We start from the raw sequence: 453,808 nt of genomic DNA, 5'->3' as shown, positions 1-453,808 counted from the left end.
GTCACGGAATCCATCGAGGTCGGCGGGCATGTCGTCATGCTGGGCATCGGCACTCACGCTTCCCGGCTCGCGCAGCGCGCGCACCTTGAACAGGGTCTGGGTCAGGGTCGACAGCGTGCGGGCCACGCGCTCGGATTCCGAGGGCCGCATGGCGACGCCGCCGCCGGTGCGCCGCTCCACCCTGGCCAACTCGCGGACCACCGCCTGCTCCAGCCGCAGCGCCAGCGGCAGCGCATCCTTGTCGGCCGCTTCGGCCTCCAGGATGGCGGCCTCGGCGGCCAAGGCCGCGGCGCTAGTGCCCGTGGCCGGCGCGGTGCCGCGCAACTCCGCCGGCAATTCGCGCGGCGGCCTGTCGCGCCGCATCGGCCAGCCCTGCCGCTTGGCGGTCGCGGTCACCGTGTTGCGATTCATGCCATAGGATTCCGCGATCGACGCCGTCGTCTCGTCGGTCTCCACATAGCGCCGGCGGATGTCGGCGAGCGCCTCGTCCGTGAAACCGCGGACGCGATTGTGCAGCGGTGGATCGTTCATGGGGGGCACCGGGCGTAACCGCCATTGGCTGCTGGACGGGTGGTAACTTCAAAGGCCTGTGGGCGGTTCAGCCCAAAGGGCGTAGTCCGCCGGGCAAAATTAACGGCGCTGCTGCGGCGGCTTATGGCGCGAAGCACGCCTAGCCCGCACTACAATCTAAGGCAGACTAGCTGGCATTCAACTCTTAAAAGCGCGGCTGTTTCTTGTCACAAGCGCTGCTCGGTAAGACGTTCCCGCAGGTGAATTGCTGTCTGGTCAATGCTTGGATAGACCGTGGTGGCGTTAATGTTTATGCGGTCAAGCTGGCGGAGAATTTGCGCCTTGTTCTGGATCGTGACCCGGCTAATTTCGATCCCCTCTTGGCCCGCATCGGGAAGGGCCGCCTCGTGCCCAAAGAGCAGAAAGGCGCCGGACTGCGATTTGATTCGCGTGTTGGTGCGCTTGGCTTTAACGCAGATGATTGACCTAAGATCGTCGGGAACGATCCGCCCTTCAAAAAACCCCTTCTCAGACTTGATGTGGTGGAGAAGTTTTCCAGCGACGTTCGTCTCGTTGAAAGCATCTTGGTCGAGACTGAGATCAATTTCGTTCTTCTGTACGTAGGTCAGGTTTGAGAGGTTTGCTAGGCAACTCACAGTGTCCGAATCGTAATATTTCACGCGATCTGATGAAACCTGGAAGACGATAACCTCACCGTCGATCTTGAGTTCATCCGGCTTGCCCGAGCAGGCGAAAAAAAGTGCCACCAGCGGATTTCCAGAGATGTCGAGCAGCCGTGTTGGAAGGCCGTAGTGCTGCATTCGAACGATGCGGTCGAAGCAATACTGATCTCCATGAAACTCATCGTGATGAGCTATCAGCAACTCCTTGCAAAGACGATCTTCGCTCGGCATAAACTGCCAATCGCCATTTTCCCATTTGCGCAGCAGGGACGGCGTCAGTTCATACCGGGCGTCCATGTGACCTCGAAAGAACGTCTCGGTCGCCTCCTTTGCCGACGAGCCGTAGAGCAGTTTCAAGAATGACTCCACGCTGTCGGCAACGCCAAGGATTTTCTTGTCGCGAGGCGGTGGCTGGATCCCAACAACGGCAGGGGCAAGCGCGCCTTGCGACACGAGGTCGGCAAAATCGGGCTTGATTTTAGCTAGCCGAGCTAGAACCTCCTTCGCGTCGCCTTCTCGGACTGCCCAGTGAGTGCGGTAAAGCTGAAAACGATCCGCACCAAACACCGCCCCGGCCGTCTCGATGTTTTCAAATACTACTTCACCAAAATCGATAAGAGTCACGAAGGTGGTAGAGACCTCTTTTCGCTCTGGCGCGGTGTAGGAGATACGACCGTACTTAATGAGCATGGATACGACGCTGCCGGTCGATCTGATCTCGCTGCACAAAAAGGTAGGCAGCGTCTCAAGAAAGGAAATCGCTGTGGGATCAAGGCCCTCAAGTCTTTTTTCGATATCAGGAGGCGTGTACTCGAACATGCGCCCACGGCCCATGGTTACCACACCGACGTTTCCCTCGATATACTCCCAGTTACCGAAGGAAATGTAATTGAAGCTGTTTACCATTCGCCTAAAGTCCATACGGTGAGATTAGCCCGAATGGCATGACTCGCTACCCCTCGATTAACCGCGCTGTTGTTGCAGGAGAACGCGCTAAGCGCAAACCCGCACTGCGCGCAGATTATTGGTGCTCGATTAAGCGCTTTCGGCTTCTGCTTCCATCTGCTCGCCGAACGCATGTTCGACACCGGAAAACAGATTAAGAAAACGAGTGAGACCACCGATGAGAAGCGCATAGGTGCCGATGACAGCTGCGACTAATAGGAATAACGGAGACTTTAGGGCGACCATCGCAAACATAGCCTGCCGGGCTTCTGTCATTATTCGACGAGCTTCACCCTGCGCATACTCATCGACAATCCTTCTGATTGCCTTGCTCGATTCAGATGGACCTTCAGTTTCGCCCGCGGCAATCGCGAATATAAAACGCGTAAGAGTCAACTCGTGAGCAAAGCGGATCAACGAATTGAGTGCGTCGCGCACTTGCCTATACTCGGTCGAATCAAAATCGATGTGCCCTGCATGCGCTAAATCAAACCACTGATCGCGACGCTCGAAGACAATTTGCCTAGCAAAATCGGTGGCTGTCTGCTGCCAAGGACCGAACAGAAAAAGCAAAAGCAAGGAAAATGCAAATAGTCCGGCGATCGCTTCGGCATAAACGGTCATTTGATCAAGTCTCCCGGATGCGTCTGGCCTGTAGTCGTTAAGCCGGAACTACTACGGCCAGAATCAATGATGGTTTCGAGGCGCTTGATTCGCTCCTGTAAATAATCAACTTTCCTGTGACGCAATTTGCGTTCAGCTATAGCCCATATGGTCGTTGCGCTAATGCCTGCCAGCGCTATCGCGAATTTCAGCTCTGCAAATGCCGAGAAAACCAGCGATACTGCGATCGACAGGTTCGTATCTTGACCTCCTAATGCCTCCAGCGCCTGAAACGCGAAGTAGAAAACAGCGACGGTTGCTGCGGACCGTATCGCTGTTCGTATCGTGGCATAGAGTTGATCAACATTGCTTGGAGCGCGGTCGGACACTGCTTGGGACATTTGGCCTCACCTACAACTTGAAGTAGGCATGTTCGCGGCCGAAAATCAAGGTTGCTCGCTCGGATACCATGTGCCGGTGCCGAGCCTGTAGCGTGATATCTGACGTTACTGGAAGCAGGCATGGTTGTCGTCATCGATGCTGCGGACAGACGCGCGTTGCGGACCAAGCAACATCGTAAACGTCAGAATTTAGAGTTCGGTTACCGTTTGCAGAAGCCATGAATGTCTCTGGTTCTCGTATAATCAGACTCGACAATCCGTTCTTGTTTCGTTCTAATCACCTCCATGACTGACAGACCCGCGAGCTGGCGCATGCCGACACCGAAACAGATGGACAAACTGGCCGCCGACGCCGCGCGGCGCGCGGCCGTGCCGCCGGAGCCGGTGCCTGGGCCGGGCGATCCCCTGCCCGAGGCCTATTGGGACGCCGTGCTGCGCGATCCTCGCGGCCGCACAAAGGGCGTGCCGATCCAGAGCCGCCGGCTGGCGGAAATCCCGCTTCATCTGTTGCGCGTCTGGTGCCGGCGCTGCGACCGCACCATTGAGATCCAGACTATCGATGCCATCCGGCTCAATGGCCCGAACGCCGTCTGGCAGGACGTCGGCCGAAGGCTGCTCGACAATGGCTGCCAGGAGCGCACCGGCAGCCATGAGGACGACGGCTGCTGGCCGGCGTTCGAGGAGCGCTGACGGGCCGCGCGCACCCGCGCCGCCCTGCGCAGGAGGTGATGTGGTAGCAGTCATTCGCAACGCCGCGAATCGTGGGGAATCGACGACATGACCTATCTCAAGCGAAACTGGATGTGGCTGCTGGCGGTCGTGCTGATCGGCTCGGCCGTGGCCGGCACCTTCGTCTATAAAAGCAAATGCCGCGGCGTCGATGCCTGCGCGGCAGCCGAGGCGGAGAGCCACGAGCGCGACCGGCCGAGCGAGCCGCAGTGATCCTCACAAACGTGGCGGATTACGGCGCATCCGCCTTCGCCCTGCGGGCTCTGGCGGAGGCGCCTAACCCGCCCTACGCATTCGTCAGCTCACCGCAAACTTCATCAGCTTGATCGCGTCGAAGTCCTGCACGCCGCCGCCGACGCGCTTGGTGGTGTAGAACAGCACGTAGGGTTTCGCGCTGTAGGGATCGCGCAGCACGCGGACGCCCTGGCGGTCGACGATCAGATAGCCGCGGCGGAAGTCGCCGAAAGCGATCGACAGCGAGTTCGCCGCGACGTCCGGCATGTCTTCGGTATCGGCCAGCGGAAAGCCGATCAGGCTGGCGCGGCCCGACGCCGTGGCCGGCGGCTGCCACAGATAGGTGCCGGTCGAGTCCTTGAACTTGCGCACGCTGGCCTGGGTGCGCCGGTTCATCACGAAGCTCGCATTCTGCCGGTAGCCCGCCCGCAGCGCATAGATCAGGTCGATCAGCGTGTCGGACGGATTGCTCGCCGCAAAGGAGCCGGCTGCGCCGGAGGCGACGTAGCCGAGGTTGCCCCAGCTCCACGACGCGTTGGCCACATTGGTATAGCTGAGAAAGCCCTTCGGCTTGTTGACGCCGTCGCCACTGACGAAGGCCATGCCCTCCTGCTCGGCGAACACCTGGTCGATCTCGCCGGCCAGCCAGGCGTCGAGATCGACGGCGGCATCATCGAGCAGCGTCGAGGTCGCCGCCGGCATGGCGTAGAGCTCCATCGCCGGGAACGATAGCGCATCCAGCGACGGCGAGGCGGTCTGCGTCCGCGCGCCGGTCTCGCCGACCCAGCCGGTCGCCGGCCCCGTGATCAGGAACGGCTTCTTGTAGACGCTGCCGGAGATCTCGCGGACGCCGGAAATGCTGCGGATCGGCGAGATCACCGCCAGCCGCGCGCCGATCGCCTGCTCCAGCTCGACCGGCACCAGATGGCCGCCGTCGGGATTGGAGCCGATCGTCATCGCCTTGGTCTCGATCGCGCGCAGCCCCTCGGTGTCGCCGGAGCGCACATAGGTGTGGAACGCGCTCTTGTGCTCCCTCGCGATCGCCGCCACCTCGTCCGGCCGCCGCCCGCCCTCGATCGCCGGCCGCGCCTGCTTCAGCGCGACCTCGTCGAGCCTTCGGTGCTGCGCGTCGAGCGCGGCGTTGATGCGATCGACCTTCTGCTCCAGCACGACGTCGCCGCGGCCGCGCTCGAGTTTGGCGAGGCGCTCGTCATTGGCCGATTTGAATTCCTCGAACGTCGAGCGCAGCTCGTCGACGCCGTCGCGGCCGGGCGCAAAGCCGGCCTTGTGCTCGGGAGCGGTGTCGGTGATGTCATAATCCATGGTGGTCTCCTGGTTTGTGGGTGATTTCGGGGTGAACGGACATGCGAAGCCGCCACGCGCGACAGCTCGCAACAAGCGGATCGACGGCGTGAATGGGTCGGTCGCGCGGCGTCGGGTTTGTCGCTGGCGCGCTGCATCCCCTGCCGGTCGCCGCGGCAGGATTGATCTGTCGCAATGCGCCGCGCGGTCGAGCGGCGAGTATGTGCGCCCTGCAACGAGAGGGTTCGGACATGACACTGCTTCGTGGAATGATGTTCGCCGCACTGCTGCTGGCGGCGGGTGGCGGCGCGGCCTCGGCCCAGCCGTTCAACGGACCGCCGATGATGATGGATCGCGGCTTCTGGCCGGGCCACGGGCCGGAGAACGCCCCGGGGTTCGGGCGGATGTGCCGGTCCGGTTCGCGCGCCTTCACGGTCGCCAGCGCCAGCCGCGTCGCCCAGGATCTGCGGCTCGACGACACCCAGCGCGCCGCCTACGAGGCCTATGCCGCCAGCGCCGCGAAGGCCGCCGAGACGATGCGCGCCGCCTGCCCTTCCAGCCCGTCGCGCAGCGTGCCGGCCCGGATGGAGGCGATGGAAAGCCGCGCCGGCGCCATGATAACGGCCATCGCCATGGTGCGCCCGTCGCTCGATACGTTCTATGCCGGCCTCACCGAAGCGCAGAAGGCGCGGTTCGATTCCGGCTCCGGCCGCCGCCACTTCTGGCACATGCGCGAGGCCTGGTAACGCCGCGGTCGCGCCCGGTGGCGATCCGTCCGACGATCACCGTCGCGGCGGGTCGGCGCCCGGGTTGCACGCCCGCAGGCTGAACATGGCTCGCGCCGCGACGCCCTGCAGCGCGCGCTTGCGCTCGGCGCGGCCGCGCAGCGAGGTCGTCGCGCGGCCGCGTCTCGCCGGCGCCGGTACGTCCGCGGCGCCGGTGAGATCTTTGGACAGGCTGCCCTGCTGCATCGCCTGCCAGTCGCGTTCGGCCTGGGCGCGGCCCCGCGACGGCGGCGCCTGTTTCACCGCGTCGATGCGGGCGCCGTCGAGCAGCGGGAAGGTGACGATGGAAATCTCGAACAGATCGACCTGGTACAGATGGCGGATCCGGCTGCGCGGCTCGATCACGCCGCGCTTCGTGCGGTAGCCGATCGACAGCCCGTCGATCGCGCCCGAGCGCAGCAGCGCCAGCAATTCGCGGGCGCGGCGCACGTCCGGAATCAGTTTGCCGCGCGCGCGCAGCCCGCGAAAATCCTCTGTTAGTTCGAGCCAGATGCCGATCGGCTCGGCCGGGTCGTGCTGGAACAGCATCGGGATTTTGCGCAAGCCGCGCGTCTTCAGCGTTTGGGTGAAGGCGCCGGGCATCACCATGTCGCGCGCCTGGTCGACCGCGCCGAACAGGCTGGCATAGCCCTCGATGGTGCCGTCGGCATGCAGCTTCAGCCGCGACGAAGGGGTGAGCGGCGCATGCATCGGCAGCCTCGCAGGGTGCGGGGGAAGAAGTCTGAATTGTTCGGTGCGGCGCCGATGGCCTCCCCCCCCTAGGCGGGAAGGGTCGGCCGAACGGACGACGATGCGACAGCATCGTTGGAAGTGGAGGCCGGGGTGGGGGTGCCACAAGCGACGGCGCGCGTGGCACCCCCACCCGGCCGCGCTATCGCGCGTCCACCCTCTCCCACCCGGCGCAGCTGCGCTGCGCCCTGGGGAGAGGGAAGAAAGAAGCCCTACCCGGCCTTGCTGCGTTTCACCGGTTTGCGGCGCGGGGATTGCTCGCGCGGGCGCCTGGTCGTCGCCGCGCGCTGCAAGGCATCCAGTTGCGCCAGAAATTCGCGGAACACGTCGAGATGGTCGGGGCCGGATTTGGTGTCGGGGCGGATCGAGCGCAGCATCTGGTGCAAACTATCCATGATCGCTCCTCGCATGGTCATCATCGGGGCTATCGACCAGCCGCAGCCTTCGCTCGGCGCGGCGGTTGAAGGATTGCAGCTCGCGCACGAAATCGTCGAAGCGGCGCATCGCGGCCACCAGCTCGCGCAGCAGCAGGAACGCCGCGGCACTCGCCGCCAGCGCCCATGACAGCAGAGCGAGATGCGCCAGATCGCCCCGCTCCGAGAAAATCCGGATCAGGTCGGTCATGTCGGTTGAACCTGTGCAGCGGCAATGACGCGGGCTGCGTCAGGCGCCGTCGGGATGATCCGCGGTCCAGGTGTCCGGTGCCGGATTTTGCGCCGGATTTTGCGCCGTGGCCGGCCGGTAGCTCGAGGGCTGCGCGAAGCGCCGCTCCAGATCGATGCGGCTCAGCGGCTCGACGAATTGCACGGCAAAGCCGCTGGCGAGATGCCGCACCACGCGGCCGATACAGGCGCCAACCGCCAGCGGCGTGCCGATCTCCGGCTGCAGTTCGGCCGAGACCGCCGCCCCCGACACCGAGACGTCGATCACGAAACATTCGCGGGTCGAGCCGTCGGCCAGCGTCAAGAGCGCATGCGGGTTGGCGGGAATGATGCGCGCCTGCTTGCGGACGTCCTGCACCCGGATGTCCTTCTGCATCTGCTCCAGCCAGGCCAGCTTGTCGGCCATCTTGCGGCGCATGATCCCGGTCATCGACAGTTCGAGCAGGAATTCACCGCTCTGAACGTCGCTGATGCGGCCTTCGAGCTGGCCGAAATCGCCGAAATAGGGCATCAGCCGATCGCCGATCCGGCCGGTGACCGGTGCATCGACCATCATCCGGAACGGCGAGACCCGGCTGGTGCGGCACGCGAAGCTGCGCGGCCGCCCCTGCGGATCCAGCCAGTGCGGCAGCACATAGTGGCCGCTGACCACGACATTCACCGCACGCTGCTTCAGGAACTCTTTCACGGACATCGGCGACTCCCTGCGGCATCATAGCACCACACATCCACTCGCCTAGAAGTAGTTTTATAACACCAGCCAATTATTTCCGATCCGTTATCAGATCCTTCCACAGGCTCCGAAGCTTCGAACCAAAATGCTCAATCTTTCAGCAGCTTGGCGGCAAGGCAACGGGGAACGAAAAGCCGGTCATCGACCTTGTCAGCCATACTACCACAAAGCGAACAGCAAAACCGGACGGCCAGAGGCCTCCGGCATGGGGCCTTCATGAACATCAACGCCACCGACCGAGCGATCAGCATCTACGAAGCGCTCGCCGACCGCACCGAGACTAAGGGCGCCCGCGAACAGCTGGCACGCCATCTCAACAAGCTCTATGTCCAGGGCGAGCACGACCAGCACCGGCTGACCGTGCACGGCCTGTCCTTCCTGCGGGAGTACGACCGGCAGCGCAACGCCGCCTGAAGGCGGCCACGGAGCTTTGCATGAAACACCTTCACTCCTCTGCGGTCGCCGCGCTGACGCTGTTTGCGCTTGGCCTAATGATGGAGATGCCGGTCGCCGAAGCGCGCGGCGCGGGCTCCAGCATCATGAATTCGCCCGGCTACCAGCGCCGGCTGCAGGAGTCGCGCGGTTATGTGACCAACCAGTCCGGCTCGCTGTTCACACCGCCTTCGGCCAGCGCCGCGCCGCGGCCCAATGTGCGGCCGAAGCCGCGCGATCGTCGCCGCTAGGCGTCATATCAGCCGGTCGCCGCCGTCGATCGGCGCGTAGCCGACGGCTTCGCGTTTCTCGTTCAGCGTCAGGAATTCCGCGGCGCTAACGCGCTGCCAGAGCGCAGAGCGGTCGGCCGACAGCGCGTCGATACGGTCGGTATCGATCGTCACGCGGATGCCGTCGCCGAATTGCGGCGCCAGCCATTGCGACAGCGCGTGGCCAACGCGGCTCGCCAGCGGCAGCACGGTCTGGCGGAAGAACACCCGGTTGGCCTCCTGGAAATTTGCATAGGTGTTGTCGCCGGGAATCCCGAGCAGCATCGGCGGCACGCCGAAGGCCAGCGCGATCTCGCGCGCCGCGGCGTGTTTGGCCTCCAGAAAATCCATGTCCTTGGGCGAATGCGACATCGCCTTCCAGTCGACCCCGCCTTCCAGCAGCAGCGGTCGCCCGGCATTGACCGCGCCCTGATAGCTGCCCTCGAGCTCGCGCTTCAGCCGGTCGAACTGCGTATCCGACAGCACCGAGCCCTCCGGCCCGACATAGACCAGCGCGCCGGACGGCCTGGCGGCATTGTCGAGCAGAGCCTTGTTCCACTTCGCCGCGGCGTTGTGGGTATCGAGCGCGCTGGCCGCGGCTTCGATGGGCGCCAGGCCGTAATGGTCGTCGAGCGGATGAAAGAACGTCAGATGCAGGATCGGCGGCACCGTGCCGTGCTGCTCGAAGCGCACGCTGCGTCCGCCGACGCTGTAATCATAGGCCTCGGCCCAGCCGTCCGCGCCGGGGATCAGCTTGATGCGATCGGGCCGCAGCGCATAGATCTCGCGCACCTCGCGCGACCGCACGCCGTCATCGAGCGCCACCGCCTCGACATAGGCGTTGCCGGCGAGCAGGAGATGCGCGTACAGCGCCTCGAAGAACACACCGCCATCCTGCCGCGGGTTCGGCCGCGTCAGCAGCGACGCCAGCGGATGCGCCTCTTTTTCCTGGGCGCCCTCGAACACCAGAAACTGGCACGCCGCGGCATTCTCCGCGATCAGCCGTACCGCGCGATGCACGATGGCATTGCCGAGATAGCCCTCGCGCGCCAGTCCGCGATAATCCCGCGCCGTCCACCGCGCAATTCCGCCCCCCATCGCCATCAATTTTGCGGTGCGTGAGGCTTTGGCTTCCGGGGCGGCGAGATAGGCTTTCAGGCGATCGAACATGGAATTCTCCGTGCACTCAATTTGGCGGCTGCGCGCCAGCCCGCGAAGCGCGGCTAGAGCTGGCGTATCCGCGGCCCGCTGCTGCGCGCGACGAGCGCCAGCGCCGTCACCGCCCAGACCAGCGCATCGAGCCGGTCCGGTGAGCGGCCCGACGACAACCCGCTGCTGGCGAAATCGCACATCTCGTCTTCCAGCGCGGTGAAGCATCCGGCGTGCTTCACCCGGCCCTGCTCGTACAAGGTCGCGACCGGCTCGGCGCGCAACCACTTACCGCGGGTGGCGCGCACGCTCGTCACCGGCACGCCGGCATCGACCTCGTGGATCACGCTGCGCACCATCTCGCCACCCTGGTTGACCTCGACGACCAGCGCGTCCGCCTCGCATTTTCGCCATAGCGCGATCGCGATATTGGCCCAGGCCGATGGCGTCACCGCCGACACCGTGTCGTCGGCGAGCACGTACACGATGCCGGCCGTACAAATGCCTGCCGCAACGATGCCGCAGGCATCCGCGCGCTTGCCCGACGACACCGGCGGATCGACCGCGACCACGATGCGCTGCAGCGCCGGCGCCTGCGTGACACGGCAGCTTTCCAGCAGCGCGCGCGACCACAATGCGTCTGCGCGGTCCTCGATCAGTTCGCCGTCGAGCTCCTGTCGTCCCAATTGCGTTCCCGCATAGCGGCCGACCACGCTCTGCAGAAAGCTCGGCGCGAGGTTGAAGGCATTGCTTGCCGTCGCCGCGCGCGTCACGGCGCTCGACGGATCCGCCATCAGCCGCTTCAACAGCGCGGTCGGTCGCGGCGTGGTCGTAATCAATTGCCGGGGCTGGCTACCCAGCCGCAGGCCGAACTGCAGCATGTCGAAGGCGGCTTCCGCGTGGCGCCATTTCGCCAGTTCGTCGGACCACGCGCAGGAAAACTGCGGCCCGCGCAAACTCTCCGGATCCTCCGCGGAAAATGCCTGCGCTACCGCGCCGGTGCTCCATTGCAGCCGCTTGCGCGACGACAGCCACACCGGACGCTCGTACCGCGGATGCACGGCAAGCAGGCCGGAGACGCCCTCGATCATCACCTCGCGGACATCATGCTCGGTCTCGCCGACCAGCGCGATCCGCATCTGTCGCTCATGGCCGCCCGGCCCGCGGCCCATCGCCTGGGCGCGCACCCATTCGGCGCCGGCGCGGGTCTTGCCAGCGCCCCGGCCCCCGATCATCAGCCAGGTCAGCCAAGGCGCATCGTTCGGCGCGACGGCGGGCGGCAGCTGATGCGGATGAGCGTGAAGCTCCCACAACGTATCAAGCAGTTCGATCTCGCGGGGCGTCAGCGACGCCATCAACCGGTGGTGCATCCCCTGCTTCAACCATCTGCGCCAATCGTTGCGAAAGGCGTTGACGGAGTTCTTCAAGGTCGCCGGGGCGTTCAACATCATCGGGCTTTTGCGTTTCATCTGCGGCGCGCAGCCGGCGCACTTCGCTCAGCGTGCGCGCCAGCGAGGCCAAGGTGCGGGCGCGGCGTTCGGCCTCGGTGGGCCGCGACTTGCCGGTCATCTTGGCGACGATGGCTTCGATCTCGGCCAGTTCGCGATCGACCGCCTGCGCCACGCGCTCGACCAGCGTCGCGCTGTCTGGCGCCGCGGTATCCAGCCGAGCGGCGGTGCCGCGCTTGGCAGGTGTGGCTTTTTTCGCCGACGTCACCTTGCGGGCCGCCGTCTTTGCCGCTGTCGTGCGAGGAGCGCGCATCGAGACTTCCATGAAAAAGCCCGCGCCGGACAAGGCCGGGCGGGCTGATTGAAATGATAGTTTGGGCGAACTCAATCAGGTACGGAAAAAGACGAACCAGACGACGGCCATCAGCAAGATCGCAAGCCCCGTGCTCATGGTGAGCAGCGCCAGTATCGATGGGCCCGGTTCGGCCTGCCGCGCTTCGGTCGCGGTTTCGACAATCCGAACGTCTTCTTTCCTCGCCATGCTGTCCTCGCTAAAGCCTGCCGATCGGCATTTCCAGCTGGAGTAACGTTGGATATCAGTCGATGTTCCGGCCTGCGTGCCGCGGGCGTGGACCGCAGCTGCGGCGCGGCGGCCTCGAAACCCAGTTGTGGAGCATGCCGTAAACCTACCTTCGCAGCGTCACGCTGTCAAGGCTATAAATCCTAGTTTTTTATTCCTATAAGAAATTGATCCTAGGTCACTGGAATCGCGCGGGTTTTCTGCCGCGCATGGTCCTAGCGGGCGCCGCGCGCCCAGGTCGCGCCGGTGGTGTCCGGCGGCGGGCCGCGGTAGTCGATGTTGGCGACGCAATTGCCACGCCAATCGGCGGCGGCCTGCAGGCACTGCTGGTAGCCGAAGAAACGGCAGATCTGCGGCAGCGCAGCGCCCCGCGGAGCGCCGATCAGCACGCAATAGGGCGCCACGCCGGTTTCCTGTCGCACCGCGGGGCGCGCCTCGGCCAGGCTACCGCCGAGTGCGGCGGCCAGAGTGACCAATGCCGCAGCGGCCGTGATCTTGCGTCGAAAAATGCTCATGTGTCGCCTCTTGTGATTCGCAGCCGATCGGGCAACGGCCCTTGTTGAATCGTAGCCCGCGTGCACGCGATGCAACGCTCGGCACCGATCCCGACAAGGCAGCAGCAAGAGATCGCCGGAATGCCATATCGATCGTCGCCGCACCTGCTACAGATAGATCGTAAATCGCCGGGCGCCAGATCCGATCACGCGATTGCGCGCCGGAAAGGCTATTTCAGGGAGGCGTTGATTCCCGCGAAGCGGCCGTTCAGCCTCGTCCCGATGCCCTGCACCGCGACGATGATGACAAGGCTGATACCGGCTGCGATCAGCGCATATTCGATGGCGGTCGCGCCGGATTGATCGTTCCAGAATCGAGCTAGCAAGCGCGGCACCGCGGCCTCCTCGGATGCAGGCACGGGCTTCCCCCACGCCAGAGGTGTCATGCTAACGCCGATTGGTTTCCACAAGGTTCACCGAATACCGCAATTCCGGAGCGTTGGAGGATAGCTGGGGTGTTACGGCTTGAAGAATGCCGGATCGTTCAGCGCCTTGATCAATGTGTCGACCATATCGGCCGCGGCGTGGTCGTCGCGCTCTTCGAGCAATTCCCACATCTTGCGCAAATTGGCGCGCATCGGCGCCTTCAGCGAAGAATCGCGCTCGATCAGCGTGCGCGCGATGCAGAAGGCGATCGCCTCACTGCCCATCTTGGTCTGTTCGACGGTCGGTTTGCTCATGATCCGGTTCCTTGCCGCGCAATCTGCTGCGCGGCTGTTAGGCCGTGAGAGCATTCCGTGTCAATCTAGCGTCGGTCCACTCACCAATTGTATCGCACCGCGCAACGGCCCGCGTAATAGCGCGTCACCTCGGAGAACTCGCCCTCGAACGTGGTGCCCAGCGTGATGCCGTTGCGGAAAGTCAATTGGGCCGCCGCGGTGGTCAGCGCGGCGTTGGCTGCCGGCGACGCGCCGCCCACCACGAACGATGCGCCGGGCAGCGACTGGAACGTGGCCGACGCCGAGCGATCAGTGTTGAAGTCGTACGCCCAGGCGGCGCGGCCGCGTGAGGATCGCGTCGTTGACGAAAAACGACTTGTCCGAGCGCAGGCCGAGTTCGCTGCGGCGCGCTGATGCCCTTGGCGGCCTAGGCCAGTGCGAAGGTCGTCGATCCCGACAACGTGGTCTCCGCATAGGCCGGCAGGTCGAGATACGTCACCTGCCGCCGCGTAAGGCGTCAGCGCGATGCCTAGCCATGGCGTCGCATAGCGGTTGCCGGCTTCGAGTCGTGCCGAATAGGAGTTGGTATCGAAACGCGCGCGCAGCGATTCGGCGCCGACATTGCGCTCCGCTGTCACCTGCTGCCAGCCATAGGCCGCACTCGCGGTGATGTAGGCCGAAGCGATGCTCTGCCGCACGAAGCCGCCGACCTGGAACAGATCGGAGCGCCCGCCGCCGCCACCCGCGACGCTGAAATTCGTCGCGCCGCCGGCCATGGCAAAGCCGACCACGGTCTGCGCCGACAGATGATAGTCGGCGCCCACCGCGACGCCGCCGATCCGGCTGCTCGGTGTGTTTGTGCCGGACGCGGTGTTGCCGTCGGCGGTCTGGGTGCCGCCGAAGCCGGAAGCCCGGACGTTCCAGCGCCCGGCGTAGACGCGCGGCGGCGCCTTGGTGATCATGGCATAGGCGTCGCGCTCTGTGCCCGATCGCTTGCGGCCGGTGAGGCATAGGCGTTCATCGCATCGCCCTCCTCCGCATACCCCAGCGGACCCGGCGCGTCTGCGCCGCGGCCCGCCACGGTCGGATCGGACATGGTGCCGACGAGCTGCGTCGCCGCCATTGCTGGCATCGTTGAAGCCGATTCCGCCGGCGCCGGTCGGGCTGTCGACGCCGCCCAGGCCTCCCGAGGAATTGCCGCTCCTGCCGCCATCGGCACGCGCAGGCTGCACCGTTGTTGTTGCAAGAACCAGGCAGGCAAGCGCCATGCGGGGCACGGCGGCTTTGCTCGCGCGCCGCAGCCCATCGATGGGATTGAAAAGCAATCCGCCTGGCTTGAAACCGATCTGCCAGGACCCACCGACAAAATCACTGCGCGGACGCTAGGGGGCCGCACCCAGGCGCGCAGTGCCGGCGCAACAGGAAATCAAGCTATCCCCGCCGATGCGCTGTTTGCGCCACACTGCGCATCACCTCGCAACGCGCTGCAAGCCTTACTCGCCGAGTTCCGTCGCCGCGGCCTTCGCCGGTCCTGCCAGCACGCGCTCTTCCATCAACATCAGGAACAGCGCCGACAGCGCCAGCATCGCGGCGGAGGCCTCGAACACGTAGCGGAACGCCGTGACCATGTCGGAGGCCGCGATCGCGTGCGCGGAGCCGGCATGGTCGCCGGAGATGGTGATTTCGGTGCCCAGCGCCATCAGCAGGATCGTGGTGAAGGCGGCGACCGTGAACGACGCCACCAGCGCGCGGAAGAAGTTCATCGCGCCGGTCGCAGTGCCGACCTGCGCGCGTGCCACCGCGTTCTGGATCGACACCACGGTGACCGGGAATGTGGTGCCGAGCCCGACCGAGAAGATGCCGAGCGCGGTGAGCAGCGCCCATAGCGGCAGCGGCGTCGCCAGCGCCATGGCCAGGGCCGTCACCGCAGCCAGCGCCGCGCCGGCGATGGGGACGCGCTTGTAGTGCCGGGCGCGCGCCATGCTGCGGCCGGCGATGGCTGCACCGGCGACCGAGATCGCTGCGACCGGGATCAGCGCCAGCCCGGCCTGCGCCGCGGTGAGGCCATAGACGACCTCGTAATACAGCGGCAGATGCACGGTGAGGCCGATCATGGCGCCCATTGCGCAGCCGCTGGCGGCGATGGCAAAGGGCACGACCGGACCGGATAGTACCTGCAGCGGCAGGAACGGCTCGGCGGTGCGCAGCGCGTGCCAGATAAAGGCCATCGCCAGGATGGCGCCCGCGCCCAGCATCAGCAGGATGGTCGGCGACGCCCATGAGAATTTGGTACCGGCCCAGGTCAGCACCAGCATGAAGATCAGTGCCGAGGCCATCAGCAGCACGCCACCGAGCCAATCGACCTTGCGCATGCGGTGAAACACCGGGATCTTCTTCATGTTCGGCAACAGCATGCCGAGCGCCAGGACGCCGAGCGGAATATTGATCCAGAAGATCATCGACCAGTGCAGGTGCTCGGCAAACAGCCCGCCGAGGATCGGCCCGCCGATTCCGGCGGCGACCCATACGCCGCTGAAATAAGCCTGGTACTGGCCGCGTTCGCGCGGCGTCACGACGTCGGAAATCACCGTCTGCACGATCGGCAGGATGCCGCCGCCGCCCAGCCCTTGCAGGCCGCGGCCGAGGATCAGAACCAGCATGTTCGGCGCCAGCGCGCACATCACCGACCCAGCCATGAACAGCGCCAGTGCAATGATGATGGTCACGCGGCGGCCATAAATGTCGCTGAGCGTCCCGAACACCGGAGCCACGGCGGTGGAGGCCAGCAGATAGGCCGTAATCACCCAGGACAGATTGGTGACGTCGCTGAACTGGCGACCGATGGTCGGCAGAGCGGTGGCGACGATGGTCTGGTCGAGCGCTGCGAGAAACATCGTCAGCAGCAGGCTGATCAGGATGGTGCGAACCTCGGCCGGTGTCAGCGGCGGCTTGGCCGGCTGCGGCGCGGTATCGACTTCCATCACGGTGGTCGGCAGATGCGAAATCTCGTCGACCATCTCGTCGGACAGCGCGTGATGATTGGCCGTTGACCGGCTCTCAGGTTCGAACTTGTTCATGGACCGGGCTTCGCGTCGGAGGCGCGAATGACCGCGCGGGTGCAATTTCAGGTGCAATTAACATGCAACTGCATGCAGCGACAGCGCCGCAGCCGCATGGGAGCATCCCGCCATGATCATTTCGCGGCTGCAAAGGCTTCGGAAAGCGCCATACCGCAGACGATTCGCTCGGTAGATTTCATCCTAGATTCTCACCGGATCGAGCAGATCGATAAGGTGTGGCGTTTTGTCGGAGACGATCATGACCTTTTTGTTGAACTTCGGGTTCTTCTTGAGCAGCGCCGCCAGACCGTGCGTCGCAGGCGACCAGTCAGGCCTTACCGTTTTCTTCTTCCTGCTCTTTTCCTTGGCCTGTTCCTTCTCCCAGTCGGCCTTTCGCCCCTTGTCAATATCGGCGACAGGATAGGTCAGATGCACCGTGTAGTCATCGTCGCCGCGCGCCGCGAGCAGCATTTCGAGCGTCTTGCGTTCCGGGTTGCCGTGCTCGCCATCGCCTGAGAAAACATAGTGATCGGCGGTTACGCGCTTGAAGAAAGAAGTTTCCATGTTGTTGTCGCTGCCGTGGTGCGGCACCTTTAGGATCTCGACATGCAACTTGCCCTTCGGCTTCAAAAGCTTGGTGAGTTCGAGCCCCTCCAGGATCTTGTCGCCGCGGGCGTCTCCGGTCAGCAGCATGCGTTTGTCACCGGCTTCCGCGAGCACCACGATGCTGGAAAGGTTGGGAACCGATTCATCGACAAATGCTGCCATTGCGGCCTCCGATGATTTAGCCTTCTTAGTATTGCGGTCGCGCAGCCACTTGTCATGCGCCTTCTGCAGCGCCTGCAACTCCGGTTGCAGCGGCCCGATCACCGTCAACTTCAATCCATTCGCCAGCGTGACGGACTTCGCGGATTTCGACGCCATGATCAGATTGCCGTTGAATTTGTGATTGAGCTGCCAGTCAAGCGCCTCCGCATCGTCACGCAGTTGCCGGCCCTGCGGTATGCTCGCCAGGACGCTGTCGGCCTGAAATTCCGATGGCGTGACTTTCATGAATCGGGCGACTCGTCCCTGCTTCACCGAACTCGCGAGCACCGAGGCGGGGTCGGCTTCAGAACCGCCGGACGATTCCCCGCCTATGGACGCCGTGCCGAAGCCGGCTTCGCGCATCACTTCAGGCGGCTGCGTGCCAAGCAGATCGTCGAAGCTGTTGTGCCACAGGCTGGTCACCTGCAGCCGCGGCGTCGGGGTCTTGCCGCGCTGCTCCTTGGTGAGTTCGAGAATGCCCTTGATATGATCGTCATCGATATGGCTGACCATCACCACATCGACCGGCAGCGGATCGTTTCTGGCAATATTCCGCGCCTTGTGAATCCTGGTCAAACGCGGCTTCATCTGCGGGCCGTAAACCTGCGAGGGTCCGCCATCGATCAGGATCAAATGCGGATCGGCGGCGGATCCGAAATGCAGCATCAGGCAATCGCCCTTGCGGGCGCGCAGGACATCAAGGCTAAAGTGCATGTCAACCTCCTAAATCGATTGAAAGGCGCGCAGCACGTCGAGCATGCCGTGTCCCTGAAAGCTTCGTTCACGGCCGAGATCGGTCGCGCTCTCGCACAAGATGCGTTTCAGCCGCCGGGGTTGCCCGATCAGTTCCTCATAGCGCGCCAGCAGCATCGCGGCGGCGCCGCTGACATGCGGTGCCGCCATGCTGGTGCCGGACTCCGAGGCCCATTCCTGGCCGGGAACGGTCGACATTACGCGCTCGCCAGGCGCCACAAGGTCCGGCTTGAGGCGGCCGTCGCCGGTCGGGCCGCGACTCGAGAAAAAGCTGACGCCGTAGGTTTGCGGCCAGCCGCCGTGGGTCGAGCCCACCGTGATAACGCCGTCGCCATTGCCGGGATCGGTGATGCTGAAGGCGGCATAGCTCTCGAAACTGCCATCCTTGGTTTCGAATTTCTGGAAGCCGTGATTGCCCGCCGCTGCGACGACCACGACTCCGCTCTCGATCAACCGTTCGCATTCGTTACAGACCGGTGTGCAGCCGCACGCGTAGTTGCGCACATTGTGCGGGATCGACAGGCTGAGATTGGCGCCGTGAATGGTGATATAATTGTGCCGTTCATTGACGTAGCGAATGTATTGCAGGGCGGCAATGATCGCGAACTCGGTATCCTTCAGAGTCCTTCCCAGCACGCGAAAATCATAGAACTGGATATCGGGACACATGCCGCCGGCATGCTCGCCAATTCGTCTGGCGCCGATGATTCCGGCAACGTGGGTGCCGTGCGGGCTGGCGGGTGGCGGCGGCTTTGACAGCGTGATCAGTTCCTCCACGATATCCCAGTTGCTCGGCCGTTTCTTGTCGGCATCCGCGGCGATTGCTTGCAGGCGGTCATCGATCTCCTTCATGCCCAGACCGGTCGCGTCGGCTATCCGCTCGCGATCGGGCTGTGAAACGTCGTTCGCGCTATTGCTGACGATCTCGCGGATCCGCGTGAAATCGAGTGTCCGCGTGACGCGGGACACGCGGTCCGCCTTCTTCGGCGCGGGCGTCATGAAGGCGTCATGGGTGCCGTCGATGCCCGAGTCGAGCACCGCCCAGACGATCGCCTCGCAATTCACCTTGAACAGGGTCTGGGCCGCGTCGCCCATGACTGCCGGCACCGAGCGGTCGAGCGCGGCCGATGCCGGCCGGTTCAACGACACCTGAAAGACCAGTCCGTTGTCCTTCTTTTTCGGTCGATCTTTCGCGGTTTTGCGAACTGCTTTGGCGACGGCGTGACTGTCCTGTTGCACAACCTCATAAAGGCCGAACATCCCCTCTACGATCTCCGGAATGTGCGGCGCATAACGGGCAAAAGCGGTTTCGAGATCCGGCCTGTCGAGTTGCCCGTCGGCGGGAGGGGGCTGCCGGCTCATCCAGTAGATCAGGCCGGCAAGCGCGATATAGCGTTCAAGCGACGAAAAATTCTCCCGGTCGCGCGCGACTGGAACCGGTATTTTCGCGCCTGCCTGGCGAAACCGCGCGGGATCGAGCACGCGCGCGAGTTTGGCCCGCATGACCTCCTCGATCCGCGACTTGAACCCCTTCTGTGACCACCATTGCGTCAGCGGCACCAGGATGCGCAGCACCTCGTTGAAATGCAATTCAGCGCCGACAATGCCCTGCAGATAGGCAACCTTGGCGCCGGGCTGGACGCCTTCCGCGCGCGGCACCGACTTCAACCTTTCCGCGATCTCATACGCCACGTCAGCGGCCGAGGTATCCTTGCGCGGTGTGATGAGCAGATCCTGTACCGCACCGGGATTCGCGGCGTAGGCGGCCCATACGTCCCCTAGCAGCGGCGAATCCTGCAGCACGCGACGGTCGTCGGCGGGGCCAAGCAGGATTTGCTCGACGAGCAGCGGCGGAATTGAAAACTGTTCGAAGGTCGACGCTGCCTTCTGCCCCACAGGTTCGCCGCGCCGCGCTGCCTGTCGCCTGCCTGCCGTTTTCTTAGCCATCGACGCTGCTCCGGATCACTCGACCAGACCGACCTCATACCTTCGAGGCCGGATAGGGAAAATCCGACGGCCGCTTCAACTCCTTGTTGACATGGGCACGCAGCGCCGCGTCGCAGACCGCATAGCCCCAGTTGATCAGCCGGTCTTGGGTGACATCGTCGATCCGTTTCAGCCGGGTGGCGATTTCCGCGAGTTGCATCGTGCGCGCATGCGGACACGGCAGCGGATCCGCCAACGGATAGTCGGCGATGTCGGTGCGGATGCCCCAATACGCGCCTTTGCGCGCCTCGTCGCTGTCAGGCTTCGTGGCATGCAGCGCGAAGGAGGCGATGACCTGTCTGGTGCGCAGCGCGCGGACCTGGCTGTCGATCATGTTAAGCACGCGATAGGCGTGCTGCGCCCAGTCGCGCTTCGGCTCTTCCTCGGCGTGCATATCGCCGCCGGCATTGGAGACCAGGACGGTCTTGTGCGACTTCCAGACCGTCTCCAGTCCCATATTGTCGTAGACGCCTCCGTCGGTGAGCACGACCTTGGTGGTGAAGGGCGGCCGTTGCAGGTCCATCCCGGAGCCGGGCGTGAAGTCGCTGTCCCTGAGGCGCAGGTCGCAGGGCGACAGCACCGGCGGAAACGCCGACGACGCCGCCACCGCCCGCGCGAGCGGCACCGTCGGGTTCTTCACCTCGCCGACGCGGTAGTCACGCATATAGGGTTTGGAGAATCGCCACAGCACACCCGACTGCACATTGGTGGCATTGATCACGAAGCGCGGCGCGTCCGGCAGGTCCTGCAAGGTCGCGCCTTTGAAGAGGGCGTCGTCATACGCCTGGGCAATGCGGTCGCTGATGGTACCTGGTAGCAACGCGCCGAAGATCACGGACTCCGCGTCGATGGTCTCGGAGGCCAGCAGGCGCAGCGGCTCGACGAAATTCGGAACGAACTTGCCGTGCACGTCAGGCGCCGCAACGCCGAGCTTGTTCCAGACAAGACCGAGAAAGGCTGCCGTGATCGAGCCGCCCGACACGCTGGAGATCCGGGTGATGCCGCCGCTGGGGGCCAGCATACCGTTCTCGTACAGCCGCCACAGCGCACCGATGTGAAACACCATCGCACGATAGCCGCCCCCCGACAGGCTCAACGCCGGCAACGGATCCAGCAACTTCTTCGCTTCTCCGGGAATCGCCCTGACCGGCGAGTTGGCCGAGATGGGAATATCGGACATCGAACACCTCCCGGAAACGATCGCCAGACGAAACACGACCTAAGGATGCATTTTTGCCAGAAACGTTAAAGGGCTGGTGACGGACCGTGAAGTGGACGGGCGCGCGGCGACCTCGCGCCGCATCGACTTCCCGATCGCCCTAAACCGGCCGCTTCTTCAGCCGCGCGCGCTTCGGCAGCACGCCGGGCCAGGTCACGATGTGGTCCTGCAACTCCTCGTCGGGTACGGTTGCTTCGGTGCCCTGCACCCGTCCGCGCACCGAGACGCCGGCCTCGTGGACAGTTTGCGCGCTGCCGGAGATCAGCGGATGCCACCAGTAGAGGTCGCGGCCTTCGGCAACGAGCTTGTAGCCGCAGCTCGGCGGCAGCCAGTTCAGGGTGCGGACATTGTCCGGCGTCAGCCGCACACAGTCCGGCACCTGGTCGGAGCGGTTCGGATAGTCCTTGCAGGCGCACAGCCCGGCATCCAGCAGCTTGCAGGAAACATGCGTGTAATAGATCTGGCCGGTATCCTCGTCTTCCAGCTTCTCCAGGCAGCAGCGCGCGCAGCCATCGCACAGGCTCTCCCACTCGGCGCCGGACATCTCTTCCAACGTCTTGGTTTTCCAGAACATTCCCTCCTGGGCGGAGGGTTTTGGCGGGCGCGTGGTCATGCCGTGAGCGTCGATCCGGGTCGGGGCTGAAACGCCCTTCTAGGTGTTCTCGGGCGGGCTCCGCAAGCACCGCGGCCATCACCGCCCCCGGACCCGCCCGCCGGACACGCATTCGCGTTAGCTTTGCCGGCCAAAATCCGCGCATCGCCATTGGTTTGTCGGCCCCGCTCCGCTAGAAGTTGGACACACCTCCCTCGGCCGTCAAACGGCTTGCCGTCGCAGCGCCTTGGGATTGCCGCAACACTCCAGCAAGCCTGCCCGCAGTGCCCCATCGGGTGGCGCTTGAGCGGCAGCAGACCAAGGATCCCGGTGCGCCAGATCGTGCCATCCAGATGGAAGACCAGGTTCCGGCATTTCATGCTGGATCTGGATGCCCGCATCGATTCCGGGCTGTTTTCGTCCGGCCGCGGCACGCGTGAACTGTATGAGCGGTTCTCGACCTTCATGGACCGGTTCTATGTCGGCCGCTGGAAGCGCTGGGTGTTCATCGAACCCATGTCGGAAATGGCCACGATCGGCCTCGGCGGTCTGATCCTGATGCTGGCGCTGGCGCAGCCGGCGTTTCGCGAGACGGCCGATGACGACTGGCTGAAAAAATCCGACCTCGCCGTGACCTTCCTCGATCGCTACGGCACGCCGATCGGCAATCGCGGCATCAAGCATAACGACTCGATCCCGCTGGAAGACTTCCCGGACAATCTGATCAAGGCGACGCTGGCGACCGAAGACCGACGCTTCTACGATCATTTCGGCATCGACATCGCCGGCACCGCGCGCGCGATGGTCACCAACGCGCAGGCCGGCGGCGTGCGCCAGGGCGGCTCGTCGCTGACCCAGCAGCTTGCCAAGAACCTCTTCCTGTCCAACGAGCGCACCATCGAGCGCAAGGTCAACGAGGCCTTCCTCGCGATTTGGCTCGAAACCCGGCTGACCAAGAACGAGATCCTGAAACTCTATCTCGACCGCGCCTATATGGGCGGCGGCACCTTCGGCGTCGATGGCGCCGCGCATTTCTACTTCAACAAGTCGGCACGCTACGTGAACCTTGCGGAAGCCGCGATGCTCGCCGGCCTGTTCAAGGCGCCGACCAAATACGCCCCGCACATCAACCTGCCCGCCGCGCGTGCCCGCGCCAATCAGGTGCTCGACAACCTCGTCGACGCCGGCTTCATGACCGAGGGCCAGGTGTTCGGCGCCCGCCGCAATCCGGCGACCGCCGTCGACCGCCGCCAGGAGAGCGCGCCGAATTATTATCTCGACTGGGCGTTCGACGAGATGCGCCGGCTGGTCGAGACGTTTCCCAAGTCCTATTCCGAGCGCGTCTTCGTGGTCCGCACCACCATCGACATGAACGTGCAGAACGCGGCAGATGCCGCGATCGAGAACCAGTTGCGCCAGTTCGGCCGCGACTATCATGCCACCCAGGCGGCGACCGTGGTGTCCGATCTCGACGGCGGCGTGCGCGCGATGGTCGGCGGCCGCGACTACGGCGCCAGCCAGTTCAACCGCGCGGTCGACGCGATGCGCCAGCCCGGCTCCTCGTTCAAGCCCTATGTCTACACCACGGCGCTGCTCAACGGCTTCAAGCCGACCTCGATCATCGTCGACGGCCCGGTGTGCATCGGCAACTGGTGCCCGCAGAACTATGGTCACTCTTATTCCGGCGCGGTGACGCTGACCCAGGCGATCACGCATTCGATCAATGTCGTGCCGGTGAAGATCTCGATCGCGCTCGGCGGCAAGTCGCCGAACCCGGCCAAGGCCGGCCGCGCCAAGATCGTCGAAGTGGCGCGCCGCTTCGGCATCAAGGCGCCGCTATTGGACACGCCGTCGCTGCCGATCGGCTCGGCCGAAGTCAGCGTGCTCGAACATGCGGTCGCCTATGCCACCTTCCCCAACAAGGGCAAATCGGTCACGCCGCATGCGGTGCTGGAAGTCCGCACCGGCGCCGGCGATCTGGTCTGGCGCTTCGACCGCGACGGCAAACAGCCCTTGCAGGCGATCCCCGCCTCGGTCGCCGCCGACATGGCGGGGATGATGAGCCACGTCGTCTCGGAAGGCACCGCGCGCCGCGCCGCGCTCGACGGCATCCCGACCGCTGGCAAGACCGGCACCACCAATGCCTATCGCGACGCCTGGTTCGTCGGCTACACCGGCAACTTCTCCTGCGCGGTATGGTACGGCAATGACGATTATTCGCCGACCAACCGCCTGACCGGCGGCGCGATGCCAGCGCAGACCTGGCGTGACATCATGGTCGCCGCGCATCAGGGCATCGAGATCAAGGAAATCCCCGGCATCGGCGCCGGCACCAAGAATCCGGCCGCGGTGCCCTCCGCCAATGTCGCCTCGAGCACGCCGAGCGCCAAGCCCGGCCCGCCGCCGGTGCTGACGCGCCGCGGCGCCGACATTCTGGTGCGCGTCGAGAAGATGCTCGAGGAGGCCAGCAAGACCGCCGGCCGCACCTCGTCGAACGAACCCGTGGCGCCGAAGCCGCGCGCCTCCGCGCTCGCCTTCCCGGACAGCCTGGCCTCGGCCGGCGACGCGCCCGCCGCTGCGCCGGCCCCCGCCTCGCGCAAGAACTGATCCGCAACATGACGGTGCTTATGTGCGGCTGATCCTTCTCTCTCTGCTGGCGCTCGCCATTGCCGCGGCCACCGGCCTCGGCCTGACCTGGACCACCGCGACGCGCGGCACGGATCTGGGCACGCTGACGATCGGCGCCTGGACGGCGCGGCCGCGCACCGGCTCCAGCGACATCGATCCCTATGCCCGCGCCTCGATCGCGCGCTCCGGCGAATTGCCGATCGGCACCGGCGACGGTGTCGCCTTCACCGCCACCACCGATGACGGCAAGAAGCTGCTCGACGGCCGCTGCGACGTCGTGGTGTCGGGCGTGACGCCGGCGGCGCGATTCTGGACGCTGACGCTGTACGATACCAAAGGCGCCCTGGTGCCGAACGCCCTGCAGCGCTACGGCTTCACCAGCCAGGAAATCATCCGCGGCGTCGATGGCGCCTTCGAGGTCCGCATCGCCTCGCGGGCGCGCGCTGGCAACTGGCTGCCGACCTCCGCGATCGAACGCTACGTGCTGATGCTGCGCTTGTACGACACCCCGGTCGGCATCGCCACGCGGACCCAGCGCGACGCGCCGATGCCGTCGATCCGTACGGTGGGCTGCCCATGATCCGGCTGCTGTTCGCCATCGTCGCCGGCATCGTGATCGGCGGCATCGTGCACCTGGTCAGCGTGCTCGCGTTGCCGCGCATCGCGACGCAGGACGCCTATTCGCGGCTCACCGCCATCACCATGGTCAACGCTGTCACGGCGTTGCCTTCGACCGAACCCGGCAAGACGCTGCTGCCGTTCATGGACCCCGCCTTCGCGCTGGCGGTGTGCCGTTACGATCTGTCGAATGGACCGATCAAGCTCGCGGTACCCGTCAGCCAATCCTACACCTCGGTGTCATTCTACACCCGCAGCGAGGTCGCCTATTACGCGATCAACGACCGCTCGGCCGGTCGCCGCATCATCGAGCTCGATCTGATGACCGAAGCGCAGCATGCCGAATTGCCGGAGGACGAAGACGTCACCGCGGCCGACCGGCTGATCATCGATTCCCCGACGCCGACCGGCCTGATCGTGCTGAAGGCGCTCGCCGCCGAGCCCGGCCTGATGCAGCAGGCACAAGCCACGCTCGTCGCCGCGCAATGCGGCGCCCCCGCCGAACCGCCGGGAAAGAAGGGCGCAGGCAAGCGGTAGTCCGCTCCCCGAACGCGATGCGATACGAACGATCGATCGCTGAGCCGGGGCCGTAGCCTGGATGACAATCCGGGGCCGGCCTATCCACACGACCGGTATCCCGGATTGCGCCGCCCCGCCGCAAGCGGCGCGCCGACTTCGTCCGGGCTACGTACTCTGTGTACGGGATCTGCTACTTCAACACGGCGCCTGATCGCGCGCCCGGCCGGGCCGCTCCCGCGGCCACGATCGTCAGCTGCGACGCCAGCTTACCGATCAGCATATCGGCGCTCGCGGCCAATCCATCCGGCGTGTGGATCACCAGCCGCTCCAGCGCCCAGCGATACGACGCCACGCGGCGCTGCAGGCACTGCTCGACCCACTGGATGATCAGCGCATTCTCGTCCATCCGCCCCAGCGCATCCTCGCGCTCCTGCGGCGACAGGCTGGATACGAGGCTCAGGCTGGCGTTGCGTTTGCGATCGAGCTCGATCACGCGCGGCGCCGTGCCGTAGAACGCCTCGAAGCGCAGGATGTCATTGCGCACGGCGTCCATCAGCTCATGGTAGCGTGACGTATGCGAGCGGTGCGGCTCGTCGATCAGCATCCGGCCATAGACCGTGCGATCGAACGGCGGCTGCTGCCGCCACGGCGACGGCAGCGGCTGGTAGTCGCCGAACACGCTCTTCCACGCCGGACGCGACAGCGGCGGCTCGATCAGCGGGTACGCCAGGTTGCGCATCGCCTTCTCGCCATCGGTGAGTTGGAATTCGGACGGTCGCAGCCCGACGCTGGCATTGGCCTCACGCCCGATCCAGCTATGCATGTCATCGCTGACGGAACTCTGCCGCGCGCGGCCGAAATCGCCGCCGGAGCAGCCAGCCTGGGTCAACGCGAGCAGAATCAGAAACGGAAACGTGCGCCGGGGCCGAAGGCGGCCCGCAGCTCGAAAGACTGGCATCGGGTTCGTCCGCAATCAGGAACGGGCGCGGCGCTTGCGGCGGCGGCCGGGCGCGGTGCCTTCGTCCGGCCCGGTCGAATCGTCGGTCGGCCGGGTGATGCGGATCGACGGCAGGATCACGATGATCGCGGTCGAGACTGGCGCATCACCCATGCTCAGGCCCGGCCGTCGCGCTGCCGCATCCGCCGGAAACTTGATGATGGTGCCCATGTCCGTCTCTCCGCGCCCATTGCCCGACTGGCCGACGCAGCGCAACTAAAGGCGATCATGGTTAATGGAGCCTTAATGAGGTGACCGACGATGGTTAAGGGGCGCTTAAGCCGAACGGTGTAAATTGATGCAAGTTTTCCCCGGTAAGCGTATCGCCCATGACCACACCTCCGATGTTTCCGGGCTTCGATGGCCTGATGACGCTGTCGCGCCGCGAGGGCGTCGACATCCGTCCGACCTTGCTTCGCGTGCTGACGGATCTCTACGTGCAGGCCTACAGCCACACGATCGACGAGGAAAAACAATTCATCGAGCTCGCCGGCCGGCTGGTCGACGAGGTCGATGACGCCACCCGCGCGGTGGTGCGTGCGCGTCTCGCGGTCTATCCGCACACGCCGCTGGTCATCCTGCAAAAGCTGAAACTGCGACCGGCCGTGCCGGCGCAGGAGCTGCCGCGCGCGCAGCCGATCCCGGTCGCCGCGGCAGCCCCCGTGGCGAAGGCGCCGAGCGAGGTCGAACAGCGGATGGCCGCCACGCTTTTGATGCAGCCGAAGGACGCCACCGAAATCTCCGACCTGTTCTTTGCCGCCACCGCCTCTGAGCGCGCGAAAATCCTGCACGATATTGCCGCGACGCCGCTGAAATCGTCGGCGCGGATCGCGCCGGAGCGCGCCGCACGCGCGATGCACATTCTGGAAATGGCGGCGTTCGCAGAGGATCGCGACAATTTTGCCCGCGAACTGGGCGAGGCGCTGTTGTTGCCGCATCAGGTCGCCGAGCGCGTGGTCAATGATCCGGGCGGCGAGCCGCTGGCCTGCTGCGCCAAGGCGCTCGGCATGAACAGCGCGATTTTCCAGCGGGTGCTGCTGTTTCTCAATCCGGAATTCGGCGCCTCGGTCACCCATGTCTACCGGCTGTCGCGGCTCTATGACGTCTTGAGCGAACGTTCGGCGCTGATCATGGTGGCCGCCTGGCGCGGCGCCATCGTCGCGGCGACGCGTGCGAAATATCGCCCGGCGCTATACGATGACGAGCGCCACCGCGCGCGCGCAGCGGCGCCTGTGGCACGGCCGGCAGTGCAGCCGGGCGGGATGGATGTGACGCGCATCCGGACGACGGGGAAGTAGCAGTAAGCGAGGCACCTCTTGCTTCCTTCCCTCTCCCCTTGTGGGAGAGGGTGGATCGAACATGCGAAGCATGTTCGAGACGGGTGAGGGGGAGCCACAAACTCCGAGCCCTGCCCCTCATCCGTCGCCGACTTCGTCGGCGCCACCTTCTCCCACAAGGGGAGAAGGAAGTAAGATCCGCGCGCCTACCCCTTCACCAGATCCAGGAAATGCCGGCCGGCCTTGTCCTCGGTCTCGACGATCCAGACGTCGGGATCGAACGAGATCTCCTTCATCAACCGCTCCTCGATCTTGCGTTCTTCCACCGGAAGCGGCGGCGACGGCGCAAAGACGCGCTCGACCGGGCGGCTGTCGTCATAGGCCGATTGCGGCGCCGGTGCGTAGAGCATCGCGTTGCCGTTCAAGAGCGCGACCTTGACGAACACCGCGCCCGCCTCCTCCGCGCCACGCCGCCGCACCGCGCCGAACACGCCTTCGGATTGGCAACGCCGCAGATAGGCGGCGACCCAGATGGATGATTTGAGTCTCATGAGGAGGCTATAGCAGAGCTGGGTCCGAGGTGCACCTAACCTCGCCCCGCTTGCGGGGAGAGGGAAGAACGCCCGCTTATTCGATCGGCCGGCCCGTCACCGTCGCCAGCTCTTTCACCATGCGGTCGGAGATCTGACCAGTCACCGGCAGCTTGCGTTCGCGCTCGAAGCGCTGGATGGCGGCTTGCGTATCGGAGCCGGCGGTGCCGGTCGGCTTGAGCTGGCCGTAGCCATATTCGGTGAGCGCGCGCTGCACGGCGGCGACGCGGCGCGAACTGACGATCAGATCGCCGAGCGGATCGCGCGCGACATTCGGCACCGGCGCCGGCGGGCGCGCCACCGCGCTGGAAGCGGCCGGCGGCGTGGTGGATTTGACCAGCCCGGCCATCGGGTCGGCAACGGCGCGCTCGACCGGCTTGCTCTCGCTCTTGCCATCGACCGGCTTGGCGTCGAGCAACCGCGAATCCAGCTTGGTATCGTTCGGCCGCAGCATCGCATCCGCCGGGCGCGGCTTCGGCAACAGATTCGCCATGGACGGCGCCGGCATCGGCACCGTCACGCTGGAGCCGAACATCGGCGACGGGTGATGCCCGGCCTGCAGGAAGATCGCGTTGCCGATGATGGCGCTGACCGCAGCGAACGCGATCAATCCGGCCACCATGTCCTTCGGACTGTGCAGCAGCATGCGCAGCAGCAGGCCGCGCTCGGCCGGCGCCTCGATGACGGCGACGGCGCGGCTGCGCGACTTCCTCGGCTTGGGGGAATTTTCTTTAGGCACTCTTCTTCACCTGACGGGCTGGATCGGAGGAAACCGCGCGCACGACCGGCGGCAGCGTGGCGATGTTGCTGACGGGTTCAGCGGCGCGCGTGAATTCGAGCGGCAGCGCCACCGTGATCGAGGTGCCCTCGCCGATCCGGCTCTGCACCTTGATCTCGCCGTGATGCATGGCGACCAGGCTCTTGACGATCGACAGGCCGAGGCCGGTGCCTTCGTGGCGGCGCTGATAGGTCGAGCCTGCCTGAAAGAACGGATCGCCGATCCGCTTCAGATCATCCGAGGCGATGCCGACGCCGGTGTCGGAGACAACCAGCACCAGCCTGTTATCCTCGACGCTGGCCGCGACGCTGACCATGCCGCCGCGCTCGGTGAACTTGATGGCGTTGGACACCAGATTGAGCACGATCTGCTTGAACGCGCGCAGATCGCCGTTCACGTCCGGCAAATCCTTCGGCGCGTCGGTGACGAGATCGATGCCGTTCTCGCGCGCCTTCAGGGCCAAGAGGTTGCAGCAGTTGATCAGTGCCGGACGCGGCGCGAAAGGTGCCGGATCGATCTCGAAACTGCCGGATTCGAGCTTCGACATGTCCAGGATGCCGTTCACCACCGATAGCAGATGATGGCCGGAATCATTGATGAGCTGCGCATATTCATGCCGCTTGGCCGCATCGATCATCAGCACGTCATCCTGCACGATCATCTCGGAGAAACCGATGATGGCGTTCAGCGGCGTGCGCAGCTCGTGGCTCATGGTGGCGAGAAAACGGCTCTTGGATTCGTCGGCACGCTCGGCTTCGGCGCGCGCGGCGGCCAGCGCCTGCTCCTGCATTTTGCGGTCGGTGACGTCGCGCAGCACGGCGACGACTTCGGCATCGCGCGTGGCGCGCTTGTCGGAGCTCTCTTCCATCGGGCGGCAGCGCATCTCGACCCAGATAAATTCGCCGGCCGATGATCGCAGACGGTCATGGCTGCGCGCAACGTCGCGGCGCAGGCGAAATTCGACGCTGCGCGATTCGCCGCCGCGGCCGGCATCGGATAGAGCGGTGAGATAGGCCGGGCGATCGGCGACATGGACGCGGTCGAACAGGCCCTGCCCGAGCAGACGCTGCGCGGAGCTACCGACCAGGGTTTCCGCCGCCGGCGAGATGAACTGCACCGCGCCGTTGCGATGGTGGCGCGAGATCACATCCGACATGTTGCGCGCCAGCAGGCGATAGCGGTCTTCCTCGTCATTGAGCAGCGCCACGCTGGTGCGCGTCAGAGATTCCGCGCCGAAGGCAAGGCCCGCGGCATAGAGCGTGGCGGATGCAATGCCGAACGCCATCAACACGCCATGCGGCGCACCGCTGGCATGCGCCGGCAACAGGTCGAAACCGCTGAGCGCGATCAGCAGGGTGACGCAGGCCAGCGCCAGCGCCGAGGCAAAACCGACGATGCGCCGCGACGCCGACAGCGCGGCCTCGATCGGCAGCACGATCAGCCAGATGGCGGCAAAGGAATCGATGCCGCCGGTGAACACGGCCGTCATCATGATGAGTCCGGCGAGTGCGATCGATGACAGGATCTGCGCGCTCTCGTAGCGGCCGGTGCGCGACAGGAAGTACGACAACAGGATCGGCGCGATCAGCCACGCAAAGGCTGCCACCTCGATCGCATTCGGCGCGCCGCGCAGCGCAAGATAGACGGGGAATGCCGCGAGCGCCGCCAGGCTGCCGAGCAGCCGCGGCGCCATGAAGGCGCGGTGTCGCGCGCCCGTCAGCGCGTCAACACGCGCCGAGGGATGCAGCATGGCATCAAGACATTCGCGGATGATATTCAATACGGTCACGGCTCTCGCGCTACGGCTTGCTCGTCCAACTTCAGACGCGCCGGAACGCCTCCTTTATCGTTGTCCACAACCTGTCAGAGCGGAATTAAGCGAACGCTAAAACACGGGACCTCAACGCCGGCCTTCGCGATTGGGTGCTGTTTTGCCGGGGTTTTGCGATTTTCTTCCAATGGGATGGTGAACGACAGGTTTAGAGCGGCGCGCACTTATGGTTTCGAAAGTATGGATGAAGGCGGCGTCGCGTGGCGCGACCCGCACATCCATCAATGAAAAATTTACGTCGAATCGAACCATGCGTTTTTTCGGCCTATTTTCGACGATTTAAGGACATCGAAAATACTTGGCCTTTATCGAGCCATGCTAGCTGTGGGCGACGCGATCAATCGCCACGACAGACGTGAAGACACCAACGGGGTACGCGATGTTCTTCCTGCTTCGCATGGCATTCTGGCTCGGGCTGGTGCTCGTGCTGCTGCCCAGGGACAAGACGCCTGAGTCGGACAAGCAGCCCACGCTCGGCACCTCCGAGGCGATGTCGGCGGCGGGGGCGGCGGTGTCCGACATGAGCCAGTTCTGCACGCGCCAGCCGGCCGCCTGCGAGGTCGGCGGCCATGCCGCGACCGTGCTCGGCGAACGCGCCAAGGAAGGCGCCAAGAAGATCTATCAGATCATCACCGACAAGAAGCCCGACACCACCGGCTCGATATCCGGCGAAGACGACGTGCCGGACGACAGCGCGGCCGCACGGCCGGACACGCTGGTGCCCGACGATCTCGCCGCCGAATGGCGGGCGCCGTAGCGGCGCGGCTGTCAGGAGCGGTCGCTTTCCCCGCCGTCTGCCCCTATATAGGGCTGGCAACCAGAAGCGGGCCCCGATGACCACTATCGACGACATTCGAGACAATTTCGAACTGCTGGAAGACTGGGACGACCGCTACCGGTACGTCATCGAGCTCGGCCGCACGCTGAAACCGCTGCCAGACGCCGACCACAACGCCGAGAACAAGGTCAATGGCTGCACCAGCCAGGTCTGGCTGGCGCGCCAGTTGGCGCGCAGCGACGCCGGCGAGCCGGTGCTGAGCTATCTCGGCGACAGCGACGCCCACATCGTCCGCGGGTTGATGGCGATCCTGCTGACGCTGATGTCCGATCGCCCGGCGAAAGACATTCTGGCAACCGACGCGATCCAGGTATTCGACGAGCTCGGCTTCAAGGAACATTTGACGCCGCAGCGCTCCAACGGCTTGCGCGCCATGGTCGACCGCATCCGCAGAGATGCGACGGAAACGCTGGCGACGACTTAGCTGTCATTCCGGGGCGCGAGAGCGAAAGCTCGAGGGAACCCGGAACCCCGATATGTTCAAAACATCTCGGGATTCCGGGCCTGCGCCATCCGGCTGCGCGTCTGTCGCATCCCGGAACGACAGCGTGTGACCTAACTCTCGAACGCCACATCGTCCGCCAGCCAGGTCCGCAGCTTGGCGCCCCGCCCCCGCGTCTCCGCGGCGAAACCATAATGCCGCGCCAGCCGGTCCAGCCCGAGTTGCAGCACGATCTTGGCCGAGCGCGCCGGCCAGCCCCGCTCGCGCTCGACGTCCTCGAGCCCGCGCAGGAAACAGCAGACATCCATCAGCACGCCGGAAAATTCCGGCCCGCAGGCCTCCATGGCCTGGCTGAGCCGCTGCCGCGACGTCACCATCACGTCGGTCATTTCGGCCGGGCTGGCGCCCGAGCCGCGTGGCCGGCCGCCCGGCGCGTCCCAGTTCGCGGTCATGCGCGGCGCAAGATTGCCGCGGGTGAAGTCGGCCCGCAGCTTTTCTCCGGCGATGAACTGGTGCGGGCTGATCATCGCCCGCCCGTCGCGGCCCTTCCGCCTGGCCAGCCAGGCCAGCGGGCTCTCGCTGTCATTGACCAGCACGGCGGCGACGCCGTCCTCGGTCAGGATCTGCCGCGTCTCCAGCGACAGATGCCGGGCGCGCTGCGGGTCGATGGTCTCGGACGGACGTTTCGGCGGGCGGGAAGCTTTCATCGGACACCTCGTTTGGGATAATAATCCAACACACCCCAATCGAGGACACAAGTCCTTTTTGTCGCAATCTCGATATTTATTCCTAGACGGTGACAGACGGCTCGCGGCGCCGCGGGGCGCCTTCGGTCATGACCGTGGGTCGGGTGAGACTTACTTGCGGCGGCGGCGCTGCTGGCCGAGGCCCATCTTCTTGGCGAGCTGCGAGCGCGCCACCGCATAATTCGGCGCCACCATCGGGTAGTCCGGCGGCAGACTCCATTTTTCGCGGTACTGTTCCGGCGTCATCGAATATTGCGTGCGCAGATGCCGCTTCAGCGATTTGAAGCGCTTGCCGTCTTCCAGGCAGACCAGATAGTCCGCGGTCATCGACTTCTTCACCGACACCGCGGGCTTGCTCGGCTCGGCGGCGACCTCGACCTTGCCGCCCGACACGCGCAGCAACGCCGCATGGATCTGTCCGATCAGGGCCGGCAGTTCCGCGGCCGGCGTCGGGTTGTTGCCGACATAGGCCGCCACAATGCTGGCCGTGAGCTCGATCACATTGCTGCCTGCGGTCTCGGCCATGTCAGTCTTTCGCGATCTCGGGACGTCGTTTCTACTTGAAGACTATGACCGATGGCTCGCGATGATAACAATAACGAAGGTTTGATCGACGGCTATATTTGCAGTGGAAAGACTAGAGGTGGGTTCGCCCGCAAGCGCAGAGCGAGGCAGGCCTGGGATCGCTTCGCCTGCGCCGTCGCTACGCCCGCTGGTCGAGGTGTTCGCGCAGATCATCGATCGAGGCGAAGCGCATCATGCCTTCCGGCATCTGCGCCTCGATCGAGCCGTCGGAATACAGCGAATAGGCCATGCCATCGACGACGCCGGATTTCAGCACGGTGACCGCGTCAGCCTCCGCCGCCGGCGCTTCACGGCGCGGCGGAGCCGGTGGCACATAGCGCTCCGGGATCAATGGCGGCTCGGCGGCGGCGGGACGGCCCGGCAGTTCGGGACGGGCACGCTCGGCCGGCCAGGCCTCGGTAAAACCCGGGCGGGGTGCCGACTCGGACGGCTTGCCATCGGCTTCGGCGGCGCCGCGTTCGGCCTCGGCGCGCTCGCGCTCGCGGCGCGTCGAGGAAAACAGCAGGTTGCGGCGCTTCGGCTCCTCAGGTTCCTCGGCAGCGGGCGCTTCCGCCGGCACGGCGCGATTTCGCGACGCGTCGTCCTGCCACGGCGGGGTGCCCCCTGCCCGCTCGGCGGCAGGCTCGTCGCGGCTGAACAGCGGCCGCGTCGCCGGCGCCTCGGTGTCGTCGGACGCCTTGTCCGGGCCTGGGCCCGGCAATTCGTGGCGCGGCGGTCGCGGCATTGCAGTTGCCGCGCTGTCCACGGCAGCGGGCACAAAATTACGGATTTCGCGCACCACGATCGCCAGGCTGATCATGATCAGGCCGGTGCAGGCACCGATCGTGCCGGTCAGGATCAGCGTGTTGCCAAAGCCGAATTCCTTGACCGGGATCCCGAGCGCGATCGCGACAAGACCCGCAAGGATAACGCCGATACCGGCAATCAGCAGCAAAATCATTGTCTTGAAACTCCCGCGCAACGTTGGGCGTGTCGTTCGCCGGTGTCACAATAACGACTAACGCCGCAGATCGCCAAATGGCAAAGCCGGATTCACAGCTTCTGCGTCTCACAGGCTTCCGAACAGGCGCGCTGTCGTTCAGCCGACGTTCAAATATAACGCCGTAGGTTGCAGGTCCATCGGGCGTGGCTCACCACGCGAATTGCAGGATGAATGCCTTGAATAGGGCACGAATACTGCACTGCATTAAGAACTATCGGCCACAATTACAGATTACGACGTCCGGAAAGTGCGCTATATCGATGCCGGGGAAGACGCTCACAGGGCACTGATGTGAGCATCGGGGGATACTGGGTTACCAACCATCATGTCATCCATCACGACTTCGGCCATCGACCTGCCGCAACGGCGCTCGGTGGAACGGACCTGCGACGACCTCGCCATACTCACGCTGGTGGTCGTCGGCATCGTCGCGGGCTTTACCTTCCACGATTACGGCCTCGGCTGGGACGACTACACCCACGCTGAATACGCCGACCTGCTGCTGAAGATGTACGGCACCGGGTTCAAGGACCTCAGCGCGCTGTCGTTCGCCAATCTCTATATGTATGGCGGCGGCTTCGACATGGCCGCCGCCCTGTTGCACAGAATTATCCCGCTGGAATTGTTCGAGACCCGCCGGCTGCTCGGCGCCGTGGTCGGCATCATCGGCCTCACGGTCACCTGGCGGCTCGGCCGCCGCGTCGGCGGCGCTGTCGGCGGCCTCGCCACGCTGCTGCTGCTGGCGCTGTGCCCGACCTTCTACGGCCACATGTTCATGAATCCGAAGGATGCGCCCTTCGCGGTGTCGATGGTCATCCTGATGCTCGGCCTGGTCCGCCTCGCCGAGGAATATCCGAAGCCCTCGGCGCGCACCGTGCTGATCCTCGGCCTCGGCGCCGGCCTCGCGATCGGCTCGCGCATCCTCGCCGGCCTGGCCCTGATCTATACGCTAATCGGCTTCCTGCCGCTGTGGGCCGGCGACATTCGCACCCACGGCTGGCGCGAAGCCGGCCATCGCTTTCTTCACGTGCTCTACGTGCTGATCCCAGGCCTCGTGCTGGGCTATCTGGTGATGGGGCTGATCTGGCCGTGGTCGATCCTCGAGCCCGGCAACCCGGTGCATGCGCTGACCTACTTCTCGGCGTTCTTCGAGAAGCCGTGGAAGGAAATGTTCGACGGCGCGATGATCTCGGTGCCGGACATGCCGTGGTCCTATCTGCCGACCTTGTTCGCGCTGCAGCTCCCCGAAGTGCTGCTGTTCCTGACGCTCGGCGGCGTGGTGCTGACGATCTTTTCGCTGTCGCGCGACGACGTGGCGCCGCGCCGCAAGACCATCCTGCTGATGCTGACTTTTGCAGCGATGCTGCCGCTCTTGATCGCGATGGTGAAGCGCCCGGCGCTGTATAACGGCATCCGGCATTTCATCTTCGTGATCCCGCCGATGACCGTGCTGGCCGGCGCCGCCTTTGCCTGGGGCATGGACTGGCTGCGCGTCAACCACCGCGGCGCGCAGGCCGCCGTGGTCGCCCTGTTCTCGTTCGGCCTGGCGCTGCCGATGGCCGAGATGATCCGGCTGCATCCCTATCAGTACACGCATTTCAACTACATCGCCGGCACGGTGCGCCAGGCCGATGCGCTGTTCATGCTGGACTATTGGGGCCTCGCCTTGAAGCAGGCCTCCGATGCGCTGAAGCAGGAGATCATCGAGCGCCAGGAAAGCCCGCCCGTGGGCCGAAAATGGAAGGTCGCGGTATGCGGCCCGCAGCGCCCGGCGCAGGTGGCGCTCGGCCCGGATTTCACGATCGGCTGGGACAGCCAGTCGGCCGATTTTGCGATGACGCTCGGCGAATTCTACTGCAAGGGCCTCACGGCGCCGGTGATTGCCGAGATCAAGCGCGACGACGTCGTGTTCGCGAAGGTCTACGACATCCGCGGCAGCAGTATTTCGAGCCTGCTGGCGATCCCGGCGCCGTAGGGCTTTGCTCCTTGTCCCGGACGCGGTGCGGCCCTCTGTGCCGCTCCGCAGAACCGTGACCGTACGCTGCTCCGAGTCTGTGGCCGCCGTTAGGTCCGCGCCGCTTGAAATCTCACCTCGCCGTTGTTCAGAAAACACGTCTTGCTGAACAGGCTTAGATCGACCGGATTGGGCAATCGCACATCTGCAAGATCCGGGCATGGCTTAGCCGACGGATCGAATTTGCGATCGATCTGCGAGATGAACACGAAGATCAGACCCTGTCGGCGCGCAAACGCCTGCAGCGCGAAGACCTGCACTCCCAGGTCCGGATTGCCGCGCTTCTGGTCCAGTAGTTGAAGGTAGTCGACCACGACCAGCGTGCCCCGCGGCGCGTCCGCCAATGCCGCGATGATGTAGTCGGCGCTGATGTCGTCGGAATTATCGAAGCCGAACAGGCCGTCGAAATCCGCGGGCGCGACGCCGATCGCACGAAAACGATCGAGCACGTCGCATTCGGCATATTCCAGCGAGAAGAACACGCTCTGCCGGCCCGCCTTCATGGCTTCCACTGCCAGTTTCAGGCTCATCAGCGTCTTGCCGTGCCCCGGGCGTGCGCCCACCAGCACGAGATCGCCGGCCGACAACTGCGCGAACAATCCTGTTACCGGCGCAGCCGTGGGTACGCGCGCCACCAGCAGGCTCCAGGCGGCAAAGCCTTCTTGCGCGGCTATCCAGTCAAGTGCCGCATGCAGGGGAATGCGCTCCTTGCGCGCCAGAATTCTGGCGCTGCGCTTGAGTTGGTGAATCGGTGCGGAAAGGCGCATGTCGTGAACCTCCTGATGCGAGCGATGTCACAACCCCTCCTTATGCGTATGCTCGAACAGTTGGTTCAATGAGCGCAGAGCCCTGCATGCAAAATGCTTTCCCGACGGAGGGGGGAGGCGTGGACCGCGCCAGAATCAGAGTGTAGTTGAATTTCACCGACAGGCAATTTTTCCTTCGCCGCATCGTACGGATCGAATCCAGCGTCGTATGCCCAGTCGCCGAAGTGTTGGAATAGGCCCCCACGGGCCTGCAAGGTCTCGTGATGGCCTCACCCTTCAAGCCATAGACTAATCTCGAATTTGTAATACACTGTATTACAAATCAGGAGTCATCCGATGGCCGTCGAATTGTCCGATCCGATCTCGATCCGCCTGCCACGCGATGTTCTTGCCGCGGTTGAGCAGGTCGCCAAGGCCGCGGACCGGAGCAGGAGCTGGGTGCTCGTTCATGCGCTACGGCGCTACCTGATGACGGAAGGCGCCGATATCCTGGCGGTGGTTGAAGGTCGCGCTCAGATCGCCAATGGTGATGCCCACGACATGGACGACGTGCTGGATGACATCGAGCGCATCATCCGGAAACCTGCCGACGTCGCCTGATGCGCAAGGTCCGGCTGTCCGGAAATGCCCGCGCTTTTCTGCAACGCGAAGCAAAATACCTTCGCGAGCGCAGCCCGACCGCGGCAGAAGCGTTCCTCGAACGGCTCCGCGAAGCGCGACGTAACCTCGCGCAATTCCCGGAAATTGGCCGCAGGAAGGCAGCGCTGCCCGTCGAAGGGGCCATGCGGCTGATCGTTGCCGATTACATCCTCGATTACGATCTGGTCGCAGGCGGCGTCGAGATCGCATCCATTCGCCATACGCGGCAGCTCGATCCCGACTTGGAATATGAAGCTGATCTGGACCTGGAAATACGACCGGACCCATCATCTGCGCAGGAACGTGACTCGTAGGGTTCAACAGGTGCGCCTGCAAGCGCCTCAGGAACCGGCCGGAGCGCGGAGTGTCATTCCGTTTCGGACGACGTTCGCGCCGGCGTGGCGCGCAGCAGCACTGCGCTGCCCACCCCACACCGTCCCCAACGCGATGCCTCCCAGTATCATCGCCATCGCCGCCAGCAGCGACGGGCTGACGGGCTCGCCGAGCAAAAACGCTGAAGCCGCGACGCCCATCACCGGCGTGGCCAGCAAGCCGAGCGAAGTAACCGTAGCCGGCAGGCTGCGGTTGATCAGCACCAGAGCCCAGTGCGCCAGCGCGGTGCCGATCACGCCGGCGAACAGCAGCGCGCCGGCAAGTTCGCCGGTCCACACGATGTGCGGCACACCGTCAACCATCAGCGCGATCGCCGCCAGCAGCAGCGTCGCCAAGAGCGCCTGCCAGAACACCAGTTGAAACGGCGACGATATCCAGTTGTGGCTCCGGACGTAAACGATATTGGCGGCCCAGCACAGCGAGGCGAGTAGCAGCAGTCCATTTCCGGTCAACGCCTGCCGGTCGCCCCAGTCGAGCGCCAGCGGATTGAACATCAGTGCGACCCCCGCCATGCCCACGACGATTCCGGCGACGCGCTGCAGGCTGATCCTCTCGCGCAGCAGCAGCCACGCCGCCGGCGCCACCCACAGCGGCGTGGTGTAGCCGAGCACGATCGAGCGGCCGACCGGGACTACCTGCAGCGCGAAGCACACCAGCACCGAGAACGCGCCCATGTGCAAAACGGCAACGGTGAAGACCACCGGGATGTCGCCCCGGCGCGGGACGATCAACTGGCCGCGCGCCAGCAACATGACGAACAGGGCGACCGTGCCCACCGCCGAGCGCAGCGTGGTGGTCCACAGCGGCGAAATGCTTTGCACCAGGGTTTTGGTCACAACCCAGTTCACCCCCCACGCCACCACCACGACGGCGAATAACAGGAGCGCGGTCCGGCGCGAGAGAAAGTCATCGGTCATTGATTGATCGTCCCGGTCACGGTGCGCCGCTTCGGGCACTCGACAGCGCCACGACGCTAGGCTTTACTGGCCTGCAACAAAGATCCATTTTTATAAATATGACTGGGCCAGTCAGTTGGGCGACATTCTTGCAGGTTTGATCGATGTCGAGCGCGGCGACGTCACGCTGACGCGGCAATTGTACGATCAGCTGCGCGCGACGATGCTGAGCGGCGCTTGGCCGCCGGGCCATCGGCTGCCGTCCAGCCGCGAGCTGGCGCGGCAGCTCGGCCTGTCCCGCAACACCGTTTCCGGGGTCATCGACCAGCTCGCCATGGAAGGCTATCTCGACGTCGCGCAGGGGCGCCGCCCCACCGTGACGGCCACCAACGCGTCGAAGCTGGTCGGCGGCCGAACGATCGCCCGCCAATCCGCGAAACCGCTTCACGCCTCGCGCTGGGGCGAACGCTTGCGCATTGCCGACTGGCCGTTCCGCGAGGGCCCGCCGCGCCCGCTGGCGCCGGCGCATGCCGATGCGCGGGCGTTTCCGCACGACATCTGGGCACGCTGCCTGCGCCGCGCGGCGCGACATGCGCCGCATGGCACAGCCGGCGTCAACCGCGCGTCCTTGCGATCGGCCCTGCTCCGGCATCTCGTCGAACATCGCGGCGTGCGCGCCGACAGCAGCCAGATCATCATCCTGCCTTCCGCGCAGTCGGCGGTCGAACTGACGGCGCGCCTGGTGCTCAATGCCGGCGAGATCGCCTGGGTCGAGAGCCCCGGCTATGGCGGCGCGCGCGCGGCCATGCAGTCGGCGGGCGCCGATGTGCGCGGCGTCAAGCTGGATCGTGGTGGCCTCGATTGGAAGGGCCGTCGCGACAGGCCTCGGCTGATCTTCGTGACCCCGTCCCACCAGCATCCCACCGGCCGGCTGATGCCGATCAACCGGCGACGCGAGCTGCTACGCTTTGCCAACGAGGCCGGCGCCGCCGTGATCGAGGACGACTACGACAGCGAGATCCACTATGACGGCCGCCCGATTGCATCGCTGCAAGGCCTCGACGATTCCGGCCGCGTGATCTACATCGGCACCTTCTCGAAATCGACGTTCGCCGATATCCGGTGCGGCTACGCCATCGTGCCGCCCGACCTGGTGGATGTGTTCGAGACCGCGCAGCGTCACAGCGGCCAGATCATGCCGGCGCCGGTGCAGGACGCGCTGGCCGAATTCATCGATGACGGTCACTTCGCAGCCCACATCCGCAAGATGACGCGCATCTACCGCGCCCGCCGCGACCGCCTGATCGCAACGCTCACAGCCGTCGCCGGTGCGCATCTGACGCTGGAGCCGCCAGCCGGAGGCGTGCAATTGCTGGCGCATCTGGATTCCCGCTGCGACGACCGTGCGATCGCCACACGGCTGGCTGCGGCCGGCGTCACGGCGCGCCCGCTGTCGCCGCATTTTACGGGCGAGGTCGGCGGCCGCGGCCTGTTCCTTGGCTTTGCCGCATGGAACGAAGCCGAAATCGACATCGCCGCCGCGACCATCGGCCGGGTGCTCGGCGAAATGATCGCGCCCCCTCGAAAGCGCCGATCCAAAGCACCGGCCAAGCGGACTCCGCCGCCAACGCCATAGACCAGCGCCGCCGTCCGGCACCCGCCTCCGTCTTCAGTGCCGGACCGCCGTGGCGCTGCCTTGGGTGCAGCGGAGGTCGAGGGCGAAGCGGATCTTGTCATTGTCGAGCAGGTAGTCGGCCTCGCGAATGCCCTTGTCGAGCAGCGCCTGCTGAAGCCCGTGCCAGTCCGCGAACTGGCCCGTGCCGGCCATCCTCAGCGCCAGCCGATAGACATCGATGTCATGTTTCTGCATGGTTACACTCCGTCGTTGTGCAGCGATATCATCGCACCTTGCGTCACGCCCGCCATGCGCAAAATCAAATCATCGTCCGTGATGGCCGTCTTGGGCACATGACTGCCGCGCAAATACCGTGGCTTGCTGGCGCTCCGGCCCGAGCCTAGGCTCTAAGTCTGTAACCATAAAAACCCGGGAGAAATTATATGTCGCCAGCCGAAGCGCGCCTCAAGGAAGTGCCATCCGACATGACCGAGGCCGAATGGGCCCAGCGCGTCAACCTCGCCGCCGCCTACCGGCTGGTGGCCTATTACGGCTGGGACGACCTCGTCGATACCCACATTTCGGCCCGCGTCCCCGGCCCCGAACATCACTTCCTGATCAACCCCTACGGGCTGATGTTCGACGAGATCACCGCCTCCAGCCTGGTCAAGATCGACCTGCATGGCAACCAGCTTTCGGAGAGCGAGTACAGCATCAACCCGGCCGGCTTCACCATCCATTCGGCGATCCACGAGGTCCGCGAGGACGCCGGCTGCGTGATGCATCTGCATACGCCGGACGGCACCGCGGTCGCCTCCTGCCTGGAAGGCCTGCAGCCGCTGAACCAGACCGCGCAGCTCGTCACGCATGACCTCGCCTATCACGACTATGAGGGCATCGCGCTCGACCATGACGAGCGCCCGCGGCTGCAGAAGGACTTGGGCACCAAGAACTTCATGCTGCTGCGCAATCACGGCACGCTGACGGTCGGCCGCTCGGTGGCCTCGGCCTTCGAGCGCATGTTCCATCTGGAACGCGCCTGCACCATGCAGGTCCGCACCCGAATGCTCGGCCCCGTCGCCTATCCGGTCGATCAGGCGGTGATCGACAAGAATACGACCGTCGTCTCCAACCCCGACCGTGCCGAGTTGCGCTCCACCCGCCTGGTCTGGCCGCCGCTGCTGCGCAAGCTCGACCGGCTCGACCCCTCTTACAAGAACTGAGTTTCGTGCTAGATTGAGTCCACAAGACCTCTGCACTGAATCAAAACGCCGTCCAATTCCGGACGGCGTTTTTTTGTGTCTCCCTGTCATTCCGGGGCGCGAGCGCATCAGCGCGAGCGAACCCGGAATCTGGAGATGACGGCGCGCTGAACACTCCGGGATCCCGGGTTCGCTCGGGCTACGCCCTCTCGCCCCGGGATGACAAACGTTCGTTTGTCACTTCTTCCCCTCGGCCAGCGCCGCCAAAATCCGCACCCAGGAGCGGATGCCCTTGTGGAAGCTCTTCAGGTCGTATTTCTCGTTCGGCGAATGGATGTTGTCGTCATCCAGCCCGAAACCGATCAGAACGGTGTCGAGCCCGAGCGTGCGCTTGAAATCCGCGACGATCGGGATCGAGGCGCCGGAGCCGATCAACAGCGCCTCCTTGCCCCATTCGTCGGTCAGCGCGGCCCGCGCCAAAGCCAGCGGCTTCATGTTCCAGTCGAGCGCAATCGCCGGCGCATTGGAATGATCGAGGAATTCGGCGGTGCAGTCGGCCGGCAGCCGTGCCGTCACGAAGGCGCGGAAAGCGTCGCGAATCTTCATCGGGTCCTGCCCGGCGACGATGCGGAACGAGACTTTTGCCGAGGCATCCGACGCGATCACCGTCTTGGAGCCCTCGCCGGTGTAGCCGCCGAAAATGCCGTTGATGTCGCAGCTCGGCCGCGACGTGATCTGTTCGATCAGCTCGCGGTTCTTTTCGCCGGCGGGCAGCGACAGACCGATCGGGCCGAGGAAGGATTCCGCGGTGAGACCCAGGCTCTTCCACTGCGAAAGAATGTCCGCCGGCAGATCCTGCACGCCGTCATAAAAGCCGGGAATGGCGATGCGGCCGTTGTCGTCATGCAGCGCGCCCAGGATCTTGGTCAGCACGCGGATCGGATTCTGCGCGCCGCCGCCATAGATGCCGGAATGCAGGTCGCGGTTGGCGGCGGTGATCTTGACCTCCTCATAGACCAGGCCGCGCAGCGATGTCGTGATCGCCGGCGTGTTCGGATCCCACATGCCGGTGTCGCAGACCAGCGCGAAGTCGGCGGCAAGATCTTGCTTGTGCTGTTCGAGAAACGGCACGAAATTCTTCGAGCCGACCTCCTCCTCGCCTTCGATGCAGATGGTGAGGTCGATCGGCAGTGAGCCGGTGACGTTGACGAAAGCACGGCACGCCTCGACGAAGGTCGAGAGCTGGCCCTTGTCGTCCTGCGCGCCGCGCGCCACGATGATGTCGCGGCCGTCGGCATGCTTGGTCACCACCGGCTCGAACGGCGGGCGGTGCCACAATTCCAGCGGATCGACCGGCTGCACGTCGTAGTGCCCGTAGAACAGCACATGCGGCCGCTTGCCGGTGTTGCCGCGGGCCTTGGCGACAATCGCCGGATGGCCCGCGGTCGGGCGCACCTCGGTATCAAAACCGAGCGTCGCGATATCCGCAGCGAGATGGTCAGCCGCCTTTTTGCAGTCGGCGGCAAACGCCGGATCGGCCGAAATCGACTTGATCCGCAGCAGCGCAAACAGCCGCTCCAGGCTGGCATCGAAATCGGCATCGACGCGATCGAGAACGGTCTGCAAAGATGATGTGGTCATACGCATTCCTTAGAGGTTGATCAGGTGGAGCGCACCGGCCGAGCGCTCCCTCTCCCCGTTGGGGAGAGGGCTGGGGTGAGGGGGCACCGGCCCATCGAGCGCGCGCCGCCCCCTCACCCGCCCGGCTTCGCCGGTCGACCTCTCCCCAACGGGGAGAGGTGAAGAAGATCATCGTCCCGGTCAGGGTACAAGGCGTTCCGAGGTCTGCGGCGCGTGATGCATATGCCAGATCAGACCGCCCGCCAGCAGCGCGGTCGCCAGCAGATTATTGCCCCAGGCCTGCCAGAATGCAGGAAACACCGGCAGCGACAGCACCATCAAGGCCATCGACACACCGATCAACGTCCAGGTGCCCGTACGCACCGCGGGCCGATCATCGAACGCCGCGCGATGCATCAACACGGTGAGCGGCAGGAACAGCCACATGAAGTAATATTGCCGCGCCAGCGGCGAGGCCACCGTCATCAGGCAGAACAGGATGCCGAGCTCTTCGGCGGTCGAGCGCTCCGTCATCCTGCGATAGGCGGGAATCGCCCAGATGAAGCCGAGCCCGATCAGCCCGGACACCGCGATCACGATCCAGTTCGCCGTCTTGTAGGGCACGTCGATGACGTTCATGTATTCGGGCGCATGCTGGGGGTCGTCGAGATAGTAATTGATCGGCCGCACCAGACGGTGCGTCATCGCGATCACGGACTGGTTGACCCACGACCAGTTCTGCTCGTCGCGCTGGCCAAAGCCCTTCTCCGAGCTGGAGCCGACCATCGCATTGAACCAGGTCTTGAGCTCGGTGGCGTTGCGCTCGAAGCCGCGCACCGGCGCCGGCATCACATAGAGCAGCGCCAAGGTCGCCACGATCATGCTGGCAGAGGCCGCCCAGTGCCGCCGCCACAGCAGATAGGGCAGCACCGCAATCGGAAACACCTTGATCGCGGTCGCCAGCGCAAACATGCTGCCGCCGAGCCATGGCCGGCCCTTCTGCATCCACCAGAAGCCAAGCAGCATCAAGGCCAGCAGCACCAGATTGGGCTGACCGAGGTCATATTGGTCGAACACGAAGGTGATGGTGGCAATGCCCGGCAGCGCGGCAAGCCACGGCGTCGGGATTTTTTTCGAGCCGGTCATCGCATTGCTGAGCTGGCTGGTGATGGCCCACGCCGCCGAGTTCAGCACGCATAGCGTGAGATAGAACGGAATCTTGCCGAACCAGGTCGGCAGCGCCAGCAACACCGCCGGCGGCGGCGGATAGATGAAGTCGAGCGTGCCGCGGGTCTGACGAGCATAGAGGTCTCCGCCCTGCAGCACCTGCTGGCCGGCCCAATACCACAACGAATAATCCTTGGTCTTGCCGTGGCTGAAAATCTCCGGGACCAGCACATCGGCGGTCAACAGCAGGCAGCAGAACAGGAACAGCACGTCGAGCGGCTGCCGCAACGATGGCCATCGCAATACCGGCGTCGCGCCGTTCATCTCAGTCACTTCACCGTTCCCCGGTCATCATTGGTGGCGCCGGGTTAGCAGACAACACGGGCGCTGCAAACCGAGCGATGTCGTCCCGGCAAGCGAGCCCCAGCGAGCGCAAGCCGGGACCCATAGCCGCTGTCGACTCGAGGCGCTGGGGCGACGTCCCGGGTTGGCTTCAACCTCGGAGTCTATGGGTCCCGGCTCGGCGCTCGCTCTGCTCGCTGGGCCGGGACGACATGTGGAGAAGCTGCGCCTCCATCAATTCGGCAGAATCTCCACCACCCGCGCGTCGCTCTTGTCGCGCGGGACCGCGAGCGGCACGAGGCGCCGCGTCGGAGCGATTGCGGCCAGCGTCGCGATATCGGCCGGCGTCAACATGGCCAGTGCCGGAACCGGCAATTGTGCGATCGCCGCCAGCGGCAGCACCCGTACCGGCGCGGCGACGCTGGCCAGAATGTTGACGTTGGAAGCGCTGCTGCTGACATAGAGCGGGCCCGGCCGCAGCGCGCGTACCGCCTCGATCTGAAGTGCTGCGATCCTGGTCTGCCGGAACGCATCGGGGAACAGCGGCATCGCCACCCAGCCGAGCAGCACCAGATAACAGGAGATCGCGATCACCACGGTGTTGCCGGCGCCGATCAGCCACGGCCGACTCGACCACCAGCGATCGAACAGCACGCCGCCGAGCACCGCGAGCGCCAGATTGGCCGGCATCGCATAGCGCGTCGCCACGCCGCCCGGCCACGCGACCAGCACCATCGTGCCGACGCCGGCATACATCAGCGCGGCGAACAACAATCCGTTGTCGCGCAGATCGTCCCGGCGCCACAGCGCGACGATCGCAGGTCCCAGCAACAGCGAGCCCGGCAGCCATTCGACGAACAGGCTGGCAATGAAATCCAGATGGTCGCGCAGCCAGTGCGACGCGTCCATGCCGTCGGCGAGGCGGGAATGGCTGCGCCAATGCGCGACGTCGCCGGGCTGCAGCACCGCGACATACCAGGCGCCGACGATCATCGCACCCACCGCATTGGCGAGAATGAATCCAGGCAGGTCGCGCCAGCGCTGCTTCAGCAACAGATAGACGCCGACGCCGAGCGTGAAATAGGCGATCGGCTGCGGCCCCTTGACCAGCCCGGCGGCGCCGAGCAGTAAGCCTGCCGCGACCCAGCGCGACAGCGCGACGTGGCCGTGCTGCTCGCCCTTCCACCACACCACGAAGGCGCCGAACAGCAGCACCGATAGTGTCACGTCGGGCTCGGCGGTGATGAACTTCTGCCCGACCATGGAACAGGCAAACCAGCACAGCGCGCCGAATACTGCGGGCGGCGTTCGCGTCAGCGGCCGCACCAGATGGAACACCATCAGTCCGCCGGCGAGCAGGAACATCAGATGCGGCAGCCGCGCGCTCCACACGCCGACGCCGCCGAACAGCGACCCCAAACCGGCCGCGATCCACGACAGCAGAACCGGGCGCTCGACAAAGCGCACGCCATAGAGATGCGGCGCCAGCCAGTGGCCGTCCTCGACCGCGCCGCGCGCCAGGCCGATGACGGTGCCCTCTTCGTAATGCACGCCGCGCAGCCCCACTGCGGGATACGCGAACACCGCCCACAGCAGCACGACCCACAGCCAACCTGGCACCTCTGCGGCGCGCAGCCGCGCGACCTGCACGAGAAACCAGGCATGGGAACGATCGGTGATGGCTGAAGAGGTCATCGAGTCGGTTGGTCCATAGGTCACCAAGGGCAGCGCGCAGAGCCGTAGCCCGGATGCCAATCCGGGGCCAGCCCATCCATCAAAGCTGCCGGCCCCGGATTGCGTCACCGCCCGCGCCAGGCGCGTGCGCCAACTTCATCCGGGCTACGAACTAGCGCTTCATGATTCCGCCGAGCGTGCCGCGGACGATTTCGCGGCCGATCGAACTGCCGAGCGAGCCGCCCACCGATTTGCCCAGGCTCGCCACGATGCCGCCGACCACCTTGTTGGTGACCGAGCGCGTCACGCTGCGCGCGATCACCTGTCCGGTCGACAGCCGGCCGCGCCGGCCCGCGCCGGTGCCGAAGATCGCGCCGACAATCCCGCCGAGCTGGCCGAGAAATCCGCCACCGTCGGGTGCGCTGCCATCCGCCGGCGCCGCGGTGCCGGCGATGCGCCGCTGCAGCATCTCGGAGGCCGAATCGCGATCGACCATGGTGTCGTATTTGCCCTTCATCGGACTGCCATTGATGATCGCCGCGCGCTCAGGCGATGTCAGCGGCCCGATCCGCGCGGTCGGCGGCCGCACCATCACGCGCTCGACCATCGCCGGCGTGCCGTTGCCCTCGAGGAACGAGACCAGCGCCTCGCCCTTGCCAAGCTCGGTGATGACCTTCGCGGTATCCAGCTTCGGATTGGCGCGAAAGGTTTGCGCCGCGGCGGCGACCGCCTTCTGGTCGCGCGGCGTGAAGGCGCGCAGCGCGTGCTGCACGCGGTTGCCGAGCTGCGCCAGCACCTTGTCCGGCACGTCGATCGGGTTCTGCGTCACGAAATAGACGCCGACGCCCTTGGAGCGGATCAGGCGAACGACCTGCTCGATCTTGTCCATCAGGGCCTTCGGCGCGTCGTTGAACAACAGGTGCGCCTCGTCGAAGAAAAACACCAGCTTCGGCTTCGGCGGATCGCCGGCCTCGGGCAGTTGCTCGAACAGTTCCGACAGCATCCACAGCAGGAACGTCGCATACAGCTTCGGGCTCTGCATCAGCCTGTCGGCGACCAGGATGTTGACCATGCCGCGGCCGTCGCGGTCGGTGCGCATGAAGTCCTTGATGTCGAGCGCGGGCTCGCCGAAGAACATCGTGCCGCCCTGGTTCTCCAGCACCAGCAACTGGCGCTGGATGGTGCCGACAGTCTGTTTGGTGACATTGCCGAATTTCTGCGCTGCAGCGCGGATCACGGCCATCTCTTCGGTGTCGCCGGCCTCGTCGAGCGCCTTCTTGGTGGCTGGCACGATCGCGTCCAGGACCGCGCGCAGATCTTTCATGTCGAGCAACGGCAGGCCGTTGTCGTCGGCCACGCGAAAAGCAACGTTGAGCACGCCTTCCTGCACGTCGTTGAGATCGAGCATGCGCGACAGCAGCAGCGGTCCCATTTCCGAGACGGTGGCGCGTACCGGATGGCCCTGTTCGCCGAACACGTCCCAAAACACCGTCGAGAACTGGTCGGGCTGGAAGGTCAGCGCCATTTCCCTGGCGCGCGCCAGAATGAAGTCCTTGGCTTCGCCGACTTCGGCAATGCCCGACAGGTCGCCCTTGATGTCGGCGGCGAACACCGGCACGCCGGCGCGGGCAAAGCCCTCCGCCATCACCTGTAGAGATACGGTCTTGCCCGTTCCCGTCGCGCCAGTGACAAGACCATGGCGATTGGCGAGGCCAAGCGTCAGCCATGCCGGTTCCTCGCTTTTGCCGATAAAGATTTTGTCGTCGGTGTCGCCGGACTTGATCTCGGTCATCGCCATCCATGGGCCTCTGTCGCACATTGGAAAAAATTGTATGCCGTATTCATTGAACCTTACTTCATTCCAGCGGCTGATGAAACGCCGGGCGAACGCTGCTCGCATCTGCAGCGAATTGACCAAAATTTCACGTTTGCGCTTGCATTGATGCAACACACACCGCGCGATGAGTCTGAATCGACTGTCGTGTGGCTTCAGCGTCCTTGTAATTCAAAAAACACGGGCACAAGATAAATTCACAAATGGGGCCGGCACTCCACCGGCAGAGGCGGGGCGTTACATGGATGAGTTGATCGCACAGCTGACCGCCAAGGTCGGCATCGAGAAGGATGTTGCGGAAAAAACCGTCGGGATCATTCTTGGCTTTTTGCGCAAGGACGGACCGGCCGAGCCGGTCGATGAACTGGTCAAGAGCATCCCCGGCGCCGAAGAAGCAATTGCAGCAAACAGCAGCGGCGGCGGTCTCTCGAGCCTGATGGGCGGCGGACTGATGGCGCTTGGCTCCCGTCTGATGGGCCTCGGCCTCGGCATGGGAGAAATCCAGAGCGTGGCGCGCGAATTATTCAAATTTGGCCGCGCCAAGATCGGCTCCGATGCTATGGACAAGATCATCGCCGGCACGCCGGGTCTAAGCCAGTTCGCCTGAGCCAGTTCGCCTGACCGTCAGTTACGTCGGCCTTTTCTGCGATGACACGTCCTGCATGCGCCAAGCACCTTACCGTTCGAGTATCATGACATATCCCATCTCCAAGATCGACGGTCTGACGGCCTTTGCCGCGACCAGGCTTAAGAAAGCCGGCATCCGCACCATGGAAAGCCTGCTGGAAGCCGCCCATACCGCCAAGGGCCGCAAGGAGCTCTCCGCCAAGACCGGATTCAGCGAACAGCAATTGCTGGAATGGGCCAACCTCGCCGATTACCTGCGGATTCCCGGCATGGGCAAGGCCAAGGCCGAGCTGCTGCGCGCCTCCGGCGTCAACACGGTGCGCGAATTGATCCACCGCAACCCGGCCCGCCTTGCGCAGGCGATGAAAGACGCCAACGACAAGCGCAAGCTGGTGCAGATGATGCCGTCGGAAAAATCCGTCGGGCAGTTGATCGAGAAGGCGCGGCAATTGCCGCTGAAGATCACGTATTGATGTGAGCGGTAGGGTGGGCAAAGCGCCGGCACGCGCAGCCTGGCGGCGCGTGCCCGCCGCCACGCAAATGGTGGGCACGGCGCAAGGGCGCCTTTGCCCACCCTACGCGCATAACGCTCTCGCGCCCCGGAATGACAGTCAATCTTGACTCCCCTCCCCCCGTCGCGCAAAGCCAGCGCATGAGCGCTGGCCCTGCACATCCCATCTCCTGCCATCCGGTGCTGACGGCGATGTTTGCCCGGCCCTATCCCGCCGTGATGGGCATCCTCAATGTCACGCCGGATTCATTCTCCGATGGCGGCCAGTTCGACGCGCCGGAGCGCGCGCTGGCGCAGGCGCGCCGCATGATAGCGGAAGGCGCCGACATTCTCGACATTGGCGCGGAATCGACGAGGCCCTATGGCTCCCGGCCCATCAGCGCCGACGAAGAGTGGCTGCGGCTTGCGCCGGTACTGGCCGACGTCGTGGCGCTCGGCACGCCGGTATCGATCGACAGCATGAAGGCCGCCGTCGTCGCCAAGGCGCTCGCCACCGGCGCAGCCATCGCCAATGACGTCTGGGGCCTGCAGCGCGATCCCGACATGGCGCGCGTGGTCGCCGAACACGACGTCCCGGTCGTGGTCATGCACAACCGTGACGACGTCGATGGCGGGATCGATATTGTCGATGACATCAAGCGTTTCTTCGACCGCACGCTCGCCATCGCCGCGAAGGCCGGCATCGCACGGCAAAATCTCGTGCTCGATCCCGGCATCGGTTTCGGCAAGACGCCGCAGCAGAGCATGATCGCGCTGGCGCGCCTGCGCGAGCTCGAAAGCTTCGGCCTGCCGGTCCTGGTCGGTGCCAGCAGAAAGAAATTCATCTCGACCGTCGTGCCGTCCGAGCCGCAGCAGCGGCTCGGCGGCTCGATCGCCGCGCATCTGCTGTCGGCACAGCGCGGCGCCACCATCATTCGCGCGCACGACGTCGCCGAAACCGTCCAGGCGCTGCGCGTCGCAGCCTGCATCGAGGAACAGACATGAGCGATACGATCTTCATCACGGGCGTCTCGGTGCATGCCCATCACGGCGTGATGGACCACGAATCCCATGTCGGCCAGCGTTTCGTGATCGATCTCGAACTGACGGCCGACATCGCCGCCGCCTCGCGCAGCGACCGCCTCAGCGATACCGTGTCCTACGCCAACGTCGTGGCGACCGCGACCTCGGCCTTCAAGGACGCCAATTACAAGCTGCTGGAGCGCGCCGCAGGGGCGGTGGCCGAAGCGATACTGGCGGCGTTTCCGAAGATCAGCACAGTCAAGGTCACCGTGCACAAGCCGCACGCGCCGATCGCTGCGATCTTCGACGATGTCGGCGTCATTCTCATCCGCTCGAGGTCCTGACATGGCCAGTGTCCTGATTGCACTCGGCGGCAATATCGGCGACGTCCGCGACACCTTTCGCCGCGCGATCTCCAATATCTGCGGCATGACCCAGGCGGCGCTGATTGCGCGCTCGTCGGACTACGCGACGGCTCCGGTCGGCGGCGTGCCGCAGGACGATTATGTGAATGCCGTGATCGAGATCGAGACCGAACTCGATCCGCATGCTTTGCTGTTCACCCTGCACCGCATCGAGCAGAAGTTCGGCCGCAACCGCGTCGCCGAGACCCGCTGGGGCCCGCGCGGCCTCGACCTCGACATGATCGCCTATGATGACGTGGTGATTGCCAAGCCGGAACTCACTCTGCCTCACCCCCGCGCCACCGAACGCGCCTTCGTGCTGGTGCCGCTGGCCGAGATCGCACCGGACCGCGAAATCGCCGGTATGACCGTCGCCGACTGGCTGAAGCAGGTCCGCACCAACGACATCCGCAAGCTGCCGGGACTGAATTAAGCGCGGGCCTCTCCACGTCGTCCCGGCGAACGCCGGGACCCGTAGCCTCCGGCCCGCCAACAGAAACGCCACAGGTCCCGAGTGCCTTCGCAAACTCGGCGGGTATGGGTCCCGGCGTTCGCCGGGACGACAAGTGGATAGGCCATACCGCCACATGACATGTCCGCGCGCAGCGCGGCAGCCATCCCCCACCCCCATTGGCTTCGCCGCCCCGACGTGGCATTTTCGGGTCAATAACGAAGCAATGCCCGGGAGTGACGTGTTTTCATGCCGACTGCGATGGACGATCTTGTACTGGCTGCGGATTTTGCGCCGGCGACCTCCGACGACTGGCGCAGGCTGGTCGATGGCGTGCTGAAGGGCGCGCCGTTCGAAAGACTGGTCAGCAAGACCTATGACGGCATCAAGATCCAGCCGCTCTACCCCCGCGCCACAGACGCCGCCCCGATCGCCGCGCGCGCCGCAGGCGCGCCGTGGCAGATCATGCAGCGCATCGACCATCCCGACGCCGCGCGGGCCAACGCGCAGGCGCTGCACGACCTCGAAAACGGCGCCACCGGCCTTGCGCTGATCTTCGCCGGCGCCAACGGCGCGCGCGGCTTCGGCCTGGAAGCCACGCCCGAGACGATCGAGAAGCTGCTCGACGGCATCTTCCTCGACGCCGGCATCGCGATCGAGTTGCACGCCGGCCCGCAATCGCGGATGGCCGCGATCCATCTGGCGGATTACATCAAGGCGAAGGGCATCGATCCCGCCAAATGCGAGATCCGCTTCGGCTATGATCCGATCGGCGCCACCGCGGTATGGGGCCAGAGCGCCTATAATTGGTGGGAGATGGCGCCCGCCGTCACCGAGGCGATCAAGAAACTGTCGGCCTCCGGCTTCAACGGCCCGTTCGCGGTCGCCGATGGCCGCATCATTCACGACGCCGGCGGCTCCGAAGTGCAGGAGCTGGCCTGGGTACTGGCCGTGATGGTGTCCTATCTGCGCGCGCTGGAAGACGCCAACATCCCGGTCGAGACCGCGCGCTCGATGATCTATGCGCGGCTCTCCGCCGACGCCGACCAGTTTCTCACGCTGGCGAAATTCCGCGCGCTGCGGCTGCTGTGGGCGCGCGTCGAGGAAAGCTGTGGCCTCGCGCCGAAGCCGCTGTTCATCGCCGCCGAGACGGCGTGGCGGATGCTGACCCAGCGCGACCCTTACGTGAACCTGCTGCGCGCCACGGTGGCGACCTTCTCCGCCGGGCTCGGCGGCGCCAATTCGGTCTGCCTGCTGCCGCATACGCTGGCGCTCGGCCTGCCCGACGCGTTTGCACGAAGGGCTGCGCGAAATACCCAGCTCGTGCTGCTGGAAGAGTCCAACCTCGCAAAAGTCTCCGATCCCGCGGCCGGCGCCGGCGGCATCGAACAACTGACGCAGGAATTGTGCGCCAATGCCTGGGCGCTGTTTCAGGACATCGAAAAGGCCGGCGGCGCGTTCTATGCGCTCGGCAACAATTTGCTGCAGCCGAAGGTATCCGCGACCCGCAAGGCGCGGCAGGCCAGCATCGCGAAACGTCGCGAGGTGCTGACCGGAGCCTCCGAATTCCCCAATCTGCACGAGCCCCGCGCCAGCGTGCTGAAGGTCAAGCCGGTGCCGGCGAAGCCCTACGGCCGCGACAAGATCAAGTTCAACGCGGTGGAGCCGATCCGGCTGGCCGTGCCGTTCGAGGCGCTGCGCGACAAGTCGGATCACATTCTCGCCCGCAAGGGCGCGCGGCCAAAAATGTTCCTAGCCAATTTGGGCACGCCGGCCGATTTCACCGCCCGCGCAGGCTTTGCCAAGAGCTTCTTCGAGACCGGCGGCATCGAGGCCGTCGATAATGAGGGCTTCACCGATCCCGGCGCGCTCGCCGAGGCCTTCAAGGCGTCGGGTGCGGCGCTGGCCTGCCTGTGCTCGTCCGACAAGCTCTATCCCGATCACGCCGTCGCGACCGCCCGGGCGCTCAAGACCGCGGGCGCCAAGCACATCTATCTCGCCGGCAAGCCCGGCGAACTGGAGCCCGCCCTGCGCGAGGCCGGCGTGGCGGATTTCATCTTTGCAGGCGGCGATGCGCTGGCGCTGCTGGTGGCCGCCTACGGCCGGATGGAGTGAGCATGGGAATGGCGGCGAGCAAACCCGTTCTGACCGGCGGCTGCCAGTGCGGCGCGATCCGCTTTGCGCTGTCGGCCGCGCCGACCCGCGTCAGCCTGTGCCATTGCCGGATGTGCCAGAAAGCTACCGGCGCGCCATTCGCATCATTCGCCGACATTCCGAACGCCAACTTTGCCTGGACCCGCGGCACGCCGTCGTCGTTCAAGTCCTCGTCGATCGCCGAGCGCGATTTCTGTGCCGCCTGCGGCACGCCGCTGAGCTATCGCAAGATCGATGGCGACAACATCGAGATCATGACCGGCGCCTTCGACCGGCCCGACCGCATGGTCCCGACGCTGCAATTCGGCACGGAGTCGCGGCTCGGCTGGATCGGCAATATTGCCCATTTGCCGAGCAAGACCACGATGCAGAACTACGGACCCGTGCAGCTGGCGCAGGTGTTCAGCTATCAGCAGCCGGATCATGATTGATGACGACAGATACACGCAGCCGTCATTGCGAGGAGCCCTTGCGACGAAGCAATCCAGCCTTTCTGCGTGGCTTACTGGATTGCTTCGCTGCGCTCGCAATGACAAACACTAAGGCTGGATGACATGAGCAAGATCCCCGTTTTCGCCGACATTCCGTTCCAGACTGCAGCCGGCGCGCAAGGCATCGCGGCGGGGGAGCCGTGGCTCACCCCCGAGGGCATCCTCGTGAAGCCCGGCTACTCCGAAGCCGATCTCGACGGCATCGATTTCCTCGACACCTATCCCGGCATCGCGCCGTTCCTGCGCGGGCCGTATCCGACCATGTACGTCAACCAGCCCTGGACGATCCGGCAATATGCCGGCTTCTCCACCGCCGAGGATTCCAACGCCTTCTATCGCCGCAATCTCGCGGCCGGCCAGAAGGGCCTGTCGGTCGCCTTCGACCTCGCCACCCATCGCGGCTATGACTCGGACCATCCGCGGGTGTCCGGCGACGTCGGCATGGCCGGCGTCGCGATCGACTCCATCTACGACATGCGGACGCTGTTCTCCGGCATCCCGCTCGACCAGATGAGCGTATCGATGACCATGAACGGCGCGGTGCTGCCGATCCTGGCGCTGTATGTCGCGGCGGCCGAGGAGCAAGGCGTGCCGCCGGAAAAACTCACCGGAACGATTCAGAACGACATTCTGAAAGAGTTCATGGTGCGCAACACCTACATCTATCCGCCGACGCCCTCGATGCGCATCATCTCGGACATCTTCGCCTACACCTCGCAGAAGATGCCGAAGTACAATTCGATCTCGATCTCCGGCTATCACATGCAGGAAGCCGGCGCCACGCAGGACCTCGAGCTCGCCTACACGTTGGCCGACGGCGTCGAATATCTGCGCGCGGGTCTGGCGGCGGGCATCGACGTCGATCGTTTCGCGCCCCGGCTGTCGTTCTTCTGGGCGGTCGGCATGAACTTCTTCATGGAGGTCGCCAAGCTGCGCGCCGCGCGGCTATTGTGGGCCAAGCTGTTGACCCAGTTCAATCCGAAGGACCCGAAGTCGCTCTCGCTGCGCACGCATTGCCAGACGTCGGGCTGGTCGCTGACCGCGCAGGACGTCTACAACAACGTGATGCGTACCACGATCGAAGCGATGGCCGCGACGCAGGGCCACACCCAGTCGCTGCACACCAATGCGCTCGACGAAGCCCTCGCTCTGCCGACCGACTTCTCCGCACGCATCGCCCGCAACACGCAGCTTTTCCTGCAGCAGGAAAGCGGCACCAACCGCATCATCGATCCCTGGGGCGGCTCGTATTATGTCGAGCGGCTGACGCAGGAGCTCGCCGCCAAGGCCTGGGGCCACATCCAGGAGGTGGAGGCGCTGGGCGGCATGGCCAAGGCGATCGAGGCCGGCGTGCCGAAGCTGCGCATCGAGGAAGCATCGGCCAAGACCCAGGCGCGGATCGATGCAGGCCGCCAGGCGGTGATCGGCGTCAACAAGTACAAGCCGGTCGATGAAGCGCCATTGGACGTGCTCAAGGTGGAGAATTCCACCGTGCGCCGGCTGCAGATCGACAAGCTCAAGCGGCTGAAGCAGGAGCGCAGCCAGGCCGACGTCGATGCAGCACTTGCCGCGATCACCCGTAGCGCGCAGGACGGCAACGGCAATCTGCTGGCGCTGGCGATCGACGCGGCGCGCGCCAAGGCCACCGTCGGCGAAATCAGCGACGCCATGGAAAAAGTGTTCGGCCGCCACCGCGCCGAAATCAAATCCATCACCGGCGTCTACAAGCGCGAGGCTTCCACGATGTCGGACCGGGTCGAGAAGGTGCAGGCGCTGATCGATGCCTTCGAGGACGCCGAAGGCCGCCGCCCGCGCATTCTCGTCGCCAAGATCGGCCAGGACGGCCACGACCGCGGCCAGAAGGTGATCGCCTCGGCCTTCGCCGACATCGGCTTCGACGTCGACATCGGGCCGTTGTTCGCCACCGCCGACGAGGCTGCGCGCCAGGCCGTCGAGAACGACGTCCACATCCTCGGCCTGTCCTCGCTCGCCGCCGCGCATCTGAGCGCCGTGCCGGAGTTGAAGGCCGCCTTGAAGAAGCAGGGCCGCGACGACATCATGATCATCATCGGCGGCGTCGTCCCGCCGCAGGATTACGAGGAATTGTACAAGGCCGGCGCCGAAGCGATCTTCCCGCCCGGCACCGTGATCGCGGATGCAGCGGAGGAGCTGATCCACAAGCTCAATGCAAGGTTGGGGCATAGCGAAGCAGCGGAGTGATCCGATGAAACATGTGACAGTCACGGAAGCCGAAGCGCAGCTCGACAAGCTCGTTGCCGAGGTCGAGCAGACCGGCGACGAGGTCGTCATCACCCGCGACGGCGCGCCGGTAGCCCGGCTGGTTCGGGAGGAAGCGCATTCCCAGAGCGACGTACTGACCGCCGAGCAGATCGAGCGGCGCCGGCAGGCCGGACTCAATCTGCGAGAAATTGGCAAGCGGCTGAATGTCGGCGCGACACAGGAAGAGATCAAATCCTGGATTGAGGAAGGCCGACGTTGATTGTTGTCGATGCGTCCTTTGTCATCGCGCATGTGCTCGGCGAGGATGTCGCCGTGGAGCAAGCCAATCTCATCGAGACATTGCGGCAGGAACGACTCATCGCGCCCGCCCATTGGCCTGCCGAAATCAGCAATGCATTGGTCACAAATGTGCGCCGCAAGCGAATTTCACTTCAAGACGTCGGCCTGATCCTGGATGAATTGGCGACCTACACTATCGAGATCCAACCAGCTTTTGCCGGCGATGCCGCGAGACTGGTCGCTATCTCCAGCGAGCAAAACCTCACGGCTTACGACGCGGCCTATGTGATCCTGGCGATGGACTTGAAAGCGTCCATCGCTACATTGGATAAAGCCATGCGACAGGCAGCGCTCCGTCTCAAACTCAACGTGTTACCGGTCTAGATGGCAATTCCCTCCCCCCTCGATATCCCCGCTTTCGCCGCGTCCGTCCGCGCCGGCTCGCGGGCCGCGCTGGCGCGTGCGATCACGCTGGTAGAGAGCCGCCGCGCCGACCATCAGGCCGCGGCGCGCGAACTGGTGCAAACGCTGCTTCCCGACACTGGCCGCGCCATTCGCGTCGGCATCACCGGCTCGCCCGGCGTCGGCAAGTCGACCACCATCGACGGGCTCGGCATGTATCTGATCCGGCAGGGCCACAAGGTCGCGGTGCTGGCGGTCGATCCCTCCTCCGCGCGCACCGGCGGCTCGATCCTCGGCGACAAGACGCGGATGGCGATGCTCTCGGCGGAAGACAACGCCTTCATCCGGCCGTCGCCGTCGTCGGGCACGCTCGGCGGCGTCGCGGCGAAGACGCGCGAGGCGATGCTGTTGTGCGAGGCCGCCGGCTTTGACGTCGTGCTGGTGGAGACCGTCGGCATCGGCCAGTCGGAGACCGCGGTGTGCGACATGACCGACTTCTTTCTCGCACTCATGCTGCCCGGCGGCGGCGACGAGTTGCAGGGCATCAAGAAGGGCCTGATCGAGCTCGCCGACATGATCGCCATCAACAAGGCCGACGGCGACAATCTCAAGCGCGCCAATATCACCGCCGGCGACTATCGCGGCGCGCTGCATATCCTGACGCCGCGCAGCGAGCACTGGCATCCGCCGGTGGTGACTTATTCGGCGCTGGCCAATACCGGCATCGAAGACCTCTGGCAGAAGATCCTCGAACATCGCACGGCGATGAATGCGTCCGGCGACTTCGCGAGGCGACGGCGCGAGCAGCAGGTGAAATGGATGTGGACGATGCTGGAGCAGCGCCTGATGGCGAGGCTGCGTGCCGATCCGGCGCTGCGAGGCAAGGTCAAGGCGATCGAACGCGAGGTCGCCGACGCGAGCCTCACGCCCGCGGTCGCCGCCGAGCAGATCGCCGCCTTGCTGAAGGAGTGAGATGGCCACGCCCTTGCGCATCCTGATCACCGGCTTCGGCCCGTTTCCCGGCGCGCGGTTCAATCCGACGCCTGCGCTGGTAACGCGGCTGGCGACCCTGCGCCGTCCGGCGTTCGCCGACATTCTCCGCATCGCGCATGTCTTCCCGGTGAGCTACGGCGCCGTTGATCGCGAATTGCCGCGGCTCCTGGCACAGCACCGTCCCGATGCGCTGCTGATGTTCGGCCTGGCGGCGCGCACGCCGTTCATCCGGGTCGAGACCCGCGCGCGCAACGACGTCACGCTGCTGTGGCCCGATGCCGAACACACGCGCGTCCGGCAATCCGCGATCGTGCCGGGCGCGGGACCCCAGCCCTTCGGCCCGCATACACACGCGCTGCTGCGCGCGGGTCTGCGCAGCGGTTTGGATATCCGGCCCTCCCGCGATGCCGGCCGCTATCTCTGCAATTACCTCTCCTGGCGCGGCATCGAGGCGACGCAGGCGCCATGCGGCCCGGCACTGGCTGCCTTCATCCATGTACCGCTGCTGGCCCGCGATCCCCGCCCGCGCCGGTTGACGATGCCGCAATTGCTGGAGGCCGGCGAGGCGCTGCTGCGGGAAACCGTGCGGCTGACCCGGGTTTCCCGCCGCAAGACTCAGCCATAGCGCCTTGATGCGCCGGATTGCTTCAAAATCCGTCCTCTCCTCGATGGGAAAGGTGACAGAGCACCGCTGTTGCCTGGTTCCCCAATCCGCATTTGCGAAGCTGCCATGCCCAAAAACGCTTGTGCAACGCAGCATCCCCACGATAACTGCCGTCTCCTGTGAGGATTCCGCGACGTGACTGACATCAATGCCGACGCCTGGGTGTCTTCGACGCATCGACCGATGCGATTCCCGGAATTCGTCCTGGTGATCGCCTCGATCATGGCGCTCAACCCGCTGGCCATGGACATCATGCTGCCGTCGCTGCCGGACATCGGCGCGGCCTTCCGGATTTCCGACGCCAATCGGTTGCAGACCGTGCTGTCGACCTTCCTGCTCGGTTTCGGCCTCGGCCAGTTCATCATCGGCCCGCTGTCCGACCGCTTCGGTCGCCGCCCGGTGCTGCTGCTCGGGATGTCCATGTATTGCGCGGCCAGCGTTTTGGCGATCCTGGCGCCGTCGTTCGAGACGCTGCTGCTGGCGCGCGCGCTGCAGGGGCTGGGAACCTCGGCCACCCGCGTCATCGCCACCTCCGTGGTGCGCGACTGCTATGCCGGCCGCCGCATGGCCAGCGTGATGTCGCTGGTGATGATGGTGTTCATCGCCGTGCCGGTCGTGGCGCCGGCGATCGGCCAGACCATCATGCTGCTGGCGCAGTGGCGCGGCATCTTCATCGTGCTGATGGTGTACGGCTTTGCGGCGCTGATCTGGTGCGCGCTGCGGCTGCCGGAAACGCTGCCGGTGTCGGAACGCCGCTCGCTGGCGCTCGGTGACGTGCTCTCCGCCTATCGCCAGACCATCACCAACCGGCAGACGCTGGGCTATGCGCTGGCCGCCGGCGGCGTGATCGGAACGCTGTTTGCCTTCGTGTTCACCGCGCAACAGGTGTTCACCGAGATCTTCCATCTCGGCCATTACTTCCCGCTGGCCTTTGCCGCCATCGCAGTCGGCGTGGCCATTGCCGGCTTCATGAATTCGCGATTCGTAGGCTCGCTCGGCATGCGCGTGATCTCGCATGGCGCGCTGGTCGGCTACGTCATGGTCGCAGCCGTCATGCTGGCGGCCGTGAGGTTCGACATGATGACGCTGCCTCTGTTCATGGTGCTCTCGGCGCTGATGATGTTCGCCTTCGGCCTGGTGTTTTCCAATTTCACCGCACTGGCGATGGAACCGCAGGGTCACATCGCCGGCACCGCCTCGTCGCTGTATGGCACCATCACCACCCTGCTCGGCATCGGTATCGGCACTATCATCGGCCAGGACTATGACGGCACGCTGATGCCGTTCGCCACCGGGTTCTTCATCTGCACGCTGGCGGCTCTGAGCGTCGTCGCGATCGTGGAGAAGGGCCGTCTGTTCACGCCTCACAAGATGGTGAACTGAGCCTCCACGGGCGCTGGTCCGGCATGTCCTGCGCGACGTGCTCGAAAAGGACCCTCCGCCGTTCTGCAACGTTAACGTCTTTTACCGGAGCGATCCGATGCCCTATGCGCTGTTCAGCGACGATGCGAAATTGAGCAAGTCCTATCCGACCGAAGCCGACGTCTGGAAACTGGCGGCCGACAGCGGTCTGGTGACCGACGTCGAGGCCAAGACTGGCCAACCGACGCCTCGTCGGATGCTCGACAATGATTACGAGATCCGCCCCTGCCAGGCCGAGGCTGGCGAATGTCCTGAAAAGAACGAGCGCGACGCCCGCGCCGAAGAGGAATTCCAGCAATTGCTGAAGGGGCGCGCGGCGTAGTTGTTGTCCTTGTCGCAGCAACGCGGCGCGCGGATGCGATACGTCCTGGCTACAAACCAATCGGCAAAACGGCTGCCGTTGCTGGAAAAGCAACGGCAGCTGTTTTGTCAGTGATTGGCCTTCAGCGAGGCCATGTCGATCACGAAGCGGTACTTCACGTCGTTGCGGATCATCCGCTCATAGGCCTCGTTGATGTCCTGGATGGCGATCATCTCGCAATCGGGCAGGACATTGTGCTTGCCGCAGAAGTCGAGCATCTCCTGGGTTTCCTTGATGCCGCCGATCAGCGAACCGGCGATGGTCTTGCGCAGGCCGACCAGGGGCGCCGCGTTGAAGCCGGGCATCGGTTCGATGGCGCCGACCAGCACCAAGTCGCCGTCACGCTTCAACAGCGCCACCAGCGGATCCAGCGGGTGGCCGGACGGCACGGTATCGAGGATGAAGTCGAAATGATTGGCCGACGCCTTCATTGCGGCTTCATCCTTCGACAGCAGGAAGTGGTGGGCACCGAGCCGGCGCGCATCGGCTTCCTTGCCGGGCGAGGTGCTGATCATGGTGACGTCGGCGCCGAAGGCGTGCGCCAGCTTGAGCGCCATGTGGCCGAGACCGCCGAGGCCGACCACGCCGACCTTACTGCCCGGACCAACCTTCCAGTGGCGCAGCGGCGAATAGGTGGTGATGCCAGCGCAGACCAGCGGCGCAACGCGGCTGATGTCTAGGTTGCCGGGCACCCGCAGCACGAAGTGCTCGGTGACGACGACGCTCTCGGAATAGCCGCCCTTGGTGACGGAGCCGTCGACGCGGTCCTTTGAATTGTAGGTCTGGGTCGCGCCGCTCTCGCAGAATTGTTCGAGGTCCTCCTTGCACGACGCGCAGGTCATGCAGCTATCGACGAGGCAGCCGACCGCGACCGTGTCGCCCGGCTTGAAGCTCTTGACGTGGCCGCCGACCTCGAGGACCCGGCCGACGATCTCGTGGCCGGGCACGGTCGGATAGATGGTGTTGTGCCATTCGTTGCGGACGACGTGGAGGTCGCTGTGGCAGATGCCGCAAAATTGGATGTCGATGCGCACATCGTGCGGCCGCAGCTCGCGACGCAAAACGGCCACGGGAGCCAGCGGCTTGTCGAAGGCCGGTGTGCCATAACCCTTAACGGTGATCATCAATGACTGCTTTCATCTGTCTTCAATTCAAATCGCCCGGCCACGGGGCAGAGCGTCGCCGTCCCCGCTGCGATCGCAGCGAGGATGAGAGGTTGCCGGGTTGTCGAAAGCCGGCGGCCGGCTCAGCTTGCGCTGATGTCGAGCACGACGCGGGCCGGCACGTCGCCGGTCTTCAGGCGGTCGAACACCGAGTTGATCGCCGACAGCGGCTGCAGTTCGATGTCCGCCTTGACCTTGCCTTCGGCGCCGAATGCCAAAGCCTCGGCCATGTCACTGCGGGTGCCGACGAAGGAGCCGCGAATGGTGATGCAGTTGGCCACCACGTCGAACAGCGGTACCGGAAACTCGCCGGGCGGCAGCCCGACCAGCACGCAGGTGCCGCGCTTGCGGGCCATGCCGATGCCCTGCTTGAAGGCGCCGAGCGACGGCGCCGTGATCAACACGCCATGCGCGCCGCCGCTGGTGCCCTTGCGCACCGCTTCCACCGCATCCGGAGCTTTGGCGTTGACCACGAGATCGGCGCCGAGCCGCGTGGCATGCGCCAGCTTGCCGTCGTCGATGTCGACGGCGCAGACCTGCAATCCCATCGCCTTGGCGTACTGTATCGCCAGATGCCCGAGGCCGCCGGCGCCGGAGATCGCGATCCATTCGCCGGGCCTGACCTCGGCCTCCTTGATGCCCTTGTAGGTGGTGATGCCGGCGCAGATCAGCGGCGCGGCCTGCTGCGGCTTCAGCCCGTCCGGGATGTGGGCGACATAATTGGGATCGGCAATGATATATTCGGCGAAGCCGCCGTTCTTGGTGTAGCCGCCGAACTCCGCTTCGCCGCACACCGTCTCCCACGCCGCGAGACAGTGTTCGCAATGGCCGCAGGCCGAATATAGCCAGGGCACGCCGACGCGGTCGCCCTCCTTCACGATGGTGACGCCGGCCCCAACGGCGGCCACACGACCGATGCCCTCATGACCGGGAATGAACGGCAGCTTCGGCTTCAGCGGCCAGTCGCCGCTGGCGGCGTGCAGGTCGGTGTGACAGACGCCGCAGGCCTCGGTCTTGACGAGGATCTGGCCGGGACCGGGCGTGGGCACATCCCACTCCCGCAATTGCAGAGGTTTGCCGAATTCTTCAACGACGGCGCATTGCATCTTCAGTGCCATGACGATGTCCTGTTCAAAGAGGAAGCGGAGTGGGCGACGCGACGGCTGCGCATTGTCCGTTGAAAGAGATCGCGCGCGACGGGCTACAGCGGCGCGTCCACAGTATTGATGCGTACCAGCTTCTTGTTGACGAAGGCCTGAATGCCCATGTCGCCGAGTTCGCGCCCGTAGCCGGAATTCTTGATGCCACCGAACGGCAGTTCGGCGTCAGTCCACGATAGGTTGTTGACGAACATCATCCCGGTATCGATCCGGCTGGCCACGCGCCGGCCGCGGGCGAGGTCCGCGGTGAACACGGAGCCGCCGAGGCCGAAATCGGAATCATTGGCGAGTGCGATCGCAGCCTCCTCGTCTTTCACGCGGAAGAACATCGCCACCGGGCCAAAGAACTCGTCGCGGAACGCCGGGTTGCCGGGCTTCACATCGGTCAGGATGGTCGGCTGCATATAGAAGCCCGGCCGATCGACGCGCTTGCCGCCCAGCACCAGCTTGGCGCCGCCAGCGACAGCCTTGTCGACCTGGTCGAGCAGTTGCACAAGGGCGGCTTCCGACGACAGCGGGCCGAGCGTGGTCTTCTCGTCGAGCGGATCGCCGGCTTCGAGCGCGCCAAGCGCCCGCTTGAATTTCTCGAGAAACGCGTCGGCAACGCTGTCGACGACGATGAAACGCTTGGCGGCGCAGCAGGTCTGACCGTCGTTGTACATGCGGCCCCACACCGCCCATTTCACGGTGTGCTCGAGATCGGCGTCCTCCAGCACGATGAAGGCATCGCTGCCGCCGAGCTCCATCGACGACGGCTTGAGATTCTGTCCGGCGCGCGCGGCGATGCTGCGGCCGGCCGCCACGCTGCCGGTCAGCGCCACGCCCTTGACGCGGGGATCGTCGATGATGGTGTCCGACTGATCGTGGGTGATGAACAGGTTGGTGTAGAGGCCGACCGGCGCGCCCGCGTCCACCCATAATTTCTCGAAGGCCAGCGCGGATTGCGGGACGATGCCGGCATGCTTCACGACGAGCACATTGCCGGCCATCAGTTGCGGACCGGCGACGCGGGCCAGCTGGTAATAGGGAAAATTCCACGGCTGGACGCCGAAGATCACGCCGATCGGACTGCTCTCCATATGGGCTTCGCCAGCGGTCGGATTGAGTTTCTGTGGCGCCAGGAAGCGCTCGGCATTCTTGGCATAATACGCCAGGATGCTGGCGCTGAACTCGACCTCGCCTCGAGCCTCGCCGATCCGCTTGCCCATTTCCAGCGTCATGATACGGGCGTAAGCCTCGACCTGGTCATGCAGCAGGGCGGCAGCCTTGTTCACGATCACCGCGCGCTCGGCATAGGACTTATGCCGCCAGATGTCATAGCAGCGCGCCGCCACCGCCAGCTTGTCGTCGAGCTGCGGCGCAGTCAGCGGCTCGAACGTCTTGAGCAGTTTGCCGCTGGTGGGGTTGATGCTTTGATAGGCCATGGATGGTTCTCATTGCTGATGTCGCGCGCCAGCAAGCGGCAGCGCGGCGGGAGCCGCGCAGTCACGATGGTCGCGGTGGACGGAGAGCACAGGCAGGCGTCGCGCTATACCGCCGGGTAATTCCGGACGGAAACGACCGCCTTCGGTAATCCAAGAGACCACGCGCCACGTTGTTCCAATTCAACGGCGCGAATTCGGACACGCGACGGCGGCATTCCTCCGCGGCCGCAGCCACGCAGTTAACCCTACTGCCAACAATCGACGGCTTGTGCTCTCGCCTGTCGGGCTGCGGCGCGGCATGGTCAGTGGCGCCGGATTGCCTATAGCAGTGCGATCCCCCGGGAGCCACGCCATGGACGTCAATCGCCGCCAGCTGCTCAATGCCTCCGCAGCCGGCCTCACCGCCGGCGCGATCGCCATGACGACGGATGCCGCGCGCGCGGCGCCGCCGGTCTCGGCGCTCGGCCGCGACGTCACGCAATATGGCGTGCGGCCGAACAGTCCGGACGACCAGACCCGCGCGCTGCAGCGGGCCATCGACGACGCCGCGCGCGCGCAGGTGCCGCTGGCACTGCCGCCCGGGACCTACCGCAGCGGCCCGCTCAGGCTTTCGACCGGCACGCAACTGGTCGGCGTGCGCGGCGCCACCATTCTGAAATTTTCCGGCGGCGCCTCCCTGCTCGCCAGCGACGGCGCCGATCACATCGGCCTCAGCGGCCTGGTGCTCGACGGCTCTGATATCAAGCTGCCGAACCGCCGCGGCCTTGTCCATTGCACAGCCGGCAAGGATCTGCGCATCAGCGAATGCGACATCACCAGATCCGGCTTTGCCGGCATCTGGCTTGAGAACATCGCGGGGGCCATTTCCGGCAACAGCTTCACCGACATCGCGACCACCGCCGTCGTCTCGTTGGACGCGCAGGGCCTGGTCGTGGCGCAGAACACCATCCTTCGCACCAGCGTCAACGGCATCGAGATCCTGCGCAGCGCGATCGGCGACGACGGCACGCTGGTGATCGACAACCGCATCGAGGACATCAAGGCGGGGCCCGGCGGCTCCGGCCAGTTCGGCAACGCGATCAATGCGTATCGTGCCGGCAATGTGATCGTGCGCGGCAACCGCATCAAGAATTGCGACTACTCCGCCGTGCGCGGCAATTCGGCGTCGAACATCCAGATCTCCGGCAACAGCGTCAGCGACGTCCGCGAAGTCGCGCTGTATTCCGAGTTCGCCTTCGAGGCCGCGGTGATCGCGAACAATACCGTCGATGGGGCTGCGGTCGGCGTCTCCGTCTGCAACTTCAACGAAGGCGGCCGTATCGCGGTGGTGCAAGGGAATATCTTGCGCAACCTGCGCCCGAAGCGCCCGATCGGCACCGCGCCGGACGATGATGCCGGCGTCGGCATCTATATCGAGGCAGATGCCTCGGTCACCGGCAACGTCATCGAGAATGCGCCGTCGTTCGGCATCGTCGCCGGCTGGGGCAAGTATCTGCGGGACGTCACCGTCACCGGCAATGTGGTGCGCAATGCCTTCGTCGGCATCGGCGTCTCGGTGATGCCCGGCGCCGGCACGGCGGCTATCAGCGGCAACCTGATCTCCGGCGCGCCGCGCGGCGCCGTGGTCGGGCTCGACCACGCCAGGCCGGTGACGCCGGACCTCACCGCCGATGGCGCGCAGAAATATGCCCAGGTCGCCCTGTCGGGAAATGTGGTGCGCTGATCGCAGCCCGGATGAACGGCACGCCCCCCTGCGTGACGACGCGACAGGCGATCCGTTACATCGTCGGCCGCAGCATCGGATAGCGCTCGCCCAGCACGTCGGGATCGAGCGCGCGCCGCCAGTCGGCGTGCGGCGCCGCGGCACGCAGCGGCTCGGCCGGCGGCTGCAGGGCCGGCGCCTCCGCGGCCAGTTCGACGACGGTCGGGGCCTGGACCCCGCGTGGCGCCCGCGGCACCTCGTGCAGCACGCGGCCCTGATATGAATTCGGCACGCCGTCCGGCCGGTCGAGCCAGGACCACGTCACCGGCTGGTTGTCGGCGGTCGCCTCCTGGGTGGCCATACCCCGCCAGCGATCGGCCGCGGCCTTGGCTTCACGAATATTGTCGAGGAAATCGACCTCGGTATGAAAACGGCGCCAACGACCGCTCTCGAAAAGATCGGTCAGGTAGTCCAGCCGGCGTTCGGCGAGGTCGGCCCAGCGCTCAACGAGCTGCCGCCCGGTAACGGATTCAGACTGCAATGACATGGAAATGTCCGCGAGAGGGAAACGGACGCAAAAAGCAACACACGAATCGATTGCCGAGACCTGATGATGGTCGGAGGAAAAGTTCCCGGGGTCCAGCGAAATGTGTCCAAAATTGGACACTCCCGTAGTTGCCCTTGGTCCCAACCACGCCTGACGTCCGGCAAGTCAAGCCGCAGGCGGATCATGGGTCAAAGATGGTTAGCAACGAGTTAACGAAAGACCCGCCCGGGGGGACAGCCGGGCGGGTCAGGCCATATCAGGCGCTTGATGATGGGCGCTTGCGCCGATCGGCCATCGGGGAGGGGTGACCGCTCCCACACCAGTAGGTCGAAGCCCGGCCGGCAAACGTTCATGCCGTCAGCGCGAAAATATTTACACGGATGGGTGAAGCGCCGTGCGAGGGCAGAAGCCAGCCTCGCCGTCACCGGCGGGCGTTTCCAGCCCCCCTGCCGGGTGGAAGGCGCCTACGGCGCGGCTGTGACCGAGCTGACGATCTTTTCGTTCGACAGCCGGCTGACCCAGCCGGCGACCTGCTCCTTGGTCATCGGCAGGCGGCCGAGCTGCAGCCGGAACAGGCCGGCCTTGCCGCCATCGACGATGGTCGCCTGATAGGTGTCGAGCAGCGCGGTGATATCCGACACCCGGGCCGCCGGCGTGAAGCGCACCAGGAGGCGGGGCGCGGCCTCCGGCGCGATCGACCGGGTGATGATCGCCGCTGAACCGGGCGGCGCGGGCGCAGGCTCGGCCGCGGTCTCGACCAGGGCATCGCCGCGCTGCATCACCATGGTGCCTATCACGCCGGCCTGCAGCACCAGCGCCAGCGCGCCGACCGCCGCCGAGGCCATCAAGGTGCGCGCCGACAGGCCCGCGAAGAACCCGGCCAGCCGCCTCGACAAGCTCGCCGAACCCGAGCTGGTGCGCGCCGGCTCGGCGTCGATCGCGGCAAAGAGCTTCTGCATCGCGCGCAGCGACGGCGCGCCGAGGCTTTCGTTCAGCAGGATGGTTTCGGCATATTCCTCGCGGATCGCTTCGTATTGCCGGGCGAGGTCGGGATCTGCCGCCAACGCCTCGTCGACGCGGCGGGTGTCGCGGGCGCTGAGCGTGCCGGCGGCATGCCACGGCAGCAGCGCCTCGATCTCGCCGGGCTGCTCGTCCTGAACCGTGTTTCTGATTGCCATCATGGCCAGCCTCGCTCCACGCCGGCTGCCTTGAGCAGATCGGCCAACTTCTTGCGCGCATAAAACAGTCGCGTCTTCACGGTATTCTCCGGAATGCCGACGATCGTTGCGACCTCTTCCACGGACTTCTCATGGTAGTAGACAAGATCGACGATCTCGCGATGTTCCGGCGACAGCGCCGTCAGGCATTTGCGCAAGGCGGCGCCAGTATCCTTCTTCTGCACCGCCACTTCCGGATCGTCGGAATCGTCCTCGATCGCGTTGGCGGTATCATCGTCCAGCTCGGCGTCGCGGCGCTTGCGCAGCGCCGACAGCGCCTTGAACCGCGTGATCGCCAGCAGCCAGGTCGAAACGGCGGACCGGCCTTCGAACTTGCCGGCCTGGCGCCAGACGTCGAGAAAAACTTCGCTGATCAGGTCCTCCGCGATCTGCTCGTCCCGCACCAGCCGCAGGCCGAAGCGAAACACCCGAACATGATGGCGACCATAGAGCACCTGCATCGCGAGCCGGTCGCCCTGCGCAATTCGCCCGATCAGCAGGTCGTCCGATGTCGCCTGCGTCGCGCTCAATGGCCATCTCTTTGGATTGGTCGGGGAAAAAACATAACAGGTTCAACCGGCAGCATCGGCTTTGCAGACGCACGGCATGCGCAGCGCGTCCTGCGGACAGGCGCGCAGAAGCTCAGGATAGGGCGGCCACCTCACCCCGCTTGACCATCCGGCATCACTATCCCCGGCCGGGCAGCGCAAGTCCGGCTAAATTAGGTCAATCGGCACCGAAAAAGGTTCATCTGAGACTACCGGATCCGGATACCTTGTCGGAAATCGGGAACGATTCTCTCGGGCCCCCCGGAAATCGGTCCCGCTCCGCACGCCGTCCAACCACTCAATATCACTTGATATCACTTGCTCAGCATCCCACCATGTGTCGCCTACCGGACAATTGAGGGCCAGGAAGATGCGTCGGGTTGCACGGGTTACCAAACCTAAAGGGATTCGGCGGTAAGGTTCCATTAACACGACGGTAGCGAGAACATGACCGCAGCACTTTCCGCCATCCTGACCCCGAACAACGGCGATTTCGATTCCGTTGACGGCGAGCTCCTTGCCGAATCGCTGGAGCGGCGACGGCGACACCGGCGCCACACCCTGATCGTCGCCGCCACCTTTCATGCCGCGAACATCGTCCTGCTGACGATGTTCGCGGTCGCCGGCACGGTCTCCGCGCCTGTCGCGCTCGGTTTCGCCGGCTGCGTCGCCGTCACCCTCGGGATATTCTGGGGCTTGTCCGAAGGCGGCATCAGCGATGGCTGGAATGACCACTCCTTCGCCCTGCCCTATGCCGCCGCGACGCTGCTGCTGCTGCTGAGTTTCATCGCTATCGCCCCGCAGGTGGCGGTAGTGTTTCTGCTGGCGCTGCTGCTGGTCGCCCAGATGGCCGGCATGCGCGCGACGCCGCGGCAGGGCCTGATCGTCTGGCTGGTGATCAGCGCCGGCGTCGTGCTGCTGTACTGGCTCGCCGAACTGCCGCTGCTATTGCCGGTCGCCAACGGCCAGGAGCGCTTCGCCACGCTGATGACCTTCTCGCTCACCATAGCCCGTGTGATCTATATCGGCGTGTTCGCCGGCTCGATGCGCGGGGCGCTGTATCGCCGCCGCATCGAACTGGAAGCCGCCTATAAAAGAATCGAGGAGCTGGCCGAGCTCGACGAGCTCACCGGATCCTACAATCGCCGCTGCATCATGCGGATACTCGGCGACGAAGCGGTCCGCGCGCAACGCAGCCAGTCGCCCTGCTCGGTCGCGCTGATCGACCTCGACTGGTTCAAACGCATCAACGACACCTATGGCCATCCGACCGGCGACGAAGTACTGCGCACCTTCGCCATCACGATGTTCGCCAATATTCGCTCGATCGACAAATTCGGTCGCTATGGCGGCGAGGAATTCCTGCTGGTGCTGCCGGGCACGCCGCATGATATGGCGGTGCAAATGCTCGATCGGCTGCGCATGATCGTCGCGACGCTGGACTGGAGCGCGTTTTCCCATGGCCTGCGCGTGACCATCTCGGCCGGCGTCGCGACGCTTGCGCCCGACGAATTGCCAGTCACCCTGCTGGCCCGCGCCGACGCGGCGCTCTACGCCGCCAAGGCCGGAGGACGTAACTTGATAGCAAGCAACTAGGTCGTCTCCACAACCCTGGTCCGGCAACAAGAAACGCTGCCGTTACTTCAGGAAATTCAGCTTCGCGAAGCCTCCAGAACAGAGACAACGATGTCGAAACCCGCTTTGGCAGTCAGCTTACTCGATGAACTGCAAACAGCTCTTGCCCACGGCACGGTGGCACGCCGGGTCGAGACGTTGCGGCGCGTGACTGACCTGTTCCTGGACAATGCCGTTCCCTGTACCGACGAACTGCTCGCCATGTTTGACGACGTGTTCGAATGCCTGGTCGTGCACATGGAGAGCGCGGCCAGGATAATGCTGGCCGAACGCCTCGCGCCGGTCGATAGCGCGCCGCCGCGCATCGTCCGCACGCTGGCGTTCGACGACCTGATCGAGGTCGCAGGGCCAATGCTGTCGCAGTCCCGGCGGCTCGACGAAGATGCCCTGATCGAGAACGCCCGCACCAAGAGCCAGCGCCATTTGCTGGCGATCTCGCTCCGCAAACTGTTGAGCGGCGCCGTCACCGAAGCGCTGGTGGAGCGCGGCGATGCCGAGGTGGTGCGCAGCACGGCGTCCAATCCCGGCGCCGAATTTTCCGAGAAGGGCTACACCACGCTGCTGTCGCGGGCCGAGCACGACGACGCCATTGCCACCTGCGTCGGTCTGCGCCCGTCGATTCCGCGGCATCACTATCTGCAACTAGTCGCCCGGGCCTCGGCCTCGGTCCGCAAGCGGCTGGAAGCGGCGCATCCGCACTATGCCAACGAGGTTTCGCACGCCGTGGCGGAAGTCACGCGGCGCGCCCGCGAGGCCCCTGCCGGCGTCCCCCCCCAGAGCAGCATCGCCCACGGCCTGGTGCGATCGCTGTTCGAGGATGGCCGGCTCGACGAGGCGGAAGTATCGGCCTTCGCCGAGGCCGGAAAATTCGACGAGACCAACGCTGCATTGGCCTTCCTCGCCAATGTGCCGGTGATCGTCGCCGAGACCATGATGATCGAATCCCGGAACGAAGGCATCTTCGTCCTGAGCAAGGTCGCCGGGTTTTCATGGGTGACCGTCAAGGCCATCATCCGGCTGCGCGGGCGACTGTCAGGCGGGGTGCTGTCGGCCACGGACGTCGACCGGGACCTCTACGAGCGACTGCGGCTATCGACCGCGCAACAGGTGCTGCGCTTCCACCGCATGCAACAGGCCACGGCGCAACTGCCGGCCTGAGCGCAGCCCGCACGGGCCGCCGCGGCCGGCAGCGCTTTTGCCAGTGCGACGCATTCTTGCAACGCCCACAGCGCTGATCTGCCATCCGACATCGGGCATCGACTTGCGCGCGACCGGCTTGATAGTGGTCGCGGCGAGACGGCCTGTGCCGCCGCGCGGGATCATGGTTGCGGGACGGCCACAATGCGGATTCTCATCACCGGCGCCGGCGGTTTTATCGGCCAGACCCTGACGCGCGTTCTGTTGCAGAACGGGCACCTCAAGAACCGCGCCGGCGAAACCGCAGCCATCGCGGAGATCCTGCTGCTCGACACAAGGCTGCCGGCCTGCTCCGATCGCCGGCTGAAGCCGCTGCAGGCCGACCTCAGCTCGCCCGCGACGCTACAGGCGATCGCACAATGGCAGCCGGACAGCGTGTTTCATCTCGCCGCCGTGCTGGCCAGCGCCGCCGAACTGGATCCGGTCCATAGTCTGGCCATCAACGTCTCGGCGCTGGCGGAACTGATCGGCGCGATCGGCAACAAGGAAGCAGCGCCACGGCTGATCTTTCCAAGCTCGATTGCCGTATTCGGCGGCCTGCTGCCGGATCATGTCGACGACGACCATCTGCAACGTCCGCAGACCTCCTATGGCACACAGAAGGCAATCGCCGAGCTGATGCTGTCGGACGCAACTAGGCACGGCGTGGTCGATGCCCGGGCGCTGCGGCTGCCGATCGTGCTGGTGCATCCCGGCCCGCCGACGCAATCGGTGTCGGACCGTATCGCAGCGATGGTGCGCGACAGCGCCGCAGGCCGCCCCGCGGTCTGTCCGCTGCGGCCCGACACCAAGGTCGCCGTCGTCTCGGCACAGACCGCGGTACAAAACCTGATCACGCTGCACGATGCCGACCCCGTGAGGCTGCGCGGCAAGCGTATGCTGAACCAGCCGGGTCTGACGGTGAACATGATGGAGATCGTGGAATCGATCGGCCGCGTGATCGGCCCGCCCGATATCGGCTTTGCACCGGACGCCGCGCTGAAAAAAATTGTCGATGGCTGGCCGAAAGGCTTTATTTCCACCCGTGCGCCCTCAGTCGGCCTCGTTGCCGACACCAGTTTCGATGATATCGTCCTGAATTATCTTTCCTTCCTCGCAACCGGCAAATCCGCGGCATGACCCAGACTTCCGCCGACATCTGCATCATCGGCGCCGGCTCCTCCGGCATCGCCGTGGCCAAGGCGCTGAACGACAAGGGGCTCGCCTTCGAGATTTGCGAGAAGGGCTCCGACATCGGCGGCATGTGGCGCTACGGCAATGACAACGGCCTGTCCTGCGCCTATCGCAGCCTGCACATCGACACCAGCCGCGAAAATCTCGGCTATTCCGACTTTCCGATTGCCGCCGACAAACCGGACTTCCTGTCGCACCAGGATCTGCTGGCCTATCTGGAGGCCTACGCCGACCGCTTCAATGCGCGCTCCTCGATCCGCTTCAACTGCGAGGTCACCGCGGTCGCCAAGGAGCGGCTCGGCTGGCGCGTCACCACGATGCAGGACGGCGTCGAGGACACCCGCCACTACGGCGCGGTGATCGTCGCGAACGGCCATCTGTGGGATCCGCGCTGGCCGTCCTTTCCCGGCACGTTCTCCGGCACGACGATCCATTCCAGCCAGTATCGCACCGCGCAGCCGTTCGACGACAAGAAGGTGCTGGTGGTCGGGATCGGCAATTCTGCCGTCGATATCGCGGTCGACCTGTGCCGGCGCGCCAGCCACGTCACCCTGTCGACGCGCACCGGCGCGCATATCATGCCGAAATATCTGATGGGAATCCCGGTCGATCGCTGGTCGGCCTTCCTGACGCGACAACTCAGACTGCCGACGCAGGTGGCGCGCCGGATCATGGCGCGGCTGATCTATCTGGCGGTCGGCAACCAGGCCCGGTTCGGCGTGCCCAAGCCGAAGCATCCGATGTGGCGCGAGCACGCCACGCTGAGTCAGGAATTGCTACCCTATGCCGGCCACGGCTGGGTGTCGTTTCGTCCGAACATCGAGACGCTCGACGGCGATGCCGTGGTGTTCACCGATGGCCGTCGCGAGCCGTTCGACGCCATCATCTACGCCACCGGCTACAAGACCAGCTTCCCGTTTCTGGCGCCGGAGATCTTTGCCGTGCCGGAGAATGGCGGCATGGTCGAGCTGTACCGCCGCATCGCGCCGCCGAACCAGCCCGGATTGTTCTTCGCCGGATTGGTGCAGCCGATCGGCCCGACGATTCCGCTGGTCGAGATCCAGGCCCGCTGGATCGCTGCCGTGCTGTCCGGCCGGGTGACGCTGCCCGATGTCGCCGAGATGGCGCTCGAAGTCCGCAGCTTCCACCAGCAGCAATTGCACACCTGGCTTCCGTCTGCGCGCTACACGCTGGAAGTCGATTTCAAGGACTACGCGGCCGAGCTGAACGGCGACATCGCGAGTGCCGCGCGCGGCAGGTCGGCGGCGGCGAAGTAACTTCGTAGCCCGGATGTCAATCCGGGACCGGCCACGCCCCACGATCGCCATTCCGGGATTGCGTCGCCGTGCCAATGGGCACGCCGACTTCATCCGGGCTACAGATCGACGCTAGTACTTCAGCCATCTCGCGCCGGCGAGCGCGCCGATCGCGGCGACCAGTGCGGTCGCCAATGTGTACCAGGTCGCGACGAACAGCGGCGAGTCGTCGATGCAATGCGCGGCGTACAGCGTCGCCGCCAGCCCCGCCGACAGCAGTCCCGCCACCGCCCCCGCCAGCGCCGGGCGTGACGGCGCGCCCTGGCGCAACGCCAGCAGCGCTGCCGCCAGGATCGGCAGTGCCAGCAACGGGATCACGCTCAGGCACAGCATCGCATTGTGGCCCATCCAGCGAGCCCCCATCGGCAGCCGGTCCGGCATCGCCATTTCGGCGGCAGCACCGAGCGCCAGGATCACCAGCGGCGCCAGCAGCCACCAGCCGCGACCGCGCAGCGTCGCCTCCGGCCGCGACAGATGCAGGCTGATCGCCAGCGCCGGGATCGCCAGCGCCAGCGTCACCACGAATTTCAGATCGAACAGCGGCGTCCGCATGGCGCTGCGAATATCCGGGCGCAGGCCGATGGACGACAGCATAATGAGCGCAGCGACCGGCAGCGCGAGCAGCAGCGCGGCCGTCAACCACAAGCCCACCGGGCGGCGCGGCGCGGCGTCGGCGGCCAGGGTCCGGATCAGGCGTTCGGTATCCATGATCATTCCTTCCGCAACTGGGACGCCAGCTTCGCCAGCCCGCGATGCAGTGCCACCCGCACCGCGCCTTCGCTCATCGCCATTTTTCGCGCGGTGTCCCTGATCGAGACGCTTTCCACCGCGATCGACTGCAGCACCTCGCGCTGCCGCGCCGGCAGTCCCGCCAGATGCGTGGCGAGTTCGCCGGCCGGCAATGTCTCGGCCGGCTCCGCGCCAGGCAACACCTCGGCGAAATCGTCGATGTTGACGAACACCCGGCGGCCGCGACGGCGCAGCGCATCGATCAGCTTGTTGCGTGCGATCGCAAACAGCCACGGCGCGAACGGCGCGTCGACCTTCCAGGTGTGTCGCTTCAGATGCACTGCCAGCAAGATGTCCTGCACAATATCCTCGGCCTGGTCCGGCGGCTGTCCGGCCCGCGCCAGGCCGCGCCGCGCGCCGGCGCGCAGCACCGGCGCGACCGACACCAGCAGCCGCCGGTAGGCCGCCTCATCGCCTGCATTGGCCGACCGCATCCAATCGGTCCATTCGTCGTCACGTCCGCGCACGCACGCTCCTGCAAAGCCCTACGGCCAGGTTTTCGATTTGTTACGGCACCTGCCCAGAATACGGCGGGAAAATGGTCCGGCAGGCCGGGCCGTCTCTTAGCACTGTTTGAAGGCCTGGGCATAACGCCGGGGACACCAGCGGTTTTGCCGCCATTGCAAGAAAATTCCCCTTTTCTGCCCTGCTGTGAACACGCGCGCAGCTTCCCTTGGCGCCCATCGAAAGCGGGCAGATCCGGAGATGGCCATGAACATCCACATCAACCGACGCGCAGCGTTGAGCCTGGCCACCGGGCTTTGGATCAGTCTTGCGGGCTTTGCCGCGCCAGGCTTTGCGCAGGAAGCCGAACCGGCCGCCGCCGCCGAGGCCCCGGTGGGCAAGCCGATCGCGCTGAAAAAATTCACCAAGCCGGCGGCGAAGAAGAAGGCAGGCGCGTCTCCCCGCACCGAAAAGGTCAAGGCCGCGAAGGCTGCGGCCTCCGACGATGCGGCGCCCGCGGTCGTCATTTCCGAAGACACCAGCAAGGCGGGCAAGGCGGCGTTGTCGCCCGCCATTGCCAACGCCAATGCGCAATGGCCGACCGAGCCGGTGGCCGATCCCTTTGCCGCCGCCACGCCGGCGCAGCCCAGTCCGCTGCAGGCCGATGCGCTGATCAAATCGGTGGGCGCCGAGTCGCATCGGGACGCCACCACGGTCGCTGCGACGGGCGCGCAGGTGGTGTCGCCCGACGAACTCAACGAGATCGACCGCGCAGCCATCGAGCCCCGCCCCGCGCTGACGCTGGCCAGCGCCACGCTCGACGCGCCGGCCGCCGCCGAGGTGAACTCGATCGACAATTCGACCTGGGACAAGACCTCGCTGATCGGCAAGATCTTCATTGCCTTCGGCGGCCTGCTGACGATGGCGTCCGCCGCCCGCATGTTCTTTGCCTGATAAGCGGTCAGGTCCGGTTGCGTTGCGGCGTTTTCGCGCCGCTGCGGCGGGATCCGATCGAGGCTCGTTCCGCGCTTGAACCGACTGCCGTCTTCGCCCACATTGCGCCGCGCCCACCAGGCCGGCAACAACATGCGGGAAGAAACATGAGCAGCTTCGAACACATCCTCGTCGAACGCCACGGCGCCGTCGGCATCCTCCGTCTCAACCGTCCGAAAATGCTCAACGCCCTGTCGTTCGGCGTGTTCGGCGAAATCAAAATCGCGATCGACGATCTCGAATCCGATGACGCCATCGGCTGCATCATCGTCACCGGCAGCGAGAAGGCATTCGCCGCCGGCGCCGACATCAAGGAGATGCAGCCGAAGACCTTCATCGACATGTACCAGAGCGACTTCACCGCGATCGGCGGCGACCGCGTGGCCACCTGCCGCAAGCCGACCATCGCTGCCGTCTCCGGCTACGCGCTCGGCGGCGGCTGCGAACTGGCGATGATGTGCGATATCATCGTGGCCGCCGACACCGCGAAATTCGGCCAGCCGGAAATCACGCTCGGCACCATTCCGGGCATCGGCGGCACGCAGCGCCTGACGCGCGCGATCGGCAAGTCGAAGGCGATGGATCTCTGCCTCACCGGCCGCATGATGGACGCCGCGGAGGCCGAACGCGCAGGCCTCGTCAGCCGCGTCGTGCCCGCGGACAAATTGATGGAAGAAGTGATCGCGATGGCCGAGAAGATCGCAGGCATGTCGCGCCCGGTGGCGTCGATGGCCAAGGACGCCGTCAACCGCGCCTTCGAGACACCGCTCCATGAAGGCCTCAAGGTCGAACGCGACCTGTTCCACGCCACCTTTGCGCTGGACGACCGCCGCGAGGGCATGGCCGCCTTCATCGAGAAGCGCAAACCGGTCAACACGAACCGCTAGCTCCGATTAGCAACAACTCAGCCGCCGTCATCCTGAGGGGCTCGCCGTCTGCGGCGAGCTTCGAAGGACGCGGCGCATCCTGCGAGGCCGTCGCATGTGCGACGGCATACGATCCTACAAAACTACCGCCGCGCCGTTCAGAAATGTCACCGCCATGCAACACACGGCTGCGTATATGGGCAGGCTAGTTGTCGCATTCCGATAACCGGTATTTGCCCTTAGGGTCCTGATCAATCAAGCGAAGTGGGCTGCAAATGCCCTGTGGGGAACACGCCAAAGCACGAGGGTTGCTCACCGGATGGTTTGCCTGTGAAGGCTGCGCCCTCTAAAGATACGGTGGACGTCGGCGGGGGCGGACGTTCGAAGACTGCTTTGGGATAAAATGATTCGGAATCACGGGAGATCGGGCCTCGCTGCTTCGCGCGTGCTCCGCACGGGCCTCGCGCTGGGCGTAATCGGCTGCAGCGTTGTGGCGGTCGGCGCAGCGCGCGCCGAGACCGTCGCGGAAGCGCTGGCACGGGCCTATCAGTCCAATCCGCAGTTGAACGCGGAACGCGCCAGGCAGCGCGCCACCGACGAGAACGTGCCGCAGGCGCTGGCCGGTTACCGGCCGCAGGTCAATGCGACGCTCGGCTACGGCCTGCAGGCGGTGCGCAACCTGCTGGTCGACAACACCATCGCGGGCGCCACGCTGAAACCGTGGACGATCGGCGTCACCGTCACCCAGACGCTCTATAACGGCAACAAGACCGCCAACAGCGTCCGCGTTGCCGAGGCGCAGGTGCAGTCCGGCCGCGAAGCGCTGCGCAATGTCGGCCAGGGCGTGCTGCTCGATGCCGTGATTGCCTATACCAATGTGCTCGCCAACCAGTCGCTGGTCGAGGCGCAACGCGCCAACGTCACCTCGCTGAAGGAAACGCTGGGCATCGCGCAGAAGCGACTCAATGCCGGCGACGTCACCCCGACCGACGCGTCGCAGGCCGAGGCCCGCCTCGCGCGCGGCCAGGCCGACCTCAACGCCGCCGAAGTCAATCTGGCGATCAGCCAGGCGACCTATGCCGCGGTGATCGGCGCCGCGCCATCGCGGCTCAGCCCGGCCGAGCCGATGGACCGCCTGCTGCCGCGCAGCCGGGAGGATGCCGTCGCGCTGGCATTCAAGGGCCACCCCGCCGTGCTCGCCGCCGGCTTCGACGTCGACGTCGCCACCACCACGATCAAGGTCGCCGAAAGCAGCCTGCTGCCGACCATCACCTTGCAGGGCAGCGCCAGCCGCTCGCGCGATTCCGACCCGACGCTGGGTACGTTCGGCACCGACCAGGCCTCGATCATCGGCCAGTTGAACGCGCCGATCTATGATGGCGGCCTCGCCGCGGCGCAGACAAGGCAGGCCAAGGAACTGTCGTCGGTGAGTCGTCTGGTGCTCGAGCAGGTCCGCAACCAGGCGCGCACCGCGGCCACCGCCGCCTGGGTCTCGAACGAAGGCGCCAAGGCGGCGGTCACCGCCGCCGAAGCCGAAGTCCGCGCCGCCGGCGTGGCGCTGACGGGCGTGCTGCGCGAAACGCAGAGCGGCCAGCGCACCACGGTCGATGCGCTGAATTCGCAGCAGGATCTGGTGTCGGCAAAGGCCCGCCTGATCGGCTCGCAACGCGACCGCGTGATCGCCTCCTATTCGCTGCTCAGCGCGATCGGCCGCCTAGACGTCAAGTCGCTCGGCCTCAACACCCCGGACTACCTGCCCGAGGTGCACTACCACCAGGTCCGCGACGCCTGGCACGGTCTGCGCACACCGGGCGGGAAGTAGCAGTTCACATCGTCCCGCTGCGGTGCGAGGGAAGAAACGCCTAGCCGTTCTTCCCCATCGCCAATGTCAGCGCCGCGATCAGCGTCGTGACGTCGTATGGCTTGCGCACGATCGGAACATGACCGAGTTCGCTTGGGATCAGGCTGGTCTCGCCGTAGCCGGTCGCGAATACGAACGGGATGCCACGCGCAACCAAGGCCTGCGCGACCGGAAGCGAGCTACCATTGCCGAGGTTGACGTCGAGGATCGCAATATCCGGCTGGAAGATCGTCAGACTATGCATTGCCTCCTTCACCGAGGAGGCGGTTTCCACCGTTCCCGCGCCCTCCTGCGCCAGCATGGTCTGCACATCCATCGCTATCAGCAACTGGTCCTCGACCATCAGGATGCTCAGCCCGCGCATCGACGCCTGCGGCGTCGCGTTGACGACCCGGGCTGGAAGGTCGGGTTTGGCCAGCGGCGCCGTCCAGGTGACGAAGCGGCCGGGGATCAGCAGTTTGACCCGCGCGCCCTCCTCCGCATAATCGACCTCACTCACGCCGCCGAGATCGTAGGGAACGCTGCGGCCGATCAGCATCGAGCCGAAGCCGGGCTTGGCGATCGCGCCGACGCGCGGGCCATCGCGCTCCAGCCAGCGGATCTCGCAATCGCCCTCGTCGGTACGCTCCCAGCGCAACGACAGCCGGCCGTCCTTGACCGACAGCGCGCCATATTTGGCGGCGTTGGTGGCAAGCTCATGCAGCACCAGCGCCAGCACGGAAAACGCGCGCGAATCGAGCAGTACGTCAGGACCGTCGAGCGAAATGTCGGCCACTGAATCCCGGTACGGCGAAAGCTCGGCATCGATCAACGCACGAAGCCCGCCACCGCCACCGCCGCGGATCACCTGGTCATGCGCCAGCGACAGCGCCTGGATGCGGCCCTTCAAGGACTTCACATAGTCTTCGATACTGTGGCCGAGTTCGACCGGGTGCGAGACCAGCGACTTGATCAGCGCCAGGATATTCTTGACACGGTGGTTGAGCTCCTCATTGAGCATCTTCTGGCGCAAATCGGTCTTGTGGCGCTCTTCGGCCAACAACTCGCTATGGCGCATCACCACTTCCACCAGCGCGATGCGCGCGGCTTCCGCCGCTTCGCGCTCATTGGCGAGCCAGGGGAGTGATTGCCGATCCACCTCCTGCTTCCAGATCGCAAAACTCTTGCGCGGCGTCAGACGGTCGCCCAGCGGGCCGCTCTCGTAACGCTTGGTGGGATCGCCGCCCCAGTTCACGGTCTGCAAGACCTCTTTACGGAAGAACACCAAATAGTCGCGCGGCAGTTGCGACAGCGGCACCGCCAGCACGCCGGACACGTCGGCGCGGTAGGCGTCCGCGCTCGGCAGCCGTTCGCTCAGCGCATTGGTGGCCCAGACGTCGCCCTCGGCCACCGAACTCACGAACGCCATCAATACCGGCACCGCCGCCGCGGGCGGCACCGTGCCATAGGTGGTCCAGGTGCGGTTGATGTAGAGCCCGACGCCGTCGCACGGCATCAGCGCGGTGAAATCCTGCACGCTATCGCGCAGCAGCTCTTCGACCTCGCCATGCGGCGCAACGTTCAGCATCAGCCGATCGAGGCATTCGCGCGCGCGCGCGGCGGCCGCGATGCGCTGCTTCTGGATCAGGGCCTCGAGCTGCATCGAGAAGAACTCGCCGAACATTTCGGCGGCAACGCGCTTTTCCATCGGCAGCACGCGCGGCTCGTAATGGTGGCAGGCGATCAGCCCCCACAGCCTGCCGCCATTGACGATCGAGATCGACATCGACGCGCCCACGCCCATGTTGCGCAGATACTCGCAATGCACCGCCGAGACGCTGCGCAGATGCGCGAACGACAGGTCGAGCGGCTCGCCGGAGGCGTCGATCTCAGGCTCGATCGCAATCCGCTCGCCATTGGAATCCGACACGATGCGGATGGTGTTCTGCAAATAGAGCACGCGGGCCTGCTGCGGAATGTCGCTGGCAGGAAAGTGCTGGCCGTGAAAACTCTCGAGATCGCCGCGTTTGGCCTCGCTGATGACCTGGCCGGCGCCGTCCGGGGCGAAGCGATAGATCATCACGCGGTCGTAGCCGAGTGCGGCGCGCAGCAGCCGCGCGCCGGTGTCGAACAGCTGATTGATGTCGGCGACCTGGGCGATCCGCCCCATCAGCAGCCGCGAAAGTTCCAGCGGCGAGGTCGTCTCGGCCGCGTTGGCGGGCTCGAATTCGACGATGTTGATGCCCTGGTGGCGATGCACCGCGATGTTGAACAGGCCGGGCGAATGCGCCAGCCGGACGTTGGTCATCAGGCCCGGACGCGGCAGATTGCCCCAGCGCGCCACCGCGTTGCGGATATCGTGCGTGGCTTGCTCGCCGATCAGATCGTCGAGCGTGGCACCGTTGATCTCGCGGCCGGCGAGGCCGAGCACCGCAGCGGTATTGACCGAATGACGGCGCACCATCGCAACCGACCCGTCACAGGCCAGCAGACAGCCGTGCGACTGAATACTGCCGGGGATATGGATCGGCTCGCGATCGCAATTGGTCAGATCGACGTTATCAACGGTAGTCAGCATCAATAATCTCTGAAAGGCGCAACAGCGGCGCTGTCGGCAGGCGATGCGCCGGGAAACCGTTTCGAATATGGGAGAGACAATAGCGGATTCGAACGCTTTCGGAACACGGGTGAACCGACGGGCACGAGACGTGCACGCCGGGATACGGTTTCAACGACCGAGCGTTCGGTTTTGATCCCCTGCGGGCGTGAAAATCCCGCTTGTCACCGTGCAATAAACGTCCCGGCGTCCGGGAACCCCGGCTTTGCACGCCGCGATACCATTTGCCGCACGATAGGCGGGCACGCGCCCGCTCAGTTCGGGGCTCCAGCGGCCAGCCAGGTGGCGATGGTGGCGCGCTCCTCGGTGGTCATTTCGGTGATGTTGCCGGGCGGCATGGCGCTCGACCACACGGCGTTGCGGCCGATCAGCGCGGCATAGCGGCGGATATGGTTGGCATCGTCCAGCAGGATCGCTTTGGGTGCCGTGACGATGCCCGACCACACCGGCTCGGCGGCGTGGCACATGCTGCAGCGGCTCGTGACGATCTCCTCGACCGCGGCGAAATCGACCTTCGCGGGCAGCGCGCCGAGATGCGCGTCGCGCGGACCCGCCGCCGAGAGCAGCAGAATTCCGATCATGCCCAGCGCGGCCACGCCCCACACCCACCAGGGCGACTTCTTGCCGGCGTGGCGGGCGTTGAAGAAATGCCGGATCACCGGGCCGAGCGCCAGCACGATGGCGACGATCGCCCAATTGTAGCGGGTGCCGAACAACAGCGGGTAATGGTTGCTGATCATCAGCACGATCACCGGCAGCGTCAGGTAATTGTTGTGCAGCGACCGCTCCTTGCCCCACGCCCCCCAGCGCGGGTCCGGCGTGTCCCCCATGATCAGCGCGGCGACGATCTTCTTCTGGTTCGGAATGATGGTGGCGAACACGTTGGCGACCATGATGGTGCCGATGATGGCGCCGATCTGGTTGAAGGCGCCGCGGCCGCTCAGCACATGGGTGAAGGCGTAGGTCAACCCGACCAGGAACAGGTAGCCACCGATCGCGAACGGCAGCTCGTGGCGCGCAAGACCCGAGCGGCACGCCATCTCATACAACAGCCAGGCCAGCACCAGGCTGCCGAAGCTGAACAGCGCCGCCTGCAGCGGCGTCAGATCCATCACCGATTTATCGACCAGGAATAGGTCGGCCTCGAGGTAGTACACGATCACCACCAGCACGAAGCCGGACAGCCAGGTCGTATAGGCCTCCCATTTGAACCAGGTGAGTTCGTCGGGCATCGCCGCCGGCGCCACCAGATATTTGACGATGCGGTAGAAGCCGCCGCCGTGCACCTGCCACGCCTCGCCCTTGACGCCGTCCGGCAGGCCCTGCCCCGGCTTCAGGCTGAGATCGAGCGCGATGAAGTAGAACGACGATCCGATCCAGCCCATCGCCGCCACCACATGCAGCCAGCGAAAAATCAGGCTGAGCCACTCGGTCGCAACGGATTGCCAGAGCATCGGGATTCCATTCCAGGGACGAAAACATCGACCCTGTCATGCGATGGCCGCACGCACGTTGACGCACGTCAAAGCGCGAAGTGTGGGGGACTGGAGCGCCAGTTGCGCACTTCTTCCTTCTCCCCTTGTGGGAGAAGGTGGCGCGGACGAAGTCCGCGTCGGATGAGGGGGCGACTAGGCGACAGAGCTTGTAGCACCCCTCACCCGTCTCGACCGCCCGTGCGAAGCAAAGCTTCGCTAGAGCGATCGATCCACCCTCTCCCACCTAGCGAAGCTTCGCTTCGCGCGGGGGAGAGGGAAGGAAGGCAATGTGCCCCTACCTTACCTTCCTTGAAAACACCGAGATCAGCACCGGCAGCGTGATCAGGATCACGAACGGCGCCAGCATCATGCCGACGACGACCACTACCGCCAGCGGCTTCTGCACCTGCGAGCCGATGCCTTCCGACAGCGCCGCCGGCAACAGGCCGATGCCCGCGACGATGCAGGTCATCAGCACCGGGCGCAGTTGCAACTCGCCGGTGCGAATCACCGCCTTGATGCGTTCATAGCCCTCGTCGATCAGCTGGTTGTACTGCGACAGGATCAGAATGCCGTCCATCACCGCGATGCCGAACAGCGCAATGAAGCCGATCGCCGCCGAGACGCTGAACGGAATGTCGAAAATCAGCAGACCCACCACGCCGCCGAAGATCGCCATCGGGATCACGCTCATCGCCAAGAGCGTGTCGGCCATCGATCCGAAGTTGAACCACAACAGCACGCCGATCAGTAAGAGGCTGATCGGCACCACGATCGACAGACGTGCGATGGCGTCCTGCAGATTGCCGAACTCGCCGACCCATTCGGCGCGGGAGCCCGGCGGCAGCGGCACCAACTCGGCGATCTTGTCCTGCGCTTCCTTGATGGCGCTGCCGAGGTCGCGCTCACGCACCGAGAACTTGATCGGCAGATAGCGCTCCTGGCCCTCGCGATAGATATAGGCCGCACCCGATACCAGATTGATATTGGCGACTTCGCTGAGCGGGATCTGCGTGATGGTGCCGTTCGGCCCGGGCGCGCCGATCCGCAGATTATGGATCGCCTCCGCGCTCTTGCGATATTCCGGCGCCAATCGCACGATGATCGGGAAGTGGCGATCAGAGCCCGGCTCGTAGAGATCGCCGGCGCTGTCGCCGCCGATGGCGACCTTGATCGTCGCGTTGACGTCGCCCGGCGACAGGCCGTAGCGCGCGGCCTTGGCGCGGTCGATGTCGATCTGGATGGTCGGCTGGCCCAGCGAGGTGAATACCGCCAGATCGGTGACGCCCTTCACCGTCGCCAGCACCGCCTTCATCTTGTTGGCGGTCTCGGTCAGTTGCTGCAGATCATTGCCGAACAGCTTGATCGAATTCTCGCCCTTCACGCCGGAGACGGCTTCCGAGACGTTGTCCTGCAGATATTGCGAGAAGTTGAATTCGACGCCGGGAAATTTCGTCTGAAGTTCTTTCAGGAGCCGCGCGGTCAGCGCGTCCTTGTCCTGCGGCGCCGGCCATTCGGTCGACGGCTTCAAGGGTGCGAAGAATTCGGCGTTGAACAGGCCGGCTGCATCGGTGCCGTCATCTGGGCGGCCATGCTGCGACACCACCGACTCCACCTCGGGCTGCTTGGCAATCAGCTTGCGCATCTCGTTGACATAGGAATTGCCGGCCTGCAGCGAGATGGTCGGCGGCAGCGTGGCGCGGATCCACAAATTGCCCTCTTCCAGCTTGGGCAGGAACTCGAGGCCCAGCAGCCGCGCCAGAATGACGGTCAGCACCACCAGCGCGATGCCGCCGGCCATCACGATCTTCCGGCTGGCGACCGCCCAGGTCAGGATCGGCATATAGGCCTTGTGCAGCATCCGCATGATCCAGGTCTCGGTCTCCTCGACATGCGCCGGCAGGATGATCGCCGACAGCGCCGGCGTGATGGTGAAGGTCGCGATCAACCCGCCGGCCAGCGCATAGGCATAGGTCCGCGCCATCGGCCCGAAGATGTTGCCCTCGACGCCGGACAGCGTGAACAACGGCAGGAAGGCGGCGATGATGATCGCGGCGGCAAAGAAGATCGAGCGCGACACGTCGGCGGAGGCCGACAGGATGCCGTGCTTCTTGATGCCCATCACGGTTTCAGGCGAGATCCCGCTGGCTTCGGCCTCCGACAATTCGGTGGTGTGCGACAGCCGGCGATAGATCGCCTCCACCATGATGACGGTGCCATCGACGATCAGGCCGAAATCGATCGCGCCGACCGACAGCAGATTGGCGGATTCGCCGCGCAGCACCAGGATGATGACGGCGAAGAACAGCGCGAACGGAATCGTGGCGCCGACGATCAGCGCGCTGCGGAGATTGCCGAGAAACAGCCACTGCAGGAACACGATCAAGAGGATGCCGACCACCATGTTGTGCAGCACGGTGTGGGTGGTGACGTCGATCAGGTCCTTGCGGTCGTAGATCCGTTCGATCCGCACGCCGGGCGGCAGGATGCTGGAATTGTTGATGGCGTGCACCGCCTTCTCGACGCGGGCGATGGTCGGCGACGACTTCTCGCCGCGGCGCATCAAGACGATGCCCTGAACGATGTCGTCGTCCTGGCCGAGCCCGGCAATGCCGAGCCGCGGCTTCTCGCCGACCGAGACGGTCGCGACGTCCTTGACCAGCACCGGATTGCCGCCGCTCTGCGAGATCATGGTGTTGCCGAGATCCTCGACCGAGCGGATCAGGCCGACGCCCCGCACCACGGCGGATTGCGCGCCGATGTTCACGGTGTTGCCGCCGACATTGATGTTTGCGTTGCCGACGGCGGTCAGAAGCTGCGGCAGCGTCAGGCCGTAGGCGACGAGCTTGCTGAACTCGACCTGGATCTCATAGGTCTTGGTCTTGCCGCCCCAGCCGGTGACGTCGATGACGCCCGGCACGGAGCGGAAGCGGCGCTGCAGCACCCAGTCCTGCAGCGTCTTGAGATCGAGCACCGAATAGTTCGGCGGACCAACCAGGCGATAGCGGAAGATTTCGCCGACCGCGGATAAAGGCGAGATGCCGGGCTGCGCCCCGCCCGGCAGCGGCGCGAGCTGCGACAGCCGGTTCAGCACCTGCTGCAAGGCTTCGTCATAGGTGTAGTCGAACGAGAACTGCAGCTTGACGTCGGACAGGCCATAGAGCGAGATCGTCCGGATCACCTTCAGGTTCTTGATGCCTGCGACCTGGGTCTCGATCGGGATCGTGATGTAGCGCTCGATCTCCTCCGACGACAGGCCGGGCGACTGCGTGACGATGTCGACCATCGGCGGCGTCGGATCCGGATAGGCCTCGATGTTGAGCTGATTGAACGCGAACACCCCGCCGATCATCACGGCGAGCAACAGCCCCACCATCAGGAAACGGCGGTTGACGGCAAGGGCAACGAGACGATCCATCCAGATCGGACCTTTCAGAAAAGCCGAAGCTGGGAGTTAGGACGATGACGCCGCGCGGTCGATGAACAGCGAGCCCCTGGTGACGATGCGCTCGCCCGGCCGCAAATTGCCGGAGACCTCGACCAGATTGCCGTTGACCAGCCCGGTCTTGATGACGCGCAGCTCGATCGTCTTGTCGTCATCATGCGCGACCCAGACGCGGACCTGGTCGCCCTCGTAGATCAGCGCCTGGCGCGGCACGCCGACGGTCGGCTGGTCGCCCGGCGCGTAGATCGTCACGGTGGCGAACATCTCCGGCTTCAACAATCCGGCGGCATTGTCCAGGGTGGCGCGCACCATCAGCCGGCGCGTCGCAGGATCGAGCGCGGTGGCGACGTAGTTGATCTTGCCGGTCAACACACGGCCGGGCAGCGCCAGCACGTTGAAGGTCAGCTCCTGGCCGAGTTCGACCTCGGAGGCTTCGGTCTCGCGCACGAAAGCGGTGAGCCACACGGTGGAGAGGTCGCCGATCACGTAGGCCGGATCGGTGGCGCCGGCGCTGACGAACTGGCCAGGGCCGATCTTGCGCGCCACCACGACGCCCGCGATCGGCGCATAGATCGTGGTCTCCGGGTTGATCTTGCCCTGGTCCTGAAACGCGGCGATCGCCTCATTGGTAAAGCCGAGAAAGCGCAGCCGGTTGCGTGCGGCTTCCAGCGCGGTTTCGGCCGAGCGCTGGTCGTTCTGCGCCTGCAGCAGCGTCGCCTGGGTCTGCTGATAGTCCTTCAGCGGGATGGCACGGCCCTCGGACAGGTCCTTGGCGCGCTTGTCCTGGATCGTCGCCAAATCGAGCTGCGACTTGGCCTTGTTGAGGCTGGTGATCGCGGTAATGAAATCGTTCTGCGCGCCGACATTGTCGGCGGCCTCGATGGTGAACAGCGGCTGGCCGGCACGGACGCTGTCGCCCGGCCTGGCGAGCAGCTTTGTCACCCGCCCGGCATAGGGCGAAAATACCGGCGTCGACTTGTCCTCGTCGACCGCGATCTTGCCTTCGGTGACGTGCTCGGCGCGGAACGCCCGCGCGCTGACCGGCTCGACGGTCAGGCTGGCCCATTCGGCCGGGGTGGTCACATAGCGCGTCGGATTCTTGCGCGACTGGCTCGAAACTTCGGAATTGCTGCGCGGCGCCTCGCCGCTCCGCGTCAGCGCTACGATACCTATCAAAACGACCAGAGCAGCAGCCCCGCCAACGGCGAGGCGCTTTTTGCCAAGGGACGGAAATCGTTGCTTAAAATTCATTTTTCGAGCACCCAATATCGGAGAAGGACCAGCCCGCGTCACTTTGTCTCGTCTACGCGCTAATAGTGCGCATTCTGACCGTCACACAATCAAAAACGCATGCGTACGTACGATTTTTTGTAAAAACCGGACAGTGAGGTGAACGCATTGGACATGGCTCGCTCTTGCTGCTCTGCAACATCGAGCTTGACGACCGTCGCGTCCGATTAACATCGCCATATGACGAGACGCCGACAGCCGTAGCCCTCACCTTCCCGCTCTTTACGGGACGAGGCAAGAAGCCTCAATGAAAATCCCGCGACTTGGGCAGGATGCGGACGTCGCGCGGATGCTGGATTTTCTGCGCGGGGGTGTCAGGGTGCTCGCGGCGGTCGTCGTTGAGCGGCTCGGATGGTGTTACCCCCAAGGCCGGCCGGGCAGCCAGATTGTCCGACAACCGGTTCATCTCGAAGCTGCGATCGATCAATCGCGCCGCCACCAGATGCACGACGCCCTCCTCGCTCGACTGGATAGTGCCTTCGACCATCAGCAGCCGCGCGCCCATTACTTCTTTTCGAAACCGCTCCATGACCTGGGGCCAGACCACGACATTGGCGATGCCGGTCTCGTCCTCCAGCGTCATGAAGATCACGCCCTTGGCGCTGCCGGGCCGCTGCCGCACCAGCACCACGCCGGCGCAACGCACCCGGCGGCCGTTGCCCTTGGTTTCCGAGACGCTCTTGCAGGTCGTGACCTTCTCGGCGTCGAACATCGCGCGCAAAAATTCCAGCGGATGGCCCTTCAGCGACAGCCGCAGCGTCTGGTAGTCGGCGATGACCTGCTCGGAGCGCGGCATTTGCGGCAAGGGGGCGGCGTGTTCATCCGGCTGTTCGCGCGCCTGCGCGGTCTCGAACAACGGCAGCGCCACGTCGTCCGGCAGCCTTCGCACCGCCCATAGCGCCGCGCGGCGGTCGAGCCCGATCGAGCGGAACGCATCCGCATCCGCCAGCACGATCAGCGCGCGCTTCGGCAGCGCGGTGTCGCGGGCAAAGTCCTCCAGCGAGGTGAAGGGGTTCCGCGTCCTTGCTGCAACGATGCGCGCACCCCAGTCCTCCGCGGCTGGCTTGCCGGCTTTCGCGCGTTCGCGTTGCTCGTCGGGATCGCCCCAGACAAAGCCGTCGATCTGGCGGAAGCCCAGCCGCACCGCGTGATAGTTCCGGCTGGTCGGCTCCAGCGTGTTCTGGCTGTGGCTGAACGAGACGTCGATGTCGCGGATCACGACCCCGTTCTCGCGCGCGTCGCGCACGATCTGCGACGGCGCGTAGAATCCCATCGGCTGCGAGTTCAGCAATCCGCAGCAGAATACGTCGGGATGGTAGTGCTTCAGCCACGACGACACATAGACCAACTGCGCAAACGCGGCGGCGTGGCTCTCCGGAAAGCCGTAGCTACCAAAACCCTTGATCTGCTCGAAGCAGTTCTTGGCAAACTCCGGATCGTAGCCGCGCGCGATCATGTTGCCGACCATCTTCTGCTCGAACGAGCCGATGGTGCCGACATTGCGGAACGTCGCCATGGCGCGGCGCAGGCCGTTGGCCTCCTCCGGGGTGAATTTGGCGGCCTCGATGGCGATCCGCATCGCCTGCTCCTGGAACAGCGGCACGCCGAGCGTCTTGTGCAGCACGTTGTAGAGCTCGTTTTTGTCGCCGCCCTTCGGATAGGGATATTCGATGTCCTCCGGGTTCATCTTGCGGCGCCGGAGATAGGGATGCACCATGTCGCCCTGGATCGGGCCGGGCCGCACGATCGCGACTTCGATGACGAGGTCGTAGAAATTCTTCGGCTTCAGCCGCGGCAGCATGTTCATCTGGGCGCGGCTCTCGACCTGGAACACGCCGAGCGACTCGCCCCGCTGCAGCATGGCGAACACCGGTTTCGCATCAAGCGCCTCGGCCTTGATGTCGCGCAGCTCGAAGCGCTGGCCCTTGTGCTGCTGGATCAGATCGAAACATTTGCGGATGCAGGTCAGCATGCCCAGCGCGAGAATGTCGACCTTCATCATCTTCAGCGTGTCGACGTCGTCCTTGTCCCATTCGATGAAGGTGCGGTCGTCCATCGCCGCATTGCCGATCGGCACGTAAGAGTCGAGCCGGTCCTGCGTCAGCACGTAGCCGCCGACATGCTGCGACAGATGCCGCGGGAATTCGATCAGCTCGCAGGCCAGCTCGATGGCGCGCGAGATCATCGGATTGGCGGGATCGAGCCCGGCCTGCCGCACCTGCATCTCGTTGAGGCCGCGGCCCCAGCTTCCCCACACGGTATCGGCCAGCGCCGACGTCACGTCCTCGGTGAGCCCCAGCGCCTTGCCGACGTCGCGGATCGCCGAGCGCGGGCGGTAGTGGATCACGGTGGCGATGATCGCGGCGCGATGCCGGCCGTAGCGGCGATAGACATATTGCATCACCTCCTCGCGGCGGATGTGCTCGAAGTCGACGTCGATGTCCGGCGGCTCCAGCCGCTCCTTGGAGATGAAGCGCTCGAACAGCAGGTCGACCTCGGCGGGGTTCACCGAGGTGATGTCGAGCATGTAGCAGACCGCCGAATTCGCCGCCGAACCGCGCCCCTGGCACAGGATGTTCTGGCCGCGCGCGAACTGCACGATGTCGTGCACGGTGAGGAAGTAATGCGCGTAGTTCAGCTCGGCGATCAGGCGCAGCTCCTTCTTCAGCGTCGCCTCGAGCTTCGCGTCGACCGTGTTCGGGAAATGCTTCGCGTAGCCTTCCCAGGTCAGATCCTCGAGATGCTGCTGCGCGGTCTTGCCGGAGGGCACCGGCTCGTCGGGATATTGATATTTCAACTGGTCGAGCGAGAACGTGATGCGACCGGCAAAGCGCATCGTCTCGGCGATGGCGTCCGGCGCGTCGCGGAACAGCCGGACCATCTCGGCGGCCGGCTTCATGAAGCGCTCGGCATTGGCCTCGAGCTTCGTGCCGATGGTTTCGATGGTCGCCTTCTCGCGGATGCAGCTCAGCACGTCCTGGATCGGGCGGCGGTCGGGATGATGGTACAGCACCTCGTTGGTGGCGAGCAGCGGCACCCGCGCGGTGTCGGCGACGCGCTGCAGCAGCGCCAGGCGGCGGCGATCGTCGCCGCGATACAGGATGCTCGCCGCCAGCCACACGCCATCGGCTTGGCTGGCTTTCAATTGCGCCAGTACAACCAGCGCCACAGCCGTCTCGAAACGATGCGGCAGCGTCAGCACCAGCAATTGGCCTTCGGCGAAGTCCAGCAGATCGCCGAGCGCGAGGTGGCATTCGCCCTTGCCGGCGGCGCGCTTGCCCCGCGTCAGCAACTGGCACAGCAGTCCATAGGCGTCGCGGTCTTTCGGGTAGATCAGGATATCCGGCGTGCCGTCGGCGAACACCAGCCGCGATCCGATCAGCAGTTTTGGCTTATGCACGACCTCGTCATTGTCGAGTTCATTATAGGCCCGCACCACGCCGGCCAGCGTGTTGTGATCGGCGAGGCCGATGACGGGAATGCGCAGTTCGCTGGCCTGGTGTACGTAGTCACCCGGATGCGACCCGCCGCGCAGGAACGAGAAATTCGTGGTAATGCCGATCTCGGCGTAGTCATTCACGCGAACAGTCCGTGCATGAACCAGTCGGGCGACACCGGTAGGCCCTCTTCGGAGATTTTCTCGCGACCATAGAGGCCGTCGCGGTACAGCCAGAACCGCAGACCGGCCTCGTCCTCGACGCGAAAATAGTCGCGCGTGAGGAGTTCGCCGTGCGATCGCCACCATTCCATCGCGACGCGCTCCGGCCCTTCGGCGCGCACCACGGCATGCGTTGCGCGGCGCCAGCGGAATTGCGCGGGCGGGCCGTCCGGCACGCCGGCGATCACCTTGATGAGTTCGGGATACGCGAACAGCCGCAGCGGCCGCAACGGCGGCTCGTCCGGCGCGCGCGCCGGCCACACCGCTTGCGAGGCGACGATCAACTGATGCTGCGCCGGCGCCATCGCCATCGCGCGCTCCGGAATATGGGTGTCGACCGGCAGGTGCACGACGACGCGCTTCGCGCCGATCCGCGCCGCGATGCGGTCGATCAGCGCGGCCAACTCGTCATTGTCGTGCACATTGGCGTCGAGGTCGCGCTGCTGCTGCACCACGATCTCGGTGCGCCCCGCCGACAGCCGAATGAGGTCGAAGCCGAAGCCGGGATCGAGCGGATCGGCGATCGAATCCAGCCGCTCGCGGAACAATCGCTCGATCACCGCGACCTTGGTCACGGCCTGCCCGGTCTCCACCGTGATCGAGCGCACCGCGCCGTCGGTGCGGAAGAAGCTGGCTTCCAGCCGTCGCGCGCCCTTGCCCTGTTTGTCCATCGCGCCGACCAGCATCGCGGCGAGGCTCGACAACGTCGCGGCGATCACGCCGTCGGTCGCGACCGGTTCGGGAAAGCGTTTTTCGACGATGTAATCCGGCAGCGGTTTTCGCGGGGAGATTGGCGCATCAGATTGCCCGAGCGCCTGCTCGAGCAGCGTCGTGAATTCCGCGCCGAACCGCGCGGTGATCTCGTGGCGCGCGCGCGAGGCGACGTCGCCGATGGTCTTCAGCCCGGCGCGGCGCAGCCCGCGCGTGATCGCCTCTGCGGCGCCGAGCGTGAACACCGGCAACGCCTTGACCGCCTCGGCCTCCGCGCCGTCCGCAATGATCCGGCCGTGGCTGTTGCGGCTCAGCGTGCGCGCGCAAATCGAGGTGCCGGCGATCGAAGCACTCACGACAAAGCCCTGCGCGGCCAGCGCGGCGCACAGCATCTGCATCAAGGCCGCCTCGCCACCGAACAGATGCGCGCAGCCGGTGATGTCGAGAAACAACGCGTCCGGCCCGTCGAGCGCCACCAAGGGCGTGAAGCGGTCGCACCAGTCGGCGATGTGGTTGAGCAGCAGCCGGTCGGCGGCGGGATCGGAGTCGAACACCTGGATGTCCGGGCACATCGCGCGGGCATTGGCCAGCGGCAGGCCGACTTCGAGTCCGAGTTTGGCCGCCGCATGATCGAGTGCCGCGATCTGCAGCGCGTTGCTGTGCTTGGCGACAACGATGACCGGGTTGGCTTTTTGGTTGGACGCGTTTTCTTCGCGCGAACCGGTCCCCACTTCGCTCGAAAACGCTTTGTTATCCGGCGCGCCGCTGCGCGTGCGCAGCCGCTGCAGGCGGTCGGTGGGCAGCCGTGGCAGGAACAGGCTGAGCATACGTCGCTTCACGGAAAACACACTCATCAGACTTCCATTCCATGATCCATTGGCCGTTCGGGCCATGACGATTGCGAACCAGTTGCGCGTCCAGCATCGGCGCGCCCCATACCTGCCAGGCATTGCCGGGCGGCGAATGCGCCGAGCGCACGATCCATCTGGTTTCTGCGGTCGACGCCGTCGGCATCGCCGCGACGCGCAACAACAACGCCGTGACGCCGGAGCCGCGCGCCGCCAGCGTCAGCTTGCGGCTGGCGACCAGATCGAACTGCCTGCTCTCGCCAAAACTCTCCAGCACCACGCCGCCCAGCGCGTCGCAGGCGAGAGCGTCCGCGGTGGTGCGCAACGCCGTCTCGACATCGGGCGCGCGCACCGTGACGAGGCCGCGCGGATCGAGCCCGAGTTCGTTCCAGCCACTCATCGCGAGTGCGCCAGTCTCGCGCTCGGCAAAATCCTGCCGGATCCACAGCAGCGGCCGGTCCGGGCTGATGCGTCGCGCGAGACCCGCGATGAAGCCGGTCGCCGCGGCACTCTGGCGTCCCTCGCAGAACACCTCGTGCAGCGCGCCGCGCGCCAGCCCGCCCTTCAATGCGGCATCGGCCTCGGCATGGCCCAGTGGAACCCGATCGGGCGCGTAGGTATCCGAATGCGTCTCGACGCGTTCGATGCTGCCGCGCAGATGCGCAAGCATGGTTGTGCGATCGCCGCTCATGCGTCGCTCCTCAGATTGCCAGTAATTCAGATGTTTAGAGAACCAAAGACTGGCTCAATTGTTCATGCTATGTTCTATTATAAAGCTAAGAGGGTCGGCGGAGTCAACGCGATTCAGACCGGCCGACCGAAGCAATTTTTTACGTCAATGGAATCAAAGGGATTCAAATAATGGACGTGCAACGCAAGCTGGCGATCCTGGCGGATGCCGCCAAATATGATGCGTCCTGCGCGTCCAGCGGCAGCGAGCGCAAGGACAGCCGCGACGGCAAGGGCGTGGGTTCGACCGCGCCGGGCATGGGGATCTGCCATTCCTATGCGCCCGACGGCCGTTGCATCTCGCTGTTGAAGATCCTGCTCACCAATGCCTGCAACTACGATTGCCTGTATTGCGTCAACCGCGCCTCGAGCAACGTACAGCGCGCCCGCTTCACGGTCGACGAGGTGGTCACGCTGACGCTCGACTTCTATCGCCGCAACTACATCGAGGGCCTGTTCCTGTCGTCGGGCATCATCAAGAACCCGGACTACACGATGGAACAGGTCGTCGCGGTCGCGCGAAAACTGCGCGAGCGGCATTTCAAGGGCTACATCCATCTCAAGACGATCCCGGAAGCCGACGAGGCGCTGATCACCGAGGCAGGCCTTTATGCCGACCGGCTCAGCATCAACATCGAGGTGCCGGAAGAAGCCAGCATGGCGACGCTGGCGCCGGAGAAGGACGTCCGCGCCATCCGCCGCACCATGGGCCGGCTGCGGCTGAAGCTCGACGAGGCGCGCGAGGCGAAGAAGATCACGCCGCGCGGCAATGTCGGCCCGCGCTTTGCGCCGGCGGGACAGAGCACGCAGATGATCATCGGCGCGGATGCCGCGACCGACCAGACCATCATCTCGACCTCGGCCAACCTCTACGGCTCCTACAAACTGAAGCGCGTCTATTACTCCGCGTTCAGCCCGATCCCGGATTCCAGCCGTGCGCTGCCATTGCGCGCGCCGCCCCTGATCCGCGAGCACCGCCTCTACCAGGCCGACTGGCTGATGCGGTTCTACGGTTTCGATGCCGACGAGATCGTCAGCGCCGACGACGGCATGCTGTCCCTGGACATGGACCCCAAACTCGCCTGGGCGCTGCGCAACCGCGAGCGCTTCCCGCTCGACGTCAACAAGGCGAGCCGCGAGGATTTGCTGCGCGTACCGGGCTTCGGCGCCAAGGCAGTGGACCGCATCATCGCAACGCGGCGCATCAGTTCGATCCGCGTCGGCGACCTCGCCAAACTGCACATCCCGCGGAACAAGGCGCTGCCGTTCATCGTTCTCCCCGATCACCGGCCCGCGGTGCATCTGCTCGACGGCGCGCACCTCGCCGCGCGCTTCAAGCCGAAAGCGACACAGCTGGGGTTCGGGTTTTAGAGAAAACCGATGCACTTCATCACCCTCGACAGCGAAACCGACTTCAACGGCTGGCGCAAGGCCGCGCGGACCCTGGCGCTCAACAATATCAAGCCGGAAGACGTCACCTGGTCGGCGCCGACAGACGAGCCCGAACTGTTCGCCGCGCCGCGCGAAACGCCGCCGCTGGAAACGCCGGCCGGCACCTTCAACGTCTCCGCGAGTTTCGTCGATCTCGCCAGAACCGTGATCCTGCACAGCGCCCCCGAACGCTTCGCTTTGCTCTACCGCGTGCTGTGGCGGCTGCGCTCGAACCACGAGCTGTTGCAGGTCGCGACCGATCCCGACATCGCGAAGCTCCACGCGCTGTCAAAGGCGGTACGCCGCGACAAGCACAAGATGACGGCCTTCGTGCGCTTTCGCGAGATCGGCCGCGAACCGAAGTCGCGCTTCGTCGCCTGGTTCGAGCCCGAGCATCACATCGTCGAAGCCACCACGCCGTTTTTCACGCGCCGCTTCGCCGACATGGCGTGGTCGATTCTCACGCCGGACGTCTGCGCGCATTGGGATGGCCATGCCGTCTCGATCACGCCGGGCGTGCCGAAATCCGACGCGCCAAGCGAGGACCGGCTGGAAGAGACCTGGCTGACCTATTACGCCTCGATCTTCAATCCGGCGCGGCTGAAGACCAAGGCCATGCAGTCGGAGATGCCGAAGAAATACTGGAAGAACCTGCCGGAGGCCGCCTTGATCCGGCCGCTGATCGAGCAGGCCGAGAAACTCAGCGGCGCGATGATCGCAAGCCCGCCCACCGAACCGAAACGCCTGCAGCACCGGGAGGCGCCGATGCCGAAACGGGTTCACGCCGACACCGAAAGCATCGCGGCGCTGCGCGACGAGGCCAGCCATTGCCGGATGTGCGAGTTGTGGAAGGACGCGACGCAGACCGTGTTCGGCGAAGGCCCGCAAAAGGCCTCGGTGATGATGGTCGGCGAGCAGCCCGGCGACAAGGAGGATCTGGCCGGACACCCCTTCGTCGGTCCGGCCGGGCAGATGCTCGACCGCGCGCTGGCGGAAGCCGGCGTCGACCGCGGCAAGGTCTACATGACGAACGCGGTGAAGCACTTCAAGTTCGTGCCGCGCGGCAAGTTTCGCCTGCACCAGAAGCCGGGCATCGCCGAGATCAAGGCGTGCCGCCCGTGGTACGAGCGCGAGAAGGCCTCGGTGCAGCCCGAGCTGGTGGTGGCGATGGGCGCCACGGCCGCGCATAGCGTGCTGGGCAAGGCCACGCCGATCGCCAAGACCCGCGGCCGCATCCTCGAACTCGATGACAAGACCCGCGTGCTGGTGACGGTGCACCCGTCCTACCTGCTGCGATTGCCGGACGAAGAAGCCCGCGCACGGGAGTATGCGCACTTCGTCGAGGATCTGCGGATTGTGGCGAAACACCTGAGCGAAGCGAAAGCGGCGTAACTCCGCAGCGGCTCTCCATCCTATCGTGTCGTCCCGGCGAACGCCGGGACCCATACACGCTGTCGATATGAAGCGAGAGATCGTTGTGGCAAACGGCGTGTCGCCTCACTGCGGACGGAGGCTATGGGTCCCCGCTTTCGCGGGGACGACAACAGAGGCGTTCGAGCTAAGAGCCTTAGATCACCATCTCCCGCATCACGCGCCGTGCATCGACCTCGAATTCCATGTCCACCACCGGCGGACGCGCATAGTGCCAGGTCAGGCCGGCACGCGCAGCGCCGAGGCGGACCAGTTCGTCGGCGGCGAGCGCGTGGAAATCATGCACGGTGTAGACCTGCGTGCCGGTAACGTCGTTCCAGCCGAAGCCGAGCGCCGACAGCCGCGCCAGAATCTCGGCCATTGTGAAGGTGACCTTCTCGCGAAATCCGTCCGGGCTCATATCGCGGTAGCGCACCAGGCGCTCGGGATAGCCGCCGTCGCCGCCGCGCGACTCGCCGCTGCCGGCGATCACGCAGGTCGGGCTCGCCCCCAGTGCCGGCCGCGTAAAGGAAAAGGCATAGAAGGACGGCTCCGCGGGTGGATCGATCTCCGGGCAGACATTGCTGCGCGCCACCGGATTGTTCTCGCTCGAGCCGTCATAAATTTCCCACTCCACCAGCGTCTTGACGTAATGCCGGTTGAAATCGCGAAACCCGTCGCCGTCGAGCGCGGCCGGCGAACGCAGCTCGCAGGCGCACAGCGCGGTGAGCGGACGCCCCGCGCCCAGGATATGATCGGCTATCAGCGAGAAGCCGTCAGCCAGCGCCACAGGCTTGTCGAAGCGGACGCGCTCGATCTCGAAATCCGGATCGGCGGCGACCCCGCTGGAGAACTGGAAACCCGCCGGAAGATAGCGGTAGTTGCCGGCGGCGAAGTCACGCGTCATGAGAAAGTACTCCAGAGTCAATGCGGTCTTCACCTCTCCCCGTCGGGGAGAGGTGAAGCGCGGCGCTCAGGTCGGGCGCAGCGCCGGGGCGGCGTGGTCGTGCATGTCGAACTCTTCGATCTCCTTAGCACGCCTGGTCTCGCGGCCGGCGCGATGGTCGGTGGCGATCGCGACATAGACCGCGGGCAGCACGAACAGCGTGAACAGCGTTCCGATCATCATGCCGGACACCACGACGAGGCCGATCGAGTACCGGCTGGCTGCGCCCGCACCCGCAGCAGTCAGCAGCGGCAACAGGCCGGCCACCATCGCCGCCGTCGTCATCAGGATCGGCCGCAGCCGCACGCGCGCCGACATCTCGATCGCCGAACGCTTGTCGAGCCCTTCCTTGAGCTGCAGCTCGTTGGCGAACTCCACCATCAGGATGCCGTGCTTGGAGATCAGCCCGACCAGCGTCAGCAAGCCGACCTGGGTGTAGATGTTGATCGTGGCGAGACCGAAGAACAGCGGCATCAGCGCCCCCGAGATCGCCATCGGCACCGAGATCATGATGACCAGGGGATCGCGCAGGCTCTCGAACTGCGCGGCCAGCACCAGGAAGATGATGATCAGCGCGAAGCCGAAGGCAATCGCGAGCTGGTTGCCTTCCTGCACATATTGCCGGCTGTCGGCGAGGTAGTCATGGTTGAAGCCCGACGGCAGCTGCTTGGCGGCGTTCTCCAGGAAGTCGACCGCGGCGCCGACCGTGACGCCCGGCATCGGCACGGCCTGGAAGGTCGCCGAATTGAGCTGGTTGTAGTGCGACAGCGCGTTCGGGTTGGTGGCGGTCTCCACCGTCACCAGCGTCGACAGCGGCACCTGCTGGCCGGTCGATGTCGGCACGTAATAGTTCGACAGCGAATCCTGCGAGATCCGCATCGCGCGCGGCACCTGCGGGATCACCTGGTAGGAACGACCCTCGAGGTTGAAGCGGTTGGTGTAGTTGCCGCCGAGCAGCGTCGACAGCGTGCTGCCGATCGAGGCCATGGTGATGCCGAGATCATTGGCCTTGTTGCGGTCGATCTTCACCCGGACCACCGGCTGGTTGTAGTCGAGGTCACTGTCGGCGACGATGAACAGCCCGCTCTTGCGCGCGGTGGCCTTCAGCTTGTTCATCTCCTCATAGACCGACTGGAAGCCGTTGGTGGAGTTGATCACCATCTGGATCGGCAGGCCGCCCGGGCCGCCCGGCAGCGCCGGCAGGTTGAAGGCGAACACGCTGGTGCCCTCGATCTTGCTGAGCTCGGCCTGCACCAGCGGCTTCAATTTGGTCGAGGAACGCGTGCGCTCGTCCCACGGCGTCAACGCCATGCCGGCGATGCCGTTGGAGGGGCCGTTGGTGCCGTTGATGATAAAGCGCAGATCGGTTTCCGGAAACTTCTGGAAAACCTTGTCCATCTTGTCGCTGTAGAAATTGGCGTAATCGATGTTGGCGTATTTCGGCGCCTTGGTGACGGCGAACAGGATGCCCTGATCCTCCTCGGGCGCCAGTTCCTTGGAGGTGTTGACATACATGAAGCCGACCAGGCCCAGGATCACCACCGCAAACAAAGCGGTGATCGGCCGGTAGTCGAGCGAGCGATCGAGCTGCCGGCCATACCAGCGCGTGGTGGCGCCGAACACGCGATCGACCTTCCTGGCGAACCAGCCGGCCTCTTCCTGCTTCAAGAGCACCGAGCACATCATCGGCGACAGCGTCAGCGCGATCACGCCGGACACGATCACCGAGCCCGCCAGCGTGAAGGCGAATTCGCGGAACAGCGCGCCGGTCAGGCCGCTGAGGAAGCCGATCGGCGCATACACCGCCGCCAGCGTGATGGTCATCGAGATCACCGGACCGACGATCTCGCGCGCGCCTTCCAGCGACGCCTGCACCGGCGACTTGCCCTCCTCCAGATGGCGGTGGATGTTCTCCACCACCACGATGGCGTCGTCGACGACGAGGCCGATCGCCAGCACCATCGCCAGCAGCGTCAGCATGTTGATGGAGAAGCCCATCACCAGCATCAGGCTGCAGACGCCGATCAGCGACAGCGGGATCGTCACCACCGGGATGATCACCGAGCGGAACGACGCCAGGAACAGGAAGATCACCACGATCACGATGACCACCGCCTCGATCAGCGTGTTCTGCACCTCGTTGATCGACGAGGTGATGAACTTCGTCGAATCATAGGCCACCTTCATCTTCAGCGACGGCGGCAGGCTGCGCTCCAGTTCCGGGAACAGCGCGCGCACGCCCTTAACGATGTTCAGCGGGTTGCCCTGCGGGGTCGACTGCACACCGATGAAGATGGCGCGCTCGCCGTTGAACGCGACGCTGGCATCCGAGCTCTGCGCCGCCAGTTCGACGGTCGCGATGTCTTCCATGCGAACGAAGCCACCGTCCTTGGCCTTCACGATCATCCGCTTGAACTGGTCGACGTTCTGCAGGTCGGTATTGGCGGTGACGTTGGAGACGATGTAGTAGCCCTTGGTCTGGCCCGCCGCCGACTGGAAGTTGTTGGCGCGGATCGCCGCCGTGACGTCATCCGGCGACACGCCGCGGCCCTGCATGCGCAGCGGGTCGAGCCACAGCCGCATCGCGAAGGTCTGGCCGCCGAGGATGTCGGCCGAGGCCACGCCGTCGACCGTGGAGAGCACCGGCTGCACCGCGCGCGTCAGATAGTCGGAGATCGCCGAGCCCGACAGTTCCTCGCTGGAGAAGCCGAGATACATCACGGCCGTGGTGGTGCCGGTCGATTTCACGATCACCGGGTCGTTGGCCTCGCGCGGGATCAGATATTTGACCGAATTGACCTTCGACAGCACTTCGGTGAGCGCGGCGTTGGGGTCGTTGTTGAGCTTGATGTAGACCGAGATCAGGCTCTGGCCCTGGGTCGAGGCCGAGGTCATGTAGTCGAGGCCCTCGGCGGCGGCGACGGCCTGCTCGATCGGCGTGGTGATGAAGCCCTGCATCAGGTCCGGCGACGCGCCGGGATACACCGTGGTGATGGTGATCACGGTGTTCGACAGTTTCGGATATTGCCGGATCGGCAGCGACGTCGCCGCCTTGAAGCCGATCAGCAGGATCAACAGGCTGACCACCACCGCCAGCACCGGCCGCTTGATGAAGATATCGGTAAAGGTCATCGCAGCGCTCCGTCGGCGGCACCGCGCGCCGAACGAGGCCGCGCAGATGCGAGAAATTGGTTCGTCTCTATCAAAACGGATCGCGCTTGCTGCAATCCGTCATCGTCCCAAACGCGATCGATTTCGTTTCGATCGAAACCTGCCACCTGCGCCTCTTCACCTCTGCCCACCGGGGAGAGGTCGGAGCCTCGCGTCAGCGAGGCTTCGGGTGAGGGGGCACCGGCCTGTCGATGGCGCTGAGCCCCCTCACCCGCCCGGCTTCGCCGGTCGACCTCTCCCCGGTGGGGAGAGGTTTACCTCGGACGCGGCTTCGGCAACGCAGAACACTTCGGTTCAACGTCAACGTTAGTTCAGCGGCGCCTTCGCCGGGATCTGCGGCGCGGGATCGGGCGAGATCGCCACCGCCACGCCGGACTGCAATTTGAGCTGGCCGACCTGCACCACCCGGTCGCCGGCCTTGAGGCCGCGCACGATCACGGCGCGGCCGTTGGACCGGTCGCTGGTCTGCACGAAGGTGCGTACCGCAGTCAGGCTGGTCTTGCCGTCGTCCGCTTTCTTCTCGGTAATCAGATAGACGCTGTCGCCATACAGCGTGTAATCGACCGCGGTCTCCGGCACCGTGATCACGGCCGGCTTGTCGGGCAGCACCACCGTGGTGGTCGCGAACATGCCGGGCTTCAGGATCTTTTCCGGGTTCTGGATCGTCGCCTGGACGCGGATGTTGCGGGTCTCGGCGGCGATCTGCGGCTCGATGGTGGTCAGCTTGCCTTCGAACTTGCGGCCCGGATAGGCATCGACCGTGATGCGAACGGTCTGGCCGACCTTGAGCGTGCCGGAATCCTTCTCGGTCACGGTGAAATTGGCATAGACCGCCGACAGATCGGTCAGCGTGACGATCTGGGTGCCGGCCGTGAGATACTGCCCGACTTCGACGCGGCGGACACCGAGGTCGCCATCGAACGCCGCGCGGACCAGCTTCTGCGAGATCACCGCTTCGGTGCGCGAGATGCCGGCCTGGGCCTGGTCGAACGCCGCTTGCGCGGTATCGACGGTGGCCTGCGGCCCGAACTGCCGCGACGCCAACTGCTTGGCGCGGTCGAGATTCAATTCCGCCACCTTGGCCTGCGCCTTGAAGGAGGCAAGGTCGCCCTGCTCCGGCGCGTCGAACAATTGCACCAGCGGCGTGCCGGCCTTCACCGTCGAGCCGGCCTGGAACATGATCTGGGTGACGCGGCCGTTGACGTCGGAGGTGACGTTAACCTGGTGCACGGCGGCGAGATCGCCGACCGCATTGAGCAGGTTCGGGATCACTTCGGACTTGGCCTCGGCCACCGTGACGTTGGTCGGCGGCGGCTTCATGGTGGCGAAGAAGTTCTTGATGGCGTTGGCGCGAATATAGTTGAAGCCGACGATGGCGGTCACCAGCAGCCCGAGCAGGATGCCGACGATGATGAACCATTTCACCATCCGGACCGGCCGCGGCCGGGGTTTCTCGCCACCGGCGCGGGGCGCCGCGCTGGCTTCGCTTGCAAGGGTCATGTCAGGCGCTCTCTGTCGTTGCCGCGGGCAGCAGGTCCGGCGAAATGTCTTGGTCGATATATCGGGCGATCGCCGCCTGGGTCAGGCCAATGCCGCGAAGGATGAATTCGCATAATTGCCGTTCCAGACCGGGATCGTTGCCATAGGGCAAAGCGGGAACCGGGGGAAGCCTCGACAGCGCCGCCATCATCGCGGTGTGGTGCGCGAACCAGAACAGATGAACCGGCGCCTGGCCGACCGGACTGGCGTCGCCCTGTGCGATCGCCCGGTCCAGCGAGGCGGCAAAGGCCCCGCCGATCAATGAACCGACCTTCTCGAACAACAACTGGGCAAACTCGCCGTCATTCAGCAGGCTGATGAACATCAGCCGCATCCGCTGGGCGTCCTCCTGCTCGGGCGCGGCGGGCAATGCCATGAAATGCCCGACCATGCCGCGAATCAGGATCACCAGCGTCTCGGTGGACGGTGGCAGGCCGAGCAGCTTGTGCAGGCCCGGATCGGCCTCGCATTCCTCGGCGAGGATTTCGGCGTACAGCGCCGATTTGGTCGGGAAATGCTTGAACAGCAGACCTTCTGAAATCGAAGCCGCCGCGGCCACGCTCTTGGTGGTCGTGCCGGCGAAACCGTGCCGCGCAAAGCAACGCTTCGCGGCATTCAGGATCAGCTCCCGCCGGAGATCATGGGTCATTCGCAAGGTACTCATAGTTGTGAGTAAGCACTCACCTCTTGAGAAGTCAATAATCTGATGCGTTGCGAAAGGGGATTTTGGCCGGGTGTGGCGGCGGTGCCATCGGGGCGAATGAGAAATAGCGTGGCGTTCTCACCCTCCCCTGGAGCGGGAGGGTAAAACAGAGCCGCTATCCGAAATTCTGCAGCGCCGGGAAGGTCTCGAGCAGCCAGATGCTGGCGCTGGAGACGGCGCCAGTGAGGAAGCCGATGCCGGTCAGCACCATCAGCACGCCCATCGCGCGCTCGACCTGCAGCAGATGCCGCTTCATGCGGGCGAACAGGGTGGAAAACTGCTCCACCATCAGCGCCGCCAGCAGGAACGGGATGCCGAGCCCGGCGGAATACACCGCCAGCAGCATCGCGCCGCGGGTGACGGTGGCTTCGGCCGCGGCGACCGACAGGATCGCCGCCAGGATCGGGCCGATGCACGGCGTCCAGCCGAACGCGAAGGCCAGCCCCATCGCATAGGCACCCCACAGCCCGACTGGCTTGGCCATCGCCAGCCGCCCCTCGCGCATCAACAGGCCGATCCGGGTCAGGCCGAGGAAGTGCAGCCCCATCAGGATGATGATGATACCGGCCGCGATCGAGAGTTCCGCCGAATACGCCCGCACCAGGCCGCCGATCAGGCTGGCGCTGGCGCCGAGCGCCACGAACACCGTGGAAAAGCCGAGCACGAACACCAGCGCCGAGATCAGCACCGCGCGCTTCGAGGCACGGTCGGCCTCGTCGGTGGCGACGTGCTCGATGGTCGCGCCGGTCAGGTAGATCAGATAGGGCGGCACCAGCGGCAGCACGCAGGGTGACAGGAAGCTGACCAGGCCGGCCAGCAGCGCCGCAGGGATCGAGACATCATGAATCATGCGGCTAGATGCACCGGCCGCGGCGGCGGATGCAAGGCCCGCGCGATGCCTCTCCGCGTTGTGATCGCGCGTGAACTCCGACTTCTTCCTTGTCCCCTTGTGGGAGAAGGTGGCGCCGACGCAGTCGGCGACGGATGAGGGGGGTTGCAGGGCGGCGACGCTTGTGCCGAACATACCCCTCACCCGGCTCGAACCTGCTCCGCAGGTTCGAGCCACCCTCTCCCACCTAGCGAAGCGAAGCTTCGCGCGGGGGAGAGGGAAGAAAGTGAGCATGCACAACCTCCTCACCGACATTGCCGGAATCCGTGTCGGCCACGCCGACGACACCGCGCTCGCCTCCGGCGTCACCGCGATCCTGTTCGACCGCCCGGCGGTCGCGGCGATGGATGTGCGCGGCGGCGGGCCCGGCACCCGCGACACCACCCTGCTCGACCCCGTCAACACCGTGGAGGCGATCGACGCCATCACGCTGTCGGGGGGTTCCGCCTTCGGCCTCGATGCCGGCGGCGGCGTGCAGGCGTGGCTGGCGGAACAGGGCCGCGGCTTCCGCATCGGCGATGCCGTGATCCCGATCGTGCCGGGCGCGGTGTGCTTCGACCTGTTGAACGGCGGCAACAAGCAATGGAGCCGCTTTTCGCCCTACCGCGACCTCGGCTATGCCGCGGCCGCCAACGCCGGCGAGACCTTTGCGCTGGGCAGCGTCGGCGCAGGCCTCGGCGCCACCACCGCGAATTTCAAGGGCGGGCTGGGCTCCGCCTCGGCGGTCACCTCCGGCGGCGTGCGCGTCGCGGCCCTTGCCGTGGTCAATGCAATCGGCAGCGTCACCATCGGGGACGGGCCGTGGTTCTGGTCGGCGCCGTTCGAGCAGGCGAGCGAATTCGGCGACCGCGGCCTGCCGGCGCGTTTCACGCCAGCCATGCTGGCGATGCGCGTCAAGGGCGGGACGGCCGCCTCGGCGATCGAGAACACCACGCTGGTGGTGGTCGTCACCGACGCGATCCTCAGCAAGCCGCAGGCGAAGCGCCTGGCGATGATGGCGCAGACCGGCTTTGCCCGCGCGATCACCCCGGTGCACGCGCCGCTCGACGGCGACATCGTGTTCACTGCTGCGACCGGCGAGAAGCCGGTCGATCCTTTGATCGGCCTCACCGAACTCGGCATGGTTGCCGGCCATGTTACGGCGCGGGCCATCGCGCGCGGCGTCTACACCGCCACCGCGCTGCCGTTCGAAGGCGCCCTGCCGGCGTGGCGCGACCGCTTCGGCTAGAACATCGCTATTCTTATGCCGTGATCGAAACCGCCGCCGTATTCTTGGACTGCTGGATCGCCTGGGCCTGGCGCTGAATCATCTGCTCGATGAAATTATACGACGAGCTGGCCTTCGAGGCGCTGCTCGTCGTCGTCGACGACGCGCTGCTGGCAGTCGGCGCCGAGGTCATCGAAACCACCGAGCCGTCGGCATAGGTGGTGGAGGTCGTGGTGGTACCGTCGGCATTCATGGTGGTCTTGCTGGTCGCGCCGGCGCTGTCGTCGCTCTTGCCGCCGCCACCGCCGCCCTGCAGCGCCGCAACGGCCGCGCCCGCGGACTTGCTGCTCAATTTGGCCGACAGCTCGTCCTGGCTCACCGAGCCGTCGCCATCGGTGTCCAGCTTGGCGAATACCTTGTCGGCATTGGCGACATTGGTGCCGCCGGCGCCGAGCTTCTTCTCGAACTCGGCCTTGCTGATACCGCCGCTGGAATCGCCGTCGAGCAGGCTGAACAGCTGGCTCAGCGGGTCTTTCTTGGTTTTCGAGGACGACGTGCCGCTCTGCGCATCGAGCAACGCGCTCAGCGTGCCGGTGGACAGCGTGCCGGAGGTCGAAGCGGTCGTCGACGACTTTGCGCTGGAGGTGGCCGAGGCCGTCGAGGCGCTGGCGACATCGAACGGGTTCGACGCCTTCGAACTGGCGGTGGCGGAGCCGGTCGCCGATTTCTTCTTCGCCGCGGTGAGCAGCTGGAGCGCATCGATCGCGGTGGTGGCGGCGGCGAGGGCTGGCAACATGGTCGATCTCCGGCTCGAGCGTGAGCGTGAATTCCCTGAGGAGGATTTAGCAAGGCCTGTGCCAGCGAAATACGCTTGTGATATCAACGCACTTCGGCTGCCGCGGGCGGCGGTGCGCCCGGCAGATCGTGCCGTTGCGGCATAAAATGCCGGGGCACGGCGGTGCGGCGTCCGTTGCCGGTGCCCCGGCCGCATGGTACCCGAAGCCATCCCTTCAGCCCCGTCAGGAGCGCCCGATGTCCAGCTTTGTGCCACGCCCCCTCGTCATCGCACCCTCGATCCTGGCCGCGGATTTCTCCAGGCTGGGCGAGGAGGTCCGCGCGGTGGACGAAGCCGGAGCCGACTGGCTGCATCTCGACGTGATGGACGGCCATTTCGTGCCGAACATTTCCTACGGCCCCGACGTCATCAAGGCGATGCGCCCGCACAGCAACAAGATCTTCGACGCGCATCTGATGATCGCGCCGTGCGACGCCTATCTCGAAGCCTTCGCGAAAGCCGGCTGCGACCACATCACGGTGCATGCCGAGGCAGGTCCCCATCTGCACCGCTCGCTGCAGGCAATCCGCGCGCTCGGCAAGAAGGCCGGCGTCTCGCTGAACCCCGGCACGCCGCTGTCGGCGATCGAATATGTCATCGACCTGCTCGACCTCGTGCTGGTGATGTCGGTCAACCCAGGCTTCGGCGGCCAGGCCTTCATCCCCTCCGCGCTCGGCAAGATCTCCGACCTGCGCGCCATGACCGCGGGGCGCCCGATCGACATCGAAGTCGACGGCGGCGTCTCGGCGGCGGTTTCGGGGCAGCTCGCCGCGGCCGGGGCGAATGCGTTCGTCGCGGGCTCCGCGGTGTTCAAGGGCGGGACTGTGGAGAGCTACAAGGCCAACATCGACGGGATTCGCGGAGAAGCGCTGAAGGCGCGCGGGGAGATGGTGTAATTCGCGCCTTTAAGGCGCTAGTTAAACACCCCTTGAAATTCCACCATTATGGTGTATTTTCAGATGCCAGAACACAACAAGCCAACGCATGATCTGAAAACAGTTCAATCCGTATTTTCAAACACGCAGGGTTTGCACATCACCGGTACGGCACTTCGTGATGCAGCAGCGCTGGGCTACGGGTCGGAGGGGATCATCGAAACGATCCAGTCCATCGAAGCCAGCCACTTCTACAAGTCGATGCCGTCTGAAAAGAAGCCCGGTACCTGGCAGGATGTGTACCGGGTGCCGGATGGCGATATCGAACTCTATGTGAAGTTCACGTCGGACGTGGTGACAGAATTCAGGCTCCTGTCGTTCAAGGAGAGGTGAGATGGAAGAATCCCCGACGTGTCCCGAAACAGGCCTGCCGATGGTACGCGACACGCGGCCCATGACCATCACCTACAAGGGGCAGTCATCCACTATAGATATGCCCGGATGGTACTGCGATGAATCGGACGAGAGCATTCATACCGGCGACGATCTGAAAGTATCCGACGCTGCATTGAAAGCGCTTCGGATGCATACCGAGAACCTGCTTTCCCCGCAGGACGTGAAGCGAATTCGGACCAAGATCGGATTGACGCAGCGAGAGGCGGGAACGCTGATCGGCGGTGGCCCGAATGCATTCCAGAAGTACGAGCAAGGGACCGTTACCGTCAGCAAGGGCATCAGCAATTTTCTGCGACTGCTGGAAAGACACCCCGAGGAAGTCGAAGAGCTCAAGAAGCAAGCGTAGCCCTACTCCCCCATCCGCGCCGGCCGGACCACCGTCACGCTGCAGCGCGCCTCCGCTGCGACCTTCGCCGACACGCTGCCGAGCAATTTCCGCCGCAACGACTTCTGCCGGGCGCCGATCAAAATGTGGTCGACCTTGTTGACCTCGGCGAATTCCAGCACCGCGGCGGCCGGGTCGATCGCCTCGATGACGTGGCTGGTCATGCGCTCCGGCTCCAGCCCCAGCGTCGAGGCCCAGTGGCGCAGTTGCACCAGGCGGTCGACGTGCTTGTTGTTGTCGTTTTCGTCCAGCGTCTTGTCGATGCTGAGGCGGCCGAGTTTCAGCACGTTGACGCAGGCGAGGCGCGCCGCCGGCAGCGTCGATAGGATGCGCGCGGTCGCCACCCGCAGCGCGTCGTTGAGTTCGGCCGAGTCGTCGCCGACATCGAGCGCGACCATCACGATCGGCGCCGCCTCCACCACCGCGGCGACGTCGGTCTTCGCCTGCGGCAGCGCCGCGCCGCGGTTGAAGCGGCGGTGCCACACCGTGCGCCAGGGATCGCGATCGAACTTCTCGGCGCGCGCGGTGAGCGGCACCTGGTCGGGATGGCCGAGATCGAAGGCGAGCTGTGCTGCGGTCGGGTGCCGCGCCGAGGGCTCGATCGCCAGGCAGCGCAGCACGATCTCCTGCAGCCATGGCGGATAGTCGGCGCGCAGCCGTCGCGGCGGCAGCACGTCGCGCCACAGCCGCCGCCGCATGCCGCGCAGCGTCTCGCTCTCGCCATGCGGCCGCTCGCCGGTGGTGAAGAAGTACAACAGCGCGCCCAGCGAAAACAGGTCGCTGCGCGGGTCGTCGCGGACGCCGAGCAGCCGCTCCGGCGCCATGTAGGGCGCGGTGCCGAACGGCAGCCGGAATTCCTCCTGCAGCAGATCCGGCAGTTGCGCGTGAAACGACAGGCCGTAGTCGATCAGCACGGCCTCGCCGCTGTCGCGAAACATCACGCTGCTCGGCTTGAGGTCGTGGTGGATGACGTGCTGCGCGTGCAGGTCGGCCAGCGCCACCGCGATCTTGCCGGCAATCGCCACCGCCTCGTCATAAGACAACGGCAGCTCCGGCAGCCGCTTGTACAGCGTCTGGCCGGGGAGCCGCTCGATCACCACATAAGGCTGCCGCGCAAAGTCGCCGGTGCCGAAACAGGCCGGCACGTGCACCCCGCTGAGGCGCGGCACGATCATCTGCTCCATCTCGAAGGAGACGATAGCCGCGGGATCGTCGCCCTCACTGATGCGCGGCACCTTCATCAGCAGCGGCTGCGCGATGTCCGGCCGCGTGACCCGCCACAGCGTCGCCATGCCGCCGGCGTGCAACTGCTCGCCGATGGTGAAGCCGTCGATCACCGAGCCCGGATGCAACTGGTCGCGCGCCATGGTCAGCGTCCCGTCGCGAGGCGCTGGGCCAGCCATTCCGGCAGGCCGTGGGCGCGGATCCGGGCCGCCGCCGCCTCGATGTCATAGGGCACGCGGCAATAGGTGATCTCGTTGCGCGCGGTGTCGAACATCGCGAACGCCGCCGCCGGGTTGCCGTCGCGGGGTTGCCCGACCGAGCCCAGCACCGCCAGCCAGTGCCGCCCCGGCAACAGTTGCACGGCGACGTCGGTGACCGGCGTGAACGCCGTCATCTTCGCGACCACCGACATCGAATACAGCGCCGGCCGATGGATATGGCCGCAGAAGCCGACCGTGGCTGGCGTCGCTACGATGCTGCGCGCGGCGTCGGAGGCGTCCTGCACGTAGCGCCAGCGCGCGGGCGCGCTGGCTTCGGAATGCACGTAGAGCCGGTCCTCGTCCTCGACCGTCATCGGGAGTTCGGCGAGAAAGTGCTTCTGCCCGGCGTCGAGCCGGCTGCGGGTCCATTCGATCACCGCGCGGGCATTATCGTTCATGGTCTCGGATGGCGTGCCGACCGCGTGATCGTGATTGCCGAGCACCGCCACCGCGCCGTCCTCGACCAACGCCATCACGGTATCGACGCTCCATTCGGGATCGCCGCCATAGCCGACGAAATCGCCGAGCAGGATCATGCGCTCCGCGCCACGCGCGCGCGCCGCTGCCAGGCACGCGCTGAACGCCTGCTTGTTGGCATGGATATCGGCAAAGATCGCCAGAAGCACGCCGCCTCCCCTGTTTTGGCCATTCTGACAGCCGGTTTCGGCGGATGGCTTGACCGACATCAATTGATACGGCGGATCGGCACTCCGTAAATGCGGCTAAAGATATCGCGCGTCGTCGCCCGTCAGAACATCGCGCATCCCGCGCGGCACCGGAAAACCGTAGCCCGACCAGTCGTCGGCCCAGTCCAGCCGCCCGGCCTCGTGCTCCGCGCTGCAATAGAGCTCGGAGCCGACCATGTTGAGCGCCACGAGCAACGCCTGGATGGCGTCGGCCCCGCCCGCCGACCCCTTCCGCTCGCGGTCGGGCCAGCCGATCGTCCAGTCCGCGAACCAGGAGTTTTCGCGTGGTTCGGGCCAGAAAATGCTGACGACGACATCGACATGGCCGGAGTCGCGGCGAAGTCTGAAGACCCGTTGCATGGGCTCTGGCATGATCACCCCTTGGGAGCGAGCGTCGGTGGCACGTCGCCGGATTTCACCGCCCAGGACGTGCCGCGCCTCACCGTACCAAACGCAGCGCAGGCGCCGCAACGCTCGCCGACAATCCCAGTTTCTCGATATTCTCATCGCGCCAGGATTCGATGACCGCACGCAGGCCAACCGGATCGTTCTCCAGAAAATAAAGAACCTGTTGGATGACGGTCCTGCAATTCTGCTGGGTAGCCGGGCTATATTCGTCGAGATCGATGTGCAGTTGACGAAAGATGGCGAGCGCTTCCTGAATATTTCCCAGCATATAGTGATTGATACCCAGGTCGGTCCGGAAAGGTAGCATCCTGTTTCCGGACATCCAGGCAACATGCCCCATGAAATCGCGGGTCGTCTGAATTTTTCGGAGCGGCTCGACATGCGGGCCTAATTTCTGAAGAACGACCGCTGCCGCTGCTCCATAGTCCTGTTTATCGATATGAAAGAGCGCGCCGCAGTCTCCTACGATCGACTGGCTGTAATTGAACGAAAAATGCGCGAACGGACGATGCAATGGCATGACCGTTCGCACCAGCATCATGTGATCCTTACGTGAAGTGGTATCGAGAAAGAAGCCGCGCGCGATGTCGGTTGTCGGCGTGATGATGAGGTGGTCGCCGCACAGCACGGTGCCAGGCACCTGCGGCTGGATCAGCTTGAATATCCTGCGCGACCTGCTCATGCTTCAGGTTTGATCCGCGATGAAAGTGAAGCTCGATGACTGGGGTATAGGGCCCCGCTTTGGTCCGCTCCCTCAGTTCGTCCGCACGCGAAAGAGTAGACTTGGCTCCGCCGGTTTTGACGTCATGGACGGCGATGCACGTGCCCAGAACGACTCGTCTTCAGCTCGGCACCGCGATACCGAGCCTGACGTCATTCTCGTTGCGCCACTGCCGGATGAGCGTGTCGAGACCGGCCGGATCCGAGTCAAGTTGCTGACGAATCCGGGCGACGACTGGCCGCAGAGACACGAACCAGCTCTCGTCATGATCCGCCAGAACATCCTCGACATGTGAAAGCGCCTTCTCGCAACGCTGGACATCGCCGACCAGATAGTCAGCCAGAGCAAAATCGAGTTGCACGGGCGCCGTCGTGTTGGCCCGCATGAAATCGAAATATTCCAGGAAGGAAGCAACGGTCTGAATGTTTTCAAACTCGCTTACGAATGGCATGATCTGCCCGAGAACGACGGCCGCCGATCGGCAATCATCCTGGGGGTCGGTAATGGTCCAATAGGTCTCCGGATGCTTAATCAAAGTACCATAGTGCCCGCCAAACAGAAACGATGGCTGATCATGCGGCCGCCACAGTGGCGTCACGCACCGGTGGAGATCATTGTGGTTTTTCCGGCCCGAGGGGAAAAGCCGGAATCCACGCAGGAACATGTCAGCTTTTCCAACGGCAAGGAAATCACCATACAGGACCGAGCCTGGAATCTGCTTCTGAACAATACCGAAAAGGCGAGCCGAGCGTCGCATGCTTGATACGTGACCCCGAAGGATATGAAGCTCGATCACCGGAATATAGCGTGACGCCGAGAAGTGACTTCGCAGTTCGTCTGCACGCGATGGGCTTACCACGGCACCACCCGTCTTTAAATCATAAATGGCGATAATTTCTTGGCTTACCGATCGCAATGCTACGTCGGCTCGAACGCTTCCTTCTTCCCCGTAAGTTGCCGGCGAATTGTTCTTGTAGCTGAACTCGACCACAACCCCGTCCATGCCTTGCGCTAACACTGCCGCCCCGAACGCCGAATGCACAGCCGTGCCGTAAGCCCTCGGGGTGTCATACGGAATAAAATCAAAGACATCCATCACGCCCTTGAGCGTGTTGCTCAGCGTCACAGTCAAACTATCAATCCGTTCGTCGCCGGTTATAGCGTTGTTGTAGATGATTTTTGCTGCGGCGGGCTGAAGGGTCGGTTCTGAGTTGTCCGAGCCGGCCTCGCCGAGAAGCGCTTCGAGACGGGTCGCCAACGGAAGGCTGTTAAAATCCGCAAAAACGGCAGTCACGCTGTTTCCGGATGCGTTTGCCTCCTCTGCGGTCCCTGCCCCGTCGCCGTCCGTCCACCTTCCAAGGTCATCGCGCGGCTGGTCTGGATCGAAACCATCCTTTGCGGAGTAACTCAGCCGGCGCAACTTCAGCTCAACCTTGATGCCCATGAGCCGATACTTCAACCGCGCCAGTTCATCTCCAATCTCGTCGAATTCATTCCGCCCTGTCATCGCTCGGCCCCTTCCTTAGCTAGGTTAATAATCTTATAAGATTATTAACCTATGATCAAGTCGCTTTTGAGCAGTTATGGGAGGCTTTTAAGTCTCTCCCCACCCCTCGCATCCTTGGTGGCCTCTCCCATCCCTTTCTGCTAAAGCGCGGCGTAATCCCCCAAACCGCTGCGAGTGCCCATGATCCCCCGCTATACCCGTCCCGAAATGGCTGCCATCTGGGAGCCGCAGACCCGCTTCAAGATCTGGTTCGAGATCGAGGCGCATGCGGCCGATGCGCTGGCGGAGCTGGGCACCATCCCGAAGGATGCCGCGAAGGCGATCTGGGCCAAGGCGAAGGACGCCACCTTCAACGTCGATCGCATCGACGAGATCGAGCGCGAAACCAAGCACGACGTCATCGCCTTCCTGACCCATCTGGCCGAGATCGTCGGGCCAGAGGCGCGCTTCGTGCACCAGGGCATGACGTCGTCGGACGTGCTCGATACCTGCCTCAACGTCCAGCTCACCCGCTGCGCCGACCTCCTGATCGCCGACGTCGACCGCCTGCTGGCCGCGCTGAAGACCCGCGCCTATGAGCACAAGATGACGCCAACTATCGGCCGTTCGCACGGCATCCATGCCGAGCCGGTCACCTTCGGCCTCAAGCTCGCCTATGCCTATGCCGAGTTTACCCGCGCGAAAGAGCGTCTGATCACCGCGCGAAAAGAAGTCGCGACCTGCGCGATCTCCGGCGCCGTCGGCACCTTCGCGCAGATCGATCCGCGCGTCGAAGAGCATGTCGCGAAAGCGATGGGCCTGGTGCCGGAGCCGATCTCGACCCAGGTGATCCCGCGCGACCGCCACGCGATGTTCTTTGCAACCCTCGGCGTGATCGCCTCGTCGATGGAGCGCCTGGCCACCGAGATCCGCCACATGCAGCGCACCGAAGTGCTGGAAGTGGAAGAGTTCTTCTCCGAGGGCCAGAAGGGCTCCTCGGCGATGCCGCACAAGCGCAACCCGGTCTTGACCGAGAACATCACCGGCCTCGCCCGCATGGTCCGCGCCTATGTGACGCCGGCGATGGAGAACGTCGTGCTGTGGCACGAGCGCGACATCTCGCACTCCTCGGCCGAGCGCATGTTCGGCCCCGACGCCACCGTGACGCTCGACTTCGCACTGAACCGCCTGGCCGGCGTGATCGAGAAGCTCCTGATCTATCCCGCCAACATGCAGAAGAATCTCGACCGCCTCGGCGGCCTGGTGCATTCGCAGCGCCTCCTGATCGCGCTGACGCAGAAGGGCGCCTCCCGCGAGGACGCCTACCGACTCGTGCAGCGCAACGCCATGCCGGTATGGCGCGGCGAAGGCGAATTCCTGACGCTGCTGAAGGCCGACAAGGACGTCACGAAGTATCTCACGGATGCCGAGATCGAGGAACAGTTCGACCTCGGCTATCACTTCAAGCACGTCGACACAATCTTTGGCCGGGTGTTCGGATAAACACCACAAACTGTCGTCCCGGGGCGCGAGCAGCTTGCTGCGAGCGAACCCGGGACCTCGGACTGTTTTGAACATCTCGGGATTCCGGGTTCAGTCGCAGCTGGCGCTGCTCCCGCCCCGGAATGACAGTGTTGGTCGCAGCGTAAGAGAATCTGCATGCCCACCGTCCTCGCCGTCGCTTTCCGCCGCGGCCATCACTTCAGCAAAAATCCGGCGCTCAGCATTCGCCTGCTCACAGGCCTCGGCGTCGAGGGCGACGGCCACTCGGGCACGACGGTGCAGCATCTGTCGCGCAAGCGGTTCAACCCGACGCTGCCCAATCTGCGCCAGGTGCACCTGATCCATTCCGAGCTGTTCGACGAACTGCGCGACAAGGGCTTTGCGGTTGCGCCCGGCGACCTCGGCGAAAATATCACCACGCAAGGCATCGACCTGCTTGGCCTGCCGACCGGCACCCAACTGACGCTCGGCGAGACCGCGACCATCCAGATCACCGGTCTGCGCAATCCCTGCATCCAGATCGACCGCTTCCAGCCGGGCCTGATGACCGCCACGCTGGATCACGACGCTGCCGGAAACCTGATCCGCAAGGCCGGCGTGATGGCCGTGGTGCTGGCCGACGGCGACGTCCGCCCCGGCGATGCCATCACGGTCACGCTGCCGGCGGGCGCGCATCGGACCTTGACGCCGGTGTAGCAACGCAAAAGTAACCACATTCGGCCAGCATAGAGTCCGCATGTCCCCATCCCCGACCATCCTCGTCATCGATTCCGGCCTCGGCGGCCTCACCGTGCTGCGCGAGATCGTACGCGCGCGGCCGGAGGCGCGCTACGTCTATGTCGCCGACGACGTGTTCTTCCCCTATGGCCACCACAGCGAGGACGAGATCATCGCCCGCGTGGTGCCGCTGATCGGCGAGCTGATCGCGCGGCACGCGCCGGACCTGGTGGTGATCGCCTGCAACACGATGTCGGTCTCGGTGATGGCGCCGCTGCGCGCGGCCTATAGCGTGCCGTTCGTCGGCACCGTGCCGGCGGTCAAGCCGGCCTGCGCGGCCTCCACCACCAAGCGCGTCTCGGTGCTGGGCACCCGCGCGACCGTGAAGCGCGAATATACAAGGGCGCTGATCCGCGACCACGCCAGCGCCTGCACCGTGACGCTGGTCGGCTCGCCCAACCTCGCCACGCTGGCGGAGGCGGAACTGAACGGCGCGGCGATCCCCGATGACGAGATTTTGGCCGAGATCGCGCCGTGCTTCACCGAGACGGACGGGCTGCGCACCGATGCCGTGGTGCTGGCCTGCACGCATTACCCGTTGCTGCTGCAGCGGATGATCGCACTGGCGCCGTGGCCGGTGGCCTGGATCGATCCGGCGCCGGCGATCGCACGCCGCGTCAAAGACCTGCTCGGCCCGGCCGGGCACGGCACGCCAGATGCTCCAAGCTTCGCCTATACGTCCGGTTGCGCACCCTCCGCCCCGCTGGCCAAAGCGCTGGCGCCGTTTTTTGGCAGCGCGGCGCTCGTGACCGTCTGATCGCGTTCGATCCCGCCGCTCATTAAAACACCCGACGGCGCGACCAACGGCTGCACAAACCGCCTGACCATGCTAGGTCACTAGGTACCGGCGGGCGACAGGACCGGGAAACTCTCGTGGGGCGGGACGGAATGCGAGGGACGATTCGCAGAGTGTCGGTGCCGCGCCGGCTGATCGCCGACCTCATGCATGCCTCGGCAAGCGTGCCGTTCGTGCAGCTACGGCGAAAGCTTGGCGTGGCCGCGCTGGCGGAGGCGCGCGCCGGCTGCGCGGTCCGGCCGGGCTGGGCCTCGATCTTCACCAAGGCGTTCTGCCTGGTGGCGCGCGACCAGCCGATCCTGCGCACCATGTATATCGGCGGGCCGTGGCCGCATTTCTACGAGCTGCCGCGCAGCACCGGCATGGTGGCGATCTCGCGCGTCGAGGGCGGCGAGCCCTGCGTGCTGCCGCAGCGCGTCTGCGGCGCCGAGGCCATGACGCTGGCGGAGGTCGATGCGGTGATCCGGCACGCCATGACGGCGCCGGCGCAGCAGGTGCCGATGTTCCGCAAGCTGTTGCGGGTATCGAAAATGCCGCGGCCGCTGCGCCGGCTGCTGTGGGCGGGCTGTTTCATGATCGGCCGGCAGCGCGCCAATTTCTGCGGCAATTTCGGCATCACCTCGGTGGCCGCCTTCGGCCCCGGCAATCTCGATGCGATCAGCCCCGGCCCGTTCCTGCTCAGCTACGGCGCGCTGGATGATGAGGGGGGCATCGAGGTGGTGATCCGCTGGGACCACCGCGTGACCGACGCCGCCCTGATCGCCAGGACGCTCAGCCGGCTGGAACAAGTGCTGAACGGCGAACTGGCGGCGGAACTGCGCGCCAAGTGCCCGCCGGTCGCCATGCCGATTCGGTCAATCGCGATGTGACCGCAGCGCCGGTCAGGCCTTGGATGTGAGGCTTCGTTTGCGCTGGGTGCCGTCGAACAGATCGGCCTCTGCCGGGGAAGCCGCGGGTAATCTCGGTGCCTTGTTGCGCGTCGCATTCGCCATCAGCAAGACGATGCCGCCGGTGGCAAGAAGGCCCGCGAACGTGATGGCGGGAAATACCCAAAACGGGAGGTCATTCATCTTCCACGTCCTTCAGGCCAGTGATGAACCACTGGCCCAGCAAATGTGTGGCGATCCCGAACGTCAGACAAGCCAGGAAGATCTGTATTTCGCCATAGGGCAGCGATTTGGCATCCCAAATTTTGCCGGCGATCGGGGTCAGGATACCCAGCGAAAACACAGTTGTGGCCAAAGTATTGCAGCAATTGGCGAAAAGCTTCAGATGTTCATTTCGCCGCAAGTGCGCCATGCGGGTTCTGTTTGGTTGCTAGAAACAACAAATACCACCTGAGCGATAGGGACGCCAGAGCCCGCTTACCGGCCGCCCCGGGCCCTGTCTTCCAATTGACATCCGGGGCGGTTCTTCCTAGAACCCCGCTTGCTCGCGGGCCGTTTTCGGCCCGCGTTGCGTTTCGCACCCGTGGTTCTCCCCTCAGCTTGAGGATGAACCTGTCGGTACCGGACTTCTCCGGTACACAGGAGGGCGCGTTTCCTCATCCACACAACCATCGAGGACGCGATGACCAAGCGTAGTGAAGCCAAGTATAAAATCGACCGCCGCATGGGCCAGAACATTTGGGGTCGTCCCAAATCGCCGGTCAACAAGCGCGAATACGGCCCCGGCCAGCATGGCCAGCGCCGCAAGGGCAAGCTCTCGGACTTCGGCGTGCAGCTGCGCGCCAAGCAGAAACTGAAGGGCTATTACGCCAACATTTCCGAGCGCCAGTTCCACTCCATCTACGTGGAAGCCGGCCGCATGAAGGGCGACACCGGTGAAAACCTGATCGGCCTGCTCGAGCGCCGCCTCGACACCGTGGTGTACCGCGCCAAGTTCGTCGCCACCATGTTCGCGGCCCGTCAGTTCATCAACCACGGCCACATCAAGGTGAACGGCAAGCGCGTCAACATCGCCTCCTACAAGGTGAAGGTCGGCGACGTCGTCGAAATCAAGGAATCCTCGAAGCAGCTCGCTTTCGTGCTGGAAGCCTCGACCCTCGGCGAGCGCGACACCCCGGACTACGTCGAAACCGATCACTCCAAGATGACCGCCAAGTTCATCCGCATTCCGCTGCTGTCGGACGTCCCGTTCGCCGTGCAGATGGAGCCGCATCTGATCGTCGAATTCTATTCGCGCTAAACGCTAACAGCGCTGACGAGATCAAGGCCCCGGTTCACCGGGGCCTTTTTGTTGGAGCGCCGTCTTCTCCCCCGTCATTGCGAGGAGCTCTTGCGACGAAGCAATCCAGCTCTTACAGCGTTTACAGCCCTCTGGATTGCCGCGTCGCTGCGCTAAGGGGAAAGCCAAAGCTCTCCCTGACCTCCCAATGACGGCTGAAAGGACTGTGCATGACCACCTACACGCCGACGCCGACCGATCCCGCGCAGCCAAAAATCCGCATCAATTTGTTGTCCGACACCCAGACCCGGCCGACCGCGACGATGCGCGCGGCGATGGCCGAGGCCGAGGTCGGCGACGAGCAGATCGGCGACGATCCCTCCGTCAACGCGCTGTGCGAGCGCGTCGCCGATCTGCTCGGCAAGGAGGCCGCGGTCTTCATGCCGTCGGGCACGATGTGCAACGTCGCCGCCACTTTGGTGCATTGCCGGCGCGGCGACGAGATCCTGGCGCATCCCGCCGCGCACCTCATCAGCCGCGAAGGCGGCGCGCATGCCGCACTCGGCGGCTTCCAGGTCACCGCGGTGCCCGGCGAGAACGGCCAGTTCACGCCGGAGGCATTGCAGGCGGCCCTGCATCCGCGCAACCGCTACGAGCCGCCGCAGACGCTGGTCAGCGTCGAGCAGACCGCCAATATCGGCGGCGGCACGATCTGGCCAAAGCACGCACTCGACGCGGTCAGCGCGATCGCGCGCCATCATGGCATGGCGACGCATATGGACGGCGCGCGGCTGCTCAACGCCTGCGTCGCCACCGGCATTTCCGCGCGCGACATGTCGCAGGGCTGGGATTCGGTGTGGCTGGATTTCACCAAAGGTCTCGGCGCGCCGCTGGGTGCCGCGATGGCCGGCTCGCGCGATTTCATCGACGAGGTGTGGCGCTGGAAGCAGCGGCTCGGCGGCTCGATGCGCCAGGCCGGCATCTCGGCCGCGGGCTGCCTGTATTCGCTCGACCACCATGTCGAGCGGCTGGCCGACGATCACGCCAATGCACGCGCTTTGGCCGGTGGTCTGGCGCAGATCGAGGGCATGGTGGTGCAGAGCCCGCAGACCAATCTGGTGTTTTTCGATCCCGCCGGCTGCGGCATCACGGGGCCGGCAATGGTCGCGGCATTGCGCCAGCAGGGCGTGCTGCTGGCTGTGATGGACGGGCGGATCCGGGCGTGCACGCATCTCGATGTCAGTGCGGCGATGATCGAGGAAACGCTGGGGCTGGTGCGAGATATCGTCAGGAAGGCGTGAGTCTTAAACTGTCGTAGCCCCAAACTGTCATTCCGGGGCGCGAGAGCAAAGCTCGAGCGAACCTCAGCCACTCCAATTGGAGTGGCGGGGAACCTCGACATGGGACGATGAACATATCGGGATTCCGGGTCTGCACCGGCCGGCTTCGCCGTCCGCTGCATCCCGGAATGACAGCTAATTCGTGAGTGCCCCATACACAATCTTCCTCACCGCTCCCTCGACCGGCGACCGCTGCGACGGCGCCTGCATCATCACGATGACGAACATGTCGTCCACGGGATCGATCCAGAAGAACGTGCCGCCGACGCCGTCCCAGCGATACTCGCCGACCGGGCCGGGTTCGCTGGCGAGTTCTTTGGTACGCACCGCGAAACCGTAACCAAAGCCGGAGCCGTCGCCCGGGAAGTAATAATAGTCGCGCTTGACGCCGCTCCCCGGCCCCACATGATCTGACGTCATCAGCGCGATCGTCTCGGGCTTCAGATAGCGCCGGCCGTCCAGCGTGCCTCGGTTCAACAGCATTTGCGCAAAGCGCGCGTAGTCGCTGATCGTGCCGATCAGCCCGGAGCCGCCCGCCTCCCAGCGCTTGATATCCAGCGGGTCATGCATCCCCACCACCGGCCCGAGCATGCGGTCGCCGGCGAAAGGTTCGGCAATGCGCGGGCGCTTCTGCTCGTCGGTGACGTAGAACGAGGTGTCATTCATGCCCAGCGGATCGAACAGCCGCGCTTTCAGGAAGGCGGACAGCGGCTGCCCGGAGATCACCTCGATGACGCGGCCGAGCACGTCGGTGGAATGGCCGTAGTCCCAGAGCGTGCCGGGCTGCTCGGCGAGCGGCAGCCGCGCGATGCGCTCAGCCAGTTCGGCATTGTCGATGTCGCTACTGTCGAACATGTCGAGCCGCGAATAGCGCCGCCGCGCCGGATCGTTGCCGTAGAAGCCGTAGGTGATGCCCGAAGTGTGGCGCAGCAGGTCCTCGATGGTGATCGGACGGTTGAGCGCTACGAATTCGGACGTCGCGTGCTCGTCGCCGCCGGCGCGGTCGATGCCGACCCGGGTTTTCGCAAACGCCGGAATGTAGGTCGACAGCGGATCGTCGAGCCGCAGCCGGCCCTCCTCGACCAGCATCATGACGACCACCGAGGTGATCGGCTTCGACATCGAATACAGCCGGAACATGGCGTCCGGCTGCATCGGGTTGCCGGCGTCACGGCGGCCGAAGGCCTCGAAATACACCGGCCGGCCGTGCTGCTGCACCATCGCGATGGCGCCGGGAATCTTGCCGGTGCCGACTTGCTCGCCGAAATAATCGTTCAGCCGCGCCTGCAGGTCCGGCGCAAATTTTCGCGCCGGCTGCGGCGCGGATTTTATCGCCGCAGGCGGCGTCTCGGCCCGCGCCGCGGACGCAACGCCCAGCGACAGCAGGCCGAGCAGCAGCGTGCGGCGGTCAGTGTTGCAGCGCTTCATACACCAGCAATTTCAGGGAGCGCTGGATGCGCTGCCGTTCCGACGGGGTCTGCTCCAGCAGCACGACGAAGAAATCATGCTTGGGATCGATGATGAAATAGCAGCCGGAGGCGCCGTCCCATTTCAGCTCGCCCAATGACCCCGGCGGCGGCGGCTTGGCGTTGCCGGCATCGGTGCGTACGGCGAAGCCATAGCCGAAGCCGAAACCGTCGCCGGGGAAATACATCGCGTCGCGCGCGATGCCGGATTCCTTGCCGATCTTATCGGTGGTCATGTCCTTGAAGGTGGCCGGGCTCATATAGCGTTTGCCGTCCAGTTCGCCGCCATTGAGCAGCATCTGCGCGAACTTCGCATAGTCCGACATCGTCGAGACCATGCCGCCCGAACCGGATTCCCATTTCTGGTAGGTCTCGGGCCGGTTCTGCCGCCCGGTGCGGAAGTCGCGGTCCCAGCCGATCGGCTTGGCCAGCATGATTTCCTTTTCCTTCTCCTTCACGAAGAAGCCGGTGTCCTTCATGCCGAGCGGCCCCAGAAACTTCTCCTGCTCGAAGGCCAGCAGCGACTTGCCGGAGATCACCTCGATGACGCGGCCGAGAATATCGGTCGAATGGCCGTAGTCCCAGATCTTGCCGGGCTGATACTCCAGCGGCAGTTGCGCGATGCGGTCGGCAAAGTCCTTGTTGTCGAAATTGCCATTGTAGATCTGCGCATTGCCATAGGCGCGCCGCACCATGCTGTCGCCATAGAAGCCGTAAGTGATGCCGGACGTGTGCAGCAGCAGGTCGCGGATGTTGACCGGGCGCTCCGGCGCCACGATCTCCAGCGCCTTCTCGCCGTTCTCGAGCTTCTTCTCGACGCCGACCTTCACGGAGCCGAACGAGGGAATATATTTCGAGACGGGATCGTCGAGCTTGAGCCGGCCCTCATCGACCAGCATCATGGCGGCGAACGAGGTGATCGGCTTGGTCATCGAATGCAGCCGGAAGATCGTATCGTCCGTCATCGGCTGGCCGGTGTCGGGATCGCGGACGCCGAAGAATTGCTTGTAGACCGGCTTGCCATGCTGCTGGATCAGCACGATGGCGCCGGGGATCTTGTTGTCGGCGATCTGCTTTTCGAAGAACTCGCCGATCTTCTTCAGCCGGTCGTGCGAGAAATGCGCGCTGGCGGGGATGTCGAAAGTGCCTGGCGCGGAAAACCGGTCTTCGGCAAGTGCCGGAAATGCGGCCACCATCAGCGCCGCACAGAGCAGCGCGCGTATTCCGTGTCGCAAAATCGTCACCCTTCCTGTGCCGGCCCGCGACAAGTGTAGCGATGGCGGACGGGCATACAAGGGGCGCCCCGCAAGGGCGGTAGGTCGGAACCTTCATCGCGCCTTTCCCGAACGCGTGACCGCGTTCGGGAACAATAAAGCGAGTCGATCAGGCGCCGGCCGGCGCGGTGACCACGCCCTTGTCGGCCAACAGGCTCTGCAACTCGCCGGCCTGGAACATCTCGCGGATGATGTCGCAGCCGCCGACGAACTCGCCCTTGACGTAGAGCTGCGGAATGGTCGGCCAGTTCGAATAGGTCTTGATGGCGTCGCGCAGCTCGGCGGATTCCAGCACGTTGAGGCCCTTGTAGCCGACGCCGACGTGATCGAGGATCTGCACCACCTGGCCCGAGAAGCCGCACTGCGGGAACTGCGGCGTGCCCTTCATGAACAGCACCACGTCGTTGGTCTTCACTTCGTTCTCGATGAATTGCTCAATGCTCATGATTGCGTCCCTGTTGCGGCTGGTCCACCGGCCCGCCTGCTGCCTCACGCATATATGTAGCCGAAACCGTTTCGCACCCCAACCAAAAGGTTGCACCATTCGGCCGTCGAACCGTTCAAAAAATCCGTTCAGCCGTTGATCCCGCAGGCTTTTCCGGAGCTTCGGACGTCCGCCCGATGGCATGACGGCAAGCCTTTAATCCGGCTCGGGATGTCCTATTTAGAACAGAACGCCCGCGGAACACGTTTCGCCAAGCTGCGTTCTCTCCAAAACCGGAGTTTGTCGTGACGAATCTTGCCCCCGCCGTGGCCCCGTTAGCTGCCCGCGCGCCGATCTCGACCGGCTCGCTTGCCCAGCAACTGGGCGATGCCTTCCTCAAAGTCCGCGTTGAGACCGAACGTCGCGCCGCGTCACTCTCGGCTGAAGACCAGCTCGTGCAGTCGATGCCCGACGCCTCGCCGGCGAAATGGCACCGCGCTCATGTCACCTGGTTCTGGGAGCAGTTTCTGCTCGGCGACCACGCGCCGGGCTACACGCCCTACCACCCCGATTACGCCTATCTGTTCAATTCCTATTACGTCTCCGCCGGCCCGCGCCATGGCCGAGCCCAGCGCGGCCACCTCACGCGGCCGGGCGCCGACGACGTCACCGCCTATCGCCGCCACGTCGACGACGCGGTGATCGCCTTTTTCAACGCCACCGATGACGCCAAGCTGGCCTCTTTGGTGCCGCTGCTGGAAGTCGGCTTCAACCACGAGCAGCAGCACCAGGAGCTGATGCTGACCGATATCCTGCATGCGTTTGCGCAGAACCCGATCCCGCCGGCCTACGACCCCGACTGGCGCTTTCCGGCCTCGACCACGTCAGGCGATCCGTGGCTGACGCTGACCGAGGGCATCCACACCATCGGGCACCAGGCCGACAGCTTTCATTTCGACAATGAGAAGCCGGCGCATCGCGCGCTGGTCGGCCCCGTGAAGCTCGCGCGCAACCTCATCACCAACGGCGAGTGGCTGCAGTTCATGGAAGCCGGCGGTTATACGACGCCGACGCTGTGGCTGATGGACGGTTTCGCCGCCGCCGAGCGCGAGCAGTGGCAGGCTCCCGGCCATTGGCGCCAGGTCGATGGCGAATGGCGCGTCATGACGCTGGGCGGCCTGCAGCCGGTCGATCCCGCAGCCCCCGTCTGCCATGTCAGCTATTACGAGGCAGACGCCTTCGCGCGCTGGAGCGGCAAGCACCTGCCGACCGAGATGGAATGGGAAGTCGCCGCGCGCGCCGGCGGCCTCAACGACGCCTTCGGCATCGTCTGGCAGTGGACCCGCAGCTCGTACTCGCCCTACCCCGGCTACCGCGCCATCGAGGGCGCGCTCGGCGAATATAATGGCAAGTTCATGGTCAACCAATTGGTGCTGCGCGGCTCGTCGCTTGCAACTCCGGACGATCACAGCCGTATCTCCTATCGCAATTTCTTTTATCCCCATCACCGCTGGCAATTCACCGGGCTTCGGCTCGCCGATTACGGTGCCTGATTCAGTCGCAGCGCGTCAGCGTTGAGGAGAGGTTTTCGATGAATATCCATGCCCCGCAGGGCATAGCCCTGCTCGACGAAGCCACCACCCTGTTCGCCGCCGACGTCACCGAAGCGCTCTCGCAACACCCGAAAAAACTGTCTCCGAAATATTTTTACGACGCCGCCGGCTCCGAGCTGTTCGAACAGATCACGGTGCTCCCGGAATATTACCCGACCCGCACCGAACTTGAGATCCTGCGCGAGCGAGGGCCCGACATCCACGCCATCGTCCCGAAGGGCGCAGCATTGGTCGAATTCGGCGCCGGCGCCACCACCAAGGTGCGGCTGCTGCTGAATAGCTGCGAGTTCGGCGCCTATGTGCCGGTCGATATTTCCGGCGAATTCCTCAATGCGCAGGCCGCCGAATTGCGCGCAGATTTTCCGTCGCTGAACGTTTATCCGGTGACCGCGGATTTCACCGCGCCGTTCGAACTGCCGGCGGAAGTGAAGGCGATGCCGAAGGTCGGCTTCTTCCCGGGCTCGACGCTCGGCAATTTCGAGCCGCACGAGGCGAGCGCATTCCTGCGCAGTTCCCGCGCCATTCTCGGGCCGGGCGCGCTGCTGGTGATCGGCATCGACCTGGAGAAGGACGAGAAGCAGCTTTACGCCGCCTACAATGACGCCGCCGGCGTCACCGGGAAATTCAACAAGAACGTCCTGGTCCGCATCAACCGCGAACTCGGCGGCGATTTCGACCTGTCCGCATTCACGCACCGCGCGATCTACAACCGCGAACGCCACCGCATCGAGATGCATCTGATCGCCCGGACCGCGCAGACCGTGCATCTGCTCGGCCGCAGCTTCACCTTCCGCACCGGCGAGAGCCTGCACACCGAGAGCAGCTACAAATACAGCCTCGAGCGTTTCATGGCCCTGGCCAAGGGCTCCGGCTGGACCCCCAAGGCATCATGGACGGATGCCGGCAAACAGTTCTCGGTTCACGCGCTGGTCGCGGGGGAGTAGTGCCCGGACCTCGCCCCCGTCATTGCGAGGTCAAGGAAAGCCTTTGGCTTTCCCCTTAGCGAAGCGACGCGGCAATCCAGAAGGCGGCAAGCGCGAAAAGAGCTGGATTGCTTCGTCGCAAGGGCTCCTCGCAATGACGGCGGAGAGGTCGGTCGGTAACTAGCCCTCCGGCACGCCGGTCTGCAGCGCCAGCGCGTGCAGCACGCCGCCCATCTGGCCTTGCAGCGACTGGTAGACGATCTGGTGCTGGGCAACGCGGGATTTGCCGCGGAAGGATTCCGAGATCACGGTGGCCGCGTAGTGGTCGCCGTCGCCGGCGAGGTCGCGGATCGTCACCTCGGCATCGGGCAGCGCGGCCTTGATCATGGTCTCGATATCGTGGGCGTCCATCGGCATTGTCGAATCTCCAGGCCATCGAATCGGGCATAAAAGCATCGCGGCGGCTTCCCGAACTTAGCCCGGGCAGCGCAGCGCGTCACGGGTTTCCGGGGGATATATCGCCGCGGCAGCCCTTTCAAAGCCAGCTCGTGACGTCATGACCATCGCGGAATTTCGTGCTAGCTCGCAGCGTGCGCCGCCCTGGCGCGCAATGACATGCAGCCCAGGAGAGTTTTCACCACCATGTCAGACCGCAATGCCGCGCTGGACCGCGCCCGTACCTTCATCACCCTCTTGGTGCTGGTGAACCATTCGGTGGTCGCCTACACGGCGTTCGGCCGGTTCTATCCCAACCACTATCTGTGGTCGACGGCGCCGGTGGTCGACAGCCAGCGCTGGATGGGCTTCAATTTACTGACGCTGTTCAACGACGCATTCTTCATGTGCCTGATGTTCCTGCTGTCCGGGCTGTTCGTCGCAGGCTCGCTCAGGCGCAAGGGTATTGCCGCCTTCCTGCGCGACCGCGCACTGCGGCTCGGCCTGCCGTTTCTCGTGATGCTCATGGTGCTGATGCCATCAGCCTATTACGCCTCGTTCCGGCTGACCGGCTCGACGCTCGGCTTCTTCGAGTTCTACGCCGCCAATCTCCGCGAGGGGATCTGGTTCGATGGCCCCGGCTGGTTCATCTGGTACCTGCTGTTTCTCGACCTGTTGGCGATTCCGATCCTGTATTTCGCCCCCGGCCTGATCGACGGCATCAACCGGCTGTCGCAAAAATCCTTCCAGCGCCCTGCCTTGTTCGCCGGCGCGCTGGCCATCGTCTCGATCATCGCCTACGTGCCGATGCTGTTTCAGGTCGGCGCTGTCAGATGGTTCAACTGGGGGCCGCTGCAGGTGCAGCTCAGCCGCGTCGTGATCTACGGCGTGTTCTTCTTCGCCGGCATGGGCATCGGGGCTGCGAATATCGATCAGGGCCTGCTGGCAAAGACCGGCACGCTGGCGCGGCGCTGGTGGATCTGGCTGACGGCGGCGTTGCTGTCGTTCGGCGGGCTGACCTGGCTCGTCAATTTCCGTCGCATGCTTCTGTCCAACCTGCCCGGAGCGCCGCCGTTCTGGTGGCAGTCGAGCTACGGCGTGATCTATGCGGTCGCCTGCACCTTGATCTGCCTCGCGATTCTGGCGCTGTTCCTGCGCTTCGGCCAGCGCGAGCGCAGCTTCCTCGATCCCATGCGCGACGACGCCTACGGCATTTATGTCGTGCACTATATTCCGGTGCTGTGGCTGCAATACGCGCTGCTGAACGCGCCGCTCACGGCCATCCCGAAAGCGCTGATCGTGTTCGCCGGCACGCTGGCGCTGAGTTGGGGCGCGACCGCGCTGCTGCGCCGCATACCCGGCGCCCGGCGCGTGCTGTAATGCGCCATCCGGCGGAGATTCGCCGGCGAAATGGACAGGTGCAGGTGATCAAGCTTCTTTTCAACGTCAAGCCCGACCTCTACGCGCAATATCGCGCGCCGATCCTCGACGCGCTCAAGCGCCGCGGCCTGTCGGCCGAGACGGGTCTCCCCGGCGACATCGCGCCCGACGCGGTCGACTACGTCATCCACGCCACCGGCGGGCCGGTCACGGACTTCGCCGTGTTCACCCGCGCGCGCGCCGTGCTGAGCCTGTGGGCCGGCGTCGAGAAGATCGTCGGCAATGCCACGCTGACCCAGCCCTTGTGCCGCATGGTCGAGAGCGGCCTGCGCCAGGGCATGGTGGAATGGGTGGTGGCGCATACGTTGCGCGCGCATCTGGGCATCGATCGTTACGTCTGCCAGAAGCCGCGGACGTGGGAGCAGCATGTGCCGCCGCTCGCCAGCGATCGGTCGGTCACGGTGCTGGGCTTGGGCGAACTCGGATCGGCGGCGGCATCCACGCTGGCCTCTCTCGGCTTCCGCGTCACCGGCTGGGCGCGAAGTGCGCGCGACATTGCCGGCGTGCGCTGCCTCGCCGGCGCGGACCGCCTGCCCGAGGCGCTGGCCACGGCCGAGATCCTGGTGGCGATCCTGCCCGAGACGCCCGACACCATCGATTTGCTGAACGCCCAACGATTGGCGCTGCTGCCGCAGGGCAGTTGCATCCTCAATGCCGGCCGGGGTTCATTGATCGATGACGCCGCACTGATCGCAGCCCTCGACCGCGGACAGGTTGCCAATGCAACGCTCGACGTGTTCCGCACCGAGCCGCTGCCGGCCGATCATCCGTTCTGGTCGCATCCCGGCGTGACGATCTCGCCGCATGTCGCCGCCGCCACGCGCGTCAGCTCGGCCGCCGAGGCGATCGCGGACAATATCGCGCGCGCGCAGAGCGGCGCGCCGCTGCTGCATGTGGTGGACCGCACGCGGAGCTATTGAGAGTCGGTTCTATCAAATAAAACGCAGCCGCCCGTAATCCCCTCCCCCTTGCGGGGAGGGTCGTCCGAACGGAGGACGATGCGTAGCATCGTTCGCAGTGGAGGACGGGGTGGGGGTGCCGCGGGCGACGGCGCCGGTGGCACCCCCACCCCCAACCCCTCCCCGCAAGGGGGAGGGGAGCTACAGCGCTTGGTTTTGATAGTTGAGCTTAAGCCTTCGCGCCCATATAGGCCGGCAGCCAGGCTTCGTGCGCGTGCTCCAGCGCCTTGACGTGCAGCGCGCGCTCGCCGGCGACCACGACTTCGACGCCGCCGGTGACGCCGATCTGCACGCACGGTACGCCGACGCTCTTCAGCTTCGACAGCACGGTCAACAAATCCTCGTCGCGGACGGTGACGATGTAGCGCGCCTGGTCCTCGCCGTACCACCAGGCGTGCGGCACGATCGCTTCCGGCGCGGCGTCCAGCTTGCAGCCGATGCCCGAGGCGATCGCCATCTCGGCCAGCGCGATCAAGAGACCGCCGTCGGAGACGTCATGCACCGCGGTCGCAGTCCCCGCGTGGATCATGCCGCGCACCACGTCGCCGTTGCGCTTCTCGGTTTCCAGATCGACCGGCGGCGGCGCGCCTTCTTCGCGGCCGCAGATGTCGCGCAGGTATACCGACTGGCCGAGCCAGCCTTCGGTCGCGCCGATCAGGAGGATCGCATCGCCCTGCGTCTTGAACGCCAGCGTCGCCGACTTGGTGAAGTCGTCGAGCACGCCTACGCCGCCGATCGAGGGCGTCGGCAGGATGCCGCGGCCGTTGGTCTCGTTGTAGAGCGAGACGTTGCCCGACACGATCGGGAAGTCGAGCGCGATGCAGGCCTCCGCGATGCCCTTCAGGCAGCCGACCAGCTGGCCCATGATCTCGGGCCGCTCCGGGTTGCCGAAATTGAGATTGTCGGTGATCGCCATCGGACGGCCGCCGACCGCGGTGATGTTGCGCCAGGCTTCGGCCACCGCCTGCTTGCCGCCCTCGACCGGATCGGCCTCGCAATAGCGCGGTGTGACGTCGACGGTCATCGCCAGCCCCTTCGGGCCGTCCTCGATGCGCACCACCGCAGCGTCGCCGCCGGGGCGCTGCACGGTGTTGCCGCCGATCACATGGTCGTACTGCTCCCACACCCAGCGCTTCGAACAAAGCTCCGGCGTGCCGATCAGCTTCTCCAGCGCGTCGGCAATCCCCATCGGCGCAACGATGTCGCGCGCATGAATCACCGGCTGCGCCGGCGTCGGCACGTGCGGGCGGTCGTACAGCGGCGCCTCGTCGCCCAATTCCTTGATCGGCAGGTCGACCATGGTCTCGCCATTGTGCTTGACGACGAAGCGCATCGTCGGCGTGGTGTAGCCGACGATCGCGAAATCCAGCCCCCACTTCCGGAAGATCGCCTCGGCTTCCTTCTCCTTCTCCGGCTTCAGCACCATGAGCATCCGCTCCTGGCTTTCCGACAGCATCATCTCATAGGCGCTCATGCCCATTTCGCGCGTCGGCACGGTGTCGAGGTTGAGTTCGACGCCGAGGTCGCCCTTGGCGCCCATCTCGACCGCGGAACAGGTCAGGCCCGCGGCGCCCATGTCCTGGATCGCGATCACGCAATCCGCGGCCATGATCTCGAGGCAGGCCTCCAGCAGCAGCTTTTCGGCAAAGGGGTCGCCGACCTGCACGGTCGGGCGCTTCTCGGCGGAATCCTCGTCGAATTCGGCCGAGGCCATCGACGCGCCATGGATGCCGTCGCGGCCGGTCTTGGAGCCGAGATAGACGATCGGCATGTTGACGCCCGACGCCGCCGCGAGAAAAATCTTGTCGGCATCCGCGAGGCCGACGGCCATCGCGTTGACCAAATTGTTGCCGTCATAGCGGGTGTGGAAGCGCATCTGGCCGCCGACGGTCGGCACGCCGAACGAATTGCCGTAGCCGCCGACGCCGGCCACCACGCCACTCACCAGATGCTTCGTCTTCGGATGCTCCGGCGCGCCGAAGCTCAAGGCGTTGAGGCAGGCGATCGGCCTTGCGCCCATCGTGAACACGTCGCGCAGAATGCCGCCGACGCCGGTGGTCGCGCCCTGGTAGGGCTCGATATAGCTCGGGTGGTTGTGGCTCTCCATCTTGAACACGATGGCCTGGTTGTCGCCGATGTCGATCACGCCGGCGTTCTCGCCCGGCCCCTGCAGCACCCACGGCGCCTTGGTCGGCAGCCCCTTGAGATGCAGCCGCGACGACTTGTACGAGCAATGCTCGTTCCACATCGCCGAGAAGATGCCGAGCTCGGTGAACGACGGCTCGCGCCCGATCAGCTTGAGGATGCGCTCGTACTCGTCGGGCTTGAGGCCGTGGGAGGCGACGAGTTCGGGGGTGATTTTCGGCTGATTCATGGGAGCTCTGCGTTCGTGGTGGTTCCTCCCGGGGGAAGAACGGAACAGCGGGAAAAGGGCTTTTACCCCCTGCGCCCACCCTGTCCAAGGCTTTAAGGAAAATGCCGCCGGAGGCGCCATTTGCGCCCGGCGATGGAAACGGATTTAACCACTTTCAGCTGCCAATCCAAGGAGTTCAGCCGCGTGAATGTGCCTCTCGACGCCACCATCCCGTTCCATGCCGACGCCTTTACCGCCACGGAGGGCGAATTCGCCGGCTGGACCACCTGGAAGCGGGATTCCTTCGAATCGCTGTCCGGCCCGTTCTGGCACCAGGTTCAGCCCGACGGCACCGTGCGCTGCGCCTTCCGCGTCGAGGCGCGCCACCTCAACGGCATGAAGAACGTCCACGGCGGCTGCTACATGACCTTCGCCGATTACTGCCTGTTCGCGCTCGCCTCGCGCGAACTCGCCGGCCCCGGCATCACCGTCTCCTTCGCCTGTGAATTCCTCGACGCGGCCAAGGAAGATGAGTTGATCGAATGCGACGGCGAGATGACCCGCGTCGGCGGCTCGCTGATCTTCCTGCGCGGCATGCTGCGCTCGGGCGAGCGCAAGCTGTTCTCGTTCTCCGGCACCATCAAGCGCGTGAAGAAGAAGGTGCGGCCGGCGTTGGCCGCGGAATAGCCGGCCCGCATCACGGACGCCCCACAAAAAAAAGACGCCGCCACGGCGCAGACCTACCGAGGAACCCCATGACCGAACGAGCCGACGCCATCGCCGCCAGGATCGAGGCCTTCATCCGCGCCGAGGTGTTTCCTTTCGAGAAGGATCCGCGGATCGGGGCGCATGGCCCGTCGGACGAACTGGTGCAGGAGCTGCGCGACAAAGCGCGGATCGCCGGCGTGCTGACGCCGCATATTCTTCAAGACGGCTCGCATCTGACCCAGCGCGAGACCGCCATTGCGCTGATCGCCTCCGGCCTGTCGCCGCTGGGGCCACTGGCCTGCAACACCATGGCGCCCGATGAGGGCAACATGTATTTGCTGGGCAAAGTCGGGACGCCTGAGCAGAAGACGCGCTTCCTCGAGCCCCTGGTGTCCGGCCGCGCGCGCTCGGCGTTCTTTATGACCGAGCCTGCGGAGAGCGGCGGCGCCGGCTCCGATCCGTCGATGATGCAGACCACCTGCCGGCTCGACGGCAACCACTGGGTCATCAACGGCACCAAGAAATTCATCACCGGCGCGGAAGGCGCGAAGGTCGGCATCGTGATGGCGAAGTCCGACGACGGCGCCTGCCTGTTCCTGGTCGACCTGCCGGACCCTGCGATCCGCACGCTGCGGATCCTCGATACGATCGACAATTCGATGCCCGGCGGCCACGCTGAAATCGCCATCGAGGATCTGCGGGTGCCCGCCGACCAGATGCTCGGCGCGCCGGGCGACGGCTTCAAATATGCCCAGATCCGGCTCAGCCCGGCGCGGCTGTCGCATTGCATGCGCTGGCTGGGCCTTGCGATCCGCGCCAACCAGATCGCCACCGACTATGCCTGCCGCCGCCACGCTTTCGGCAAGCCGCTGGTCGACCACGAGGGCATCGGCTTCATGCTCGCGGAGAACCTGATCGACATCAAGGCATCCGAGCTGATGATCGACTGGTGCGCCGGCGTGCTCGACAGCGGCTCGCTCGGTACCGCCGAGAGCTCGATGGCCAAGGTGGCGGTGTCGGAATCGCTGATGCGGATCGCCGACCGCTGCGTGCAGGTGATGGGCGGCAACGGCGTCTCCGGCGACACCATCGTCGAGCAGGCGTTTCGCGAGATCCGCGCCTTCCGCATCTATGACGGCCCGACCGAAGTACACAAATGGTCACTCGCCAAGAAGATCAAGCGCGACTGGAAGGCCGCACAGGCCTGATCTCTAACGAATAGCGCGCGGCCTACCAGAAGCCGCGCGGGCCCTGGCGCATCGGCTGGCCGCGGCGCGGTTCTTCCGGCTGGAAGCCCCAGTTGCGCGGCGAGAACAGGTCGAAGCCATCGTCCGGCGCGTCGCGGTCAGCCACCATCACCGGCGTCGGCTTGCGGGTAATGAAGCCGCCCTGCGGCTGGTCGGCCAGCACCGCGACGAACTCGGTGCGGTAGTTGGTTTCCTTGCTGAGCGGCTCGTCGGAAATCACGATCGAGGAGCGCGGCCCCGCGGTCGGCGCGATGCGGTCGAGAATGTCCTGCGGGAGGGTGACGCGGTCGAGGGCGTCCTTTGCGCTGCCGGCGCCGTCGATCGAGACCGCGCTCCAGCGCAGGCCCGTCTCGGTCTTGGCCATCGCCGTGAACACATGGGTGCCGATCGGCCGGTCGGGATCGCGGATCGCAATCGGCGCCTCGATGCTGAAATCGAACACCTCACCGCCGCCGTCCGGCGCCGGCTTGTGGGTGTTGCGGCGCACGTAGAGCCTTTGCGTGGCGCGGCTGATGTAGATCGACACCGGCTCCAGCGCGAGCCTGGCATCGGTCAGGGCGGTGGCGGCATCGGCCTTGCGGGTGGCGGCGGATTTCGCGGTCTCCTTGAGAGCGGCGACGCTTGGCCTCGCAGCCGCGGCGTCGGTGGCGGCGTCGAGCTGCGTCGTTGCCTCTGCGACCGCAGCCGTCGCCTTCTGCTGCCGTTCTCCTGCGCGCGCGCGCGCTTCGTCGGTCGTGGCGGCGGCAAGCGCCTGCCCGGCATTGGCAAGGTCGCGATCGGCGCGGGCCTTCTGCGCCTGCAGCTTCTTCAGCGATGCATCGAGCGCCTTCGCCTCGCGCGCAGCGGATGCCGCAGCCTGCTTCGCCTCGTCGGCAGCCTTCGCCGCATCCGCGGCCTCGCGGGCCAGCGTCTCGGCGCGCGCAGGCGCGGCGGCAATGGCTTCCGGCTTCGGCACCAGCAACGCCGGGTGCGAAATGTCGATGGGCGCAGCATCGTTCGGCGACACGATCACCCGCATGCCGATCCGTGTCCGGTCGAACACCTTCCCGGCAAAGCCGAACGGCATGCGGACGCAGCCATGCGAGGCCGCGTAGCCCGGCAGCGGCCCGCCATGAATGGCGACGCCGTTCCAGGTGATGCGCTGCATGTGCGGCATGAAGGCGTCGTCATACAGGCTCGAGTAGTGCTCCTTGTTTTTTTCCAGGATGGCAAACACGCCGGCCGGGGTCTCGCGCCCCGTGGTGCCGGTCGATACCGGCGCACGATGGATCCAGCCATCGGCATCGTAGAACGTGACGTGCTGCGTCTTGATCGAGACGATCGCCATGATCGGCTCGCCGGCCTCGCGCGGCGCGGTGGCCTCGGTGATGGCCGCGGGGCGTTTCGATTTCGACGCCGCGTCAGCGCGCAATGGTACGAGGGCGGCGATAACGGCCAGGATCGCGATGGCGGGAGCGCCGCGGCGATGGATCGGTCCGCGGGGTCTGGCCGTCGAAATTCGCTGGATCATGCGGTGCCTCGGTCGGATGGGCCGACGCACACGCGCCGTCGAATCTCTCTTATACGACCGAATGTGCCCGCGGAAGGGCGACGCCGTCTTTCCCCCCCCCGCGCCTAGCGAAGCTTCGCTTCGCGCGGAAAGGGAAAGGCCGCCCGCGTTTGCCGCTCGCCCTACTGCACGCTCACCTGCGTCATGTCGAGAAACCACGACTGCGGCGAGACGTAGCCCTTCACCTTGCCGCTCATCGCACGGGGATTCAGGTCGTGCACGATGTAGAGCCACGGCGGATTGTCCACCAGCCGCTCATGCGCCTTGGCGGTCGCCGCCGCAATCGTCTTCGGATCGGTCGACTCCGCCAGCGTCTTCAGCGCGTCCTCGAACGCATCATCCTTCCACTGCTCGAAATTGAAGCCGTTCGGTGAAAAATTCGCCGCGGCGAAGTACCGCGCCATGATGCCGGTGTCGGAGGTCGGCGACGAGATGTTGAGCGCCAGCGCGCCTTTCAGGCTGGGTGCGTCCGGCAGCGCACGGGCATTGCCGAGCAGCACCGTCCATTCGATCACGTCGAACTCCACGGTGACGTTGCAGGCCTCCTTCAAATTCTGCTGCAGGAACTCGTTCATCGGCAGCGGCAGCATCTGGCCGGAGCCGGACGACGACACCTGCACCTTGAACGACAGCGGCTTCGCCGCCGTGAAGCCGGCCTCGGCCAGCATCGCTTTGCCCTTGGCCGGATCGTATTTGTAGCGGTTGACCGGATTGCCGAAGTTCGGATCGCTGGTCTTCAGCCAGCCGGCCGAGGGCTCGGCGGTGCCGGACAAAAGCCCGACCAGCCCCTCGCGATCGACGCAGTAGTTCAGCGCCTGCCGCACTTTTACGTCCTTGAACGGGCTGTCCTTGGCGCCGATGTTGAAGAACCACGGCCAGGCATGCGGATAGGAGCCGGTGGTGATGGTGAAGCCGGCGGCTTTCAGCGACGCCAGGCCGTCCGGCGGCGGCACCTCGATCCAGTCGACCTGCCCGGAGCGCAGCGCGGCGAGCCGCGCATTGGCCTCCGGCACCGGCATCAGGACAATGGTGTCGACCTTGGCCTTGTGCGTGGCGTCCCAGTAGCCGTCGTTCTTCGCCAGCTCGACGCGCTCGCGCGGGACGAGTTTGGTAATGCGGAACGGGCCGGTGCCGGCGGCCGGCAGCATCGCGACCTTGGCCCAGTCGCCGGCCTTTGCAAACGACGCCGGCGAGGTGAACAGCAGATACACCGCCATATAAGGGAAATACGACGCCGCGGTCGTGGTCGAGATCGCCACCGTATTGTCGTCGATCTTCCTGTAGCTGCCCATCAAGGGCACGCGGGCGCGCGACATCGCGGAGGCCGCGACCTCGAACTGCGGGCTGTCGTTCTTGAAGTAGCGCTCCAGATTCCAGATCACTGCGTCCGCATTGAAGTCGGTGCCGTCATGGAATTTGACGCCCTTTCGCAGATGGAAGATCCAGGTCTTGTTGTCGCCCGGCGCCTGCTCCCACTTTTCCGCAAGACCCGGCCGTAATCCTGCGAGTTTCTTGTTGTCGGCGAGGTCCCACAGCACGAGGCCCTCGAAGATCGGATAGCCCATGAAGCGCATGCCCTCGAAGCCGTTGTTCGGCAGGCCGGTGGCGGTCGGAATGTCCGACGCCGTCATTGCGATGCGCAGCGTCGATTGCGCAAGTGCCGGTTGCGCGAGCAACACCGCGCCGAGCGCGAGGGCGTGGGTGAGGTGACGGTTCAGCATGATCTCTCCAGCGTCCATGAGGGACAGGCGCAGCCGTTGCGCGGAGAGAAAGGAGCAAGTTTTGGGCCAAGGGGACGCTGCTTCCCCTCCCCCCGTGCGAAGCGAAGCTTCGCTAGGCTGGGAGGGTGGCGCGTTTGAGAGCGAAGCGAACAAACGTGACGGTTGGGGGTGCCACAAGCGCCTTCGGCTGTGGCACCCCCAACCCGACCGGCCTGCGGCCGGCCACCCATGGCGGACGAATTCGTCCGCCAGACCCCGCAAGGGGGAGGGGAAGAAAGCGCGCGCTACTTCACCACCAGCCCATTCAGAAACGCTTCCGCATCCGCCAGCACCGCTGCTTTGTGCCCCTCGTCCCAGCGAGCGAGCGTGCCGTAGGGCATCGCCAGGCGCTGGTTGCCGCGCAGCGTGCCGGCATTGCGGATCAGGAACGCCCAGTACAGGTAATTGAACGGGCACGCCGTCGGCCCCGACTTCTGCTTCACGTCGTATTTGCAGCTCTTGCAGAAGTCCGACATGCGATCGATATAGGCTCCCGACGCGGCATAGGGTTTTGACGCCAGCAGCCCGCCATCGGCGAATTGCGACATGCCCTGCACGTTCGGCAGCTCGACCCATTCATAGGCGTCGGCATAGACGGCCAGATACCACTCCGCGATCTGTTTCGGCGCGATGCCGGCCAGCAGCGCGAAATTGCCGGTCACCATCAGCCGCTGGATGTGGTGCGAATAGGCATGGCGCCGGGTCTGCCCGATCGCCTCGCGCAAGCAGTGCATGTCGGTGTCGCCGGACCAGTAGAACCACGGCAGCGGCCGCGTGGCACCCAGCGCATTGGTCTCGGCATAGTCCGGCATTTTCAGCCAGTAGACGCCGCGAATATATTCGCGCCAGCCGAGGATCTGGCGGATGAAGCCTTCGACCGCATTGAGTGGCGCGCGCTTCTCAAGATACTCGCGCTCGGCGGCGATGCAGACTTCGCGCGGCGTCAGCAGCCCGGCATTGAGGTAAGGCGAGATCGCAGCGTGAAACACGAAGGGTTCGCCGGTAGCCATCGCGTCCTGATAGGTGCCGAAATTCGGCAGCGCGCCCTGCAGGAAGGTGTCGAGCGCGCGCAGCGCGTCCGTCCGCGTCACCGCCCATTCGAACGGCACGAGATCGCCGAAATGATCGGCAAACTTCTCGCCAACCAGCGCGAGCACCTCTTTCGTGATCGCATCCGGCGCAAAGCCGAAGCGTTGCGGCACCTGCACGGCCTTCGGCAGCCGCTTGCGGTTGTCGCTGTCGAAATTCCATTGCCCGCCGGCGGGCTGGTCGCCTTCCATCAGGAGATCGGTCTCGCGCCGCATCTCGCGGTAGAAGAATTCCATCCGCCACGCCTTGCGGCCCTCGGCCCATTGCGCAAAACGCTCCGGGCTGGCGAAGAAGCGATCATCGTCGCGGATGATTACGGGGACGCCGAGATCGAGCGCGCGAAAATCGGAGAGCACGCGCCACTCGCCGGGCGAGGTGACGACCACCCGCGACGGCGCATGGCGCATCACCGCGCGTTGCAGCTCGCCGGAGATCGAGCCGCTGCTGCCGACGTCGTCGAGTTTGACGTAGTCGACGACGATTCCTTCAGCGCGCAGTTCCTCGGCAAAGTGCCGCATCGCCGACAGCACGAAGGCGATCTTCTGCTGGTGGTGCTTGACGTAGGTGGTCTCATCGGCGACCTCGGCCATCAGCACGACGTCGCCGTCGGCATAGTCGCGCAAGGACGCGACATCGCGCGTCAACTGATCGCCGAGCACCAGGCGCAGGCTGGTCATGACCGCGCCGCGCCGGCGGCTTCACGATTCTGCCGGCGCAACTCGCCCTTGCAGCGATCCGAGCAGGTTTTCACCTCGTCCCAGTCCTTCGCCCATTTCTTGCGCCAGGTGAACGGCCGCCCGCACGCCGCGCAGGTCTTCTGCGGCAGATCGGATTTCAGGCGCATTTTCGGCATGGGGATTGGCTCGTCATCTGCGGGGTATGATCAGGTACGAGGCAAACGCGAACGGGTTGCACGCGAGCGTAAAACGCGGGCAGCGCGCTACGGCGCCTTGTCGCCGGCGAGCATGCTGCGATATTTTGCGACGTCGCGCACGACCAGCGCCTGCAGCACCTCGGGCGCATGCTCGTCGGCATCGGGCGCCACGGTGGAGAGATCGACGAAACGCTTTTTTACGGCGGCGCTTTCCACCGCGGCGCGGGCCGCGGAGTTGAGCTTCGCGATGATCTCGGGCGGCGTGCCCTTTGGCGCGAACAGCCCGTTCCAGCCCTGCGCCTCGAACTCCGGCAAGCCCGCTTGCGCCGAGGTCGGCAGATCCGGCAGCGAGCCGAGCCGCACGTTCGAGCCCACGACCAACCCGCGCACGAGCTTGTCGTCGATCGCCTGCGATACGGACGCCGCGGAATCGCAGACGCCGTCGATCTGGCCGCCGATCGCGTCGGTCAGCGCCGGCGCGGCGCCGCGGTAGCCGACCAGCGTGACGTCGATGCCGGCGGCGGCCACGAAGCTCTTGCAGATCAGGTAATTCGACGAGCCGACGCCGGCATGGCCGAGATTGATCTTGCCGGGATTGGCCCGGGCGTAAGCGATGAATTCCTTCAGCGTCGCCGCCGGAAAATCCTTGCGCAGCGCCACGATGCCGAAGGTCTTGGCGATCATGCCGACCGGCACGAACGAGTCCGGCGTGAACGGCAGTTTTGGATAGATGGTGTAGGTCGCGGCAGAAGTGCCGGCATTGCCGATGGCGATGGTGTAGCCGTCAGGCGTGGCGCGCGCCGCACGGGCCAGCGCAGTTGAGCCGCCGGCGCCGACCACATTCTCCAGAATGATCGGCTGGCCGAGATGGGTCGCCATCTGTTCGGCGACGACGCGGGCGATCACGTCGGAGGTGCCGCCGGCCGCGAACGGTACGATCATGGTGATCGCGCGCTTCGGGAAATCCTGCGCCTGCGCGGTCACGGTTGAGACGACCGCCAGCACGGCGGCCGCGACAAGCCGGATTGCTGCGGGCTTCACGCTGCCTTCGCGAGATGATCGACCAGGCCCGCGAACAGCCCGCGGCCGTCGGTGCAGCCCATGATGTCTTCGACGTGGTTTTCCGGATGCGGCATCATGCCGAGCACGTTGCCGCGCTCATTGACGATGCCGGCGATCGAGGCTGCCGCGCCGTTGATGTTGTGGGTGTCGTTGACCTCGCCGGCCGGCGAGCAATAGCGATACAGCACGCGGCCGTCGCCTTCGAGGCGCTTCAGGGTCTCGGCGTCGGCGGTGTAGTTGCCCTCGCCATGGGCGATCGGCACGCGGATCACCTGGCCCGCCTTGTAGCCGCGGGTGAAGGCCGTGTCGGAACGTTCGACGCGCAGATGCACGTCGTGGCAGATGAATTTCAGTTTTGCGTTGCGCATCAAAATGCCCGGCAGCAATCCGCTTTCGCACAGGATCTGGAAGCCGTTGCAGACGCCGAGCACCATGCCGCCATCGGCGGCAAAGGCGCGCACCGCATCCATCACCGGCGAGCGCGCCGCGATGGCGCCGCAGCGCAGATAGTCGCCGTAGGAGAAGCCGCCGGGCACCACGACGAGGTCGGTGCCCGCAGGCAGCGCGGTGTCGGCGTGCCACACCATCGACGCGTCATGGCCCGACGCGAGCTTCAGCGCCCGCGCCATGTCGCGCTCGCGATTGATACCGGGGAAGACGAGGACGGCGGATTTCATGTCAACTGACCTAGCTTAGAACTTCGACCTGGTAATTCTCGATCACGGTGTTGGCGAGCAGCTTGTCGGCGGCGGCCTTCAGGGCCGCCTCCGCCTTGGCCTTGTCGCCACCGGGGATCTCGATGTCGAACACCTTGCCCTGCCGCACAGAAGCAATACCTTCGACGCCGAGCGACTTCAGCGCGCCCTCGATGGCCTTGCCCTGCGGATCCAGGATGCCGTTCTTCAATGTAACCGTCACACGCGCTTTCACGGAAAAATCCTCAGCTCTTCACCAGTACCGGGCCGGTGCCCATCGGGCGTTCGTTTTCGGCGAGAATGCCGAGCCGCTTGGCGACCTCGGTATAGGCCTCCAGCACGCCGCCGAGATCCCTGCGGAAACGGTCCTTGTCGAGCTTCTCGTTCGACTTGATGTCCCACAGCCGGCACGAATCCGGCGAAATCTCGTCCGCCACGATGATGCGCATCATGTCGTTTTCGAACAGCCGGCCGCATTCCATCTTGAAGTCGACCAGGCGGATGCCGATGCCGAGAAACAGCCCGGTCAGGAAGTCGTTGACGCGGATGGCGAGCGCCATGATGTCGTCGATTTCCTGCGGCGTCGCCCAGCCGAACGCGGTGATGTGCTCTTCCGAGACCATCGGGTCGTTGAGCTGGTCGTTCTTGTAATAGAACTCGATGATCGAGCGCGGCAGCTGGGTACCTTCCTCGATGCCGAGGCGCTGCGACAGCGAACCCGCGGCCACGTTCCGCACCACCACTTCCAGCGGCACGATCTCGACTTCGCGAATCAATTGCTCGCGCATGTTGAGGCGGCGGATGAAGTGGGTGGGGACGCCGATGTCGTTCAGATGCTGGAACAGATATTCCGAGATCCGGTTGTTGAGGACGCCCTTGCCCTCGATCACCTGATGCTTCTTGGCATTGAACGCGGTCGCATCGTCCTTGAAGTGCTGAATCAGCGTGCCCGGCTCCGGACCCTCATACAGGACCTTGCCTTTGCCTTCGTAAATGCGACGTCGACGGCTCATGGGGATGTACCGTGTGTTGTTGAAATCCATGGGTGATATGGGCTCCGGGTGACGGGATCGACCTACGACGGAGCTGCCGTATTGGCCAGGATCGGTAAAAGAAACGAAACGAGAACCGGGCCCGCAGGCAACCTAGCCGATCGAACCGGCCGATACAATCGATCAGGCCTGGAACCCCCGGGGTTTTACCCGTCCCGCTGCCAAACGGACCGGTCGCCTGCGACCTTGCGTCAATTGTAGGCAACGCGTTCTATCCCTATCTAGGGCTCGGAAACGCCCAGACAACGGCTCCATCGTTTCATTTTCAACACAAGACAGGATTTAACCATGTCCTCATTCGACAAGCGCGGCGACGCCTTCGAGAACAAATATGCGCTCGACGAGAGCCAGAAATTCAAGGCCGAAGCCCGCCGCAACAAGCTTCTCGGCCTGTGGACCGCCGAACAGCTCGGCCTGTCCGGCGATGACGCCGCCGCCTATGCCAAGGAAGTGGTCGCCGCCGATTTCGAGGAAGCCGGCGACGCCGACGTCGTCCGCAAGGTGCACGGCGACCTCACCGCCAAGGGCGTGGCCGTCACCGAACCGGCAATTCGCGCCAAGATGCACGAGCTGATGGCCACCGCCGTCGAGCAGGTGAAGGCCGGGACGTAAAGCGAGGCTTCTTTACCCCCCTTGCAGTGAGCCAGGGTGGGGGGCGCTATAGCTACCCTCCCCCTTGCGGGGAGGGTCGGCCGAAGGCCGGGGTGGGGGTAGCCCCGATCTCTGCAGAGCATGTGGCACCCCCACCCCGCTCGCTTCGCTGACGCTCAGCGAACGACCCTCCCCGCAAGGGGGAGGGTGAAGGAAGTCACCGCCAGCCCAGCCCCGGCGCGACGTGCTTGATGATCGCCTCGATGACATGCGCGTTGTAGTCGACGCCGAGCTGGTTCGGCATCGTCAGCAACAGCGTATCGGCCTCGGCGATCGCCTCGTCGGCCGCAAGTTCCTTGATCAGCACGTCCGGCTCCGCCGCATAAGAGCGGCCGAAGATCGCGCGCTCGGTGCCGCCGAGATAGCCGACCTTGTCCGAGTCCTTGCCGTCGCGGCCGAAATAGGCGCGGTCCTGGTCGTTCATCAGGGCAAAGATACTGCGCGACACTGACACGCGCGGCGTCCGCGTGTGACCCGCCGCCTTCCAGGCGTCCTTGTAGAGCCGGATCTGCTCGGCCTGCTGGACGTGGAACGGCTTGCCGCTCTCGTCGATCTTCAGCGTCGAGCTCTGCAAATTCATGCCGAGCGTGGCCGCCCATTGCGCGGTCGCATTGGTCGAGGCCCCCCACCAGATCCGCTCGCGCAAGCCGTCCGCATGCGGCTCGAGCCGCAACAGGCCGGGCGGATTGGGAAACATCGGCTGTGGGTTGGGCTGCGCGAAGCCCTTGCCCTGCAGCACGTCGAGAAACACTTCCGTATGCCGCCGCGCCATGTCGGCGTCGGTCTGGCCCTCCGGCGGCGCATAGCCGAAATAGCGATAGCCCTCGATCACCTGCTCCGGCGAGCCGCGCGACAGGCCGAGCTGCAGCCGGCCGCGCGAGATCAGGTCGGCCGAGCCCGCATCCTCCGCCATATACAGCGGGTTCTCGTAGCGCATGTCGATCACGGAAGTGCCGATCTCGATTGTCGAGGTGCGCGCGCCGACCGCCGCCAGCAGCGGAAACGGCGCCGCGAGTTGTCGCGCAAAATGATGCACGCGAAAATACGCGCCGTCGGCGCCGAGCTGTTCGGCGGCGACCGCCAGATCAATCGATTGCAGCAGCGCGTCCCCCGCCGACCGCGTCTGCGAGGACGACGACGGCGACCAGTGGCCGAACGAGGAAAAGCCGATGTTCTTCATATGATGGGTGCTCGGAGGGACGTGTCACTCTATCTAGCGCGAAATCCGCGCCGCAACAGGCCTCTTCGCGAAACGCTGGGTTTCCAGAAAGCCGGGGCGGCCCCTCCCGCCTGTCGTCCCTGTCTCCCTGCGCCGAAGGCTCATGCCAATCGGGAACCGGCATGTCGAACGGCCGCGTCAACAACGGCATGTCCGGGTAACAGGCATGTTTACGAAAACCGCCGCGCTGGTTTCAGCGCGGCGGTTTGTCGTGTTGGCGATCCCGGCAGACCGGCGGAACGCGCTTAGTCTTCCTTGAACCCGTATTCCTGGTTGTTGCCGGTGGCGCCGTAATATTTGTATGGCAGGAACTTGCCGGACATCGTGATCTGCACGCGGTCGCCCTTGGGATTGGCGACGCGGTTCATCACCATGTCGAAGTCGATCGCGCTCATGATGCCGTCGCCGAATTCTTCCTCGATCAGCGCCTTCCACGCCGGGCCATTCACCATCACCATTTCGTAGAAGCGATAGATCAAAGGATCGGTCGGCGGCATCTGCACGTTCTCGGCGCGCATCGGCACCTCGTTGAGCATCAGCATCTCGCTCTTCGAGAGGCCGAACAATTCGCCCGCGGCGGCGGCCTGCGGTTTTGTCAATTTCATGTTGCCCAGGATCGCACCTATGATCAGCACTTCGGAATGGCCGCCGATCTTGTCGCAGATGTATTTCCAGCTCCACTCGTTATCGCGCTTGATGTCGAGCAGTTTCTCGGTGAGGTCGGAACGGATCATCGTCTTCTCCTTCGGTGAAAATTTAGCGCGCAACGGCTGCGGGCGCGGCGAATAGCGGCGCCGAGGCCGGGCGGACATGCGGCACGCGGCGCGGGTCGAAATCCGGGTTCTCGGTCGTGAACGTCTTGCTGCGCGTCACCAGGAAATCGATGATGTGGTTGCGCAGCGGGTAATAATCCGGGTGCTTGTGCAGATCGAGCCGCGAGCGATCCTTCGGCAGCGGGTTCTCGACCACTTCGGCCAGCACGGCGCCGGGGCCATTGGTCATCAGGAAGATCTTGTCGGCGAGATACATCGCCTCGTCGACGTCGTGGGTGATCATGAAGGTAGTCTGGCCGGTGTCGCGGGTGACGCGGCGCACCTCGTCCTGCAGCGTGCCGCGGGTCAGCGCATCCAGCGCCGAGAACGGCTCGTCCATCAGCATGATCTTTGGCGTGATCGACAGCGCCCGCGCGATGCCGACGCGCTGCTTCATGCCGCCGGACAGTTCCGACGGCCGCTTGTGCTCGGCGCCGGTGAGCCCGACCTTGTCGATGAAGATCTGCGCATGCGACTTGACCTGCGCCTTGGTCCACTTCGGCCATTTCGAGGTGACGGCGTAAGCGACGTTGCCCATCACCGTACGCCACGGCAAGAGCGCGTGGCTCTGGAAGATCACCGCGCGGTCCAGACTCGTACCTGATATCTCGCGGCCATCGACGATCACCGTGCCGGCCGAGGGCTCATCCAGCCCGGCGAGGATGTTGAGCACCGTGGTCTTGCCGCAGCCGGAATGGCCGATGACGCAGCCGAACTCGCCGGAGGGCACGTTGAGCCACAGGTTCTCGAACACCGCGACCTCGCCGCCCCCGACCGCCGGATAGCGCTTCGAGATACCCTCGATGGAGATGAATTTTTCGGTCATGCGCAAGGAGCCAGATTGTCGTTCATGTAGATTACAAATCGCATCGCCCTACTCCGGAAAGGTGACGAGGCGGGTGCATTGCGCCAGTATCTGATCGAGGATCATGCCGACCACGCCGATCATCAGGATCGCGATGATCACATTGGTGATCGACAGATTATTCCACTCGTTCCAGACGAAGTAACCAATCCCCGTTCCACCGACCAGCATTTCAGCCGCGACGATCACCAGCCAGGCGATGCCGATCGAGATCCGCATGCCGGTGAGGATGGTTGGTGCTGCGGCCGGCAGGATGACGGTGAAGGCGCGGCGGAGGTGGCCCACTTCCAGCGTGCGCGCGACATTGATCCACTCTTTTCGCACCGCGGCGACGCCGAACGCGGTGTTGAGCAGCATCGGCCAGATCGCACAGATGAAGATCACGAAGATCGCCGACAGTCCGGAATCCTTGATCGTGTAGAGCGCCAGCGGCATCCAGGCCAGCGGCGAGATCGGCTTCAGCACCTGGATGAAGGGATCGAGCGCGCGGCTCATCAGGGGCGACATGCCGATCAGGAAGCCCAGCGGAATCGCCACCAGCACGGCGAGCAGATAGCCGATCCCCACGCGCGCGATCGAGTACGCCAGCTGGATGCCGAGGCCCTTGTCGTTGGGGCCGTTGTCGTAGAACGGATTCCGGAGATGCTCCCACAATTTCGCGCCGACATCGAGCGGACCCGGCATCGCGGATTTGCCGGCGGTGGCGGTGAGGCCCATCAGCTTGGCATATTCCGGCGACATGGTCGCGGCCGTGCCGGTGCCGCGCGTGGCGAGGTGCCACACGCCGAGGAAGGCCGCAAGGATGAGCAGCGAAAGCAGCGCTGCGCGGAAGCGAAGGGAGAAGGTCATGTGGGTTCTCCACCCTCCCCTGGAGGGGGAGGGTCGGCTGCGAAGCAGCCGGGGTGGGGTGACAGCGCTTCAGCATTCACCCCCTCCCGACGATACTTCGTATCGTCGACCTCCCCCCTCGAGGGGGAGGTGAAGCAAGCAGCGCGGACCATCACTCACGTCGCCTTCTTGATCTTGAAGCTCGCCAGATATTCCTTCGGCTTTTCGGGATCGAAGGTCTTGCCCATCACCTGGAACGACTTGTAGGCGGAGGCCGGCGGCGTCAGGCCCATTTCCTTCATCACCTTTCCGGTGTCGGCGGCGAGATAGATCTGCTCGGCGACGCCCTTGTAGTCGACGTCGCCCTTGATCTGGCCCCAGCGCTGCATCTGGGTCATCATCCACACCGCGAACGACTGCCACGGGAACGGATCGAATTCGACGCGCTTGGGATCGACCTTGATGTTGCCAAGGCCGTCGGCATAGGTGCCGGTCAGCACCTGCTCCAGCACCACCGGCGGCGCGTTGAGATAGGCCGCCGGCGCGATCGCTTCCGCAATCGACTTGCGGTTCTCCGGCTTCGAGGCGTAGGCCGTGGCGTCGACGATGGCGCGGGTCAAGGCTGCGAACGAGTTCGGCGACGTCGTGATGAATTCGCGCGAGGCCGCAAAACTGCAGCACGGATGGCCGTCCCAGATTTCCTTCGACAGAAGATGCATGAAGCCGACGCCGTCATAGATTGCGCGCTGGCAGATATTGTCGGGTGCTAAGAAGCCGTCGATGTTGTCGGCGCGCAGATTGGCGACCATCTCCGGCGGCGGCACCGAGCGGATCTGGATATCGGTGTCGGGGTCGATGCCGTGCTCGGCGAGATAATAGCGCAACAGATAATTGTGCATCGAGTAGTCGAAGGGGACTGCGAGCTTGAAGCCCTTCCAGTCCTTCGGGTCGCGTCGGTCCTTGTGCTTCATGGCAAGGGTAATGCCCTGGCCGTTGATGTTCTCGATCGCCGGCACGGTATAGGGGATCGGCGTCGAGCCGAGCCCCAGCGAGATCGCGATCGGCATCGGCGCCAGCATGTGCGCGGCGTCGTATTCCTTGTTGATGGTCTTGTCGCGGATCACCGCCCAGCCGGCGGTCTTGACGACGTCGACCTTGAGGCCCTGCTTTTGATAGAAGCCGAGCGGGTCGGCCATGATGATCGGCGTGGCGCAGGTGATCGGGATGAAGCCGACCTTGAGGTCGGTCTTCTCGAGCTTGCCGGCGCCTTGCGCGAACACTTCGGTCGCCATCTTGATCGGGAAGAACTGCGACAGCACGCCGAGCGCCGCCGAGGCGCCGACCGATTTCAGGAAGGCGCGCCGCTGGATCTCTTTCGGAAATACCGCGCGCATCACCGCGGAAGCGACCACGCCCTCATAGCGCTTCGCCTCGTCCTGCGGCGCCGCGCAGGCGAGCTGCATGGCGGCGTCATGTTCCTCGGCGCTGGCGTGCTGGCCGCAGGGGCAGCCGGAGCGCAGACGACGGGCGGGATCGAACGGATTGTCGAATGTGGACATGGGACCTCCTGCGTGGACGCTACCGATCTGTACGCAAGGAGTGTGCCAGCCCCCGCGCGCCGGCGCGGCGCGGCCAGATGGGTGCTGGCGAACCCCCGGCGCAAGACGGCCGGCGGCTTCCCGGCCGGGTGATTAAATTTGCGGCAGCGTATCGCGTCGATTGCGGGCAGATGGATGCTGGTAGCGCCGCCGCCCCCCTCTTTGTCGTTCCGGGGCGCGGGCGGCGCCAGCCGAACGCGAACCCGGAACCTCGAAGTGTTTTGCGCTGAACATGTCGAGGTTCCCCGCCACTCCAACTGGAGTGGCTGAGGTTCGCTCGCGCTGGCGCGCTCCCGCCCCGGAACGACAGCTAGTTGCTTTTATCCCTATTAGGTATATAATCTTCGCCTGTCCGTAACGTAAAGGGAGTGAGCATGCCCGACCCTCTCGTTCCCCTCTTCCATCCCCGCATCCGCGCCCTCGACGACACCGTGCTGCGGATATCGCCAACCCCGGCGGAGGACGGCCCGCCGCCGGTGGCGGGCGGCCGCCCCAAAGGCTGCAAGCGGCTGCACACCAATGCCACCGTGGCCCGGGTGCGCCAGCTGATCGAAGACACCACGCTGACCCACAAGCAGATCGCGGCGAGGACCGGCACCAGCGCCGGCACCGTCGGCGTCTGGACGCGCGGCTTCGGCTGGAAGCGCCACCCGTTTGCGCCGCGCTGCACCGACACCGTGCCGACCGCGCGCGCCGGCCGCAGGCTGAAGCTGCGCCTGCTCGGTCACAAATTGTATGAGCTCGCCGAGCGCTGCGTGCAGCAATTGTGGGAAGACCCTTTGGTCGATCTCGACCGGCTGATCGAGGCCATGCAGGTGCTCAACATGGCGCGGCTCTACGTCAAGGGCCGCGGCCGGCCCGGCAGACCCGGCCAGGCGCCATCCACCGGGAAAGAGTGGCTCGACCGCGACGCAGCGATGCGCGCAGCACTCAAGGAGCTGCGCCGCGGCGGCGTCCGCCTCGACCGCATCCCCGAAGCCGCCATGGCGCTGCTGGAAGACGCGCATACGCCGCCGGAGCGGGACCATCCGGCGTTCAAGCCGAGGGGGCCGAGAAGGAGGAAGTAGTCAGTTCGATGGCGCTCCGTCACCTCTCCCCGCTGGGGAGAGGTCGGATTGCAAAGCAATCCGGGTGAGGGGGCTGCGCGTCGCCGATGCGCCGTCATGCAGGACACTGATCTGACTTTTGTCTAGCTCAGTGTCCTGCATGGAGCTTAACTGGCACCCGGCCAACAAGCGGGAGCAACAGCGGTATGAGCAAGGCCAAGACTAGCACCACCAAGGCACGGGCCATAATGGTAGACGGTAAGCCCTACGGCAGGAAAACCGACGGCAGCCTCGTGCCGCTGACGGGCAAGACCGACTGGACGCGCCTCGACCGGATGACGCCCGTGGAGGTCGAAGCGATCGCCGCTGCCGACAGGGACGGCGCGCCGATGAGCGACGAGGACTGGGCCAAGGCCGAGATCGTCCATCCGCACAAGGTCGCGGTCGGCCTCAAGCTCGATCATGATCTGCTCGGCTGGTTCAAATCCCAGGGCAAAGGCTACCAGACCCGCATCAACACCATCCTGCGGCATTACTACGAAACCCATCGCAAGGCGGGTTAGGCCGCGGCGCGCGATAATGCGAGGAATCGACGATGACCGAGCAGCGTTTCGACAGCGTCTGGGACGCCCTTGAAAACTCGCCGGCGGAGGCCGCCAACATGAAGGCGCGCGCCGGCCTGATGATCGCCATCCGAGACGCGATGGACGGCTGGCAACTGTCGCAAGCCGAAGCAGCCTCGCGGCTCGGCGTGACGCAACCGCGCATCAACGATTTGCTGCGCGGACGGATCGACAAGTTCAGCCTGGACGCGCTGATGATCCTGGCGACGCAAGCGGGGCTGACGGTGGAGTGGCGGGTGGGCAAGCCGGCGGCGTGAGGAGCTCGACCGCGACGCCGCGATGCGCGCGGCGCTGAAGGAGCTGCGCCGCGGAGCGTCAGGCTCGACCGCATCCCCTACGCCGCGATGGCGCTGCTGGAAGACGCGCATACGTCGCCGGAATTGGACAATCCGGCGTTCAGGGCGCGGGCGCCGAGAGGCGGCGCTAGTGCGCAGAATTGTCAGAACCAGTTTTGGCGGGCGACGCAAGTACCCGACTTTACCGATCGACTATTAATCCTCGCAGTTCAGGCGGCAGCATCCTGAACGTCCAGTTTTGAAAGAACTATTAGATACGGTTGCTCTTGCAGAGGTTGCAGCTCTCGCAGAGCAATTGCAGATTTCTGATCGAATTTGACCCCCCTCGCGAAAACGGCACGATGTGGTCGAAACACAAGCGCTCCCGTGTAGTACACTCAACGCAACGCCCACCATCCCGCTGCCAGACTTCGCGCTGAACTATTCGCGGTATTGCTTCTCGGCGTGGCTTTATAGGTCCGGCTTTTGGCATCGATGCTGGATCGATGAGTTGAGACCCACTATCAGCACTCGATTCATCAGCCTCCAGCGGATTCAACGTCCCCTTCGTATCACCGTGCGATTTGACCTCGGGTCGCGGGGCATTGGTGAGCATCGCTCGAATATATTGCGCTACATCATCTAGCTCTGCTGCATTACGGATTATCATTTTGAGGGCTGGCTCACCACGCCTCAAGCCGACCACCGGGTAAGTCCCGCTATGTCGACCTGCCTCGCCTGGGTATTCGAGAGCAATTTCCGGTACAGTCTGATCTCCACCGGGATAAGGCAGCCAAACAAAGGCGGCGTATTCGCGGTTCGGCTGGTCCATCTGCAGGACTACCCCAACATCACTGGAAAGACTCCACGATTTGACCTTGACGTTCTCGCGTGACGGGGACCCAAACTCTTTTGTAAATCGTTCAACGACCGCAGATTTCATGTGATCTCTAATGTTGCATTTATAGAAATGCTGCTAGAATGTGCATCTTACAGCTTGTATTCTCGAAAGCCCTCGCTCAGGCCCTTGAAGGATTTGGGACTGTATTTCTCGAAGCTTTCTTGATCAACGTAGACAAAGTCATACGCGACATCGGACTGCACCCTGTTGATGTCCTCGCACCATTGCCGCAGCCGCGCCATTTTCAGCGGCACATCGAGGTCTTCCTGACCCTTTGTCTCGACAATGAACGTGCGATTTGGCCCAAGCTTGACTAGAAAATCGGGATAGTAGTTCGAGATATTGCCATCCGCGTTGACGTAATCCAGTTTGAAATTCACGGCAAAATAGTTCTTCGCATAGGACACGACATCGACGCAGCCATCGAGAAAACCAGCGAAGACGAGTTCCAGATGACTATCTCCCACAATCCGGTTAAAGACGCTCTTCTTTGGGACGACATACCCCTGATCTTTCGTCACGAACGGCCGCGTTTGACGGAGCTTGATCGTGTCTCGGATCTCTGCATCGCCCTTGTCTTTCACGGTCAACGCATTGATGGCCTTTTTGAAGCCCTCGAGCAGCGCTTTAGTTGCAGCCAGCTCCGACAAATTCCGCAACGTGTTTGGGCTCTCAAGATCGACCTCCCGGCCGAACAACTCCGATTGCACAAACGCTTTAACCTTGCCGTAAAGCACGTCATAGCCGCTGACTAAGCGAAGATCTTTCATGATCGTCTGGGCAAAATATCCCAGTACGCTCCGAAAATCGGCAACTCCAGCAGTATCAAGGATGGTTGTATGGGTCACGGCGCCCGTGGTGATATCCTTGAAGACGATTTCGCGCTGTTCCTCCTCGCTGAATGTAAGATAGGCGGCGATCTGATGCCCGAATGAGGTCACATCGAGATCGCCGAGCGATTTGTATTCGCGATAGATGCGCGGCGTCATCACCGGGATTTCGATGTCGAGTGCGTCGATGTCCTTCTTTTCGTTTTCGTTATCGATCTCGATCACCAGCGGCGTCTTCGGCTTGGTGCCATCGCCCATCGCCTTGCGTTCCAGCTCGACACCCTCGGCCTGGATGGATTCAACAAACTCCATAAAGGCATCAGTACCAACGACGCTGACATATTCCTCAATTCCACCAGGATACATTTTGCGAAGGCCACGACCGAGCGTCTGCTCCGGCAAGATATTACTCTTGGAAGAATAAGCGCGCAAACCGACGATGGTCGTCACGTTGCGGACGTCCCAACCTTCTTTCAGCATCAGTACCGATACGATGGCCTTGTACGGACTTGCCGGATCATCGATCTCGTTGGCCTGCTTGCGGAGCAATTCGAGTTCTTCCTTAGCCTTGCCGGAGGCGGCTTCCGAAATATCGCCATTAGATTTTGTGTGGATGACCAGCACAGCGCCTTTCAGATCGGGATAAACACCTTCAAGATAGGCAGCCACGTCATCACAGTTTCGAGTGTCATCCGTCATGACGAATAGGATGGCCTTCTTACCAAGCTTCCGGTGCTCGGCGTCGGCCTTCCGCCATTCGATCACGCCCAAGTCGATATAATCTGCATATTTCTCAGTGTACTTGGCACTTTGCCGCTCCGATAGCTTCGCTCGGCTTGGGGCATCGGGGAGCACCGGATGCTTGACGACATTTTGCGAGATCGCTTCGACTAGCGGGTAGTCGGCAATCGTTTGAACGAAGATTGCGCCGTTGTTGTGCTTTGGCGTCGCCGTCACGTCGATCTGCAATGAAAGAGCCGAGCCCTTCTGCAGAAGCCGGTTATGAATATCCTCGATCGACTTGAACCAGGCCAGCCGCGAGTCATGGATATGATGGGCCTCGTCGTTCAGCACCATCAGTTCGTCGATATCCCGGACGATCATTCCGAGATCAACCTTGGAGTCGGTTGTTGCTCCGGTCGGCCGCTTGCCGAGGAAGTAGTCCATCGTGTCGTCGTCATCAGGCGATGGTGGGATGTCCTCCCCGGCATAAACGCGGTGGATGTTGGTCAGGAAGATGTTGCCGGTCGGCTGCGCGATCCGCACCTCGTCCTGCACATGCAACGTCAGTTGGAAATCATCCCGCCAGTTACGCCCGTCAAAACCATTGTCAGGAATTACAGGATCGTTAAAGAACAAGTGCAGACCCTGAAAATCCTTGTAGATGCGATCCAGAACGATGATGTTGGGCGCGATCACCAGAAAATTGCGGGCAAGCGCCGAACCCGGCTCATAGAGCTTGTGATAAAAGCTCCAGGCGAGGGCGAGGCTCAGAACCTTGGTCTTGCCTGCACCGGTCGCCATTTTGACGACGAACCGCCGCCATGTCTCATCGAACATACTGGCGGAAACGGCGCCGCTGCTGTCGAACCGCATCAGGTCGAATTTGTCTTTCACGCCGACCACATCGGTCAGATAGATAATCGTCTCCAGCGCCTCGCGCTGGGAAAAGAAATACTGAAACTCCGCCATCGTGCCGTCGGCCTGCGGGATCAGATGCGGAGTTTTGAACCACCAGTTCAACAGGCTACGGCTGGTGTCGGACGCGCCTACATATCCGCCGTCGCGAAACTCCTTCACTTTCTGGCGCAAAACCGCCACGAGGGGCGGCATCAGCTTGTCCATGCTAGTCGCGCGAAGCGCCTCGTCGGCTGGAAACCAACGTATCGCAGGATCGAGGATCGCGTGCGGTGAATTTGGAAAGTCCGGGTGCAACGCCATTACTTTTTCTTTCCCACCGTCACTTCGGCGATCGTCATGGTATCGTTGCCAAAGATATCCACCACCTTCACGGCAATCTTTCGCCTCCCGGGCGGGCATTCGTGGGCCACGCTGGTCAGTTCAAGCTTACGGTTCTTTTTCGTACGAAACGACTGCCATTCATTTTCAAAGATGTAGTCGCCCGTCCAAGTTTCCTCCCATTCACCTGTGTCAGGGTGTTGGAGGCGGATGATTTCGCGCTTGTTCTCGAAATCGAAATCGACTGACCAATAGTCAATCCAGTCAGTCCAGTTTTGAGTAAGCGTCGCGCGGCTGACGATGCCGTTTTCGTCCTTGCTGACTTTGACGATCTGCCCCTTCTCGACGACGATCTTGGTTCCCTTATCTTTCAGGCCCGCCTCGGCATTGGCAATCGAATCTTGGGAATAGAATACGGAAAAGTCGGTCAATTCGACCGCGACACTGCCCCCTTTGACGTGTGGTTTGATCTCGATGAATGAGACATCATGGAATACAACTTGGTGCTTCTCAACTGCGCGCTTGTCGAACACATCGGCAGGAATATATTTTGGGGCGATGTCAATACCTTTCGCCCGCGCGTCGTCGAGAACGTTGGGGAACAGACCCATCTCAAACTCGAAACCGAGAATATCGACTTTGGTAATATGCTTCTTGCGGCATTCGAGAATGATCTCTTCCACGAACAGCCGCGAAACCGGCATGTTGACCGGGCCAACCGCAACCAGACGTCCCGCGCGCTTGCCGCTAAAACTGATGAAGCCATCGGTCCGCTCGGCGCGATAGGCCCGCAGAATGAGATCGAGGAACGCGCCCTCCTTTTCCTCAAGTGACCTGCGCCCCTGAACTTCCGCCAAAAATGGGTAGAATCCGTCACCTGAAGGGAGACGGAGATGAAGCAGTCGAGGTTCACGGAAGAGCGGATCATCGCGATCCTGCGGGAGCACGAGGCAGGCTCAAAGACCGGGGACGTTTGTCGCAAGCACGGGATCAGCAGCGCGACGTTCTACAAATGGAAGGCGAAGTATGGTGGGCTCGATGTGTCGGAGGCCCGCCGCCTGAAGGTTCTGACCGACGAGAATGCCAAGCTAAAAAAGCTGCTGGCCGAAGCGATGCTCGACAACGCCATGTTGAAGGATCTCAATTCAAAAAAATGGTGACGCCCGTCGCGAAGCGACAAGCTGTGGCTCACCTTTGTTCAAGTTTTGAGGTCAGCCAGCGGCGGGCGTGTGCGGTCATCGGAGCGGATCGAACCTCGGTACGCTATCGCAGCGTGCGGCCCGACGATGTTGTCATTCGCGCGAGGTTGCGCGAACTGGCCAATATCAGACGGCGGTTTGGCTACCGTCGCCTGCTCCTACTGTTGCGCATCGATGGCGTTTCGATCAATCACAAGAAGCTGCGGCGTCTGTACGCCGAGGAGCGGCTTCAGGTTCGACGGCGTGGTGGTCGCAAGAAAGCGCTGGGAACAAGGGCTCCGATGACGTTGCCCCAAGGTCCCAACCATCGCTGGTCGCTCGACTTTGTCAGCGACACGCTGACCGACAGCCGGCGCTTCCGCATGCTGGCCGTGGTGGACGACTTCACCCGCGAGTGCATCGCATTGGTTGCCGATACGTCGCTCTCGGGCACAAGGGTCGGCCGAGAGCTCGATGCGGTGATCGCCCGGCGTGGTCCCCCGCTAACGATCGTCAGCGATAACGGTACCGAATTTACCAGCATGGCCATCTTGCGATGGTCACAGCAGACCAGGATCGAATGGCACTACATCGCACCAGGCAAGCCGCAGCAGAACGCATTCGTAGAAAGCTTCAATGGGCGCCTGCGCGACGAACTCCTGAACGAGACGTTGTTCTCGTCCCTCAACCATGCCCGCGAAGTCCTTGCTGAATGGCAGGACGACTACAACACCGTCCGCCCTCACAGCGCGATCGGCAATCTTCCACCGGCTACCTATGCCAAGCTCCACGCGTCCGACATGCAACGGGACGGACCGCATGAGCTGATTTGGGGCTCCGCGCCCCGTCCCGTTGCATCACCGAGCCACACAGGCTCAAATGATCAAAGGATTCTTCCCATCGCTGGATGAAGCTTGGGGCTCAGGTCACAAGCTGCTTCCGTCGCTGCTCATCGCGAAGATTCGGATTCACACCAACATAATGCTGACGCTCGTAGCGGCCCAGATTAAGAATTTCAAAGGCTCGATAGTCCTTACCTTCGGCTTTTAGCCCACGCTGCACACCTATCATACGCTTGCGGGTGGTGTGCACGGAAAATTTACCTAGATCACAAGCGATCCATTTTCGCCCGAGCCGCTTTGAGACAGCAGCAGTGGTACCAGACCCCGCAAAGAAATCCGCTACGAGATCACCTTCATTTGAAGAAGCATCAATAATTCTCTCAAGTAGCGCTTCAGGTTTCTGAGTTGGGTAGTCAACATTCTCGCCACTCTGCTTTACTGAGTTTCCGCTAATATCCGACCAAACATTTGGCCGTTGCTTTCCTTTCTCTAGCCGCTCCTCAAGATAGTATTTTTCCCGTATCGAAGACTCGGTAAAATATAGTCGATTGTCATTGTCTAACTGCCGCATCCTCGTTTCATTAAACCGCCACCCCTTCGTCGGGGGCGGAAAACTGCGACCGTCTAATGATAGATATGTGTATTTAAGATTTTCCCTATGTGCAGGATTTATAATAGGTTGCGTATTATATGCACCCCTCCCGTCACCATCGTTCATATTGAACGACTTCACATCTTTTTCAGACAACCCTTCGATCATTGGAGAAAAATTGTATTTTTCACTTTTAGTGTACCACATAATGTAATCGGCGTTCTTTGGCAGATTATTGTAAACGGGCTTCCCTGCCGAAGTTCGCTGCCAAATTATTTCATTACGGAAACCGCGTTCACCAAAAATTTCATTTAAGACCAATCGAAGGTGCGCGCTCAGCCTGGAGTCGCAATGCACATACAGGCTGCCTTCTGCTGCAAGGAGATCGCGCATGAGCACTAAACGCTCGTAAATCATTGCAACAAATGAGTCCGCTCCTCTGCCCCAAGTGTCTCGATAGGCAATTTCTTCGAGAATGTTGGGTTTCTTTGTGAACGTGTCTCCGCCGATCTCTATATCTACTGAAAAATCCGCACCGACATCGAACGGTGGGTCAATATAGATGAGCTTTAGACCTCCTTGGCGCTCGATTTCCTCACGCAATGGCCCATTTTTTAAAGATGATAGAATGAGCTTATTATCGCCCCAGATGAGTTTGTTTGACCAGCCCTTGAGCTGCCGGCCCCTACTGTCAGTCGAAAATAGATCCTTCTGTGAAGCAGTGTCTTCCGGCTTTTCGGCGCGCGGCTCGTCGACCTGTTCGATGGTCTGGAATGGCAAAACGACATTGCAAACCTCGTTGGTCTTGCCGTTCCAGACCAGTTCGATCTCGCGTTTATCCTCGAACAGTAGGAAGCGATACTTGTCCGGCAGCGGCTTGTCGGCCTCGACAAATCGGATGATGTCCTGCTGTTCCTGTTCAGTCAGCCGCGCCATGCCCGCCTCATCCCTTGTTTTCAACTAACGTTCAAACGCCGATTCCGCTTACCCGTTCATGCAGCAAGCGGGCGATGCCGGCAAGGCCAGCTCAATTTTTGCCGCGCCGTCATTTGCTTTTCCTGAGAAGTTCATTTTTTCAATGTTCTAAGTTCACTCGCGCAGGGGTGCTCGCGCCCCGGAACGACAGTTCTATGGCTTTGCAAACAACCCATTCAACTCCGCGCCCTTCGCCGCCCCCGCGAACGCCGTGAACGTGCCCTGCTCCGCGATCTCCGTCGCCGCCCCCATGAACCCCGCCCAGGCCACGCGCGCGAGCGCGCCGCCGACGCTGATGCGGCGGACGCCGAGGTCGGCCAGCGCCTGCACCGTCATGGTCGGCTGCACGATCAGCAAATTGACCGGCTTGGGATGCACGGACTTCACCAATGCGGCGATGTCCGCGGGCGTGCTGATGCCCGGCGCATAGAGGCAGTCGGCGCCCGCTTCGGCGAAGGCGGTGAGCCGCGCGATGGTTCTGGCGAGGTCGCGCTCGCCGGTGAGAAAACCTTCGCAGCGCGCCACCAGCATCACGGCGGGATCGACGCCGTCGATCGCCGTGCGCGCGGCACGGATGCGCTCGACCGCGAGGCGGTCGTCATAGAGCGGCTGGTCATTGCGGCCGGTGGAATTCTCGATCGAGAGGCCGGCCACGCCGGTGCCGACGGCGCGAGCGACGTTATCAGCAACGCCGTCGGGATCATCGGCGAAGCCGGCCTCGAAATCGGCGTTGAGCGGCAGGTCGGTCGCCGCATTCAGCATGGTGAGGTGATCGATCACGTCGTCTGACGTGACATGGTTGTCGGCGCGGCCGGTCGACCAGGCATAGCCGGACGAGGTCGAGGCCAGCGCCTTGAAGCCGGCGCGGGCAAGATAGCGCGCGGAGCCCACGTCCCAGGGATTGGGGAGGACGAAGCAGCCCTGTTCATGCAGCTTGCGAAACGCGGCGCGTTTCTCGGCGGTGCCGATCGCCATCGTCGCCTCCCTGTTGGGCCCAGTACCGGTCGCGGCCGGGCGACGTCATCGTAGCCCGGATGGAGCGCAGCGTAATCCGGGAATGTCGGGTGCGTGGAAGCGCCGGTCCCGGATTTCGCGGAGCTTATCATCGGGCGCGCTACGCGCGACCCGTTGGCTTCATCCGGGCTACGGCTGAGAGATCATGCCTCCCCCGGCATGCTCCCCGCCAGCGCCGTCTCCAGCCGCGCCAGCACGGCGTCGAGATCGCCGGTCACCTCGGACGTAGACATCGCCACCACGGTGTAGCCGCGCTCCTGCAGCCACGCGGTGCGCGCGGCGCGGTCGGTGACGATCATTTCGGTCTCGTCGGCATTGACCAGCTCGATCGCGGTGCGTTGCGGGAAGGAGACGAAATCCGGGATGTGGCGGCCGACCGGGGTCTGGCGCTTGAACTGGCCGGCAAAGCGGCGGTCGGTGCGCAGCGCTTCCCACAGCAGGCGCTCGGCGTCGGTCGGGTTACGGCGCAGGAGGCGCGCGAGGCCGCGCACGGTGCCGCTCTCGTGCGGGGATGCGCCCTGGCCGTGTTCGGCCAGCAGCGCGCGCAAGCGCGTGGCCTGTTCGCCGTCGAGCACGCCGCCCTTGGCCGGGCCCTTGCGGCCCTCGGCGATCGCCATCACCACGCCGTGCAGCGTGTGCATGTCCTGCTTGGTCGGGTCCATCCGCGAAAAGATGTTGCGCAGATTGACCAGCATGGTCTCGCGCTTCTCCACCGGGCGCAGGAATTCGACCTTGTCGAGCTCGCGCACCAGATTGTCGAAGAACGCCTGCATCTGGTGCTGCGAGGCGGGCTCGGAGCGCTCCGGCATCGCATAGGGCAGCGCGCTTGCCGTGGCGTGCTTGAAGCATTCGTAACCGCACAACAGCACGGCCTGCGCCAGGTTGAGCGAGGCGAAGCCCGGATTGACCGGGAAGGTGATGATGCGGTTGGCCAGCGCCACCTCTTCGTTGAGCAGGCCGTAGCGCTCGCGGCCGAACATTATGCCGGCGGTGGCGCCGGTCGCGACATGGGCGATCGCCTCGCGCGCGGCGGCTTCCGGGGCGACCACGGGCTTGGCCTGGTCGTGGGCGCGCGCGGTGGTCGCGAACAGCAGCGTGCAGTCGGCGACCGCTTCCTCCACGGTGTCGAACAGCTCCACCTTGTCGAGGATGTGGTCGGCGCCGGAGGCGGCGCGGCGCGCCTGCACGTTCGGCCAGCCGTCGCGCGGCTTGACCAGGCGCAGCCGCGTCAGGCCGAAATTGCCCATCGCGCGCGCCGCCATGCCGATGTTCTCGCCGAGCTGCGGCTCGACCAGCACCACCACGGGGCCGGCGATCTCGATCATCGCTTTGCTCTGGTCGGTGCCTGAACCGGACATTTACTTCACCTTCTGATTCAACGTCGCAAGAAGCGGCCGGGCGCCTGACATCAGGCTGGTGCGCCCGCTCGCGCTGCTGCTGTTCCTCCATCCCGGCCGTTTTATCAAGCCGAATGATGGGCTTGGCCGCTTTTCCCGAGATCCTTAAGAAAGTGTTTCACAAGTTCCATGAGCCTGTTTTCTTTCATAAAACTTTCGCCTATTAGTCGAAAACGCAAATGAAACGAACCTGCGGCGTGGACCGCGGGGTGGGGGAGGATGAGATGCGCGCACATTGGACGTTGGCCATTTTCGGGGCCATCTTGATGCTGGCAGGCTCGCTGCTGGCGCATTTCACGCAGACGACGGGCGGCATCACGGTCAAGGACATCCGCTTCACGGGCGCCCGCGGCCAGACCATGAGCGCCCTGCTCTACACCCCGCCCGGCGCCACCGCGAAGACCCCGGCCCCCGGCATTCTCGCCGTGCACGGCTACATCAATTCGCGCGAGACCCAGGACGGCTTCGCCATCGAATTCGCCCGCCGCGGCTATGTCGTGCTGGCGCTCGACCAGACCGGCCATGGCTATAGCGACGGCCCGGCCTTCTCCAGCGGCTTCGGCGGGCCGGACGGCCTCGCCTATCTGCGCAGCCTCGACATCGTCGACAAGGCCAATATCGGGCTTGAGGGCCATTCGATGGGCGGCTGGACCATCCTGTCCGCGGCCACCGCGATGCCGAACGACTACAAGGCGATGGTGCTGGAAGGCTCGTCGACCGGCAAGCCGTTCGCCGCCGACGGCACGCCGGTCTGGCCGCGCAACCTCGCTTTGGTGTTCGCCAAATATGAGGAATTCTCCACGCTGATGTGGGGCGTGCCAAAGGCGCGCGACGTCGTCACCAGCCCGAAATTGTGGGCGCTGTTCGGCACGACCGCGGCCGTCGAGCCCGGCCGCGTGTACGGCGATATCGGCCAGGGCACCGCGCGGGTGCTCCATACGCCGGCGATCACGCATCCCGCCGAGCACATCTCGCATGAGGCGATCGGGCATGCGCTCGACTGGTTCGGCAAGACGCTGACCGGCGGCACGCCGCTCCCGGCGACCGACCAGATCTGGTTCCGCAAGGAGATCGGCACCGGCCTCGCGTTGCTCGGCTTCATCGCCTTCCTGCTCGGCATCTTCAATGGCCTTTTGAAAGCCCCGATGTTTTCGCGGCTGATGCTGCCGGTCCCGGTCGACGGCACCCAGCCCGCCGAGACCCCGGTCGACCGCGGCCGCTGGCTCGGCGCGCTCGCGCTGTCGGCGCTGCTGCCGGCGCTGACCTATTACCCGGCATTCGCGCTGGCATCGACCTATGTGAAGCCGCAGGCCTGGCTGCCGCAGGGCATCACCAACCAGATCGTGGTCTGGGCGCTGATCAACGCCGCCATCGCTTTGGCCTTGATGCCGTTCGCGCCGAAGCGCGCCAGCCGGCGCGGCATCGTCGGCCTCTCGGTCGGTATTGCGCTGGTCACCGTGGCCTGCGGCTATCTGGCGCTGTGGCTGGCCGATCTCGTGTTCAAGGTCGATTTCCGGTTCTGGATCCTGGCCCTGAAGCTGCTGAGCGGCAAGCAGGCGCTGATGGCGCTGATCTATCTGGCGCCGCTCACCGTCTTCTTCGTGGTGGCGTTGCACGTCCTGCACCGCAATTTCTCGACCCTGTCGGCGCGCCCGGGTGCGGTCTATCTGACCAATATCGTGGCGCTGGCCGGCGGCTTCGTGGTGCTGCTCGGCGTGCAATATGGCGCGCTGTGGCTGAACGGGCAGCTGATCGATCCGGCGCCCCTGGTGCTGACCTCGATGCCGCTGAACACCATCGTGGCGATCCAGTTCCTGCCGCTCTTGGCGATCGTGGCGGTGATTGCCACCTTCACCTGGCGCCGCACCGGCTCCAGCCTGCCCGGCGCGCTGATCTGCGCCTTGCTGGTGGACTGGTACGCGGTGGCGGGCACGGCGACGCAGGCCGCGTTCTGAGCCAAAATTTGGGCGGAAATGGCATGGCCCGTCGGCTTCCGCCGACGGCCGGCCGGTGCTATAGCCCCCCTCACCATCCCCTGCCCACCGCAACGCGATAAAGGCCCGATCATCCATGGCAAAAATCAAGGTCGCCAATCCCGTCGTCGAACTCGACGGCGATGAAATGACACGCATCATATGGCAGTACATCAAGGACAAGCTGATCCATCCTTTCCTTGATATCGACCTGCAATATTACGACCTTGGCATGGAATACCGCGACAAGACCGACGACCAGGTCACCGTGGACGCGGCCAATGCGATCAAGAAGGTCGGCGTCGGCGTCAAATGCGCCACCATCACGCCGGACGAAGCGCGCGTGAAGGAATTCGGCCTCAAGCAGATGTGGAAGTCGCCGAACGGCACCATCCGCAACATCCTCGGCGGCGTGATCTTCCGTGAGCCGATCATCTGCAAGAACGTGCCGCGCCTGGTTCCCGGCTGGACCAAGCCGATCATCATCGGCCGCCACGCCTTCGGCGACCAGTACCGCGCGACTGATTTCAAGTTCCCCGGCAAGGGCACGCTGACGATGAAGTTCGTCGGCGAAGACGGCCAGGTCATCGAGCGCGAAGTGTTCCAGTCGCCCGGCGCCGGCGTGGCGCTGGCGATGTACAACCTCGACGATTCGATCCGCGACTTCGCCCGCGCCTCGCTGAACTACGGCCTGTCCCGCGGCGTGCCGGTGTATCTGTCGACCAAGAACACCATCCTCAAGGTCTATGACGGCCGCTTCAAGGACATCTTCGAGGAGATCTTCGAGGCCGAGTTCAAGACCAAGTTCGAAGCCGCCAAGATCACCTACGAGCATCGCCTGATCGACGACATGGTCGCCGCGGCGATGAAGTGGTCCGGTGGCTACGTCTGGGCCTGCAAGAACTATGACGGCGACGTGCAGTCCGACACGGTTGCGCAGGGCTACGGCTCGCTCGGCCTGATGACCTCGGTGCTGCTGACGCCGGATGGTTCGGTGGTCGAAGCCGAAGCCGCCCACGGCACCGTGACCCGCCACTACCGCGAGCACCAGAAGGGTAAGGAGACCTCGACCAACTCGATCGCGTCGATCTTCGCCTGGACGCAAGGGTTGGCCCACCGCGCCAAGCTGGACAACAACGCCGAACTGGCGAAGTTCTCCAAGACTCTGGAAAAGGTCTGCGTCGACACCGTCGAGGCCGGCTACATGACCAAGGACCTGGCACTGCTGGTCGGCGCCGACCAGCGCTGGCTGTCCACCACAGGCTTCCTCGACAAGGTCGCGGAAAACCTGACCAAGGCGATGGCGCCCGCCGCGTAAGCGACACGCCACGCTGACCAAAACCAGTCCGGGCTGCCGCAAGGTGCCCGGACTTTTTGTTAGAAAGGCACTGCATCTAACGCCGTCATTGCGAGGAGCCCTTGCGACGAAGCAATCCAGTTCTTGCAGAGTTTGCGGCCTCTGGATTGCCGCGTCGCTTCGCTCCTCGCAATGACGACCTCTGGCAGTTGGATATTCCCCATGACCGCACCGAACAATCCATCCGATGGCAGCCACGATCCCCTGCTCTGGCTCGAGGAGATCGAGGGCGAGCGCGCGGTGGCGTGGGTCGAGGCGCAGAATGCGCGTACCGATGCGGCGCTGTGCGACGACGCCTATCGCGCCGACTACGACGCGGTGCTGAAGATCCTCAATGCCGACGACCGCATTCCCTTCGTCGGCAAGTCCGGCGAGCATCTGTACAATTTCTGGAAGGACGCGGCGCATCCGCGCGGGCTGTGGCGGCGCACGACGCTCGCGTCCTACAAGACGGACACGCCGGACTGGGACGTGTTGCTCGACATCGACGCGCTCAACGCCGCCGAAGGCATCTCCTGGGCCTTCGCTGGCGCGGCGCGCTCGCCGGATCACAGCCGCGCGCTGATCAGCCTGTCGTTCAACGGCACCGATGCCATCGAACTGCGCGAATTCGACATCGCGACCAAGAGCTTCGTGACCGACGGCTTCTTTCTGCCGAAAGCGAAGACCCGCGCCGGCTGGCTCGACCAGGATACGCTGCTGATCGGCAGCGCGCTGGACGCTGCCGACACCACCGTGGCCGGCTATGCCCGCGTGATCCGCAAGTGGCCGCGCGGCACGCCGCCCTCCGCCGCGGAAACCATGTTCAAGGCCGAGACGCAGGACGTCGCGGCGTGGTTCGGCATCAACCGCCGGCCGACACATCAGCGCGTGATGTACTGGCGCGCGCTGGATTTTACCCGCTCGCACATCTTCGTCGAACAGGCGCAGGGGGAGCACGCCGGCAAGCGGCTGCGGCTCGCTCTGCCCGATGAAGTCTCGATCTCCTGCGACGCCGACGACCTCTTCGTCAGCCCGAAGCAGGACTGGACCGTCGACGACGTCACCATCCCGAGCGGTGCGCTGGCGGCGATCAATCTCGACCGCTTCATCGATGGCGGACGGGACTTCGAGATCATCTTCAAGCCCACGCCGACCCGCGCGCTGCAGTCCTGGCTGGAGACGCGGCATGGCGTGGTGCTGGAAATTCTCGACAACGTCCGCGGCCGCATCACGCTGGCGCGGCGCGACGGCGAGGGCTGGAGCGAGACCGCGATCCCCGGCCTGCCCGACAACGCCTCGATCTCAGCCGCGGCGTTCGGCGGCGAGGACGACCCGCAGCTCGGCGAGGACGTGATGCTGACCATCACCGGCTTCGACCGGCCGACCACCACGGCCCTGTGGCACGGCGCCGGTCCGCTGGAAGAGCTGAAGCATTCGCCGCGCTCATTCGCGCCTGATGGCATCGAGGTGAAGCAGTGCCATGCGGTGGCCGCCGACGGCACGCACATTCCGTATTTCCTGATCGGCAAGCATCTTGATGATACCAGCAAGCCGCGGCCGACCATCCTGTACGGCTATGGCGGCTTCGAAGTATCCTTGACGCCGTCTTACATGGGCATCACCGGCAAGCTCTGGCTGGAGCAAGGCCATCTCTATGCGCTCGCCAACATCCGCGGCGGCGGCGAGTTCGGCCCGGCGTGGCATCTGGCCTCGCGCAAGATCACCAAGCACGTCGCGCATGATGACTTCGCCGCGGTGGCACGCGATCTCGCAGCCTCCGGCGTGACGTCGGCGCACAAGCTCGCCTGCCACGGCGGCAGCAATGGCGGGCTGCTGGTCGGCAACATGCTGACGCGCTATCCGGACCTGTTCGGCGCGGTCTGGTGCAGCGTGCCGCTGCTCGACATGGCGCGCTATACCAAGCTATTGGCCGGGCAAAGCTGGATCGCGGAATATGGCGATCCGGAAATCACCGAGGAGTGGGATTTCATCCAAAAATTCTCGCCGTATCACCTGATCGAGACCGGCAAAACCTATCCGCCGATCTTCATCACCACCAACCGCACCGACGACCGCGTGCATCCCGGCCACGCCCGCAAGATGGCGGCCAAGCTGGAAGAACTCGGCTATCCTGTGTGTTTTAACGAGACGGTGGCCGGCGGACATTCCGGCGCGGTCGACAACAGCAAGCAGGCGCAGAGCCAGGCGCTGGGCTTTGCGTTTCTGCGCAAGACGATCGGGACGACCTGAACTCAGTCGCTCGACGTCGGGCCTGGTGAAGCCAGCGCGATTTCCTCGGCCGCGATGTCGCCCTTCGGGCCGTCCGGCGTATCGGCCAGCCGTGCCTTGGCGGTTTTCTCGATATGCGCGGCCAGCGCAGGCACGCGCGCGATCAGCGCATGGAAGTCTTTCGCGTCGAGCGCCAGCAGCCGGGTCTTGCGGGTTGCCGTCACGGTGCCGCTGCGATCGGCCCGGCGCAGCAGCGCGATCTCGCCGAAAAACGTGCCCTCCGCCAGCCGCACCCGCTGCGTCGGCATTTCGATCTCGACTTCGCCTGCGGTGATGAAATACATCGACGACGCCGGCTCGCCGCGGCGCACCAGGATCTCGCTGCTCTCGATGGTCTGGGCGCGCAACAGCCGCATGATGTCGGCGATTTCTTCGGCGCCGAGTTGCGAAAACAGCGGCACCCGCGCCAGCATGCTCCAGGTCACGACAAAATCGCGACGATGCACTTCGTCGGCGAAGGCGCGTGCGACGATCGCCACCGGCAGCGCAATCATGATCAGGCCGCCGACGATCGCAAACACCGACACCAGCCGGCCCATCGCCGTGACCGGTACCACGTCGCCATAACCCACGGTGCCCAGCGTCACGATCGCCCACCACATGGCGGCGGGGACGTTGCCGAACTTGTCGGGCTGCACATCGTGCTCGATGCCGTAGAGCAACGATGCGAACAACAGAACCGCACCGACCAGGATGACCAGGCAACCGAAAAGCGCGCGGCGCTCGGATTGCAGCGCCGCCAGCAGCGAGCGCATCGCCGGCGAATAGCGGACCAGTTTGAGAAACGGCAGCATGCCGCATACCACCATGGTGGCGCGGTCGCCCATGAACATCGCCATCCACGATGGCAGGAAAGCAAGCACATCGATCACGCCGAGACTGCTGAATACGTAGTTGAGTTGCAGCCGCCTGGCGCTGATGCCGCGCTGCGGCGCATCCGCCGCCACCGCCCATAGTCGCGCCAGATATTCCAGCGTGAACAACGTCAGCGCTGCACGGTCGATCAGCGTCAGCACCAGGTCAAAGCGGGCATCGATCTCCGGCACGGAAATCAGGATCATCGCCAGCACGTCGACGATGATGATCGCGACGATCAGGCGGGCAACGCGACTGCCCGCGGAATGCGGCAGGTGGTCGTGCTCCAGCAACTGACAGAGCCGATCGCGAAATCCAGTCGCGTTCGGCTGGGTGCTCATGGCGTTACGCCGCAGCCATCGCTGCTTCGATCGCGGCCAGTGCCGCGTCGGCCTTGGCGCCGTCGGGGCCGCCGGCCTGCGCCATGTCGGGCTTGCCGCCGCCGCCCTTGCCGCCGAGCACGTCGGAGGCCTTGCGCACCAGCTCGACCGCCGAAAAGCGCGCCACCAGATCCGGCGTCACGCCGACCACGACGCTGGCCTTGCCGTCTTCGCTGGTCGCAATCAGCGCCACCACGCCGGAGCCGAGCTCCTTCTTGCCCTGATCGACCAGGCTCTTGAGATCCTTGATCTCGACGCCTTCGACTAAACGAGCCATCAGCTTCACGCCGGCGACGTCGCGCACGCCGACAGGACCTGCCGCCGCGGCGCCTGCAGCAGCACCGCCACCCATCGCCAGACGCTTGCGCGCTTCCGACAGATCGCGCTCCAGCTTCTTGCGCTCTTCCACCAGCGCTGCGATGCGGACCGGCAGGTCTTCCAGCGTGGTGCGGAGTTCGCCCGCGGCACTCTTGGCCAGTTGCATCGTCTCGTTGGCGTGACGGCGTGCATGGTTGCCGGTCAGCGCCTCGATGCGGCGTACGCCGGAGGATACCGCGCTCTCGCCCGTGACCGAGATCAGGCCGATGTCGCCGGTGCGACGCACATGGGTGCCGCCGCACAATTCGACCGACCAGCCGAGCGCATTGCTGCCGCTCTCGCGCGCCGTCTTGCCCATCGACACGACACGAACCTCGTCTCCGTACTTCTCGCCGAACAGCGCGCGCGCGCCGGCGTCGCGGGCGTCGTCGACGCCCATCAAGCGCGTCGTGACTTCGTCATTTTCCAAAACGATGTCGTTGGCGATGTCCTCGACGCGGCGCAGTTCGTCGGCCGTGATCGGCTTCTGGTGCACGAAGTCGAAGCGCAGGCGATCGGGCGCGACCAGCGAGCCGCGCTGCGCGATGTGATCGCCGAGCACCTGGCGCAAAGCTTCGTGGAGCAAATGGGTCGCGGAGTGATGCGCGCGGATCGACGAGCGTCGGCTGTGATCAACATTAAGTGCCAGCGGCGCGCCGAGCTTCAGCGTGCCCTGCTCCACGGTGCCGAGATGCACGAACAGGTCGCCGGCGCGCTTCTGGGTGTCGGTCACCTTGAACACGACGCCGTCGCCGGCGATCACGCCGAGGTCGCCGACCTGACCGCCGGACTCCGCATAGAACGGCGTCTGGTTGAAGACGATGGCGCCGGTCTCGCCGGTCTTCAGTTCGTTGACTTCCGCGCCGTCCTTGACCAGCGCGCCGACCACACCTTCGGCAGTCTCGGTCTCGTAGCCCAGAAATTCCGTGGGGCCGAGCTTCTCGCGCAGACCGAACCAGATCGTCTCGGTCGCCGTCTCGCCGGAGGAGAAGCGCGAGGCGCGCGCCTTGGCCTTCTGTTGCTCCATCGCATCGGTGAACGACGCGATGTCGACCGAGATGCCGCGGTTGCGCAGCGCGTCCTGCGTCAGGTCGAGCGGGAAGCCGTAGGTGTCGTACAGCGTGAACGCGGTCTCGCCGTCGAACATGTCGCCCTTCTTCAGGGTGGCGCTCTTCTCATCGAGGATGCCGATGCCGCGGTCCAGCGTCTTGCGGAAGCGGGTCTCTTCGAGACGCAGCGTTTCCTCGATGGTTTTTTCGGCGCGCACCAGTTCGGGATAGGCCTGGCCCATCTCACGCACCAAGGCCCACACCAGCCGCCACATCAGCGGCTCCCTGGCGCCGAGCAGCTGGCCGTGGCGCATCGCGCGGCGCATGATCCGGCGCAGCACGTAGCCGCGGCCTTCATTGGACGGCAGCACGCCGTCGGCGATCAGGAACGACGACGCGCGCAGATGGTCGGCGATCACGCGCAGCGAGGCCTTCATCGGTCCCTGCGGATCCGCGCCGGTGAGATCGGCGATGGCGCGGATCAAAGCGACGAACAGGTCGATATCGTAATTGTCGTGCTTGCCCTGCAGCACCGCCGCGATGCGCTCCAGCCCCATGCCGGTGTCGATCGACGGCTTCGGCAGCGACAGGCGATTGCCGGGCGCGAGCTGGTCGAACTGCATGAAGACGAGATTCCAGATCTCGATGAAACGGTCGCCGTCTTCATCAAGCGAGCCGGGAGGGCCGCCGGGAATCTTGTCGCCGTGGTCGAAGAAGATTTCCGAACACGGGCCGCACGGGCCGGTGTCGCCCATCTGCCAGAAATTGTCCGAGGTCGGAATCCGGATGATTTTCGAATCCGGCAGGCCGATCTTCTTCCAGAGATCATAGGCCTCGTCGTCCTCGGAATAGACCGTGACCAGCAGGCGGTCCTTGGCCAGACCATATTCCTTGGTGATCAAATTCCAGGCGAGCTCGATCGCGCGCTCTTTGAAATAGTCGCCGAACGAAAAGTTGCCGAGCATCTCGAAGAAGGTGTGGTGCCGCGCGGTGTAGCCGACATTGTCGAGGTCGTTGTGCTTGCCGCCGGCGCGGACGCATTTCTGCGAGGTCGTGGCGCGCTGATAGGGCCGCTTCTCGACGCCGGTAAAGACGTTCTTGAACTGCACCATGCCGGCATTGGTGAACATCAGCGTCGGGTCGTTGCGCGGCACCAAGGGCGATGACGGCACGATGTCGTGGCCGTTATCGGCGAAGTAGTTCAGAAAGGCCGACCTGATCTCGTTGACGCCGCTCATATCAATCCCAATCGCACTCAAATCGCCCAAACCGCCGGCCTGGACGCCATTTCCCAGCGGAACGCTTTTAGACAAGGGGGCTGGCGCTGTCCAGAAACTGTGCAGCTATTCATCTAGGCAGATCAGGAGCTTGCCGCAGCAGCACAGAGCCGTGGACGGCGCCCCTGGCCGCGTTGACAGAAGCGGGGGCGGCGTGGTTTTGTCCGCTCCGTCAAAACGTCGCGTCGGGAGAGATCGGCCCATTTTCGGATGAGGCCGGCGCCGAAGGAGCAACCGCCCCGGAAACTCTCAGGCAAACGGACCGCGCGACGGGATTACATCTGGAAAGAGCCGCGCCGGACCCGTAAGGGCCGGGGCGACCGCCGACGGGATAATACTCTCAGGCACAGCGACAGATGGGGCTTTGGGTTTTTCGGGATGGTCCCGGGAAACCGCGAGGGCCCGTCCGCATGCTCGACCCCACCCCTGCCAAACTGTTACAGACGCCGCTGCACGCGCTGCACCTCGCCCGCGGCGGCAAGATGGTGCCGTTCGCCGGCTACGACATGCCCGTGCAGTACCCGACCGGCGTGCTCAAGGAACACCTGCAGACCCGCGCCGGCGCCGGCCTGTTCGACGTCTCGCATATGGGCCAGATGACGCTGCGGGCGAAGTCCGGCAAGGTCGAGGACGCCGCTTTGGCGCTCGAAAGACTGGTGCCGCAGGACATCCTGGCGCTGCCGCCGGGCCGCCAGCGCTACGCCCAGTTCACCAACGACGCCGGCGGCATTCTCGACGATTTAATGGTGGCGAATTTCGGCGACCATTTGTTCCTGGTAGTCAACGCCGCCTGCAAGGCCGAGGACGAGGCCCATCTGCGCGCGCACCTCTCCGACACCTGCCTCATCGAGACCCTGCCCGACCGCGCGCTGATCGCGCTGCAGGGCCCGAAGGCGGCCGAGATCCTAGCTCGCTTCTGCCCGCAGGCGCCGGACATGCGCTTCATGGACGCCGGTCCGCACGACGTGCACGGCATCGGCTGCTTCATGTCGCGCTCCGGCTATACCGGCGAGGACGGCTACGAGATTTCCGTGCCAGCCGACCAAGCCGAAAAGCTGGCCACCGCATTGCTCGACGTCGGCGTCTGGCCGATCGGGCTTGGCGCCCGCGACAGCCTGCGGCTCGAGGCTGGACTTTGTCTGTACGGACATGACATCGACACCACGACCACGCCGGTCGAGGCCGGGCTGAACTGGTCGATCCAGAAGAGCCGCCGCGACGGCGGCACCCGCGCCGGCGGCTTCCTTGGCGCCGACACGATTCTCTCCCAGTTCGCCGACGGCGCGCCGCGCCAGCGGATCGGGCTGCAACCGGAAGGCCGCGCGCCGGTCCGCGAAGGCGTGGCGCTGTTCGCCGATGATACCTCCGCCGAATCGATCGGCCGCGTCACCTCCGGCGGCTTCGGCCCCAGCGCTGGCGCACCGATTGCAATGGGCTATCTGCCGACGGCGCAGGCCGCCGCGGGCACCATTGTCTATGCCGAATTGCGTGGCCAGCGCGTGCCGATGCGCGTCGCCGCGATGCCCTTTGTCCCCCACAGCTACAAGCGTTGAGGAATTGAGATGACCACCCTGTACACCGAAGACCACGAGTGGCTGCAGATCGACGGCGACGTCGTCACCGTGGGGATCACCGACTACGCGCAGTCGCAGCTCGGCGACGTCGTGTTCGTCGAACTGCCGAAGGTCGGCCGCCAGTTGAAGAAGGCCGAAGCCGCCGCCGTCGTCGAATCGGTGAAGGCCGCCTCCGACGTCTACGCGCCCATCACCGGCGAAGTGCTGGAAGTGAACGCCGCGCTCACCGAAGAGCCGGCGCTGGTCAATTCCGATGCGGATAGCAAAGCGTGGTTCTTCAAGATCAAGCTCGCCGACAAGAGCGAGCTCGACGGGTTGATGGATGCCGAGGCCTACAAGGCCCACACCGCGTGATGCGTAGGGTGGACAAAGCCGTCCTGCGCGCAGCGCAAGACGGCGTGCCCACCATGTCGAGGGGCGGTGGGCACCGCGCAAGAGCGCCTTTGCCCACCCTACGAACACCATGAACAGTCGTTCGAGGAACAGCAGATGAACAAAAAACCTGCCGCTGACGTCGCTACCGATTTCGTCCGCCGCCACATCGGCCCCTCGCCATCCGATATCGCAGCGATGCTGGAAACCGTCGGCGCGTCCTCGCTGTCGGCGCTGATGGGCGAGACGCTGCCGGCCTCGATCCGGCAGAAGGCGCCGCTCGACCTCGGCCGCGCGATGAGCGAGACCGAAGCGTTGGCGCACATGACAGAGCTCGCGTCGCAGAACCGGGTGTTCACCTCGCTGATCGGCCAGGGCTATTCCGGCACCATCCTGCCGGCGGTGATCCAGCGCAACATCCTGGAGAACCCGGCCTGGTACACCGCCTATACGCCGTACCAGCCCGAGATCAGCCAGGGCCGACTGGAGGCTTTGTTCAACTTCCAGACCATGATCTGCGACCTCACCGGCCTCGACGTCGCCAACGCATCCTTGCTCGATGAAGCCACTGCAGCGGCGGAAGCGATGGCGCTTGCCGAGCGCGCTTCTTCTGCAAAGACCAAAACTTTCTTCGTCGATCATGAAGTGCATCCGCAGACCCTGGCCGTGTTGCGCACCCGCGCCGAGCCGCTCGGCTGGACGCTGGTTGTCGGCGATCCGCTCAACGAGCTCGCCGGCGCCGAAATGTTCGGTGCCCTGCTGCAATATCCCGGCACCACCGGCGTGGTGCGCGACCTGCGTCCCGTCGTCGCCGCGCTGAAAGCCAAGGGCGCGCTGGCGATCGTCGCCGCCGACCTGCTGGCGCTGACGCTGCTGGCCTCGCCCGGCGAACTCGGCGCCGACATCGCGATCGGCTCGGCGCAGCGCTTCGGCGTGCCGATGGGCTACGGCGGTCCGCATGCCGCCTATATGGCCGTGCGCGACGCACTGAAGCGCTCGCTGCCCGGCCGCCTCGTCGGCCTATCCGTCGACTCCCGCGGCGAGCCGGCCTATCGCCTGGCACTACAGACGCGCGAGCAACACATCCGCCGCGAGAAGGCGACGTCGAACATCTGCACGGCGCAAGTGCTGCTGGCAGTGATCGCGGCGATGTATGCGGTGTATCACGGCCCCGAAGGCCTGACGCATATCGCACGCGCCACGCATCGCCGCACGAAAGTGCTGGCAGCCGGGCTGAAGAAGCTCGGCTTCGTGCCGACCACTGAAAGCTACTTCGACACGTTGACGATCCCGGTCGGCGACCGGCAGGACGGCATCGTCGCCCGCGCGCTGGCCGAGAAGATCAATCTGCGGATCGCCGACGGCGTGCTCGGCATCGCGCTCGACGAGACCACGACGGATGCCACGGTGGAAGCACTGTGGCGCGCCTTCGGCGGCAAACTGGCTTTTGCCGACATCGCCCACGGCGTCAGCGACGACCTGCCCGCGGCGCTACAGCGCAAGACCGCGTTCCTCACCCACCCGGTGTTCCACGCCTATCGGTCCGAAACCGAGCTGCTGCGCTATATGCGCAAGCTCAGCGATCGCGATCTGGCACTCGACCGCGCGATGATTCCGCTGGGCTCCTGCACCATGAAGCTCAACGCCACTACCGAGATGATCCCGCTGACCTGGCCGGGCTTCGGTAGCCTGCACCCCTTCGTGCCGCTCGACCAGGCGGTCGGCTATCACGTCATGTTCGACACGTTGCAGAAATGGCTGTGCGACATCACCGGCTATGACGCCGTGTCGCTGCAGCCGAATTCCGGCGCGCAGGGCGAATATGCCGGGTTGCTGGCAATCCGCGGCTATCACGCTGCGCGCGGCGATTCGCATCGCACGATCTGCCTGATCCCCTCCTCCGCTCATGGCACCAATCCGGCCTCGGCCAGCATGGTCGGCATGGATGTCGTCGTCGTCGCCTGCGATATCAGAGGCGATGTGGATGTGAACGATTTGCGCGCCAAGGCGGAGAAGCATTCGGCGAACCTCGCCGCGGTGATGATCACCTATCCTTCGACGCACGGCGTGTTCGAGGAGCACATCCGCGAGATCTGCGACATCGTCCATCACCATGGCGGCCAGGTCTATCTCGACGGCGCCAATATGAACGCGCAGGTCGGCCTGTCACGCCCCGGCGATTACGGCGCCGACGTCAGCCACCTCAACCTGCACAAGACGTTCTGCATCCCGCATGGCGGCGGCGGACCGGGCATGGGCCCGATCGGCGTCAAGGCGCATCTCGCGACCTTCCTGCCCGGCCATCCCGCCGCCGAGGGCCACGCGGCGGTCGGCCCGGTGTCGGCCGCGCCCTATGGTTCGGCGTCGATCCTGACGATCTCCTACATCTATATCCTGATGATGTCAGGCGACGGCCTGACAACGGCGACCGAGATCGCGATCCTGAACGCGAACTACATCGCGAAGCGCCTCGATCCGCATTTCCCGGTGCTCTACAAAAACGCCAAAGGCCGCGTCGCGCATGAATGCATCATCGATCCGCGGGCGCTGAAAACCTCCGCCGGCGTGACCGTCGACGACATCGCCAAGCGGCTGATCGACTATGGCTTCCACGCGCCGACGATGAGTTTTCCGGTGGTCGGCACGCTGATGATCGAGCCGACGGAATCGGAATCGAAAAGCGAGATCGATCGCTTCTGCGATGCGATGATCGCGATCCGGCAGGAGATCGGCGAGATCGAAAGCGGCCGCTGGAAGGTCGAGGCGTCGCCGCTGCGCCATGCGCCGCATACGGTTCACGACATTGCCGACGACGACTGGCAACGTGCCTATACGCGCGCGGAAGGCTGTTTTCCGGAGGGGTCTTCACGCACTGATAAATACTGGTGCCCGGTCGGTCGCGTCGATAACGTCTATGGCGACCGCAACCTGGTGTGCTCGTGCCCGCCGATGGAAGACTACGCGCAGGCGGCGGAATAGATCAGGCGTCGGCCTCTCCGCTGTCGTCCCCGCGAAAGCGGGGACCCATAGCCTCCGTCGAAAAAGAAAGTACGCTTTGGCATCACAGCGTTCTTGTCACATCTACAGCGGTTATGGGTCCCTGCTTTCGCAGGGACGACGTGGAGAGCTCACGGCTACGCCGCTGGTGTTGAGCCAGCGGCGTGATCCGAAATAAGTTTGTCCTGCAGCCTTACGCAGCCGCTGCCAGATTCACCGCGCTTACCGCCAGCTTCGACAGCGAATCGTCGGTGGTCTTTTCCTGCTTCAGCGTCTCGTCGAGCAAGCGCGCCGCATCCTTCATGCCGAGCTCGGTGGCCCAGGTCTTCAGCGTGCCGTAGCGGGAAATCTCATAATGCTCCACGGCCTGAGCCGCGGCGAGCAGGCCGGCGTCGAGCGCGCTGGTGCCCTTGTACTCGTCCATGATTTCCTTGCCCTCGTCCAGAATGCCCATGATGGCGTCGCAGGTCTTGCCGCGGGCGGGCTTCTCGAGAAGCTCGAAAATCTTCTCCAGACGCTCGATCTGGCCTTCGGTTTCGCCTTCGTGCTTTTCGAAAGCGGCGCGCAACTTGTCCGACGTGGCGGCTTTCGCCATCTTCGGCAGCGCCTTCAGTATCTGCTTCTCGGCGAAGTAGATGTCCTTCAGCGTATCGAGAAACAGGTCGTTGAGATCTTTATCTTTAGCCATGACACACTCCGTTGAAGGTATAGGGATGTCGTTCCCGCTCCTCCAACGTGATGTCGCAAACCTTGTTCCCGCTGAATTGATATCACGTAAACATTTCGTCGGCTCTGTCGGCTAGCGTTCCATCATGCCGCTAGCGTGGTCTCCACCAGCTTCACCCAGTACGACGTACCGAACACGATGGCGTCGTCGTTGAAGTTGTAGGCGGGGTGATGCAGGCCGGCGCTGTCGCCGTTGCCGCAGAAGATGAAGGCGCCGGGACGCGCTTCCAGCATGTAGGCAAAATCCTCGGCGCCCATGATCGGCACCAGGTCTGTGTTGACCTGGGCGGCGCCGGCGATCCCGCCGGCGACCCTGGCAGCGATGTCGGTCTCGGCGGCGTGGTTGACCACCACCGGATAGCCGCGGTCGTAGGTCAGCACGATCCTGGCGCCGCTCTGCAAGGCGATGCCCTGCACCACCTCGTTCATGCGCTGCTCCATGAGATCGCGTACCTCGGGCTTCAGCGTACGCACCGTGCCGCGCAATTCAGCGGTCGACGGAATGACGTTGCCTACGTCGCCGGCGCGGAAGACGCAGATCGACAGCACCGCGGATTCCAGCGGATTGACGCTGCGCGAGACGATCGACTGCAGCGCCACGACCAGCTGGGAGCCGACCAGCACCGAATCGACGGTCTTGTGCGGATAGGCGGCATGGCCGCCGCGCCCCTCGATGTTGATCGAAATGCGGTCCATCGACGCCATGATCGGACCCGGGCGAAGCCCGAACGAGCCGACCGGCATGCCGGGATTGTTGTGCATGCCATAGACCTGCTGGATACCGAAACGGTCCATCAGCCCGTCCTCGATCATGGCCAGCGCGCCGGCGCCGCCCTCCTCCGCCGGCTGGAAGATCACGACCGCGGAGCCGGCAAAGTTGCGCGTCTCGGCGAGATATTGCGCCGCACCCAGCAGCATCGCGGTGTGGCCGTCATGGCCACAGGCGTGCATCTTGCCGGGCGTCTTCGAGGCATAAGACAGATTGGTCTCCTCCTCGATCGGCAGCGCGTCCATATCGGCGCGCAGCCCGATCACGCCGCCGGGCCGGCGGCCCTTGATGACGCCGACCACGCCGGTCTGGCCCAACCCCGTCACCACCTCGTCACAACCGAAGGCGCGCAGCCGTTCGGCGACGAAGGCCGCGGTGCGGTGCACGTCGTACATCACTTCGGGGTGGGCATGGAGGTCGCGGCGCCAGGCCTGGATGTCCGGCTGCAGCTCGGCGACGCGGGGGATGATGGGCATGGAAGATCTCGGTCAGGGGAGTTCAAGAATGGGTTATCTAGCACGTCCCGTGCCAGCCGCCCAATCCGGCGGCTGTACTAAAGGCCGCGGCACGGCTATGGCCATCCGGCGCGGCAAGCAGACCGCGGCGGGGTGCAAAAAATATGGCGACACGGCTTGATGGGGATTTCGATTATATCGTTGTCGGCGCCGGCACGGCCGGCTGCATCGTCGCCAACCGGCTGTCGGCCGATCCCGCCAAACGCGTGTTGCTGCTGGAAGCCGGCGGTCGCGACAACTGGATCTGGTTTCACATCCCGGTCGGCTATCTGTTTGCGATCGGCAATCCGCGCGCCGACTGGATGTTTCGGACCGAGCCGGAGCCCGGCCTCAATGGACGCTCGCTGGCCTACCCGCGCGGCAGGGTGATCGGCGGTTCCTCGGCGATCAATGCGATGATCTCGATGCGCGGCCAGGCCGCCGATTACGATCACTGGCGCCAGCTCGGCCTCACCGGCTGGGGCTGGGGCGACGTGCTGCCGGCGTTCAAGCATCTGGAAGATCATTTCCTCGGCGCAAGCGAGCATCACGGCACCGGCGGCGGCTGGCGCATTGAGGCGCCCCGGCTGTCATGGCCGGTGCTGGACGCTGTCGGCAACGCCGCAGCCGAAATGGGAATCCGCAAGACCTCGGATTTCAACACCGGCGACAATGAAGGCATCGGCTATTTCCACGTCAACCAGAAGCGCGGCCGGCGCTGGTCTTCCGCGCGGGGGTTCCTCAAGCCGGTACTGAAGCGGCCGAACCTGCGTCTGGAAACCGGCGTGATGGTCGACCGGCTGATCCTGGACAACGGCCGCGCGGTCGGCGTGCGCTACCTGCAGAATGGCCAGGCGATGGAAGCGCGGGCCAAGGGCGAAGTGATCCTGTGCGCCGGCGCGATCGGCTCGCCACATCTGTTGCAGCGCTCCGGCATCGGGCCGGCCGACTGGCTCCATGAGGCCGGCATCGATGTCGCGCTGGACCGGCCGGGCGTCGGCCACAATCTGCAGGACCATCTGCAGCAGCGCGCGATCTACAAGGTCTCCGGCGTCCGCACGCTGAACGAGACCTACTACAACCTCTTCCGCCGCGGCTGGATGGGCGTCGACTATGCGCTGCGGCGGCGCGGCCCGCTCACCATGGCGCCGTCGCAGCTCGGAATCTTCACGCGCTCCGATCCGCACCGCGAGCGCGCCAACATCCAGTTCCATGTGCAACCGCTGTCGCTCGACAAGTTCGGCGATCCCTTGCATCGTTTCCCCGCGATCACCGTCAGCGCCTGCAATTTGCAGCCGACCTCGCGCGGCACCGTGCGGCTACGCTCGAACCGCCCCGACGAAGCGCCCGCCATCGCGCCGCATTATCTCTCCACCGACGAGGACCGCCAGGTCGCCGCCGACGCGATCCGCGTGACGCGACGGCTGATGAAGCAACCGGTTCTGGCGAAGTATCATCCGGAAGAATATCTGCCGGGGCCCTCGGTCGGCGACGACGCCGCCTCGCTGGCGAAAGCCGCGGGCGACATCGGCACCACGATCTTCCATCCGGTCGGCACGGCGAAGATGGGCGTGGAGTCCGATGCGTTCGCGGTGGTCGATGCGCGGCTGCGGCTCTACGGGATCAAAGGCCTGCGCGTGGTGGATGCCTCGGTGATGCCGACCATCACCTCGGGCAATACCAACACGCCAACCGCGATGATCGCGGAAAAAGGCGCGCGGATGATTATCGAGGATGCGAGGTAGTTCGTAGGGTGGGCAAAGCGAAGCGTGCCCACCGCGTCAAATGCACAAGTTGGTGGGCACGGCGCAAGAGCGCCTTTGCCCAACCTACCCGATGCAGGCTACGCCGACTTCCGCACGGCGTTATCCACCAGCGTCTTGCCGAGCGACCAGATCGCGCCGGGGACACGGTGGCTGTCGGCAATCACGGTGCGGAACGAGTTCTCGATCCAGGTGCCGTCTTCTTCCGTGATGGTCAGCGGCGGCAACAGCTTGATGGTATGGCTGCCGTGGCCCGATACCTGGGTCAGGATCTTCTGTTCCTTGAACAGAGGCACCGTGATCAACTGGCAGAACAGGCCCTTGTTGGCCGACTCCAGAATGTTCCAAGACGCCTTCAGCCGCAGCGACTTCGGCGGGCCGAATTCGACGCCGATCATCAGGCCCTTGCCGCGCACTTCCTTCAGCAACTCGAAACCGGGAATCATGCCCTTCAGCGCCAGCTGAATCTGCGCGCCGCGCTGGGCAGCGTTCTCGACCAGTCGCTCGTGCTTCATGACTTCCAGCGTAGCGATGCCGGCGGCCATCGCCAGATCGTTCTTGCCGAACGTCGAACCATGCACCAAGGAGCGGTCCATGCGGTTGAATATCTTGTCGAAGATGCTCTTGCGCGTCAGCAGCGCACCGACCGGGACGTGACCGCCCGACAGCGCCTTGGCGAGCAGGATCATATCGGGCTCGACGTTCCAGTGCTCGATGGCGAGGAATTTACCGGTGCGGCCGAGACCGGTCTGGATCTCGTCGGCGATGAACAGCGTGCCGTATTTGCGGCACAACGCCAGCGCGCCGGGCAGGAACTCGTCGCTCGGCATGTTGACGCCCTTGCCCTGGATCGGCTCGACGATGAAGGCCGCGACCTGCCTGGTCGACAGCGCCTTTTCCAGTGCTACCAGATCATTGAAGGGAACCGAGGAGCAGCCCGGCAGCAGGGAACCGAAGCCGCCGCGGAAATTCGAATCGTCGGTGATCGACAAGGCGCCATAGGACAGGCCGTGATAGCCGTGGTCGCAATACAGGATCTCGTTGCGGCCGGTCGCGTTGCGGGCGAACTTCATCGCCGCCTCGACCGTCTCCGCACCCGAATTGGCGAAGAACACCTTGTCCATGTAAGGCGCGTGTTCCAAAAGGCGCTCAGCCAGAATACCGGCGAGCGTGGAAACATCCATCTGCACCAGATTGGCCAGATCCGCATCGAGCACGCTCTTCAGCGCGTTTCGCAATACCGGATGGTTCCGGCCAATCGCAAAAACGCCAAATCCGCTGAGTAGATCGAGATAGCGGGCGCCGTCGCGATCGAACAGATATTGGCCGGTTCCGCGCTGGAAGCCAACGTCGTAACCGATGGTTTTGAGGACTCGCACGAGTTGCTCGTTGAGGTGGCGGGTATGCATCGCACCGCGCTGCGCCTCGCGTTCAACAAACATCTCGGAAACGTCTATATTGGGATATAACATGAAGTTACTTACGTCGGTTGATGGTCGATACGTCAACTAGAAAACTCAAATGCGGCGATTTGCCATCGCCGAAAACCGCTACTTAAGCACAGGTCATCACATGTTGCAGCGCTCCAGCAATACCACGCGCCATCTAGTTTATTGCGGATTAGTTTTATCGGCCGGTTTTGTTTCCGCAGGTCTGTCGCCCGCCCGCGCATTGGACCCGACCGGGGATTGGCAGGTCGAGGATGCTGTAGCTGTGATCCGCGTCGCCGAATGCAATGGCAGCATGTGGGGCGCCGTAACGTGGGAGAAAATCCCCGGCGGCGTCGACAAGAACAACCCGGACGTGTCGAAACGGACCAGGCCAACGCTGGGTATGGTGACCCTGTTCGACATGAAAAAGAAGGCCAAGGCCGACGAGTGGAACGGCAAGGTCTATGACGCCCGGGATTCGGGCAAGCTTTACAGCGCCAGCATCAAGCCCAAGGGACCGAACGAGCTCGAAATCGAGGGCTGTCTGGTCTGGCCGCTCTGCGGCAGCCAGACCTGGACCCGGGTCGGCCCGCCGATCCCCTCCAGCCCGACCAACAGCATGGCCAAGGGCACCGCAGCACCGGCGCCGGCGAAGCCCGGCATCATCGCGCGGATTACCGGCACCGCGCCGAAACCTGCGCCGGGCGCAGCGCCTGCTCAGGCCGCCACAACGGCCCCTGCTCCTGCCACCGGCGCGCCGAAGGCTGCCGCCCCGGTTGCCGCGGCCGGCAAGGCTCCTGCCGGTCAGAAGACCGCCGCGGCCACTGGCCAGACCGGCGACATCGGCGATATCTGCCTGCTCCCGGAAATCGCCAAGGCGGCGCCGAGTACGGCAGCCAAGTAACGCGACCAACCGTAACGCTGGGACACCTCTCCCCACCGGGGAGAGGTCGACCGGCAGAGCCGGTCGGGTGAGGGGCTATGCAGTATCGGCGACGCGCGGCCCCCTCACCCGGATTGCTGCGCAATCCGACCTCTCCCCGGTGGGGAGAGGTGACGGAGCGTCGCGGCCTCGCTTGAGTTCGGAGCGTTAGCTTCTATTCCCCTGGCTCCCGCGGCTTGCCCATCAGGGCAGGCTGGAACAGCAGCACGGCGGCCAGCGTCACGACGAATGACAGTGCGAGCAGCTTGCCCATGCTGGCGGTGCCGGGGTGGTTGGAGAACCACAGGCTGCCGAACGCGGTGGCGGTGGTCAGCGCGCTGAAGAAGATCGCGCGCGTCAGCGACGACTGCAGCAGGTTCTTGTGGCCGGCGCGCCACGCCGTCACGTAATAGATCTTGAACGCCACACCGACGCCGAGCAGCAGCGGCAGCGCGATGATGTTGGCGAAGTTCAGCGGCAGGCCAATCAGCACGCAGATCTCCAGCGTCACCGTGCCGGCCACCAGCAATGGCACCACCGTGAGCAGCACGTCGCTGATGCGCCGCAGCGCCAGCCACAGCAGCAGCGAGATCGACAGCAGCGCCCAGATACCGGCATGGATGAAGGCGGTGACGATGGTGTCGCCGGACTTCAGGATCGAGATCGGACCGCCGACCGCGAGCGGCTCGGAGGCCAGTACGGCGCCGGCGAACTTGCGCAGCGTGTCGTTGTCGTTGGGATCGCCGGCGGGCTGCACCTCGACGCGAACCTGGCCATCCTTGGTGGTCCACGACTTCACCAGATCCGGCGGCAGCGTCTCCAGGCTGACCGGAGCCGCCTGCAGCAGGCCGCGTAGCTGCGCCAGCGCCAGCTGCAGTGGCACGACGAAAGTCGACTGCACCTTGTCGCGGGTTGCCTGATTGGCCTCCGCGGTCTTCACCAGCGCATCCGCCAGACGTTTGGCAGCGATTGCGCCCGGCCCGGTTTGGGTACTCGCGACCTTGCGCAGGCTGTCGGCGGAGTCTTTCAGCGCCGTGACGTTTTCGGCGTCGGTCGGTGCGGCATCAATCGATTCGGGATTGAGCGCGGGCTCCAGGATCTTGGCGCCGTCGCCGATCAGTTTCAGCTTGGCCGGCTGTTCCTCCGGCACGAAGCTGTTCAGCGAAATCGTGCGCGCCACTTCGGGCACCTTGGCGAGGCGTTCCTCGACCTTCTTGGCCTCGGCCTCGTTCGGCGACATCACGTTGACCGCGTTGGCGCCGGTGTTGGGATCCTTGCGCAGGTCGAGATAGGTCGCGATCGATTCGACGTTCGGGTTGCGCAGGTTGATCGGGTTGAAGTCGAACTTCAGGAAGTACAACAGCGGCAGGCCGGCCACGGTCAGCAGCAGCGTGCCGCCTATCACCCAGTAGCGCTGCTTTTCGAGGAAATCATCCACCGGCGCCAGGAAGGCATAGCCGAGCGGCTCCTTCTCGCCGGCAGGATTGAGCAGGTCGAGCAGCGCCGGCAAGGTGGTGATGCAGGCCAGGAACGCGAACACCATGCCGGCGCCGGCGATCTTGCCGAGTTCGGAGACGCCCTCATAATCGGTCGGCAGGAACGACAGGAAGCCGGCGGCGGTCGCCATCGCGGCGAGCGACAACGGAATCGCGCAGTAATGCGCGGCATTTTCCAGCGCCAGCGGCAGGTTGTTGTTCTTGTAGCGCTCGGAGCGATAGCGCACGCTGAACTGGATGCCGAAATCGACGCCGAGGCCGACGAACAGCACGGCGAAGGCGATCGACAAGAGATTGAGCGATCCGACCATCATCAGACCGACCGCGGTGGTGATCGAGAGGCCGACGATCAGCGTCGCGAACACGGCGAAGATGATCTTGGCCGAGTGCAGCGCCAGCCACAGGATCAGCAGAACGATCAGGATCGTAACGACGCTGTTGATCACGACACCGTCCTGGACGGTGGCGAATTCCTCGTTGGCGATCGGCACCGGTCCGGTCAGCCGCACCTTGGCGCCGTAATTACCGGCAATGTCGAGATCGACGGCGGCCTTGCGGATCGCGTCGGTCGCGACCTTGCCGGGCTCCAGCGCCTGGAAGTCCAGCACCGGCTTGACCTCGATGAAGCCGCGCTTGTCCGATGCGGTCAACGGCTCCGGGCTGGCAAGGCCGCGCCAGGAGAACGCAGCCGTGCCGTTCTTCAGCACATCCTCGATGGTCTGCGCGACCGTGTTGAAGGTCGGCGCAGTGGCGTCGAGCTTGAGTTCGCCGCGGCGCACGCCGGTCAATCCGGTCTCCAGCGCGCCGGTCAGGCCGCGCAGGCTGGGATCGCCGGTCATGATTTCCAGGAGCGGCGCGGCCGACTGGAACTGGCCGGTCATCTCGGCGACCTGAGCGGTCGGCAGGAACAGCAGGCCGTTCTTTTCAAAGAACGCGCCGGCGCCAAGGCGGCGCACCGAATCGAATTCCTTCTTGTTCTCGAGCAGCTTCTTCTCCAGCGCCGCGGTGGCGGCATTGGCGAATTCCGGGGTCGGCGCCTCGACCACCGTGATGATCAGCCGTTCCTGATCGAAGGCCTTGTCGAAAGCAATATCGCGCTTGCGCCAATCCAGATCAGGCGAGATCAGCTTGTTCATATCGGTGTTGATGCCGAAGTGTTCGTAAGTGTAGTACGCCGCGCCGGCTGTGAGGATGAATGAAATCAGCACCGTCAGCGACGCAAAACGGGTGCAAGCCTTCACGACGGAAACAACAAAACTGGTCAGCACACTTTTTCTTTCTGTTCCACGGAGCTTGCGAAGACTGCAGGGGCGCGACAGCTTGTACCGCGTCTCGGGATCTCAAAACTAAAGCTGTATCGGCGGCGGCTCGCCCCGAACGCCGCCCCGGCGCCCACGTTCAGCCCGGGATATAGGGCAGCAGCGTGACGAACCGCGGAGGTTTCCGGCTTTGTTTAGCCCAACTGTCTCAAGCCGCAAGTTTTGCCGTGCGTATCCCCTGCCTGATGTACCGTTCGGCGGCGCGGCTGATGTGATATTTATGTCACAGAAACGGTTCGTATTGTTGGCAGGCCCTATAAGCCCCTCCAACGAGTGATATATTTGCAGCACAGGGCAAGCAATTTAACGTTATTCAGGGGTCTGAACGCCCAGTATATCTGCTTTGCGACACAAAACCGCCAATCTGCGGTAAGAGACCCTGCCCGGCTCGTTAACATCAGGGTGGGGAGCGGACGACGGTCGAACTTCAAGTCATTGAGAAGTTTTGCACCGTCGGCATGGCGCTAGAGATTGAAGTCAGAGCTATCCTTATTGCGGCGTCGATCTGACGGGCCACGAAGAGACGATCGTACTCAGGCTATCATCGGATCAGACCGGAGTTTGACCCGGGACGGTTTGATCCAAGACAAAATTTCCGGATAAACTTGCCGGACCACTTTCGACGTGTGTGCAGAAAGAAACTTGAAATGGCTATTCCGTTCTTCAAAGAAATGAAAATCGGCGGCTATCTGGTGAAGCAGAAATTGCTTGGCCGGAAGCGGTATCCGCTGGTGCTCATGCTGGAGCCGCTGTTTCGCTGCAATCTGGCCTGCGTCGGCTGCGGCAAGATCGACTACCCCAATGCCATTCTCAATCGGCGCATGTCCGCGCAGGAGTGCTGGGACGCGGCCGACGAGTGCGGCGCGCCGATGGTTGCGATTCCCGGCGGCGAGCCGCTGATCCACAAGGAGATCGGCGAGATCGTCCGCGGTCTGGTGGAGCGCAAGAAGTTCGTCTCGCTGTGCACCAACGCGCTGCTGCTGGAGAAGAAGCTCGATCTGTTCACGCCGTCGCCCTATTTGTTCTTCTCGGTGCATCTCGACGGCCTCAGGGAGCACCACGACAAGGCCGTGTCGCAGGAAGGCGTGTTCGACCGCGCGATCTCCGCGATCAAGGCCGCCAAGGCGAAGGGCTTCGCCGTCAACGTCAATGCGACGATCTTCGACGGTCACGCTGCCGAGGACATCGCCAAGTTCCTCGACTACACCGTGGAGCTGGGCGTCGGCGTCTCGATGTCGCCGGGCTACGCCTATGAGCGCGCGCCCGATCAGGAGCACTTCCTGAACCGCAGCAAGACCAAGAAGCTGTTCCGCGACGTCTTCGCGCTCGGCAAGGGCAAGAAGTGGAACATCATGCATTCCGGACTTTTCTTGGACTTCCTGGCCGGCAACCAGGAATACGAGTGCAAGCCCTGGGGCATGCCGGCGCGCAACATCTTCGGCTGGCAGAAGCCGTGCTACCTGCTCGGCGAGGGTTACACCCAGACCTTCAAGGAATTGATGGACACCACCGACTGGGACACCTACGGCACCGGCAAGTACGAAAAGTGCGCCGACTGCATGGCGCATTGCGGTTACGAGCCGACCGCCGCGGATGCCGCGATCAGCAATCCGTTCAAGGCCCTGTGGGTGGCGATGCGTGGCGTCAAGACCTCGGGCCCGATGGCGCCGGAAATCGACATGACCCATCAGCGCCCGGCGCAGTATATCTTCTCGTCGGAAGTCCAGAAGCGCCTGTCCGACATCCGCAAGGAAGAAGCCGAAGCCGCCGCCCTCAAGGCGCAGGCCAAGGCCGAGAAGGCATCGACCGCGGCGTAGGTCGAACTCTTCAGATACGAAAAAGGGCGCGATGCAAATCGCGCCCTTTTTTGTTGTAGTTAGATCAAGCAAACATACGTGACGCGCCCTCTTCCTTCTCCCCTTGTGGGAGAAGGTGGCGCCGACGAAGTCGGCGTCGGATGAGGGGGCACTGGGTTCGGAGCTCGTGGCACCCCTCACCCGTCTCGACCGCTTCGCGGCCGATCCACCCTCTCCCACAGGGGGAGAGGGAAGAAAGCGAGCGTCGCGGTCCGTCGAATCCGATTCTAAGCGACCCGCTTGATGGCGTCGCCGAGGATCGAGACGATATCGTCGATGTGGCTCTTCTCGACGATCAGCGGCGGCGACATCGCAAACGAATCGCCACTCTGGCGCAGGTAGACGCCGCTGTTGAAGCAGTCGACCATCACGTCATAGCCGCGCGCATACGGCGCATCCTTGCGGGGGGCCAATTCGACGGCGCCCATCAGGCCGCAATTGCGGATGTCGATGACGTTCGGGAATTCCCTGAGCCGGTGCAGGGCATCGCGCCAGTACTCGGCGATCGAAGCGACGCGGGTCAGCAGTCCCTCGGCCTTGTAGATGTCCAGCGTGGCGATACCGGCGGCGCAGGCTACCGGATGCGCCGAGTAGGTGTAGCCGTGGAACAGCTCGATCTGGCCTTCCGGTCCGTTCATCAGCCCGTCGTAGATCGTGCGGCTGGCGAACACCGCGCCGCACGGCACGGTGCCGTTGGTGATGCCCTTCGCGGTGGTCATGATGTCCGGGGTGACGCCGAAATGCTGCGCGGCGAACGGGGTGCCGAGGCGACCGAAGCCGCTGATGACTTCGTCGAAGATCAGCAGGATGCCGTGCTTGGTACACAGTTCGCGCAGCCGCTTGAGGTAGCCTTTCGGCGGCGGCAGCACGCCGGTCGAGCCGGGCACCGGCTCGACGATGACGGCGGCGATGGTTTCGGCGCCATGCAGCGCGACCATCCGTTCAACGTCGTCGGCGAGTTCGACGCCGTGCTCCGGCAGGTCCTTCGAGAAGGCGTTGCGAGCCAGATCATAGGTGTGGCGGATGTGATCGACGCCCGGCAGCTGGGCGGACGAGAAGGCGCGGCGGTTGTTGAGCATGCCGCCCACCGACGTGCCGCCGAAGCCGACGCCGTGATAGCCGCGCTCGCGGCCGATCAGGCGCGTGCGCGCGGCCTGGCCGTTGGCCCGGTGATAGGCCAGCGCGATCTTGAGCGCGGTATCCATCGATTCCGAACCGGAATTAGTAAAGAAGATGCGATCGAGGCCTTCGGGGGCGATCTCGGCCAGCCGGTTGGCGAACTCGAAGGCCAGCGGATGGCCCATCTGGAACGCTGGTGCAAAATCGAGGGTCGTGAGCTGGCGTTCGACGGCCGCGGCGATCTCGCGGCGGCCATGGCCGGCATTGGTGCACCACAGGCCCGCCGATGCGTCTATTACCTTGCGGCCGTCTTCGGTCGTGTAGTGCATGCCCTCCGCGGCGGCGAACATGCGCGGCGCCGACTTGAACTGGCGGTTGGCCGTAAACGGCATCCAAAACGATTCGAGTTGCAGGCTGTTCGGAATCTGATGAATGGACAAGGGGCGCTCCTCTGGCTGAACGCACCAGATCACGTTCGCCCAAGGCGCAACAAGTCCTTTTCTTGGGTGGCGCAAGCCATTGATTTATTTCTGCTCAACGGCGCATATTTGCCGGATCCGAAACACTTCCAACAGGCATTGGCTATGACCATCGATCTGGGCGAGCGGCTGAGGTTCGTTCGTGGCCGACACAAGCTGTCGCAGCGCGAGTTGGCCAAGCGCTCGGGCGTGACCAATTCGACGATTTCGCTGATCGAGTCCAACCAGATGAATCCGTCGGTCGGCGCGCTCAAGCGTATTCTCGATGGCATCCCGATGGGGTTGGCCGAATTCTTCGCCATGCAACCGGAGACACGGCAGAAGGCCTTCTATCGATCGGACGAACTGACCGAGATCGGCAAGAAGCCGATTTCCTACCGTCAGATCGGCGACAATCTTTTCGGCCGCAGCCTGCAAATCCTGAAGGAGCGCTACGAGCCGGGCAGCGACACAGGCCGGGTGCCGCTGGTGCATGACGGCGAGGAAGGCGGCATCGTGGTGAGCGGCCGGCTTGAAGTCACGGTCGATGACGAGCGCCGCATTCTCAATCCCGGCGATGCCTATTATTTCGAAAGCCGACGTCCTCACCGATTCCGCTGCGTCGGCGACGCGCCTTGCGAAATCATCAGCGCCTGCACGCCACCGTCATTTTGAGCCGACGAGCGCTGTCGATCTTCCTTCTCCCCCGCGCGAAGCGAAGCTTCGCTAGGTGGGAGAAGGTGGCGCGGACGAAGTCCGCGTCGGATGCGGGGTTACTGGCTCGGAGTTTGTTGCCGCCCTCACCCGTCTCGAACCGCTTCGCGGTTCGATCCACCCTCTCCCACCTAGCGAAGCTTCGCTTCGCGCGGGGGAGAGGGGAAGAATAGAACGTCGCGGTTCGGGAAGAACTAGACTTCCGCCGACACCAGGCTGGTTTCGCCGAGGAAGAAGCTGCGGCAGTCGCGCAGGCTGCGCAGCGCGCGGTTGAAGTCGCGGCCGGTCGAGACCAGCGCGCGGATCACCAGCGGGTTGCGGGCGATGCCGCGCATCACCTTGGCGAGGTCGATGTCGCCATTCGGCTTGATCGCGGTGGTCGCCAGTTCCGGCAGCGCCCGGTGGGCGGGATCGGAGACGACGCGCAGGGCGGCAAACGGCAATCCGGCAGCCGCGGCGTAGCCGGCGGCAATGTGGCTTTCCATATCGACCGCGGCAGCGCCCGTGCCGGAGCGCAGGGCAGCCTTGCCGACCTGTCCGGTGACGACCTTCTCGACACCGGCAAGCCCGCCGCGGAACACTTTCTGGCCGATGCCGGCGCCGGCGATCAACTCCTCGCTCAGGGTTTCGCAGGCCTGCCAGCAGCGCTCGCCAGCCATGACTTCGGTCGCCACGATCACGGCGCCGGACTTGAGCTGCGGATCGAGACCGCCGGCAACGCCGAACGAGATCACGCCGCGGATGGTGGTGGGATCGAAGCCAGCCAACAAAGCGCGGAGCTGGGCGGGGTCGCTGGAACTGCAGATGACGGTCATGCCGGGGCCGGCTGCGATCTTGGCTTCCTGAACCAGTCCCGTGACGATCAATACAGGACGCGGGTCCTGAGAAGCGCTCCCGGTCGCAATGCCCCCAGCCGTCAAAATCACATCCCGACCCTTACCGTCTTGCTGTTGGTGCTCTTCAAATTGCGGAACCGGGCCAGCGCCCAGAGCGGGAAGAACTTCGCATATCCATGATAACGCAAATAAAATACGCGCGGGAAGCCTGTTGCGGTGTAGCGCGCCTCATCCCACAGGCCTTTTTCGGTCTGTGTGTCAATTAAGTATCGCATTCCCCGCGCCACCGCCGGATGCTCGACCTCGCCGGCCGCCATCAGGGCCAGCAAGGCCCATGAGGTCTGCGACGCCGTGGTCGGCGCCTGCTCGTAGCCCTTGTAGTCGAGCCGGTAGCTGACGGCGTCCTCGCCCCAGCCGCCATCGGCGTTCTGGACCGACAGCAGCCAAGTCACGGCCCGGCGCATCATCGGGTCCTGGTGGTCGATCCCGGCGGCGTTGAGAGCACAAAGCACCGACCAGGTGCCATAGATGTAATTGAGGCCCCAACGGCCATACCAGGAGCCGTCGGCGAGCTGGGTACGGCGCAGATATTCGACGGCATCGGCCATCGGCCTGCTGGTCTGGACGGTCTCGCCGAGCTGCGCCAGCATCGAGACGCAGCGCGCCGTGACATCCTCGGTCGGCGGGTCGAGCAACGCGCCGTGGTCCGAAAACGGGATGTGGTTGAGATAATGTTCGAGATTATCGACGTCGAACGCCGCGAAGCCGCCATCGCGACTCTGCATGCCCAGGATCCACTCCCGGCCGCGGTCGATCGCGTGGTCATAGTCGGTGATGCCAGCGTGCTTGCGCGCGCGGTCCATCGCCATCATCACCACGGCGGTATCGTCGAGATCGGGATAATGGGCGTTGTTGTATTGGAAAGCCCAGCCGCCCGGCCGCAGATCGGGTCGCTTCACCGCCCAGTCGCCCTTGACGTCCAGCACCTGCTTCGGCACCAGCCAGTCGAGGCCACCCTTCGCGGCATCGAAGGCGGCATCGCCGCCGGCCTCAAGCATGGCATGCGCCGTCAATGAGGTGTCCCACACCGGTGAGACGCAGGGCTGGCAATAGGCTTCGACCTCGCCGATCACCAGGAGCTTGTCGATGCCGCGGCGGGTAGTGGCGCGCGGCGGATGGTCCGCGGGAAAGCCCAGCACCTCGTACATCATCACGGTATTGGCCATCGGCGGATAGATCGCGCCGAGCCCGTCCTCGCCGTTCAGCCGCTCCTCGACAAAGGCCACCGCCTTGTCGATCGCGCGCTGCCGCAGCTTCTTGGGGAAGAACGGTTCGGCAGCGCGCAGCAGCATGTCGATGCCGGTGAAGAAGGCGAACAGCGCGCGGCTCTGGTGCGGCGCGCGCGCGGTGCGGCCGATCAGCTTGGGATCCTGCAGGAAAAGTTCGCGGATATCGATCTCGCCAAGATTCTGCGCACGCGGCTTTTTCGCAGTCAGCACCATCAATGGCACGATGGTGGCGCGGGCCCAATACGACATCTTGTTGAGGTGAAACGGAAACCAGAACGGCAGAAACATGATCTCGACCGGCAGCACCGGCACGCTCTTCCAGGTCAGCACACCGAACATCGACAGCATGAAGCGCGTGAACACGTTGCTATGGATCGCTCCGCCGCGCGAACGGATCGCCTCGCGCGCTTTCGCCATATAGGGCTCGTTGGGATCGACGCCCATCATCTTCAGCGCGAAGTATGCTTTCACGCTGGCGCTCATGTCGAACGGGCCGTCCTGCACCAGCGCCCAGCCGCCATGCGTGCCCTGGGTGCGGCGAATGTAGTTGCCGATCTTGCGCTCCAGCTCGTGATCGACGGGCTCGGCGAGATAGTGACGCAGCAGAGCGTATTCGGAGGGGATCGTGACGTCCGCCTCAAGCTCGAACACCCAGTGGCCGTCAGGCTGGCGGAATCCGAGCAGGCCCTGCCGCGCCGCGTCGATGCTGCTTTCCAGCGCCGCATTCGAAACGGTGGCCTCCGCATGATCGGACTGCATCTGGTTCGGCATGATGTGTACTCGTCGTGAACTAGTGGTTACGCCTGCGACATCGCCAGAACGAGATCGGCGGCGCGGTCGCCGGAGCGCACCGAGCCCTCGATGGTCGCCGGCAGCCCGGTGTCGGTCCAGTCGCCGGCGAGGAACAGGTTCTTGAACGCTGTCACCGGACCCGGCCGCAGCGCGTTCTGCTCGGGCGTGGCTTCGAAGGTGGCGCGGCGCTCGCGCACGATCTGCCACGGCGGCAGCTCGGCGGTAATGCCGGCGGTCTTGCAGATATCGTCCCAGATCGCCTGCGCCAATTGTTCGCGCGGCATGTCGATCAGCCGGTCAGCGCCGGAGATGGTGATCGAGAGCCGCTGCGGAAACGCGAACAGCCATTCGATCAGGCCGCCGACCACGCCGGTGAGATCCGGCAGGCCGGCCGGCGGGTCAAAACGGAAATGCGCGTTGACGATGGCGCGGAATTTGGTCGGCGCCGTCAGCCCAGGCAGCATCGACATCGCCGCGCGCGGCGGCACGGCCATCACCACGACGTCGTCGGGGCCGAGGGTCACCACGTCGTCGGCGCCGAAGTTCAGTTCGCCGGCGCGACCGCCGTTGTTCGTGAAGCCGCGCAGTTCATGTCCGAAATGGATACCTGCGCCTTTGCTGCGCAGCAGCTCGATCGCGGGTTCGACCAGCACGGCGCTCAGGCCATCGCGCGCAATCAGCGGCCGGCAGGCGTGGCCGCCGGCGAGCAGCGTCTCACGCACGATCGCGCCGGCGAGACCGGCCGAGCCTTCCGGCGGATCGACATTGAGCGCGGCGAGCAGCAACGGCTGCACCAGCCGGTCGTACAGTACGCCCTTGCACGGGATGACGTCGCCAACCAGCTGGCTCGGCTTCGCCCAGATCAGCGGCGCCAATGCCAGATAGTCTTTGATACTGGTATCCGGTACGCGGCGCGTCTTGTCGAACAACCAGGTCGGAATGCGACCATTGCCGAGGTCGAGCTGCCAGCGTTTTCCGGTCTTCAGATCGAAGAAGGGAAACTGCGCGCGCGCAGGACCGACCAGGCCGGCCTCGGTGCCGATCGACTTCGCATAGGCGATGGCGTGGTGGTTGCCCGACAGCAGCAGATGGTTGCCGTTGTCGATCACCAGCTGGGTCTGCGCGTCGAAATAAGAGCGGCAGCGGCCGCCGGCCTGCTGCGTGGCCTCATGGACATGCACCTGGAAGCCGGCATTGGCTAACCTGACGGCGGCAGCGAGGCCGGAAATTCCGGCGCCGATGATGTGAGCAGTCTTGGTAGGAGGAGTCTTGGTCATCACACGATGCCGTATTGCAGCAGGATCGCGATTTTCGACGCGCGGCCGAGGCGGACCGGATCGCGCGGCAGCGCGAAGCCACGCTCAACCAGCAGTTCGAGAATCTTGCGATAGTATTTCGACATGATGCGCGGCGCCTTCACGGTGCTTCGGCGGTTGCGCGACATGATCTCGTCGGCCTTGTCGTAATGCGCGCGGGCGCGCTTCACGAGGGGAGCCGCGACCTTCGGCACCGCCGGGCTGGCGATCACGGTGTCCGGGTCGCTCGAGGTGATGCCGGCGTGAAACAACAGTTCGCGCGGCAGATAGAGACGGCCGATATCGGCGTCCTCGTCGATGTCGCGCAGGATGTTGGTGAGCTGCAGCGCGCGGCCGAGGTGGTGCGCCAGCAGGATGCCGTCGTCGTCCGGCAGGCCGAATATCTTGACCGACAGCCGGCCGACGGCGCTGGCGACGCGGTCGCAGTACAGATCGAGCGTGGCCTCGTCCGGCGCGCGGATATCGGCCGGCACGTCCATCTCCATGCCGTCGATGACGGCGATGAAATCCTCGCGGCGCATGCCGAATTGCGCGATCGGCGCCGCGTAGGATTGCACCCGCGCCGGTGGATTTCCGGCATAGAGCGCGTCGATATCCTCGCGCCACTGCTGCAGGGCTTCGAGGCGCTCATCGCGCGGACCGTCGGAATCGGCGATGTCGTCGACCTGGCGGCAGAAACTGTAGACCTGGAACATGGCGTCGCGCTGCGCGCGCGGCAGAATCCGCATCGCGGCATAGAACGAGCTGCCGACCGCGATCCCCTGGGCCTCGTCGCGGGCCTCTTCGATATTCGGTGCGCTGTTCATGGGATCAAGCGCCCGGTGTCGAGCGCGACAGCGGCGCGCCGCCGGTGGCGCGGCGCCACAACCCGCCGAACAGCCCGCTGAGGCCAAAGCTGACCAGTTGCATCTTCGACAAATGGACACGCTCGCTGAGCGGATCGCGCAGTTTCAGCAATTTCAGGATTTCGCGGGCATAGGTGTCGATCACCGCGACCTCGCAGCCGAGCCGGATATCGGCGACCTGCACCGTCAATACATCGCTTTCGCGCAGCAGCGTGTCGGTCTTGTCGGCGAGCTCACGGATGCAGGCCAGCAGAGCAGGCGAGGCCGTGCGCTGACCCAGCTCAGCCCGCGTCGCGCCGAAGCGGGCCAGCGTGTCGTCGGGAATGTAGACGCGGTCGAGCTCGCGGAAATCCTCGCCGCAATCCTGCAGATGGTTGTTGATCTGTAGAGCCGCACACAGCGCGTCAGAGGCCGGCCAGGTGGCCCTGCTCTCGCCGTGCACGTCCAGCATGAAGCGGCCGACCGGCATCGCCGAATACGAACAATAATGGATCAACTCATCCCAATTGCCGTAGCGACGGCGGTTGACGTCCATCCGGAACGCGGTGAGCACGTCCTGGGCATGGCGCGGCGCCATGCCGCGCTCGGCCAGAGCGGCGCGCAGTACCACGCCCTCGCGCTGGGCATCGCTTTGCCCCAGCAGATTGGCTTCCAGCTCATCGAGCAGCGCGAGCTTGGCCGCAGCATCCAGCGTGGCGTGGTCGGCAATGTCGTCGGCCGTGCGGACGAAATTGTAGAAGGAAAGAATCAGCGCCCGGTGGCGCGGATGGATGATCCACGACGCCACCGGGAAATTCTCGTCCTTGTGGGTTTTGCCCGATCGCAGGTCGCTCGCAGGGGTCATTCAAAAAGGGCTACATTGGTGACAAACAGGGATGGCCCGCCCATCGCCCACCTGAATTCGGCGGGCTGGTCGGTCGCGAGCCCCCATATAGGGGAAATCGCCCGGCTAAACCAATGCCAAATGCCCGGATACGGCTGCCCACCCCGAGGCCCTGCGCGACAAGGCCGGCCCGCGGCAGACCGCCGGGCCGGTCCGATCGCGCAGCCGGCTTACTGGCCGTGGCTGATCAGCACGTTGCCGCAGGCCTTGGTCAGCTTCGGGCGGTTTTCCTTCAGGCAGGACAGGATCGTGAGATCGCCCTGATCCATCAGGGGGCGGCAAAAACGCTGCACGTCGCGCGTACAGGCCTTCTGTTCGGCCTCCGTACCACTGCGCTGCTGCGCCAACGCGCCCGTCGTCGCGGACACGGAAAGCACGGACAGAACCAAGAGAAATCTACGCATTGTCTTCCTTCAGGGTGGGGACAGATTCAGCTCGTCAGCTATTTAGCATAACGCTGCGTTGTCGCATCGAGGGGGACGGCATATCTTCAGGCTCCGCAGCAGATTGGCAAAAATGGATGCAATCCGGACACAGCGCCGACCGAACCGAGACACCTGACAAATGCGGCAAAAACGCGCCGCCTCGCTGAATAAAGCTCGACCGACAGACAGGTTCCGGGGCTGTGAACTTGCGCCGCACGCTGCTGCAAAATCTTACCCGCGGGAGGTGACGGGGTACTTCTGGCTCAAGGCGGTGAAATCTAATTAAGTTGAACCTTACGGAACGCAGCAATACCAATTCGACGCGGCCGCGCCGGAGGCGCATGGGTAGGGAAGACGATATGAAACGATCTGCTCTGTTTTTTTCACGTTTGGCGGTCAAGGGCGCCGGTATCGGCGCCATGCTGATGCTGTCGGTCTCGGCCGGCCAGGCACAGTCCGGCCCGTTTGCCGGGTTCGACGGCTCCTGGAACGGCAGCGGCACGGTCACCCTGTCGGATGGCTCGTCGGAACGGATCCGCTGCCGGGCGACCTACCGGATCAATGGCGGCAACGCCCTGTCGCAAACCCTGCGCTGCGCCAGCGACAGCTATAAGTTCGATCTCTCCAGCAACGTGACCAGCCAAGGCGACAACGTCTCGGGCAACTGGAGCGAAGCTAGCCGCGGCATCAACGGCAACCTCAACGGCCGCGCCGGCGGAGGCCAGATCGACGTGTTCGTCGAAGCCGCGGGCTTCGCCGCCAGCATCACGCTGACGACGCGCGGCAACCGGCAGTCGGTATCTATCAATTCCAAGGGTGAAATCCGCGACGTGCGGATCAACATGGTCAAGGGCTGAGGCGACCGCGCCACCGGCCACGCTCTCCCGCTGCCATCGCCCCGGATTGACCGGTCGATGACAGCCGGGTTTGTGCGCCTTGGACCCCGCCCTACTCCGCCGGCTTGGTCAGTGTCGATCGGCCGGTCAGCTTCTGTTGCAACTGGATCAGCCACATCGAGGTCGGGCGCAGGATGAACAAGTCCGCGACCAGGGCTGCGACCATCGAGAAGGCCGACAGCCAGCCGAACAGCCGCAGCGACGGCAGGTCGGAGAACACCGTGACGATCAGGCCGCAGGCCAGCACTACCGTGGTCAGGATCAGTGCCGGGCCGACCAGCACCGTGGCGCGCTCCACCGCGACAGCGGGATCGGTCCCCGGCGTATCCTCCAGCCGCAAGCGGTTGAGGAAGTGGATGGTGGCGCTGAGGCCGAGGCCGAACGACACCGTGAGCGCCACCACGCTAGCGAATTGCAGCCCCTCTCCCAGCAGCCACAGCACGAAGCCGGACAGCACCACCGGGAAGATGCCCGGCAGAATGCACGCCAGCCCGACCACCCAGGAGCGGAAGGCGAGCCCGATGAACACCGCGACCAGCACGAATTCGATGGTCAGGCCGTGGTTGAGCTTCTCGATCATGCTGGCCGAATTGCGTGCCGCGATCGCCGACAGACCCGTGACCGCGATCTCGTAGCCGGGATGCCTGGCGCGGACGTCCTGCAAAAGGCCGTCGAGCTTGTCGACTACCGGCAGGATCTGGCTGGAATCCAGATCCGCGACGCGGCCGGATACCACGACCGCGGTCTTGTCCGCGGAGATGAAGCGGCGTGCCAGATGCTCGGGAATAACGTCGACATATTCCTTCAGCGTGCCGACGTCCGTGGCACCGGCTTTTTCGGCGAGCCAGCGGCGCAGCGTCTCGATCGACCAGACGTTGCCGACGCCGGCCGACTTCTCGACCAGCGAATGCACGTCGGCAATGGTCGCCAGCGTCTCTGGCGAATACAGGTCCTGGCCCTTGGGGAATTCGATCAGCACGTCGATCGGATTGGCGCCGGTCAGCTTGGCATCTAACCGGCTCGAGGCGGCGACCGCCTGCTCCTTGTCAGGTACCTGGTCGGCGAGGCGATAGCGCGGCTCCAGATTGGCGTAGACGATGCCGAGGCCGACGACGACCACCACCGAAATCAGGCTGAACAGGCCGGGACGGCCGACCATCCGCACCGCGATCCAGTAGCAGAAATCGCGCAGCGCCTTGACGCCGGAATCCGCCTTCTGGAACTTGGCGGCGAACTTCTCCTCGTTGCGCACCAGCAGCACGCCGAACACCGGCACCAGCGACAGCACCGCGACCAGCGCAATGATGGTGGCGGCCAGGCCGGCCTCGCCGAAGGCGCGGATCAGGTCGGAATCGGAGAATTGCAGCGCCAGAAACGAGATGCCTGCGGTGGCGTGGGTCAGCACGCAAGCGGGCCCGACAACGAGCACCGCGTTCTTGAATGCGGAGTACTTGTCCTCGCCGGCGATCAGCCGGTCACGCGCCGCGAAGGTGAGCTGCATGGAGTCGGCGAAGCTGATCACCATGATCAGCGGCGTCATCACGTTGAGGAACATGTTGAGGCTGAAGCCGGCCCAGCCGAGCGCGCCCAGTGCCAGCAGAATCGCCAGCAGCGGCGGGAACGCCGCCACGATCATGAACGACACTTTGCGGAAAAAGATGATCGCGATGATGCAGCCGGCGAGGATGCCGGCGACGTTGTAGATCAACCCGTCGCGTTCTACGGCGTTGCGGATCTCGAGCTGCATTACCGGCACGCCGGAGAGCTGCTTGGTCAGGTTGGAGTCGGCGAGATCGTCGTTCATGATCTTGCGGATCTCGCCGACGACCTTGGTGAGCTTGTTGTTGCTGACGACCTCGGGATCGAGCGACAGCACCACCAGCGCCAGCGTGCCGTCTTCGGACAACAGCTTGCCGCGGATCAGTTCGTTGGTCTTCACGGTTTCGATGAACTGGTCGTAGGCCGCGCCTTCGGGCAGCTCGGCGGGAAACAATGCCGCCGGCAGCTTGCCCGGCGCCGGCGTCTGCCGGGCGGAGAATAGCGAGATCAGTCCGCGGGTGCCGTCGACCAGCTGCAAATCGGTGACGAGGTCGCGGATCTTTTCGAGATTCTCGCGGGCCAGCAGCGTCTTGCCTTCGACGACCACCAGCACGTCGAACTCGCTCGACGGGAAGCGCTTCGTCACTTCCTCATACTGCCGATACTCCTTGGAGTCGGAGCGGAACAGCTGGCTCAGCGAATCGTCGATCTTGATGCGCTGGATGCCGAAGATCGCGCCGATCACCAGCGCCAGCAGGATCAGGCAGGACACGACCGGCGCCTTGACGGCGATCAGGCCAAGTCGCTCGAGGCCGAAGGCGATGCTGACGGGTCCTTTCCCAAGCTTTGCAATATCGGCGTCGTGCGAACTCTTGTCGTGCATCGTCTGTCCAGTTCTGTCGAAGGCGGCTCGCGTCGCACACCTCCGGGGCATCAATGAGGCGGCGTTCAACAGGACCGAACAGGCCTAACTGTTGAAAACATGGGCAAATTCCATCGGGAACTGGTGTAGCAGGTGAGTGTGACACCTCGCAAGGCGGTGGCGAGGCACGTCATGTCGGCATCGTGCCGAGTGCGCGCAGCCCACTCTCATCCTTCAACGCAACGCCGGTGACGCCGCGGGACAGGCCCTCGCGCACCAGCCACGCGATCTTGGTAGCGGCTTCGTCGTAGCGCAGACCGGCGGACTGGATGTTGGACACGCAATTGCGTCGCTCGTCGGTCAGGCCCGGTGTCGGACCCAGCGTGAGGTAGGCGCCGAGGCTGTGCGGCGACGATAGCCCCGGTCGCTCGCCGATCAGCAGCACGGTCATCCGCGCCTGCAGAAGCGCGCCGATCTCGTCCCCGAGTGCCACGCGGGCGCCGCAAGCGATCACCACCGGACCGATCCGCAATCCCGCGAGCTTTGGCAGCAAGGTTCCGATCAGCTCCGCAACATGCGCGTTGGCGGCCGCCGGCGACAGGCCGTCTCCGACCATCAAGGCGATGTCGCAGGGCGCGGCGTCGCGTGCCGCAAGTTGAATTTGCGATGCTTCATCGAGCTTGCGGCCGAGATCGGGGCGCTTGAGGTAGTCGGCACGCGCCAACGCCTGGCTCAAAACCACCACCGTCTCCAGCCCGAGCGCGACCAGAGCATGGGCGATCGCCTCCGTGTCGAACGACGAATGAACGGCATCGCGCGCGCGGGCATGGTCCAGCGTGAAGTCGAGCAGCGCCCGTGTCGTCAGGCTGGCACCGCTACGGCCCAGCCCGATCCGCGCCGGCGTCAGCGCTTTCAGGTCGGCCACCGTCCGCCGAAGCGGACGGGGCGTATTGTCGTCGGCCACGCCGGCCATTATTCGGCCGGAACCGCGTCCGGCAGCTTCATTGAATAATACGATGCGCTGGTGGTGCCCTGCGAGGCATCGCGCGAGAACATGATGAGGTGCTGCGCGACCATGATCGAGGAGATCAGATATTCGATCTCGCCGCGCTTCAGGCGACGGAAGGCGAACTTCCAGAACGCCGCCTTGTAGTCGCCGAGCACGCCGACCTTCCAGAAGATGTTACGCAACATGATCAGACCCATCCGGATATTCTTCCAGGACATCTGCTCTTTGGTGCGCGGCATGATGCGGTTCGGATAGGTGTGGGTGATCTGGTACTCGTACCGATCGAGCAGCTTCTGCGGCTGATAGGCCGCGCCCATGCAGGCGCGCCACGAACTGACCACGTCATGATACGGCAGCAGGAACTCGACGTTGGAATCGCGGCCCTCCTCCTCGTTGAGGCGGTCGGCCTTCTTCAGTCGGTCCCACAACGGCGTCTGCGGCAATGCCTGCAGCAGGTTGATGGTGAGCAGCGGGATCTGCGAGGCATCGACGAAGTCGAGCAGCGACTGGCCGGTTTCCGGACGGTCGGTGTCAAGGCCGAGAATGATGCCCGACACCACTTCCATGCCGAACGAGTTCAGCACTTCGATCGATTCCATGATCGGCAGGACCATGTTGTGGTCCTTCTTCATTGCCTTCAATGCCACCGGATCGGGCGTCTCGATGCCGCAGAAGATGGTGCCGAACAGCGAATCGCGCATCAAGGCGAGGATTTCCGGGCGCTTGGCGATGTTCAGCGTGGCTTCGCAGGACAGCCGCAGCACGTAGCCGGTCTTCTTCTGCCATTCGACAAGATGCGGCAGCAGGTCGAGCGCGGCCTTGCGGTTGCCGATGAAATTATCATCGACGAAATAGACCGAGCCCATGATGCCGCATTCGAGCAGCTTGTCGAGTTCCGCGGTGATCTGCTGCGGCGACTTCAGCCGCGGATTGCGGCCATAGAGGCCGGGGATGTCGCAGAACTCGCACTGATACGGACAGCCCGAGGAATACTGGATCGAGCCCAGGAAGTAGCGCGGGATCTCGGCCAGCTCATAGGCCGGGATTGGAAACTTGGTCATGTCGAGGCGTTCGTCGGTCTTCAGAACGACCTGACAATCCGGCCTTGTGACATCGGCGGCCAGAATGTCGATCAGCCGATCGGTGGCGTCGCCGAGTTCGCCGCAATGCAGATAATCGAATGCCGGATAGTATTCCGGGCACGACGACACCGACGGACCGCCGATCGCCACCGCCAGGTCATGGGCGTGGGCGCGGTGGCAGATGTCGTTCATCTGGCTGCGCTGGATGTGCATGCCGCTGACGAACACGGCTTCGGCCCAGCGGAAATCCTCGTCGGTCGCGACGCGGATGTTCTCGTCGATGAAGCGAACGTCCCAGTCCTCGGGCATGTAGGCAGCGATCAGCAACAGCCCCTGCGGCGGCATGAACGCCTGCACGCCGTCGGTGAGAGGGTAGGCATATTCGAACGTGCCGAATGAAGATGTGTATCGCGGAAAGACACACAATATGCGCCGTGCCGTCTGCCTGCCCTCAGCTCGCATCAATTTTCCTTTGTGGATTCGCCGGATGCCCCCCGCTGGTCATACTCGGCGCAGGGACTAATGTCTTAAGGTTCAAGCGGTTCCACTCCCGCCGGGTAAAAGCCGATCTAATCATGGTGCTTAAGGCTGGGCTACAAATTCTTCAAGATTGTGGCGTGCTTTGACGATTAGGTGACAGCAGGCGCATGACGCGGCGATGACATCAGGCGATCAGCCGTGCCAGCTCCGGCAGCAGGCCGTCATGGCCGTCGATGCGGAAATCCCTGTCCGTCAGGCCGGCGCGCACCAGCCAGTCGTCGAATTCCGGCGCCCGCTTCAATCCGAACAGATCACGGACATAGAGCGCGTCGTGGAACGACGTCGACTGATAATTCAGCATCACGTCGTCGGCGCCGGGCACGCCCATGATGAAAGTCACGCCAGCCGCTGCCAGTAGCGTCAGAAGATTGTCCATGTCGTCCTGGTCGGCCTCGGCATGGTTGGTGTAACAGACGTCGATGCCGAGCGGCAGGCCGAGCAGCTTGCCGCAGCAATGATCCTCCAGCCCGGCGCGGATAATCTCCTTGCCGTCATAGAGATATTCCGGGCCGATGAAGCCGACCACGCTGTTGACCAGCAGGGGATTAAAGGCGCGGGCCACGGCATAGGCGCGCGCCTCCAGCGTCTGCTGGTCGACGCCGTGATGGGCATTGGCGGATAGCGCACTGCCCTGCCCGGTCTCGAAATACATCACATTGTCGCCCACGGTGCCGCGCTTCAGCGAAAGCCCGGCCTGATGCGCCTCCTTCAGGATGGCCAGATCGATGCCGAAACTCTTGTTGGCGGCTTGGGTGCCCGCAATCGACTGGAACACGAGATCGACGGGAAAGCCCTGGTCGATAAGATCGAGCGAGGTCGTGACATGAGCCAGCACGCAGCTCTGCGTCGGGATCTGCAGCTTGCCGATGACCTCGTCGAGCAGCCGCACCAGGCCGCCCAGCACCGCGGGATCGTCGCTCGCAGGGTTGATGCCGATGCAGGCATCGCCGGCGCCGAGCATCAGGCCATCGAGCACCGAAGCGGTGATGCCGCGAATATCGTCGAACGGATGGTTGGGCTGCAGCCGCACACTCATCCGGCCGCGCAGGCCGATGGTGTTGCGGAAGCGGGTGATCACCTCGCATTTCTTCGCCACCAGGATCAGGTCCTGGTTGCGCATCAGCTTGGAGACCGCGGCGGCCATTTCCGGCGTGATGCCCGGCGCGAGCCGCCGCAGAACCTGCGGCGTCGCGGCCTCCGACAGCAGCCAGTCGCGCAAGCCGCCGACGGTCAGCGACGCAATCGGGGCAAAGGCCGGGGCGTCATGGCTGTCGATGATCAGCCGCGTGACCTCATCGTCCTCGTAAGGCACGACGGTCTCCTGCAGGAATTGCGACAGCGGCACGTTCGCCAGCGCCATGCGGGCGGCGATCATCTGCTCGGCGCTGTCGGCGGCGACGCCGGCCAGCCGGTCGCCGGAGCGCGGCGGCGTCGCCTTGGCCATCAGGTCGCGCAGGTCGGCAAAGACATGGGTCTGCGCGGCGATGGCGTGGCGATAGATCATGGCAAACTCCGGGGCCGGCTGCTCCCGAACGTTTCGGGAGGCCGGCCACGGCGCAGACTAGCATGGAAGCCGCGTTACGCAGCCTTGACGGTGGCGAGGAACTTGTCGACCTCCCCGCGCAACTGCTCGGACTGGCGTGACAATTCGGACGCCGAAGCCAGCACCTGCGAGGCGGCGGCACCGGTTTCACCGGCAGACGCCGTGATGCCGGCGATATTGGACGACACCGTACTGGTGCCGCGCGACACTTGCTGGACGCTGCGCGAGATCTCGTTGGTCGCGGCGCCCTGCTGCTCGACCGCAGCCGAGATGGCGGTGGAGATCTCGCTCAGCGCACCGATGACCTTGGTGATGGTACCGATCGCCGCGACCGATTCCGTGGTCGAGCTCTGGATGTCGCCGACCTGTTCGGCGATCTCCGCCGTCGCCTTGGCGGTCTGTTCGGCCAGCGACTTGACCTCCTGTGCCACGACCGCAAAGCCGCGGCCGGCCTCGCCGGCGCGTGCCGCTTCGATGGTCGCGTTCAGCGCCAGCAAATTGGTCTGCGCCGCGATGTTGTTGATCAGTTCGACCACCGTTCCGATCTTCTGAGCGCCTTCGGCGAGCCGGTTCATCTTCACCGCGGTTTCATCCGCATCGCGCACGGCGGCACTTGCAATCCGCGAGGATTCATTGACCTGACGGGAAATCTCGCTGATCGAGCTGGTGAGTTCTTCCGTCGCCACTGCGACCGCCTGCACGCTCGACGACGCTTCGCGCGATGCGTTATCGACCACCTGCGACTGCGCCGTCGCCGTGCTCGCCGAAGAGGTGAGCATCTGCGCCGCGGTCTGCAATTCGGTGGAGGCCGACGCCACGATCCCAACCACGCCGCCCACGGTTCGTTCGAAATCCACGGCCAGGCGATCCAGCATCTCGCGACGTTCGCGGCGACCTCCCTCGACATAGACCGAGATCGCCAGATCCATGTCGAGCATCGCAGCCTTGATAATCGCGGTCTGGAACGCCGCGCGTTTCTTCTTCGCGCTGGAGTCGAACCTGCCGAATGGCATCTTGGTGGCGATGGCGTGCACCAGCCCGGCTGCCAGCGCGTTATAGCCGCCGATGTACCAGCGCGGCTCGAGCCCGAGCTTGTTGTGAACCTCGCCGATCTTGGTGACCGACGCAGAGTACGTATCGTCGAACCGCGCATCCAGGATCACCGACCAGTGCTGGATCTGCATCTTCTTGGCGTGCATCATGTGATCACGGCTCTTGAAGAATTTCGCGGTGTCGGAAAACTTTCCGATGTGATCGTAGAAGGCGTCGAGCACCCCGGGAAGTTCGCCGAGCACAAACGTCTTGGCTTCACGCAGGGCCGCCATGGTCTCCTGGTCGATCAGATTGAAACGAAGGCGCTCAGACAGTGAATTATTGCTGCTCATGGGAGCTCCTGTGTCAATCGCAGGCTTGAAGCGGTATTCAGCTGCGTTTATCTCGGTGCGGATCCCTCCATCGAGAGGGCGGTGAACGCGGCCAGGACATCAGGATTTTTTCGCTAGCCTGAGTTTGATATCCGCACGACAACAATGTCGCGGCATAGTTAAATTAGGGTCTCTGCGGCAAACCGTAATTTTACGGAAGGTGGCCCGGCGGCGACGCCGGTGCGCGCTTTTACTAGATTCCGTTACCGGCCGCGAAGCCGGACGACCACGCCCACTGAAAATTAAATCCGCCGAGATGGCCGGTGACATCGACGACTTCGCCGATGAAGTACAATCCCGGCACCAATTTCGATTCGAACGTCTTCGAGGATAGTTCGGTGGTATCGACGCCGCCGAGCGTGACTTCAGCCGTGCGATACCCCTCGGTACCGTTCGGGCGCACCCGCCATTCCTTGACCGCCGCCGTCGCTGCCGCGAGAAACTTGTCGGAATAGTCCGCCAGCCGCGGCGGGCCGGCCACGCGCTCCGACGCCATCTGCGCCAGTCGCTTCGGCAGCAGCTCGGTCAGTACCGTCGCCAGCTCCTGGCGCGGCCGTTCGCGGCGCGCCTGCTTCAGCCCGGCCAGCACATCGACATCCGGCGCCATGTCGATCATGACGTCCTGGCCGTCGCGCCAGTACGACGAGATCTGCAGCACCGCGGGCCCGCTCAGCCCGCGATGGGTGAACAGCAGAGCCTCCTCGAAGCGCGCCTTGCCGGTGCTGACCGCGGCATCTACCGCCAGCCCCGCCAGCTCCTTGAACTGCGCGAGTTGGCCGACGTCGAAGGTCAGCGGGACGAGGCCAGCGCGCGGCGGCACCATCTTGTGGCCGAATTGCTGCGCCGTCTTGTAGCCGAACGCGCTGGCGCCCATTTTCGGAATCGACGGCCCACCGGTGGCGACCACCAGCGAGCGGCTGCGATACTCGCCCTGGTCGGTCCCGACGACGAAGCCGGATTCGTTCTTCGACACGCCGAGGATCTGGACGCCGAGCCGCATCTGCGCGTCGCCGCGCCGGCTTTCCGACAGCAGCATGTCGATGATCTGCTGCGCCGAGCCGTCGCAGAACAATTGGCCTTTCGTCTTCTCGTGATAGGCGATGCGATACTTGTCGACCAGCGCGATGAAATCCTGTTGGGTGTAGCTCTTCAGCGCCGATTTGCAGAACTGCGGATTGTTCGACAGGAAATTCGCCGGCGAGGTGTGCAAATTGGTGAAATTGCAGCGGCCGCCGCCGGAGATGCGGATCTTTTCGCCGGGCGCCCTCGCCTGCTCCAGCAGCAGCACCGAACGGCCGCGCTGGGAGGCTGTACCGGCGCACATCAAGCCTGCAGCGCCGGCGCCGAGGATGATGACGTCATAGGTGTTGAACGTGCGGGGCGTGCTCATTCGACCAGCAATACGTCGACGCCGACGGCGAGCTTCTGCTTGCGCGCGCCGATGATGACGCCATCGACCGGCGACACGTCGGAGAAGTCACGGGCGACAGCGAGGATGATGTGGTCGTTCTCCACCAGAATGTCGTTGGTCGGGTCGAAGCCGACCCAGCCGAGTTGCTTGCCGCACCACACCGAAGCCCAGGCATGCGTGGCGTCGGCGCCCTGCAGCCGCGGCTGCCCCGGTGGCGGGATGGTGCGCAGATAGCCGGAGACATAGGCCGCCGGCAGGCCGAGCCCGCGCAGGCCGGAGATCATGATGTGGGCGAAGTCCTGGCAGACGCCGTGGCGCTTTTCCAGCACCTCCTGCAGCGGGGTGGAAATCACTGTGGCCTTCGGATCATATCTGAACTCGGTTCGAATGCGGTGCATCAGGTCGATCGTCGCTTCCAGCATGCCGCGGCCCGGCGTGAAACTCACCGCGGCATAGGCGGTAACATCGGCCAGCAGCGGCACCAGCGGGCTGGCAAAGACATAGCCGATCGGCGACGCCGCACCAAGATCGGCCGATTTATACGACGCCTCGCGCACGTTCTCCCACGCCGGACTGTCGTCGCTGCGGACAGGCACCGTGCGCTCGACATAGACGCGGGAGCGGCTGTCGATCCGCAGCGTGCGGTGCGGGGTCTCGATTAGCACGGTCTCGGTCGCGGTGCCGAAAAAATCGGTGCGCGTCGTGCGGCTCGCCGGGGTCGGCTTGATCTCGACATGGTGCGAGACCAGATGCTGGCCCGGGCTGGTTATTGGCTCCAGCCGCAGCGAGCAGCGCGCGAAGCTGACCGGGCTTTCGTAATTGTAGGTGGTGACGTGGCGAATATCGTAGATCACGCCAGCCCCGTCAGTTTTTCCGGCCGCGTCGCGCTGGAGGCGTGCGGGAAATAATGCGAGCCGATCGCGCTGGAAAGACTGAGCAGGTCCTGCTCCAGCACGAATAGCGATTTGGTATTCAGCTCCGAGGCTTCCCCGGTGGTGAGCGATGTCTGCAGCGCCATCGCCAGCCGCTGCGGACGCTCCATCAGACCGTCCTCTTTCAGCGCCGGGAGATTGGCGATGTGATCGTTGAGCGCCGACACCTGGAACGCGACCGAGCGCGGATTATAGGGGTCGAGCATCACGAGATCGCGCACCGGCGCCAGCAACGGGCCGACCAGATAGCGCGAGCGGTAGGTGATCTGGCAATCCACCAGCGTCAAAAGAATATCGAGATCGTCGGCGCTGGCTTCGTCATAGGCAAACTGCCGGGCAAAGCGCGTGGTGTTGATGGCGCGTTCGGCGCGGCGGCCCATCTCGAGAAAACGCCAGCCGGCGGCGCGGTTCATATTTTCCTGCGCCAGACCGGCGAAGCTCGCCAGCTCCTGCAATGTGAGTTCGGCGGCGCTGACCACGCCGTCATCGTCCTCGACCTCCTTGCCGAGCCGGTCGGCCATCTCTGTGATGACCTGCCAGGCGTCCGGCGACAGCCGTTCGCGCAGCGACGTCGCGGTGCGTTGCGCTGAGCGCACTAATGACAGCGCGGAGCCGAACTTCTCCTCGCTTTGCAGGGCTTGCGCGGCGACCTTAGCGGGCTGCGAGCGCGCGGTCCCGGAGGTCGCGCCCCAGGCCACCAGCAGGCGCTGGATGCGTTCGACCGAATGCTGCGCCGAGGCGCCGCCCTTGCCGGGGTCGCGCTGCGGCACGCCGAGCGCGCGCACCAGACGCAAGGTCGCCTCGGCGCGCTCCAGGTAGCGGCCGAGCCAGAACAGATTGTCGGCAGCCCGGCTCGGCACCCAGCCCGCAATGCGGCGGATGCGGACGGTCTCGACCGCCGGCAGCAGCGTGGTGGTCGGCACCGCCCGGTCGGCGACGACCCAGACGTCGGCGGCACGGGCACCCGCGCCCATCGATACCGCACGCGCATCGGGCTGGTCGGCGATGCGGCAGAAGCCGCCGGGCATGATGGTCCAGCCTTGCGGCGTGGCGGCGGCGAACACCCGCAGCACGAACGGGCGCGGCGCGAGGCGGCCGTTGTCCCACACCGGCGTGGTCGAGAGCTGCACCAGCTCCTGGCCGACATAATCGATGCCGCGGTTCTGGATCGCGGCGCGCAGCCGGTCGCGATCGGCCGGCGACAAATTGGCGGCGAGCACCGGGCCGGGACCCGGGAAGCCCGGCACCGACTGGCCGTAGGCGCTCTCGATGACGAAGTCGTCGAGCCGGTCCAGCACTTCCTCGCGCGCCGCCTTCTGGCCGCACCACCAGGTCGCGATATGCGGCATCTGCAGCTTTTCGCCGAGCAGCTTTTCGCACAGGCTCGGCATGAAACCGAGCAGCGCGCGCGCTTCCATCACGCCGGTGCCGGGCATGTTGGCGACGACCACGCCGTTCTTGCGGATCACGTCGAGCAGGCCGGGGATGCCGAGCTGCGACGAGGCATCGAGCTCAAGCGGATCGAGCGAATTGGAATCGACGCGGCGCAGCAGCACGTCGAGCCGCTTCAGGCCGGCCACGGTGCGGATGTGGATGCGGTCGCCGGACACCGCGAGATCGTCGCCCTCGACCAGCAGGAAGCCGAGATAGCGCGCCAGCGTGGCGTGTTCGAAATAGGTCTCGCTGAACGGCCCCGGCGTGAGCAGGCCGATGCGCGGCTCGTCGCGGTCGGCGGAGCCGCGCAGATTGTCGCGAAACGCCTCGAAGAACGGCGCCACGCGCTCGACATTCATCGACTTGTAGAGATCGGTGAAGGCGCGCGACAGCACCAGGCGGTTTTCCAGCGCATAGCCCATGCCGGACGGCGCCTGGGTGCGGTCGCCGAGCACCCACCAGCGGCCGTCGGGGCCGCGGCCGAGATCGGCGGCATAGAAATTCAGATAGCGGCCACCGGGGGGGGCCACGCCGCACATCGCGCGCAGATATTCTGCGCTGCCCGCGATCGCCGCCGCCGGCACGGCGCCGTCCGCGACCAGCCGGCCGCGGCCGTACAAATCGGTCAGCACCAGCTCGTGCAGTTGCGCGCGCTGGATCATCGCGACCGAGATCTGCTTCCACTCGGTCTCGTCGATCAAAAGCGGCACATGGCTGAGCGGCCAGACCCGGTCCGCAACGTCGCCCGGCGCCCGGTAGGTGACGCCGGCCTCGCGCAGATGGCGGTCGGCCGAGCCGAAGCGGCGCTCGATATCGGCGGCCGGGAGGTCACCAAAGGCATCGAAGAACCGCGTCCAGACCTCGCGCGGCGTGCCGTCAGCCTTGAGATATTCGTCGGGAATTCCGGGCAGCCGCTCGTAGTCGCGGGTCCACCGCGCAACCTTGCGATGCCCCGGACGGGGTTTTCTCCCCTGGCCGGTCTGTGACGTCATCCCGACTCTCCTGCCAACACGATTGGCACCTCAATGCAGGAGCGGCGTCCTCAAGTCGAGGGTCAAGGGGAATTCAAGTGTGCGTTCGGGCTTCGGCGGGTCCATTTCGCCGGGGGTGTGGCCGATCGCCTCGAAGCGCGCCAGCCGGCGGGCTTCGGCCTCGTAGGAATTGACCGGCTTGGTCTCGTAGCTGCGGCCGCCGGGATGGCCGACATGATAGACGCAGCCGCCCAGCGACCGCCGGTTCCAGGTATCGACGATATCGAACGTCAATGGCGCGTGCACCGGGATCGTCGGATGCAGGCCAGACGCCGGCTGCCAGGCCTTGAAGCGCACTCCCGCCACCGTCTCGCCGGAGCGGCCGGTCTCGGTCATCGGCAAAGCGCGGCCGTTGCAGGTAATCATGTGCCGGCCCGGCACGAAGCCGTTGGCCTTGAGCTGCAGCCGCTCCACGGAGGAGTCGACGTAGCGAACCGTGCCACCGGCCGAGCTTTCCTCGCCCAGCACGTGCCACGGCTCCAGCGCCTGACGGACTTCCAGCGTGACGCCGCCATTGGTGACCTGGCCGAACACCGGGAAGCGGAACTCGAGCTGCGCCTCGTACCATTCCTTCGAGAATTCGTAGCCGGCGTGGCCGAGCTCGGCGAGGATGTCCTGGAAATCCTCCCAGAGATAATGCGGCAGCATGAAGCGGTCATGCAGCGTGGTGCCCCAGCGCGTGAAGCCGCCCTGCTGCGGCTCGCGCCACATCTTTGCGATCAGCGCGCGGATCAGGAGCTGCTGCGCGAGGCTCATCCGAGGATCGGGCGGCATCTCCAGCGCACGGAATTCGACCAGCCCGAGGCGGCCGGTGGTGCCGTCCGGCGAATAGAGCTTGTCGATGCAGATCTCGGAGCGATGGGTGTTGCCGGTGATGTCGACCAGGATGTGCCGGAACAGCCGATCGACCAGCCACAGCGGCGCCTTCACGCCGGGTGGCGGCACCTGCGCCAGCGCGATCTCCAATTCATACAGACCGTCATGACGCGCCTCGTCGATGCGCGGCGCCTGGCTTGTCGGGCCGATGAACATGCCGGAGAACAGATAGGACAGGCAGGGATGGCGCTGCCAGTACAGCACCAGGCTCTTCAACAGATCGGGCCGGCGCAGGAACGGCGAATCCGCGGGCGTGCTGCCGCCGACCACGACGTGGTTGCCGCCGCCGGTGCCAGTGTGGCGGCCATCGACCAGAAAACGGTTGGCGCCGAGCCGCGTGCGCGCGGCGTCTTCATACAGGAACGTCGTGGTGTTGACGGCCTCGCGCCAGGTCGCGGCGGGATGGATGTTGATCTCCAGCACGCCGGGATCGGGCGTCACCTTGATCACCTCGACGCGCGGATCGTAGGGCGGCGGATAGCCCTCGACGTGAACCTGCAGCTGCATCTCTTCGGCGGTCGCTTCCAGCACCGAGACCAGTTCGAGATAGTCCTCCAGCTTCTCCACCGGCGGCATGAAGGCGCACAATATGCCGTCGCGCACCTCGATCGACATCGCGGTCCGCACCGGGCCGCGGTTGCGCCGATCCTGCTGAATCTTGTCGGCCGCAGCTTTCGCCCGCGCGGTCGCCTCGACATCCTCCGCCGACAGATCGCCGCGCGGCTCCATCGGGTCCCGCTCGACGATGTAGGGAAAGTCGTCTTCCGGGACATGCGGCAGGGAGGCGATCGGCAGCCGCAGGCCGAGCGGGGAATCGCCGGGGGTGAGAAACAAATTGCCGCGGCGCAACTGCCAGTGCTCGGAGCGCCAGCGCAGGTCCGGCTCGGCCTCCGCGTTCCAACGCTGGATCGGCAGCACGAAACCCTTCGGCGTGTTCAGCCCCTCGTCGAACACTTTGGCCATCCGCGAGCGCTCTTCGGGATCGGCCAGCTTGGAATCGCTGGGATCGACATTGTGCGGCAGGCCGGCTTCCTTCTGCAGCCAGTGCGAGGGGTCCTCGAACGCCGGAATGATGAAGTCGAGCGGCACGCCGAGGCGCTGCGCGGCGCGCTTGGCGAATTTCTCGGCGTCGCTGACCGCGGCCTTGCGCGGGCCTTCGACGCGCGCGATCAGCGCGTCGTTCTTCCAGATCGGCACGCCGTCTTTCCGCCAGTACAGGCCGAAAGCCCAGCGCGGCAGGCTCTCGCCGGGATACCACTTGCCTTGGCCATAATGCAGCAGGCCTCCGGGCGCAAAGCGCGTGCGCAGACGCCGGATCAGGTCGTCGCCGAGCCCGCGCTTGGTGGGACCCACCGCCGAGATGTTCCACTCCGCGCCTTCGAGATCGTCCATCGACACGAAAGTCGGCTCGCCGCCCATCGTGAGGCGCACGTCGCCGGCGGCCAGATCGGCATCGACCGTTTCGCCCAGCGCATCGAGCTTCTGCCAGGCAGCTTCCGAAAACGGCTTGGTGATGCGCGGCGCCTCGCGGACGCGAGTGACCTTCATCTCGAAGCCGAACTCGACTTCGGCAAAGCCCGCCATGCCGGAGATCGGCGCGGCCGAGCGGAAATGCGGCGTGGCCGCCACCGGGATATGGCCCTCGCCGGTCAACATGCCCGAGGTCGCGTCGAAGCCGATCCAGCCGGCGCCGGGGATATAGACTTCGGCCCAGGCGTGCAGGTCGGTGAAATCGTTCTCGACCTCGCGCGGGCCTTCCAGCGGATCGATGTCGGGGCGCAACTGGATCAGATAGCCGGAGACAAATCGCGCGGCGAGGCCGAGATGGCGCACCGTCTCGATCAGCAGCCAGGCGGAATCTCGGCACGAGCCGGAGCCCAGCGCCAACGTCTCTTCCGGGGTCTGGATGCCCGCTTCCATGCGGATGATGTAGTTGACCTTCTCGCGCAAGCTGGCGTTGAGGTCGACCAGGAAGTTGACCGTGCTCGGCGCTTCCCTGGCGATCTCCTCCATGTACGCTTTGAAGCGCGGGCCCGACGGCGTGGTCGCCAGATAGGGCTCAAGCTCGGACTTCAGATCGTCGGGATAGGCGAACGGGAATTTCTCGGCATAGGGCTCGACGAAGAAGTCGAACGGATTGATGACCGTCATCTCGGCGGTGAAATCGACCTCGATCTTGAGTTCGGTCGCCTTCTCCGGAAACACGAAGCGCGCCAGCCAGTTGCCCTGCGGATCCTGCTGCCAGTTCACGAAATGGTTCGACGGCGTGACCTTCAGCGAATAGGCCGGAATCGGCGTCCGCGTATGCGGCGCCGGCCGCAGCCGGATGGTTTGCGGGCCGAGATCGATCGGACGGTCGTATTTGTAATGCGTGACGTGATGTAGCGCGACGAAGATCGACAATGGGCAACTCCAGCAGCTTTTTTAAGCAGAACATTGCTGGCGGGTTGGATCAAGGCCTAACAATTGGCACGCGCTGCCTGTTGTGGGGGCGTCCATTTGTCGTTCCGGGGCGCGGGCGGCGTCAGCCGAACGCGAACCCGGAACCTCGACATGTTCATCGTCCCATGTCGAGGTTCCGGGTTCGCTCGCGGCTTACGCGCTCGCGCCCCGGAATGACAGTTTGTGGCAATGACAGTTGGTTACATCGTCGCCCCTAACACCCAGGGCGCGAACTCGGCGCCGCCGAAATCAAAACTCTCGCTCTTGGTCGGCGCGCCGGACGCCGTTTTCAGCATCTGCGCGAAGATGCGCTGGCCGCACGCCTCCACGCTCTCGTCGCCGTCGAGGATGGTGCCGCAGTTGATGTCCATGTCGTCTTCCATCCGCCGGAACATCGGCGTGTTGGTCGCGAGCTTGATCGAGGGCGCGGGCTTACAGCCGAACACCGAGCCGCGGCCGGTGGTGAAGCACACCAGATTGGCGCCGCCGGCGACCTGCCCGGTCGCGGCCACCGGGTCGTATCCCGGCGTGTCCATGAACACAAAACCCTTCTTGGTGACGGCCTCGGCGTAGTTCAGCACGTCGACCAGATTGGTCGAGCCGGCCTTGGCCATCGCGCCGAGCGACTTCTCCAGGATCGTGGTGAGGCCGCCGACCTTGTTGCCGGGCGAGGGATTGGCGTTCATCTCGGCACCCTCGCGCTCGCAATAGGCGTCCCACCAGCGCATCAGCCCGACCAGCTTCTCGCCGACCTCGCGCGACACCGCACGGCGCGTGAGAAGATGCTCGGCGCCGTAGGTCTCCGGCGTCTCCGACAGGATCACGGTGCCGCCGTGGCGCACCAGGATGTCGCTCGCCGCCCCCAGCGCCGGATTGGCGGAGATGCCGGAATAGCCGTCGGAGCCGCCGCATTGCAGGGCGACAATCAACTCGCTGGCCGCGACTTCCTCGCGTTTTGCCTTGTTGGAATCTTCCAGCACTTCGCGCACGAAAGCGACGCCGGCCTCGGTGGTCTTGCGGGTGCCGCCGACTTCCTGGATCTGCATTTCGCGCAGGCGGCCGGCGAGCTTCTGCTCCTCCATCAGCCCGCCGATCTGGTTGATCTCGCAGCCCAGCCCCAGCACGATGACATGCGAGAAGTTGACGTGGCGCGCATAGCCGCCGAGCGTCCGGCGCAGCAGCCGCAGCGGCTCGTCCTGCGTCATGCCGCAGCCAGTCTTGTGGGTCAGCGCGACGACGCCGTCGACGTTCGGATAGTTTTCGAGCGGATTGTGGCCGGTGAACGGATTCTTCTTGAACACGTCGGCGACCATCGAGGCGACATGCGCGCTGCAATTCACCGATGTGAGAATGCCGATGTAATTGCGCGTGGCGATGCGGCCGTCGTCGCGGCGGATGCCCATGAAGGACGCCGGCAGATCGAAATTCGGCGTCGGCTTGACATCGACGCCATAGGCATAGTCGCGCGCGAAATCGCCCATGCCCAAATTCTGCGTATGCACGTGCTGGCCGGGCGCGATCGGCTGCGTCGCGAAGCCGATGATCTGGCCGTAGCGGCGCACCTCTTCGCCGACCGCGATCGGCCGGATCGCGACCTTGTGGCCGGCCGGAATCCGCTCCGACGTGACGACACCCGGCGAGACCTCGACGCCCGGCATCAGGCTGGCGCGGGCGATCAGCACGGCGTCGTTGGCATGCAGGCGGATGACGGGAGATGCGGCCATGTTGTTTCCTCGGTTATTTTTGTTTGGAACGAGTCTAGCCCGTAGCCCGGATGGAGCGAAGCGAAATCCGGGGATGCCGGACCTGCTGAAACGCCGCCCCCGGATTTCGTAGAGTTCATCATCGGGCGCGCTTCGCGCGACCCGGTGGCTCCATCCGGGCTACCGATCGACAGACATGCGACATCGCCCCTGTTGTTTGCGGCGCGGGGACGCCGTCGTCTCGTCTTGCATTCCCTGCCCTCTCGAGAGGGCGCGCGGAACGCCGAGTGCCCGATGCACCCATGGTCCAGGCGCCGATGCCGTATTCGGCAAGGGGAATGCGCCCGGAAACTTCCGGATTCACCGGGGTATCACCCGGCGTTCCGCACGCGATGAGGCTCCGGCTTGCTTCGTGCTCTTTCCGGCGGAATGGTCGACGCCCGGAACTGAGGATGCGGCTCGCAGGCCGGTAGGCGTTGCGAACTCTCCGATCCGCGATGCCCCGTTCGGCATCGAGAAACCACACGACTTGGGCCGGCGCGACAGCGTGGTTCGTCAGCGCTTCGATCGATGGTTCACGGCCCTTGTGGGTGCCGCCCAGCCACCAACCTCTGCGCCTGACGCTGTCGCGTCACCGCATCCCGCCCCGCGTATCGTGACGATCGCGAGCCGCCCCTCCCAGTGGAGCGGGACGATACGGATAATAGTCCTGTTAGGGATATTGTCAAGCGACACAATCCGGCGTCCTGAAAAGACTTGGGCGTGCGGCAGACGTCTTGGTATCACACCTGACGGAGGCTATGGGTCCCCGCGTTCGCGGGGACTACTCGCGGAGGCGATGTCGCGCAAATTCGGCTTCGTTGTGTAGCCCGGGCTTGTTACTTAGCCACTACGTTCTTGTAGATCTTGCCGTCCTTCATGATCACAAGAAAGTTCTTCGCCGCGTCCGCCACCAGCGTGAGATCCTTCGTCGGATCGCCATCGACGAGCAGCAGGTCGGCCAGCGCGCCCGCTTCGATCACGCCAAGTTTTCCCGGATAGGGCGAGCGCGGACCTGACAGCGCGAGAAGCTGTCCGTTGTTGTAGGTCGCGATCTGCAATGTTTCGGCCGGCGTATACCACTTGACCACCCGGGCCTCGCGCGCGCTTGCGCACGGTGGCCTCGTCGTCCGCGATGGCGGCAGCGCCGATCCGGTCCGTGTAGCCGAACGCCTCGGGCGCCGCCGGCAATTCGGTCGGCAACCGGAAATCGCCATGGCCGCCGGTCTGGGAAATCAGGGCCCCCGACGGTCAGATGCGCGGGCCGGCCACCACGCCGCTATCGATCGCCTTTTCAGCCCGAAGGACGGGCCGCCGAGATCGCGGACGCTGGTGAAGCCGCGCAGCAGCATGTCGGTTGCCGCCCTGGATGCGACGATATTGACCAAGCCGATGTCGGAGGTGAGCAAGGCAATCTGCGGCAGCGAACTGAACATCAGATGCACATGGGCCGAGAAGGAACGCCTGCTGGTGCGGGCGATGATCCAGCTGTCGCACGACCTCGGCTACCGCGTGGTCGGCGAAGGCGTGGAGACCGCCATTATCCAGCAGTGGCTCTGCGAGATGCAGTGCGACGAGGCGCAGGGCTATTTCATCGCGCGACCGCTCGAGACCGATCAGCTCGAAGCCTGGATGCGGGATGACCGCCGTTCCAAGCTGTCACTGGCGTCGTAACCAGCAGCGCAGCCGCCCGCCGCCCATTCGATTTAATCCGTAAACGCTTGCGATTGAGGCGCCATTGTGTGGCGCTGCCCGGTGAGACGTCGGCCCGCGCGGTCTCGCAGTCCGGAACATGGCAGTCGGCCCGTCACGCCGCGGACGTTTTTTATGCGTATCCTATTACTCTATTAATGGTTGTGGCCTAGCGTGGCAGCTTGATGCGATGGAGATTATTTTGGCTGATATGACGACCGACACGACGATCGAGACGATGACGCTGGGAGACCTGCAGGCGATGCGGCCCGACGATTGCAACCAGCTTCCCTTCGGCGTCATCGGCCTGGATCGCTCCGGCATCGCCAAGCTCTACAACGCTACCGAATCGCGGATGGCAGGGCTGTCACCGGACAAGGTAATCGGCTCGGATTTCTTCGGCGCTGTCGCGCAGTGCATGAACAACTATCTGGTCGCGCAGCGCTTCGAGGACGAGGCGGAACTCGATACGATCATCCCTTACGTGCTGACGCTGCGGATGCGGCCGACGCAGGTGCGGATGCGTCTGCTCGCCAGCCCGTCCGCCCCGTTGCGCTACATTCTCATTGCACGGTGAAGCGATGGCGCAGATCGTAAGCGACGAAGAGAGACTGCTTGAGTTCCTCTATGCAGCGCCGACCGGGCTGGTGGAGATCAATGCGTTGGGAGCGATCATGATGATCAACCCCTATGCGATGAAACACCTGCTGCCGCTGACCGGCGCACGCGATTCCGGCAATCTGTTTGCCATGCTGGAAAACTCCGCGCCGGAATTGCGCAATCTGCTCGATGGCTTTGACGGCGAGCGTGGCACCGTCTGCGACGGTCACCGCATCACGGTCGACATCGGGCGCGATCGCGACGGCCCGGAGCCCAAGGTACTGGCCTGCACGCTGGTCAAGCTGGACCCCGACCGCGCCATTGCCTGCATTTCGGACATCACCCAGCAGGTCGCCCAGGAGCGGCGGCTGAAACAGGCCGAGACCTGGTTCTCGTCGCTGATGAACGACATCAACGACTATGCCGTGCTTTCGATCACCTCCGATGGCTTGGTCGATGCCGTCAATGATTCATGGACGGCGCAGACCGGCGAAGCCCGCGAGCGGGTGCTCGGACAGACGCTCGCCGATATCTTTCCGTCCACCGACGACGACGCTGTCGGCATGGCCGAGCTGCTGCGGGGCTGTGCGCGCGACGGCTGGCATCTCGACGAAATGTCGCATGTGCGGGCCGACGGCTCGCGCTACTGGTGCCAGCGCCTGCTTGCCGCACGCGTCGGCAGCCAAGGCGATCTCGTCGGCTACACCGTGGTGTTGCGCGATATCGCGCGGCCGGCCTATGACACCGGCGACCTGCGCCGCCTGCTGACGCAGGACCATCTGACCGGCGCGGCCAACCGCGCCCGCTTCCAGCATCTGTTCGAGCGCGCGCAGCAGGCCTGGAGTGAACACGGCACGCCGCTGTCGCTGATCATGCTCGACATCGATCATTTCAAACGGGTCAATGATAGCCACGGACATGTTGCCGGCGATATGGTTCTGACGGCCTTTGCCGAAACGATTAGCCAGACGATCCGTCCGAAGGACGTATTTGCGCGTCTTGGCGGCGAAGAGTTCGCGGTGCTGCTGACCGGGACCCTGTCCGACGCCAGCGAGATGGCCGAACGGCTGCGGCTGGCGGTCGCCGCCATGCGGGTGGCGACGCCGCAGGGCGAATTGTCGATCACGGTCAGCCTCGGCTGCGCCACCGCGCGCATTGGCGAGGATTTGCTGCGTGTCGCCGACGCAGCGCTTTACGTCGCCAAACACACCGGCCGCAACCGCGTGCACAAGGCGGCAAGCGCCGTGGCGGCGGCATGAGGGCTCGCCCCGCTCTGGGCTGAAGGGTGTGGATCGGCTCTGCGCGCCCGCTTCAGCCGGGCGCGAACGGCAGGCGCCGGACCAACCGCCAGGGTCCGCCCAGATACTCCCAGACCAGCAATGCCGTGGCGTGGCCGGCGCGGCCGGCGAAGTCTTCACTGAGCGTCACGAACAGATCGCGGGCGATTTCCGTTTTCACCTTGTTCTGCACCGTCACATGCGGCGTCCATTTCTGGGCGTCCTGTCGCGACAACTCGCCTGCCATCGCGGCGATGATCGCTTCGCGCAGGCGCGCCAGCCCCGGTGATCGCAGATTGAAGGCCACGCCGCCGCCCAGAAAGCGCAAGCCGTCGACATCGAGGTCGATCGGCTGGTCCGGTATGGCAACCAGCGGCAGCCGCTCGATCTGCGCGCCGGACAGGCGATGAAACATCGTGAGATGCGCCGACAACACGTTACGCTCGGGCGGAAAATGTTCACGGCGCAGCGCGTCGAGCCAATCGAAACTGGCATCGTCCAGCTCGGCGGTGAGAATGTAGGTCTTGTCGTTCATGGCGACAGATCAGTCGGTCCAGGTTTACTCGTCGAAGCCGACGAACACGGTGGCTTCCTCGACCGATCGGCGCTCGGACACCACCGCATTCGCCGGGAAGCTGTCGTCCGGCCAGCCCAGCGCGATGCTTTTCATGATCACCTGGTCGTCGGCGATGCCCGCGTGTTCGCGCACCACCGGCGACTGCATGATGCCCTGGCTGTTGATGACGCAGCCCAGCCCGCGCGACCAGGCAGCATTGACCAATGCGGTCGCCACCGCGCCGCAATCGAACGGCGTGTCGTCGCTGCCGTCGAGCGCGCGGTCGTAGGTCACGATCACGCACACCGGCGCGTCGAACTGGCGAAAGCCGCGCAGCACCCAGTCCTGCCGCATCTCCTTGTCGTCGCGCGCGATGCCCATGGCGGAGAATAATTGCTTGGCGACGCCGACCTGGCGATCGCGGTGCGGTCCGGCGAAGGCCTGGCCGGTGCGGAATTCGCGCGACTGCGGCACGCCGGCCAGCATCCGCTCGGTATTGCCGGCGCGGATGCGGTCGAGCGGTTCGCCGGTGATGACGTAGAAATTCCACGGCTGGACGTTCATCGACGACGGCGCGCGCATCGCCAAAGCAATGATTTCCTCGATCAGTTTGCGGGGCACCGGATCGGGCTTGTAGCCACGGATCGAGCGGCGGCCGCGAATGACGTCGTCGTAAAGCATGGTGTTTCCCCAGTGAACCGTCTTGTCAGGATCGTCGCGGCTTCGCCGCTCGAACGCAAGGTGGCGACCCGCGCGTCACCCCTGTCGGAAATGACGCGGTAGCCTTTCCGCATGTCGTCCCCGCGAAAGCGGGGACCCATACGCCGTGCAGTGGCCTCGACGCGCGGCAGATCTCGTCAATTATCACAACGACGGAGGCTATGGGTCCCCGCTTTCGCGAGGACGACTCGCGGAGGCGATGTCGCGGAGTTTCAGCGTCGCTGCGTACTGCACCTATTGCGGCGATCCCAGGCCCGCGGCCAGCTCGGCCCAGATCGGCGCCTCCGTCGCGTAATGCGCCTGGCTGGCGGCCAGCGTCATCGGGCCTTCGTCGATGCCCTGGCTCTTCAGCAGCTCACGCACGCGGTCGCTCTTGCCGGCGTTGACGAACAGCTCGGAGAGTTTGGCAATGATCTCCGGTGGCGTCTTCGCCGGGGCAACGCAGCCCTGAAACGTCAGAAGCGAATGCCCGCGCGAGGTGGCGCCTTGCTCCACGAAGGTCGCCACATCGGGCAGATCCTTGATGCGGCGGCGCGAGACCGCCACCGCGCGGGCGCGCCCGGTCTGCAGCACCGGCAAGGCCGCGGCATAGCTGCCGATGCCGGCATCGATCGAGCCACCGGCGAGATCCGTCCACATCGGCGCCTCGCCGCGGTAATGCACCGCCTCCATCTTGAGGCCGTATTGCTTGTTGAGTTCGACGATCACCATGTGCGCGAACGAGCCGCTGGCATAGGTGCCGACATTCACTTTCTCGGTGCGGCGCGCATAGGCGATGAACTCGGCCAGCGTCTTCGCACCGACCTTCTCATTGACCACGAGCGGCAGGCTGCCGCCCGGCATCACCGAGACCCAGGCAAAATCCTCGGCGACGTTGTACTTGATGTCCTTGATGACCACCGGATTGAGCATGTAAGCGGTGGTATTGCAGATCATCAAGGTGTGGCCGTCGGGCTCGGCGCGCTTCAGCTCCATCGCCGCGACCGCGCCGCCGGCGCCGGCCTTGTTCTCGACCACCACGGTCTGGCCGAGCTCGCGCGACAGATACTCGCCATAGACCCGCGCGAACTGGTCGGTCTGGCCGCCCGCGGCGGAGCCCGCCAGCATGCGGATCGGCTTGGTCGGCCAGGTGCTGGCACGCAGCAGCGACGGCGCGGAAAGCAGCGCGGCGGCTCCGGCGCCGGCACCGATGAGCTGGCGTCGGTTGAGCAGAAGCGAGCGGTTTCGCATGGTCGTCATCCCAGGGGTTGGCCTCATCTCTGCGGACGAGTGCGTCGATTAACGTGTCATTCCGGGGCGCGAGCGCACCAGCGCGAGCGAACCCGGAATCTCGAAGTGTTCATCGTCCCATGTCGGGGTTCCCCACCACTCCAATTGGAGTGGCTGAGGTTCGGTAGCGGCTCGCGCCGCTCCCGCCCCGGAACGACAATAAGTTACGCCTTGCCGCCGGATCCCTGGCGCGTCTCGGCGACCCAGTTCCTCGCGCCGATGGCGAGGATGCCGCTGTCGTTAAGCAGCGTCACCAGCTTGAAGCCCATGTCGATCGCACGCTTGGCGCCGGCGGGGCCCGAGCAGTGGATGCCGGGATAGATGCCGCGGGTGCCGCATTCCTTCACCAGCTTCTCGTAGATCTTCAGGATCTCCGGCTCCTCGCGGTCGAGCTTCGGCACCAGGCCATAGGAGAAGCCGAGATCGGAGGGGCCGACATAGACGCCGGCAATGCCTTCCACGTCGAGAATCGATTCCATATTGTCGACCGCGGTGCGGGTTTCCAGCATCGGAATGCACAGCGTCTCGTCATTCGCGGTCTTCTGGTAGTCGCCGGCGCCACCATAAAGGCCGGAGCGGATCGGGCCGTTGGAGCGGGTGCCGAGCGGCGGATATTTGGCGTATTGCACGAAGTTCTCGGCTTCCTCGCGGGTATTCACCATCGGGCAGATCACGCCATAGGCGCCGCCGTCCAGCACCTTGCCGATGATGCCGGGCTCGTTCCACGGCACCCGGACCATCGGCGTCACCGGCTGGCCGCTCATCGCCTGGAAGCATGTCACCATCGACTGATAGTCCTGCACGCCGTGCTGGATATCGACCGTGACGCTGTCGAAGCCGCATTGCGCCATCACCTCGGCGGAGAATCCCGACGGGATCGCCAGCCAGGCGTTGACGACAACTTTTCCGGATGCCCAGATTTCCTTGACTCGGTTTGCCATTGTTTTTCCTTTTCCACTCGATTTCAGAATGCGTCATTGCGAGGTCAGGGAAAGCCAATTGGCTTTCCCCTTAGCCCTTGCGACGAAGCAATCCAGTCTTCTTTCGCTTGTGGCTCTGGATTGCCGCGTCGCTTCGCTCCTCGCAATGACGGGTGATGGTGAAGCGCTCTAATTGGTAGCGTTGCGAACCGCCTCTTCGCTGACGCCGACTTCACGGGCGGTCTGCACGATGGCGCTCCAGGTCTCGTCGGGCAAGGGCACGCCGTTCGCCGTGCGATCGGCGCGCGTCATGGCCTCCTTGTCGCCGGGGATCAGCACATGGTCGGTGCCGGCCGCCGGCTTTGTGTCCTTGAAGTAGTCGATGTAGCGCGTCACCTCGCCGTCGAAGAAGTTCGCAGGATCGATCCGCTTCGGATCGACATAGATCGCGAACATGCCATTGGCGAAGGGGCGGTTCGGCTTGGTGGCGCCGTTGCCGGTCAGCGCGCCGCCCAGCAACTCGCACATCAACGCGAGGCCGGAGCCCTTGTGCTCGCCGAAGGCGCGGATCGCGCCCGTGCCCTTGGAATGGTCGCGCGGGCCGTTGGCCTCATGCGGGCCGTAGAGCGAGGTGGGGTCCTCGCTCAGCGTGCCGTCGAGATCGATCAGCGCGCCGTCCGGCAGCTTCTTGCCGCCGCGGCTGGCGACCAGCACCTTGCCTTCGGCGACGATCGAGGTGGCGAAATCCAGCACCACCGGCGCCATGCCGGGGCGCGGAATGCCGACGCAATACGGCGCTGTCGAAAGCCTTCGCTCGACGCCGCCATAGGGCGCCACCAGCACCGAGCCCGCGGCGTTGACGAAGTGGATCGAGATCAGCCCCTCCTCCGCCGCCATCTCGGCCCAGTCGCCGATGCGGCCGATATGACCGGAGTTGCGCGTGGCGATCGCGGCGAGGCCCGTGGCCTTGCACTTCTCGATGCCGATCCTGACCGCCTGCGGCCCCACCGTCTGGCCATAGCCGAAGCGGCCATCGACCACCGCCAGCGACGGCGTGTCGACCGGCACTTCGATGGTCTGGTTCGGCACGATCATGCCGCTGTTCTTCCAGCGGATGTAGACCGGCACGCGGATGACGCCGTGGCTGTCATGGCCGGTGAGGTTGGCCGTGGTGAGGTAGGTGGCGATGCGCTTCGCCTCTTCGGCGGAGGAGCCGGCATGCGCGAACACGTCGGCGACGAAGTCGATGAGCTTGGTGACTGGAACTGTAACCATGGGTGGACATTCGCCCTTATACGTTGGTTGCGAGCGGCTTTTCGTCAGAAGGCTTGGCGTGGCCGCCGAGATAGGCGGCGGCGATCGCCTCGTTGCCCCATAATTCATCCGGTTTGCCGCCAAGTACAATCCGTCCCGTTTCCAGCACGTAGCCCTGATCGGCGACCGACAGTCCCATGCGCGCGTTCTGCTCGACAAGCAAGACCGTGGTTTGCATGCGTATCTCGCTGACAATGCGGAACACCGCCTGCACGATCACCGGCGCCAGTCCCAGCGAAGGCTCGTCCAGCAGCAGCAGCCGCGGCTTGGCCATCAGGCCGCGCGCCACTGCGACCATCTGTAGCTGGCCGCCGGACAGCGTCCAGCCCAGCGCGTCGGTGAATTTGCGGATGTCCGGAAACAGGTCGAACATCGCGTCGGCCTCTTTCGACAGCTCGGCCTTCGACGCCCGGCGGTTGGAGCCGCCGAGCATGATGTTCTCTTTCACGGTGAGGCCGGGAAACACCCGCCTCCCCTCCGGCACGTGGCTGATGCCCATCCGCACGATCGCTTCGGGACCGAGGCCGGCGATGCTTTTTCCGTCAAATAGAATGTCGCCCTGCGCCGGCCGGGCAAGGCCGGAGATCGCGCGCAAGGTGGTCGACTTGCCGGCGCCGTTGGCGCCGAGCAGCGTCACCACCTGGCCTTCATCGACGCTGAAGGAGACGCCGCGCAAGGCCACGATCTCGCCGTAGCGGACATGGAGGTCGTTGATTTCCAGAAGCGCCATCAGTCTGTCCCGAGATAGGCGGAGACGACGTCGGGATGCCGCAGCACCGCCATCGATTCGCCGTCCGCGATGCGGCGCCCGAAGTTGAGCACGGTAATGTGCTGGGCGGCCTCCGACACCAGCGTCATGTCGTGGTCGATGATCAGGATGGTCAGCCCCTGCGCCGCGATGCGCTTGAGCAGCTCGTGCAGTTCGAGCTTCTCGGTCGAGTTGAGGCCCGCGGCGGGCTCGTCGAGCAGCAACAGCGTGGGGTTGGCGGCGAGCGCGCGGGCAATCTCGATCAGCCGCTGGTGGCCGTAGGAGAAGCTGGAGATTAACTCATTAGCGCGCGGGCCGAGGCCGACGAAGGCCAGCGCCGCCATCGCCCGCAGCGTCAGCGCGGCTTCGCCGCCATTGCCGATCAGCGTGTTGCCCGGCCGCTCGGCGCCGATGATAACGTTCTCCAGCGCGGTCATCGAGCGGAACAACCGGATGTTCTGGAAGGTGCGCCCGAGCCCCGCCGCGGCGCGCAAGTGCGGCGGCATGGTCGTGACGTCGGTGCCGTCTAGCAGCACGCGGCCGGCGGTCGCCTCATAGAGGCCGGACAACACGTTGAGCGTGGTGGTCTTCCCGGAGCCGTTCGGCCCGATCAGCGCATGCACGCCGCCGCGGCGCACCGCGATATCGACATCGTCCACGGCCTTGAGGCCGCCGAAATGCTTGGCGAGGCCGGTGACTTCCAGCACCATCTCGCCGCCGGTCTTGGCCGGCGCCAGCACCAAAGGCAGGCCCTCAGCCGGCAGCTTCACCTTGCGGCGGAAGCGGTCGAAGAAGGTGGTGACGAAGCCCCAGATTCCGTCCGGCATGTAACGGATGATCAGGATCACCGACAGGCCGTAGATGGCGAGATACAGGCCGGGGACGCTCTTGAGAAAGCGCAGCCATTCCGGGATCAGGATCAGCAGGCCGGTGCCGATTGCCGAGCCGATTGGAGAGGCCACCCCGCCGAGTAGCGACATGGTCAGGAATACGATGGATTCCGCGAACGAGAACTGGTCCGGGCTGATATAGGCGAAGCCGCCGGCGAACAGCCCGCCGCCCAGGCCGCCGAGTACGGCGCAAATCGCAAAGGCATAGATCTTGGTACGAAACACGTCGATGCCGTTGACGCCGGCGGCGAGTTCGTTGTCGCGCACCGCGCGCATGGCCCGGCCGAGCCTTGTATCCGGCAGGTGCCAGACGAGGTAACCGACCAGCGCCAGCATCGCGACGCAGAAGGCGAGATAGGATTGCGACGACTGGAACAAAGCGGGACGGCCGATCTTGCCGACGCCGTCCGGCCCGTGCGTCAGCCAGATCGCGTTGATCATCACCAGGGTCACGATCTGCTGGAACGAGATCGTCACCATCGCGAGGTAATGCCCGCCGAGCCGCAAGGTGGACATGCCCAGCACGGCGCCGGCGAGCAGCGCCATGATGCAGCCGGCCACGAGGCACAGCCAGTAGCTGATCTGGTAGTCCGCGGTGCCGATGCCGACGGCATAGGCGCCGAAGCCGAAGAACGCCGCCTGCGCCAGATTGATCTGGCCGCACAGGCCGAGCACCACCGAGAGGCCGAACACGGCGATCGCAAAGGTCGTCGCCTGCATCAGGATGTTGAGGATATAGCCATCGAACGAAGCGGAGGCTGCCAGCGCCACCACGATGGCCGCGCCGATGAAATACGGCGAGTGCCGGATCAGCAGCGGCGTCGGACGTGCGAGCTGTTCGATGGTCTGGACGTGTTCGGTGCTGCTCATGCTTTTTCCGCCACGCGCTCGCCAAAGATGCCCTGCGGGCGGAACACCAGGAACATCACCAGCACCAGGAAGGCGAAGGCGTCCTTGTACGGAACGGATATATAGGCTGCACCAAAGGTCTCGATGATGCCGAGCGACAGACCGCCGATGATCGCGCCGGTGACGTCGCCGAAGCCGCCGATGATGGTGGCGGCGAAGGCCTTCAGCGCGATGGTCGAGCCCATCTGGATCGAGACGAACAGGATCGGCGCCACCAGAATGCCGGCGAGGCCGCCGAGCACGGCCGAATAGATGAAGGTGATCATGATCATGGTGGAGACGGAGATGCCGAGCAATGACGCCATCTCCTTGTCCTGCGAGGTGGCCTGCAGCTTCTTGCCGAGCATGGTCTTTTCGAAGAACCAGTAATTGAACGCGACCAGGATCATCGTCACCACGATGATGAGCAGATACTGGCTGTCGAGATAGACCGGGCCGAGCTGGATGCCGGGGGTCTCGAACCAGCCCTCCAGCACCTGCGGCTGCGGGCCGTACAACGCCAGCACGCCGTTCGCCATCAGGATGGAGGCGCCGATGGTGGCGATGATGACCGGCAGATAGGTGCGGTGGCGCAGCGGATAATAGACACCGAGATTGAACACCGCGCCGAGGATCGCCATGCCGGCCAGCGCCAGCAGGAACGACAGCCAGTATGGCAGCGCCAGGTCGACGGCGAACACCACCATCAGATAGGCCGCCACCATCGAGAATTCGCCTTGCGCGAAATTGACGACGTTGGTGGCGCGGAAGATCAGCACGAAACCGAGCGCCACCAGCGCATAGACCGCGCCGATCCCGATGCCGGTGAAGAGAAGTTGCAGGACAAGATCCATTGAAAGGGACTCGGTAGGAGGGCAGTTAGGCGGTCATTCCGGGGCGCGAGCGCGTCAGCGGCGGCACCACCATGTCATTCCGGGGCGGACGACAGCGGCGAAGCCGTCTGGCGGGCGAACCCGGAACCTCGAAATGTTCATCGTCCCATGTCGAGGTCCCCCGCCACTCCAATTCACTCCAATTGGAGTGGCTGAGGTTCGCTCGAGCTTTCGCTCTCGCGCCCCGGGACGACAGTGTGAGGTTAGTCTGCAAACTCGATGTGCTTGTCGAAGACGATATTGCCCTTCTCGTTCCGGACGATGTTGTAGCCGTGCAACCCGTCGCCCTTGTCGTCGAAATTGTACTCGCCTTCGGCGCCGGGGAATTTCTTGATGGCGACGATCGCCTCGCGGATCTTCTGCGGATCGGTCGAGCCGGCCTTGTTGATCGCCGCAGCCAGCACCGTTACCGCGTCATACGGCCACGAGCTCTGGTTGTCGGGCGCCACCTTGTAGGCGTCGCGATAGGCCTTGCCGAACGCCTTCGACGCCTCGGAGGATTCCTCGGCGTAATCGGCGACGCCATAGGTCCCGTACAGCGCAGGTCCCGCCAGCTTCAGCGCGGTGACGTTGACGATCGAGGGCGAGCCGACCCACGGAATGGTGACGCCGAGCTGGCGCAGCTGGCGAGCAAAAATGCCGAGGTCGTTCTCGAAGGTGAAGTAGGAGCCGAGAATATCCGCGCCGGACTGCTTGATCGCCAGCACGACGGGCGTGAAATCCTGGCTCTGGTTGGCATAGCCCTGGTCGATCGCGATCGTCGCGTCGAGCTTGCCGAGAGCCTCTGTGAGTGCCTTGCCGCCGGCGGTGCCGAAGGCGTCGGTGGAATGCAGCACGGCCCACTTCTTCTTGCCGAGCGTCTTGACGCCGTAATCGGCGATCACGCGGCCGGAATAGGTGTCGTTGGGGCGAAAGCGGAACAGCCAGGGATTGCCGAGCTTGGTGAGATTCGGATCGGTGCCGCCGAACATCACCGGCTTGCCGAGCTTCATGACGTCGGGCGCCATCGCATGGACCTGCGTCGAGCGGATCGAGCCGAGGAAGCCGACGATGTCGGACTGCGCGGCGAGCTTGGAGAACGCCAGCACGATGCCGGGATTGGTGGTCTGGTCGTCCTCGACGATCAGTTCGAGCTGCTTGCCGAGCACGCCGCCGGCCTTGTTGATCGCCTCCACGGCGAGTTTGGCGCCGCCGGTGGCGTATTTGCCGGCTTCGGCGGCGGGGCCGGTGATCGGCGCGCACATCCCGATCTTGATGGTCGCACCTTGCGCGCGCACGCTGCCGATGAGGTAGGGTGCCGTCATACCTGCGGCGAGACCCGCCGTGAATCCACGTCTCGTGAGCTTCATCATATCCTCCCTCAGAGGCCGGTCGTGAGCGCCAGCCTTCTTGATGTGGCGAGTTGAGCGAAAAGTTTTTGCGCTGTCTACCGACTCCACTGATAGGCGCGGATCTCCAGGCAATCAAATTCTCTTTTGGCGGAGGCAAGGTCGTGGTGTGAGAACGCGGCGCGCGCCGCCCTAATTCCGCAGCACGAATTGCCCTGGCGTCACATGCCTAAAGCCGATGCAATCGCGCATGCTGCAGTGCGGCGCGAACGACTGTACTATACCCATCGCGTGATATTTGGTAGAAGCTCGCGCCAAGCCAATCACCAGTTTCGGTCAACGAGACGCCATGCCGCATTTTACCCTGCAATATTCCGCCAACCTCGACGACACGCTCGATATCGCGGCGGTCTGCGAAGTCGTGCGGCAGGCGGCGGTCGCGACTGGCATCTTCCCGCTCGGCGGCATCCGCGTCCGCGCCATCCGCTGCTCCAATTTTGCCATCGCCGACGGCCGGTCTGACTACGCCTTTCTCGACATGGTGCTGCGGATCGGCGAGGGCCGAGACCTCGCGACGCGACAACAAGCGGGCGCACATGTGTTCAAGGCGCTGTCGGATCATCTCGATCCGGCCTTCGCAAAACAGCCTTTGGCGCTGTCGTTCGACATCCAGATCAACGACAGCGCGATGAGCTGGAAGCGCAATACGATTCATGACGCGCTGAAAGCAAAAGCCTAGGAATCCCCATGCCCGTTCCACAGCATATCTTCGATCCGCCGTTCAACATCCTGCGCGCCAGCCATGTCGTGCTCGACGTCTGCGACCTCGACGCCAGCCGCGCGTTTTATGAGATCACCATCGGGCTGCACGTCGAGGACGCCGATGACGATACGGTGTACCTCCGCGGCTTCGAGGAGCATCAGCATCACTCGCTGGTGCTGCGCCAGGCGGCGACGCCGGCCTGCGCGCGGATCGGCTTTCGCGTCGGCAATGACGCCGATCTCGACAAGGCCGCTGCGTTCTTTGCCGCCAACGGCATGGTCTATGCCTTCGTCGAGCGCCCGCATCAGGGCCGCACGCTGCAGGCGACCGATCCGTTCGGCTACCGGATCGAACTGGTCGCGCAGATGGAGCGCCGCCCGCATCTGCTGCGGCGCTACGACCTCTACAAGGGCTGCCACCCGCAGCGGCTCGACCATTTCAACGTCTTCGCGGCCGAGCTGCAGGCCACCGTCGATTTCTACGCGCGGCTCGGCTTCCGGCTCACCGAATATGCCGAGGAAGACGGCGAGAACGGCCGCATCGCCGCGGCCTGGATGCACCGCAAGGGCAATGTGCATGATTTCGCGATCACCAACGGCATTGGCCCGCGGCTGCACCATTTCGCCTATTGGGTGCCGAACCCGATGAACATTCTGCACCTCTGCGACGTGATGGCGTCATCGGGCTATCTGAAAAACATGGAGCGCGGCCCCGGCCGCCACGGCATTTCAAACGCCTTCTTCCTCTATGTCCGAGACCCCGACGGCCACCGCCTCGAACTCTATTCCAGCGACTACCAGACGATGGATTTCGATCACGAGCCGTTGCGCTGGTCGCTGAAGGACCCGCGCCGCCAGACGCTGTGGGGGGCGCCCGCGCCGCGCTCGTGGTTCGAGCAGGGCTCGGTGTTCGCCGGCCAGGACGTGCGCCCGCCGCTGTTCACGGCGGATGTGACGATTGCGGATTGAACCTGACATGGCCCCTCGCCTCGCTACCTTCGCCGTCAACGGCGCGACAAAATACGGCGCCGTCACCGACAGCGGCATCGTCGATCTCTCGACGCGCTATGCCCAGGACTATCCGACGCTGCGCGAGGCGATCGAACATGGCGCGCTGCAGCGCCTCGCCGATGCCGCGGAAAACCAGCCAGCGGATTTTGCACTCGACGACGTCACCTTCCGGCCGCCGATCCCTCAGCCTGAAAAGATCATCTGCGTCGGCGTCAACTATCCCGACCGCAACGCCGAATACAAAGACGGCCAGGACGCGCCGAAATATCCCAGCCTGTTCCTGCGTACGGCGCGCTCCTTCGTCGGCCACAGGCAAAATTTGGTGCGGCCGCGCGCGTCACCGCAACTCGATTATGAGGGCGAGGTGGTGCTGGTGATCGGCAAACCCGGCCGCCACATCGCCGAGCGCGACGCGCTGGATCATATCGCCGCGCTGACCTTGTGCAACGAAGGCACCATCCGCGACTGGGTGCGGCACGCCAAATTCAACGTCACGCAGGGCAAGAATTTCGATTCCACCGGCAGCCTCGGGCCGTGGATCGTGCCCTATACGAACGAAGCGCAACTCGCCGACATCCGCCTGACCACGCATGTCAACGGCGAATTGCGCCAGGATGATCGCACGTCGCGGCTGATGTTCGACTTCCGCTATCTGCTGCACTACATCTCGACCTTCACCACGCTGGTGCCCGGCGACGTCATCGTCACAGGGACGCCGACCGGCGCCGGCGCCCGGTTCGATCCACCGCGTTACCTCGTGCCCGGCGATGTCATCGAGGTCGCCGCAGACGGCATCGGCACGCTGACGAACGGCGTGGTAGATGAAACCTGAGCTCGGTCCTTCACCTCTCTCCGTTGGGGAGAGGTCGATCGGCGAAGCCGGGCGGGTAAGGGCTCGGGATTATCGATGGCGCGCAGCCCCCTCACCCGGCCAGGCTTCGCTGCGCTTCGCCCGGCCGACCTCTCCCCAACGGGGAGAGGTGATCGAGCGTTGTTGAGAATTATATAAAGCAAGGATAGACCATGGGCATGAAGACCGGCGGCGAAGCCATTGTGGACGGGCTGCTCGCCCACGGCACGGATACCGTATTCGGCCTGCCGGGCGCGCAGATCTACGGGATGTTCGATGCCTTCGCGCAGGCAAAGCTGCGCGTCATCGGTGCGCGGCACGAACAGGCCTGCGGCTACATGGCGTTCGGCTATGCGCGCTCGACGGGTAAGCCCGGCGTGTTCGCCGTGGTGCCCGGCCCCGGTATCCTGAACGCGGGTGCGGCGATGCTCACTGCGTTCGGCTGCAACGAGCCGGTGCTGTGCCTGACCGGCCAGGTGCCATCAGCGTATCTGGGGAAAGGCCGTGGCCATCTGCACGAAATGCCGGACCAGCTCGCGACGTTGCGCAGCTTCGTGAAATGGGCCGACCGCATCGACACGCCCGCGGAAGCGCCGCTGAAAGTCTCGGCGGCATTCCACGAGATGATGTCGGGCCGGCGCGGGCCCGCCGCGCTGGAAATGCCGTGGGACGTCTTCACCCAACGCGCTGAGGTCGATGCGCCGATCCGGCTGGCGCCGGCGGAGCCGCCGGAGCCGGATCGCGAGGCGATCAAGCTTGCCGCCTCGCTGATTGCCGGCAGCAAGCGCCCGATGATCTTCGTCGGCCCCGGCGCGATCGAGGCGGCCGCCGAGATCCTCGAACTGGCCGAGCTGATCGACGCGCCCGTGGTCGCGTTCCGCTCCGGCCGCGGCATCGTCAGCAACGCGCATGAGCTCGGCCTGACCATGGCCGCGGCGTATAATCTGTGGCCGACCACCGACCTGATGATCGGCATCGGCACGCGGATGGAATTGCCGACCACGTTTCGCTGGCCGTTCCGCCCGAACGATCTGAAATCGGTCCGCATCGACATCGACCCCGTGGAGATGCAGCGCCTCACCGTGGACGCGCCGATCCTCGCCGACGCCCGCGCCGGCACGCGTGAGCTGCTGGCCGCGGTGCGCAAGGCCGGCTACGCGAAGTCCGCCGGCCGCCGCCAGGCGATCCGCGACGCCTCGGCGAAGGCGGCGCACGACATCCAGGTCGTGCAGCCGCAGATGTCCTATCTCACGATCCTGCGCGAGGTGCTCCCGGAGGATGCCATCGTCACCGACGAGCTGTCGCAGGTCGGCTTCGCCTCGTGGTTCGGCTTTCCGGTGTACCAGCCGCGCACCTTTATCACCTCCGGCTATCAGGGCACGCTGGGTTCCGGCTTCCCGACCGCGCTCGGCGCCAAGGTGGCGCATCCCGATCGCGCGGTGGTAGCGATCACCGGCGACGGCGGCTTCATGTTCGCGGTGCAGGAGCTCGCCACCGCCGTGCAGTACAAGATCGGCGTGGTGGTTCTGGTGTTCGACAACAATGCCTATGGCAATGTGCGACGCGACCAGTTGCAGGGTTTCGACGGCCGCATCGTCGGCTCCGATCTGGTCAATCCGGATTTCGTCAAACTTGCGGATTCCTTCGGCGTCGGTGCGACGCGCGTCAACTCACCCGAGGCGTTCCGCCCGGCGCTGGAAAAGGCGCTGGCGCATGGCGGGCCCTATCTGATCGCGATCGATGTGCCCCGCGATTCCGAGGTCAGCCCGTGGGCCTTCATCCATCCGCCGATGCCAAGCTAGGCTGTCATTCCGGGGCGCGAGCGCATCTTGCGCGAGCGAGCCCGGAACCTCGATTTGCTTTGAACATGTCGGGGTTCCGGGTTCGCGATCGCCTCGCGGCGTTCGCGCCCCGGAACGACAATTATAGGCGCTTCGACTGCAACCTCGACGCGGCCAATACCAGCAGCCCGGCGCCGGCGACCGACCAGCACGCCACCGGCGCCCAGTGCAGCAGCGGCGCGTAGTCCGGCAGCTTCTGCAGGCCACCGGCCACCGCCGCCATCCGCGCAAAGGTCGCCAGCGCCAGCGCGGAGAAGACCAGGCCGACCACCTTGCCCTCGGCGCCGGTCTCGCCGATGGCAAGGGCCGCGGCCACCGCCGACATCAGCATGCAGCCCCAGGCGGCGCCGGCGATAAATTGCGTGACGATCAGCACGTTGAGGCTGCCGGCGACTTCCGCACCGATCATGGCGGCGGCGCCGAGCAGGCCGGCCGCGCCCATCACCACCAGCCCGCCGCGCCGCTTCGTCACCACGCTGGCCGGAAACAGCGCGATGTTGAAGCCGATCCAGAACACCGGCAGCAGCCATTGCAGATCGCCGGGCCTAGCGAAGCGCAGGAAGAACGGCGCGCTGTTGATGCTGAAATGCAATTGGTAGCCGAGCGCCAGCAGCAGCATCGCGGCAATGAACAGCATCGGCACGCGGCGCAGCGCCTTGGCCGGCGGCAGCACGCGAGGCGCGGCGGCCTGCGCCGACACCAGCCCGCGCTCGACCCGCGTCAGCATCAGGGTCACCGCCAGCAGCACCGCGCTGGAGAGAATGAACGGCAGCCGCGCATCGCTGTCGCGCAGCACGACGCCGAGATAGGGCGACACCGCGCCGGCGATGCCGTAGCCGAGCATGGCGAGGGCGGCCAGAAACGGCCGCGACGGTTTTGCGGCATATTTGCCGAGCAGCGTCAGCGGCGGCGCGCGCAGCGTCGACGAGGTGATCGCCCACACCACGATCAGGCCGATCAGCGCGGCCTGCGCCGAGGGCCCCTGCCCCGCCACGAAGGGCAGTGCGACGAAGGCCGCGCAGGAGATCGCGGTGAGCAATCCCACGATCAGGCCGAGCCGGCCGACGACGCGCGAAATGCGATCGGCGAAAATGCCCATCGCGGTGTCGGTGACAGTGAAGATCAGCTGGTCGAGCATCAGGATGAAGATAACGGCGGACGGTACGATGCCCACGTCTGCCGCCAGCTTCGGCAGATAGATGACGTAGACCGTCCACAGCAGCGTGAAGACGAGCTGCAGCACCGCGAGATAGACGCCCGCGTGAGTGCGTGTCTGGATAGTTACATCGGCTTCGGCGAGGTCGGTCATGAGGCTGCTCCGGGGCGGAGCATAAAGTAGCAACGGCCAGGAAGGGAAGCCGTGCTTTCTTCTTCCTTCTCCCCCGCGCGAAGCAAAGCTTCGCTAGGTGGGAGAAGGTGGCCGCGCGCCAGCGCGGACGGATGAGGGGTAATGGCGCACTCGGCGACTGCCACACCCCCTCACCCGTCTCGAACCGCCCGTGCGAAGCGAAGCTTCGCTAGAGCGGTTCGATCCACCCTCTCCCACAAGGGGAGAGGGAAGTAAGAAGCCCTGCCGCCTGTTACTGCACTTTGCGAAATGTCAGGTTGATGCGCTGGGGGCCCATCACCGGATGGTCGCCGTCGGCGAGCGGCGCGATGCCGTGAAACGCCAGCCGCGCCGGGCCGCCCCACACCGCGATGTCGCCGTGCTCGAGGCGGAATTTCTGCGGTCTGTCGGCGCGCTGCAGGCCGCCAAACAGGAACGTCGCCGGCAGGCCGAGCGACACCGAGACGATCGGCGCTCCGAGATCGAGCTCGTCTCTGTCCTGGTGCAGCGACATTTTTGCGCCGGGTCTGTAGCGATTGATCAGGCAGGCCTGCGGCGCGAAGTTCTGAAAGCCGCCCTGCTCTGCCGCGCGCATCGCGAGATCGGCGAACGATGCCGGCATCGCCGGCCATGGCTTGCCGCTGTCCGGATCATGGGCGTCATAGCGATAGCCGCTTCGGTCGGTGACCCAGCCTTTGGCGCCGCAATTGGTCATCGCCACCGACATCGTGTGGCCGCCCGGCGTCACCATATGGCGGAACGGCGCCTGCTGCACGATCGCGCGCAGATCCGCGATCAGCGCGGCCTCGGTGTTGCGGAAGAAACCGTGCAGCAGCACGGCGCCGTCGGCGATGTCTTCGCGGGGGCGCGGGTTGGAGAGGGCAGCGAACAGATCGGACATGACAGCATTGTATTAGAAAACGACAATGCTGTCATTCCGGGGCGCGGGCGGCGTCAGCCGAGCGCGAGCCCGGAATCCCGAAATGTTCAAAACAGTTCGAGATTCCGGGTTCGCTCGCGCTGATGCGCTCGCGCCCCGGAACGACAGTGTTTTGCTTCAGCCCACCACCGGCAGCGTCACGATGTCGTAGCCCGAAGCGATCCTGCGCTTCAGCACGGGGTCCTCGATCTCGTAGTCGAACCGCGTCGCCGGCCGGATGCCGCCCTTGGCGGCAAAGGTGCCGCCGAACATCGCGGTGCCGTCGGGCAAGATCGTGCCGCCAAACCCCTTCTTGATCAGTTCGGCGACCGGCAGCATGCCACTCAGCGTGCCTTCCTGGTACAAGACGCGGGTGCCGTTGATTGTGGCGTAAGAGCGCAGGATGATCTGATCCCAGTGGTCTTCGAGTTCGGCGAGATCCCACACCGTGGCCGCGACCGGCTTGTCGCACATCTGCTTCGAGACGGTGATGTTATAGGTCTCGACCTTGCGGTCGGTATGGTCGGAGCCGACGCCGACATAGGTCTTCCCGCCGGCGGCGAAGAGGCAGAATTCGACTTCGCCGGAAGACTCCTCGCCGGTGCATTCGATCGCACCCGCGGTGGTGAAGCGGTTGGCCGAACAGCGATAATAGATCGGCGTCGAGGCCGGCGGCGCAATGCCGATGGCGGCGAGTTCGGCGATGTGGTGGTCGCGCGCGACCGGATCGCGACCAGTCCAGCCGGCGATCACGCCTTGCGAAATGGTGAGGCTCAACGGCGTCTGCGTGCCGCTTGCGTCCAGCGTGAACGCGATGGTCGTGGTCATGGAGATGGTCCTTTGCGTGCGAGATGAACGATCATCTCCGTTTGAATCAAATTGGCACCGCGGGATGCGGATCTCCACCCTCCCCTGGAGGGGGAGGGTCGGTGCCCAGCATGCGAAGCATGATGGGCACCGGGGTGGGGTGACAGCGTCAGCGGCTGACGCACGGCCGTTCCCCCATCGCACCGCCTTCACCCCACCCCGAGCGCGCCTGACGGCACGCTCGACCCTCCCCCTCCAGGGGAGGGTGAAGGAAGTGCCGTCGCGTAAGCATTACCCCTTGATGGCGTCTTCCATGCCGGCGGCGAGTTCGAAGATGCGGCGGTCGGTGCCGCCCAGGCCTGCCAGCATCAGGCCGACAGGGGCTTCGCCATCGCGGTGGATCGGCAGCGAGATGGCGCAGCCGTCGATCATGTTGATCAGCGTGCAATTGCGCAAGCTCATGATGTTGGCTTTCGCAAACACCTTGTCGTCCATCATGTCGTCGATGACGGGCGGCGTAATCGCGCAGGTCGGCAGCACCATGGCGTCATAGGGCGCCAGCCGCGTCGTGATGCGGGCGATCATCGAGCGCCGCGCCGGCAGCAGGTCGATGTAATCGGCGGCGGTGATGGCTTCGCCGCGCAGGATGCGGACCGAAACGCGGGGATCATAGACATCGCCCTTGGCAGCGATCAGATAGCGGTGCCAGGCATAGCTCTCCGCCGCGGTGAAGCCGCCCTTGACGCTCATCGGGCCGATGTCGAGGAATTCCGGCACCTCGATGCGCTCGATCGATGCGCCCTGCTCCTCCAGCTTCTTCAACGCCTTCGCAAAGGTCTCGGCGACGATCGGCTCCAGATCGTCCATCGCGATGGTGGTCGGCACCGCCAGCCGCATGCCCTTGATCGAACGCTTCGACAGCGGCCGGATCGGCTCGCCGGCCAGCACCGCATCCATCACGGCGCAGCAGGCGACGCTGCGCGCCAGCGGCCCGATGCTGTCGAGCGTGAACGACAGCGGCACCGCGCCGTCCAGCGGCACGCGGGCCTGCGTCGGCTTGAAGCCTACGATGCCGTTGAACGCCGCGGGAATCCGGCATGAGCCGCCGGTGTCGGTGCCGAGCGCGCCGTGCGCCATGCCGTCGACGACGGAGACCGCCGCGCCCGACGACGAACCGCCCGGGACGTGGCCGATCTCGCGCTGCCAGGCGCTCTTCGGCGTGCCGTAATGCGGATTGGTGCCGATGCCGGAATAGGCGAATTCGACCATGTTGGTGCGGCCGATCACCACGAAGCCGGCGGCGCGCAGCCGGGCCACCGCGGGCGCGTCGATCTCGGCCGGCGCCGAATCCTCCAGCGCGCGCGAGCCGGCGCGCGTCACTTGGCCCTTGATGTCGAACAGGTCCTTGATCGAGATCGGAATGCCAGCGAAGTCCGACGGCGCAGCACCTGCCTTGCGCAGACCGTCCATCGCGTCGGCCGCGGCGAGCGCCGCGTCGCGGTCGACATGGAGGAAGGTGCGCTCGCCTTCGCCCTTGGGATCGGCGATGGCGGTGAGGCAGGCCTCGACCAGTTGGCGGGAGGTGGTGCGGCCGGCGTCGAGGTCGGCGGCCAGGCTGGCGAGGGTCGGCTTCGTCATGTCGCAAAATCCTGTTTCAGGCCGGACCGACCCGGTCGGTCACGGCGCTGCATCGGTATCGCCGAAACCGCCCTCGATTTCCAGATCGAGCAGCGCGGAGCTCAGCGATTTGCCATGCGCATCAAGCGCCAGCGACCGCGTTACGCCGCCGCCAAGCGCCTGATCCATCACGAAATTCAGTGCCGCAAGGTTCGGCAGTTCGTAGCGAACCACCTCGCCTGCGACAATTCCACCGAACAGCGCTTTCACGCGTTCGGCCGTTACCTGCGAACATATCAGCGGATAAAACTTTGGATCAAAGGCAATTACGGAAATATTGGAGATGTTGCCCTTGTCGCCGGTGCGGGAGTGGGCGATGTCGCGCAGCTTCATGATGTCGCCTCCACGAACTGCACGCGCGACGTGGCCCGTTCGCGCGGCAGCAGCACCGAGGCCACCGCGACCACTTCGCGCGCCGATTTGGTGGCGCCGCCGCCGCCCGCCGGGCCGTTGGTATACAGCGTCTCGACCTCGTTGCCGATGCGAACCGCCTCGCGCAACGTTTCGGTGCGGCCGGTGACGCGGAGGCGGACCTCGTAGGGCTCGGCGCCGCCGGCCGACAGGCCGGGGCCATGCAGCGAATCGATGCCGATCAGGTCGAAGCGAGTCTCGCTGGTATCGACGCCGGTGAGCAGCAGGCGCTCGCGCACGATCTGCAGCGCCAGCCTTCCGCGCGCGACCGCATTCGGGCCGGCATAGGAAATCTGGCCCTCGCCGATAAAGCCGTCGAGATAGCCGACCGAGACTTTCAGCGTCTCCGGCCGCGCGGTGCCGCGGCCACCGCTGACGCGCACGCGGTCCGGACCGATCTCCTCGATCGCGACCTGCGAGAAATCCGCGATGACGTCAGGCTGGATATAGCGGCGGGGATCATGCACCTCGTAGAGCAATTGCTCCTTGCAGGTCGCCGCCGTCACCCGGCCACCGGAGCCTTCGACCTTGGTGATGACCAGCGAGCCATCCTCGCCGACCTCGCCGATCGGAAAGCCCAGCCGCGCCAGGCCGGGGACGTCCTTCACGCCAGGATCGGCGAAATAGCCGCCGGTGATCTGGCCGGCGCATTCCAGGAGATGGCCGGCGACGGTGCCCTGCCCGAGCAGATTCCAGTCGTCCATCGCCCAGTCGAAGGCGTGGATCATCGGCGCCAGAAACAGCGCCGGATCCGACGCGCGGCCGGTGATGACGACGTCGGCCCCCTCGCGCAGCGCCTGCGCCATCGGCGCCGCCCCGAGATAGGCATTGGCCGACAGCACGCGGTTGCCGAGTTGCTGCAGGGTGCCGTCGATTTCCATGAACGGCAGCTCGCTGTGCTGGCAGGCCTCGAACACGTCGTCGCCGATCACGGCTGCGACCTTCAGCGCCAGCCCGAGCGAGCGCGCGATCTGCGCGGTTTTCTGCGCGGCGGCGAGCGGGTTCGCCGCGCCCATATTGGTGACGAGCTTGATGCCCCTGGCCGCACAGATCGGCAGCACCGCGCGAAAACGGTCCTCCAGCAGCGGATCGTATCCGCCGTCGGGATCCTTCATCCGCGCCTGCTGCGCCAGTGCCACGGTACGCTCGCCCAGGCATTCGAACACCAGATAATCGATGTCGCCCTTGTCGGCGAGTTCGACCGCAGGCTCGATGCGATCGCCGGAATAGCCGGCGCCGGAGCCGATCCTTATGTGGCGCAAATCAGTCCCGCCATGTTCACTCCGTTGAATTTGCCGGCACGCTACCCCGTCAGGTTGCGGCAGCACAAGCCGCGCGCCGGCCGTTGCCCATTGCGCGGATACGGCCATGCAGCGGCGGCGCTGGACCGCTCGTGCCGGAACGTGGCATGTCGGGAGATCACGAGGCGGGCGCACGACCCGCGTGAGGGACACAGGAAACACCGAGATGACCGAGGCTGCACGCGCGCGCCCGAAACCGACCCCGGAGACCCAGCATTTCTGGGATGGCACGAAAGCCGGCGAACTCCGCCTGCAGCGCTGCGATGCCTGCGACAACGTCTATTTTCCACCGCGCCCGTTCTGCCCTGCCTGCGCCTCGCGCAAGGTCAGCACGTTCAAGGCATCCGGCCGCGGCAAGCTGTATTCCTACGTCATCAATCACCGGCCGGCCGCACCGGGCTTCACGCCGCCTTACGCGATCGCCGTCGTCGAGCTGGAAGAAGGCCCGCGGCTGATGAGCAACATCCTCGATTGCCCGCAGACGCCCGAGGCGCTGGTGCTCGACATGAAGCTCGAAGTCGCGTTCGAGAAGCTCGACGACGCCATCACGCTCGCGCAATTCCGCCCGGGCAAGGACTAGCATCATGCGCAGGAACGCAGTCGCCGTCGTCGGCGCCGCCGAAACCACCGAGCTCGGCGTCATCCCCAACATGTCGCAGCTGCAGTTGCACGCTGACGCCGCACTGAACGCCATCAAGGACGCCGGCCTGAAGCTGTCGGACATCGACGGCATCGCTACCGCGGTCGAGACGCCGCAGCAGATCGCACATTATCTCGGCATCACGCCCACCTGGGTCGACGGCACGTCGGTCGGCGGCTGCTCGTTCATGCTGCATGTCCGCCACGCGGCCGCAGCCATCGAAGCCGGTCTCTGCAACACCGTGCTGATAACGCACGCGGAAAGCGGCAAGTCGATGATTGGAAAGGCGCCGCGCTCGATTCCCGCCGACTCGTTGCAGGGCCAGTTCGAGGCGCCCTTTGGCGTGTACGGGCCGCCCAGCATGTTTCCGATTCCGGTGCTGCGCTACATGAAGACCCACGGCATCACGCATGAGCAGATCGCCTCGGTCGCCGTGTTCCAGCGCGAATGGGCGGCGAAAAATCCGCGCGCCATGATGAAGGCGCCGATCACGGTCGAGGACGTGCTGAACTCCAAGATGATCGCCTACCCGTTCCGCATCCTGCAATGCTGCCTGGTCACCGACGGCGGCGGCGCGCTGATCATGACGTCGGCGGAGCGCGCCAAAGACTTTCCGCATAAGCCCGTCTACATCCTCGGTACCGGCGAGAGCGTGGAGACTCCGATGGTCAGCCAGATGAAGACGTTCGATTCGTCGCGCGCTTTCACGGTGGCCGGGCCGACCGCGTTTCGCGAGGCCGGCATCAAGCACGGCGACGTCGATCATTTGATGATCTACGACGCCTTCGCGCATCTGCCTTTGTACGGCCTCGGCGACCTCGGCTTCATGCCGCATGAGGAGACCGGGGCATTCATCGCCGCAGGCAACACAAGGCCGGGTGGCAAGTTGCCGATGAACACCAATGGCGGCGGGCTCAGCTACATGCATTCCGGCATGTACGGCATGTATGCGCTGCAGGAAAGCGTGCGGCAGATGCGCGGCATCGCGCCGGCCCAGGTGCCGGGTGCGAAAATCTCGGTGTGCCACGGCGTCGGCGGCATGTTCGCGGCGTCGGGCACGGTGATCTTCACGAACGAGAAGTGACACTGTCGTCCCGGGGCGCAAACGCCGCGAGGCGATCGCGAACCTCAGCCACTCCAATTGGAGTGGCGGGGGACCTCGAAATGTTCATCGTCCCATGTCGGGGTCCCGGGTTCGCTCGAGCTGCGCTCTCGCGCCCCGGGACGACGATCAAGAACAACCCACCACCAAGGAAAACCAGATGGCCGACACCACCAAATCACTGCAGGATAAAGTCATCGTCGTCACCGGCGCCGGGCGCGGCATCGGGCGGGGCATCGCGCTGCTGTGCGCCGCCGAGGGCGCGAAAGTCGTCGTCAACGATCCCGGCGTCGGCACCGACGGGTCGGGCGGCGAAGGCGGCGCGCCGGCCGAGCAGGTCGTCGAGGAAATCCGCAAGGCCGGCGGCACTGCGGTCGCCAATTTCGAATCCGTCGCCGAGGCGATCCCGGCCAGCAAGATAATCCAGCAGGCGGTCGATACCTGGGGCCGCATCGACGGCGTGGTGAACAATGCCGGCATCCTGCGCGACGCGATCTTCCACAAGATGTCGATCGACGCCTTCGAGATGGTCATCAAAGTCCATCTGATGGGCTCGTTCTATACCTCGCACGCCGCCGCGCGTTATTTCCGCGAGCAGAACTCCGGCTCGTTCGTGCACTTCACCTCGACCTCCGGCCTGATCGGCAATTTCGGCCAGGCCAACTATTCCGCCGCCAAGCTCGGCATCGTCGGCCTGTCAAAGTCGATCGCGCTCGACATGCAGCGTTTCGGCGTCAACTCGAACTGCGTCTCGCCATTCGCCTGGAGCCGCATGATCGGCTCGATCCCGACCGAGACCGAGGAAGAGAAGGCGCGCGTCGAGCGCATGCAGCGCATGGGCCCGGAGAAGATCGCGCCCTTGGTGGCGTTCCTGCTGTCGGATGCGGCGAAGGAAGTGTCCGGCCAGATTTTTGCCGCGCGCATGAACGAGATCTTCCTGATGGGCCAGTCGCGTCCCTTGCGCTCGATCCACCGCGACGGCGGCTGGACCCCGCAGACCCTCGCCGAACACGGCATGCCGGCGCTGAAGTCGTCGTTCTACAAGCTGGACCGCTCGGCCGATATTTTCAGCTGGGATCCGGTGTAACAACACCCCACACTGTCGTTCCGGGGCGCGAGAGCGAAAGCTCGAGCGAACCCGGAACCTCGACATGTTCAAAACATCTCGGGATTCCGGGCCTGCCTCGGCCGCAAGACGACGCTGGTTGCGGCGCTGCTGACGATGGGCATCTCCACCGTGATCATCGGCCTGCTGCCGACCTATCACCAGATCGGCGTGGTGGCCCCCTTGCTGCTGGCGCTGTGCCGGTTCGGCCAGGGCTTTGGCCTCGGCGGCGAATGGGGCGGCGCGGTGCTATTGGCGACCGAGAATGCGCCTCCTGGCAAGCACAACTGGTACGCGATGTTTCCGCAACTCGGCGCGCCGGTCGGGCTGTTCCTGTCGTCCGGTGTGTTCTGGATCCTACTGCATTGCATCTCGCCGGAGGCGCTGCTGAGCTGGGGCTGGCGCATGCCAAAAGCCTTCCGCGGCGAGCGCTTGGCGATCCGCCCCAAGGACCGCGACGGCCACTACGGCGTGTTCTTCGGAAGCCGGCAAGTCGGCGAAATCGACTTGACCGACAGCAAAAGTGTCAGTGATGTATCCGAACAGGCGTCAGCTATGTCTCCGGGCTGAACAGCGGGGAGGGAGGCCACTGGCTGCGTCGCCTACCCGCTGTTCCTTAACCCCGCCGAGATCCCGTTGATCGTCAATTGGATCCCGCGCAGCACCTGCGGATCTTCCGCTTCGTTGCGATGCGCCTTGAGCAGTTCGACCTGGACGTGGTTGAGCGGGTCGAGATAGGGGAAGCGGTTGCGGATCGAGCGTTCCAGCAGCGGGTTGCTCTGCAGCAGGCGGTCCTGCTCCATGATGTCGAGCAGCGTCTCGATCGACAGATGCCACTCGCGGCGGATGCGACCGAAGATCGTTTCACGCAAGCTCACATCCGCGACCAGTTCGGCGTAGCGCGAGGCGATCGCGATCGAGCTCTTCGCCAGCACCATGTCCATGTTCGACAACAGCGTGCGGAAGAATGGCCATTCGCGGTGCATCTCCTGCAGGAACGCCATGCCCTTGTCAGGATGCTGCTTGAGCCAGGCCTCCACCGCGCTGCCGAAGCCGTACCAGCCCGGCAGCATCAGCCGGCATTGCGCCCAGCTAAACACCCAGGGAATCGCGCGCAGATCCTCGATCGCGCGGGTCTTCTTGCGCGACGCCGGACGGCTGCCGATGTTCAGCGTCGCGATCTCGGTGATGACGGTGGATTCCCAGAAGTAGTCGACGAAGCCGTCGGTCTCGTAGACGAGGTTGCGATAGGCGGAGAACGCCAGCGCCGAGATCTGCTCCATCGCCTCGAGATAGGCGTCCGATGGCGCGCTGTGCTTCGGCGCCAGCAGGCTCGCTTCCAGCGTCGCTGCCGCCAGCACTTCGAGATTGTTGCGGCCAACCTCGACGTTGGAATATTTGCTGAAGATGATCTCGCCCTGCTCGGTGATGCGGATCTGGCCGTCGACCGCGCCGCCCGGCTGCGCCAGGATCGCGTCATAGCTCGGCCCGCCGCCGCGGCCGACCGAGCCGCCGCGGCCGTGGAACAGCCGCAGCCGCACGTGGTGGCGCTCGAACACCTGCACGAGGCCGATCTCGGCCTTGTATAATTCCCAGCCCGAGGTGACGAAGCCGCCGTCCTTGTTGCTGTCAGAGTAGCCCAGCATTACTTCCTGTGTGCTGCCGCGGCTGTCGACCAGCCTGCGGTATTCATGCAGCGAGAACAACCGGTCCATGATCGCGGCGGAGGCCTGCAGATCCTCGATGGTCTCGAACAGCGGCACGATGTTGATGGCGCTGCGGCCCGAGGAATCGACCAGGCCGACCTCCTTCAGCAGCACCGCGACTTCCAGCATGTCGGAGACGCCCTTGCACATCGAGATGATGCACTGGGGGATCGCCGCGGCGCCGTACCGGTGGTGCACCTCCGCGGCTTCACGGAACAGCGCCAACTCGCCCACCGTCTCGTCGCTGTACTTCACGAACAGCGAGGTCAGCGGCCGCATGCTGCGCAGCTCGCCAAGCAGCAGCGCGATGCGGGCGTCCTCGCCGAGCGCCAGATAGGAGGTGCCGGGGATCGCGGTATCCAGCAGCTCGGCGATGGTGCGCTCGTGCACCGCAGAATTCTGCCGGATGTCGAGGCTGGCGAGATGGAAGCCGAAGCAGTCGACGGCGCGGCGCAGCTGGCGCAGCCGGCCGTGCGCGATGACACCGGATTTGTTGGCGAGCAGCGACTGCGCAAGGATGTCGAGATCGGCCTTGAATTCCTGTGCGCTGACGTAAGGCGCGGCGTCGCCGACCGGCGGTCGGTTGCTCTCAACGCCAAGCTCCAGCGCAGTTGCCGCCAGCCGCGCATAGATGCCGGACACCGCCAGCCGGTACGGTTCGCCGGCGCGGTGCGGCGACGTATCCGGCGAACGCTCCGCCAGCGCGCGGACGTCCGGCGAGACCTGGGCGAGGTGGGCGGCGATCGACAGTTCGGAACCGAGCTCATGCAGCTCGGCGAGATAGAACTGTACCGCCCGCGACGACTGCAGCGCCAGCGTGCCGCGCATCACTTCGGCGGTGACGAAGGGGTTGCCGTCGCGGTCGCCGCCGATCCACGAGCCCATCTTCAGGAACGAGCCGATCTCGGCAGCGTCGCCGTCCTCGGCCTGCAGCCGGTCTTCCAGCACGCCATGCAGCCGCGGCACCTCGCGCAGGAAGGTGTAGTCGTAGAACGACAGACCGTTGGTGACTTCGTCGAGCACGGTGAGCTTGGTCCGGCGCAGCAGGTTGGTCTGCCACAGCGTCAGCACCTCGCGGCGCAATTGCTCTTCGAGCGCCTCGATCTCCTCAGTGGTGAGCTGCATCCGCTCGCGGCGGTCGAGCAGAGCGGCGACCTGCATTTCACGGTCGATGGTGCTCTTGCGGCGGACCTCGGTGGGATGCGCCGTCAGGACCGGGCTGACCAGCGCGCGTCCGAAGAACTCGCGGAGCTGCTTCGCATCGATCCCGGCGTCGCGCGCACGTGCCAGGGCGCCGGCCAGCGACGCTGCGGCCAGCGGCGCATCGCCGGAGCGCTGCGCGCGCATGCGGCGGATGTTGTTCTGGTCCTCGGCGATATTGGCAAGGTGCGAGAAATAGCTGTAGGCACGGACGATACGAACCGTTTCCGGCGTCGACATGCCGTCGAGGATGGTTTCCAGTTCGCGCCGCGCCAGCCGGTCCTCGTCGCGGTGGAAGCGGATCGAGGTCTGGCGGATGCGTTCGACGAGGTCGAACACCGCCTCGCCCTCCTGGTCGCGCACCGTGTCGCCGAGAATGCGGCCGAGCAGCCGGATGTCGTCGCGCAGCCGCGCATCGGCCTCCTGCGAGACGATATCCTCGCCGCGGTTCGGCAGCGTCTCGGGATCGAGTGGCAGGATCATGGATGACATCGCAAACTCCCACGAAGTTGCCGGCCGCTGTTGGTCGCAAGATTTCTGCGGCGGTGCAAGATCCGATGCAATCCGCGGGCCGCCCGGCTTCCGGCGACCCGTTGCCGGCTGATCTAGGCGGCGGCCACGCTTGGTGCCTCGATCGCCGGCTTGGCCGGCTGCGCCGCGAGCAGGCCTTTGCACAAGGCCTCGGCGGCGCAGGCTCCCGAAATCACCACGGCCTCGATGCCCGGTCCATGCGTCGCCGCACCTGCCACCACGAGATTTCGCAGCGGCATCTTCACCGGCAGCCGCCCCGTCTTCCCGGTCACGCCGTAGATCGCACCAGCATTGGTCCAGGCATAGCGGTGATAGGTGGCAGGGCTGGATTCCGAACGATAGACGATGCGCGCATCGATATCGGGGATCACCGCGCGCACGCGGGCGATCAGGCGATCGCCCATCAACGTCTTGCGGGCGAGATAGTCCGGCGACTGGCGGAACGAGTCGAGCTGGTCCGCGGCGGTGCCATCGGGCGGAAACCACGAGCGCGCCTCGTCATGGCTGATCAGTTCGATGATTTCTACGACCGAATGTCCGGGCGGCGCGCAGTAGGGATCGACGGCGGACGGCACGACCATGCCCGCCATGCCGTCCGGCGTCACCACATGCACCACCGCCGGCAGGTGCAGCGACCCGCGCAGGCCGAGGGAGATGCCGATGGCGGAGCATGCCGGCAGCAAGGGACCGACCTGCGATTCGAGTGTCCGCGCGATTGACTGGTCGTCCAGCAGCCGGGTGACGGCCTCGCGGGCATCGGCGTTGCACACCACCGCTTTCGCGGCGATGCGCCGCGACCTGCCGCGGAAATCCTGCACCAGCAGGCCGGTCGCCGCCCCATCGGCTGTGGTGATCCTGACGACGGGCGTGCGCAGATGAACCCGGCCGCCGCGTTGCTCGATCGCGCGCGCGAGGCTTTCGGCCATCGCTCCGGAGCCGCCTTCCGGATAGTAGCCGCCGTTGAAGTAATAGCCGAAAATCGGGACCATGTCGGCGACCGTCGCCGTGGCGGTGTCGTCGGTGATGTAGCCGCCGAGCGCCGAGATCCATTCCCTGGCTCCGGCGTCCGTGACATGGCGCGCGACGAAGTCGTGCCACGGGCGTCTCATCCACGCCACTGCCAGCGGATGGGCCCTGGCAAAGCCGAGCAATGCGTCGGGATCGGCTGGCATGCCGGGAATGCCGCCGCGCGCGGCGCCCGTCGAATACATCGACGTGAACACGGTGAAAATATCCTCGAACAGCGCGGCAATGCCGGACGCCTCTGCCGGATATTGCTCGCCGATCATCTTCGCATAGAGGCGCCAGTCGCGCGGCACGTCGATGGTCTTGCCGTCCAGCACGTAGCGATGATCGAGACGCTTCCAGGCAACATCATTGGCGATGCCGAGACGCTCGAACACGGAGCGCACCGGGCCGCCCGGCTGCCAGCCGGAGACGTCGTGCACACCGGAGTCGAACCGGAACACCAGTTTGTCGTGGCTGGCCGCATCGCGTTCCCTAGCAACGCGCAGCCAGTTATGCGCGAAGCCGCCGGGCACGACATGCTGCTCGCAGACGATAACCTTCAGCCCGGAATCAGCCAACAGCGCGGCGGCGGTCAGGCCGCCGATGCCGGCGCCGATGATGGCCACGTCGCAAGTCTCGTCGTCCTCCGCCGCAGCAAGCGTCGCGCCGGCAAAATCCGGCGCCGGCCAGTTGTTGCGTTGGTCGCCTTTGGCCATCGCCGTCAAGGCGCGCCGCACCAGTATCTTTGGCAACAGGACCGACGCCACGCCGCCCGCCGCCACCGGCAGCCAGTGCGCCAGCGCCGGCATGCCGACAAAATTGGCCAGCGCCATCCAGCCGAACAGCACGGCCCACATCGCCGAGATCGTCATGTTGACGGACTTGAACAGCGGCGTGGCCGCCGCGCCCTCATATTCACCAGCGGAAAATTCGGCGGTCCAGGGCCGCCCGATCACCACGCTGGCGGTCGCGCCGATGCCGAGCGCCAACAGCAGCAGAGAGGTCGAATTCCCCATCAGTGTGGACAGACCGAGCGCCTGCCCCAGCGCCACCACCGCGAGCCCGATAATCGCCGCGATTTCGAACACCGGCGGTAGCTTGCCCCGGTGCCAAAGCGCGCTCCACGCCATCGCATAGGCGAGGCCCGCAACGGCACCGGCCAACGGCCATCCGAGCCAGATGCCGACGGCATAGATGGGAAGGGCCAGCAAAGCCGCATGCGCCAACAGAAAGGTCTTCATGGTCGATCTCCGGGTTGCCGATCGGCCTCAATATACATTGTAAATTTACATTGTAAATAACAGGAATCAGCGTATCAGGAGACCGGATGGTTTTCTGGAGGTGGGATGCCGCGGGCGCTTTCCCGATCGGAAGTCGACGACTTCAAGCAACGGCTATGCGCGGCGGCGGAGAATCTGATCCTGCGCCGTGGCGGGCCGGACTTCACCATGCGCGACCTCGCCGCCGAAGCCGGCTGCAGCCCGATGCTCCCCTACCGCTACTTCAAGGACAAGGTCGACATCATCGCCGCCGTTCGCGCCGCGGCGTTCCGGCGCTTTGCCGCCGAGCTCGAGGCGCCGCGTTCGGCGCCGGGCGACACCGTTGCGCATTCGCGCGCCGTCGGTGACGCCTATGTCGCCTTCGCCTTCGCCCATCCGCATCTCTATCGCCTGATGTTCGACATGGCGCCGGTGGAGCGCGGCCGATATCCGGAGCTCGATTCCGCCATCGAGCAGGCGCGCGGAACCATGACCCGCCATGTCGAAGATTTGGTCAGGGGCGGCTTCCTAACCGGCGAGCCGGAGATCATCGGGCATGTATTCTGGGCCAGCCTGCACGGGCTGATCGTCTTGCAGCTCGCGGGTCAACTCGCCGCCGAACCGGGTTTCGAGAAACTGCGGGCCGCCACCCTCGGCGCGCTGGTCAACGGGCTGCGGAGCGGCCTGCCCAAAGCCCCCGGCGTTTGAACGTCGCTACGGCAGCGCCTCAGATCGCCCGTCCCGCCTTCGCCCAATACGGATCGCGCAGACGGCGCTTGAATATCTTGCCGGAATCTTCGCGCGGCAAATTTGCCTGGATCACGATCAGCCGCGGCACCTTGTAGTCCGCCAGCGCCTTTTTCAGCTCGGCGCGGACCAAAGCCAGATCCAGCACCACGCCGGGCTGCGGCTCGATCACCGCCATCAGCGCCTCGCCGAATTCCTCGTCGGGCACGCCGAACACCGCGCAATCATGCACGCCGGCGACGGCGTGCAGCGCGGATTCGATTTCGGCGGGGTAGATGTTGACGCCGCCGGAGATCACCATGTCGCGCTTGCGGTCGCAGATGAAGACGTAGCCGTCTTCGTCGATATAGCCGACGTCGCCCGAGGTGATGAAGCCGTCGCGCTCGATCTCGCCGCGCTTGTCGGGCTTGTTGTGATAGGTGAAATCCGGATTGCCGGATATCCGCGAATAGATCTCGCCGATCTCGCCCTGCGGCAGTATATGGCCGTCATCGTCGAGGAAGCGCAGTTCGGCGCCATCAGCGATGCGGCCGACCGTGCCGGGCTTTTTCAGCGAATCCTCGGAGGTGGCGAAGGTCACCGCGCCGGATTCCGTCGAGCCGTAGAATTCGTGGATCACCGGGCCCCACCAGTCGATCATCGCGCGCTTGACGTCGGCCGGGCACGGGGCTGCGGCATGGATGACATGGCGCAGCGACGACATGTCGTATTTGCCGCGGGTGTGATGCGGCAGCTTCATCAGCCGGATGAACATGGTCGGCACCATGAACACCGTGTCGATCTGCTGCTCGTCGATGATGCGCAGAAATTCCTCCGGCTCGAAGCGCGGCATCAAGACCTGCGCGCCGCCGAGCCGGCCGGCGCGCAGCCCGAACGCATTTGGCGCGGAGTGATACAGCGGCCCCGGCAGCAGCGCGCGCGAACCAGGCTTGAGGCCATAGACGCGGGCGCGCATCGCGTCGGTCGATGCCGCCTGCTCCGGCGTCGGCGCGAAACGTCGGACACCCTTGGGGTGGCCGGTGGTGCCCGACGTGTAGATCATGTTGTGCGGCTGCGGCTGCTTCGGCCCGTCATACGGCGCCTGCTCTTGCAGCCACGTTTCCAGATCGATCGCGCCGTCGGGCGTGCCGGTGTGCGCCGGATCGATCTTGTAGTTCGCGAGAATTTCAGCCGGCAGCGCGACGCTGAGTGTGATGATGCCCTCGGGGATCGCCTCGCGCAGCTGGTGCAGCATGTCGGCATGGCCGATCAGGATGTTCGTGCCGGAGTCCTTGATGACGTAACTGATCTCCTCCGGCTTGAAGTGCCAGTTCACCGGCACCGCATAGGCGCCGAGCTGCATCACCGCATAGGCGGCTTCGAGAAACGCGATGTCGTTGCGCATCAATATGCAGACGCTGTCGCCGGGCTTGACGCCCTGCCGGTGCAGACCGCCGGCGATGCGCGCAGCGCGCTCGTTGATCGCATCGAACCCGCGCCGCCGCTCGCCTGACATGACGCCTTTGAAGAGATTGGAGGTCATGGACGTCTCCAGTTTGTTATTTTTGATACAGCCTCTCCCCGTCATTGCGAGGAGCCCTTGCGACGAAGCAATCCAGTCCTTGCCGAGTTTGTGGCTCTGGATTGCCGCGTCGCTTCGCAAGGGGAAAGCCAACTGGCTTTCCCTGACCTCGCAATGACGGCGGAGGGCGCAGCGTTCAGTCCACAAAGTTCGGCGCGCGCTTTTCGATATTGGCGCGGACGGCCTCGAGTTGGTTGGGCTGGCCCATCAGGGCGGCCTGCTCGACGGATTCGGCGAGCAATGCCGGGCCGGGATCGACGCAGAGATTGTTGAGCATGCGCTTGGCGGCGCGGATCGCGTCCGGGCTCTTGCCGGCGATGTCGCGCGCGGTCGCCATCGCTTCGGCATGCGGATCGTCGCAGATCCTTGTGGCGAGGCCGTAGCTGAGCGCTTCCTGCGCCGAGAACACGCGGCCGGTGTAGGTCAGCTCACGCAGGATATCGTCGCGCACGAGGGAGGCCAGGATCGGCGTGCCCGCCATGTCCGGCACCAGGCCCCATTTGATCTCCATGATCGACATCCGCGCATCCGGCGCCAGAAAACGCAGGTCGGCGCCGAGGGCGAGCTGGAAGCCGCCGCCGAGCGCCACGCCATGCACCGCCGCGATCACCGGCACCGGCAGTTGGCGAAAGCCCCACACCGCCTGCTGGGAATGATTGGCGAGGCCATGAGTGCGCGCCGCGAGGTCGCGCTTCGGCGCGCCTGGAATGCCCTCGCCGCCGTGCGCCTTCATGGCCGCGAAGCGCCCCATGTCGAGCCCGGCGCAGAACGCCCGGCCCTCGCCCGACAGCACCACCGCCCGCAGCCCCTTTTCCACGGCAAGCCGCGCCGAGGTCGCCACCAGCGCCTCGAACATCGCGACATCGAGCGCATTCATCTTGTCGGCGCGGTTCAGTCGGACGTCGGCGACGCCGTCCACCATCGATACGGTGACGCGATCTTGCATTGGGCGTTTCCTCCCCAGACTTGTTTTTATTCGCTTCACAGAAAAGCGTTGTCGGGATTTAGTCAATCGCCTAACTAACCCGGCAGCAACCTCTTAGAGCAGGACACTTCCATGTTCAATGCACAGCTTCTCGCAGGGCGAAACATTCTGGTGACGGGCGGCGGCACCGGCCTCGGCAAATCGATGGCGGCGCGCTTCCTCGAACTCGGCGCCGACGTGCATATCTGCGGCCGCCGCAAGAGCGTGTGCGACGAGACCGCCACCGAGTTGATGGCGGAGTATGGCGGCAAGGTCACCAGCCACGGCGTCAACATCGCGGATGCCGCCGCGGTCGATGCGATGATCGAGAGCATCTTTGCCGAGAAGCCGCTGACCGACCTGATCAACAATGCCGCCGGCAATTTCATCGCCCGCACCCAGGACCTCACGCCGCGCGGCTTCGACGCGGTGGCCAATATCGTGATGCACGGCACGTTCTACGTGACGCATGCGGTGGGCAAGCGCTGGATTGCCGGCAAGACGCCCGGCAACGTGGTGTCGATCACCGTGACGTGGGTGCGCAACGGCAGCCCCTATGTGGTGCCCTCGACCATGAGCAAGTCGGCGATCCACGCCATGACGATGTCGCTGGCGACCGAATGGGGCCGCTACGGCATCCGCCTCAACACGATTGCTCCCGGCGAGATCCCGACCGAGGGCATGAGCAAGCGCATCAAGCCCGGCGACGAGGCCGGCGCCCGTACCCGCGCGCAAAATCCGATGGGCCGGGTCGGCAAGATGGAGGAATTGCAGAACCTCGCGGTGTTCCTGATCTCCGGCGGCTGCGACTGGATCTCGGGCGAGACCATCGCGATGGACGGCGCGCAGGCGCTCGCGATGGGCGGCAATTTCTATCAGCTCCGCGAATGGTCCGACGCCGACTGGACCGCCGCGCGCGACAGCATCAAGGCGCAGAACGACAAGGACAAGGCGGCACGGGGGTAGCAGGCGGCCTTCGGTTTATAAAACCGCTGCGCTTCAGCCCCCTCACCCGCCCCGGCGTCGCTTCGCTCTGCCGGGTCGACCTCTCCCCGGCGGGGAGAGGTGAACGGCGCGTCATTGCACGAACAATCCTGATTGGTGCAACGACGCTCAACCACCTCTCCCCGGCGGGGAGAGGTCGGCGCGCGCAGCGCCGGGTGAGGGGGCAACGCGACGTCCTTGCCGCATCGCAGCACCTTTCTCACCTTGTCAGGTTGAACGGACCACCTCACACTCTCCCCAACTAATAAAACCAAGGGGGGAGACCATGTGCGTTTCACAAGCGGCGACGCTCGCCGATGTCATCCGGCTTCAGGCGAAGTTGCGGGGCCCGTCCACCGCGCTGGTGTTCGAGGGGCACCCGACTTCCTTCGCCACGCTGGATGAACATGCCAGCCGTGTGGCCAACGGGCTGATCGCGCAAGGCATCAAACCGCGCGAGCGCATCGCCTATCTCGGCAAGAACAGCGACGTCTTCCTCGAGCTGCTGCTCGGCGCGATCAAGGCAGGTGTGGTGATGGCGCCGGTGAACTGGCGGCTGGCCGCGCCCGAGATCGCCTTCATCATCCGTGACTGCCAGGCCCGGATGCTGTTCGTCGGCCCGGAATTCGTCGAGCAGGTGCGCGACCTCGTGCCGGAAATTCCCGATGTGCGCGTGGTCATGACCACCGAAGGCGGCGCCTCGGAATGGCCGGACTTCCGTAGCTGGCGCGACGCACAAAGCGACACCGACCCGATGACGCCGCTTGCGACCGATGACATCGCGATCCAGCTCTACACCTCGGGCACCACCGGCAAGCCGAAAGGCGCGATGCTGACGCACGATAATTTCCTGTCGCTGCTGCGCATCGCCGAAAACGACCCGCCGGACTGGAACCGGTGGACGGCGGACGACGTCTCGCTGGTGGCCATGCCGATGTTCCACATCGGCGGCATCGGCTGGGCGGTGTTCGGCCTGTACCACGGCGCCAAGGGCGTGATCGCGCGGGAGTTCGATCCCGGCAAGGTGCTCGACGATTTCGCGCAGCATGGCATTTCGAAACTGTTTTTGGTGCCGGCGGCGATGCAGTTCATCGTGCGGCAGCCGCGCGCCCGCGAGATGGATTTCTCGAAACTGCGCTACATCCTGTACGGCGCCTCGCCGATCCCCGCCGCGCTTCTGAGGGAATGCATCGAGGTGTTCGGCTGCGGCTTCGTGCAGATGTACGGCATGACCGAGACCACCGGCACCATCGTGGTGCTGGCGCCGGAGGACCATGTCGAGGGCCGCGCCTGCATGCGCGCCGCCGGCCGCGCGCTGCCCGGCGTCGAGATTGCGATCCTCGATGCCGACGGCCGACCCTTGCCGACAGGCGAGGTCGGCGAGATCGCGACGCGCTCGGGCTCCAACATGGCGGGCTACTGGAACCAGCCGGACGCCACCGCGCGCACGCTGGATGCCGACAACTGGCTGCGCACCGGCGACGCCGGCTATCTCGACGCTGACGGCTTTCTCTACATTCACGACCGCATCAAGGACATGATCATCTCCGGCGGCGAGAACATCTACCCCGCCGAAGTCGAGAGCGCGATCTGCGACCATCCCGATGTCGCCGAAGTCGCCGTCGTCGGCGTCCCGGACGAGACCTGGGGCGAGGCCGTCAAGGCGGTGGTGGTATTGAAGCCCGGCAAGAGCCTCAGCGCGCCCGAACTGATTGGCTTCACCAAAGAGCGCATCGCCGGTTTCAAGTCGCCGAAGTCGATCGACTTCATCGCCGCATTGCCGCGCAACGCATCCGGCAAGATCCTGCGGCGCCATCTGCGCGATCCCTATTGGGAAGGAAGGGAGCGGCAGGTGAACTAAACCAGCGGGCCTAAGGTTAGGTATGTTGAACGCTACAGATTATCCAATCTCCACGTCGTCCCCGCGAACGCGGGGACCCATACACGCCGAATTAAGACGGCGCGCGATCGAAGTAACTCGGCGAGAAGCCGCGCTTCGATTGTGAGGACAGAGGCTATGGGTCCCCGCGCCGCGCGCGCCGAAGGCGCGCTAGGCGGGGACGACCGGAGAGGACGGGGCGTCACCTCTTCGGTTCCAATGTCATAAAGCGCTGTCATAAACGCTGTCACAATTCGAAGTTAACAACACTCCGTTCACCGCTGCGGCGATAAGCGCGGGCGATGACGCGCTTGTCACTTTCGTTTTTCAGAAATCTCATGTCATATGTTTGACATGGCCCGCCCCTCCGCACATTCCCTCGCATCCACCGTCGCCTACCAGCCGCCCCGGCTGGTATCAGCCAATGGTATCGAGCTGTGCTACGACAGCTTCGGCGATAGCAGGGCCGAGCCGATGGTGATGATCATGGGGCTCGGCGCCCAGATGATCCACTGGGACGACGAGTTCTGCCGCGACATCGCAGCAAACGGCTTTCGCGTGATCCGCTTCGACAACCGCGACATCGGCCTGTCCAGCAAGATGGCGGGCGGCAAGCCGCTGACGATTTTCGAACTGGCAAAGCTGCGCTATTTCGGCCGGCCGGTCGCCGCGCCCTACAAGCTCTCGGACATGGCGGCCGACGTCGTCGGCCTGCTCGACGCGCTCGGCATCGAGGCCGCGCATGTCGTCGGCGCCTCGATGGGCGGCATGATCGCGCAGGAACTGGCGATCGAACATCCGCAGCGGGTGCGCTCGCTGGTCTCGATCATGTCGACCACCGGCCATCCGCGGCTGCCGCAGCCCGGCCGCGCCGTCGCTGTGCAATTGCTGCAGAAGCAGCCGACGAGCTATGAAGAATTCGTCGCGCGCTTCAAGCAGACCTGGCTGTTCCTGCGCGTCGGCAGCTTCCCGGAAGACGAGGCGCGCGATCTCGACCGCGCGCACCGCACCTATGCCCGCGGCCTCGAGCCCGACGGCGTCAGCCGGCAGTTGCGCGCCATCCTCGCCTCCGGCAGCCGCAAGGAACGGCTGGCGTCGGTGACCGCGCCGACTTTGGTGATCCACGGCAAGGTAGATCCCCTGGTCCACCCGGCCGGCGGTCGCGACACCGCCGCCTCGATCCCCGGCGCGAAGCTGCTGATGATCGACGGCATGGGCCACGCGCTGCCGATCTCGATGTGGAGAGAGGTGATCGACGCCATCGTCGACCACGCATACGGCGTGACGGGGTTCAGCCAAATCGCCGACGGCGCCAGGCGATCAGCAGCGCGCTGACCTCGTCGGGCTTTTCCTGCTGGGTCCAGTGGCCGCTGTCGCGGACCAGATGCTTCTCCAGATCCGGTACCAGCCTCTCCATGCCGTCGGCCATCGACGGCGGCAGCACGGCGTCGTGCTCGGCCATGATCATCAGAGCCGGCACACGCACGGTGTGGTCGAGATCGGCGGAATGCTCCCAGTTGCGCGTGATGTTGCGATACCAGTTGATGCCGCCGGTGAAGCCCGTTGCGGTATAGGTCTCGACGAACACCTGCTTCTCTTCGTCCGTGAGGATCGGCAGCCTTCGGTCCTTGGCCGCGTCATAGGCCTCGACCAGTTGCGGGAACGCCAGATTGGGCCTGGCCGCCGCGACGCCGGGCGCCAGCGGCATCGGCTTGCGCATGAACACCTCGAAGGTGGTTGCGACATTCTCCGCGAAGATCCGGTCCGGCTCCTGCGAGTCCTGGAACTGGACGACGTACATCGTGTCGCCAAATCGCTTGCGATAGATCGCGATTGGATCGACCGGTGCCCTTGCTAGATGCGGCGTGTTGATGCCGACCACGCCGGCGACGCGATCAGGGTAGCGCAACGGCATCTGCCAGACCACGAAGCCGCCCCAGTCATGGCCGACAAAGATCGCGCGGTCGATCTGCAGATGATCGAGCAGCCCGACGAGGTCGGCGATGAGATGTGCGATGTCGTAATCCTCGACATGCTCGGGCCGGTCGGTCGCGCCGAAGCCGCGCTGGTCCGGCGCGATGACACGAATGCCGGCCGCGGCCAGCGCCTTGATCTGGTGCCGCCAGGAGAACGCCAGCTCCGGCCAGCCGTGGCACAGCAACATCGGCGGCGTGTCACTGATCGGGCCGGAATCGTAATAGCCCATCCGGATGCCGTTGACCTCGGCGAAATGCAGCGGCGGCATGTCGATCATCGCGGGCTCCTCTTCACCCTCCCCTGGAGGGGGAGGGTCGAGTGCGCCGTCAGGCGCGCTCGGGGTGGGGTGACGGCGGTGCGATGGGGTGAAGAGCTTACGTCATCCTCTAACGCTGTCACCCCACCCCGGTGCACAGCATGCTTCGCATGCGATGCACCGACCCTCCCCCTCCAGGGGAGGGTGAACGGCTCCGCCGTAAGCGCGAGCTACTTCTTCTCCGCGGGCCGCGTCCCCAGGGTCGCCATGTTGAGGAACAGCTCCTGGAACTTCTCACCCATCTTGGGATCGAAGGTGAACCAGCTCTGCATCAGCGATTCCGGGGAGAACTTGTCGACGTTGGCCATCATCTTCCCCTGCAACTGCTCCATCATCGCGGTCTGCATCGGCTGCACGTCGGGAAGGCCCAGGAACGCCCGCGCCTCTTCAGGCGTGCAGTCCATGACAACGGTTACTTTCATCGAACGCTCCTCAATCGACGCACACGCGCGGCGGCGCAGTATCGCCACGGTCGCAGCTCCGATGCAAGCCGAGCGGGTCGCGTGCGGTTGCGAAGGATCAGCCGAAGCGTTCGACGGCGAACGAACTGGGATCGGTGAACGGCGTGACGCCCGTCACCATGTCGGCCAGCAGACGCCCGCTGACCGGGCCCAGCGTCAGGCCGTGGTGCTGGTGGCCGAAATCGAACCACAGACCCTTGTGACGAGGCGCCCGCCCAATCACCGGCAGCATGTCCGGCAGGCACGGCCGCGATCCCATCCACGGCTTCGGCTCGATCTGTTCGCCGAGCGGAAACATTTTTCGCGCAATGGGGAGCGTGCGTTCGACCTGCACAGGCGTCGGCGGCGCGTCGCGGCGGGCGAATTCGGCGCCGGTGGTCAGCCGGATGCCGCGGTTCATCGGCGCCAGCAGGTAACCGTTGTCGGTGTCGAGCACCGGGTGATGCAGCACCGCATTGCCGGACGGCGAAAGATGGATGTGATAACCGCGCTTGGTCATCATCGGGATGGCATAGCCGAGCGGCCGGTAGACCTCGTCCGACCACGGACCCAGCGCCACCACCGCGTCGCGCGCGACCAGCGCGCCGCCGGGGCCCGCGACGCGCCAGCCGCCGTCGCCCTGCGTCAGGGTTCGCGCGTCGGCGGCGAGAAAACGGCCGCCCTTGCGGATGAACAGTTTGGCATAGGCCTTTGCCAGCGCGCCGGGATCGGGAATGAAGCCCGGCGTCGGCCAATGAATCGCGCCGGCAAAATCGCCGGACAGGTTGGGTTCCTTGTCGGCGATGGCAGCAGCGTTCAGTACGTGGCCCTCGATGCCGTAGTCGCGGTCGCGCGCCAGTTCGCCGAGGCTCTTCTCCATCGTCTTTTCGGAACGGAACAGCTTGATCCAGCCGGTGCGGCGCAGCAGTTCCGGCACGCCGGCTTCCTCGATCAGCGCCTGATGTTCCTGCAAACTGCGCTGGATCAGCGGCAGTGCAGCGAGCGCGCTGCGCAGCGATCCTTGCGGCGACGAATTGAGGAAATAGCGGACCATCCACGGCAGGAAGCCCGGCAGCGCGTCGAGGTGATAATGCACGTCGGGCGACCGGTTCATCGCGTATTTCAGGATCTGGCCGGCATCGCGCGGAAACATATAGGGGAATACCGAGGCGCATTCGATCAGCCCGGCATTGCCATAGCTGGTCTCTTCGCCGGCCCGCTCATTGCGATCGACCAGCACGACGTTGCGGCCGCGCGCCTGCAGATGCAGCGCCGCCGACACGCCCACCATGCCGGCGCCGAGCACCAGCACATCCGCCTTCAATTCCGTCATCCCTGCCCCGAACTGGTTGCTTCACGAACGTCCTAGCGCGACGTCGTGGCAGCACCGTGAAGCCACGTTGCATATCGCCCATGCGCTCCGTCGGCGAAGCAAGGATTGCGCCACGCTGCCCTGATTTGCGGCGGTGCACGCCGGTAAATGACGCTTGCGCGACGTACGAACTCTGCTGACAATGCAACCGAAGTGCGGCACACCACGCAAGCCGCCGCAGGAGAGCGTTTTCGATGTCCATTCGTCAGACGTGCGTCAAACTTGGTCTCGCCGCCTTCGCCCTGATTGTCGCAGCCGGCGCACCGGCGTCGGCGCAGACCTTGCGCTACGCCAACCAGGGCGACCTCAAATCGCTCGATCCCTATACGCTGCGCGAGACCACCACCATCGCGCATCACGGCCAGGTCTATGAAGGCCTGGTCAAGCGCGGCAAGAACCTCGAGATCATTCCCGGCCTCGCCGAGAGCTGGGAAACGCCGGAGCCGACGCGCTGGCGTTTCCACCTGCGCAAGAACGTGACCTTCGCCAATGGCGATCCTTTCACCGCCGACGACGTGATCTTCTCCGCCGACCGCGTCCGCGCCAAGGGATCGGATTTCCAGACCGTGGTGCCGGTCGACGCCAAGGCGGTCAAGATCGACGACCATACCGTCGATTTCGTGCTGACCTCGCCCAATCCCATTCTGACCTCGCAATGGGACGTGTGGTACATCATGGACAAGAAGTGGGCGGAGGCGAACAACGCCGTGATGCCCACGCCGGCAGCCGCGACCTCGCCGAGCTTCGCTGCGCTGAACGCCAACGGCACCGGGCCGTTCGTCATCGAAAGCCACCAGCCCGGCGTCAAGACCGTGTTCAAGGTCAACCCGAACTGGTGGGGCAAGCCGGAGCATAATCTGAAGGAAATCGTGTTCACGCCGATCTCCTCGGACGCAACCCGCGTCGCAGCGCTGCTGTCCGGCGAGGTCGACCTGATCGAGCCGGTGCCGGTGCAGGACATCGCCCGCGTCAACGGCTCAGCCAATGCCAGCGTTCTCGCCGGGCCGGAGCTGCGCACCATTTTCCTCGGCATGGACCAGATCCGCGACGAACTGCTGGTCTCCAACGTCAAGGGCAAGAACCCCTTCAAGGACATCAAAGTCCGCGAAGCCTTCTACAAGGCGATCGACATCGAACTGATCAAGACCCGCGTGATGCGCGGCCTGTCGACGCCGTCAGCGCTGATGATCGCGCCGCCTTTGTTCAAGCTGTCCGGCGATTTCACGCGGCCGAAGTACGACGCCGAGGGCGCCAAGAAACTGCTCGCCGAGGCCGGCTATCCCGACGGCTTCGAGCTCGGCATGGATTGCCCGAACGACCGGTACGTCAACGACGCCGCGATCTGCCAGGCGGTGGTCGGCATGCTGTCCCGGATCGGCGTCAAGGTGACGCTGAACGCCCAGCCCAAGGCGCTGTTCTTCGGCAAGATCTTCAAGTCGGGCGGCTACCAGACCTCGTTCTATTTGCTCGGCTGGACGCCCGGCACGCAGGATTCCCACAACGTGATGTTCGACATCATGGGCTGCCGCGACAATCCGGCGAGTTCGCGCGGCGCCACCAATGTCGCCGGCTACTGCAACAAGGAGTTCGACAAGCTCACCGACCAGGTGCTGCAGGAAACCGACACCGCCAAGCGCGACCTCCTGATCAAGGCCGGCTTCGAAATCGCCAGCAAGGACTTTGCCTACATCCCGTTGCACCAGCAGGCGCTGGCCTGGGGCGTGTCGAAGAAAATCAAGCTGGTGCAGCGCCCGGACAACCAGGTGCTGCCCTACTGGGCCGTGAAAACGGAATAGGCGTCGCTCCGATAATAGCAGCCGTCATTGCGAGGAGCGAAGCGACGCGGCAATCCAGAAGGCCACAAGCGAAGGAAGACTGGATTGCTTCGTCGCAAGGGCTCCTCGCAATGACGAAGAAAAGCGAAAGCGAAAGGAACCCATGCTCGCTTTCATCCTGCGCCGCGCGCTGCAGTCGATCGGGGTGATGATCGCCGTCGGAATCATCTCGTTTTCGATGTTCCGCTTTGCCGGCGACCCCGTGAACCAGATGGTCGCGCTCGACACCTCGCCGGCGCAGCGTGCCGAAATCCGCGCCTCGCTCGGGCTCGACGATCCCGTCGTCGTGCAGTTCGCGCGCTATTTCGGCAACGCCCTGCAGTTCAAGTTCGGCGTCTCCTACCAGTTTCGCCAGCCGGTGTCGTCGCTGCTGCAGGAGCGCATGCCAGCGACGCTGGAGCTGGCGACCTGCGCCACCGTCCTGGCAATGACGTTCGGCATTCTGATGGGCATCTACTCGGCGCTGCGCCGCGATTCGTTTCTCGCCAAGCTGATGCAGGCGGTGTCGCTGATCGGCATCTCGCTGCCGACCTTCCTGATCGGCATCCTGCTGATCTACCTGTTCGCCGTCACGCTCGGCTGGCTGCCGTCGTTCGGCCGCGGCGACGTCGTGAAGTTCCGCTGGTGGTCGACCGGTCTGTTAACCTTATCCGGGCTGAAGGCGCTGATCCTGCCGTCGATCACGCTCGGCCTGTTCCAGATGACCTTGATCATGCGGCTGGTGCGCGCCGAGATGCTCGAAGTGCTGCGCACCGACTACATCCGCTTCGCGCGCGCGCGCGGCCTCACCACGCGCGCGATCCATTTCGGCCACGCACTGAAAAACACGCTGGTGCCGGTGATCACCGTGGCCGGCCTGCAGTTCGGCTCGGTGATCGCGTTTGCGATCATCACCGAGACGGTATTCCAGTGGCCGGGCATGGGGCTCCTCTTCGTGCAGGCGGTACAGAATGTCGATATCCCGATCATGGCGGCGTATCTCCTGGTGGTGTCGCTGATCTTCGTCACCATCAATCTGATCGTCGATATTCTCTACACTATCGTCGATCCTCGGCTGCGGGCGAGCGTGGGGAGGACGGCATGAGGCGGATTCGGTCAACGACAAACTCCGTGTCGTCCCTGCGAAAGCAGGGACCCATACCCTCCGTCCCCTCAATTAAAACTCCGCCGCATACGCCGTGTAGCCACACGCCGACAGCGGCTATGGGTCCCCGCGCCGCGCGCGCCAAAGGCGCGCTAGGCGGGGACGACACGGGGGTAACGAGCGTCACATGACTGATCTCCCGGCAACTGCCCCCGCCCCCTCACCTTCCATGTTCGCCCGCGCGATCGACAGCGACATCTGGCATTCGTTCAAACAATCGCGCCTGACGATGGCCGCCGCCGTGATCGCGGGACTGCTGATCATGATGGCGCTGTTTGCGCCTCTCTTGTCCTCGCAGGACCCGTTCGATCCGCGCCAGCTCGAGCTGATCAATTCGCGGATCTCGCCGCTGTGGACGGCGGACGGCCAGCGGCCGTTCCTGTTCGGCACCGACGAGCAGGGCCGCGATATTTTCTCCGCGATCCTCTACGGCATGCGGATTTCGCTCGCCGTCGGCATTCTCGGCGTGGTGTTCGCCGCAGTGCTGGGCATCTCGCTCGGGCTGATCGCGGGGTATGTCGGCGGCTGGGTCGACAGCCTGATCATGCGCATCGCCGACGTGCAGCTCACCTTTCCGGCGATCCTGATCGCGCTCCTGATCGACGGCGTCGCCAAGTCGGTGTTCAATAATCGGCTGGACTCGATGGGCACGCTTATGGTGCTGGTGGTCGCGATCGGGCTGAGCTTCTGGGTACAATATGCCCGCACCGTGCGCGGCTCGGTGATGGTCGAGAAGAACCGCGACTATGTCGCCGCGGCGCAACTGATCGGGCTGCCGGCGCGAATCATCATGCTGCGCCATGTGCTGCCCAACACGATGGGGCCGATCCTGGTGATCGCGACCATCAACCTCGCGCTCGCCATCATCACCGAGGCGACGCTGTCGTTCCTGGGATCCGGCATGCCCGATACCATGCCGTCGCTGGGCACGCTGATCCGGATCGGCAACAACTATCTGTTCTCCGGCGAATGGTGGGTGATCGCCTTCCCCGGCCTCGCATTGGCGTCGCTGATCCTGTCGATCAACCTGTTGGGCGACTGGCTGCGCGACGCGCTGAATCCGAAGCTGCGATGACCGAACCCGTGCTCTCCGTCCGTCATCTGCGCGTCGAATTCGCCAGCCGCCGCGGCGTGTTGCGCGCCATCGACGGCGTGTCGTTCGATATCGCACGGGGCGAAGTGCTGGGCGTGGTCGGCGAATCCGGCGCCGGCAAGTCGGTGACCGGGCTCGCCGCCATCGGGCTGATCGATCCGCCCGGTCGCATCGCCGGTGGCGAGATTTATCTCGCCGGCCTGCGCATCGATAACCTCGCCCCGGAGGAAATGCGAAAGATTCGCGGCAAGCGGATCGGAATGATCTTCCAGGATCCGCTGACCAGCCTCAACCCGCTGTACCGGATCGGCGACCAGCTGGTCGAGACCATCCGCACGCATCTCAACCTGAACGAGACCGCCGCGCGAAAGCGCGCGATCGAGCTGCTCGCCGAGGTCGGCATTCCCGCGCCGGACAAGCGCATCGACGCTTTTCCTCACGAATTTTCCGGCGGCATGCGGCAGCGCGTGGTGATCGCGCTGGCGATCGCCGCCGAGCCCGAGCTGATCATCGCCGACGAACCGACCACCGCGCTCGACGTCTCCGTGCAGGCGCAGATCATCGCGCTGCTGCGACGGCTCGGCCGCGACCACGGCACGGCGGTGATGCTGGTGACCCATGACATGGGCGTGATCGCCGAAACCTCGGACCGCGTCGCGGTGATGTATTCCGGACGCATCGCCGAGATCGGACCGGTGCGCGACGTCGTGCAGAATCCGCTGCATCCCTATGCCAAGGGCCTTATGGGCGCGATCCCCACCCTGTCGGGCGATGCCTCGAAACGCCTGGTGCAGATCGATGGCGCGATGCCGCGGCTTTCCGCAATTCCCGATGGCTGCGCCTTCCACCCGCGCTGCACATTCGCTTTCGGCCGCTGCCGCATCGAGCGGCCGGAGCCGATCGCGGTGGGCAGCCAGCGCGTCGCCTGCCATCTCTACGACACGGCGAATGCGGGGGCGGTATCATGAGCGCGCTGGTGCAGGTCCGCGACCTCAAGCGCGCCTTCGACGTCTCCAAGCCGTGGCTCAACCGCGTGATCGAGGGCGCGCCAATGGAATTCTTGCGCGCGGTCGACGGCGTCTCGTTCGAGATCGCGCGCGGCGAGACCTTTGCGCTGGTCGGCGAATCCGGCTCCGGCAAGACCACGGTGGCGCGGATGGTCGTCGGCCTGCTGCCGCCATCCTCCGGCGACGTGCTGATCGACGGCGTCTCGATGAGCGATCCCGGACAGGCGGGCGCACGGCGCGCGCTGCGCCGACGCATCCAGATGATTTTTCAGGATCCCTATGCCAGCCTCAATCCGCGGATGCGGGTCGACGCCATCATCGCCGAGCCGATCCGTGCGTTCGAGCTGTTACGCGGCGAGCGCGAGATCCGCGGCCGGGTCGGCGAGTTGCTGACGCTGGTCGGGCTGCATCCCGATGACGGGGCGAAGTTTCCGCACCAGTTCTCCGGCGGCCAGCGCCAGCGCGTCGCGATCGCGAGGGCACTCGCATCCGAGGCGGACTTCATCGTCTGCGACGAGCCGACCTCGGCGCTCGACGTCTCGGTGCAGGCGCAGATACTGAACCTGATGCGCGACCTGCAGGACCGGTTCGGCCTGACCTATCTGTTCATCAGCCACAACCTTGCGGTGGTCCGCCACATGGCGAGCCGGATCGGCGTGATGTATCTCGGCCGTATCGTCGAGATCGCGGAGGGCCGCGAATTGTTCAGCCATCCGCGCATGCCGTACACGAAAATGCTGCTCGGCACGGTGCCGGATCTGGCGATGTCCGGACGCCCCCGGATTGCGGTGACCGGCGAGATCCCCAATCCGATCGACCCGCCATCCGGCTGCGCGTTTCATCCGCGCTGCCCGGAAGTGTTCGCGCCGTGCCGCAATGTGGCGCCGGCGCTGATCGAAGGCGTGGCTTGCCATGCGGTGAACGGCGCCCCGAAGTAATGATGGCGCGGCTATCGATGCCAAAGCGCCAAGTCAAAGCTCCAAGTCGAAGCTCCAAGTCGAAGCTCCAAAACGTCAACGCCCGGCACAAGGCCGGGCATGACGAACTCACAAACTAGTCGATGTGCTGACTGCACGAACGGAGCCGCTCGAAAGACGCTCCGCCAATATTACTCGTCTTCAGTGGGCTCTTCGCCCTCGGCGTCGCGCTCCGGCGAACCGGCCAGAATCTGTTCGGCAATCAGGCCGGAGTTCTGGCGGATCGAGGCTTCGATCTTGGCGGTCATATCCGGATTAGCCTTCAGGAAGGCTTTCGAATTCTCGCGGCCCTGGCCGAGACGCTGGCTGTCGTAAGAGAACCAGGCGCCGGACTTTTCGATGATGCCGGCCTTGACGCCGAGATCGAGGATCTCGCCCATCTTGGAGACACCTTCGCCATACATGATGTCGAATTCGACCTGCTTGAAGGGCGGCGCCAGCTTGTTCTTGACGACCTTGACGCGGGTCTGGTTACCGACCACCTCGTCGCGCTCTTTGATCGCGCCGATGCGGCGGATGTCGAGGCGGACCGAGGCGTAGAATTTCAGCGCATTACCGCCGGTGGTGGTTTCGGGCGAGCCATACATCACGCCGATCTTCATGCGGATCTGGTTGATGAAGATCACCATCGTATTCGACTTGTTGATCGAGGCGGTCAGCTTGCGCAGCGCCTGGCTCATCAAGCGGGCCTGCAGGCCGGGCAGCGCATCGCCCATCTCGCCTTCGAGCTCGGCGCGCGGCACCAGAGCGGCGACCGAATCGATCACCAGCACGTCGACCGCGCCGGAACGCACCAGCGTGTCGCAGATTTCCAGCGCCTGCTCGCCGGTATCGGGCTGCGAGATCAGCAACTCGTCAATGTTGACGCCGAGCTTGCGGGCATAGACCGGATCGAGCGCGTGTTCGGCGTCGATGAAGGCGCAGATGCCGCCCTTCTTCTGGCCTTCGGCGACCGTGTGCAGCGCCAAAGTGGTCTTGCCCGAGGATTCCGGCCCATAGATCTCGACCACCCGGCCGCGCGGCAGGCCGCCGACGCCGAGCGCGATGTCCAGACCGAGTGAGCCCGACGAGATCGTCTCGATATCCATCGAGCGATCATTCTTGCCGAGCTTCATCACCGAACCCTTGCCGAACTGGCGCTCGATCTGCGACAGCGCGGCCGACAGGGCCTTGGTCTTGTCCATGGAGGATCCTTCAACGATACGCAGGGCAGTCGGGGTCGAGGCCATCTCTAGCTCCTTATGAACGGGATTCGCGCGGCGGACAAACAATGGGGTCAGGCGATCTGTTGGAATAAACGTACACCATTCGTTCCATGTTCGCAATATGTTCTTGCGAAGAACGGCCTGATTTGGATCTGTCGCAACCTGCCGCAGGCGACAGGCTTAATAAAAGCCATCCACCTGCCCCAATTCGACACATTTCTATCGACGGCTGAAATAAGTTCATCTAGCGGTATTGAAGTCCTTTCGGCAACCAAGAGTGCCAGAGGCGCTCCCTTGCACTTCGGGTTGCCCGTGCCCCTGTTTTATTTTCACCTCGTCGCCGCCCGAGCCACGGTCCTGGATGAGGACGGCATCCGCCTTGCCGACCGCGAGAAGGCGCTGGCCTATGCGCGGGACCTGATGGACGAACTGGCGCGTAGCGTAAAGACCACAGGCAGCGTCATCGTCGTCGAGAACGATGATGACGGCGAAATGTTCGAGGTGCCGCCGCTTGGCCCGTCCCATTGAGCCGGACCGCCAAAACTGTCCGGTGTTACGCGAGATGGCCGCGGCCGGGCTTAATCCGGTCGATGGCGCCCCGCCCGCCTCGGAGGCCGGGTAGCCGGCCGACGACCGCTCCACTTTCGCTCATGGTTGTGCCGGGCGGCATTTGTTGACGGCCTGTCCGCTTCTGTCACTCCCGCCAATTGTGAGAGCCTCGATGCATCCCGCCGCCAGATTGCAGTCCGACCGCCTGATCGCGGAATATCAGCGCTGGATGGCGGTGGCGGAAGACGAACGCTCGCCGGCGCCGGGCTGGTGGTGGGGACCGGCGATGGCGTGGTGGGAAATGCCGGCCGAGTTGCCCGGCGATCTCGCCAAGCGGCTCGGGCTGCCGGAGGGCGCCGCCCATGCGCAAGCCGCGCAACTGTTTCTCGATGCGCTGGCCGGCCAGAGCGCGCTGTCGTGGCCGGAGCAATTCCCGCGCCGCTATCGCCCGGCCTATCCGAACGACGCACCGGCCGAAGCCGGCTAGACTTCCGCGCCACGCGGCACGTTGAAAAACAGATCAGTTGGTGGCGGTGCCGGTCTTGCTGCGCTTGGCAGGTGGCGCGGTCTTCGGCGCGTCGTTGCGGACGGTGCCCCACGGGTCGGCATCGACCTTGGCGTTCGGAATCTTGCGCAGCGACTCGCGATAGGCCTTGTCGGCGATGGCGTCCTGTTCGCGCTCTTCCGGCGACTTGCTCTTCAGTTCCGGGATCAGATTGATGTTCGGCGCCTGCGCGAAGACAGGCACCGCGAACGGACCGGACAAGACGGCGAGCATCACCGCGGCGCGAAAGATGGTCATGGGGGTCATGCGAAGGCTCCAGCAGGTTTTGCCAGCTTATACCATTGCGCCCCCGCGCGCGCCAACCGCGCCACGGGGCTGGCAATGCCCGGACACAACTCGATCAGGGAGCGCCGGGGGGCGCGTCGCGCCGCTTCGGCCCTGATCAATAGCGCCCGCGGCCGCCGCTATTGCCGCTATAGCCGCCGCCGCCGCGGTTGAATCCGCCGCGGTACCCGTAACCGCCGATCGAAATGCCCGGCGACGGCACATAGACCGGCGTGCGCCGGACCACCACCACCTCGTCGATCTCGCGCAGCCGCGGCGGGCTGCGATCGGCGCGCCGGTCGGGTTCGGCCTGCTTCTTTTTCTTCGGCTCAGGCTTCGGCAGAGCGGGCTTGCCCAGATTCGCCTTGATCGGCGCCACGCCCGGCGCGCCGCACGGGCAAGCCGGCGCCGCCAGCGCCACCGGGATCGGCTGCAAGCCGGTTGCTGCGACCGGTGTGGTGCGATTGCGGGTGCGATCCTCGAGCTTCTTCGCCGTCGGCGTCAGGTCGCTGTCGGGATATTTCGCGAGAAACGCCGCGTAGGATGACGCGGTGTTGGTAATCACCGCATTATTCCAGGCTACCATCTTGTAGTGCCGGTCCAGCCACTCGCGCGCCTGCGGGCCGAGCGGCGGCTGCGCATACAGCGCGACGAAGGCCTCATAGGCCTCGACCGACCCGTCGGCGACGATCAGCTCGTTGGCCTGCTCCACCTTCTTGCCCTGCAATTGGCGGCGCCATTCGTCGGCCGTGCGCTTCGCCGGCTTCGGCGCCGCCGCCATAGATTCGGAAGCTTTGGCTTCGGAAGCTTTCGCATCAGAAGCTTTGGCTTCGGTAATTTTCGGCTCCGCCGTTCTGCTGTCGGACGCCGTGCTGCTATCAGACGGCTTCGCATCCGCGACTGCTGCGGTCGCAACGCTGGAGCCGAAGAAACGAAAATCGCTGACCAGCGACGAACTTTCCCACGGCGTCTGCCGGCCTTCGGTGGCGAGGTTGACCGAGAGCCGCACCCGCTTGAAGGCGTCCTCGATCGCCAGGTTCGGCTCACGACCGGCTTTCAGCAGCGCGGCGGTATAGGGGCTGTTGCCGCCGCTGCCGTCCTCGGCTTCCGCGCCCGGCGAGGTCGAGAACGACAGCAGCGTGCCGGCAGTGCCGAGCTTGACGTCGACATGGGCGAGGCCGCGGCCGGTAGTCTTGTTGATGCCGGGGAACGGGTTGTTGCGGCAGGCATCGAGCAGGATGATGCGGGTCCTGGATGGCACCGATGTGAGGGTGTTGAGGATGTCGTTCAGCCGCACTGCCTGCAGCGGAATGTCGGCCTCGCGTTTCGGATCGACATCGACCGGCACCAGATAGTTCTCACCGTCGATCTGCAGCCCGTGGCCGGCGTAGAACACCAGCGACACCGTGTCCGGCCCCTTCTCGGCGACGGATGCGGCAAACGCGCCGATCCGCGCGCGCAATTCGTTCTGGCCGAGGTCGGAGGCCGATTGCACCTCGAAGCCGGCGTCGCCCAGCATCTGCGCCATCGCGCGGGCATCATTGACCGGATTGGGCAGCGGCGTCACCGCGCGGTAGGCGGATTGCCCGATCACCAGCGCGATCCGGTTTTCAGCCCCTGCCGGCGCGTTGATCAGGAGGGCCGCGGCAAGAAGCGCGGGGCGAAGCACAGAACGAACCATCGAGCGATCCTTCCAGGGCCATTGGCGGCCGGTGCAGTCACAGTCGCCGCAGCATCAGACCAGCATGTCCGGTCGCCAGCCATGCGACGGCCTGCCGCTGCCTGTATCGGTCGCGCCCGGCCCGCACCGGGTTCATACCGGCACGCAGTCTGCGTCGTTATTTTTTCTTCGCGACCGGCGCGGCCGGGGCCGGCGCCACTACGCCCCACGGATCGTATTTTTCCTTGGGCTCGGGAATCCGTTCGATCGCCGCCTTGTAGGCCTTTTCATCGACCTTCGGTTTGTCGTCGCCTTTCGGCGCCTCGCCACCGCCGCCGCCGCGCTTGCCCCCCATCTGCGCCGAGGCCGGCATCGCCAGGATAGTAGCGGCAACCGCGGCCACCGCCACCAGTCTGATCGTCACATGCTTCATCGCGTCGTCCTCCCACGCTGTTGATAGCGCGCCGTCCCGCCTTCTTTCCAGCCCCATGTGTTCGCCTTGCGACAAGCCGGCCGGCTGGCACGGTAAGCCCCGATTACCTATTTTGATCGAATTTCCCGCGATCGCCACCGAATGTCGGCCGATATCGGTTACCTTGCAAGGAGACACGGCGGGGACGGACGTGGTGCAGGACACGGAAACAGGTTCAATCGAGCAAGATACGAACGAAGCCGTTGGCCGGCGCCGCACGGCGCTGCCGGCGCTGACGGCGGTCGCGCCGGAGGCGTGGCGCGCGCTGGCGGCCCGCGCCATCGAGCCGAACGGCTATTATCTGCCGGACTGGGAGCTGGCGGTGAATGCCAGTGCCACCGGCCGCACCGGCGCCGCGGCGCTGGCGGCGTGGTCGGCTGCGGCGGCGCCTCGCCTGCTTGGCCTGCTGCCGGTAGTGTCGTTCTGGCGCGCCTTGCGGCTGCCGCTGCCCGCCCTGGTCAGCGCCTCGCCCTATGGCACCCTGACCACGCCGCTGCTCGACCGCACCGAGACCCGCGCGGCCGCGGGCGCCCTGCTCGACCGAGCCCGCAACAGTGGCGCGCGCGCGCTGCTGCTGCGCGACGTCCCGCTGCACGGCGCGGCGATGGCTGCGCTGACCGCGGTGCTCGACGCGCAGGGCCTCGCGGCCCGCGTGCTGCAATCGGGCCAGCGCGCCTGCCTCGACGCGACGCAGGACGCCGACGACGTGCTGCGCGACGGGCTCGGCGCCAAGAAGCTGAAGGAATTGCGCCGCCAGCGCGCAAGGCTGGCCGACCAGGGCGAGGTCCGCTTCACGGTCGCGCGCGAACCGGCCGACATCGCCGTGGCGCTGGAGACCATTCTCGCGCTGGAGGCCGGCGGCTGGAAGGGCAAGCGCGGCACGGCGCTGGCGCAGGATGCCGGCGACAACGCCTTCATCCGCCGCGCCGTCCCGGCGCTGGCCGCCACCGGCCAGTGCGAGATCATCGCGCTGCACGCAGGCAACGTGCCGGTCGCGGCCGCGATCGTGCTGCGGCATCTCGACCGCGCGTTCTATTTCAAGATCGGCATCGACGAGCGTTTTGCGAAATTCTCGCCAGGCGTGCAGCTCACCCTCGACCTGACCCGCCATCTCTGCGCCGACCCCGCCATCGCCAGCGCCGATTCCACCGCAGCCCCCGGCCATCCGATGATCGACCCGATCTGGCGCGGCCGGCTGATGATCGGCGACGTGCTGATCCCGCTGCGCAAAGATGATCAAATGGCGGCGATGATGTTCACGGCGCTGAAGCTGCGGCAGTCGGCAACGGTCGGGTTGCGAAGTGTAGTACGCAAACTGCGCGGTTGATCCGTAGGGTGGGCAAAGGCGCGTTTGCGCCGTGCCCACCATTCCCCGCCGTGGCAGGCACACCCCGCCGCGCTTCGCGCGGCCGGGATTTTGCCCACCCTACTCCATCTCCGGATTACTCCGCAGCCTCGGCATTCACCTCAGCCGAGACCTGGCGGATGGCGCGCGCCAGTTGCTCCGCCGGCTGCGCGCCGGACACCGCATATTTGCCGGCGAACACATAGGTCGGCACGCCGGAAATGCCCTTGTCGGCGGCTTCCTTGGCATCGGCCGAAATGCGCGCGACGTCCTCATCGGTGGCGAGCCGGCGGCGGATGTCGTCGGCATCGAGGCCGACATCGGCCGCGGCCTGCACCAGCGTTTCGGTCCGGGTGAGATCGCCGCCATCGCGGAAATACAATTCCATCAGCCGCTGCTTGACCGCGGCGGACTTGCCGGACGGCTCCGCCCACAGGATCAGGCGATGGCAATCGACTGTGTTGGGCTGGCGCTTCACCTTCGCCGGTTGGTAGCTCAACCCCTCCTCGGAGGCCGCGGCGACGACGCGCTCCGCTATCCCCTTATAGGCGTCCACTGATCCAAACTTGGTCTCGAGATAGCTGTCGCGATCGATGCCCTCGGGCGGTATCCACGGATTGAGAAAGAACGGCCGCCAATGCACCTCGACCGGAATCTCCGCGGCCAGCGCCAGCGCATCCTCGATGCGCTTCTTGCCGATATAGCACCACGGGCACACCACGTCGGAGACGATGTCGATCTGCAGCGGCTTGATGGCACTCATGGCGGGCTCCTGTTCAAGCCCCACAGATAGGCCGCGAGCAAAGCACAGGCAAGGTCGCGCGGGAGGATCGCCATTCCGCAAAGCGGAACGTGCAATGCGGTGTATCCGCGCAGTGGCGGCGACGGCGGTATCAAATCCCGTCGCCGCTGGTAGGCTCCGCGCGCGAGATCAACTCGCAGGCGCAGGGTTAATCCTGCGACCTCCAACACGGCAGGAAGCGACAATGAGACACCTGGCATCGGTCACCGGACTGCGCGCGGCCATCGCGGCGGCGGTGATCACGTTCACCACCTCGATCGGCGGGACGGCCGTGGCGCAGTCCGCGGCGACCTATCCCGAGCGGCGCGTCACCTTCGTGGTGCCCTATGCCGCCGGCGGCGCCACCGACGTCGTCGCGCGGCTGCTGGCGAGCCGGCTGCAGGAGGCCTGGAAACAGACCATCGTGGTGGAGAACAAATCGGGCGCCGGCGGCGTGATCGGAAACGACTTCGTCGCCAAGGCGCCGGCCGATGGCTACACCGTGCTGGTCGCCATCACCCAGATCATCCAGGCGCCGAGCCTGATGTCGAGCCTGCCCTATGACGTGTTCAAGGATCTGGCGCCGGTCAGCCAGGTCGCGTTGTCGCCGATCGTGCTGACGATCCCGGACGCGCAGCCGATGAAATCCTTGAAGGACCTGATCGACCTCGCCAAGGCCAGCCCCGGCAAATATGCCTATGGCTCGTTCGGCAATGCGACCACCTCGCATCTTTATGGCGAATTGCTGAAGCAGACCGCCGCCATCGATATGAACCACGTGCCGTATCGCGGTTCGGCGCCGCTGCTGAACGATCTGCTCGGCAACCAGATCACCGCGGCCTTCGTCGATCTCACCACCGCCGGCCCGCAGCTCGCCGCCGGCAAGGTGCGGGCGCTCGCCGTGGGCGGCGAGACGCGCAAGAAAGTGCTGCCCGACGTGCCGACGCTGGCCGAACTCGGCTATCCCGGCTTCGAGGCGGAGGGCTGGATCGGCCTGTTCGTGCCGAAGGCGACGCCGAAGGATATCGTCACCAGATTGTCGGCTGAACTGGCCCGCATCATCGCGTCACCGGAAGGCATGGCCGGCTTGCAGGCGGTCAATCTGATCCCGGTCGGCGGCACCGCGGACAGCTTCGAGGCGACGTTGAAGCGCGATTTCGATCGTTGGGCGACGGTCGCCAGAACCGCCGGCGTCCGCGGCGAATGAACCCGGACGCTTGCGTATAGGCAGGCGCTCCGCGCCCGCCGCCCTGGTATCAAACTCGTCCGACACGCGCATCCCCGCGTTCACACGGTTTCGTGAAGGCGGGGGCTGATCGACCTTGTGGTGCATCAAAGCCGCTGTCCGACGCCGCCGTAGATGTGACGTACCGGGTACAGCTGAGCATCAACGGGGGACCAAACCATGTTCATCACCACCGACGACTTTCGCATCAAGGCGGAAAACTTCGACCTGACGAATGGCACCAACATCCTGCGGATCGCCTGCGGCGCGTTCCTGATCCCGCACGTCATGGGCAAGTTCGCTGCGGGCGGGCTCAGCGCCGGTGTCGTCGGCTTCTTCGCCAAGGCCGGATTTCATCCGCCGGAGGCCTGGGTGGCGCTCGCAGCCGCAGCGGAAATCGTGGCGGCCATCACGATGATCCTGGGCATCTGCACCCGCTTCGCCGCCCTTGGCAGCTTCGCACTGCTGCTGGTGACGGTCTATGCCCTGCACATGGTCAAGGGCTTCGGCTGGACCTGGAACACTGGCGGCTATGAATATCCGGTGTTCTGGGCGATCGCTTCGGGTGTGGTGGCACTGGAGGCGTGGAAGGTGACGTTGAAGCGGTCGTCGGCGACGCGGGCCCCGGTCGGCATGAAGCTCGCCGCCTGAGCTTCGTAAACTTGTCCCGGCTCTGCGGAGCGGCATCAACATGCCGCAACGCATCCGGGACAGTTTAGTGCGATCAGGCCTTGGACTTGCTGGCCTTCGCAGCCCCTGGCCTTGCCTTGGCGGTCTTCGCCGAAGCCTTCTTCGTTACAGTCTTCGTCTTTCCGGCGGCTTTGTTCTTCACAGCCTTGCTCTTCACAACCTTGGCCTTGCGCGCGAGCTTGGCTTTTTCCGCGAGCTTGTCCGCCTTGCGCAGCGCCTTGGCTTTCAACGCGGCCTTCTCGGCACGGGCCTCGGCCTTCTTCTTCGCACGCTTCTTCTCGCAGGCATCGCACTTGCAGCCGATCGGCTTTAGATAGGCCTTGAAGTACTCGGTACCGTAATCATAGTTGATCTCGTCGCCCGCCTCGATCTTCTTGATCGAGCGGATGATGACGCGCTTCTTGCGCGGATTGACGTCGGATTCGGCGTTCGGCTTGCAGGAATGATTGATGTAGCGCGCGACGTTCTTGCGCACCGAGCCGTCGATGGTCCAGCGGTCGTTCAACTGGAATAGATATTTGTTCTCGACCGCATCGTCCTTCTTCTTCTTCGAATCCAGCAATGGCCCGAAGTAGCGGATGATCTTGGCGCCCTTCTTGATCGGCTGCGTGGCGAACAGGCCGAGACCGGTTTTCGAGCGGCCGACGCGAAAAGGCTTGCTGGACAGATCTGGCATGTTGGGACACTGACGCTGAGGGACAAACGATATGGAAAGAGCTTTGTAGGGCGATTCCGGGGCGCCTGTCAGCCGCCCGTCTGCCTCTGGCGCAATCCTTCCCCAGCTTGCTGCGACGCTCAGGCCGACGCCTTGGCCTTGCGATAGCGTTTCAGCAGCTTCTCGCCCTTGCGGGCGATCTTGCGGGCCGCCTTCTCGGTCTTCGGCACCTTCTCGCCCCAGGCATGCGCCGAAAGCGCAAGCCGCGTCGGCTCTCCATTGGCATCGATCAAGGGCGGCAGCTTGGCGCGGCCGTAGAAGCGCACGGCCCACGATCCCTTGCGGCGCATCTCGGTCAGCGTCATCTCCGAGGCTTTCTTCGTCACGCCGGGCTTGAGATGCGAGCCGTCCTTCTTGGCGAAGGCCTTGCGGCCCGCCGCCGTCAAGCCGCCTTTCGGGTCTTTCCCGGCGGCGTCTTTTTTCTTCGCCATTTTGGCCTTGGCAATCTTTTTAGTGGTCGCTTTCTGGGCTGTTTTCCTGGCTACTTTCTTGGCTATTTTCTTGGCTGTTTTCTTGGCTGTTTTCTTGGCTGCTTTCTTGGCTGTTTTCTTGGCCGCCTTTTTGGCCGTCTTCTTCACGGTCTTCTTCACGGTCTTCTTCACGGTCTTCTTGGCCGACTTCTTTGATGCCTTCGCCATTTTCATATTGTCCACGAGATTGGGATAGGGCCTGCCGGCGCGCTTGGCGCTGGCCTTGGCAGCGGCTTTCTTCGCAGGGGAAAGATGCTTCGACGCCTTGCCGGCGCGCTTGCGCGGGTTCGAACGTTTCCACGGGGCTTTCTTGGCGGTTGCTTTCTTGGCCATGTCCGACAACGCCGAACTGCCGCGCGGGTTTCACACCTCAAGCTCAGGCCGGCTTGGCAACGGTGATCTTGAGCATCTCCACAAACAGCCTCTCAGCGTCGGTACCTTCCGGCAGCCGCCGCAGGATATCGTTGAGTCGGCCGTCCAGCATCAGCATGGTGAAGCCGTGCACCAGCGACCAGTTGCGCGCGATCTGGGCCGCTTGGTCCATTGTCAGGGCATCGGTGGCGACGTTGCCGGCGTGCTGGGCGCCGGACACCGTGGCCAGTGCGGTGAACGAGGCGTTGGCCGCCTCGCGCAGCGCCGGCCGCGTCATGTCGAGCCAGTCGGTGCGAAACATCAGCCGGTACATCCCCGGCCGCGTCCGGGCATAAGAGAGATAGGCCCGCGCCCGGGCCAGCGCGCTGTCCACCGGCGTGGCGCCGGTGGCCCCGGCCGCGGCCATGGTCGCGTTGAAATTGCGAAAGCCGATCGCGGCGAGTTCGCTGACCAAGCCGGACAGGTCGCCGAAATGATGCATCGGCGCGGCGTGCGAGACGCCGGCCTCCCGTGCCACGGCGCGCAGCGTCAGGCCGGGCAATCCATCGCGCTCCAACAGTTTCTCCGCCGCCATGAGCAGCGCGCCGCGCAAATCCCCGTGATGATAGGGCGACGCTGCGGCCTTCGCTTTGGCCTTTTCGAGCGCTGCGCGGACCAGTGCCTTGGGGTCAACGCCCTGTTTAAACGAAACTTTTTTCGCTCTTGGCGGGGCTGTGGATCTTGCGGTGCGGGTTTTGCGGGGTGGAACAGGCTTGTTGGTCATGCCGCATCATAGGCAGCCATGTTGACACTGTAAAGATTTGACTTGACGGCGAACCATGCCAAATCTAGAGCTATCTTTACAACGTAAAGATAGCCACAAGGAGGCGTCCATGGCCATGTTTCTGATCCTCGCCCCGTTTGGCGCCTTCAGCTTGCTGATGCTGGTGGCATCTACCACGATCAGCCTGTTCGTAGCCGCGGGCGTATCGCTCGGCATCGTCGGCTATGACATCATCCGCGGCGGCTCGATCAAGATCTTCGCGGTATGCTCGATGCTGGTGTTCGCGGCGATCGGCGGCTACGTCACCCTGCACAATGAACTCAGCCCGACTGCGGTACGCCTTGCAGTGGACGTCGGCGTGCTGGCGATCACGCTGCTATCTCTGGCGATCCGGCTGCCGTTCACGCTGCAATATGCCCGCGAAGCCGTCGATCCCGAGGTCACCCTGCTGCCCGGCTTCCTGCGCGCCAACTACATCATCACCTGGGCCTGGACCGCCGCCTGCGTGCTGATGCTGGTCGCCAACCTCTTGATGATCTACCTTCCGAGCCTGCCGATCTGGCTCGGCCTCGCCATCGCCTTTGCCGCACGAAACAGCGCGGTATATTTTACCCGCTGGTATCCGCACTATTGTCGCACCAGGCACGGCATCAAGGCGCCGCAGAAAAACTGATCCTCGCACGGAGCTCGATGATGAAAGACGTGTTCGCCAAACTCGGCCAGGACTTTCTCTCCACCATCGTTTTCCTGCTGCTATATTTGGCCTTCGGGGACGTGCTGATCGCCACCAGCGTGGCAATCGCCGCGGCCATCGCACAGGTGATCTACGCGCGCCTGAAGGGCGCGACGCTCGACGTCATGACCTATGCCAGCCTGGCGCTGGTCATCGTGCTCGGCGGCGCCACGATGCTGACGCATGATCCGCGCTTCGTGCTGGCGAAGCCTTCGATCGGGCATTTCGCAATTGGCTTCATCATGCTGCGCCGCGGCTGGATGCTGCGCTACATGCAGGCCATCGTTGCCCAGAACGCGCCCGACCTGATCGTGATCGCCGGCTATGTCTGGGCGGCGCTGATGTTCGCGATCGGGCTCGGCAATCTCGCGGTAGCGGCGACCGGAGATATGAAGCTGTGGGCGTTTTATATCACAGTGGTGGCAATCGGCGCCAAGGTTCTCGCCTTCGTGGTGCAGTTTGTCATGCTCCGCGTTCTGATCAAGCGACGCATTCGGGCATCGGGCGTGGCTGCCGCGCAATAGCTAGTGCCCGGAGTTGTGCATCCGGATCGCGCTGACGTGCAACGACGTCGACCACAGCGGCTGCAAGGTCTGCAGCGACGGCAATATGCGCAACTCCACGCCGGCCTTTTCAAGTGCGCGTGGAATGTCGGTGATGCGATCGACATCCGTCGGCGTCACCGCCTCGCGCGAGACCCATAGGCCATCGGTGTCGCCGACCTGTTCGAAGCCGTCGGCCGGCAGGGTGTAGCGAAACAGCTTGGCGCGCGACAGCCGGTCGAACCAGCGCTTCTCGATATGCGCCACCATGCGGCACGAGGTGATGGCGTTGAAGGCCTGCCGGTCCGGCGGCGTGGTCGCCTCGGTCGGCCAGGCAAAGACCCGCGGGCACGCGCGCGGGAACAGATACATCGGCGCATGCCAGTCGTCGATCGCCCAGACCAGCGGACCGCTGAGCCACTCGCGGCCCTCGGGCTGCGGCGTCGCTACCTTCACCGGCCGCGGCGTGAAAACCGCGATGTTGCCGAGATCGCTGAAATGAAACAGTTGCATGCCCAGAGTTAAGAAGACCGGACGCCGAGCGTCAATGCGGCTGCAGCCGATCGCCAGCCAGGCTGACTGCAGGCCGGGCCCGGTGACTACAGATATTGATAGAACATGATGCCGTTGATGGCGCTGGCCGCGGCCAGAATGGTCACCAACAGAGCGTTCACCCTCAAAGCATCGAACATCGCGCAGTCCTGTTCGCGTGGCGTTGTGCCATTGAAACGAGCCGCGCTGAGTCTGCACCGGATTTCTTTTTGTCGCGGTGGCTTGTCGGATGGGAGAGAATCGAGTCCGGGCATCTCCTTCCCTCTCCCCTTGTGGGAGAGGGTGGATCGACCGCTCTAGCGAAGCTTCGCTTCGCACGGGCGGGCGAGACGGGTGAGGGGTGCCGCAAGCTCCGAGCCCAAGACCCCCTCATCCGTCACGGCCTTCGGCCGTGCCACCTTCTCCCACAAGGGGAGAAGGAAGAAGAAAGCCTCAGCCCAAATTCAATTCCTTGAAGAAGTCGTTGCCCTTGTCATCAATGATGATGAAGGCCGGGAAGTCCTCCACCTCGATGCGCCAGATCGCTTCCATGCCGAGCTCGGGATATTCCACCACCTCGACCTTCTTGATGCAGTGCTCGGCGAGATTCGCCGCCGCACCGCCGATCGAGCCGAGATAGAAGCCGCCATACTTCTTGCAGGCCTCGCGCACCGCAGGCGCGCGGTTGCCCTTGGCGACCATCACCATCGAGCCGCCAGCCGCCTGGAACTGGTCGACGAACGAATCCATGCGGCCTGCGGTGGTCGGGCCGAACGCGCCGGAGGCATAGCCTTCCGGCGTCTTGGCGGGGCCGGCGTAGTACACCGGATGGTTCTTGAAGTAGTCCGGCAGCGGTTCGCCCTTCTCCAGCCGCTCGCGCAATTTGGCATGCGCCGAATCGCGCGCCACGATCATGGTGCCGGTCAGCGACAGCCGCGTCTTGGTCGGATAGTTCGACAACGTGGCGAGAATGTCCTTCATCGGCTGGTTGAGGTCGATCTTGACGACATCGCCGCCCAGCGCCTCTTCCACCGCGGGCAGGTATTGCGCGGGGTTGTGCTCGAGTTCTTCGAGATAGACGCCGTCGCGGGTGATCTTGCCGAGCACCTGGCGATCGGCCGAACACGACACGCCGAGCCCGATCGGCAAGGACGCGCCATGGCGCGGCAGCCGGATCACGCGCACGTCGTGGCAGAAATACTTGCCGCCGAACTGCGCGCCGACGCCGGAGGCCTGCGTCATCTTGAGGATTTCCTGCTCCATCGCCAGGTCGCGGAAGGCATGGCCATCGGCCGAACCGGTGGTCGGCAGCGCGTCGAGATATCTAGCCGAGGCGAGCTTCACGGTCTTCATGCACAATTCGGCCGAGGTGCCGCCGATCACGATGGCGAGGTGATAGGGCGGGCACGCCGCGGTGCCGAGCGTCATCACCTTCTCTTTCAGAAACGCCAGCATGCGGTCGTGGGTCAGCACCGAGGGCGTCGCCTGGAACAGGAAGCTCTTGTTGGCGGAGCCGCCGCCCTTGGCCATGAACATGAACTTGTAAGCGTCATCGCCCTCGGCATAGATCTCGCACTGCGCCGGCATGTTGTTGGCGGTGTTCTTTTCCTCGAACATCGTCAAGGGTGCTACCTGCGAGTAGCGCAGGTTCCGGCGCAGATAGGCGTCGCGGGCGCCTTCGGCCAAGGCGGCCTCGTCGTCGCCATCGGTGAGGACGCGAAAACCCTTCTTGCCCATGATGATCGCCGTGCCGGTGTCCTGGCACATCGGCAGCACGCCGCCGGCGGCAATGTTCGCGTTCTTCAGGAAGTCGAAAGCGACGAACTTGTCGTTCGGCGAGGCCTCGGCGTCGTCGAGGATCTTGCGCAACTGGGCGAGATGGCCGGGCCGCAAATAGTGATTGATGTCGCCGAACGCGGCTTCCGACAGCATCTGCAGCGCCGCGCGCGACACCACCAGCATCTCGCGGCCGAGCACGGTCTCGACGCTGACGCCCTCGCTGGAAATCTTGCGATAGGGCGTGGTGTCGGGGCCGAGCGGAAACAGCGGCGTGTGCCGGTAGGGCGGCACGGGCATCGGGGTCGGGATGGCTATGGGAGCGTTCATGGCGAGGCCTCGGATGGACGGGAATTGCCGCCCTTGTAGGCGCTTTCAAGGGGGTTTTGAAGCGTTCAAAAGGAGGGGCTGGGGGCACAAAAGGCGCCTCATAGCGGACAATCGTTAATTCAGACGCCGCCTGACATGTTCGTTGAATTCGTCGAGGCTCACCGTTTCGGCATCGGTATCGGCGAGCCGTCGCCGGACCTCTTCCGCCTGCTCGGCCGAAAGCTGGTAGGCGCTGTCATCCTGCGCCTCCATCAGGCGCAGCATCGACGCGGCGTCTTCCTGGCGCTCGTCGGGCCAGGTCAGTACGCGGTCGAGAATGGCCTTCACCTGCTCTCTACTCATGGCTGAAACATAGCCCGGTCGGGGCGACTTGCAAAGACGCTCGCTGTTGGCCAGAGATAGCTGGCGCGGCATCCCCACCGGGGCTTTGCTATTGCCGGGGGGATTTCATGACTAGACTTTACGCACTCTTTCCACTCGTCGCCGCCGCCATCGTGATGGCCTCGCCGGCCCGCGCCGACCGCTGCGACGATCTCGCCCGCCAGCTCAAGGACCAGGTCGACGGGCTCAGCATCGGCCGCTCGGCGGCCAATGTGATCTATCTGGCACATCCCGCGGCGAAGCAGGTGCGGCTCGGCTGCGCCGGGCGAAACGTCAGCAACGAGTTTTATGCCGCCGCCGACAGCCGCAAGCCGTCGCCAGCCTTCATCAACATGATCGCCTCCGGCGCGGCTATCGTGTTCACGATCCCGAAGCCCGACACGCTGAAAGGCGCACAGCGCTGCTTCGGTCGGCTCGGCCTGCTGCGCGGCGAGGACGTCAAGCTGCGCTTCCGCCGCCTCGACATTCGCTGCACCCGCAGCAAGACCTCGACGAGCATCGCGATCTCCCGCGGCACTGACGGGTGAGATGGTGAAGGCAGGGTGGGCAAAGCCGCGGGCGCGCGAAGCGCGGAGCGGCGTGCCCACCACCGCAAGGCGTGATGGCGGTGGGCACGGCGCAAGAGCGCCTTTGCCCACCCTACGATCGCTACACTTTTAACTGAAACGCATCGCTGTCATTCACCACGCTGCGCGATCGCGCCGCAACCGCTCCAATTGTAGCGATCTGTTCATCACTTCCTTGCCGACGCCGCGGGCATGCTCAGGCAATTATCGACAAGGAGATTTCAGATGGACGTATCAAGTGTCGGCGCCGCATCGACCGTGGTGACCGCCAAGCCGGTCGAAGCGCCGCCCCCGCCGCCCAAGAACGACGATCAAAACGACAGCCGCGTCGCTCCGGCGCCACCGCGCGCCGCGCTGCCGCCCGGCCAGGGCACGCGGATCGATCTGCTGGTCTGATCCGCGCGCCGGATGCCGGATCACAGATCCAGCATCCGGTAGTGTCGGAAGATACCGTCCTCGTTGAACGGGATGCGGCGCTCGCTTGCGAGATAGGCCGCGATATTGCGCCGGGCCGCGACGTTGTCGCGCAAGGCGATCAGTTCAGGAATCTCGTTTTCGAATGCCGCCATCCGGTTCGGGAAAGCGTAGCGCAGACCTTCAACGATCTGGAACAGCGACAGATCGACATAGGTCAGTTTGCGCCCGGTGATCCAGGCGCCTTTGCTCGCTGCCAGCAGCTTCTCGAAATAGCCGAGATATTTCGCGACCCGTTCTTTCCAGAATTCTTCGGTGCGCTTGCGCGCCGGGACGCGCTGCTGTTCGAAATACAACGAGACACCGATCGGGTGATGGGTGTCGTGCACTTCAACGACGAAATCGGTGATGGTGAGCTGCAACTGGTGCAGCCACAATTGCCCCGCCTCGGACTTCGGCGCGAGGTCGAGGCGCGGTCCGAGATAATGCAGGATGTTGGCGGTCTGGGCGATGACGAGCCGGCCGGCCTTCAGGAACGGCGGCGCGAAGGGCGGCGTGGCGGCCGCTTGCATCATCTTGAACATCGCGTCGGTGCCGCCATCGCCGCGTGCGACGTCGACGTAATCCGCCCCGGCGTCCTCCAGCGCGAGCCGGACGAATTCGCCGCGGCCCTGGATGGTCGGCCAATAGTACAGATCATAGCGCATCGGCGGTCTCTCCTCGCGTGAGCCCGGAGCCTAGCCGAGTCGCTTCATGGCTGTCCCGGATGCGATGCGGCGCAACGCATCCGGGACAGGCGAACGCGTGCCGTCGTCAGTTGGCCGCGAAGCAATACAACAGGCCGTCGCCGCCGGTACTCTTGAGGTCGGCCTGCGAGCAGCCGCCATCGGGGCCGCGCGAGGGGTGCGACATGTTCCAGGACTTGGCCGGCGGCTCCTCGTTAAGGCCGATGCGGTCGGCATGGCCAACCATCGCGGCGCCCTGCACGCTGGATGTCCAGTTCTTGCAGGTGCGGTCTTCTCCGGGCGCGAAGGCGGTGCCGTCGGCCTGTGAGCCGGTCAGGATGTCATGGCGGTTCGGCGTGTCGCCGCGGCCGTTGATGATTTCGCCCTTTTCGCTGAGCGCGGTCTGCTTGGTGAGGTTGTTGGCGCCGTGCAGTTCGGCGACATCCTTGGCGATCACCACGCCCTTGGCGTTCTTCCATGGTCCCGTGCCGATGCGATCCTTGGCATTGATGGCCGGCATGCCGTCGGCCGCCTGGGTCGACAAATAAGCGCGCCAGGTCTTGGCACCGGCGCCCGCGGCCTGCGCCAGCGTCTGGCACTGGTTGTCGGCGCCGGCGAGTCCGCCGAGATTGCCGCCGTTACCGATGCTGGTGCTGGTGACGAAGAAGCTGGTGTCGGCGCCCTGTGCGAACGCGGGCTGCACAGCGAACGATAAAGTGAGGGCGCCGGCACACAGGCCGAGCCGGGAAAGCGTGCTGAACGAAGCGGGCATCATTTCCTCCAATGTTTCTGCGACGTTCTTGGCGAGCGTCGTCTCAACCTATCAACCCAATGCGACGCGAATTATTCCGGCTGGTCGCAACGACTTCCTAGTCCATACGAAAAAGGCGCCGCGGATAACCGCGACGCCTTTCTCAATTTTATATCGCAGAGGCTTACGCCTGCTGGATCGCCGACAGTTCCCAGTTCGAGCCCTTCGGCCGGACGAAGGTCCAGATTTCGGTGGCTTCGATCGGGGTTTCGCTGCCGGCCACGAGGCGCTGGGTGCCGCGCTCCAGCGTCTTGTCGACCAGCGCGAAGCGCATCGCGACGGAGGCGTAATCGGTCTCGCCTTCGCGCCAGGATTCGGACAGGTCGCCCTGCAGAAGCTTGACGTTCGACACCTTGTTGATGTCGTTCTTCGCCTTGTTCTCTTCGAGATCCTTGGTGAAGTACGAGACCATTTCCGGCGTCGCCAGCGTGTGCAGCTTGGCCACGTCCTCGTCCGACCAGGCCGCCTGAACGTCGCTCAGGAGCTTCTCGAACGCTTCATAGTCGGCCGGCACGATTTCCAGCGGGGCGGCATTGGCGCCGATGCCGAAACCGGTCCCGGTGCGGGCGTAGGTCTGGGCATTCTGGCCCGGGCCGACGTCAGGACCATTGGCCGGACCGGCATAGGCCGACGCGGTCTGGTTGGCATTGCGACGCTGCCACCAGGACATCGCCAGGCGGACCACGATGATCACGAGGCCGACCTGCAGCAACAGGCCGATGATCGACGAAATACCGCCGAGGCCGGAGAACATCCCGCCTCCGAACAGCATGCCGAGCAGGCCGGCGCCAAGGAAGCCGGCGGCAAGGCCACCGAGCATGCCCATGCCCGGACGGTTGAAGAAGCCGCCCTTGGCGGCAGCACCTGCCGCAGCGGGGCCTGCCATCCCGGGCGAGCCCGGCTGGGTCATGGTGCGGTTGAACGGCTGCGCGGTATTCGGCGCGGTCGAGGTGCTGGGCGGCTGCGAAAAGGTGCGCGTGCCGCGCGAACCCGACGAGCCGCCGCCGCCGACGCGGGCGTCGGCAGCCGAGACTGCGAGCATCAACGGCATCGCCACCGACAGGACGACGGCCATCGTCTTGACGAGGCCGCGTGCACGGATGGTGAAATTCATATCTATTCCCTCAATCCCCGGCAGGGGGAAGCCTCGCTAACATGGTGAGTTCCGCCCAAAAAGGAAGCACTCATCGCGATGAATCAGTGCGGCCCTCGGTCGCGGGGATGTGACGTTTCGCGCGGGGGGAATACTGCGACGCAACGTCGATCAGCAGAGGGCGCTGTAACTCCCTCCCCCATGCGGGGAGGGGTTGGGGGTGGGGGTTGCCACAAGCGACGTCGCCCGCGCCCCCCCCCCTCCCCGACCCTCCCCGCAAGGGGGGAGGGGGCACATCTGCCGGCGCTCAGGCGGCTAAATTCGCAACTGCCTTTTGCGACCTCGCCAATCACCCCGGCCCCATCGTTTCCTTCACCTTGGCGATCAGCGCGCTCAGCGCGAAGGGCTTGGCCAGGAACGCGAACTGTTCGTTCTCCGGCAGGCTCTTCTCGAAGGCTTCCTCGGCGTAGCCGGAGACGAAGATGATCTTGAGATCCGGATTGCGTGCACGCATTTCCTTTAACAGCGTCGGGCCGTCCATCTCGGGCATGACCACGTCGGAGACCACGAGGTCCACCGCGCCGTTCTGCTCCTCCAGCACTTCCATCGCCTCGATGCCGTTGGAGGCCTCGACCACGGTATAGCCGCGCGAGCGCAGGCCGCGGGCGTTGAGCGAGCGCAGGCCCTCCTCGTCCTCGACCAGCAGGATGGTGCCCTGCCCGGTCAGGTCGGCGCGCGGCTTGGCCTCGGCTTCCTTGGCGGCGGCGATCGCGATCGCCGGATCGGGCGCGACTTCGAGTTCCTGGTGGTGGCGCGGCAGGAAGATCCGGAACGTCGTGCCCTTGCCGAGTTCGGAATCGACGTAAATGAAGCCGCCGGTCTGCTTGACGATGCCGTAGACCGTCGACAGGCCCAGGCCAGTGCCCTTGCCGACTTCCTTGGTCGAGAAGAACGGCTCGAAGATCTTTTCGACAATATCCGCGGGGATGCCGGTGCCGGTGTCGCTGACGTCGATGCGGACGTAATCGCCGGCCGGCATGCCCTTGTAGGACGAGCGCTCGACCTCCTCGGTCGGCACGTTGGCGGTGCGGATGGTGAGCGTGCCGCCGTCCAGCATGGCGTCGCGGGCGTTGACCGCGAGATTGACGATGACCTGCTCGAATTGCGAGACGTCGGCCTTCACCGGCCACAGGTCGCGGCCATGGACGACGCCGGGGAAGTTAACCTTCTCGCCGATCAGCCGGCGCAGCAGCATGGTGAGATCGGAGAGCGCGTCGCCGAGGTGCAAAACCTGTGGGCGCAGCGTCTGGCGTCGCGAGAACGCCAGCAGCTGGCGCACCAAAGTCGCCGCGCGCGTCGCGTTCTGCTTGATCTGCATGATGTCCTGGAACGACGGGTCGGTCGGCTTGTGCGCGTTCAGCAGGAAGTCGTTGGCCATCATGATGGCCGAGAGCACGTTGTTGAAGTCGTGGGCGATGCCGCCGGCGAGCTGGCCGACCATGTCCATCTTCTGCGACTGGTTGATCTGGTTTTCCAGCGTGCGGCGCTCGGTGGTCTCCAGCATGTAGACGATCGCGGCTTCGGTCTCGCGCTCGTCCTCCTCCACCGCAGTGACGAAGAACTGGCCCCAGCGCTCGCGCGCACCTTCCAGCAGCGCCTCGACCGGGGCGATGTCGCCCTGCCCTTCGGCGGCATGCGCAATCGCGGCGATCAGCAGCCCGCGGTCGCGGTCCGAGACGGCGGCGAGGATCGACTTGTTGACGGCGCCGGAGGCCGACAGGCTCTGCGCCAGCTTGGCGAAGCGCGCATTGCCGCGCACCACGGTGCCGGCGCGGTCGACGGTGGCGATGGCCATCGGCGTATGGTCGAAAAACCGCATGAAGCGCACTTCGGCGGCACGCTGCGGGTCGGAACGCTCGTCACGGGCGCGGCTGATGACAAGGGTACGCGACGCGCCGGGCACGCCGTCGGCGCCGAACGCCAGCTTGTGATAGAGCCGCACCGGCATGGTCTTGCCGCTGCGCATCCGCAGGTCGATGTCGAACACTTCGGTTTTGACTTCGCCGGGCACTGCGACGATCGAGGTCAGGAGCGAGGCGCCGTCGCCGGACACGATGTCCGTGAGCTTCAGCCCGCCGGAGCCGATTTCGGCGAGGTCATGGTCGAGCCAGTTCGCCAAAGTGGCGTTGACATAGACCAGTTCGCCCTTCGGATTGACCGAGAAGAAGCCGCACGGGGCGTGGTCGAGATATTCGATGGCGTGCTGCAATTCCTGGAAGACGTCTTCCTGGCGCTCACGGTCGCGGGTGATATCGGCGACCGACCATACGGTCGATTTCGCCTCGCGCTTGTTCAGGCCGAGCGGGCGGACCCGCATCCGCAGCCAGCGTCCGGGCGCACCGGCGGCGGTGGCGACGCGGACCTCTTCCTGCTGGCGCTTGCCCTCGCGCGCCGCCTTGAGCAGCCGGAACACCGCCTCGGAGACGTCGGGATTGCCGATGAACACCCGCTCGACCGGGCGGGCGTCCTGCACATTGGCCGCCCCCGTCAGCGCCAGATAGGCGGCATTGGCATAGACGACCTGACCGCGGATATCGGTCACTGCGATGCCATCGAAGGCGTGGTCGGTCACCGAGCGCATCACCGGATCGTCTGCCGAGCGGTCGGCGAAGCGCACGATGCCGGCGGCAAAGGCGAACAGCGTGAACAGCCCGATCATCGCCAGCAGCGCCAGAAGACCAAGAATATAGGGCTGCGCCTGGGTGCGGCCGAGCGTCATGAAGGTCACGGCGGAAGCGATGATCGCCGCGGCGATCACCAGCACCAGCACGATGCTGCCGCTGCGTCGCTGCGGCTCAGGGGTCGTCGAGATCTGGCGGTCGTGGTCGGTTTCGACGGTCATCGGACGGTTTGTCGCCTGTTTTCAACGGTGGCCGCGCGGGTTCGCGCGTCTCCTGAGTGCCCCAAACCGGCCGTCTTAGGCAAGCGGTTACGCGCCATGGCGCCTGGCGCTCCAACTTCCACGGCGGCACTCCGCTCACCTCTCCCGGCGGGAGAGGTCGGATTTGCGAGCAAAGCGAGCACATCCGGGTGAGGGGTTGGGGACCCATCGATGGCGCAAGGCCCCCTCACCCGGTCCGGCTTCGCCTCGCTCTGCCGGACCGACCTCTCCCCGCTGGGGAGAGGTGAAGGAAGCCGCCGCTCGCTCCTGCAGTTCACGTCCGGCGTCCGTCCAGGCCCCGTTTCAGCCCCATCACGTAGCCGATGATCTCGGCGACGGCGTGATAATGTTCCGTCGGAATTGCCTCGTCGATCTTCGTCGTGGCGTACAGCGCGCGCGCCAGCGGAACGTTCTCGACGATCGGGATGTCGTGCTTGCCCGCCACTTCGCGGATCTTCAGCGCCAGCGCATCGACACCCTTGGCGACGCAGATCGGCGCGGTCATGCCGCGCTCGTAGGACAAGGCCACCGCGTAATGCGTCGGGTTGGTGATGATCACGGAGGCCTTCGGCACCGCGGCCATCATCCGCTTCTTCATCATCTGATGCCGCAACTGGCGGATCTTGCCCTTGATGTGGGGGTCGCCTTCGGACTGCTTGTGCTCGTCCTTGACCTCCTGCAGCGACATCTTCTGCTTCTCGTACCAGCTGCGATACTGGAAGAAGAAGTCGCCGATCGCCACCGCGGTCAGCATCGCCACCACGGCGCCCATCACCTGCAGCGTCAGCGTCATGGAGGTTCCAAGCAGCACCGACGGATCGAAGTGGATCATCGCGTCGAGCCGGAAGCGCTCCGGCCACAGCACCGCGCACATCACCGCGCCGAGCGCGATCAGCTTGAAAAGGCCTTTCAGGAAGTTGGCGAGCGCCTGCTTGCCGAAGATCCGCGCAAAGCCGGCCGCCGGCGAGATCTTGCTGAATTTTGGTGTCAGCCCCTCGGCCGACCAGACGAAGCGATGCTGGATCAGATTGCCACCGACCGCCGCGATGACGAGAAACAGCATCGGCATGGCCATCGCCGAGAACACCGCGGAGCCCAGCGACTTGGCGAGCAGGATCAGGCCCGGCCCGTCGGTGCGGATCATCCAGGAATTGGCGATCAGGTTGCGCATCGGCAGTTGCAGCCCGCTGCCGATCGAGCTGCCGAACGACGACAGCACAAGGGTGGCACCGCCGATCAGGAACCAGGTGTTGACCTCCTGGCTCTTGGCGACGTCGCCGCGTTTATGGGCGTCGTCGAGCCGTTTTTGCGTAGGGTCCTGTGTTTTTTCTGCGTCGCTGTCATCGGACATGGTTCAGGTCCCGGTCAGGTTCTGGGCATCATCTGGTGCATCACACCGACGAAGTATTCCAGATAGGTCCCCATCATCGTCACCAGCACGGCTGCAAAAATCACGAAGCCGATCATGATGGAGAGCGGCACGCCGACGAAATACACCTGCATCTGCGGCATCAGCCGCGCCAGGATGCCGAGGCCGACGTTGAAGACGAGGCCGAACACCAGAAACGGCGCCGACAGCTGCGCGCCGATCTTGAACGCCGTCGCAAAGGCCGAGGTCGCCAACGAGGCGACATCGCCCGATGACATCAGCTCGCCCGGCGTGAAGATCTTGTAGCTCTCGTCGAGGGCGGCGATCACCAGATAGTGCGTATCGGTGGCGAACAGCAGCGTGATGCCGAGGATGGTGAGGAAATTGCCGATCAGCGCGCCCTGCTGACCCTGGGTCGGATCGACCGAGGTGACGAAGCCGAGCCCGAGCTGCTGGGCGATGATCGAGCCTGCGACCTGCAGCGCCGACAGCGTCACCCGCGCGGTGGCGCCAAGCACGATCCCGATCACGATCTCATGCACCATCAGCACCAGGAGCGGCGCGATCGAGCCCATGTCGACGTTGAAGGAATTGCGGTGCAGCGGCAGGATGATCAGGGTCAGCGCCAGCGCGATCGACAGCTTGATGCGTGTCGGGATATTGACCTCGCCGAGCCCGGGCAACAGCATCACCATCGCGCCGACGCGGGCAAACACCAGCATGAAGGCGGCGGCAAGGGCCGGCAATAGTGAGACATCGAGGCGCATGGGCCGGGACTGTGCATCAGCCACCCATGATTCGCGACGATATCCGCAACATATAGCTGTTCAGCGCGTCCGACATGAACGGTAAAGCCAGGATCAATGTGACGAAGATCGCCAGGATTTTCGGCACGAACACCAGGGTCTGTTCCTGGATCTGGGTCAGGGCCTGCACCAGCGACACCACGACACCGACCACCAGGCCGACCACCATCAGCGGCGCCGACACCACCACAATGGTCCAGATCGCATCGCGCGCGATATCGAGAGTTTCAGCGCCAGTCATTGGGGGTATCCGTTAGTTGCAGTAACTGTCGTTCCGGGGCGCGAGAGCGCAGCTCGAGCGAACCCGGAACCTCGGCATGGGACGATGAACATTTCGGGATTCCGGGTTCGCAACCGCCTGGCGGCGTTTGCGCCCCGGAATGACGAGTTATCAGATCGGCATCTTCATGATGTCTTCGTAGGACTGGATGACGCGGTCGCGCACCGAGACCAGGGTCGAGACGGCGACGTCGGTCTCCGCCACCGCGGTAACGACGTCCATCACATTGGCTTTGCCATTGGCCATCGCGATGGTCTGGCTGTCCGACTTGCGGCCGGCATCCATCACCGAGCCGATCGCGCCCTTCAGCATGTCGCCGAACGACTGGCCGCCCTCGGCGGCCTTGCCGATGCCGCCCCCGACGCCACCGCCGGATTCCATGATGCGCGAGAGACTTGCATAGGCGTTAGCCGCGACGGAGGGAGTTGCCATGATTCAGTTTTCCTGTTCAGGCCTTGAGAATATCGAGCGTGCGCTGGATCATCCGGCGCGTCGCGGTGATGATGTTGAGGTTGGCTTCATAGGACCGCTGCGCCTCGCGCATGTCGGTCATTTCGATCAGCGGATTGACGTTGGGATATTTGACGTTGCCCGCGGTATCGGCGGCGGGATTGCCGGGCTCGTATTTCATGCGGAACGCGGTGGTATCGGTCTTGACGCGGCCGAGCGTCACGACCCGGCTGTCGATCGCGCGGTCGAGCTCGGACGTAAAAGTCGGGATCTTGCGGCGATACGGATCGCCGGCGGCGCTCTGCGCGGTGGATTCGGCGTTGGCGATGTTTTCCGAGATCACGCGCATGCGGCCGGCCTGGGCGCGCAGGCCGGAGGCCGCAATGCCCATCGATCTCGTGAAGTCGCTGACGTTGTCGTCGGCCATGATGCGGTCTCCCTGCGGTTACGTCAGCGCTTGCCGATCGCGGTCTTCAAGAGGCCGAGGCTGCGGCTGTAGAGCGAGGTCACCGCCGCATAGTCTCCCGAATTGGACGAGCTCTTCATCATCTCGTCCTCGAGGTTGACGGCGTTGCCCGAGGGCCTTGTCTCGTAGGCGCCGCGGTTATTGGCGCCGTAGGCCGAGGTACCGGTCGGAATGATATTGGTACCGCTGGCCCGCATCATCCGCAGCGAGCCCATCGGACCGCCCGCCGCCATGCCGATCTTGTCGAATTTCGGTTGCACGAGGTCGCGCGGCCGGAAGCCCGGCGTGTCGGAATTGGAGACGTTGTCGGCCAGAACCTTCTGGCGCTCCTGGTGCCACTGCATCTTGCTGCGCAGCGCCGACAACATCGGCATGTCACTGATGGCCATCGGATGATCTCCGCTCCGGTCCGGACGTCGTGTCCTGAGCTAGGCAGAATTTGCCGCCAGCGTGGTTAACAGCGGGTTAATTTTCGCCGGCAGGTGTTACTGAAATGTAAATACCCCCTGCAAAACGAGGGCTTTCGGGGCGTGCTATCGCTTTTTCGCCCGAATTGGCCCGTTAACCATGGAAAGGTGCTGCACAGGCGCGCGACAGAAGTCGTTTTGGCTGCGGCGATTCATAGTTTATTATTGATCAACGGCAGGATTTGCCGTGGGGCGTTAACAGATAGAGCGCGCGGGAGCGCTGCATCCGGCATCGGCGGGTCGTTTTCGACCGGCTGAAGCAGGATTCATCCGCCGCGGCGGTGCTATTTGCTGGGGACTGAGCATGCAGACATCACCGTACACCTTCTTCTTTGCCTTCATCGCCGTTCTGGCGCTGATCGGGCTGGCGGCATGGCTGGTGCGGCGATTCGCAGGCAACCGTCTCGGTTCCAATGCCGCCCGCGGACGGATGCCCCGCCTCGCCGTGATCGATGCCGCCGCGGTGGATGGCCGTCGTCGCCTCGTGCTGGTGCGTCGCGACAATGTCGAGCATCTCCTGATGATCGGCGGCCCCACCGACATCGTCGTCGAGCCCAATATCATCCGCGCCATGCCCGGCCGCGAGCAGGCGCCGCCGCGCAGCAATGTCGGCAGTGAATTGTCGATGCGCAGCGCGCCGCTGGACGCCCCGAGCTGGGGCGACAACGAGACCGGCGCCGATCCCGAGCAGCCGATCGCCGAGCCCACGCCGCGTCCGAACCGGCCCTCTTTCATCGACGAACCGCGCCGTCCGCTGCCGGAGCGCCGCCCCGAGCCGGTCGCCAGCTTCACGCCGCCGGAACTGCCGAGCCGTCCCGAGCCTCGCCCCGAACCGCGGGTTGAGCCGCGCAGCGAACGCGAAGCTCGCCCGGAGCCGGCCCCCGCGCCAGCCCCGGCGCGCCCCGACAATATCCTGCCGCGCCGCGAATCCCTGATGCCGCGCAGCGAACCGATGATGCCGCGGCCGATGCGCGCCGAGCCGCCGATCCGCGTGGCCCCGCCCTTGCGCGCCGATCGCGCCGCGGCCCCCGTGCCGGCGCCTGCCCCGACGCCCGCCCCCGTCCCGGCGCCAGCCGCGGCTCCGACGCCGGAACCGGCGGTGGCAAGCGCGCCGGGATCGTCCGCGGACCAGAACCTCGCCGAGATGGCGCAGCGGCTGGAAGCCGCGCTGCGCCGTCCGGTCGCCGATTCCCGTTCCGAGCCGTTAGAGCCAAGAACCTTAGAGCCAAGAACCGGCGAGCCGCGCACCGCTGCACCGCCGGTGGCGCCGGAACAGCCCGCGGCCCGGCCGGCCCCGCGGTTCTCGAGCGAGCTGTCGATCGCCGCTTTGTCACGCAGCGACGCCCCGGCGGCCTCCGCAGCGCCCGCGGTGGCGCCGCCGGTCAAGACCGGCTTCGAGAATCTCGAAGACGAGATGGCCTCCCTGCTGGGACGGCCGAAGTCCAGTTCGTGAGATCGGCGTTCTCCCCGCGTAGAGTAACCTTCCTCCTGACAGTCCTGACCGCCGGATCGCTGATCGATCCGGCGCAGGCGCAGGACATCAGCATCAATCTCGGCGGCGGCGGCGGCGGCGTCACCGAGCGCGCGATCCAGATGATAGCGCTGCTCACGGTGCTGTCGATCGCGCCGTCGATCCTGATCATGATGACGTCGTTCACGCGCATCGTGGTGGTGCTGTCGCTGCTGCGCACAGCTTTGGGCACCGCGACCGCGCCGCCGAACTCGGTGATCATCGCACTCGCCATGTTCCTCACCGCCTTCGTGATGGGGCCGGTGCTGCAGAAATCCTACGACGACGGCATCAAGCCTTTGGTCGCCAACGAGATATCCGTCGAGCAGGCGATGCTCCGCGCTGCGGTGCCGCTGCGCGGCTTCATGATGAAGAACGTCCGCGAGAAGGACCTCAAGCTGTTCCAGGACCTGTCCGGCGAGCCGCTGCCGGCGACGCCCGACGACATGTCGCTGCGCATCATCGTGCCGGCCTTCATGATCTCCGAGCTGAAGCGCGCCTTCGAGATCGGCTTCCTGCTGTTCCTGCCGTTCCTGATCATCGACCTCGTGGTTGCTTCGGTCCTGATGTCGATGGGCATGATGATGCTGCCGCCGGCGGTGGTGTCGCTGCCGTTCAAGCTGATCTTCTTCGTGCTGGTCGACGGCTGGTCGCTGGTGGCAGGCAGTCTGGTGCAGAGTTACGCGCCGTAGCGAAGCTCACAACACCACCATCGCCATCTCCATCGCCGTCATCCTGAGGTGCTCGCCGACTTCGGCGAGCCTCGAAGGATGCGGAGGCGGGCGCCGGCGATTGTGGCGCATCCTTCGAGGCCATCGCTAGCGCGATGGCACCTCAGGATGACGTCGGAGTTGCTATCAGCGCTTCATCTCGATCTTGCGCACTTTGACGATCGCCGGCAGCGAACCGGTGGGTTCGGTGTCGGCCTGGGCGGGGATCACGCCCTTGGCGCCGGCTTCGGGGAAGCGCAGTTTCATCTCGCGCAGGAACCCGTCGAGCGTGTCGATGCTCGCCGCCATCTTGGCGATCGCCGCGAATTCCGAATTGCTGCCGGACGCCGGACTGCTCGCAGTATCGAACGCGACCTTGTCGGCGCCCGACGCCATCAAGGGTGCGAACTTGTCGCGGAAACGGGCGAGGCCGAGCGCGTCTTCGGCCAGCGCGTAGCCAACCACGGCGCGGATCACGTCGCTCTTTTCACCGGCGTTCAGCGGCGTGAAATCGCGCCAGCGGTCGCCATAGTACAGTTCGATCTGCTCGGAGGCTTCGCGCCAGCGCCGCGCCGACCAGTAGATGTCGGAGCGCAGCCGGATCGCTTCGCGGCCGGGAATGTTGCTGATGATATCGAGCGCCAGATCGCGGCGACCGACGTCGCCCTGCGCGCGCGCCTCCAGCAGCAGCCGCTGCTGGCGCAGTTCGCCGGCGAGGTCCGCGATCCGGGTCGTGCGAAGTGCTGCAATCGCGCGGTCCGGCTTGCGCGCCATCAGATAGACCATCGCCAGACGGGACGCGACCTGCGCGCGGGCCGCGCCCTCGAGGCGGTTGTCGACCTGGTATTGCAGCAGCTCGGCGGCCTGGTCGAGCAGGTCGACAGCCACCAGGCGATCGGCGAGCCGGCGGATCATCTCGTCGCCGCGCCGCCCGATCGGTGTCAGTTCGCGGTAATCATAAAACATCGCCAGCGCATCAACCGGCCGCAGGCTGTCGCCCTTGCCGCCGAGATAGATTTCCGAGAACAGCGCCTGCGCATCGTCCTGCACCTGGCGCGCCGCCTCGGAATTGGCCTGCCGCTCGGTGGCGCTGCGCGCCGCCGCCAGCGACTCATTAAAGCGGCCGAGCCCCGAATACATCCGCGACAGGATCTGCAGAACCTGAACTTCGAGTCCGTCGCCGCGCCACAACATCGCCAGCAGTTCGAATTCCTTCAGCGCATCCTCGTCGCTGACCTCGCGGCGCTTCTGCCGCAAAAGGATGTCGCGCAGCTTGGCCTCCGACGCCGCGTGGCGGTCCTTCGAGGCGATCGCCTGCTGGTATTTCGACAGCGCGTCCTTATCGCGGCCAAGCGCCTCGTCGAGCCAGCCTGCCAGGAACAACGCATGCGGCTTCAATTCCGGCGTCACCCCGACCGTCTCGAGCTCGGAGCCGCGCGCGGACGCGCCGGCATAGTCCTTGACCTCGAGCGAGGCGCGCAACGCCTGCGTCAGCGCGATGCGCTGCAAATCGGCCGGCAGCGACGACATCGCCAGCTCGGCGTTCTTGAACTTCTCCCGCGCCAGCACCCACTTTTCCTGCCGGGCGTAAGCCAGCGCCTTCCACAGCTCGGCATCGTAGCCCGGGCCGAGTACCGGATTGGCGACGTCCTTCAGGGTCTGTTCGGGCCGGCCCATCATCGTGCTGGCGACCGCGTGCACGATCAGCGCCACCGGGCTTTCCTGCCCGACTTTCATATCCGAGATCGCCAGATCGGCGACGCCCTTGGCTTCGTGATACATGCCGCGCGCCATGTAGAAGCGCGCCAGGTCCATCCGCGCGTCGGCGCGGCTGTTGGCGTCGGCGGCGGAGGCCGCCCGGATCAGCACGTCGAAGCGTTCCTTGAACGGCCCCTCCTGATCCTTCTGCCACTGCCCGACATCGAAGATCGGCCGCGCCACCGAGGACGCCCGCTGCGGCGCCGCGTCGGCGGCCGACAGCGTCAGACCGCCCGGCCGGCTCAGCGTCACCTTGTCGACCGCGGCTTCCACCGCGACCTCGTCGGAATTGAGCTGGATCGCGACACCGTGGATGGTTTCCAGCAGCGAGAATTCGACGAAGTCCTGCCGGCGAATGAAGCCGCGCGGCGGCGGCAGCGCGGTCACGACGGTCAGCGCGTCGCCGGCCTCGGGATCGACCAGAAGGTGCTTGAGGCCGGGCCGGCTGAGCGGCACCTGGACATTGCCATGGGCGGGATCGGCGATGTTGCGGATCGCCGACAGCGGCTGCGACGCCGTCTGCCTGGTATCGGCGAGCATCACCGACCAGCTCAAGCCCAGTCCCGCCGCATCGTCCGGCGTCAGCGACGCCAGTTGCGGACGGTTGAGACGGATCCGGATCGCCTGCCCTTTGTCGAGCTTGATGCTGCTGACATCGCCGACCACCGAACCGCCCTGGCGACGGATCGGCGACAGGTCGATCGGCTTTTGGGAATCGACTACCAGCCACAGCATGTCGCCACGCCGGAACAGCGCCGCCGGCGTCGGCGAGTTGAAACCGAAATCCATCCGCAGTCCGTCGCTGCTGCGCTTGACATCCACCGGCGTGCCGGGCTCGGCCGCGGCAGGGGGGGCCTCGGCAGTCACCACCGGCGTCATCGCCGGCGCCGCGGCAGCTGCAGGAGCCGCTTCCGCGACCGGTGCGGCAACCACAGCGCGCGGAGCAGGCGTTGTGACGCCTTCCTTCGCGGGCTCGGCCTTGGCCGGCTCGACCTTGGCAGCCTCGACCTTGGCCGGCTCCACTTTCGCCAGTTCGACTTTCGGCGGCGTCGCTTTAGCCGGTTCGACCTTGGGTAATTCGACCTTGGCGGCCTCTGCCGGCTTCGTTTCCCGCGTGACGGATTCGGAGGCTGGCGGCATGGTCTCGCCCGCGCGCGGCGGCGAAGCTTCTGTCACCGGCCGGGCTACGACCGGCGGCTTGGCCGCTTCCGGCTTGGCGACCGGCAGGCTGGCCAGCGGCGACGGCTTGTCGGGCTGCTGGAAGCCGATATCGACGATGTAGTTCTTGTCTTCGCGGAACGAGCGCACGTCGACATCGCCGATCAGGCCGATCTCAACCGCGGTGCGGTTGCCGTCCATCGCCTGCCCGATCGAGGCAATGTTCGGCGGCGCCGACAGTTTGGCGTCGGCCAGATCGAAGGTCAGGCCGGCATTGAAGTTCAGCGTCATCGTCTTGTCGCTGAGCGATGACGACATCCCGACGCCGGCCGGCAGTTCGAAAACGAAGCGCACGAAGGTCGGCTGCACCGAGGCGCGCACCCGGATCGCCGGCGTCTTCTTGCCTTCAGAGGCGGTGCGCTGCTGGCGCAAGGCGCGCTCGGCGATGCGCGCGCGCTCCGACAATTCCTTCACGACCTCCTGCGGCAGGCCGGGCGGCAGGCCCTTCCAGCTATCGGGCAACAGATCGATGAAGATGCGTTCGCCGGCGGCCATCGAATTGACGGTGACCTTGCGCGACAGCGCCAGCCGGATCGCCATGCCGTCGGGGTCGCGCCGCGCCGAGCCGATGTATTCGGGTGCGGCATCCGAAAGCGCCTCGACGGGGACATCGACCGGCCGCTTGAAACGAACGATGAGAACGGTGCCGGCCTGCGTGACTTCGGATTCGACGTCCTCGGCCAGCTTCAGCACGATGCGGGCATAGCCGCCCGCCACCGCCATCGAGGCCTCGCCGCGCACCGCTTGCGCCCGCGCCGGCGCGGCCACCCCGGCCAGGACCGCCGCCACCGCCAGCAGCAGACCCGCGCAACGCCGAACGGCCCGCGTCCAGGCGCCGGCGATCGTCCCATTTGCTGCGGCGGCGATGCCAGCCATATCCGGAAAGTCTTTCAGCCCGATGGTCGCAGAACGGGCCCCTGCCCGCTCTGCGGAATCTAGATTCTGCGGTTGAAGGAGTTGTTAACGATTTCCCTTAATTACGCTGCGGCATTGGCCGGCCCTCGATCTTCGGCAGTTCGGCGGTCGAGGCCGGTTTGTCGCCGCCATTGGCGCGCCGCGCCAGTTCGACGGTGAGACGCTCGGCGGCTTCCGGCTGCATCAGGCCGAGGATATCGGACATTTTGCGCGGCGCGATTTGCGAGGCGATCTCGAACAGCACCGGCATCTCCAGCCGGTCAAAAATCTTGGCGGCGTCCTTCGGCTTCATGCTCTCATACATCGTGATGATGCCCTTGAAGCGCGCGGAATCGGCCTCGCCCTTCTGGCCGGTCGCGGTCTTGATGCCGGCCTCGACGCCTTTCAACTCGTCGACACGGGACTCGATGCGCTTCTCGGCCGCCTTCAGCAGGCTCTCGCGGATATCGATCTCGCGCGCGCGCGTCTCCAGCTCCTGGCGGCGGGCCTGCAGCCGCTCCAGGATGGCGCGCTCCGAGGCCGACACCGGCGGCGGCGGCTCGGGCGGCGGCGACGCCGGCGCGATGGACGGCGCTGAAACGACCGGCTTGGGTTCTTCCTTCTTGGCGCTCACCGAGCCGGTGATGTCGCCATCGCCCGACTTGGCGGCCGGCGGCTTTCCGCCCGGAAAATTGAAGGTCTGCTGCGCCCAGGATTGTTTCTCGACCTTGGGCTGATACTCGAACACGTAGCCGCCATCGATCACCAGCCCGGCGATCTTCAGCACGGCAAGGCCGAAGATCGCAACGAGCAGGACCGGAAGCACGCGGATGTCGCGGAAAACTTTCATGCAGCGATGCCGTCAGGCCTCCGGCGCTCGGCGAAGGCCTGCGCGGCGGCGGCGTTGGCACGGGCGGCGGACATCTTCGGCACGACGGGCTGGTGCGGCGCGACCGGGGCCGGCGCGGCGACCTGTGCCGGCGCTTCAGCGGGCGCGTCGACGAACGGCCGCGCCGCGGACGCGATCCGCGACAGCCGGCGCACCACATTGTCGCTCTCGGCCAATTGCCCCTTGAGCTGCTCGGCCAGCGCCGTCGCCAAAGCGATCTGGCTGCCGAGATGTTCATTGACGTCGCGCACGGTATGTTTGAGGCCGCCGATCGCCCGTTCGGCGATTTCGGTGACGGTGATCAGCTCGCCGATGGTGGCTTTCAGCGACTGCTCGTCGGCCTTCAGCCGCTTCAGCCGGCTGTTCAGCAGCATGCAATAGCAGATGGTGAGAATGAGCAGAACGGCGACCAGGCTCTCGATCGCAATGCCTAACATGTGGTTCATTGGGCCTCCATCATCTTGGTCTGTTCATCAGCCTTCTCGAACATCGCGAAGGTCGTACTGGGCTTGCGTAGCTGCTTGGTGACGCGGATCGCGACGCGGTCGCCGACGCGGCCCATGCGGCCCTCGCTGAGGATGACGTCACCGCAGCGCACCGACACCAGCGCGTCGGCGCGCATGTCGAGCGGCAGCGTGTCGCCGACTTTCAGACTCATCAGTTGCTTCAGCGGAATTTCGGCCTCGTAGAGCACAGCATCGACCGAGATCTTGGCCTGCGCAATTTCCGTCGCCAGGTGACTTTCCCAGATCGGGTCACGGCCGAATTTCTCGCCCATGAACATCTGCATGAGCGTGGCGCGGATCGGCTCGATGGTCGCGTAGGGCAGCAGCAATTCAACATTGCCGCCGCGGTCTTCCATGTCGATGTGCAGCCGCACCAGAATGGCGGCATTGGCCGGGCGGCTGATGGCGGCAAAGCGCGGATTGGTCTCGAGCCGGTCGATCGAGAACGTCACCGGCGACAGCGGCCGGAACGCCTGCTCGGCGTCGGCCAGGATCACTTCGGTGAGGCGCTTGACCAGATTGGTCTCGATCGTGGTGTAGGGACGGCCCTCGATGCGCAAGGACGCCTCGCCGCGGCGGCCGCCGAGCAGCACGTCGATCATCGAATAGATCAGGCTGGAATCGACGGTGGCGAGACCGAAGTTTTCCCACTCTTCCGCCTTGAACACACACAGCACGGCCGGCAGCGGAATCGAATTCATGTAGTCGCCGAACCGCACCGAGGTAATGCGGTCGAGCGAGACCTCGACGTTGTCGGAGGTGAAATTGCGCAGGCTCGTCGTCATCAGCCGCACCAGGCGGTCGAACACGATTTCGAGCATCGGCAGACGCTCATACGACACCATCGCGGAATCGATGATGGCGCGGATGCCGGAATTCTCGTCGAGATGCACTTCACCGACGGAGAAACCGAGCAGATTGTCGATCTCCTCCTGCGACAGCACGCGCTCGCCGCCGGTATTCTTGCCGCCGCCGCCGACATCGCGACCGCCGTCCTCGACCATCGCGGCCCACTGCTCGGCCATGGTGCCGGTCAGTTCGTTTTCGGCAGCCGCCCTCGCCGCTTCTACCGGATCCTCGGAATCCAGCGAAGCTTCCCATTCGGCGGCAATCGCGTCCTGATCGACCTGTTCTTTAGACATCTGACCGATTCCAAACCCTCACTGAACGAGGATTTCCTTGAACAGCACGGCGCTGACCTCGCCCGGCGCGATCGCCGCGTTGACGCGCTTGGTCAGTTCTTCCTTGAGGCGAAACATGCCGACCGAGCCGTTGAGATCGGAGGCGCGCAGCTCGCGCAGATAGGTCTGGAACATGTCGCTGACGCGCGGCAGCGTCGGCTTGACCTGCTCGAGCTGCTTGGCGTCCTTCAGTTCAAGAACGATCTTGGCCTTGAGATATTGCACGCGCTCGCCGGGCTGGCCGGCGAGGTTCACGAGGATGTCCGGCACGTCGACGAAGGTCGGCAGCACCGGCTTCGGCGCCTCGACATGCTGTTCCTTCGGCGAACGCAGGAACATGAACCAGGCGCCGCCGCCAAGCACGGCGACCGCCACCACGGCGATGATGATCAGCTTGAGCTTGCTTTTCGGTTTCGGTTCGCCCGCGGCGCCGTCTTCCGATTCTTTGTCTGCCATCGCCTGCCCGTCCGGAAATAGGGGAAGAGCTCGATGCCGCCAGGCAGGCCCCAACGCGATACTGACTGCCAGCGCCCCAAGGCCCTGTTGGTTAAGAATTAGGTCGCAATGGTTAACGGTTCCTTTCGTTTATCGGCCGACTAGGAAAAATCTGCCGGGCCAACATGGTCAACAGAACCTTTCTGCCGCCCCCAAAGCCTCGTCCAAAACTACCAAGCCCCTGTAGTTTCGAAGAAATCCGACTTGGCACGGTCTTCGCAACTGTTTCTGCGAACCGCGGCTTGGGAGAGCTGTGCGGCTCATAGGATCCGCGGCCCGCCTGGGAGGGCGAACCGGGGATCGCAGGGGAGAACGACGATGGAGAATGTTAGTCTCATCGGACTTTCGCGGCAGATGACGCTGGAGCGCCAGCTCGATGTCGTCGCGAACAATGTCGCCAACGTGAACACCACCGGTTTCAAGGCCGACCGTTCGCTGTTCGAGGAATTTCTGCGCAGCAATGCGCGGGAGACGAATTTCATCGGCCGCGACCGCAACGTGTCGTTCGTGCAGGACCGAGCCACGCTGAAGGACCTGTCGCAGGGACCGATCGAGCAGACCAAGAACCCGCTCGACGTCGCGATCGACGGCGACGGCTTTCTGGTGGTGCAGACCCCGAACGGCCCGCGCTACACCCGCGACGGCAGCATGCAGATCAGCCAGACCGGCCAGTTGGTCACCAAGTCCGGCATCCCGGTGCTCGGCACCGGCGGCCCGATCACGTTCCAGCCGACCGATCACGACATCAACATCTCCGCCGACGGCACCGTCACCGTGCAGGAAGGCACCAACCGCACCGATTCAGTGCGCGGCAAGCTGCGCATGGTGTCGTTCGCGCAGGCGCAGAGCGCGCTGAAGAAGGAAGGCTCCAACCTGTTTTCCGCCGAAGGCGCGCCCCCGCTGCCCGCCACGACCTCGAAGCTCACCCAGGGCTTCGTCGAAAAATCCAACGTCAACTCCGTGATGGAAATGACCAGGATGATCGACGTCACCCGTGCTTACACGCAAATCTCGGCGATGCTGCAGCAGCAGACCGACATGCGCCGATCGGCGATCGAAAAACTCGCCGGCGATTCCGCGGCCTAAGGAAACACACCCATGCGCGCTCTTTACACTGCAGCGACCGGGATGGCGGCCCAGGAACTCAACGTCCAGGTCATCTCCAACAACATCGCGAACATGCGGACCACCGGCTACAAGAAGCAGGTCGCCTCGTTCCAGGATCTGGTCTACGACCACGTCCGTCGCGTCGGCGCGCAGGCCTCCGACCAGGGCACCATCATCCCGGTCGGCGTCGATATCGGCGGCGGCGTCAAGACCGTCGGCACGCCGCGGCTGATGACGCAGGGCACGCTGGCGGCGACCGGCGGCGATCTCGACATCGCGGTGCGCGGCGAAGGCTTCTTCAAGATCCAGATGACCGACGGCACCTTCACCTATACCCGCGACGGCTCGTTCACCACCGACCAGACCGGCCGCATCGTTACCGCGGCAGGCAATCCGGTGCAGCCGACTATCACGGTACCGGCCGCCTCCTCCGGCATGACGATCAGCGCTTCCGGCCAGGTGTCGGTGACCGTCGCGGGTTCGGCGACGCCGCAGGTGCTCGGCACCATCAGCCTGACGCGCTTCATCAACAAGGCCGGCCTGCAGCCGATCGGCGACAACCTGTTCACCGAAACCCCGGCCTCCGGCGCGCCGCAGGACGGCGTCGCCAATATCGACGGCTTCGGCGACCTGCAGCAGCGCAACCTCGAACAGGCCAACGTCGAAGTCGTCTCGGAAATCTCCGATCTGATCGCCGCGCAGCGCGCCTACGAGATGAACGCCAAGGTGATCAGCGCCGCCGACCAGATGCTGCAATCCACTTCCGCCATGTTCCGCTGAGGCAGATGATCATGACCTTCCGTTCACTCCTGCTCGCGACCACCCTGTTCGCGCTCGGCGCCCATGCGGCGCACAGCCAGAGCCGCGAAGACGTGCTGGCCCAGCCGGTGCTGCGCGCCAACGTCACCGTCGCCGGCGACCTGGTGCGGATCGGCGACGTCATCGACAACGCAGGTCCGGCCGCGGGAATCGCGATCTATCGCGCGCCGGATCTCGGCACGGTCGGCTCGCTGCCGGTGGCCAAGGTGATCGCGGCGCTGCGTGCCCATCAGGTGATCGGCGTCGATACCCGCGACCTCATGGACATCACCGTGACGCGGCTGTCGCGCAGCATCGAGGCCCGCGACATCGAGAACCAGGTGGCGCAGGCGCTGCAGCATCGCAACGGCCTCGGCGACGCCGCCAATCTGACGCTGACCTTCGACCGCGACGTGCAGACGCTGCAGCTCGATGCTGCCTCGTCCGGCGCGCTGGAGGCGGTCTCGACGCGGTTCGATGCACGCTCCGGCCGTTTCGATATCACCTTCTCGATCGGCAGCGACAGCGGTGCCGCCTCCAAGCTGCGCTTCACCGGCACCGCGGTCGAGACCGTCGAGGCCGCCGTGCTGGCGCGCGGCGTCGACAGCAAGGAAGTGCTGAAGGCGTCCGACGTCATCGTCGAGCGCCGTCCGAAATCCGAAGTCGGTATCGATGTCGCCAGCCGCGAGCGCGCGGTCGGCATGCAGGTCCGCCGCCAGTTGCGCGCCGGCCAGGCGCTGCGCATCGCCGATCTCGCCAAACCCGATCTGGTGACGCGCGACCAGGCGGTGACGCTGGTCTACGAATCCGCCGGGCTGTATCTCACCATCCGCGGCAAGGCGATCGAGAACGGCACCGAAGGCGACGTCGTCAGCGTCATCAATCTGCAGTCCAAGCGCACGGTGTCCGGCGTGGTGGTCGGCCGCGGCCAGGTCGCCGTCGCGGTCCCCGGCCCGCGGCTTCCCGCGCCCAGCGAGAAGCTCAACGACAAGATCTCCCAGGCCGCCGCCCCCGTCGCACTCGCTGCCAATGTTTCTGCTGCCACCCGTAACGCCGAGTAAAGTTGATGTTCCAGTATAATCGCGCCGTTCTGCTCGCCACCCTGCTGACCACGACCGTGCTGTTCAGCGGCTGCTCCTCGATCGAGCGGCTGTCGATGATCGGCGAACAGCCGAAACTGACCGCGATCGAGAATCCGGTGGCGCAGCCCGGCTACAAGCCGGTGCAGATGCCGATGCCGCAGCCGGAAGTGGCCTCGTACAATGCCAATTCGCTATGGCGATCGGGCTCGCGCGCCTTCTTCAAGGACCAGCGCGCGCGCCAGATCGGCGACATTCTGACCGTGACGGTGAACTTCACCGACAAGGCCAACATCGCCAACCAGACCCAGCACAGCCGCTCCAGCAAGGAGGATTCCGGGATCACCGATTTCGCCGGCTCCAAGCTGCTGTCGGGCTCGGCCGCCTCGGTGCTGCCGGGCCGGCTGCTCTCGGCCGACGGCACCTCGTCGAGCGACGGCAAGGGCTCGGTAGCACGCCAGGAGAACTTGCAGACCAGCGTCGCGGCCGTGGTCACCCAGCTTTTGCCGAACGGCAATCTGGTTGTCGAGGGCAAGCAGGAGATCCGCGTCAACTACGAGATCCGCGAATTGATCGTTGCCGGCATCGTGCGCCCCGAGGACATCCAGAGCGACAACACCATCGACAGCGCCAAGATCGCGCAGGCCCGCATCGCCTATGGCGGTCGCGGCCAGATCTCCGATGTCCAGCAGCCGCGCTACGGCCAGCAGGTCATGGACGTGCTGCTGCCGTTCTGATCCAGGCTTTCAGAGCTCCCCACTTCATCCAGCGCTCCCACGCCATGAAGTGTCCAACGCGGCCTTCCGTCAGCTCCCCTGACGGAAGGCCGTCGTCGTTTGGGGATGGATACTTCTATCGCTAGGCCGACGTGGCTTCCCCTGCCCCTTGCGGGGAGGGTCGGCCGAACGAGCGATGATGCGAGAGCATCATCGGGAGTGGAGGCCGGGGTGGGGGTGCCGCGGGCGACGGCGCTTGTGGCACCCCCACCCGACCGCGCTTCGCGCGGCCACCCTCCCCGCAAGGGGGAGGGTAAGAACCGCTACTGCACGCTCAGTGCTACAAAGCGCAATTCGCCTTCGCCGTTCGATACCAGCAGCAGCACCGACTTCTTGCCGTCCTTCTTCAAGGCATCGACGCGCTTCTTGACGTCGGCGGGGTTGCTCACCGCTTCCTGCGCGACCTCGACGATGACGTCGCCGGCGTTCAGGCGCTTCTCGGCGGCGTCCGAGCCAGAGTCGACCGAGGTCACGACCACGCCCTTGACGCTGTCCTTGATCTTGAACCTGGCGCGCATCTCCTTGCTGAGTCCGGTGAGATCGAGGCCCAGCGCCTTCTGCGTCGCCGGCTTTTCGGCTTCCGGCATCGACTTCACCGAGGCCGGCTGCGGCTTTTCGCCATCGTCGAGACGGCCGAGCGTGACCTGCTTGATAACTTCTTTACCCTTGCGGATGATCAGCACGTCGACCGCCTTGCCGACCGCGGTGTCGGCGACGATGCGCGAGAGGTCCTTCGGCTCCTTGACGTCCTTGCCGTCGAACTTGACGACGACGTCGCCGGGCTCGATGCCCGCCGGCTTCGCCGGGCCCTTGTCGTCGATGCCGGCAATCAGCGCGCCGCGTGCAGGCTTGATGCTAAGGCTCTCGGCGATCTCGTCGGTGACCTGCTGGATGCGGACGCCAAGCCAGCCGCGGCGCAGCTCGCCGAATTCGCGCAATTGCGCCACCACCTGCGACGCCGTCTTCGACGGCACCGCAAAGCCGATGCCGATCGAGCCGCCGGACGGCGAGATGATCAGCGTGTTGACGCCGATCACGTCGCCGTCGAGGTTGAACAGCGGGCCGCCGGAATTGCCGCGGTTGATCGAGGCGTCGGTCTGGATGTAGCTGTCATAGGGGCCGGAATTGATGTCGCGGTTGCGCGCCGAGACGATGCCGGCGGTGACCGTGCCGCCGAGCGAGAACGGGTTGCCGATCGCGATCACCCATTCGCCGAGACGAACCTTTTCGGAATCGCCGAACTTCACCGCGGTGACCGGCTTCACCGGGGTGAATTTGAGCACCGCCAGATCGGTCTTCTTGTCGACGCCGACCAGCGTCGCCTTGATCTTGGTGCCGTCATTCATGATGACGTTGATCTCGTCGGCGTCCGCAATGACGTGATTGTTGGTGACCACGACGCCGGAGGTGTCGACGATGAAGCCGGAGCCCAGCGAATTGGTCTTGCGCGGCTGCAGGCCGCCATTCTTGTCGCCGCCCGGCCCGCCGCGGCGGTTCTTGAAGAAGTCGTCGAAGAATTCCTCGAACGGCGATCCCGGCGGCAGTTGGGGCATCGCCCCGCGCGGGGTGTCACTGTTCTTGCTGTCGCCGCTCTTGTTGTTGGCTTCGACGGTCTGCGTGGTCGAGATGTTGACGACCGCGTCGATCACCTTTTCGGCGACGTCGGCGATGCCGTCCGGCCCCCGGGCGACGGCCGGTGCCGAGAAGGCGGCGACGGCGGTGCCGAGGCAGAGCGCCGTGAGCCACGGGCGCAGGCGGAGGCTCAAGGCGGGGGGCGCGATGGACATGGGACGAACGTCTCCTGAAGGATTCCGCGATTTGGCAGCCAGACTGCGCCCGAACATGGCTTTCGCGCAAGCGCAGGGACACGACGGCCCACCATCAACACCGCGGATTGCGGCGGAAAGCCGGCGCCTCAACGCACGGACCGCTATTCGGATTCACTATTTGCAGGATGACGGTATTGGAGGGGCGCCCGGGTCTAGCTGCGTACCAGCCAGATCAGGGCCAGCCCGCCGATCGCCGAGCCGATGCCGGCGATCCGCAGGATATTGTCGGGCGTCGCCAGCGCACTCTTCATCGCGCGACGCATCCAGCCGGGAAAAGCCAGGAACAGGATGCCTTCCAGCACGAACAGGATACCGATGCCGATGAGGAAGTCGGCGAACGCTATGGACCTCATCCGACTTCAACTCCCGAAACGTTCGCACCCTGAGCGCTTTTATGAAAATGGGGCGCGCCTTCGAAGAAGGCGCGCCCCATCCATAGATCAGAGCGGCAGCGAACGCAAAGTTGCCGCTGCCGCTTGATAGCCTAGTCTCTTACGGCCGCGCCGCCGCCGGCTTGCCGGCCGGATTGGCGAAGAAGCGGAAGAACTCCGAATCCGGCCGCAGCAGGAAGCGGGTGTCGTTGCTCTTCAACCCGTTCTCGTAGGCCGTCATGGAGCGGTAGAAGGCGAAGAACTCCGCATCCTTGCCGTAGGCCTCCGCGAACAGCCGGTTGCGCTCGCCGTCACCGGTACCGCGAACCTGCTCAGCCGTGGAGTTGGCATCGGCGATGATCACGGTGGCTTCGCGATCGGCCTTGGAACGGATTTCCTGCGCCTTCTGGCCGCCCTGCGCGCGGAACTCGGCCGCCTCGCGCTGACGCTCGGTCTGCATCCGCTGATAGACCGCCTGACTGTTCGACTCCGGCAGGTCGGCGCGGCGAATGCGGACATCGACCACCGAGATGCCGTAGCCGTCGGCCTCCTTGTCGAGCTGGTCGCGGATCCGGTTCATCAAGCCTTCGCGTTCGTCACGCACCACCTGAATGAACGTCACCTCGCCGAGCACACGACGCAGCGACGCGTTGAGCAGCGTGGTGAGCTGGATATTGGCAGCCTGGATCGAACCGATGCTCTGGTAGAAGCGCAGCGCGTTCTTGATGCGGTAGCGCGCGAACGCATCCACCACGAGACGCTTCTGGTCCGACGCGATCACTTCCTGCGCCGGATTTTCCAGATCGAGGATGCGCTTGTCGATCGAGATCACGGTGTCGATGAACGGCACCTTGAAGTTCAGACCGGGTTCGGTGACCACGCGGACCGGCTCACCGAGCCGGACCACCAGCACCTGTTCGGTCTGGCGCACCGTGAAGATCGAGCTGTAGCCGATGACAATCACGGCGAATAGCACGATCAGTGCGACGATACCTGAAATTCCGGTCTTCATCGGGTGCTCCCGCTCTGCTGTTGCGGCTGGCCAGATGTCGCCGGGGCCTGTCGCCGCGGCGACAGTTCGTTCAGGGGAAGAAAGGGCACGACGCCCTGCGCATTGGCGCCGCCGTCATAGACCAGCTTCTCGGCGCCGCCGAGAATCCGCTCCATGGTTTCCAGATAGATGCGCTGGCGGGTGACGTCCGGCGCCTTCTTGTATTCGTCGTAGACGCTCAGGAAGCGCGCGCTCTGGCCTTTGGCCTCGGCAATCGCCTGTTCCTTGTAACCTTCGGCAACCTGCAGGATCTGCGCCGCCCGGCCACGCGAATCGGGAACGACGCGGTTGGCATAGGTCTGGGCTTCGTTCTGCAGACGCTCGAGATCGGCGCGCGCCGCCTGGACGTCACGAAACGCATCGATGACCTGCGACGGCGGATCGACCTTCTGCATCTGCACCTGCTGCACCAGGATGCCGGCGCCGTAGCCGTCCAGCGTCTTCTGCATCAGTTCCTGCACGCCGGCTTCGGTGGTGGTGCGGGCGCCGGTCAGGATCGGCTGGATGTTGGCGCGGCCGACCACTTCGCGCATCGCGCTTTCGGCCACGGCCTTCACGGTGCCTTCCGGGTTCTGGATGTTGAACAAGAAGTTGCCGACGCCGTCCGGCTTGATGCGCCACAACACGGTAAAATCGACATCGACGATGTTTTCGTCGCCGGTCAGCATCAGGCTCTCTTCCGGCACGTCGCGCATGGTGCGGCCGCGACGCGTAGGATCGTCGATCAGCGACATGCCGATGCTCAGGGTCGAGACGCGCAGCGCCTTGGGCAACAGCACGGTCTCGATCGGATAGGGCAGATGGTAGTTCAGGCCGGGTTGCACGGTGCGGACATGCTTGCCGAAGCGCAGCACCACGCCGAGTTCTTCGGACTGCACGCGGAAGAAGCCGGACAGGCCCCAGATCGCCAAAGCGGCAGCGAGCACCAGGGCGATGCCCATACCGCTGACGAAGCCGCCGGGCAGCATCGACTGCAGCCGGTCCTGGCCGCGGCGCAGCAGGTCCTCGAGGTCAGGCGGTCTCGGACCCGCCGATTGCGGACCGGATCCCCATGGCCCCTTGGGACCAGAGCTCCACGGGCCTCCGCCTTGATTCTTCCACGGCATCAACAATCTCCTCTGCGCGAACCGGAAACCGGCCTCGCCACATCTGGATGGCTTTATAGGGGACAGGCCGGGTCGTTACAACGCGGCTGCTGGCCCACAGGAACTAAGCGCGAAGTCCTCAAAGTCAATGTTAATAGGGGTTATCGCGGTTAACGCGGGTCACGCCGACGATATGTCACATAGGAGAAATCGACGCTGTCCTCGCCTGCGGCAGGATGGCGGACACGGGCGGCCTCCTCCCAGATCGAGACATCGATCGGCGCGAAATAGGCATCTCCCGCGGGTTTGGCGTGCACCTCGGTGATTTCGAGCCGGTCGGCGGCGTCCATCCATTGCGCATAGATCTCGGCGCCGCCGATCACGGCGATCTCCGTGGCCGAACGCCGCAGCGCGTCGCCGGTGGCGAGCTCGCGCGCCGCGGTGAACGACGTGGTGACCACCGCGCCCGGCGCCTGGTAGTCTGGATTGCGGGTAACGACGATATTGGTCCGCCCCGGCAGCGGCCGGCGCGGCAATGATTCAAAGGTCTTGCGGCCCATCACGATCGGCTTGCCCATGGTCATCGCCTTCAGGCGCTGCATGTCGGACTTCAACCGCCACGGGATCGCATTGCCCTGCCCGATCACGCCGTTGTCGGCGACGGCGACGATGAGGGTGACGTTCATGACGCCTGCCCCCGCAGAGCCAGCTCCCGGAGCGCGTCACCGCTCAGTTTGCACGCCGTCCACTCATCCATCATTTTGGCCCCCATCGACATGTAGAATGCGATCGACGGCGCATTCCAGTTCAGCACCGACCATTCGAACTGCGTCCAGCCGTTGTCGATGCAGCGCTGCGCGAGCTTGACCATCATCGCTTTGCCGATGCCATGGCCACGATGCGCCGGTCGCACGAACAGATCCTCGAGGTGGATGCCGTGCCGTCCCCGAAACGAAGAGAAATTCAGGAACCAGAGCGTGAACCCGATCGGTTCGCCATCCCATTCGGCGATGTCGCAATAGACCTGCGGCTGCGGGCCGAACAGCGCCGCGACGACGGTAGCCTCGGTGGCATCGACCAGGTGCGACAGTTTTTGATACTCCGCCAGTTCGCACATGAAGCTGAAAACAAGCGCGCTGTCATGGTTCGTGGCCGCACGGATGTTCAGGCTCACACCGCCACCTCGGCCTTGATATGCGGATGCGGATCGTAGCCCTGCAGCGTGAAATCCTCATAGCGGAAGGCGAAGATGTCCTTCACCTCCGGATTGATCGTCATCACCGGCAGCGGTCGCGTCTGCCGGGTCAGTTGCAGTCGCGCCTGCTCCAGATGGTTGGAATACAGATGCGCGTCACCGAGCGTGTGGATGAAGTCGCCGGGCTTGAGACCCGTCACCTGCGCCACCATCATCGTCAGCAGCGCATAGGACGCGATGTTGAACGGCACGCCGAGAAACACATCCGCCGAGCGCTGGTACAGCTGGCACGACAGTTTGCCGTTCGCGACATAGAACTGGAACAGGCAGTGACACGGCGGCAGCGCCATCTTGTCGACGTCGGCGGGATTCCACGCCGTCACGATCAGCCGGCGGGAGTCCGGATTGCGCTTGATCATCTCGACCACATTGGCGATCTGGTCGATCGCGCGGCCGTCGGCGGCCGGCCAGGAGCGCCACTGCGAGCCATAGACCGGGCCAAGATCGCCATTGGCGTCCGCCCATTCGTCCCAGATCGAGACGCCATTGTCCTTGAGATATTTGATGTTGGTGTCGCCGGCGAGAAACCACAACAGCTCGTGGATGATTGCCTTCAGCGGCAGCCGCTTGGTGGTCAGCATCGGGAAGCCGGCCGCCAGGTTGAAGCGGGTCTGGTGGCCGAACACCGACAGCGTGCCGGTGCCGGTGCGGTCGTGTTTCTCGGCGCCGTCACTGAGGATGCGTTCGAGCAGGTCGTGATACTGGTTCATGGTCGCTTCTGCAGGCTGCGGGCTATCGAACCTAGCCCCCGGACCGGCCCGACGACATGTCGATTCCCGCTTATACCCGAAAAAACAGCGCGCCTGCGAACCCATGAAAAAAGGGCCGGACGTGTGTCCGGCCCCCTGAAAACGCTCGATATTCGAGCGGGTTACATCGCCGGCTTGAGCACGGCCGACCAGCGGGCCACTTCGGCCTTGACCAGTTCGGCTAGCGCCGCCTGGGTACGGCCTTCCTTCTTGGGAATGTCGGACCCGAGATCGAGCAGGCGCTTGCGGACGTTCTCGTCATCCAGCGCCTTGGCGGCCGCGGCATTGAGCTTGGCAACGATCTCGGGCGGCGTGCCCTTCGGCGCGAAGATCGCGTTCCAGGCCGAGACCTGGTACTTCGGCAGGCCGGCTTCGGTGGTGGTCGGCAGGTTCGGCAGCGATGCATTGCGATCGGGTGTGGCGATCGCATAGGCCTTGATGGTGCCACCATTGATCTGCGGCACGGCGTTGACGATCTGGTCGCACATGTAATCGACCTGGCCGCCGACCAGCGCGTTCATCGCCGGTCCGGTGCCGTTGAACGGCACGCCGGTCGGCTTGATCTCGAGCACCGAGCTCAGCAATTCGCAGGACGAATACGACACCGAGCCGACACCGGCATGCGCCATGTTCATCTTGTCGGTATTGGCCTTCACGTAGGCGACGAATTCCTTGAGGTCCTTGGCCGGGAAGTCCTTCTTGGCCAGGATCAGGATCGGCGTGCCGGCAAGCAATGCGACCGGCTCGAAATCCTTCTCGGGGTGATAGGCCAGCTTCGGATACAGCGGCACCGCGGCGGCATGGGTGCCCATGTGGCCGGTGATCAGCGTATAGCCATCCGGCGCGGCGCGCGCGGCGCGCGTGGTGGCCGTGGTGCCGCCGGCGCCGACGACGTTTTCAATGACGATGGTCTGGCCGAGCGTCTTGGCCATGTCGGCGGTGACGATACGGGCAATGATGTCGGTCGGGCCACCGGCGGCGAACGGCACGATCATCGTGATCGTACGGTTCGGGTAGTCCTGCGCGTGAGCAGCAGCGACGAGCGAGCCGAGGCCGGCAAGTGCGAGACCGGCGGTCGCCAGCGTGCGACGGAACATATTCATTGGTTTCTCCCAGAGTTTCTTAGCATCGCCAGGGCGACGCATTCGAAGCAACTGAATACCTCGCGCGGCCCGAAGTCCATTCGACTTCGGGCCGCGGCGCAACGCCGCAGGTTAGTTCTCGGACTCGACGAACACCTCATCGCGCTTCTTTCGTAGTGCGGGAAGCAAGGCCAGGATCAGCAGGAAGGCCGAGATCGCCATCAGGGTGGCCGACAGCGGACGGGTGAAGAACACCGTCGCATCGCCGCGGGAGATCAGCAGCGCACGACGCAGGTTTTCTTCCATCAGCGGCCCCAGCACCATGCCGAGCAGCAACGGCGCCGGCTCGAAATCATGCTTGATGAGCCAGTAGCCGACGAGGCCGAACACGCCTGCCAGCACGACGTCCATCGGCGCGTTGTTCACCGAATAGATGCCGATGCAGCAGAACACCACGATCGAAGGGAACATCAGCCGGTACGGCACCCGCAGCAGGCGGACCCAGATGCCCACCAGCGGCAGGTTGATGATCAGCAGCATCAGATTGCCGACCCACATCGAGGCGATCATGCCCCAGACCAGTTCCGGCTGCTTCTGCATCACCTGCGGACCCGGCACGATGCCGTGGATGGTCATCGCGCCGACCATCAGCGCCATCACGGCGTTGGGCGGGATGCCGAGCGTCAACAGCGGGATGAACGAGGTCTGCGCCGCAGCGTTGTTGGCGCTTTCCGGGGCCGCCACGCCTTCGATCGCGCCGCGACCGAACCGCGACGGGTCCTTCGCCAGCTTCTTTTCCAGCGTATAGGCAGCAAACGACGCGATCACCGCGCCGCCGCCCGGCAGGATGCCGAGGATCGAACCGAGCACCGTGCCGCGCAGAATTGCCGGATAAGAGTCCTTCATATCCTTCTTGGTGGGCATCAGGCCGGTGACCTTCTGCTGCACCAGTTCGCGGTCGCTCTCCCCGCCGGCATCCAGGTTGCGGATGATTTCCGCAAAGCCGAACAAGCCCATCGCCACGGTGGCGAAGCCGAGGCCATCTGCGAGTTCGGGGATGTTGAACGACATGCGCGACGCGCCGGTCTCGATGTCGGAACCGACCATCGACAGCAACAGGCCGAACACGATCATCGCGATCGCCTTCAGCACCGAGCCCTTGGCGAGCACGACGGCGAAGATCAGGCCGAGCACCATCAGCGAGAAGTATTCGGCAGGACCAAAGGCCAGCGCGAGCTTGGTCAGCGGCGCGCCAAGCACGGCGATCAGAACGGTGGCGACGCAACCGGCGAAGAACGAGCCGATCGCGGCAATCGCCAGCGCCGGGCCGGCGCGGCCCTGCTTGGCCATCTGGAAGCCGTCGAGCGCGGTCACCACGGAGCCCGCTTCACCCGGGATGTTGACCAGGATCGAGGTGGTGGAACCGCCATACTGCGCGCCGTAATAGATGCCGGCGAGCATGATCAGCGCACCGACCGGCGGCAGGCCGAAGGTGATCGGCAGCAGCATTGCCACCGTGGCGATGGTGCCGATGCCCGGCAATACGCCAACCAGCGTGCCGACCAGCGCGCCGATCAAGCAGAGCAGGATGTTCATGGGAATCGGAATCGACATGCCGCCGAGGAAGGGCGGCGCCCATTGCACGAACTGGAAGACGACGCCGAAGCCGAGGCCTAGATTGGAAAACAGATCACCCATGACGACCTCAGCGAATCATAAAGGACGGCAGCATCTGCAACGGCAGACCCAGCGCGTAGGGAAACAGGAGTGCGCAGAACGCGGTGAGGCAGACGCCGACGATGAAGGTTTCCTTCCACTGCGTTTCATGGGTGCCGAGCGCGGCAATCATGAAGGCGGCCATGGCGGAGAAGATCATGCCCATCGGCCGGATGCTGAAAGCGAAGGTCACAATCGCCAGCGAAACGAACAGCGGTCCGCGCCAAGCATAGACCGCCAACGAAGGACCTTCGGTGAAGATTCCGACCAGCACAATGCCGGCGCCCAAAGCCAGCAACAAGTAGCCGAACATCCGGGGCGCGGTGCCGGCGCCGAACGAGAAGCCATGCATGCCCTGCAGGTCACTTGAAGCCCAGAGGGCAAAGGCCGCGATCGCCATCAAGGCAAGGCCGCCAAAAAAATCCTGCGGTCCCCTGATCCAGTTTGGCAGGACGGACTGGTCCGGCCTGTGGCTCGGTACATCGCTCATTGGTACGTTCCTCTTACAGCGAGCTTGTTGCCCATGTCTTTTGGATAGCAGTTGCCCGCTCCCGACGGAGCCTGCCTACCTATTTTCGAAACAGAATGCCAGCTAAACCAATGGAAGGGTTGCGCTGCACACCAACAACGCGGCGGAAGCCGCCAATCTGCCGAGCCGCAGCCTCTTAAACGAGCACGGCAGCGTGGAATGCGGGCAGGCAATTCCCGGCTGTTGGGAACGGTAGCTGCGGCCAGCCCGTGCCCGGACGCCGGTGCCAGACGCCGCCACGGCCAAACCCGCTTTATCCGGCGTCGTTTCCCGCCTATATTGCGACAGCGGGCCGACTGGCCTGCTGACCTCGGACTCGTGACGGGGTAGTATCGAATAAACGGCGCGAGTCGGGCCCGGCATCGCCGCCACCCCGCGCTTGGCCTTACGAACGCGACGGGACAGACTGATGGCAACCGACCATATCCGATACGATGTGCTGGCGCGCGACGCGTTACGCGGCGTGCTGCGCCGCGTCCTGATCGACGCCGCCGAGCACGGCCTGCCCGGCGAACATCATTTCTTCATCACCTTCGTTTCCACCGCCGACGGCGTGAAACTGTCGCCGCGGCTGCTGGCGCAGTATCCGGAAGAGATGACCGTGATCCTGCAGCATCAATTCTGGGACCTGGTGGTCACCGAGGATCGTTTCGAGGTCGGCCTGTCCTTCAACGGCATTCCCGAGCGCCTGGTGGTGCCATTCAACTCGATCAAGAGCTTCTTCGACCCGTCGGTGCAATTCGGCCTGTCGTTCGAGCCGGCGGAGGCCGCAACCGACGCGAATAACGACGCCGAAACGCCGGCCGCCAGCGCGGCGTCGGCCCTTGCCGCGCCGGCCGCCGTGCCCGCGACTGCGTCGGAAGACGAACCGGCCAAGCCCAGCGAGGGCGCCGAAGTCGTCCGTCTGGATCGCTTCCGGAAAAAATAGCCGATCGCGTGATTCTTGAGATGGAACCGCTGACAAGCGGTTTCGTTCGTATGGGTGGTTCCGTGCGGCCACGCGCGCAACACCTGGATGTTCCATCTATGGCAAAAACGTCTAAGACCCCCGGTCGGTCCGCCACGCGCACCGAAACAGACAGCTTCGGTCCGATCGAGGTGGCTGCTGATCGCTACTGGGGCGCACAGACCGAGCGGTCACGGCAGAATTTCAAGATCGGCCATGATCGGATGCCGATGGGCATCATCCGTGCGCTTGGCATCGTCAAGCTTGCGGCGGCACAGACGAATCTCGAACTCGGCCTGCTCGACCCGAAACTAGCGAAAGCCATTGTCGCCGCCGCCCGCGAAGTCATCGACGGAAAGTTCGACGAACATTTTCCGCTAGTGGTGTGGCAGACCGGCTCCGGCACGCAGACCAACATGAATCTCAACGAGGTGATCGCAAACCGGGCCAGCGAGATGCTCGGCGGCACGCTTGGCAGCAAGAAGCCGGTTCATCCCAACGATCACGTCAACATGAGCCAGTCGTCGAACGACTCGTTCCCCACCGCGATGCATATCGCCGCCACCCAGCGCATCGTCGCCGACCTGATCCCTGCGCTTGGCGAACTACTCAGGGCTCTGCGAAAGAAAGAGAAGGCGTTCGCCAAGATCGTCAAGATCGGGCGCACCCACACCCAGGATGCGACCCCGCTGACGCTCGGCCAGGAATTCTCCGGCTATGCCGCGCAGGTCGAAAGCGGCATCGCGCGCCTGCGCACCGCGGTGAAAGAGCTGTATCCTCTGGCGCAGGGCGGCACGGCGGTCGGCACCGGTCTTAATTCAAAACCGCGCTTCGCCAAGATGTTCGCCAGGCACGCGGCGGCGGCGACCAAGCTGCCATTCACCAGCGCCCCCAACAAGTTCGAGGCGCTCGCCTCGAACGATGCCTACGTCTACGTGCACGGTGCGATCAACTCGGTTGCGACCGGCCTATTCAAGATTGCAAACGACATTCGTTTGCTGGGCTCCGGTCCGAGGTCGGGCCTTGGCGAGTTGATTTTGCCGGAGAACGAGCCGGGCTCCTCGATCATGCCGGGCAAGGTCAACCCGACCCAGTGCGAAGCCATGACGATGGTGTGCTGCCAGGTGTTCGGCAACCAGACGGCCATCGCCATGGCTGGCAGCCAGGGGCATTTCGAGCTCAACGTATACAAGCCCGTCATGGCGCATTGCATGATGCAGTCCATCCAGTTGATCGCAGACGTTGCGCGATCATTCACCGAACATTGTGTCGAGGGCATTCGCGCCGACGAGAAACGAATCCAGGATCTGATGGAGCGCTCATTGATGCTGGTCACAGCATTGGCCCCGAGGATTGGATACGACAACGCCGCCAAGGTCGCCAAGGTCGCACATGCGGGCGGAACCACGTTGAAAGAAGAAGCCGTGCGGCTGGGGTTCGTGACACCGGCCGAATTCGATCGACTGGTGCAACCGATCAAAATGATACACCCCGGATGAATACCGGTAACGGCTTATTGAGAGTGACCGTACGGAGAAGTAGCTATAAGTTGCAGGCCGTACTTGGCCGACTTCGTCGAGGTAGTTTTTTTTGGAGTTAGAGCAGAAGATAACATCGGCAAGCTTTGCACCTGATTACGATGTGCCAGGTAGGACCGATATGAAGGAGAATTTTTATAATGACTTTCGAAACTAAGTTTGTTTTTGAATCGTACCTCGAGCGGAAACAGCACCATCAAATTTCCGTTCCATCATTTCTTTTCTGAATGATGGGAGTGATCATGGGTGACCTGATCAATCTGAACAGATTTAAAAAACGTGCTGAACGTGATGATGCGGCACGGCAGGCCGAGATCAATCGTGCCCGATTTGGGCGTAGTAGAGCCGAACGAGTTTTAGAAGAGAAGCGCACAATCCGTGCAGAAAACATGCTGGATCAGCATCAGATAAATGGCGAGGACGCATCATGAAATCGCCGGTAGTTAAACGATCTATCGTCGTCGCAGGTCACAAGACCAGCGTCAGCCTCGAAGAAGCGTTCTGGAACGGCATGAAGGAGATATCGAATCTCCGTGACATGACGCTTTCGGAATTGGTCGGGGAGATCGACACCAACCGCCAGCAAGGCAACCTGTCGTCTGCGATCCGTCTGTTCGTGCTGGATTACTTCCGCACGCGCGCCGTCCCGCAGCAGCGCACGCACGATCTCAGCGCGTCGCTCTGACACGACGACCTTCTGCCTGCCCCTGTGGTGCAGGCATTCGTCTGGCGGCTTTAACTGGCTACAATGCCGGCCGCGCTGAACCCGATGCCGGCGGCGTGATCACCAGCGGGGGCGCAGGTCGCGGCTTCGGCACGGGGCGAGCAGCCCCCGGTGCCGGGCGGATCTCGATCGGCGCCGGCAATGGTGCGACTTGCGGACTCACCGAAGGCGCAACCGCCGCGCGCGGCGGCGAGGGCTTAGGGGGCCGGCGCAGATCGCGATCCGGCAGCAGTGCTTCCGGAATCGGCTGCGGGGTCGCAAGTTCTGGAACAGCTTGTGGAATTAGCTTTTGCTGCGGTGCAATCGCAGCCGGCAAGGCGGGTGCTTCGCCGCGCTCCAATTGATCGAGCCGCCGCGTTTCACGGTCGATCGCCCGCACCGCCAGCCACGACGACAGCGCAGCGACATCGACGGTGCGATCGAGCCGGTCGGGCGATCCGGTGGCGAAGACCTGAATCTCCGGACGAATGCTCGACGATCCCGTCGCCGTTGCGGTCAGGCTGACCCGCAGGTCGGCCTGGTCAGCCGCCATGTCAAAGCCCCCGGAGACGATGGCACGGGCGCCGTCGGCCTCGAGCGTAGTGGCGCTGACGCGCAGCCGGCCATCCTTGATGATGAACGGGATCTGCGCCGAGGTGACCGACAACGCACCGGCCGACAAGGCCGGGATGACCACGCGCCGCAGGCTTTCATCATTGGCGACCTCGCCGGCGTCGCTGCCGCGAATGGCGGCGTCGAACGCGCGGGGATCCAGGCCTGCAATTCGCGCACCATCGATGGTCAGCAATCCGTTGCCGGACAGCGCGCCCTCCAGCGCGGAGGCGCTGCGGCCTTGGCTCGCCAGCGTCATGCGCAGCGAAATGCGGCCGGCGGGCATTGCCAGCGACCGATAGCGCAACGCCGCACCATCGACATTGCTCAGCTCGATATGCGAGCTGACCGCGTAGCCGGCCGGCGTCGGCCGCGCGTCGAAATCCGCGACCAGATCGCCGCCACCGATCTTGCCCTTGATCGCGTCGAGCCCGGTCGCGGTGCCGTCGCTCTTCAGCACACCGCTGACCGGCCTGATCTCGCTGCCGCCGGGCAAGACGCCGCGCAGCGACTGGAAGGCGAGCTGGCCGCGCCAGCCCTGCAGCAGGCCCTGGCCGAGCGGCTCGGTGCTGTCGCGCCCGCGGGTGCCGATCGCCATTGCGAAAGCGGGCGCGAGGTCGATCGTGTCCATGCCGAGCTGGCCGTCGATGGCCTTCTCGCCCAACATCAGCGCCACGCGACCGCGGATCCGCGAGCCCGCCACGCTGCTATCGATATCCTCCAGGCTGAGCTTGTCGGCAGCCAGTGTAGCGCGCGACGACAGCCTGACATTCTGTGCCAGGGCTGCGTCGGACGGCTTCACACCGAACAGCGGCGCCAGATTGCCGCGACGGATACTGAGCGTCACCGCACCCTTGGGCTGCTCGCCCCACGGCTCCGCCTCGCCGGCCACGTCGCCGTCGAACTCCGCACCCGCCAGTTTCGCCTTGATGCGCCAGGCTGCGCGCCAGATTCCCGTGGCCGATCCTTCGAAGCCGAGCGGCGCGTCGCCGGCAGCGATCGCGCGATCGAGGCCCAGCAAGCCCAGCAGCGACCTGCCCTGTCCCGACATTTGGGTATCGACGCTGACCTCGCTGCGCGACAGCGCCTCGAGATCGCCGCGGCGCAGCGCCGCCGCGTCCGGCGCAGCCGAGATCGTCGTGCTGCCCTTGATGTCGGGGGCATCGATGGTGAAGGTGGCGCGCGCGCGGCTGGCGCTGGCGCGCTGCGGATCCTTGCCGAGATCGAGCGCCAGACCGACGCCGACGGCGCCTGGTGCCGCCGCCATCGCATCGAGTCGCGCTGAAACCGCGGGAGCCAGCGGCGCGATCTTGCCGCTGAGTTGGCCGAGCGACGCCGAGGTCGCCTTCAGCGCCAGTTGGCCGGTCGCCTGCTGACGATCGAATGCGCCGCTGCCGTCAAGCATCAGGCCGCTGGCCTCGCCGATACGCAAGCGCTCGAGCGCGATCGACGTCGCGCTATAGCCAAGCCTGGCCACGAAGGGCCGCATCGTCTGCCCGGCGGATATCGCACTGCCGATATCGAGCGACAGTTTTCCCGCGTCGGGCCATTCGGCCTGCGGGCCGCCCAGCGAACGGACCAGCGCCGCCGCCACATCGAGGTCGAGCCGGTCGGCCTTGAGGTCGGCATCGATCCGGGATTGGCCCGCTCTGCCGGAGTAAGCCACGCGGCCTTCGATCGTGCCGCCGTCGATCTCGGCCTTCAGCGCATCGATGGCAAAGCCATCCGCCACCGCGGTGACCTGACCGCGCAGCCGCAGCGGCTTCTGGTTGCGGTAGTTGACCTCGCTGCGGCCCTGCAGCCAGGCGGCCAGCGTGTCGGGATCGCTGGAATCGATGTTCACCGTGCTCTTGAAACCGACGGCGCCGGGCTGCGCCACCGCACCGCTCAGCACGACGCGGGTATTGCCGGGCGCGCGCAGGTCCAGCCTGTCGATGGACCACGACGCCGTGTCGCCGCGCAGATCGGCGCCGATGTTCTGGATGGGACGACCGCCAAGCATGAGCTGCTCGGCGCTGATCTCGATCTGCGTGGCCAGCGGCGCCGGCGGAACCAGAGCTAGCCATTTGCGCAAGCTCGGCACAAGCAGGATTTTCTCGTCGCTGCCGGATTCCCTGGCGAGCCAGCGATCGGCGTCGAACTGTTTCGTGGATAGCACGGCATGCAGCAAGGGCGAGGCGCCAAGGCGCCACTCGGCAATGCCCGCAAGCTTCAGTGCCGTCTCATCCGCACCAAAGCTCGCCTCGACCGTGTCGAAGCGCGCGAGCGCCGGATCGGCCTTGACCTTGGCCGCGACGCGCCACGGCGACGGGATCTTGTCGTCGGCATTCTTGATTTTGGGCCCGATCTGGCTCGCGAGAATCAGCGCGCCGTCGAAACGCGGCGCACGGCCGTCAAAGTTCAAAATGCCGTCGAGATCGATCGAGAACCGTCGTTCGCCGGGATCGACGTTGAGATGCACGCGGGTGCCAAAGCCATCGGCGGTGTCGCCCGACGACAGCCGGAACGGATAGCGCGCGCCCGACAGCGAAAAATTGCCCTCGCCGCGCAGCGCGCCGGCCGCCAGCGAGCGCACGTCGCCGCTGAAGGCGATGTCGTTGAGTTCGAGCGCGCTGCGGCTGGCGGCATCATGCAGCGCGACGCGTCCGGTCAGGCTGAGGCGATCGATCGCCAGCGCGCCGAGGTTGAACGGTCCGGTCGATTTCGGCAGCTCGAGCCGGCCCTGCGCGTCGAGGCCGAGATCGACCGCCGCGCCATTGATGGTGAGCTCGGTGGCGCGCCATTCGCCGCGCATCAGCGAGCTCAAATTGAATTCGACGTCGAGCCGCTCGGCGCGGATCTTTCCGGGATCATTGGCCCCGCCGACGGTGACGCCGCGCAGCCGCAACGACGGCGCCGGCAACAGCCGCGCGTCCAGCGTGCCGCCGACGCGGACGGGCGCGCCGACGACGCGCGACGCCTCCGCCTCGAACTGCGGACGAAACTGATTCCAGTCGATGAAATACGGCCCGATCAGAGCGGCAATCAGCGCCAGGATGACGGCCATCGCCAGGCCCAGCAGCGTGGTCTGCACGGCATCTCCCTCGAACATGTTCCGGCGCGATGCCGCCCGCCGGCCAGCCGGGCGCAATCCGAGCGAATGCACCGGAGTGGGCCAACTATAGAGCCAAGTGTGGCGAAGTCACAGCGTCAGGAGGCGTCGTGCGCCAGCGTCCTGGCGTCGCGCGCCCGGTGCAGCCGTCCGGCGACGGCGCGAACCTTGCCGGGCGCCGCCATCCAGATCGCCGCGGCAGCCAGGAGACTGACCGCCGCCCCGATTGCAAAGGCCAGCGTGTAGGTGCCGAAATGATCATGCAACGCACCGGTGACGTAAGGCCCCGCGGCGCCGCCGGCGAGGGCTGCCAGCGTCAGCGTGCCATAGATGCTGCCGAAATGCTCACCCTGGAAGATCTCCACGACGACCGCGCCCATGATCGACGTCACGCCGTAGCCGAGCAGGCCCTGCGAGATCACCATCACATAGACCAGCAGCAGGCTGGGCTGATATTGCAGGGCGATCAGAACCGCAAAGCAGATCGCAAAGCCGACGCCGCTGATGGTCCATATCCATTCGCGGCCGATGCGGTCCGACAGATGGCCGAGAAAGATCTGGCCGGGCACGCCGAACAGGCTGACCATGCCCAGCGCCCAGGCGGCGACGCCCGGCGTGAAGCCGATGTCGAGCAGGTACTTGGTCTGGTGCACCTGGACCGCGTACCAAGCATACAGCCCGCCGAAGAATCCGAGCGCCAGCCACCAGAACCGCGCGGTGCGCAGCGCGCGCCGCAGCGTCCAGTCGGTGCCGGCCCAGACCGGATCGACCACGCTGGAGAGCGGCTTCGCCGACGACGCGGTGGGCGCCGCGTCGCCATCCGGCAGCAGGCCGAGGTCCTGCGGGCGCTTGCGCAGCAACAGGTTGATCGGCACGAGCACGATCAGGACGGTGAGGCCGAGCGCCGTGCAGGCGCTGCGCCAGCCGGTCTGCTCGATCATCGACTGCACCCACGGCAGCAGCGTCACCGAACCTATGCCGACGCCGGCGAACGCCAGCCCGATCGCCAGGCCGCGCTTGCGGTTGAACCAGTTCGGCAAATACAGCGATTGGCCGGAATAGCCGAGGCAGATGCTGCCGGCGCCGACCAGCACGCCGATGGTGAGATACAGATGCCAGGGCTGCGTCGTCAGGGGCGCCAGCAGCAGGCCGGACGCCATCAGGCCGATGCCTAGTTCCATCACCACGCGCGGCCCGGCGCGATCCATCAGCTTGCCCATCAACGGGCTCATGATCGCCGAGACGAGGAAGCCGAACGAGAAGGCGCCGGCGGTCACGCCGCGGTCCCAGCCGAACTCGTTCAGGATCGGCGGAAACAACAGCGAGAAGGAGGTGCGGGCGTTCACGCCGATGGCCATGGTGACAAAGGTCACGGCGACGATGATCCAGCCGTAGAAGAACGGAAGCCGCATCTGGCGGGCCTTTTTCTTGGACGCGATGACGCGCCGGATTTTGGCGGATCACGCTAACGCGCAATCGGCCACACAATCAATTAGAGCGAAGAAAATTTATACAACTTGAAAATGTTTAACGGGAGTTAGCGTTGCGGCTCAAAATTGCGGCAAAATCTTCCCGGGGTTGAAAATGTTGTGCGGATCGAGCGCCTGCTTGATCGCGCGCATCGTCTCGAGCGCCTCAATGCCCAGCTCGGCCTTGAGATATTTCTGCTTACCCTGCCCGATGCCATGCTCGCCGGTGCAGGTGCCGCCCATCGCCTGGGCGCGCTCGACGAGGCGGTGCATGAAGGCTTCAGCGCGCGCGACCTCGTCGGCATCGTTGCGGTCGCAGACCATCGAGCAATGGAAGTTGCCGTCGCCGACGTGGCCGACGATCGGCGCGACGAGGTTCATCCGTGCCAGATCGGCCTCGGTCTCGGCGACGCATTCCGCCAGCCGCGAGATCGGCACGCAGACGTCGGTCGCGGCAACGTCGGAGCCCGGCCGCAGCGCCTTGACCGACCAGTAGGCGTCATGGCGGGCCTGCCAGAGCTTGGTGCGATCCTCGGGACGCGTCGTCCAGGTGAAAGCGCCGCTGCCGCATTCCAGCGCGATTTCGCGGAAATTCTTCGACTGCTCGGCGACCTCGGCCTCGCTGCCGTGGAATTCCAGCAGCAGCAGCGGCGTTTCCGGCAGGGTCAGCTTCGAATAGGCGTTGCAGCACTGCACCTGCGCGACGTTCAGCAACTCGATGCGCGCCACGGGAATGCCGGTCTGGATCGCCAGGATGGTGGCCTGGCAGGCGCCTTCCACGGTGGCGAACGAACAGGCCGCCGCGGCGATGGTCTCTGGAATGCCGCGCAGCTTGATGGTCAGCTCGGAGATGATGCCGAGCGTACCTTCGGCGCCGACGAACAGATGGGTCAGGTCGTAGCCGGTCGAGGATTTTTTCGCCCGCGTGCCGGTCTTGATGATCTCGCCGTCGGCGCGCACCACTTTCAGCGCCAGCACGTTGTCGCGCATGGTGCCGTAGCGCACCGCATTGGTTCCCGACGCCCGGGTCGAGGCCATGCCGCCCAGCGAGGCATCGGCGCCGGGATCGATCGGGAAGAACACGCCCTGGTCGCGCAAATGTTCGTTCAGCGCCTTGCGGGTCACGCCGGGCTGGATCACGCAATCGAGGTCCTCAGTGTGGACCTCGAGTATCTGGTTCATGTCGCGCAGGTCGATGCATATGCCGCCGGCGGGGGCGTTGACCTGGCCTTCCAGCGAAGTGCCGGTGCCGAACGGAATGATCGGGACGCGGTTGGCCGCGCAGATTCGCACGGCATCCTGGATATCGGCCGTGTTCTGCGGCAGCAGCACGGCGTCCGGCGGCTGGTTGGTGAGCCAGGTGGTGGTGTGGCCATGCTGCTCACGCACCGCCTGCGAGGTGATCAGCCGGTTGCCGAACCGGGCCGCCAGTGATTCAAGCACGTTCGCCAGCGCGGTCGGCTCTGGTCGTTTCAGGTTGGTGTTGGATGCAGCCACGTGAAATCCCTCCGGCACGCGGACCGTGGCAAAGGATGTATAACGGGTCAAGGGACGCCAATAGAATTGGGACGGAAATGCCGATGACGCTGACTGCCGATACCACCGACGACTTGCTGCAACAGCCGGTGCCGTTTTTGTCCTCGGTGATGGCCATCGAGCCGCAATGGATCGACTATAATGGCCATCTGAACATGGCCTATTACAACGTGCTGTTCGACCGGGCTATCGATCAGCTCTGGCTCAAGCTCGGGATCGGGCCGGACTATATGAAAGCCCGAAACAACTCGACCTTCACCGCCGAGTGTCACGTCCGCTACGTCCGGGAGCTTCATCTCGGCGATCCCGCGCAGGTCGCGATCTGGCTGGTCGCGGCCGATGACAAGCGCCTGCACACCTTCGAGGAGCTGCGCCACGCCGGCGATGGCTGGCTGTCGGCGACCTCGGAGAACATGACGCTGCATATGGATATGGACGCCCGCAAGGTAGCGCGGTTTCCCGCCGACATCCGCGCCCGCATCCAGTCGCTGGCGGACAGTCATCGCGCGGCAGCCCGACCGGACGGCCTCGGCCGCGCGATCGGGATGCCCGCACGAAACTAGCGTCAGGCGCGGTTGCGGCCGCGGACCAGGCCGACGACGGCCGAGATCAGGAACAGAATGAGGGCGATGAAGAAGATCGCCTTGGCGATTTCGATCGACGCGCCGGCAATACCTCCGAAGCCGAGAACGCCCGCAATCAGGGCAACGATGAGAAACGTAACGACCCAGCCGAACATGGCAAACCCCGGTTTGATGGCGCGGCGGGCGTGCCGCGCTTGATGCCGGGACAAGCCGATCGGGGAACCAAAGTTCCCGGATCTCGGTACCGGCCCGATCAAGGAAGCGAGAGCGAACACCGGCGCCGCACAGCTTCGCGCGACGCCACCCGGGGGATAAGTCTGTCGCCAGAGCCTTGCAGCTCCTATATGCGTCGTATCCTGCTATGACGCCCCCTTTTGAAGCTCCACGGTCGGCCGTGGAGGGAATCCGATTCGCATGACCGAGCCCCGCAAAGCGCCGAGCAACGACCTTCCCGCCTACCAGCCGGCGGCGGGCGGGATCGGTGCGCGAGCGCGCGCCCAGGCCGCGCCGGCGCAATATCTGGTCGGGCTCAATGCGGAGCAGCGCGACGCTGTGGAAACGCTGGAGGGCCCGGTGCTGGTGCTGGCCGGCGCGGGCACCGGCAAGACCAAGGTGCTGACCTCGCGCATCGCGCACATCCTCAGCATGGGCCGCGCCCGCCCATCCGAAATCCTGTCGGTGACCTTCACCAACAAGGCGGCGCGCGAGATGAAGCACCGGCTCAGCGCCATGCTCGGCCAGGCGGTCGAGGGCATGCCCTGGCTCGGCACCTTCCACTCGATCGGCGGCCGCATCCTGCGCACCCACGCCGAACTGGTGCAGCTCACCTCCAATTTCACCGTGCTCGACGTCGACGACCAGATCCGGCTGCTCAAGCAGCTCCTGGCCGCCGACAATATCGACGACAAGCGCTGGCCGGCGCGGATGCTGGCCGGATTGATCGACGGCTGGAAGAACCGCGGCCTGACGCCGTCGCAGGTGCCGTCCGGCGAGGCCGCGGTGTTCGGCAATGGCAAGGGTGGCAAGCTTTATGCCGCCTATCAGGACCGGCTCAAGACGCTGAACGCCGCCGACTTCGGCGACCTCTTGCTGGAATGCATCCGGCTGTTCCGCGAACATCCCGACGTGCTGCGCAGCTACCAGGCGCGGTTCAAGTACATTCTGGTCGACGAATATCAGGACACCAACGTTGCGCAATATCTGTGGCTGCGGCTGCTGTCGCAGACCGCCACGGCCGCGCAGAGCTCAGGCCTCTCCGCCATCTCTCCCCCGCGGGGAGAGGTGGCGAGCGCTGCCTTGGGAGAGGCGACGGAAGTGGCGGCACGCGTCCCGCGCAACATTTGTTGCGTCGGCGACGACGACCAGTCGATCTATGGCTGGCGCGGCGCGGAGGTCGACAATATCCTGCGCTTCGACCACGATTTCCCGGGCGCCAAGATCATCCGGCTGGAGCGCAACTATCGCTCGACCGGCCACATCCTCGCCGCCGCCTCGCATCTGATCGCGCATAATGAAGGCCGGCTCGGCAAGACGCTGCGCACCGAGGATGTCGATGGCGAGAAGGTCACCGTCACCGGCTCGTGGGATTCGGAAGAAGAAGCCCGCGCGATCGGCGAGGAGATCGAGCAGCTGCAGCGCGACGGCAACAAGCTCAACGACATCGCCATACTGGTGCGCGCCTCGTTCCAGATGCGCGAGTTCGAAGACCGCTTCGTCACCCTCGGCCTGCCCTACCGCGTGATCGGCGGCCCGCGCTTCTACGAGCGCGCCGAAATCCGTGATGCGCTCGCCTATCTGCGCGTGATCAACTCGCCGGCCGACGATCTCGCTTTCGAGCGGATCGTCAACACGCCGAAGCGCGGGCTCGGCGACGCCACCGTGCAGATGCTGCACGACGTCGCGCGCCGGCGGAAGATCCCGCTGTCCGAGGCGGCGCGCGCCGTGGTCGATACCGACGAGATGAAGCCGAAGGCGCGCGGGTCCTTGCGCGAGTTGATGCTCGGCTTCGAACGCTGGCGCAGCCGCCGCGACACCGTCAGCCATACCGAGCTTGCCGAGATCGTGCTCGACGAGAGCGGCTATACCGAGATGTGGCAGAAGGACAAATCCGCCGACGCCGCCGGCCGCCTCGAAAATCTCAAGGAGCTGGTGCGCTCGATGGAAGAGTTCGAGAACCTGCAGGGATTTCTCGAACACATCTCGCTGGTGATGGACCGCGACAACGGCGCCGACGACGACGCGGTGTCGATCATGACGCTGCATTCCGCCAAGGGGCTGGAATTCGACAACGTGTTTTTGCCGGGCTGGGAAGAAGGCCTGTTTCCGCACCAGCGCGCGCTCGACGACCAGGGCCGCGCCGGGCTCGAGGAAGAGCGGCGTCTCGCCCATGTCGGCATCACCCGCGCCCGCAAGCGCGCCAAACTGTACTTCGCCACCAACCGCCGCATTCACGGCACCTGGAACACGACGCTGCCGTCACGCTTCCTCGACGAACTGCCGGCCGATCATGTCGAGATCACCGAATCCAAAGGCGGCAACGGCTGGGGCGGCAACAGCGGCTACGGCCCGTCGCGGTTCGACAATGTCGAATCGTTCGGTTCAACCTATTCGACGCCGGGCTGGCAGCGCGCCCAGGCCAACCGCCGCGGCGGCAATAATGCCGGCCAGGCGGGCTCCGGCTATAATGACAGCCAGTCGCCCTTCTCGTCGCCGCGCCAGGACTCGCCGGGCGGTTATTCGAGCCGCAAGCCGATGACCATCGAAGGCGAGCTGATCGCAAAATCCACCGGCACCGAATCGGCGTTCACGCTCAAGGATCGCGTCTTCCACCAGAAGTTCGGCTACGGCGCGGTGATCAAGATCGATGGCAACAAGCTGACGATCGCTTTCGAAAAGGCCGGCGAGAAAAAGGTCGTCGACAGTTTCGTCGAGCGGGTGTGAGTGTATGCCGGTCTATATCGCATTGATCCAAAAAGACGCCGGCGGAATTTTTCGCGTTTCGTTTCCCGACCTTCCCGGCATCGTGACCGCAGGCGATAGCCTCGATGAAGCCATCGAGGAAGCCGAGGAGTCGCTCGAATACGCCGCCGGAGAGTGGACCAATCCGGACGGCTCACACACGCTGCCGACGCCACGTAGCATGGAGCAGTTGCAGGACGACCCGGTCTTCGTCGACGCGGCGGACGGCGGGACGGTCGTTGAGATCGATTACGAGGCGATCGACTAAGCCGGAGTTCGTTTGTCCGAGGGACTGGCAATTACAAGTTTCCGCCCTATAATTTTGGCGGAGACAGACGCTATGTTGAGAGACAGTCGGGATATCATCCCGCGTCTGCAGCGTGACGGTTTCGCACTGGTTAGCGTTAAGGGATCGCACCACAAGTTTAGGCATGCGGCCTCGAGCAGGACAGTGATCGTTCCGCACCCGAAACGGGATATACCGATCGGGACGGCGAGGGCGATTTACACACAGGCCGGATGGCAGCGGGATTAGGAGATAGCGATGACATACTACATCGCCCTTATTCATAAAGATAAGGACAGCTGTTATGGCGTATCCTTTCCCGATATTCCGGGTGTTACCACTGCGGCCGATACCTTCGAAGAAGCCATGGTGGAAGCGGCTGACGTTTTGAGCTTCGCCGCAGAAGACTGGACTAATCCTGACGGCACCACTGAGTTCAGAAAGCCGCGCAGCATCGAAGAACTGCGCCAGGATCCGGACTTCATCGACCTCTCGCAGGACGCGTTTATCGTGATGGTCGATTACTCTCCTCGCGCGCACGCCGCAGAATAGCTGCAAAATCGCCGCTCCTGCGATTGCGCTGCAGCATGGTCGTCCCCATGTACTCAATCCGCGTCCGGCGCGGCCCTCCGCGCCTCGTGGTGCTGGCTTGGCCCGACCGGCTTTCGCTTCAACGCAAGCATAATCCCCCATGCCCCCCATCATATCGATATCCAAACTCACCAAGAGCTATCCCGGCGGCTTCACCGCGCTGAAGGGCATCGACCTCGATATCAACCGCGGCGAGATCTTTGCGTTGCTGGGGCCGAACGGCGCCGGCAAGACGACGCTGATCAGCATCATCTGCGGCATCGCCAATGCCACCTCCGGCAAGGTGGTGATCGATGGTCACGACAATGTCACCGACTTCCGCGCCGCGCGCGAACTGATCGGGCTGGTGCCGCAGGAGCTGCACACCGACGCCTTCGAGACCGTCTGGGCGACAGTGAGCTTCAGCCGCGGCCTGTTCGGCAAGCCGAAGAACCCGGACCACATCGAGAAGGTGCTGAAAGACCTGTCGCTGTGGGACAAGAAGGACAACAAGATCGTCACGCTGTCGGGCGGCATGAAACGCCGGGTGATGATTGCGAAAGCGCTCAGCCACGAGCCGCAGATCCTGTTTCTCGATGAGCCCACCGCCGGCGTCGACGTCGAATTGCGCAAGGGCATGTGGGAAGTGGTGCGGACGCTGCGCGCCGCGGGCGTCACCGTGATCCTCACCACGCACTATATCGAGGAAGCCGAGGAGATGGCCGACCGCATCGGCGTCATCAACCATGGCGAGATCATTCTGGTCGAGCAGAAGGCGGCCTTGATGCAGCAGCTCGGCAAGAAGCGGCTGAAGCTGCATCTGCAGGGCAAGGTTGCGGCGATCCCCGCGGGCCTGGAAGCTTACCATCTCGAGCTCGCCGCCGACGGACATCAATTGATCTATACGTATGACACCAAGAGCGAGCGCACCGGAATCACCAGCCTCCTGGGCGACCTCCGCGAAGCCGGCATCCGTTTTTCCGATCTCGACACCACGCAGAGTTCGCTGGAAGATATTTTCGTCAGCCTGGTGAGGAAATGAGCATGAATTTCCGGGCCGTCAAAGCCATCTACATGTTCGAGATGGCGCGCACCTGGCGCACGGTGCTGCAGAGCATCGTCTCGCCGGTGATCTCGACCTCGCTGTATTTCGTGGTGTTCGGCGCCGCGATCGGCTCGCGCATCACCTCGGTGGAAGGCGTCAGCTACGGCACCTTCATCGTGCCGGGCCTGGTGATGCTGTCGGTTCTGACGCAGAGCATTTCCAACGCCTCGTTCGGAATCTATTTTCCGAAATTCACCGGCACGATCTATGAACTGCTGTCGGCGCCGGTGTCTTATGTCGAGGTCGTGCTGGGCTACGTCGGCGCCGCCGCCACTAAGTCGATCCTGCTCGGCCTGATCATTCTGGCCACCGCCGGGCTGTTCGTGCCGCTGCACATCCTGCATCCATGGTGGATGATCACCTTCCTGGTGCTGACGGCGGTGACGTTCAGCCTGTTCGGCTTCATCATCGGCATCTGGGCCGACGGCTTCGAGAAGCTGCAGGCGATCCCGCTCCTGGTGGTGACGCCGCTGACATTTCTGGGCGGCAGCTTCTATTCGGTGAGCATGTTGCCGTCGGGCTGGCGCACCATCACGCTGCTCAACCCCGTCGTCTACCTGATCAGCGGTTTCCGCTGGAGCTTCTACGAGATCTCCGACGTCAGCGTGGTCTGGAGCGTGACGATCACCCTGCTGTTCCTGGCGATCTGCATGGTCACCGTGTGGTGGATCTTCAAGACCGGCTACAAGCTGAAAAACTGAGCGCATATGCAAAACGGCCCGGACAATGTCCGGGCCGTTTCGTTTCAGGCTTTGGTCAGTTTAGCGATAGCAACGGAAGTGGCCCTTGCGATCCCGATATCCACGGCACTCGCGGCCACGACCGTAGCCGCGGTCGGGAATGCCGAGCACGCCCTTGACGCCGCCGACAGCTGCGCCGACACCGAGGCCGACCGCGCCGCCCACGGCGCCGCCGATCGGGCCAGCCGCGCGGTTACCGTCACGGACGCCCTGATTGGCGCCCTGCTCGGCGCCGCGGAAAACACCCTGCGCCTGCGCGAAATGCGGCATGGCGAGCAGCGCCAGCGCGCCGACCATCACGGCGAGACGCGACTTGGCGGAGAACGAACGCATCGGCAGAACGGCTGTCTTGGTCATCATGTGAGAATGTCCCTGTGGGAGGCGGCGATCCGCCCGTTTGGTCTTGCAGGATGGAAACGTCCGTCAGGGGAACCGGTTCCAATTCCATTCTTGAAAGTGCGTGAATTAAGGCAACCGCGCTTGTCGCCACGGCATATCGCCCGCTTGTCGCCCCGTCGGTGCCCAACCCGGGGATTAACGATGCACGAAAGTGTCACTGGAAACCCGGGATGCCGATAGGCATATTGGGATCGGGACGGCAGGCAATTCAACAGGTTATGGCCCGGAGGCCAAGGTAAATGCGTTCGTTATATGTGGGCTTGATCGGCCTCGCTCTCGTCACCGCCAGCAGCATGGCGCAGGCCAAGATCGCCATCACCGTCGACAAGGACGCCCAGCAATTGACCGTCGTTCAGGACGGCGTCGAGAAATATCGCTGGCCGGTGTCGTCCGGCCTGCCCGCTTACGAGACCCCCAACGGCAGTTTCCAGACCTTCCGCCTGGAGGAAGACCATTACTCCAAGGAATTCGACGAAGCGCCGATGCCGAATTCGGTCTTCTTCACCAAGCGCGGCCATGCCATTCACGGCACCGACTCGGTCAGCCGCCTGGGCACCCCCGCCTCGCACGGCTGCGTGCGGCTGTCGCGTGAGAACGCCGCAACCTTGTTTGCCATGGTCAAGGCCGACGGCGTGCTCAACACCACGGTGACGCTGACCGGTTCATCGACGGTCGCGCTGGCGCGCAACCCGCGTCCGGCCAAACCCGCCGCCGTCGCCCGCCGCCAGGTCGTCCCGGCCGAGCCGACCTATGATGCCGCCGGCAACCCGGTCGAGCTGGTGCCGCAGCCGGCGCCGGGCCGCCGCGTCGTCCGCCAAGCGGCACCGCAGGTCGCCGACGATGGCTACATCTATCCGGCCGACGGCAGCAATTCTGACCAGCGCTACCCCGCGCCGCGCGGCTATCGTCGCATGACCGAGGCCGAGACCCAGCAATATTACGCCAGCCGCGGCTACGCGCAGCCGCAGTACCAGCAGCAACAGTACTACGCGCCGCGCCCCTACCAGCCGCGCGGCCTGTTCGGCGGCTATCAGGACTGAGGCGGATTCGATGCCTCTCTTCCGCGGACGAAGAGAGGCGCGCGGGCAGTTGCCAAACACGTCATGTCGTCCCCGCGAAAGCGGGGACCCATAACCTCCGATTTGATAGTTAACTCTGGGCAGAGCTGCGTTTTCATTTTACCTACAGCGGCTATAGGTACCCGCTTTCGCGGGGACGACAGGTGGTTAGCGAGCGCGCTACTGGCGATAACCGCGAGGGCGTCACGCCTACTCCCCCTCCCGCAACCTCCGCCATACCGCGCCGAGCACGTTGGAATAATCGTCGGTCCATACCCGCTCATGGTCGTCCGGCTCGGTGAGCACCCATTTCGACGACGACGCGAGGCGGCCGATGTCGTCGGCCGCGCGCGCCGAGATCACCACATTGGTCGAGAAGATATAGTCGGCGTCGCGGCCGGAATCCTCGTTGAACACCCAGCTCTTCAGGTCGTTGGCATCCGCGATTCCGACCACCACGCTGGCCAGTTCGAGATGCCGGTTGGAGACGTGCATCACCACCGCGCCACCGGGCGCCAGCTTGGTCTTGTAGATCTCCATCGCCTCTTCGGTCGCCAGATGGATCGGTATGGCGTCCGACGAATAGGCATCGACGATGATCACGTCGTAAATGCCGTCGGGCTCGCGCGCGAAGGTCAGGCGGGCATCGCCGATCACCGGCTTCATGTCGGGATCGCATTTCGAAATATAGGTGAAGTACTTCGGGTCCCGGGCCGTATCGACCATGGTCTGGTCGATCTCGAAATACTTCCAGTCTTCGCCGGGCTGTGCGGCGCAGGCCAGCGAGCCTGATCCCAGCCCGATCACGCCGACGCGGAGCGGGCCGCCCTTGCGCTCGCGCATCGCAGCGATGGCGGTGCCGATGCCGCCGTCCTTGTAATAATACGAGATCGGCTCGGGACGGCCGGTAACCGGCGTGCCGTCGTCGTTGAGGAATTTCTCGGCGCCGTGGATGGTCGTGCCGTGCATCAGCACGTGATATTGCTTGTTGGTGGTCACCACGATCTTGTGCACGCCGAAGAAGCTGCGCACGGTCTCGACGCGGCCGTCGTCGGAGGGATAGGCGCGGATCAGTACCAGCGCCAGCACCACGATCGCCAGCAGCCGGATGCGGTTGATCTTCAGCAGCACCGCCAGCAACATGATGACGATGGCGAGGCCCTTGATGATATTGACGCGGTTGTCGTCCATCCAGGTAAACATCGGACCGCTGGTCCATGCCGGACCGAGCAGGGCAACGGCCACGATCGCCAGCAACGGCCAGTACCAGCCGCCATACCTGGCAAAGCGCTCCCCGCCGGGCGGGCGGCACAGCACCGCAAGCGCGATCAGGATCGGATATTCGGCGATCCAGGAGAAACTGAACGGCGCGATCAGCCCGGCAAACAGCCCGCCGACCATGCCGCCGAACGACAGCGCGACGTAGTAGCCGGTGAGATATTTGGCGTCAGGCCGGGCTTGCGCGAGCTCGCCGTGGCAGGCCATCGCGATGACGAAGAAGCACAGCAGACTGCCGCCGAGCGTCAGCAGCAGGTTCTGCTCGCCGCCGATCGCCAGCAGCACGATCACCACCGCAATCGCCACCGGCTGCGCCACCAGCATCAGCCAGTGCGGCAGCAGCGGCCGCGACTGGAACACCAGCACCCAGGTGAGCAGATAAAGCGACAGCGGCATCACCCACAGCAAGGGCGCCGACGCGATGTCGGTCGAGATGTGCGCGGTGACGGCGATCAACAGGCCCGACGGCACCGCGGCGAGGAAGATCCAGCGCGCCCGCAGCGCCCACGACGGCGCTGGCGCCTCGCTCTCGCCTTCGGCCGGCACCGGCATCACATAGACGGGCGATTTCAACAGCAGCATGCCGCAGCCGGCGATCAGCAGGATCAGCAGGCCGTAGCCGGCGGTCCAGATCAGGTTCTGCGTGCGCAGCGAGAACATCGGCTCCAGCAGCACCGGATAGGTCAGCAGCGCCAGGAAACTGCCGATATTGGAGGAGGCATAGAGGAAATACGGATCATGGCCCTGCGGATGGCCGGTACGCACGAACCACGCCTGCAGCAGCGGGTTGTTGGCGGCGAGCGCGAAGAACGGCAGGCCGATCGATACCGTGAACAGGCCGAGCAGCCAGAACGCATAGCCCGAGGCCGGCGGATCGCCCCAGCTCGACGCGATTGACAGCGGCAGCGTCAGCAAAGCTATGACCAGCAGCACGAGATGGATCACCACCGGGATCACCCGGCTGCGCAGCTGCATCAGATAGTGCGCATAGGCGTAGCCACCGAGCAGCAGCGACTGGAAGAACACCATCGCCACCGACCACACCGCCGGCGAGCCGCCGAGCCGCGGCAGCACCATCTTGGTGAACAGCGGCTGCACCGAGAACAGCAGCAGCGCGCTGGTGAAGATGGCGGCGGTATAGACGATCAGCAGCAGGCGATGGCGGGCAGCGGGCAGCGACGTCATGAAAGCTCCGGCTTGGAGTCGGCGGGCGCCGAGGCTTCGGTATCCGGCAGATCGCGCGCCGGCGCCGGAATGGAGCATAGCTGACCGCGGCGGGCAATGCGGGGCGGTGAGGAACCGAACTCGTGATAGCCTAGTGCGGGACGCTGGCCTCTCTGATAAGACCGCCCGATGAACCTTGGATGAAATGCCAGCGACATGTCTGACGCCTCCGACATCGACGTCCTGATCATCGGCGCCGGCCATAACGGCCTGACCTGTGCGGCCTATCTCGGCATGGCCGGGCTGCGCGTGAAGGTGGTCGAGCGCCGCCATGTCGTCGGCGGCGCTGCGGTGACGCAGGAGTTTCATCCCGGGTTCCGCAATTCGGTCGCGGCCTACACAGTCAGCCTGCTCAATCCCAAAATCATCGCCGATCTCGAATTGCGCAAGCACGGGCTAAGAATCGTCGAACGCAAGGCGCAGAATTTCCTGCCGGCGCCGGACGGCAGCTTCCTGCTGACCGGCGAGGGCCGCACGCGGGCCTCGCTGGAAAAGCTCAGCCCGCGCGACGCCGGAAGGCTCGATGCCTTCACGCTCGAACTGGAGCGGATCGCCGACGTGCTGCGGCAATTCGTGCTGCGCGCGCCACCGAACCTGGTGCAGGGTTTCGGGCTGAACGGTATCTCGGAGGCCATCAACGCGCTCGGCACGGCCAAATTGCTGCGCGCGCTTTCGATGGATCAGCAGCGCCTGCTGCTCGACCTGTTCACGGCGTCGGCCGGCGAGATGCTCGACGACATTTTCGAGAGCGATCTGATCAAGGCGCTGTTCGGTTTCGACGCCATCGTTGGCAACTACGCCAGCCCATATGCCGCCGGCTCCGCTTACGTGATGCTGCACCACGCCTTTGGCGAGGTGAACGGCAAGAAGGGCGTCTGGGGCCACGCCATCGGCGGCATGGGTGCGATCACGCAGGCGATGGCGGCCGCGGCGCGGTCGCATGGCGTTGAGATTGAACTCGACAACGGCGTGCGCGAGGTGCTGGTCGAGGGCGACCGCGTGGTCGGCGTCATCCTCGACAATGGCGAGAGCCTGCGCGCGAAATATGTCGCCTCCAACGTCAATCCGAAGCTGCTGTACACGCAGTTGATGCCGGAAGGCGCGCTGGCAAAACCGTTCCGCGATCGCATCGGCAAGTGGCGCAACGGCTCCGGCACCTTTCGCATGAACGTGGCACTCGCCGCCCTGCCCTCCTTCACCGCTTTGCCCGGCACCGGCGACCATCTCACCGCTGGCATCATCCTGGCGCCGAGCCTCGGCTACATGGACCGCGCCTGGCTGGACGCGAAGCAGCACGGCTGGAGCCGCCAGCCGGTGGTCGAGATGCTGATCCCGTCCACGCTCGACGGCACGCTATGCCCGCCCGGCCAGCATGTCGCCAGCCTGTTCTGCCAGCACGTCGCGCCGGTACTGCCGGACGGCGCGTCGTGGGATACGCATCGCGACGAGGTCGCCGACCTGATGATCGCCACCGTGGACAATTACGCGCCGGGCTTTGCGCAGAGCGTGCTCGGCCGCCAGATCCTGACGCCGCTGGATCTGGAACGCGATTTCGGCCTGCTCGGCGGCGACATCTTCCACGGCGCGCTCAGCCTCAACCAGCTGTTCTCGGCACGCCCGATGCTCGGCTTCGCCGATTACCGCGGGCCGCTGCGCGGCCTGTACCATTGCGGCTCCGGCGCCCACCCCGGCGGCGGCGTCACCGGCGCCCCCGGCCACAACGCCGCGAAAGCCATCCTGCGCGATCACCGCGCGCTGTTCGACCGGGGATTGCCGGGCTGCTGCTGAAATTTTGCTGTCATTCCGGGATGCAGCGGACGGCGTAGCCGGCCGATGCATCCCGGAATCCCGACATGTTCATCGTCCCATCTCGAGGTTCCGGGCTCGCTCGCGCTGGTGCGCTCGCGCCCCGGAATGACAGCTGTGGGCCACCTTGTGGAAAAGCCGGTGGACAACCGGTGCGCAACGCTGTGCAGGACCGGTGCAAAATCCCTGCACAAGCCGGTGCATAAGCATGGCATAAGCCGGGTAGAGATCTGTGCCCACGCCCTGGATGGCGTGTGGATGAACACCCTTCAACGACCGCCCGGACTGACATGACCGCCATCATCACCCCCGCCACCACCCGCGCCACCTTTGCGATCGGCACCGAGGCCGCCGCAAAGCGGGTCGTCGATCTGCTCAATGAGAGCTTTGACGACGGCCAGGCGGCCATCGCCGCGTTCGAGCGGCCGGACGGGCGCTGGGATATCAGCGTGCATTTCGCCGAGCCGCCGCACGAGGACGCGATCCGCGATCTCGTGGCACTGGCCGCCGACGCCGACGTCGCGCGCTCCATTCTGTTCGACACGGTCGATGCCAAGGACTGGGTGGCCGAGAGCCTGCAGGGGCTGGCGCCGGTCTATGCCGGGCGCTTCATCGTTCACGGCCAGCACGACCGCGACCGCGTGCCGCCGAACAAGCTCGGCATCGAGATAGAGGCGGCGCTGGCGTTCGGCACCGGGCATCACGGGACCACCCGCGGCTGCCTGCTGTTTCTAGATCACGTGCTGCGCTCGGCGACGCCGAAACGGGTGCTGGATCTCGGCTCCGGCACCGGCGTGCTGGCGATTGCCGCCGCCAAGGCGCTGAAGCGCCGGGTGCTGGCGACCGACATCGATCCGGTGTCGGCGCTGGTGGCGCGCGAGAACGCGCGGTTGAACGGCGTCGGTAATCTCGTGGAATCGGTCTGCGCCACCGGCTTCGCCTCGCCCGCTTTCGGCGAACGCGCACCGTTCGATCTGGTGCTGGCGAACATTCTGGCCAACCCGCTGCGGCAGATGGCGACGCAGATGGCCGCGCATCTGGCGCCGCGGGCGCATATCATCCTATCCGGCCTGCTGCCGCACCAGGCGATGAGCGTGATCGCCGCCTACCGCGCGCGCGACATCGTGCTGCTGCGGCACCAGCAGATCGAGGGCTGGAGCAGCCTCTTGATGCGGCGCGCGGGATAGCTGCGTTACTTCGGAAGCGGCTTGTCGGTATGGTCTGCGCTGTCGATGCGCTCGGCGCGCTGGATGCGCGCTTCGACGAATCGCCCGAGCACCTGAACGATGACGCCGCGCTGTTTGGTTTCGATCGGTGGCAGAGGACCGCGCCGGACCGGCGGGGCAATTTTCTCGAACGTAAAAGCAGGCATGTGTATCCCCTCTTCGTTGAGTTGAAACACTCTCGTTGGAGCATTGTCACACCGACAACGGACGCTGCGGTGCAAATGTTCCATGCGACGACTTGTGCTTGAAATAATGCAAGCACGATCTATGCCAGACTGGCGCAACCCTGCCCTTCGATTGCCGCCACGATTGTGCCCACTTAAGGTAACGCATCATGTTCGAGGCCGTTTTCCAGACCTTTGAAGAGCCCGAAAGCGGCGTCGCGCTGACCGCGCGGCTGGCGGCGTTTCGCGAGGAACTGCTGCGCGCCGGGCTGACCGGATTCGTGATTCCCCGCGCGGACCAGCAGCAGAACGAATATGTACCGCCGTCCGAGGAGCGCCTGGCCTGGCTCACCGGCTTCACCGGCTCGGCCGGTCTGGCGATCGCGCTGGCGCACGAGGCCGCGGTGTTCGTCGACGGCCGCTACACGCTGCAGGCCGCCAAACAGATCGACCTGCGGGCCTGGCGTGTCGAGCCGCTGATCGAACCGCCCCCGGAACAATGGCTCGGCGAGCATCTGAAGGCCGGCGACCGCCTTGGTTTTGATCCGTGGCTGCACACTTCTGCGGCAGCCGAACGGCTGGCCGCGGCCTGCGCCAAAGCCGGCGCCGAACTGGTCGCCGTCGACCACAACCCGCTCGATGCGGTGTGGGGCGAACGCCCGTCGCCGCCGCTCGGCGCCGTATCGGTGCATGCGCTGGAATTTGCCGGCGAGTCGGAGGCCGACAAGCTGGTCCGGATCCGCGCCGAGATCGCCAGACTCAAGGTCGATGCGCTGGTGCTGTCGGATTCACATGCGGTGGCCTGGACCTTCAACATTCGCGGCGCCGATGTCTCCCACACGCCGCTGCCGCTGTCCTACGCGCTGGTGCCGAAGGACGGCCGGCCGACGATCTTCATCGATCACCGCAAGCTCTCCAATAGCGCACGCGCGCATCTCGAGGCCTGCGCCGAGGTGCAGGAGCCCGACGCGCTTGCCGCCGCCTTGACGGAACTCGCGGCGGCCGGCGCATCGATCGCGCTCGACAATGCCACCGCGGCGGACGCGCTGAGCCGGCTGATCACCGCGAGCGGCGGCAGGCCGGTGCGCGGCAATGATCCGGTGGCGCTGCTCAAGGCCGTCAAGAACGCGGTGGAGATCAAGGGCACGCAGACCGCGCACCGCCGCGACGCCGTGGCGCTGGCGCGCTTCCTCGCCTGGATCGACCGCGAGGCGCCGAAGGGCGGATTGTTCGAGATCGATACCGTCGAGGCGCTGGAGACCTTCCGCCGCGACACCGGCGCTCTGAAGGACGTCTCGTTCCCGACCATCGCCGGCACCGGGCCGAACGGCGCCATCGTGCATTACCGCGTCACCCGCAAGACCAACCGCCGCATCGCGCCTGGCGACCTGCTGCTGATCGATTCCGGCGCGCAATACGAAGACGGCACCACCGACGTCACCCGCACCATCGCGATCGGCGAGCCGACCGAGGAGATGCGCGATCGTTTCACCCGCGTGCTGCGCGGTCATATCGCGATTGCCCGCGCGGCGTTTCCCGATGGCACCTCCGGCGCGCAACTCGATACGCTGGCGCGCCAGTTCCTGTGGCATGCCGGGCTCGACTTCGCGCACGGCACCGGCCACGGCGTCGGCAGCTATTTGTCGGTCCATGAAGGCCCGGCGCGGATTTCGAAAGTCGGCACCACGCCCTTGAAGCGCGGCATGATCCTCTCGAACGAGCCCGGCTACTACAAGGCAGACGGCTTCGGCATCCGCATCGAAAATCTGGAGCTCGTGGTGGCGGCCGATATCGACGGCGCCGAGCAGCCGATGAACCAGTTCGAAACGCTGACACTGGCGCCGATCGATCGCCGGCTGATCAATGCCGGCCGCATCAGCCTGCGTGAGCTGAAGTGGATCAACGACTATCACGCCCGCGTTCGCCGCGAGGTGATGCCGTTGCTCGACGACGAGCCGACGCGGGTCTGGCTGCACGCCGCCACCGAACCGCTGGATCAGCCACAAAAATAAGAAAGCTCGATGTGAACGGCACGACGCCCGCGACGACGACCGACCCCATCGACCCTTCGACATCCCGCGTGATGCTGCTGTTGCTGGTGGCGATGACCGGCATCGCGCCGATCTCGCTCTACATGCTGGTGCCGGCGCTACCGGTGCTGGCGCGCACCTTCGGCAGCGACATCTCCATCGCGCAGATGACGGTGTCGCTGTTCATGGTCGGGCTGGCGTTCTCGCAGCTGATCATGGGGCCGCTGTCGGACCGTTTCGGGAGGCGGCCGGTGCTGCTTGCCGGGCTCTGCCTGATGGTGATCGCCGGCATCGGCGGCGTATTCGCCGAGACGCTGCCGCAGCTGATCGCCGCACGCTTTTTCCAGGCGCTCGGCGGCGCCACCGGCATGGTGATGAGCCGCGCCATCATCCGCGACCTCTATCCGCGCCACCGCGTCGGCGCGATGATCAGCCTGGTCATCGCGGTGATGATGATCGCCCAGATGCTGAGCCCGCTGGCCGGCGGCCTGCTGGAGATCGGCTTCGGCTGGCGCTCGATCTTCTATGTGATCACCGCGGTGTCGATCGTCATCACGCTTGCCATCGCCGTGGCGCTGCCGGAGACCCGTCGCTTCAGCGAGCGCGTCGCCGGCGGCGGCTTCGTCGCCGACCTCAAGGTGCTGGGCAACAGCCGCAGCTTCGTCGGCTATCTCCTGTGCTACGTCATCGCCTCCTGGATCATCTTCACCTTCGCCGGCGGCGGCCCCTATGTGGTGGTCAACCAGATGGGCCGCAGCGGCGCCGAATACGGCGCGTGGTTCGTCACCTCGGGCTTCGCCTATCTGGTCGGCAATTTGTTCTGCGTGCGACTGGCGCCGCGCCGCTCGATCGAGCAGCTGATCTGGTTCGGCCTCGCTTTGCAGCTCGTCGGCGCGCTGCTCAACGTCGTCTGGGGTCTCACCGGTCTGAACCAGCAGCCGGCCTGGCTGTTTCTCACGCATATGATCGTGATGTTCGGCAATGCCTTCGTGATGTCGAACGCCGCCGCCGGCGCGCTCAGCATCCGGCCGCAGGCCGCCGGCTCGGCGTCAGGCATGATGGGCTTCCTGCAGATGGGGCTGGGCGCGCTGTGCTCGCAGTTCGGCGCCTGGCTCGGCGGCCATTTCCAGACCGCGATCCCGCTCAACATCTCGCTCGTCGTGCTGTCGCTCGGCTGCGCCGCGTCGATGTTCTTCCTGATCCCGCGCAACGGAAAGGTCGCGACGGCAGCGATGATAGAGAAGGCGGAGGGCGAAGAGACGGGGCTGTTGTAGCAACGCGGTGTCTTCCTTCTCCCCTTGTGGGAGAAGGTGGCACGGCCGCAGGCCGTGACGGATGAGGGGTTACCAGGCTCGGAGCTTGCGGCGACCCCTCACCCGTCTCGAACCGCTTCGCGGTTCGATCCTTCCCTCTCCCACAAGGGGAGAGGGAAGGAAGCAAACATTATCCCTCGATCAGCTTCAGCCACTCGTCTTCGGTCAGCACCGTAACACCCAGCTCCGTCGCCTTCTTCAGCTTCGAGCCGGCATCTTCGCCGGCGACTACATAATCCGTCTTCTTCGACACCGAGCCGGCGACCTTGGCGCCGAGCCGTTCGGCGCGGGCCTTGGCCTCGTCGCGGGTGAATTTGGTCAGCGATCCCGTGAACACGACGATCTTGCCGGCGATCGCTGTGTCGCTCTTCGCCTGCTCGACATCTAGCACCTCGATTTCGTCGAGCAGTTCGCCGAGCGCCTTGACATTGCGCGTCTCGGCGAAGAACTCGACCACCGCGTCCGCGACGATCTCGCCGACGCCGCCGATATTGTTGAGGTCCTGCCAGGCCTCCGAATTGTTGCCCTCGGCGGTCTGCCCGGCCGCGGCGGCCAGCATCGCGTCGCGGAACGCGGCAAAACTGCCGTAATGCTTCGCCAGCAGCTTCGCGTTGCCCTCGCCGATGTGGCGGATGCCGAGCGCGAAGATCAACCGATTGAGCTCGATCTTGCGCCTGTTGTCGATAGCGGAAAACAGATTGCGTACCGAGACTTCACCAAAGCCTTCGCGGTCGATGATCTTCTTCGAGGAACGCTCATCGCGCTTCTGCAGCGTGAAGATGTCGACCGGATGCATGATCAGGCCGTCGTCATAGAATTCCTGGATCTGCTTGTCGCCGAGCCCGTCGATGTCGAAAGCCAGCCGCGAGACGAAATGCTTCAGCCGTTCGACCGCCTGCGCCGGACAGATCAGCGCGCCGGTGCAGCGCGTGACGACCTCGCCGTTCTCTCGGATGGCGTGGCTGCCGCAGGCCGGACAGGTCTTGGGAAATTCATAAGGCTTCGACTCTGTCGGCCGCATCGTTAGCACCACGCTGACCACCTGCGGGATCACGTCGCCGGCGCGCTGGATCACGACCGTGTCGCCCTCGCGGATGTCGATGCCGTCGTGCACCGGCTGGCCGTCATTGCCGACGCCCTTGATGTAGTCCTCATTGTGCAGCGTGGCGTTCTGCACCACGACGCCGCCGACCGTCACCGCCTGCAGCCGCGCCACCGGCGTCAGCGCGCCGGTGCGGCCGACCTGGATGTCGATCTTGTCGAGGATGGTGGTCGCCTGCTCCGCCGCGAATTTATGCGCGATGGCCCAGCGCGGCGCGCGGCCGGCAAAGCCCAGTCGCGCCTGCCAGTCGATACGGTCCACCTTGTAGACCACGCCGTCGATGTCATAGGGCAGCGACGCGCGCTGCTCGCCGATCCGGCGATAGAACGCCAGTGCGTCCTCGACGCTGGCGCATTGCGTGATCTCCGGATTGACGGTGAAGCCGGCCTGCTTCAGCCAGTCAAGCATGCCCCACTGCGTCGGCTCGTCGATGGGATAGTCCGACATCTCGCCCCAGGCATAGGCGAAGAATTTCAGCGGCCGGGAGGCGGTGACCGAGACGTCTTTCTGCCGCAGCGAGCCGGCGGCGGAATTTCTGGGATTAGCGAACGGGTCTTCACCCGCCTCGACCTGGCGCGCGTTCAGCGCGAGAAAATCGCTCTTCAGCATGTAGACCTCGCCGCGCAATTCGCAGGCGGCGGGATGATTCTTGCCATGCAACTTGTTCGGAACGTCGTCGATGGTGCGGACGTTGGCGGTGACGTCTTCGCCCGTGAACCCGTCGCCACGGGTGGCGGCGCGCACCAGTTCGCCGTGCTCATAGCGCAGCGACAGCGACAGCCCGTCGATCTTCGGCTCGGCGACGATGGCAGGCACCTCGTCGAGCTTGAGGAAGCGCTGGATGCGCGCGACGAATTCGGCGACCTCCTCGTCGCTGAACGCATTGCCGAGCGACAGCATCGGCACCGCATGCTGCAACTTGGCAAAGGCGCGCGAGGGAGCGGCTCCCACCGTCTGCGTCGGCGAGGCGCCGCTGACCAGATCGGGAAATTTCTGCTCGATCGCCTCGACGCGGCGGCGCAGCGTATCGTAGTCGGCATCCGATATTTTCGGCGCGTCGTTCTGATAGTAGGCGACGTTATGTCCCTCCATCTCGAGCGACAGCCGCATCAACTCGACCTTGGCTTTGGCCTTGGTGAGGGTGGCGAGGTCGGGGGAATTCTTCGCTGCTGTCTTGGCCATTCTCACACTCGTCATTCCGGGGCGCGTGCGCATTTTGCGCGCGCGAACCCGGAATCCCATCATGATTGCTCTTACACGATCGAGGCATACAAATCATGCCACTCGGGATTGCCGGCCTCGATCAGCGCGACCTTCCACGCGCGTCGCCACTTCTTGAGTTCCTTCTCACGGGTGATCGCAGTCAGCGGATCGTCGTAGATCTCGAACCAGACCAGCGAGTCGACATTGTATCGCGAAGTGAAGCTTTTGACCGCATGCGTCCGGTGCTCATAGACGCGGCGAACGAGATCGTTGGTGACGCCGATGTACAGCACACCGTTCTTCTTAGATGCCAGCATGTAGACGTAATACGGCATGACGGCAGAGTGTTCGGCGGAACGGCGCAAAACACAACGGGATTCCGGGTTCGCTCGCGCTGGCGCGCTCGCGCCCCGGAATGACGGTTTTTGGCTTAAGCCGCGCCCTTGAGCAGCCGGTCGGCGGCGGCTCTGGCTTCCGCCGTGATCTCTGCCCCCGCCAGCATGCGGGCGATTTCCTCGCGGCGGGGGTCGGCGGCCAGCGTGTTGACGCTGGTGGCGACGCGCTTGCCCTTGTCCAGCGCGTCCTTGGAAATCAGCAGATGCTGGTCGGCACGCGCCGCGACCTGCGGCGCATGCGTCACCGCCATCACCTGGACCTTGCCGGCCAAGCGCGCCAGCCGCGCGCCGATGGCGTCGGCCACCGCACCGCCGACGCCGGTGTCGATCTCGTCGAACACGAGCGTGGGTGCGGAGCCCTTGTCGGACAGCACCACTTTCAGCGCCAGCAGGAAGCGCGACAGCTCGCCGCCGGAGGCGACCTTCATCATTGGGCCGGCACGTGTGCCGGGGTTGGTCTGCACCCAGAACTCGACGCGGTCGATACCCTGCGGCCCCGGGTTCTTCGCGTCCGTCTCGACCTGGGTCATGAATTTGGCGCGCTCCAGCTTGAGCGGCGCCAATTCGGCGCTGACCGCCTTGTTGAGCTTCTCGGCCGCCTTGGTGCGCGATGCCGACAGCTTGGCGGCCGCGGCGCTGTACTTGCCATCGGCAGTGGCAGCGGCGGTCTCCAGCCCCTGCAACTGCCCGGCGCCGGCATCGATGGTCGCGACGTCCGCTATGAACTTTGCGGCCAGCGCGGCCAGGCCATCCACCGGCGTCGAATATTTGCGCGCCGCGGCGCGCAGCGCGAACAGCCGCTCCTCGATGCGCTCCAGCTCGGAGGGATCGAAGTCGGCGGCGATCAGGGCTGCGGTGAGGTGCTGGTCGGCCTCCTCCAGCGCGTTGATGGCGACGTCGATCGCCTTCACGGCGGGCTCGACCAGAGCGGGCGACGATCCGGCGCGGCGCTCCAGCCGGCGTACCGCGGCGGCCAGCGTCGATATCGGCGAATGGTGGCCGGAGACGGCGTCCTGCGCCTCGCGCAGGTCGGCGGCGATCTTCTCGCCCTGCATCATGCCGGTGCGACGATCCGCAAGCTGGGTCTCCTCGCCGTCCTTGGGCTTCAGCTTCTTCAGCTCGTCCGCGGCATGGCGCAGATAGTCGGCGTCGCGGGCAGCGCGCTCCATGTTGGCGCGGTGCGCCTCCAGCGTTGCGTAGGCGGCCTTGCGGGCCTCCCAGAGCGATTCGAGAGAAAGCACGTCCTTGTCCAGGCCGGCGAAGGCATCGAGCAGCCGGCGGTGCGTGGCGGCGTCGACCAAAGCGCGCTCGTCGTGCTGGCCGTGGATCTCGACCAAGGCTGCGCCGACCGATTTCAGCGTCTGCACCGAGGCGGACTGGTCGTTGATGAAGGCGCGGGTACGGCCGTCGGCAAGCTGCACGCGGCGCAGGATCATCTCGCCGGTGTCTTCAAAGCCGTTGGCGGCGAGAATCGCCAGCGCGGGGTGGCCCTTCGCGAGGTCGAACACCGCCGTGACCTGGCCCTGTTCGACGCCGTGGCGGACGAGCCCGGCATCGCCGCGGCCACCCAGCGCCAGCGCGAAAGCATCGAGAAGAATGGATTTACCTGCGCCGGTCTCGCCGGTCAGCACCGCCAAACCGCGGGCAAACTCGATATCGAGCCGTTCGATCAGGACGATGTCACGGATCGAAAGACGGGCCAGCATGGGGGTCTAGTTCCTAACCGAGGCCAAATCGCTTGAAGGCCTTGCTCAGGTAAGACCCCTTGTTCTCGCTCGGCTCGAGACCGCCGGACTTTACAAGATTATAGGCGTCTTTGTACCACTTGCTGTCAGGAAAGTTGTGGCCAAGCACGGCGGCGGCGGTCTGCGCCTCGCCGACGATGCCGATCGCCATATAGGCCTCGGTAAGGCGCATGAGGGCTTCCTCGACGTGGCGGGTGGTCTGGTACTGCGTCACGACGGTCTTGAAGCGGTTGATGGCGGCGGTGTAGTCGCGCTTGTCCGCGTAATAGCGGCCGACCGACATTTCCTTGCCGGCCAGCTGGTCACGGGCGCCTTCCAGCTTCTTCTTGGCGGAGGTGGCGTATTCCGAGGTCGGATATTTGCGCACCACTTCCTCGAGCGCGGCCATCGCCTTTTCGGTGCGGCCCTGATCGCGGGAAATGTCGGGGATCTGGTCGTAATGCGAGGCGGCGATCAGATATTGCGCGTAAGCGGCGTCCTGGCTGCCGGGATGCAGCGTGACGTAGCGCGTCGCCGACCCGATCGCGGTGTCGTAGTCGCCCGCTTCATAGGCTGCGTAGGACGACATCAACAGCGATTTGCGGGCCCAGTCGGAATAGGGATGCTGGCGATCGACTTCCTCGAACTTCTTCGCCGCGGCCTTCGGATCCTTGCTCTGGTTCATGAGGTAAAGGCCCTCATTATAGAGCTTGTCGGCGGGCTCCTCGACGAAGGTCTCGTCCTTGGACGCAAACTTGTCCCACAGCGCGCCGGTGCCGCAGCCGCTGAGCGGAACGGCGAAGCCGATGAGGCCCAAGGCCAACACCAGCCGGCGGAAGGAGCTGCGCGATTCGAGCGGGATACGCTGTGTCGACATAGATGAGACCTGACGCCTGTATGCGGTGCCTGCGCGTTCAACGCTGAAATGCGGACTAGCCGGCTACGTGCCCGTAGCTGCCAAGACCGCGCGCCTGTTTAGCCTGATAAATTCCGTTAACCAACCGGATACGCAGCCTTTTCGCCGGGATTAAGGCGAAGATGGCGGCAATACAGCGGGTTATAGTTACCGGAGGTGTCGGGACGCCAAGACGTCCGGGCAAGCGTGTCAGGAAACGTCGGGGCCGAAGGCCGGGGCGATCATGCCGCCGAGCATGCCGCCGGCAACCTCGGCGCGCGGACGGCGGGCTGCGACCTGGTCGGCTTCGACGATCTTCCAGGCCGAGCGATCGGCCATCAACGCCATCAGAACCGCGTTGTTGAGCTTGTGGCCGCCGCGGACCGAACGGTAGGCGCCCAGCAGCGGCAGGCCGGCCAGTGCGAGATCGCCGACCACGTCCAGCACCTTGTGGCGGACGCATTCGTCGGTGAAGCGCAGGCCTTCGGTGTTGAGCAGGCGGTCGTCGTCGAAGACCACCGAATTGTCGAACGAGGCGCCGAGCGCGAAACCGGCGCTCCACAGGCGGGTGACATCGTTCATGCAGCCGAAGGTGCGGGCACGCGCGATGTCGCGGCGGAAGCTCTGCGGGTTGAGGTCGAGGATGTAGTTCTGGCGGCCGATGATGGGATTGGCGAAATCGATTTCGACTTCGGCGCGGAAGCCCGCTGCATGAGGGCGAATTTCGCCGAACGAATCGCCGATCGCGACCTGCACCGGCTTGAGCACCTGGATGAAGCGGCGGCGGGCGGCCTGCTCGACGATGCCGGCCTGGTCGATGGCGGCGACGAAGGGGGCGGCGGAGCCGTCCATGATCGGCACTTCCGGGCCATCGACTTCGATGGTGGCGTTATCGACGCCCATGCCGCGCAAGGCGGCGAGAACGTGTTCGGCGGTGGAAACCAGCGGACCTTCGCGATCGCCGAGCACGGTGGCGAAGGCAGTGGCGGTGACGGATTTGGCGTTCGCGGTGATTTCGCGGTCCGGACCATCGAGGCCGGTACGGACAAAAATAAAGCCTGCATCGACAGGCGCGGGGGACAGGGTCAGACTGACGGGCAAACCGGAATGGACGCCGACACCCGTGACGGTGGCTTGCGACCAAAGCGTTGTTTGACGACTGAATTTCATTCTAACCCCACCTGCGACTCACTCAGATCTGCCGACCGGCGTTTCTGAATTCCCCGAGTCGCGGCAACCATACCGGCTGCCACAAAGTGCGCCAACTCACGCTTTTTTACTGATTGTTACCCAACGTCCGCCGCATTCGAGCCAAGCGTTGACCGACTTTGCCATCGTTTCCGCATGTTTCAAATCCACGCGAAATCGCAAATACCTGATTAATGTTTTAAATTCAGATACTTAACAAAGAGTTTGATGCGGCAGCGCAGCAAAGACAAAGGCCCCGGCATCGCTGCCGGGGCCTTTGTCGTCGTCATGATTGTAACAAAGCTCAGTTGGTCTGGCGGCGCAGGAAGGCCGGGATATCAAGATGGTCGTCGCCCTGTGGCGCGGGGGCCACAGGTGCGGGGCGGCCATGCTGATCCAGACCCTGCGGCGCCGGACGGCGGGCGTATTCCGACACCGGCTCCCCCATCTGCTGCGAGACGCTGCGCTGCGGCTTGCGTTCCGGCAGCGGCGGCATCGGGGCCATCGCCGGCGCCTGGCGGGCCGGCTCGGAGTCCTCTTCGCGGCGGCCGAGGCCGACATTGGCGAGACGCTGCAGCAGCGACATCCGCACCTTCTGCGGCTCGTCTTCCGAGGTCTCGCCGCGGGCCTGGCGGATCTCGTTCTGCGCCGTCATCGGCAGTTCGTCGAATTTCGGCATCCGGGGCGCGCGCAGCGGGGCGCGTTCGGCGGCCTGCGGGATGAACTGCTCGGGCGGCGCCGGCTCATGGGCTTCCATGCGCGGGGCGGTCTCCGGGAACAGCGACGGCTTCTGGGCGATCGGACGCACGGTCACGTCACCATAGGAGGCCGGCTGGCTGGAAACCTGGGCGACCGGCAGGTGGGCGTCCGGGGAAACCGCGGCGGCGATGGCGGCCAGAGCGGCACGTTCATGGTTGCTGGCTGGCGCACGCGGCGCGGGTGCGGCGGCCGGGCGCGGCGCGTCGGCCTGCTGTGCCGAAGAGGCGACGGCGCGCTGATTGTCGGCGCGCAGCTTGGCGGTCAGGTCGGCGAGACGGTTGTCCGGGTTGGCGGCGACGGCATTGGTCACGGCGGCGGCAGGCGCCGCGGCATTGCGGGCCAGCAGCGACTGGTCGATGCCGGTGGCCACCACGGAGACGCGGATCACGCCGTCGAGGGTCTCGTCGAAGGTCGCGCCGACGATGATGTTGGCGTCGGCATCGACTTCTTCACGAATGCGGGTCGCGGCTTCGTCGACTTCGAACAGCGTCAGGTCCTTGCCGCCGGTGATCGAGATCAAGAGGCCGCGGGCGCCCTTCATCGAGGAATCATCGATCAGCGGGTTGGCGATCGCGGCTTCGGCCGCGGTCAGCGCGCGCTTCTCGCCGGTGGCCTCGCCGGTGCCCATCATCGCCTTGCCCATTTCGCGCATCACGGCGCGGACGTCGGCGAAGTCGAGGTTGATGAGGCCTTCCTTGACCATCAGATCGGTGATGCAGGCGACGCCCGAATACAGCACCTGGTCGGCCATCGCGAAGGCGTCGGCGAAGGTGGTCTTCTCGTTGGCAACCCGGAACAGGTTCTGGTTCGGGATGATCAAGAGCGTGTCGACCACCTTGTGCAGTTCGGCAATGCCGGACTCGGCGGTGCGCATGCGGCGCTGGCCTTCGAAGTGGAACGGCTTGGTCACCACACCGACGGTGAGGATGCCCATGTCGCGCGCGGTCTTGGCGATGACGGGGGCTGCACCGGTGCCGGTGCCGCCGCCCATGCCGCAGGTCACGAACACCATGTTGGCGCCCGACAGGTGATCGCGGATCTCGTCGATCACTTCCTGCGCGGCGGCCGCACCGACGTCCGGCTGCGAACCGGCGCCGAGGCCCTGGGTCACGACGGTGCCCATCTGCACGATGCGCTGCGCTTTCGACATCGTCAGCGCCTGCGCGTCGGTGTTGGCGACGACGAAGTCGACGCCCATCAGGCCGGCGGTGATCATGTTGTTGACGGCATTGCCGCCGGCGCCGCCGACACCGAACACGGTGATGCGGGGCTTGAGTTCGGCGATATCCGGGGGGGTGAGATTGAGTGTCATGTGATTGCCTCTCGATTACGCGCGCGTTGTCTGGTCATGCCCGCGGCGGGAAGCCGAAAGCGTCGAAGTGGAAAAAAATTGCGGCTGAAAATTCGCCATCAGAAGCCTTCGCGAAGCCATCGCCCGACCTTTCCGAAATAACCGTCGCCGGTGCCGGTCTTGAGCTGGCGGGTGTAGCGGGGCTCGACGTGCTCAAGATGGGCGAATTGCGGATAGACCAGGAGGCCCGTCGGCACCGCGAACGAGGCGCTCTTGGCCTCATTGGGCAGCCGGCCGAACCCGAGCGGACGTCCGATGCGAACCGGACGGCCGAGAACCTGGCTGCCGAGTTCGGCGAGACCGGTGAGCTGCGAGGCGCCGCCCGACAGCACGACGCGCGCCCGCGGCTCTGCTGCAAACGGCGAATCCGCCAGCCGGTCCCTGACCATTTCAAAAATCTCCTCGGCGCGGGGCCGCACGATGTTCGCGATGGTGGCGCGGGTCACGACCTGCGGAAAGTCCCGGTCATTATCGCCAGCCGTCGGCACGTTCATCACTTCGCGCGCGTCCGATCCACCCGTCAGTACCGTGCCATATAACGTCTTGATTCGCTCGGCATCCGCGATGCAGCAACCCAGGCCACGGGCGATATCCATGGTGATGTGTTGCCCGCCGACCGCAAAGCCGGAGGCATGCACGAAACGGCCGCCGGAATAGATCGCGATCGTGGTGGTCCCTGCCCCCATCTCGACGACGGCAGCGCCGAGATCGCTTTCGTCGTCGGTCAGAACCGACAGGCCGGCGACGTAAGGCGACGCGGCCATCGCCTCGACATTGAGATGGCAACGCTCGACGACCAGCATCAGGTTGCGCGCGACTGTGGCGTCGGCGGTCACGACGTTCATGTCGACGCCGAATTGCGAAGCGACCATGCCCTTGGGATCGCGGATGCCCTTGACGCCATCCAGCGAATAGCTGACCGGCAGCGCGTGCAGCACGGTGCGGCCGGGCGGCGTGGCGTGTTTCATCCCGGTGGAGGTCACGCGGGTGACATCGGCAGCCGTGACGGCGCTGCCCTTGATGTCGGCGGACGCCTCGATCAACTGGCCCTGCAGGCGGCCGGCGGAGACGGACAGCAGAACGGATTCGACGCGGGCCTTCGCCATGCGTTCGGCCAGCGACACCGCCTGGCGCACCGCCTGCTCGCATTCGCCCATGTCGACGACGGCGCCGGACTTGACGCCGCGCGACTGGATCTGGCTGTAGCCGACCAGTTCGACGGCGTGGGTGCGACCGCGCAACGCCTCGTTCGGCGCGCACGGCTTGAGACGCGCGATCATGCAGGCGATCTTGCTGGTGCCGACGTCGAGCGACGCCACCAGCGCGGTGCGGTTCGGCGCCATCTGGCGCGTCTTCGGTGCCTGGGTGCGATCAAGCCCGGTCATGCCGCGCCTGCTTTCTTCTTCGTCTTGTTCTCCTTGGCGAACAGCTCGTCGCGGGCCTTTGCGGCGTCTTCCGACAGCCGCACGGTCAGCCGGTCGGACAGACGCATGTCGATCGCGACAATATCTTTCGAGAACAAATGATCTTCCTTGTCGAGCTGGCTCAGCATCGCCAGCGCATTGCCGACGTCGTTCTCCGGCAGGCGCACGTCGAGCCCGTCCGTCAGACGCAAATTCCAACGCCGCTCGCCGACCAGGATCGCGGCACGGGTGACGGCGCGGACCTGCGGGTAGCGATCCAGCAGCGCGAGAAAATCGCGGGCGCGCGTGTCGGCGCCCTTGCCGACCACCAAAGGCAGCGTGGTGAAGCGTTTCGAAACGTAGTTTTCCAGCACCGCGCCGTCGGCGGCGACGACGGCCAGGCGGCCATCCTGCTGCCACAACGCGAACGCGGTGCGCTCGGTGACGTCGATCTGCAGCCGGTCGGGATACAGTTTCAGCACGTTGGCGTCGGCAATCCACGGATTGGCCTTCAGCCGGTCGCGCACGGTGGCGGCGTCGAGAAACAGCAGCGAGGAGCGGCCGTTGACGCCCCCGATCGCGAGGATTTCGTCCTGCGTCAGTTGCTTGCGGCCGTTCAGCGTCACCGACGCGATGCGGAAGCCGGCGGCATTGGCCGCGGCGTTGCGGGTATCCGAGAGGAATTCGGTGAGTTCTTCGACGTGACCGCCATTGACGACGCCGAGCGCGACGCTGCCGAGCAGCATCAGGACGGTGGCGGCAATGCCGACACGGCGCGGCACGTAACGCTCGAACGCAGCGATGAAGCGGTTCGAGTTCTGCTCGCGGATCGCCGCCTTGCGGGCGCGCGGCTGGCTGAGAAAACGCGCAAGCGGAGCCAGCTGCTCGCGCAGCAGGATCGCTGCGCCGCGGGCCGCCAGCCTCAGGTCAGTTTGGGGGCCCTGCGGTCGATCCGACCGGGAAAGGCGTCCTGCACCAAGCATTGCACGAGCTCGTCATCTGTTAGGCCCGCGTCATCGCGGACCATGGCACCGTGAACCGGACGCCGACGCCATGCTCGCTACGGAACTCCGCACGCTCACGCCTCGGCAGCCAGACGCACCAGCGCCGCCAGCGTTAACCTTCGGACTTCCTGGTAAACAAAGTGTAAAGAGGGTCCGCGCAGGGCACGATTAGATGCGGTTATGCAAGAGTTTAGCGGAACCGAGTCTTTGGAGACACGCGATGCCGGGCAAGCGCGCGCGGAGCCGTAGCCCGGATGGAGGCAGCGCGGCGCCCTTGCGTCGCGAGGCCGCAATAAGGGAAAACCGCTTCCGCGGTTAGGCCGGCCCCGGCTTGCGTTTCCGACTTTGCTCTGCGAGCGCCGGCGCAAACTCCATCCGGGCTACGAAGCACCAGCCGCCCGCTTCACGGCCAGCGCCAGCTGCCCCTGCAAAAACTCCACGAAGCCGATGCCCTGGGCGGCCAGCGCCTTGGGGTAGAGCGAGGCTGCCGTCAGCCCGGGCAGCGTGTTGGTTTCGAGATAGACGGGGCCCTTCCCTGACACGATGAAATCCGAGCGCGAATAGCCCGAGCACGACAACGCCCGGTGCGCCTTCACCGCGTCTGCCATGATCGCTTCGCTGATCTCCGGCGCAAACCGGCCGGGGCAGATTTCCTGCGTCGATTTCGCCAGATATTTGGCCTCGTAGTCGAAGCCGCCCTCGGCCGGGATGATCTCGATCGGTGGCAGCGCCAGCAATGAGCCGTCGGCCTGCTCCAGCACGCCGCAGGTGGATTCGATTCCGGCGACGAACGGTTCGATCACATAATCCTCGGTCCGCGCGGCGGCACGCACGGCCGCGATGTCCTGCGTGGCGTTGACGAAGATCAGGCCGTAGCTCGATCCGTCGCGCGCCGGCTTGGCGATGAGTTTGCCGTGTTCGGCGAGCGCTGCTTCCAGATCGTCCAGCGCGATGCCTTCGGCGATGGTCACGCCGGCAATCGCCGCGAAACGTTTGGACGCCACCTTGTCGAAGGCGAGATTGGACGATGCCGAGCCGGAGCCGGTGTAAGGGATGCCGCGCATCTCGCACATCGCCTGCAATTCGCCGTTCTCCGCGGTGCCGCCGTGCAGGCCGAGCAGCAGCACGCGGTTCTCCGCCTTGGCCTGATCGAGCGCCTGCGTCAGCCGGCCGAGGCTGGCCGAGCCCGGCTGAAAGGCTTCTTCGAAGGGGCGGCCGTGACCCAGCAGCGCGGACGGCTGTGTCGGATAGACCTGATCGTCGGCGTCCCAGAACCACAGTTCGGCATCGGGCAGCGCGCGGTGCAGCGCCTGCGCGGAGGCCACCGAGACCAGTCGCTCCTTGTTCAAGCCACCGAACAGGATGGTGATGCGCTTTGCTCTGTCCCACTCAACCATCGATTCACCCTCATTCGCCTCGTCGATGCCCATAGCATGGCGAGTCAGATATTGCTGATTTGCGCCGCCAGCGCGAGCCTTCCGCGACATCAGGAGACGTTCATGATCCGAGCCTGGCTCGACCTGCCGGCCATTGGCATTTTTGCCACGCTATTCGTGCTGTATTTCGGCGCTGCCTGGGCGCTGGCCGGGCTGATCTTCCGCTCGCCGGTGCGGCGCGGGGTATTGTCGCTGAACGGCGTGGTGGCGCCGTTCTTCTCGGCGGTGGCGATCCTGTTCGCGCTGTTGACCGGCTTTCTCGCCAACGACATCGGCGAACGCAACCGCCAGGCGCTGCGCGCGGTGCAGACCGAGGCCGGCGAATTGCGCAACATCTATACGCTGTCGGTGGCGTCCGTGACCGACATGCGCGAGATCCGCATGGCGCTGAAGGACTATGCCCGCAGCGCGGCGCAGGAAGAATGGCCGCAGATGATGGGCAACGGCAATGCCGCGGCCACCTCGACCGCCTATGACACGCTGCTGCGCGAGGTCAGCGATCCCACCATCACCCGCGATGCCAGCGCGGCGGTGCACAGCGCACTGCTCAACGCGGCGGTCCGTGTCGGCACCGCGCGTACCGACCGGCTCAGCCTGTCGTCCGACCAGACCAATGATTTGAAATGGATCTCGGTGCTGATCCTCGGCCTGATGACGCAGGTGGCGCTGGGCCTGGTGCATCTGGAAAAGCCTCGCGCGCTATTGGCCGCGCTGACCGTGTTCTCGACCGCCGCGGTGGTGGCGCTCGGCCTGATCGCGCTGCAGGAGCACCCCTTCCAGGGCAGCTTCCGCGTCTCGCCGCTGCCGCTGGAAAAGTTGTTGTCGCTGAGCGATGTGGTGGCGCCGGTGGAGCCGACGGCTACGCCGGCCGCGAAGTAGCGCGCTATATCCACAAGCTGTCATTCCGGGATGCAGCAGACGGCGTAGCCGGCTGATGCAGACCCGGAATCCCGAGATGTGCATCTTCCCATCTCGGGATTCCGGGTTCGCTCAAGCTGCGCTCTCGCGCCCCGGAATGACAGTTCTATTTCACGCCGATCCGCTTGATTTCCCAGTGCAGGTCGATTCCTGACTGCGCCAGCACCCTCGCCCGCACGGTATCGCCGAGCGTTTCGATATCCGCGGCGGTGGCGTCGCCGGTGTTGATCAGGAAGTTGCAGTGCATCTCCGAGACCTGCGCGCCACCCACCCGCAGGCCGCGGCAGCCGGCGGCATCGACCAGCTTCCAGGCGGAATGGCCGGGCGGATTCTTGAACGTCGAGCCGCCGGTCTTTTCGCGGATCGGCTGCGCGGTCTCGCGATGCGCCTGCACCTCGTCCATGCGCGCCCGGATCGCGGACGGCTCGGCGATACGTCCGCGAAAGGTCGCGGACGTGAAGATGACCTGCGGATCAACGCCGGAATTGCGATAGACGAACGCCATCGCGGCATTGTCGAAGACATGCTTCGCGCCATCGCGGCCGATGCCGGTGGCTTTGATCAGCACGTCTTTGGTCTCGCCGCCATTGGCGCCGGCATTCATCCGCAACGCGCCGCCGATCGTGCCGGGAATGCCGAAGTAGAATTCCAGCCCGCTGATATTAGCCGCCGCCGCGGCTTCCGCGACGCGCTTGTCGAGCGCGGCGGTGCCGGCGGTGATGCAATCGCCATTCGCGACCGTCGCACCGAAGCCGCGCGGGCTGAGCCGGATCACGACGCCCGGCACGCCGCCGTCGCGCACGATCAGGTTGGAGCCGACACCGATCATGGCAACGGGAATGTCGCGCGGCAAGTTCGAGAGGAAGTATGCGAGGTCATCTTCGTCCGCCGGCGTGAACAGGATTTGCGCGGGACCACCGACGCGAAACCACGTCAGCGGCGCGAGCGATTCATTCGCCAGCAAACGCCCGCGGAGTTCGGGCATGGCGGCTTTGAGGTCCGGAGTGAGGTCGGGGAAGGTCATTTTTGTGTCTGTATGCGAGCAAATGCCGCTTCTTCGCCTCGGGGCACGCGAGCAGTGCTCCCCTCCCCCCGCGCGAAGCGAAGCTTCGCTAGGCGGAGAGGGGCCGGGGGTGGGGGTGCCATGGGCGACGTCGCTTGTGGCCCCCCCTCTCCGACCCTCCCCCGCAAGGGGGGAGGGAGCGCAGCGGCGTGTGTGGCGATGTCAGCGATGAACATCGACGTTGCTACCCCAGCGCCTTCAATTCGCCCGGCAGCGCATAGGCCCATTGCGTGATATTGCCCGCACCCAGGCACACCACGGTGTCGCCGCTCTTCGCAACGCCCGCGACCAGCGCCGCCAGCCCCGCGCTGTCCTGCAGCGGGAACACTTCGCGGTGACCGTGCGCGCGCAGGCCGAGCACGAAGTGATCACGGTCGATGCCCGCGATCGGCGCTTCGCCGGCCGGATAGACTTCGGCGACGATCACGGTGTCGGCGTCGTTGAAGCAGGTGCAGAATTCCTCGAACAGCGACTGCAGGCGGGTGAAGCGATGCGGCTGCACCACGGCGATCACCTTGCCGGTAGTGGATTCCCGCGCGGCGCGCAGCACGGCGGTGATCTCCACCGGATGGTGGCCGTAATCGTCGATGATGGTGACGCCGTTCCATTCGCCGGTCTTGGTGAAGCGGCGCTTGACGCCGCCGAACCCGGCCAGCGCCTTGCGGATCGCGTCGCCCGACATGCCGAGCTCATGCGCCACGGCGATCGCCGCAGTGGCGTTGAGCGCGTTGTGGCGGCCGGGCATCGGCAGCACGAGATCGGTGATGGTCTCTGTGGTGCCGGCCTTGCGATCGCGGAACGCGACGGTGAAGGCGGAGCCGCCATTGGCGGGCTTGAGATCCACCAGCCGCGCATCGGCCTGCGGGTTCTCGCCATAGGTGATGATGCGGCGGTCCTCGATACGGCCGACGATGCTCTGCACCACCGGATGATCGATGCACATCACGGCAAAGCCGTAGAACGGCACGTTCTCGACAAAGTGTCGGAACGCGTCCTGCACGGCTTCGAAAGTACCAAAATGGTCGAGATGTTCGGGATCGACGTTGGTGACGATGGCGACGTCGGCCGGCAGCTTCAGGAAGGTGCCGTCGCTCTCGTCGGCCTCCACCACCATCCACTCGCCGGCGCCGAGCCGCGCATTGGTGCCGTAGGCGTTGATGATGCCGCCATTGATCACGGTGGGATCGAGATCGCCGGCGTCGAGCAGCGCCGCAACCATCGAGGTCGTCGTCGTCTTGCCGTGGGTGCCGGCGATGGCGACGCAGCTCTTCAGCCGCATCAGCTCGGCCAGCATTTCGGCGCGGCGCACCACCGGGATGCGCTGCGCACGCGCGGCCATCAATTCGGGATTATCGCGTTTGATCGCGGTGGAGACCACCAGCACGTCGGCGCCGGCAACGTTTTCGGCGGCGTGGCCGACATGGATCACGATGCCCTTCTCTCTGAGCCGGTTGACGTTGGCGCTCTCGGAGGCGTCGGAGCCCTGCACGGTATAGCCGAGATTGCACAGCACCTCGGCGATGCCGCTCATGCCGATGCCGCCGATGCCGACGAAGTGGATGGGGCCGATCTCGCGGGGCAGTCTCATGGGCTGGGTCTCGTCTGTCTGGGCGGGCCGGGCAAAAGCGCGAAGCGCGTCTTCCGTCAGGTCCGGACGCCGCGAATCGCCCCCCTTCATGCAAGACGGAGTCGGCCGGGACAAGCCCCGGCCATGACGCTTGGATATCGAAAAACGGGCCCATTCGGGCCGCCTTCCCCTAAGATACGGCTATTCCAGGTCGTGTTTGATCCTAAATGCGCTAATGGGCGGCGGCAGGCCGGGTGGCTTCCCGCCTGTGAAAAACGCAGCCAGATACATCTTGCCGAGAACCTGCCGGGTCTCCGCAGCATCGGGCGAAAGTCGGCCGTCGCGCAGAGCCCGCCTGAATTCGGCCAGCGTTGGCGCTGCCACATCCGTATCCGGAGCCGGCCGCGGCCCGGCCGCCACGGCGCTGAACTGCACGCCGGCATAGTACAGCCGGGTCAACGCGCGGGTCAGCGCTAGCCGGTCGCGCATCGCCCGGTCCGGCGCGCGGCCGAGCCAGGCCTGCAGCAGCACATCCTCCAGTTCCGGAGACGGCGCGAAATTGTCCAGCGCGATGCCAACGTCGATCAGCGGATCGCTGCAATAGGCCGACTCCCAGTCAACCAACCAAAGCTGTTCGCCATCGAAGAGCAGGTTGCGCGGCAGCACGTCGTTATGGGCGGAGACCGCATCGGCCGGATTCCAAACATAAGCGGCACGGATATCGGTCAGGCGCTGGGTATGAGCATCGAGCACCCCCGGAGCAAATAGGCCGGTCCGGCACACATGCGCCCACAGCCGCGTGACGATGTCGGGATACTCGACAAAGTGTTCGAAGGTCGGAGTCGCCTGCAGGCGCCGCAGCATTTCACCCAGCGCCTGGGCCAGCGCGCGCTGCCCACCGGGAAAGGTCAGAAGCGGTTGTTCGGCGATAAAATCCATTACGACGACGCGCGAAACATCGTCAACGAAGTGCAACCGCGGCGCAATGCCAGCTTCCGCTGCGATCTGCATCGAGGCGTACTGGTGCGGATTGCGCAACGGACTGGCGGCGCCCTCCATCCGCAGCACGTACTGCCTACCGGCCGACGTAACGCGAAACACCAGAGCGCCGGACACGCCGCCCATCAAAGGCGCGATCGCCCCAATGGGCGCCGAGCCGAAGGCAGCCGCCAACGCCGACCGTGCGGTGTCACGATGGGTGGCCGGAACGATGTTGAAAGGATCGCTTGTCATGGACTAACAAAACGACATAGACCGGGGCCGTTGTGTAGTACGACGTTAGTACGATACGACTTCGTTGCCCGGATTTGCGCCGCAGCGGTACGCGCTGCAGCGCATCGAGAAAACGACAGCGATCAGATCCCCGCCACCTTCGCGACCAGATCCGCCAGCCGCTCGGCCGCGTCGAGCTTGCCGACCGTGCGGGCGCCCTGAGCCATCACGGCCAGCCGCGCCGGCTCGGCGGCCAGCGCGGAGATTTCCGCAGCTAGCCGGTCCGGCGTGAATTCATCCTGCGACAGCCGGATCGCGCCCCCCGCCTCGACCAGCACGCCGGCATTGGCGAACTGGTCCTGGTCGAGCGCGCCGGGCAGCGGCACCAGGATCGAGGGCCGGCCGATCGCGGCAAGCTCGGCGACCGTGCCGGCGCCGGAGCGCGACACCACCAATTGGCTCGACGCCAGCCGCGCCGGCAGGTCGCTGAAGAACGGCGCCAGTTCGACCTTGATCTTGAGCTTGTCGTAGACCGCGCGGACCCGCGCCAGATCCTCGTCGCGGACCTGCTGGGTCAAGACCAGCCGGTTCCAGAGCGCCGGCTCGAGGCGTTCGATCGCGCCCGGCACGATGTCCGCCATGATCCGCGCGCCCTGGCTGCCGCCGACGACCAGCAGCCGCAGCGGCCCGTCGAGCGCAGGTGCCGCATAGGGCACCGCGGCGGCGGCGAGAATTGCCGGGCGCATCGGGGTGCCCGTGGTGGTGGTCTTCTTCGCGAGATCAGGATCGCGGTCGAGCACGCCGGGCAGCGAGGTCGCAATCGCGCTGACATGGCCGGACAACAGCCGGTTGGCGCGGCCCATCACCGCGTTGGAATCATGGATGAGGGTGGGCACGCCGAACAGCCTGGCGGCGACCAGCGGCGGCAGCGTCGGATAACCGCCGAAGCCGACCACGGCGGCGGGCTTCAAGGTCCGCATCAGATTGAGCGCAACGCCGGTGCCGGCGGCGAGCATGAGACCGGTGCGCGCCAGCGCGACCAGGTTGCGGCTGCGCAGCGTTTCGCTTGGCACCACGTCGATCATTTCGCGCGAAAACAGCCCGCTATATTTCAGCGCGCGCGCGTCGGTAACCAGTCGCACCCGCCAGCCGCGCTTCATCAGGGCGACGCCAAGCGCCTCCGCCGGAAACAAATGGCCGCCGGTGCCGCCGGCCGCGAGCAGGATCAGAGGGGCTTGGCTCATGACGTCACGCGTAAGCGCTGGTGGCGTTGGCGGTCGAAATGGTTTCCATCTCGGTGCGCGGTCGCATCCGCGTCAGTGCCAAGAGCATGCCGACGCTGTAGGCCAGCGAGATCATCGACGAGCCGCCATAGGACAGGAACGGCAGCGTCATGCCTTTCGCGGGAATGAGATGCAGGTTGACCGCCATGTTGATCGCCGCCTGCACGCCGAACAGGATCGCCAGACCCGACGCCGCAAAGCGCGTGAACAGGTCCTCGGTCTGATAGGCGCGCGACAGCGCGCGGATCACGATGAAGGCGAACAGCGCCAGCAGCGCCAGGCACAAGAAAATGCCGAACTCCTCGGCGCCGACGGCGAAGACGAAGTCGGTGTGACTGTCCGGCAGGCTGCGCTTGGCGATGCCTTCGCCGGGTCCAAGCCCAAACCAGCCGCCATTGCCGAAGGCTTCCATCGCGGTGTCGACCTGAAAGGTGTCGCCGGAAGCCGGATCCATGAAGCGCTTGATGCGGCCGGCGACGTGCGGCACGAACAGGTAGGCGGTGAACAGCCCGCCCGCGGCGGTGGCGGCGAGGCCGAACACCCAGACCATCCGCATGCCGGCGATGAAGAACAGCGAGCCCCACACCATCAGGATCAGCATGGTCTGGCCGAAGTCGGGCTCCAGCACCAGCAGCGAGACCAGCATCAGGAGCAGCACCACCGCCATCGAGGTCGCCGGCATGTCCGGTTTTCGCGCGGACTCGGAGAACAGCCAGGCGGCGACCACGACGAACGACGGCTTGGCGGATTCGGACGCCTGGATGTTGACGCCGAGAATGGTGATCCAGCGCTTGGCCCCTTTGACCTCGGGGCCGATCAACAGGGTCGCGACGATCAGCACCACCGAGATCGCGAACACGATCAGCGCGCCGCGCCGGATCTGCCGTGGCGTCAGGAACGACACCCCGATCAGCACGATGGCCGACGGGATCATGAATAGCACGTGGCGATTGAAGAAGTGGAAGGGATCGAGCCCGATTCTTGTTGCCACCGGCGGCGAGGCGGCCAGCGACAGGATCACCCCGGCCAGCATCAGCGCGATGATCGCGGCCAGCAGCAGCCGGTCCACGGTCCACCACCATTCGCTGAGCGGCGTGCGTTGTTCACGGGAGATCATGGGCATACCTGCAGGCCAAGGAGCTCCATTGGTGCGCCATCGTGGTTGCCAGCCGGTTAACGGGATATGAAAATTTGAGCAGCAGCCAGATTGTCATCACCGCCAAGCACGCCGGCTTCTTTCCCCTCCCCCTTGCGGGGGAGGGAGTTCATTCAAGCCGTCGCACTAAACTGGTTCTACATCCGGCAGCGCCAGAACCAGTTCGCGAAACCTGTTGCCGCGGATTTCGAAATTGCGGAACTGGTCGAACGACGCGCAGGCCGGCGACAGCAGCACGACGGGCTCGGTGACATCCGACACCGCCGCGTCGCGCGCGGCGGCCGGCACCGCGACATCGAGCGTCTCGCTGATCTCGTAAGGGACCTTGCCATCGAGCGTGTGGGCGAATTCGCTAGCTGCTTCGCCGATCAGATAGGCCTTGCGGATTCGCGGGAAGAATTCGGCCAGGCTCTCGATACCGCCCTCCTTCGCCTTGCCGCCAGCGATCCAGAAGATGCCGGGAAACGACGACAGCGCTTTCGCGGTGGCGTCGGCATTGGTGCCCTTGGAGTCGTTGACGAACAGCGCCCTGCCCTGGCGGCCGACCTGCTCCATGCGGTGCGCCAGGCCGGGAAAGCTGCGCAGGCCCTGCTGCAGCACATCTATGTCGATGCCGAGCGCCAGCGCCGCCGCAGCGGCGCAGGCGGCGTTCTGCGCATTGTGAAGGCCACGCAGCGAGCCGATGCCGGCGAGATCGACCAGCGGATGGGGCACCCCGGCAACGTTGGAGACGATGGTCGCGCCATCTGCGGTCAGGCCGTCCCTGAGCGGGCCCTCCACCGAGACGCGCACGACGTTCTTGCCGCCCTGTTCGGCGCGATCGGCCACCGCTCGGCACCAGTCGTCATCGACGCCGACGATCGCGGTGCCGTGCCCCTGCACGCCGGCGATCAGGCGCTCCTTCACCGCAGCATAATGTTCGAGCGTGCCGTGGCGGTCGATGTGGTCCGGCGTGACGTTGAGCAGAATGCCGACGCTGGGATCCAGCGAGGGCGTCAGGTCGATCTGGTAGGAAGACATCTCGATCACATGGACGCGGCCCTTGGCCGGCGGCTCCAGCGACAGGATCGCGGTCCCGATATTGCCGCCCATCTGGGTGTCGAAGCCGGCCTCGCGCATCAGATGCGCGATCAGCGCCGTGGTGGTCGACTTGCCGTTGGTGCCGGTGATCGCAATGAACGGCGCGTCGGGCGCATGTAACGCGCGCTCGCGGCAAAACAATTCGATATCGCCGATCACCTCGACGCCGGCCTCGCGCGCTTTCAGCACGGTCCAGTGCGGCACGGGATGCGTCAGCGGCACGCCCGGCGTCAGCACCAGCGCGGCGAAATTTTCCCACGCCACGCTGCGCAGATCGGCGGTGATGAAATTGGCGCGCGCGGCCTCGACCATGCGGTCGATGCTGTCGTCGCAGGCGACCACCTCGGCGCCGCCGGCGCGCAGCGCATGGCACGAGGCGAGGCCCGAACCGCCGAGGCCGAACACCGCGACGGTCTTGCCGGCAAAAGAGGTGACGGGGATCATAATACTGTTCCTCTTCCTTCCTTCTCCCCTTGTGGGAGAAGGTGACGCGGACGAAGTCCGCGTCGGATGAGGGGGCGCCGCAGAGCACTACCCCTCACCCGTCTCGACCGCCCGTGCGAAGCGAAGCTTCGCTAGAGCGGTCGATCCACCCTCTCCCACAAGGGGAGAGGGGAAGGCAAGCGCGGCGCGCGCTATCGCAGCTTCAGCGTCGAGAGGCCGACCAGCGCCAGCATCACCGAGATGATCCAGAACCGGATCACGATCTGCGGCTCGGTCCAGCCCTTCTGCTCGAAGTGATGATGGATCGGCGCCATCCGGAACACGCGCTTGCCGGTCAGCTTGAAGGAGGTCACCTGCACGATCACCGATACAGCTTCCAGCACGAACAGCCCGCCGATCACCGCCAGCACGATCTCGTGTTTCACGGCGACCGCGATCGAGCCGAGCATGCCGCCCAGCGCCAATGATCCGGTATCGCCCATGAAGATCGAGGCCGGCGGCGCGTTGAACCACAGGAAGCCGAGCCCGGCGCCGAGCACCGCGCCGCACAGCACCGCCAGTTCGCCGGTGCCGGCGACGTAGTTGATCTGCAGATAGTCGGAGAACACTAGATTGCCGGCCAGATAGGCGATCAGGCCAAAGCTGGCGGAGGCGATCATCACCGGCACGATGGCCAGGCCATCGAGGCCGTCGGTGAGGTTCACCGCATTGCCGGCGCCGACCACGATGAAGGCGCCGAAGATCACGAAGAACCAGCCGAAATTCAGCGCCAGATCCTTGAAGAACGGCAGCACCAGCGAACTCGACAGCGGGTCGCGGCCGAGCCGGACGAAGGCATAGCAGGCGGCGGCGGCGATCAGCGTCTCGATCGCCAGTCGGGTGCGGCCGGCGAAGCCCGCCTCGGTCTGCTTGGTGACCTTGAGATAGTCGTCATAAAATCCGACGAAGCCGAAGCCGAGCGTCACCGCCATCACGATCCAGACATAGGGATTGCGCGGGTTGGCCCACAGCAGCGTGGACACGACGAGGCCGGACAGGATCATCAGCCCGCCCATGGTCGGCGTGCCGACCTTGACCAGATGGGTCTGCGGGCCATCGGCGCGGATCGGCTGGCCCTTGCCCTGTCGCAGCCGCAGATTGTCGATGATCCAGGGCCCGAACAGGAACACGAACAACGCCCCGGTCACCATCGCGCCGCCGGTGCGGAAGGTGATGTAGCGGAACACGTTGAACACCGGGACCGTCCCGGCAAAGTCGATCAGCCAGTAGAACATTCAGTTCGCCTATACCGCGGTGTCGTCGTGCGCGGCGTTGCCGGGAAAGCGCTTTTGCAGCGCGGAGACAATCGGATGCATGCGCGAGCCCTTGGAGCCCTTGACCATGATGACGTCGCCGGCGCGGATCGCGGCCAGAACCTGCGATTCGAGCGCGGCGGCATCTTCGGCATAGCCGCCCCGCCGGCCGGTGGAAAGGGCGTCCCACAGATTGCGCATCAAGGGACCACAGCAAAATACCAGGTCGATCTGCTCGTTGTTTACGGCATCGACCACGCCGCGGTGCAATTCCGCGCCCTCGGGCCCGAGTTCCAGCATGTCGCCCAGCACCGCAATGCGGCGGCCTTTCGACCCCACCTCGGCCGCGCCGAGCACGCTGAGTGCTGCCTGCATCGAGGCCGGATTGGCGTTGAAGGTCTCGTCTATCAACACCGCCTCGCCGCCGACGAGCGCAAGCTGATAGCGCAGGCCGCGGCCGACCGCGGGCTCCACCTTTGACAGCGTCAGCGCCGCCAGCGCCAGATCGGCGCCCATCAGCAGGGCCGCGGCGAGCACCGCCAGCGAATTTATCGCCATGTGGCGGCCGGGCATGCCGAGCTTGTAGGTGACGTCGTGGCCGAGGATGTCGGCATGCACCGCCGAGCAGGTCGGATGCAGCGCGATATCGATCAGCCGCACGTCAGCGGACAAATCACTGCCGAACGACACAATGCGCGAAACGCCATATTCGTCCGCGCGTTTCTGCAGATGCGCGAAATGCACGTTGTCACGGTTGAGGATCGCAACCCCGCCGGGCTCAAGACCTGCGAATATCTCGGCCTTGGCATCGGCAATGGCTGTCACGCCGCTGAAGAATTCGAGATGCACCGGCTCCACGGTGGTGATGATGGCGAAATGCGGCCGCACCATTTTCACCAGCGACTCGATCTCGCCGGCATGGTTCATGCCGATCTCGAACACCGCAAAGCGCGCCGTGGCCGGGCAGCGCGCCAGCGTCAGGGGCACGCCCCAGTGGTTGTTGAACGAAGCCACCGAAGCATGGGTCTCGCCCTGCGCCTCGAACACCCGGCGCAGCGCCTCCTTGGTCGAGGTCTTGCCGACCGAGCCGGTCACCGCGATCACCTGCCCGCCCAGCCGCGCGCGAGCAGCGATGCCGAGATCGACAAGGCCCTTGAGCACGTCATCGACAATCAGTAGCGGAGCGTCTTGCGGAAATCTGTCGCGCTGCGCCGCCTCGACCACGGCGACGCCTGCGCCGTTCTTCAATGCAGCCTCGACGAAAGCGTGGCCGTCATGAACCTCGCCCTTGATGGCAAAATAGGCCTCGCCCGGCGCGATGCTGCGGCTGTCGATCGAGATGCCGGTGATGCCTTCCGGAAGCGCGCCCCGCACGGTCGCGCGCATCGCCTGGGTCATATCCGCGCAGGTCCATAAAAAGTCGCTCATGACACCCCCGAATTCAGCGCGGCCCCTGCCGCCTCGTGATCACTGAACGGCAACACGCGGTCGCCAACGATCTGTCCAGTCTCGTGTCCCTTGCCGGCGATCAGCAGTGCGTCGCCCTCTTGCAGGCCTGCGATCGCCGCGCGGATCGCCTCGGCGCGGTCGCCGATTTCGATCGCGCCGCTGGCGGTGGCCATGATGGCCGCCCGGATCCTGGCGGGGTCCTCAGAGCGCGGATTGTCGTCGGTGACGATGACATGGTCGGCATTGGCCGCCGCGATCTCGCCCATCAGCGGCCGCTTGCCGGTGTCGCGGTCGCCGCCGGCGCCGAACACCACGACCAGCCTGCGCTTGGCATAGGGCCGCAGCGCCTGCAGCGCCTTGGCGAGCGCGTCCGGCTTATGCGCGTAATCGACGAACACCGGCGCGCCATGATGGTCGCCGACGCGCTCCAGCCGGCCCCGGGCGCCCTCGAGATGTTCGAGCGCGGCGAAGACCGCGTCCGTATCGCTCCCGGTGCCGATCACCAGACCGGCCGCGACCAGCGCGTTCTCGATCTGGAATTCGCCGACCAGCGGCAGTTTGATATCGAAGGTCTTGCCGCGATGCTCCAGCGTTAGTTTTTGCGCAAAGCCATCGATCGCCGCGTCAACCAGCCGGATGCCTTCGCCCGCCCCACCCCGGCGCCCGACCGTGATGAGGTTGAGATGGCGCGATTGCGCGGCATGGATCACCTGCGCGGAATGTTCGTGATCGGCCGCGACCACGGCGACGCCATCATCGACGACGAGATTCAGAAACAGCCGCAGCTTGGCGCCGAGATAGTGCGCGATGTCCGGATGGTAGTCCATGTGGTCGCGCGACAGATTGGTGAAGCCGCCGGCCTGGATGCGGACGCCGTCGAGGCGAAACTGGTCAAGCCCGTGCGACGAGGCCTCCAGCGCGAGATGGGTGACACCCTCGCCGGTGATCTCGTCGAGTTCGCGGTGCAGGGAAATGGGATCCGGCGTGGTCAGCGAGCCGTAGACGGTGCGCTTCGGCGACACCAGACCGATGGTGCCGATGCTGGCGGCCTGATGACCGAGCCGGCCCCAGATCTCGCGCACGAAGGACGCCACCGAGGTTTTGCCGGAGGTGCCGGTGACGGCGGCGATCACCGCCGGCTGGCGCGGATGGAATTTGGCGGCTGCCCGCGCCAGCGCGAGGCGCGGATTGGGAGTGACGACATAGGGCACCGGCAGGCCGATCGGCATGTGGTCACCGGCCACTGCAACGGCGCCGGCGGCAATCGCCTGGGTGACGAAACGCGCACCATCGGTCTTGCTGCCGGCCAGCGCAAAGAACAGGTCGCCGGGTTTGACGGCACGGCTATCGACGGCGAGCCCGCTGACGTCGATGTCGCCTGCAGGCCCATCGATCGCGCCATCATCGCTGAAAAGATCGCGCAGTTTCATGCTGTTCCCGTCCACATCGGCTTCCGCGACGCACGCAAACCGCATTTCATGACGGCTGTAAAGCGCCGATGCGGCGGTATTGTGTAGCCTTACTGGGTCACCTTGCTGGCGGCCAGGATGACCCGGTCGGCGGTCTGCAAGTCGAAGCGCGGCTCCAGGCCGAGCAACGGCGCGACGCGCGCGATCACCTTGCCGCCGGCCGGCACCGCGTTCCAGCCCGAGGTGATGAAGCCGTGGGTTTCCGGCAGCGCCTTCGGTTCGTCCAGCATCACCAGCACCTGGTATTGCGGATTATCCATCGGCAGCACCGCGGTAAACGAGTTCAGCACCTGCTTCTTGGAATAGCGGCCGTTGACGACCTTCTCCGACGTGCCGGTCTTGCCGCCGATGTAGAAACCCTTCGACAGCAGGTCGGCCTGGCGCGCGGTGCCAACCTCGGCGTTGAGGCGCATCAGATAGCGGATCTTGTCGCTGGTGTCCTTCTTGACCACGCGCTTGCCGATGGCGAGGGCTTCTTCCTCGGTGCGCTTCAGGAAGGTGGGCGGAATTAGATAGCCGCCATTGACCATCGCGTTGATGCCCATCACCGCCTGCAGCGGCGCCACCGCGATGCCGTGGCCGAACGAGATCGTGACGGTGTTGAGTTCGCCCCAGCGTTTGGGAACGATCGGCATCGCGCTTTCCGGCAGTTCGGTACGCAGCCGGTCCATCTGACCGACCTTCTTGAGGAACGCCTTGTGCGCCTCGACGCCCTGCGCCAGCGCCACGCGGGCGGCGCCGATGTTGGACGAGTAGGTGAACACTTCCGCCAATGAAATGAACTTGCCGAGCGAATGGCTGTCGTGAATCTTGAACTTGCCGTAGGCGAGCGGCGCGCGCGCGTCATACATGGTGTTGAGATTGGCCTTGCCGGAATCCAGCGCCATCGCCAGCGTCAGCGTCTTGAAGGTCGAGCCCATCTCGTAGACGCCGGTGGTAAGCCGGTTGATGCGATCGGGATCGTGCGCTTCCTTCGGGTTGTTCGGGTCGAAATCCGGCAGCGACACCATCGCCACTATCTCGCCGGTCCTGACGTTGGAGATCAGGCCGGACGCCGCCTTGGCCTTGTATTTCTCTTTCGCCTTCATCAGCTCGTCGCGCAGCGCGTGTTCGACGCGCAGGTCGATCGAGAGTTCGACCGGCTTCTGCAGCCGGTCGGAGGCGAAGCCCGCCTGGTGCAGATCGGCGAGACCGTTAGTGTCGAGCCACTTCTCGATACCGGCAATCCCCTGATTGTCGATGTTGACGAGGCCGATGACGTGAGAGACCGCAGCACCGCTCGGATAGACGCGCTTGTTCTCGCGCAGGAAGCCGATGCCGGGAATGCCCAGCCGATGGATGTCGCGCTGCTGCTGCGGCGTGATCTCGCGCTTCAACCAGGCAAAACCCTTGCGGCTGGAGACGCGCTCACGCACTTCGGCGGTGTCGAGGTCGGGCAGCGCCGCCGTCAACAGCTCGACCGCCTCGTCCTTGTCGATGATGCGGCGCGGCTCGGAGAACAGCGACGGCGATTTGACGTCGGTGGCCAGCACCGCGCCATTGCGATCGACAATATCGGGCCGCGCGGTGGCGATGGCATCTTTCGTCGCGCGACGCTCGGCATGGGCGTCGCCGCCAAGCGGGAACATCACGAGGCGCACGGCGATGATGCCGTAGATGCCGCCGAACGCGACCATCGCCAGGCCGACGCGGGCGCGCGCCTTGGCGGCGCGATCGACATTGCGCCCGTACAACAGGCTGCGGATCAGCCGCTGCCGCCATGGTTCGGTCGGCTTCACACTATTGCGCGCGGTCATGGCGTATCCTCGGGCGCAGGCAGCGAACCGGTGACGATATCCGGATCGATCGTATTGATCATCGCGCCGATCGGATCGGGATCGCCCGGCCTGGCAAAGCTCGGCGGACGATCCGGCAGGTTCTTCAGCGCGTCGAACTGCTGCGCGGTGATCGGCTTCAAGGTGAGGTGGCGCTCGGCGAGGCCCTGCAGCCGCATCGGCGCATCGAGCTTGGCCCATTCCGCACGCAAGGAGGCGATGGCGTCGCGCTGCTCGCGGATGTCGGCATGCAGCCGCATCACGCGCTCGGTCCGCACGGTGGATTCCATCTTGATCCGGTAGACATAGGCCGCGGCGAAGACGAGGACGGCGATGACCAGCAAATGCAGGATACGCATGATCAGCCTCCCCGCATCACGGAAGCGAGCGACGGCCAGTTCGGCAGCGGACCGGCCTCGAGCGCCGGAGCCTCGGTGCGCTCGGCCACGCGCAGCTTGGCGGAACGGGCGCGCGGATTGTTGCTGACTTCCTCGCCGCCGGCGATGATCGGGCGCTTGTTGACCAGCGTGAAACGCGGACGATCCTGGGAAACCTCCGGAACATGCCGCGAGCCGCCGCCGGTCTTGCTCCGCTCGACCATGAAATTCTTGACGATGCGGTCTTCCAGCGAATGGAACGACACGACCGCCAGGCGTCCGCCCGGCTTCAGCACGCGCTCGGCCGCGGCTAGCGCGATGTGCAGTTCGTCGAGCTCCTCGTTGACGAAGATTCGCAGTGCCTGGAAGGTGCGCGTCGCCGGATGGATCTCGCCGGGCTTGGCCCAGACAACTTTCGAGATGATCGCCACTAGTTCATGCGTGGTCGTGATCGGCGCTTCCGCACGCGCAGCGACGATGGCCTTGGCGACGGCGCGGGAATAGCGCTCCTCGCCGAAAATGTAGATGATGTTCGCAAGATCGGCTTCCGACGCGGTGGCCACGACATCGGCCGCGGTCGGTCCGTCATGGCCCATCCGCATGTCCAGCGGGCCATCAAAACGGAACGAGAAGCCGCGTTCGGACTGGTCGATCTGCATCGACGACACGCCGACATCCATCACCACGCCGTCGACCAGCGCGTCGCCCTGCGCGGCACAGACGTCGGCGAGATGCGAGAAGCGGTCCTCGACCAGCGTCAGCCGGCCGTCGGAACGCTCGACGAGGTCGAAGCCGCCGGCGACCGCGGTGCGGTCGCGGTCGATGCCGATCACCCTTGTGCCGGGAGTTTCGAGAAACATGCGGGAATAGCCGCCTGCGCCGAAGGTGGCATCGACATAGACGCCGCCGGCATGCGGGTTCAACGCCGCGACGGCCTCGCGGCCGAGCACCGGAATATGGCGGACCTCAGGCGTGCTCATGCGCCCGCTCCGAAGCGGAGCGGCGTCGCCCGGAGGCGCAATGTCAAACCGGACACCGAGTGGCCCATGTCGCCTCAACTGTCGGCACGCCGCCCGGCCCTTCCGTTCGAAAGACCGCAGCATTGCGCAATACCCGGTCCCTTTCGACGCGCCCGCGAGAGCCGCACGCAGTTCCGCTGTTCCGCATGGATGCTGAAAATGGGCCACGCCGGGGACGTCAAAGAGGACTTCGACCGACCCCAGGGGCCGGCTTTTCACCCCTCAGTAACGGCGTTTAGCGTTAAGAAAGGGTTGATGGGCGGGTACACAATTGAGGCATTTGGTACCGGCTTAGGTTCCATTGCCATCTGATGCGCAGGCGTTCACACGGCTCGAAAACGCTGGACAGGTGTCACCCAACCGTTGCACGGCGGCGCGCGGGCCGGGATAGTGCGCGGAGCAGCGTCGACCACCGTGCTGCGTCTCTCTCAAAGTTCGAGTGCCGCCATGTCTTCCGGTTCGTTTACCCCTCCCGACGTGCGGCGCCGCGTCCTGCCGCTGCCGAAGGGGGCGGCGGATGTCCCGCTGTTCAATCCGGACTCCTCGGTCGTCTCCGACATCATCCCGTCGGCGAATTTCGGCGAGCGTAACGACGGCCTGGTGCCGGACATGATCGTGCTGCATTACACCGGGATGCCCGACGCCGAAGGGGCCATCAACCGGCTGTGCACGCCGGGCACCGACGTATCGGCGCATTACATCGTGCTGGAAGACGGCCGCGTCGTGCAGACGGTGCCGGAGTCCAAACGCGCCTGGCATGCTGGGCTCGGCTTCTGGGCAGGCCAGACCGACATCAATTCGCTGTCGATCGGGATCGAGATCATCAACCGCGGCCATGACTGGGGCTACCCGGACTATCCGCCCCGCCAGATCGCCGCCGTGACGGCGCTGTGCCGCGGCATCCTGCTGCGTCAAGAGATCCCGGCGCACCGCGTGCTCGGCCATTCCGACGTCTCGCCGGCCCGCAAGAAGGATCCCGGCGAGAAATTCCCGTGGCATTCGCTGGCCAATTCCGGCGTCGGCCACTGGGTCCGCCCCGCCCCGATCACACCGGGCGAAACCATCAGGCTCGGCGCCGAGGGCGAGCGCGTGCTGGCGCTGCAGCAGGCGCTGGCGCGCTACGGCTACGGCATCGAACTGAGCAGCCAGTACGACACCGCGACGATGGAAGTGGTCACCGCGTTCCAGCGCCACTTCCGCCCCGAGCGGGTCGACGGCATCACCGACCATTCGACGCTGACCACGCTGCAGGCGCTGCTCGGCAGCCTGCCGGCTTGACGGCGGCCCCCGCAGCCCCCATGGCTTGCGCATCAGTCGGCTGGACGGCCGCTCCCGCTACGGTCGAAAGGCTGCGGGAGAGGAAAGTCCGGGCTCCATCGACATACGGTGCCGGCTAACGGCCGGCGGGGGCGACCCCAGGGAAAGTGCCACAGAGAACGAACCGCTTTCCGTAACCCGCAAGGGCGAGGCGAGTAAGGGTGAAAAGGTGCGGTAAGAGCGCACCGCGTCTCCGGCAACGGAGACGGCATGGCAAACCACACCGGGAGCAAAACCGAATAGGGACGGCAACGCAGTCAGTTCGCCCGGGCGAAAGCCCCGGCGATAACACTTCAGGGCGATGTCTTGCTCGCTGTCCGGGTAGGTTGCTTGAGGCCCCGTGCAAACGGGGTCCCAGAGGAATGGCCGTCACGTATCGTTCGGGCAACCGGACGGTGCCCTACAAAACCCGGCTTACAGGCCGGCTGATACTTTTTCGCGACAACGAGGGGTCCGGTGTACAACGCCGGGCCCCTCGCCAGTTTAAATGCTGTCATTCCGGGATTCCGGGTTCGCTCGGGCTTCGCCCTCGCGTCCCGGAATGACGCGCGCAATCAATGCGCGTCGCCGGTCGCCGCGTTCTTCGGCTTGTTGAGCAACAGCACCATGAAACTGAGGCCGATATAGAAGCACGACAGCAGGAAGAACGAATCGCCAAAGCCCATCACCGTGGCCTGGCGGTGAACGATCTGGTTGAGCTGCTTCAGTGCCATGAGGGGCGCGTCGCCCAGCCCCTGGAATTTCTGCGTGAAATTATTCAGCGTCTCGACCGCCATGGCGTTGCCCCAGGTCACCTTGTCGTGCAGCCGCGAGATGTGGAAATCGGTGCGGTGGTCGAGCGCGGTGTTGATGAGCGCCAGACCCAGCGCGCCGCCGAGATTGCGCGTCAGGTTGAACAGGCCCGAGGCATTCTTCAGCCGGTCCGGCGCCAGCGTGCCGAGCGCAATGTTGTTGACCGGCACCATCGCCAGCATCATGCCCATGCCGCGCAGGATCTGCGGCACCAGCAATTCGTAGAAATCATAGTCGCGGGTGACCCATGTCATCTGCCAGGTACCGGCCGCAAATAGCACGAGGCCGAGCGCGATCAGGTAGCGCAGATCGACCTTGGTCATCAGCCGGCCGACGATCGGCGCCATCACGAACATCGAAATGCCTGACACGAACATCGTCTCGCCGATCATCAACGCGCTGTAGCCGCGCACTTCGGCAAGGTAGCGCGGATAAATATAGGTCAGGCCGTACAGGCCGATGCCGATGCAGAACGAGAACAGCGAGCCGAGCGCGAAATTGCGATCGCTGAAAGCGCGGATATCGACGATCGGTTCGTGCGCCGTCAGAACCCGCCAGAAGAACAGCACGCAGGTCACGACGCAGATCACCGCGCAGATCAGGATCGAGGTGTCGCCGAACCAGTCATTGCGCGGGCCCTCTTCCAGCACATATTCCAGCGTGCCGAGAAAGCCCGCCATGAAGCCCAGACCCCACCAGTCGAAATGGTCGAGCAGCGCCAGATCGGGCTTGTCGAAATCGACCAGTGCCAGAACGCCCACGGTGATCCCGATGCCGGGCACGACGTTGACGAAGAACAGCCAGTGCCACGACATCAAGTCGGTAATGTAGCCGCCCACCGTGGGGCCGACGGTCGGCGCCAATGTCGCCACCAGCCCGATGATCGGCGCCACGATATGAAACTTCGAGCGCGGGAACACGGTATAGGCGGAGGCGAACACCGTCGGGATCATGCCGGCGCCGAGAAAGCCCTGGATCGCGCGCCATATGATCATCTGCTCGATCGACGAGGCGAAGCCGCACATCAGGGATGCAAAGGTGAAGCCGGCGGCCGAAATCGCAAACAGCATCCGCGTGCCCAAGGCGCGCGAAAGAAAGCCGGACAGCGGGATCGCGATCACTTCGGCGATCAGATAGGCGGTCTGCACCCACGACACTTCGCTGGACGACGCCGACAGGCCGGCCTGGATTTCCGACAGCGAGGCCGAGACGATCTGGATGTCCAGGATCGACATGAACATGCCGAACACCATGATCAAAAACGCGATCAGCCGCTTCGGCGGGATCCTGTCGGATGCGGCCGCGCCGGGAATGGCGCCAGGCGTCGCGGTGGTGGAGGCGGCCATGGTGGTCCTGACTACAATAACTCGTCACTTTCAGCGATGCTCTGACACCTCTCCCCGTTGGGGAGAGGTCGATGCCTGAGCGCAGCGAAGGCGTCGGGTGAGGGGACGCCGGCTGATCGATGGCGCTCGGCCCCCTCACCCGCCCGGCTACGCTGCGCTTCGCCGGACGACCTCTCCCCAACGGGGAGAGGTGAAAACCACTGCCATCCCGACGTAATCTACAAAAAGTCGAGTTGCTACTTCACCGCTTCGGCGCCGGGCTTGGTATTGATGCGGACGTAGACCGACATGCCGGCACGCAGCAGGTTTTCGCGGGCGACGTCAGCCGGCACCTTGAGGCGGACCGGGACGCGCTGCACGATCTTGGTGAAATTGCCGGTGGCGTTGTCCGGCGGCAGCAGCGTGAACACCGAGCCCGCGGCCGGCGCGAGGCTCTCGACGGTGCCTTCGATGGCGCGGCTGGAATCGGCGTCGAGCTCGATCGAGACCGGCTGGCCGGGCTTCAGGCGGCGCAGCTGCGTCTCCTTGAAATTGGCGTCGATGAAGACGTTGTCGAGCGGCACCACATTGGCGAGCCGCTGACCCACGGCAACGAAATCGCCGGTGTTAACGAGGCGGTTGGCGAAGATGCCCTCGACCGGCGCCTTGACCTCGGTGAAGGCGAGGTCGCGCTCGGCCTTGTCGAGCGAGCTCTGCAATTCGGCAAGCTGTGCGCGCGCCTCGGCCTGCTGCGCCTTGGTGACTTCGACATTGTCACGCGCAGCATCGACGGCGGCCTTCGCCGCCTGCACCGAGGCGGCGCTCTGGTCGCGCGAGGCCTGCGAGGTCTCGAAGATTGCTTTCGATGCAAAGCCGCGGGTGCTCAGCGCATCCTGACGCTCGAAATCGAGTTGCGAACGCTTCGACATCGCTTCCGCCGAAACAAGCTGCGCATTGGCCTGCTCGACCGAACTCTGCATCGCGATCACCTGACGCCCGATCCGCTCGACGGTGGCCTGCTGGGTGGCGATCTTGCGGCGCGCGGCCTCGACCGCGATGCGATAGTCGCCGTCGTCGATCTTGAACAGCACGTCGCCGGCTTTCACGCGGGTATTGTCACCCGGCACGATGCTGGCGATGTGGCCGGCGACGCGGGCCCCCATTGTGGAATTGTTGGCGCGGACATAGGCGTCATCGGTCGATACGATAAAGCGGCCGACCAGATAATAATTGATGCCCCAGACCACCGCGGCGACCGCCAGCAGGCCACCGACGCCGAGCAGGATGAATTTCTTCTTGCCGGACTTCGGCGCTGCCGCCGGATGGACTTGCGCGGCAGGCGCTTCCGGGGCGCGCTCGGCAGCGGGAAAATCTGCGGGACCGCGCGCGGCGTCATCCGGCGACGCATACGCCTCGGCGGAAGCCGACACGACGTGCACGGGCGCGTTGGAGGCAGCATCCGGCTCGGGACGAAGTCGTGCAGCCTGGTCGCGCGGTCCGGCCATCGAGGCCTCCTGAAAAGGGTCATCGGAAAGCCGCCCGCCAAGGCCGTTTCCCGCTTGCTGACCTCCAAATTATATTGACCGAACGGTTCGGTCAAGCTAGATTGCTCACGGAAGCAGGTGACTTTCGACAAGGTTTCGAAAACGTGATCGCTGCATCAATCTGGTAGCAGGCTCAGTATGTCCGATTTGCAGCACGCCACCCTCTCGATCGTCGGCGAAGAAGACAGCGCCAAGCGCCGCCAGATTCTGGACGGCGCGCGGGCCGTGTTCATGAATCTCGGCTTCGACGGCGCCAGCATGGGCGAGATCGCCCGCGCCGCAGGCGTCTCGAAAGGCACGCTCTATGTCTATTTTACCGACAAGTCCGCGCTGTTCGAGGCGATCGTCGCGCAGGAAGTGCTCGAACAGGGCAAGATCGCGTTCAACTTCGATCCCGCGCGCGACACCGAAACCACGCTGCTGGAATTCGGCACCGCCTATATCCAGTTGCTGTGTCGCCCCGGCGGCGGCTCCTCGACGCGCACCGTGATGGCCATCGCCGAGCGGATGCCGGAAGTCGGCCAGCGCTTCTACAACAACGTGGTCGCGCTGACGATCGGCCGCCTGGCCAGCTATCTCGAGGCGCGGGTGGCCGCGGGTGACCTCGCGATCGAGGACTGCTCGCTCGCGGCGTCGCAGTTCATGATGTGCTGCCAATCTTCGCTGTTCATGCCGTTCATCTTCCAGGCGGCGCCGGCGCCGTCGCCCGAGCAGATTGCAACAGTGGTGAGCAGCGCCGTGCGGATGTTCCTGGCGGCCTATCGCCGGGCGAACTGACTACTCGTTCTTGTAATCTTCCGCGTCGTCATAGGCCGCCTTGCGGCCGGACGGTTTTGCGCCGCGGCCTCCGATCGATCCCGTGACCGACGTGTCGCGCCCGGAATAGGTGCTGCGCGGCATGGCGCGCGAGGCGATCTCCTCGCCGGACACGGCGGCCGGCTGACAGACGATACGGCGCGATTTGCGGCGCATCAGGTCGACATGGATGTGGTCGTAGTGAAACACGTTGGAGCCCGGCGCCAGCACGGTGTTGAACACCTGGCACGCCGCACCCTGCACGTCGCGCAGGAAGCCCTGCTCTTCCGGCAGGCCCTTCCAGCCGCCCTTGACGGTGATCTTGCGACCATCGGCGAGCGTGAAGGACGCGATATCCAGCGCGTTGCCGAAGGCGTGCTCGGAAATATGCGCTTTGGAACTGCCGTTCATGCCGCGGCACGAATAGGCCGATATCTGTTTGATCTCGACGACGCGTGCGCCGAACCAGCGTTGCGCCGCGGGCTGCACCGCCTCCGCCAGCCACTTGTCGAGCGCCGACACGATCGGACAGGCCAGTGTCGCCACCGGCTTCAGCGCCACCGGGCCGACGGCGCCGGTGACATTGCCGGGACCTGGGCCGAGCCGCGGCTGTTCATAGGCTTGCAGCGGCGGCGACTGCACACCGGAGCCGTAGCGGCCATAGAGCGGGCGACGCTGGGTCGATGCCGGCTCGGGCGCCGGCTCCGAGGGCAGTTCGACCTCGTCCGGCTCGGCCACGCCCGGCGCATTCAGCGAGATCGGGCCGTTCGACGCCGCGCCATAGCCGGACGGCGGCTGCGCAGCGGCGGCCGGATAGGAGTTCGGATAGTTGCTGGCCGGGTAGGAATTCCCGGCCCGCTCCACCGGCTGTGGCTGCACCGGCCAGCGCGGCTGGTTGCCGGCATTGCCGACGCTGCCGGGCGGGCGCAGACTTTCATTGGCAAAGCCGAAGCTGCTGTTGCTGTCGCCGAGGGCTGCTACTTTCAGCGGAAATTCGGCGCCGCAAACCCCCGGTCCGGAAATCGGGTCGATCCGAACGAGATCGGCCCCCTCTCTCACGGCTCCGGATTTCAGACATGCGACTTCTGCCTCGGCACGCCAGGGTTCGCGCTCTTCGGTCTGGAACAGACCGCGACCACAACCCGCAAGCGATACAAGGACGACGGAGCCGACGAGATACAAACGAATTCCGCGCGTCATCCCGTCAATATTGAGGAAATGCCTTAAGGACTCTTCAACGTCCGGAATTCGCGCCTAATTCGCCAAGCCGGCTTGGGCAGGTTCTCGCCCCACGGAGGTTGCCCGCCGATAGACCGATTGACAGCACCGACCGCCCATGGGCCTCATGCGGCAACTCGACCGTGGCCGGCACGACTCGGCGCAGCATTCTGGGAAAACGTCCATGCGAAAGATGATCGCCGCAACCCTTGGCGCCGCTCTGTCGGCTGCCCTCCTGCTGGCCCAGCCGGTCGCAGCCCAGACCCCGATCAAGATCATGGTCGGCGGCATTGACAAGCAGATCTATCTGCCTGCCAAGCTCGCCGCCCAGCTCGGCTTCTTCAAGGAACAGGGCCTCGACGTCGAACTGTTCAACTCCACCTCCGGCTCGCAAGCCGCGACCGCGCTGCTGGCGCGCGAGGTGCAGGGCGTGGTCGGATTTTACGACCACACCATCGACCTGCAGTCGAAGGGCAAGTTCATAACCTCGGTGGTACAGTTCGCGGTGGCGCCGGGCGAAGTTGTGCTGGTCAAGTCTGCCGATGCCGAGAAGCTCAAGGACCCCGCCAACTGGAAGGGCCAGGCACTCGGTGTGACCGGACTCGGCTCGGCCACCGACTTCCTGACCCGCGCGCTGGCCGCCAAGGCCGGACTGAAGGTGCAGGACTATTCGCTGGTGCCGGTCGGCGCCGGCGACACGTTCCTGGCCTCGATGCAGCAGGGCAAGATTGTCTCCGGCATGACCACCGAACCGACGGTGGCGCGCGCGGTGAAGAACGGCACGGCCAAGGTCGGCATCGACCTGCGCACCCCGGAAGCCACCCGCGCGGCGCTCGGCGGCGACTATCCGGCCGCCTGCCTGTATATGGACCGCGCCTGGATGGAGGCCAACAAGGAGACCGCGCAGAAGGTGGTCAACGTCATGGTCAAGACACTCAAGTGGATGCACAGCCACTCGCCGGAAGAAATCGCAGCCCAGATGCCGAAGGACTACTATGCCGGCGAACTCGACCTCTACATTCAGGGCCTGCGCGAAGGCCGCGCACAGTATTCTCCGGACGGCATGATGCCCGCCGGTGCCCCGGAATCGGTTTTGAAGGTGCTGACCAGCTTCTCGCCCAACCTGCAGGGCAAGACCATCGACCTCGCCAAGACCTACACCACGGATTTCGTCACCAAGGCCAACGCGACGCAGTGAGGGACTCGTCGTTCAGGGGCGCGAGCGGCGAGAGCCGACCGCGAACCCGGAATGACACCCTTGGTTTCCCCGTTCGCAATCGAGAAATTTCGCATGACCCCCTCTCCGTCCGCCATCGAGCTCAAACACGTCGCCCGGCGCTTCGTCACACCGTCGGGCGAATTGCTGTCGGCGCTGGAAGACTTCGACCTCACGATCGCGCCCGGCGAATTCATGGCCATCGTCGGCCCCACCGGTTGCGGCAAGTCGACCACGCTGGGGCTGATCGCAGGCCTGGCCAGGCCGCAGGCCGGCGAAGTGACCCTGTTCGACAAGAAAGTCTCCGGCGTCGATCGCCGCGTCGGTTTCGTGTTCCAGCAGGACGCAGTGTTTCCGTGGCGCGACGTGCTGCATAATGTGATGGCGGGGCCGCTGTTCCGCGGCATTGCCAAAGACAAGGCGGAAGCCGAGGCGCGCGACTGGATCATCCGCGTCGGCCTCAAGGGCTTCGAGGGGCACCACCCGCACCAGCTATCCGGCGGCATGCGCAAGCGTGTGGCGCTGGCGCAGACCTTCATCAATAATCCGCAGGTGCTGCTGATGGACGAGCCGTTCTCTGCGCTCGACGTGCAGACCCGCGAATTGATGCAGGAGGAATTGCTGCAGCTGTGGGCGCAGGCGAAATCCGCGGTGCTGTTTGTCACCCACGACCTCGACGAAGCCATCCTGCTCGCCGACCGCGTCGCGGTGCTGACCACGCGCCCTGCACGCGTCAAGTCGGTGCACACCATCGACCTGCCGCGCCCGCGCGACGTCGCGACCCTGCGCTACGACGAGCGCTTCATCGCTATCGCGCGAAAGATCAACGACGACCTGCGCGAAGAAGTGTTGCGAGCGAGGGCGGGACACTAACGTGTCCGGGGAAACTGACATGACCGAGTCCAGCATCATCACATCCCTGCCCGCCGACCCCAAGCTCGAAACCGCGCTGCAGCGGATGCGCCGGCACGACCGGCTGGTGCTGGCGCTGCGGCTCGCCGTCCTCGTCTTCCTGATCGGCGGCTGGGAACTCGGCGTGCGCACCGGGCTGATCGACCCGTTCTTCTTCGGCCAGCCCACCGGCATCGTCGTCAAGCTGATCGACTGGTTCCAGAACGGCACCTCGATCGGGCCTTTGTGGAAGCAGATCTGGGTGACCATCTACGAGGCCGGCGCCGGCTTTCTGATCGGCGCGGCAATGGGCATTTTCTTCGGCATCGCGCTCGGCCGCAACCAACTCCTGTCCGACGTGTTCTCGATCTACATCAAGGTCGCCAATTCGATCCCGCGCGTGGTGCTGGGCTCGATCTTCATCGTCGCCCTCGGCCTCGGCGCGGCGTCTAAAATCGCGCTGGCCGTGGTGATGGTGTTCTTCGTGGTATTCGCCAATGCTTTTCAGGGCGTGCGCGAGGCCGACAAGAACCTGATCGCCAATGCGCGAATTCTCGGGGCGTCCGACTGGCAAATGACCCGATCGGTGGTGATTCCTTCGGCGCTCTCCTGGATCCTCGCCAGCCTGCATGTAAGCTTCGGCTTCGCGCTGGTCGGCGCCATCGTCGGCGAGTTTCTCGGTGCGCGCGAGGGCATGGGCCTGCTGATCGCCACCGCGCAGGGATCGTTCGATTCAAACGGCGTGTTTGCCGCCATGATCGTCATCGCCGTGGTGGCGCTTGTTGCCGAGTGGATACTGACCATGCTTGAGAACCGGCTGCTGACCTGGCGGCCGGATGCAACGATCCACGAGTGATCGCCTGCTCGTCCTCTGTTTTTCCAAGCAAGGCCTCAAAGTCACTCTCCGCACGGAATATGCGGTCACGCGCTTGCTGGTTTTCCTGACTGCCATTTAGCGTAAGCGAGGTCCTGTCACACGAAACCCAGGGCGCCTCGTTTCCGAACTCGACCTCCCGTCGGGCGCGACGACATCGCCACGAAACAGTTCTCCCGGGCAACGAAACCATTTAGCGCCCTTCGCGCCAACTTCCTGAAACCTCCGCTTTGTACTGATCACGCCAACGAGACGCCGAACCGGCGCTCACAGAGGCGCTCAAACGGAGACACACCATGACCACCTTCGCTGAATTTTCGCTGACCAGCCGCCGCACCGCCGCAGTTCTTGGCGCGCTCGCCATCGGCACGCTGGCCTTCACCCCCGCGCAGGCCGCGCCGCTGCCGCTGTTTCCGTTCTTCATGACGCCGCCCGCGCAGTGGCAGCCCGCGCCGCAGGCACCGACCTATCAGACACCGCAGGCCGAGGACGACAGCGTGGCGGTCGCACAGCCGGCGCGATTCCGCCGCCAGATCGTCACTTACGCCACCCGCGAGGCGCCCGGCACCATCATCATCGATACGCCGAACACCTATCTGTATTACGTGCTCGGCAACGGTCAGGCGATGCGCTACGGCATCGGGGTGGGCCGCGACGGCTTCACCTGGTCCGGCGTGCAGACCGTCACGAAGAAGGCCGAGTGGCCGGCCTGGACGCCGCCGCCGGAAATGATCGCGCGCCAGCCCTATCTGCCGCGACACATGGCCGGTGGTCCCGGCAATCCGCTCGGCGCCCGCGCGATGTATCTCGGCGGCACCATCTATCGCATTCACGGCACCAACATGCCGGAGACGATCGGCACCCAGGTGTCGTCCGGCTGCATCCGGCTCACCAACCAGGACGTCTCGGACCTGTATTCCCGGGTGAACGTCGGCACCAAGGTAATCGTGCTGCCGATGGATCGCCGCGCCGACAATGCGGCAGGCAAGCGGGGCTGATGGACGAAGTTGCTCACGACGCACTTCGTGCAGTAACAATTGCACACATTCCAGCAGCCAAACAGGCGCCCCGCGCCATGCGTGGGGCGCTTTGCCGCCGCACTGCATTGCTGTAGTCTCCCGCGATATTCAGCGGGGAATTGATGCGCCTTAGAACTATTGTCATTGCGGTCGTGCTGGTGGGCGTTTCTTTCGTCGCCGCCCTCAAGGTCATGGACTATCTCTCGCCGCGCGGCGCCGGGCCGGCGCCGGTACTGGTGCAGATGCCGCCGCTGCCGGCGGCGCCGCGCATCTCGAGCATCATCGCGCCCGTCGCCATCACCCTGAATGCCATCCGTGACGCCGCCGAAAAGGGCGCACCGCGCAATTTTGCGGGCGATGCGCCTAATCCGGTGCCGCAGATCCTGCAGAATGCCGAGATCAAATGGAGCGCGGCGCGCGGACCGATAGGTGCTACCGGGGCCGCCGATACGCTGACGCTGGCGACGCCGCTGAACGGCACGCTCAACGTCACGGGCGCCCTGTCGTCCAATGTACGCGATCAGCTCGGCGGCGCGCTCGGCAATCTGCTCGGCGGCAATGTCGCCAAGCAGCTCGGCAGCATCAATATCAAGAACCTCAACGCCAATGCCGAGATCCGCGGCAATGTGGTGCTGACCGCCCGTCCGCAGCTCACCGCCAACTGGCGCGTCGAGCCCGGCCTCGCCGCTCAGGTCAATCTCGGCGACACCAGCGTGACGATGGCCGGCGCACGCCTGAGCGTGCCGGCGCAGGTCAAACCTATGATCGACAAGACCGTCAACGAGCAGATCGCCGCCGTGCAGGCCCGGCTGCGCAACGATCCCGCGCTCGAACAGAACGCGCGGCGCGAATGGGCCAAACTGTGCCGGTCGATCCCGCTGCAGGGTGCCAGCGCCTTGCAGGGCCTGTTTCTGGAAATGAAGCCGGTTCGCGCCGTCGCCGCACAGCCGCGCGTCGATGCGAGCAACGTCACGCTGACGCTGGGCGTCGAAGCCGAGACCCGGGTGACGGCGAGCCAGACGACACCGGAGTGCCCGTTCCCCGCGACGCTGGCTATCGTGCCGCCCGGCCCCGGTAAACTCAGCATCGCCGTGCCGGTCGACATGCCGTTCACCGAGATCAACAAGATCATCGAGACGCAACTCGTCGGCCGCAGCTTCCCGGAAGACGGCTCCGGCGCGGTCGGGATAACCGTGAAAAAGGCGAATGTGCAGGCGTCGGGCGACCGGCTGCTGATCTCACTGCTGGTCAGTGCAAAAGAGAAGAAGAGCTGGTTCGGTCTCGGCGCCGAAGCCACCGTGCACATCTGGGGCAAACCGGCGCTCGATCAGGCGACGCAGGTGCTGAAGCTGACCAATACCGAACTGGCGGTGGAGTCGGAAGCAGCGTTTGGCCTGCTCGGCTCGGCCGCCCGCGCGGCCATGCCGCTACTGCAGGACGCGCTGGCGGAACGCGCGACGATCGACCTGAAGCCGTTCGCCAGCAATGCGCAAAAGAGAATCGCATCCGTGATTGCCGACTTCCAGCAGAACGCCAACGGCATCCGCGTCGGCGCCGAGATTACCAGCCTGCGGCTGGCCGGCATCTCATTCGATTCCAGGACGCTGCGGGTGATTGCGGAAGCGGACGGCGCCATCAACGTCGCGGTAACGGCGCTGCCGGCATTGTAGCCCGGATGACAATCCGGGACCGGCCTGTCGTAAATCGGGTCCCCGGATTTCGTCGCCGCGCCGCAGGCGCGACAACTTCATCCGGGCTACTCAATCGCAAAGACCGCGCCCGTTGCCGGACGCGCTCTCGCTTGACGATATCGGCGAGCGTTAGTTCGTCGCATATTTGAACGCGGACATCGCCTTGAGCTGGTCCTTGGTGGCGCTCAGCACGGCATGGTCGGGATACCACGGATTGGGCTTTGCCGCCGTCGCAGTCGTCGCCGAGCCCGTTGTGGTCGCGGTGGCTGCGCCAGTTGTCGTGGTCGTAGCGGACTTGTTCATGCCACCGGTGGCCGTCGCAGCGGTGGTATTGACGACCGGCTCATTGACAAACTTGATCTTGTCGAACGGCACGGCGACCAGTTGCTCGCCAACGCCGAGGAAGCCGCCGACGCCGATGACAACGGCCTTGATGTTACCGCTCTTGTCGGTGAGCAGATCGTTGATCGAGCCGAGGCTCTCATTGCCGTCATTGTAGACGTTGAGGCCGACGACCTTCGAGGTACGCCAATTGCCGTTGTAGCTGGAGTCAGAAGCCGTAACGGCGGCGACAGGTGCCGTCGTGGTCGGTGCTGCGCTCTGCGCGAAAGCGGCCGACGCCAGCAGGGCCGATCCCAGCAGTCCAGCCGTCATATATTTCGTGAACATATGTTCCTCCTGTTTGAGTTTGCCCATGTGAAACGCCGGGCCGGCACGGCCGTTCCAGTTCCATCGCCAGATTTACCAAGCAGGATGCTTTAAACGGTGCAGTCGCCGCGCCAAGCGAGGTGTGGTGCTGCAACTGCACTGCGCTACCGGGAGAAACGCCGCCAGTTCCGGACGCGGAAGTGGCGGCGACCACGCGGCGTCAATTAATTCAGCTCGTATAATTGATCAGCAGCGCAGAGAAGGATGACTTGCTGGTCGCCGAGGCGCTATTGCCGGTCGCGCTATACGAACCGGCTGATGTTGCGGCCAACGACTCCTGCAATGTCTCGAGCAGTTTTTGCAGCGCCGTTTCGGGATCGGTCGTCGTAGCGGTGGCGTCGGTCGCGTCGGTGCTGGAATTGTCCGCCGGCGGCGGACCCGGCGGCGGGCCGCCTGCTCCGCCGGGACCTCCGGCGAACGCAGCCTTGAACACGCCCTGCAATTCGGTCGCCTGATCCGACGTCAGCTTGCCGCTGGCGACCTGAGCGTCGATCAGGTCGTCGATCGCCGTCTTGAGATCGGCCGGCTTCGATGCCGCGCCGCCCGATTGGCTCGAAGCGTCGCTCTTCAAAGATTTGTCGATCTCGGCGAGCGCCGACGACAGCGCGTCGGAATCCGTTGCGTTGACTTTTCCGGAGGTGAGTTCGGCCTGCAGCTCCTGCTGCAGTTTCTGTAGTGGCGTCAGATAGGCGCTGCTGCTTGAGGCGGAGATCGGGGTCATGCTAGGCTCCAGTGGCTTGGACAACACCGGCACCCTGTCGCCCGCATGGTTAATCAAGCCTTGTTGTGGCCCCACCGACATGTTGCCTGCTGTTGCAGAAGCCGCTTCAGCAACATGACGAAACAAAAATCTTCAGCACGCGCCTGAAAACACGGCCAAAAGAGTCCGCATGGCATCCTCCCCGAATATTCTGGTCGTCGAAGACGACCGCGAAACCCGTACGCTGATCGCAAAGTATCTGCGCACCAACTCATGCAATGTCACGACCGCGGCCGATGGCCGCGAGATGGACAAGGCCATGGCGGACCACCGGGTCGATCTGTTGATCCTGGACGTCATGCTGCCGGGCGAAGACGGCCTGACGCTGTGCCGCCGCGTCCGCGCCCAGTCCCAGGTGCCGATCATCATGCTGACGGCGCGCGGCGAAGACGTCGATAGAATTCTGGGCCTCGAAATGGGCGCCGACGATTACCTGCCCAAGCCGTTCAACCCGCGCGAATTGCTGGCGCGCATCAATGCCGTGCTGCGGCGGCAGGCGTCGGCGCTCAACGCCAGCGCGATGCCGCATGCGACCGCGCTGGCATTCGCGGGCTGGCAGATCGACTTCCGGCTGCGCGAGCTGCGCAACCCCGGCGGCGCCCGCGTGGCCATGACCTCGGCCGAATTCGACCTTCTGCGCACGTTCTGCGAGCGCCCGGGCCGCGTGCTGTCGCGCGACAGCCTGCTGGACCTGACGCAGGGCCGCAACGCCGGCTCGTTCGAACGCAGCATCGACGTGCTGGTCAGCCGCATCCGCCGCAAGATCGAGGTCGATCCGCAGGAGGCGACCCTGATCAAGACCGTGCGCTCCGGCGGTTACATGTTCACCCCGGAAGTCGAGGCAATCGCCACAGCCGCCGCGCATTGAGATGAAGCGGTTCGACATCCTCAACCTGAAGCGGATCAGCGGCCAGATCGCCGCGCTGGTCGTGGTGTCGATCGTCGCCATCCATGTCATCGCCACGGCGACCTTTCTGCTGCTGCGTCCCGACCTGAACGATCCGGGTTTTGATCGCGGCACAAGTGAATTGACGGCGCTGATCCGGCTGGTGGCGGCAACACCGCTGCCGGAGCGCACAGCCATGCTGTCTCGCATGCAGCCTACCTTTCCGCAGTTTGATATCAAGGCGATCGCCGCCGGGACCACGATGACGCCCGACCATGATGTCTCCTACCCGCGGCGCACGCTGCGCGGAATGTTTGGCAGCGACACCCGGCTATTCACGCTGGCCGGCGAACCGCGCGACCGGATCACAATCGCGCTGCCCGATGGCGCTTTGCTGTCCGTCAAGATAGAGCCGGAGCGGCGACAGCGCCCGTTCTGGAGCGGCCCGTTGCTTGCCACGCTGTTGTTCATCATCATCAGCCTGACCCTGCTCGGCCTGTGGGCCGCGCGCGCCCTGGCCGCGCCTCTGTCATCCTTTGCGCAGGCGGCAGAAGATTTCAGCCTGGACGGGGCCGCCGAGCCGCTGCCGGAGCGCGGACCGGAAGAAATCCGCTCGGTGGCGCGTGCGCTAAACCGGATGCGCGCGCGCATCTCGACGCTGATCGACGACCGCACCAAGATGCTCGCCGCGATCAGCCACGATTTGCGCACGCCGATCACCCGGCTGCGGCTGCGCTCCGAATTCATCGAGGATGATGGCCACCGCCAGCACATGCTGCGCGACCTCGACCAGATGCGGGCGATGCTGGAGGCGGTATTGTCGTTCCTGCGCAATGACCGCAAGCTGGAAGCGCTGACGCTGACCGATATCGCGACCACGCTGCAACTGATCGCCGACCAGTTCGCCGACGTCGGTCATGCGGTCAGCTATGACGGCCCGCCGCATGCGATGGCGATGGCGCGGCCGGACGATCTGCACCGTGCGGTGACCAACCTCGTCGAGAACGCGATCAAGTTCGGAGCCGAGGCCCGCATCAGCCTGGCGATCTCGCCAACCTGCGCGACGATCGAGGTCGCGGACGACGGCCCCGGCATCACCGACGCGCAGAAGAATGCGATGCTGCAGCCCTTCGTGCGCGGCGATAACGCCCGCAACATGGACCATGAAGCCTCGGGCTTCGGCCTCGGCCTTTCGATCGCCCGTGCGATCGTGGTCGCCCATGGCGGTGAGATCACGCTGCACGACCGCCAGCCGAACGGCCTGATCGTGCGCATCACGCTGCCGGTAAAGGAAGCGAAGGCGGCGTAGCTCTCACTTCTTGTCGACGTTCACCACCGGCTCGACGCTATGCACCGCACCTGCCTTGCGCAAATGAATCGTCGCGATATCGTCGGAATACACTTTCTGCCAGCCATCCAGATGATCCAGCAGTTTGGTCGCCGCACTCTGCGTGCGCAGCAGGGTCGCCTCGATGTCGTGGTCGCGCAATAGCCGGAACAGGTTATCCGGCTCCGAAAGGCCGCTGGCGTTGTTGTGGTCGACCATCCGTTTCTCGCCGAACAGTTCGGTGCGGCCGTCGATGAAGGTCGGCACGCCGCGCCAGATCAGGTAGCCGCCGAAATCATAATCGTTGAACACGCGCGCAAGGTTGTGCTTCTTGAGCTCGGTGACGGCGGCGGCCGGCGAGCTGCGGTCATACGGCGCATAATTTTGTATCGATGCGATGATGAACGTCAGCAGGCCGATCGCGACCCCGGCAAACAGCAGGCGGCGCGGCGCTGCAGGCTCCGCAGCCGACCCGCGCCCTACCCGCTCGCCGAGCGGTTTGGCCAGCACGAGCGGCGCCAGCAGGGCCAGCACTTCGGCATTTCGGACATGGCTGAGCGCCATGAAGACGAAGCCGAGCACCAGCACGATCCGCATCGGCGGCAGCGTGACGCCGCGCCACAGCACCAGCGCAAAGCCTGCCAGCACGGTCAGCTCGAGCGGGCCCGGATGGCCGAAATCGGCCGCGCGCCATTCACCGATCATCGCCAGCGCGGCGCCGAGATTGAGGATGCGCCGCGCCGCCAGCAGCGAGTCCCAGCCATAGGGCGTGAGACAACAGGCAGCGCAGGCGGCGACGCCGAACAGCACCCAGCGCAGCAGCAGCGCCTTCTGCAGGCGGGCCTCCGCGTGAACGATCGCATCGATGCCCAATGGGGCAATCAACGCCAGGCCGAGCACGAAGCCGCCATGCAGATTGGCCCACAGCGCGATCAGCGGCAGCAAGGCGAGGGACGGCGCGCCGCGGCGGTCCATTGCCGCCACCAGCCCGCCGACGAAGGCCACCATCACCGGCATCGCCAGCACATGCGGCCGCGCCAGGAGATGGTCCAGCATCAAGGCCAGCGCCACCATGACGAAGATCAGCGTCGTGCTCTCGACAAGGCGTTGGTGGAGAAAATGGGTGAGCAGCGCGAAGGTGGCCGCAACCGCCGTCGCCGTAAGCACGACCGGACCGGTCCAGCCGAACGCGCCATAGGCTCCGGCGAACAGCACCTGCGACAGCCATTGCGTCGAGACCCACGGCTGGCCGCGCATCGTGAAGGAATACAGATCGATGGTGGGCACCGCGCGGTGGTCGAGAATCGATTGCCCGACACTGATCTGCCAATAGGTGTCGGGATCGTTGAGCAACTGGCTGCCGGCCAACAGCGCCAGCGCATAGACCCCGAGGCCGACCCATAGCGGCAACCGCCCGGGACGGGCTTCTGCAACGGCATGAGGGACGGCGATCGTCATGGCGGCCTTGGGCGGTGCAAGCGGGATCGGACCGGCAGCGAACCACGGCAGGCATAATTTCAGGTAAATGGAACCCAATTCATTGCCACATTATGGAGTCATTCGCGCCATAAACGGCCAGTCCAGGACATCGACACCAGGCCGCTGGCCGGTTGCCGATTGCTAGATCTCGAGGCCGATTGATGCGCAGTATCGTTGCCCTGGCGGGGCTCATCGCCGTAACGCTGGTTCCGCAGTCCGCGAAAGCGCAGCAGCGCAGTGCCTATGAGGCGATGGTCGCCACTCACGCCAAAGCCAATGGCGTGCCGGAAGACCTGGTGCACCGGGTCATCGTGCGCGAGAGCAAATATCATCCCTCGCTGATCGGCCGCGGTGGCACCATCGGCCTGATGCAGATCAAGCTCGGCACCGCGCGCGGGCTCGGCTACACCGGCACCGACGAAGGGCTGCGCGATCCCGAGACCAATCTCACTTACGCCGTGAAATATCTGGCCGGCGCCTTTCGCGCGGCCAATGGCGATCATAACCGCGCCGTGTCGTATTATGCCGGCGGCTATTATTATGCCGCCAAGCGCCAGCGCGGCAAGACCGGGCCGTTCCTGGCGATCCCGCGGCTCGACGAGTTGACCAGCGCCAGTGCCAGCGCGCAGGTTCCGACGCCCTAATCGGTGCAGGAGCCGCCGGCCCGCGTTGACACCCGCGCCCATCGGCTTACATTAGAGGCGTTCCGAGGGGAGCTCCGACGAGGAGCTGAGATACCGCAAGCTCGCAACTGCATTCGGCAGGGACGTGCGAGACCGCGGTGACCCTTTGAACCTGATCCGGGTCATGCCGGCGAAGGGACAGGGATGTTGCAGAACTCGCAAGTGGCGCGTGGGGAATCCCCCATCGCAGTGATTGGCGCCGGCATTGCCGGCGCATGGCAGGCGTTGACCTTCGCCAAAGCCGGCCACCAGGTGACGCTGCACGAACGCAGCGGCCCCGAAATGCTCGACGCCACCAGCCATTGGGCCGGCGGCATGCTGGCGCCATGGTGCGAGGCCGAGGTCTCCGAACCCGTGGTCTCCCGACTCGGCATTCGCGCGCTGGATCTGTGGCGGCAGGCTTTGCCCGACGCGCAGTTCAACGGCTCCTTGGTGGTCGCGCATGCCCGCGACCGCGCCGACTATGATCGCTTCGCGAAGATGACCTCCGGCCACACCAGGCTCGATGCCGCAGCACTGGCCGAGCTCGAGCCGTCGCTGGACGGCCGCTACCGCGACGCGCTGTTCTATCCCGACGAAGGCCATGTCGAGCCGCGCCGCGCGCTGCCGCAATTGCATGCGCAGATTGAAGCCTTGGGCGGCACGATCAAATTCAATAGCGAACAGCATCCGGAAGACCTGCCGGGCACCGTGATCGACTGCCGCGGCATTTTTGCGCGCGACCGCCAGCCGGCGCTGCGCGGCGTCAAGGGCGAGATCATCCTGATCGAGACCGACGAAGTGCAGCTGTCGCGCCCGGTCCGGCTGATGCATCCGCGCTGGCCGCTTTATGTGATTCCGCGCGCCAATCATTGCTTCATGCTCGGCGCCACCTCGATTGAAGCCGAGGACAACGGCGTCAGCGTGCGCTCGGCGCTGGAGCTGCTGGGCGCCGCCTATGCCGTGCACCCGGCCTTTGCCGAAGCCCGCATTCTCGAAATCGGCTCCGGGCTGCGGCCGGCCTTCCCCGACAATTTACCGCGCATCGTCATCGACGGCGATCGCATCGAAGTGAATGGACTCTATCGCCACGGCTTCCTGCTGGCGCCGGCGTTGGCCGAGCTGACGCTGGCCTATGTCGCGCGTGGCGAAATCGACAATGAGGTGATGCAATGCGCGTAACGGTCAACGGCGAAGTGCGCGACATCACCGCCTCGCATGTCGATGCGCTTCTGTCGGAGCTGGACTATGAGGGCACGCATTTTGCGATCGCGCTGAATTACGACGTGCTGCCGCGCAGCGCCTGGGCGACGACGCCGCTGAACAGCGGCGACCAGATCGAGATCATTTCTCCGCGGCAGGGAGGTTGAGGATGCTGGACCCCCTCCCCCTGTTATTTCAAATCCAGCCCGAACGATCCGACGACCTAAGGTCACGACCATGTTGAATCTCTACGGCAAGGAATTCACCTCCCGCCTGATGATCGGCTCGGCGCTGTATCCGTCGCCGGCGATCATGCAGCAGACCATCCAGGCCTCCGGCGCACAGATCGTCACGGTGTCGCTGCGCCGCGAGACCGCGGGCGGCAAGACAGGCGATGCGTTCTGGTCCCTGATCCGCGAACTCAACGTCTCCATCCTGCCCAACACCGCCGGCTGCCGCACCGTGCGCGATGCGGTGACCACCGCAAAACTGTCCCGCGAATTGTTCGACACACCCTGGATCAAGCTCGAAGTGATCGCCGACAACGACACGCTGCAGCCCGACGTGGTCGGCACCGTCGAGGCCGCAGCGATCCTGATGAAGGACGGCTTCGAAGTGTTCGCCTATTGCACCGAGGATCTGAGCGCCGCGATGCGGCTGGTCGATGCCGGCGTGAAGGTGATCATGCCGTGGGCGGCACCGATCGGTTCGGCGCGCGGCATCACCAACCGCAACGCGCTGCAATTGCTGCGCGACCGCCTGCCGGATGCCACGCTGGTGGTCGATGCGGGTCTCGGCGCGCCGTCCCACGCCGCCGAAGCGATGGAGCTCGGCTATGACGCCGTGCTGCTCAACACCGCGATCGCCAAGGCCGCCGATCCCGTCGCGATGGGCCGCGCGTTCCGGCTCGGCGTCGAGGCCGGGCGCACCGGCTATGAGGCCGGCCTGATGGGCCCGCGCGATTTCGCCTCTCCCTCCACTCCAGTCATCGGGACCCCGTTCTGGCATGCCGTATCCTGACCGCTTCTATCCCGTCGTCGACACCGTGGCCTGGGTCAAGCGCCTGACGGCGCTCGGCGTCGGCACCGTGCAGCTCCGCGCCAAGGACCTCGACGACGCCGCCGCCACGGCGCTGTTTCGCGAGGCGCTGGCGGTGACCGCGGGCACCGCGACGAAGCTTGTGGTCAACGACTACTGGCGCGTCGCGATCGACCTCGGCGCCAAGCATCTGCATCTCGGCCAGGAAGACCTCGCCGAAGCCGACGTCGGAGCGATCCGCAAGGCCGGGCTGACGCTTGGTCTCTCGACGCATGACGACGAGGAGTTGGAAACCGCGCTGCGTGCGCAGCCCGACTACATCGCGCTCGGCCCGATCTTTCCGACCACGCTGAAATCGATGCGCTTCGCGCCGCAGGGCATACCGAAACTCACGGTGTGGAAGAAGCGCATCGGCGCCCTCCCGCTGGTCGCGATCGGCGGCATCAAGCTCGAACAGGCCGCGGAAATCTTTGCCGCCGGCGCGGATAGCATCGCCGTCGTCAGCGACGTCACGCAGAACGCCGATCCCGATACGCGCGTCAAGAACTGGCTCGGCGCGTCCGCCGAAGCCGCCGCTTAAATCAAGAACGATAACGGAGGATACCCCATGAACATACGCTCCAATCCCGACACCACCCGCCCCGCCGTCACCACCGGCCCGCTGCCGTCGTCGAGAAAGGTCTATGCGATCCCGGAAAGCGCGCCCGATTTGCGCGTGCCGATCCGCGAGATCATTCTGTCCCCGGGCGCCGGCGAGCCGGACCTGCCGGTCTATGACACCTCCGGCCCCTATACCGATCCGAACGTCGTCATCGACGTCAATGCCGGCCTGCCCCGCCCGCGCGCCAAATGGGTGATGGAGCGCGGCGGCGTCGAGGAATATCAGGGCCGCGACGTCAAGCCGGAAGACAACGGCAATGTCGGCGCAGCACATGCCGCAAAGTCCTTCACCGCCTATCACAAGCCGATGCGCGGCGTGGGCGATGCGATGATCACGCAGTATGAGTTCGCGCGCGCGGGCATCATCACCAAGGAGATGATCTACGTCGCCGAGCGCGAGAATCTCGGCCGCAAGGTGCAGCTCGAACGCGCCGAAGCCGCATTGGCCGACGGCGAGAGCTTCGGCGCGACGCTGCCGGCTTTCGTCACGCCGGAATTCGTGCGTTCCGAAATCGCCCGCGGCCGCGCCATCATCCCCTGCAACATCAACCACGCCGAACTCGAGCCGATGATCATCGGCCGCAACTTCCTGACCAAGATCAACGCCAATATCGGCAACTCTGCCGTGACGTCGTCGGTCGAGGAGGAAGTCGACAAGATGGTGTGGTCGATCCGCTGGGGCGCGGACACCGTGATGGACCTCTCCACCGGCCGCAACATCCACACCACGCGTGAATGGATCCTGCGCAACGCGCCGATCCCGATCGGCACCGTGCCGATCTACCAGGCGCTGGAGAAGTGCGACGGCGATCCGGTGAAGCTGACCTGGGAGCTGTACCGCGACACGCTGGTCGAGCAGTGCGAACAAGGCGTCGACTACTTCACCATCCACGCCGGCGTGCGCCTGCCCTACATCCACCTCACCGCCAACCGCGTCACCGGCATCGTGTCGCGCGGCGGCTCGATCATGGCGAAGTGGTGCCTCGCGCATCACAAGGAGAGCTTCCTCTACACGCATTTCGAAGAGATCTGCGACCTGATGCGCAAATACGACGTGTCGTTCTCGCTCGGCGACGGCCTTCGCCCCGGCTCGATCGCGGACGCCAATGACCGCGCGCAGTTCGCCGAGCTGGAGACGCTGGGCGAGCTCACCAAGATCGCATGGGCCAAGGGCTGCCAGGTGATGATCGAGGGCCCCGGCCACGTGCCGCTGCACAAGATCAAGATCAACATGGACAAGCAGCTCAAGGAATGCGGCGAGGCGCCGTTCTACACGCTCGGGCCTTTGACCACCGACATCGCGCCGGGCTACGACCACATCACCTCCGGCATCGGGGCCGCGATGATCGGCTGGTTCGGCTGCGCCATGCTGTGCTACGTGACGCCGAAGGAGCATCTGGGTCTCCCCAACCGCGACGACGTGAAAGTCGGCGTCATCACCTACAAGATCGCGGCGCACGCCTCCGATCTCGGCAAGGGCCATCCCGCCGCTCAACTGCGCGACGACGCGCTGTCCCGCGCGCGCTTCGACTTCCGCTGGCAGGACCAGTTCAACCTCGGCTTGGACCCCGAAACCGCGGTCGCCTATCACGACGAGACGCTGCCGAAGGATGCCCACAAGGTCGCGCATTTCTGCTCGATGTGCGGGCCGAAATTCTGCTCGATGAAGATCACCCAGGACGTCCGCGACTACGCGGCGACTTTGGGCGACAACGAGAAGGCGGCGCTGAATTTGGGCGGCGCAGGCTCGATGGGAATGTCGATCTCCGGCGTGATCGAGGACGGCATGGCCACCATGAGCCAGAAGTTCAAGGACATGGGCGAGCAGGTCTACGTGCAGGCCGAAGCCGTGAAGGCGAGCAACAAGGTGCTGTGAGCAACGAGCGTAGGGCGGGTTAGCCGAAGGCGTAACCCGCCGCCTTCGCGACGAGGCGGCGGATTACGCTGCGCTAATCCGCCCTACGGGCTACGGGCTAAATCCCCCTCCCAGCCAAAAACTATCTTTCAATGTAGAAGATAACAAAGGCACGAGCTACGTCACACCAGACATACAGGCCAACGAGCACTGCACAATTCGCTAAGGACGCGAGATTCATTAAGACAAAACGAGACGCCCTCAAGCTACAAATCTGCTTGGCAAGAATGATTGGAAATATCCAAAACACCGGAAAAAGAAACATCAATATTGGAAGCCCCTTTAACCAGATCACGATCAATTCGTACCAGTTGGGCCAATTGCCAATGATGGAATAAGCAAAATAAGCAGGGAATATAAACGCGCCCGGCGCACTGATCGAAAAGTACCAAGACGCTCGATACTTCAGCATTTTAAGCAGGCTAAAAACTAGAAAGATAATGGCCGATACCACGAGCAGATACATGAACCGAAAATCTTGCTCGAAACGTAAGGCCATAGGACTTGCCACATCGGTCACGCCCAACATACCTTCGGCATGCAAGTTGCTAATTTCAAACTTTTGATTCCAGCTGCTCTTGACTGCGCCGGCCTGCGTGGCGGAGTTTGGATTATAGACATTGGTAAAATATTACAGATTTTCCTTCGTCGCGAAACCTGAAATTGAGATGCTCCATGATGTTTTTCTGACTGCAAAAATGACTGCCCGCTTCATCAAACGGTTTCTACAGCCCGCACAACCAAGAATGAACTTCTGTTTTAGATCGAACTGATTTCAACGTAATGGCACCGCGCAGTTTGCACAGCAGCGAAGAATATCCTTCGTGCCGCGATCGAACTACGAACTGTGCGACATCCGATAGACCTGACAATACCAGAAGCTCCCACGCTACTCCGCGTCAGACTTTGCCGCGCAGCTGTTCACCTGACCATGCCTAGCGCTGGACACCAGCCGGTTTCGTTGCTCTGCCGCGCCAGACACCGATACAGTCCGTAGCAACCATTAAAGCGCGGCCTGCTTTTCAACCCATGGCGTGCCGCGCTCGACGACGGTGTTGGCGTAGATGAGGAGCTTGCGAGCGCAGGCGATGAGCGCCTCGTTGTGGGCCTTGCCGCGGGCTTTCAGGCGCTCGTAGAGCGCGCACAGGGCCTTGTTCCAGCGGAACGAGGCCGGCAGCGCCGCAGCAAACAGCGAGCGACGCAGGCGGCTTCGACCACCTGCAATGTGGCGCTGCCCCCTATGCTTGCCGCTGTCATCGTCGAACGGCGCAAGGCCGGCAAGAGCTGCCGCCTTCTCCCGGCTGATTTGGCCGAGCTCAGGCATGCGGATGATCAGCGCCAGCGCAGTCCGCTCGCCGATGCCGGGGACGCTGAGCACCAGATCGAGGCGCCGCGCCAGATCCGGATGGTCGCGCAGTTGGCCCGCGATTCGTAGGAGTTCGGTGGCTCGGCGCGCCTTCAGCCGATCGATGTCGTTGAGGACCAGACGCCGCCGTCGTGGCTCGTCGATATGTTCGAGCCGAGTCTTGAGGCGGACCATGTCTTCCTCGATCTGTTCGACGAAGGTCAGGTGATCTGCCAGCTCCGTGAGCCTTGGATCCGCGTCGACAGATGGAGGATCGAGCACCGCCGCGCAGGCGGCGACCAGCACGGCATCCAGGGCGTCGTTCTTGGCGCGCCGCAGATGCAGCCTGGCAAAGTTCTTGACCTGGATCGGCTGCAGCACCAGCACGACGAAGCCTTTGGTGCGCAAATGCGTAACCACGCCACGTTCATAACCACCGGTGGCCTCGATACCGACTTTGGTGACGCCTGCCTTACCGAGATCGGCCGCCAACTGCCGCCATCCCGCCGCTACGTTGGGCACCTGCCATCGCTGCTCCCGGCCATGCACCGCAATGTCGAGCTTGTCTTTGGCCGTATCGATGCCGGCCGTTTCCGTGTTATTGTTCGTCATCTTCGTCGACCCCTGCCTTGTGAAGCGAACCAACTTGTTCCGGCAACCATCCGGGTCCGATGAAGGAGCTGGCGCGATCCCGCTACGGGGCAGTCTCAGACGACTCAGGGCGGATACGATCCGATCGCCAGCCGCTCTGCCGCGGATGGCCGTCCGCGGCAGAGCATTCCTCTCGGAACGAGCTGACAATATCCCGATTTGCTATTACAAGGGCGGGTTAGCCGAAGCTAACCCGCCGCCTTCGCGACGAGGCGGCGGATGACGCTCTGCTCATCCGCCGCGGGCTTATGGCTTGTTTCTACGCGGGTTCTCTTTTTTAAACTGCTCAATTACGTGCCGTATCGCTTCGTCCACTACGGACTGGCTCTGCGGCAGCTCGCGTGAAGTGTCGACAGCCTGCTGCAAAGAGATGAGCTTTCCTTCCTGGCAATCGAAAATAATCCCGCCTGTTGCCTCTGCGTAGGCCGCCGCCGCCGCATAGGCGGACGCGCCGGCATAAACGTCGCCGCCCCATCGAAACGCCAGCGCGTAAGTCCACGCACGGCCGAAATCGACACTTGGCGTTTCTGTCATCAACTCCCTCGCCTTGCAGTGATCGCATTCAAATGCCGTCTGGCGTCGGTTCAGCACAACCGGCAGTGCGCCGTGCAGTTTAGCAAACGGCGTGGCGCCGGACAGCCGCAGCGGAAGGCCGGCCTCGTCGATAGCCTTTTGCCAGGCATCCACCGACGCTAACCGCCGGTCTGACAGAACATATATTTCCATCGACATTCACCGTCTCCCTCGTGTCAATGGCGCGATCGCCGGCGCCAGATAAAGTGAACAGGAAGAAATCCATCTCTTGCCCTTCCGCGTAATGCCGCGCACCACATTCAGCTCGAAAACCGGCGTACCCGGCGCAGCGCGGGTCCACTCGCGCAGTTGGTTCGCCCTTGCTGGCGATATTCTTGCGTCGCCGGTTTTTACGTCATAGATCGCGATGACATCACCCTGCACGTTGCGCAGCGTGGCGTCCGTCCGGATCGTCCCAGCCATCCCGTAATATGGATCAAGCGTATCGAGACTGAAACTCCTCTCGATATCTCCAACGCCGGGAAGGTCCTGCCACCACAATGCGAGCGCAAACGCACCATGAACCGCGGTGCCGTATTGCGAGGGGCTCATTGTGGGCAAATAATCCAGCAACTCCATGACACGGACCAAGGTTTCGCTAAGCGCCTGCGAGGTTTGGTCGATTGCAGGAATCCCGGTCAGGAAACCCGACGAGGTGGTAACCTCCACCCCACCTTCACTCGTCCATCTACCGCGCTCGTCGCGGGGTTCGTTCGGATTGTATCCAGCTTTTGTTGCTGCGCACATGATGCGACGAGAGATCAATTCCGTCTTGATCGCGCTGAGTTCGCCTTTCCAGAGCGCTATGTTTCGTCTCATTTCAAGCAACTCATCCATGATGCTTTCCATATGTTGAAATCAGCACTATACTAGATTATAGTCCTACTGTCAATTTTTACTCACCGGTGCGACAACGAGAAAACGCGAGGTCAGAAATGACTGAGCGCTCCCCGCGGCATCGCGTTCCAGTTGCTTTGCAGATCACCTCAGGATTGATATCCCCTCTCTAATGCAAGGCTGAAAACTGCTGGAGAACAATTCATGACGACCATTCGCGCATCGATCGCCACCGCGCTCGTCCTTGCCTCGGCGATATCAGGCGGTTCCGCATCGGCCCAGACCCCTCCCGCCACCGAAAAGCTCAATGCCTATGTCGGCTGCATCAACCGGCTGTCGGCGCGCGCGCTCGATTCCCGGGCGCGCTATTTCAGCTGGGTCGGCAAGAACGGGCCGACCGGCAAAGAGCGCATCGTCTACGGGCTCTACACGATCTACGACACCGCGGATTGCCAGAAGAAGGCCGAGGCGGCCAACGCGCTGGAACCGCGCGATGCCGCGCTGGAAGCGGCCGCGACCGCCTATGTGACAGCCGTGACCACGCTGGCGCCGCTGCTCAAGGAAGCGGACGACTACTACACGCAGGAGAACTACAAGGACGACAAGATGGCCAAGGGCCGTGCCCTGCATCCGCGCCTGGTCGCGGCGTGGGACGCCTTTGCGAGCGCCGACAAGAATCTTCGCGACGGCGTCGAGGCGATCAACGACAAGCGCAAGGCCGAGGAACTGGTGGCGATCGAAGCCAAGGAAGGCCGCAGCGCGCGCTATCACGTGGCAGCATTGATGATCGACGCCAAGCGCGTGCTGCGCGCGGAGGACACGACGAGCCCCGACATCGCGGCAATCACCAAGGCGTTGGAGGCCTATGAGGCCACTGTCCAGGCCATCGAGGCGTCGAGTGCTTCGGGCGACGCCAAGGTCGGTTCGATGTTCATCAGCCAAGCCAAATCGTTCCTGACCACGGCCAAGCAGTTGATGCGCCGGATCCGCGACAAGGTGCCCTACTCGTCCGGCGACAAGATGATGCTGAGCGGGACCGGCTCTGGCTGGATGGTCCAGGGCTCGCCGCCGCGGCTGTTGCGCGACTACAACCAGCTGGTCGACGCCTACAACAGCGGCGCCAGGATGTAGCAGGCGTAGCGCGTAGGAGCGGGGTGACAGGCGAGACTGGCGGATATGAGCGCCAGTCGCTCGGGGCGGGCGTGCTGCGCTCTATTGCGGGGCTTGCTTTTTAAACAATTCCAGAACTCGCCGTACGGCTTCGTCAATCATCGGCTGGCTCTGCGCCAGTTCGCGGGAAATCTCGACGGCCCGCTGTGCCGAGATGAACTGTCCCTCCTCGCAATCGAGAATGACGCCGTCCGTTGCAGCGGCGTAAGCCGCCGCTGCCGCATAGGCGGAGGCGCCAGCATAGATATCCGCACCCCATCGAAACGCCAGCGCGTAAGCCCATGCGCGGTCGAACCCGACCTCCGCGGGCGGATCCTCCATCAATTCCCTGGCGTTGCAGTGATCGCATTCGAACGCCGTCGGGCGTTGGTCGAGCACGACCGGCAACGCTCCGTGCAAGTCCGCGAAAGGCGTCGCGGGAGACAGCCGCAGCGACACACCGGATTGCTCCACCGCCGTTTGCCAAGCCTCCATCGAGGACAATTGGCGATCTGACAGAACATAGATTTCCATCGACATTCATCGTCTCCATCGTGGGCCCTTGGCGCGGGCAGGATCTCAGCTGACCGGTATGCAACTCTCCGGCGTGGCCGGCGCAAACGGTGCGTTGAACAGCAGCTTCATGTCGCTGCGCGCGCCGTAGCCGTCATGCAAAGCCCGCAGCATGAGATCTGCGAGCGGATGAAAATTCGCGGATTTGTCGACGTACTGATCGAGATTGAAGTTGCCCGCCCGGTCGTCGGTATCGAAGCCAAGTTTGGCCAGTGCTGCAACCGCGCGCGGCGGCAGGTAGAGGGTGCGCTTCTGGCCTTTCTTGGCGAACCAGAATCCTGACGATGCTTCGCAATGAATGCGCGTGCGATTGTCAAAAATCTGGCACTGCACATAAGCGTGCGTCCGCGCCGGCAGGTCGATGACCAGATAGCGGTTGAGATCGATGCGGGGATCGCCCGCCGCATAGATCTGTTCGAGCCGGCGCACCACGTCGCAATGATACGCGGCCTGCAGGTCGGCAAAGCTGTCGGCGGCGCTGGCCGGCGCCGTGAAGGCCAGAGCTGCAGCTATCCAACGGAGCCATCTTGCCATCGCCTCCCCCGCCAATTTGCGCGCCGGTTGCTCACCCCTTGACAATTCGAACATAACGCGAACAGAATATCAACTACTAGTTGTTGTTTTTTTATCGAGGCGAGTGTGATGTGGCGTCATCTTCTGGCCGTCGCTTTGCTGTCGGCCCTGTCTTCCGCGGCCAGCGCCCAGCAACCTGGCGCGGCAGAGCGCGACGACATCGCTTCGGTCAAGTCGGGCGATCCTGCGGTGACCGCCGCGATGCAGCGGGCACGCGCGGAGCTGGACGGGTTTCTGGCGATCGCCGGCGCGCCACCGCCGGGGGCCGGTCGATTTTCCCTGAAAATCCGGCTGCCGTTCGGCGATGACCAAGCCGAATATATCTGGGTCAACCCGTTCAAGCGGGACGGCGCCGGCTTCGTCGGCGTTGTCGCCAGCATGCCGCGCAATTTCAGCAACTTGGCGTCCGGAGACCGGCTGGCCTTCCAGAAGAAGGACATCGCCGATTGGACCTATGTGATCGGCGAGCGCCGGAAGGGCAACTACACCGGCTGCGCGCTGCTCGCGAAGGAGCCGCCAGATCAATACGAAGCTCTCAAGAAACGGTACGGGCTCGACTGTTCGGACTGACGAAGGTCGAGAGGTTTGCATGAGACGGCCGAGGGTGGGTGGGCACGCTTCGCTTTGCCCACCCTACGAACTACACCTCGACTATACTTCCACCGTCTCCTTCACCTGCGCCCCCGGCGCAATCGTCGGCGGCGCCGCGTTCAGCGTCTCGATGGCAAACCCGGCCGCGGACTTGTAGCCGGCCATGAAGGCTGCGCGCTCAGTTGGCGGGATCACGTCGTCGATATCATCGAAGGTGCCACCGCAGCGCTCGTCGACGAGGTTCAACAGGCCGAACGGGCCGGCGCCGCGGTTGCGCAGGATCAGTTGCGAGATCGGGCCGCACAGCTTGGCGTCATAGGCTTCCAGCGCGGCCTCAGTGGCGCCATGCACGACCATCGCGGCGCCGAGTTCGCGGGCGTCGATGTTCGCCTGGCTGGCGCCGTTGGAGCCGGTCGGATACATCGCATGCGCGGCGTCGCCGAGCAGCGCCACCGGGCCGTCGCGCCAGGTCGATACCGGATCGCGGTCGATCATCGGATTCTCGAACGCGGCGTCGGACGCGCCAATCATCGCGGGCACGTCGAGCCAGTCCCACACCCAGCCGTCGAAATGATGCACGAAATCGGCGGTCGGCACCTGGCGAAACCAGCCCTGCTGCTTCCAGCCCTCAGCATTGTCGACCGTCACCTCGGCGATCCAGTTCATCATCGACAGCCCGGTCACCGGATCGGGCTGTGATATCGGATAGAGCACGACGCGCTGGCGATGCGTGCCGAGCCCGATGAAGGACGCGCCGGTGCGGGTCGGTTTTGCCCAGGTGGTGCCGCGCCACATCAGCGCGCCGCCCCAGTGGATCGGCGGCTGCGCGGGATGCATCTGGGCGCGCACCGCGGAATGGATACCGTCGGCGCCGATCAACAGCGCACCGTGCTCCTGCAAGGTGGAGCCGTCAGCGCGCTCGATCTGCGCCGTGACGCCGTCGGCGGTCCTGGCGTAGCCGGAGACACGGCTGCCGAGCCGGATCGCGTCGGGTCCCAGCCGCGCCACCACGGCGTCGTGCAGCAGCATGTGGAAGCGGCCGCGATGCGCGGCATATTGCGGCCAGCGATAGCCGGCGGCGCGGCCACGCGGCTCGGAATAGATATCGTTGCCATTGAGGCCGACCAGCGCCCATTCCCGGGCCGGCAGGCCGACGCGGTCGAGATCGGCCTCGGTGATCTGGAGATCGCCGAGCTCGCGCACCGCATTGGGCTGCAGATTGATGCCGACGCCGAGCGGGCGCATCTCGCGGCTGGATTCGTAGATCACGCAGGGGACGCCGATCTGGTGCAGCGTCAGCGCGGTCACCAGCCCGCCGATGCCGCCGCCGGCGATGATCACTCTGCTTCCCATGAGACGCTCCTCCGCCCGGTTTCCCCGGTTGCGCCCTCGTCTAGCCAGCCCCGACAAGCGAAGCAAGCCGAGGCCTGGCCCGCCGGCCGCCTTGAACCCGGTGTTCCCGTTGATGACGATGGCGCATCCCGTCGACGCGCGTTTACCCTTCATCAACCATAACAAGCGTTCACCACGAACCAAACAATTCGACGGACATTCTCCCGGTGCAACCAGACGGAGAATGACCATGAGCGAAGCCACCCTGATCCTGCCCAACATGCGCGGCGGCTGCGCCACCGTCGGCGGCACCGTGCATACGCTGTTTCGCGTCAGCAACCGCAGCCATCGCCCGATGGCCCAGCCCGGGACGACCACCGACGGTCCCGGCCATGTCGGCCGCGACCAGCCATCCGGCGCGGCGGCGGCCCCCGAGCCGATTTGAAGCCGTCATGCCCCTGCTGCTACGATGGATAAGGAATCAGCGGGAGCAGCAGCGTGGCAAAGCAAGTCGTTCTTCGTCCGGGCGCGCGAGGCCCCGACGGCAAGCCCGGAATTCCCGGACCGCAGGGCCATCCCGGTCGCCCGGGCAAGCCCGGCGTCACCGGCAAAGCCGGCCCGCCGGGCAAGCAGGGCCCCGTCGGCAAGCCCGGAGCGCCCGGTCCGCAAGGCAAACCGGGCCCGCAGGGCAAGCAGGGCGAAGCCGGCCCGCAGGGCAAAGCCGGCGTGCAAGGCCCGCCGGGCCCCCGCGGCGAGCCGGGGCCCGCCGGCGCGCTGCCGTCCATCGAGCAGGTGATGCCGTGGCTGCACCTGATCTTCGACGCCTGGGACGAGCACCGCGCGCTGCGCGCGCGGGAGGCGCAAGAGCGCGAAGACAGCGAACGGCGCGAAGCGCAGGAGATTGCCGAACGCGTCGCCGCGATGATCGTCGAGGACGCCGGAGCCCATGACGTAAAACAGCCGGACGACGACAGCGGCAAGAAGCACCACAAGAAGAAGAAGCATTAAACCCTATACTGCGGCGCTGGCCGGGTCGGTCGCCCGATCCCCGAGATAGGCCACGAGGTCCTGCAGCGGAATCGGGCGGGCAATCAGATAGCCCTGGGCCAGGTCGCACCCCATCTCGCCGAGCAGGTCGAGCGCGGCCTGTTGCTCGACGCCCTCGGCGACCACCTGCAGGCCCAGGCTGTGGGCGAGGCTGACGGCGGCACGGACCAGCACGGCGTCGACCGGATCGGTCGCCATGTTGAGCACGAAGGCCTTGTCGATCTTCAGCTCATCGGCAGGAATGTTCTTGAGATAGGCCATCGACGACAGGCCGGAGCCGTAGTCGTCGATCGAGATCGTCAGGCCGGCCGCACGCAGCCGCTCCAGTGTCTGGCGGGCGAGTCCGGCGTTGCCGATGATCGCCGTCTCCGTGACTTCCAGGCATAGTTTTCCGGCGGCGCCTCTGGCGATCTCCAGCGCGGTATCGGTAAAGCCCACATCGTCGAGCAGATGGCCGGACCAGTTCACGGCAATGCTGAGGTTGAAGCCGGCCGCCCGCAGGCGATGCTGATCGCGGACCGCGCGGCGCAGCACCCATTCGGTCAGTTCGCCGATATGGCCGGTCTCCTCCGCCATCTCGACGAACAGATCCGGGCGCAGCGCGCCGCGCTCCGGATGGTCCCATCGCGCCAGCGCCTCGGCACCGACGATCGCTCCGGAACGCAGATCATATTTCGGCTGATAGGCGATGGTCATCTGACCGTTGTCGAACGCGCGCGACATCTCGCTCATCAGCGACAGCGTGGCGCCGGGGTTGCCATAGAGTTTCGCATCGAAGCTCGCGATATGGCGGCGCGCCTCGCGGGCCTGCTCCACGGCAATCAGCGCGCGGTCCAGGATCGCCAGATCGGCGGCGTGTTGCAGCGCGTCGGCGGCCTCCGACAGGCCGATGGTAACGCTGACATCGACATGGGTGTCGCGCAGTTGCAAGGGCCGCGTCACCGCGCCCTGCAGGGTGGCAGCCAGATGGAAGGCCTCCGCCATGTCGCGGGCGACGAAGGCCAGCCCCAGATGCCCGCTCGACAGCCGCATCACCGGGATGCCGTTGAAGGCGCTGCTCAGACGCTCGGCCAGTTGCGCGATCAGTTCGACCATCGGGGCGTGGCCGATGGCACCGCGCAGATGGCTGAAGCGGTCGATGCCGATCGCTGCAACGACGACGACGCCGGACGCAGTGGATGCCAGTTCGTCGGTGCGCTGGTTAAGCGCGGCCCGGTTCGGCAGCCCGGTCTCGCTATCGAACTGCGCCTGCCGGCCGAATTCGCGGGCGCGCGTCGCCGACTTCAGCAGCTTTTGATAGACGTTCCACATCGCAACAGTGCCGAAGCCGCTGAACAGCCCAGCAGCGACAGCCGTGATACAGTCGGTCAGATTGCCGCCGTCGCGCAGGATAAATCCCGGCAAGGCGAAGAAGGCCAGTACCGGCGGCAGCAGGGCGCATTGCAGCGTTTGACGGGATCCGCCGCTGTTGATGGTGACATGGGCGATCGTGCCCGACCACAGGATGCCGGCGCACATCACGCCCCAACTGCCGGAGGCGGCAAGCAGCAGGCCGAACGATGTGAACGCCGCACTGTTGGCCATCGTCAGCGCGAAAAAAACTCGTTCCGCGCTGCGCGCCATGGCCCGGGTTTCATCGACCTTGCGAAAAACGAAATATTCCACGAGTTGCACAGTGAAATATGTGACGCCCCAGGCAAGTGCCCAGCTCAAGCCGGTCTGCAGCTGGAAGATACAGATGATCAGCGCCGCGGATGAGAGCCGCACGCCCAATTGCGCGCGTCGGGCCGCAATGATGGCGGCAATGCTCGGCCGGAGGTCGCTGAGATAGGGTTCCATTGGCTGCGACCATCAAGGCGCGGGTCTCAAAATACCGTTAAAACCTGCCTTTGCATTGCGAGAAACGGCCTAACTTTGCCGAACCCGCCGCCGCCTGCCATATTGCAGCGTCGGGCCGCGTGTGACCCGTGTCTGGCGTGGCGCTCACCCGGATCTGAAGATCCCGGATCAATATCGTCGATTTCGACGTCTCGTGCGTTGCACACCACCCTCTGGCGCTTACGGGCGCACAACCACAGCGAGACTACCATGACGGAAGTTACCTATGTGATCGTCGAACATGATGGCGGCTGGGCCTACAAGGTCGGCGCCGTGTTCTCCGAGCCCTTCGCCAGCCACGCGCTGGCCGCCGCCGCCGCCAAGCGCGCCGCCACCGAGCAGACCGTGCCGGGCCGCACCGAAGTGATCCAGTTCGAGGACGAGAAGGGCCAGTGGCACGAGGAAACCGCCCCGGGCAATGATCGTCCCACCACCCAGATCGTCGACAAATCCTGAGCCGCCCCGCGCGTGAACACTGCAGATAAAACGTCGGCGTCGCGCGGTCCTTCCCGCGCGGCGCTGCGCTGGGTGCTGGCTGCGTTCTATGTCGCGGCGGGCGTCGCGCACCTCTGGGTGCCCGACAAGCTGCTGCTGATCATGCCGTCATGGGTGCCGATTCCGACCGCGGTCATCCTGCTCACCGGCGTGTTCGAACTCGCCGCCGCCGCCGCGCTGGTCACCCGACCGCTGCGCCGGTGGGCCGGCGTGGCGCTGGCGCTGTATGCGCTATGCGTCTGGCCGGCGAATTTCACGCATGCGCTCGAGGGCATCGAGATGCCCGTGATCGGCAACAGCTGGTGGTACCACGGACCGCGCCTGGCGTTTCAGCCGGTGCTGATCTGGTGGGCGCTGTACTGCGCCCACGTCATCGACTGGCCGTGCAGCCGGACGCGGCGCGCCGACGCGCGCTAGCGCACGCATCCCGGCCATTCAGTTGCCATGCTGTTCCGGATCTCTCCCGGCTGTTACGTTCGTCGCCGTAACTGGAGAATGCATGTGACCGAAGTGGCTGCCGATGACCTTCGCTCGATCTACCCCGCACCGCATGGCCGCGTGATTGCCAAGGCGCGGCCGACGCTCGACGTCCACTCCGCCAAATTCATCGGCCTGTCGCCATTCTGCGTGATGGCCTCCTCCGGCCCCGACGGCACCGTCGATGCCTCGCCGCGCGGCGGCGGTGTCGGCTTCGTCCGGGTGACATCGCCGAGCGAACTGCTGATGCCGGACCGCCCCGGCAACAACCGCGTCGATACGCTCCAGAACCTTTTGCACGGCAGCGGCTTCTTGCAACTGATCTTCTTCGTGCCGGGTATCGACGACAGCCTGCGTGTCAGCGGCATGGCGAAACTGGTCCGCGATCCCGAGTTGATGGCCTCGATGGAGGAATTCGGCAAGCTGCCGCGGGCGGTACTGCGCATCACCGTGACCGAGGCGTATTTCCACTGCGGCAAGGCGCTGATGCGTTCGAAGCTGTGGTCCTCCGAGGCACAGGTGAAGCGTTCGGTGATGCCGAGCATTTCCGAGATCGTGCACGACCAGACCCAGATCGGCGAGCCGGTCGGCCAGGCCGAGATAGATGCCGCCTACCGCCAGCAACTCTAGGCTCATGGTTCGCCCTTGCATTATTCGCCTTCAGGTTGCAATCTTGCGATGCTGAGGGGAGAGCGTGGTGCGTGGCGTTGCGTGGATGGGTATCATTGTCGCGGGACTGTCGGGCGGCTGCGCGCGCGACATCTATGTGAGCAATGCGGGCGAGACCCGCTCGGGAGAATGGTACATCTCCCAGCAGATCGACCCCGTCACCGGCGCACCGCTGCCGAGCGCGTCCGTGTTCGGCTATGGCTCGAACAGCTACGTGGATTTTCCAAAGCTCTCCGGCTTCCAGCTCACCTGTTTCGATGGCCGGCCGCTGGCGCGGTTCTCGTTCTCCTTCAAGATCGGCAATGACCGCGAATCGGTGTTCGGCTATCGGTTCGATGACAGGCCGGGTCACACCGATGTCGATGCGCGGGTCATCAAGGACCGGCAGATGTTCGTGATCGAGGAGCCGGCCGCGCTGGCCACGTTCCTTAGCGAATTGCCGGGGTCGCGCCGGCTTTACATCCGCATCCGATCGCTGATCGCGGGGCGAACCTCCGCGGAATATCCGCTGGAAGGGTCGGAGGCAGCACTCCGGGCCGCCTTCGCGAATTGTCCGATGCCGGCCATACCGGCAAAACGGACGTCGTAACGACGGTCATTCCGGGGCGATAGCAGCGCTAGCTGCGCGCGAACCCGGAATCCGGAGGTGTTGTCCAGAAAAGCTCCAGGTTCCGGGTCTGCGCTCCATTCGGCTTCGCCGAACGGAAAGTATCCCGGAATGACCTGGCGCCTAGTACTCGCTCTCGAGCCCGCCGACGTGCTTCTGGGTATAGAGATCAATGCCAATGCGCTCGATGACGTGCTGCTGGGTTTCGAGGAAGTCGATGTGGTGTTCCTCGTCCTTCATCAGCTGCTCGAACAGGTCGCGGGAGACGTAGTCGCCGACGCTGTGGCAGTAGGTCGCCGCTTCCTGATAGAGCGTGCGGGCGCCGATCTCTGCGGCCAGATCGGCATCGATCACTTCCTTGACGCTCTGGCCGATACGCAACGGATCCAGCACCTGCAGGTTCGGGAATCCGTCCAGAAACAGAATGCGATCGATGAACTTGTCGGCATGGACCATCTCCTCGATGGACTCCTTGCGCCAGACCTTGGCCATTTCGAGCAAGCCCCAATGGTTGAGCAAGCGGAAGTGCAGCCAATACTGGCTGATCGCCGTCAGCTCGCTACGCACGCCTTTGTTGAGGTATTCGATGACCTTCGGGTCGCCCTGCATGATGAACTCCTGCTGCGAGGCTCAAAGCCTCTCTGATTTAGAAAGATTCTAAATCAGGACAGGACGTAGGGCAACCCTCGCTACGAAGATTGCCGCGACGGCGAACAAGTACAGACGGGGTCTGGATCAACGCGGCTCAGGCGACCGCGCGTTTGGCGACGTCCGGAGACGCGGCATGGGAATGGCTGTGCACTTCGACCTGAAGCTCGACGGTTTCGAGCACCAGAAGCTGCCGTTCCGGCTGGGTCGCGGTATGCGGACAGCCAGGGCAGCACGTATTGCCGCAGGCACCGAGCGCTTCGTCCATGATCTTCTTGATGGTGCGGGCACAGCGGCCGCATTGCGGGCTGCAGCCCAGACAGCCATAGACTTGGCCCGGCGTGCGCGGCGCCTGCGCGCTGCTGCAGGCGTTGCGGACATCGTGGTCGGACAAAACGTTGCAGGAACAAACGATCATGGAGAAGTTACGCTCGCAGGTCTGGGCACCTTTTGAGTATTAAAGTGCCGGCCTGGATGCAAAAGGAAAACACGCTTTTTCAAGCAATTCCAAACTAGGACGGTCCCCATACGCTCGCGAGCGATCGCGCCCGAGCGGGTCCACGGACCTCTGCTGGCAGCCACGAATCCGGCGAGGCCGCTCGCCAGCGGTCAGACACTTTCAGCAACCTCACGGCCGCCGCATCGCCGCCGTTTGGGCCAAGTACGGCGCGTTTATTCATTGATCGTTCAAACGCCCTGTGAAACTTTCATAGCCGCGCAGCAGATACCTGCTGCAAATCCTCACGAAGGTGATGCCATGAAGAAAACCCTGATGGCCCTGGCAGCCGTTGCCACCCTGGCTCTCTCCTCCCTGGCTCCGGCCCCTGCCCACGCGCAGCACGGTCTCGGCGCCGGAATCGCGGCCGGCGTCATCGGCGGCGCCCTGATCGGCGGCGCGCTGGCTGCCCCCCACTACGGCTACGGTCCGAGCTATTATGCCGGTCCGGGTTACGGCCCGCGCTACGGCTATTACGGTGGCCCAGCCTACGTGGCAGGACCCTCCTATTATGACAACTGCTTCTGGCAGCGCCAGCGCTTCTGGGATGGCTATGGCTGGCGGATTCGCCGCGTGCGGGTGTGCGGCTAGTCGACAATCACGCGGCGGATCAGCAGAATGGCAAACATTTGTGTGTTCTGACGACAACGGCCCGAAAAAACCGTTATTTGGGGAACACTGGTCCGCAACGTTTACGTCGGGTTGACGAATAGTCGGTTTAAGCGAGATCGTCGTTCCGAATTCAGCGTGAGTACCTATAACCGCGCGTCGCCTGCGGCGCCTTCAGGAGAGATCTGACATGAAGAAGACCATTTCCGCCATGCTCGCCGTCGCGACGGTTGCCGGCTCGCTGGTTTCGGCAATGCCCGCTGCCCGTGCCGACGGCGGCCGTATCGCGGCCGGCGTTGCCGGTGGCCTGATCGGCGGCGCCCTGCTCGGCGGCGCGATCGCCGCCAGCCGCCCGGGCCCCGCTTACGGCTATGCCCCCGCCCCGGTCTATGTCGAAGAGCCGGCCTGCCGCATCGTCCGCCAGCGCGTCTGGGACGAATACCGTGGCGTCTGGCGTTCGCGTCCGGTCGAGGTTTGCGACTGATCTGATATCGCCGCGCCTGTCTCGCGCGGCTTGCGATTCAAAACCCGGCCGTTCGCGCGGCCGGGTTTTTTCGCGACTACCGGCCGGCCATCGCGCGCAGCAGCGTTTCGCTCGGCCAGCAATCCACCTTGAGCCCGACCGACTTCTGGTAGGCGCCGAGTGCTGCGCGGGTCTTCATGCCGGCCTTGCCATCGACCTTGTCCGAGTACAGCCCGATGCGCGTCAAATGCTGCTGCATCGCTTCGACGTCGCTGCTGCGCAATTGCTTCGACGCCGACCACGGCGTTGCGAACGGCTGCTGGGCCGTCATGCGATCGCTGAGATGGCCAACGAACAGCACGTAGAGGTCGGAGAAATTATATTCCTTGATGACGAAGTAGTTCTTCGTCGTGAGAAACGCCGGGCCATAGATGCCCTCCGGCTGCAATAGCGACGCCGGCTGCGCCAACTCCGCGGTGCTGAGCTGCTGCCCGCGCACCGGGACGAAGCCCATGCGCAACCATTCGCCGATCGGCCTGGTTACCTCGGGCACGCCCATGGTGCAGTCGGCATTGGCCGGCGCGCGAACCTCATAGGCCCAGCGCAGGCCGGCTTGCCAGCCCTTGTTCGTGAGCTGCTGCGCCGCCGACGCCAGCGCATCCGGCACCGACGTCCAGATATTGACGCGGCCATCGCCATCCATGTCGACGCCGTGCTTGCCGAGTTCGGACGGCAGAAACTGCGTCAGCCCGGTCGCTCCGCCCCACGACACCCGCAGATCCTTGCGGCTGACGTCGCCGTCCTCGATCAGCCGCATCGCGGCGATCAGCTCGCCGCGGTACTGGTCCTTTCGCCGCCCGACATAGGCCTGTGTCGCCAGCACGCGAATGCCGTCATAGGGCAGCGCATGGCGGCCATAATCGGTCTCGCGGCCCCAGATCGCCAGAATGATGGTGCCGGGCACGCCGAAACGCCGTTCGATCGCCGTCAGCGTGGCGCGATGCTTCTGCATCAGCCGCTGCCCCTCGGCCGCCAGCCGCGCGATCGAGGCCTCCTTCACATAATCGGCCGGCACCTGCACGAACTCCGCCTGCGACGGCGCCCCCGTGGCGGGGCGACCAGGCAGCGCCAGGTCGGGGAGTTTGTAGTCCGGCTCCAGTCCGCGCGTGACGTCGTCAAAGGTCTTGCGCGACACGCCGGCCTGCTGGGCTTCCGGCCACACGGCGGCGAGGAAGGCGGTGAAACCGGCATCGATGGCTTGGGCAGTTGGCGGGCATGCAAAGCTGATCATCAACGTGAGCGCGAAAAGAAGCCGTTTGCATCTGAAGGTTTCTGGCTGATATTGCATTCACGCCTCATTTTTGTATATTCTGGTTATATACAACATGATCGACTTCGACCGGATCACAGGTTTCAACTGGAACGCTGGCAACGAACGCAAGAGCGCGGACAGGCATGCCGTTTCCCAGGCAGAGTCCGAGAGCGTCTTCTTCAACGATCCGCTGATCGTTGTCGAGGATACGAAGCACAGCGGCGCCGAGCAGCGATTTAACGCGCTGGGAAAAACGGCTCAAAATCGATTGCTACACGTCACGTTCACACTCAGGAATGACCGAACGTTGATTCGGATCATCTCAGCGCGCGACATGAACAGAAAGGAGCGGAGCGATTATGAGCAGACTTAAGCCCATTCCCGTCTTCAAAAACGAATCCGATGAGCGAAAGTTCTGGGAGACACACGATTCCACCGATTACGTGGACTGGAGCAAAGCCCAGCGCGTCCGTTTCCCCAATCTCAAGCCTTCAACCACATCCATCTCGATCAGGTTACCGATCGGGCTGCTCGAGGAAATCAAGATCGCCGCCAACAAGCGCGATGTCCCCTATCAGTCGCTGATCAAAATGTGGCTCGCTGAGAAAGTCTCCTGAGCCGTTCTACGCGATCCCATTGCCCTCAATGGCGCTTGCCTTGGCCGGCCGCGTGCTCGACGCCACCCTGTCGCCGTGCTTCTTCGGTCGCGAGATTCGACAACCGGTCGACATAGGCGATGCCCACCGCCGAGAGGATGAACACCGTGTGGATGATGGTCTGCCACATCACGCCGGTCTCGGTGTAGTTGCTGGCGCGTGCGGAGCCGAGCGCGCCGGCTTCGATGAAGGTGCGCAGCAGATGGATCGAGGAAATGCCGATGATCGCCATCGCCAGCTTGATCTTCAGCACGCTGGCATTGACGTGGCTGAGCCATTCCGGCTCGTCCGGATGGCCCTGCAAATTGAGCCGCGACACGAAGGTCTCGTAGCCGCCGACGATCACCATCACCAGAAGATTGGAGATCATCACCACGTCGATCAGGCCGAGCACCGCCAGCATGATCTGCTGCTCGCTGAAATCGAAGGCGTGGTTGAACAGGTGCCAGAGTTCCTTGAGGAACAGGACGACATAGACGCCTTGGGCCACGATCAGGCCGATATAGAGCGGCAGCTGCAGCCAGCGTGAGCCGAAGATCAGCATCGGGATCGGACGCAAAGGGAAGCCTTTTGGCGGCAACGGCGTTTCGGGGGTCATGGACATCCAGGAGGCTCGGCTCAGGCAGGAATCGCGGCGCGAATTCAGAGCGATCTTATATCGTGGAGATCCCGCCGCGATGATGTCGCGCCGCGCGGCAACTCGCCGCAGCAGCCTACTTCACCGCAACGATGAAAATCCGCGGAAATCGCAGCAACACCTTGCCGTCGGCCTGCGGCGGATAGCTGGCGGCGATCCGCGCAGTGTACTCGGCGAGGTAGGCCTTGCGCTCGGGCGGCTCCAGCGGATCGACGAACGGGCGCAGGCCGGTGCCCTTGACCCATTCGACGACCTGCGTCGAATCGTCGAGCACGTGATTGTAGATCGTGTGCCAGATCTCGACGCGCGAGCACAGCGGCCGCAGCGCATCGTAATAGACACCGGGTTTCGGCAGTGAGTCACGAAGCTCCGCGGCCTTCGACAGCTGTTTTCGCCACGGCTCCTGATGGGCCACCTCGCGCATCAGGATGTGCGATGGCTCGTCGAGATTGTCGGGCATCTGCACCGCCAGCGCGCCGCCCGGCGGCAACGAGCCGACCAGCCGCTTCAACTGCTTGAGGTGATCCGGGACCCATTGGAAGACGGCATTGGCAAACATCACGTCGGTGCCGGCGGGCGGCGCCCAGTGTGCGATGTTAGCCTCGATGAAGCTGTGCGCCGGCAGCCGCTCGCGGGCCTGCCGCAGCATGTCGGCGGAGGTATCGACGCCGGTTACCGCGGCCTGCGGCCAGCGCTTGACCAAAAGCTCGGTCGAGTTGCCGGGTCCGCAGCCGATGTCGACCACCTTTCGCGCATCCTGCAGCGGGATCTGCGCGAGCAGGTCGCGTGCCGGGCGGGTACGTTCGTCCTCGAATTTGAGATATTGCTGCGCGTTCCAGTCGGCCATACCGTTATCCGTCCGTTATTCACGTTGCCCCTTGAAGCACGTATGCCAGCGCAATGGGCAGGGCAAGACGGATTGTCACTAAGGACACGCCTGCGACGCCGCGGGGTGGATCAGCTGCGTCGGGGCATCGCCGGGCTTCCCCGCCTGCGGCACCGAAGCCCCGTTGGTGGCCGCCGACGTGCCGCGCAAACGTGAATGCCCGGCAAGAGGCCGGGCATGCCGATGGTGCTTGCTCTGGTTGAGTGCTTCTTCCCTCCAGATTTAGCGCGTCAGCTTCTTGTACTTCATGCGGTGCGGCACGATGGAATCATGGCCGAGGCGGCGCATCTTGTCCTTCTCGTAGTCCTGGAAGTTGCCCTCGAACCATTCGACATGGCTGTCGCCTTCGAAGGCCAGGATGTGGGTCGCGATGCGATCGAGGAACCAGCGGTCATGGCTGATGATCACGGCGCAGCCCGCGAAGTCTTCCAGCGCCTCTTCGAGTGCGCGCAGGGTATCGACGTCTAGGTCGTTGGTCGGCTCGTCGAGCAGCAGGACGTTGGCGCCGGACTTCAGCATCTTGGCCAGATGCACGCGGTTGCGCTCGCCGCCGGAGAGGGAGCCGACCTTCTTCTGCTGGTCGCCGCCCTTGAAGTTGAAGGTCGAGCAATAGCCGCGCGAATTGACCTCGCGCTTGCCGAGCAGGATCAGCTCGTTATTGCCGGAGATCTCCTCCCACACGGTCTTCTTGCCGTCGAGCGAGTCGCGGGACTGGTCGACATAGCCAAGATGCACGGTCTCGCCGACCGTGATGGTGCCGGCGTCGGGCTTCTCCTGGCCGGTGATCATGCGGAACAAGGTCGTCTTGCCGGCGCCGTTGGCGCCGATTACGCCGACGATGCCGCCCGGCGGCAGCTTGAAGGTCAGATCGTCGATCAGCAGGCGGTCACCGAAGCTTTTGCTCAAGCCCTCGAAATCGACCACGTTGTCGCCGAGACGCTCGGCCACGGGAATGGTGATCTGCGCGCCCTGCACCTGCTTCTCGCTGGCCTTCTTGAGCAGCTCGTCATAGCGCTGGTAGCGCGCCTTGGACTTGGCCTGGCGGGCTTTCGGCGACGACGAGATCCATTCCTGCTCGCGCTCCAGCGTCTTCTGGTGGGCGACGTCCTCGCGGCCTTCCTGCGCCAGCCGCTTCTGCTTTTGCTTCAGCCATGACGAGTAGTTGCCCTCGTAGGGAATCCCCTTGCCGCGGTCGAGTTCGAGGATCCACGACGTCACATTGTCGAGGAAGTAGCGGTCATGGGTCACGATCAGGATCGCGCCGGGATAGGCGCGCAGATGGCCTTCCAGCCATGACACGGATTCGGCGTCGAGATGGTTGGTCGGCTCGTCGAGCAGCAACAGCTCGGGCGCATCGAGCAGGAGCTTGCACAAAGCGACGCGGCGGCGCTCGCCGCCTGACAGCTTGGTGACATCGGCATCGTCGGGCGGGCAGCGCAGCGCGTCCATCGCCTGATCGACCTTGCTGTCGAGATCCCACAGGCCCTGCGCCTCGATCTCGTCCTGCAGCTTGGTCATCTCGTCGGCGGTCTCTTCCGAATAGTTCATCGCCAGCTCGTTGTAGCGATCCATGATCGCCTTCTGCTTGGCGACGCCGAGCATGACGTTCTCGCGCACCGTCAGCGCGGCATCGAGCTGCGGCTCCTGTTCGAGGTAGCCGACACGGGCGCCCTGGGCGACCCAGGCCTCGCCGGTATATTCCTTGTCGAGGCCGGCCATGATCTTGAGCAGGGTCGATTTGCCGGCGCCGTTGACGCCGAGCACGCCAATCTTGGCGTCCGGGTAGAACGACAAATGGACGTTATCCAGCACCTTGCGGGTCGGATAGGCCTTGGTGAGGCCCTCCATGAAGTAGACGAACTGGCGGGCCATCGGAATCCTTGAAGCTGTCGCAGGCGTGATCGGGGTTGATGCTGATGTAACGACGCGGGCCGCAAAGGGCAACCGGGGTAGTAATTTGGCAAGTATAAACTCGGGAAAATCGGGCGTTATGACACTTCAAACCGCATTTTAACGACTCAAGCCGAGGTTGGCTGCAGGGGCGACAAGACGCCCTTCCGCGACCGAAGTCGCGCGAACTGCGGAGCCCGACATGGCCAGCATCACTTCCGAACCCTCATCCCCTCTCCCCGCCAGCAGCGCCCCGCCGACCGGCCTGTTGCAGGAAATTCGCCAGTTCTGGCAGCAGTTCTTCGTCGCCGCGTTCAATCCATATCGCCCGGAACTGCATTACATGCGCGGCCCCGGCCCGGCCTGTGCCGCCAAGCGCCGGTCATCCTCTTCACGCTGATCTGAACGATACAAGGCAAGGCCGCGTTTGCAGGTACCGCTATAGCAGGTAAGCATGCGCCATCCCGACGGCCGATCGCCGTCCTTACCCCACCGGATGGACCCATGACGCGGCTGCGCTGTGCAATTCTCGACGACTACCAGAACATGGCGCTCAAGCTGGCCGACTGGGGCCCGCTCGCCGACCGTGTCGAAACCACCGTGTTCGACGCGCCGTTCGCCTCGCCCGATGCCGCCATCGCCGCATTGCAGGACTTCGAGATCGTCTGCGCGATGCGCGAGCGGACGCCGTTTCCACGCACGGTATTCGAGGCGCTGCCGAAACTGAAACTGCTGATCACGTCGGGCATGCGCAATGCCGCCATCGACCTCGAAGCGGCCAAGGCGCGCGGCGTCGTGGTCTGCGGCACGGCGATGGTCGGCAATCCCACTGCTGGCCTGACCATCGGGCTGATGCTGGAACTGACGCGGAAAATCGGCTTCGAGAATGCCCGCATGAAGGCCGGCGAGCCCTGGCAGGTCACGCTCGGCGAGGACGTCGGCGGCAAGACGCTGGGCATCGTCGGCCTCGGCAAGCTCGGCAGCCAGGTCGCGGCCATCGGCCGGGCGCTCGGCATGAAGACCATCGCCTGGAGCAGCAATCTCACGCCGGAAGCCTGCGAGAAGGAAGGCGTGACCTACGCCACCAAGGAAGAGCTGTTCGCCACCGCCGACATCATCACCATACATCTGGTACTGAGCGACCGCTCGCGCGGGCTGGTCGGACGCTCCGACCTCGCGCGCATGAAGCCCACGGCCTACCTTATCAACACCGCGCGTGGTCCGATCGTCGACGAAGCGGCGCTGCTCGAGGTGTTACAGGCCGGCAAAATCGCCGGCGCAGGGCTCGACACCTATTCGCAGGAGCCGCTGCCGATCGACAGCCCGTTGCGCCAACTCGACAACGTCGTGATCACGCCGCATCTCGGCTATGTCACCGCGGAGAACTATCGCCGCATCTATTGCGAAATGATCGAAGGCATCGAAGCCTGGCTGCGGGGCGAGCCGCTGCGGAAGCTCGGCTAACCGCCAGCCAATAAAAATGGCCGCCACGTCAAAACGTGGCGGCCATTTTCGTTGCGTAGATAAACTTTTAGCGGATCGTCACCGGCGCGGGCAGCGGCTGCACCGAGCTGGGCTGGCTGCCGGGGATCGGGGCCGGCGGCAGGTTGCCGGCGTTGGGACCCGGGATCGGCGCGGCCGAGGCCGTGGTGGTCGGGATCGGCGGCTTGCCACCGGGCAGCACGACGACGCGGGTGCCGACCTTGGCACGCTCGAACAGGTCCGCGACATCGTCATTGACCATGCCGATACAGCCCGACGACACGAACTTGCCGATCGTCGAGGGCTGGTTGGTGCCGTGGATACGGAACACGGTCGAGCCGAGATACATCGCGCGGGCGCCCATCGGATTGCCGGGGCCGCCGGCCATGAAGCGCGGCAGATAGGGCTGGCGCTCGATCATCTCGGTCGGCGGATGCCAATCCGGCCATTCCGCCTTGCGGGAGATCTTCTGCACGCCGGTCCAGGTGAAGCCGTCGCGGCCGACGCGCACGCCGTAGCGCATCGCACGGCCATTGCCGAGCACGTAATAGAGATAGGTGTTCGGCGTATCGACCACGATGGTGCCGGCCGGCTCCTTGGTGGCGAACGCCACTTCCTGGCGACGCAAATTCGGCGGCAGCTGGAAGTCGCCGCTCTCCGGCTGCTCCTCGACCGGCAGCGCCGACAGCGAAACCGGACGCGGTTCGCCGCCCTGCGGCGGGACTGAACCGGTGGCATAGCCACCCTGCTGCGCGCCGACGGCTTCCGGCGGACGCATGCCGCGGCCATCGTTGGGGTTGCGGTCGGAATAGATCACGGGCGGAGGGCCCATCGGGCGGCCATAGCGCGGATCGTCGGGCGACATCACCGGGCCCTGCGGCACCGGGGCGCGATCAGAATAGACGGGAGCGCCGGGGGCACGGCCATAGCGCGGATCGTCCGGCGACATCACCGGACCGGGGGTCGGCAGCCGCTCGACGGAGCGGCCGCGCGGCGCGGCGTCATCCTCGTCCAGCGCGTCGAAATCCGGCATCGCGTCCATGGCGCGGCCGCGCGAGTCAGCGGGATAGCCGCCGGGCGGATAGGCCGGGTCCGGCGGAATCGAATAGCCGCTGGATGGCGTCGAATAGGTCTGCGCCGCAGCCAAGGATGCGCCCGAGGCGCTCACCGCCACCGTCGCAAAAATCGTCAAAACATGCTTGATCATCATGGCCCTTGTATTAACCCAAGCCGACACCGGATCGCTCACCAAGAGATCGCAGGCGATCACGGCGCATTCAAGACAAATCCGGCAAAAAACCCGCGCAATGCGGTCATATTTGCGCGATGAGGCCCGCAGCGTGGCCGTCGCGCCGCATACCGGCGCGGTCCCTTGCAATTTGTTGTGACGGTGAATTTTTAACAAACGGTTTCGAGGCCGTGCGGTATTCTAGTTATCGTTGATTCGCGACGCGCAGACCGGCTCTACCGCTGCGGAACGGCCGATCCCAGTATCACACCGCGTCCCCGATGGCTCGAGGGCCTTCAGGCATTAGCCGGCGAAGGCGGAACACTCATTCATGCTTCCCGGTTTCCGTTTATTGGTCGCAGCCGTCGTGCTATGCCTCTCCCTGCTGGTGTTCGGCTTCGGCGCCACGGCGCTATTGCGCTCGGCGCGTGAGAATGTCGCCAGCCTGCCGGTTCGGCGCGCGGCGCCGCAGACCGTGTTCGCCTCCCAGCCGCCGCCGGACGCTGCGGCAACGCTGTCCATGTTACGGGTCGAGACGCCGGAGGCCTCGACAGCCACCGCCGCCGATGCGCCTGCTGCGGCCGTACCGCACGACATCCCCGCCCCGGAGCCTGAACCGGCCCGACAGGCCTCGCTCATCCCTGACGCGCAACCCGCCGACGCCCGCGCCCGTGCCGCCGATCCCGCGCCGAATGCGCCCGCATTGGAGCAGGTCGCCCCGGTAGAAACCTTGCCGGCAGCGGTCCCTGCCGTCGCGGCTCCGGCCGCCCCCCGCGCCGACGAGCCAACCATGGTCGCCGCCATCGCGCCGCCCACGGCCACGGACCAGCCGGTCTCGACGCTGACCGCGGCTGACACCGAGATCGCAGTGATGAACATCGCCACGCTGGGCGGACCGGCCGTCGATATCGAGCCGGTGCCGCTGCCGAAAGCCAAACCGGTCGCCGAGCCGGCCAAGCGGACGACGAAACCGAAGAAGGCCGCCATCCGGGAAAAGCCGGCCAAGCGCCGCCGACTCGATGCCCGCGCCGAAGCGCCGGCGCCCGCCCCGGCCGAAACGTTCGGCTGGCAGCAACCGCAACGCTAAGCGGTTACGCAGGCCCGCTCGCCACCGGCGGACCGTCAGCCTGCCCCCAATCGGCCCACGAGCCGTCATAAAGCGCGGTGCCGCGCACGCCGAGCCGGTACAGCGCCAGCGTCAGCACCAGCGCGGATACGCCGGAGCCGCAGGTGGTGACGATCGGCCTGTCGAGATCGACGCCGGCATCCTTGAAGGCGGCGCGTAGCTCGCCCAGCGGCTTCATCGTGCCGGTCGCGGCATCGAACAATTTCGCATAGGGCACGTTGCGGCTGCCTGGAATGTGGCCGGACCGCAGGCCCGCACGCGGCTCCGGCACGCTGCCCTCGAAGCGCGGCTGCGGCCGGGCATCGACGAGCTGCGCGGCGCGGCTGTCGAGATTGGCGACCACCTGCTGCCGGCTGCGCACGAAACCTTGGTCGAACGAGGCAGTGTAGCGCGCCGGCACCGGATCGACCTCGCCGCTTTCGATCGCGCGGCCTTCGGCACGCCATTTCTGCAGCCCGCCGTCCAGCACCCGCACATCGGCATGGCCGAAGGCGAGAAACATCCACCACGCCCGCGGGCCGGCTACCCAGCCGCCGGCATCGTAGATCACCACGGTATGGGCATTGGAGACGCCTAGCGCGCCGACGCCGTCGGCAAAGTGGCCCTCGCTGGGAAACATATGCGGCAGCGACAGGCCGTGGTCGCTGATCACATCGACGTCGAAGAACGCAGAACCCGGGATATGCGCGCCGAGGAAATCCTCGCGCGGCAGCGGCGTGACGCCGGGCAGCTTGAACGAGGCGTCGAGGATCCGGACCGTGGGATCGTCGAGATGCGCGGCGAGCCAGTCGGTGGAAACCAGCGGATCGGTGGTGGTTGTCATGAGATGCCCTTGGCTGTCATTCCGGGGCACGGGCGGCGCCAGCCGACCGTGAACCCGGAATCCTGAAATGCTTTGCCATGCCGAGATTCCGGGTTCGCTCGCGCTGGCGCGCTCGCGCCCCGGAATGACAACGGGGCGTTACTTCGCCTTCCGCGGCTCGACCTTTTCGACCGGACCGCCGGCATCGCGCCAGGCGGCAAAACCGCCGGCCATGTGCGCCACGGGCGCGAGGCCCATGTCGTGCGCGGTCTTTGCCGCCAGCGCAGAGCGCAATCCGCCGGCGCAATGGAAAATGAACTTCTTGCTCTCCTGAAACACCGGCTTGGCATAGGGGCTTTCCGGATCGATCCAGAATTCCAGCATGCCGCGGGTGCAGGAGAACGCACCGGGAATACGGCCGTCGCGCTCGATCTCGCGGGGATCGCGGATGTCGATCAGGATCACATCGGGCTGCTGCACGGCCTTGATGGCATCCTCCGCGCTCAGCACCTCGACCACCGCATTGGCCTCGTCGATCATCGCCTTGATGCCGCGGACAATGGCTTGCGTCATGATTTCCGAACCAGTTCCTTCATCGCGCCTTCGAGGCCCTCGATGGTCAAGGGATACATCCGCTCTGAGAACAGCCGGCGGATCAGCGTGGTGGATTCCGAATAGTCCCAGTGCTTCTTGGCCACCGGGTTGAGCCACACCGCATTGGGATAGGTCTGCGTCACGCGCTCGAGCCAGACCGAGCCGGCCTCTTCATTGACGTGCTCGACCGAACCGCCCGGCACCATCACTTCGTAAGGCGACATCGAGGCGTCGCCGACGAACACCACCTTGTAGTCATGCGGATATTTGTGCAGCACGTCCCAGGTCGGCGTGCGGTCGGTGAAGCGGCGCTTGTTCTGCTTCCACACGCCCTCATAGAGGCAGTTGTGGAAGTAGAAATATTCCATGTGCTTGAACTCGCTCTTCGCCGCCGAGAACAATTCCTCGACCTGCTCGACATGCGAGTCCATCGAGCCGCCGATGTCGAAGAACACCAGCACCTTGACGGCGTTGCGCCGCTCCGGCCGCATGTGGACGTCGAGATAGCCGTGATTGGCGGTTTCCTTGATCGTGGTGTCGAGATCGAGCTCGTCGGGCGCGCCGGTGCGGGCGAATTTGCGCAGGCGCCGCAGCGCCACCTTGATGTTGCGGATGCCGAGCTCGACATTGCCGTCGAGGTCCTTGAACTCGCGCTTGTCCCAGACCTTGACCGCGCGGCGGTGCCGGCTCTTGTCCTGGCCGATCCGGACGCCTTCGGGATTGTAACCCTCGGCGCCGAATGGCGAGGTGCCGGCGGTGCCGATCCACTTGCTGCCGCCCTGGTGGCGCTCCTTCTGCTCCTTCAGGCGTTCGCGCAGCGTCTCCATGAGCTTGTCCCAGCCCATCGCCTCGATCTGCTTCTTCTCTTCCTCGGAAAGATATTTCTCGGCCAGCTTCTTCAGCCACTCGGCGGGGATCTCGGCCTTGTCGATGCCGTCGAGCAGACTTTCCAGCCCCTTGAACACGGTGCCGAACACGCGGTCGAACTTGTCAAGGTTGCGCTCGTCCTTCACCAAGGCGGCGCGCGACAGATAATAGAAATTCTCGATCGACTGACCCGCAAGGTCGGCGTCGAGCGCCTCCATCAAGGTGAGGTATTCGCGCAGCGTCACGGGGACCTGGGCATCGCGCAGCGATGTGAAGAAGTTCAAGAACATGGCGCGCAGTTTGCCCGCGCAACGCGGCCCGTCAAGGGCCGCGCCGGAATTGCTGCCTGAACCGCATGGCTGATGCCGCGTCGCGGGAAATCGCTTGCAACGCCCGGTCTGGACCTCGGCGGTTTTTCATTTAAGTTGGCGCGCAGCAGACATTCGCTCTGCTGGCTGTCGGCTGCCCATTGGGTGCCGGCCACCTTCTTCAAGGGGTAACAAGACATGGGTATAGAATCCATCCTGGTCTGGCTGCTGGTGGGCGCCGTCGCCGGCTGGCTCGCGGGGCTGATCGTCACCGGCGGCGGCTTCGGCCTGATCGGCAACATCGTCATCGGCATCATCGGCGCGGTGGTCGCCGGCTGGCTGCTGCCGCAGCTCGGCGTCAATCTCGGCACCGGCATTGTTCGGGCCATCATCAATTCGGCGATCGGCGCCGTGGTCGTGCTCGTGATCCTGTCACTGATCCGGCGCTGACGTCTTTCGCACCCATCCTGCGACCGCCGTCCGGCGGTCGTTGCATGTCCGGATGCCCCCTATCGCGCCCCATAATAAGAAGGCAGAGCCTCGATGAAGTTTACCGGCACCACGAATTATGTCGCCACCGATGACCTCAAGGTCGCGGTCAATGCCGCGATCGTGCTGGAGCGGCCGCTTTTGGTGAAGGGCGAGCCTGGCACCGGCAAGACCGTGCTGGCCGAGGAAGTCGCCAAGGCGCTCGGCGCACCGCTTTTGACCTGGCACATCAAGTCGACCACCAAGGCGCAGCAGGGCCTGTATGAGTATGACGCGGTGTCGCGGCTGCGCGATAGCCAGCTCGGCGACGCCCGCGTCTCAGACATCGCCAACTACATCAAGCGCGGCAAATTGTGGGAAGCCTTCACCCATGCCGAGCGCCCGGTGCTGCTGATCGACGAGATCGACAAGGCCGACATCGAATTCCCCAACGATCTGCTGCTCGAACTCGACCGCATGGAATTCCATGTCTACGAGACCGGCGAGACCATCAAGGCCGCCAAGCGCCCGATCGTGATGATCACCTCCAACAACGAGAAGGAACTGCCCGACGCGTTCCTGCGCCGCTGTTTCTTCCACTATATCAAGTTTCCGGAAATGGAGACGATGCAGCAGATCGTCGAGGTGCATTTCCCCGGCATCAAGCAGCGGCTGGTGGCGGAAGCCATGCGGATCTTCTTCGAGGTGCGCGCCGTGCCCGGCCTGAAGAAGAAGCCCTCGACCTCCGAATTGCTGGACTGGCTGAAGCTGCTGCTGAACGAGGACATGAGCGCAGAACAGCTTCGCGAGCGCGACCCGCGCAAACTGATCCCGCCGCTGCACGGCGCGCTGCTGAAGAACGAGCAGGACGTGCACCTGTTCGAGCGGCTGGCGTTCCTGAACCGCCGGGAAGTCTGAGGCGAGGCCGTTTCGCATGTCCGGATACGGCCGCGCGCCGTATTCCGGACGGCCCTGCGGGACGATCTCGATCTTCCTGCAGTCACGGCTTCGCCTTCTCGCGGGCAAAAGCCCCGAGCTATCAAGGACATTCTCCCCTCGAAACCACGAGGGGTGGCGGCGCGCCGACAGGCGCGGAGGTGGTATGGGACGCGATCCATCTCGCGATGAACCGCGGCGCCTGTAGGCGCGCCACCGCGGGATTTAAGACCCCGGGACCGTGCTTCCGGGGACGTGGCACGGGCGACGATACCCGCCGGCGTTTCCGCCGTTTGCCTGTCCCGCGTCCAGCCGACAAAGTGCGGCAGACCCCCGTAGTAGGGCCGGACGGTGACCCGAGGCCTCCCGGGCGTGCTTGCGAGGCACGCATGCGGGACGCCGCATCCCGCTCCACTCCCAGAGCGCCCTCGAGAAGCGCCCCTCATGAGCGGGACAAGAGGATCATAAGCCTACATAGGACGATAGTCAATATACTTGGCGACATCGGGGGAGGCGCCCGACTGCCGCGGAATGTTTTCGAGGTCGGGGCATTGCCGGATCGCTGCGTACGTCAACTGCCCCTCGCGCGTCCCGCAGTCGCGCAGGCGGAGACTTACGTGAATTGTCCGGTAAGTTCGCAGCTTTCCCAGTCTCTCTCTGCCAGCGCGCTGTTCGAGGTGACAAAATATATCGATCCACCCGGCCCCCAATCGCCGAACTCACGGCCGTTGGTGTAGGAGCCGATCTGCAGCAGCACGCGGGCGTCCTCGGGATCGACATCGAACAACTCGAGTTCGGCGTGCTGCACCAGACGCGGCCACCCGAGCATGCTTCCGAAATCGACTGTGTATTCATATCCGTCGGGCATGCCATACGACTGCAATGCGGCATGAAATTCGCGGTAGACTTCCCGTTGACCATTGTCCTTCAACACGGAAGCGAGCGCCTCGCTCTTTGGATCCGGCATCTCCAGCGTGGGGCGAAACAGCAGTTCGGCGCGCGGAAACACCGTCAGGATTTCCAAGGGCGGGACGGCCGGCGTCCATTCGGACGTTTCGGGCCAGTGAAACACCGCGCCGCCCATCGCGAACGTGCAGCCTTGGACGGCGTCATGATCGCCGAAAAACGCGAGCACGCCGTCCGACGGCAACACATCTGCGCCTGGCAGGTGACGGACATCGGCGCAATTGATCTGGCCGATGAACAGCATCGGCTCACCTTCTTCGACCGGCCATGTCCAGCCCGGCGGCGCGTAGGGCATTCCGCCAAGTCGGGACCCCGCAATCGGTGCGCTGGCCTCCGCAGGCTGCGGCCACAGCCCTATGGCAGGCGTCAACAACGACAGTAACTTCTTGTGCTCCGCCGGAAACAGAGAGGATAGCCGCCGCTCCACCTCATCGCGGGGCATGCTAGGCGCAGGCGGATTTCGGGCAGCCCAGAACAGCGGATGGTCTTCAGGAATGGGCGGCTGCGGGACGGACTTGGCCAGCGGTGGGGCTGCCAGCATCCGGGCGGCATCGGCGGCCACTTTGCCACCCATCGTGCTCAGTCCCGCCAACGTCTTGCGGAACACGGTCGGATCGGCCTCCCGGAATAAAAACGCCGCAGTATATCGCACGTCGAGATCGGAATGCTCAAGGAGCGGCAGCATCAGGTTCAGCCGGCCGTCGCTGCGCGCCATCAACTCGTCGACGATCTTCATCCGCTCGCCAAAATGGCGGTTCCCCGCCCCGACGTGCTCGATGGCATCGTGCTCACGCACGTTGTCTATCCACGCCTGCACCAGTTCAGAGTCCGATCGTGTTTCCAATCCACTCATGAGAGCCCCCTAACTCCGGCAACCGGATTTTGGAACAAGTCAGGAACAAACTGCAACCTAAAATTGATAATAAAATGCGCGACGTAAGCTCATGGATTTTATGTATACTGAAATGTCTATGCATGCGGATATTTAATCGATAGAATACTTGGAATCAGGAATTCGGTATACAATCTGGATTCCTTGTAGGAGGACGCCGCGATGACCGCTCCCTTCCCGATGAACGCCTGGTACGCCGCCGCTTGGGACGTCGACATCAAGCACGCGCTGTTTCCGCGCACGATCTGCAACAAGCATGTGGTGATGTATCGCCGCGCGGACGGCGCCGTCGCGGCGCTGGAGGATGCCTGCTGGCATCGCCTCGTCCCGCTTTCCAAGGGCCGGCTCGACGGCGACACCGTCGTCTGCGGCTATCACGGCCTGAAATACAATGCGCAGGGCCGCTGCACCTTCATGCCGTCGCAGGAGACCATCAATCCCTCGGCCTGCGTGCGCGCCTATCCGGTGGTGGAAAAGCACCGCTTCGTCTGGCTGTGGATGGGCGACCCGGCGCTGGCCGACCCCGCTCTGGTGCCGGACATGCGCTGGAACGACGATCCCGAATGGGCCGGCGACGGCAAGACCATCCACGCCAGATGCGACTGGCGCCTCGTCGTCGACAATCTGATGGACCTGACCCACGAGACCTTCGTGCACGGCTCCAGCATCGGCCAGGACGACGTCGCGGAGGCGCCGTTCGATGTCACCCATGGCGACCGGACCGTCACCGTGACGCGCTGGATGAAAGGCATCGAGGCGCCGCCGTTCTGGGCAGCCCAGCTCGGCAAGTCCGGCCCGGTCGATCGCTGGCAGATCATTCATTTCCAGGCGCCGGGCACTGTGTGCATCGACGTCGGCGTGGCGCCAGCCGGCACCGGCGCGCCGGAGGGCGACCGCTCGCAGGGCGTCAACGGCTTCGTGCTCAACACCATGACGCCGGAGACCGCGACCACCTGCCACTACTTCTGGGCGTTCGTGCGCAATCACCGCATCACCGAGCAGAAGATCACCACCGAGATCCGCGAAGGCGTCTCGGCGATCTTCCGCGAGGACGAGATCATCCTGGAAGCGCAGCAACGCGCGATGGACGAAAATCCCGACCGCGTGTTCTACAACCTCAATATCGACGCCGGCGCGATGTGGACGCGAAAGGTGATCGAACGCATGGTGGCTAAAGAGACGACGCCGCAAAAGCTGCAGGCGGCGGAGTGACGCCATGAGCGAGCGCGAATCCGACCGCTCGGTGTCGCAGACCGTGCGCGCGCAGCTGGCGCTGCGCGACATGATCCTGTCCGGCCGGCTGCGCGCCACTGAGCGCATCAGCGAGTTGCAGGCGGTTGAGATCACCGGCGTGTCGCGCACGCCGGTGCGGCTGGCGCTGGTGCGGCTGGAGGACGAGGGCCTGCTGCAGGCGATCCCCTCCGGCGGCTTCATGGTGAAAGCATTTTCCGAACGCGACATTCTGGATTCGATCGAGCTGCGTGGCACGCTGGAAGGCCTCGCCGCGCGCTTTGCCGCCGAGCGCGGCGCGTCCGCCCGCAGCCTTGAGCCGCTGAAGGAATGCCTGGCCGACCTCGACCGGCTGGTGCGGCAGGATCCAATTTCGGTCGAAGCCTTTTCCGCCTACGTCACGCTGAACGCGCGCTTCCACGCGCTGCTCACCGAATTGTGCGGCAGCGCCCCGGTGATCCGGCAGATCGATCGTGCTTCGGCGATGCCGTTCGCCTCGCCCTCCGCCTTCGTGATGGCGCAGTCGGCGCTGCCCGAGGCGCACACCATCCTGCTGATCGGCCAGGAGCACCACCGCATCGTCGTCGACGCGATCGAGAACCGCGAGGGCGCGCGCGCCGAAGCGATCATGCGCGAGCACGCCCGCCTCGCGGTGCGCAATCTGCGGCTGGCGTTGCGCAACCGTAGCCATCTCGATCTGCTGCCGGCGCTGGCGCTGGTGACGTCGGCCACTACGGATTGAGGGGAGAGACCCGATGCGCTTTGCCGAACACTGGACCGGATGCCGTGTCGCTGCGACCCGCGACGTCACGCCCGGCATTCGCGAAATCACGCTGCGCCCGGATGCGCCGGTCGCTTCCTACCCGCCCGGCAGCCACATCAATGTGAGCCTGCTGATCGACGGCCAGCCGCAGACGCGGTCGTACTCGCTGGTCGGCGAGCGGCAGCCCGACAGCTTGCGCATCGCCGTGCGGCTGGCGCCGGACAGCCGCGGCGGCTCGCGGGCGATGTGGGCGTTGCAGCCGGGCGCGCGGCTGGAGATTTCCAGCCCGTCGTCGCTGTTCGACATCGACTGGACGCGCAACCATTATTGCCTGATCGCCGGCGGCATCGGCATTACGCCGATCACCGGCATTGCCGCGGTGCTGCGGCCGCGCGCCGGCATCGACATGCAATTGCATTACGCAATGACGTCGCGGAAGGACGCCGCCTATCTCGACGAATTGTCCGGCCTGCTCGGCGAGCGGCTGCACGTCCACGCCAGCGACGAGGGCCACCGTCTCGATCTCGCCGCCACCTTCGACGCCCTCCCCGCGGACGCCATCGCCATCCTGTGCGGGCCGATGCGGATGCTGGAAGCGGCGCGGCGCGCCTGGAACGACGCCGGCCGCGCGCCGGCCGACCTGCGCTACGAGACGTTCGGCTCCAGCGGGTTGTTGCCGACGGCGGAATTCCGCGTGCGGCTGAAGGGCTCCGGCGAGGAAATCGTGGTGCCGGCAAACCGCTCGATGCTGGCGGCGCTCAACGACGCAGGTTTTGAAGTGATGAGCGATTGCGAGCGCGGCGAATGCGGCGTCTGCTCCATCGACGTGCTGGCGGTCGACGGCGAGATCGACCACCGAGACGTGTTCTTCAGCGATCATCAGAAGCAGGGCAACACGAAAATCTGCCCGTGCGTGTCGCGCGCGGTGGGCACGGTGACGGTCGATACGCTGTACCGGCCGGACGCGATGTGAGCTCGCATATGTCTCACGCCAAATCCCGCCACTAATGTTTTGTCACCTCTCCCCAACGGGGAGAGGTGACAAAACATGACCGTTCCAAAATCGCAGAACCGCCTACCTCTCCCGCTCCATCTGATAGGTCAGATGCGCCTTCACGGTCGGCCATTCCGACGCGATGATGCTGTACACCACGGTGTCGCGCAGCGTGCCGTTGGGGGCGATCTGGTGGTTGCGGATGATGCCGTCATATTTCGCGCCGAGTCGCTCGATGCCGCGGCGGCTCTGGTGGTTGAAAAAATGCGTGCGGAATTCCACCGCGATGCAGTCGAGTTTCTCGAAGGCGTGCTGCAGCAGGAGCAGCTTGCACTGGGTGTTGAGCGCGGTCCGCTGCACGCGTTTGGCGTACCAGGTCGAGCCGATCTCGACGCGGCGGTTGGCGGCATCGACGTTCATGTAAGTCGTCATGCCGGCGACCTGGCCGTCGGCATCGACCACCGTGAACGGCAGCATCGCGCCCGATGCCTGCAAAGCCAGCCGCCGCTCGATCTCGGCGGGCATCTTCTCGGCGGTCGGGATCGCGGTGTACCAGATGCTGGAGAGATCGCCGATCGCCGCCATCAGGCCGTCGGTGTGGTCTTTCGAAAGCGGCTCGAGCCGGGCATGGGCCCCTTGCAGCGTTACAGGTTCAAGCCACGGCATATTTATCCCTATCGTCATTGCGAGGAGCTCTTGCGACGAAGCAATCCAGTCTTCGCCAGTGGCTCTGGATTGCCGCGTCGCTTCGCTCCTCGCAATGACAAAATTACTTGTTCAGAAAATTCAGCGGCAGGCCGCCGCGCGGCCAGTCCATCGCGATCAGTTCGCCACGGCCCGACAGCGTGATGTAGGCGGTTTTAAGCTCCGGCCCGCCGAACGCAATATTGGTGGTGACGCGGTCGCCGGTCGGCACCTGCTCGACCAGTTTTCCGTCCGGCGCGATCACCGAGATGCAGCCTGAGACCAGCGTCGCAACGCAGATGTTGCCGGAGGCTTCCACGGCGAGCGAATCGAACATCTGGTAACCGCCGAGGCCGGCGATCGGATGGCCGCGCTCGCCGCGGTAGATCACCTCCGCCGGTTTGACCTCGCCGGGCGCAGAAAGATCGTAAGCCCACAGCCGCGCGGTCGGCGTCTCCGCGATGTACATCGTCTTCTCGTCGGGCGACAGGCCGATGCCATTGGCCGGCAGCACGCCATACACCTGCTCGGAAATGCCGGTCATGCCCGGCTTGATGTAATAGGCGCCGCCGACATCCATGTCGCGGGCGCGGCGCTTTCCGAGGTCAGAGAACCACAGCCCGCCCTCGCGGTCGAACACCAGATCGTTCGGCCCGCGCAGGCCGTGCTCGCCGCATTTGTCGAACAAGGTTTCGACCGCGCCGGAATGCAGATCGACGCGCTGCAGCGAGCCGCCGATATATTCATGCGGCTCCGGCGCGCCGGGCATCAAGGTGCCGCGCGACGGATGCCAGCCGAAGCCGCCATTGTTGCAGAGATAGATCTTGCCGTCCGGCCCCATCGCCGCGCCGTTCGGCCCGCCGGGAATTTTGGCCACCACTTCCTTGCGTCCGTCCGGCCATACCCGCGTCAATTGCTGCGCGCGGATTTCCACCAGCACCACAGAGCCGTCCGGCAGCACCACGGGGCCTTCGGGGAACGCCAGATCGGTAGCGAGCACGCGGATGGCGGGGTTGGACATGAAAACTCCCTTTGTTTTTTTTGTTGTCGCTTGCGACGAACTTACGCAAACATCCGCCGCGCTGCCAAGGCGTGGCCACGCATGGCACCTGCGCAATCGTCCCGGCAAGCGAGCCTGCGAGCGCAAGCCGGGACCCATACACGCTGTCGTCAAGTTGCGTGCTGTTGCCAATGCCTTTGAAAGCCACAGGCTCGGAGGTTATGGATCAGGCTCGGCGCTCGTTGGCGCTCGCCTCGCCCGGATGACATCAGTTTATTTTGCCGTCGCATCCTTAGGCGCGTCTTTCGCGGCCGGCGCCGCCGCCGGCTTCTTTTGCGCCGCCTGCAGTTCCTCGACCGTCTTCTGCAAGCCTGCCAGGGTCATTCGCAGCGCCTCGATCTGGCGCGTTGCGGCGTCGAGCTTCTGCTGCTGTTCGCGGCCCTGCTTGCCAAGACTGGTCTGCAGGAAATTCACATTGCTCTGCAGGCAGGAAGTGCGGCGCTCCATGGTCTTTTCGACGGTGCAGATCTCGATTCCCGGCACGTCCTGCGCCAGCGCCGGACCTGCCGTGAACGTCGTCAGTATCGTTGCTGCCATCATCCGGTTGAGCATCGTCGGGCCTCGCTTGTTATCGTGAATGCTCCGAAAGCCAAGCGGGCAGAACCTCCGCCTGTCAACCGTGATACAGGGAGGCGGAACGCCGCGGGCGCGGAACAACGACACGCCGCCTCCGTTGCCGTCATGGAGAATCTCGACATGGCAACGCGCGAACGACGACTGGCGGAATTCAACGGCGAGGGAAATCCGCCCCCCGATCAGGCGGTGCAGGTGCTGTGCGAAGACCACAACGGCACCTATCAGCTCCCGTTCCCCTGCACCTTCGCCGCGGGCGAGTGGCACAATGCCGAATCCGGCAGCGTGGTCGAGGCCGCGGTGGTCGGCTGGCGCTTGCCCCGCTTCGGCTGAAAACTGTCCTCAACTGCGACACCGGACGCCATCGCGTTAACCTCTGGTACGCGGCGGGAACGAAGCGGGCCCGAATCAGCGAATTCGATTCGCTCGTCAGTGCTTGTGAATGCATCTTGGGACATGCCCGGGGGCGCGCACCAGATCCGGTGAGAAGAGGCCCAGCAAGCCAAGGCATTTCGTGTAGCAAAGGTTAACGCCGCGCGACCGGTCCCGGCTGCGCAGGCACTCAGGCGTAGAGATACCCCACCGGCTGGCCCTCGGTCCGCAGCGGACGCGTATCCCTGCGGGTGATGATCCGGCCTGCCAGCCCGTCGATCTCGTCGCGCTGGGTCGGCGTCCAGCTTCGAAGCTGCTCCAGGCCTTTCAGCAGGCCGAGCCGCAGCAACTGAGTGTTTTCGCCGAGGCCGACCAGCCGGATCGACTCCCTGCCCGCTGTCACCACGTCACCCGCCGCAAGTTCAAAATTCCTGCCCGACCGGTCGCTGAATTCCGCGGTGCCGCGGATCACGCGATAGATCACGACCTCGCCTTTCGTGAAGCTGTCAGCGTCCACGGCCGCCGCGCTGCTTTTTGGCAGCAGTGATTGGCCGCGCGGGTCGGTGGCGAGGATATGACCGGTCACCAGATGGCCGCTCGGCACATCGATGCCGATGTCGCGCACATAGGCCGGCATGGTCGATTTGATCGCGCCGTCCTTGAGCGGCCTGAACAGCGCCTCCAGCGCCAGCGGGTCCTGTAACCAGAAGCCGGCGTCCACCGGCCGATCATGCATGCCATGGGTCCAGGCCACGCGCGGCGTTTCGGCCTCGTCGATCTGGTCGGGGCCGACGATCGTCGGATTCGGGAACGTCGTGGGATCGGTGACGAAGGCTTCGAGAAACTTGCCGGAGTACCCCATCGACAGCGCGTCGGGCACCACGCTCTGCGGCGTCTTCAGGTTCTCCTCGGTCGGCAGGCCCGACCAGGTGTAGAACAGCTGGCGATGCACGATCGCGCTCTGCAGCATCACCGCGCCCGGGCCGACATAATAGATCCGGCCATCATAGTCGAAGGTGAACAGGCCGGACGTGACAAGCACCAGCTGGAAGCCACCCGGCGGCAGGTGCAGATGGAAATCGGTCGGGCCGGTATCCTCGCGGTAAATCGGCAGGTTGGTTGCCACCTCATGCAGCAGGAAGGTTTCGTTGTTGGCATGAAAGCCGGCATCGGCACGGCTATACAGCGCCTGCGGCCGGTACGTCGCCTGATAAATGGTATCCTTGTGGCGGTCGATGGCGATGAAATCCTGATGGTTGAGACGCAGCGGGTCGCCCTCCGGGTGGGTCAGTCCGGGCCGTGCGGGATCGATCGCAGCATGGATATTCATGGTGCCCTCCATCGCGGGCCGGCAATGCGGCCCGGTTGCTATCGCAATGCACCATGCGAATTCCGCGCCAGCGGGCTTCAGCAGGCTTTGATACCAGCTCGGCCTGAAAGGGCGGTGAGAGGGACGATTTTCGGCGGAATAGCCGCCAGATTAGCGCCGTTACTGGATATTAGTTGAGCATCCCTGCCCGGTCATTGAGCCGAATGGAGTTGTAGGGTGAGCAAATCGTAGCGTGCGCACCGCGCGGTCGTGGGCACGGCGCAAGCGAGCCTTTGCCCACCCTACGGCCTCAGTACTCCACTTCGAGTTCTTCAATATCCTCGTGCTCTTCCTTCGCCGCGGCAATCCACTCCTGCATTTCGGGCATCGCCAGGATCATGCTGGCATAGGCCGAAAGCTGCGGATCGAGCTTGACGTCGTAGGTCGCAAAGCGCGTGACCACCGGCGCGTACATCGCATCCGCCATGCTGCGCTCGCCGAACAGAAACGGGCCGCCGGACCGGTTCAGGCATTCGCGCCAGATCGTGCAGACGCGATCGATATCCGCCTGGGCGCGCGACCAGATCTTGAAATTTGCGAAGTAGCCCTTGATGTTGACCGGCAACGACGCGCGCAGCGTGGTGAAGCCGGAATGGATTTCGCCGGAGATCGACCGGCAATGCGCGCGCATGATGCGGTCGGCTGGCAACAGCCGCGCCTCCGGCATCACCTCGTTGAGATATTCCCCAATCGCCAGCGTGTCCCACACCACCGCACCCTCGTGGCGCAGGCACGGCACCAGGATCGACGACGACAGCAGCAGGATTTCTGCCCGCGCGGAGGCATCGTCGGGTCCGGTGATGATCTCGTCGAATTCCAGCCCGGATAATTTTGTCAACAGCCAGCCGCGCAGCGACCAGGACGAATAGTTCTTGCTGCTCAGCGTCAGTGTCGCCCGCGTCATGACCATCTCCCTGCGCCAGATGAGCGGACCGGTACTCGACGACCGGGTTGCCCGCATTTTGTTCAGCAAACCATGTGCCAGTTTGACAGATGATTTGACTCCCCGCTGGCTTCAATATTGCATATCATTATAGCAGGGAAGCGATCCGGATGATGTCAATGATGTATCAGGCCTACCAGAACCATATGGATCTGACGGCGCCATGGCGAACCGGAGCGGCGCAGGCGCTGAAATATATCAACCTGGTCCCGGCAGGCACATCGGACAAAGTGTTCGGCCGCCTCTCCGCCGCGCTGGAGCTGGTGTCGCGTACCGCCCTGACCTATGTCCGCCCGGAATTCGCGATCGGTCCGGTGCCGGTCGGCAACAGCCTCCTCGACGTCGTCGAGGAGGTGGTCTTTTCCACCGCGTTCGGCTCGCTGCTGCACTTCAAGAAAGAAGGCTCGCCACTGCAGCCGAAGCTGCTGCTGGTGGCGCCGATGTCCGGCCATTTTGCAACGCTGCTGCGCGGCACCGTGGCGACGCTGCTGCAGGACCATGACGTCTATATTACCGACTGGCACAATCCGCGCGACATCCCCCTCAGCGCCGGCAAGTTCGGGCTCGATGACTACACCGAGCACCTGATCCTCTTCATGAACGAACTCGGGCCGCGTTCGCACATGGTCGCGATCTGCCAGCCGTCGGTATCGGCGCTGGCCGCCGCAGCGATCATGTCGGAGGACGATCATCCCGCGCGGCCGGCCAGCCTGACGCTGATGGCCGGGCCAATCGACACAAGGATCGCCCCCACCAAGGTCAACGACTTCGCCAAGAGTAAGCCGCTGAAATGGTTCGAAGACAATCTGATCAACTACGTGCCCTTGCAGTGCAAGGGCGCGTTCCGAAAAGTGTATCCTGGCTTCATCCAGTTGACCGCCTTCGTCTCGATGAACCTGGAACGCCACATCAAGTCGCATGTCGACCTCGCCAACCATCTGGCCAAGGGCGAGACCGAAAAGGCCGAAATCATCAAGACGTTCTACGACGAATATTTTGCGGTGATGGACCTGACCGCGGAGTTCTACATCGAGACCATTCGCGACGTGTTCCAGGAGCATCTGCTGCCGCAGGGCAAGATGATGTACAAGGGACGTCCGGTGAATCCGGGGGCGATCCGGCGCATGGGCCTGATGACGGTCGAGGGCGAGAAGGACGACATCTGCTCGATCGGACAGACGCTGGCGGCCCAGGATCTCTGCACCGGCGTGCGCGCCTATCGCAAGGTCCACCACATGCAGGCTGGCGTCGGCCATTACGGCGTGTTCAGCGGACGCCGCTGGAACAACGAGATCTATCCGCTGCTGCGCGATTTCGTGCACGTCAACTCGTGATGCCCGGAAGTGTTAACAAGAAATTCGGAGCGCATCACCCAAACGGGTGACGCGCCGATCGCGCCTGTCGCCTACTTCCGTACCGGAGGATTGTTTTGCGGCTGCTAAGGCAGCGCGTCGATCGATCCAATTACCGCTTCGGCGGACCATGTATTGACGAAGCGCAAGACATTTGACGGGTATATTTACGTCCAGGCCGGCCTTCGGGCCGGCCATTTCCGTCGAGCCGGCCTTCGGGCCGGCCATTTGCGTCGAGCCGGACGGAACCCGCCTTCAGAGCGACGCCTGACGCTGACCCAGCAGACTGACCAGATCGACCTGACGGTCGACGCCGGTTTTCAGGAACACCGATTTGAGTTGGGTACGCACCGTATTCAGGCTGACGGAGTGCGCCTTCGAAATCGTATCGAGCGTATTGCCATCGATCAGCAGGCTGGCGATGCGGGCTTCGGCGGGGGTGAGATCGAACAAAGCCCGCAGCATTTCCGGCGCCGGGCTGCTCTGCGGCGTCAACGGCGTCAGGAACAGGATCGAGACCGCGCCGGCGAACACGTCGAGCCCACCCAGCCGCAGCGGCAGCACATGGGCGATCAGCGGCGGCGAGGCCGCCGTGCCGGCGACCGGGATCGAGCGGCCGGTGCGGGCCAGCGAACTCGGCTGTGCCAGCGCCTCCATAAACATCTGCTGGACTACCGCGGCGCTGAACTGAACCTGGTTCTGCGCACCGACGCCGACCGCAGGGGCGCTGGCCAGAAAGCCTGGATTGGCCGCGACCACCCGCCCGGCATCGGTTACTGCCGCCGCGGGCAGACCGATCATTTCCAGCGTCGCCACGGCGGTGCGCGCCCGCTCGAAGCCGAGACGGCCCGCGAGGACGGCGGCCCGCGCCAGATGTGGGCGTAGCATGTCGAGTTGATCCGCCACGGCGCGCGGCACCGGGCCGTTGGCCCATGCCTTCTCGATCGACAACACCAGCGTGTCGCCGGATGGCGCTCGTATCGAGGTACCGGCGCACCAGCCAAGTCCTCCAGGGCGGAGGATGTCGGTGTAGAAGCTCTCGTTCTCAAGCTCTTCCAGAGTAAACTTGTCGAGGTCCGTGAGGAAACGCGCTTCATTCGGCGGGATCAGGCGGTCGCTGCGCGGATTGCGGTGGGCGAACGGGCTTTTGGTCCAGCGATCGATGCGCTCGTGAATTTTGGCCGACGAAATGAAACGCGGCGCGCCCGGCGCGACCGCGAACAACATCGCGCCTTCCGCATCGGCCATCTCAGCCAGGCGATCGAACACCTGCGGCCAGTGCTCGGGCACCACACCCGCCTCGTAGATCTGATCGACAAGCGTCTCGTACTTGACGGATTCCAGCAAATTATGTCTCGATTGATGAAAGCTGCCGTTGGGTGAAACAACACGGTCTGCTTGGTTAAACCCCGTCGCTAGCAAAATATGCCGTACGCAGGTAATCACTTTGTGTGGATGAGAGCCTCCCGCCTTACGCTTGGCGCAGCCCAAATGGACTACGGCGCAGTCCTGCCCGTCGTGCACCGGCGAGCATGCGTTAAGATTCGGTTGTCTGTGCAACCGGGATTTCCGGCGGCAGGATCAGCGCGGCGACGATCACCAGCACGCACAGCGCTGCGAAGCTGTGCAGCATCATCATGAAGCCGCCCTTCTCGTACAGAAACGACACCAGCCCGACCGAGGCGCCGGCTGCGGTGAAGCCGACGAAGTAGCGCACGGCATAAGCGCGCGAGCGCCATTCCTCGCTGGTGTATTTGCCGACCATCGCCTCGTTGACGGTGATCTGTCCGAACAGCCCGATGATGATGCCGATCGCCACCACGATCAGCGAGATGTTGGACAATGATGCTGCGAAGTACAAAAACGGCGCCAGCACGAAGGACAGCGGCACGCACACCGCCTTTAGCGAATAGCGGTCGATCAGCCCGCCGATATTGTATTGCGTCAACGCGCCGAACACGTAGACGCCCGCGGCGATGACTCCGAGCAGCGCCGGGCTCTGCGTCAGGTCGGACAGACGTTCGGCGAATAGTTTCGGCAGCGCGACGGTGACCGCATTGAACGTCGTGGAGATCGCGATCACGGTGATCAATAGCGCCAGAATCACCCGCCACATGTCGGACTTGGCGACGCGCGACTGCGCCGCCGCCTGCCTGAAGCCGGAGCGGTCCTCATGCGCCACGCCGCGCATGAACACCACGCCCAGCGCCAGCGTCGCCAGCCCCGGCAGGATGAACGCATAACGCCAGCCGAGGAACTGCCCGACCACGCCGGTGATCAGCGCCGACGACGCCACGCCGAAATTGCCCCACACGCCGTTGATGCCCATCTCGCGGCCGATCCTGTCGGCATAGGACACGATCATCGCGGTGCCGACCGGATGATAGATCGAGGCGAAGGCGCCGATCGAGAACAAGGCCGCCCCAAGTTGCAGCGGGGTCTGCACCAGGCCCACGGCGATCATCGAGGCGCCGATGCCGAAGAAATAGATCACCATCATGTGGCGCCGGCTCCAGCGGTCTCCCAGCCAGCCGGTCACCAGCGAGCCCGCGCCGAACGCGACAAAGCCCGGCGTCGCATAGGGCAGCAGTTCGGCGTAGGTCATGTTCATCGTCGGCCCCATCACGATGACGGCCGCGGCGAAAATCAGCATCGCGTAATGATCGATGAAATGCGCGACATTGACGAGGGTGATGACACGGGCGGGGACGTTCATGAAGCGATTCCTGCAGAGCTTGGAAATTCGTTATAAGAAGTTATGCTGTCGGGATGTCGCCAATGATTATCGGCAAAGCGCCAATCCGTCCGTTGTCCGACCGCCGCCAGACGACGGGGGGCGGCGTTCATTTCATGGCGACCCGCTACGAAAAGGGCACCCGGATCGAGCCGCACGCGCATCGCGAGTCGCAATTGATATTTGCCACCAAAGGCACCATGCAGGTCACGACCCCGAAGGGCCGCTGGCTGGTGCCGCCGGATCGCGCAGTCTGGATGCCCGCCGCACTGCCGCACGCGATCGATGTGCTCGCCGACATCGAGATGCGCTCGCTGTATTTCGACGTCGGCTGGATGAAGCGGGACGACGCCCACCGCGCCAATCTCAGCGTCGAATTCGTCGTCCGCGTCTCGCAACTGCTGCATCAGGCCATCCTCGCGCTGTTCGACGGACGCAACGACGCCGGCCGCAACGAGTTGCTGGTCCGGCTGGCGTTGCTGGAATTGCACGAGGCGGAAGATCCGACGACGTTCATCCCGCTGCCGCACGAGCCGCGCTGCCGCCGCGCCGCCGATATCGTGCTGGCCGATCCCACCGCATCGCATGAAATCGAGGCGCTGGCGCGCTCGGTCGGCACCTCGGCGCGGACGCTGTCACGACTGTTCCTGACAGAAACCCAATTGAGCTTCCGGAGCTGGTGCCAGCGCGCCCGGATGGCGGCGGCGATCGAACGGCTATCGATGGACCGCAAGGCGCCGGTGAAACAACTCGCGGCCGATCTCGGCTACGCCAGCTTTTCAGCTTTCTCGCACGCCTTCCGGCAAGTCACCGGGAAGACCCCGACGGAATTTGCAGAAAAGGCGTGAGGCAGCAGGGGCTGCGGTGCCCCAATCCTGAGATCACGTCACGGTGAACGAGCGGGATTTTTCGCGAGAACGATCGAACGCCGCGTAACGCGGCTGTTTTCCGCCCCGTATGCCTATGGACGACGTTGATCGTCTAACCTGTCTCAGAGGGATCGCACCAATGACCACAAATTCACGTATCGCCGCTTCGCTGTCGGCCGCCTTGCTCGCGTTCGGCGTCGCCGCAGGGGCTGCCCATGCGCAGGACAAGATGGGCAAGGACAGCATGTCCAAGGACTCCATGAGCAAAGATGCCATGAGCAAGGACACGATGAGCAAGGATGGCATGAAGAAAGACGGCATGATGGACAAGGACGGCATGAAGAAGGACGGCATGGCCAAGGACGGGATGAAGAAGTAACGCTCTCCGAAGTCCACGATCGCGACAGGGCCCGCAAGGCTTGTTCATCGTGATGAACAGGCCTTGCGGAGCTTTGATCGCACGACAACAGACGAGCGGCGGCGCACGATCAATCTACAACGCCTACGGCAGCACCACGCGGAGACTCGAATTGCACAGACCCTTGGCGGCTGCCTCGTTTGTCGCGGCCTCGTTACTGCTCGGTGCTCCTTCGGCAGCGGCCGAGTGGCGCGTGGAGGTGCTGGACGCACCCGGCCGGGTCGATTCGATCGAGGCCCACTCCGCCGCCGTGCGGATCGCCATCGGCAAGCTCTGCTATCAAACCATCGAGACGAAACTGGTCGCGGCAGCCTGCCCGAAACCTGCTGCGCCGCCAGCAGGCGCCCTGGCCGACGGACGGGTGGCCGAAAGCACGGGCGCCGTCGCTCGCGCCTGGCTGGCCGCGCCGACCAGTCGCTACGATCACGGCGTCCTCGGCGATGCCGTTGAAGCCGGCCGCCTGACGATCGTTCGGCGCGACGGCCAAAGCGGATCGGTGACGCTGGGAAACGACGCCGTGTTCGAGGATCTGTGGCCGCGGATCGTGACCATCGACGGGCAGCCGAGAATCGTCGTCGTGAAGTCCTATCTCGCGCGCGGTTCGGCGCTGGCCGTGATCGACCCCGCGACGATGGCGATCGTCGCCGAAACGCCCCCGATCGGGCGTCCTCATGCCTGGCTCAATCCGGCGGGCGTCGCCGATTTCGATGGTGATGGCAAGACCGATATCGCCGTGGTGCGGCAGCCCCACGTCGTCGGGCGGCTCGAACTGTGGTCCTTCAACGACGGCCGGCTGGTGAAGACCGCCGAGGTGCCCGACGTGGCCAATCATTTCATCGGATCGCGCGCGCTGGGCCTGCAATGGGTAGCGGATTTCGACGGCGACGGTCATCCGGATCTGGCGATCCCGAGCCTCGACCGTGCCTCGTTGCGCCTGATTTCGTTCACACCGGAAATTCACGATATCGCGCGGATCGCGCTGCCATCGCGCGTCGCAACCAACATCGGCGCCGTCACCGTCGCCGGACGGCTTGCTCTCATTGCTGGCGGCGCAGACGGCCGCCTCATGCTGTTTCAGTCACGCTGAGCGGTGCGGATCAGCGCGGCACCACGGCGGTGGCTTCGATCTCGACGCGGGCGGCACGCTCGACCAATCGCACCACCTGCACCAGTGCCATCGCCGGATAGTTCGGCCCGAAAATGTCGCGATAGATCCGGCCAAGCGTCTTCAGGTCGCCGAGATATTCCTCGATGTCCACGACGTACCAGGTCAGCCGCACCAGATGCTCCGGCTTGGCGCCGCCCTCGGCGAGAATCGCGGCGATATTTTCCAGCGCCTGCTTGACCTGGGTAGAGAAGTCCTTGGGCAGATGGCCCTCGGTATCCCAGCCGATCACCCCTCCGGTAACGACGAGGCGGCCATCGGCCGTCATGCCGTTGGAATAGCCCTTCGGCGCTGGCCAGCCGGACGGCTGCAGCACGCGGGGATAGGACGGATCGGCATTGGTCTTGCCGTCATTATTGGCATTCGGCACCACGGTCAGCGTGGGGCCCTTGGGGGCGGTCAACGGCAATACTCCTTCAAGCGCAAAACGGTCATGGTCATTCCGCCGCCATCGCGAACTGCCGCAGCGCAAAGCGCTTCAGCTTGCCGGTCTCGGTCTTCGGCAGTTGCGTGACGAATTCAATGGCGCGCGGATATTTATAGGGCGCGATCTCGCGCTTGACGTGGTTCTGCAACTCCAGAGTCAGCGCGGCGTCGCCGGTAAAGCCCGGCGCCAGCACGACATAGGCCTTCACCACCATGCCGCGGGCCTCGTCGGGCGAGCCGACCACGCCGCAATCAGTCACGGCCGGATGGGTCAGAAGCGCCGCTTCGACGTCGGGACCGGCGATGTTGTAGCCGGCAGAGACGATCATGTCGTCGGAGCGCGACTTGTACCAGAAGTAGCCGTCCTCATCCATGATAAAGGTGTCGCCGGTGATATTCCAGCCGTTCTGCACGAACCTCTTCTGGCGCTCGTCGGCGAGATATTTGCAGCCGGTCGGGCCCTTCACCGCGAGCCGTCCCATCGTGCCCGGCAGCGCGTCGTTGCCCTCGTCGTCGATGATCTTGGCGATGTAACCCGGCACCGGCCGGCCGGTCGAGCCCGGCCGGATCTCTTCCTCAACCGCACAGATGAAGATGTGCAGCAGCTCGGTGCCGCCGATGCCGTCCATCAGCTTGATGCCGGTCGCCTTCAGCCAAGCGTCGTAGGTGCCCTTCGGCAGCGTCTCGCCGGCCGAAACGCATTTACGCAACGAGGAGATGTCGTGCGAGCCCATCTTGGCGAGCATCGCGCGGTACGAGGTCGGCGCGGTGAAGCACACCGTGACCTTGAATTTCTCGATCGCCGGCGGCAGCTCTTCCGGCCCGGCCTTCTCCAGCACCACAAAGGAGGCGCCGATGTGCAGCGGAAACAGCACGCCGCCGAAGCCGAAGGTGAAGGCGAGCGGCGCCGAGCCGATGAAACGGTCTTCCTTCGAGGCGCGCAGCACGTTGTGGGCAAACCCGTCGCATACCGCGAGCATGTCGCGGTGGAAATGCATGGTGCCCTTGGGATCACCGGTGGTGCCAGAGGTGAAGGCGATCAGGCAGACGTCGTCGGCGGCGGTATCGACCGCGGTGAATTCCGGGCTGGCATCGGCGATCATCGCCTCCAGCGAATCCGGGGCATCGACGCCCCAATAGACGATGCGCCGCAGTTCGGGTGCCGCGAGCTTGGCCTTCTCCATTTCGTCGACGAGCTTGCTGTCGCACAAAGCCAGCGGGATCTTCGCTTTCTGGATCGGATAGGTCAGTTCCTTGGCGCGCAGCAGCGGCATGGTGGCGACGCAGACGCCGCCGGCCTTGATCACCGCCAGATAGGTCGCGACCATCATCGGATTGTTGGCGGAGCGCAGCATCACGCGGCCGCCCGGAACCAGGCCGAGCTTGTCGACCAGCACGTTGCAGATCCGGTTCACCAGCGCCTGCAGCTCGCGGTAGGTGTAGCTGTCGGTGAGGCCGAACATGCAGGGCGCGTCGCCATGGCCCTCCTCGACCCAGCGGTCGAGAAACGGCACCACGCAGTTGATGCGCGGCGGGTACTGAAACTCCGGCCGGGTGAACAGAAATTCCGGCAGCTGCTCCGGCGGCGGCATGTTGTCCCGCGCGAAGGTATCGACATGCGAGGTATAGGATGGATCGTCCATACCCTGTGTGAGGTGAGCCTCGGCGATGGCCATTGCTTGCTCCTGTCACGATGTCGCGGCCCGACGCCAGGCCCGCCGCGCGTCTGATATCATTTTAGACTTAAAACAATTAGGTGCAACTGCCCGGACCGGCCGATCGACGGATTTTTGCGGTTTCGGGCGCAAAGCCGCGCAGGAAGTTTAGGCAAACGCCGCCTAACGCTGCGCCAATTGCTTCAAACGGAGCGTCATCGGCGATTGCGGATCGGCCAGGCCGGCAATGACGGTAAAATGGTTGGTGCCGGGGATGGTTTCATAGCGCGCGGGAATCTGGGTGCCCCAGCAATCGACCAGGGTCTGGCTCTGCCGGAAATATTCCGAACTCTCCTCGCCGCCGACCACCGCATCGAGACTTCCGTGCGAGGGCATCGGCCAGAACAGCGGGCTGACCTCGCGCGCACTCAGGTCGTTGAGGTGCAGCGGGGTGTTGACCGAGGTCGGCACCAGGGGTCCGAGATCGAACAGGCCAGAGATCGAATAGACCGCCGTGATAAGATCTTGCGGCAGTGCGGCATCGAGCGCACGCCATTCGGTGGCGAGCATGCCGGCGGCAAGATGGCCGCCGGCGGAATGGCCGGACATCACCAGCGGCCGCTCGAACTTCGCCAGTTCGCGCGTCGCGGAACGCATTTGCTCAATGATGTCGCCGACCGAAACGTTCGGACACAAATCGTAGGACGGCATCGCAACGCTGATGCCGTGCGCGTTCAGGCCTGCAGCAAGATGGCTGAAGAACGACGGATCGAGCGCCTGCCAGTAGCCGCCGTGGATGAAGACCACGATCGGGCCGCGACCATCGGCCGGGAAGAAGTCGACCGTGTGCCGCGCACCTGTGCCGTAACGCAGCACCAGCATCGACGGACAGACCTCGCGGTAGGCCCTGGCGTCGCGCGCCCAGCCGGCAATAAGCGCCGGATTTTCCGGGACGCGGGCCCGGTTGTTGTATTCGGCCTCCAGATCGATCACGGCGCTCATGGCGTCTTGCCGTTGCCGGGCTTGGCGCCGGACTTCTGCGCCGCCTTCTGCGCCGAGGCCTTGGTCTTGGCGAGCAGGCGCATCAGCTCGCGCACGTCCTTCGGCGCCAGGTCGCCAAAGATCTCGGCGATCCAGGTCTCGTGCTCTTCGGCCATCTTGCGGAATTCGGCACGACCGAGTTTGGTCAGCCGGATCACCTGGACCCGACGGTCGGTATCCGAGGTACGGCGATCGACATGACCGGATTCCACCAGACGCTCGACCAGCCCGGTCACGTTCCCGTTCGACACCATCATGCGCTTGGAGACGTCCGACAGCGTCATGCCGTCCGGCACCTTGTCGAGCTGGGCCATCAGGTCGAAGCGCGGCAGCGTCACGTCGAAACGCTCGCGCAGACGCCCGCGCACCTCGCCCTCGATCAGCGTGGTGCAGGTCAGCAGCCGCAGCCACAGCCGCAGCTCGTCGCCGTGATCTTCGGAATGTTCGACCGCCTTGGTCTCGGAATCGAGAATCATGCTGCAATCTTACCTGGCTGGGGCCGCCACGATAGCAACGCCGCCGGAAATCCCCAACGGCGTACCAGTCTGCGCGCCCGATGCTTTGACCTTCAACAAATAACCCGGCGACTGCAAGCCAAAACGCCGCAGCCGGGCCACTGGCCAAATCCGGATATTTGTTTAGGCTTCAAACAAATTGGCCTGCCGCTTGCATAGCCGTTTTAACCGTTTGGCGCGCGAGACGCACGCTTGCGGCGGCAGCCATCCTCAGAATAGTCTCTGGGGCAGGACATCATTTTGGGTTGGCGGGATTTCGGCAGCAACGCGCGGCCGAGCAGAGGAGAGACCATGAAGCAGCAGATCAAACTGGCCGGCCTGGCCGTCCTGATGGGCGTCGCAGCGGTACCCGCTGTCGCGCAGGAAAAGATCAAGGTCGGCGTGATCGTGTCGCTGTCCGGCGCTGGCGCCGTGCTCGGCCAGCAGGCCCGCGACGGCTTCGCCCTCGCGGTCAAGGACCTCGGCGGCAAGATGGGCGGCAAGGACGTCGAAGTCGTCGTCGTCGATGACGAACTGAAGCCCGACGTCGCCGTCACCAAGGTCAAAGGCCTGCTGGAGCGCGACAAGGTCGACTTCGTAGTCGGCCCGATCTTCTCCAACATCCTCGGCGCAATCCACAAGCCGGTGACCGAGAACAAGACCTTTCTGATCTCGCCGAATGCCGGCCCGTCCAGCTTCGCCGGCAAGGAGTGCAACCCGTACTTCTTCGTGACGTCGTACCAGAACGACCAGATCCACCAGATCCTCGGCAAGGTCGCGCAGGAGCGCGGCTACAAGAAGATCTACCTGATGACCCCGAACTACCAGGCCGGCAAGGACTTCGTCGCCGGCGTGAAGATGGACTTCAAGGGCGAGATCGTCGAGGAATCCTTCCTGCCGCTCGGCACGCTGGACTTCCAGGCCGAGCTCTCCAAGATCGCCGCCGCCAAGCCCGACGCCGTGCTGACCTTCATGCCGGGCGGCATGGGCGTCAATCTCGTCAAGCAGTACAAGCAGGCCGGCCTGCTCGACCGCGTCCCGTTCCTCTCCACCTTCACTGTCGATGAATCGACGCTGCCGGCGCAGCAGGACGCAGCGCTGGGCATGTTCGGCGGCTCGAACTGGGCGCCGAACCTCGACAATCCGCAGAACAAGAAGTTCGTCGCGGAATACGAGAAGGCCTATAACAGCGTGCCCGCAACCTACGCCTTCCAGTCGTACGATGCGGCCATGCTGATCAACAGCGCAGTCGTCGCGGTGAAGGGCGACCTTTCCGACAAGGCCAAGGTGGCGGCGGCGATGAAGAAGGCCGACTTCAAGTCGCTGCGCGGAGACTTCAAGTTCAGCGCCAACGGCTACCCGATCCAGGACTTCTATCTGACCAAGGTCGCCAAGCGCGCCGACGGCAAGTTCCAGACCGAGATCGCGCAGAAGGTGTTCACCAACTACGCCGACAAATACGCCGCCAGCTGCACACCGCAGTAAAGCGATCGCCGGCGCGCCTCGGTAAGACGCGCCGGCCTCTCATGTCGTCCCCGCGAAAGCGGGGACCCATAGCCACCGCCAGCATAGTTGAAACGGCGTCGTTGCTACTCTATCGCTTCGTTTAGTTCGCCAGCGTGTCTGGGTCCCCGCTCCGCGTGCGCCGGAGGCGCACTAGGCGGGGACGACGCGGTGGGTTTTTCACCAGCCGCGCAAAGATCGTATCTCTCGCATGACCGTCACCCTTGCCCTCGTCCAGATCCTGAACGGCCTGCAGTTCGGGCTGATCCTGTTTTTGATCGCCGCCGGCCTGACGCTGGTGTTCGGCGTGATGGACTTCATCAATCTCGCGCACGGCGTGCAGTACATGGTCGGCGCCTATTTCGTCGCCGCCTTCACCGCGATGACCGGCAGCTTCCTGTATGGCCTCGCGCTGGCGCTGCCGGCCGCCCTGGTGTTCGGCCTGCTGCTGGAGGTGCTGATCTTCCGGCATCTCTATGACCGCAGCCATCTCGACCAGGTGCTGGCGACCTTCGGCGTGATCATCTTCCTCAACCAGGCGGTCAAGTTCGTCTGGGGCGCCGCCCCCCTCAACGTGCCGATGCCCGACGCGCTGTCCGGCACCATCGAGATCGCCGACGGCATGCTGTATCCGGTGTATCGCCTCGTCATCATCGCCGTCGGCCTCGCGGTCGGCCTCGCGCTCTATCTCGTCGTCAACAAGACCAAGCTCGGCATGCTGGTGCGGGCCGGCGCAAGCAATGCCGCAATGGTCTCGGCGCTCGGCGTCAACATCCGGCTGCTGTTCACCATCGTGTTCGGCGTCGGCGCCATGCTGGCGGGCTTTGCCGGCGCGATGGTGGCGCCGATCCTGTCGGTCGAGCCCGGCATGGGCGACAATGTGTTGATCCTCGCCTTCGTCGTCATCGTGATCGGCGGCATCGGCTCGATCCGCGGCGCCTTCATCGCAGCCCTCCTGATCGGTCTCGTCGATACGCTCGGCCGGTTCTTTGCACCGTCCCTGCTCAAGCTGGTGCTGGATCCGTCCACCGCCAGCCAGACCGGCCGCGCCATCGCGCCGATGCTGATCTACATCCTGATGGCCGCGGTGCTGTTCTTCCGGCCGTCCGGCCTGTTCCCGTCGAAACAATAGCGGGAATGACCGTGAACGATTCAGTCGACCTGCAAGTCACCCCCGCTATCACCGCGCCCCGCGCGCGCCGCGCCTATCTGTTGCCGCTGCTGCTGTTTGCCCTATTCGCGCTGGTGCCGCTGGCCGGGCTGTGGGGCGCGCAGAGCTACGTGCTCTCGATCGTCACCCGGATCATGGTGCTGGCGCTGGCGGCGATGTCGCTCGATCTGTTGATCGGCTATGGCGCGATGGTCTCGTTCGGCCACGCCGCCTTTGTCGGGATCGGCGCCTATAGCGTCGCGATCCTGTCCAGCCACGGCATCACCGACGGTTTTGTCCATCTCGGCGTCGCACTGGCCGCCTCGTTCGTGTTTGCACTGATCACCGGCGCGATCTCGCTGCGTACCAAAGGCGTCTATTTCATCATGATTACGCTGGCGTTCGGCCAGATGCTGTACTTCCTCGGCACCTCGCTCGCCGCCTATGGCGGTGACGATGGCATGACGCTGGCCTCGCGCAGCACGCTGTTCGGCTCAAAAATCCTGAAGAACGACGTCGTGCTGTATTACGTGGTGTTCGGCTTCCTGCTCGGTGGCTACCTCTTGCTGCGCGGCGTCGTCGCCTCGCGCTTTGGCCGGGTGTTGCGCGGCATCCGCGAGAACCCGGTGCGGATGGAGGCGATCGGCTTTACGCCCTATCGCTACCAGCTCACGGCCTATGTGATCGCCGGCATGATCGCCGCCGTCGCCGGCTGCCTGTTCGCCAACCAGACCGAATTCGTCAGCCCGGCCTTTGCGAGCTGGCAGCGCTCCGGCGACCTGATCTTTGCGATCGTGCTGGGCGGCCTCGGCACGCTGCACGGCGCGATCATTGGCGCCGCGGTGTTCAGCCTGCTCGCGGATATCCTGTCGCATTACACCGAGCACTGGGCGCTGCTGTTCGGCCCGATCCTGATCCTGGTCGTGTTGTTCGCGCGTGGCGGCATCGGCGGCTGGCTGGGGAGCAGGTCATGAGCACCGCGCCCCTTCAACTGCAGAACCTGCGCAAGAGCTACGGCGCGCTGCGCGTCACCGACGACGTCACGCTGACCATCGAGCCCGGCGAGCTGCACGCCATCATCGGCCCGAACGGCGCCGGCAAGACCACGCTGATCCACCAGATCTCCGGCCTCGCCCGGCCGGACTCCGGCCGCGTCGTGTTCGACGGCCAGGATGTCACAAGGCTGTCGATGGCGGAGCGCGCCCGGCTCGGGCTGGTGCGCTCGTTCCAGATCACCTCGATCCTGCCGCGCTTCTCGGCGCTGGAGAACGTGGCGCTTGCCGTGCAGGCGCGCTCCGGCTCCAGCTTCAAATTCCTCGGCAATGCCGCCGGCGAGCGTGACCTCAACGAGATCGCGATGGCGCTGCTGGCCCGTTTCGGCCTCGCCCCTCGCGCCGATGTGCCCGCCGGGCAGATGTCGCACGGCGAAAAGCGCCAGCTCGAAATCGCCATCGCGCTGGCCGCAAAGCCGAAACTGCTGCTGCTCGACGAGCCCCTCGCCGGCACCAGCCACGACGAATCGCAGCGGCTCATCAACACGCTGCAGGCGCTGCGCCGCGAACTGCCGATCGTGCTGATCGAGCACGACATGGACGCGGTGTTCGCGCTGGCCGACCGCGTCTCGGTGCTGGTCTATGGCCGCATCATCGCCTCCGGCACGCCGCAGAGCATCCGCGACAATGCGGATGTGCGCGCCGCCTATCTCGGCGAGGAGGTGCTCTGATGCTCAACGTACAGAATCTGCAGGCCGCCTACGGCGCCGCCAAAGTACTGTTCGATATCTCGCTGAACATCGGCGCCGGCGAGGTCGTGACCCTGCTCGGCCGCAACGGCATGGGCAAGACCACCACCATCAACACCATCATGGGGCTGATGCCGCCGACCGGCGGCAGCGTCACCTTCGACGACGCGCCGCTCACGGGGCTGCCGTCCTACAAGATCGCGCAGGCCGGCATTGGCCTGGTGCCGGAAGGCCGACATATCTTTCCGACGCTGACGGTGGAGGAAAACCTGCTGGCCACCGCAGCGGTGCGCCGCCCGCCGGCGCGCTGGACGCTGGAGGACATCTACGAACTGTTTCCGCGGCTCAAGGAGCGCCGCGGCAATATGGGCACGCAACTGTCCGGCGGCGAGCAGCAGATGCTGGCGGTCGGCCGCGCGCTGATGACCAATCCGAAGCTGCTGATCCTCGACGAGGCCACCGAGGGCCTGGCGCCGTTGATCCGGCAGGAGATCTGGAGCTGCCTAAAGAAGCTCAAGGCCGAGCACCAGGCGATCCTGGTGATCGACAAGAACGTCGATGCGCTCGCCGCGTTTGCCGACCGCCACGTCATCATCGAAAAAGGCCGCGTGGTGTGGACCGGCACCTCGGCCGAGTTGAAAGACGATCCAACCATCAAGGATCGCTTTCTGCATGTATAATCCGGCTCACGAACTGCACGCCATCGAAGGAGGACGACCATGAAAACCGAAACCGCCGGCATCACGCGCGCCAATGAGGGCATGCAGGGCATCACCTGGAACATCCTGGGCCAGGTCTACGTGCCCAAAACCTGCACCGAGGATTCCTTCTCGTGGCACGCGACCTTCCCGGTCGGCACGTTCGTGCCGCCGCACATTCATCCCGACCAGGACGAATATCTCTACATCCTCGAAGGCAAGCTCGACTTCATGCTGGGCGACGGCGAGACCCAGGCGACGCCCGGCGATCTGGTGCGGCTGCCGCGCGGCGTGCCGCATGGCATCTTCAACAAGACCGACCAGTCCGCCAAGGTGCTGTTCTGGGTGTCGCCGACGCGGCGGCTCTACGACCTGTTCTGGGCAATCCACAACATGAAGGAGCAGAATCCGGCGGACGTCGTGGCGCTGGCCGCGGAATACAACATCCACTTCCTGCCGCCGCCCCCGGGAGCGTGAGGTCTTCCTTCCTTCTCCCCTTGTGGGAGAAGGTGCCTCCGCGAAGCGGAGGCGGATGAGGGGTAGTCGCAAGGCGCGGAGCTTGTGGCTACCCCTCACCCGTCTCGAACCGCTTCGCGGTTCGATCCACCCTCTCCCACCGGGGGAGAGGGAAGAAAGAGCGACCTAGTCGCGCTCTCTATCCGCCCACCACCGACAATCCCGGCAGCGCGGCGAAGCCGGCCTTGCTGGCATAGCCCTTGACGATCGCCTCGCGCTGGCTGTGGCTCAGCACGTTGTCGATATGATCGAAGCCGTCCGGCGCAATCTGCTCGACGGCGTCGATGACACCCTCCGGCCCGCCGCGGCGGTTGGCGCGCACGATCTCGGCGGTCATCGGCAGCCGCTTGCGCTCATAGGCCATCAGGGCCTGGCGCGGATGCTCGGCATGCGCCAGCGAATCCGCAAGCGCCCGCGCATCCAGGATCGCCTGCGAGGCGCCATTGGAGCCGACCGGATACATCGGATGCGCGGCGTCGCCGAGCAGCGTGACGCGGCCGCTCGACCAGTACGGCAAGGGATCGCGGTCGCAGCACGGATATTCCCAGAACTCCGGCGTCGCCGTGATCAACGCCGCCACGTCGATATGCGGCACGTTGAAGCGCGCGACATGCGGCATCAGTTCGTCGCGCTTGCCGGCACGCGACCAGTCCTCGCGGCGCGGCGGCAGCGATCCGCCCTCGCCGATTTTCACCAGGACCGCCCAGTTGGTCAGGCGATTGCCCGGCGTCACGCCTTCCGCGATCGGATACACCACCACCTTGGCATGAAGCCCGCCGGCGACGATCATCGAATTGCCGGTGAGGAAGGCCGGCCAGTCACGCGCGCCGCGCCACAGCATCAGCCCGTTCCAGACCGGTCCGCCTTCGTCGGGAAACAGCGTGCTGCGCACCTTGGAATGAATGCCGTCGGCGCCGATCAGGATATCGCCGCGCGCGGTTTCGACATGGGCGCCGGAGCGGTCGAAGAAATGCGCGGTGACGCCGCCTTCGTCCTGCGTAAACGCACCGAGCCTTCGGCCGGTATGAATCGCCTCAGGCCCAAGTCGCTGTTCGACGGCGCGATGGATCACGCTCTGCAGCCGGCCGCGGTGGATCGAGAATTGCGGCACGTCGAAGCCGGCAGCGATGCCGCGCGGCTCGCGCCAGACTTCCTGGCCATGGCGGCTGAGATAATGCAGCTCGTCGGTGCGGATGGCGACGGCGTCCAACGCGTCGAGCAGGCCGAGGCCGGCAAGTTCGCGGATCGCATGCGGCAGCGTGTTGATGCCGACGCCGAGCTCGCGGATACTGTCCGACTGCTCATAGAGTTCGCAGTGAATGCCGCGTGCCCGCAGCATCAGGGCCGTGGTGAGGCCCCCCACTCCACCGCCAACGATGATCGCTTTCATCGAACGTACTCCACTCAAACTAGTGCCAGACTGCGGATCTTCTTCACCTCTCCCCATTGGGGAGAGGCGTTTGAGCGCCGCCTTGCTGAATTCAGCGTGCCATCTGCCCTATTCCGCCGCAAGCGGCTTGGCGGCTTCGGCGCGCAGTTCGGCGCGGGTCTTCGGCTTAGCCTTAATTTTCAGATCCTCGAAATCGAGCTTGTCGCGAACGCTGTTGCGGAAGATCTGCTCCTTGCCGGGCATGTATTGTGGCGGGCAATACGCATCTTTCGCGCCGTACCAGGCCGCAGCCTTGAGCGTGAAGGACGGATCGACCAGATGCGGACGGCCCAGCGCCACCAGATCGGCGCGGCCGGCGGCGAGGATGGTGTTGACCTGATCGGCTGACGTGATGTTACCGACGCACATGGTGGCGACCTTGCTCTCGTTGCGGACCTGCTCGGAGAACGGCGTCTGGAACATGCGGCCGTAGATCGGCTGGGCATCGCGAACCGTCTGGCCGGTCGAGATGTCGACGAGGTCGACGCCGGCTTCCGCGAAGGCGCGCGCGATCAGCACGGCGTCGTCGCCGGTGATGCCGCCCTCGGCCCAGTCGGTGGCGGAGATGCGCACCGACATCGGCTTGTGCGACGGCCACGCCGCGCGCATCGCCGCAAATACTTCCAGCGGGAAGCGCAAACGATTGTCCAGCGAGCCGCCGTAGTCATCGGTTCGCTGGTTGGTCAGCGGCGAGATGAAACTGGCCAGCAGGTAGCCGTGGGCGCAGTGCAGCTCCAGCATGTCGAAGCCGCAGGCATCGCCGCGCTCGGCCGACGCCACGAACTCGGCCTTGACCGAATCCATCGCGGCACGGTCCATCTCGCGCGGCACCTGGCTGTCCGGATAATACGGCAGCGGCGACGCCGACAGCACGTCCCAGCCGCCCTCTTCGAGCGGACGGTCCATGCCGTCCCACATCAGCCTGGTCGCGCCCTTGCGCCCGGCGTGGCCGAGCTGCAGGCAGATCTTGGACGCCGAATTCGCGTGCACGAAATCGACGATGCGCGTCCACGCCCCCTGCTGCTCGTCATTCCACAGCCCGGCGCAGCCGGGCGTGATGCGGGCGTCGCGGCCGACGCAGACCATCTCGGTGAAGACGAGGCCGGCGCCGCCGATCGCGCGCGAACCGTAGTGCACCAGATGGAAATCACCAGGCACGCCTTCGCTGGCCGAATACATGCACATCGGCGACACCACGGCGCGGTTCGCCAGCACCATATCGCGCAAGCGCAGCGGCTGGAACATCGGCGCCGCAGGCTTCTTCAGGTCGACGTCGAAGCCCTTGGCCTGCACCTGCAGCGCAAACGCTTTGTCCACTTCCTTGACGAAGTCCGGTGCGCGGAGCGTCAGGTTGTCGTAGGTGATGGCCTTGGATCGCGTCATGACGCCGAAGGCGAACTGCACGGGGTCGAAATCCCAGAACCGGTCGACGTGCTCGAACCACACCAGCGAGACGTCGGCGGAGTGCTGGATCTTCTCGGTCTCCTCGCGGCGGCCATGCTCATAGTCGTTCAGCGCAGCTTCGGTCGTCGGCGCCTTGGCCATCGCCTCATACAGCGCGATGGCATCTTCCATCGCCAGCTTGGTGCCGGAGCCGATCGAGAAATGCGCGGTCGCCTTGGCGTCGCCGAGCAGCACCATGTTGTCGCGGACCCAGCGCTTGTTGCGGATCATCGGGAAATTGCGCCACATCGAGCGGTTGATCAGCAGCTTGTGGCCTTCGAGGAATTTGCTGAAGATCTGCTCCATGCGATCGGCTGACTGCTGCTCGCTCAGGCCCTCCAGGCCCGCGCGCTTGAAGGTCTCGGGATCGGTCTCGAAAATCCAGGTCGAGCGGCCCGCCTCGTATTGATAGGCATGGGCGATGAACGGGCCCCACTCGGTTTCCTCGAACAGGAAGGTGAAGGCATCCAGCGGGCGGGTCGAACCCATCCAGGTGAACTTGTTGGAGCGCACGTCCGTAGTCGGATCGAAGTGCTGGATATATTTGTTACGGAAGTGGCTGTTGATGCCGTCGGACAGCACGATGAGATCGGCGTCGGCGAATTGCGCCTCGTCGGTGACATCGACCTCAAACATCAGCCGGCAGCCGAGTTCGCGGGCGCGCTCCTGCAGGATCAGCAGCAGGGTGCGGCGCGAGCAGCCGCAGAAGCCGTTGCCGCCGACGCGGTGCACCGTGCCGCGGAAATGCACGGCGATATCGTCCCAGTAGGCGAATTCCTGGGTGATGCGCTGGTAGCTCGGCAGGTCGTATTTTTCGAAATTGTCGAGGGTGGCGTCGGAGAAAACCACGCCGAAGCCGAAGGTATCGTCCGGCCGGTTGCGCTCGTAGACGGTGATGTCGGCGGAGGGCCGCTGCTTCTTCAACAGGATCGCGGCATAGAGCCCAGCCGGTCCGCCACCGATGATCGCGATCTTCATGCAAGCCTCCTGTCGAGCTTCGACGTAGATATTTTAATCCTAAAGCATTTCCGCGCAAGCCTGTTTGGGCGGCAGCAGGTGCCCGGAATGACATCGCGTAGCCCGGATGGAGCGCAGCGCAATCCGGTGTCAGAGCGTCAACAGGGGAGCCCGCCCCGGATTTCGCTGCGCTCCATCCGGGCTACAGACGACGTCAATTGCCCTCGAACACCGGCTTCTGCTTGTTGGCGAAGGCGTGGAAGGCGCGGGCAAAATCGTCGGTGGTCATGCACAGCGCCTGCGCCACGGCTTCGGCCTCGATAGCCTCTTCCACAGACATCGCCCATTCCATCGCCAGCATGCGCTTGGTCATGGTGTTGGCATAGGTCGGGCCCTCGGAGATCTGCTTCGCCAGTGCCTGTGCCTGCGTCAGCACCTCGCCGGACGACACGATGCGGCTAAAGAAGCCCCAGCGCTCGCCCTCCTCGGCGGTCATGAAGCGGCCGGTATAAAGCAGCTCGGAAGCGCGCGACTGGCCGATGATGCGCGGCAGGATCGCGCAGGCGCCCATGTCGCAGCCGGCCAGGCCCACCTTGTTGAACAGGAAGCCGACCTTGGCGCCGGTGGCGGCGATCCGGAGGTCGGAGGCCATCGCCATGATAGCGCCGGCGCCGGCGCAGATGCCTTCGACGGCGGCGATCACCGGCTGCGGGCAGCCGCGCATCGCCTTGACGAGGTCGCCGGTCATCCGCGTGAAGGCGGTGAGGTCCTTGGTGTTCATCTCGACCAGCGGGCCGATGATCTCGAACACGTCTCCGCCCGACGAGAAGTTACCGCCGGCGCCGGTCACCACGATGGTCTTGACGCTGTCATCCATCGCGCAGGCGCGGAAGAAGTCGGTGAGTTCGCGGTAGCTCTGGAAGGTCAGCGGGTTCTTCCGCTCCGGCCGGTTCAGCGTCACGGTCGCGATGCCATCCGCGACCGTGAGCAGGAAGTGCTCCGGTCTGTAATCAACCAGCGGCAGCGTGACGGGATTGGCGAACTTTTGCATGAGAACTCCCTGCGATTATTTTTTAGGTATCAGATTTCGCCGCCGGCAACCGCGATGGCCTGGCCGGTGATCGCGCCGGCCTTTTCTCCGCACAGCCAGATCACGGCATCGGCGACCTGCTGCGGCGTTACCAGCCGGCCTTGCGGATTATGCTTCGACAGTTCGGCAACGGCTTGCTCGCGCGTGCGCCCGGTCTTGCTGATGATGTTGTCGATACTGTCTTCCAGCAGATCCGTCTCGGTAAAACCCGGGCAAACGGCATTCACCGTGACGCCCTTGCTCGCGACCTCCAGCGCCAGCGAGCGCACCAGCCCGATCACCGCATGTTTGGCGGCGGCGTAGGCGCTGACATAGGCATAGCCCTTCAGGCCGGCGGTGGAGGCCACCGCGACAATGCGGCCATTGCGGGCGGCGACCATGCCCGGCAGCACGGCCTGGGCGGCGTAGACAACGCCCATGAAGTTGACGTCCATCATGCGCTGAAACAGCGCCGCGTCAGAACGGCCGAACGGCGCGGATTCCGCCGCCCCGGCATTGGCGACGAGAATGTCGAACGGCTGCCGCGTGGCGGCATCCGCGATGGCGGCTGTAACAGAAGCCTGATTGGAGACGTCGGCGGTGATGGCGAAGTGCGCCTCGCCGGCGGCGATCACCTCGTCCAGCGAAGCGAGGTTGCGGCCCATGATCGTCACCGTGGCACCCGCCTGCGCCAGCGACGCGGCAATGGCGCGGCCGATGCCGCGGCCGCCGCCGGTGACCAGCGCGTGGGTGGAACGGGACAATCCGGACATGCGTCACCTTCGGCAGGCTCGCCATGAGCCTGCCCGGATATTATTTTATGCTTCAAGCTTTTGCAAGGAAGCGCCGGATCGACGAATACTAGCCAAATACTAGCGATGGCGGCGCAGCGTCTCCGACGGGCTCTCGCCGTAACGCTGGCGGTATACGTTAGCCATCCGGCTCAGATGGGTGAACCCGAGATCGAAGGCCAGATCGGTCACGCGCTGGCCAGGCGCAGCGCACATCAGGCGGGCCTGCAAGTGCGTCAGCCGGATATCCAGCAGCGCGTCCGAAATCGACATGCCGAAATGCCGTCGGAAGCCGAGCTGCAGCGACCGTATCCCGATCCCCGCCTCGCGCGCCAGCCGCTCGAGATCGAGCGGCTGGGTCGCATGGGCTTCGAGATAGTCCCGTGCCTTTCGCAGCACCGACGGCAACGGGCCAAGGCGCGCCGGAAGCCGTTCGATATTGTCGGTAAGGGTATGTCGCTGACCGGTGAGCAGCAATCCGATGATGGAATCCCGCAGGGTCGCCGCGATCATCGGCGAGATCTGCTGCCCGGGACCGCATCGCTCCGCGAGCTCGGCGAGGTATTCGATCTGGGAACGCAGCGCGACGCCAAACGGCGTGTTCAGATCGATCCTCGGATCGAATTCGATGGCAACACCCGATTTTTCCGCCAGCGCCGCCGCGCGCTGCTCGACGAGTTGTCGTTCGACCAGCAGGATCAACTTGGCGCAGTGGTCATGCCAGACCATCTGGGTCGGCATGGTCGGCGACAGCAACGACGCCGAACGCCCCGCCGAAACCTCGATCGTCCGGCCTCCGGTGTCGATCCGCGCGCCGCCCTGCAGCGGGATCTGCAACAGGAAGAAGCGATCGAGGCAGCCGGGGTCAATCGCGACCGAACCGCCATAGGACACATAATTCACCGAACAGCCGTTCAAGGCGGCGCAATTGTGCTGCGCGTGAAAATCCGGCCAGGAACGCTGTACCGGATCCAGCACGTGCGGACAGAAGATGCGCCCGATTGCCTCGGCGGCCTCATCGAGGTCCGTGGTGGAAACGCGGGAGAATGCCGCAAGCCTCTCGGCGCGGATCGGTTCGGCATGGCTCGGTATCGCAGCATCCACCATCATGGTCCGATCGCTTGCACGCCCTGGCACCCAGACTAGCCAAGTCGCATCGTCACGCCTAGCAGGCGCTGCGCCGCAAATTTTGCCGTGCTGCACAATGAATGCGCAGGTCCGCGACTACAAAAAGGAGTGTGCAGGCGCAGCGCGCCGGGCCAGTCGCGGTAATTATTTCGTCGGCTGGATCATGAATTCGTTCAACGGCTAGCGACATTCCCGCAAGCCACGCAGCATTCCCAAAGGCATTAACGAGAGGAAACGCAGACATGGCGGCACTCGAAAAAGGAATAACCCAGAACGGGACGGGCTATGGCGGCACCACCTGGAACATCCTCGGACAGGTCTACTTCCCGAAGGCCATCTCCGAGTCCACCTTCGCTTTCGAGACCAATAGCGATCCCGGCCAGTTTGTGCCGGTGCATATCCATCCCACCCAGGAAGAGTTCATCCTGGTACAGGAGGGCGTGCTCGATCTCAAACTCGATGGCCAGTGGGTCCGCGCCTTTGCCGGCGATCTGGTGCGGCTGCCGCGCGGCATTCCGCATGGCTATTTCAACAAATCGGACAAACCCGCCCGGGCACTGTTCTGGGTATCGCCGACACAGAAGCTCGAAGCGCTGTTCAAGCAGCTTCATAACATGAGCGACATCGAAGCTATTGTCCGGGTGTCTGCCGACCACGAAGTGAACTTCCTTCCGCCGGAAGCCAACGATTAGGCTCGACGACCCGCACCTCTTTCACCGGCACAGGTCGCGCCCGGGCCGGAGCCCGCGCGCGACCCGCACCTCTTTCACCGGCACAGGTCGCGCCCGGGCCGGAGCCCGCGCGCATGATCCCGCACGCTCCCCGATCAGTCGGGCATCAACAGGAGACAAGCCATGGTCCGACAGAAAAGCGTTTGCGTCATCGGCGCCGGCATCGCCGGCCTTGCCGCCGCCAAGGCTTTCACCGCGCGCGGGCACAAGGTCTCGGTGCTGGAACGCAGCGGCGACCTCGGCGGCGTCTGGGAGCCGGCGCGCTCTTATCCCGGGGTCCAGACGCAGAGCCCCAAGGAGCTCTACCGCTTCACCGACAAGCCGATGCCGGCAGACTATCCCGAATGGCCCAAAGGCCCGCAGGTCTACGCCTATCTCGCCGACTATGCCCGTGACTACCAACTGCTCCCGCTGATGCGCTTTGAGACGACCGTCGTCAGCATGAATCGCCGCGACGACGGCCAGCCAGGCTGGACGCTGGAGATCCGCAATGCGGCCGGCACCACCACGCGAGAAATATTCGATTTCGTCGCCGTCTGCACCGGGCAGTTCAACGAGCGCAAGGAATTGCACCATGCCGGCGAAGACGACTTCAAAGCGGCCGGCGGTATTATACGGCATTCGGCGGAGCACACCGATTCATCCATCGTCAAAGGCCGGAAGGTCGTCGTACTCGGCGGATCGAAATCGGCCACCGATATTGCCGTGCAGTCGGTGAATGCCGGCGCCAGCGAGGTGACCTTCGTCTATCGCGAGCCGGTATGGCGGATTCCCTATTTCATCGGCGGCGTGATCAACTTCAAGCGCATCCTTTACATCCGCGCCCAGGAGGAAATGTTTCGCGGCTGGGGACTGAGCGCACTGTCGCGGCTCAATCATGCGATTGCCAAGCCCTTCGTCTGGGCCAACTGGCGCGGTCTGGAAGCCTTGCTGAAGGCGCAGCTCAAACTCAAGAAATGCGACATGGTGCCGGCCGGACGGATCGAGGACGGCATCAATTGTTCGGTTCCGATCGCCACGCCGGGATTTTTCCCGATGGTCGCCGACGGCCGCATCAAGGCGATCCGCGGCACCTTCGACCACTATGACGGCAAGACGATCGTGATGTCGGGCGGCCAGCGCGTCGAGGCGGATATCGTGGTGCAGGCGATCGGGTTCAAGCTTGGCGTGCCGTTCCTGCCGCAGCCATATCGCGACAGGCTGATCCAGTCGGACGGTCAGTACCGTCTGTATCGCGTGATCGCCAACCCGGACCTGCCGGACATGGGATTCGTCGGATTCAATTCCAGCTTCTGCTCGGTGCTGACGGCGGAAATGGCGGCCAACTGGCTGGTCCGCTATGCGGACGGCATGCTGGCGAAACAGCCAACGGCGGCCGAGATGCACCGGAACATGGACGAGATGCTGCATTTCAAGCGCGTCGAGCGGCCCGCGGCCGGCATCTATGGCGGGCTCTGCGTGGCCCCCTATCACTTCAAGCATTTCGACGAGCTACTCGACGACATGGGCGCCCGCGACAGGCGGCGCCGCGCGCTGGTCGAGAAATTCACGCCGCCGGACGCCGATGCCTATGCAAGGTTTCTGGCTTCCACGCCGGACTACACGGCGGAAGCCACCGCCGCTTGACGGGCCGCGGGCGAGCCGTGACCGGCTCGCCCGACCGACTTAGCTGGATTGCGCCGTCTTGATCAACTCGCGACCAATAATGACCTTCTGCACTTCGGTGGCGCCCTCATAGATCCGCAGGGCGCGGATCTCGCGGTACAGCTCCTCGACCTTGACGCCGGACTGCACGCCCATGCCGCCGAAGATCTGCACGGCGCGGTCGATCACCTTTTGCGCGGCTTCGGTGGCGAACATCTTGGCCATCGCGGCTTCGCGGGTGATGCGCGGCGCGCCCTGGTCCTTGGTCCAGGCCGAGCGATAGATCAGCAGCGCGGAGGCGTCGATGTCGGTCGCCATGTCGGCGAGGCCGGCTTGCGTCAGTTGCAGGTCACCCAGCGTATGGCCGAACATTTTGCGCGTTACGGAACGATGCACCGCCTCGTCCAGCGCGCGCCGGCCGAGACCGAGCGCCGCGGCGCCCACGGTGGAGCGAAACACGTCGAGCGTCGCCATCGCGACCTTGAAGCCTTCGCCGTCCTTGCCGATCTGGTTGGCCCGCGGCACGCGGCAGTCCTCGAAGGTCAGCGTCGCCAGCGGATGCGGCGCGATCACGTCGATTCGCTCCGATATGGTCAGGCCGGGCGTGTCGGCATCGACGACAAAAGCGCTGATGCCGCGCGCGCCGTCCTCGCCGGTACGCACGAAGACCACATAATGATCGGCGATGCCACCATTGGAAATCCAGGTCTTGCTGCCGGTAATGCGGACATGGTCGTTGCCATCCGGAACGGCTGATGTCGTCATCGCCGCGACGTCGGAGCCCGCATCGGTCTCCGACAGCGCGAAGGCCGCGATCGACTCACCGGTTGCGACGCGTGGGAGGTAGCGCGCCTTCAACTCGTCGCTGCCGAACAGGCTGATCGGCCCGGTGCCAAGCCCCTGCATCGCGAAGGCAAAGTCGGCGAGGCCGCTGACATAGGCGAGCGTCTCGCGTACCAGGCACAATGCGCGCACGTCGAAATTCGGATAGAGACCGCCATGGCTGGCCGGCACCGCGACCCGCAGCCAGCCGGCCTCACCCAGCGCCCGCACCAGCCGCCGGCAGGAGCCATCGGTATCGTGATGGTCGATCAGATCAGGGACGGTGGCTGCTGCCCATTGCGACAGTTCGGCCGACAAATTGCGGTGATGATCCTCGAAAAACGGCCACGATAAAAACGATTGATCGGACATGCTTGGCTTTCCTGCTCCGCGATGAGATTGTTTTAAACTTAAAGAGATTTCCGGCAAGGGGCACGGCCGTTGATGCGAAGCCCTGTTTCCACAAACTCTCCCTGATCCTGTGGAGCGGTCGCCTGCGACCGCGTCTCGAAGGATGACCGATTGACGCCGCGGTTCGAGATGCGCGCCAAAGGCGCGCTCCTCACCATGACGACGGAGAGCAGGAGACAGGTGCAGCGCAGCAATTGCCCACCAGCTAGGCATCCGGAAGCGCTTTAAGTCTAAAACAATCGCTTTTCATATAATTTTTGCCTGCTAGGATCTACCCCCGTTCAACCCGCCCAGGGAGATGCACGTGACTGACACAACAGCCATGACCACCAAGGACGGTCGCTTCGGCTATGAGGCGGCAGGCGACCCGAAGGCGGTGCCACTGGTATTCCTGCATGGCATCGGCGGCGCGGCGCGCGGTTGGCGCAGCCAGCTAGACGCCTTCTCAGACCGTTACTACGCCATTGCCTGGGACATGCCCGGCTATGGCGGCTCGCAGCCGCTACCCGTCACCAGCATTGCCACGCTCGCCGACGCGCTGAAGGATTTCCTCGAACAACTCGGCGCGACAAAGCCGGTGCTGGTCGGCCATTCGATCGGCGGCATGATCGTGCAGCAGTTTCTCGTGATGCATCCCGATCTCGCCGGTGCCGCGGTGCTGGCGCAGACCAGCTCGGCGTTCGGCAGCTCCGACGGCGAATGGCAGAAGAATTTCATCGAGACCCGGCTTGGCCCGCTCGATCGCGGCGAGACGATGGTGTCGATGGCACCGAAGCTGGTGCAGGATCTGGTCGGCGAGCAGCCCAGCGCTGACGGCGTGGCGCTCGCGCTCGATTGCATGGCGTCGGTCAAGCCGGACAGCTATCGCAGCTCGATGAAGGCAATGATCGGCTTCGACCTGCGCAAGAACCTTGCCGACATTACAGTACCAACGCTGCTGCTGTCCGGCTCCAAGGACAACAACGCCCCGGCCAAGACAATGGCCAAGATGGCGACCTTCGTGAAGGGCTCGACCTATGTCGAACTCGAAGGCGTCGGCCATCTCGCCGGTTTTGAACGTCCCAACGAATTCAACGAAGTGCTGCGCGACTTTCTCACCACCAGCCACGAAGTTTCGGGAACATCCTCATGAACATGCCCGCTAAACTCGACCTCGACGCCATCGTGCTCGACAGACCGATCTTCGATCCCAAGGCCTACGGCCTCACCAATGAGCAGGCGGAGATAATGACCCGCGCGCGCATGCTCGGGCAAAGCGTGTTCGCCGGCCGCGCATCGATCTGGGACAAGGAAGCGCGCTTTCCGTCGGACAACTACAAGGACCTGCACGAAGCCGGCCTGCTCGGCATCGCGATCCCCAAACAGCATGGCGGGCTCGGCGCGAACTATCAGACCTACGCCATGACGGCCGCCGAGATCGGCCGCTATTGCGGCGCCACCGCGCTGACCTGGAACATGCATGTCTGCTCGACTTTGTGGTCCGGCCCGCTCGCCGATGACCTCGACATGGACGAGCCGACCCGCGCCGACCAGGAGCGCCGCCGCGCCATTCACTACAAGCGCATTGTCGAAGACGGCGCGATCTATTCGCAGCCGTTCTCCGAAGGCGGCGCGGCCGCCGCCGGCGGTGTCGCCTTCGGCACCGAGGCGAAGCCGGTCGAGGGCGGCTGGCTGGTTAACGGCAAGAAGATTTTTGCCTCGCTCGCCGGCCACGCAAATTACTATGGCGTGCTGTGCACAGAGATGCTTGAGGGCGAGAAGGCGTCGCGCCGCAATACGCTGTATCTCGCGTTACCGGCCGACGCGCCGGGCGTCGCGGTGGTCGGCGACTGGGATCCCCTGGGCATGCGCGGCACGGTCTCGCGCACGCTGCTGTTCAAGGACGTGTTCGTGCCGCATGACGCGGCGCTGATGCCGCGCGGGGTGTATTTCCAGGCCGCGATGCGCTGGCCGCATATGTTTCTCACGCTGTCGCCGACCTATGTCGGCCTCGCGCAGGCGGCCTATGATTTCACCGTCAAATATCTGCGCGGCGAAGTGCCGGGCACGCCGCCGGTGAAGCGCAGGATGTATCAGACCAAGCAGATCGCGGTGGCGCAGATGCAGATCAAGCTCGAGCAGATCAAGGGCATCTGGTTCCAGGCGGTGACCGAGGCCTGCGCCAACCCCAGCAAGGAGCAGGTGTTGCGCGCCTACGCGGCGCAATATTCCGTGATGGAAGGCGCCAATGAGATCGCGACCCTGGCGATCCGCACCTGCGGCGGACAGGCGATGCTGAAATCGCTTCCGCTGGAGCGCATCTACCGCGACAGCCGTTGCGGCGCGTTGATGCTGCCATGGACCGCCGAACTCTGCCTCGACCGCATCGGCCGCGACGCGCTGTACGAACAGGGCGAGAAGGACGAGTAGGACTCCGTCACCGTCATCCTGAGGTGCGAGCCACTTGGCGAGCCTCGAAGGATGCGGCGACAGACGCCGGCGCTTGCGGCGCATCCTTCGAGGCCGTCGCAAGGGCGACGGCACCTCAGGATGACCGCAGAGTGCGCCGAGAGTTGAACAGGTTCGCACGACAGACGGATAACCCATCGTGGATCTCTCCGACCTCATCGCCCGCAACGCGGCCTTCACGCCGGACAGGCCCGCGATTCGTTTCGAGGGCGCGACGCTCAGCTATGCCGTCTTCAACGCGCGCATCGAGGCGACCGCGAAGGCGCTGAAGGCCGAATGCCATGTCGGCCGCGGCGACCGGGTCGCCATTCTCAGCCTCAACCGGCCGGACTATCTGGTGCTGCTCTATGCCTGCGCGCGGCTCGGCGCGATGCTGGTGCCGCTGAACTGGCGGCTGGCGGTGGCCGAGCAAATGTTCATTCTCGCCGATGCGTCGGTGAAGGTGCTGGTGCTGGAACAGGCTTTCGCCGCGATCCTGCCGGCGCTGGCCAATGAGCTGCCCGACACCCGAATCATCGCGCTCGATTTTTCGCCGCCTGCTCCGGCGCGAACATTCGAAGCCCTGCTGGCGACGGCGTCAGGCGACGGCCGCAATCCGCATACCGACCTCACCTGCCCGCTTCTGATCGTCTACACCTCCGGCACCACCGGCCGCCCCAAGGGCGCCGTGCTGCGCCAGGAGGCGCTGCTGTGGAACGGCATCATGAGCCAGCACATGCATGGCCTGACCTCCGACGACCACGTGCTGACCGTGCTGCCGTTTTTCCATGTTGGCGGCCTCAACATCCAGACCACGCCGGCGCTGCACATCGGCGCCACAGTGACGATCCACGCCCGCTTCACGCCCGACTCGACGCTTTCCGCCATCACCCATCAGCGACCGACGCTGACGGTGTGGGTGCCGGCGATCATCCAGGCGATGACCGAGCATCCGGCATGGGCCGCCGCCGACGTGGTCTGCCTCAAGGCGGTTTCCACCGGCTCGCAGATCGTGCCGCCGCATCTGATTGCCCGGCTCAGCGCGCGCGGCATCCCGGTGCTGCAGGTCTATGGCTCCACCGAGACCTGCCCGATTTCGATCTACACGCGGCTCGGCGGCGACCTCTCGCGCACCGGTTCGACCGGCCTGCCCGGCCTGTGCTGCGAGGCCATGATCGTCGATGATTCCGGCACCGAACTGCCCACCGGCACCGCCGGCGAGATCGCGGTGCGCGGCCCCAACGTGTTCTTCGAATATTGGGGCAACGAGGCGGCGACATCGGAGGCGCTGCATGACGGCTGGTACCGCACCGGCGACATCGGCACCCGCGACGCCGACGGTTACTTCTGGGTCCACGACCGCAAG

419 protein-coding genes, 1 other RNA gene and 2 riboswitches (3 of these 422 running past the window's edge) are annotated in these 453,808 nt (G+C 64.7%); of the genes, 176 read left to right on the top strand and 244 right to left on the bottom strand.

The window, feature by feature from the left end; all coding sequences use genetic code 11:
* Positions 1 to 14 carry the 5' end (the start) of a DNA-packaging protein gene (locus FIU28_RS10935; RefSeq protein ID WP_143576139.1) on the bottom strand. The gene continues 1,336 nt to the left of window position 1, outside the view, so 14 of the gene's 1,350 nt are visible here — the first part of the coding sequence; the start codon lies at positions 12 to 14; its stop codon lies off the left edge, out of view.
* Positions 1 to 531: the 5' portion of a hypothetical protein gene (locus FIU28_RS10930; protein ID WP_143572997.1), read on the bottom strand. Its footprint begins 99 nt before the window's first position; 531 of the gene's 630 nt are visible here — the first part of the coding sequence; the start codon lies at positions 529 to 531; the stop codon falls past the left edge of the window. The genes FIU28_RS10935 and FIU28_RS10930 overlap by 113 nt, the downstream gene beginning before the upstream one ends.
* A gap of 206 nt (positions 532 to 737) precedes the next feature.
* Positions 738 to 2,099, bottom strand: a complete 1,362-nt coding sequence (locus FIU28_RS10925; protein ID WP_246660942.1) for an FRG domain-containing protein — start codon at positions 2,097 to 2,099, stop codon at positions 738 to 740.
* Positions 2,100 to 2,228: 129 nt separating this feature from the next.
* Positions 2,229 to 2,762 (bottom strand): hypothetical protein, encoded by a 534-nt coding sequence (locus FIU28_RS10920; RefSeq protein ID WP_143572996.1) that lies wholly within the window; start codon positions 2,760 to 2,762, stop codon positions 2,229 to 2,231.
* Positions 2,759 to 3,142, bottom strand: a complete 384-nt coding sequence (locus tag FIU28_RS10915) for a hypothetical protein (RefSeq protein WP_143572995.1) — start codon at positions 3,140 to 3,142, stop codon at positions 2,759 to 2,761. The genes FIU28_RS10920 and FIU28_RS10915 overlap by 4 nt, the downstream gene beginning before the upstream one ends.
* A gap of 312 nt (positions 3,143 to 3,454) precedes the next feature.
* On the opposite strand from FIU28_RS10915, the gene FIU28_RS10910 reads away from it, so the two are divergent.
* Positions 3,455 to 3,832, top strand: a complete 378-nt coding sequence (locus tag FIU28_RS10910; protein ID WP_168202915.1) for a hypothetical protein — start codon at positions 3,455 to 3,457, stop codon at positions 3,830 to 3,832.
* Positions 3,833 to 3,919: 87 nt separating this feature from the next.
* Positions 3,920 to 4,084, top strand: a complete 165-nt coding sequence (locus FIU28_RS26390; protein ID WP_168202914.1) for a hypothetical protein — start codon at positions 3,920 to 3,922, stop codon at positions 4,082 to 4,084.
* A gap of 84 nt (positions 4,085 to 4,168) precedes the next feature.
* On the opposite strand, the gene FIU28_RS10905 is transcribed toward FIU28_RS26390, so the two are convergent.
* Positions 4,169 to 5,428 (bottom strand): phage major capsid protein, encoded by a 1,260-nt coding sequence (locus FIU28_RS10905; RefSeq protein ID WP_143572993.1) that lies wholly within the window; start codon positions 5,426 to 5,428, stop codon positions 4,169 to 4,171.
* A gap of 230 nt (positions 5,429 to 5,658) precedes the next feature.
* Between FIU28_RS10905 and FIU28_RS10900 the strand changes: the two genes are divergently transcribed.
* Complete coding sequence (locus FIU28_RS10900; RefSeq protein ID WP_168209942.1) at positions 5,659 to 6,153, top strand: Spy/CpxP family protein refolding chaperone; 495 nt, start codon at positions 5,659 to 5,661, stop codon at positions 6,151 to 6,153.
* Between the two features lie 36 nt (positions 6,154 to 6,189).
* On the opposite strand, the gene FIU28_RS10895 is transcribed toward FIU28_RS10900, so the two are convergent.
* From FIU28_RS10895 to FIU28_RS10880, 4 genes are all read right to left on the bottom strand, one after another.
* A complete protein-coding gene (locus FIU28_RS10895) occupies positions 6,190 to 6,882 on the bottom strand; it encodes an HK97 family phage prohead protease (RefSeq protein WP_143572991.1) in 693 nt (230 codons plus the stop codon).
* Between the two features lie 251 nt (positions 6,883 to 7,133).
* On the bottom strand, positions 7,134 to 7,316 hold the full coding sequence (locus FIU28_RS10890; RefSeq protein ID WP_143572990.1) for a hypothetical protein: 183 nt from the start codon (positions 7,314 to 7,316) through the stop codon (positions 7,134 to 7,136).
* Positions 7,309 to 7,545 (bottom strand): hypothetical protein, encoded by a 237-nt coding sequence (locus tag FIU28_RS10885; protein WP_143572989.1) that lies wholly within the window; start codon positions 7,543 to 7,545, stop codon positions 7,309 to 7,311. The genes FIU28_RS10890 and FIU28_RS10885 overlap by 8 nt, the downstream gene beginning before the upstream one ends.
* A 39-nt stretch (positions 7,546 to 7,584) precedes the next feature.
* A complete protein-coding gene (locus tag FIU28_RS10880) occupies positions 7,585 to 8,277 on the bottom strand; it encodes a PilZ domain-containing protein (RefSeq protein WP_143572988.1) in 693 nt (230 codons plus the stop codon).
* Positions 8,278 to 8,532: 255 nt separating this feature from the next.
* Here FIU28_RS10880 and FIU28_RS10875 point away from each other — a divergent pair, with 255 nt between their 5' ends.
* Entirely contained in the window at positions 8,533 to 8,730 is a 198-nt protein-coding gene (locus FIU28_RS10875; protein WP_143572987.1) for a hypothetical protein, read from the top strand.
* A gap of 20 nt (positions 8,731 to 8,750) precedes the next feature.
* Positions 8,751 to 8,999 (top strand): hypothetical protein, encoded by a 249-nt coding sequence (locus FIU28_RS10870; protein ID WP_143572986.1) that lies wholly within the window; start codon positions 8,751 to 8,753, stop codon positions 8,997 to 8,999.
* A 3-nt stretch (positions 9,000 to 9,002) separates the two neighbouring features.
* Here FIU28_RS10870 and FIU28_RS10865 read toward each other — a convergent pair whose 3' ends face one another.
* From FIU28_RS10865 to FIU28_RS10810, 13 genes are all read right to left on the bottom strand, one after another.
* The gene (locus FIU28_RS10865) at positions 9,003 to 10,187 is read right to left on the bottom strand and encodes a phage portal protein (protein WP_143572985.1); all 1,185 of its coding nucleotides are present in this window, start codon (positions 10,185 to 10,187) and stop codon (positions 9,003 to 9,005) included.
* A 53-nt stretch (positions 10,188 to 10,240) separates the two neighbouring features.
* Complete coding sequence (locus FIU28_RS10860) at positions 10,241 to 11,521, bottom strand: DNA-packaging protein (protein ID WP_441351296.1); 1,281 nt, start codon at positions 11,519 to 11,521, stop codon at positions 10,241 to 10,243.
* Entirely contained in the window at positions 11,484 to 11,939 is a 456-nt protein-coding gene (locus tag FIU28_RS10855; RefSeq protein WP_143572984.1) for a hypothetical protein, read from the bottom strand. Before FIU28_RS10855 ends, FIU28_RS10860 begins: the two co-directional genes overlap by 38 nt.
* Before the next feature lie 63 nt (positions 11,940 to 12,002).
* Complete coding sequence (locus tag FIU28_RS26385) at positions 12,003 to 12,155, bottom strand: hypothetical protein (protein ID WP_168202911.1); 153 nt, start codon at positions 12,153 to 12,155, stop codon at positions 12,003 to 12,005.
* A gap of 254 nt (positions 12,156 to 12,409) precedes the next feature.
* Positions 12,410 to 12,709 carry a DUF3551 domain-containing protein gene (locus tag FIU28_RS10850; protein WP_143572983.1) on the bottom strand — a complete coding sequence of 100 codons (300 nt, stop codon included), beginning with the start codon at positions 12,707 to 12,709 and terminating at the stop codon, positions 12,410 to 12,412.
* Positions 12,710 to 12,918: 209 nt separating this feature from the next.
* A complete protein-coding gene (locus tag FIU28_RS10845; RefSeq protein WP_168203073.1) occupies positions 12,919 to 13,083 on the bottom strand; it encodes a Flp family type IVb pilin in 165 nt (54 codons plus the stop codon).
* Between the two features lie 123 nt (positions 13,084 to 13,206).
* Complete coding sequence (locus FIU28_RS10840; protein ID WP_143572981.1) at positions 13,207 to 13,428, bottom strand: hypothetical protein; 222 nt, start codon at positions 13,426 to 13,428, stop codon at positions 13,207 to 13,209.
* 80 nt (positions 13,429 to 13,508) lie between these two features.
* Positions 13,509 to 14,369 (bottom strand): autotransporter outer membrane beta-barrel domain-containing protein, encoded by an 861-nt coding sequence (locus tag FIU28_RS10835; RefSeq protein ID WP_246660941.1) that lies wholly within the window; start codon positions 14,367 to 14,369, stop codon positions 13,509 to 13,511.
* Positions 14,370 to 14,900: 531 nt separating this feature from the next.
* Positions 14,901 to 16,484 carry an MFS transporter gene (locus tag FIU28_RS10830; RefSeq protein ID WP_143572980.1) on the bottom strand — a complete coding sequence of 528 codons (1,584 nt, stop codon included), beginning with the start codon at positions 16,482 to 16,484 and terminating at the stop codon, positions 14,901 to 14,903.
* Between the two features lie 183 nt (positions 16,485 to 16,667).
* Positions 16,668 to 17,987, bottom strand: coding sequence for an MBL fold metallo-hydrolase (locus FIU28_RS10825; protein ID WP_143572979.1), 1,320 nt, complete (start codon positions 17,985 to 17,987; stop codon positions 16,668 to 16,670).
* A 9-nt stretch (positions 17,988 to 17,996) separates the two neighbouring features.
* Positions 17,997 to 19,973, bottom strand: coding sequence for a S8 family peptidase (locus FIU28_RS10820; protein ID WP_143572978.1), 1,977 nt, complete (start codon positions 19,971 to 19,973; stop codon positions 17,997 to 17,999).
* 34 nt (positions 19,974 to 20,007) lie between these two features.
* Positions 20,008 to 21,192 carry a patatin-like phospholipase family protein gene (locus tag FIU28_RS10815; RefSeq protein ID WP_143572977.1) on the bottom strand — a complete coding sequence of 395 codons (1,185 nt, stop codon included), beginning with the start codon at positions 21,190 to 21,192 and terminating at the stop codon, positions 20,008 to 20,010.
* 139 nt (positions 21,193 to 21,331) lie between these two features.
* On the bottom strand, positions 21,332 to 21,844 hold the full coding sequence (locus FIU28_RS10810) for a YcgN family cysteine cluster protein (protein ID WP_143572976.1): 513 nt from the start codon (positions 21,842 to 21,844) through the stop codon (positions 21,332 to 21,334).
* Between the two features lie 309 nt (positions 21,845 to 22,153).
* On the opposite strand from FIU28_RS10810, the gene FIU28_RS10805 reads away from it, so the two are divergent.
* Genes FIU28_RS10805 through FIU28_RS10795 form a run of 3 tightly spaced genes read left to right on the top strand, consistent with a single transcriptional unit; the run spans position 22,154 to position 25,606 of the window.
* The gene (locus FIU28_RS10805; RefSeq protein WP_143572975.1) at positions 22,154 to 24,430 is read left to right on the top strand and encodes a transglycosylase domain-containing protein; all 2,277 of its coding nucleotides are present in this window, start codon (positions 22,154 to 22,156) and stop codon (positions 24,428 to 24,430) included.
* Between the two features lie 22 nt (positions 24,431 to 24,452).
* Complete coding sequence (locus FIU28_RS10800; RefSeq protein WP_143572974.1) at positions 24,453 to 25,031, top strand: DUF1214 domain-containing protein; 579 nt, start codon at positions 24,453 to 24,455, stop codon at positions 25,029 to 25,031.
* The gene (locus tag FIU28_RS10795; RefSeq protein ID WP_143572973.1) at positions 25,028 to 25,606 is read left to right on the top strand and encodes a DUF1254 domain-containing protein; all 579 of its coding nucleotides are present in this window, start codon (positions 25,028 to 25,030) and stop codon (positions 25,604 to 25,606) included. Before FIU28_RS10800 ends, FIU28_RS10795 begins: the two co-directional genes overlap by 4 nt.
* A 172-nt stretch (positions 25,607 to 25,778) precedes the next feature.
* On the opposite strand, the gene FIU28_RS10790 is transcribed toward FIU28_RS10795, so the two are convergent.
* Together FIU28_RS10790 and FIU28_RS10785 are read right to left on the bottom strand one after the other, a co-directional pair.
* A complete protein-coding gene (locus FIU28_RS10790) occupies positions 25,779 to 26,546 on the bottom strand; it encodes a hypothetical protein (RefSeq protein WP_143572972.1) in 768 nt (255 codons plus the stop codon).
* A gap of 15 nt (positions 26,547 to 26,561) precedes the next feature.
* Entirely contained in the window at positions 26,562 to 26,756 is a 195-nt protein-coding gene (locus FIU28_RS10785) for a hypothetical protein (RefSeq protein ID WP_143572971.1), read from the bottom strand.
* Between the two features lie 158 nt (positions 26,757 to 26,914).
* Here FIU28_RS10785 and FIU28_RS10780 point away from each other — a divergent pair, with 158 nt between their 5' ends.
* Entirely contained in the window at positions 26,915 to 27,883 is a 969-nt protein-coding gene (locus tag FIU28_RS10780) for a DUF2336 domain-containing protein (RefSeq protein WP_143572970.1), read from the top strand.
* A gap of 185 nt (positions 27,884 to 28,068) precedes the next feature.
* On the opposite strand, the gene FIU28_RS10775 is transcribed toward FIU28_RS10780, so the two are convergent.
* The 4 genes from FIU28_RS10775 to FIU28_RS10760 form a co-directional block, all read right to left on the bottom strand.
* Positions 28,069 to 28,413, bottom strand: a complete 345-nt coding sequence (locus tag FIU28_RS10775) for a DUF1491 family protein (protein ID WP_143572969.1) — start codon at positions 28,411 to 28,413, stop codon at positions 28,069 to 28,071.
* A 76-nt stretch (positions 28,414 to 28,489) separates the two neighbouring features.
* A complete protein-coding gene (locus tag FIU28_RS10770; protein ID WP_210245497.1) occupies positions 28,490 to 29,191 on the bottom strand; it encodes a peptidoglycan-binding domain-containing protein in 702 nt (233 codons plus the stop codon).
* On the bottom strand, positions 29,184 to 31,019 hold the full coding sequence (locus FIU28_RS10765; protein WP_143572968.1) for a PAS domain-containing sensor histidine kinase: 1,836 nt from the start codon (positions 31,017 to 31,019) through the stop codon (positions 29,184 to 29,186). Before FIU28_RS10765 ends, FIU28_RS10770 begins: the two co-directional genes overlap by 8 nt.
* Positions 31,020 to 31,130: 111 nt before the next feature.
* Complete coding sequence (locus FIU28_RS10760; RefSeq protein WP_143572967.1) at positions 31,131 to 31,313, bottom strand: hypothetical protein; 183 nt, start codon at positions 31,311 to 31,313, stop codon at positions 31,131 to 31,133.
* A 127-nt stretch (positions 31,314 to 31,440) separates the two neighbouring features.
* On the opposite strand from FIU28_RS10760, the gene FIU28_RS10755 reads away from it, so the two are divergent.
* Positions 31,441 to 31,818: a DUF5330 domain-containing protein gene (locus FIU28_RS10755; protein ID WP_143572966.1), complete on the top strand. Its 378-nt coding sequence runs from the start codon at positions 31,441 to 31,443 to the stop codon at positions 31,816 to 31,818.
* Positions 31,819 to 31,894: 76 nt separating this feature from the next.
* Complete coding sequence (locus FIU28_RS10750; protein ID WP_143572965.1) at positions 31,895 to 32,323, top strand: SufE family protein; 429 nt, start codon at positions 31,895 to 31,897, stop codon at positions 32,321 to 32,323.
* 131 nt (positions 32,324 to 32,454) lie between these two features.
* On the opposite strand, the gene FIU28_RS10745 is transcribed toward FIU28_RS10750, so the two are convergent.
* From FIU28_RS10745 to FIU28_RS10735, 3 genes are all read right to left on the bottom strand, one after another.
* Positions 32,455 to 33,048, bottom strand: a complete 594-nt coding sequence (locus FIU28_RS10745; RefSeq protein ID WP_143572964.1) for a DUF6456 domain-containing protein — start codon at positions 33,046 to 33,048, stop codon at positions 32,455 to 32,457.
* Positions 33,049 to 33,198: 150 nt separating this feature from the next.
* Positions 33,199 to 33,612, bottom strand: a complete 414-nt coding sequence (locus FIU28_RS10740; protein WP_143572963.1) for a MucR family transcriptional regulator — start codon at positions 33,610 to 33,612, stop codon at positions 33,199 to 33,201.
* Positions 33,613 to 33,790: 178 nt separating this feature from the next.
* The gene (locus tag FIU28_RS10735; protein WP_143572962.1) at positions 33,791 to 34,612 is read right to left on the bottom strand and encodes a DUF308 domain-containing protein; all 822 of its coding nucleotides are present in this window, start codon (positions 34,610 to 34,612) and stop codon (positions 33,791 to 33,793) included.
* A 367-nt stretch (positions 34,613 to 34,979) separates the two neighbouring features.
* Here FIU28_RS10735 and FIU28_RS10730 point away from each other — a divergent pair, with 367 nt between their 5' ends.
* Complete coding sequence (locus FIU28_RS10730) at positions 34,980 to 36,629, top strand: glycosyltransferase family 39 protein (protein ID WP_143572961.1); 1,650 nt, start codon at positions 34,980 to 34,982, stop codon at positions 36,627 to 36,629.
* 89 nt (positions 36,630 to 36,718) lie between these two features.
* Here the strand turns inward: FIU28_RS10730 and FIU28_RS10725 are convergent, their stop codons facing one another.
* Complete coding sequence (locus tag FIU28_RS10725) at positions 36,719 to 37,435, bottom strand: DNA helicase (RefSeq protein WP_143572960.1); 717 nt, start codon at positions 37,433 to 37,435, stop codon at positions 36,719 to 36,721.
* Between the two features lie 336 nt (positions 37,436 to 37,771).
* Between FIU28_RS10725 and FIU28_RS10720 the strand changes: the two genes are divergently transcribed.
* Entirely contained in the window at positions 37,772 to 38,035 is a 264-nt protein-coding gene (locus FIU28_RS10720) for a CopG family ribbon-helix-helix protein (RefSeq protein ID WP_143572959.1), read from the top strand.
* Positions 38,035 to 38,388, top strand: coding sequence for a type II toxin-antitoxin system RelE/ParE family toxin (locus tag FIU28_RS10715; protein WP_143572958.1), 354 nt, complete (start codon positions 38,035 to 38,037; stop codon positions 38,386 to 38,388). The genes FIU28_RS10720 and FIU28_RS10715 overlap by 1 nt, the downstream gene beginning before the upstream one ends.
* Positions 38,389 to 38,415: 27 nt before the next feature.
* On the opposite strand, the gene FIU28_RS10710 is transcribed toward FIU28_RS10715, so the two are convergent.
* Positions 38,416 to 39,384, bottom strand: coding sequence for a DMT family transporter (locus tag FIU28_RS10710; protein WP_143572957.1), 969 nt, complete (start codon positions 39,382 to 39,384; stop codon positions 38,416 to 38,418).
* A gap of 115 nt (positions 39,385 to 39,499) precedes the next feature.
* On the opposite strand from FIU28_RS10710, the gene pdxR reads away from it, so the two are divergent.
* Complete coding sequence (gene pdxR / locus FIU28_RS10705; RefSeq protein ID WP_143572956.1) at positions 39,500 to 40,999, top strand: MocR-like pyridoxine biosynthesis transcription factor PdxR; 1,500 nt, start codon at positions 39,500 to 39,502, stop codon at positions 40,997 to 40,999.
* A gap of 33 nt (positions 41,000 to 41,032) precedes the next feature.
* On the opposite strand, the gene FIU28_RS10700 is transcribed toward pdxR, so the two are convergent.
* Positions 41,033 to 41,233, bottom strand: a complete 201-nt coding sequence (locus FIU28_RS10700; RefSeq protein ID WP_143572954.1) for a hypothetical protein — start codon at positions 41,231 to 41,233, stop codon at positions 41,033 to 41,035.
* Between the two features lie 188 nt (positions 41,234 to 41,421).
* Between FIU28_RS10700 and FIU28_RS10695 the strand changes: the two genes are divergently transcribed.
* Positions 41,422 to 42,201, top strand: coding sequence for a class II aldolase/adducin family protein (locus FIU28_RS10695; protein WP_143572952.1), 780 nt, complete (start codon positions 41,422 to 41,424; stop codon positions 42,199 to 42,201).
* A 216-nt stretch (positions 42,202 to 42,417) separates the two neighbouring features.
* Here the strand turns inward: FIU28_RS10695 and FIU28_RS10690 are convergent, their stop codons facing one another.
* From FIU28_RS10690 to FIU28_RS10675, 4 genes are all read right to left on the bottom strand, one after another.
* On the bottom strand, positions 42,418 to 43,821 hold the full coding sequence (locus FIU28_RS10690; RefSeq protein WP_143572951.1) for a M20/M25/M40 family metallo-hydrolase: 1,404 nt from the start codon (positions 43,819 to 43,821) through the stop codon (positions 42,418 to 42,420).
* 180 nt (positions 43,822 to 44,001) lie between these two features.
* Positions 44,002 to 45,291 (bottom strand): glycosyltransferase family 87 protein, encoded by a 1,290-nt coding sequence (locus tag FIU28_RS10685; RefSeq protein WP_143576135.1) that lies wholly within the window; start codon positions 45,289 to 45,291, stop codon positions 44,002 to 44,004.
* A 252-nt stretch (positions 45,292 to 45,543) separates the two neighbouring features.
* Complete coding sequence (locus FIU28_RS10680; RefSeq protein WP_143572949.1) at positions 45,544 to 47,004, bottom strand: ArnT family glycosyltransferase; 1,461 nt, start codon at positions 47,002 to 47,004, stop codon at positions 45,544 to 45,546.
* A 151-nt stretch (positions 47,005 to 47,155) separates the two neighbouring features.
* Positions 47,156 to 48,781, bottom strand: coding sequence for a helicase HerA-like domain-containing protein (locus FIU28_RS10675; protein WP_143572947.1), 1,626 nt, complete (start codon positions 48,779 to 48,781; stop codon positions 47,156 to 47,158).
* A gap of 277 nt (positions 48,782 to 49,058) precedes the next feature.
* On the opposite strand from FIU28_RS10675, the gene FIU28_RS10670 reads away from it, so the two are divergent.
* The 14 genes from FIU28_RS10670 to FIU28_RS10605 all read left to right on the top strand — a co-directional run bounded on the left by FIU28_RS10670 (position 49,059) and on the right by FIU28_RS10605 (position 60,780).
* Entirely contained in the window at positions 49,059 to 49,424 is a 366-nt protein-coding gene (locus FIU28_RS10670) for a DUF2267 domain-containing protein (protein ID WP_168203072.1), read from the top strand.
* A gap of 85 nt (positions 49,425 to 49,509) precedes the next feature.
* Positions 49,510 to 49,917, top strand: a complete 408-nt coding sequence (locus FIU28_RS10665; RefSeq protein WP_143572943.1) for a DUF4332 domain-containing protein — start codon at positions 49,510 to 49,512, stop codon at positions 49,915 to 49,917.
* A gap of 179 nt (positions 49,918 to 50,096) precedes the next feature.
* Positions 50,097 to 50,939, top strand: coding sequence for a dihydropteroate synthase (gene folP / locus FIU28_RS10660; RefSeq protein ID WP_143572941.1), 843 nt, complete (start codon positions 50,097 to 50,099; stop codon positions 50,937 to 50,939).
* A complete protein-coding gene (gene folB / locus FIU28_RS10655; RefSeq protein WP_143572940.1) occupies positions 50,936 to 51,301 on the top strand; it encodes a dihydroneopterin aldolase in 366 nt (121 codons plus the stop codon). The genes folP and folB overlap by 4 nt, the downstream gene beginning before the upstream one ends.
* Before the next feature lies 1 nt (position 51,302).
* The gene (gene folK, locus FIU28_RS10650) at positions 51,303 to 51,794 is read left to right on the top strand and encodes a 2-amino-4-hydroxy-6-hydroxymethyldihydropteridine diphosphokinase (RefSeq protein WP_143572939.1); all 492 of its coding nucleotides are present in this window, start codon (positions 51,303 to 51,305) and stop codon (positions 51,792 to 51,794) included.
* A gap of 267 nt (positions 51,795 to 52,061) precedes the next feature.
* Positions 52,062 to 53,927 (top strand): methylmalonyl-CoA mutase family protein, encoded by a 1,866-nt coding sequence (locus FIU28_RS10645; protein WP_143572937.1) that lies wholly within the window; start codon positions 52,062 to 52,064, stop codon positions 53,925 to 53,927.
* Positions 53,928 to 53,935: 8 nt separating this feature from the next.
* Complete coding sequence (locus FIU28_RS10640) at positions 53,936 to 54,397, top strand: GFA family protein (protein ID WP_143572936.1); 462 nt, start codon at positions 53,936 to 53,938, stop codon at positions 54,395 to 54,397.
* A 123-nt stretch (positions 54,398 to 54,520) separates the two neighbouring features.
* Positions 54,521 to 56,677, top strand: a complete 2,157-nt coding sequence (gene scpA, locus FIU28_RS10635) for a methylmalonyl-CoA mutase (protein ID WP_143572934.1) — start codon at positions 54,521 to 54,523, stop codon at positions 56,675 to 56,677.
* 4 nt (positions 56,678 to 56,681) lie between these two features.
* Entirely contained in the window at positions 56,682 to 56,957 is a 276-nt protein-coding gene (locus tag FIU28_RS10630; protein ID WP_143572932.1) for a type II toxin-antitoxin system Phd/YefM family antitoxin, read from the top strand.
* Positions 56,954 to 57,361: a type II toxin-antitoxin system VapC family toxin gene (locus FIU28_RS10625; protein ID WP_143572930.1), complete on the top strand. Its 408-nt coding sequence runs from the start codon at positions 56,954 to 56,956 to the stop codon at positions 57,359 to 57,361. Before FIU28_RS10630 ends, FIU28_RS10625 begins: the two co-directional genes overlap by 4 nt.
* The gene (meaB, locus tag FIU28_RS10620) at positions 57,362 to 58,351 is read left to right on the top strand and encodes a methylmalonyl Co-A mutase-associated GTPase MeaB (protein ID WP_143572928.1); all 990 of its coding nucleotides are present in this window, start codon (positions 57,362 to 57,364) and stop codon (positions 58,349 to 58,351) included.
* 1 nt (position 58,352) lies between these two features.
* Positions 58,353 to 58,997 (top strand): pyroglutamyl-peptidase I family protein, encoded by a 645-nt coding sequence (locus FIU28_RS10615; RefSeq protein ID WP_143572926.1) that lies wholly within the window; start codon positions 58,353 to 58,355, stop codon positions 58,995 to 58,997.
* A gap of 174 nt (positions 58,998 to 59,171) precedes the next feature.
* On the top strand, positions 59,172 to 60,419 hold the full coding sequence (locus tag FIU28_RS10610; RefSeq protein ID WP_168202909.1) for a multidrug effflux MFS transporter: 1,248 nt from the start codon (positions 59,172 to 59,174) through the stop codon (positions 60,417 to 60,419).
* 97 nt (positions 60,420 to 60,516) lie between these two features.
* Positions 60,517 to 60,780, top strand: coding sequence for a hypothetical protein (locus FIU28_RS10605; protein WP_143572925.1), 264 nt, complete (start codon positions 60,517 to 60,519; stop codon positions 60,778 to 60,780).
* A 107-nt stretch (positions 60,781 to 60,887) separates the two neighbouring features.
* On the opposite strand, the gene FIU28_RS10600 is transcribed toward FIU28_RS10605, so the two are convergent.
* The 3 genes from FIU28_RS10600 to FIU28_RS10590 form a co-directional block, all read right to left on the bottom strand.
* Positions 60,888 to 61,943: an NAD(P)-dependent alcohol dehydrogenase gene (locus tag FIU28_RS10600; protein ID WP_143572924.1), complete on the bottom strand. Its 1,056-nt coding sequence runs from the start codon at positions 61,941 to 61,943 to the stop codon at positions 60,888 to 60,890.
* A gap of 122 nt (positions 61,944 to 62,065) precedes the next feature.
* Entirely contained in the window at positions 62,066 to 63,100 is a 1,035-nt protein-coding gene (locus tag FIU28_RS10595) for a zinc-dependent alcohol dehydrogenase (protein WP_143572922.1), read from the bottom strand.
* A gap of 83 nt (positions 63,101 to 63,183) precedes the next feature.
* The gene (locus FIU28_RS10590; protein ID WP_143572920.1) at positions 63,184 to 64,566 is read right to left on the bottom strand and encodes an NAD-dependent succinate-semialdehyde dehydrogenase; all 1,383 of its coding nucleotides are present in this window, start codon (positions 64,564 to 64,566) and stop codon (positions 63,184 to 63,186) included.
* A 352-nt stretch (positions 64,567 to 64,918) separates the two neighbouring features.
* Between FIU28_RS10590 and FIU28_RS10585 the strand changes: the two genes are divergently transcribed.
* A complete protein-coding gene (locus FIU28_RS10585; protein ID WP_143572918.1) occupies positions 64,919 to 66,289 on the top strand; it encodes a TIGR03808 family TAT-translocated repetitive protein in 1,371 nt (456 codons plus the stop codon).
* Between the two features lie 55 nt (positions 66,290 to 66,344).
* Here FIU28_RS10585 and FIU28_RS10580 read toward each other — a convergent pair whose 3' ends face one another.
* The 3 genes from FIU28_RS10580 to FIU28_RS10570 all read right to left on the bottom strand — a co-directional run bounded on the left by FIU28_RS10580 (position 66,345) and on the right by FIU28_RS10570 (position 68,562).
* A complete protein-coding gene (locus FIU28_RS10580; protein WP_143572916.1) occupies positions 66,345 to 66,815 on the bottom strand; it encodes a TIGR03809 family protein in 471 nt (156 codons plus the stop codon).
* Between the two features lie 464 nt (positions 66,816 to 67,279).
* The gene (locus FIU28_RS10575; RefSeq protein ID WP_143572915.1) at positions 67,280 to 67,996 is read right to left on the bottom strand and encodes a hypothetical protein; all 717 of its coding nucleotides are present in this window, start codon (positions 67,994 to 67,996) and stop codon (positions 67,280 to 67,282) included.
* A complete protein-coding gene (locus FIU28_RS10570; RefSeq protein ID WP_143572914.1) occupies positions 67,993 to 68,562 on the bottom strand; it encodes a sigma-70 family RNA polymerase sigma factor in 570 nt (189 codons plus the stop codon). The genes FIU28_RS10575 and FIU28_RS10570 overlap by 4 nt, the downstream gene beginning before the upstream one ends.
* Before the next feature lie 465 nt (positions 68,563 to 69,027).
* Here FIU28_RS10570 and FIU28_RS10565 point away from each other — a divergent pair, with 465 nt between their 5' ends.
* From FIU28_RS10565 to FIU28_RS10550, 4 genes are all read left to right on the top strand, one after another.
* Positions 69,028 to 70,176, top strand: a complete 1,149-nt coding sequence (locus FIU28_RS10565; protein WP_143572912.1) for a GGDEF domain-containing protein — start codon at positions 69,028 to 69,030, stop codon at positions 70,174 to 70,176.
* 90 nt (positions 70,177 to 70,266) lie between these two features.
* On the top strand, positions 70,267 to 71,373 hold the full coding sequence (locus tag FIU28_RS10560; RefSeq protein ID WP_143572911.1) for a DUF2336 domain-containing protein: 1,107 nt from the start codon (positions 70,267 to 70,269) through the stop codon (positions 71,371 to 71,373).
* A 183-nt stretch (positions 71,374 to 71,556) separates the two neighbouring features.
* Positions 71,557 to 72,531: an NAD-dependent epimerase/dehydratase family protein gene (locus FIU28_RS10555; RefSeq protein WP_143572909.1), complete on the top strand. Its 975-nt coding sequence runs from the start codon at positions 71,557 to 71,559 to the stop codon at positions 72,529 to 72,531.
* On the top strand, positions 72,528 to 73,862 hold the full coding sequence (locus tag FIU28_RS10550; RefSeq protein WP_143572907.1) for a flavin-containing monooxygenase: 1,335 nt from the start codon (positions 72,528 to 72,530) through the stop codon (positions 73,860 to 73,862). Before FIU28_RS10555 ends, FIU28_RS10550 begins: the two co-directional genes overlap by 4 nt.
* 111 nt (positions 73,863 to 73,973) lie before the next feature.
* On the opposite strand, the gene FIU28_RS10545 is transcribed toward FIU28_RS10550, so the two are convergent.
* Both FIU28_RS10545 and FIU28_RS10540 read right to left on the bottom strand, forming a co-directional pair.
* Complete coding sequence (locus FIU28_RS10545) at positions 73,974 to 74,609, bottom strand: NrsF family protein (RefSeq protein WP_143572906.1); 636 nt, start codon at positions 74,607 to 74,609, stop codon at positions 73,974 to 73,976.
* A gap of 2 nt (positions 74,610 to 74,611) precedes the next feature.
* Positions 74,612 to 75,157, bottom strand: coding sequence for a sigma-70 family RNA polymerase sigma factor (locus tag FIU28_RS10540; protein ID WP_143572904.1), 546 nt, complete (start codon positions 75,155 to 75,157; stop codon positions 74,612 to 74,614).
* Positions 75,158 to 75,401: 244 nt separating this feature from the next.
* Here FIU28_RS10540 and FIU28_RS10535 point away from each other — a divergent pair, with 244 nt between their 5' ends.
* The 3 genes from FIU28_RS10535 (at position 75,402) to FIU28_RS10525 (ending at position 78,815) form a co-directional block, all read left to right on the top strand.
* Positions 75,402 to 76,088: a hypothetical protein gene (locus FIU28_RS10535; RefSeq protein ID WP_143572902.1), complete on the top strand. Its 687-nt coding sequence runs from the start codon at positions 75,402 to 75,404 to the stop codon at positions 76,086 to 76,088.
* Positions 76,089 to 76,234: 146 nt separating this feature from the next.
* The gene (locus FIU28_RS10530) at positions 76,235 to 77,014 is read left to right on the top strand and encodes an enoyl-CoA hydratase (protein ID WP_143572901.1); all 780 of its coding nucleotides are present in this window, start codon (positions 76,235 to 76,237) and stop codon (positions 77,012 to 77,014) included.
* A 382-nt stretch (positions 77,015 to 77,396) separates the two neighbouring features.
* Positions 77,397 to 78,815 carry a TolC family outer membrane protein gene (locus FIU28_RS10525; RefSeq protein ID WP_143572899.1) on the top strand — a complete coding sequence of 473 codons (1,419 nt, stop codon included), beginning with the start codon at positions 77,397 to 77,399 and terminating at the stop codon, positions 78,813 to 78,815.
* 40 nt (positions 78,816 to 78,855) lie between these two features.
* Here the strand turns inward: FIU28_RS10525 and FIU28_RS10520 are convergent, their stop codons facing one another.
* From FIU28_RS10520 to FIU28_RS10490, 7 genes are all read right to left on the bottom strand, one after another.
* Positions 78,856 to 81,411, bottom strand: coding sequence for a GAF domain-containing protein (locus tag FIU28_RS10520; protein WP_143572897.1), 2,556 nt, complete (start codon positions 81,409 to 81,411; stop codon positions 78,856 to 78,858).
* 293 nt (positions 81,412 to 81,704) lie between these two features.
* On the bottom strand, positions 81,705 to 82,904 hold the full coding sequence (locus FIU28_RS10515; protein WP_143572895.1) for a urate hydroxylase PuuD: 1,200 nt from the start codon (positions 82,902 to 82,904) through the stop codon (positions 81,705 to 81,707).
* A 316-nt stretch (positions 82,905 to 83,220) separates the two neighbouring features.
* The gene (locus FIU28_RS10510; protein WP_143572893.1) at positions 83,221 to 86,343 is read right to left on the bottom strand and encodes an efflux RND transporter permease subunit; all 3,123 of its coding nucleotides are present in this window, start codon (positions 86,341 to 86,343) and stop codon (positions 83,221 to 83,223) included.
* Between the two features lie 36 nt (positions 86,344 to 86,379).
* A complete protein-coding gene (locus tag FIU28_RS10505; protein ID WP_143572892.1) occupies positions 86,380 to 87,621 on the bottom strand; it encodes an efflux RND transporter periplasmic adaptor subunit in 1,242 nt (413 codons plus the stop codon).
* A 283-nt stretch (positions 87,622 to 87,904) separates the two neighbouring features.
* A complete protein-coding gene (locus tag FIU28_RS10500; protein WP_246660939.1) occupies positions 87,905 to 91,240 on the bottom strand; it encodes an error-prone DNA polymerase in 3,336 nt (1,111 codons plus the stop codon).
* Positions 91,237 to 92,883 (bottom strand): Y-family DNA polymerase, encoded by a 1,647-nt coding sequence (locus tag FIU28_RS10495; protein ID WP_246660938.1) that lies wholly within the window; start codon positions 92,881 to 92,883, stop codon positions 91,237 to 91,239. The genes FIU28_RS10500 and FIU28_RS10495 overlap by 4 nt, the downstream gene beginning before the upstream one ends.
* Positions 92,780 to 93,568, bottom strand: coding sequence for an ImuA family protein (locus tag FIU28_RS10490; RefSeq protein WP_143572889.1), 789 nt, complete (start codon positions 93,566 to 93,568; stop codon positions 92,780 to 92,782). Before FIU28_RS10490 ends, FIU28_RS10495 begins: the two co-directional genes overlap by 104 nt.
* Positions 93,569 to 93,738: 170 nt before the next feature.
* On the opposite strand from FIU28_RS10490, the gene FIU28_RS10485 reads away from it, so the two are divergent.
* Complete coding sequence (locus FIU28_RS10485) at positions 93,739 to 94,977, top strand: putative DNA modification/repair radical SAM protein (protein ID WP_143572888.1); 1,239 nt, start codon at positions 93,739 to 93,741, stop codon at positions 94,975 to 94,977.
* Between the two features lie 9 nt (positions 94,978 to 94,986).
* The gene (locus FIU28_RS10480; protein ID WP_143572886.1) at positions 94,987 to 96,429 is read left to right on the top strand and encodes a UdgX family uracil-DNA binding protein; all 1,443 of its coding nucleotides are present in this window, start codon (positions 94,987 to 94,989) and stop codon (positions 96,427 to 96,429) included.
* A gap of 175 nt (positions 96,430 to 96,604) precedes the next feature.
* On the opposite strand, the gene cnbZ is transcribed toward FIU28_RS10480, so the two are convergent.
* From cnbZ to FIU28_RS10455, 5 genes are all read right to left on the bottom strand, one after another.
* Positions 96,605 to 97,354, bottom strand: a complete 750-nt coding sequence (gene cnbZ / locus FIU28_RS10475; RefSeq protein WP_143572885.1) for a 2-amino-5-chloromuconate deaminase CnbZ — start codon at positions 97,352 to 97,354, stop codon at positions 96,605 to 96,607.
* A gap of 66 nt (positions 97,355 to 97,420) precedes the next feature.
* Positions 97,421 to 100,525, bottom strand: a complete 3,105-nt coding sequence (locus tag FIU28_RS10470; protein ID WP_143572883.1) for a MexW/MexI family multidrug efflux RND transporter permease subunit — start codon at positions 100,523 to 100,525, stop codon at positions 97,421 to 97,423.
* 345 nt (positions 100,526 to 100,870) lie between these two features.
* Positions 100,871 to 102,064, bottom strand: a complete 1,194-nt coding sequence (locus tag FIU28_RS10465) for an efflux RND transporter periplasmic adaptor subunit (RefSeq protein WP_143572881.1) — start codon at positions 102,062 to 102,064, stop codon at positions 100,871 to 100,873.
* Position 102,065: 1 nt separating this feature from the next.
* The gene (locus FIU28_RS10460; RefSeq protein WP_143572880.1) at positions 102,066 to 102,767 is read right to left on the bottom strand and encodes a TetR/AcrR family transcriptional regulator; all 702 of its coding nucleotides are present in this window, start codon (positions 102,765 to 102,767) and stop codon (positions 102,066 to 102,068) included.
* 154 nt (positions 102,768 to 102,921) lie between these two features.
* Positions 102,922 to 103,656: a cytochrome c biogenesis CcdA family protein gene (locus tag FIU28_RS10455; RefSeq protein ID WP_168202908.1), complete on the bottom strand. Its 735-nt coding sequence runs from the start codon at positions 103,654 to 103,656 to the stop codon at positions 102,922 to 102,924.
* A gap of 271 nt (positions 103,657 to 103,927) precedes the next feature.
* Here FIU28_RS10455 and FIU28_RS10450 point away from each other — a divergent pair, with 271 nt between their 5' ends.
* Positions 103,928 to 104,923, top strand: a complete 996-nt coding sequence (locus FIU28_RS10450) for a P1 family peptidase (RefSeq protein ID WP_143572879.1) — start codon at positions 103,928 to 103,930, stop codon at positions 104,921 to 104,923.
* Between the two features lie 13 nt (positions 104,924 to 104,936).
* On the opposite strand, the gene FIU28_RS10445 is transcribed toward FIU28_RS10450, so the two are convergent.
* On the bottom strand, positions 104,937 to 105,698 hold the full coding sequence (locus tag FIU28_RS10445) for an EF-hand domain-containing protein (RefSeq protein ID WP_143572878.1): 762 nt from the start codon (positions 105,696 to 105,698) through the stop codon (positions 104,937 to 104,939).
* A 236-nt stretch (positions 105,699 to 105,934) separates the two neighbouring features.
* Here FIU28_RS10445 and rpe point away from each other — a divergent pair, with 236 nt between their 5' ends.
* The 3 genes from rpe to FIU28_RS10430 all read left to right on the top strand — a co-directional run bounded on the left by rpe (position 105,935) and on the right by FIU28_RS10430 (position 107,414).
* Complete coding sequence (rpe, locus tag FIU28_RS10440; protein ID WP_143572876.1) at positions 105,935 to 106,633, top strand: ribulose-phosphate 3-epimerase; 699 nt, start codon at positions 105,935 to 105,937, stop codon at positions 106,631 to 106,633.
* Between the two features lie 63 nt (positions 106,634 to 106,696).
* On the top strand, positions 106,697 to 107,005 hold the full coding sequence (locus FIU28_RS10435) for a type II toxin-antitoxin system MqsR family toxin (RefSeq protein WP_143572874.1): 309 nt from the start codon (positions 106,697 to 106,699) through the stop codon (positions 107,003 to 107,005).
* Between the two features lies 1 nt (position 107,006).
* Positions 107,007 to 107,414 carry a type II toxin-antitoxin system MqsA family antitoxin gene (locus tag FIU28_RS10430; RefSeq protein ID WP_143572872.1) on the top strand — a complete coding sequence of 136 codons (408 nt, stop codon included), beginning with the start codon at positions 107,007 to 107,009 and terminating at the stop codon, positions 107,412 to 107,414.
* A gap of 2 nt (positions 107,415 to 107,416) precedes the next feature.
* On the opposite strand, the gene FIU28_RS10425 is transcribed toward FIU28_RS10430, so the two are convergent.
* The 5 genes from FIU28_RS10425 to FIU28_RS10405 all read right to left on the bottom strand — a co-directional run bounded on the left by FIU28_RS10425 (position 107,417) and on the right by FIU28_RS10405 (position 112,259).
* Positions 107,417 to 108,820 (bottom strand): bifunctional serine/threonine-protein kinase/universal stress protein, encoded by a 1,404-nt coding sequence (locus FIU28_RS10425; protein ID WP_143572870.1) that lies wholly within the window; start codon positions 108,818 to 108,820, stop codon positions 107,417 to 107,419.
* A 2-nt stretch (positions 108,821 to 108,822) separates the two neighbouring features.
* On the bottom strand, positions 108,823 to 109,563 hold the full coding sequence (locus FIU28_RS10420; protein ID WP_143572869.1) for a metallophosphoesterase family protein: 741 nt from the start codon (positions 109,561 to 109,563) through the stop codon (positions 108,823 to 108,825).
* 96 nt (positions 109,564 to 109,659) lie between these two features.
* Positions 109,660 to 109,995, bottom strand: a complete 336-nt coding sequence (locus FIU28_RS10415; protein ID WP_246660937.1) for a DUF6968 family protein — start codon at positions 109,993 to 109,995, stop codon at positions 109,660 to 109,662.
* 67 nt (positions 109,996 to 110,062) lie between these two features.
* Entirely contained in the window at positions 110,063 to 110,713 is a 651-nt protein-coding gene (locus tag FIU28_RS10410; RefSeq protein ID WP_143572867.1) for a hypothetical protein, read from the bottom strand.
* A 160-nt stretch (positions 110,714 to 110,873) separates the two neighbouring features.
* The gene (locus tag FIU28_RS10405) at positions 110,874 to 112,259 is read right to left on the bottom strand and encodes a hypothetical protein (RefSeq protein WP_143572865.1); all 1,386 of its coding nucleotides are present in this window, start codon (positions 112,257 to 112,259) and stop codon (positions 110,874 to 110,876) included.
* A gap of 180 nt (positions 112,260 to 112,439) precedes the next feature.
* Here FIU28_RS10405 and purB point away from each other — a divergent pair, with 180 nt between their 5' ends.
* From purB to FIU28_RS10385, 4 genes are all read left to right on the top strand, one after another.
* Positions 112,440 to 113,741, top strand: coding sequence for an adenylosuccinate lyase (gene purB, locus FIU28_RS10400; RefSeq protein ID WP_143572864.1), 1,302 nt, complete (start codon positions 112,440 to 112,442; stop codon positions 113,739 to 113,741).
* Between the two features lie 156 nt (positions 113,742 to 113,897).
* On the top strand, positions 113,898 to 114,437 hold the full coding sequence (locus FIU28_RS10395; RefSeq protein ID WP_143572862.1) for an MOSC domain-containing protein: 540 nt from the start codon (positions 113,898 to 113,900) through the stop codon (positions 114,435 to 114,437).
* 40 nt (positions 114,438 to 114,477) lie between these two features.
* A complete protein-coding gene (gene murI / locus FIU28_RS10390) occupies positions 114,478 to 115,275 on the top strand; it encodes a glutamate racemase (RefSeq protein ID WP_143572861.1) in 798 nt (265 codons plus the stop codon).
* A gap of 131 nt (positions 115,276 to 115,406) precedes the next feature.
* The gene (locus FIU28_RS10385) at positions 115,407 to 116,183 is read left to right on the top strand and encodes an acyltransferase (RefSeq protein ID WP_143572860.1); all 777 of its coding nucleotides are present in this window, start codon (positions 115,407 to 115,409) and stop codon (positions 116,181 to 116,183) included.
* 12 nt (positions 116,184 to 116,195) lie between these two features.
* Here FIU28_RS10385 and FIU28_RS10380 read toward each other — a convergent pair whose 3' ends face one another.
* Together FIU28_RS10380 and FIU28_RS10375 are read right to left on the bottom strand one after the other, a co-directional pair.
* Positions 116,196 to 116,384, bottom strand: coding sequence for a hypothetical protein (locus FIU28_RS10380; protein ID WP_143572859.1), 189 nt, complete (start codon positions 116,382 to 116,384; stop codon positions 116,196 to 116,198).
* A complete protein-coding gene (locus FIU28_RS10375; RefSeq protein WP_143572858.1) occupies positions 116,377 to 116,613 on the bottom strand; it encodes a hypothetical protein in 237 nt (78 codons plus the stop codon). Before FIU28_RS10375 ends, FIU28_RS10380 begins: the two co-directional genes overlap by 8 nt.
* A 270-nt stretch (positions 116,614 to 116,883) precedes the next feature.
* Between FIU28_RS10375 and rpsD the strand changes: the two genes are divergently transcribed.
* Together rpsD and FIU28_RS10365 are read left to right on the top strand one after the other, a co-directional pair.
* Complete coding sequence (gene rpsD, locus FIU28_RS10370; protein WP_143572857.1) at positions 116,884 to 117,501, top strand: 30S ribosomal protein S4; 618 nt, start codon at positions 116,884 to 116,886, stop codon at positions 117,499 to 117,501.
* 209 nt (positions 117,502 to 117,710) lie between these two features.
* Positions 117,711 to 118,781, top strand: a complete 1,071-nt coding sequence (locus tag FIU28_RS10365) for a threonine aldolase family protein (RefSeq protein WP_143572856.1) — start codon at positions 117,711 to 117,713, stop codon at positions 118,779 to 118,781.
* A 174-nt stretch (positions 118,782 to 118,955) separates the two neighbouring features.
* Here the strand turns inward: FIU28_RS10365 and FIU28_RS10360 are convergent, their stop codons facing one another.
* The 3 genes from FIU28_RS10360 to grxD all read right to left on the bottom strand — a co-directional run bounded on the left by FIU28_RS10360 (position 118,956) and on the right by grxD (position 122,005).
* On the bottom strand, positions 118,956 to 120,248 hold the full coding sequence (locus FIU28_RS10360; protein WP_143572855.1) for a serine hydrolase domain-containing protein: 1,293 nt from the start codon (positions 120,246 to 120,248) through the stop codon (positions 118,956 to 118,958).
* Complete coding sequence (locus tag FIU28_RS10355) at positions 120,229 to 121,482, bottom strand: serine hydrolase domain-containing protein (protein WP_143576131.1); 1,254 nt, start codon at positions 121,480 to 121,482, stop codon at positions 120,229 to 120,231. Before FIU28_RS10355 ends, FIU28_RS10360 begins: the two co-directional genes overlap by 20 nt.
* 187 nt (positions 121,483 to 121,669) lie before the next feature.
* Entirely contained in the window at positions 121,670 to 122,005 is a 336-nt protein-coding gene (grxD, locus tag FIU28_RS10350) for a Grx4 family monothiol glutaredoxin (RefSeq protein WP_143572854.1), read from the bottom strand.
* Between the two features lie 284 nt (positions 122,006 to 122,289).
* On the opposite strand from grxD, the gene egtB reads away from it, so the two are divergent.
* Complete coding sequence (gene egtB, locus FIU28_RS10345) at positions 122,290 to 123,537, top strand: ergothioneine biosynthesis protein EgtB (protein WP_143572853.1); 1,248 nt, start codon at positions 122,290 to 122,292, stop codon at positions 123,535 to 123,537.
* A 38-nt stretch (positions 123,538 to 123,575) separates the two neighbouring features.
* Positions 123,576 to 124,541 carry an L-histidine N(alpha)-methyltransferase gene (gene egtD / locus FIU28_RS10340; RefSeq protein WP_143572852.1) on the top strand — a complete coding sequence of 322 codons (966 nt, stop codon included), beginning with the start codon at positions 123,576 to 123,578 and terminating at the stop codon, positions 124,539 to 124,541.
* Between the two features lie 159 nt (positions 124,542 to 124,700).
* On the opposite strand, the gene FIU28_RS10335 is transcribed toward egtD, so the two are convergent.
* Entirely contained in the window at positions 124,701 to 124,937 is a 237-nt protein-coding gene (locus FIU28_RS10335; RefSeq protein ID WP_143572851.1) for a BolA family protein, read from the bottom strand.
* Between the two features lie 225 nt (positions 124,938 to 125,162).
* On the opposite strand from FIU28_RS10335, the gene FIU28_RS10330 reads away from it, so the two are divergent.
* Complete coding sequence (locus FIU28_RS10330) at positions 125,163 to 126,335, top strand: acyltransferase family protein (protein WP_168202907.1); 1,173 nt, start codon at positions 125,163 to 125,165, stop codon at positions 126,333 to 126,335.
* Positions 126,336 to 126,379: 44 nt separating this feature from the next.
* Entirely contained in the window at positions 126,380 to 127,315 is a 936-nt protein-coding gene (locus tag FIU28_RS10325) for a 2-hydroxyacid dehydrogenase (RefSeq protein ID WP_210245496.1), read from the top strand.
* A 208-nt stretch (positions 127,316 to 127,523) separates the two neighbouring features.
* Here FIU28_RS10325 and purL read toward each other — a convergent pair whose 3' ends face one another.
* Positions 127,524 to 129,728, bottom strand: a complete 2,205-nt coding sequence (purL, locus tag FIU28_RS10320) for a phosphoribosylformylglycinamidine synthase subunit PurL (protein ID WP_143572848.1) — start codon at positions 129,726 to 129,728, stop codon at positions 127,524 to 127,526.
* A gap of 183 nt (positions 129,729 to 129,911) precedes the next feature.
* Here purL and FIU28_RS10315 point away from each other — a divergent pair, with 183 nt between their 5' ends.
* Both FIU28_RS10315 and FIU28_RS10310 read left to right on the top strand, forming a co-directional pair.
* Positions 129,912 to 130,394 carry a PaaI family thioesterase gene (locus FIU28_RS10315; protein WP_246660936.1) on the top strand — a complete coding sequence of 161 codons (483 nt, stop codon included), beginning with the start codon at positions 129,912 to 129,914 and terminating at the stop codon, positions 130,392 to 130,394.
* Positions 130,395 to 130,462: 68 nt separating this feature from the next.
* Entirely contained in the window at positions 130,463 to 131,623 is a 1,161-nt protein-coding gene (locus tag FIU28_RS10310; RefSeq protein WP_143572846.1) for an acyl-CoA dehydrogenase family protein, read from the top strand.
* A gap of 22 nt (positions 131,624 to 131,645) precedes the next feature.
* Here the strand turns inward: FIU28_RS10310 and FIU28_RS10305 are convergent, their stop codons facing one another.
* The 8 genes from FIU28_RS10305 to purC all read right to left on the bottom strand — a co-directional run bounded on the left by FIU28_RS10305 (position 131,646) and on the right by purC (position 139,704).
* Complete coding sequence (locus FIU28_RS10305; RefSeq protein WP_143572845.1) at positions 131,646 to 133,172, bottom strand: L,D-transpeptidase; 1,527 nt, start codon at positions 133,170 to 133,172, stop codon at positions 131,646 to 131,648.
* Positions 133,173 to 133,333: 161 nt separating this feature from the next.
* On the bottom strand, positions 133,334 to 134,932 hold the full coding sequence (locus FIU28_RS10300; RefSeq protein ID WP_143572844.1) for an ABC transporter substrate-binding protein: 1,599 nt from the start codon (positions 134,930 to 134,932) through the stop codon (positions 133,334 to 133,336).
* A gap of 284 nt (positions 134,933 to 135,216) precedes the next feature.
* Positions 135,217 to 136,737: a cryptochrome/photolyase family protein gene (locus FIU28_RS10295; RefSeq protein ID WP_143572843.1), complete on the bottom strand. Its 1,521-nt coding sequence runs from the start codon at positions 136,735 to 136,737 to the stop codon at positions 135,217 to 135,219.
* A complete protein-coding gene (locus tag FIU28_RS10290; RefSeq protein ID WP_143572842.1) occupies positions 136,734 to 136,913 on the bottom strand; it encodes a DUF2256 domain-containing protein in 180 nt (59 codons plus the stop codon). The genes FIU28_RS10295 and FIU28_RS10290 overlap by 4 nt, the downstream gene beginning before the upstream one ends.
* 87 nt (positions 136,914 to 137,000) lie before the next feature.
* Positions 137,001 to 137,960 (bottom strand): tripartite tricarboxylate transporter substrate-binding protein, encoded by a 960-nt coding sequence (locus FIU28_RS10285; protein ID WP_246660993.1) that lies wholly within the window; start codon positions 137,958 to 137,960, stop codon positions 137,001 to 137,003.
* A gap of 11 nt (positions 137,961 to 137,971) precedes the next feature.
* Positions 137,972 to 138,673: a phosphoribosylformylglycinamidine synthase subunit PurQ gene (gene purQ / locus FIU28_RS10280; RefSeq protein WP_143572840.1), complete on the bottom strand. Its 702-nt coding sequence runs from the start codon at positions 138,671 to 138,673 to the stop codon at positions 137,972 to 137,974.
* Positions 138,674 to 138,683: 10 nt separating this feature from the next.
* Positions 138,684 to 138,926 carry a phosphoribosylformylglycinamidine synthase subunit PurS gene (gene purS, locus FIU28_RS10275; protein ID WP_143572839.1) on the bottom strand — a complete coding sequence of 81 codons (243 nt, stop codon included), beginning with the start codon at positions 138,924 to 138,926 and terminating at the stop codon, positions 138,684 to 138,686.
* A 10-nt stretch (positions 138,927 to 138,936) separates the two neighbouring features.
* On the bottom strand, positions 138,937 to 139,704 hold the full coding sequence (gene purC / locus FIU28_RS10270) for a phosphoribosylaminoimidazolesuccinocarboxamide synthase (protein ID WP_086937119.1): 768 nt from the start codon (positions 139,702 to 139,704) through the stop codon (positions 138,937 to 138,939).
* Between the two features lie 327 nt (positions 139,705 to 140,031).
* Between purC and FIU28_RS10265 the strand changes: the two genes are divergently transcribed.
* A complete protein-coding gene (locus tag FIU28_RS10265) occupies positions 140,032 to 140,355 on the top strand; it encodes a DUF1476 domain-containing protein (RefSeq protein WP_143572838.1) in 324 nt (107 codons plus the stop codon).
* Positions 140,356 to 140,551: 196 nt separating this feature from the next.
* Here the strand turns inward: FIU28_RS10265 and FIU28_RS10260 are convergent, their stop codons facing one another.
* From FIU28_RS10260 to FIU28_RS10240, 5 genes are all read right to left on the bottom strand, one after another.
* The gene (locus FIU28_RS10260; RefSeq protein ID WP_143572837.1) at positions 140,552 to 141,574 is read right to left on the bottom strand and encodes an LLM class flavin-dependent oxidoreductase; all 1,023 of its coding nucleotides are present in this window, start codon (positions 141,572 to 141,574) and stop codon (positions 140,552 to 140,554) included.
* A gap of 284 nt (positions 141,575 to 141,858) precedes the next feature.
* On the bottom strand, positions 141,859 to 142,347 hold the full coding sequence (gene cynS, locus FIU28_RS10255; protein WP_143572836.1) for a cyanase: 489 nt from the start codon (positions 142,345 to 142,347) through the stop codon (positions 141,859 to 141,861).
* Between the two features lie 22 nt (positions 142,348 to 142,369).
* Complete coding sequence (locus tag FIU28_RS10250) at positions 142,370 to 143,251, bottom strand: ABC transporter ATP-binding protein (RefSeq protein WP_143572835.1); 882 nt, start codon at positions 143,249 to 143,251, stop codon at positions 142,370 to 142,372.
* Positions 143,252 to 143,299: 48 nt separating this feature from the next.
* Positions 143,300 to 144,139 (bottom strand): nitrate ABC transporter permease, encoded by an 840-nt coding sequence (ntrB, locus tag FIU28_RS10245; RefSeq protein ID WP_143572834.1) that lies wholly within the window; start codon positions 144,137 to 144,139, stop codon positions 143,300 to 143,302.
* Between the two features lie 155 nt (positions 144,140 to 144,294).
* The gene (locus tag FIU28_RS10240) at positions 144,295 to 145,677 is read right to left on the bottom strand and encodes a CmpA/NrtA family ABC transporter substrate-binding protein (RefSeq protein WP_143572833.1); all 1,383 of its coding nucleotides are present in this window, start codon (positions 145,675 to 145,677) and stop codon (positions 144,295 to 144,297) included.
* Positions 145,678 to 146,090: 413 nt separating this feature from the next.
* On the opposite strand from FIU28_RS10240, the gene FIU28_RS10235 reads away from it, so the two are divergent.
* The 3 genes from FIU28_RS10235 (at position 146,091) to FIU28_RS10225 (ending at position 147,642) form a co-directional block, all read left to right on the top strand.
* Entirely contained in the window at positions 146,091 to 146,783 is a 693-nt protein-coding gene (locus tag FIU28_RS10235; RefSeq protein ID WP_143572832.1) for a hypothetical protein, read from the top strand.
* A 227-nt stretch (positions 146,784 to 147,010) separates the two neighbouring features.
* Positions 147,011 to 147,325 (top strand): BrnA antitoxin family protein, encoded by a 315-nt coding sequence (locus FIU28_RS10230; RefSeq protein ID WP_168202906.1) that lies wholly within the window; start codon positions 147,011 to 147,013, stop codon positions 147,323 to 147,325.
* A gap of 32 nt (positions 147,326 to 147,357) precedes the next feature.
* Positions 147,358 to 147,642, top strand: coding sequence for a helix-turn-helix domain-containing protein (locus tag FIU28_RS10225; RefSeq protein ID WP_143572830.1), 285 nt, complete (start codon positions 147,358 to 147,360; stop codon positions 147,640 to 147,642).
* Positions 147,643 to 147,931: 289 nt separating this feature from the next.
* On the opposite strand, the gene FIU28_RS10220 is transcribed toward FIU28_RS10225, so the two are convergent.
* From FIU28_RS10220 to FIU28_RS10210, 3 genes are read right to left on the bottom strand one after another with little or no spacing between them, the layout of a single operon-like run.
* Complete coding sequence (locus FIU28_RS10220) at positions 147,932 to 148,603, bottom strand: HNH endonuclease (RefSeq protein ID WP_143572829.1); 672 nt, start codon at positions 148,601 to 148,603, stop codon at positions 147,932 to 147,934.
* Between the two features lie 47 nt (positions 148,604 to 148,650).
* Complete coding sequence (locus FIU28_RS10215; RefSeq protein ID WP_143572828.1) at positions 148,651 to 151,332, bottom strand: DEAD/DEAH box helicase family protein; 2,682 nt, start codon at positions 151,330 to 151,332, stop codon at positions 148,651 to 148,653.
* Positions 151,332 to 152,207 carry a hypothetical protein gene (locus FIU28_RS10210; protein ID WP_246660935.1) on the bottom strand — a complete coding sequence of 292 codons (876 nt, stop codon included), beginning with the start codon at positions 152,205 to 152,207 and terminating at the stop codon, positions 151,332 to 151,334. The genes FIU28_RS10215 and FIU28_RS10210 overlap by 1 nt, the downstream gene beginning before the upstream one ends.
* A 36-nt stretch (positions 152,208 to 152,243) precedes the next feature.
* Between FIU28_RS10210 and FIU28_RS10205 the strand changes: the two genes are divergently transcribed.
* Positions 152,244 to 153,439, top strand: a protein-coding gene (locus FIU28_RS10205) for an IS3 family transposase (RefSeq protein WP_441351643.1) whose coding sequence is annotated in 2 segments (ribosomal slippage) — positions 152,244 to 152,505 and positions 152,505 to 153,439 — 1,197 coding nt in all. Because the reading frame shifts where the segments join, the coding sequence is not laid out codon by codon here.
* A 10-nt stretch (positions 153,440 to 153,449) separates the two neighbouring features.
* Here FIU28_RS10205 and FIU28_RS10200 read toward each other — a convergent pair.
* The 3 genes from FIU28_RS10200 to FIU28_RS10190 form a co-directional block, all read right to left on the bottom strand.
* Complete coding sequence (locus FIU28_RS10200; protein WP_143572826.1) at positions 153,450 to 154,898, bottom strand: site-specific DNA-methyltransferase; 1,449 nt, start codon at positions 154,896 to 154,898, stop codon at positions 153,450 to 153,452.
* Positions 154,899 to 155,090: 192 nt separating this feature from the next.
* Complete coding sequence (locus FIU28_RS10195) at positions 155,091 to 155,912, bottom strand: isocitrate lyase/PEP mutase family protein (protein ID WP_143572825.1); 822 nt, start codon at positions 155,910 to 155,912, stop codon at positions 155,091 to 155,093.
* Between the two features lie 182 nt (positions 155,913 to 156,094).
* Positions 156,095 to 157,309 (bottom strand): TrmJ/YjtD family RNA methyltransferase, encoded by a 1,215-nt coding sequence (locus FIU28_RS10190; RefSeq protein ID WP_143572824.1) that lies wholly within the window; start codon positions 157,307 to 157,309, stop codon positions 156,095 to 156,097.
* 263 nt (positions 157,310 to 157,572) lie between these two features.
* Here FIU28_RS10190 and FIU28_RS10185 point away from each other — a divergent pair, with 263 nt between their 5' ends.
* From FIU28_RS10185 to FIU28_RS10175, 3 genes are all read left to right on the top strand, one after another.
* Positions 157,573 to 159,303, top strand: coding sequence for an alpha/beta fold hydrolase (locus FIU28_RS10185; protein WP_143572823.1), 1,731 nt, complete (start codon positions 157,573 to 157,575; stop codon positions 159,301 to 159,303).
* A 115-nt stretch (positions 159,304 to 159,418) separates the two neighbouring features.
* A complete protein-coding gene (locus FIU28_RS10180) occupies positions 159,419 to 160,639 on the top strand; it encodes an NADP-dependent isocitrate dehydrogenase (protein WP_143572822.1) in 1,221 nt (406 codons plus the stop codon).
* A gap of 201 nt (positions 160,640 to 160,840) precedes the next feature.
* Complete coding sequence (locus FIU28_RS10175; RefSeq protein WP_143572821.1) at positions 160,841 to 162,910, top strand: prolyl oligopeptidase family serine peptidase; 2,070 nt, start codon at positions 160,841 to 160,843, stop codon at positions 162,908 to 162,910.
* 2 nt (positions 162,911 to 162,912) lie between these two features.
* Here the strand turns inward: FIU28_RS10175 and FIU28_RS10170 are convergent, their stop codons facing one another.
* Positions 162,913 to 164,145 (bottom strand): cyclic nucleotide-gated ion channel, encoded by a 1,233-nt coding sequence (locus FIU28_RS10170; protein WP_143572820.1) that lies wholly within the window; start codon positions 164,143 to 164,145, stop codon positions 162,913 to 162,915.
* A gap of 4 nt (positions 164,146 to 164,149) precedes the next feature.
* Positions 164,150 to 166,828 (bottom strand): alanine--tRNA ligase, encoded by a 2,679-nt coding sequence (alaS, locus tag FIU28_RS10165; protein ID WP_143572819.1) that lies wholly within the window; start codon positions 166,826 to 166,828, stop codon positions 164,150 to 164,152.
* Positions 166,829 to 167,042: 214 nt separating this feature from the next.
* A riboswitch (glycine riboswitch) is annotated at positions 167,043 to 167,142 on the top strand.
* Positions 167,143 to 167,277: 135 nt separating this feature from the next.
* On the opposite strand from alaS, the gene gcvT reads away from it, so the two are divergent.
* The 3 genes from gcvT (at position 167,278) to gcvP (ending at position 171,792) form a co-directional block, all read left to right on the top strand.
* Positions 167,278 to 168,420, top strand: a complete 1,143-nt coding sequence (gene gcvT / locus FIU28_RS10160; protein ID WP_143572818.1) for a glycine cleavage system aminomethyltransferase GcvT — start codon at positions 167,278 to 167,280, stop codon at positions 168,418 to 168,420.
* Between the two features lie 9 nt (positions 168,421 to 168,429).
* Positions 168,430 to 168,795: a glycine cleavage system protein GcvH gene (gene gcvH, locus FIU28_RS10155; RefSeq protein ID WP_143572817.1), complete on the top strand. Its 366-nt coding sequence runs from the start codon at positions 168,430 to 168,432 to the stop codon at positions 168,793 to 168,795.
* A 135-nt stretch (positions 168,796 to 168,930) separates the two neighbouring features.
* Positions 168,931 to 171,792 (top strand): aminomethyl-transferring glycine dehydrogenase, encoded by a 2,862-nt coding sequence (gene gcvP, locus FIU28_RS10150; RefSeq protein WP_143572816.1) that lies wholly within the window; start codon positions 168,931 to 168,933, stop codon positions 171,790 to 171,792.
* A 211-nt stretch (positions 171,793 to 172,003) separates the two neighbouring features.
* Here the strand turns inward: gcvP and FIU28_RS10145 are convergent, their stop codons facing one another.
* On the bottom strand, positions 172,004 to 172,498 hold the full coding sequence (locus FIU28_RS10145; protein ID WP_143572815.1) for a YciE/YciF ferroxidase family protein: 495 nt from the start codon (positions 172,496 to 172,498) through the stop codon (positions 172,004 to 172,006).
* A gap of 122 nt (positions 172,499 to 172,620) precedes the next feature.
* Complete coding sequence (locus tag FIU28_RS10140) at positions 172,621 to 173,781, bottom strand: M20 aminoacylase family protein (RefSeq protein ID WP_143572814.1); 1,161 nt, start codon at positions 173,779 to 173,781, stop codon at positions 172,621 to 172,623.
* A 143-nt stretch (positions 173,782 to 173,924) separates the two neighbouring features.
* On the opposite strand from FIU28_RS10140, the gene FIU28_RS10135 reads away from it, so the two are divergent.
* Complete coding sequence (locus tag FIU28_RS10135) at positions 173,925 to 175,544, top strand: GMC family oxidoreductase (protein WP_143572813.1); 1,620 nt, start codon at positions 173,925 to 173,927, stop codon at positions 175,542 to 175,544.
* Between the two features lie 98 nt (positions 175,545 to 175,642).
* On the opposite strand, the gene hpnO is transcribed toward FIU28_RS10135, so the two are convergent.
* A complete protein-coding gene (gene hpnO, locus FIU28_RS10125) occupies positions 175,643 to 177,034 on the bottom strand; it encodes an aminobacteriohopanetriol synthase HpnO (RefSeq protein ID WP_143572812.1) in 1,392 nt (463 codons plus the stop codon).
* A 100-nt stretch (positions 177,035 to 177,134) separates the two neighbouring features.
* Here hpnO and FIU28_RS10120 point away from each other — a divergent pair, with 100 nt between their 5' ends.
* A complete protein-coding gene (locus tag FIU28_RS10120; protein ID WP_143572811.1) occupies positions 177,135 to 177,896 on the top strand; it encodes a DUF2147 domain-containing protein in 762 nt (253 codons plus the stop codon).
* A gap of 193 nt (positions 177,897 to 178,089) precedes the next feature.
* Here the strand turns inward: FIU28_RS10120 and FIU28_RS10115 are convergent, their stop codons facing one another.
* On the bottom strand, positions 178,090 to 180,678 hold the full coding sequence (locus FIU28_RS10115; protein WP_143572810.1) for an MMPL family transporter: 2,589 nt from the start codon (positions 180,676 to 180,678) through the stop codon (positions 178,090 to 178,092).
* A 698-nt stretch (positions 180,679 to 181,376) separates the two neighbouring features.
* On the opposite strand from FIU28_RS10115, the gene hpnH reads away from it, so the two are divergent.
* Positions 181,377 to 182,546, top strand: a complete 1,170-nt coding sequence (hpnH, locus tag FIU28_RS10110; RefSeq protein WP_143572809.1) for an adenosyl-hopene transferase HpnH — start codon at positions 181,377 to 181,379, stop codon at positions 182,544 to 182,546.
* A gap of 266 nt (positions 182,547 to 182,812) precedes the next feature.
* Here hpnH and FIU28_RS10105 read toward each other — a convergent pair whose 3' ends face one another.
* Entirely contained in the window at positions 182,813 to 184,144 is a 1,332-nt protein-coding gene (locus FIU28_RS10105; RefSeq protein ID WP_168202905.1) for an aspartate aminotransferase family protein, read from the bottom strand.
* 144 nt (positions 184,145 to 184,288) lie between these two features.
* Between FIU28_RS10105 and FIU28_RS10100 the strand changes: the two genes are divergently transcribed.
* Positions 184,289 to 184,837 carry a cupin domain-containing protein gene (locus FIU28_RS10100; protein WP_143576129.1) on the top strand — a complete coding sequence of 183 codons (549 nt, stop codon included), beginning with the start codon at positions 184,289 to 184,291 and terminating at the stop codon, positions 184,835 to 184,837.
* Positions 184,838 to 185,070: 233 nt separating this feature from the next.
* On the opposite strand, the gene FIU28_RS10095 is transcribed toward FIU28_RS10100, so the two are convergent.
* The 6 genes from FIU28_RS10095 to FIU28_RS10070 all read right to left on the bottom strand — a co-directional run bounded on the left by FIU28_RS10095 (position 185,071) and on the right by FIU28_RS10070 (position 191,241).
* Positions 185,071 to 185,802: a phosphorylase gene (locus FIU28_RS10095; protein ID WP_246660934.1), complete on the bottom strand. Its 732-nt coding sequence runs from the start codon at positions 185,800 to 185,802 to the stop codon at positions 185,071 to 185,073.
* Positions 185,799 to 187,772 (bottom strand): squalene--hopene cyclase, encoded by a 1,974-nt coding sequence (shc, locus tag FIU28_RS10090; protein ID WP_441351283.1) that lies wholly within the window; start codon positions 187,770 to 187,772, stop codon positions 185,799 to 185,801. The genes FIU28_RS10095 and shc overlap by 4 nt, the downstream gene beginning before the upstream one ends.
* A gap of 26 nt (positions 187,773 to 187,798) precedes the next feature.
* Positions 187,799 to 189,070, bottom strand: coding sequence for a hydroxysqualene dehydroxylase HpnE (gene hpnE / locus FIU28_RS10085; RefSeq protein WP_143572808.1), 1,272 nt, complete (start codon positions 189,068 to 189,070; stop codon positions 187,799 to 187,801).
* Entirely contained in the window at positions 189,070 to 189,915 is an 846-nt protein-coding gene (gene hpnD, locus FIU28_RS10080; RefSeq protein ID WP_143572807.1) for a presqualene diphosphate synthase HpnD, read from the bottom strand. The genes hpnE and hpnD overlap by 1 nt, the downstream gene beginning before the upstream one ends.
* Positions 189,916 to 189,919: 4 nt before the next feature.
* Positions 189,920 to 190,798, bottom strand: coding sequence for a squalene synthase HpnC (hpnC, locus tag FIU28_RS10075; RefSeq protein WP_143572806.1), 879 nt, complete (start codon positions 190,796 to 190,798; stop codon positions 189,920 to 189,922).
* A gap of 209 nt (positions 190,799 to 191,007) precedes the next feature.
* Positions 191,008 to 191,241 (bottom strand): hypothetical protein, encoded by a 234-nt coding sequence (locus FIU28_RS10070; RefSeq protein WP_143572805.1) that lies wholly within the window; start codon positions 191,239 to 191,241, stop codon positions 191,008 to 191,010.
* Between the two features lie 380 nt (positions 191,242 to 191,621).
* On the opposite strand from FIU28_RS10070, the gene FIU28_RS10065 reads away from it, so the two are divergent.
* Positions 191,622 to 192,119 carry a hypothetical protein gene (locus FIU28_RS10065; RefSeq protein ID WP_143572804.1) on the top strand — a complete coding sequence of 166 codons (498 nt, stop codon included), beginning with the start codon at positions 191,622 to 191,624 and terminating at the stop codon, positions 192,117 to 192,119.
* A 91-nt stretch (positions 192,120 to 192,210) separates the two neighbouring features.
* On the opposite strand, the gene FIU28_RS10060 is transcribed toward FIU28_RS10065, so the two are convergent.
* The 11 genes from FIU28_RS10060 to FIU28_RS26690 form a co-directional block, all read right to left on the bottom strand.
* Positions 192,211 to 194,580, bottom strand: a complete 2,370-nt coding sequence (locus FIU28_RS10060) for an efflux RND transporter permease subunit (RefSeq protein WP_143572803.1) — start codon at positions 194,578 to 194,580, stop codon at positions 192,211 to 192,213.
* A gap of 169 nt (positions 194,581 to 194,749) precedes the next feature.
* Positions 194,750 to 195,532: an ethanolamine ammonia-lyase subunit EutC gene (gene eutC / locus FIU28_RS10055; RefSeq protein ID WP_143572802.1), complete on the bottom strand. Its 783-nt coding sequence runs from the start codon at positions 195,530 to 195,532 to the stop codon at positions 194,750 to 194,752.
* Positions 195,532 to 197,112, bottom strand: a complete 1,581-nt coding sequence (locus tag FIU28_RS10050) for a B12-binding domain-containing radical SAM protein (protein WP_143572801.1) — start codon at positions 197,110 to 197,112, stop codon at positions 195,532 to 195,534. Before FIU28_RS10050 ends, eutC begins: the two co-directional genes overlap by 1 nt.
* A gap of 202 nt (positions 197,113 to 197,314) precedes the next feature.
* Entirely contained in the window at positions 197,315 to 198,694 is a 1,380-nt protein-coding gene (locus FIU28_RS10045; RefSeq protein ID WP_143572800.1) for an ethanolamine ammonia-lyase subunit EutB, read from the bottom strand.
* 74 nt (positions 198,695 to 198,768) lie between these two features.
* On the bottom strand, positions 198,769 to 200,118 hold the full coding sequence (locus FIU28_RS10040) for a globin-coupled sensor protein (protein WP_143572799.1): 1,350 nt from the start codon (positions 200,116 to 200,118) through the stop codon (positions 198,769 to 198,771).
* 232 nt (positions 200,119 to 200,350) lie between these two features.
* Positions 200,351 to 201,547: an NAD(P)/FAD-dependent oxidoreductase gene (locus FIU28_RS10035; protein WP_143572798.1), complete on the bottom strand. Its 1,197-nt coding sequence runs from the start codon at positions 201,545 to 201,547 to the stop codon at positions 200,351 to 200,353.
* Entirely contained in the window at positions 201,544 to 202,422 is an 879-nt protein-coding gene (locus FIU28_RS10030) for a transglutaminase family protein (protein ID WP_143572797.1), read from the bottom strand. Before FIU28_RS10030 ends, FIU28_RS10035 begins: the two co-directional genes overlap by 4 nt.
* Entirely contained in the window at positions 202,419 to 204,926 is a 2,508-nt protein-coding gene (locus FIU28_RS10025) for a circularly permuted type 2 ATP-grasp protein (RefSeq protein ID WP_143572796.1), read from the bottom strand. Before FIU28_RS10025 ends, FIU28_RS10030 begins: the two co-directional genes overlap by 4 nt.
* Before the next feature lie 30 nt (positions 204,927 to 204,956).
* On the bottom strand, positions 204,957 to 208,244 hold the full coding sequence (locus tag FIU28_RS10020; protein WP_143572795.1) for a transglutaminase family protein: 3,288 nt from the start codon (positions 208,242 to 208,244) through the stop codon (positions 204,957 to 204,959).
* A 239-nt stretch (positions 208,245 to 208,483) separates the two neighbouring features.
* Positions 208,484 to 210,007 (bottom strand): UxaA family hydrolase, encoded by a 1,524-nt coding sequence (locus tag FIU28_RS10015; protein WP_143572794.1) that lies wholly within the window; start codon positions 210,005 to 210,007, stop codon positions 208,484 to 208,486.
* Between the two features lie 857 nt (positions 210,008 to 210,864).
* Positions 210,865 to 211,116, bottom strand: coding sequence for a hypothetical protein (locus FIU28_RS26690; RefSeq protein ID WP_210245495.1), 252 nt, complete (start codon positions 211,114 to 211,116; stop codon positions 210,865 to 210,867).
* Between FIU28_RS26690 and FIU28_RS26940 the strand changes: the two genes are divergently transcribed.
* The 3 genes from FIU28_RS26940 to FIU28_RS09995 all read left to right on the top strand — a co-directional run bounded on the left by FIU28_RS26940 (position 211,109) and on the right by FIU28_RS09995 (position 213,576).
* Positions 211,109 to 211,699, top strand: a complete 591-nt coding sequence (locus tag FIU28_RS26940) for an EAL domain-containing protein (RefSeq protein WP_246660933.1) — start codon at positions 211,109 to 211,111, stop codon at positions 211,697 to 211,699. The two genes, FIU28_RS26690 and FIU28_RS26940, sit on opposite strands and share 8 nt — an antisense overlap.
* A gap of 220 nt (positions 211,700 to 211,919) precedes the next feature.
* Positions 211,920 to 212,294 (top strand): hypothetical protein, encoded by a 375-nt coding sequence (locus tag FIU28_RS10000; RefSeq protein ID WP_210245494.1) that lies wholly within the window; start codon positions 211,920 to 211,922, stop codon positions 212,292 to 212,294.
* Between the two features lie 4 nt (positions 212,295 to 212,298).
* Positions 212,299 to 213,576, top strand: a complete 1,278-nt coding sequence (locus FIU28_RS09995; protein WP_143572792.1) for a sensor domain-containing diguanylate cyclase — start codon at positions 212,299 to 212,301, stop codon at positions 213,574 to 213,576.
* A gap of 52 nt (positions 213,577 to 213,628) precedes the next feature.
* Here the strand turns inward: FIU28_RS09995 and FIU28_RS09990 are convergent, their stop codons facing one another.
* From FIU28_RS09990 to FIU28_RS09950, 9 genes are all read right to left on the bottom strand, one after another.
* Positions 213,629 to 214,129, bottom strand: coding sequence for a 2'-5' RNA ligase family protein (locus FIU28_RS09990; protein ID WP_143572791.1), 501 nt, complete (start codon positions 214,127 to 214,129; stop codon positions 213,629 to 213,631).
* Between the two features lie 24 nt (positions 214,130 to 214,153).
* Positions 214,154 to 214,831: a nitroreductase gene (locus tag FIU28_RS09985; RefSeq protein WP_143572790.1), complete on the bottom strand. Its 678-nt coding sequence runs from the start codon at positions 214,829 to 214,831 to the stop codon at positions 214,154 to 214,156.
* 273 nt (positions 214,832 to 215,104) lie between these two features.
* Positions 215,105 to 216,100, bottom strand: coding sequence for a Bug family tripartite tricarboxylate transporter substrate binding protein (locus FIU28_RS09980; protein WP_168202904.1), 996 nt, complete (start codon positions 216,098 to 216,100; stop codon positions 215,105 to 215,107).
* A gap of 203 nt (positions 216,101 to 216,303) precedes the next feature.
* Entirely contained in the window at positions 216,304 to 217,080 is a 777-nt protein-coding gene (locus FIU28_RS09975) for an HpcH/HpaI aldolase family protein (RefSeq protein WP_143572788.1), read from the bottom strand.
* A gap of 168 nt (positions 217,081 to 217,248) precedes the next feature.
* The gene (locus FIU28_RS09970; RefSeq protein ID WP_143572787.1) at positions 217,249 to 218,334 is read right to left on the bottom strand and encodes a malate/lactate/ureidoglycolate dehydrogenase; all 1,086 of its coding nucleotides are present in this window, start codon (positions 218,332 to 218,334) and stop codon (positions 217,249 to 217,251) included.
* A gap of 16 nt (positions 218,335 to 218,350) precedes the next feature.
* On the bottom strand, positions 218,351 to 219,103 hold the full coding sequence (locus FIU28_RS09965; RefSeq protein WP_143572786.1) for an ABC transporter ATP-binding protein: 753 nt from the start codon (positions 219,101 to 219,103) through the stop codon (positions 218,351 to 218,353).
* Positions 219,103 to 220,881, bottom strand: coding sequence for a branched-chain amino acid ABC transporter ATP-binding protein/permease (locus tag FIU28_RS09960; RefSeq protein WP_143572785.1), 1,779 nt, complete (start codon positions 220,879 to 220,881; stop codon positions 219,103 to 219,105). Before FIU28_RS09960 ends, FIU28_RS09965 begins: the two co-directional genes overlap by 1 nt.
* The gene (locus FIU28_RS09955; RefSeq protein ID WP_143572784.1) at positions 220,878 to 221,753 is read right to left on the bottom strand and encodes a branched-chain amino acid ABC transporter permease; all 876 of its coding nucleotides are present in this window, start codon (positions 221,751 to 221,753) and stop codon (positions 220,878 to 220,880) included. The genes FIU28_RS09960 and FIU28_RS09955 overlap by 4 nt, the downstream gene beginning before the upstream one ends.
* A 242-nt stretch (positions 221,754 to 221,995) precedes the next feature.
* Positions 221,996 to 223,141, bottom strand: a complete 1,146-nt coding sequence (locus FIU28_RS09950; protein ID WP_143572783.1) for an ABC transporter substrate-binding protein — start codon at positions 223,139 to 223,141, stop codon at positions 221,996 to 221,998.
* Positions 223,142 to 223,469: 328 nt separating this feature from the next.
* Here FIU28_RS09950 and FIU28_RS09945 point away from each other — a divergent pair, with 328 nt between their 5' ends.
* The 4 genes from FIU28_RS09945 (at position 223,470) to FIU28_RS09930 (ending at position 227,545) form a co-directional block, all read left to right on the top strand.
* Positions 223,470 to 223,859, top strand: a complete 390-nt coding sequence (locus tag FIU28_RS09945) for a 5-carboxymethyl-2-hydroxymuconate Delta-isomerase (RefSeq protein ID WP_143572782.1) — start codon at positions 223,470 to 223,472, stop codon at positions 223,857 to 223,859.
* An 8-nt stretch (positions 223,860 to 223,867) separates the two neighbouring features.
* Positions 223,868 to 224,851 carry a 3,4-dihydroxyphenylacetate 2,3-dioxygenase gene (gene hpaD, locus FIU28_RS09940; protein WP_143572781.1) on the top strand — a complete coding sequence of 328 codons (984 nt, stop codon included), beginning with the start codon at positions 223,868 to 223,870 and terminating at the stop codon, positions 224,849 to 224,851.
* A 7-nt stretch (positions 224,852 to 224,858) separates the two neighbouring features.
* Complete coding sequence (locus FIU28_RS09935) at positions 224,859 to 225,725, top strand: fumarylacetoacetate hydrolase family protein (protein ID WP_143572780.1); 867 nt, start codon at positions 224,859 to 224,861, stop codon at positions 225,723 to 225,725.
* Between the two features lie 191 nt (positions 225,726 to 225,916).
* Entirely contained in the window at positions 225,917 to 227,545 is a 1,629-nt protein-coding gene (locus FIU28_RS09930; protein WP_143572779.1) for a thiamine pyrophosphate-dependent enzyme, read from the top strand.
* A 121-nt stretch (positions 227,546 to 227,666) separates the two neighbouring features.
* Here the strand turns inward: FIU28_RS09930 and FIU28_RS09925 are convergent, their stop codons facing one another.
* From FIU28_RS09925 to FIU28_RS09900, 6 genes are all read right to left on the bottom strand, one after another.
* The gene (locus FIU28_RS09925; RefSeq protein WP_143572778.1) at positions 227,667 to 228,893 is read right to left on the bottom strand and encodes an MFS transporter; all 1,227 of its coding nucleotides are present in this window, start codon (positions 228,891 to 228,893) and stop codon (positions 227,667 to 227,669) included.
* Between the two features lie 271 nt (positions 228,894 to 229,164).
* On the bottom strand, positions 229,165 to 229,812 hold the full coding sequence (alkB, locus tag FIU28_RS09920) for a DNA oxidative demethylase AlkB (RefSeq protein WP_143572777.1): 648 nt from the start codon (positions 229,810 to 229,812) through the stop codon (positions 229,165 to 229,167).
* Between the two features lie 156 nt (positions 229,813 to 229,968).
* The gene (locus tag FIU28_RS09915; protein WP_143572776.1) at positions 229,969 to 230,658 is read right to left on the bottom strand and encodes a DUF2848 domain-containing protein; all 690 of its coding nucleotides are present in this window, start codon (positions 230,656 to 230,658) and stop codon (positions 229,969 to 229,971) included.
* A gap of 270 nt (positions 230,659 to 230,928) precedes the next feature.
* Complete coding sequence (locus tag FIU28_RS09910; protein ID WP_143572775.1) at positions 230,929 to 232,275, bottom strand: amidase; 1,347 nt, start codon at positions 232,273 to 232,275, stop codon at positions 230,929 to 230,931.
* A 39-nt stretch (positions 232,276 to 232,314) separates the two neighbouring features.
* Positions 232,315 to 232,647: an AtuA-related protein gene (locus FIU28_RS09905; protein ID WP_143572774.1), complete on the bottom strand. Its 333-nt coding sequence runs from the start codon at positions 232,645 to 232,647 to the stop codon at positions 232,315 to 232,317.
* A complete protein-coding gene (locus FIU28_RS09900) occupies positions 232,644 to 233,987 on the bottom strand; it encodes an acyclic terpene utilization AtuA family protein (RefSeq protein ID WP_143572773.1) in 1,344 nt (447 codons plus the stop codon). Before FIU28_RS09900 ends, FIU28_RS09905 begins: the two co-directional genes overlap by 4 nt.
* A gap of 205 nt (positions 233,988 to 234,192) precedes the next feature.
* On the opposite strand from FIU28_RS09900, the gene FIU28_RS09895 reads away from it, so the two are divergent.
* From FIU28_RS09895 to FIU28_RS27190, 4 genes are all read left to right on the top strand, one after another.
* A complete protein-coding gene (locus FIU28_RS09895; protein ID WP_143572772.1) occupies positions 234,193 to 234,606 on the top strand; it encodes a Zn-ribbon domain-containing OB-fold protein in 414 nt (137 codons plus the stop codon).
* Positions 234,607 to 234,610: 4 nt separating this feature from the next.
* Positions 234,611 to 235,750, top strand: coding sequence for a thiolase C-terminal domain-containing protein (locus FIU28_RS09890; protein ID WP_143572771.1), 1,140 nt, complete (start codon positions 234,611 to 234,613; stop codon positions 235,748 to 235,750).
* 178 nt (positions 235,751 to 235,928) lie between these two features.
* The gene (locus tag FIU28_RS09885) at positions 235,929 to 236,855 is read left to right on the top strand and encodes an SDR family oxidoreductase (protein WP_143572770.1); all 927 of its coding nucleotides are present in this window, start codon (positions 235,929 to 235,931) and stop codon (positions 236,853 to 236,855) included.
* Between the two features lie 12 nt (positions 236,856 to 236,867).
* Positions 236,868 to 237,443: an MFS transporter gene (locus FIU28_RS27190; RefSeq protein ID WP_368039354.1), complete on the top strand. Its 576-nt coding sequence runs from the start codon at positions 236,868 to 236,870 to the stop codon at positions 237,441 to 237,443.
* 32 nt (positions 237,444 to 237,475) lie between these two features.
* Here FIU28_RS27190 and ppc read toward each other — a convergent pair whose 3' ends face one another.
* Positions 237,476 to 240,271, bottom strand: a complete 2,796-nt coding sequence (gene ppc / locus FIU28_RS09875) for a phosphoenolpyruvate carboxylase (RefSeq protein WP_143572769.1) — start codon at positions 240,269 to 240,271, stop codon at positions 237,476 to 237,478.
* Between the two features lie 113 nt (positions 240,272 to 240,384).
* Positions 240,385 to 242,559, bottom strand: coding sequence for a phytoene desaturase family protein (locus FIU28_RS09870; RefSeq protein WP_143572768.1), 2,175 nt, complete (start codon positions 242,557 to 242,559; stop codon positions 240,385 to 240,387).
* Between the two features lie 105 nt (positions 242,560 to 242,664).
* On the opposite strand from FIU28_RS09870, the gene FIU28_RS09865 reads away from it, so the two are divergent.
* Positions 242,665 to 243,285, top strand: a complete 621-nt coding sequence (locus tag FIU28_RS09865) for a TetR/AcrR family transcriptional regulator (RefSeq protein ID WP_143572767.1) — start codon at positions 242,665 to 242,667, stop codon at positions 243,283 to 243,285.
* A gap of 19 nt (positions 243,286 to 243,304) precedes the next feature.
* Here FIU28_RS09865 and FIU28_RS09860 read toward each other — a convergent pair whose 3' ends face one another.
* Positions 243,305 to 244,846 (bottom strand): acyl-CoA synthetase, encoded by a 1,542-nt coding sequence (locus FIU28_RS09860; RefSeq protein ID WP_143572766.1) that lies wholly within the window; start codon positions 244,844 to 244,846, stop codon positions 243,305 to 243,307.
* Between the two features lie 175 nt (positions 244,847 to 245,021).
* A complete protein-coding gene (locus tag FIU28_RS09855; protein ID WP_143572765.1) occupies positions 245,022 to 245,831 on the bottom strand; it encodes a crotonase/enoyl-CoA hydratase family protein in 810 nt (269 codons plus the stop codon).
* A gap of 111 nt (positions 245,832 to 245,942) precedes the next feature.
* On the opposite strand from FIU28_RS09855, the gene FIU28_RS09850 reads away from it, so the two are divergent.
* The 3 genes from FIU28_RS09850 to FIU28_RS09840 all read left to right on the top strand — a co-directional run bounded on the left by FIU28_RS09850 (position 245,943) and on the right by FIU28_RS09840 (position 250,047).
* Positions 245,943 to 246,815, top strand: a complete 873-nt coding sequence (locus tag FIU28_RS09850) for an SDR family oxidoreductase (protein WP_143572764.1) — start codon at positions 245,943 to 245,945, stop codon at positions 246,813 to 246,815.
* Positions 246,816 to 247,119: 304 nt separating this feature from the next.
* The gene (locus tag FIU28_RS09845; protein ID WP_143572763.1) at positions 247,120 to 248,694 is read left to right on the top strand and encodes a fatty acid--CoA ligase; all 1,575 of its coding nucleotides are present in this window, start codon (positions 247,120 to 247,122) and stop codon (positions 248,692 to 248,694) included.
* A gap of 372 nt (positions 248,695 to 249,066) precedes the next feature.
* The gene (locus FIU28_RS09840) at positions 249,067 to 250,047 is read left to right on the top strand and encodes an alpha/beta hydrolase (RefSeq protein WP_143576125.1); all 981 of its coding nucleotides are present in this window, start codon (positions 249,067 to 249,069) and stop codon (positions 250,045 to 250,047) included.
* Here FIU28_RS09840 and FIU28_RS09835 read toward each other — a convergent pair.
* The 3 genes from FIU28_RS09835 to FIU28_RS09825 all read right to left on the bottom strand — a co-directional run bounded on the left by FIU28_RS09835 (position 250,004) and on the right by FIU28_RS09825 (position 252,778).
* Entirely contained in the window at positions 250,004 to 250,966 is a 963-nt protein-coding gene (locus FIU28_RS09835) for an alpha/beta fold hydrolase (protein ID WP_143572762.1), read from the bottom strand. The two genes, FIU28_RS09840 and FIU28_RS09835, sit on opposite strands and share 44 nt — an antisense overlap.
* A gap of 209 nt (positions 250,967 to 251,175) precedes the next feature.
* Entirely contained in the window at positions 251,176 to 251,427 is a 252-nt protein-coding gene (locus FIU28_RS09830) for a DUF6489 family protein (protein WP_143572761.1), read from the bottom strand.
* 97 nt (positions 251,428 to 251,524) lie between these two features.
* The gene (locus tag FIU28_RS09825; RefSeq protein WP_143572760.1) at positions 251,525 to 252,778 is read right to left on the bottom strand and encodes an FAD-dependent oxidoreductase; all 1,254 of its coding nucleotides are present in this window, start codon (positions 252,776 to 252,778) and stop codon (positions 251,525 to 251,527) included.
* A 233-nt stretch (positions 252,779 to 253,011) separates the two neighbouring features.
* On the opposite strand from FIU28_RS09825, the gene FIU28_RS09820 reads away from it, so the two are divergent.
* The 5 genes from FIU28_RS09820 to FIU28_RS09800 all read left to right on the top strand — a co-directional run bounded on the left by FIU28_RS09820 (position 253,012) and on the right by FIU28_RS09800 (position 258,834).
* Positions 253,012 to 254,613 carry an ABC transporter substrate-binding protein gene (locus FIU28_RS09820; protein WP_143572759.1) on the top strand — a complete coding sequence of 534 codons (1,602 nt, stop codon included), beginning with the start codon at positions 253,012 to 253,014 and terminating at the stop codon, positions 254,611 to 254,613.
* A 142-nt stretch (positions 254,614 to 254,755) separates the two neighbouring features.
* Positions 254,756 to 255,736 carry an ABC transporter permease gene (locus tag FIU28_RS09815; RefSeq protein WP_143572758.1) on the top strand — a complete coding sequence of 327 codons (981 nt, stop codon included), beginning with the start codon at positions 254,756 to 254,758 and terminating at the stop codon, positions 255,734 to 255,736.
* Positions 255,737 to 255,923: 187 nt separating this feature from the next.
* Positions 255,924 to 256,871: an ABC transporter permease gene (locus FIU28_RS09810; protein ID WP_143572757.1), complete on the top strand. Its 948-nt coding sequence runs from the start codon at positions 255,924 to 255,926 to the stop codon at positions 256,869 to 256,871.
* Entirely contained in the window at positions 256,868 to 257,857 is a 990-nt protein-coding gene (locus FIU28_RS09805; RefSeq protein ID WP_143572756.1) for an ABC transporter ATP-binding protein, read from the top strand. The genes FIU28_RS09810 and FIU28_RS09805 overlap by 4 nt, the downstream gene beginning before the upstream one ends.
* Complete coding sequence (locus FIU28_RS09800; protein ID WP_143572755.1) at positions 257,854 to 258,834, top strand: ABC transporter ATP-binding protein; 981 nt, start codon at positions 257,854 to 257,856, stop codon at positions 258,832 to 258,834. The genes FIU28_RS09805 and FIU28_RS09800 overlap by 4 nt, the downstream gene beginning before the upstream one ends.
* 170 nt (positions 258,835 to 259,004) lie before the next feature.
* Here the strand turns inward: FIU28_RS09800 and recA are convergent, their stop codons facing one another.
* Positions 259,005 to 260,102 carry a recombinase RecA gene (gene recA, locus FIU28_RS09795; protein WP_143572754.1) on the bottom strand — a complete coding sequence of 366 codons (1,098 nt, stop codon included), beginning with the start codon at positions 260,100 to 260,102 and terminating at the stop codon, positions 259,005 to 259,007.
* Positions 260,103 to 260,114: 12 nt separating this feature from the next.
* Between recA and FIU28_RS09790 the strand changes: the two genes are divergently transcribed.
* Both FIU28_RS09790 and FIU28_RS09785 read left to right on the top strand, forming a co-directional pair.
* Positions 260,115 to 260,606: a DUF6894 family protein gene (locus tag FIU28_RS09790; RefSeq protein WP_143572753.1), complete on the top strand. Its 492-nt coding sequence runs from the start codon at positions 260,115 to 260,117 to the stop codon at positions 260,604 to 260,606.
* A gap of 193 nt (positions 260,607 to 260,799) precedes the next feature.
* Positions 260,800 to 261,114: a hypothetical protein gene (locus tag FIU28_RS09785; protein ID WP_143572752.1), complete on the top strand. Its 315-nt coding sequence runs from the start codon at positions 260,800 to 260,802 to the stop codon at positions 261,112 to 261,114.
* Between the two features lie 33 nt (positions 261,115 to 261,147).
* Here the strand turns inward: FIU28_RS09785 and FIU28_RS09780 are convergent, their stop codons facing one another.
* The 3 genes from FIU28_RS09780 to FIU28_RS09770 all read right to left on the bottom strand — a co-directional run bounded on the left by FIU28_RS09780 (position 261,148) and on the right by FIU28_RS09770 (position 263,549).
* Positions 261,148 to 261,438 (bottom strand): hypothetical protein, encoded by a 291-nt coding sequence (locus FIU28_RS09780; protein ID WP_368039341.1) that lies wholly within the window; start codon positions 261,436 to 261,438, stop codon positions 261,148 to 261,150.
* Positions 261,439 to 261,574: 136 nt separating this feature from the next.
* On the bottom strand, positions 261,575 to 263,137 hold the full coding sequence (locus FIU28_RS09775; protein WP_143572751.1) for a caspase family protein: 1,563 nt from the start codon (positions 263,135 to 263,137) through the stop codon (positions 261,575 to 261,577).
* A 157-nt stretch (positions 263,138 to 263,294) separates the two neighbouring features.
* Positions 263,295 to 263,549: a hypothetical protein gene (locus tag FIU28_RS09770; RefSeq protein ID WP_441351282.1), complete on the bottom strand. Its 255-nt coding sequence runs from the start codon at positions 263,547 to 263,549 to the stop codon at positions 263,295 to 263,297.
* Positions 263,550 to 263,766: 217 nt separating this feature from the next.
* Here FIU28_RS09770 and FIU28_RS09765 point away from each other — a divergent pair, with 217 nt between their 5' ends.
* Positions 263,767 to 264,915, top strand: a complete 1,149-nt coding sequence (locus FIU28_RS09765) for a GNAT family N-acetyltransferase (protein WP_246660991.1) — start codon at positions 263,767 to 263,769, stop codon at positions 264,913 to 264,915.
* 115 nt (positions 264,916 to 265,030) lie between these two features.
* On the opposite strand, the gene FIU28_RS09760 is transcribed toward FIU28_RS09765, so the two are convergent.
* Entirely contained in the window at positions 265,031 to 265,696 is a 666-nt protein-coding gene (locus FIU28_RS09760) for a DsbA family oxidoreductase (protein WP_143572749.1), read from the bottom strand.
* Positions 265,697 to 265,919: 223 nt separating this feature from the next.
* Between FIU28_RS09760 and FIU28_RS09755 the strand changes: the two genes are divergently transcribed.
* Both FIU28_RS09755 and FIU28_RS09750 read left to right on the top strand, forming a co-directional pair.
* Positions 265,920 to 266,921, top strand: coding sequence for a Bug family tripartite tricarboxylate transporter substrate binding protein (locus FIU28_RS09755; RefSeq protein ID WP_143572748.1), 1,002 nt, complete (start codon positions 265,920 to 265,922; stop codon positions 266,919 to 266,921).
* A gap of 198 nt (positions 266,922 to 267,119) precedes the next feature.
* Positions 267,120 to 267,590 (top strand): DoxX family protein, encoded by a 471-nt coding sequence (locus FIU28_RS09750; protein WP_143572747.1) that lies wholly within the window; start codon positions 267,120 to 267,122, stop codon positions 267,588 to 267,590.
* A gap of 73 nt (positions 267,591 to 267,663) precedes the next feature.
* On the opposite strand, the gene FIU28_RS09745 is transcribed toward FIU28_RS09750, so the two are convergent.
* From FIU28_RS09745 to FIU28_RS09735, 4 genes are all read right to left on the bottom strand, one after another.
* Positions 267,664 to 268,305: an SET domain-containing protein gene (locus FIU28_RS09745; protein ID WP_143572746.1), complete on the bottom strand. Its 642-nt coding sequence runs from the start codon at positions 268,303 to 268,305 to the stop codon at positions 267,664 to 267,666.
* 119 nt (positions 268,306 to 268,424) lie between these two features.
* Positions 268,425 to 268,775 (bottom strand): DUF6321 domain-containing protein, encoded by a 351-nt coding sequence (locus FIU28_RS26930; RefSeq protein ID WP_246660990.1) that lies wholly within the window; start codon positions 268,773 to 268,775, stop codon positions 268,425 to 268,427.
* Between the two features lie 19 nt (positions 268,776 to 268,794).
* The gene (locus tag FIU28_RS26925) at positions 268,795 to 269,115 is read right to left on the bottom strand and encodes a hypothetical protein (protein ID WP_246660932.1); all 321 of its coding nucleotides are present in this window, start codon (positions 269,113 to 269,115) and stop codon (positions 268,795 to 268,797) included.
* 75 nt (positions 269,116 to 269,190) lie between these two features.
* Entirely contained in the window at positions 269,191 to 269,949 is a 759-nt protein-coding gene (locus tag FIU28_RS09735) for a TetR/AcrR family transcriptional regulator (protein ID WP_143572744.1), read from the bottom strand.
* 109 nt (positions 269,950 to 270,058) lie between these two features.
* Here FIU28_RS09735 and FIU28_RS09730 point away from each other — a divergent pair, with 109 nt between their 5' ends.
* Positions 270,059 to 270,622 carry a hypothetical protein gene (locus tag FIU28_RS09730; protein WP_143572743.1) on the top strand — a complete coding sequence of 188 codons (564 nt, stop codon included), beginning with the start codon at positions 270,059 to 270,061 and terminating at the stop codon, positions 270,620 to 270,622.
* A 20-nt stretch (positions 270,623 to 270,642) separates the two neighbouring features.
* A complete protein-coding gene (locus FIU28_RS09725; RefSeq protein WP_143572742.1) occupies positions 270,643 to 271,206 on the top strand; it encodes a septation protein IspZ in 564 nt (187 codons plus the stop codon).
* On the opposite strand, the gene FIU28_RS09720 is transcribed toward FIU28_RS09725, so the two are convergent.
* The 3 genes from FIU28_RS09720 to FIU28_RS09710 form a co-directional block, all read right to left on the bottom strand.
* Positions 271,207 to 271,737 (bottom strand): DUF6886 family protein, encoded by a 531-nt coding sequence (locus tag FIU28_RS09720; protein ID WP_143572741.1) that lies wholly within the window; start codon positions 271,735 to 271,737, stop codon positions 271,207 to 271,209. It abuts the gene before it with no gap.
* Positions 271,738 to 272,208: 471 nt separating this feature from the next.
* Positions 272,209 to 273,861 carry a fumarate hydratase gene (locus FIU28_RS09715; RefSeq protein ID WP_143572740.1) on the bottom strand — a complete coding sequence of 551 codons (1,653 nt, stop codon included), beginning with the start codon at positions 273,859 to 273,861 and terminating at the stop codon, positions 272,209 to 272,211.
* 114 nt (positions 273,862 to 273,975) lie between these two features.
* Complete coding sequence (locus FIU28_RS09710) at positions 273,976 to 274,188, bottom strand: hypothetical protein (RefSeq protein ID WP_246660931.1); 213 nt, start codon at positions 274,186 to 274,188, stop codon at positions 273,976 to 273,978.
* Positions 274,189 to 274,310: 122 nt separating this feature from the next.
* Between FIU28_RS09710 and FIU28_RS09705 the strand changes: the two genes are divergently transcribed.
* Complete coding sequence (locus tag FIU28_RS09705; protein WP_143572738.1) at positions 274,311 to 274,769, top strand: hypothetical protein; 459 nt, start codon at positions 274,311 to 274,313, stop codon at positions 274,767 to 274,769.
* Positions 274,770 to 275,033: 264 nt separating this feature from the next.
* Complete coding sequence (locus tag FIU28_RS26380) at positions 275,034 to 275,204, top strand: hypothetical protein (protein WP_168202903.1); 171 nt, start codon at positions 275,034 to 275,036, stop codon at positions 275,202 to 275,204.
* A gap of 20 nt (positions 275,205 to 275,224) precedes the next feature.
* On the opposite strand, the gene FIU28_RS09700 is transcribed toward FIU28_RS26380, so the two are convergent.
* The 10 genes from FIU28_RS09700 to flgB all read right to left on the bottom strand — a co-directional run bounded on the left by FIU28_RS09700 (position 275,225) and on the right by flgB (position 284,552).
* Complete coding sequence (locus FIU28_RS09700) at positions 275,225 to 275,929, bottom strand: glutathione S-transferase (RefSeq protein ID WP_143572737.1); 705 nt, start codon at positions 275,927 to 275,929, stop codon at positions 275,225 to 275,227.
* A 106-nt stretch (positions 275,930 to 276,035) separates the two neighbouring features.
* Positions 276,036 to 276,719 (bottom strand): lectin, encoded by a 684-nt coding sequence (locus FIU28_RS09695; protein WP_143572736.1) that lies wholly within the window; start codon positions 276,717 to 276,719, stop codon positions 276,036 to 276,038.
* 163 nt (positions 276,720 to 276,882) lie between these two features.
* The gene (locus FIU28_RS09690) at positions 276,883 to 277,872 is read right to left on the bottom strand and encodes a Tim44 domain-containing protein (protein ID WP_143572735.1); all 990 of its coding nucleotides are present in this window, start codon (positions 277,870 to 277,872) and stop codon (positions 276,883 to 276,885) included.
* Positions 277,873 to 278,200: 328 nt separating this feature from the next.
* Positions 278,201 to 280,753, bottom strand: a complete 2,553-nt coding sequence (cckA, locus tag FIU28_RS09685) for a cell cycle histidine kinase CckA (RefSeq protein WP_143572734.1) — start codon at positions 280,751 to 280,753, stop codon at positions 278,201 to 278,203.
* A gap of 313 nt (positions 280,754 to 281,066) precedes the next feature.
* Positions 281,067 to 282,143: a flagellar biosynthesis protein FlhB gene (gene flhB, locus FIU28_RS09680; protein ID WP_143572733.1), complete on the bottom strand. Its 1,077-nt coding sequence runs from the start codon at positions 282,141 to 282,143 to the stop codon at positions 281,067 to 281,069.
* 14 nt (positions 282,144 to 282,157) lie between these two features.
* The gene (gene fliR, locus FIU28_RS09675; protein ID WP_143576122.1) at positions 282,158 to 282,928 is read right to left on the bottom strand and encodes a flagellar biosynthetic protein FliR; all 771 of its coding nucleotides are present in this window, start codon (positions 282,926 to 282,928) and stop codon (positions 282,158 to 282,160) included.
* Positions 282,929 to 282,944: 16 nt separating this feature from the next.
* The gene (gene fliQ / locus FIU28_RS09670; protein WP_143572732.1) at positions 282,945 to 283,208 is read right to left on the bottom strand and encodes a flagellar biosynthesis protein FliQ; all 264 of its coding nucleotides are present in this window, start codon (positions 283,206 to 283,208) and stop codon (positions 282,945 to 282,947) included.
* A 150-nt stretch (positions 283,209 to 283,358) separates the two neighbouring features.
* Positions 283,359 to 283,679, bottom strand: coding sequence for a flagellar hook-basal body complex protein FliE (gene fliE, locus FIU28_RS09665; protein ID WP_143572731.1), 321 nt, complete (start codon positions 283,677 to 283,679; stop codon positions 283,359 to 283,361).
* 16 nt (positions 283,680 to 283,695) lie between these two features.
* Positions 283,696 to 284,124: a flagellar basal body rod protein FlgC gene (flgC, locus tag FIU28_RS09660; RefSeq protein WP_143572730.1), complete on the bottom strand. Its 429-nt coding sequence runs from the start codon at positions 284,122 to 284,124 to the stop codon at positions 283,696 to 283,698.
* A 23-nt stretch (positions 284,125 to 284,147) separates the two neighbouring features.
* Positions 284,148 to 284,552, bottom strand: a complete 405-nt coding sequence (flgB, locus tag FIU28_RS09655; protein WP_143572729.1) for a flagellar basal body rod protein FlgB — start codon at positions 284,550 to 284,552, stop codon at positions 284,148 to 284,150.
* Positions 284,553 to 284,934: 382 nt separating this feature from the next.
* Between flgB and FIU28_RS09650 the strand changes: the two genes are divergently transcribed.
* Both FIU28_RS09650 and fliP read left to right on the top strand, forming a co-directional pair.
* On the top strand, positions 284,935 to 286,083 hold the full coding sequence (locus FIU28_RS09650; protein ID WP_143572728.1) for a flagellar biosynthetic protein FliO: 1,149 nt from the start codon (positions 284,935 to 284,937) through the stop codon (positions 286,081 to 286,083).
* A complete protein-coding gene (fliP, locus tag FIU28_RS09645) occupies positions 286,080 to 286,832 on the top strand; it encodes a flagellar type III secretion system pore protein FliP (protein WP_143572727.1) in 753 nt (250 codons plus the stop codon). The genes FIU28_RS09650 and fliP overlap by 4 nt, the downstream gene beginning before the upstream one ends.
* 165 nt (positions 286,833 to 286,997) lie before the next feature.
* Here the strand turns inward: fliP and FIU28_RS09640 are convergent, their stop codons facing one another.
* The 5 genes from FIU28_RS09640 to fliL form a co-directional block, all read right to left on the bottom strand.
* Complete coding sequence (locus FIU28_RS09640; RefSeq protein WP_143572726.1) at positions 286,998 to 290,702, bottom strand: tetratricopeptide repeat protein; 3,705 nt, start codon at positions 290,700 to 290,702, stop codon at positions 286,998 to 287,000.
* 97 nt (positions 290,703 to 290,799) lie between these two features.
* Complete coding sequence (locus FIU28_RS09635; protein WP_143572725.1) at positions 290,800 to 291,570, bottom strand: MotE family protein; 771 nt, start codon at positions 291,568 to 291,570, stop codon at positions 290,800 to 290,802.
* The gene (locus tag FIU28_RS09630; RefSeq protein WP_143572724.1) at positions 291,567 to 292,055 is read right to left on the bottom strand and encodes a DUF6468 domain-containing protein; all 489 of its coding nucleotides are present in this window, start codon (positions 292,053 to 292,055) and stop codon (positions 291,567 to 291,569) included. The genes FIU28_RS09635 and FIU28_RS09630 overlap by 4 nt, the downstream gene beginning before the upstream one ends.
* Positions 292,052 to 293,257: a flagellar motor switch protein FliM gene (gene fliM / locus FIU28_RS09625; protein WP_143572723.1), complete on the bottom strand. Its 1,206-nt coding sequence runs from the start codon at positions 293,255 to 293,257 to the stop codon at positions 292,052 to 292,054. The genes FIU28_RS09630 and fliM overlap by 4 nt, the downstream gene beginning before the upstream one ends.
* A gap of 18 nt (positions 293,258 to 293,275) precedes the next feature.
* The gene (fliL, locus tag FIU28_RS09620; RefSeq protein ID WP_143572722.1) at positions 293,276 to 293,752 is read right to left on the bottom strand and encodes a flagellar basal body-associated protein FliL; all 477 of its coding nucleotides are present in this window, start codon (positions 293,750 to 293,752) and stop codon (positions 293,276 to 293,278) included.
* 357 nt (positions 293,753 to 294,109) lie between these two features.
* Between fliL and flgF the strand changes: the two genes are divergently transcribed.
* The 4 genes from flgF to flgH are packed head-to-tail and all read left to right on the top strand — an operon-like array spanning position 294,110 to position 297,512.
* Positions 294,110 to 294,877 (top strand): flagellar basal-body rod protein FlgF, encoded by a 768-nt coding sequence (gene flgF / locus FIU28_RS09615; protein ID WP_143572721.1) that lies wholly within the window; start codon positions 294,110 to 294,112, stop codon positions 294,875 to 294,877.
* Positions 294,878 to 294,889: 12 nt separating this feature from the next.
* Positions 294,890 to 295,678, top strand: coding sequence for a flagellar basal-body rod protein FlgG (gene flgG, locus FIU28_RS09610; protein ID WP_143572720.1), 789 nt, complete (start codon positions 294,890 to 294,892; stop codon positions 295,676 to 295,678).
* Between the two features lie 11 nt (positions 295,679 to 295,689).
* Positions 295,690 to 296,757 carry a flagellar basal body P-ring formation chaperone FlgA gene (flgA, locus tag FIU28_RS09605; protein WP_143572719.1) on the top strand — a complete coding sequence of 356 codons (1,068 nt, stop codon included), beginning with the start codon at positions 295,690 to 295,692 and terminating at the stop codon, positions 296,755 to 296,757.
* A gap of 5 nt (positions 296,758 to 296,762) precedes the next feature.
* The gene (flgH, locus tag FIU28_RS09600; RefSeq protein WP_143572718.1) at positions 296,763 to 297,512 is read left to right on the top strand and encodes a flagellar basal body L-ring protein FlgH; all 750 of its coding nucleotides are present in this window, start codon (positions 296,763 to 296,765) and stop codon (positions 297,510 to 297,512) included.
* A gap of 302 nt (positions 297,513 to 297,814) precedes the next feature.
* Here flgH and FIU28_RS09595 read toward each other — a convergent pair whose 3' ends face one another.
* The 10 genes from FIU28_RS09595 to FIU28_RS09550 all read right to left on the bottom strand — a co-directional run bounded on the left by FIU28_RS09595 (position 297,815) and on the right by FIU28_RS09550 (position 307,179).
* Positions 297,815 to 299,338: a Do family serine endopeptidase gene (locus FIU28_RS09595; protein ID WP_143572717.1), complete on the bottom strand. Its 1,524-nt coding sequence runs from the start codon at positions 299,336 to 299,338 to the stop codon at positions 297,815 to 297,817.
* 194 nt (positions 299,339 to 299,532) lie between these two features.
* Complete coding sequence (locus FIU28_RS09590) at positions 299,533 to 299,733, bottom strand: DUF2065 domain-containing protein (RefSeq protein WP_143572716.1); 201 nt, start codon at positions 299,731 to 299,733, stop codon at positions 299,533 to 299,535.
* Positions 299,734 to 299,872: 139 nt separating this feature from the next.
* Positions 299,873 to 300,763, bottom strand: a complete 891-nt coding sequence (gene hflC, locus FIU28_RS09585; RefSeq protein WP_143572715.1) for a protease modulator HflC — start codon at positions 300,761 to 300,763, stop codon at positions 299,873 to 299,875.
* A complete protein-coding gene (gene hflK / locus FIU28_RS09580) occupies positions 300,760 to 301,908 on the bottom strand; it encodes an FtsH protease activity modulator HflK (RefSeq protein WP_143572714.1) in 1,149 nt (382 codons plus the stop codon). Before hflK ends, hflC begins: the two co-directional genes overlap by 4 nt.
* A 149-nt stretch (positions 301,909 to 302,057) precedes the next feature.
* Positions 302,058 to 302,573 (bottom strand): dihydrofolate reductase, encoded by a 516-nt coding sequence (locus tag FIU28_RS09575; RefSeq protein ID WP_143572713.1) that lies wholly within the window; start codon positions 302,571 to 302,573, stop codon positions 302,058 to 302,060.
* On the bottom strand, positions 302,570 to 303,061 hold the full coding sequence (locus tag FIU28_RS09570) for a GNAT family N-acetyltransferase (RefSeq protein ID WP_143572712.1): 492 nt from the start codon (positions 303,059 to 303,061) through the stop codon (positions 302,570 to 302,572). The genes FIU28_RS09575 and FIU28_RS09570 overlap by 4 nt, the downstream gene beginning before the upstream one ends.
* A complete protein-coding gene (locus FIU28_RS09565; protein WP_143572711.1) occupies positions 303,058 to 303,852 on the bottom strand; it encodes a thymidylate synthase in 795 nt (264 codons plus the stop codon). The genes FIU28_RS09570 and FIU28_RS09565 overlap by 4 nt, the downstream gene beginning before the upstream one ends.
* A gap of 161 nt (positions 303,853 to 304,013) precedes the next feature.
* The gene (locus tag FIU28_RS09560; protein ID WP_143572710.1) at positions 304,014 to 304,994 is read right to left on the bottom strand and encodes a tripartite tricarboxylate transporter substrate-binding protein; all 981 of its coding nucleotides are present in this window, start codon (positions 304,992 to 304,994) and stop codon (positions 304,014 to 304,016) included.
* 111 nt (positions 304,995 to 305,105) lie between these two features.
* Entirely contained in the window at positions 305,106 to 306,671 is a 1,566-nt protein-coding gene (locus tag FIU28_RS09555) for a tripartite tricarboxylate transporter permease (protein ID WP_143572709.1), read from the bottom strand.
* 7 nt (positions 306,672 to 306,678) lie between these two features.
* Positions 306,679 to 307,179, bottom strand: a complete 501-nt coding sequence (locus FIU28_RS09550; RefSeq protein WP_143572708.1) for a tripartite tricarboxylate transporter TctB family protein — start codon at positions 307,177 to 307,179, stop codon at positions 306,679 to 306,681.
* Between the two features lie 448 nt (positions 307,180 to 307,627).
* Here FIU28_RS09550 and FIU28_RS09545 point away from each other — a divergent pair, with 448 nt between their 5' ends.
* The 4 genes from FIU28_RS09545 (at position 307,628) to FIU28_RS09530 (ending at position 310,387) form a co-directional block, all read left to right on the top strand.
* Positions 307,628 to 308,146, top strand: coding sequence for an SspB family protein (locus tag FIU28_RS09545; RefSeq protein WP_143572707.1), 519 nt, complete (start codon positions 307,628 to 307,630; stop codon positions 308,144 to 308,146).
* Between the two features lie 98 nt (positions 308,147 to 308,244).
* Positions 308,245 to 309,663 carry a class II fumarate hydratase gene (fumC, locus tag FIU28_RS09540; protein ID WP_168209941.1) on the top strand — a complete coding sequence of 473 codons (1,419 nt, stop codon included), beginning with the start codon at positions 308,245 to 308,247 and terminating at the stop codon, positions 309,661 to 309,663.
* 281 nt (positions 309,664 to 309,944) lie between these two features.
* Positions 309,945 to 310,133, top strand: coding sequence for a DUF4169 family protein (locus FIU28_RS09535; protein ID WP_143572706.1), 189 nt, complete (start codon positions 309,945 to 309,947; stop codon positions 310,131 to 310,133).
* Positions 310,130 to 310,387, top strand: a complete 258-nt coding sequence (locus tag FIU28_RS09530; RefSeq protein WP_143572705.1) for a ribbon-helix-helix domain-containing protein — start codon at positions 310,130 to 310,132, stop codon at positions 310,385 to 310,387. Before FIU28_RS09535 ends, FIU28_RS09530 begins: the two co-directional genes overlap by 4 nt.
* Before the next feature lie 58 nt (positions 310,388 to 310,445).
* Here the strand turns inward: FIU28_RS09530 and FIU28_RS09525 are convergent, their stop codons facing one another.
* The 3 genes from FIU28_RS09525 to FIU28_RS09515 form a co-directional block, all read right to left on the bottom strand.
* The gene (locus FIU28_RS09525; protein WP_143572704.1) at positions 310,446 to 314,090 is read right to left on the bottom strand and encodes an AsmA family protein; all 3,645 of its coding nucleotides are present in this window, start codon (positions 314,088 to 314,090) and stop codon (positions 310,446 to 310,448) included.
* Between the two features lie 116 nt (positions 314,091 to 314,206).
* Entirely contained in the window at positions 314,207 to 315,520 is a 1,314-nt protein-coding gene (locus tag FIU28_RS09520) for an MFS transporter (RefSeq protein ID WP_143572703.1), read from the bottom strand.
* Positions 315,521 to 315,658: 138 nt separating this feature from the next.
* On the bottom strand, positions 315,659 to 317,074 hold the full coding sequence (locus FIU28_RS09515) for an FAD-binding oxidoreductase (protein ID WP_210245493.1): 1,416 nt from the start codon (positions 317,072 to 317,074) through the stop codon (positions 315,659 to 315,661).
* Positions 317,075 to 317,157: 83 nt separating this feature from the next.
* Between FIU28_RS09515 and FIU28_RS09510 the strand changes: the two genes are divergently transcribed.
* On the top strand, positions 317,158 to 317,676 hold the full coding sequence (locus FIU28_RS09510; RefSeq protein WP_246660930.1) for a thioesterase family protein: 519 nt from the start codon (positions 317,158 to 317,160) through the stop codon (positions 317,674 to 317,676).
* Positions 317,677 to 317,678: 2 nt separating this feature from the next.
* Here FIU28_RS09510 and FIU28_RS09505 read toward each other — a convergent pair whose 3' ends face one another.
* Positions 317,679 to 317,852, bottom strand: a complete 174-nt coding sequence (locus FIU28_RS09505; protein WP_143572701.1) for a DUF1328 domain-containing protein — start codon at positions 317,850 to 317,852, stop codon at positions 317,679 to 317,681.
* Between the two features lie 259 nt (positions 317,853 to 318,111).
* Here FIU28_RS09505 and FIU28_RS09500 point away from each other — a divergent pair, with 259 nt between their 5' ends.
* The 6 genes from FIU28_RS09500 (at position 318,112) to FIU28_RS09475 (ending at position 323,317) form a co-directional block, all read left to right on the top strand.
* Complete coding sequence (locus tag FIU28_RS09500) at positions 318,112 to 320,637, top strand: ATP-dependent helicase (RefSeq protein ID WP_143572700.1); 2,526 nt, start codon at positions 318,112 to 318,114, stop codon at positions 320,635 to 320,637.
* Positions 320,638 to 320,641: 4 nt separating this feature from the next.
* The gene (locus FIU28_RS09495) at positions 320,642 to 320,923 is read left to right on the top strand and encodes a type II toxin-antitoxin system HicB family antitoxin (protein WP_143572699.1); all 282 of its coding nucleotides are present in this window, start codon (positions 320,642 to 320,644) and stop codon (positions 320,921 to 320,923) included.
* A gap of 72 nt (positions 320,924 to 320,995) precedes the next feature.
* Positions 320,996 to 321,190, top strand: coding sequence for a type II toxin-antitoxin system HicA family toxin (locus FIU28_RS09490; RefSeq protein WP_143572698.1), 195 nt, complete (start codon positions 320,996 to 320,998; stop codon positions 321,188 to 321,190).
* A gap of 9 nt (positions 321,191 to 321,199) precedes the next feature.
* Positions 321,200 to 321,493 carry a type II toxin-antitoxin system HicB family antitoxin gene (locus FIU28_RS09485; protein ID WP_143572697.1) on the top strand — a complete coding sequence of 98 codons (294 nt, stop codon included), beginning with the start codon at positions 321,200 to 321,202 and terminating at the stop codon, positions 321,491 to 321,493.
* A gap of 139 nt (positions 321,494 to 321,632) precedes the next feature.
* Positions 321,633 to 322,553, top strand: a complete 921-nt coding sequence (locus FIU28_RS09480; RefSeq protein WP_143572696.1) for an ABC transporter ATP-binding protein — start codon at positions 321,633 to 321,635, stop codon at positions 322,551 to 322,553.
* A 2-nt stretch (positions 322,554 to 322,555) separates the two neighbouring features.
* The gene (locus FIU28_RS09475; RefSeq protein ID WP_143572695.1) at positions 322,556 to 323,317 is read left to right on the top strand and encodes an ABC transporter permease; all 762 of its coding nucleotides are present in this window, start codon (positions 322,556 to 322,558) and stop codon (positions 323,315 to 323,317) included.
* Between the two features lie 60 nt (positions 323,318 to 323,377).
* Here the strand turns inward: FIU28_RS09475 and FIU28_RS09470 are convergent, their stop codons facing one another.
* Complete coding sequence (locus FIU28_RS09470) at positions 323,378 to 323,716, bottom strand: hypothetical protein (protein WP_143572694.1); 339 nt, start codon at positions 323,714 to 323,716, stop codon at positions 323,378 to 323,380.
* Positions 323,717 to 323,994: 278 nt separating this feature from the next.
* Here FIU28_RS09470 and FIU28_RS09465 point away from each other — a divergent pair, with 278 nt between their 5' ends.
* Entirely contained in the window at positions 323,995 to 324,795 is an 801-nt protein-coding gene (locus tag FIU28_RS09465; RefSeq protein WP_143572693.1) for a L,D-transpeptidase, read from the top strand.
* 228 nt (positions 324,796 to 325,023) lie between these two features.
* On the opposite strand, the gene FIU28_RS09460 is transcribed toward FIU28_RS09465, so the two are convergent.
* Positions 325,024 to 327,276 carry a fused MFS/spermidine synthase gene (locus FIU28_RS09460; RefSeq protein ID WP_143572692.1) on the bottom strand — a complete coding sequence of 751 codons (2,253 nt, stop codon included), beginning with the start codon at positions 327,274 to 327,276 and terminating at the stop codon, positions 325,024 to 325,026.
* Between the two features lie 195 nt (positions 327,277 to 327,471).
* Here FIU28_RS09460 and FIU28_RS09455 point away from each other — a divergent pair, with 195 nt between their 5' ends.
* Entirely contained in the window at positions 327,472 to 329,103 is a 1,632-nt protein-coding gene (locus FIU28_RS09455; protein ID WP_143572691.1) for a phytoene desaturase family protein, read from the top strand.
* A gap of 308 nt (positions 329,104 to 329,411) precedes the next feature.
* Entirely contained in the window at positions 329,412 to 330,308 is an 897-nt protein-coding gene (locus FIU28_RS09450; protein WP_143572690.1) for a 50S ribosomal protein L11 methyltransferase, read from the top strand.
* 5 nt (positions 330,309 to 330,313) lie between these two features.
* Here FIU28_RS09450 and FIU28_RS09445 read toward each other — a convergent pair whose 3' ends face one another.
* Positions 330,314 to 330,493, bottom strand: a complete 180-nt coding sequence (locus FIU28_RS09445; protein WP_143572689.1) for a hypothetical protein — start codon at positions 330,491 to 330,493, stop codon at positions 330,314 to 330,316.
* A 188-nt stretch (positions 330,494 to 330,681) separates the two neighbouring features.
* Between FIU28_RS09445 and FIU28_RS09440 the strand changes: the two genes are divergently transcribed.
* Both FIU28_RS09440 and FIU28_RS09435 read left to right on the top strand, forming a co-directional pair.
* On the top strand, positions 330,682 to 332,523 hold the full coding sequence (locus FIU28_RS09440; RefSeq protein WP_143572688.1) for an aminopeptidase P family protein: 1,842 nt from the start codon (positions 330,682 to 330,684) through the stop codon (positions 332,521 to 332,523).
* Between the two features lie 71 nt (positions 332,524 to 332,594).
* Positions 332,595 to 333,815, top strand: coding sequence for a multidrug effflux MFS transporter (locus FIU28_RS09435; RefSeq protein ID WP_143576119.1), 1,221 nt, complete (start codon positions 332,595 to 332,597; stop codon positions 333,813 to 333,815).
* 169 nt (positions 333,816 to 333,984) lie between these two features.
* On the opposite strand, the gene ligA is transcribed toward FIU28_RS09435, so the two are convergent.
* The 9 genes from ligA to FIU28_RS09390 all read right to left on the bottom strand — a co-directional run bounded on the left by ligA (position 333,985) and on the right by FIU28_RS09390 (position 346,275).
* Positions 333,985 to 336,138 carry an NAD-dependent DNA ligase LigA gene (ligA, locus tag FIU28_RS09430; protein WP_143572687.1) on the bottom strand — a complete coding sequence of 718 codons (2,154 nt, stop codon included), beginning with the start codon at positions 336,136 to 336,138 and terminating at the stop codon, positions 333,985 to 333,987.
* A 71-nt stretch (positions 336,139 to 336,209) separates the two neighbouring features.
* Entirely contained in the window at positions 336,210 to 336,494 is a 285-nt protein-coding gene (locus tag FIU28_RS09425) for a GIY-YIG nuclease family protein (RefSeq protein ID WP_143576118.1), read from the bottom strand.
* Positions 336,495 to 336,589: 95 nt separating this feature from the next.
* Positions 336,590 to 338,260, bottom strand: coding sequence for a DNA repair protein RecN (gene recN / locus FIU28_RS09420; protein WP_143572686.1), 1,671 nt, complete (start codon positions 338,258 to 338,260; stop codon positions 336,590 to 336,592).
* Positions 338,261 to 338,273: 13 nt separating this feature from the next.
* A complete protein-coding gene (locus FIU28_RS09415) occupies positions 338,274 to 339,155 on the bottom strand; it encodes an outer membrane protein assembly factor BamD (protein WP_143572685.1) in 882 nt (293 codons plus the stop codon).
* Between the two features lie 228 nt (positions 339,156 to 339,383).
* The gene (gene lpxC / locus FIU28_RS09410) at positions 339,384 to 340,343 is read right to left on the bottom strand and encodes a UDP-3-O-acyl-N-acetylglucosamine deacetylase (protein ID WP_143572684.1); all 960 of its coding nucleotides are present in this window, start codon (positions 340,341 to 340,343) and stop codon (positions 339,384 to 339,386) included.
* A gap of 322 nt (positions 340,344 to 340,665) precedes the next feature.
* A complete protein-coding gene (gene ftsZ, locus FIU28_RS09405) occupies positions 340,666 to 342,432 on the bottom strand; it encodes a cell division protein FtsZ (protein WP_143572683.1) in 1,767 nt (588 codons plus the stop codon).
* 98 nt (positions 342,433 to 342,530) lie between these two features.
* Complete coding sequence (ftsA, locus tag FIU28_RS09400; RefSeq protein WP_143572682.1) at positions 342,531 to 343,856, bottom strand: cell division protein FtsA; 1,326 nt, start codon at positions 343,854 to 343,856, stop codon at positions 342,531 to 342,533.
* Positions 343,853 to 344,857, bottom strand: coding sequence for a cell division protein FtsQ/DivIB (locus FIU28_RS09395; RefSeq protein WP_143572681.1), 1,005 nt, complete (start codon positions 344,855 to 344,857; stop codon positions 343,853 to 343,855). Before FIU28_RS09395 ends, ftsA begins: the two co-directional genes overlap by 4 nt.
* A 401-nt stretch (positions 344,858 to 345,258) precedes the next feature.
* On the bottom strand, positions 345,259 to 346,275 hold the full coding sequence (locus FIU28_RS09390) for a D-alanine--D-alanine ligase family protein (protein WP_143572680.1): 1,017 nt from the start codon (positions 346,273 to 346,275) through the stop codon (positions 345,259 to 345,261).
* A gap of 102 nt (positions 346,276 to 346,377) precedes the next feature.
* On the opposite strand from FIU28_RS09390, the gene FIU28_RS09385 reads away from it, so the two are divergent.
* The gene (locus FIU28_RS09385) at positions 346,378 to 347,193 is read left to right on the top strand and encodes a bestrophin-like domain (protein WP_143572679.1); all 816 of its coding nucleotides are present in this window, start codon (positions 346,378 to 346,380) and stop codon (positions 347,191 to 347,193) included.
* A 145-nt stretch (positions 347,194 to 347,338) separates the two neighbouring features.
* Here the strand turns inward: FIU28_RS09385 and murB are convergent, their stop codons facing one another.
* From murB to rsmH, 12 genes are all read right to left on the bottom strand, one after another.
* Positions 347,339 to 348,256: a UDP-N-acetylmuramate dehydrogenase gene (gene murB, locus FIU28_RS09380; protein WP_143572678.1), complete on the bottom strand. Its 918-nt coding sequence runs from the start codon at positions 348,254 to 348,256 to the stop codon at positions 347,339 to 347,341.
* A 223-nt stretch (positions 348,257 to 348,479) separates the two neighbouring features.
* Positions 348,480 to 349,883, bottom strand: a complete 1,404-nt coding sequence (gene murC, locus FIU28_RS09370; RefSeq protein WP_143572676.1) for a UDP-N-acetylmuramate--L-alanine ligase — start codon at positions 349,881 to 349,883, stop codon at positions 348,480 to 348,482.
* Between the two features lie 180 nt (positions 349,884 to 350,063).
* Entirely contained in the window at positions 350,064 to 351,095 is a 1,032-nt protein-coding gene (locus tag FIU28_RS09365; protein ID WP_143572675.1) for a phosphotransferase, read from the bottom strand.
* A gap of 122 nt (positions 351,096 to 351,217) precedes the next feature.
* A complete protein-coding gene (murG, locus tag FIU28_RS09360) occupies positions 351,218 to 352,318 on the bottom strand; it encodes an undecaprenyldiphospho-muramoylpentapeptide beta-N-acetylglucosaminyltransferase (protein WP_143572674.1) in 1,101 nt (366 codons plus the stop codon).
* Positions 352,319 to 352,322: 4 nt separating this feature from the next.
* Positions 352,323 to 353,474, bottom strand: coding sequence for a putative lipid II flippase FtsW (gene ftsW, locus FIU28_RS09355; RefSeq protein WP_143572673.1), 1,152 nt, complete (start codon positions 353,472 to 353,474; stop codon positions 352,323 to 352,325).
* A 165-nt stretch (positions 353,475 to 353,639) separates the two neighbouring features.
* Entirely contained in the window at positions 353,640 to 355,037 is a 1,398-nt protein-coding gene (gene murD, locus FIU28_RS09350; protein ID WP_143572672.1) for a UDP-N-acetylmuramoyl-L-alanine--D-glutamate ligase, read from the bottom strand.
* Between the two features lie 191 nt (positions 355,038 to 355,228).
* A complete protein-coding gene (mraY, locus tag FIU28_RS09345; protein WP_143572671.1) occupies positions 355,229 to 356,311 on the bottom strand; it encodes a phospho-N-acetylmuramoyl-pentapeptide-transferase in 1,083 nt (360 codons plus the stop codon).
* A 9-nt stretch (positions 356,312 to 356,320) separates the two neighbouring features.
* Entirely contained in the window at positions 356,321 to 357,757 is a 1,437-nt protein-coding gene (locus FIU28_RS09340; protein ID WP_143572670.1) for a UDP-N-acetylmuramoylalanyl-D-glutamyl-2,6-diaminopimelate--D-alanyl-D-alanine ligase, read from the bottom strand.
* A complete protein-coding gene (locus FIU28_RS09335) occupies positions 357,754 to 359,208 on the bottom strand; it encodes a UDP-N-acetylmuramoyl-L-alanyl-D-glutamate--2,6-diaminopimelate ligase (protein ID WP_143572669.1) in 1,455 nt (484 codons plus the stop codon). Before FIU28_RS09335 ends, FIU28_RS09340 begins: the two co-directional genes overlap by 4 nt.
* 89 nt (positions 359,209 to 359,297) lie before the next feature.
* Complete coding sequence (locus tag FIU28_RS09330) at positions 359,298 to 361,043, bottom strand: peptidoglycan D,D-transpeptidase FtsI family protein (protein WP_143572668.1); 1,746 nt, start codon at positions 361,041 to 361,043, stop codon at positions 359,298 to 359,300.
* The gene (gene ftsL, locus FIU28_RS09325; RefSeq protein WP_143572667.1) at positions 361,040 to 361,420 is read right to left on the bottom strand and encodes a cell division protein FtsL; all 381 of its coding nucleotides are present in this window, start codon (positions 361,418 to 361,420) and stop codon (positions 361,040 to 361,042) included. Before ftsL ends, FIU28_RS09330 begins: the two co-directional genes overlap by 4 nt.
* A gap of 2 nt (positions 361,421 to 361,422) precedes the next feature.
* Positions 361,423 to 362,418, bottom strand: a complete 996-nt coding sequence (gene rsmH, locus FIU28_RS09320; RefSeq protein WP_143572666.1) for a 16S rRNA (cytosine(1402)-N(4))-methyltransferase RsmH — start codon at positions 362,416 to 362,418, stop codon at positions 361,423 to 361,425.
* A 486-nt stretch (positions 362,419 to 362,904) separates the two neighbouring features.
* Between rsmH and FIU28_RS09315 the strand changes: the two genes are divergently transcribed.
* Positions 362,905 to 363,735: an N-acetylmuramoyl-L-alanine amidase gene (locus FIU28_RS09315; RefSeq protein ID WP_143572665.1), complete on the top strand. Its 831-nt coding sequence runs from the start codon at positions 362,905 to 362,907 to the stop codon at positions 363,733 to 363,735.
* A gap of 32 nt (positions 363,736 to 363,767) precedes the next feature.
* Positions 363,768 to 364,207: RNase P RNA component class A (gene rnpB / locus FIU28_RS09310), an RNA gene on the top strand.
* Between the two features lie 121 nt (positions 364,208 to 364,328).
* Here rnpB and FIU28_RS09305 read toward each other — a convergent pair.
* Complete coding sequence (locus FIU28_RS09305; protein ID WP_143572664.1) at positions 364,329 to 365,912, bottom strand: DHA2 family efflux MFS transporter permease subunit; 1,584 nt, start codon at positions 365,910 to 365,912, stop codon at positions 364,329 to 364,331.
* 236 nt (positions 365,913 to 366,148) lie between these two features.
* Positions 366,149 to 367,396 carry an HlyD family secretion protein gene (locus FIU28_RS09300; RefSeq protein WP_143572663.1) on the bottom strand — a complete coding sequence of 416 codons (1,248 nt, stop codon included), beginning with the start codon at positions 367,394 to 367,396 and terminating at the stop codon, positions 366,149 to 366,151.
* Between the two features lie 177 nt (positions 367,397 to 367,573).
* Here FIU28_RS09300 and FIU28_RS09295 point away from each other — a divergent pair, with 177 nt between their 5' ends.
* Entirely contained in the window at positions 367,574 to 368,212 is a 639-nt protein-coding gene (locus FIU28_RS09295) for a TetR/AcrR family transcriptional regulator (RefSeq protein ID WP_143572662.1), read from the top strand.
* Here FIU28_RS09295 and FIU28_RS09290 read toward each other — a convergent pair whose 3' ends face one another.
* Complete coding sequence (locus tag FIU28_RS09290) at positions 368,213 to 369,430, bottom strand: extensin-like domain-containing protein (protein WP_143572661.1); 1,218 nt, start codon at positions 369,428 to 369,430, stop codon at positions 368,213 to 368,215.
* 202 nt (positions 369,431 to 369,632) lie between these two features.
* On the opposite strand from FIU28_RS09290, the gene FIU28_RS09285 reads away from it, so the two are divergent.
* The 5 genes from FIU28_RS09285 to FIU28_RS09265 all read left to right on the top strand — a co-directional run bounded on the left by FIU28_RS09285 (position 369,633) and on the right by FIU28_RS09265 (position 375,118).
* Positions 369,633 to 370,646 (top strand): ABC transporter substrate-binding protein, encoded by a 1,014-nt coding sequence (locus FIU28_RS09285; RefSeq protein ID WP_143572660.1) that lies wholly within the window; start codon positions 369,633 to 369,635, stop codon positions 370,644 to 370,646.
* A gap of 93 nt (positions 370,647 to 370,739) precedes the next feature.
* The gene (locus tag FIU28_RS09280; RefSeq protein WP_143572659.1) at positions 370,740 to 371,537 is read left to right on the top strand and encodes an ABC transporter ATP-binding protein; all 798 of its coding nucleotides are present in this window, start codon (positions 370,740 to 370,742) and stop codon (positions 371,535 to 371,537) included.
* Between the two features lie 85 nt (positions 371,538 to 371,622).
* Entirely contained in the window at positions 371,623 to 372,411 is a 789-nt protein-coding gene (locus FIU28_RS09275) for an ABC transporter permease (protein ID WP_246660989.1), read from the top strand.
* A 314-nt stretch (positions 372,412 to 372,725) separates the two neighbouring features.
* A complete protein-coding gene (locus tag FIU28_RS09270) occupies positions 372,726 to 373,427 on the top strand; it encodes a L,D-transpeptidase (protein WP_143572657.1) in 702 nt (233 codons plus the stop codon).
* A gap of 143 nt (positions 373,428 to 373,570) precedes the next feature.
* Entirely contained in the window at positions 373,571 to 375,118 is a 1,548-nt protein-coding gene (locus FIU28_RS09265) for a DUF4403 family protein (protein WP_143572656.1), read from the top strand.
* Between the two features lie 150 nt (positions 375,119 to 375,268).
* Here FIU28_RS09265 and FIU28_RS09260 read toward each other — a convergent pair whose 3' ends face one another.
* Together FIU28_RS09260 and FIU28_RS09255 are read right to left on the bottom strand one after the other, a co-directional pair.
* Positions 375,269 to 375,808: a PRC-barrel domain-containing protein gene (locus FIU28_RS09260; protein WP_143572655.1), complete on the bottom strand. Its 540-nt coding sequence runs from the start codon at positions 375,806 to 375,808 to the stop codon at positions 375,269 to 375,271.
* A 208-nt stretch (positions 375,809 to 376,016) separates the two neighbouring features.
* Positions 376,017 to 376,694, bottom strand: a complete 678-nt coding sequence (locus FIU28_RS09255; RefSeq protein ID WP_368039340.1) for a hypothetical protein — start codon at positions 376,692 to 376,694, stop codon at positions 376,017 to 376,019.
* Positions 376,695 to 376,737: 43 nt separating this feature from the next.
* On the opposite strand from FIU28_RS09255, the gene FIU28_RS09250 reads away from it, so the two are divergent.
* Together FIU28_RS09250 and FIU28_RS09245 are read left to right on the top strand one after the other, a co-directional pair.
* Complete coding sequence (locus tag FIU28_RS09250) at positions 376,738 to 377,475, top strand: response regulator (protein WP_143572654.1); 738 nt, start codon at positions 376,738 to 376,740, stop codon at positions 377,473 to 377,475.
* A 1-nt stretch (position 377,476) separates the two neighbouring features.
* A complete protein-coding gene (locus FIU28_RS09245; protein ID WP_143572653.1) occupies positions 377,477 to 378,802 on the top strand; it encodes an ATP-binding protein in 1,326 nt (441 codons plus the stop codon).
* A 3-nt stretch (positions 378,803 to 378,805) separates the two neighbouring features.
* Here FIU28_RS09245 and FIU28_RS09240 read toward each other — a convergent pair whose 3' ends face one another.
* Positions 378,806 to 380,356 carry a hypothetical protein gene (locus tag FIU28_RS09240; RefSeq protein ID WP_368039339.1) on the bottom strand — a complete coding sequence of 517 codons (1,551 nt, stop codon included), beginning with the start codon at positions 380,354 to 380,356 and terminating at the stop codon, positions 378,806 to 378,808.
* A 104-nt stretch (positions 380,357 to 380,460) separates the two neighbouring features.
* On the opposite strand from FIU28_RS09240, the gene FIU28_RS09235 reads away from it, so the two are divergent.
* The 6 genes from FIU28_RS09235 (at position 380,461) to thiC (ending at position 385,738) form a co-directional block, all read left to right on the top strand.
* Complete coding sequence (locus FIU28_RS09235; RefSeq protein ID WP_143572652.1) at positions 380,461 to 380,943, top strand: lytic transglycosylase domain-containing protein; 483 nt, start codon at positions 380,461 to 380,463, stop codon at positions 380,941 to 380,943.
* A gap of 55 nt (positions 380,944 to 380,998) precedes the next feature.
* Positions 380,999 to 381,139: riboswitch (TPP riboswitch) on the top strand.
* Positions 381,127 to 382,143 carry an FAD-dependent oxidoreductase gene (locus tag FIU28_RS09230; RefSeq protein ID WP_143572651.1) on the top strand — a complete coding sequence of 339 codons (1,017 nt, stop codon included), beginning with the start codon at positions 381,127 to 381,129 and terminating at the stop codon, positions 382,141 to 382,143. It overlaps the preceding riboswitch by 13 nt.
* Positions 382,134 to 382,331 carry a sulfur carrier protein ThiS gene (thiS, locus tag FIU28_RS09225; protein WP_143572650.1) on the top strand — a complete coding sequence of 66 codons (198 nt, stop codon included), beginning with the start codon at positions 382,134 to 382,136 and terminating at the stop codon, positions 382,329 to 382,331. The genes FIU28_RS09230 and thiS overlap by 10 nt, the downstream gene beginning before the upstream one ends.
* Positions 382,332 to 382,401: 70 nt before the next feature.
* Positions 382,402 to 383,184, top strand: coding sequence for a thiazole synthase (locus tag FIU28_RS09220; RefSeq protein WP_143572649.1), 783 nt, complete (start codon positions 382,402 to 382,404; stop codon positions 383,182 to 383,184).
* Positions 383,171 to 383,782 carry a thiamine phosphate synthase gene (locus FIU28_RS09215; protein ID WP_143572648.1) on the top strand — a complete coding sequence of 204 codons (612 nt, stop codon included), beginning with the start codon at positions 383,171 to 383,173 and terminating at the stop codon, positions 383,780 to 383,782. Before FIU28_RS09220 ends, FIU28_RS09215 begins: the two co-directional genes overlap by 14 nt.
* A 27-nt stretch (positions 383,783 to 383,809) precedes the next feature.
* Positions 383,810 to 385,738, top strand: a complete 1,929-nt coding sequence (thiC, locus tag FIU28_RS09210) for a phosphomethylpyrimidine synthase ThiC (protein ID WP_143572647.1) — start codon at positions 383,810 to 383,812, stop codon at positions 385,736 to 385,738.
* A 121-nt stretch (positions 385,739 to 385,859) separates the two neighbouring features.
* Here the strand turns inward: thiC and FIU28_RS09205 are convergent, their stop codons facing one another.
* The 4 genes from FIU28_RS09205 to FIU28_RS09190 all read right to left on the bottom strand — a co-directional run bounded on the left by FIU28_RS09205 (position 385,860) and on the right by FIU28_RS09190 (position 389,183).
* Positions 385,860 to 386,321 (bottom strand): hypothetical protein, encoded by a 462-nt coding sequence (locus tag FIU28_RS09205; protein ID WP_143572646.1) that lies wholly within the window; start codon positions 386,319 to 386,321, stop codon positions 385,860 to 385,862.
* 459 nt (positions 386,322 to 386,780) lie between these two features.
* Positions 386,781 to 387,734 (bottom strand): IS110 family transposase, encoded by a 954-nt coding sequence (locus tag FIU28_RS09200; RefSeq protein WP_143571863.1) that lies wholly within the window; start codon positions 387,732 to 387,734, stop codon positions 386,781 to 386,783.
* Between the two features lie 285 nt (positions 387,735 to 388,019).
* Complete coding sequence (locus FIU28_RS09195; protein WP_143572645.1) at positions 388,020 to 388,505, bottom strand: hypothetical protein; 486 nt, start codon at positions 388,503 to 388,505, stop codon at positions 388,020 to 388,022.
* Positions 388,506 to 389,183: a hypothetical protein gene (locus tag FIU28_RS09190; RefSeq protein WP_143572644.1), complete on the bottom strand. Its 678-nt coding sequence runs from the start codon at positions 389,181 to 389,183 to the stop codon at positions 388,506 to 388,508.
* 204 nt (positions 389,184 to 389,387) lie between these two features.
* Between FIU28_RS09190 and FIU28_RS09185 the strand changes: the two genes are divergently transcribed.
* Positions 389,388 to 390,314, top strand: a complete 927-nt coding sequence (locus FIU28_RS09185) for a YiiG family protein (protein ID WP_143572643.1) — start codon at positions 389,388 to 389,390, stop codon at positions 390,312 to 390,314.
* An 81-nt stretch (positions 390,315 to 390,395) separates the two neighbouring features.
* On the opposite strand, the gene FIU28_RS09180 is transcribed toward FIU28_RS09185, so the two are convergent.
* Both FIU28_RS09180 and FIU28_RS09175 read right to left on the bottom strand, forming a co-directional pair.
* The gene (locus tag FIU28_RS09180; RefSeq protein ID WP_143572642.1) at positions 390,396 to 390,872 is read right to left on the bottom strand and encodes a hypothetical protein; all 477 of its coding nucleotides are present in this window, start codon (positions 390,870 to 390,872) and stop codon (positions 390,396 to 390,398) included.
* Between the two features lie 39 nt (positions 390,873 to 390,911).
* Positions 390,912 to 391,493, bottom strand: coding sequence for a TY-Chap domain-containing protein (locus tag FIU28_RS09175; RefSeq protein WP_143572641.1), 582 nt, complete (start codon positions 391,491 to 391,493; stop codon positions 390,912 to 390,914).
* 81 nt (positions 391,494 to 391,574) lie between these two features.
* On the opposite strand from FIU28_RS09175, the gene FIU28_RS09170 reads away from it, so the two are divergent.
* The gene (locus FIU28_RS09170; protein WP_168202900.1) at positions 391,575 to 392,048 is read left to right on the top strand and encodes a YegJ family protein; all 474 of its coding nucleotides are present in this window, start codon (positions 391,575 to 391,577) and stop codon (positions 392,046 to 392,048) included.
* A gap of 81 nt (positions 392,049 to 392,129) precedes the next feature.
* Here FIU28_RS09170 and FIU28_RS09165 read toward each other — a convergent pair whose 3' ends face one another.
* Positions 392,130 to 393,422 carry a flavin-dependent oxidoreductase gene (locus FIU28_RS09165; protein WP_143572639.1) on the bottom strand — a complete coding sequence of 431 codons (1,293 nt, stop codon included), beginning with the start codon at positions 393,420 to 393,422 and terminating at the stop codon, positions 392,130 to 392,132.
* A gap of 229 nt (positions 393,423 to 393,651) precedes the next feature.
* Here FIU28_RS09165 and FIU28_RS09160 point away from each other — a divergent pair, with 229 nt between their 5' ends.
* Both FIU28_RS09160 and FIU28_RS09155 read left to right on the top strand, forming a co-directional pair.
* Entirely contained in the window at positions 393,652 to 393,846 is a 195-nt protein-coding gene (locus tag FIU28_RS09160; protein ID WP_143572638.1) for a hypothetical protein, read from the top strand.
* A 53-nt stretch (positions 393,847 to 393,899) separates the two neighbouring features.
* Positions 393,900 to 394,409, top strand: coding sequence for a collagen-like protein (locus FIU28_RS09155; RefSeq protein ID WP_246660929.1), 510 nt, complete (start codon positions 393,900 to 393,902; stop codon positions 394,407 to 394,409).
* 3 nt (positions 394,410 to 394,412) lie between these two features.
* Here FIU28_RS09155 and FIU28_RS09150 read toward each other — a convergent pair whose 3' ends face one another.
* Positions 394,413 to 396,287 carry a putative bifunctional diguanylate cyclase/phosphodiesterase gene (locus FIU28_RS09150; protein ID WP_143572636.1) on the bottom strand — a complete coding sequence of 625 codons (1,875 nt, stop codon included), beginning with the start codon at positions 396,285 to 396,287 and terminating at the stop codon, positions 394,413 to 394,415.
* A 249-nt stretch (positions 396,288 to 396,536) separates the two neighbouring features.
* Here FIU28_RS09150 and FIU28_RS09145 point away from each other — a divergent pair, with 249 nt between their 5' ends.
* From FIU28_RS09145 to FIU28_RS09130, 4 genes are all read left to right on the top strand, one after another.
* On the top strand, positions 396,537 to 396,782 hold the full coding sequence (locus FIU28_RS09145) for a hypothetical protein (protein ID WP_143572635.1): 246 nt from the start codon (positions 396,537 to 396,539) through the stop codon (positions 396,780 to 396,782).
* Positions 396,783 to 396,794: 12 nt separating this feature from the next.
* Complete coding sequence (locus FIU28_RS09140; RefSeq protein ID WP_143572634.1) at positions 396,795 to 397,238, top strand: DoxX family protein; 444 nt, start codon at positions 396,795 to 396,797, stop codon at positions 397,236 to 397,238.
* Positions 397,239 to 397,322: 84 nt separating this feature from the next.
* A complete protein-coding gene (locus FIU28_RS09135; protein WP_143572633.1) occupies positions 397,323 to 397,928 on the top strand; it encodes an MSMEG_1061 family FMN-dependent PPOX-type flavoprotein in 606 nt (201 codons plus the stop codon).
* An 85-nt stretch (positions 397,929 to 398,013) separates the two neighbouring features.
* Positions 398,014 to 398,556 (top strand): hypothetical protein, encoded by a 543-nt coding sequence (locus FIU28_RS09130; protein WP_246660928.1) that lies wholly within the window; start codon positions 398,014 to 398,016, stop codon positions 398,554 to 398,556.
* A 141-nt stretch (positions 398,557 to 398,697) separates the two neighbouring features.
* On the opposite strand, the gene bfr is transcribed toward FIU28_RS09130, so the two are convergent.
* Both bfr and FIU28_RS09120 read right to left on the bottom strand, forming a co-directional pair.
* Complete coding sequence (bfr, locus tag FIU28_RS09125) at positions 398,698 to 399,183, bottom strand: bacterioferritin (protein WP_143572631.1); 486 nt, start codon at positions 399,181 to 399,183, stop codon at positions 398,698 to 398,700.
* Between the two features lie 136 nt (positions 399,184 to 399,319).
* Positions 399,320 to 399,640 carry a (2Fe-2S)-binding protein gene (locus tag FIU28_RS09120; RefSeq protein WP_143572630.1) on the bottom strand — a complete coding sequence of 107 codons (321 nt, stop codon included), beginning with the start codon at positions 399,638 to 399,640 and terminating at the stop codon, positions 399,320 to 399,322.
* Positions 399,641 to 399,979: 339 nt separating this feature from the next.
* Here FIU28_RS09120 and FIU28_RS09115 point away from each other — a divergent pair, with 339 nt between their 5' ends.
* Entirely contained in the window at positions 399,980 to 400,309 is a 330-nt protein-coding gene (locus FIU28_RS09115; RefSeq protein ID WP_143572629.1) for a hypothetical protein, read from the top strand.
* 208 nt (positions 400,310 to 400,517) lie between these two features.
* Positions 400,518 to 400,811, top strand: a complete 294-nt coding sequence (locus tag FIU28_RS09110; protein ID WP_143572628.1) for a hypothetical protein — start codon at positions 400,518 to 400,520, stop codon at positions 400,809 to 400,811.
* A 76-nt stretch (positions 400,812 to 400,887) separates the two neighbouring features.
* Here FIU28_RS09110 and FIU28_RS09105 read toward each other — a convergent pair whose 3' ends face one another.
* Positions 400,888 to 402,081, bottom strand: a complete 1,194-nt coding sequence (locus FIU28_RS09105) for a lytic murein transglycosylase (protein ID WP_246660927.1) — start codon at positions 402,079 to 402,081, stop codon at positions 400,888 to 400,890.
* Positions 402,082 to 402,175: 94 nt separating this feature from the next.
* On the opposite strand from FIU28_RS09105, the gene FIU28_RS09100 reads away from it, so the two are divergent.
* Both FIU28_RS09100 and brnA read left to right on the top strand, forming a co-directional pair.
* Entirely contained in the window at positions 402,176 to 402,475 is a 300-nt protein-coding gene (locus FIU28_RS09100) for a BrnT family toxin (protein WP_143572626.1), read from the top strand.
* Complete coding sequence (gene brnA / locus FIU28_RS09095; RefSeq protein ID WP_143572625.1) at positions 402,462 to 402,719, top strand: type II toxin-antitoxin system BrnA family antitoxin; 258 nt, start codon at positions 402,462 to 402,464, stop codon at positions 402,717 to 402,719. Before FIU28_RS09100 ends, brnA begins: the two co-directional genes overlap by 14 nt.
* A gap of 25 nt (positions 402,720 to 402,744) precedes the next feature.
* Here the strand turns inward: brnA and FIU28_RS09090 are convergent, their stop codons facing one another.
* The 3 genes from FIU28_RS09090 to ettA all read right to left on the bottom strand — a co-directional run bounded on the left by FIU28_RS09090 (position 402,745) and on the right by ettA (position 406,153).
* Positions 402,745 to 403,362 (bottom strand): TIGR00645 family protein, encoded by a 618-nt coding sequence (locus FIU28_RS09090; RefSeq protein WP_143572624.1) that lies wholly within the window; start codon positions 403,360 to 403,362, stop codon positions 402,745 to 402,747.
* Between the two features lie 109 nt (positions 403,363 to 403,471).
* Entirely contained in the window at positions 403,472 to 404,242 is a 771-nt protein-coding gene (gene tam, locus FIU28_RS09085) for a trans-aconitate 2-methyltransferase (protein WP_143572623.1), read from the bottom strand.
* Positions 404,243 to 404,503: 261 nt separating this feature from the next.
* Entirely contained in the window at positions 404,504 to 406,153 is a 1,650-nt protein-coding gene (gene ettA / locus FIU28_RS09080) for an energy-dependent translational throttle protein EttA (RefSeq protein WP_143572622.1), read from the bottom strand.
* A 220-nt stretch (positions 406,154 to 406,373) separates the two neighbouring features.
* Here ettA and FIU28_RS09075 point away from each other — a divergent pair, with 220 nt between their 5' ends.
* Complete coding sequence (locus FIU28_RS09075) at positions 406,374 to 406,571, top strand: hypothetical protein (RefSeq protein WP_143572621.1); 198 nt, start codon at positions 406,374 to 406,376, stop codon at positions 406,569 to 406,571.
* A gap of 104 nt (positions 406,572 to 406,675) precedes the next feature.
* The gene (locus tag FIU28_RS09070) at positions 406,676 to 407,635 is read left to right on the top strand and encodes a D-2-hydroxyacid dehydrogenase family protein (protein ID WP_143572620.1); all 960 of its coding nucleotides are present in this window, start codon (positions 406,676 to 406,678) and stop codon (positions 407,633 to 407,635) included.
* Between the two features lie 67 nt (positions 407,636 to 407,702).
* Here the strand turns inward: FIU28_RS09070 and FIU28_RS09065 are convergent, their stop codons facing one another.
* Positions 407,703 to 408,860 carry a L,D-transpeptidase gene (locus FIU28_RS09065; RefSeq protein WP_168202899.1) on the bottom strand — a complete coding sequence of 386 codons (1,158 nt, stop codon included), beginning with the start codon at positions 408,858 to 408,860 and terminating at the stop codon, positions 407,703 to 407,705.
* 352 nt (positions 408,861 to 409,212) lie between these two features.
* Here FIU28_RS09065 and FIU28_RS09060 point away from each other — a divergent pair, with 352 nt between their 5' ends.
* Positions 409,213 to 409,968 carry a hypothetical protein gene (locus FIU28_RS09060; protein WP_143572618.1) on the top strand — a complete coding sequence of 252 codons (756 nt, stop codon included), beginning with the start codon at positions 409,213 to 409,215 and terminating at the stop codon, positions 409,966 to 409,968.
* 4 nt (positions 409,969 to 409,972) lie between these two features.
* Here FIU28_RS09060 and sseA read toward each other — a convergent pair whose 3' ends face one another.
* The 3 genes from sseA to FIU28_RS09045 form a co-directional block, all read right to left on the bottom strand.
* Positions 409,973 to 410,830: a 3-mercaptopyruvate sulfurtransferase gene (sseA, locus tag FIU28_RS09055; RefSeq protein WP_143572617.1), complete on the bottom strand. Its 858-nt coding sequence runs from the start codon at positions 410,828 to 410,830 to the stop codon at positions 409,973 to 409,975.
* Positions 410,831 to 410,968: 138 nt separating this feature from the next.
* A complete protein-coding gene (locus FIU28_RS09050) occupies positions 410,969 to 411,382 on the bottom strand; it encodes a rhodanese-like domain-containing protein (RefSeq protein ID WP_143572616.1) in 414 nt (137 codons plus the stop codon).
* On the bottom strand, positions 411,379 to 412,560 hold the full coding sequence (locus FIU28_RS09045; RefSeq protein ID WP_143572615.1) for a vWA domain-containing protein: 1,182 nt from the start codon (positions 412,558 to 412,560) through the stop codon (positions 411,379 to 411,381). The genes FIU28_RS09050 and FIU28_RS09045 overlap by 4 nt, the downstream gene beginning before the upstream one ends.
* Positions 412,561 to 412,776: 216 nt before the next feature.
* On the opposite strand from FIU28_RS09045, the gene FIU28_RS09040 reads away from it, so the two are divergent.
* Entirely contained in the window at positions 412,777 to 413,028 is a 252-nt protein-coding gene (locus FIU28_RS09040) for a GlsB/YeaQ/YmgE family stress response membrane protein (protein ID WP_143572614.1), read from the top strand.
* A gap of 93 nt (positions 413,029 to 413,121) precedes the next feature.
* The gene (locus FIU28_RS09035; protein WP_143572613.1) at positions 413,122 to 413,964 is read left to right on the top strand and encodes an AAA family ATPase; all 843 of its coding nucleotides are present in this window, start codon (positions 413,122 to 413,124) and stop codon (positions 413,962 to 413,964) included.
* Between the two features lie 631 nt (positions 413,965 to 414,595).
* Here FIU28_RS09035 and FIU28_RS09030 read toward each other — a convergent pair.
* On the bottom strand, positions 414,596 to 415,801 hold the full coding sequence (locus FIU28_RS09030) for a DUF1963 domain-containing protein (RefSeq protein WP_143572612.1): 1,206 nt from the start codon (positions 415,799 to 415,801) through the stop codon (positions 414,596 to 414,598).
* A gap of 201 nt (positions 415,802 to 416,002) precedes the next feature.
* Here FIU28_RS09030 and FIU28_RS09025 point away from each other — a divergent pair, with 201 nt between their 5' ends.
* The 3 genes from FIU28_RS09025 to FIU28_RS09015 are packed head-to-tail and all read left to right on the top strand — an operon-like array spanning position 416,003 to position 418,806.
* Complete coding sequence (locus FIU28_RS09025; RefSeq protein ID WP_143572611.1) at positions 416,003 to 417,052, top strand: aromatic ring-hydroxylating dioxygenase subunit alpha; 1,050 nt, start codon at positions 416,003 to 416,005, stop codon at positions 417,050 to 417,052.
* A gap of 4 nt (positions 417,053 to 417,056) precedes the next feature.
* Positions 417,057 to 417,812 (top strand): GntR family transcriptional regulator, encoded by a 756-nt coding sequence (locus FIU28_RS09020; RefSeq protein ID WP_143572610.1) that lies wholly within the window; start codon positions 417,057 to 417,059, stop codon positions 417,810 to 417,812.
* A 13-nt stretch (positions 417,813 to 417,825) separates the two neighbouring features.
* Positions 417,826 to 418,806 carry a PDR/VanB family oxidoreductase gene (locus FIU28_RS09015; protein ID WP_143572609.1) on the top strand — a complete coding sequence of 327 codons (981 nt, stop codon included), beginning with the start codon at positions 417,826 to 417,828 and terminating at the stop codon, positions 418,804 to 418,806.
* 102 nt (positions 418,807 to 418,908) lie between these two features.
* On the opposite strand, the gene FIU28_RS09010 is transcribed toward FIU28_RS09015, so the two are convergent.
* From FIU28_RS09010 to FIU28_RS09000, 3 genes are all read right to left on the bottom strand, one after another.
* Positions 418,909 to 419,493: a GNAT family N-acetyltransferase gene (locus FIU28_RS09010; RefSeq protein WP_143572608.1), complete on the bottom strand. Its 585-nt coding sequence runs from the start codon at positions 419,491 to 419,493 to the stop codon at positions 418,909 to 418,911.
* Between the two features lie 103 nt (positions 419,494 to 419,596).
* Entirely contained in the window at positions 419,597 to 420,532 is a 936-nt protein-coding gene (locus FIU28_RS09005; RefSeq protein ID WP_143572607.1) for an SMP-30/gluconolactonase/LRE family protein, read from the bottom strand.
* 252 nt (positions 420,533 to 420,784) lie between these two features.
* Positions 420,785 to 421,123, bottom strand: coding sequence for a hypothetical protein (locus FIU28_RS09000; RefSeq protein WP_143572606.1), 339 nt, complete (start codon positions 421,121 to 421,123; stop codon positions 420,785 to 420,787).
* A gap of 144 nt (positions 421,124 to 421,267) precedes the next feature.
* Between FIU28_RS09000 and FIU28_RS08995 the strand changes: the two genes are divergently transcribed.
* Positions 421,268 to 421,477: a hypothetical protein gene (locus FIU28_RS08995; protein ID WP_143572605.1), complete on the top strand. Its 210-nt coding sequence runs from the start codon at positions 421,268 to 421,270 to the stop codon at positions 421,475 to 421,477.
* A 229-nt stretch (positions 421,478 to 421,706) separates the two neighbouring features.
* Here FIU28_RS08995 and FIU28_RS08990 read toward each other — a convergent pair whose 3' ends face one another.
* Complete coding sequence (locus FIU28_RS08990) at positions 421,707 to 422,846, bottom strand: hypothetical protein (protein ID WP_143572604.1); 1,140 nt, start codon at positions 422,844 to 422,846, stop codon at positions 421,707 to 421,709.
* 289 nt (positions 422,847 to 423,135) lie between these two features.
* A complete protein-coding gene (locus tag FIU28_RS08985) occupies positions 423,136 to 423,789 on the bottom strand; it encodes a glutathione S-transferase family protein (protein WP_143572603.1) in 654 nt (217 codons plus the stop codon).
* A gap of 149 nt (positions 423,790 to 423,938) precedes the next feature.
* On the opposite strand from FIU28_RS08985, the gene FIU28_RS08980 reads away from it, so the two are divergent.
* Positions 423,939 to 425,162 carry a polyhydroxyalkanoate depolymerase gene (locus FIU28_RS08980; RefSeq protein ID WP_143572602.1) on the top strand — a complete coding sequence of 408 codons (1,224 nt, stop codon included), beginning with the start codon at positions 423,939 to 423,941 and terminating at the stop codon, positions 425,160 to 425,162.
* Between the two features lie 273 nt (positions 425,163 to 425,435).
* Here the strand turns inward: FIU28_RS08980 and FIU28_RS08975 are convergent, their stop codons facing one another.
* Both FIU28_RS08975 and FIU28_RS08970 read right to left on the bottom strand, forming a co-directional pair.
* On the bottom strand, positions 425,436 to 426,527 hold the full coding sequence (locus FIU28_RS08975) for a helix-turn-helix transcriptional regulator (RefSeq protein WP_143572601.1): 1,092 nt from the start codon (positions 426,525 to 426,527) through the stop codon (positions 425,436 to 425,438).
* 190 nt (positions 426,528 to 426,717) lie between these two features.
* Positions 426,718 to 427,896 (bottom strand): MFS transporter, encoded by a 1,179-nt coding sequence (locus FIU28_RS08970; RefSeq protein WP_143572600.1) that lies wholly within the window; start codon positions 427,894 to 427,896, stop codon positions 426,718 to 426,720.
* A gap of 62 nt (positions 427,897 to 427,958) precedes the next feature.
* Between FIU28_RS08970 and FIU28_RS08965 the strand changes: the two genes are divergently transcribed.
* The 3 genes from FIU28_RS08965 (at position 427,959) to FIU28_RS08955 (ending at position 430,288) form a co-directional block, all read left to right on the top strand.
* Entirely contained in the window at positions 427,959 to 428,762 is an 804-nt protein-coding gene (locus FIU28_RS08965) for an AraC family transcriptional regulator (RefSeq protein WP_246660926.1), read from the top strand.
* 160 nt (positions 428,763 to 428,922) lie between these two features.
* A complete protein-coding gene (locus FIU28_RS08960; protein ID WP_143572598.1) occupies positions 428,923 to 429,162 on the top strand; it encodes a pentapeptide MXKDX repeat protein in 240 nt (79 codons plus the stop codon).
* Positions 429,163 to 429,394: 232 nt separating this feature from the next.
* On the top strand, positions 429,395 to 430,288 hold the full coding sequence (locus tag FIU28_RS08955) for an FG-GAP repeat domain-containing protein (protein WP_168202898.1): 894 nt from the start codon (positions 429,395 to 429,397) through the stop codon (positions 430,286 to 430,288).
* A 10-nt stretch (positions 430,289 to 430,298) separates the two neighbouring features.
* On the opposite strand, the gene FIU28_RS08950 is transcribed toward FIU28_RS08955, so the two are convergent.
* From FIU28_RS08950 to FIU28_RS08935, 4 genes are all read right to left on the bottom strand, one after another.
* The gene (locus FIU28_RS08950; RefSeq protein ID WP_143572596.1) at positions 430,299 to 430,769 is read right to left on the bottom strand and encodes a RidA family protein; all 471 of its coding nucleotides are present in this window, start codon (positions 430,767 to 430,769) and stop codon (positions 430,299 to 430,301) included.
* A gap of 34 nt (positions 430,770 to 430,803) precedes the next feature.
* Positions 430,804 to 432,468 (bottom strand): AMP-binding protein, encoded by a 1,665-nt coding sequence (locus FIU28_RS08945; protein ID WP_143572595.1) that lies wholly within the window; start codon positions 432,466 to 432,468, stop codon positions 430,804 to 430,806.
* A gap of 162 nt (positions 432,469 to 432,630) precedes the next feature.
* Entirely contained in the window at positions 432,631 to 433,449 is an 819-nt protein-coding gene (locus FIU28_RS08940; RefSeq protein ID WP_143572594.1) for an alpha/beta hydrolase, read from the bottom strand.
* Positions 433,446 to 433,964 (bottom strand): MarR family winged helix-turn-helix transcriptional regulator, encoded by a 519-nt coding sequence (locus FIU28_RS08935; protein ID WP_168202896.1) that lies wholly within the window; start codon positions 433,962 to 433,964, stop codon positions 433,446 to 433,448. Before FIU28_RS08935 ends, FIU28_RS08940 begins: the two co-directional genes overlap by 4 nt.
* Before the next feature lie 330 nt (positions 433,965 to 434,294).
* Here FIU28_RS08935 and FIU28_RS08930 point away from each other — a divergent pair, with 330 nt between their 5' ends.
* From FIU28_RS08930 to FIU28_RS08905, 6 genes are all read left to right on the top strand, one after another.
* Positions 434,295 to 435,467, top strand: coding sequence for an ABC transporter substrate-binding protein (locus tag FIU28_RS08930; protein WP_143572593.1), 1,173 nt, complete (start codon positions 434,295 to 434,297; stop codon positions 435,465 to 435,467).
* A gap of 229 nt (positions 435,468 to 435,696) precedes the next feature.
* On the top strand, positions 435,697 to 436,617 hold the full coding sequence (locus tag FIU28_RS08925) for a branched-chain amino acid ABC transporter permease (protein ID WP_143572592.1): 921 nt from the start codon (positions 435,697 to 435,699) through the stop codon (positions 436,615 to 436,617).
* A gap of 5 nt (positions 436,618 to 436,622) precedes the next feature.
* Positions 436,623 to 437,609: a branched-chain amino acid ABC transporter permease gene (locus FIU28_RS08920; RefSeq protein WP_143572591.1), complete on the top strand. Its 987-nt coding sequence runs from the start codon at positions 436,623 to 436,625 to the stop codon at positions 437,607 to 437,609.
* Positions 437,606 to 438,358, top strand: a complete 753-nt coding sequence (locus FIU28_RS08915; protein ID WP_143572590.1) for an ABC transporter ATP-binding protein — start codon at positions 437,606 to 437,608, stop codon at positions 438,356 to 438,358. Before FIU28_RS08920 ends, FIU28_RS08915 begins: the two co-directional genes overlap by 4 nt.
* Positions 438,358 to 439,056 (top strand): ABC transporter ATP-binding protein, encoded by a 699-nt coding sequence (locus FIU28_RS08910; RefSeq protein WP_143572589.1) that lies wholly within the window; start codon positions 438,358 to 438,360, stop codon positions 439,054 to 439,056. Before FIU28_RS08915 ends, FIU28_RS08910 begins: the two co-directional genes overlap by 1 nt.
* A gap of 39 nt (positions 439,057 to 439,095) precedes the next feature.
* A complete protein-coding gene (locus tag FIU28_RS08905) occupies positions 439,096 to 439,551 on the top strand; it encodes a cupin domain-containing protein (protein WP_143572588.1) in 456 nt (151 codons plus the stop codon).
* A gap of 178 nt (positions 439,552 to 439,729) precedes the next feature.
* On the opposite strand, the gene FIU28_RS08900 is transcribed toward FIU28_RS08905, so the two are convergent.
* The 5 genes from FIU28_RS08900 to FIU28_RS08880 form a co-directional block, all read right to left on the bottom strand.
* Positions 439,730 to 440,980 (bottom strand): flavin-dependent oxidoreductase, encoded by a 1,251-nt coding sequence (locus FIU28_RS08900; RefSeq protein ID WP_143572587.1) that lies wholly within the window; start codon positions 440,978 to 440,980, stop codon positions 439,730 to 439,732.
* A gap of 108 nt (positions 440,981 to 441,088) precedes the next feature.
* Positions 441,089 to 443,440, bottom strand: coding sequence for a bifunctional salicylyl-CoA 5-hydroxylase/oxidoreductase (locus tag FIU28_RS08895; RefSeq protein WP_143572586.1), 2,352 nt, complete (start codon positions 443,438 to 443,440; stop codon positions 441,089 to 441,091).
* Between the two features lie 193 nt (positions 443,441 to 443,633).
* On the bottom strand, positions 443,634 to 444,470 hold the full coding sequence (locus FIU28_RS08890) for an enoyl-CoA hydratase family protein (protein WP_143572585.1): 837 nt from the start codon (positions 444,468 to 444,470) through the stop codon (positions 443,634 to 443,636).
* A gap of 29 nt (positions 444,471 to 444,499) precedes the next feature.
* The gene (locus FIU28_RS08885) at positions 444,500 to 445,261 is read right to left on the bottom strand and encodes an SDR family NAD(P)-dependent oxidoreductase (RefSeq protein WP_143572584.1); all 762 of its coding nucleotides are present in this window, start codon (positions 445,259 to 445,261) and stop codon (positions 444,500 to 444,502) included.
* Positions 445,262 to 445,360: 99 nt separating this feature from the next.
* The gene (locus FIU28_RS08880) at positions 445,361 to 446,389 is read right to left on the bottom strand and encodes an AraC family transcriptional regulator (protein WP_441351653.1); all 1,029 of its coding nucleotides are present in this window, start codon (positions 446,387 to 446,389) and stop codon (positions 445,361 to 445,363) included.
* A 260-nt stretch (positions 446,390 to 446,649) separates the two neighbouring features.
* Here FIU28_RS08880 and FIU28_RS08875 point away from each other — a divergent pair, with 260 nt between their 5' ends.
* Positions 446,650 to 447,099 carry a cupin domain-containing protein gene (locus FIU28_RS08875; protein ID WP_143572583.1) on the top strand — a complete coding sequence of 150 codons (450 nt, stop codon included), beginning with the start codon at positions 446,650 to 446,652 and terminating at the stop codon, positions 447,097 to 447,099.
* Positions 447,100 to 447,261: 162 nt separating this feature from the next.
* Positions 447,262 to 448,764, top strand: coding sequence for a flavin-containing monooxygenase (locus tag FIU28_RS08870; protein ID WP_143572582.1), 1,503 nt, complete (start codon positions 447,262 to 447,264; stop codon positions 448,762 to 448,764).
* A gap of 39 nt (positions 448,765 to 448,803) precedes the next feature.
* Here FIU28_RS08870 and FIU28_RS08865 read toward each other — a convergent pair whose 3' ends face one another.
* Complete coding sequence (locus FIU28_RS08865; protein WP_143572581.1) at positions 448,804 to 449,976, bottom strand: acyl-CoA dehydrogenase family protein; 1,173 nt, start codon at positions 449,974 to 449,976, stop codon at positions 448,804 to 448,806.
* Between the two features lie 337 nt (positions 449,977 to 450,313).
* Here FIU28_RS08865 and FIU28_RS08860 point away from each other — a divergent pair, with 337 nt between their 5' ends.
* The 3 genes from FIU28_RS08860 to FIU28_RS08850 all read left to right on the top strand — a co-directional run.
* Positions 450,314 to 451,147: an alpha/beta fold hydrolase gene (locus FIU28_RS08860; protein WP_246660924.1), complete on the top strand. Its 834-nt coding sequence runs from the start codon at positions 450,314 to 450,316 to the stop codon at positions 451,145 to 451,147.
* Positions 451,144 to 452,424 carry an acyl-CoA dehydrogenase family protein gene (locus tag FIU28_RS08855; protein ID WP_143572580.1) on the top strand — a complete coding sequence of 427 codons (1,281 nt, stop codon included), beginning with the start codon at positions 451,144 to 451,146 and terminating at the stop codon, positions 452,422 to 452,424. The genes FIU28_RS08860 and FIU28_RS08855 overlap by 4 nt, the downstream gene beginning before the upstream one ends.
* A 178-nt stretch (positions 452,425 to 452,602) precedes the next feature.
* Positions 452,603 to 453,808, top strand: the 5' portion of a protein-coding gene (locus FIU28_RS08850) for a class I adenylate-forming enzyme family protein (protein WP_143572579.1). 333 nt of this gene lie beyond the right edge of the window; the window shows 1,206 of its 1,539 coding nt (coding positions 1-1,206); it begins with the start codon at positions 452,603 to 452,605; its stop codon lies off the right edge, out of view.

This window comes from Tardiphaga sp. vice154 (assembly GCF_007018645.1).
Classification (GTDB): domain Bacteria; phylum Pseudomonadota; class Alphaproteobacteria; order Rhizobiales; family Xanthobacteraceae; genus Tardiphaga.
This window is presented reverse-complemented; position numbering and strand designations above follow the sequence as displayed.

Excerpts from the sequence above, each read along its gene's own strand:
- FIU28_RS10250 (WP_143572835.1), bottom strand. The coding sequence starts at position 143,251 with ATGACCGAAAAATTCATCTCCATCGAGGGTATCTCGAAGCGCTATCCG.
- FIU28_RS09770 (WP_441351282.1), bottom strand. The coding sequence starts at position 263,549 with ATGAAGCATGTGACGATCAGACTGGTGGCGGTGGCCGCGGTTGCCGCT.
- FIU28_RS09640 (WP_143572726.1), bottom strand. The coding sequence starts at position 290,702 with ATGGCTGGCATCGCCGCCGCAGCAAATGGGACGATCGCCGGCGCCTGG.
- FIU28_RS09790 (WP_143572753.1), top strand. The coding sequence starts at position 260,115 with ATGAACGGGATTCGCGCGGCGGACAAACAATGGGGTCAGGCGATCTGT.
- FIU28_RS09415 (WP_143572685.1), bottom strand. The coding sequence starts at position 339,155 with ATGTCGACACAGCGTATCCCGCTCGAATCGCGCAGCTCCTTCCGCCGG.
- murB (WP_143572678.1), bottom strand. The coding sequence starts at position 348,256 with ATGACCTTCCCCGACCTCACTCCGGACCTCAAAGCCGCCATGCCCGAA.
- rsmH (WP_143572666.1), bottom strand. The coding sequence starts at position 362,418 with ATGAGCACGCCTGAGGTCCGCCATATTCCGGTGCTCGGCCGCGAGGCC.
- FIU28_RS09145 (WP_143572635.1), top strand. The coding sequence starts at position 396,537 with ATGACGGAAGTTACCTATGTGATCGTCGAACATGATGGCGGCTGGGCC.
- FIU28_RS09050 (WP_143572616.1), bottom strand. The coding sequence starts at position 411,382 with ATGACGCAAGCCATTGTCCGCGGCATCAAGGCGATGATCGACGAGGCC.
- FIU28_RS09330 (WP_143572668.1), bottom strand. The coding sequence starts at position 361,043 with ATGACCGCGCGCAATAGTGTGAAGCCGACCGAACCATGGCGGCAGCGG.
- FIU28_RS10240 (WP_143572833.1), bottom strand. The coding sequence starts at position 145,677 with ATGTCCACATTCGACAATCCGTTCGATCCCGCCCGTCGTCTGCGCTCC.
- FIU28_RS09530 (WP_143572705.1), top strand. The coding sequence starts at position 310,130 with ATGAAATCGCCGGTAGTTAAACGATCTATCGTCGTCGCAGGTCACAAG.
- FIU28_RS10545 (WP_143572906.1), bottom strand. The coding sequence starts at position 74,609 with ATGGATACCGAACGCCTGATCCGGACCCTGGCCGCCGACGCCGCGCCG.
- FIU28_RS08960 (WP_143572598.1), top strand. The coding sequence starts at position 428,923 with ATGACCACAAATTCACGTATCGCCGCTTCGCTGTCGGCCGCCTTGCTC.
- FIU28_RS08880 (WP_441351653.1), bottom strand. The coding sequence starts at position 446,389 with ATGATGGTGGATGCTGCGATACCGAGCCATGCCGAACCGATCCGCGCC.
- FIU28_RS09955 (WP_143572784.1), bottom strand. The coding sequence starts at position 221,753 with ATGGATCTTGTCCTGCAACTTCTCTTCACCGGCATCGGGATCGGCGCG.
- FIU28_RS10230 (WP_168202906.1), top strand. The coding sequence starts at position 147,011 with ATGGTAGACGGTAAGCCCTACGGCAGGAAAACCGACGGCAGCCTCGTG.
- FIU28_RS09595 (WP_143572717.1), bottom strand. The coding sequence starts at position 299,338 with ATGTCCATCGCGCCCCCCGCCTTGAGCCTCCGCCTGCGCCCGTGGCTC.
- FIU28_RS09185 (WP_143572643.1), top strand. The coding sequence starts at position 389,388 with ATGACGACCATTCGCGCATCGATCGCCACCGCGCTCGTCCTTGCCTCG.
- FIU28_RS09780 (WP_368039341.1), bottom strand. The coding sequence starts at position 261,438 with ATGACCCCCATGACCATCTTTCGCGCCGCGGTGATGCTCGCCGTCTTG.
- FIU28_RS09260 (WP_143572655.1), bottom strand. The coding sequence starts at position 375,808 with ATGTTCACGAAATATATGACGGCTGGACTGCTGGGATCGGCCCTGCTG.
- tam (WP_143572623.1), bottom strand. The coding sequence starts at position 404,242 with ATGGCCGACTGGAACGCGCAGCAATATCTCAAATTCGAGGACGAACGT.
- FIU28_RS09280 (WP_143572659.1), top strand. The coding sequence starts at position 370,740 with ATGACCCCCTCTCCGTCCGCCATCGAGCTCAAACACGTCGCCCGGCGC.
- FIU28_RS10725 (WP_143572960.1), bottom strand. The coding sequence starts at position 37,435 with ATGCGCCTTTCCGCACCGATTCACCAACTCAAGCGCAGCGCCAGAATT.
- FIU28_RS09970 (WP_143572787.1), bottom strand. The coding sequence starts at position 218,334 with ATGGTTACAGTTCCAGTCACCAAGCTCATCGACTTCGTCGCCGACGTG.
- meaB (WP_143572928.1), top strand. The coding sequence starts at position 57,362 with ATGGCAATTCCCTCCCCCCTCGATATCCCCGCTTTCGCCGCGTCCGTC.
- FIU28_RS09735 (WP_143572744.1), bottom strand. The coding sequence starts at position 269,949 with ATGACCAACAAGCCTGTTCCACCCCGCAAAACCCGCACCGCAAGATCC.
- FIU28_RS08920 (WP_143572591.1), top strand. The coding sequence starts at position 436,623 with ATGACCGTGAACGATTCAGTCGACCTGCAAGTCACCCCCGCTATCACC.
- FIU28_RS09390 (WP_143572680.1), bottom strand. The coding sequence starts at position 346,275 with ATGGTTGAGTGGGACAGAGCAAAGCGCATCACCATCCTGTTCGGTGGC.
- FIU28_RS09505 (WP_143572701.1), bottom strand. The coding sequence starts at position 317,852 with ATGTTCGGCTGGGTCGTTACGTTTCTCATCGTTGCCCTGATTGCGGGC.
- FIU28_RS10535 (WP_143572902.1), top strand. The coding sequence starts at position 75,402 with ATGAACATCCACATCAACCGACGCGCAGCGTTGAGCCTGGCCACCGGG.
- FIU28_RS09965 (WP_143572786.1), bottom strand. The coding sequence starts at position 219,103 with ATGGCGCTTCTGGAAATCAACGACCTCCATGTCCGCTACGGCGAGATC.
- FIU28_RS10675 (WP_143572947.1), bottom strand. The coding sequence starts at position 48,781 with ATGGCGATGACCGAGATCAAGTCCGGCGACACCGACGACAAAATCTTT.
- FIU28_RS10700 (WP_143572954.1), bottom strand. The coding sequence starts at position 41,233 with ATGCAGAAACATGACATCGATGTCTATCGGCTGGCGCTGAGGATGGCC.
- gcvT (WP_143572818.1), top strand. The coding sequence starts at position 167,278 with ATGCTCGACCCCACCCCTGCCAAACTGTTACAGACGCCGCTGCACGCG.
- FIU28_RS10615 (WP_143572926.1), top strand. The coding sequence starts at position 58,353 with ATGGCCACGCCCTTGCGCATCCTGATCACCGGCTTCGGCCCGTTTCCC.
- FIU28_RS10175 (WP_143572821.1), top strand. The coding sequence starts at position 160,841 with ATGACCGCACCGAACAATCCATCCGATGGCAGCCACGATCCCCTGCTC.
- FIU28_RS09810 (WP_143572757.1), top strand. The coding sequence starts at position 255,924 with ATGACTGATCTCCCGGCAACTGCCCCCGCCCCCTCACCTTCCATGTTC.
- scpA (WP_143572934.1), top strand. The coding sequence starts at position 54,521 with ATGAGCAAGATCCCCGTTTTCGCCGACATTCCGTTCCAGACTGCAGCC.
- FIU28_RS09830 (WP_143572761.1), bottom strand. The coding sequence starts at position 251,427 with ATGAAAGTAACCGTTGTCATGGACTGCACGCCTGAAGAGGCGCGGGCG.
- FIU28_RS09835 (WP_143572762.1), bottom strand. The coding sequence starts at position 250,966 with ATGATCGACATGCCGCCGCTGCATTTCGCCGAGGTCAACGGCATCCGG.
- gcvH (WP_143572817.1), top strand. The coding sequence starts at position 168,430 with ATGACCACCCTGTACACCGAAGACCACGAGTGGCTGCAGATCGACGGC.
- FIU28_RS10850 (WP_143572983.1), bottom strand. The coding sequence starts at position 12,709 with ATGAGCATTTTTCGACGCAAGATCACGGCCGCTGCGGCATTGGTCACT.
- egtD (WP_143572852.1), top strand. The coding sequence starts at position 123,576 with ATGAATATCCATGCCCCGCAGGGCATAGCCCTGCTCGACGAAGCCACC.
- FIU28_RS09160 (WP_143572638.1), top strand. The coding sequence starts at position 393,652 with ATGAGCGAAGCCACCCTGATCCTGCCCAACATGCGCGGCGGCTGCGCC.
- FIU28_RS09775 (WP_143572751.1), bottom strand. The coding sequence starts at position 263,137 with ATGGTTCGTTCTGTGCTTCGCCCCGCGCTTCTTGCCGCGGCCCTCCTG.
- FIU28_RS08980 (WP_143572602.1), top strand. The coding sequence starts at position 423,939 with ATGATGTCAATGATGTATCAGGCCTACCAGAACCATATGGATCTGACG.
- cynS (WP_143572836.1), bottom strand. The coding sequence starts at position 142,347 with ATGATCCGTTCCGACCTCACCGAGAAACTGCTCGACATCAAGCGCGAT.
- ftsW (WP_143572673.1), bottom strand. The coding sequence starts at position 353,474 with ATGATCTCCCGTGAACAACGCACGCCGCTCAGCGAATGGTGGTGGACC.
- FIU28_RS08870 (WP_143572582.1), top strand. The coding sequence starts at position 447,262 with ATGGTCCGACAGAAAAGCGTTTGCGTCATCGGCGCCGGCATCGCCGGC.
- folK (WP_143572939.1), top strand. The coding sequence starts at position 51,303 with ATGGCCAGTGTCCTGATTGCACTCGGCGGCAATATCGGCGACGTCCGC.
- murC (WP_143572676.1), bottom strand. The coding sequence starts at position 349,883 with ATGAGACTGCCCCGCGAGATCGGCCCCATCCACTTCGTCGGCATCGGC.
- FIU28_RS10445 (WP_143572878.1), bottom strand. The coding sequence starts at position 105,698 with ATGTTGCCAGCCCTCGCCGCCGCCACCACCGCGATCGATGCGCTCCAG.
- FIU28_RS10300 (WP_143572844.1), bottom strand. The coding sequence starts at position 134,932 with ATGCTGAACCGTCACCTCACCCACGCCCTCGCGCTCGGCGCGGTGTTG.
- FIU28_RS10510 (WP_143572893.1), bottom strand. The coding sequence starts at position 86,343 with ATGGATCGTCTCGTTGCCCTTGCCGTCAACCGCCGTTTCCTGATGGTG.
- FIU28_RS09090 (WP_143572624.1), bottom strand. The coding sequence starts at position 403,362 with ATGTCCATGACCCCCGAAACGCCGTTGCCGCCAAAAGGCTTCCCTTTG.
- FIU28_RS10575 (WP_143572915.1), bottom strand. The coding sequence starts at position 67,996 with ATGATGGCAATCAGAAACACGGTTCAGGACGAGCAGCCCGGCGAGATC.
- thiS (WP_143572650.1), top strand. The coding sequence starts at position 382,134 with ATGCGCGTAACGGTCAACGGCGAAGTGCGCGACATCACCGCCTCGCAT.
- fliL (WP_143572722.1), bottom strand. The coding sequence starts at position 293,752 with ATGGCAGACAAAGAATCGGAAGACGGCGCCGCGGGCGAACCGAAACCG.
- FIU28_RS10355 (WP_143576131.1), bottom strand. The coding sequence starts at position 121,482 with ATGGTGGCCGCATTTCCGGCACTTGCCGAAGACCGGTTTTCCGCGCCA.
- FIU28_RS09565 (WP_143572711.1), bottom strand. The coding sequence starts at position 303,852 with ATGAACCAGTATCACGACCTGCTCGAACGCATCCTCAGTGACGGCGCC.
- FIU28_RS09560 (WP_143572710.1), bottom strand. The coding sequence starts at position 304,994 with ATGAATATGTTCCGTCGCACGCTGGCGACCGCCGGTCTCGCACTTGCC.
- FIU28_RS10815 (WP_143572977.1), bottom strand. The coding sequence starts at position 21,192 with ATGTCCGATATTCCCATCTCGGCCAACTCGCCGGTCAGGGCGATTCCC.
- FIU28_RS10590 (WP_143572920.1), bottom strand. The coding sequence starts at position 64,566 with ATGGCCTATCAAAGCATCAACCCCACCAGCGGCAAACTGCTCAAGACG.
- FIU28_RS10690 (WP_143572951.1), bottom strand. The coding sequence starts at position 43,821 with ATGACCACATCATCTTTGCAGACCGTTCTCGATCGCGTCGATGCCGAT.
- rpsD (WP_143572857.1), top strand. The coding sequence starts at position 116,884 with ATGACCAAGCGTAGTGAAGCCAAGTATAAAATCGACCGCCGCATGGGC.
- FIU28_RS09220 (WP_143572649.1), top strand. The coding sequence starts at position 382,402 with ATGTTGAATCTCTACGGCAAGGAATTCACCTCCCGCCTGATGATCGGC.
- ftsA (WP_143572682.1), bottom strand. The coding sequence starts at position 343,856 with ATGACCGGGCTTGATCGCACCCAGGCACCGAAGACGCGCCAGATGGCG.
- FIU28_RS09195 (WP_143572645.1), bottom strand. The coding sequence starts at position 388,505 with ATGTCGATGGAAATATATGTTCTGTCAGACCGGCGGTTAGCGTCGGTG.
- FIU28_RS09725 (WP_143572742.1), top strand. The coding sequence starts at position 270,643 with ATGAAAGACGTGTTCGCCAAACTCGGCCAGGACTTTCTCTCCACCATC.
- FIU28_RS09480 (WP_143572696.1), top strand. The coding sequence starts at position 321,633 with ATGCCCCCCATCATATCGATATCCAAACTCACCAAGAGCTATCCCGGC.
- FIU28_RS09285 (WP_143572660.1), top strand. The coding sequence starts at position 369,633 with ATGCGAAAGATGATCGCCGCAACCCTTGGCGCCGCTCTGTCGGCTGCC.
- purL (WP_143572848.1), bottom strand. The coding sequence starts at position 129,728 with ATGAATCAGCCGAAAATCACCCCCGAACTCGTCGCCTCCCACGGCCTC.
- fliE (WP_143572731.1), bottom strand. The coding sequence starts at position 283,679 with ATGGCAACTCCCTCCGTCGCGGCTAACGCCTATGCAAGTCTCTCGCGC.
- FIU28_RS09165 (WP_143572639.1), bottom strand. The coding sequence starts at position 393,422 with ATGGGAAGCAGAGTGATCATCGCCGGCGGCGGCATCGGCGGGCTGGTG.
- FIU28_RS09385 (WP_143572679.1), top strand. The coding sequence starts at position 346,378 with ATGATCCGAGCCTGGCTCGACCTGCCGGCCATTGGCATTTTTGCCACG.
- FIU28_RS10550 (WP_143572907.1), top strand. The coding sequence starts at position 72,528 with ATGACCCAGACTTCCGCCGACATCTGCATCATCGGCGCCGGCTCCTCC.
- FIU28_RS10385 (WP_143572860.1), top strand. The coding sequence starts at position 115,407 with ATGCGAGGGACGATTCGCAGAGTGTCGGTGCCGCGCCGGCTGATCGCC.
- FIU28_RS09490 (WP_143572698.1), top strand. The coding sequence starts at position 320,996 with ATGTTGAGAGACAGTCGGGATATCATCCCGCGTCTGCAGCGTGACGGT.
- FIU28_RS09495 (WP_143572699.1), top strand. The coding sequence starts at position 320,642 with ATGCCGGTCTATATCGCATTGATCCAAAAAGACGCCGGCGGAATTTTT.
- alkB (WP_143572777.1), bottom strand. The coding sequence starts at position 229,812 with ATGTCCGATCTGTTCGCTGCCCTCTCCAACCCGCGCCCCCGCGAAGAC.
- FIU28_RS10195 (WP_143572825.1), bottom strand. The coding sequence starts at position 155,912 with ATGGCGATCGGCACCGCCGAGAAACGCGCCGCGTTTCGCAAGCTGCAT.
- FIU28_RS09750 (WP_143572747.1), top strand. The coding sequence starts at position 267,120 with ATGTTCATCACCACCGACGACTTTCGCATCAAGGCGGAAAACTTCGAC.
- FIU28_RS10685 (WP_143576135.1), bottom strand. The coding sequence starts at position 45,291 with ATGAACGGCGCGACGCCGGTATTGCGATGGCCATCGTTGCGGCAGCCG.
- FIU28_RS26380 (WP_168202903.1), top strand. The coding sequence starts at position 275,034 with ATGGACGTATCAAGTGTCGGCGCCGCATCGACCGTGGTGACCGCCAAG.
- flgH (WP_143572718.1), top strand. The coding sequence starts at position 296,763 with ATGTTCCAGTATAATCGCGCCGTTCTGCTCGCCACCCTGCTGACCACG.
- shc (WP_441351283.1), bottom strand. The coding sequence starts at position 187,772 with ATGCCGAACCAGATGCAGTCCGATCATGCGGAGGCCACCGTTTCGAAT.
- FIU28_RS08925 (WP_143572592.1), top strand. The coding sequence starts at position 435,697 with ATGACCGTCACCCTTGCCCTCGTCCAGATCCTGAACGGCCTGCAGTTC.
- FIU28_RS10220 (WP_143572829.1), bottom strand. The coding sequence starts at position 148,603 with ATGAAATCTGCGGTCGTTGAACGATTTACAAAAGAGTTTGGGTCCCCG.
- FIU28_RS08875 (WP_143572583.1), top strand. The coding sequence starts at position 446,650 with ATGGCGGCACTCGAAAAAGGAATAACCCAGAACGGGACGGGCTATGGC.
- FIU28_RS08935 (WP_168202896.1), bottom strand. The coding sequence starts at position 433,964 with ATGATTCTCGATTCCGAGACCAAGGCGGTCGAACATTCCGAAGATCAC.
- murG (WP_143572674.1), bottom strand. The coding sequence starts at position 352,318 with ATGAGCCAAGCCCCTCTGATCCTGCTCGCGGCCGGCGGCACCGGCGGC.
- ntrB (WP_143572834.1), bottom strand. The coding sequence starts at position 144,139 with ATGACCTTCTCCCTTCGCTTCCGCGCAGCGCTGCTTTCGCTGCTCATC.
- FIU28_RS09180 (WP_143572642.1), bottom strand. The coding sequence starts at position 390,872 with ATGTCGATGGAAATCTATGTTCTGTCAGATCGCCAATTGTCCTCGATG.
- FIU28_RS09110 (WP_143572628.1), top strand. The coding sequence starts at position 400,518 with ATGAAGAAGACCATTTCCGCCATGCTCGCCGTCGCGACGGTTGCCGGC.
- FIU28_RS10755 (WP_143572966.1), top strand. The coding sequence starts at position 31,441 with ATGTTCTTCCTGCTTCGCATGGCATTCTGGCTCGGGCTGGTGCTCGTG.
- FIU28_RS09115 (WP_143572629.1), top strand. The coding sequence starts at position 399,980 with ATGAAGAAAACCCTGATGGCCCTGGCAGCCGTTGCCACCCTGGCTCTC.
- FIU28_RS10600 (WP_143572924.1), bottom strand. The coding sequence starts at position 61,943 with ATGATCACCGTTAAGGGTTATGGCACACCGGCCTTCGACAAGCCGCTG.
- FIU28_RS09820 (WP_143572759.1), top strand. The coding sequence starts at position 253,012 with ATGTCCATTCGTCAGACGTGCGTCAAACTTGGTCTCGCCGCCTTCGCC.
- FIU28_RS09935 (WP_143572780.1), top strand. The coding sequence starts at position 224,859 with ATGGCCCCTCGCCTCGCTACCTTCGCCGTCAACGGCGCGACAAAATAC.
- mraY (WP_143572671.1), bottom strand. The coding sequence starts at position 356,311 with ATGTTCTACTGGCTGATCGACTTTGCCGGGACGGTCCCGGTGTTCAAC.
- FIU28_RS10680 (WP_143572949.1), bottom strand. The coding sequence starts at position 47,004 with ATGACCTCTTCAGCCATCACCGATCGTTCCCATGCCTGGTTTCTCGTG.
- FIU28_RS10185 (WP_143572823.1), top strand. The coding sequence starts at position 157,573 with ATGCGCGCACATTGGACGTTGGCCATTTTCGGGGCCATCTTGATGCTG.
- FIU28_RS10820 (WP_143572978.1), bottom strand. The coding sequence starts at position 19,973 with ATGGCTAAGAAAACGGCAGGCAGGCGACAGGCAGCGCGGCGCGGCGAA.
- FIU28_RS09215 (WP_143572648.1), top strand. The coding sequence starts at position 383,171 with ATGCCGTATCCTGACCGCTTCTATCCCGTCGTCGACACCGTGGCCTGG.
- FIU28_RS09000 (WP_143572606.1), bottom strand. The coding sequence starts at position 421,123 with ATGCTCAACCGGATGATGGCAGCAACGATACTGACGACGTTCACGGCA.
- folB (WP_143572940.1), top strand. The coding sequence starts at position 50,936 with ATGAGCGATACGATCTTCATCACGGGCGTCTCGGTGCATGCCCATCAC.
- ftsL (WP_143572667.1), bottom strand. The coding sequence starts at position 361,420 with ATGCGTATCCTGCATTTGCTGGTCATCGCCGTCCTCGTCTTCGCCGCG.
- FIU28_RS10560 (WP_143572911.1), top strand. The coding sequence starts at position 70,267 with ATGTCGAAACCCGCTTTGGCAGTCAGCTTACTCGATGAACTGCAAACA.
- FIU28_RS08915 (WP_143572590.1), top strand. The coding sequence starts at position 437,606 with ATGAGCACCGCGCCCCTTCAACTGCAGAACCTGCGCAAGAGCTACGGC.
- FIU28_RS09650 (WP_143572728.1), top strand. The coding sequence starts at position 284,935 with ATGCAGACATCACCGTACACCTTCTTCTTTGCCTTCATCGCCGTTCTG.
- FIU28_RS09985 (WP_143572790.1), bottom strand. The coding sequence starts at position 214,831 with ATGCTTTACGACGACGTCATTCGCGGCCGCCGCTCGATCCGTGGCTAC.
- FIU28_RS08940 (WP_143572594.1), bottom strand. The coding sequence starts at position 433,449 with ATGAGCGCCGTGATCGATCTGGAGGCCGAATACAACAACCGGGCCCGC.
- FIU28_RS10180 (WP_143572822.1), top strand. The coding sequence starts at position 159,419 with ATGGCAAAAATCAAGGTCGCCAATCCCGTCGTCGAACTCGACGGCGAT.
- FIU28_RS09930 (WP_143572779.1), top strand. The coding sequence starts at position 225,917 with ATGGGCATGAAGACCGGCGGCGAAGCCATTGTGGACGGGCTGCTCGCC.
- FIU28_RS10215 (WP_143572828.1), bottom strand. The coding sequence starts at position 151,332 with ATGGCGTTGCACCCGGACTTTCCAAATTCACCGCACGCGATCCTCGAT.
- hpnE (WP_143572808.1), bottom strand. The coding sequence starts at position 189,070 with ATGACCAAGACTCCTCCTACCAAGACTGCTCACATCATCGGCGCCGGA.
- flgA (WP_143572719.1), top strand. The coding sequence starts at position 295,690 with ATGACCTTCCGTTCACTCCTGCTCGCGACCACCCTGTTCGCGCTCGGC.
- FIU28_RS10415 (WP_246660937.1), bottom strand. The coding sequence starts at position 109,995 with ATGCCAGAGCCCATGCAACGGGTCTTCAGACTTCGCCGCGACTCCGGC.
- FIU28_RS10875 (WP_143572987.1), top strand. The coding sequence starts at position 8,533 with ATGAACATCAACGCCACCGACCGAGCGATCAGCATCTACGAAGCGCTC.
- FIU28_RS26385 (WP_168202911.1), bottom strand. The coding sequence starts at position 12,155 with ATGGCGAGGAAAGAAGACGTTCGGATTGTCGAAACCGCGACCGAAGCG.
- FIU28_RS10835 (WP_246660941.1), bottom strand. The coding sequence starts at position 14,369 with ATGATCACCAAGGCGCCGCCGCGCGTCTACGCCGGGCGCTGGAACGTC.
- FIU28_RS09035 (WP_143572613.1), top strand. The coding sequence starts at position 413,122 with ATGAAGTTTACCGGCACCACGAATTATGTCGCCACCGATGACCTCAAG.
- ftsZ (WP_143572683.1), bottom strand. The coding sequence starts at position 342,432 with ATGACACTCAATCTCACCCCCCCGGATATCGCCGAACTCAAGCCCCGC.
- FIU28_RS10200 (WP_143572826.1), bottom strand. The coding sequence starts at position 154,898 with ATGGCGCGGCTGACTGAACAGGAACAGCAGGACATCATCCGATTTGTC.
- FIU28_RS09425 (WP_143576118.1), bottom strand. The coding sequence starts at position 336,494 with ATGCCGTATTACGTCTACATGCTGGCATCTAAGAAGAACGGTGTGCTG.
- FIU28_RS09005 (WP_143572607.1), bottom strand. The coding sequence starts at position 420,532 with ATGTCCAACCCCGCCATCCGCGTGCTCGCTACCGATCTGGCGTTCCCC.
- purC (WP_086937119.1), bottom strand. The coding sequence starts at position 139,704 with ATGAGCCGTCGACGTCGCATTTACGAAGGCAAAGGCAAGGTCCTGTAT.
- FIU28_RS09960 (WP_143572785.1), bottom strand. The coding sequence starts at position 220,881 with ATGAGCAGCACCGAACACGTCCAGACCATCGAACAGCTCGCACGTCCG.
- FIU28_RS09485 (WP_143572697.1), top strand. The coding sequence starts at position 321,200 with ATGACATACTACATCGCCCTTATTCATAAAGATAAGGACAGCTGTTAT.
- FIU28_RS08990 (WP_143572604.1), bottom strand. The coding sequence starts at position 422,846 with ATGAATATCCATGCTGCGATCGATCCCGCACGGCCCGGACTGACCCAC.
- fumC (WP_168209941.1), top strand. The coding sequence starts at position 308,245 with ATGGCAAAAACGTCTAAGACCCCCGGTCGGTCCGCCACGCGCACCGAA.
- FIU28_RS08865 (WP_143572581.1), bottom strand. The coding sequence starts at position 449,976 with ATGTCCGATCAATCGTTTTTATCGTGGCCGTTTTTCGAGGATCATCAC.
- FIU28_RS10530 (WP_143572901.1), top strand. The coding sequence starts at position 76,235 with ATGAGCAGCTTCGAACACATCCTCGTCGAACGCCACGGCGCCGTCGGC.
- FIU28_RS09200 (WP_143571863.1), bottom strand. The coding sequence starts at position 387,734 with ATGACGAACAATAACACGGAAACGGCCGGCATCGATACGGCCAAAGAC.
- FIU28_RS09465 (WP_143572693.1), top strand. The coding sequence starts at position 323,995 with ATGCGTTCGTTATATGTGGGCTTGATCGGCCTCGCTCTCGTCACCGCC.
- FIU28_RS09475 (WP_143572695.1), top strand. The coding sequence starts at position 322,556 with ATGAATTTCCGGGCCGTCAAAGCCATCTACATGTTCGAGATGGCGCGC.
- FIU28_RS10140 (WP_143572814.1), bottom strand. The coding sequence starts at position 173,781 with ATGCCCATCATCCCCCGCGTCGCCGAGCTGCAGCCGGACATCCAGGCC.
- FIU28_RS09030 (WP_143572612.1), bottom strand. The coding sequence starts at position 415,801 with ATGAGTGGATTGGAAACACGATCGGACTCTGAACTGGTGCAGGCGTGG.
- FIU28_RS09025 (WP_143572611.1), top strand. The coding sequence starts at position 416,003 with ATGACCGCTCCCTTCCCGATGAACGCCTGGTACGCCGCCGCTTGGGAC.
- FIU28_RS09855 (WP_143572765.1), bottom strand. The coding sequence starts at position 245,831 with ATGCAAGATCGCGTCACCGTATCGATGGTGGACGGCGTCGCCGACGTC.
- eutC (WP_143572802.1), bottom strand. The coding sequence starts at position 195,532 with ATGGCCGGCGTGGCCGACGACAATACGCCCCGTCCGCTTCGGCGGACG.
- FIU28_RS10190 (WP_143572824.1), bottom strand. The coding sequence starts at position 157,309 with ATGTCCGGTTCAGGCACCGACCAGAGCAAAGCGATGATCGAGATCGCC.
- FIU28_RS10015 (WP_143572794.1), bottom strand. The coding sequence starts at position 210,007 with ATGGCCGCATCTCCCGTCATCCGCCTGCATGCCAACGACGCCGTGCTG.
- FIU28_RS10880 (WP_143572988.1), bottom strand. The coding sequence starts at position 8,277 with ATGTCCGTGAAAGAGTTCCTGAAGCAGCGTGCGGTGAATGTCGTGGTC.
- FIU28_RS09910 (WP_143572775.1), bottom strand. The coding sequence starts at position 232,275 with ATGACGAAGCCGACCCTCGCCAGCCTGGCCGCCGACCTCGACGCCGGC.
- FIU28_RS09785 (WP_143572752.1), top strand. The coding sequence starts at position 260,800 with ATGCATCCCGCCGCCAGATTGCAGTCCGACCGCCTGATCGCGGAATAT.
- FIU28_RS10460 (WP_143572880.1), bottom strand. The coding sequence starts at position 102,767 with ATGAGTACCTTGCGAATGACCCATGATCTCCGGCGGGAGCTGATCCTG.
- FIU28_RS10775 (WP_143572969.1), bottom strand. The coding sequence starts at position 28,413 with ATGAGACTCAAATCATCCATCTGGGTCGCCGCCTATCTGCGGCGTTGC.
- FIU28_RS10310 (WP_143572846.1), top strand. The coding sequence starts at position 130,463 with ATGACCGAACGAGCCGACGCCATCGCCGCCAGGATCGAGGCCTTCATC.
- FIU28_RS10900 (WP_168209942.1), top strand. The coding sequence starts at position 5,659 with ATGACACTGCTTCGTGGAATGATGTTCGCCGCACTGCTGCTGGCGGCG.
- FIU28_RS10025 (WP_143572796.1), bottom strand. The coding sequence starts at position 204,926 with ATGACGTCACAGACCGGCCAGGGGAGAAAACCCCGTCCGGGGCATCGC.
- FIU28_RS10795 (WP_143572973.1), top strand. The coding sequence starts at position 25,028 with ATGATCCGGCTGCTGTTCGCCATCGTCGCCGGCATCGTGATCGGCGGC.
- FIU28_RS09840 (WP_143576125.1), top strand. The coding sequence starts at position 249,067 with ATGGCCCGCCCCTCCGCACATTCCCTCGCATCCACCGTCGCCTACCAG.
- thiC (WP_143572647.1), top strand. The coding sequence starts at position 383,810 with ATGAACATACGCTCCAATCCCGACACCACCCGCCCCGCCGTCACCACC.
- FIU28_RS09460 (WP_143572692.1), bottom strand. The coding sequence starts at position 327,276 with ATGACGTCGCTGCCCGCTGCCCGCCATCGCCTGCTGCTGATCGTCTAT.
- FIU28_RS09455 (WP_143572691.1), top strand. The coding sequence starts at position 327,472 with ATGTCTGACGCCTCCGACATCGACGTCCTGATCATCGGCGCCGGCCAT.
- FIU28_RS10790 (WP_143572972.1), bottom strand. The coding sequence starts at position 26,546 with ATGCCAGTCTTTCGAGCTGCGGGCCGCCTTCGGCCCCGGCGCACGTTT.
- FIU28_RS09905 (WP_143572774.1), bottom strand. The coding sequence starts at position 232,647 with ATGAAGCTGCGCGACATCGCCCACTCCCGCACCGGCGACAAGGGCAAC.
- FIU28_RS09990 (WP_143572791.1), bottom strand. The coding sequence starts at position 214,129 with ATGAACGACAAGACCTACATTCTCACCGCCGAGCTGGACGATGCCAGT.
- FIU28_RS09130 (WP_246660928.1), top strand. The coding sequence starts at position 398,014 with ATGGGTATCATTGTCGCGGGACTGTCGGGCGGCTGCGCGCGCGACATC.
- FIU28_RS10295 (WP_143572843.1), bottom strand. The coding sequence starts at position 136,737 with ATGACCAGCCTGCGCCTGGTGCTCGGCGATCAGTTGACGCGCGATGTC.
- FIU28_RS09760 (WP_143572749.1), bottom strand. The coding sequence starts at position 265,696 with ATGAGTGCCATCAAGCCGCTGCAGATCGACATCGTCTCCGACGTGGTG.
- FIU28_RS09305 (WP_143572664.1), bottom strand. The coding sequence starts at position 365,912 with ATGGCCGCCTCCACCACCGCGACGCCTGGCGCCATTCCCGGCGCGGCC.
- FIU28_RS10865 (WP_143572985.1), bottom strand. The coding sequence starts at position 10,187 with ATGTTCGATCGCCTGAAAGCCTATCTCGCCGCCCCGGAAGCCAAAGCC.
- FIU28_RS10430 (WP_143572872.1), top strand. The coding sequence starts at position 107,007 with ATGGAAGAATCCCCGACGTGTCCCGAAACAGGCCTGCCGATGGTACGC.
- FIU28_RS09695 (WP_143572736.1), bottom strand. The coding sequence starts at position 276,719 with ATGCCCGCTTCGTTCAGCACGCTTTCCCGGCTCGGCCTGTGTGCCGGC.
- FIU28_RS10040 (WP_143572799.1), bottom strand. The coding sequence starts at position 200,118 with ATGAGCAGCAATAATTCACTGTCTGAGCGCCTTCGTTTCAATCTGATC.
- FIU28_RS09450 (WP_143572690.1), top strand. The coding sequence starts at position 329,412 with ATGACCGCCATCATCACCCCCGCCACCACCCGCGCCACCTTTGCGATC.
- FIU28_RS09885 (WP_143572770.1), top strand. The coding sequence starts at position 235,929 with ATGGCCGACACCACCAAATCACTGCAGGATAAAGTCATCGTCGTCACC.
- FIU28_RS10035 (WP_143572798.1), bottom strand. The coding sequence starts at position 201,547 with ATGAGCACGCCCCGCACGTTCAACACCTATGACGTCATCATCCTCGGC.
- FIU28_RS09805 (WP_143572756.1), top strand. The coding sequence starts at position 256,868 with ATGACCGAACCCGTGCTCTCCGTCCGTCATCTGCGCGTCGAATTCGCC.
- FIU28_RS10830 (WP_143572980.1), bottom strand. The coding sequence starts at position 16,484 with ATGAACAAGTTCGAACCTGAGAGCCGGTCAACGGCCAATCATCACGCG.
- FIU28_RS10265 (WP_143572838.1), top strand. The coding sequence starts at position 140,032 with ATGTCCTCATTCGACAAGCGCGGCGACGCCTTCGAGAACAAATATGCG.
- FIU28_RS09755 (WP_143572748.1), top strand. The coding sequence starts at position 265,920 with ATGAGACACCTGGCATCGGTCACCGGACTGCGCGCGGCCATCGCGGCG.
- FIU28_RS09895 (WP_143572772.1), top strand. The coding sequence starts at position 234,193 with ATGACCGAGGCTGCACGCGCGCGCCCGAAACCGACCCCGGAGACCCAG.
- FIU28_RS10885 (WP_143572989.1), bottom strand. The coding sequence starts at position 7,545 with ATGACCGACCTGATCCGGATTTTCTCGGAGCGGGGCGATCTGGCGCAT.
- FIU28_RS10360 (WP_143572855.1), bottom strand. The coding sequence starts at position 120,248 with ATGAAGCGCTGCAACACTGACCGCCGCACGCTGCTGCTCGGCCTGCTG.
- FIU28_RS09300 (WP_143572663.1), bottom strand. The coding sequence starts at position 367,396 with ATGGCCGGACCGCGCGACCAGGCTGCACGACTTCGTCCCGAGCCGGAT.
- FIU28_RS09550 (WP_143572708.1), bottom strand. The coding sequence starts at position 307,179 with ATGAGCGATGTACCGAGCCACAGGCCGGACCAGTCCGTCCTGCCAAAC.
- FIU28_RS10330 (WP_168202907.1), top strand. The coding sequence starts at position 125,163 with ATGTCAGACCGCAATGCCGCGCTGGACCGCGCCCGTACCTTCATCACC.
- FIU28_RS09175 (WP_143572641.1), bottom strand. The coding sequence starts at position 391,493 with ATGTTCGAATTGTCAAGGGGTGAGCAACCGGCGCGCAAATTGGCGGGG.
- FIU28_RS08900 (WP_143572587.1), bottom strand. The coding sequence starts at position 440,980 with ATGAAAGCGATCATCGTTGGCGGTGGAGTGGGGGGCCTCACCACGGCC.
- FIU28_RS09720 (WP_143572741.1), bottom strand. The coding sequence starts at position 271,737 with ATGCAACTGTTTCATTTCAGCGATCTCGGCAACATCGCGGTTTTCACG.
- FIU28_RS10840 (WP_143572981.1), bottom strand. The coding sequence starts at position 13,428 with ATGAGCAAACCGACCGTCGAACAGACCAAGATGGGCAGTGAGGCGATC.
- FIU28_RS10380 (WP_143572859.1), bottom strand. The coding sequence starts at position 116,384 with ATGAATGACCTCCCGTTTTGGGTATTTCCCGCCATCACGTTCGCGGGC.
- FIU28_RS10290 (WP_143572842.1), bottom strand. The coding sequence starts at position 136,913 with ATGCCGAAAATGCGCCTGAAATCCGATCTGCCGCAGAAGACCTGCGCG.
- FIU28_RS10170 (WP_143572820.1), bottom strand. The coding sequence starts at position 164,145 with ATGAGCACCCAGCCGAACGCGACTGGATTTCGCGATCGGCTCTGTCAG.
- FIU28_RS10395 (WP_143572862.1), top strand. The coding sequence starts at position 113,898 with ATGCCCACCGTCCTCGCCGTCGCTTTCCGCCGCGGCCATCACTTCAGC.
- FIU28_RS10060 (WP_143572803.1), bottom strand. The coding sequence starts at position 194,580 with ATGCACGACAAGAGTTCGCACGACGCCGATATTGCAAAGCTTGGGAAA.
- ligA (WP_143572687.1), bottom strand. The coding sequence starts at position 336,138 with ATGGCCAAGACAGCAGCGAAGAATTCCCCCGACCTCGCCACCCTCACC.
- FIU28_RS08895 (WP_143572586.1), bottom strand. The coding sequence starts at position 443,440 with ATGAAGATCGCGATCATCGGTGGCGGACCGGCTGGGCTCTATGCCGCG.
- ppc (WP_143572769.1), bottom strand. The coding sequence starts at position 240,271 with ATGTCATCCATGATCCTGCCACTCGATCCCGAGACGCTGCCGAACCGC.
- FIU28_RS09395 (WP_143572681.1), bottom strand. The coding sequence starts at position 344,857 with ATGCTTGGTGCAGGACGCCTTTCCCGGTCGGATCGACCGCAGGGCCCC.
- sseA (WP_143572617.1), bottom strand. The coding sequence starts at position 410,830 with ATGACAACCACCACCGATCCGCTGGTTTCCACCGACTGGCTCGCCGCG.
- FIU28_RS10910 (WP_168202915.1), top strand. The coding sequence starts at position 3,455 with ATGCCGACACCGAAACAGATGGACAAACTGGCCGCCGACGCCGCGCGG.
- FIU28_RS10670 (WP_168203072.1), top strand. The coding sequence starts at position 49,059 with ATGGATGAGTTGATCGCACAGCTGACCGCCAAGGTCGGCATCGAGAAG.
- FIU28_RS09020 (WP_143572610.1), top strand. The coding sequence starts at position 417,057 with ATGAGCGAGCGCGAATCCGACCGCTCGGTGTCGCAGACCGTGCGCGCG.
- FIU28_RS09825 (WP_143572760.1), bottom strand. The coding sequence starts at position 252,778 with ATGACGGAATTGAAGGCGGATGTGCTGGTGCTCGGCGCCGGCATGGTG.
- FIU28_RS10745 (WP_143572964.1), bottom strand. The coding sequence starts at position 33,048 with ATGAAAGCTTCCCGCCCGCCGAAACGTCCGTCCGAGACCATCGACCCG.
- FIU28_RS09700 (WP_143572737.1), bottom strand. The coding sequence starts at position 275,929 with ATGCGCTATGATCTGTACTATTGGCCGACCATCCAGGGCCGCGGCGAA.
- FIU28_RS09120 (WP_143572630.1), bottom strand. The coding sequence starts at position 399,640 with ATGATCGTTTGTTCCTGCAACGTTTTGTCCGACCACGATGTCCGCAAC.
- FIU28_RS10505 (WP_143572892.1), bottom strand. The coding sequence starts at position 87,621 with ATGAATTTTAAGCAACGATTTCCGTCCCTTGGCAAAAAGCGCCTCGCC.
- flgG (WP_143572720.1), top strand. The coding sequence starts at position 294,890 with ATGCGCGCTCTTTACACTGCAGCGACCGGGATGGCGGCCCAGGAACTC.
- FIU28_RS08945 (WP_143572595.1), bottom strand. The coding sequence starts at position 432,468 with ATGGCCATCGCCGAGGCTCACCTCACACAGGGTATGGACGATCCATCC.
- FIU28_RS10045 (WP_143572800.1), bottom strand. The coding sequence starts at position 198,694 with ATGATCTATCGCCACGCCATCGCCGCGCAGACCCATGTCTTTGCCGAC.
- FIU28_RS09690 (WP_143572735.1), bottom strand. The coding sequence starts at position 277,872 with ATGAATTTCACCATCCGTGCACGCGGCCTCGTCAAGACGATGGCCGTC.
- FIU28_RS10145 (WP_143572815.1), bottom strand. The coding sequence starts at position 172,498 with ATGGCTAAAGATAAAGATCTCAACGACCTGTTTCTCGATACGCTGAAG.
- FIU28_RS09015 (WP_143572609.1), top strand. The coding sequence starts at position 417,826 with ATGCGCTTTGCCGAACACTGGACCGGATGCCGTGTCGCTGCGACCCGC.
- FIU28_RS10860 (WP_441351296.1), bottom strand. The coding sequence starts at position 11,521 with ATGGCGTCGCTGACGCCCCGCGAGATCGAACTGCTTGATACGTTGTGG.
- FIU28_RS09230 (WP_143572651.1), top strand. The coding sequence starts at position 381,127 with ATGTTGCAGAACTCGCAAGTGGCGCGTGGGGAATCCCCCATCGCAGTG.
- FIU28_RS09800 (WP_143572755.1), top strand. The coding sequence starts at position 257,854 with ATGAGCGCGCTGGTGCAGGTCCGCGACCTCAAGCGCGCCTTCGACGTC.
- FIU28_RS10605 (WP_143572925.1), top strand. The coding sequence starts at position 60,517 with ATGCCCTATGCGCTGTTCAGCGACGATGCGAAATTGAGCAAGTCCTAT.
- FIU28_RS10065 (WP_143572804.1), top strand. The coding sequence starts at position 191,622 with ATGAAACGATCTGCTCTGTTTTTTTCACGTTTGGCGGTCAAGGGCGCC.
- FIU28_RS09070 (WP_143572620.1), top strand. The coding sequence starts at position 406,676 with ATGACGCGGCTGCGCTGTGCAATTCTCGACGACTACCAGAACATGGCG.
- FIU28_RS10100 (WP_143576129.1), top strand. The coding sequence starts at position 184,289 with ATGACCATCGATCTGGGCGAGCGGCTGAGGTTCGTTCGTGGCCGACAC.
- FIU28_RS09555 (WP_143572709.1), bottom strand. The coding sequence starts at position 306,671 with ATGGGTGATCTGTTTTCCAATCTAGGCCTCGGCTTCGGCGTCGTCTTC.
- brnA (WP_143572625.1), top strand. The coding sequence starts at position 402,462 with ATGAGCAGACTTAAGCCCATTCCCGTCTTCAAAAACGAATCCGATGAG.
- FIU28_RS09290 (WP_143572661.1), bottom strand. The coding sequence starts at position 369,430 with ATGACGCGCGGAATTCGTTTGTATCTCGTCGGCTCCGTCGTCCTTGTA.
- FIU28_RS08885 (WP_143572584.1), bottom strand. The coding sequence starts at position 445,261 with ATGTCCGGATTGTCCCGTTCCACCCACGCGCTGGTCACCGGCGGCGGC.
- FIU28_RS10630 (WP_143572932.1), top strand. The coding sequence starts at position 56,682 with ATGAAACATGTGACAGTCACGGAAGCCGAAGCGCAGCTCGACAAGCTC.
- FIU28_RS10365 (WP_143572856.1), top strand. The coding sequence starts at position 117,711 with ATGACCACCTACACGCCGACGCCGACCGATCCCGCGCAGCCAAAAATC.
- fliM (WP_143572723.1), bottom strand. The coding sequence starts at position 293,257 with ATGTCTAAAGAACAGGTCGATCAGGACGCGATTGCCGCCGAATGGGAA.
- FIU28_RS10665 (WP_143572943.1), top strand. The coding sequence starts at position 49,510 with ATGACATATCCCATCTCCAAGATCGACGGTCTGACGGCCTTTGCCGCG.
- FIU28_RS10070 (WP_143572805.1), bottom strand. The coding sequence starts at position 191,241 with ATGCGTAGATTTCTCTTGGTTCTGTCCGTGCTTTCCGTGTCCGCGACG.
- FIU28_RS10870 (WP_143572986.1), top strand. The coding sequence starts at position 8,751 with ATGAAACACCTTCACTCCTCTGCGGTCGCCGCGCTGACGCTGTTTGCG.
- cnbZ (WP_143572885.1), bottom strand. The coding sequence starts at position 97,354 with ATGACGCGTGACTTCGCCGCCGGCAACTACCGCTATCTTCCGGCGGGT.
- FIU28_RS09105 (WP_246660927.1), bottom strand. The coding sequence starts at position 402,081 with ATGATCAGCTTTGCATGCCCGCCAACTGCCCAAGCCATCGATGCCGGT.
- FIU28_RS09890 (WP_143572771.1), top strand. The coding sequence starts at position 234,611 with ATGCGCAGGAACGCAGTCGCCGTCGTCGGCGCCGCCGAAACCACCGAG.
- FIU28_RS10915 (WP_143572995.1), bottom strand. The coding sequence starts at position 3,142 with ATGTCCCAAGCAGTGTCCGACCGCGCTCCAAGCAATGTTGATCAACTC.
- FIU28_RS09315 (WP_143572665.1), top strand. The coding sequence starts at position 362,905 with ATGTCTTCCGGTTCGTTTACCCCTCCCGACGTGCGGCGCCGCGTCCTG.
- hflK (WP_143572714.1), bottom strand. The coding sequence starts at position 301,908 with ATGCCGTGGAAGAATCAAGGCGGAGGCCCGTGGAGCTCTGGTCCCAAG.
- FIU28_RS08905 (WP_143572588.1), top strand. The coding sequence starts at position 439,096 with ATGAAAACCGAAACCGCCGGCATCACGCGCGCCAATGAGGGCATGCAG.
- lpxC (WP_143572684.1), bottom strand. The coding sequence starts at position 340,343 with ATGAAATTCAGTCGTCAAACAACGCTTTGGTCGCAAGCCACCGTCACG.
- FIU28_RS09075 (WP_143572621.1), top strand. The coding sequence starts at position 406,374 with ATGGCCAGCATCACTTCCGAACCCTCATCCCCTCTCCCCGCCAGCAGC.
- FIU28_RS09845 (WP_143572763.1), top strand. The coding sequence starts at position 247,120 with ATGTGCGTTTCACAAGCGGCGACGCTCGCCGATGTCATCCGGCTTCAG.
- FIU28_RS10595 (WP_143572922.1), bottom strand. The coding sequence starts at position 63,100 with ATGGCACTGAAGATGCAATGCGCCGTCGTTGAAGAATTCGGCAAACCT.
- FIU28_RS10555 (WP_143572909.1), top strand. The coding sequence starts at position 71,557 with ATGCGGATTCTCATCACCGGCGCCGGCGGTTTTATCGGCCAGACCCTG.
- FIU28_RS09745 (WP_143572746.1), bottom strand. The coding sequence starts at position 268,305 with ATGCCAGATCTGTCCAGCAAGCCTTTTCGCGTCGGCCGCTCGAAAACC.
- FIU28_RS10375 (WP_143572858.1), bottom strand. The coding sequence starts at position 116,613 with ATGGCGCACTTGCGGCGAAATGAACATCTGAAGCTTTTCGCCAATTGC.
- FIU28_RS08930 (WP_143572593.1), top strand. The coding sequence starts at position 434,295 with ATGAAGCAGCAGATCAAACTGGCCGGCCTGGCCGTCCTGATGGGCGTC.
- FIU28_RS10785 (WP_143572971.1), bottom strand. The coding sequence starts at position 26,756 with ATGGGCACCATCATCAAGTTTCCGGCGGATGCGGCAGCGCGACGGCCG.
- FIU28_RS09915 (WP_143572776.1), bottom strand. The coding sequence starts at position 230,658 with ATGACCACGACCATCGCGTTCACGCTGGACGCAAGCGGCACGCAGACG.
- FIU28_RS09980 (WP_168202904.1), bottom strand. The coding sequence starts at position 216,100 with ATGCGAAACCGCTCGCTTCTGCTCAACCGACGCCAGCTCATCGGTGCC.
- FIU28_RS09945 (WP_143572782.1), top strand. The coding sequence starts at position 223,470 with ATGCCGCATTTTACCCTGCAATATTCCGCCAACCTCGACGACACGCTC.
- flgC (WP_143572730.1), bottom strand. The coding sequence starts at position 284,124 with ATGGCCGACGACAACGTCAGCGACTTCACGAGATCGATGGGCATTGCG.
- hpnO (WP_143572812.1), bottom strand. The coding sequence starts at position 177,034 with ATGTTATATCCCAATATAGACGTTTCCGAGATGTTTGTTGAACGCGAG.
- FIU28_RS10480 (WP_143572886.1), top strand. The coding sequence starts at position 94,987 with ATGCACTTCATCACCCTCGACAGCGAAACCGACTTCAACGGCTGGCGC.
- FIU28_RS10495 (WP_246660938.1), bottom strand. The coding sequence starts at position 92,883 with ATGAGTGTGTTTTCCGTGAAGCGACGTATGCTCAGCCTGTTCCTGCCA.
- ettA (WP_143572622.1), bottom strand. The coding sequence starts at position 406,153 with ATGGCCCGCCAGTTCGTCTACTTCATGGAGGGCCTCACCAAGGCCTAT.
- FIU28_RS09975 (WP_143572788.1), bottom strand. The coding sequence starts at position 217,080 with ATGGCAAACCGAGTCAAGGAAATCTGGGCATCCGGAAAAGTTGTCGTC.
- FIU28_RS10730 (WP_143572961.1), top strand. The coding sequence starts at position 34,980 with ATGTCATCCATCACGACTTCGGCCATCGACCTGCCGCAACGGCGCTCG.
- FIU28_RS09295 (WP_143572662.1), top strand. The coding sequence starts at position 367,574 with ATGTCCGATTTGCAGCACGCCACCCTCTCGATCGTCGGCGAAGAAGAC.
- FIU28_RS10695 (WP_143572952.1), top strand. The coding sequence starts at position 41,422 with ATGTCGCCAGCCGAAGCGCGCCTCAAGGAAGTGCCATCCGACATGACC.
- FIU28_RS10490 (WP_143572889.1), bottom strand. The coding sequence starts at position 93,568 with ATGAGCGGCGATCGCACAACCATGCTTGCGCATCTGCGCGGCAGCATC.
- FIU28_RS09470 (WP_143572694.1), bottom strand. The coding sequence starts at position 323,716 with ATGATGACCAAGACAGCCGTTCTGCCGATGCGTTCGTTCTCCGCCAAG.
- folP (WP_143572941.1), top strand. The coding sequence starts at position 50,097 with ATGAGCGCTGGCCCTGCACATCCCATCTCCTGCCATCCGGTGCTGACG.
- rpe (WP_143572876.1), top strand. The coding sequence starts at position 105,935 with ATGTCCAGCTTTGTGCCACGCCCCCTCGTCATCGCACCCTCGATCCTG.
- hpnH (WP_143572809.1), top strand. The coding sequence starts at position 181,377 with ATGGCTATTCCGTTCTTCAAAGAAATGAAAATCGGCGGCTATCTGGTG.
- FIU28_RS10120 (WP_143572811.1), top strand. The coding sequence starts at position 177,135 with ATGTTGCAGCGCTCCAGCAATACCACGCGCCATCTAGTTTATTGCGGA.
- FIU28_RS10750 (WP_143572965.1), top strand. The coding sequence starts at position 31,895 with ATGACCACTATCGACGACATTCGAGACAATTTCGAACTGCTGGAAGAC.
- FIU28_RS10410 (WP_143572867.1), bottom strand. The coding sequence starts at position 110,713 with ATGAGCAGGTCGCGCAGGATATTCAAGCTGATCCAGCCGCAGGTGCCT.
- FIU28_RS09510 (WP_246660930.1), top strand. The coding sequence starts at position 317,158 with ATGACGCTGACTGCCGATACCACCGACGACTTGCTGCAACAGCCGGTG.
- FIU28_RS09730 (WP_143572743.1), top strand. The coding sequence starts at position 270,059 with ATGGCCATGTTTCTGATCCTCGCCCCGTTTGGCGCCTTCAGCTTGCTG.
- FIU28_RS09860 (WP_143572766.1), bottom strand. The coding sequence starts at position 244,846 with ATGACCTCCAATCTCTTCAAAGGCGTCATGTCAGGCGAGCGGCGGCGC.
- FIU28_RS10780 (WP_143572970.1), top strand. The coding sequence starts at position 26,915 with ATGACCACACCTCCGATGTTTCCGGGCTTCGATGGCCTGATGACGCTG.
- FIU28_RS08910 (WP_143572589.1), top strand. The coding sequence starts at position 438,358 with ATGCTCAACGTACAGAATCTGCAGGCCGCCTACGGCGCCGCCAAAGTA.
- FIU28_RS08985 (WP_143572603.1), bottom strand. The coding sequence starts at position 423,789 with ATGACGCGGGCGACACTGACGCTGAGCAGCAAGAACTATTCGTCCTGG.
- FIU28_RS10520 (WP_143572897.1), bottom strand. The coding sequence starts at position 81,411 with ATGCTGACTACCGTTGATAACGTCGATCTGACCAATTGCGATCGCGAG.
- FIU28_RS09635 (WP_143572725.1), bottom strand. The coding sequence starts at position 291,570 with ATGAAAGTTTTCCGCGACATCCGCGTGCTTCCGGTCCTGCTCGTTGCG.
- FIU28_RS09590 (WP_143572716.1), bottom strand. The coding sequence starts at position 299,733 with ATGAGGTCCATAGCGTTCGCCGACTTCCTCATCGGCATCGGTATCCTG.
- alaS (WP_143572819.1), bottom strand. The coding sequence starts at position 166,828 with ATGAGCGGCGTCAACGAGATCAGGTCGGCCTTTCTGAACTACTTCGCC.
- FIU28_RS10760 (WP_143572967.1), bottom strand. The coding sequence starts at position 31,313 with ATGGTTCGATTCGACGTAAATTTTTCATTGATGGATGTGCGGGTCGCG.
- gcvP (WP_143572816.1), top strand. The coding sequence starts at position 168,931 with ATGAACAAAAAACCTGCCGCTGACGTCGCTACCGATTTCGTCCGCCGC.
- FIU28_RS10465 (WP_143572881.1), bottom strand. The coding sequence starts at position 102,064 with ATGACCCTTGCAAGCGAAGCCAGCGCGGCGCCCCGCGCCGGTGGCGAG.
- FIU28_RS09065 (WP_168202899.1), bottom strand. The coding sequence starts at position 408,860 with ATGATCAAGCATGTTTTGACGATTTTTGCGACGGTGGCGGTGAGCGCC.
- FIU28_RS09850 (WP_143572764.1), top strand. The coding sequence starts at position 245,943 with ATGTTCAATGCACAGCTTCTCGCAGGGCGAAACATTCTGGTGACGGGC.
- purQ (WP_143572840.1), bottom strand. The coding sequence starts at position 138,673 with ATGAAATCCGCCGTCCTCGTCTTCCCCGGTATCAATCGCGAGCGCGAC.
- hpnC (WP_143572806.1), bottom strand. The coding sequence starts at position 190,798 with ATGACCCCTGCGAGCGACCTGCGATCGGGCAAAACCCACAAGGACGAG.
- FIU28_RS10640 (WP_143572936.1), top strand. The coding sequence starts at position 53,936 with ATGGCGGCGAGCAAACCCGTTCTGACCGGCGGCTGCCAGTGCGGCGCG.
- FIU28_RS10905 (WP_143572993.1), bottom strand. The coding sequence starts at position 5,428 with ATGGATTATGACATCACCGACACCGCTCCCGAGCACAAGGCCGGCTTT.
- FIU28_RS10260 (WP_143572837.1), bottom strand. The coding sequence starts at position 141,574 with ATGAAGAACATCGGCTTTTCCTCGTTCGGCCACTGGTCGCCGTCGTCG.
- FIU28_RS09925 (WP_143572778.1), bottom strand. The coding sequence starts at position 228,893 with ATGACCGACCTCGCCGAAGCCGATGTAACTATCCAGACACGCACTCAC.
- FIU28_RS08970 (WP_143572600.1), bottom strand. The coding sequence starts at position 427,896 with ATGAACGTCCCCGCCCGTGTCATCACCCTCGTCAATGTCGCGCATTTC.
- FIU28_RS09630 (WP_143572724.1), bottom strand. The coding sequence starts at position 292,055 with ATGAACCACATGTTAGGCATTGCGATCGAGAGCCTGGTCGCCGTTCTG.
- FIU28_RS10405 (WP_143572865.1), bottom strand. The coding sequence starts at position 112,259 with ATGACAGGGCGGAATGAATTCGACGAGATTGGAGATGAACTGGCGCGG.
- FIU28_RS09995 (WP_143572792.1), top strand. The coding sequence starts at position 212,299 with ATGGCGCAGATCGTAAGCGACGAAGAGAGACTGCTTGAGTTCCTCTAT.
- FIU28_RS09060 (WP_143572618.1), top strand. The coding sequence starts at position 409,213 with ATGCTTCCCGGTTTCCGTTTATTGGTCGCAGCCGTCGTGCTATGCCTC.
- FIU28_RS09870 (WP_143572768.1), bottom strand. The coding sequence starts at position 242,559 with ATGAAGACCTTTCTGTTGGCGCATGCGGCTTTGCTGGCCCTTCCCATC.
- FIU28_RS09445 (WP_143572689.1), bottom strand. The coding sequence starts at position 330,493 with ATGCCTGCTTTTACGTTCGAGAAAATTGCCCCGCCGGTCCGGCGCGGT.
- FIU28_RS10810 (WP_143572976.1), bottom strand. The coding sequence starts at position 21,844 with ATGACCACGCGCCCGCCAAAACCCTCCGCCCAGGAGGGAATGTTCTGG.
- flgF (WP_143572721.1), top strand. The coding sequence starts at position 294,110 with ATGGAGAATGTTAGTCTCATCGGACTTTCGCGGCAGATGACGCTGGAG.
- FIU28_RS09435 (WP_143576119.1), top strand. The coding sequence starts at position 332,595 with ATGCTGCTGTTGCTGGTGGCGATGACCGGCATCGCGCCGATCTCGCTC.
- FIU28_RS10050 (WP_143572801.1), bottom strand. The coding sequence starts at position 197,112 with ATGCGAGCTGAGGGCAGGCAGACGGCACGGCGCATATTGTGTGTCTTT.
- FIU28_RS26930 (WP_246660990.1), bottom strand. The coding sequence starts at position 268,775 with ATGGCGAAGAAAAAAGACGCCGCCGGGAAAGACCCGAAAGGCGGCTTG.
- fliR (WP_143576122.1), bottom strand. The coding sequence starts at position 282,928 with ATGCGCCTCGATGTCTCACTATTGCCGGCCCTTGCCGCCGCCTTCATG.
- FIU28_RS10335 (WP_143572851.1), bottom strand. The coding sequence starts at position 124,937 with ATGCCGATGGACGCCCACGATATCGAGACCATGATCAAGGCCGCGCTG.
- FIU28_RS10565 (WP_143572912.1), top strand. The coding sequence starts at position 69,028 with ATGACCGCAGCACTTTCCGCCATCCTGACCCCGAACAACGGCGATTTC.
- purB (WP_143572864.1), top strand. The coding sequence starts at position 112,440 with ATGATCCCCCGCTATACCCGTCCCGAAATGGCTGCCATCTGGGAGCCG.
- FIU28_RS10645 (WP_143572937.1), top strand. The coding sequence starts at position 52,062 with ATGCCGACTGCGATGGACGATCTTGTACTGGCTGCGGATTTTGCGCCG.
- FIU28_RS10305 (WP_143572845.1), bottom strand. The coding sequence starts at position 133,172 with ATGATCCAGCGAATTTCGACGGCCAGACCCCGCGGACCGATCCATCGC.
- flgB (WP_143572729.1), bottom strand. The coding sequence starts at position 284,552 with ATGGCCATCAGTGACATGCCGATGTTGTCGGCGCTGCGCAGCAAGATG.
- FIU28_RS08995 (WP_143572605.1), top strand. The coding sequence starts at position 421,268 with ATGGCAACGCGCGAACGACGACTGGCGGAATTCAACGGCGAGGGAAAT.
- FIU28_RS09440 (WP_143572688.1), top strand. The coding sequence starts at position 330,682 with ATGTTCGAGGCCGTTTTCCAGACCTTTGAAGAGCCCGAAAGCGGCGTC.
- murD (WP_143572672.1), bottom strand. The coding sequence starts at position 355,037 with ATGATCCCCGTCACCTCTTTTGCCGGCAAGACCGTCGCGGTGTTCGGC.
- FIU28_RS08860 (WP_246660924.1), top strand. The coding sequence starts at position 450,314 with ATGCACGTGACTGACACAACAGCCATGACCACCAAGGACGGTCGCTTC.
- FIU28_RS10455 (WP_168202908.1), bottom strand. The coding sequence starts at position 103,656 with ATGATTCATGATGTCTCGATCCCTGCGGCGCTGCTGGCCGGCCTGGTC.
- FIU28_RS09340 (WP_143572670.1), bottom strand. The coding sequence starts at position 357,757 with ATGAGCGACTTTTTATGGACCTGCGCGGATATGACCCAGGCGATGCGC.
- FIU28_RS09365 (WP_143572675.1), bottom strand. The coding sequence starts at position 351,095 with ATGACAAGCGATCCTTTCAACATCGTTCCGGCCACCCATCGTGACACC.
- FIU28_RS10225 (WP_143572830.1), top strand. The coding sequence starts at position 147,358 with ATGACCGAGCAGCGTTTCGACAGCGTCTGGGACGCCCTTGAAAACTCG.
- FIU28_RS09575 (WP_143572713.1), bottom strand. The coding sequence starts at position 302,573 with ATGAACGTCACCCTCATCGTCGCCGTCGCCGACAACGGCGTGATCGGG.
- FIU28_RS09265 (WP_143572656.1), top strand. The coding sequence starts at position 373,571 with ATGCGCCTTAGAACTATTGTCATTGCGGTCGTGCTGGTGGGCGTTTCT.
- FIU28_RS09815 (WP_143572758.1), top strand. The coding sequence starts at position 254,756 with ATGCTCGCTTTCATCCTGCGCCGCGCGCTGCAGTCGATCGGGGTGATG.
- hflC (WP_143572715.1), bottom strand. The coding sequence starts at position 300,763 with ATGAAGACCGGAATTTCAGGTATCGTCGCACTGATCGTGCTATTCGCC.
- murI (WP_143572861.1), top strand. The coding sequence starts at position 114,478 with ATGTCCCCATCCCCGACCATCCTCGTCATCGATTCCGGCCTCGGCGGC.
- FIU28_RS09245 (WP_143572653.1), top strand. The coding sequence starts at position 377,477 with ATGAAGCGGTTCGACATCCTCAACCTGAAGCGGATCAGCGGCCAGATC.
- FIU28_RS26390 (WP_168202914.1), top strand. The coding sequence starts at position 3,920 with ATGACCTATCTCAAGCGAAACTGGATGTGGCTGCTGGCGGTCGTGCTG.
- FIU28_RS10580 (WP_143572916.1), bottom strand. The coding sequence starts at position 66,815 with ATGTCATTGCAGTCTGAATCCGTTACCGGGCGGCAGCTCGTTGAGCGC.
- FIU28_RS10525 (WP_143572899.1), top strand. The coding sequence starts at position 77,397 with ATGATTCGGAATCACGGGAGATCGGGCCTCGCTGCTTCGCGCGTGCTC.
- FIU28_RS09275 (WP_246660989.1), top strand. The coding sequence starts at position 371,623 with ATGCGCCGGCACGACCGGCTGGTGCTGGCGCTGCGGCTCGCCGTCCTC.
- FIU28_RS10450 (WP_143572879.1), top strand. The coding sequence starts at position 103,928 with ATGCACAACCTCCTCACCGACATTGCCGGAATCCGTGTCGGCCACGCC.
- FIU28_RS09335 (WP_143572669.1), bottom strand. The coding sequence starts at position 359,208 with ATGAAACTGCGCGATCTTTTCAGCGATGATGGCGCGATCGATGGGCCT.
- hpaD (WP_143572781.1), top strand. The coding sequence starts at position 223,868 with ATGCCCGTTCCACAGCATATCTTCGATCCGCCGTTCAACATCCTGCGC.
- FIU28_RS10585 (WP_143572918.1), top strand. The coding sequence starts at position 64,919 with ATGGACGTCAATCGCCGCCAGCTGCTCAATGCCTCCGCAGCCGGCCTC.
- bfr (WP_143572631.1), bottom strand. The coding sequence starts at position 399,183 with ATGCAGGGCGACCCGAAGGTCATCGAATACCTCAACAAAGGCGTGCGT.
- FIU28_RS08855 (WP_143572580.1), top strand. The coding sequence starts at position 451,144 with ATGAACATGCCCGCTAAACTCGACCTCGACGCCATCGTGCTCGACAGA.
- FIU28_RS10425 (WP_143572870.1), bottom strand. The coding sequence starts at position 108,820 with ATGGCGCGCGACCAGTTGCATCCGGGCTCGGTGATCGACGGCTTCACC.
- recA (WP_143572754.1), bottom strand. The coding sequence starts at position 260,102 with ATGGCCTCGACCCCGACTGCCCTGCGTATCGTTGAAGGATCCTCCATG.
- recN (WP_143572686.1), bottom strand. The coding sequence starts at position 338,260 with ATGCTGGCCCGTCTTTCGATCCGTGACATCGTCCTGATCGAACGGCTC.
- FIU28_RS09045 (WP_143572615.1), bottom strand. The coding sequence starts at position 412,560 with ATGTTCTTGAACTTCTTCACATCGCTGCGCGATGCCCAGGTCCCCGTG.
- FIU28_RS10470 (WP_143572883.1), bottom strand. The coding sequence starts at position 100,525 with ATGACCTTTACCGATATCTTCATCAAGCGGCCGGTGCTGGCGGTGGTG.
- FIU28_RS09535 (WP_143572706.1), top strand. The coding sequence starts at position 309,945 with ATGGGTGACCTGATCAATCTGAACAGATTTAAAAAACGTGCTGAACGT.
- FIU28_RS10485 (WP_143572888.1), top strand. The coding sequence starts at position 93,739 with ATGGACGTGCAACGCAAGCTGGCGATCCTGGCGGATGCCGCCAAATAT.
- FIU28_RS09190 (WP_143572644.1), bottom strand. The coding sequence starts at position 389,183 with ATGGATGAGTTGCTTGAAATGAGACGAAACATAGCGCTCTGGAAAGGC.
- FIU28_RS10235 (WP_143572832.1), top strand. The coding sequence starts at position 146,091 with ATGCCCGACCCTCTCGTTCCCCTCTTCCATCCCCGCATCCGCGCCCTC.
- FIU28_RS09545 (WP_143572707.1), top strand. The coding sequence starts at position 307,628 with ATGGCAACCGACCATATCCGATACGATGTGCTGGCGCGCGACGCGTTA.
- FIU28_RS10515 (WP_143572895.1), bottom strand. The coding sequence starts at position 82,904 with ATGCTCTGGCAATCCGTTGCGACCGAGTGGCTCAGCCTGATTTTTCGC.
- FIU28_RS10735 (WP_143572962.1), bottom strand. The coding sequence starts at position 34,612 with ATGATTTTGCTGCTGATTGCCGGTATCGGCGTTATCCTTGCGGGTCTT.
- hpnD (WP_143572807.1), bottom strand. The coding sequence starts at position 189,915 with ATGAACAGCGCACCGAATATCGAAGAGGCCCGCGACGAGGCCCAGGGG.
- FIU28_RS09250 (WP_143572654.1), top strand. The coding sequence starts at position 376,738 with ATGGCATCCTCCCCGAATATTCTGGTCGTCGAAGACGACCGCGAAACC.
- FIU28_RS09270 (WP_143572657.1), top strand. The coding sequence starts at position 372,726 with ATGACCACCTTCGCTGAATTTTCGCTGACCAGCCGCCGCACCGCCGCA.
- FIU28_RS09100 (WP_143572626.1), top strand. The coding sequence starts at position 402,176 with ATGATCGACTTCGACCGGATCACAGGTTTCAACTGGAACGCTGGCAAC.
- FIU28_RS10740 (WP_143572963.1), bottom strand. The coding sequence starts at position 33,612 with ATGGCCGAGACCGCAGGCAGCAATGTGATCGAGCTCACGGCCAGCATT.
- fliQ (WP_143572732.1), bottom strand. The coding sequence starts at position 283,208 with ATGACTGGCGCTGAAACTCTCGATATCGCGCGCGATGCGATCTGGACC.
- FIU28_RS10920 (WP_143572996.1), bottom strand. The coding sequence starts at position 2,762 with ATGACCGTTTATGCCGAAGCGATCGCCGGACTATTTGCATTTTCCTTG.
- FIU28_RS09520 (WP_143572703.1), bottom strand. The coding sequence starts at position 315,520 with ATGCGGCTTCCGTTCTTCTACGGCTGGATCATCGTCGCCGTGACCTTT.
- cckA (WP_143572734.1), bottom strand. The coding sequence starts at position 280,753 with ATGACCGTCGAAACCGACCACGACCGCCAGATCTCGACGACCCCTGAG.
- FIU28_RS10855 (WP_143572984.1), bottom strand. The coding sequence starts at position 11,939 with ATGGAAGTCTCGATGCGCGCTCCTCGCACGACAGCGGCAAAGACGGCG.
- FIU28_RS10895 (WP_143572991.1), bottom strand. The coding sequence starts at position 6,882 with ATGCATGCGCCGCTCACCCCTTCGTCGCGGCTGAAGCTGCATGCCGAC.
- FIU28_RS08965 (WP_246660926.1), top strand. The coding sequence starts at position 427,959 with ATGATTATCGGCAAAGCGCCAATCCGTCCGTTGTCCGACCGCCGCCAG.
- FIU28_RS10890 (WP_143572990.1), bottom strand. The coding sequence starts at position 7,316 with ATGGATAGTTTGCACCAGATGCTGCGCTCGATCCGCCCCGACACCAAA.
- FIU28_RS10710 (WP_143572957.1), bottom strand. The coding sequence starts at position 39,384 with ATGACCGATGACTTTCTCTCGCGCCGGACCGCGCTCCTGTTATTCGCC.
- FIU28_RS09865 (WP_143572767.1), top strand. The coding sequence starts at position 242,665 with ATGCCGCGGGCGCTTTCCCGATCGGAAGTCGACGACTTCAAGCAACGG.
- FIU28_RS10925 (WP_246660942.1), bottom strand. The coding sequence starts at position 2,099 with ATGGTAAACAGCTTCAATTACATTTCCTTCGGTAACTGGGAGTATATC.
- grxD (WP_143572854.1), bottom strand. The coding sequence starts at position 122,005 with ATGAGCATTGAGCAATTCATCGAGAACGAAGTGAAGACCAACGACGTG.
- FIU28_RS10715 (WP_143572958.1), top strand. The coding sequence starts at position 38,035 with ATGCGCAAGGTCCGGCTGTCCGGAAATGCCCGCGCTTTTCTGCAACGC.
- FIU28_RS10720 (WP_143572959.1), top strand. The coding sequence starts at position 37,772 with ATGGCCGTCGAATTGTCCGATCCGATCTCGATCCGCCTGCCACGCGAT.
- FIU28_RS10435 (WP_143572874.1), top strand. The coding sequence starts at position 106,697 with ATGCCAGAACACAACAAGCCAACGCATGATCTGAAAACAGTTCAATCC.
- FIU28_RS09235 (WP_143572652.1), top strand. The coding sequence starts at position 380,461 with ATGCGCAGTATCGTTGCCCTGGCGGGGCTCATCGCCGTAACGCTGGTT.
- FIU28_RS09705 (WP_143572738.1), top strand. The coding sequence starts at position 274,311 with ATGACTAGACTTTACGCACTCTTTCCACTCGTCGCCGCCGCCATCGTG.
- FIU28_RS09500 (WP_143572700.1), top strand. The coding sequence starts at position 318,112 with ATGACCGAGCCCCGCAAAGCGCCGAGCAACGACCTTCCCGCCTACCAG.
- FIU28_RS10825 (WP_143572979.1), bottom strand. The coding sequence starts at position 17,987 with ATGCACTTTAGCCTTGATGTCCTGCGCGCCCGCAAGGGCGATTGCCTG.
- FIU28_RS10135 (WP_143572813.1), top strand. The coding sequence starts at position 173,925 with ATGGCGACACGGCTTGATGGGGATTTCGATTATATCGTTGTCGGCGCC.
- FIU28_RS09950 (WP_143572783.1), bottom strand. The coding sequence starts at position 223,141 with ATGAAGCTCACGAGACGTGGATTCACGGCGGGTCTCGCCGCAGGTATG.
- flhB (WP_143572733.1), bottom strand. The coding sequence starts at position 282,143 with ATGTCCGATGACAGCGACGCAGAAAAAACACAGGACCCTACGCAAAAA.
- FIU28_RS09040 (WP_143572614.1), top strand. The coding sequence starts at position 412,777 with ATGGGTATAGAATCCATCCTGGTCTGGCTGCTGGTGGGCGCCGTCGCC.
- FIU28_RS09150 (WP_143572636.1), bottom strand. The coding sequence starts at position 396,287 with ATGGAACCCTATCTCAGCGACCTCCGGCCGAGCATTGCCGCCATCATT.
- FIU28_RS08890 (WP_143572585.1), bottom strand. The coding sequence starts at position 444,470 with ATGCAAAAGTTCGCCAATCCCGTCACGCTGCCGCTGGTTGATTACAGA.
- FIU28_RS09715 (WP_143572740.1), bottom strand. The coding sequence starts at position 273,861 with ATGAACGCTCCCATAGCCATCCCGACCCCGATGCCCGTGCCGCCCTAC.
- FIU28_RS09010 (WP_143572608.1), bottom strand. The coding sequence starts at position 419,493 with ATGCCGTGGCTTGAACCTGTAACGCTGCAAGGGGCCCATGCCCGGCTC.